The 456,803-nt window shown below is 70.5% G+C and carries 407 protein-coding genes, 1 tRNA gene, 3 rRNA genes, 14 pseudogenes and 1 riboswitch (2 of these 426 cut by a window edge); of the genes and pseudogenes, 270 read left to right on the top strand and 155 right to left on the bottom strand.

Annotated features, from left to right (window positions below; all coding sequences use genetic code 11):
* The 3 genes in view from pgi to OH735_RS08375 are tightly spaced (at most 4 nt apart) and all read left to right on the top strand, a layout consistent with a single transcriptional unit that may run on beyond the window.
* On the top strand, positions 1 to 296 hold the end of the coding sequence (pgi, locus tag OH735_RS08385) for a glucose-6-phosphate isomerase (RefSeq protein WP_406380760.1). It extends 1,357 nt beyond the left edge of the window; 296 of the gene's 1,653 nt are visible here — the last part of the coding sequence; the start codon falls outside the window, past its left edge; it ends in the stop codon at positions 294 to 296.
* 4 nt (positions 297 to 300) lie between these two features.
* Complete coding sequence (locus tag OH735_RS08380; protein ID WP_406380759.1) at positions 301 to 804, top strand: PH domain-containing protein; 504 nt, start codon at positions 301 to 303, stop codon at positions 802 to 804.
* Positions 801 to 2,366, top strand: coding sequence for a PH domain-containing protein (locus OH735_RS08375; RefSeq protein WP_406380758.1), 1,566 nt, complete (start codon positions 801 to 803; stop codon positions 2,364 to 2,366). Before OH735_RS08380 ends, OH735_RS08375 begins: the two co-directional genes overlap by 4 nt.
* Before the next feature lie 115 nt (positions 2,367 to 2,481).
* Here the strand turns inward: OH735_RS08375 and pgl are convergent, their stop codons facing one another.
* Genes pgl through tkt form a run of 5 tightly spaced genes read right to left on the bottom strand, consistent with a single transcriptional unit; the run spans position 2,482 to position 9,115 of the window.
* Positions 2,482 to 3,264, bottom strand: coding sequence for a 6-phosphogluconolactonase (pgl, locus tag OH735_RS08370; protein ID WP_406380757.1), 783 nt, complete (start codon positions 3,262 to 3,264; stop codon positions 2,482 to 2,484).
* On the bottom strand, positions 3,261 to 4,340 hold the full coding sequence (opcA, locus tag OH735_RS08365; protein ID WP_406380756.1) for a glucose-6-phosphate dehydrogenase assembly protein OpcA: 1,080 nt from the start codon (positions 4,338 to 4,340) through the stop codon (positions 3,261 to 3,263). The genes pgl and opcA overlap by 4 nt, the downstream gene beginning before the upstream one ends.
* Positions 4,337 to 5,869: a glucose-6-phosphate dehydrogenase gene (zwf, locus tag OH735_RS08360; protein WP_406380755.1), complete on the bottom strand. Its 1,533-nt coding sequence runs from the start codon at positions 5,867 to 5,869 to the stop codon at positions 4,337 to 4,339. The genes opcA and zwf overlap by 4 nt, the downstream gene beginning before the upstream one ends.
* A gap of 5 nt (positions 5,870 to 5,874) precedes the next feature.
* The gene (gene tal, locus OH735_RS08355; RefSeq protein ID WP_406380754.1) at positions 5,875 to 6,993 is read right to left on the bottom strand and encodes a transaldolase; all 1,119 of its coding nucleotides are present in this window, start codon (positions 6,991 to 6,993) and stop codon (positions 5,875 to 5,877) included.
* A 34-nt stretch (positions 6,994 to 7,027) separates the two neighbouring features.
* Positions 7,028 to 9,115, bottom strand: coding sequence for a transketolase (gene tkt, locus OH735_RS08350; RefSeq protein ID WP_406380753.1), 2,088 nt, complete (start codon positions 9,113 to 9,115; stop codon positions 7,028 to 7,030).
* 643 nt (positions 9,116 to 9,758) lie between these two features.
* Between tkt and OH735_RS08345 the strand changes: the two genes are divergently transcribed.
* Positions 9,759 to 10,712: a heme o synthase gene (locus OH735_RS08345; protein ID WP_406380752.1), complete on the top strand. Its 954-nt coding sequence runs from the start codon at positions 9,759 to 9,761 to the stop codon at positions 10,710 to 10,712.
* 98 nt (positions 10,713 to 10,810) lie between these two features.
* Positions 10,811 to 11,167, top strand: a complete 357-nt coding sequence (locus OH735_RS08340) for a hypothetical protein (protein WP_406380751.1) — start codon at positions 10,811 to 10,813, stop codon at positions 11,165 to 11,167.
* 92 nt (positions 11,168 to 11,259) lie between these two features.
* Here the strand turns inward: OH735_RS08340 and OH735_RS08335 are convergent, their stop codons facing one another.
* The 3 genes from OH735_RS08335 to OH735_RS08325 form a co-directional block, all read right to left on the bottom strand.
* Positions 11,260 to 12,273, bottom strand: a complete 1,014-nt coding sequence (locus OH735_RS08335; RefSeq protein ID WP_406380750.1) for a COX15/CtaA family protein — start codon at positions 12,271 to 12,273, stop codon at positions 11,260 to 11,262.
* A gap of 75 nt (positions 12,274 to 12,348) precedes the next feature.
* Positions 12,349 to 13,134 carry an ABC transporter permease gene (locus OH735_RS08330; protein ID WP_406380749.1) on the bottom strand — a complete coding sequence of 262 codons (786 nt, stop codon included), beginning with the start codon at positions 13,132 to 13,134 and terminating at the stop codon, positions 12,349 to 12,351.
* On the bottom strand, positions 13,131 to 14,111 hold the full coding sequence (locus tag OH735_RS08325; protein ID WP_406380748.1) for an ABC transporter ATP-binding protein: 981 nt from the start codon (positions 14,109 to 14,111) through the stop codon (positions 13,131 to 13,133). The genes OH735_RS08330 and OH735_RS08325 overlap by 4 nt, the downstream gene beginning before the upstream one ends.
* Positions 14,112 to 14,247: 136 nt before the next feature.
* On the opposite strand from OH735_RS08325, the gene OH735_RS08320 reads away from it, so the two are divergent.
* The 9 genes from OH735_RS08320 to OH735_RS08280 all read left to right on the top strand — a co-directional run bounded on the left by OH735_RS08320 (position 14,248) and on the right by OH735_RS08280 (position 21,558).
* The gene (locus OH735_RS08320; protein ID WP_406380747.1) at positions 14,248 to 14,988 is read left to right on the top strand and encodes a helix-turn-helix transcriptional regulator; all 741 of its coding nucleotides are present in this window, start codon (positions 14,248 to 14,250) and stop codon (positions 14,986 to 14,988) included.
* Complete coding sequence (sufB, locus tag OH735_RS08315) at positions 14,985 to 16,406, top strand: Fe-S cluster assembly protein SufB (protein ID WP_406380746.1); 1,422 nt, start codon at positions 14,985 to 14,987, stop codon at positions 16,404 to 16,406. The genes OH735_RS08320 and sufB overlap by 4 nt, the downstream gene beginning before the upstream one ends.
* A gap of 69 nt (positions 16,407 to 16,475) precedes the next feature.
* Positions 16,476 to 17,693, top strand: coding sequence for a Fe-S cluster assembly protein SufD (gene sufD, locus OH735_RS08310; RefSeq protein ID WP_406380745.1), 1,218 nt, complete (start codon positions 16,476 to 16,478; stop codon positions 17,691 to 17,693).
* The gene (locus tag OH735_RS08305; protein ID WP_093539686.1) at positions 17,693 to 18,010 is read left to right on the top strand and encodes a bifunctional 3-phenylpropionate/cinnamic acid dioxygenase ferredoxin subunit; all 318 of its coding nucleotides are present in this window, start codon (positions 17,693 to 17,695) and stop codon (positions 18,008 to 18,010) included. Before sufD ends, OH735_RS08305 begins: the two co-directional genes overlap by 1 nt.
* A gap of 7 nt (positions 18,011 to 18,017) precedes the next feature.
* Positions 18,018 to 18,782 (top strand): Fe-S cluster assembly ATPase SufC, encoded by a 765-nt coding sequence (gene sufC, locus OH735_RS08300; RefSeq protein WP_351259406.1) that lies wholly within the window; start codon positions 18,018 to 18,020, stop codon positions 18,780 to 18,782.
* A complete protein-coding gene (locus OH735_RS08295) occupies positions 18,779 to 20,035 on the top strand; it encodes a cysteine desulfurase (RefSeq protein WP_406380744.1) in 1,257 nt (418 codons plus the stop codon). The genes sufC and OH735_RS08295 overlap by 4 nt, the downstream gene beginning before the upstream one ends.
* Positions 20,036 to 20,061: 26 nt before the next feature.
* Positions 20,062 to 20,517, top strand: coding sequence for a Fe-S cluster assembly sulfur transfer protein SufU (gene sufU / locus OH735_RS08290; protein ID WP_406380743.1), 456 nt, complete (start codon positions 20,062 to 20,064; stop codon positions 20,515 to 20,517).
* Complete coding sequence (locus OH735_RS08285) at positions 20,514 to 20,867, top strand: metal-sulfur cluster assembly factor (protein ID WP_371665221.1); 354 nt, start codon at positions 20,514 to 20,516, stop codon at positions 20,865 to 20,867. The genes sufU and OH735_RS08285 overlap by 4 nt, the downstream gene beginning before the upstream one ends.
* Positions 20,868 to 21,084: 217 nt before the next feature.
* Positions 21,085 to 21,558 (top strand): carboxymuconolactone decarboxylase family protein, encoded by a 474-nt coding sequence (locus OH735_RS08280; RefSeq protein WP_406380742.1) that lies wholly within the window; start codon positions 21,085 to 21,087, stop codon positions 21,556 to 21,558.
* 112 nt (positions 21,559 to 21,670) lie between these two features.
* Here the strand turns inward: OH735_RS08280 and OH735_RS08275 are convergent, their stop codons facing one another.
* Entirely contained in the window at positions 21,671 to 22,783 is a 1,113-nt protein-coding gene (locus OH735_RS08275; protein ID WP_406380741.1) for a hypothetical protein, read from the bottom strand.
* Positions 22,784 to 22,895: 112 nt separating this feature from the next.
* Here OH735_RS08275 and OH735_RS08270 point away from each other — a divergent pair, with 112 nt between their 5' ends.
* Complete coding sequence (locus OH735_RS08270) at positions 22,896 to 23,216, top strand: DMT family transporter (protein WP_406380740.1); 321 nt, start codon at positions 22,896 to 22,898, stop codon at positions 23,214 to 23,216.
* Positions 23,216 to 23,752 carry a TetR/AcrR family transcriptional regulator gene (locus OH735_RS08265; RefSeq protein WP_406380739.1) on the top strand — a complete coding sequence of 179 codons (537 nt, stop codon included), beginning with the start codon at positions 23,216 to 23,218 and terminating at the stop codon, positions 23,750 to 23,752. Before OH735_RS08270 ends, OH735_RS08265 begins: the two co-directional genes overlap by 1 nt.
* A gap of 21 nt (positions 23,753 to 23,773) precedes the next feature.
* On the opposite strand, the gene OH735_RS08260 is transcribed toward OH735_RS08265, so the two are convergent.
* Positions 23,774 to 24,661, bottom strand: coding sequence for a winged helix-turn-helix transcriptional regulator (locus tag OH735_RS08260; RefSeq protein ID WP_406380738.1), 888 nt, complete (start codon positions 24,659 to 24,661; stop codon positions 23,774 to 23,776).
* A 108-nt stretch (positions 24,662 to 24,769) separates the two neighbouring features.
* Here OH735_RS08260 and OH735_RS08255 point away from each other — a divergent pair, with 108 nt between their 5' ends.
* On the top strand, positions 24,770 to 26,011 hold the full coding sequence (locus tag OH735_RS08255) for an MFS transporter (RefSeq protein ID WP_406380737.1): 1,242 nt from the start codon (positions 24,770 to 24,772) through the stop codon (positions 26,009 to 26,011).
* Between the two features lie 88 nt (positions 26,012 to 26,099).
* The gene (gene dapD / locus OH735_RS08250; protein WP_406380736.1) at positions 26,100 to 27,089 is read left to right on the top strand and encodes a 2,3,4,5-tetrahydropyridine-2,6-dicarboxylate N-succinyltransferase; all 990 of its coding nucleotides are present in this window, start codon (positions 26,100 to 26,102) and stop codon (positions 27,087 to 27,089) included.
* On the opposite strand, the gene dapA is transcribed toward dapD, so the two are convergent.
* Together dapA and OH735_RS08240 are read right to left on the bottom strand one after the other, a co-directional pair.
* Positions 27,086 to 27,970, bottom strand: coding sequence for a 4-hydroxy-tetrahydrodipicolinate synthase (gene dapA, locus OH735_RS08245; RefSeq protein WP_406380735.1), 885 nt, complete (start codon positions 27,968 to 27,970; stop codon positions 27,086 to 27,088). The two genes, dapD and dapA, sit on opposite strands and share 4 nt — an antisense overlap.
* 391 nt (positions 27,971 to 28,361) lie before the next feature.
* A complete protein-coding gene (locus OH735_RS08240) occupies positions 28,362 to 29,495 on the bottom strand; it encodes a lipid II:glycine glycyltransferase FemX (protein WP_406380734.1) in 1,134 nt (377 codons plus the stop codon).
* A gap of 137 nt (positions 29,496 to 29,632) precedes the next feature.
* On the opposite strand from OH735_RS08240, the gene OH735_RS08235 reads away from it, so the two are divergent.
* Positions 29,633 to 30,346 carry an antibiotic biosynthesis monooxygenase gene (locus tag OH735_RS08235; protein WP_406380733.1) on the top strand — a complete coding sequence of 238 codons (714 nt, stop codon included), beginning with the start codon at positions 29,633 to 29,635 and terminating at the stop codon, positions 30,344 to 30,346.
* Between the two features lie 22 nt (positions 30,347 to 30,368).
* Here the strand turns inward: OH735_RS08235 and OH735_RS08230 are convergent, their stop codons facing one another.
* On the bottom strand, positions 30,369 to 32,234 hold the full coding sequence (locus OH735_RS08230) for an endonuclease/exonuclease/phosphatase family protein (protein WP_406380732.1): 1,866 nt from the start codon (positions 32,232 to 32,234) through the stop codon (positions 30,369 to 30,371).
* A gap of 206 nt (positions 32,235 to 32,440) precedes the next feature.
* On the opposite strand from OH735_RS08230, the gene OH735_RS08225 reads away from it, so the two are divergent.
* From OH735_RS08225 to OH735_RS08210, 4 genes and pseudogenes are all read left to right on the top strand, one after another.
* On the top strand, positions 32,441 to 33,889 hold the full coding sequence (locus OH735_RS08225; RefSeq protein WP_406380731.1) for a hypothetical protein: 1,449 nt from the start codon (positions 32,441 to 32,443) through the stop codon (positions 33,887 to 33,889).
* Positions 33,890 to 34,175: 286 nt separating this feature from the next.
* The gene (locus OH735_RS08220) at positions 34,176 to 35,639 is read left to right on the top strand and encodes an alkaline phosphatase PhoX (protein WP_406380730.1); all 1,464 of its coding nucleotides are present in this window, start codon (positions 34,176 to 34,178) and stop codon (positions 35,637 to 35,639) included.
* A gap of 311 nt (positions 35,640 to 35,950) precedes the next feature.
* A pseudogene (locus tag OH735_RS08215) lies at positions 35,951 to 36,230 on the top strand (hypothetical protein); the annotation flags it as partial.
* 77 nt (positions 36,231 to 36,307) lie between these two features.
* Entirely contained in the window at positions 36,308 to 36,538 is a 231-nt protein-coding gene (locus OH735_RS08210; RefSeq protein WP_037711258.1) for a hypothetical protein, read from the top strand.
* Between the two features lie 122 nt (positions 36,539 to 36,660).
* On the opposite strand, the gene OH735_RS08205 is transcribed toward OH735_RS08210, so the two are convergent.
* The 6 genes and pseudogenes from OH735_RS08205 to OH735_RS08180 all read right to left on the bottom strand — a co-directional run bounded on the left by OH735_RS08205 (position 36,661) and on the right by OH735_RS08180 (position 42,748).
* Positions 36,661 to 37,857: a TerD family protein gene (locus OH735_RS08205; protein WP_406380729.1), complete on the bottom strand. Its 1,197-nt coding sequence runs from the start codon at positions 37,855 to 37,857 to the stop codon at positions 36,661 to 36,663.
* A gap of 90 nt (positions 37,858 to 37,947) precedes the next feature.
* Complete coding sequence (locus OH735_RS08200; protein WP_406386472.1) at positions 37,948 to 38,166, bottom strand: hypothetical protein; 219 nt, start codon at positions 38,164 to 38,166, stop codon at positions 37,948 to 37,950.
* 105 nt (positions 38,167 to 38,271) lie between these two features.
* Positions 38,272 to 39,480, bottom strand: a pseudogene (locus tag OH735_RS08195) (MFS transporter); the annotation flags it as partial.
* Positions 39,481 to 39,945: 465 nt separating this feature from the next.
* The gene (locus tag OH735_RS08190; protein WP_406380728.1) at positions 39,946 to 41,397 is read right to left on the bottom strand and encodes a penicillin-binding transpeptidase domain-containing protein; all 1,452 of its coding nucleotides are present in this window, start codon (positions 41,395 to 41,397) and stop codon (positions 39,946 to 39,948) included.
* 103 nt (positions 41,398 to 41,500) lie between these two features.
* Positions 41,501 to 41,974, bottom strand: a complete 474-nt coding sequence (locus OH735_RS08185; RefSeq protein WP_406380727.1) for a GNAT family N-acetyltransferase — start codon at positions 41,972 to 41,974, stop codon at positions 41,501 to 41,503.
* Between the two features lie 3 nt (positions 41,975 to 41,977).
* Complete coding sequence (locus OH735_RS08180; RefSeq protein WP_406380725.1) at positions 41,978 to 42,748, bottom strand: IclR family transcriptional regulator; 771 nt, start codon at positions 42,746 to 42,748, stop codon at positions 41,978 to 41,980.
* A 172-nt stretch (positions 42,749 to 42,920) separates the two neighbouring features.
* Here OH735_RS08180 and OH735_RS08175 point away from each other — a divergent pair, with 172 nt between their 5' ends.
* The 5 genes from OH735_RS08175 (at position 42,921) to OH735_RS08155 (ending at position 51,054) form a co-directional block, all read left to right on the top strand.
* The gene (locus tag OH735_RS08175; RefSeq protein ID WP_406380723.1) at positions 42,921 to 44,441 is read left to right on the top strand and encodes an aldehyde dehydrogenase (NADP(+)); all 1,521 of its coding nucleotides are present in this window, start codon (positions 42,921 to 42,923) and stop codon (positions 44,439 to 44,441) included.
* On the top strand, positions 44,438 to 45,049 hold the full coding sequence (locus OH735_RS08170) for a DUF1349 domain-containing protein (RefSeq protein ID WP_406380721.1): 612 nt from the start codon (positions 44,438 to 44,440) through the stop codon (positions 45,047 to 45,049). The genes OH735_RS08175 and OH735_RS08170 overlap by 4 nt, the downstream gene beginning before the upstream one ends.
* 108 nt (positions 45,050 to 45,157) lie before the next feature.
* Positions 45,158 to 45,511 (top strand): hypothetical protein, encoded by a 354-nt coding sequence (locus OH735_RS08165; protein ID WP_406380720.1) that lies wholly within the window; start codon positions 45,158 to 45,160, stop codon positions 45,509 to 45,511.
* A 276-nt stretch (positions 45,512 to 45,787) separates the two neighbouring features.
* Positions 45,788 to 49,765: a metallophosphoesterase gene (locus OH735_RS08160; RefSeq protein WP_406380718.1), complete on the top strand. Its 3,978-nt coding sequence runs from the start codon at positions 45,788 to 45,790 to the stop codon at positions 49,763 to 49,765.
* A gap of 116 nt (positions 49,766 to 49,881) precedes the next feature.
* Entirely contained in the window at positions 49,882 to 51,054 is a 1,173-nt protein-coding gene (locus OH735_RS08155) for a HupE/UreJ family protein (RefSeq protein WP_406380716.1), read from the top strand.
* Between the two features lie 87 nt (positions 51,055 to 51,141).
* On the opposite strand, the gene OH735_RS08150 is transcribed toward OH735_RS08155, so the two are convergent.
* Positions 51,142 to 51,348, bottom strand: a complete 207-nt coding sequence (locus OH735_RS08150) for a DUF397 domain-containing protein (RefSeq protein ID WP_406380714.1) — start codon at positions 51,346 to 51,348, stop codon at positions 51,142 to 51,144.
* Complete coding sequence (locus tag OH735_RS08145; RefSeq protein ID WP_406380712.1) at positions 51,345 to 52,223, bottom strand: Scr1 family TA system antitoxin-like transcriptional regulator; 879 nt, start codon at positions 52,221 to 52,223, stop codon at positions 51,345 to 51,347. Before OH735_RS08145 ends, OH735_RS08150 begins: the two co-directional genes overlap by 4 nt.
* Positions 52,224 to 52,352: 129 nt before the next feature.
* Here OH735_RS08145 and OH735_RS08140 point away from each other — a divergent pair, with 129 nt between their 5' ends.
* From OH735_RS08140 to OH735_RS08125, 4 genes are all read left to right on the top strand, one after another.
* Positions 52,353 to 52,808: an ATP-binding protein gene (locus OH735_RS08140; RefSeq protein WP_406380710.1), complete on the top strand. Its 456-nt coding sequence runs from the start codon at positions 52,353 to 52,355 to the stop codon at positions 52,806 to 52,808.
* A 207-nt stretch (positions 52,809 to 53,015) separates the two neighbouring features.
* Positions 53,016 to 53,741, top strand: coding sequence for a DsbA family oxidoreductase (locus OH735_RS08135; RefSeq protein WP_406380708.1), 726 nt, complete (start codon positions 53,016 to 53,018; stop codon positions 53,739 to 53,741).
* Positions 53,742 to 53,861: 120 nt separating this feature from the next.
* On the top strand, positions 53,862 to 54,923 hold the full coding sequence (locus OH735_RS08130) for an aminotransferase class V-fold PLP-dependent enzyme (RefSeq protein WP_406380707.1): 1,062 nt from the start codon (positions 53,862 to 53,864) through the stop codon (positions 54,921 to 54,923).
* 346 nt (positions 54,924 to 55,269) lie between these two features.
* Positions 55,270 to 57,969, top strand: a complete 2,700-nt coding sequence (locus OH735_RS08125; protein WP_406380705.1) for a SpoIIE family protein phosphatase — start codon at positions 55,270 to 55,272, stop codon at positions 57,967 to 57,969.
* Positions 57,970 to 58,122: 153 nt separating this feature from the next.
* Here OH735_RS08125 and OH735_RS08120 read toward each other — a convergent pair whose 3' ends face one another.
* The 6 genes from OH735_RS08120 to OH735_RS08095 form a co-directional block, all read right to left on the bottom strand.
* A complete protein-coding gene (locus OH735_RS08120; RefSeq protein ID WP_406380703.1) occupies positions 58,123 to 59,148 on the bottom strand; it encodes a VOC family protein in 1,026 nt (341 codons plus the stop codon).
* Between the two features lie 102 nt (positions 59,149 to 59,250).
* Entirely contained in the window at positions 59,251 to 60,156 is a 906-nt protein-coding gene (gene thpD / locus OH735_RS08115; protein ID WP_406380701.1) for an ectoine hydroxylase, read from the bottom strand.
* 3 nt (positions 60,157 to 60,159) lie between these two features.
* Positions 60,160 to 60,558, bottom strand: a complete 399-nt coding sequence (locus tag OH735_RS08110) for an ectoine synthase (protein ID WP_406380700.1) — start codon at positions 60,556 to 60,558, stop codon at positions 60,160 to 60,162.
* Positions 60,559 to 60,654: 96 nt separating this feature from the next.
* Positions 60,655 to 61,923, bottom strand: coding sequence for a diaminobutyrate--2-oxoglutarate transaminase (gene ectB / locus OH735_RS08105; protein WP_406380698.1), 1,269 nt, complete (start codon positions 61,921 to 61,923; stop codon positions 60,655 to 60,657).
* A gap of 103 nt (positions 61,924 to 62,026) precedes the next feature.
* The gene (gene ectA, locus OH735_RS08100; RefSeq protein WP_406380696.1) at positions 62,027 to 62,557 is read right to left on the bottom strand and encodes a diaminobutyrate acetyltransferase; all 531 of its coding nucleotides are present in this window, start codon (positions 62,555 to 62,557) and stop codon (positions 62,027 to 62,029) included.
* A 339-nt stretch (positions 62,558 to 62,896) separates the two neighbouring features.
* Positions 62,897 to 64,003, bottom strand: coding sequence for a pyridoxal-phosphate-dependent aminotransferase family protein (locus OH735_RS08095; protein ID WP_406380694.1), 1,107 nt, complete (start codon positions 64,001 to 64,003; stop codon positions 62,897 to 62,899).
* A gap of 137 nt (positions 64,004 to 64,140) precedes the next feature.
* Here OH735_RS08095 and OH735_RS08090 point away from each other — a divergent pair, with 137 nt between their 5' ends.
* Complete coding sequence (locus OH735_RS08090; RefSeq protein ID WP_406386471.1) at positions 64,141 to 65,217, top strand: amidohydrolase family protein; 1,077 nt, start codon at positions 64,141 to 64,143, stop codon at positions 65,215 to 65,217.
* A gap of 334 nt (positions 65,218 to 65,551) precedes the next feature.
* On the top strand, positions 65,552 to 66,568 hold the full coding sequence (locus OH735_RS08085; RefSeq protein WP_406380692.1) for an SCO1860 family LAETG-anchored protein: 1,017 nt from the start codon (positions 65,552 to 65,554) through the stop codon (positions 66,566 to 66,568).
* A gap of 103 nt (positions 66,569 to 66,671) precedes the next feature.
* On the opposite strand, the gene cobC is transcribed toward OH735_RS08085, so the two are convergent.
* The 4 genes from cobC to cobJ are packed head-to-tail and all read right to left on the bottom strand — an operon-like array spanning position 66,672 to position 70,981.
* Positions 66,672 to 67,766, bottom strand: a complete 1,095-nt coding sequence (cobC, locus tag OH735_RS08080; RefSeq protein ID WP_406380690.1) for an Rv2231c family pyridoxal phosphate-dependent protein CobC — start codon at positions 67,764 to 67,766, stop codon at positions 66,672 to 66,674.
* The gene (locus OH735_RS08075) at positions 67,750 to 68,661 is read right to left on the bottom strand and encodes a sirohydrochlorin chelatase (protein WP_406380688.1); all 912 of its coding nucleotides are present in this window, start codon (positions 68,659 to 68,661) and stop codon (positions 67,750 to 67,752) included. The genes cobC and OH735_RS08075 overlap by 17 nt, the downstream gene beginning before the upstream one ends.
* Complete coding sequence (locus OH735_RS08070) at positions 68,658 to 69,266, bottom strand: precorrin-8X methylmutase (protein WP_406380686.1); 609 nt, start codon at positions 69,264 to 69,266, stop codon at positions 68,658 to 68,660. Before OH735_RS08070 ends, OH735_RS08075 begins: the two co-directional genes overlap by 4 nt.
* On the bottom strand, positions 69,263 to 70,981 hold the full coding sequence (gene cobJ / locus OH735_RS08065) for a precorrin-3B C(17)-methyltransferase (protein WP_406380684.1): 1,719 nt from the start codon (positions 70,979 to 70,981) through the stop codon (positions 69,263 to 69,265). Before cobJ ends, OH735_RS08070 begins: the two co-directional genes overlap by 4 nt.
* Before the next feature lie 144 nt (positions 70,982 to 71,125).
* Here cobJ and OH735_RS08060 point away from each other — a divergent pair, with 144 nt between their 5' ends.
* Positions 71,126 to 72,352 (top strand): RNA-guided endonuclease InsQ/TnpB family protein, encoded by a 1,227-nt coding sequence (locus OH735_RS08060; RefSeq protein WP_406380683.1) that lies wholly within the window; start codon positions 71,126 to 71,128, stop codon positions 72,350 to 72,352.
* Between the two features lie 13 nt (positions 72,353 to 72,365).
* On the opposite strand, the gene cbiE (OH735_RS08055) is transcribed toward OH735_RS08060, so the two are convergent.
* On the bottom strand, positions 72,366 to 73,619 hold the full coding sequence (gene cbiE, locus OH735_RS08055) for a precorrin-6y C5,15-methyltransferase (decarboxylating) subunit CbiE (RefSeq protein ID WP_406386470.1): 1,254 nt from the start codon (positions 73,617 to 73,619) through the stop codon (positions 72,366 to 72,368).
* A 65-nt stretch (positions 73,620 to 73,684) separates the two neighbouring features.
* Positions 73,685 to 74,533 carry a precorrin-4 C(11)-methyltransferase gene (gene cobM / locus OH735_RS08050; RefSeq protein ID WP_406380682.1) on the bottom strand — a complete coding sequence of 283 codons (849 nt, stop codon included), beginning with the start codon at positions 74,531 to 74,533 and terminating at the stop codon, positions 73,685 to 73,687.
* A 175-nt stretch (positions 74,534 to 74,708) separates the two neighbouring features.
* On the opposite strand from cobM, the gene OH735_RS08045 reads away from it, so the two are divergent.
* Positions 74,709 to 75,431 (top strand): ZIP family metal transporter, encoded by a 723-nt coding sequence (locus tag OH735_RS08045; protein WP_406380680.1) that lies wholly within the window; start codon positions 74,709 to 74,711, stop codon positions 75,429 to 75,431.
* Between the two features lie 23 nt (positions 75,432 to 75,454).
* Here the strand turns inward: OH735_RS08045 and cobI are convergent, their stop codons facing one another.
* The 9 genes from cobI to OH735_RS08000 form a co-directional block, all read right to left on the bottom strand.
* Positions 75,455 to 76,201: a precorrin-2 C(20)-methyltransferase gene (gene cobI / locus OH735_RS08040; RefSeq protein ID WP_406380678.1), complete on the bottom strand. Its 747-nt coding sequence runs from the start codon at positions 76,199 to 76,201 to the stop codon at positions 75,455 to 75,457.
* Positions 76,198 to 77,619, bottom strand: coding sequence for a cobyrinate a,c-diamide synthase (locus OH735_RS08035; protein WP_406380677.1), 1,422 nt, complete (start codon positions 77,617 to 77,619; stop codon positions 76,198 to 76,200). The genes cobI and OH735_RS08035 overlap by 4 nt, the downstream gene beginning before the upstream one ends.
* A complete protein-coding gene (gene cobO, locus OH735_RS08030) occupies positions 77,613 to 78,212 on the bottom strand; it encodes a cob(I)yrinic acid a,c-diamide adenosyltransferase (protein WP_406380675.1) in 600 nt (199 codons plus the stop codon). The genes OH735_RS08035 and cobO overlap by 7 nt, the downstream gene beginning before the upstream one ends.
* Complete coding sequence (locus tag OH735_RS08025; RefSeq protein ID WP_406380673.1) at positions 78,212 to 80,236, bottom strand: putative cobaltochelatase; 2,025 nt, start codon at positions 80,234 to 80,236, stop codon at positions 78,212 to 78,214. The genes cobO and OH735_RS08025 overlap by 1 nt, the downstream gene beginning before the upstream one ends.
* Before the next feature lie 121 nt (positions 80,237 to 80,357).
* A complete protein-coding gene (gene cobN, locus OH735_RS08020; RefSeq protein ID WP_406380671.1) occupies positions 80,358 to 84,035 on the bottom strand; it encodes a cobaltochelatase subunit CobN in 3,678 nt (1,225 codons plus the stop codon).
* Positions 84,032 to 85,573 carry a cobyric acid synthase gene (locus tag OH735_RS08015; protein ID WP_406380670.1) on the bottom strand — a complete coding sequence of 514 codons (1,542 nt, stop codon included), beginning with the start codon at positions 85,571 to 85,573 and terminating at the stop codon, positions 84,032 to 84,034. Before OH735_RS08015 ends, cobN begins: the two co-directional genes overlap by 4 nt.
* On the bottom strand, positions 85,570 to 86,673 hold the full coding sequence (locus OH735_RS08010) for a cobalamin biosynthesis protein (RefSeq protein WP_406380668.1): 1,104 nt from the start codon (positions 86,671 to 86,673) through the stop codon (positions 85,570 to 85,572). The genes OH735_RS08015 and OH735_RS08010 overlap by 4 nt, the downstream gene beginning before the upstream one ends.
* Before the next feature lie 144 nt (positions 86,674 to 86,817).
* Positions 86,818 to 86,949, bottom strand: a riboswitch (cobalamin riboswitch).
* Positions 86,950 to 87,120: 171 nt separating this feature from the next.
* A complete protein-coding gene (locus OH735_RS08005) occupies positions 87,121 to 87,351 on the bottom strand; it encodes a hypothetical protein (RefSeq protein WP_266745434.1) in 231 nt (76 codons plus the stop codon).
* Positions 87,352 to 87,426: 75 nt separating this feature from the next.
* Positions 87,427 to 88,692, bottom strand: a complete 1,266-nt coding sequence (locus tag OH735_RS08000; RefSeq protein WP_406380666.1) for an anion permease — start codon at positions 88,690 to 88,692, stop codon at positions 87,427 to 87,429.
* 299 nt (positions 88,693 to 88,991) lie between these two features.
* Here OH735_RS08000 and OH735_RS07995 point away from each other — a divergent pair, with 299 nt between their 5' ends.
* From OH735_RS07995 to OH735_RS07985, 3 genes are all read left to right on the top strand, one after another.
* Positions 88,992 to 89,651 carry a class II aldolase/adducin family protein gene (locus tag OH735_RS07995; protein ID WP_406380664.1) on the top strand — a complete coding sequence of 220 codons (660 nt, stop codon included), beginning with the start codon at positions 88,992 to 88,994 and terminating at the stop codon, positions 89,649 to 89,651.
* A gap of 163 nt (positions 89,652 to 89,814) precedes the next feature.
* Positions 89,815 to 90,942 (top strand): alpha/beta hydrolase, encoded by a 1,128-nt coding sequence (locus tag OH735_RS07990; RefSeq protein ID WP_406380662.1) that lies wholly within the window; start codon positions 89,815 to 89,817, stop codon positions 90,940 to 90,942.
* Between the two features lie 186 nt (positions 90,943 to 91,128).
* Entirely contained in the window at positions 91,129 to 92,439 is a 1,311-nt protein-coding gene (locus tag OH735_RS07985) for a hypothetical protein (RefSeq protein ID WP_406386468.1), read from the top strand.
* Between the two features lie 89 nt (positions 92,440 to 92,528).
* Here OH735_RS07985 and OH735_RS07980 read toward each other — a convergent pair whose 3' ends face one another.
* A complete protein-coding gene (locus OH735_RS07980; RefSeq protein WP_406380661.1) occupies positions 92,529 to 92,942 on the bottom strand; it encodes a VOC family protein in 414 nt (137 codons plus the stop codon).
* 282 nt (positions 92,943 to 93,224) lie between these two features.
* Here OH735_RS07980 and OH735_RS07975 point away from each other — a divergent pair, with 282 nt between their 5' ends.
* From OH735_RS07975 to OH735_RS07965, 3 genes are all read left to right on the top strand, one after another.
* The gene (locus OH735_RS07975) at positions 93,225 to 94,823 is read left to right on the top strand and encodes an ABC-F family ATP-binding cassette domain-containing protein (protein WP_406380659.1); all 1,599 of its coding nucleotides are present in this window, start codon (positions 93,225 to 93,227) and stop codon (positions 94,821 to 94,823) included.
* 341 nt (positions 94,824 to 95,164) lie between these two features.
* Entirely contained in the window at positions 95,165 to 95,386 is a 222-nt protein-coding gene (locus tag OH735_RS07970) for a helix-turn-helix domain-containing protein (RefSeq protein WP_018518904.1), read from the top strand.
* A gap of 152 nt (positions 95,387 to 95,538) precedes the next feature.
* On the top strand, positions 95,539 to 96,330 hold the full coding sequence (locus OH735_RS07965; RefSeq protein WP_406380657.1) for an enoyl-CoA hydratase/isomerase family protein: 792 nt from the start codon (positions 95,539 to 95,541) through the stop codon (positions 96,328 to 96,330).
* A 91-nt stretch (positions 96,331 to 96,421) separates the two neighbouring features.
* Here OH735_RS07965 and OH735_RS07960 read toward each other — a convergent pair whose 3' ends face one another.
* Positions 96,422 to 97,123, bottom strand: a complete 702-nt coding sequence (locus tag OH735_RS07960; RefSeq protein WP_406380655.1) for a hypothetical protein — start codon at positions 97,121 to 97,123, stop codon at positions 96,422 to 96,424.
* Between the two features lie 91 nt (positions 97,124 to 97,214).
* On the opposite strand from OH735_RS07960, the gene OH735_RS07955 reads away from it, so the two are divergent.
* The 5 genes from OH735_RS07955 to amaP are packed head-to-tail and all read left to right on the top strand — an operon-like array spanning position 97,215 to position 99,554.
* Positions 97,215 to 97,688, top strand: a complete 474-nt coding sequence (locus OH735_RS07955; protein ID WP_406380653.1) for an Asp23/Gls24 family envelope stress response protein — start codon at positions 97,215 to 97,217, stop codon at positions 97,686 to 97,688.
* Positions 97,689 to 97,736: 48 nt separating this feature from the next.
* The gene (locus tag OH735_RS07950) at positions 97,737 to 97,928 is read left to right on the top strand and encodes a hypothetical protein (RefSeq protein WP_266745425.1); all 192 of its coding nucleotides are present in this window, start codon (positions 97,737 to 97,739) and stop codon (positions 97,926 to 97,928) included.
* The gene (locus OH735_RS07945) at positions 97,925 to 98,287 is read left to right on the top strand and encodes a hypothetical protein (protein WP_406380651.1); all 363 of its coding nucleotides are present in this window, start codon (positions 97,925 to 97,927) and stop codon (positions 98,285 to 98,287) included. The genes OH735_RS07950 and OH735_RS07945 overlap by 4 nt, the downstream gene beginning before the upstream one ends.
* Positions 98,284 to 98,970, top strand: a complete 687-nt coding sequence (locus OH735_RS07940) for a DUF6286 domain-containing protein (RefSeq protein ID WP_406380649.1) — start codon at positions 98,284 to 98,286, stop codon at positions 98,968 to 98,970. The genes OH735_RS07945 and OH735_RS07940 overlap by 4 nt, the downstream gene beginning before the upstream one ends.
* Before the next feature lie 5 nt (positions 98,971 to 98,975).
* Complete coding sequence (gene amaP, locus OH735_RS07935; protein ID WP_406386466.1) at positions 98,976 to 99,554, top strand: alkaline shock response membrane anchor protein AmaP; 579 nt, start codon at positions 98,976 to 98,978, stop codon at positions 99,552 to 99,554.
* 129 nt (positions 99,555 to 99,683) lie between these two features.
* Here amaP and OH735_RS07930 read toward each other — a convergent pair whose 3' ends face one another.
* The 6 genes from OH735_RS07930 to OH735_RS07905 all read right to left on the bottom strand — a co-directional run bounded on the left by OH735_RS07930 (position 99,684) and on the right by OH735_RS07905 (position 105,274).
* Positions 99,684 to 100,439 (bottom strand): SDR family oxidoreductase, encoded by a 756-nt coding sequence (locus OH735_RS07930; protein WP_406380647.1) that lies wholly within the window; start codon positions 100,437 to 100,439, stop codon positions 99,684 to 99,686.
* Between the two features lie 5 nt (positions 100,440 to 100,444).
* A complete protein-coding gene (locus OH735_RS07925) occupies positions 100,445 to 102,244 on the bottom strand; it encodes a glycoside hydrolase family 15 protein (protein WP_406380646.1) in 1,800 nt (599 codons plus the stop codon).
* 115 nt (positions 102,245 to 102,359) lie between these two features.
* Positions 102,360 to 103,220, bottom strand: a complete 861-nt coding sequence (locus OH735_RS07920; protein WP_406386465.1) for an SURF1 family protein — start codon at positions 103,218 to 103,220, stop codon at positions 102,360 to 102,362.
* 74 nt (positions 103,221 to 103,294) lie between these two features.
* Positions 103,295 to 103,528, bottom strand: a complete 234-nt coding sequence (locus tag OH735_RS07915) for a hypothetical protein (protein ID WP_072482991.1) — start codon at positions 103,526 to 103,528, stop codon at positions 103,295 to 103,297.
* A 64-nt stretch (positions 103,529 to 103,592) separates the two neighbouring features.
* Positions 103,593 to 104,591 (bottom strand): DEDDh family exonuclease, encoded by a 999-nt coding sequence (locus OH735_RS07910; RefSeq protein ID WP_406380644.1) that lies wholly within the window; start codon positions 104,589 to 104,591, stop codon positions 103,593 to 103,595.
* A gap of 29 nt (positions 104,592 to 104,620) precedes the next feature.
* Entirely contained in the window at positions 104,621 to 105,274 is a 654-nt protein-coding gene (locus OH735_RS07905; protein WP_406380642.1) for a TetR/AcrR family transcriptional regulator, read from the bottom strand.
* Positions 105,275 to 105,389: 115 nt separating this feature from the next.
* On the opposite strand from OH735_RS07905, the gene OH735_RS07900 reads away from it, so the two are divergent.
* From OH735_RS07900 to OH735_RS07885, 4 genes are read left to right on the top strand one after another with little or no spacing between them, the layout of a single operon-like run.
* Complete coding sequence (locus tag OH735_RS07900) at positions 105,390 to 106,190, top strand: acetoacetate decarboxylase family protein (protein WP_406380641.1); 801 nt, start codon at positions 105,390 to 105,392, stop codon at positions 106,188 to 106,190.
* Positions 106,187 to 107,071, top strand: coding sequence for an SDR family NAD(P)-dependent oxidoreductase (locus tag OH735_RS07895; RefSeq protein WP_406380639.1), 885 nt, complete (start codon positions 106,187 to 106,189; stop codon positions 107,069 to 107,071). The genes OH735_RS07900 and OH735_RS07895 overlap by 4 nt, the downstream gene beginning before the upstream one ends.
* A gap of 10 nt (positions 107,072 to 107,081) precedes the next feature.
* A complete protein-coding gene (locus OH735_RS07890; RefSeq protein WP_406380637.1) occupies positions 107,082 to 108,359 on the top strand; it encodes an amidohydrolase family protein in 1,278 nt (425 codons plus the stop codon).
* Positions 108,359 to 109,588 (top strand): amidohydrolase family protein, encoded by a 1,230-nt coding sequence (locus tag OH735_RS07885; protein ID WP_406386464.1) that lies wholly within the window; start codon positions 108,359 to 108,361, stop codon positions 109,586 to 109,588. Before OH735_RS07890 ends, OH735_RS07885 begins: the two co-directional genes overlap by 1 nt.
* 68 nt (positions 109,589 to 109,656) lie before the next feature.
* On the opposite strand, the gene OH735_RS07880 is transcribed toward OH735_RS07885, so the two are convergent.
* Positions 109,657 to 111,045 carry a recombinase family protein gene (locus OH735_RS07880; protein ID WP_406380635.1) on the bottom strand — a complete coding sequence of 463 codons (1,389 nt, stop codon included), beginning with the start codon at positions 111,043 to 111,045 and terminating at the stop codon, positions 109,657 to 109,659.
* A 217-nt stretch (positions 111,046 to 111,262) separates the two neighbouring features.
* On the opposite strand from OH735_RS07880, the gene OH735_RS07875 reads away from it, so the two are divergent.
* Positions 111,263 to 111,976 (top strand): VIT family protein, encoded by a 714-nt coding sequence (locus tag OH735_RS07875; RefSeq protein ID WP_406380633.1) that lies wholly within the window; start codon positions 111,263 to 111,265, stop codon positions 111,974 to 111,976.
* A gap of 174 nt (positions 111,977 to 112,150) precedes the next feature.
* On the opposite strand, the gene OH735_RS07870 is transcribed toward OH735_RS07875, so the two are convergent.
* On the bottom strand, positions 112,151 to 112,735 hold the full coding sequence (locus tag OH735_RS07870; protein WP_406380631.1) for a TerD family protein: 585 nt from the start codon (positions 112,733 to 112,735) through the stop codon (positions 112,151 to 112,153).
* A 305-nt stretch (positions 112,736 to 113,040) separates the two neighbouring features.
* Here OH735_RS07870 and OH735_RS07865 point away from each other — a divergent pair, with 305 nt between their 5' ends.
* A complete protein-coding gene (locus OH735_RS07865) occupies positions 113,041 to 113,919 on the top strand; it encodes a sterol desaturase family protein (RefSeq protein ID WP_406380629.1) in 879 nt (292 codons plus the stop codon).
* A complete protein-coding gene (locus tag OH735_RS07860) occupies positions 113,916 to 114,602 on the top strand; it encodes a lysoplasmalogenase (RefSeq protein ID WP_406380628.1) in 687 nt (228 codons plus the stop codon). Before OH735_RS07865 ends, OH735_RS07860 begins: the two co-directional genes overlap by 4 nt.
* Here the strand turns inward: OH735_RS07860 and OH735_RS07855 are convergent.
* The gene (locus tag OH735_RS07855) at positions 114,589 to 116,010 is read right to left on the bottom strand and encodes a CoA transferase (protein WP_406380626.1); all 1,422 of its coding nucleotides are present in this window, start codon (positions 116,008 to 116,010) and stop codon (positions 114,589 to 114,591) included. The genes OH735_RS07860 and OH735_RS07855 overlap by 14 nt on opposite strands.
* 171 nt (positions 116,011 to 116,181) lie before the next feature.
* Positions 116,182 to 117,711 (bottom strand): S8 family peptidase, encoded by a 1,530-nt coding sequence (locus tag OH735_RS07850; RefSeq protein WP_406380625.1) that lies wholly within the window; start codon positions 117,709 to 117,711, stop codon positions 116,182 to 116,184.
* A 291-nt stretch (positions 117,712 to 118,002) separates the two neighbouring features.
* On the opposite strand from OH735_RS07850, the gene OH735_RS07845 reads away from it, so the two are divergent.
* The 3 genes from OH735_RS07845 to moaA all read left to right on the top strand — a co-directional run bounded on the left by OH735_RS07845 (position 118,003) and on the right by moaA (position 121,167).
* On the top strand, positions 118,003 to 118,368 hold the full coding sequence (locus OH735_RS07845; protein WP_406380624.1) for a DUF485 domain-containing protein: 366 nt from the start codon (positions 118,003 to 118,005) through the stop codon (positions 118,366 to 118,368).
* Positions 118,365 to 120,005 (top strand): cation acetate symporter, encoded by a 1,641-nt coding sequence (locus OH735_RS07840; protein WP_406380622.1) that lies wholly within the window; start codon positions 118,365 to 118,367, stop codon positions 120,003 to 120,005. Before OH735_RS07845 ends, OH735_RS07840 begins: the two co-directional genes overlap by 4 nt.
* A gap of 172 nt (positions 120,006 to 120,177) precedes the next feature.
* Positions 120,178 to 121,167 (top strand): GTP 3',8-cyclase MoaA, encoded by a 990-nt coding sequence (gene moaA, locus OH735_RS07835; RefSeq protein ID WP_406380620.1) that lies wholly within the window; start codon positions 120,178 to 120,180, stop codon positions 121,165 to 121,167.
* 68 nt (positions 121,168 to 121,235) lie between these two features.
* Here the strand turns inward: moaA and OH735_RS07830 are convergent, their stop codons facing one another.
* On the bottom strand, positions 121,236 to 121,493 hold the full coding sequence (locus OH735_RS07830; protein WP_406380618.1) for a hypothetical protein: 258 nt from the start codon (positions 121,491 to 121,493) through the stop codon (positions 121,236 to 121,238).
* A gap of 262 nt (positions 121,494 to 121,755) precedes the next feature.
* Positions 121,756 to 122,121, bottom strand: a complete 366-nt coding sequence (locus OH735_RS07825; protein WP_406380616.1) for a DUF3099 domain-containing protein — start codon at positions 122,119 to 122,121, stop codon at positions 121,756 to 121,758.
* Positions 122,122 to 122,367: 246 nt separating this feature from the next.
* On the opposite strand from OH735_RS07825, the gene OH735_RS07820 reads away from it, so the two are divergent.
* Positions 122,368 to 122,643, top strand: a complete 276-nt coding sequence (locus tag OH735_RS07820; protein WP_406386462.1) for a GlsB/YeaQ/YmgE family stress response membrane protein — start codon at positions 122,368 to 122,370, stop codon at positions 122,641 to 122,643.
* Positions 122,644 to 122,815: 172 nt separating this feature from the next.
* Here the strand turns inward: OH735_RS07820 and tyrS are convergent, their stop codons facing one another.
* The 5 genes from tyrS to OH735_RS07795 all read right to left on the bottom strand — a co-directional run bounded on the left by tyrS (position 122,816) and on the right by OH735_RS07795 (position 128,430).
* Complete coding sequence (gene tyrS, locus OH735_RS07815; RefSeq protein ID WP_406380614.1) at positions 122,816 to 124,081, bottom strand: tyrosine--tRNA ligase; 1,266 nt, start codon at positions 124,079 to 124,081, stop codon at positions 122,816 to 122,818.
* A 55-nt stretch (positions 124,082 to 124,136) separates the two neighbouring features.
* Complete coding sequence (locus tag OH735_RS07810; protein ID WP_406380613.1) at positions 124,137 to 125,531, bottom strand: metallopeptidase TldD-related protein; 1,395 nt, start codon at positions 125,529 to 125,531, stop codon at positions 124,137 to 124,139.
* An 82-nt stretch (positions 125,532 to 125,613) separates the two neighbouring features.
* A complete protein-coding gene (locus tag OH735_RS07805) occupies positions 125,614 to 127,137 on the bottom strand; it encodes a TldD/PmbA family protein (protein ID WP_406380611.1) in 1,524 nt (507 codons plus the stop codon).
* A gap of 202 nt (positions 127,138 to 127,339) precedes the next feature.
* Positions 127,340 to 127,564: a DUF397 domain-containing protein gene (locus tag OH735_RS07800; protein ID WP_406380609.1), complete on the bottom strand. Its 225-nt coding sequence runs from the start codon at positions 127,562 to 127,564 to the stop codon at positions 127,340 to 127,342.
* Positions 127,561 to 128,430 carry a helix-turn-helix domain-containing protein gene (locus tag OH735_RS07795; RefSeq protein WP_406380608.1) on the bottom strand — a complete coding sequence of 290 codons (870 nt, stop codon included), beginning with the start codon at positions 128,428 to 128,430 and terminating at the stop codon, positions 127,561 to 127,563. The genes OH735_RS07800 and OH735_RS07795 overlap by 4 nt, the downstream gene beginning before the upstream one ends.
* A 198-nt stretch (positions 128,431 to 128,628) precedes the next feature.
* On the opposite strand from OH735_RS07795, the gene OH735_RS07790 reads away from it, so the two are divergent.
* From OH735_RS07790 to OH735_RS07765, 6 genes are all read left to right on the top strand, one after another.
* Complete coding sequence (locus OH735_RS07790) at positions 128,629 to 129,096, top strand: ATP-binding protein (protein ID WP_406380606.1); 468 nt, start codon at positions 128,629 to 128,631, stop codon at positions 129,094 to 129,096.
* Positions 129,097 to 129,264: 168 nt separating this feature from the next.
* Entirely contained in the window at positions 129,265 to 129,504 is a 240-nt protein-coding gene (locus tag OH735_RS07785) for an AbrB/MazE/SpoVT family DNA-binding domain-containing protein (RefSeq protein WP_406380604.1), read from the top strand.
* Positions 129,494 to 129,943 (top strand): type II toxin-antitoxin system VapC family toxin, encoded by a 450-nt coding sequence (locus OH735_RS07780; RefSeq protein WP_406380603.1) that lies wholly within the window; start codon positions 129,494 to 129,496, stop codon positions 129,941 to 129,943. The genes OH735_RS07785 and OH735_RS07780 overlap by 11 nt, the downstream gene beginning before the upstream one ends.
* A gap of 225 nt (positions 129,944 to 130,168) precedes the next feature.
* Complete coding sequence (gene fabG, locus OH735_RS07775; protein WP_406380602.1) at positions 130,169 to 130,888, top strand: 3-oxoacyl-[acyl-carrier-protein] reductase; 720 nt, start codon at positions 130,169 to 130,171, stop codon at positions 130,886 to 130,888.
* Positions 130,889 to 130,893: 5 nt separating this feature from the next.
* Positions 130,894 to 131,661, top strand: coding sequence for an enoyl-ACP reductase FabI (gene fabI / locus OH735_RS07770; protein ID WP_406380600.1), 768 nt, complete (start codon positions 130,894 to 130,896; stop codon positions 131,659 to 131,661).
* A gap of 169 nt (positions 131,662 to 131,830) precedes the next feature.
* Positions 131,831 to 132,217, top strand: coding sequence for a hypothetical protein (locus OH735_RS07765; RefSeq protein ID WP_406380599.1), 387 nt, complete (start codon positions 131,831 to 131,833; stop codon positions 132,215 to 132,217).
* Positions 132,218 to 132,434: 217 nt separating this feature from the next.
* Here the strand turns inward: OH735_RS07765 and OH735_RS07760 are convergent, their stop codons facing one another.
* Complete coding sequence (locus tag OH735_RS07760; RefSeq protein ID WP_406380598.1) at positions 132,435 to 133,109, bottom strand: FadR/GntR family transcriptional regulator; 675 nt, start codon at positions 133,107 to 133,109, stop codon at positions 132,435 to 132,437.
* A 150-nt stretch (positions 133,110 to 133,259) separates the two neighbouring features.
* Here OH735_RS07760 and OH735_RS07755 point away from each other — a divergent pair, with 150 nt between their 5' ends.
* From OH735_RS07755 to OH735_RS07740, 4 genes are all read left to right on the top strand, one after another.
* Complete coding sequence (locus tag OH735_RS07755) at positions 133,260 to 134,585, top strand: CynX/NimT family MFS transporter (RefSeq protein ID WP_406380596.1); 1,326 nt, start codon at positions 133,260 to 133,262, stop codon at positions 134,583 to 134,585.
* 26 nt (positions 134,586 to 134,611) lie between these two features.
* Entirely contained in the window at positions 134,612 to 134,722 is a 111-nt protein-coding gene (locus tag OH735_RS07750; protein WP_406386461.1) for an SGM_5486 family transporter-associated protein, read from the top strand.
* A 192-nt stretch (positions 134,723 to 134,914) separates the two neighbouring features.
* Complete coding sequence (locus OH735_RS07745) at positions 134,915 to 135,121, top strand: hypothetical protein (RefSeq protein ID WP_406380594.1); 207 nt, start codon at positions 134,915 to 134,917, stop codon at positions 135,119 to 135,121.
* A 74-nt stretch (positions 135,122 to 135,195) separates the two neighbouring features.
* Positions 135,196 to 135,714, top strand: a complete 519-nt coding sequence (locus OH735_RS07740) for a SixA phosphatase family protein (protein WP_383762465.1) — start codon at positions 135,196 to 135,198, stop codon at positions 135,712 to 135,714.
* 92 nt (positions 135,715 to 135,806) lie between these two features.
* Here the strand turns inward: OH735_RS07740 and serB are convergent, their stop codons facing one another.
* The gene (serB, locus tag OH735_RS07735) at positions 135,807 to 137,063 is read right to left on the bottom strand and encodes a phosphoserine phosphatase SerB (RefSeq protein WP_406380592.1); all 1,257 of its coding nucleotides are present in this window, start codon (positions 137,061 to 137,063) and stop codon (positions 135,807 to 135,809) included.
* Positions 137,064 to 137,528: 465 nt separating this feature from the next.
* Between serB and OH735_RS07730 the strand changes: the two genes are divergently transcribed.
* Entirely contained in the window at positions 137,529 to 140,123 is a 2,595-nt protein-coding gene (locus OH735_RS07730) for an FHA domain-containing protein (RefSeq protein ID WP_406380590.1), read from the top strand.
* 111 nt (positions 140,124 to 140,234) lie between these two features.
* On the opposite strand, the gene OH735_RS07725 is transcribed toward OH735_RS07730, so the two are convergent.
* Positions 140,235 to 140,987 (bottom strand): transglycosylase SLT domain-containing protein, encoded by a 753-nt coding sequence (locus tag OH735_RS07725; RefSeq protein ID WP_406380588.1) that lies wholly within the window; start codon positions 140,985 to 140,987, stop codon positions 140,235 to 140,237.
* Positions 140,988 to 141,652: 665 nt separating this feature from the next.
* Here OH735_RS07725 and OH735_RS07720 point away from each other — a divergent pair.
* The 3 genes from OH735_RS07720 to OH735_RS07710 all read left to right on the top strand — a co-directional run bounded on the left by OH735_RS07720 (position 141,653) and on the right by OH735_RS07710 (position 143,829).
* Positions 141,653 to 142,798 carry a GAF domain-containing sensor histidine kinase gene (locus tag OH735_RS07720; RefSeq protein WP_406380586.1) on the top strand — a complete coding sequence of 382 codons (1,146 nt, stop codon included), beginning with the start codon at positions 141,653 to 141,655 and terminating at the stop codon, positions 142,796 to 142,798.
* A complete protein-coding gene (locus OH735_RS07715; RefSeq protein WP_406380585.1) occupies positions 142,791 to 143,435 on the top strand; it encodes a response regulator in 645 nt (214 codons plus the stop codon). The genes OH735_RS07720 and OH735_RS07715 overlap by 8 nt, the downstream gene beginning before the upstream one ends.
* Before the next feature lie 145 nt (positions 143,436 to 143,580).
* A complete protein-coding gene (locus tag OH735_RS07710) occupies positions 143,581 to 143,829 on the top strand; it encodes a chaplin family protein (RefSeq protein WP_406380583.1) in 249 nt (82 codons plus the stop codon).
* A gap of 269 nt (positions 143,830 to 144,098) precedes the next feature.
* Here OH735_RS07710 and OH735_RS07705 read toward each other — a convergent pair whose 3' ends face one another.
* On the bottom strand, positions 144,099 to 144,878 hold the full coding sequence (locus OH735_RS07705; RefSeq protein WP_406380581.1) for a hypothetical protein: 780 nt from the start codon (positions 144,876 to 144,878) through the stop codon (positions 144,099 to 144,101).
* A 143-nt stretch (positions 144,879 to 145,021) separates the two neighbouring features.
* Here OH735_RS07705 and OH735_RS07700 point away from each other — a divergent pair, with 143 nt between their 5' ends.
* The 4 genes from OH735_RS07700 to OH735_RS07685 all read left to right on the top strand — a co-directional run bounded on the left by OH735_RS07700 (position 145,022) and on the right by OH735_RS07685 (position 148,264).
* A complete protein-coding gene (locus tag OH735_RS07700) occupies positions 145,022 to 145,819 on the top strand; it encodes an ABC transporter ATP-binding protein (RefSeq protein WP_406380579.1) in 798 nt (265 codons plus the stop codon).
* Positions 145,820 to 145,923: 104 nt separating this feature from the next.
* The gene (locus OH735_RS07695; protein ID WP_406380578.1) at positions 145,924 to 146,352 is read left to right on the top strand and encodes an NfeD family protein; all 429 of its coding nucleotides are present in this window, start codon (positions 145,924 to 145,926) and stop codon (positions 146,350 to 146,352) included.
* 152 nt (positions 146,353 to 146,504) lie between these two features.
* Positions 146,505 to 147,434 (top strand): SPFH domain-containing protein, encoded by a 930-nt coding sequence (locus tag OH735_RS07690; protein WP_266745381.1) that lies wholly within the window; start codon positions 146,505 to 146,507, stop codon positions 147,432 to 147,434.
* A 62-nt stretch (positions 147,435 to 147,496) separates the two neighbouring features.
* Positions 147,497 to 148,264 carry a sulfite exporter TauE/SafE family protein gene (locus tag OH735_RS07685; protein WP_406380577.1) on the top strand — a complete coding sequence of 256 codons (768 nt, stop codon included), beginning with the start codon at positions 147,497 to 147,499 and terminating at the stop codon, positions 148,262 to 148,264.
* Between the two features lie 60 nt (positions 148,265 to 148,324).
* Here OH735_RS07685 and OH735_RS07680 read toward each other — a convergent pair whose 3' ends face one another.
* The 3 genes from OH735_RS07680 to OH735_RS07670 form a co-directional block, all read right to left on the bottom strand.
* Complete coding sequence (locus OH735_RS07680) at positions 148,325 to 148,831, bottom strand: HNH endonuclease (RefSeq protein WP_406380575.1); 507 nt, start codon at positions 148,829 to 148,831, stop codon at positions 148,325 to 148,327.
* 156 nt (positions 148,832 to 148,987) lie between these two features.
* Positions 148,988 to 149,518 (bottom strand): YbhB/YbcL family Raf kinase inhibitor-like protein, encoded by a 531-nt coding sequence (locus OH735_RS07675; protein WP_406380573.1) that lies wholly within the window; start codon positions 149,516 to 149,518, stop codon positions 148,988 to 148,990.
* Between the two features lie 52 nt (positions 149,519 to 149,570).
* Positions 149,571 to 150,353, bottom strand: coding sequence for a sporulation protein (locus tag OH735_RS07670; protein WP_406380571.1), 783 nt, complete (start codon positions 150,351 to 150,353; stop codon positions 149,571 to 149,573).
* Between the two features lie 73 nt (positions 150,354 to 150,426).
* Here OH735_RS07670 and OH735_RS07665 point away from each other — a divergent pair, with 73 nt between their 5' ends.
* The 6 genes from OH735_RS07665 to OH735_RS07640 all read left to right on the top strand — a co-directional run bounded on the left by OH735_RS07665 (position 150,427) and on the right by OH735_RS07640 (position 159,034).
* Positions 150,427 to 151,068, top strand: coding sequence for a DNA-3-methyladenine glycosylase (locus OH735_RS07665; protein ID WP_406380569.1), 642 nt, complete (start codon positions 150,427 to 150,429; stop codon positions 151,066 to 151,068).
* Positions 151,069 to 151,732: 664 nt separating this feature from the next.
* Positions 151,733 to 153,258, top strand: a 16S ribosomal RNA gene (locus OH735_RS07660).
* 310 nt (positions 153,259 to 153,568) lie between these two features.
* Positions 153,569 to 156,693, top strand: a 23S ribosomal RNA gene (locus tag OH735_RS07655).
* Between the two features lie 133 nt (positions 156,694 to 156,826).
* Positions 156,827 to 156,943, top strand: a 5S ribosomal RNA gene (gene rrf / locus OH735_RS07650).
* The 16S, 23S and 5S rRNA genes sit together here, the layout of an rRNA operon.
* Positions 156,944 to 157,154: 211 nt before the next feature.
* Positions 157,155 to 158,327, top strand: a complete 1,173-nt coding sequence (locus OH735_RS07645; protein WP_406380567.1) for a hypothetical protein — start codon at positions 157,155 to 157,157, stop codon at positions 158,325 to 158,327.
* On the top strand, positions 158,327 to 159,034 hold the full coding sequence (locus OH735_RS07640) for a tetratricopeptide repeat protein (protein ID WP_406380565.1): 708 nt from the start codon (positions 158,327 to 158,329) through the stop codon (positions 159,032 to 159,034). Before OH735_RS07645 ends, OH735_RS07640 begins: the two co-directional genes overlap by 1 nt.
* A 56-nt stretch (positions 159,035 to 159,090) precedes the next feature.
* Here the strand turns inward: OH735_RS07640 and OH735_RS07635 are convergent, their stop codons facing one another.
* Positions 159,091 to 160,368: a DUF1015 family protein gene (locus OH735_RS07635; protein WP_406380564.1), complete on the bottom strand. Its 1,278-nt coding sequence runs from the start codon at positions 160,366 to 160,368 to the stop codon at positions 159,091 to 159,093.
* Between the two features lie 72 nt (positions 160,369 to 160,440).
* Here OH735_RS07635 and OH735_RS07630 point away from each other — a divergent pair, with 72 nt between their 5' ends.
* Both OH735_RS07630 and OH735_RS07625 read left to right on the top strand, forming a co-directional pair.
* A complete protein-coding gene (locus tag OH735_RS07630; RefSeq protein ID WP_406380562.1) occupies positions 160,441 to 161,469 on the top strand; it encodes an HAD hydrolase-like protein in 1,029 nt (342 codons plus the stop codon).
* Positions 161,470 to 161,609: 140 nt separating this feature from the next.
* A pseudogene (locus tag OH735_RS07625) lies at positions 161,610 to 161,948 on the top strand (ABC transporter ATP-binding protein); the annotation flags it as partial.
* Positions 161,949 to 162,156: 208 nt separating this feature from the next.
* On the opposite strand, the gene OH735_RS07620 reads toward OH735_RS07625, so the two are convergent.
* Together OH735_RS07620 and OH735_RS07615 are read right to left on the bottom strand one after the other, a co-directional pair.
* Positions 162,157 to 162,558 (bottom strand): recombinase family protein, encoded by a 402-nt coding sequence (locus OH735_RS07620; RefSeq protein WP_406380560.1) that lies wholly within the window; start codon positions 162,556 to 162,558, stop codon positions 162,157 to 162,159.
* 134 nt (positions 162,559 to 162,692) lie between these two features.
* Positions 162,693 to 163,772 (bottom strand): hypothetical protein, encoded by a 1,080-nt coding sequence (locus OH735_RS07615; protein WP_406380558.1) that lies wholly within the window; start codon positions 163,770 to 163,772, stop codon positions 162,693 to 162,695.
* A gap of 122 nt (positions 163,773 to 163,894) precedes the next feature.
* On the opposite strand from OH735_RS07615, the gene OH735_RS07610 reads away from it, so the two are divergent.
* Complete coding sequence (locus OH735_RS07610; RefSeq protein ID WP_406380557.1) at positions 163,895 to 164,083, top strand: hypothetical protein; 189 nt, start codon at positions 163,895 to 163,897, stop codon at positions 164,081 to 164,083.
* Positions 164,084 to 164,154: 71 nt separating this feature from the next.
* On the opposite strand, the gene OH735_RS07605 is transcribed toward OH735_RS07610, so the two are convergent.
* The 3 genes and pseudogenes from OH735_RS07605 to OH735_RS07595 form a co-directional block, all read right to left on the bottom strand.
* Positions 164,155 to 164,397: a Tn3 family transposase gene (locus OH735_RS07605; protein ID WP_406380555.1), complete on the bottom strand. Its 243-nt coding sequence runs from the start codon at positions 164,395 to 164,397 to the stop codon at positions 164,155 to 164,157.
* Between the two features lie 75 nt (positions 164,398 to 164,472).
* Positions 164,473 to 164,593: pseudogene (locus tag OH735_RS07600) on the bottom strand (Tn3 family transposase); the annotation flags it as partial.
* Positions 164,594 to 165,503: 910 nt separating this feature from the next.
* Positions 165,504 to 165,851 carry an SCP2 sterol-binding domain-containing protein gene (locus tag OH735_RS07595; protein WP_406380553.1) on the bottom strand — a complete coding sequence of 116 codons (348 nt, stop codon included), beginning with the start codon at positions 165,849 to 165,851 and terminating at the stop codon, positions 165,504 to 165,506.
* 43 nt (positions 165,852 to 165,894) lie between these two features.
* Here OH735_RS07595 and OH735_RS07590 point away from each other — a divergent pair, with 43 nt between their 5' ends.
* The 6 genes from OH735_RS07590 (at position 165,895) to OH735_RS07565 (ending at position 172,115) form a co-directional block, all read left to right on the top strand.
* A complete protein-coding gene (locus tag OH735_RS07590) occupies positions 165,895 to 166,260 on the top strand; it encodes a hypothetical protein (protein ID WP_406380551.1) in 366 nt (121 codons plus the stop codon).
* A 7-nt stretch (positions 166,261 to 166,267) separates the two neighbouring features.
* A complete protein-coding gene (locus OH735_RS07585; RefSeq protein WP_406380550.1) occupies positions 166,268 to 167,083 on the top strand; it encodes a TlyA family RNA methyltransferase in 816 nt (271 codons plus the stop codon).
* Positions 167,080 to 167,985 carry an NAD kinase gene (locus OH735_RS07580; RefSeq protein ID WP_406380548.1) on the top strand — a complete coding sequence of 302 codons (906 nt, stop codon included), beginning with the start codon at positions 167,080 to 167,082 and terminating at the stop codon, positions 167,983 to 167,985. The genes OH735_RS07585 and OH735_RS07580 overlap by 4 nt, the downstream gene beginning before the upstream one ends.
* A 108-nt stretch (positions 167,986 to 168,093) precedes the next feature.
* A complete protein-coding gene (gene recN, locus OH735_RS07575) occupies positions 168,094 to 169,839 on the top strand; it encodes a DNA repair protein RecN (protein WP_406380546.1) in 1,746 nt (581 codons plus the stop codon).
* A gap of 227 nt (positions 169,840 to 170,066) precedes the next feature.
* Complete coding sequence (locus OH735_RS07570; protein ID WP_406380545.1) at positions 170,067 to 170,846, top strand: hypothetical protein; 780 nt, start codon at positions 170,067 to 170,069, stop codon at positions 170,844 to 170,846.
* Between the two features lie 171 nt (positions 170,847 to 171,017).
* Entirely contained in the window at positions 171,018 to 172,115 is a 1,098-nt protein-coding gene (locus tag OH735_RS07565) for a glycosyltransferase family 4 protein (protein ID WP_406380543.1), read from the top strand.
* A 33-nt stretch (positions 172,116 to 172,148) separates the two neighbouring features.
* Here the strand turns inward: OH735_RS07565 and OH735_RS07560 are convergent, their stop codons facing one another.
* Positions 172,149 to 173,774, bottom strand: coding sequence for a PucR family transcriptional regulator (locus tag OH735_RS07560; protein ID WP_406380541.1), 1,626 nt, complete (start codon positions 173,772 to 173,774; stop codon positions 172,149 to 172,151).
* 208 nt (positions 173,775 to 173,982) lie between these two features.
* Positions 173,983 to 175,785 carry a glycoside hydrolase family 15 protein gene (locus OH735_RS07555; protein WP_406386459.1) on the bottom strand — a complete coding sequence of 601 codons (1,803 nt, stop codon included), beginning with the start codon at positions 175,783 to 175,785 and terminating at the stop codon, positions 173,983 to 173,985.
* Between the two features lie 418 nt (positions 175,786 to 176,203).
* Between OH735_RS07555 and OH735_RS07550 the strand changes: the two genes are divergently transcribed.
* From OH735_RS07550 to OH735_RS07495, 12 genes are all read left to right on the top strand, one after another.
* Positions 176,204 to 177,889: a CTP synthase gene (locus OH735_RS07550; RefSeq protein WP_406380539.1), complete on the top strand. Its 1,686-nt coding sequence runs from the start codon at positions 176,204 to 176,206 to the stop codon at positions 177,887 to 177,889.
* 88 nt (positions 177,890 to 177,977) lie between these two features.
* Positions 177,978 to 178,604, top strand: a complete 627-nt coding sequence (locus OH735_RS07545; protein ID WP_406380537.1) for an NUDIX domain-containing protein — start codon at positions 177,978 to 177,980, stop codon at positions 178,602 to 178,604.
* A 223-nt stretch (positions 178,605 to 178,827) separates the two neighbouring features.
* On the top strand, positions 178,828 to 180,891 hold the full coding sequence (locus tag OH735_RS07540; protein ID WP_406380535.1) for a tetratricopeptide repeat protein: 2,064 nt from the start codon (positions 178,828 to 178,830) through the stop codon (positions 180,889 to 180,891).
* A gap of 143 nt (positions 180,892 to 181,034) precedes the next feature.
* Entirely contained in the window at positions 181,035 to 182,150 is a 1,116-nt protein-coding gene (gene ald / locus OH735_RS07535) for an alanine dehydrogenase (RefSeq protein WP_406386457.1), read from the top strand.
* A 481-nt stretch (positions 182,151 to 182,631) separates the two neighbouring features.
* Complete coding sequence (locus tag OH735_RS07530; protein ID WP_406380533.1) at positions 182,632 to 183,669, top strand: ParA family protein; 1,038 nt, start codon at positions 182,632 to 182,634, stop codon at positions 183,667 to 183,669.
* Positions 183,666 to 184,301, top strand: coding sequence for a hypothetical protein (locus tag OH735_RS07525; protein WP_406386456.1), 636 nt, complete (start codon positions 183,666 to 183,668; stop codon positions 184,299 to 184,301). The genes OH735_RS07530 and OH735_RS07525 overlap by 4 nt, the downstream gene beginning before the upstream one ends.
* A 97-nt stretch (positions 184,302 to 184,398) precedes the next feature.
* A complete protein-coding gene (locus OH735_RS07520; RefSeq protein WP_406380531.1) occupies positions 184,399 to 185,460 on the top strand; it encodes a segregation and condensation protein A in 1,062 nt (353 codons plus the stop codon).
* Positions 185,457 to 186,104 carry an SMC-Scp complex subunit ScpB gene (gene scpB / locus OH735_RS07515; RefSeq protein WP_384451822.1) on the top strand — a complete coding sequence of 216 codons (648 nt, stop codon included), beginning with the start codon at positions 185,457 to 185,459 and terminating at the stop codon, positions 186,102 to 186,104. Before OH735_RS07520 ends, scpB begins: the two co-directional genes overlap by 4 nt.
* Entirely contained in the window at positions 186,104 to 187,213 is a 1,110-nt protein-coding gene (locus OH735_RS07510) for a pseudouridine synthase (protein ID WP_406380529.1), read from the top strand. Before scpB ends, OH735_RS07510 begins: the two co-directional genes overlap by 1 nt.
* Before the next feature lie 208 nt (positions 187,214 to 187,421).
* Positions 187,422 to 188,120, top strand: coding sequence for a nicotinamide riboside transporter PnuC (pnuC, locus tag OH735_RS07505; protein WP_406386455.1), 699 nt, complete (start codon positions 187,422 to 187,424; stop codon positions 188,118 to 188,120).
* Positions 188,117 to 188,851: an NUDIX hydrolase gene (locus OH735_RS07500; RefSeq protein WP_406380528.1), complete on the top strand. Its 735-nt coding sequence runs from the start codon at positions 188,117 to 188,119 to the stop codon at positions 188,849 to 188,851. The genes pnuC and OH735_RS07500 overlap by 4 nt, the downstream gene beginning before the upstream one ends.
* Positions 188,848 to 189,870, top strand: a complete 1,023-nt coding sequence (locus OH735_RS07495) for an ADP-ribosylglycohydrolase family protein (RefSeq protein ID WP_406380526.1) — start codon at positions 188,848 to 188,850, stop codon at positions 189,868 to 189,870. Before OH735_RS07500 ends, OH735_RS07495 begins: the two co-directional genes overlap by 4 nt.
* 52 nt (positions 189,871 to 189,922) lie before the next feature.
* Here OH735_RS07495 and OH735_RS07490 read toward each other — a convergent pair whose 3' ends face one another.
* The gene (locus OH735_RS07490; protein ID WP_406380525.1) at positions 189,923 to 190,612 is read right to left on the bottom strand and encodes a DNA polymerase beta superfamily protein; all 690 of its coding nucleotides are present in this window, start codon (positions 190,610 to 190,612) and stop codon (positions 189,923 to 189,925) included.
* A gap of 102 nt (positions 190,613 to 190,714) precedes the next feature.
* On the opposite strand from OH735_RS07490, the gene OH735_RS07485 reads away from it, so the two are divergent.
* From OH735_RS07485 to der, 6 genes are all read left to right on the top strand, one after another.
* A complete protein-coding gene (locus tag OH735_RS07485) occupies positions 190,715 to 191,161 on the top strand; it encodes a YidB family protein (protein WP_406380523.1) in 447 nt (148 codons plus the stop codon).
* A 203-nt stretch (positions 191,162 to 191,364) separates the two neighbouring features.
* Positions 191,365 to 191,727, top strand: a complete 363-nt coding sequence (gene aroH, locus OH735_RS07480; RefSeq protein ID WP_406380521.1) for a chorismate mutase — start codon at positions 191,365 to 191,367, stop codon at positions 191,725 to 191,727.
* Positions 191,724 to 192,809, top strand: coding sequence for a prephenate dehydrogenase (locus OH735_RS07475; protein ID WP_406380519.1), 1,086 nt, complete (start codon positions 191,724 to 191,726; stop codon positions 192,807 to 192,809). The genes aroH and OH735_RS07475 overlap by 4 nt, the downstream gene beginning before the upstream one ends.
* A gap of 124 nt (positions 192,810 to 192,933) precedes the next feature.
* The gene (cmk, locus tag OH735_RS07470) at positions 192,934 to 193,650 is read left to right on the top strand and encodes a (d)CMP kinase (protein WP_406380517.1); all 717 of its coding nucleotides are present in this window, start codon (positions 192,934 to 192,936) and stop codon (positions 193,648 to 193,650) included.
* Positions 193,647 to 194,306 carry a lysophospholipid acyltransferase family protein gene (locus OH735_RS07465; RefSeq protein ID WP_406380515.1) on the top strand — a complete coding sequence of 220 codons (660 nt, stop codon included), beginning with the start codon at positions 193,647 to 193,649 and terminating at the stop codon, positions 194,304 to 194,306. The genes cmk and OH735_RS07465 overlap by 4 nt, the downstream gene beginning before the upstream one ends.
* Positions 194,307 to 194,369: 63 nt before the next feature.
* Positions 194,370 to 195,839, top strand: a complete 1,470-nt coding sequence (gene der, locus OH735_RS07460) for a ribosome biogenesis GTPase Der (RefSeq protein ID WP_406380514.1) — start codon at positions 194,370 to 194,372, stop codon at positions 195,837 to 195,839.
* A gap of 68 nt (positions 195,840 to 195,907) precedes the next feature.
* On the opposite strand, the gene OH735_RS07455 is transcribed toward der, so the two are convergent.
* Positions 195,908 to 196,267, bottom strand: a complete 360-nt coding sequence (locus OH735_RS07455) for a hypothetical protein (RefSeq protein WP_406380513.1) — start codon at positions 196,265 to 196,267, stop codon at positions 195,908 to 195,910.
* Between the two features lie 137 nt (positions 196,268 to 196,404).
* The gene (locus tag OH735_RS07450; protein ID WP_406380511.1) at positions 196,405 to 197,202 is read right to left on the bottom strand and encodes a hypothetical protein; all 798 of its coding nucleotides are present in this window, start codon (positions 197,200 to 197,202) and stop codon (positions 196,405 to 196,407) included.
* A gap of 383 nt (positions 197,203 to 197,585) precedes the next feature.
* Here OH735_RS07450 and OH735_RS07445 point away from each other — a divergent pair, with 383 nt between their 5' ends.
* The 4 genes from OH735_RS07445 to OH735_RS07430 all read left to right on the top strand — a co-directional run bounded on the left by OH735_RS07445 (position 197,586) and on the right by OH735_RS07430 (position 201,450).
* Entirely contained in the window at positions 197,586 to 198,869 is a 1,284-nt protein-coding gene (locus OH735_RS07445) for a glycosyltransferase family 4 protein (RefSeq protein WP_406380510.1), read from the top strand.
* Positions 198,866 to 199,717 (top strand): transferase, encoded by an 852-nt coding sequence (locus OH735_RS07440; protein WP_406380508.1) that lies wholly within the window; start codon positions 198,866 to 198,868, stop codon positions 199,715 to 199,717. The genes OH735_RS07445 and OH735_RS07440 overlap by 4 nt, the downstream gene beginning before the upstream one ends.
* A 57-nt stretch (positions 199,718 to 199,774) precedes the next feature.
* Positions 199,775 to 200,734: a helix-turn-helix transcriptional regulator gene (locus OH735_RS07435; protein WP_406380506.1), complete on the top strand. Its 960-nt coding sequence runs from the start codon at positions 199,775 to 199,777 to the stop codon at positions 200,732 to 200,734.
* A 500-nt stretch (positions 200,735 to 201,234) separates the two neighbouring features.
* Positions 201,235 to 201,450, top strand: coding sequence for an I78 family peptidase inhibitor (locus OH735_RS07430; RefSeq protein WP_406380504.1), 216 nt, complete (start codon positions 201,235 to 201,237; stop codon positions 201,448 to 201,450).
* Positions 201,451 to 201,564: 114 nt separating this feature from the next.
* Here OH735_RS07430 and OH735_RS07425 read toward each other — a convergent pair whose 3' ends face one another.
* Positions 201,565 to 202,593, bottom strand: coding sequence for a phosphatase PAP2 family protein (locus tag OH735_RS07425; RefSeq protein ID WP_406380503.1), 1,029 nt, complete (start codon positions 202,591 to 202,593; stop codon positions 201,565 to 201,567).
* Between the two features lie 545 nt (positions 202,594 to 203,138).
* Here OH735_RS07425 and OH735_RS07420 point away from each other — a divergent pair.
* Together OH735_RS07420 and OH735_RS07415 are read left to right on the top strand one after the other, a co-directional pair.
* Positions 203,139 to 204,845, top strand: coding sequence for an MFS transporter (locus OH735_RS07420; RefSeq protein WP_406380501.1), 1,707 nt, complete (start codon positions 203,139 to 203,141; stop codon positions 204,843 to 204,845).
* Between the two features lie 72 nt (positions 204,846 to 204,917).
* Positions 204,918 to 206,129, top strand: a complete 1,212-nt coding sequence (locus OH735_RS07415; RefSeq protein ID WP_406380499.1) for an acyl-CoA dehydrogenase family protein — start codon at positions 204,918 to 204,920, stop codon at positions 206,127 to 206,129.
* Between the two features lie 22 nt (positions 206,130 to 206,151).
* On the opposite strand, the gene OH735_RS07410 is transcribed toward OH735_RS07415, so the two are convergent.
* Positions 206,152 to 206,592, bottom strand: a complete 441-nt coding sequence (locus OH735_RS07410) for a cell division protein SepF (protein WP_406380497.1) — start codon at positions 206,590 to 206,592, stop codon at positions 206,152 to 206,154.
* Between the two features lie 370 nt (positions 206,593 to 206,962).
* Between OH735_RS07410 and OH735_RS07405 the strand changes: the two are divergent.
* The 5 genes and pseudogenes from OH735_RS07405 to OH735_RS07385 all read left to right on the top strand — a co-directional run bounded on the left by OH735_RS07405 (position 206,963) and on the right by OH735_RS07385 (position 213,432).
* Positions 206,963 to 208,176 (top strand): annotated as a pseudogene (locus OH735_RS07405) (hypothetical protein).
* Between the two features lie 166 nt (positions 208,177 to 208,342).
* Entirely contained in the window at positions 208,343 to 209,158 is an 816-nt protein-coding gene (locus OH735_RS07400) for a DUF1684 domain-containing protein (RefSeq protein WP_406380495.1), read from the top strand.
* Between the two features lie 363 nt (positions 209,159 to 209,521).
* Positions 209,522 to 211,420, top strand: coding sequence for an exo-alpha-sialidase (locus tag OH735_RS07395; RefSeq protein WP_406380493.1), 1,899 nt, complete (start codon positions 209,522 to 209,524; stop codon positions 211,418 to 211,420).
* 423 nt (positions 211,421 to 211,843) lie between these two features.
* Positions 211,844 to 212,743 (top strand): S1 family peptidase, encoded by a 900-nt coding sequence (locus tag OH735_RS07390; protein ID WP_406380491.1) that lies wholly within the window; start codon positions 211,844 to 211,846, stop codon positions 212,741 to 212,743.
* Positions 212,744 to 212,955: 212 nt separating this feature from the next.
* Positions 212,956 to 213,432 carry a hypothetical protein gene (locus OH735_RS07385; protein ID WP_406380490.1) on the top strand — a complete coding sequence of 159 codons (477 nt, stop codon included), beginning with the start codon at positions 212,956 to 212,958 and terminating at the stop codon, positions 213,430 to 213,432.
* A gap of 129 nt (positions 213,433 to 213,561) precedes the next feature.
* On the opposite strand, the gene OH735_RS07380 is transcribed toward OH735_RS07385, so the two are convergent.
* The gene (locus OH735_RS07380) at positions 213,562 to 214,488 is read right to left on the bottom strand and encodes a DUF4231 domain-containing protein (protein ID WP_406380489.1); all 927 of its coding nucleotides are present in this window, start codon (positions 214,486 to 214,488) and stop codon (positions 213,562 to 213,564) included.
* 238 nt (positions 214,489 to 214,726) lie between these two features.
* Here OH735_RS07380 and OH735_RS07375 point away from each other — a divergent pair, with 238 nt between their 5' ends.
* From OH735_RS07375 to fxsT, 5 genes are all read left to right on the top strand, one after another.
* Positions 214,727 to 215,443 carry a hypothetical protein gene (locus OH735_RS07375; RefSeq protein ID WP_406380487.1) on the top strand — a complete coding sequence of 239 codons (717 nt, stop codon included), beginning with the start codon at positions 214,727 to 214,729 and terminating at the stop codon, positions 215,441 to 215,443.
* Between the two features lie 198 nt (positions 215,444 to 215,641).
* Positions 215,642 to 215,809, top strand: coding sequence for an FXSXX-COOH protein (locus tag OH735_RS07370; RefSeq protein ID WP_406380485.1), 168 nt, complete (start codon positions 215,642 to 215,644; stop codon positions 215,807 to 215,809).
* A gap of 30 nt (positions 215,810 to 215,839) precedes the next feature.
* Entirely contained in the window at positions 215,840 to 218,074 is a 2,235-nt protein-coding gene (gene fxsBH, locus OH735_RS07365; RefSeq protein WP_406380483.1) for a radical SAM/SPASM protein FxsBH, inactivated beta-hydroxylase extension form, read from the top strand.
* 211 nt (positions 218,075 to 218,285) lie between these two features.
* Positions 218,286 to 219,641 (top strand): FxsC protein, encoded by a 1,356-nt coding sequence (fsxC, locus tag OH735_RS07360; protein ID WP_406386454.1) that lies wholly within the window; start codon positions 218,286 to 218,288, stop codon positions 219,639 to 219,641.
* Entirely contained in the window at positions 219,625 to 223,563 is a 3,939-nt protein-coding gene (fxsT, locus tag OH735_RS07355) for an FxSxx-COOH system tetratricopeptide repeat protein (protein ID WP_406380481.1), read from the top strand. Before fsxC ends, fxsT begins: the two co-directional genes overlap by 17 nt.
* 54 nt (positions 223,564 to 223,617) lie before the next feature.
* On the opposite strand, the gene OH735_RS07350 is transcribed toward fxsT, so the two are convergent.
* On the bottom strand, positions 223,618 to 224,493 hold the full coding sequence (locus tag OH735_RS07350; RefSeq protein ID WP_406380480.1) for an alpha/beta fold hydrolase: 876 nt from the start codon (positions 224,491 to 224,493) through the stop codon (positions 223,618 to 223,620).
* A gap of 272 nt (positions 224,494 to 224,765) precedes the next feature.
* Between OH735_RS07350 and OH735_RS07345 the strand changes: the two genes are divergently transcribed.
* Positions 224,766 to 225,926, top strand: coding sequence for an alkaline phosphatase PhoX (locus tag OH735_RS07345; protein ID WP_406380478.1), 1,161 nt, complete (start codon positions 224,766 to 224,768; stop codon positions 225,924 to 225,926).
* Positions 225,927 to 226,121: 195 nt separating this feature from the next.
* Positions 226,122 to 226,673, top strand: a complete 552-nt coding sequence (locus OH735_RS07340; protein ID WP_406380476.1) for a DoxX family protein — start codon at positions 226,122 to 226,124, stop codon at positions 226,671 to 226,673.
* A 110-nt stretch (positions 226,674 to 226,783) separates the two neighbouring features.
* On the opposite strand, the gene OH735_RS07335 is transcribed toward OH735_RS07340, so the two are convergent.
* Positions 226,784 to 227,662, bottom strand: coding sequence for a septum formation family protein (locus OH735_RS07335; protein ID WP_406380475.1), 879 nt, complete (start codon positions 227,660 to 227,662; stop codon positions 226,784 to 226,786).
* A gap of 649 nt (positions 227,663 to 228,311) precedes the next feature.
* Between OH735_RS07335 and OH735_RS07330 the strand changes: the two genes are divergently transcribed.
* The 4 genes from OH735_RS07330 (at position 228,312) to OH735_RS07315 (ending at position 235,541) form a co-directional block, all read left to right on the top strand.
* The gene (locus tag OH735_RS07330) at positions 228,312 to 231,770 is read left to right on the top strand and encodes a DNA polymerase III subunit alpha (RefSeq protein ID WP_406380473.1); all 3,459 of its coding nucleotides are present in this window, start codon (positions 228,312 to 228,314) and stop codon (positions 231,768 to 231,770) included.
* Complete coding sequence (locus OH735_RS07325; protein WP_406380471.1) at positions 231,767 to 232,768, top strand: DNA polymerase thumb domain-containing protein; 1,002 nt, start codon at positions 231,767 to 231,769, stop codon at positions 232,766 to 232,768. Before OH735_RS07330 ends, OH735_RS07325 begins: the two co-directional genes overlap by 4 nt.
* A gap of 202 nt (positions 232,769 to 232,970) precedes the next feature.
* On the top strand, positions 232,971 to 233,864 hold the full coding sequence (locus OH735_RS07320; protein WP_406380469.1) for an esterase/lipase family protein: 894 nt from the start codon (positions 232,971 to 232,973) through the stop codon (positions 233,862 to 233,864).
* A 129-nt stretch (positions 233,865 to 233,993) separates the two neighbouring features.
* Positions 233,994 to 235,541: a trifunctional class I SAM-dependent methyltransferase/NUDIX hydrolase/VOC family protein gene (locus tag OH735_RS07315; RefSeq protein ID WP_406380468.1), complete on the top strand. Its 1,548-nt coding sequence runs from the start codon at positions 233,994 to 233,996 to the stop codon at positions 235,539 to 235,541.
* Between the two features lie 88 nt (positions 235,542 to 235,629).
* Here the strand turns inward: OH735_RS07315 and htpG are convergent, their stop codons facing one another.
* The 3 genes from htpG to OH735_RS07300 form a co-directional block, all read right to left on the bottom strand.
* The gene (htpG, locus tag OH735_RS07310; RefSeq protein ID WP_406380467.1) at positions 235,630 to 237,567 is read right to left on the bottom strand and encodes a molecular chaperone HtpG; all 1,938 of its coding nucleotides are present in this window, start codon (positions 237,565 to 237,567) and stop codon (positions 235,630 to 235,632) included.
* Between the two features lie 122 nt (positions 237,568 to 237,689).
* Entirely contained in the window at positions 237,690 to 238,184 is a 495-nt protein-coding gene (locus tag OH735_RS07305) for a DUF402 domain-containing protein (protein ID WP_406380465.1), read from the bottom strand.
* Positions 238,165 to 239,085: a GNAT family N-acetyltransferase gene (locus OH735_RS07300; protein WP_406380463.1), complete on the bottom strand. Its 921-nt coding sequence runs from the start codon at positions 239,083 to 239,085 to the stop codon at positions 238,165 to 238,167. Before OH735_RS07300 ends, OH735_RS07305 begins: the two co-directional genes overlap by 20 nt.
* A gap of 69 nt (positions 239,086 to 239,154) precedes the next feature.
* Here OH735_RS07300 and OH735_RS07295 point away from each other — a divergent pair, with 69 nt between their 5' ends.
* Entirely contained in the window at positions 239,155 to 239,532 is a 378-nt protein-coding gene (locus OH735_RS07295) for a GntR family transcriptional regulator (RefSeq protein WP_406380462.1), read from the top strand.
* A 270-nt stretch (positions 239,533 to 239,802) separates the two neighbouring features.
* Here OH735_RS07295 and OH735_RS07290 read toward each other — a convergent pair whose 3' ends face one another.
* Positions 239,803 to 240,924, bottom strand: coding sequence for a DUF5925 domain-containing protein (locus tag OH735_RS07290; protein WP_406386452.1), 1,122 nt, complete (start codon positions 240,922 to 240,924; stop codon positions 239,803 to 239,805).
* 196 nt (positions 240,925 to 241,120) lie between these two features.
* Here OH735_RS07290 and OH735_RS07285 point away from each other — a divergent pair, with 196 nt between their 5' ends.
* Positions 241,121 to 241,930 (top strand): SGNH/GDSL hydrolase family protein, encoded by an 810-nt coding sequence (locus OH735_RS07285; RefSeq protein ID WP_406380460.1) that lies wholly within the window; start codon positions 241,121 to 241,123, stop codon positions 241,928 to 241,930.
* A gap of 272 nt (positions 241,931 to 242,202) precedes the next feature.
* Positions 242,203 to 242,466: a hypothetical protein gene (locus tag OH735_RS07280; protein WP_406380459.1), complete on the top strand. Its 264-nt coding sequence runs from the start codon at positions 242,203 to 242,205 to the stop codon at positions 242,464 to 242,466.
* A 250-nt stretch (positions 242,467 to 242,716) separates the two neighbouring features.
* Here the strand turns inward: OH735_RS07280 and OH735_RS07275 are convergent, their stop codons facing one another.
* Positions 242,717 to 243,469, bottom strand: coding sequence for an ABC transporter permease (locus OH735_RS07275; protein ID WP_406386451.1), 753 nt, complete (start codon positions 243,467 to 243,469; stop codon positions 242,717 to 242,719).
* A 71-nt stretch (positions 243,470 to 243,540) separates the two neighbouring features.
* Positions 243,541 to 244,518 (bottom strand): ATP-binding cassette domain-containing protein, encoded by a 978-nt coding sequence (locus OH735_RS07270; RefSeq protein WP_406380458.1) that lies wholly within the window; start codon positions 244,516 to 244,518, stop codon positions 243,541 to 243,543.
* A gap of 63 nt (positions 244,519 to 244,581) precedes the next feature.
* On the opposite strand from OH735_RS07270, the gene OH735_RS07265 reads away from it, so the two are divergent.
* A complete protein-coding gene (locus OH735_RS07265; RefSeq protein ID WP_406380456.1) occupies positions 244,582 to 245,289 on the top strand; it encodes a TetR/AcrR family transcriptional regulator in 708 nt (235 codons plus the stop codon).
* 23 nt (positions 245,290 to 245,312) lie between these two features.
* On the opposite strand, the gene OH735_RS07260 is transcribed toward OH735_RS07265, so the two are convergent.
* The 3 genes from OH735_RS07260 to hmgA form a co-directional block, all read right to left on the bottom strand.
* On the bottom strand, positions 245,313 to 246,539 hold the full coding sequence (locus tag OH735_RS07260; protein ID WP_406380454.1) for a type ISP restriction/modification enzyme: 1,227 nt from the start codon (positions 246,537 to 246,539) through the stop codon (positions 245,313 to 245,315).
* A 60-nt stretch (positions 246,540 to 246,599) separates the two neighbouring features.
* Complete coding sequence (locus OH735_RS07255; protein WP_406380452.1) at positions 246,600 to 247,385, bottom strand: GntR family transcriptional regulator; 786 nt, start codon at positions 247,383 to 247,385, stop codon at positions 246,600 to 246,602.
* 83 nt (positions 247,386 to 247,468) lie between these two features.
* Positions 247,469 to 248,797 carry a homogentisate 1,2-dioxygenase gene (gene hmgA, locus OH735_RS07250; protein WP_406380451.1) on the bottom strand — a complete coding sequence of 443 codons (1,329 nt, stop codon included), beginning with the start codon at positions 248,795 to 248,797 and terminating at the stop codon, positions 247,469 to 247,471.
* Between the two features lie 123 nt (positions 248,798 to 248,920).
* On the opposite strand from hmgA, the gene OH735_RS07245 reads away from it, so the two are divergent.
* The 8 genes from OH735_RS07245 (at position 248,921) to OH735_RS07210 (ending at position 259,203) form a co-directional block, all read left to right on the top strand.
* Complete coding sequence (locus OH735_RS07245; RefSeq protein ID WP_406380450.1) at positions 248,921 to 251,104, top strand: right-handed parallel beta-helix repeat-containing protein; 2,184 nt, start codon at positions 248,921 to 248,923, stop codon at positions 251,102 to 251,104.
* Positions 251,101 to 251,985 (top strand): hypothetical protein, encoded by an 885-nt coding sequence (locus OH735_RS07240; protein ID WP_406380448.1) that lies wholly within the window; start codon positions 251,101 to 251,103, stop codon positions 251,983 to 251,985. Before OH735_RS07245 ends, OH735_RS07240 begins: the two co-directional genes overlap by 4 nt.
* Positions 251,982 to 253,265, top strand: coding sequence for a hypothetical protein (locus OH735_RS07235; protein WP_406380446.1), 1,284 nt, complete (start codon positions 251,982 to 251,984; stop codon positions 253,263 to 253,265). The genes OH735_RS07240 and OH735_RS07235 overlap by 4 nt, the downstream gene beginning before the upstream one ends.
* Before the next feature lie 67 nt (positions 253,266 to 253,332).
* On the top strand, positions 253,333 to 253,953 hold the full coding sequence (locus OH735_RS07230) for a TetR family transcriptional regulator (protein ID WP_406380444.1): 621 nt from the start codon (positions 253,333 to 253,335) through the stop codon (positions 253,951 to 253,953).
* Positions 253,954 to 254,050: 97 nt separating this feature from the next.
* Positions 254,051 to 254,404 carry a hypothetical protein gene (locus OH735_RS07225; protein ID WP_406386948.1) on the top strand — a complete coding sequence of 118 codons (354 nt, stop codon included), beginning with the start codon at positions 254,051 to 254,053 and terminating at the stop codon, positions 254,402 to 254,404.
* 77 nt (positions 254,405 to 254,481) lie between these two features.
* On the top strand, positions 254,482 to 255,921 hold the full coding sequence (locus OH735_RS07220) for a CitMHS family transporter (protein ID WP_406380443.1): 1,440 nt from the start codon (positions 254,482 to 254,484) through the stop codon (positions 255,919 to 255,921).
* Positions 255,918 to 257,201, top strand: coding sequence for an MFS transporter (locus OH735_RS07215; protein ID WP_406386449.1), 1,284 nt, complete (start codon positions 255,918 to 255,920; stop codon positions 257,199 to 257,201). The genes OH735_RS07220 and OH735_RS07215 overlap by 4 nt, the downstream gene beginning before the upstream one ends.
* Before the next feature lie 115 nt (positions 257,202 to 257,316).
* Positions 257,317 to 259,203, top strand: coding sequence for an ABC transporter ATP-binding protein (locus OH735_RS07210; RefSeq protein ID WP_406380441.1), 1,887 nt, complete (start codon positions 257,317 to 257,319; stop codon positions 259,201 to 259,203).
* Positions 259,204 to 259,400: 197 nt separating this feature from the next.
* Here the strand turns inward: OH735_RS07210 and OH735_RS07205 are convergent, their stop codons facing one another.
* A complete protein-coding gene (locus OH735_RS07205) occupies positions 259,401 to 259,742 on the bottom strand; it encodes a hypothetical protein (RefSeq protein WP_406380440.1) in 342 nt (113 codons plus the stop codon).
* A gap of 103 nt (positions 259,743 to 259,845) precedes the next feature.
* Between OH735_RS07205 and OH735_RS07200 the strand changes: the two genes are divergently transcribed.
* Together OH735_RS07200 and OH735_RS07195 are read left to right on the top strand one after the other, a co-directional pair.
* Positions 259,846 to 261,234, top strand: a complete 1,389-nt coding sequence (locus tag OH735_RS07200) for an aldehyde dehydrogenase family protein (protein ID WP_406380438.1) — start codon at positions 259,846 to 259,848, stop codon at positions 261,232 to 261,234.
* A gap of 50 nt (positions 261,235 to 261,284) precedes the next feature.
* Positions 261,285 to 262,364 carry a Zn-dependent alcohol dehydrogenase gene (locus OH735_RS07195; RefSeq protein WP_406380436.1) on the top strand — a complete coding sequence of 360 codons (1,080 nt, stop codon included), beginning with the start codon at positions 261,285 to 261,287 and terminating at the stop codon, positions 262,362 to 262,364.
* 215 nt (positions 262,365 to 262,579) lie between these two features.
* Here the strand turns inward: OH735_RS07195 and OH735_RS07190 are convergent, their stop codons facing one another.
* The 3 genes from OH735_RS07190 to OH735_RS07180 are packed head-to-tail and all read right to left on the bottom strand — an operon-like array spanning position 262,580 to position 265,024.
* Positions 262,580 to 263,563, bottom strand: coding sequence for a DMT family transporter (locus OH735_RS07190; RefSeq protein ID WP_406380435.1), 984 nt, complete (start codon positions 263,561 to 263,563; stop codon positions 262,580 to 262,582).
* A 33-nt stretch (positions 263,564 to 263,596) separates the two neighbouring features.
* Complete coding sequence (locus tag OH735_RS07185; protein ID WP_406380433.1) at positions 263,597 to 264,319, bottom strand: ArsR/SmtB family transcription factor; 723 nt, start codon at positions 264,317 to 264,319, stop codon at positions 263,597 to 263,599.
* Positions 264,320 to 264,334: 15 nt separating this feature from the next.
* On the bottom strand, positions 264,335 to 265,024 hold the full coding sequence (locus OH735_RS07180; RefSeq protein ID WP_406380431.1) for a TetR/AcrR family transcriptional regulator: 690 nt from the start codon (positions 265,022 to 265,024) through the stop codon (positions 264,335 to 264,337).
* A gap of 65 nt (positions 265,025 to 265,089) precedes the next feature.
* On the opposite strand from OH735_RS07180, the gene OH735_RS07175 reads away from it, so the two are divergent.
* From OH735_RS07175 to OH735_RS07165, 3 genes are all read left to right on the top strand, one after another.
* Positions 265,090 to 266,241, top strand: coding sequence for an acyl-CoA dehydrogenase family protein (locus OH735_RS07175; RefSeq protein WP_406380430.1), 1,152 nt, complete (start codon positions 265,090 to 265,092; stop codon positions 266,239 to 266,241).
* A gap of 91 nt (positions 266,242 to 266,332) precedes the next feature.
* The gene (locus tag OH735_RS07170; RefSeq protein WP_406380429.1) at positions 266,333 to 266,623 is read left to right on the top strand and encodes a YiaA/YiaB family inner membrane protein; all 291 of its coding nucleotides are present in this window, start codon (positions 266,333 to 266,335) and stop codon (positions 266,621 to 266,623) included.
* Between the two features lie 81 nt (positions 266,624 to 266,704).
* Positions 266,705 to 267,328: a TetR/AcrR family transcriptional regulator gene (locus OH735_RS07165; RefSeq protein WP_406380427.1), complete on the top strand. Its 624-nt coding sequence runs from the start codon at positions 266,705 to 266,707 to the stop codon at positions 267,326 to 267,328.
* A 13-nt stretch (positions 267,329 to 267,341) separates the two neighbouring features.
* Here the strand turns inward: OH735_RS07165 and OH735_RS07160 are convergent, their stop codons facing one another.
* Positions 267,342 to 267,803, bottom strand: coding sequence for a MaoC family dehydratase (locus OH735_RS07160; protein WP_406380425.1), 462 nt, complete (start codon positions 267,801 to 267,803; stop codon positions 267,342 to 267,344).
* Positions 267,804 to 267,930: 127 nt separating this feature from the next.
* Here OH735_RS07160 and soxR point away from each other — a divergent pair, with 127 nt between their 5' ends.
* Positions 267,931 to 268,404, top strand: a complete 474-nt coding sequence (gene soxR / locus OH735_RS07155) for a redox-sensitive transcriptional activator SoxR (protein ID WP_406380423.1) — start codon at positions 267,931 to 267,933, stop codon at positions 268,402 to 268,404.
* Between the two features lie 114 nt (positions 268,405 to 268,518).
* On the opposite strand, the gene OH735_RS07150 is transcribed toward soxR, so the two are convergent.
* Positions 268,519 to 269,130: a hypothetical protein gene (locus OH735_RS07150; protein WP_406380421.1), complete on the bottom strand. Its 612-nt coding sequence runs from the start codon at positions 269,128 to 269,130 to the stop codon at positions 268,519 to 268,521.
* 473 nt (positions 269,131 to 269,603) lie between these two features.
* Between OH735_RS07150 and OH735_RS07145 the strand changes: the two are divergent.
* The 8 genes and pseudogenes from OH735_RS07145 (at position 269,604) to OH735_RS07110 (ending at position 279,850) form a co-directional block, all read left to right on the top strand.
* Positions 269,604 to 270,109 (top strand): annotated as a pseudogene (locus OH735_RS07145) (Tn3 family transposase).
* Positions 270,003 to 271,241 carry a tyrosine-type recombinase/integrase gene (locus tag OH735_RS07140; protein ID WP_406380419.1) on the top strand — a complete coding sequence of 413 codons (1,239 nt, stop codon included), beginning with the start codon at positions 270,003 to 270,005 and terminating at the stop codon, positions 271,239 to 271,241. Before OH735_RS07145 ends, OH735_RS07140 begins: the two are co-directional and overlap by 107 nt.
* The gene (locus tag OH735_RS07135; RefSeq protein ID WP_406380417.1) at positions 271,238 to 273,721 is read left to right on the top strand and encodes a tyrosine-type recombinase/integrase; all 2,484 of its coding nucleotides are present in this window, start codon (positions 271,238 to 271,240) and stop codon (positions 273,719 to 273,721) included. Before OH735_RS07140 ends, OH735_RS07135 begins: the two co-directional genes overlap by 4 nt.
* A gap of 113 nt (positions 273,722 to 273,834) precedes the next feature.
* Positions 273,835 to 274,329 carry a hypothetical protein gene (locus tag OH735_RS07130; RefSeq protein ID WP_406380415.1) on the top strand — a complete coding sequence of 165 codons (495 nt, stop codon included), beginning with the start codon at positions 273,835 to 273,837 and terminating at the stop codon, positions 274,327 to 274,329.
* A gap of 553 nt (positions 274,330 to 274,882) precedes the next feature.
* Positions 274,883 to 275,212, top strand: a complete 330-nt coding sequence (locus OH735_RS07125; protein WP_406380413.1) for a hypothetical protein — start codon at positions 274,883 to 274,885, stop codon at positions 275,210 to 275,212.
* Positions 275,213 to 275,439: 227 nt separating this feature from the next.
* Positions 275,440 to 278,802 carry a tetratricopeptide repeat protein gene (locus tag OH735_RS07120; RefSeq protein WP_406380411.1) on the top strand — a complete coding sequence of 1,121 codons (3,363 nt, stop codon included), beginning with the start codon at positions 275,440 to 275,442 and terminating at the stop codon, positions 278,800 to 278,802.
* A 14-nt stretch (positions 278,803 to 278,816) separates the two neighbouring features.
* The gene (locus OH735_RS07115; protein WP_406380409.1) at positions 278,817 to 278,960 is read left to right on the top strand and encodes a hypothetical protein; all 144 of its coding nucleotides are present in this window, start codon (positions 278,817 to 278,819) and stop codon (positions 278,958 to 278,960) included.
* Between the two features lie 113 nt (positions 278,961 to 279,073).
* On the top strand, positions 279,074 to 279,850 hold the full coding sequence (locus OH735_RS07110; RefSeq protein WP_406380408.1) for a GNAT family N-acetyltransferase: 777 nt from the start codon (positions 279,074 to 279,076) through the stop codon (positions 279,848 to 279,850).
* 504 nt (positions 279,851 to 280,354) lie between these two features.
* Here the strand turns inward: OH735_RS07110 and OH735_RS07105 are convergent.
* Complete coding sequence (locus OH735_RS07105) at positions 280,355 to 280,933, bottom strand: TetR/AcrR family transcriptional regulator (RefSeq protein WP_406380406.1); 579 nt, start codon at positions 280,931 to 280,933, stop codon at positions 280,355 to 280,357.
* Between the two features lie 91 nt (positions 280,934 to 281,024).
* Between OH735_RS07105 and OH735_RS07100 the strand changes: the two genes are divergently transcribed.
* The 3 genes from OH735_RS07100 to OH735_RS07090 all read left to right on the top strand — a co-directional run bounded on the left by OH735_RS07100 (position 281,025) and on the right by OH735_RS07090 (position 281,911).
* Positions 281,025 to 281,471, top strand: a complete 447-nt coding sequence (locus OH735_RS07100; RefSeq protein ID WP_406380404.1) for an anthrone oxygenase family protein — start codon at positions 281,025 to 281,027, stop codon at positions 281,469 to 281,471.
* Between the two features lie 150 nt (positions 281,472 to 281,621).
* A complete protein-coding gene (locus tag OH735_RS07095) occupies positions 281,622 to 281,774 on the top strand; it encodes a hypothetical protein (protein ID WP_406380403.1) in 153 nt (50 codons plus the stop codon).
* Positions 281,771 to 281,911: a hypothetical protein gene (locus OH735_RS07090; protein WP_406380401.1), complete on the top strand. Its 141-nt coding sequence runs from the start codon at positions 281,771 to 281,773 to the stop codon at positions 281,909 to 281,911. The genes OH735_RS07095 and OH735_RS07090 overlap by 4 nt, the downstream gene beginning before the upstream one ends.
* 340 nt (positions 281,912 to 282,251) lie before the next feature.
* Here the strand turns inward: OH735_RS07090 and OH735_RS07085 are convergent.
* Positions 282,252 to 282,650: pseudogene (locus OH735_RS07085) on the bottom strand (hypothetical protein); the annotation flags it as partial.
* On the opposite strand from OH735_RS07085, the gene OH735_RS07080 reads away from it, so the two are divergent.
* Positions 282,610 to 282,744: a hypothetical protein gene (locus tag OH735_RS07080; RefSeq protein ID WP_406380399.1), complete on the top strand. Its 135-nt coding sequence runs from the start codon at positions 282,610 to 282,612 to the stop codon at positions 282,742 to 282,744. The pseudogene OH735_RS07085 and the gene OH735_RS07080 overlap by 41 nt on opposite strands.
* Positions 282,745 to 283,302: 558 nt before the next feature.
* Here the strand turns inward: OH735_RS07080 and OH735_RS07075 are convergent.
* On the bottom strand, positions 283,303 to 283,863 hold the full coding sequence (locus OH735_RS07075) for a TetR/AcrR family transcriptional regulator (RefSeq protein ID WP_406380397.1): 561 nt from the start codon (positions 283,861 to 283,863) through the stop codon (positions 283,303 to 283,305).
* A gap of 141 nt (positions 283,864 to 284,004) precedes the next feature.
* Between OH735_RS07075 and OH735_RS07070 the strand changes: the two genes are divergently transcribed.
* Complete coding sequence (locus tag OH735_RS07070; protein ID WP_406380396.1) at positions 284,005 to 285,603, top strand: carboxylesterase/lipase family protein; 1,599 nt, start codon at positions 284,005 to 284,007, stop codon at positions 285,601 to 285,603.
* 319 nt (positions 285,604 to 285,922) lie between these two features.
* On the opposite strand, the gene OH735_RS07065 is transcribed toward OH735_RS07070, so the two are convergent.
* On the bottom strand, positions 285,923 to 286,345 hold the full coding sequence (locus OH735_RS07065) for a hypothetical protein (RefSeq protein ID WP_406380394.1): 423 nt from the start codon (positions 286,343 to 286,345) through the stop codon (positions 285,923 to 285,925).
* Positions 286,346 to 286,605: 260 nt separating this feature from the next.
* Between OH735_RS07065 and OH735_RS07060 the strand changes: the two genes are divergently transcribed.
* A complete protein-coding gene (locus tag OH735_RS07060) occupies positions 286,606 to 289,434 on the top strand; it encodes a penicillin acylase family protein (RefSeq protein WP_406380392.1) in 2,829 nt (942 codons plus the stop codon).
* An 82-nt stretch (positions 289,435 to 289,516) separates the two neighbouring features.
* Here OH735_RS07060 and OH735_RS07055 read toward each other — a convergent pair whose 3' ends face one another.
* Entirely contained in the window at positions 289,517 to 290,791 is a 1,275-nt protein-coding gene (locus OH735_RS07055; RefSeq protein WP_406380390.1) for an exo-beta-N-acetylmuramidase NamZ domain-containing protein, read from the bottom strand.
* 185 nt (positions 290,792 to 290,976) lie between these two features.
* Here OH735_RS07055 and OH735_RS07050 point away from each other — a divergent pair, with 185 nt between their 5' ends.
* The 3 genes and pseudogenes from OH735_RS07050 (at position 290,977) to OH735_RS07040 (ending at position 292,727) form a co-directional block, all read left to right on the top strand.
* A complete protein-coding gene (locus OH735_RS07050) occupies positions 290,977 to 291,741 on the top strand; it encodes an SDR family oxidoreductase (protein ID WP_406380389.1) in 765 nt (254 codons plus the stop codon).
* A gap of 76 nt (positions 291,742 to 291,817) precedes the next feature.
* A pseudogene (locus OH735_RS07045) lies at positions 291,818 to 292,093 on the top strand (AMP-binding enzyme); the annotation flags it as partial.
* Between the two features lie 40 nt (positions 292,094 to 292,133).
* Positions 292,134 to 292,727, top strand: coding sequence for a TetR/AcrR family transcriptional regulator (locus OH735_RS07040; RefSeq protein ID WP_406380387.1), 594 nt, complete (start codon positions 292,134 to 292,136; stop codon positions 292,725 to 292,727).
* On the opposite strand, the gene OH735_RS07035 is transcribed toward OH735_RS07040, so the two are convergent.
* A complete protein-coding gene (locus tag OH735_RS07035) occupies positions 292,724 to 293,671 on the bottom strand; it encodes a LysR family transcriptional regulator (protein WP_406380385.1) in 948 nt (315 codons plus the stop codon). The two genes, OH735_RS07040 and OH735_RS07035, sit on opposite strands and share 4 nt — an antisense overlap.
* Positions 293,672 to 293,745: 74 nt before the next feature.
* On the opposite strand from OH735_RS07035, the gene OH735_RS07030 reads away from it, so the two are divergent.
* Together OH735_RS07030 and OH735_RS07025 are read left to right on the top strand one after the other, a co-directional pair.
* Positions 293,746 to 293,910, top strand: coding sequence for a hypothetical protein (locus OH735_RS07030; RefSeq protein ID WP_406380383.1), 165 nt, complete (start codon positions 293,746 to 293,748; stop codon positions 293,908 to 293,910).
* 51 nt (positions 293,911 to 293,961) lie between these two features.
* On the top strand, positions 293,962 to 298,572 hold the full coding sequence (locus OH735_RS07025) for a HEAT repeat domain-containing protein (protein WP_406380382.1): 4,611 nt from the start codon (positions 293,962 to 293,964) through the stop codon (positions 298,570 to 298,572).
* A 220-nt stretch (positions 298,573 to 298,792) separates the two neighbouring features.
* Here OH735_RS07025 and OH735_RS07020 read toward each other — a convergent pair whose 3' ends face one another.
* Positions 298,793 to 300,019, bottom strand: coding sequence for an acyl-CoA dehydrogenase family protein (locus tag OH735_RS07020; protein WP_406380380.1), 1,227 nt, complete (start codon positions 300,017 to 300,019; stop codon positions 298,793 to 298,795).
* A gap of 8 nt (positions 300,020 to 300,027) precedes the next feature.
* Positions 300,028 to 301,050: a phosphotransferase family protein gene (locus OH735_RS07015; RefSeq protein WP_406380378.1), complete on the bottom strand. Its 1,023-nt coding sequence runs from the start codon at positions 301,048 to 301,050 to the stop codon at positions 300,028 to 300,030.
* A gap of 36 nt (positions 301,051 to 301,086) precedes the next feature.
* On the opposite strand from OH735_RS07015, the gene OH735_RS07010 reads away from it, so the two are divergent.
* Together OH735_RS07010 and OH735_RS07005 are read left to right on the top strand one after the other, a co-directional pair.
* A complete protein-coding gene (locus tag OH735_RS07010; RefSeq protein ID WP_406386946.1) occupies positions 301,087 to 301,395 on the top strand; it encodes a hypothetical protein in 309 nt (102 codons plus the stop codon).
* Positions 301,396 to 301,463: 68 nt separating this feature from the next.
* The gene (locus OH735_RS07005; protein WP_406380376.1) at positions 301,464 to 302,408 is read left to right on the top strand and encodes an NADP-dependent oxidoreductase; all 945 of its coding nucleotides are present in this window, start codon (positions 301,464 to 301,466) and stop codon (positions 302,406 to 302,408) included.
* Between the two features lie 19 nt (positions 302,409 to 302,427).
* On the opposite strand, the gene OH735_RS07000 is transcribed toward OH735_RS07005, so the two are convergent.
* The 4 genes from OH735_RS07000 to OH735_RS06985 form a co-directional block, all read right to left on the bottom strand.
* Positions 302,428 to 302,739 (bottom strand): DUF202 domain-containing protein, encoded by a 312-nt coding sequence (locus tag OH735_RS07000; RefSeq protein WP_406380375.1) that lies wholly within the window; start codon positions 302,737 to 302,739, stop codon positions 302,428 to 302,430.
* Complete coding sequence (locus OH735_RS06995; RefSeq protein ID WP_406380373.1) at positions 302,736 to 303,131, bottom strand: YidH family protein; 396 nt, start codon at positions 303,129 to 303,131, stop codon at positions 302,736 to 302,738. Before OH735_RS06995 ends, OH735_RS07000 begins: the two co-directional genes overlap by 4 nt.
* Positions 303,132 to 303,168: 37 nt before the next feature.
* The gene (locus OH735_RS06990) at positions 303,169 to 303,687 is read right to left on the bottom strand and encodes an NUDIX domain-containing protein (protein WP_406380371.1); all 519 of its coding nucleotides are present in this window, start codon (positions 303,685 to 303,687) and stop codon (positions 303,169 to 303,171) included.
* Between the two features lie 217 nt (positions 303,688 to 303,904).
* On the bottom strand, positions 303,905 to 304,798 hold the full coding sequence (locus OH735_RS06985; RefSeq protein WP_406380369.1) for a DMT family transporter: 894 nt from the start codon (positions 304,796 to 304,798) through the stop codon (positions 303,905 to 303,907).
* 223 nt (positions 304,799 to 305,021) lie between these two features.
* Between OH735_RS06985 and OH735_RS06980 the strand changes: the two genes are divergently transcribed.
* Positions 305,022 to 306,677 (top strand): FAD-binding dehydrogenase, encoded by a 1,656-nt coding sequence (locus OH735_RS06980; RefSeq protein ID WP_406380367.1) that lies wholly within the window; start codon positions 305,022 to 305,024, stop codon positions 306,675 to 306,677.
* Positions 306,678 to 306,939: 262 nt separating this feature from the next.
* Here the strand turns inward: OH735_RS06980 and OH735_RS06975 are convergent, their stop codons facing one another.
* The 3 genes from OH735_RS06975 to OH735_RS06965 all read right to left on the bottom strand — a co-directional run bounded on the left by OH735_RS06975 (position 306,940) and on the right by OH735_RS06965 (position 309,572).
* Positions 306,940 to 307,389: an ASCH domain-containing protein gene (locus tag OH735_RS06975; RefSeq protein WP_406380365.1), complete on the bottom strand. Its 450-nt coding sequence runs from the start codon at positions 307,387 to 307,389 to the stop codon at positions 306,940 to 306,942.
* Positions 307,390 to 307,653: 264 nt separating this feature from the next.
* Positions 307,654 to 309,051 (bottom strand): gluconate:H+ symporter, encoded by a 1,398-nt coding sequence (locus OH735_RS06970; protein ID WP_406380363.1) that lies wholly within the window; start codon positions 309,049 to 309,051, stop codon positions 307,654 to 307,656.
* Between the two features lie 11 nt (positions 309,052 to 309,062).
* Positions 309,063 to 309,572 (bottom strand): gluconokinase, encoded by a 510-nt coding sequence (locus OH735_RS06965; protein WP_406380361.1) that lies wholly within the window; start codon positions 309,570 to 309,572, stop codon positions 309,063 to 309,065.
* A 144-nt stretch (positions 309,573 to 309,716) separates the two neighbouring features.
* Between OH735_RS06965 and OH735_RS06960 the strand changes: the two genes are divergently transcribed.
* A complete protein-coding gene (locus OH735_RS06960) occupies positions 309,717 to 310,418 on the top strand; it encodes a FadR/GntR family transcriptional regulator (RefSeq protein ID WP_406380360.1) in 702 nt (233 codons plus the stop codon).
* A 54-nt stretch (positions 310,419 to 310,472) separates the two neighbouring features.
* On the opposite strand, the gene OH735_RS06955 is transcribed toward OH735_RS06960, so the two are convergent.
* Positions 310,473 to 310,733, bottom strand: a complete 261-nt coding sequence (locus OH735_RS06955; protein WP_406380358.1) for a hypothetical protein — start codon at positions 310,731 to 310,733, stop codon at positions 310,473 to 310,475.
* A gap of 266 nt (positions 310,734 to 310,999) precedes the next feature.
* On the opposite strand from OH735_RS06955, the gene OH735_RS06950 reads away from it, so the two are divergent.
* Positions 311,000 to 312,085 carry an S-(hydroxymethyl)mycothiol dehydrogenase gene (locus OH735_RS06950; protein WP_406380357.1) on the top strand — a complete coding sequence of 362 codons (1,086 nt, stop codon included), beginning with the start codon at positions 311,000 to 311,002 and terminating at the stop codon, positions 312,083 to 312,085.
* Entirely contained in the window at positions 312,082 to 312,711 is a 630-nt protein-coding gene (locus OH735_RS06945) for an MBL fold metallo-hydrolase (protein WP_406386448.1), read from the top strand. The genes OH735_RS06950 and OH735_RS06945 overlap by 4 nt, the downstream gene beginning before the upstream one ends.
* Positions 312,712 to 312,724: 13 nt before the next feature.
* On the opposite strand, the gene OH735_RS06940 is transcribed toward OH735_RS06945, so the two are convergent.
* Together OH735_RS06940 and OH735_RS06935 are read right to left on the bottom strand one after the other, a co-directional pair.
* Positions 312,725 to 313,660, bottom strand: a complete 936-nt coding sequence (locus OH735_RS06940; protein WP_406380355.1) for a pseudouridine synthase — start codon at positions 313,658 to 313,660, stop codon at positions 312,725 to 312,727.
* 124 nt (positions 313,661 to 313,784) lie between these two features.
* Positions 313,785 to 313,869, bottom strand: a tRNA-Leu gene (locus OH735_RS06935).
* 182 nt (positions 313,870 to 314,051) lie between these two features.
* Between OH735_RS06935 and OH735_RS06930 the strand changes: the two genes are divergently transcribed.
* The 3 genes from OH735_RS06930 (at position 314,052) to OH735_RS06920 (ending at position 316,686) form a co-directional block, all read left to right on the top strand.
* Complete coding sequence (locus tag OH735_RS06930) at positions 314,052 to 315,377, top strand: M20/M25/M40 family metallo-hydrolase (RefSeq protein ID WP_406380353.1); 1,326 nt, start codon at positions 314,052 to 314,054, stop codon at positions 315,375 to 315,377.
* Positions 315,378 to 315,574: 197 nt separating this feature from the next.
* Positions 315,575 to 315,808, top strand: coding sequence for a chaplin (locus tag OH735_RS06925; protein ID WP_406380352.1), 234 nt, complete (start codon positions 315,575 to 315,577; stop codon positions 315,806 to 315,808).
* Between the two features lie 137 nt (positions 315,809 to 315,945).
* Entirely contained in the window at positions 315,946 to 316,686 is a 741-nt protein-coding gene (locus OH735_RS06920) for a chaplin (protein ID WP_406380351.1), read from the top strand.
* An 87-nt stretch (positions 316,687 to 316,773) separates the two neighbouring features.
* On the opposite strand, the gene OH735_RS06915 is transcribed toward OH735_RS06920, so the two are convergent.
* Entirely contained in the window at positions 316,774 to 316,962 is a 189-nt protein-coding gene (locus tag OH735_RS06915; RefSeq protein WP_030918345.1) for a DUF5703 family protein, read from the bottom strand.
* A gap of 47 nt (positions 316,963 to 317,009) precedes the next feature.
* On the opposite strand from OH735_RS06915, the gene OH735_RS06910 reads away from it, so the two are divergent.
* Complete coding sequence (locus OH735_RS06910; protein ID WP_406380350.1) at positions 317,010 to 317,669, top strand: hypothetical protein; 660 nt, start codon at positions 317,010 to 317,012, stop codon at positions 317,667 to 317,669.
* Positions 317,670 to 317,720: 51 nt separating this feature from the next.
* Here the strand turns inward: OH735_RS06910 and OH735_RS06905 are convergent, their stop codons facing one another.
* Both OH735_RS06905 and OH735_RS06900 read right to left on the bottom strand, forming a co-directional pair.
* Positions 317,721 to 320,087 (bottom strand): helix-hairpin-helix domain-containing protein, encoded by a 2,367-nt coding sequence (locus tag OH735_RS06905; RefSeq protein ID WP_406380349.1) that lies wholly within the window; start codon positions 320,085 to 320,087, stop codon positions 317,721 to 317,723.
* Entirely contained in the window at positions 320,084 to 321,067 is a 984-nt protein-coding gene (locus OH735_RS06900; RefSeq protein WP_406380347.1) for an aldo/keto reductase, read from the bottom strand. The genes OH735_RS06905 and OH735_RS06900 overlap by 4 nt, the downstream gene beginning before the upstream one ends.
* Before the next feature lie 140 nt (positions 321,068 to 321,207).
* Here OH735_RS06900 and OH735_RS06895 point away from each other — a divergent pair, with 140 nt between their 5' ends.
* Positions 321,208 to 322,257, top strand: a complete 1,050-nt coding sequence (locus OH735_RS06895) for an LLM class F420-dependent oxidoreductase (RefSeq protein WP_406380345.1) — start codon at positions 321,208 to 321,210, stop codon at positions 322,255 to 322,257.
* 229 nt (positions 322,258 to 322,486) lie between these two features.
* Positions 322,487 to 323,275 (top strand): ferritin-like domain-containing protein, encoded by a 789-nt coding sequence (locus OH735_RS06890; RefSeq protein ID WP_406380343.1) that lies wholly within the window; start codon positions 322,487 to 322,489, stop codon positions 323,273 to 323,275.
* A gap of 25 nt (positions 323,276 to 323,300) precedes the next feature.
* Here OH735_RS06890 and corA read toward each other — a convergent pair whose 3' ends face one another.
* On the bottom strand, positions 323,301 to 324,296 hold the full coding sequence (corA, locus tag OH735_RS06885; protein WP_406380341.1) for a magnesium/cobalt transporter CorA: 996 nt from the start codon (positions 324,294 to 324,296) through the stop codon (positions 323,301 to 323,303).
* A 59-nt stretch (positions 324,297 to 324,355) separates the two neighbouring features.
* Here corA and OH735_RS06880 point away from each other — a divergent pair, with 59 nt between their 5' ends.
* From OH735_RS06880 to OH735_RS06860, 5 genes are all read left to right on the top strand, one after another.
* Positions 324,356 to 325,078: a histidine phosphatase family protein gene (locus tag OH735_RS06880; RefSeq protein ID WP_406380339.1), complete on the top strand. Its 723-nt coding sequence runs from the start codon at positions 324,356 to 324,358 to the stop codon at positions 325,076 to 325,078.
* Positions 325,079 to 325,183: 105 nt separating this feature from the next.
* Complete coding sequence (locus OH735_RS06875; protein ID WP_406380337.1) at positions 325,184 to 325,774, top strand: DUF3090 domain-containing protein; 591 nt, start codon at positions 325,184 to 325,186, stop codon at positions 325,772 to 325,774.
* Complete coding sequence (locus OH735_RS06870; protein WP_406380335.1) at positions 325,738 to 326,592, top strand: SCO1664 family protein; 855 nt, start codon at positions 325,738 to 325,740, stop codon at positions 326,590 to 326,592. Before OH735_RS06875 ends, OH735_RS06870 begins: the two co-directional genes overlap by 37 nt.
* 152 nt (positions 326,593 to 326,744) lie before the next feature.
* Positions 326,745 to 327,974 carry a cysteine--1-D-myo-inosityl 2-amino-2-deoxy-alpha-D-glucopyranoside ligase gene (gene mshC, locus OH735_RS06865; RefSeq protein WP_406380333.1) on the top strand — a complete coding sequence of 410 codons (1,230 nt, stop codon included), beginning with the start codon at positions 326,745 to 326,747 and terminating at the stop codon, positions 327,972 to 327,974.
* 136 nt (positions 327,975 to 328,110) lie between these two features.
* Entirely contained in the window at positions 328,111 to 331,158 is a 3,048-nt protein-coding gene (locus OH735_RS06860; protein ID WP_406380331.1) for an NPCBM/NEW2 domain-containing protein, read from the top strand.
* Between the two features lie 108 nt (positions 331,159 to 331,266).
* On the opposite strand, the gene OH735_RS06855 is transcribed toward OH735_RS06860, so the two are convergent.
* Positions 331,267 to 332,337: a PAC2 family protein gene (locus tag OH735_RS06855; protein WP_406380330.1), complete on the bottom strand. Its 1,071-nt coding sequence runs from the start codon at positions 332,335 to 332,337 to the stop codon at positions 331,267 to 331,269.
* 255 nt (positions 332,338 to 332,592) lie between these two features.
* Between OH735_RS06855 and OH735_RS06850 the strand changes: the two genes are divergently transcribed.
* The 5 genes from OH735_RS06850 to OH735_RS06830 all read left to right on the top strand — a co-directional run bounded on the left by OH735_RS06850 (position 332,593) and on the right by OH735_RS06830 (position 338,523).
* Positions 332,593 to 333,924 carry an L-fuconate dehydratase gene (locus tag OH735_RS06850; protein WP_406380328.1) on the top strand — a complete coding sequence of 444 codons (1,332 nt, stop codon included), beginning with the start codon at positions 332,593 to 332,595 and terminating at the stop codon, positions 333,922 to 333,924.
* Complete coding sequence (locus tag OH735_RS06845) at positions 333,924 to 334,703, top strand: SDR family NAD(P)-dependent oxidoreductase (RefSeq protein WP_406380326.1); 780 nt, start codon at positions 333,924 to 333,926, stop codon at positions 334,701 to 334,703. Before OH735_RS06850 ends, OH735_RS06845 begins: the two co-directional genes overlap by 1 nt.
* A 76-nt stretch (positions 334,704 to 334,779) precedes the next feature.
* Complete coding sequence (locus OH735_RS06840; RefSeq protein WP_406380324.1) at positions 334,780 to 335,820, top strand: sugar ABC transporter substrate-binding protein; 1,041 nt, start codon at positions 334,780 to 334,782, stop codon at positions 335,818 to 335,820.
* A gap of 133 nt (positions 335,821 to 335,953) precedes the next feature.
* A complete protein-coding gene (locus OH735_RS06835; protein WP_406380322.1) occupies positions 335,954 to 337,474 on the top strand; it encodes a sugar ABC transporter ATP-binding protein in 1,521 nt (506 codons plus the stop codon).
* Positions 337,471 to 338,523 carry an ABC transporter permease gene (locus tag OH735_RS06830; protein ID WP_406380320.1) on the top strand — a complete coding sequence of 351 codons (1,053 nt, stop codon included), beginning with the start codon at positions 337,471 to 337,473 and terminating at the stop codon, positions 338,521 to 338,523. The genes OH735_RS06835 and OH735_RS06830 overlap by 4 nt, the downstream gene beginning before the upstream one ends.
* 97 nt (positions 338,524 to 338,620) lie before the next feature.
* On the opposite strand, the gene OH735_RS06825 is transcribed toward OH735_RS06830, so the two are convergent.
* The 5 genes from OH735_RS06825 to OH735_RS06805 form a co-directional block, all read right to left on the bottom strand.
* Positions 338,621 to 339,292 carry a FadR/GntR family transcriptional regulator gene (locus OH735_RS06825; RefSeq protein WP_406380318.1) on the bottom strand — a complete coding sequence of 224 codons (672 nt, stop codon included), beginning with the start codon at positions 339,290 to 339,292 and terminating at the stop codon, positions 338,621 to 338,623.
* 299 nt (positions 339,293 to 339,591) lie between these two features.
* The gene (locus OH735_RS06820; protein ID WP_406380316.1) at positions 339,592 to 341,211 is read right to left on the bottom strand and encodes an FAD-dependent oxidoreductase; all 1,620 of its coding nucleotides are present in this window, start codon (positions 341,209 to 341,211) and stop codon (positions 339,592 to 339,594) included.
* 5 nt (positions 341,212 to 341,216) lie between these two features.
* Positions 341,217 to 342,743, bottom strand: coding sequence for a glycerol kinase GlpK (gene glpK / locus OH735_RS06815; RefSeq protein ID WP_406380314.1), 1,527 nt, complete (start codon positions 342,741 to 342,743; stop codon positions 341,217 to 341,219).
* A 101-nt stretch (positions 342,744 to 342,844) separates the two neighbouring features.
* Entirely contained in the window at positions 342,845 to 343,636 is a 792-nt protein-coding gene (locus OH735_RS06810; protein ID WP_406380312.1) for an MIP/aquaporin family protein, read from the bottom strand.
* A gap of 264 nt (positions 343,637 to 343,900) precedes the next feature.
* Complete coding sequence (locus tag OH735_RS06805; protein WP_406380310.1) at positions 343,901 to 344,665, bottom strand: IclR family transcriptional regulator; 765 nt, start codon at positions 344,663 to 344,665, stop codon at positions 343,901 to 343,903.
* Positions 344,666 to 344,904: 239 nt separating this feature from the next.
* Here OH735_RS06805 and metH point away from each other — a divergent pair, with 239 nt between their 5' ends.
* The 3 genes from metH to OH735_RS06790 all read left to right on the top strand — a co-directional run bounded on the left by metH (position 344,905) and on the right by OH735_RS06790 (position 351,205).
* Positions 344,905 to 348,417, top strand: a complete 3,513-nt coding sequence (gene metH / locus OH735_RS06800) for a methionine synthase (protein ID WP_406380308.1) — start codon at positions 344,905 to 344,907, stop codon at positions 348,415 to 348,417.
* A gap of 120 nt (positions 348,418 to 348,537) precedes the next feature.
* Positions 348,538 to 349,239 carry an HAD family hydrolase gene (locus tag OH735_RS06795; protein ID WP_406380306.1) on the top strand — a complete coding sequence of 234 codons (702 nt, stop codon included), beginning with the start codon at positions 348,538 to 348,540 and terminating at the stop codon, positions 349,237 to 349,239.
* Positions 349,240 to 349,603: 364 nt separating this feature from the next.
* The gene (locus OH735_RS06790; RefSeq protein WP_406380305.1) at positions 349,604 to 351,205 is read left to right on the top strand and encodes an ABC transporter substrate-binding protein; all 1,602 of its coding nucleotides are present in this window, start codon (positions 349,604 to 349,606) and stop codon (positions 351,203 to 351,205) included.
* A gap of 66 nt (positions 351,206 to 351,271) precedes the next feature.
* On the opposite strand, the gene OH735_RS06785 is transcribed toward OH735_RS06790, so the two are convergent.
* Positions 351,272 to 351,943, bottom strand: a complete 672-nt coding sequence (locus tag OH735_RS06785) for a response regulator (protein WP_406380303.1) — start codon at positions 351,941 to 351,943, stop codon at positions 351,272 to 351,274.
* Between the two features lie 9 nt (positions 351,944 to 351,952).
* Positions 351,953 to 352,798, bottom strand: coding sequence for a RecB family exonuclease (locus OH735_RS06780; protein ID WP_406386447.1), 846 nt, complete (start codon positions 352,796 to 352,798; stop codon positions 351,953 to 351,955).
* Positions 352,799 to 352,969: 171 nt separating this feature from the next.
* Between OH735_RS06780 and OH735_RS06775 the strand changes: the two genes are divergently transcribed.
* From OH735_RS06775 to OH735_RS06765, 3 genes are all read left to right on the top strand, one after another.
* The gene (locus OH735_RS06775) at positions 352,970 to 354,220 is read left to right on the top strand and encodes a site-2 protease family protein (protein ID WP_406386445.1); all 1,251 of its coding nucleotides are present in this window, start codon (positions 352,970 to 352,972) and stop codon (positions 354,218 to 354,220) included.
* A 226-nt stretch (positions 354,221 to 354,446) separates the two neighbouring features.
* Positions 354,447 to 355,352, top strand: coding sequence for a tRNA (adenine-N1)-methyltransferase (locus tag OH735_RS06770; protein WP_392185671.1), 906 nt, complete (start codon positions 354,447 to 354,449; stop codon positions 355,350 to 355,352).
* Positions 355,353 to 355,581: 229 nt separating this feature from the next.
* Positions 355,582 to 356,160 carry a hypothetical protein gene (locus OH735_RS06765; RefSeq protein ID WP_406380302.1) on the top strand — a complete coding sequence of 193 codons (579 nt, stop codon included), beginning with the start codon at positions 355,582 to 355,584 and terminating at the stop codon, positions 356,158 to 356,160.
* Positions 356,161 to 356,199: 39 nt separating this feature from the next.
* On the opposite strand, the gene OH735_RS06760 is transcribed toward OH735_RS06765, so the two are convergent.
* A complete protein-coding gene (locus OH735_RS06760) occupies positions 356,200 to 356,511 on the bottom strand; it encodes a ferredoxin (RefSeq protein WP_093894146.1) in 312 nt (103 codons plus the stop codon).
* Positions 356,512 to 356,751: 240 nt separating this feature from the next.
* Between OH735_RS06760 and arc the strand changes: the two genes are divergently transcribed.
* The 6 genes and pseudogenes from arc to prcA all read left to right on the top strand — a co-directional run bounded on the left by arc (position 356,752) and on the right by prcA (position 362,576).
* Positions 356,752 to 358,518 carry a proteasome ATPase gene (arc, locus tag OH735_RS06755; protein WP_406380301.1) on the top strand — a complete coding sequence of 589 codons (1,767 nt, stop codon included), beginning with the start codon at positions 356,752 to 356,754 and terminating at the stop codon, positions 358,516 to 358,518.
* Positions 358,519 to 358,752: 234 nt separating this feature from the next.
* Positions 358,753 to 360,264 carry a depupylase/deamidase Dop gene (gene dop, locus OH735_RS06750; RefSeq protein ID WP_406380300.1) on the top strand — a complete coding sequence of 504 codons (1,512 nt, stop codon included), beginning with the start codon at positions 358,753 to 358,755 and terminating at the stop codon, positions 360,262 to 360,264.
* Between the two features lie 120 nt (positions 360,265 to 360,384).
* Entirely contained in the window at positions 360,385 to 360,603 is a 219-nt protein-coding gene (locus tag OH735_RS06745) for a ubiquitin-like protein Pup (protein ID WP_016325855.1), read from the top strand.
* 96 nt (positions 360,604 to 360,699) lie between these two features.
* A pseudogene (locus tag OH735_RS06740) lies at positions 360,700 to 360,896 on the top strand (endonuclease domain-containing protein); the annotation flags it as partial.
* The gene (gene prcB / locus OH735_RS06735) at positions 360,848 to 361,693 is read left to right on the top strand and encodes a proteasome subunit beta (protein ID WP_406380298.1); all 846 of its coding nucleotides are present in this window, start codon (positions 360,848 to 360,850) and stop codon (positions 361,691 to 361,693) included. The pseudogene OH735_RS06740 and the gene prcB, both read left to right, overlap by 49 nt.
* Positions 361,694 to 361,751: 58 nt before the next feature.
* On the top strand, positions 361,752 to 362,576 hold the full coding sequence (gene prcA / locus OH735_RS06730) for a proteasome subunit alpha (RefSeq protein ID WP_406380296.1): 825 nt from the start codon (positions 361,752 to 361,754) through the stop codon (positions 362,574 to 362,576).
* A gap of 46 nt (positions 362,577 to 362,622) precedes the next feature.
* Here the strand turns inward: prcA and OH735_RS06725 are convergent, their stop codons facing one another.
* Complete coding sequence (locus OH735_RS06725) at positions 362,623 to 363,669, bottom strand: LacI family DNA-binding transcriptional regulator (RefSeq protein WP_406380294.1); 1,047 nt, start codon at positions 363,667 to 363,669, stop codon at positions 362,623 to 362,625.
* A 131-nt stretch (positions 363,670 to 363,800) separates the two neighbouring features.
* Here OH735_RS06725 and OH735_RS06720 point away from each other — a divergent pair, with 131 nt between their 5' ends.
* The 12 genes from OH735_RS06720 (at position 363,801) to OH735_RS06665 (ending at position 375,927) form a co-directional block, all read left to right on the top strand.
* Positions 363,801 to 365,060 (top strand): MFS transporter, encoded by a 1,260-nt coding sequence (locus tag OH735_RS06720; RefSeq protein ID WP_406380292.1) that lies wholly within the window; start codon positions 363,801 to 363,803, stop codon positions 365,058 to 365,060.
* A 9-nt stretch (positions 365,061 to 365,069) separates the two neighbouring features.
* Positions 365,070 to 366,431: a Pup--protein ligase gene (gene pafA, locus OH735_RS06715; protein ID WP_093541264.1), complete on the top strand. Its 1,362-nt coding sequence runs from the start codon at positions 365,070 to 365,072 to the stop codon at positions 366,429 to 366,431.
* A gap of 126 nt (positions 366,432 to 366,557) precedes the next feature.
* Positions 366,558 to 367,511 (top strand): FKBP-type peptidyl-prolyl cis-trans isomerase, encoded by a 954-nt coding sequence (locus tag OH735_RS06710; protein WP_406380290.1) that lies wholly within the window; start codon positions 366,558 to 366,560, stop codon positions 367,509 to 367,511.
* Between the two features lie 43 nt (positions 367,512 to 367,554).
* The gene (locus OH735_RS06705; protein ID WP_327276141.1) at positions 367,555 to 367,929 is read left to right on the top strand and encodes an FKBP-type peptidyl-prolyl cis-trans isomerase; all 375 of its coding nucleotides are present in this window, start codon (positions 367,555 to 367,557) and stop codon (positions 367,927 to 367,929) included.
* Positions 367,930 to 368,042: 113 nt separating this feature from the next.
* Entirely contained in the window at positions 368,043 to 368,996 is a 954-nt protein-coding gene (locus tag OH735_RS06700; protein WP_406380288.1) for a helix-turn-helix transcriptional regulator, read from the top strand.
* 12 nt (positions 368,997 to 369,008) lie between these two features.
* On the top strand, positions 369,009 to 369,965 hold the full coding sequence (locus tag OH735_RS06695; protein ID WP_266745228.1) for a YafY family protein: 957 nt from the start codon (positions 369,009 to 369,011) through the stop codon (positions 369,963 to 369,965).
* 17 nt (positions 369,966 to 369,982) lie between these two features.
* Positions 369,983 to 370,252: a hypothetical protein gene (locus OH735_RS06690; RefSeq protein WP_406380285.1), complete on the top strand. Its 270-nt coding sequence runs from the start codon at positions 369,983 to 369,985 to the stop codon at positions 370,250 to 370,252.
* A gap of 35 nt (positions 370,253 to 370,287) precedes the next feature.
* Positions 370,288 to 370,485: a hypothetical protein gene (locus tag OH735_RS06685; RefSeq protein ID WP_124718718.1), complete on the top strand. Its 198-nt coding sequence runs from the start codon at positions 370,288 to 370,290 to the stop codon at positions 370,483 to 370,485.
* A gap of 327 nt (positions 370,486 to 370,812) precedes the next feature.
* Complete coding sequence (gene tatA, locus OH735_RS06680) at positions 370,813 to 371,106, top strand: Sec-independent protein translocase subunit TatA (RefSeq protein ID WP_406380283.1); 294 nt, start codon at positions 370,813 to 370,815, stop codon at positions 371,104 to 371,106.
* Between the two features lie 65 nt (positions 371,107 to 371,171).
* Positions 371,172 to 372,122 (top strand): twin-arginine translocase subunit TatC, encoded by a 951-nt coding sequence (tatC, locus tag OH735_RS06675; protein ID WP_406380281.1) that lies wholly within the window; start codon positions 371,172 to 371,174, stop codon positions 372,120 to 372,122.
* A gap of 17 nt (positions 372,123 to 372,139) precedes the next feature.
* The gene (locus OH735_RS06670) at positions 372,140 to 373,048 is read left to right on the top strand and encodes a diacylglycerol kinase (RefSeq protein WP_406380279.1); all 909 of its coding nucleotides are present in this window, start codon (positions 372,140 to 372,142) and stop codon (positions 373,046 to 373,048) included.
* Between the two features lie 44 nt (positions 373,049 to 373,092).
* Positions 373,093 to 375,927, top strand: a complete 2,835-nt coding sequence (locus tag OH735_RS06665) for a DEAD/DEAH box helicase (RefSeq protein WP_406380277.1) — start codon at positions 373,093 to 373,095, stop codon at positions 375,925 to 375,927.
* Between the two features lie 57 nt (positions 375,928 to 375,984).
* Here the strand turns inward: OH735_RS06665 and OH735_RS06660 are convergent, their stop codons facing one another.
* The 4 genes and pseudogenes from OH735_RS06660 to OH735_RS06645 all read right to left on the bottom strand — a co-directional run bounded on the left by OH735_RS06660 (position 375,985) and on the right by OH735_RS06645 (position 379,355).
* The gene (locus tag OH735_RS06660; RefSeq protein ID WP_406380275.1) at positions 375,985 to 376,437 is read right to left on the bottom strand and encodes an SPW repeat protein; all 453 of its coding nucleotides are present in this window, start codon (positions 376,435 to 376,437) and stop codon (positions 375,985 to 375,987) included.
* Positions 376,438 to 376,634: 197 nt separating this feature from the next.
* Positions 376,635 to 378,263, bottom strand: a complete 1,629-nt coding sequence (locus OH735_RS06655; RefSeq protein WP_406380273.1) for a molybdopterin-dependent oxidoreductase — start codon at positions 378,261 to 378,263, stop codon at positions 376,635 to 376,637.
* A gap of 64 nt (positions 378,264 to 378,327) precedes the next feature.
* Positions 378,328 to 378,774 (bottom strand): annotated as a pseudogene (locus OH735_RS06650) (zf-HC2 domain-containing protein); the annotation flags it as partial.
* The gene (locus OH735_RS06645; protein ID WP_406380271.1) at positions 378,771 to 379,355 is read right to left on the bottom strand and encodes a sigma-70 family RNA polymerase sigma factor; all 585 of its coding nucleotides are present in this window, start codon (positions 379,353 to 379,355) and stop codon (positions 378,771 to 378,773) included. The gene OH735_RS06645 and the pseudogene OH735_RS06650, both read right to left, overlap by 4 nt.
* 63 nt (positions 379,356 to 379,418) lie before the next feature.
* Here OH735_RS06645 and OH735_RS06640 point away from each other — a divergent pair, with 63 nt between their 5' ends.
* From OH735_RS06640 to OH735_RS06630, 3 genes are all read left to right on the top strand, one after another.
* Positions 379,419 to 379,652, top strand: a complete 234-nt coding sequence (locus tag OH735_RS06640; protein WP_406380270.1) for a hypothetical protein — start codon at positions 379,419 to 379,421, stop codon at positions 379,650 to 379,652.
* Positions 379,653 to 379,681: 29 nt separating this feature from the next.
* On the top strand, positions 379,682 to 380,752 hold the full coding sequence (locus OH735_RS06635) for a hypothetical protein (RefSeq protein WP_406380268.1): 1,071 nt from the start codon (positions 379,682 to 379,684) through the stop codon (positions 380,750 to 380,752).
* 133 nt (positions 380,753 to 380,885) lie between these two features.
* The gene (locus OH735_RS06630; RefSeq protein WP_406380266.1) at positions 380,886 to 381,080 is read left to right on the top strand and encodes a hypothetical protein; all 195 of its coding nucleotides are present in this window, start codon (positions 380,886 to 380,888) and stop codon (positions 381,078 to 381,080) included.
* A gap of 56 nt (positions 381,081 to 381,136) precedes the next feature.
* Here the strand turns inward: OH735_RS06630 and OH735_RS06625 are convergent, their stop codons facing one another.
* The gene (locus OH735_RS06625; RefSeq protein ID WP_406380265.1) at positions 381,137 to 381,607 is read right to left on the bottom strand and encodes an ABA4-like family protein; all 471 of its coding nucleotides are present in this window, start codon (positions 381,605 to 381,607) and stop codon (positions 381,137 to 381,139) included.
* Entirely contained in the window at positions 381,604 to 382,545 is a 942-nt protein-coding gene (locus tag OH735_RS06620; RefSeq protein ID WP_406380263.1) for a hypothetical protein, read from the bottom strand. The genes OH735_RS06625 and OH735_RS06620 overlap by 4 nt, the downstream gene beginning before the upstream one ends.
* A 192-nt stretch (positions 382,546 to 382,737) precedes the next feature.
* On the opposite strand from OH735_RS06620, the gene OH735_RS06615 reads away from it, so the two are divergent.
* On the top strand, positions 382,738 to 383,469 hold the full coding sequence (locus OH735_RS06615) for a MerR family transcriptional regulator (RefSeq protein ID WP_406380262.1): 732 nt from the start codon (positions 382,738 to 382,740) through the stop codon (positions 383,467 to 383,469).
* Between the two features lie 63 nt (positions 383,470 to 383,532).
* Here OH735_RS06615 and OH735_RS06610 read toward each other — a convergent pair whose 3' ends face one another.
* Together OH735_RS06610 and OH735_RS06605 are read right to left on the bottom strand one after the other, a co-directional pair.
* On the bottom strand, positions 383,533 to 384,375 hold the full coding sequence (locus OH735_RS06610) for a siderophore-interacting protein (protein ID WP_406380260.1): 843 nt from the start codon (positions 384,373 to 384,375) through the stop codon (positions 383,533 to 383,535).
* Between the two features lie 73 nt (positions 384,376 to 384,448).
* The gene (locus OH735_RS06605; protein ID WP_406386443.1) at positions 384,449 to 385,357 is read right to left on the bottom strand and encodes a 5'-3' exonuclease H3TH domain-containing protein; all 909 of its coding nucleotides are present in this window, start codon (positions 385,355 to 385,357) and stop codon (positions 384,449 to 384,451) included.
* Between the two features lie 357 nt (positions 385,358 to 385,714).
* On the opposite strand from OH735_RS06605, the gene OH735_RS06600 reads away from it, so the two are divergent.
* The 5 genes and pseudogenes from OH735_RS06600 to OH735_RS06580 all read left to right on the top strand — a co-directional run bounded on the left by OH735_RS06600 (position 385,715) and on the right by OH735_RS06580 (position 390,698).
* On the top strand, positions 385,715 to 386,806 hold the full coding sequence (locus OH735_RS06600; protein WP_406380258.1) for a glycine betaine/L-proline ABC transporter ATP-binding protein: 1,092 nt from the start codon (positions 385,715 to 385,717) through the stop codon (positions 386,804 to 386,806).
* Complete coding sequence (locus OH735_RS06595; protein ID WP_406380256.1) at positions 386,799 to 389,435, top strand: ABC transporter permease/substrate binding protein; 2,637 nt, start codon at positions 386,799 to 386,801, stop codon at positions 389,433 to 389,435. Before OH735_RS06600 ends, OH735_RS06595 begins: the two co-directional genes overlap by 8 nt.
* A gap of 161 nt (positions 389,436 to 389,596) precedes the next feature.
* The gene (locus tag OH735_RS06590) at positions 389,597 to 390,142 is read left to right on the top strand and encodes a helix-turn-helix domain-containing protein (RefSeq protein WP_406380254.1); all 546 of its coding nucleotides are present in this window, start codon (positions 389,597 to 389,599) and stop codon (positions 390,140 to 390,142) included.
* A 15-nt stretch (positions 390,143 to 390,157) separates the two neighbouring features.
* Positions 390,158 to 390,359: pseudogene (locus OH735_RS06585) on the top strand (helical backbone metal receptor); the annotation flags it as partial.
* A gap of 33 nt (positions 390,360 to 390,392) precedes the next feature.
* Positions 390,393 to 390,698, top strand: coding sequence for a helical backbone metal receptor (locus tag OH735_RS06580; protein WP_406386442.1), 306 nt, complete (start codon positions 390,393 to 390,395; stop codon positions 390,696 to 390,698).
* Here OH735_RS06580 and OH735_RS06575 read toward each other — a convergent pair.
* Positions 390,637 to 391,788 (bottom strand): TDT family transporter, encoded by a 1,152-nt coding sequence (locus tag OH735_RS06575; protein WP_406380252.1) that lies wholly within the window; start codon positions 391,786 to 391,788, stop codon positions 390,637 to 390,639. The genes OH735_RS06580 and OH735_RS06575 overlap by 62 nt on opposite strands.
* A 70-nt stretch (positions 391,789 to 391,858) precedes the next feature.
* On the opposite strand from OH735_RS06575, the gene OH735_RS06570 reads away from it, so the two are divergent.
* A complete protein-coding gene (locus OH735_RS06570) occupies positions 391,859 to 392,803 on the top strand; it encodes a LysR family transcriptional regulator (RefSeq protein WP_406380250.1) in 945 nt (314 codons plus the stop codon).
* Between the two features lie 57 nt (positions 392,804 to 392,860).
* Here the strand turns inward: OH735_RS06570 and OH735_RS06565 are convergent, their stop codons facing one another.
* Positions 392,861 to 393,598 carry a gamma-glutamyl-gamma-aminobutyrate hydrolase family protein gene (locus tag OH735_RS06565; protein WP_406380248.1) on the bottom strand — a complete coding sequence of 246 codons (738 nt, stop codon included), beginning with the start codon at positions 393,596 to 393,598 and terminating at the stop codon, positions 392,861 to 392,863.
* A 109-nt stretch (positions 393,599 to 393,707) separates the two neighbouring features.
* Between OH735_RS06565 and OH735_RS06560 the strand changes: the two genes are divergently transcribed.
* The 4 genes from OH735_RS06560 to OH735_RS06545 are packed head-to-tail and all read left to right on the top strand — an operon-like array spanning position 393,708 to position 398,212.
* The gene (locus tag OH735_RS06560) at positions 393,708 to 395,075 is read left to right on the top strand and encodes a glutamine synthetase family protein (protein ID WP_406380246.1); all 1,368 of its coding nucleotides are present in this window, start codon (positions 393,708 to 393,710) and stop codon (positions 395,073 to 395,075) included.
* 8 nt (positions 395,076 to 395,083) lie between these two features.
* A complete protein-coding gene (locus tag OH735_RS06555) occupies positions 395,084 to 396,463 on the top strand; it encodes an aldehyde dehydrogenase family protein (RefSeq protein WP_406380244.1) in 1,380 nt (459 codons plus the stop codon).
* 6 nt (positions 396,464 to 396,469) lie between these two features.
* Positions 396,470 to 397,261 carry a 3-oxoacyl-ACP reductase gene (locus OH735_RS06550; RefSeq protein WP_406380242.1) on the top strand — a complete coding sequence of 264 codons (792 nt, stop codon included), beginning with the start codon at positions 396,470 to 396,472 and terminating at the stop codon, positions 397,259 to 397,261.
* Between the two features lie 9 nt (positions 397,262 to 397,270).
* The gene (locus tag OH735_RS06545; RefSeq protein ID WP_406380240.1) at positions 397,271 to 398,212 is read left to right on the top strand and encodes a DUF2510 domain-containing protein; all 942 of its coding nucleotides are present in this window, start codon (positions 397,271 to 397,273) and stop codon (positions 398,210 to 398,212) included.
* Positions 398,213 to 398,234: 22 nt separating this feature from the next.
* On the opposite strand, the gene OH735_RS06540 is transcribed toward OH735_RS06545, so the two are convergent.
* Complete coding sequence (locus OH735_RS06540) at positions 398,235 to 399,437, bottom strand: amino acid deaminase/aldolase (RefSeq protein ID WP_406380238.1); 1,203 nt, start codon at positions 399,435 to 399,437, stop codon at positions 398,235 to 398,237.
* A 436-nt stretch (positions 399,438 to 399,873) separates the two neighbouring features.
* Between OH735_RS06540 and OH735_RS06535 the strand changes: the two genes are divergently transcribed.
* The 3 genes from OH735_RS06535 to OH735_RS06525 all read left to right on the top strand — a co-directional run bounded on the left by OH735_RS06535 (position 399,874) and on the right by OH735_RS06525 (position 402,980).
* Positions 399,874 to 400,767, top strand: coding sequence for a hypothetical protein (locus OH735_RS06535; RefSeq protein WP_406386440.1), 894 nt, complete (start codon positions 399,874 to 399,876; stop codon positions 400,765 to 400,767).
* Positions 400,764 to 401,972 carry a type VII secretion-associated serine protease mycosin gene (gene mycP, locus OH735_RS06530; protein WP_406380237.1) on the top strand — a complete coding sequence of 403 codons (1,209 nt, stop codon included), beginning with the start codon at positions 400,764 to 400,766 and terminating at the stop codon, positions 401,970 to 401,972. The genes OH735_RS06535 and mycP overlap by 4 nt, the downstream gene beginning before the upstream one ends.
* 279 nt (positions 401,973 to 402,251) lie before the next feature.
* On the top strand, positions 402,252 to 402,980 hold the full coding sequence (locus tag OH735_RS06525) for an SseB family protein (protein WP_406380236.1): 729 nt from the start codon (positions 402,252 to 402,254) through the stop codon (positions 402,978 to 402,980).
* Between the two features lie 102 nt (positions 402,981 to 403,082).
* Here the strand turns inward: OH735_RS06525 and OH735_RS06520 are convergent, their stop codons facing one another.
* The gene (locus OH735_RS06520) at positions 403,083 to 403,445 is read right to left on the bottom strand and encodes a DUF1844 domain-containing protein (RefSeq protein WP_093896122.1); all 363 of its coding nucleotides are present in this window, start codon (positions 403,443 to 403,445) and stop codon (positions 403,083 to 403,085) included.
* A gap of 343 nt (positions 403,446 to 403,788) precedes the next feature.
* On the opposite strand from OH735_RS06520, the gene infC reads away from it, so the two are divergent.
* From infC to OH735_RS06465, 11 genes and pseudogenes are all read left to right on the top strand, one after another.
* On the top strand, positions 403,789 to 404,487 hold the full coding sequence (gene infC / locus OH735_RS06515; RefSeq protein ID WP_406380235.1) for a translation initiation factor IF-3: 699 nt from the start codon (positions 403,789 to 403,791) through the stop codon (positions 404,485 to 404,487).
* A 120-nt stretch (positions 404,488 to 404,607) separates the two neighbouring features.
* Entirely contained in the window at positions 404,608 to 404,802 is a 195-nt protein-coding gene (gene rpmI / locus OH735_RS06510; protein WP_072484441.1) for a 50S ribosomal protein L35, read from the top strand.
* Positions 404,803 to 404,911: 109 nt separating this feature from the next.
* Entirely contained in the window at positions 404,912 to 405,295 is a 384-nt protein-coding gene (gene rplT / locus OH735_RS06505; protein ID WP_018103794.1) for a 50S ribosomal protein L20, read from the top strand.
* Positions 405,296 to 405,420: 125 nt separating this feature from the next.
* Entirely contained in the window at positions 405,421 to 406,254 is an 834-nt protein-coding gene (locus OH735_RS06500) for an RNA methyltransferase (RefSeq protein WP_266745197.1), read from the top strand.
* A 242-nt stretch (positions 406,255 to 406,496) separates the two neighbouring features.
* Positions 406,497 to 407,735 carry an ATP-binding protein gene (locus tag OH735_RS06495; protein WP_406380232.1) on the top strand — a complete coding sequence of 413 codons (1,239 nt, stop codon included), beginning with the start codon at positions 406,497 to 406,499 and terminating at the stop codon, positions 407,733 to 407,735.
* Between the two features lie 199 nt (positions 407,736 to 407,934).
* The gene (gene pheS / locus OH735_RS06490; protein WP_406380230.1) at positions 407,935 to 409,062 is read left to right on the top strand and encodes a phenylalanine--tRNA ligase subunit alpha; all 1,128 of its coding nucleotides are present in this window, start codon (positions 407,935 to 407,937) and stop codon (positions 409,060 to 409,062) included.
* On the top strand, positions 409,062 to 411,575 hold the full coding sequence (gene pheT / locus OH735_RS06485; RefSeq protein ID WP_406380228.1) for a phenylalanine--tRNA ligase subunit beta: 2,514 nt from the start codon (positions 409,062 to 409,064) through the stop codon (positions 411,573 to 411,575). Before pheS ends, pheT begins: the two co-directional genes overlap by 1 nt.
* A gap of 60 nt (positions 411,576 to 411,635) precedes the next feature.
* Positions 411,636 to 411,896 (top strand): annotated as a pseudogene (locus tag OH735_RS06480) (aromatic ring-hydroxylating dioxygenase subunit alpha); the annotation flags it as partial.
* Between the two features lie 25 nt (positions 411,897 to 411,921).
* Positions 411,922 to 412,446: pseudogene (locus tag OH735_RS06475) on the top strand (hypothetical protein); the annotation flags it as partial.
* A 286-nt stretch (positions 412,447 to 412,732) separates the two neighbouring features.
* Positions 412,733 to 414,082, top strand: coding sequence for a transcriptional regulator (locus tag OH735_RS06470; RefSeq protein ID WP_406380226.1), 1,350 nt, complete (start codon positions 412,733 to 412,735; stop codon positions 414,080 to 414,082).
* Between the two features lie 99 nt (positions 414,083 to 414,181).
* On the top strand, positions 414,182 to 414,712 hold the full coding sequence (locus OH735_RS06465) for an NUDIX domain-containing protein (protein ID WP_406380225.1): 531 nt from the start codon (positions 414,182 to 414,184) through the stop codon (positions 414,710 to 414,712).
* Positions 414,713 to 414,786: 74 nt separating this feature from the next.
* Here OH735_RS06465 and OH735_RS06460 read toward each other — a convergent pair whose 3' ends face one another.
* The gene (locus tag OH735_RS06460) at positions 414,787 to 415,647 is read right to left on the bottom strand and encodes a 3-hydroxybutyryl-CoA dehydrogenase (protein WP_406380223.1); all 861 of its coding nucleotides are present in this window, start codon (positions 415,645 to 415,647) and stop codon (positions 414,787 to 414,789) included.
* Between the two features lie 188 nt (positions 415,648 to 415,835).
* Between OH735_RS06460 and OH735_RS06455 the strand changes: the two genes are divergently transcribed.
* Complete coding sequence (locus OH735_RS06455; protein ID WP_406380222.1) at positions 415,836 to 417,128, top strand: glycoside hydrolase family 10 protein; 1,293 nt, start codon at positions 415,836 to 415,838, stop codon at positions 417,126 to 417,128.
* Positions 417,129 to 417,233: 105 nt separating this feature from the next.
* Here the strand turns inward: OH735_RS06455 and OH735_RS06450 are convergent, their stop codons facing one another.
* Positions 417,234 to 417,443 carry a DUF1918 domain-containing protein gene (locus OH735_RS06450; RefSeq protein ID WP_406380220.1) on the bottom strand — a complete coding sequence of 70 codons (210 nt, stop codon included), beginning with the start codon at positions 417,441 to 417,443 and terminating at the stop codon, positions 417,234 to 417,236.
* Between the two features lie 86 nt (positions 417,444 to 417,529).
* Complete coding sequence (locus OH735_RS06445) at positions 417,530 to 418,576, bottom strand: DMT family transporter (RefSeq protein ID WP_406380218.1); 1,047 nt, start codon at positions 418,574 to 418,576, stop codon at positions 417,530 to 417,532.
* On the opposite strand from OH735_RS06445, the gene OH735_RS06440 reads away from it, so the two are divergent.
* Together OH735_RS06440 and OH735_RS06435 are read left to right on the top strand one after the other, a co-directional pair.
* Complete coding sequence (locus OH735_RS06440; protein ID WP_406380216.1) at positions 418,575 to 420,023, top strand: PLP-dependent aminotransferase family protein; 1,449 nt, start codon at positions 418,575 to 418,577, stop codon at positions 420,021 to 420,023. The two genes, OH735_RS06445 and OH735_RS06440, sit on opposite strands and share 2 nt — an antisense overlap.
* A 150-nt stretch (positions 420,024 to 420,173) precedes the next feature.
* Positions 420,174 to 420,782 (top strand): annotated as a pseudogene (locus tag OH735_RS06435) (histidine phosphatase family protein).
* 3 nt (positions 420,783 to 420,785) lie between these two features.
* On the opposite strand, the gene OH735_RS06430 reads toward OH735_RS06435, so the two are convergent.
* On the bottom strand, positions 420,786 to 421,529 hold the full coding sequence (locus OH735_RS06430; RefSeq protein WP_406380214.1) for a Clp protease N-terminal domain-containing protein: 744 nt from the start codon (positions 421,527 to 421,529) through the stop codon (positions 420,786 to 420,788).
* Between the two features lie 141 nt (positions 421,530 to 421,670).
* Entirely contained in the window at positions 421,671 to 422,168 is a 498-nt protein-coding gene (locus OH735_RS06425; protein ID WP_266745184.1) for a peptidylprolyl isomerase, read from the bottom strand.
* A 237-nt stretch (positions 422,169 to 422,405) separates the two neighbouring features.
* Here OH735_RS06425 and OH735_RS06420 point away from each other — a divergent pair, with 237 nt between their 5' ends.
* From OH735_RS06420 to OH735_RS06395, 6 genes are all read left to right on the top strand, one after another.
* Entirely contained in the window at positions 422,406 to 424,202 is a 1,797-nt protein-coding gene (locus tag OH735_RS06420) for a glycoside hydrolase family 15 protein (protein WP_406386439.1), read from the top strand.
* Positions 424,203 to 424,338: 136 nt separating this feature from the next.
* Positions 424,339 to 425,367 (top strand): N-acetyl-gamma-glutamyl-phosphate reductase, encoded by a 1,029-nt coding sequence (argC, locus tag OH735_RS06415; RefSeq protein ID WP_406380212.1) that lies wholly within the window; start codon positions 424,339 to 424,341, stop codon positions 425,365 to 425,367.
* Positions 425,364 to 426,518 carry a bifunctional glutamate N-acetyltransferase/amino-acid acetyltransferase ArgJ gene (gene argJ, locus OH735_RS06410; RefSeq protein ID WP_406380210.1) on the top strand — a complete coding sequence of 385 codons (1,155 nt, stop codon included), beginning with the start codon at positions 425,364 to 425,366 and terminating at the stop codon, positions 426,516 to 426,518. Before argC ends, argJ begins: the two co-directional genes overlap by 4 nt.
* The gene (argB, locus tag OH735_RS06405) at positions 426,515 to 427,417 is read left to right on the top strand and encodes an acetylglutamate kinase (protein ID WP_406380209.1); all 903 of its coding nucleotides are present in this window, start codon (positions 426,515 to 426,517) and stop codon (positions 427,415 to 427,417) included. Before argJ ends, argB begins: the two co-directional genes overlap by 4 nt.
* Complete coding sequence (locus OH735_RS06400; protein WP_406380207.1) at positions 427,414 to 428,610, top strand: acetylornithine transaminase; 1,197 nt, start codon at positions 427,414 to 427,416, stop codon at positions 428,608 to 428,610. Before argB ends, OH735_RS06400 begins: the two co-directional genes overlap by 4 nt.
* A 10-nt stretch (positions 428,611 to 428,620) precedes the next feature.
* On the top strand, positions 428,621 to 429,157 hold the full coding sequence (locus OH735_RS06395; protein ID WP_266745179.1) for an arginine repressor: 537 nt from the start codon (positions 428,621 to 428,623) through the stop codon (positions 429,155 to 429,157).
* A 49-nt stretch (positions 429,158 to 429,206) separates the two neighbouring features.
* Here OH735_RS06395 and OH735_RS06390 read toward each other — a convergent pair whose 3' ends face one another.
* Entirely contained in the window at positions 429,207 to 429,908 is a 702-nt protein-coding gene (locus OH735_RS06390; RefSeq protein WP_406380205.1) for a L,D-transpeptidase, read from the bottom strand.
* 10 nt (positions 429,909 to 429,918) lie between these two features.
* Positions 429,919 to 430,575 (bottom strand): pyridoxamine 5'-phosphate oxidase family protein, encoded by a 657-nt coding sequence (locus OH735_RS06385; protein WP_406380203.1) that lies wholly within the window; start codon positions 430,573 to 430,575, stop codon positions 429,919 to 429,921.
* 235 nt (positions 430,576 to 430,810) lie between these two features.
* Between OH735_RS06385 and OH735_RS06380 the strand changes: the two genes are divergently transcribed.
* From OH735_RS06380 to OH735_RS06365, 4 genes are all read left to right on the top strand, one after another.
* Positions 430,811 to 432,004 (top strand): argininosuccinate synthase, encoded by a 1,194-nt coding sequence (locus tag OH735_RS06380; RefSeq protein WP_406380201.1) that lies wholly within the window; start codon positions 430,811 to 430,813, stop codon positions 432,002 to 432,004.
* A gap of 88 nt (positions 432,005 to 432,092) precedes the next feature.
* Positions 432,093 to 433,532, top strand: a complete 1,440-nt coding sequence (gene argH, locus OH735_RS06375; RefSeq protein WP_406380199.1) for an argininosuccinate lyase — start codon at positions 432,093 to 432,095, stop codon at positions 433,530 to 433,532.
* 112 nt (positions 433,533 to 433,644) lie between these two features.
* A complete protein-coding gene (locus tag OH735_RS06370; RefSeq protein WP_406380198.1) occupies positions 433,645 to 434,655 on the top strand; it encodes an aldo/keto reductase in 1,011 nt (336 codons plus the stop codon).
* Positions 434,656 to 434,764: 109 nt separating this feature from the next.
* Entirely contained in the window at positions 434,765 to 435,664 is a 900-nt protein-coding gene (locus OH735_RS06365; protein ID WP_406386438.1) for a sigma-70 family RNA polymerase sigma factor, read from the top strand.
* Between the two features lie 39 nt (positions 435,665 to 435,703).
* Here the strand turns inward: OH735_RS06365 and OH735_RS06360 are convergent, their stop codons facing one another.
* Positions 435,704 to 436,228: a hypothetical protein gene (locus tag OH735_RS06360; protein ID WP_406386437.1), complete on the bottom strand. Its 525-nt coding sequence runs from the start codon at positions 436,226 to 436,228 to the stop codon at positions 435,704 to 435,706.
* Between the two features lie 83 nt (positions 436,229 to 436,311).
* Here OH735_RS06360 and OH735_RS06355 point away from each other — a divergent pair, with 83 nt between their 5' ends.
* Complete coding sequence (locus OH735_RS06355) at positions 436,312 to 436,863, top strand: TetR/AcrR family transcriptional regulator (RefSeq protein ID WP_406380196.1); 552 nt, start codon at positions 436,312 to 436,314, stop codon at positions 436,861 to 436,863.
* Complete coding sequence (locus tag OH735_RS06350; protein ID WP_406380195.1) at positions 436,860 to 438,404, top strand: MFS transporter; 1,545 nt, start codon at positions 436,860 to 436,862, stop codon at positions 438,402 to 438,404. The genes OH735_RS06355 and OH735_RS06350 overlap by 4 nt, the downstream gene beginning before the upstream one ends.
* Positions 438,405 to 438,506: 102 nt before the next feature.
* On the opposite strand, the gene OH735_RS06345 is transcribed toward OH735_RS06350, so the two are convergent.
* Positions 438,507 to 439,178, bottom strand: a complete 672-nt coding sequence (locus tag OH735_RS06345) for a lysophospholipid acyltransferase family protein (RefSeq protein WP_406380193.1) — start codon at positions 439,176 to 439,178, stop codon at positions 438,507 to 438,509.
* Between the two features lie 234 nt (positions 439,179 to 439,412).
* On the opposite strand from OH735_RS06345, the gene OH735_RS06340 reads away from it, so the two are divergent.
* The 3 genes from OH735_RS06340 (at position 439,413) to OH735_RS06330 (ending at position 441,791) form a co-directional block, all read left to right on the top strand.
* A complete protein-coding gene (locus OH735_RS06340) occupies positions 439,413 to 440,591 on the top strand; it encodes a glycerophosphodiester phosphodiesterase (protein ID WP_406380191.1) in 1,179 nt (392 codons plus the stop codon).
* A 93-nt stretch (positions 440,592 to 440,684) separates the two neighbouring features.
* On the top strand, positions 440,685 to 441,251 hold the full coding sequence (locus OH735_RS06335) for a sigma-70 family RNA polymerase sigma factor (protein ID WP_406380189.1): 567 nt from the start codon (positions 440,685 to 440,687) through the stop codon (positions 441,249 to 441,251).
* Between the two features lie 36 nt (positions 441,252 to 441,287).
* Positions 441,288 to 441,791: a GNAT family N-acetyltransferase gene (locus tag OH735_RS06330; protein ID WP_406380187.1), complete on the top strand. Its 504-nt coding sequence runs from the start codon at positions 441,288 to 441,290 to the stop codon at positions 441,789 to 441,791.
* 46 nt (positions 441,792 to 441,837) lie between these two features.
* On the opposite strand, the gene OH735_RS06325 is transcribed toward OH735_RS06330, so the two are convergent.
* Together OH735_RS06325 and OH735_RS06320 are read right to left on the bottom strand one after the other, a co-directional pair.
* Positions 441,838 to 442,275: a hypothetical protein gene (locus tag OH735_RS06325; RefSeq protein ID WP_406380185.1), complete on the bottom strand. Its 438-nt coding sequence runs from the start codon at positions 442,273 to 442,275 to the stop codon at positions 441,838 to 441,840.
* A gap of 2 nt (positions 442,276 to 442,277) precedes the next feature.
* Positions 442,278 to 442,637, bottom strand: a complete 360-nt coding sequence (locus OH735_RS06320) for a hypothetical protein (RefSeq protein ID WP_406380183.1) — start codon at positions 442,635 to 442,637, stop codon at positions 442,278 to 442,280.
* A gap of 593 nt (positions 442,638 to 443,230) precedes the next feature.
* Between OH735_RS06320 and OH735_RS06315 the strand changes: the two genes are divergently transcribed.
* The 8 genes from OH735_RS06315 to OH735_RS06280 all read left to right on the top strand — a co-directional run bounded on the left by OH735_RS06315 (position 443,231) and on the right by OH735_RS06280 (position 454,149).
* Positions 443,231 to 444,292 carry a methionine ABC transporter ATP-binding protein gene (locus OH735_RS06315; RefSeq protein WP_406380181.1) on the top strand — a complete coding sequence of 354 codons (1,062 nt, stop codon included), beginning with the start codon at positions 443,231 to 443,233 and terminating at the stop codon, positions 444,290 to 444,292.
* Entirely contained in the window at positions 444,289 to 444,960 is a 672-nt protein-coding gene (locus OH735_RS06310) for a methionine ABC transporter permease (protein ID WP_406380179.1), read from the top strand. Before OH735_RS06315 ends, OH735_RS06310 begins: the two co-directional genes overlap by 4 nt.
* A 72-nt stretch (positions 444,961 to 445,032) precedes the next feature.
* Positions 445,033 to 445,899: a MetQ/NlpA family ABC transporter substrate-binding protein gene (locus OH735_RS06305; RefSeq protein ID WP_406380177.1), complete on the top strand. Its 867-nt coding sequence runs from the start codon at positions 445,033 to 445,035 to the stop codon at positions 445,897 to 445,899.
* A 101-nt stretch (positions 445,900 to 446,000) separates the two neighbouring features.
* Entirely contained in the window at positions 446,001 to 446,678 is a 678-nt protein-coding gene (locus OH735_RS06300; protein ID WP_406380175.1) for a GNAT family N-acetyltransferase, read from the top strand.
* A gap of 110 nt (positions 446,679 to 446,788) precedes the next feature.
* A complete protein-coding gene (gene cbiE, locus OH735_RS06295) occupies positions 446,789 to 448,027 on the top strand; it encodes a precorrin-6y C5,15-methyltransferase (decarboxylating) subunit CbiE (RefSeq protein ID WP_406380173.1) in 1,239 nt (412 codons plus the stop codon).
* Positions 448,028 to 448,359: 332 nt separating this feature from the next.
* Positions 448,360 to 451,764, top strand: coding sequence for a nicotinate-nucleotide--dimethylbenzimidazole phosphoribosyltransferase (cobT, locus tag OH735_RS06290; RefSeq protein WP_406380171.1), 3,405 nt, complete (start codon positions 448,360 to 448,362; stop codon positions 451,762 to 451,764).
* A gap of 229 nt (positions 451,765 to 451,993) precedes the next feature.
* Complete coding sequence (cobA, locus tag OH735_RS06285; protein WP_406380169.1) at positions 451,994 to 453,265, top strand: uroporphyrinogen-III C-methyltransferase; 1,272 nt, start codon at positions 451,994 to 451,996, stop codon at positions 453,263 to 453,265.
* A 65-nt stretch (positions 453,266 to 453,330) separates the two neighbouring features.
* Positions 453,331 to 454,149: a TrmH family RNA methyltransferase gene (locus OH735_RS06280; protein WP_406380167.1), complete on the top strand. Its 819-nt coding sequence runs from the start codon at positions 453,331 to 453,333 to the stop codon at positions 454,147 to 454,149.
* A 132-nt stretch (positions 454,150 to 454,281) separates the two neighbouring features.
* Here OH735_RS06280 and OH735_RS06275 read toward each other — a convergent pair whose 3' ends face one another.
* Complete coding sequence (locus tag OH735_RS06275) at positions 454,282 to 455,721, bottom strand: serine/threonine-protein kinase (RefSeq protein ID WP_406380166.1); 1,440 nt, start codon at positions 455,719 to 455,721, stop codon at positions 454,282 to 454,284.
* Between the two features lie 656 nt (positions 455,722 to 456,377).
* Between OH735_RS06275 and OH735_RS06270 the strand changes: the two genes are divergently transcribed.
* Together OH735_RS06270 and OH735_RS06265 are read left to right on the top strand one after the other, a co-directional pair.
* Positions 456,378 to 456,587, top strand: coding sequence for a hypothetical protein (locus tag OH735_RS06270; RefSeq protein ID WP_406380164.1), 210 nt, complete (start codon positions 456,378 to 456,380; stop codon positions 456,585 to 456,587).
* Between the two features lie 214 nt (positions 456,588 to 456,801).
* On the top strand, positions 456,802 to 456,803 hold a 2-nt sliver of the coding sequence (locus OH735_RS06265) for a phosphotransferase family protein (protein ID WP_406380162.1). 955 nt of this gene lie beyond the right edge of the window; only 2 of the gene's 957 nt are visible here; its start codon straddles the right edge of the window (only 2 of its three bases are visible, at positions 456,802 to 456,803); the stop codon falls past the right edge of the window.

Genomic DNA, 456,803 nt, shown 5'->3' with positions numbered 1-456,803 from the left:
TCGCCGAGGAACTGGTGCCGCACAAGACCTTCCAGGGCAATCACCCGACGACGACGATCCTCGCCGACCGGCTGACGCCGTCCGTCCTCGGCCAGCTGATCGCGCTGTACGAGCACAAGGTCTTCGTCCAGGGCGCCATCTGGAACATCGACTCCTTCGACCAGTGGGGCGTCGAACTCGGCAAGGTCCTCGCCAAGAAGATCGAGCCGGTGCTGACCGAAGGCAGGGGGGGCGAGCAGCTGGACAGCTCGACCGCCGCGCTCGTCACGGCGTACCGCGCCCGCAGGGGGCGCTGAGTCGATGACCACGGGGGAGCGGACGGTGCGGCTGAGGCCGCCGAACAACACGCTGGACCCGCGGGCCGTCGGCTGGTGGCGGGCCCAGTGGCTGCTGCTGACCGCGGCGCCGGTGGCCGTCCTGGCCGTGCTCGGCGCGCTCATCGAGCCCGCCCGGTTCTGGCTGCTGCTGCCCGCCGTGATCCTCGCGGTCCTCGGCGTCGGCTGCGCCGTCCTCTTCCCCCGCTGGTGGTTTCGCGCCCATCGCTGGGAGGTCACCGACGAAGCGGTGTACGTCAGAACCGGCGTCCTGCGACAGGAGTGGCGGATCGCCCCGATGTCCCGGATCCAGACCGTGGACACCGTCCGCGGCCCGCTCGAACAGCTCTACCGGCTCGCCACGGTCACCGTGACCACCGCATCGTCCAAGGGCGCGGTCCGGATCGAGGGACTGGGCCACGAACTGGCGGCCGAGCTGGCCGAGCGGCTGACCCGGATCACCCAGGACACCCCCGGCGACGCCACATGAGCGCCGAGGCGGCCGTCTCCCCGGACGCCGGGGACGACGACCGCGCCGACGGCCCCGGTACCGTCACCGACTGGCGGCGGCTGGACCGGCGTACGGTCCTCGTCAGCGCACTCGTCACGGTCGGTGTGGCGGCCGGTGCGGCCGCGCCCATCACGCTCGGACTCTCCGGACGGTTCGGCCTCGGGCACGCGGTCGCCTGGGTGCTGGTTGGCGCGCTCGTGCTGATCGGCTGCGCCGCGGCCGGCGACTACGTACGGTGGCGCCGCACCCGCTACCGCGTCGGCGCCGAACGGGTCGAGCTCCACACCGGGCTGTTCCTGGTCAAGAAGCGCTCACTGGCCCGTGAACGCATCCGCAGCGTCGATCTCACCGCTCATCCGCTCCAACGGGTCCTCGGCCTGGTAACCGTCCGCATCGGCACCGGCGAGCACTCCGGCGGCGAATCCACCCTGGAACTGGACCCGGTCCCCAAGGCCGAGGGTGAGCGGCTCCGCCGCGAACTGCTGGAGCGTGCGGTCACCGGCATCCCGGGCACCCACCGAAAGGGCGAACTCGTCGCCCTCGACCCGCGCTGGATCCGTTACGCACCGGTCTCGTTCGTCGCCCCCGCGCTCGGCGGCGCGGCGGCCGGTGCGGTGATGCAGGTCAGCGACTGGTTCGGGGCGCAGGGGCAGGTGATCGACTGGTTCGGCGACAGGTTCCGGGACACCTCGCTGACGGTCATGATCGTGACCCTCGCCGTCGCGGTCGTGGCCGCCGGAGTCGTCGGCGCGCTCGGCCTGTGGGTCGAGATGTGGTGGAGCTACCGGCTGGAGCGCGAACCCGGCGGCACCCTGCGCGTCCGGCGCGGTCTGCTGACCTCCCGGTCCGTCTCCATCGAGGAGCGGCGGCTGCGCGGCGTCGACCTCGTCGAACCGCTCGGCATCCGGCTCTTCGGCGCCGCCCGCGTCGACGCGATCACCACCGGACTCGCCAAGGACGACGAGGAGCAGCACGGCGACCACAACACCCTGCTGCCCGCCGCACCCCGGCCCGTCGCCGACACGGTGGCCGCCGACGTCCTGCGCGCGACCACGTCCCCGACCGGCGCCCCGCTGACCGGGCACCCCGTCGCGGCCGGCGGCCGACGGCTGCGACGGGCGTTCTGGGCCGTCTTCGTCCCCGTGGCGGTCCAGACCGTGCTGGGTGTGCTGCTGATCCCCGTACTGCTCTGGACGGCGCTCGGCTGCGCGGCCGTGGGGCTGCCGCTGGGGGTGTTCCTGGCCCGGGACGCGTACCGCGGTCTGGGGCATGTCCTCAGCGGCGACTACCTGGTGGTCAGGTCGGGCACGGTCCGGCGCTCGACCGCCGCGCTGGAGCGGGCCGGTGTCATCGGCTGGACGGTCCGGCAGACGTACTTCCAGCGGCGGTCCGGGGTGCTGAGTCTCACCGCGACGACGGCTGCCGGAGCGGGCGCGTACACGGCGTACGACGCGGACGCGAGCGAGGGCCTCGACTTCGCCTCGCAGGCCGTCCCGGGCCTGCTGGAGCCCTTTCTGGAGCGCACCCCGGCGGCCGGCTGAGCGCTGGACCGGGCGGGTGCCGCGCCGATGACGTGAACCCGCTGCCGTTTCACGCCGCGGGCCCGGCCGCTCCGAGGAGCGAACCGGGCCCGGGCACAGCGGTACTGACGGCCGCTCAGGGAGAGGCCGTCGGATACAGCGCACGCGGCAGCCGCGAGGCCGCCGCCGCGTCCAGCAGCCACAGGGTGCGGCCGCGTCCGTACGCACCGGCCGCCGGGGCCTGGATCTCCCCGGCACCCGAGAGCGCGATCTCCGCGGCCTCCGCCTTGTCCTCACCCGCGGCGAGCAGCCACACCTCGCGCGCCGCCCGGATCGCGGGCAGCGTGAGCGAGACCCGGGTGGGCGGCGGCTTGGGGGCGCCGTGCACACCGACGACGGTGCGCTCGGTCTCCCGTACCGCGGGCAGTTCCGGGAAGAGCGACGCGACATGTGTGTCCGGGCCCACGCCCAGCATCAGCACATCGAACGTCGGCACCGGACCGTGGTCCTCCGGACCGGCCGCCGCGGCCAGTTCCTCGGCGTACGCGGCCGCGGCCGCGTCGGCGTCATTGCCCCAGGGGCCGTCCGAGGCGGGCATCGCGTGCACCCGGGAAGCGGTCAGCGGCACCGAGTCCAGTAGGGCCTCGCGGGCCTGCGTGACATTGCGCTCCGGATGGCCCTCCGGCAGGAACCGCTCGTCGCCCCACCACAGATCGAGCCGCGACCAGTCGATCGCGTCCCGGGCGGGCGCGGCGGCGAGGGCGGCCAGCAGGCCGTTGCCGTTGCGCCCGCCGGTGAGGACCACCGAGGCGTAGCCGCGGGCGGACTGGGCGTCCACGATCCTCGTGATCAGCCGGGCCGCGGCGGCCTGCGCCATCAGCTCCTTGTCGCGGTGCACGACAAGCTGAGGGGCACTCACTTGGCCGCCGCCTTCTTGGCCGCCGTCTTCTTGGCGGCGGGGGCGGCGGGGGCGGCGGGGGCGGCGGGGGCAGCGGAGGCAGCGGAGGCAGCGGCGGTCCCACCTGACTTGGGCCCGGAGGACTTCGGCTCGGCAGGCTCCTGCTCCGCCGGTCCGCCGAGCTTCTCCACGCCGAACTTCACCGTCGCCTCGTAGGTGTTGTCCGGGTCCAGGCGCCGCAGCTCCTCGGCGAGCAGCTCGGCGGTGTCCCGCCGCTTGAGTGCCACCGCACGGTCGGGCTGGCCCTGCATCGAGAGCGTGGCCAGCGAACCGTCCGGCCGGTCCAGGACGATGACACCGTTCTGGGTCTCCATCCGCACGGCCGTCAGACCGGGGCCGTCGGACTGGGTGCGCTCCACCGGAACCTTGAGCCGGTCGGCGAGCCACATGGCGAGCAGCTCACAGCTCGGGTTCTCCGACTCGCCCTCGACCGTCGCCGAGACGACCTCGACGTGCTGCTGGTCGAGCGCGGCCGCGAGCATCGAGCGCCACGGCGTGATGCGGGTCCAGGACAGATCGGTGTCGCCCGGGGTGTACGACCGGGCGCGGACCGCGAGTTCGTCGCCCGGGTGCTCCGAGGAGTACGCGTCCGTGATCCGGCGCTGGGCGAGCGCGCCGAGCGGGTCCTTCGCCGGGTCGTCGGGTGCGTCCTCGGGCCACCAGACCACGACCGGGGCGTCCGGCAGCAGCAGCGGAAGGACCACCGACTGGGCGTGGTTGGCCAGTTCGCCGTGGAGACGCAGGACGACGGTCTCGCCGGTGCCCGCGTCGGTTCCGACCCGCACCTCGGCGTCGAGCCGGGCGTCCCGGCGGCTGCGCGGCGAGCGGCTGACCCGCTTGATCACCGCGATGATCCGCGAGGGGTGCTCGCGCGAGGCGTCGCCGGCCGACTTGAGGGCGTCGTACGCGTTCTCCTCGTCGGTGACGATGACCAGGGTCAGCACCATGCCGATGGCCGGGGTGCCGATGGCCCGGCGGGCCGACACCAGCGCCTGGTTGATCTTGCTGGAAGTGGTCTCCGTGAGATCGATCTTCATGGCCGACGCCAGCTCCGTCCGTCTCGTGCGAGCATCTCGTCCGCCTCGGCCGGGCCCCAGGTGCCCGCCGGGTACTGCGCGGGCTTGCCGTGCTTGTCCCAGTACTCCTCGATCGGGTCGAGGATGTTCCAGGAGAGCTCGACCTCCTGGTGCCGCGGGAACAGGTTGGCGTCGCCGAGCAGCACATCGAGGATGAGCCGCTCGTACGCCTCCGGGCTGGACTCCGTGAAGGACTCGCCGTACGCGAAGTCCATCGTGACGTCCCGGACCTCCATCGAGGTGCCGGGCACCTTGGAGCCGAACCGCACGGTCACGCCCTCGTCCGGCTGGACCCGGATGACCAGGGCGTTGCCGCCCAGCTCCTTTGTCGCGCCGGACTCGAAGGGCAGATATGGGGCGCGCTTGAAGACGACCGCGATCTCCGTGACCCGGCGGCCGAGCCGCTTTCCGGTACGGAGGTAGAACGGGACGCCCGCCCAGCGGCGGTTGTTGATCGTCAGCTTGATCGCGGCGAAGGTGTCGGTCGTCGACCTGGGGTCGATGCCGTCCTCCTCCAGATAGCCGAGGACCTCCTCGCCGCCCTGCCAGGCGCGCGCGTACTGGCCGCGCACCGTGTGCTTGCCCAGGTCGTCCGGCAGTTCCACCGCCGTGAGCACCTTGAGCTTCTCGGCGACCAGGGCCTTCGGGTGGAAGGAGCCGGGCTCCTCCATGGCCGTCAGCGCCAGCAGCTGGAGCAGGTGGTTCTGGATGACGTCACGGGCGGCACCGATGCCGTCGTAGTAGCCGGCCCGGCCGCCGATGCCGATGTCCTCGGCCATCGTGATCTGGACGTGGTCGACGTACGACCTGTTCCAGATCGGCTCGAACATCGTGTTGGCGAACCGCAGCGCCAGGATGTTCTGGACCGTCTCCTTGCCCAGGTAGTGGTCGATCCGGAAGACCTCGTTGGGCGGGAACACGTCGTGCACGATCTGGTTGAGCTCCTGGGCGCTCTTCAGATCGTGACCGAAGGGCTTCTCGATGACGGCACGCCGCCAGGAACCCTCCTTCTGGTCCGCGAGCCCGTGCTTCTTGAGCTGCTGGACGACCTTGGGGAAGAACTTCGGCGGCACGGACAGATAGAAGGCGAAGTTGCCGCCCGTGCCCTGTGCCTTGTCGAGATCCTGGATCGTGGCCTTCAGCGTCTCGAAGGCCTCGTCGTCGTCGAAGTTGCCCTGGACGAAGCGCATCCCCTGGATGAGCTGCTGCCAGACCTCTTCGCGGAACGGCGTGCGGGCGTGCTGCTTGACGGCGTCGTGGACCTCCTGTGCGAAGTCCTCGTCGTGCCACTCGCGGCGCGCGAAACCGATGAGGGAGAAGCCCGGCGGGAGCAGGCCGCGGTTGGCCAGGTCGTAGACGGCGGGCATCAGCTTTTTACGGGACAAATCGCCCGTGACGCCAAAGATCACCAGGCCCGACGGCCCCGCGATGCGCGGGAGCCGTCGGTCCTGAGGGTCACGAAGCGGGTTGGCTCCGGGAACACCGGACAAGGTGGTCAGCCCTCCGAAGGGGCGAGGCGCTTGAGCACGGCCTCGGTCGAGTTGAGCAGGTCGATCCAGGACGCCTCGAACTTCTCGACACCCTCGTCCTCGAGGAGCTGGACGACGTCGTCGTAGGAGATCCCGAGCTTCGCGACGCCGTCGAGCTCGGCACGCGCCTGCTCGTAGGTGCCGGCGATGGTGTTGCCCGTGATCTGTCCGTGGTCCGCGGTGGCGTCCAGGGTGGCCTCGGGCATGGTGTTCACCGTGCCCGGGGCGACCAGGTCGTCGACGTACAGGGTGTCCTTGTACGCGGGGTCCTTGACACCGGTCGACGCCCACAGCGGGCGCTGCTTGTTGGCGTGCGCCTTGTCCAGGGCGGCCCAGCGGTCCGAGGAGAAGACCTCCTCGTACGCCTGGTAGGCGAGCCGGGCGTTGGCGAGTGCCGCCTTGCCCTTGAGCGCCTTGGCCTCGTCGGTGCCGACCGCGTCGAGCCGCTTGTCGATCTCGGTGTCCACGCGGGACACGAAGAACGAGGCCACCGAGTGGATCTTGGACAGGTCCAGGCCCGCGGCCTTCGCCTTCTCCAGACCCGCCAGGTAGGCGTCCATGACCTCGCGGTAGCGCTCCAGCGAGAAGATCAGCGTGACGTTGACGCTGATGCCCTTTCCGATGACCTCGGTGATCGCCGGGAGACCGGCCTTCGTCGCCGGGATCTTGATGAGCGTGTTGGGCCGGTCCACCAGCCAGGCCAGCTGCTTGGCCTCGGCGACGGTGGCGTCGGTGTGGTGGGCCAGCCGCGGGTCGACCTCGATGGAGACCCGGCCGTCCTGGCCGTCCGTGGCGTCGAAGACCGGACGCAGGATGTCCGCGGCGTCCCGCACATCGGCCGTCGTGATCATGCGGACGGCCTCGTCGACGGTGACCTTGCGTGTGGCGAGGTCGGCGAGCTGCTGCTCATAGCCGTCGCCGTGCGAGATCGCCTTCTGGAAGATCGACGGGTTGGTGGTGACACCCACGACGTGCTGCTGGTCGATCAGCTCGGCGAGGTTGCCCGAGGTGATCCGCTTGCGCGACAGGTCATCGAGCCAGATCGCCACGCCCTCGTCGGAGAGGCGCTTGAGTGCGTCTGTCATGAGAAATGCATCTCCTACTAGTCGTATAACGGCGTCAGCGCGTGGCGGCGGCGAGAGATTCCCGCGCGGCGGCGGCGACGTGCTCGCCGGTGAACCCGAACTCACGGAAGAGGACCTTCGCGTCGGCCGAGGCACCGAAGTGCTCCAGCGAGACGATCCGGCCGGCGTCCCCGACGTAACGGTGCCAGGTCAGACCGATACCGGCCTCGACAGCGACGCGTGCCTTCACGGATGGCGGCAGCACGCTGTCCTTGTACGCCTGGTCCTGCTCCTCGAACCACTCGACCGACGGCATCGAGACCACCCGGGTCGGGATGCCGGCCGCCTGCAGTTCCTCGCGCGCCTCGACGGCGAGGTGCACCTCGGAGCCCGTACCGATGAGGAGGACCTGGGCGTCGCCGCCTTCGGCCTCGAAGAGCACGTAGCCGCCCTTGGCCGCGTCGTCGTTCGCCTCGTACGTGGGTACGCCCTGGCGGGTCAGCGCCAGGCCGTGCGGGGCTCCCTTGCCGAACACCTTGGTGTAGCGGCGCAGGATCTCGCGCCAGGCGACGGCGGTCTCGTTCGCGTCGGCCGGGCGGACGATGTTCAGGCCCGGGATGGCGCGCAGCGAGGCCAGGTGCTCCACCGGCTGGTGGGTCGGGCCGTCCTCGCCGAGACCGATGGAGTCGTGCGTCCACACGTACGTCACCGGCAGGTGCATCAGCGCGGACAGGCGCACGGCGTTGCGCATGTAATCGGAGAACACCAGGAAGGTGCCGCCGTAGATACGGGTGTGGCCGTGCAGCGCGATGCCGTTCATGGCAGCGGCCATGGCGTGCTCGCGGATGCCAAAGTGGATCGTGCGGCCGTACGGGTCCGCACCCGGCAGCGGGTTGCCCGACGGAAGGAACGACGACGTCTTGTCGATCGTCGTGTTGTTCGAGCCCGCCAGGTCGGCGGAGCCGCCCCACAGCTCGGGGACGATCTCGCCGAGCGCCTGGAGCACCTTGCCGGAGGCGGCACGGGTGGCGACGCTCTTGCCCGGCTCGAAGACCGGGAGTTTGTCCTCCCAGCCGGCGGGCAGCTCGCCCGCGGAGATCCGGTCGAACTCGGCGGCGCGCTCCGGGTTGGCGGTGCGCCACGCGGCGAGGGACTTCTCCCACTCGGCCTTGGCCTCGCGGCCGCGGTCCAGCGCCTCACGGGTGTGGGAGATGACCTCGTCGGAGACCTCGAAGGACTTCTCCGGGTCGAAGCCGAGGACCTTCTTCGTCGCGGCGACCTCTTCGTCACCGAGCGCCGAGCCGTGCGAGGCCTCGGTGTTCTGGGCGTGCGGGGCGGGCCAGGCGATGATCGAGCGGGCCGCGATGAACGACGGGCGCCCGGTCTCGGCCTTGGCGGCCTGCAGCGCCGCGTACAGACCCGCGGGGTCCAGGTCGCCGCTGGGCAGCTGGTCGACGCGCTGGACGTGCCAGCCGTACGCCTCGTACCGCTTCAGGGTGTCCTCGGAGACCGCGGTCTCCGTGTCGCCCTCGATGGAGATGTGGTTGTCGTCCCACAGCACGACCAGGTTGCCGAGCTTCTGGTGCCCGGCCAGCGAGGACGCCTCCGCGGAGATGCCCTCCTGGAGGCAGCCGTCGCCCGCGACGACCCAGATCATGTGGTCGAACGGGGAGGTGCCGGGGGCCGCCTCCGGGTCGAACAGGCCACGCTCGTAACGGGCGGCCATCGCCATGCCCACCGCGTTGGCGACACCCTGGCCCAGCGGGCCCGTGGTCGTCTCGACGCCAGTGGTGTGGCCGTACTCCGGGTGGCCGGGGGTCTTCGAACCCCAGGTGCGGAAGGCCTTGAGGTCATCGAGCTCCAGGCCGTACCCGGCCAGGTAGAGCTGGATGTAGAGGGTCAGGCTGCTGTGCCCCGCAGAGAGCACGAACCGGTCGCGACCGGTCCACTCCGCGTCGGCGGGGTCGTGCCGCATCACCTTCTGGAAGAGGGTGTACGCGGCGGGAGCCAGGCTCATCGCCGTGCCCGGGTGGCCGTTTCCGACCTTCTGTACGGCGTCGGCGGCAAGGACGCGGACAGTGTCCACGGCCCGCTGGTCCAATTCGGTCCACTGGAGGTCTGTGGTGGTCGGCTTGGTGCTCACCCTGAGTCAGGGCTCCTCTCCACTGTTGTAAACCGGTGACTGGTGACCGCACCGGGCGCTGTCGAGCCTACCCTCGTCGGAACAAGCATTTTCCGGCTGCTTTCCAGGGTGCGGGTGGTCCACTGAGTTCGCCTCCCGTATGAGCGCGACGGCTCACTTATGGGCCCTCCGATGAGCGCCCCCGGCCCCGTCTGTGCCCTCCGACGAGCGCGTCCTTCCACTTAGATTGACCGGCAAATGGGGGGCGGCGTCGCGGGGCCGGGCACGCACTCCCCCAAGGCATTAAGGGCCAGGGGGACCCCCTCCGGCGTTGTCGTCAATCACCAACGCTCCTTCCCCGAGCTCTCGGCTTCGCTCGAGCAGGGGAGACCCCATCTGCCTCAATCCTTCGCCTTGCAGCTGCACGCACCCAGCCCCGCTCCTTCTCCCGCCCCCCATTTGCCGGTCGGTCTTATGCGCCGGCCCGGTGAGCGAGGTCCCTCGTACGCCACTTCGATGAGCGCGTCCCTTTACTTCTGCGCCACTTCAACACGACCGCACCCCCGCGAAGGGCGGCCTGTCCTCAACGTCTACAGTGGTCTGGTTCGCGCAAGTCTTTACTGGGCCTTCACGCCCGGAGCTTGCTGGGATTTCTCTGTCAGGGGTGTGCGTGACGGCCGTCGAGTCCCGACCCGCAGGGGTCGCCTTGACTCCCAGCCCAGGGGGCCATCGCCCGTTCGGGGCCCGTGTCAAGGCATTCGTGGCGCTGACCAAGCCTCGGATCATCGAGCTGTTGTTGATCACCACTGTTCCGGTGATGTTCCTGGCCGCTCAGGGTGTACCCGATCTGTGGCTCGTTCTCACCACCACCATCGGGGGATATCTCTCCGCGGGCGGTGCCAACGCGCTGAACATGTACATCGACCGCGACATCGACGCGTTGATGGACCGTACGTCGCAGCGCCCGCTGGTCACCGGAATGGTGAGCCCGCGTGAGTGCCTGGCCTTCGGCATCGCTCTCGCGGTGATCTCCACGGTCTGGTTCGGACTGCTCGTCAACTGGTTGTCGGCGGCGCTGTCGCTCGGCGCGCTGCTCTTCTACGTCGTCATCTACACGATGCTGCTGAAGCGCCGCACCTCGCAGAACATCGTCTGGGGCGGCATCGCCGGCTGCATGCCGGTCCTCATCGGCTGGTCCGCCGTGACCAACTCGATGTCCTGGGCCGCCGTCATTCTCTTCGCCGTCATCTTCTTCTGGACGCCGCCGCACTACTGGCCGCTGTCCATGAAGGTGAAGGACGACTACGCCCGGGTCGGCGTTCCGATGCTGCCGGTCATCGCCTCCAACCGGGTGGTGGCCCGCCAGATCGTCGTCTACAGCTGGGTGATGGTCGCCGTCTCGCTGCTGCTGACCCCGCTCGGCTACACCGGCTGGTTCTACACCGCTGTGGCGCTGCTGACCGGTGGGTTCTGGCTCTGGGAGGCCCACGGCCTGCTCAACCGGGCCAAGGCCGGCGTGACGGGCGGGAAGCTCAAGGAGATGCGGCTGTTCCACTGGTCGATCACCTATGTCTCGCTGCTCTTCGTCGCCGTGGCGGTCGACCCCTTCCTGAGGTAGTCCCGCCTCATCGATTCCCGCCGACGGGCGGGGCACGTGGCCCATGCCACGTGTCCCGCCCGTCGCACGTTGGTCTACCCATCGGTAGCATCCTGAGCATGGCAGAGACGGCAGAGACCCAGGTGGAGAGCGGCAAGCAGGCGGCCCGCGCGGAGCGCAGGGCGGCGAAGCTCGCCAAGCAGATCGGCGCCTTCTCCAAGGCGCACGGCGGTGCGGAGGGGCAGCTCGCCTACATCGGGCAGATGGGCACCCGCATCGTTCTCGTGGGCGAGGACGGCGGCTGGGGCGATCTGGTCGCCCCGTCGTACGCGATCGCCGAGAGCGCCGCCCAGAAGGCCGGGATCACGATGCACGAGTCCTTCGACGGAGAGTTCGCCGCGAAGGTCCGCACCGGCCCGTACGAGTGGACGCGGATGGCCGGAATCCAGGTGGGCGGCCCGTCCAACAAGGCCTGACGGAACAGTTGCTCCCGTACGCCGATCGCCGGACGGTTCCGAGAAGGAACCCGTCCGGCGATCGGCGTACGGGGGAGGGAAACCGTCGGCTCTCAGCCCGCCGTGACCGGCTCAGGCTGTTCGGCGGCGGGACCGGGCACCGCGGCGACGTCCGCCGGGCGCTCCCGCAGCGACAGCAGTACTCGCACGACCGCGATCCACACGAGGCACGAGCCGAGCATGTGCAGGCCGACGAGGAGCTCCGGGGTGTCCGTGAAGTACTGGACGTAACCGATCACGCCCTGCGCCAGCAGCACCAGGAAGAGGTCACGGGTGCGGCGCAGCGGCCCGACGGGCGCGTCGACGGCCTTCAGTACGAACCAGAGGGCGACGGTCAGCGCCACCACGGCCCAGGCCAGATCGGCGTGCAGCTGCGCGATCATCTTCCAGTCGATCGGAATGCGGTGGACGTCGCTGGAGTCACCCGCGTGCCGTCCGGCGCCCGTAACGACCGTGCCGACCGCGATCAGCAGCCCCGCCACGACCGTGAGCAGCCAGGTCAGCTGGGACACCGCCTTGCCCACCAGCGGCCGGGGCGCCGCGTCGCCCTCACGGGTCCGCTGCCACGTCACCATCGCGACGGTGAGCAGCGCCGTGGAGAGCATGAAGTGCGCCGCGACGGTGTACGGGTTGAGGCCGACCAGCACCACGATGCCGCCGAGCACCGCGTTGCCCATGACCACCCAGAACTGCACCCAGCCGAGCCGGGTGAGGCTGCGCCGCCAGGGCTTCGCGGACCGGGCGGCGATGATCGCCCACCCGACGGCCGCGCACAGGACGTACGTCAGCATCCGGTTGCCGAACTCGATGGCGCCGTGGATGCCCATCGCGCTCGTCGCCGTGAGGCTCTCCTCGGTGCACTTGGGCCAGGTCGGGCAGCCCAGGCCGGAGCCGGTCAGCCGCACCGCGCCGCCGGTCACGACGATGAGCACGGCCATGACGACGGCCGACATGGCCGCACGGCGGACCGTGCGGGGGGACGGAGTCCATCGCTCGGCGATGTAGAGGAGCGGGTTCCGCACGGCTTGAGCGACTTCGGCTCGGGTCAGCTTGGGCACGCGCACCATGGTAGGCGGCGGCTTGTGCAAGCTTTCACGAGGGGGACGAGTTACCCGAAACGGCGACGGAGCGCACCCACGGACTCACTCCCAGCGGAAGAACTTCGCCGCCGCGCCCAGCCCGAGCACCGCCCACACCGCGAGGATGCCGAGGTCTCCCCACGGCATCGACGCGCCGTGCTGGAGCACGTCGCGCAGCCCGTCCGACAGGGCCGCGATCGGCAGCAGACCCAGCACCGACTGCACCGCGTCCGGGAACTTCTCCAGCGGCACGATGACACCGCCGCCGACCAGCAGCAGCAGGAAGACCAGATTGGCCGCGGCGAGCGTCGCCTCCGCCTTCAGCGTCCCGGCCATCAGCAGCCCGAGCCCGGAGAAGGCCGCGGTGCCGAGCACGAGCAGCAGCAGGACGGCGAACGGGTTGCCGTGCGGCGACCAGCCCAGCGCGAACGCGATCACCGTCACCAGCACCACCTGCAGCACCTCGGTGACCAGCACGGAGAGGGTCTTGGCGGTCATCAGGGCCCAGCGGGGCAGCGGCGAGGCACCGAGCCGCTTGAGCACCCCGTACCGCCGCTCGAAGCCGGTGGCGATGGCCTGGCCGGTGAAGGCCGTGGACATCACGGCGAGCGCGAGGATGCCGGGCGCCAGGAAGTCCACCGACTTGCCCGCGGCCCCCATCGTCTCGGTGGGCACGGCCACGATGTCGACCGCGCTGAACAGCACCAGCAACAGCGTCGGGATGATCACGGTCAGCAGCAGCTGCTCGCCGTTGCGCAGCAGCATCCGCGTCTCCAGCGCGGTCTGCGTGGTGATCATGCGGGACAGCGGGGCGGCGCCCGGCCGCGGGGCGTACGTACCGGCGCTCATGCGCGCAGCTCCTTGCCGGTCAGTTCCAGGAAGACGTCCTCCAGGGTGTGCCGCTCCACGGAGATGCCGGACGGCATCACGCCATGCTGCGCGCACCAGGAGGTGACGGTGGCCAGCAGCTGCGGGTCGACGTCACCGGTGATGCGGTACGTGCCCGGGGTGAGCTCGGCCGCCTCCGTGCCGTCGGGCAGCGCCTTCAGCAGGGAGCCGAGGTCGAGACCGGGGCGGCCGGTGAAGCGCAGGGTGTTCTCGGCGCCGCCGCGGCAGAGCGTCTCCGGGCTGCCCTGGGCGATGACCTTGCCGGCGTCGATAATGGCGACGTCGTCGGCGAGCTCCTCGGCCTCGTCCATGAAGTGCGTGGTCAGGACGGTGGACACGCCGTCGGCCCGCAGCTCCCGTACGAGATCCCAGGTGGACCGGCGGGCCTGCGGGTCGAGGCCGGCGGTCGGTTCGTCCAGGAAGACCAGCTCGGGGCGGCCGACGACGGCCATCGCCAGGGCGAGCCGCTGCTGCTGGCCGCCGGAGAGCCGGCGGTAGGCCGTCCGGCCGCAGCTGCCGAGGCCGAGGCGCTCGATCAGGGCGTCGACGTCCAGCGGGTGGGCGTGGAGTTTCGCCATGTGGCGGAGCATCTCGTCGGCGCGGGCTCCGGAGTAGACGCCGCCCGACTGGAGCATCACGCCGATCCGGGGGCGGAGCCGCGCCGCGTCGGCGACCGGGTCGAGTCCGAGGACCCGTACCGTCCCGCCATCCGGACGGCGGTAGCCCTCGCAGGTTTCTATGGTGGTGGTCTTGCCGGCGCCGTTGGGGCCGAGGACGGCGGTGACCGCGCCGGTGCGTACACACAGGTCGAGGCCGTCCACAGCGGTCTTGGGGCCGTACCGCTTCACCAGGCCGCGGACCTCGACAGCGGGGTGCGGCGCGGAGCGCCTCGATGGGGGGTGGCGGCCGGGCGACGGGAGGGCGGACTCGCTCTTCATGGCCGGTAAGTCTAGGCAGGGGCGGGAAACGCCCGTGTCCCGGGGCCGCATTAGGTGACCCTAAGTGATGAACCGCACCGCAGATCGTTCCGGACCGTGGTTGTCAGGGCGAGATGAATTACGCAACAATGGCGTTGTGAAATACGTTGGCGAGGCTCCGCAGGAGGAACTCGCGACCGGAGAGCGCTCGACGCGCAACCGCGTCGCGCGATCCATCCTGGACCACGGCCCGTCCACGGTTGCCGACCTGGCCAAGCGTCTGGGCCTGACCCAGGCCGCGGTACGCCGCCATCTCGACGCCCTCGTCTCCGACGGCGTCGTCGAGGCCCGCGAACAGCGGGTGTACGGCGCACGGACCCGGGGCCGCCCGGCCAAGGTGTTCGCCCTCACCGACTGCGGGCGGGACGCCTTCGACCAGTCCTACGACAAGCTCGCCGCAGACGCGCTGCGCTGGATCGCCGAGACCTCGGGCGACGAGGCGGTCATCGCCTTCGCCCGGGCCAGGATCGCGGCCCAGTCCGAGGCGTACCGCGCGGCGGTCGAGGCCGCGGACCCGCAGGCGCGGACCAAGGCCCTGGCCAAGGCCTTGTCGGCCGACGGGTACGCTGCTACCGCGCGTAGCGCGCCCGGCCCGCAGCAGGGCGAGCAGCTGTGCCAGCACCACTGCCCGGTGGCCCATGTCGCCGAGCAGTACCCGCAGCTGTGCGAGGCGGAGACGGAGTTCTTCTCCAGCCTCCTCGGGACCCATGTGCAGCGTCTGGCCACCATCGCCCACGGCGACGGTGTGTGCACGACGTACATTCCGCGCAGTGGCCACGCAGCACCACAGACCACCCATTCAGTATCTGCAAGCACGGCCGGGAGGAACCCCGCATGACGCTCCCCACGGAGACTGCCCACCCTGAGCTCGAGGGTCTGGGTACGTACGAATTCGGCTGGGCCGACTCCGACGCGGCAGGCGCGGCGGCCAAGCGCGGCCTCTCCGAGGCTGTCGTACGCGACATCTCGGCAAAGAAGAACGAGCCCGAGTGGATGCTGAAGCTCCGTCTCAAGGGGCTGCGCCTGTTCGACAAGAAGCCCATGCCGAACTGGGGCTCGGACCTGTCGGGCATCGACTTCGACAACATCAAGTACTTCGTGCGGTCCACCGAGAAGCAGGCGGAGTCCTGGGAGGACCTGCCCGAGGACATCAAGAACACGTACGACAAGCTCGGTATCCCGGAGGCGGAGAAGCAGCGCCTGGTCGCCGGTGTCGCCGCGCAGTACGAGTCCGAGGTCGTCTACCACCAGATCCGTGAGGACCTGGAGGAGCAGGGCGTCATCTTCCTCGACACGGACACCGCGCTGAAGGAGCACCCGGAGCTCTTCAAGGAGTACTTCGGCACCGTCATCCCGGTCGGCGACAACAAGTTCGCCTCGCTGAACTCGGCCGTGTGGTCCGGTGGCTCGTTCATCTACGTGCCGAAGGGTGTCCACGTCGACATCCCGCTGCAGGCCTACTTCCGTATCAACACGGAGAACATGGGTCAGTTCGAGCGGACGCTGATCATCGTCGACGAGGACGCCTACGTCCACTACGTCGAGGGCTGCACCGCGCCGATCTACTCCTCGGACTCGCTGCACTCCGCCGTTGTCGAGATCATCGTGAAGAAGGGCGGCCGCTGCCGCTACACGACGATCCAGAACTGGTCGAACAACGTCTACAACCTGGTCACCAAGCGCGCCGTGGCGTACGAGGGCGCGACCATGGAGTGGGTCGACGGCAACATCGGCTCCAAGGTCACCATGAAGTACCCGGCCGTCTACCTGATGGGCGAGCACGCCAAGGGCGAGACGCTCTCCATCGCCTTCGCGGGCGAGGGCCAGCACCAGGACGCCGGATCCAAGATGGTCCACATGGCGCCGAACACCTCCTCCAACATCGTCTCCAAGTCGGTGGCGCGAGGCGGCGGCCGTACCTCGTACCGCGGTCTGGTCGAGATCGGCGAGGGCGCCGCGGGCTCCAAGTCCAACGTGCTGTGCGACGCGCTCCTGGTCGACACGATCTCCCGCTCCGACACCTACCCGTACGTCGACGTCCGCGAGGACGACGTGTCGATGGGTCACGAGGCGACCGTCTCCAAGGTCTCCGAGGACCAGCTCTTCTATCTGATGAGCCGCGGTCTGACGGAGTTCGAGGCGATGGCGATGATCGTGCGCGGCTTCGTCGAGCCGATCGCGAAGGAGCTGCCGATGGAGTACGCACTCGAGCTCAACCGGCTGATCGAGCTGCAGATGGAGGGCTCGGTCGGCTGACACGGGCTAGCACAGCCGGACGACCGAACTCCCCGACTTTTGACAGAGAAAGCGAGCACTACGACAGCCATGGCTGAGGCTCAGAACTCCCCCACTCTCGGCTCCGCTCGAGCGGGGGGGCCCACTCCGGCGGGCTCCACCACCACCGGATCCATCGCGGTGGCCGCCGAGTCGACCGTCGCCACGCGCATGAGCGCGCCCCCGTCCTACGACGTCGCGGACTTCCCGGTCCCGCACGGCCGCGAGGAGGAGTGGCGGTTCACGCCGCTGGAGCGGCTGCGCGGACTGCACGACGGCACGGCCGTCGCCACCGGTGGCGCCGTGAAGGTCGCGATCGAGGCCCCCGAGGGCGTCACGGTCGAGACCGTCGGCCGCGACGATTCCCGGCTCGGGAAGGCCGGTACCCCCGTGGACCGCGTCGCCGCCCAGGCGTACTCGTCCTTCGAGCAGGCGTCCGTCGTCACGGTCGCCAAGGAGGCCGTGCTCACCGAGCCGATCCGCATCGCGGTGCACGGCGAGGGCGGCGTGGCCTACGGCCACCAGGTCGTCGAACTGGGTGCCTTCGCCGAGGCCGTCGTCGTCATCGACCACACCGGTGACGCGGTGCTCGCCGCCAACGTGGACTACGTCCTCGGTGACGGCGCGAAGCTCACCGTCGTCTCCGTGCAGGACTGGGACGAGACCGCGGTCCACGTCGGCCAGCACAACGCGCTGGTCGGCCGGGACGCCTCGTTCAAGTCGATCGTCGTCACCTTCGGCGGTGACCTGGTCCGTCTCCACCCGCGGGTCAGCTACGCGGGCACCGGCGGCGAGGCCGAGCTCTTCGGTCTGTACTTCACCGACAAGGGCCAGCACCAGGAGCACCGCCTCTTCGTCGACCACAACACCCCCCACTGCAAGTCCAACGCCGTCTACAAGGGCGCGCTCCAGGGCGACGGCGCACACGCGGTGTGGATCGGTGACGTCCTCATCCAGGCCAGGGCCGAGGGCACCGACACCTACGAGATGAACCGCAACCTCGTCCTTACGGACGGTGCGCGGGTCGACTCGGTGCCGAACCTGGAGATCGAGACCGGTGAGATCGTCGGCGCCGGCCACGCCTCCGCGACCGGCCGTTTCGACGACGAGCAGCTCTTCTACCTGATGTCCCGCGGCATCCCGGCCGAGGAGGCCCGCCGGCTCGTCGTGCGCGGCTTCTTCGCCGAGCTCGTCCAGCAGATCGGCCTGCCGGACGTCGAGGCGCGGCTGCTCGACAAGATCGAGACCGAGCTGAAGGCTTCCGTCTGATGGCCTTCGTCAAAGCCTGTGCGCTGAGTGAGCTGGAGGACGACACCCCCAAGCGGGTGGAGCTCGACGGCGTCCCGGTGTCCGTCGTCCGTACCGAGGGCGAGGTGTTCGCGATCAACGACATCTGCTCGCACGCGAACGTCTCCCTGTCCGAGGGAGAGGTCGAGGACTGCATGATCGAGTGCTGGCTGCACGGCTCCAGCTTCGACCTGCGCACCGGCAAGCCGTCCGGCCTTCCCGCGACGCGCCCCGTCCCCGTATACCCCGTCAAGATCGAAGGGGACGATGTGCTCGTCTCCGTCACCCAGGAGTCCTGAGTCACCCATGGCAACGCTTGAAATCCGCGACCTGCACGTCTCCGTCGAGGCCGACAACGCCACGAAGGAGATCCTCAAGGGCGTCGACCTGATCGTGAAGCAGGGCGAGACCCACGCCATCATGGGCCCCAACGGGTCCGGCAAGTCCACGCTCGCGTACTCCCTCGCCGGTCACCCCAAGTACACGATCACCAGCGGCACGGTGACCCTGGACGGCGAGGACGTCCTGGCGATGACCGTCGACGAGCGCGCCCGCGCCGGCCTCTTCCTGGCCATGCAGTACCCGGTCGAGGTCCCCGGTGTCTCGGTCTCCAACTTCCTGCGCACCTCCGCCACCGCCGTCCGCGGCGAGGCGCCCAAGCTGCGTACCTGGGTGAAGGAGGTCAAGGAGACGATGGCCGGCCTCCAGATGGACCCCGCGTTCGCCGAGCGCAACGTCAACGAGGGCTTCTCCGGCGGTGAGAAGAAGCGCCACGAGATCCTTCAGCTGGAGCTCCTCAAGCCGAAGGTCGCGATCCTCGACGAGACCGACTCCGGTCTGGACGTCGATGCCCTGCGCGTCGTCTCCGAGGGCGTCAACCGGGTCCGCGAGACCGGCGAGGTCGGCACCCTGCTGATCACGCACTACACGCGGATCCTCCGCTACATCAAGCCCGACTTCGTGCACGTCTTCGCCAACGGCCGCATCGCCGAGTCCGGCGGCGCCGAACTCGCCGACAAGCTGGAGAACGAGGGCTACGAGGCATATGTGAAGGGTGGCGCTTCCGCGTGACACAGCTGCCGGGCCTCCTCGACACCGAGGCGATCCGCAAGGACTTCCCCCTCCTGGACCGCACGGTCCACGACGGGAAGAAGGTCGTCTACCTGGACAGCGCGGCGACGTCGCAGAAGCCGCGCCAGGTCCTCGATGCCCTCAACGAGTACTACGAGCGGCACAACGCCAACGTGCACCGCGGCGTGTACACGATCGCGGAGGAGGCCACGGCGCTGTACGAAGGCGCCCGTGACAAGATCGCCGCGTTCATCAACGCGCCCAGCCGCAACGAGGTGATCTTCACCAAGAACGCCTCCGAGTCGCTCAATCTCGTGGCCAACATGCTCGGCTGGGCCGATGAGCCCTACCGGGTGGACCACGAGACCGAGATCGTCACCACGGAGATGGAGCACCACTCCAACATCGTGCCGTGGCAGCTGCTCTCGCAGCGCACGGGCGCGAAGCTGAAGTGGTTCGGCATCACCGACGACGGCCGCCTCGACCTGTCCAACATCGACGAGATCATCACGGAGAAGACGAAGATCGTCTCCTTCACCCTGGTCTCCAACATCATGGGCACGATCAACCCGGTCGAGAAGATCATCCGCCGTGCCCAGCAGGTCGGCGCGCTGGTCTGCATCGACGCCTCGCAGGCCGCCCCGCACATGGTGCTCGACGTGCAGGCGCTGCAGGCCGACTTCGTGGCCTTCACCGGCCACAAGATGGTCGGCCCGACCGGCATCGGCGTGCTCTGGGGACGTCAGGAGCTCCTGGAGGACCTGCCGCCGTTCCTCGGTGGCGGCGAGATGATCGAGACCGTGTCGATGCACTCGTCGACGTACGCCCCCGCGCCGCACAAGTTCGAGGCCGGTACGCCCCCGATCGCCCAGGCCGTCGGCCTCGGTGCGGCGGTGGACTACCTGTCGGCGATCGGCATGGAGAAGATCTACCAGCACGAGCACGCGATCACCCAGTACGCGGTGAAGCGGCTCCTGGAGGTCCCGGACCTCAGGATCATCGGTCCTGCGACGGCCGAGGACCGCGGTGCCACGATCTCCTTCACGCTCGGCGACATCCACCCGCACGACGTGGGCCAGGTGCTCGACGAGCAGGGCATCGCGGTCCGGGTCGGACACCACTGCGCCCGGCCGGTCTGCCTGAGGTTCGGAATTCCTGCGACGACGCGAGCGTCGTTCTATCTGTATTCCACGCCCGACGAGGTCGACGCCCTGGTGGACGGACTGGAACACGTACGGAACTTTTTCGGTTAATAGGCAGAGCGGCTGAGGGTTGACTGGTGAAGCTTGATTCCATGTACCAGGAAGTGATCCTGGACCACTACAAGCACCCCCACGGGCGTGGCCTGCGGGACGGCGACGCCGAGGTGCACCACGTCAACCCGACGTGCGGCGACGAGATCACTCTCCGGGTGAAGTACAACGGCGAGACCATCGCCGATGTGTCGTACGAGGGTCAGGGCTGCTCCATCAGCCAGGCCAGCGCATCCGTGCTCAACGACCTGCTGGTCGGCAAGGAACTGGGCGAGGCGCAGAAGATCCAGGAGACCTTCCTGGAGCTGATGCAGTCGAAGGGCCAGCTGGAGCCGGACGACGCGATGGAGGAGGTACTGGAGGACGCGGTAGCGTTCGCCGGTGTCTCGAAGTACCCGGCCCGGGTCAAGTGCGCGCTGTTGAGCTGGATGGCGTGGAAGGACGCGACGGCGAAAGCGCTGTCCGAAGGGAAGACGGCATGAGCGACAACACGGTGACATCCAACGAGGAGCTCACGACCAAGCCGGCCTCCGAGGAGGAGGTCCGCGAGGCCCTGTACGACGTCGTCGACCCCGAACTGGGCATCGACGTCGTCAACCTGGGCCTGATCTACGGCATCCACATCGATGACGCCAACATCGCCACCCTCGACATGACTCTGACGTCCGCGGCCTGCCCGCTGACCGATGTCATCGAGGACCAGGCGAAGTCCGCGACCGACGGCATCGTCAACGAGCTGCGGATCAACTGGGTCTGGATGCCGCCGTGGGGCCCGGACAAGATCACGGACGACGGGCGCGAGCAGCTGCGCGCACTCGGCTTCAACGTCTGAGGCATCACTGACGAACGGCCCCCGGCTTCGGCCAGGGGCCGTTCGTCGTTCTCGGCGGGGGAACCGGAAGGATCTCGGCGGGGAACCGGAAGCCGAACGCGACACACGCCGACGCGAGGCCCGACACGGGAGACGCGCGTCACATTCCGCCGTGTCACATCTGGTGGGCTGTCTCCGTCAGAGAGGTGTAACGCCAACAACGGCAAAGGAGTGCGTCATGGAAGCTCGTTTGAACCTCTTCGCCAACCCGGTCGCGGCCGGGGCGCTGAAGCACATCATCGCGGCGGGCAAGGTGATCGGGGAATCGACGCTGCCGGCCGCGACGCGGGAGCTGGTGCTGCTCCGTGCCAGTCAGATCAATGGCTGCGCCTTCTGCGTCGACATGCACAGCAAGGACGCCGCGCACGCCGGGGAGACGTCGGTGCGGCTCAACCTGGTCGCGGCCTGGCGGGAGGCCAAGGTGTTCACCGATGCCGAGCGCGCTGCCCTGGAGCTCGCGGAGCAGGGCACCCGCATCGCCGACGCGGCCGGTGGTGTCGGTGACGAGGTCTGGGCGAATGCCGCCAAGCACTATGACGAGGAGCAGCTCGGCGCCCTGGTGTCGCTCATCGCCGTCATCAACGCCTTCAACCGCCTGAACGTCATCACCCAGCAGCCCGCCGGCGACTACCAGCCCGGCCAGTTCGGATAAACCAGGGACAGCCGGGACAGGCGGTTCGGTCAGGTACCGGGCAGCACACGCCCCGGGCGCCGTTCACCGGCGTCCGGGGCGTCGTGCCGGACCGTCCGGCGGTCCGGGCCGATCAGTACATCCGGGTGCCGTACGGGGGCGGCGGCGGGGTGCCTGCCGCCTCGGCCAGGGCCGGGCCCAGGTTCTCCGTACGGATGCGCCGGTCGACGTAGAGGAGTCCGGTCACCAGCGGCGGGAACGTCGTCGTGACGAGCTGTCCGATCAGCTGCCCGAGCGCCATGATCACCAGATAGCCGCTCATGGCGAAGAGGATCGAGGCCGGATTCGGGTCGTCGGCCAGGGTCGAGCCGCCGATGACACCGGAGAACATGCCGAGGAACGAGAACGGGATCTGGATGATGTAGCTCGCCACGCCCGCCATGAGCAGGGCCAGCAGGGTGATCCCGAAGACCCGCCACCAGTCGCCGCGCACCAGCTGCGACGAGCGGCGCAGTCCCGCCACCGGGCCCTGCCCTTCGAAGGCCACGGCCGAGGGGGCCAGACAGAACTTCACCCAGAGCCAGGCCGCCAGGGGCGCGGTGGCCAGGGCGCCCAGGAAGTCGAGCGAGGCCCACAGCGCGGTGCCGGACCCCTGCGAGAGAGTGATGGCGCCGATCATGACCGTGACGAAGCCGATCACCGCGAGCACTATCGGGATCATCGCGATCAGCGTGGACAGGACCACCGTTCCGATCACCGCCGGCACACGGGCCCAGGCCCGGCGCCAGATCGCGCCGAAGGTGGTCGGCCTGCCCAGGACCGCCTCCTGCAGGATCGCGGGAACGGTCGCGTACATCATGGCCGTACTGACCATGAACACGATCATCGCGACCAGCCAGACGACGCCGAAGCCGATCCCCAGCGGCACCACGTCCGCCGACGCCGGATCCTCCTCGGCGCTGAGCGAGACGACGTGGCGCAGATGGTCACTGATCTGGGAGTAAGCGATCAGGGCAGCCGCCCCCACGATCACCAGCGCCCCGCCGTACACGGCCACGCCTATGCCGAACAGTTGCTTCCAGTAGCGCCCCATCGTGCTGACGGCGCCACCGAGTATGTCCCCGAGCCTCAGCGGCGCCAGCGGTATGACCCCCGGCTTCGGCGGTGGCGTCCAGCCGCCCCATCCCGGCGGCCCCGGAGGCCCTCCGTACGGTGCTCCGCCGCCCCACCCTGCGTCCTGCGCCACTGCTGCTCCGTTGTGTGTCGTCGTCCTGTGTGCCGGTCGGGACACCGTAGCGCCCCGGGTGGCGCGAAACAGCCGTACTGTGGTGCGAGCAGCGATGCGTACACTCGTACACATGGGTTATGGACTGCTTGCCGCGGCGATCGCGGCCGAGGTGGCCGGTACGACGGCCATGAAGTACAGCGAGGGCTTCACCCGGCTCTGGCCCTCGCTGATCACCGTCGCGGGTTACCTCGTCGCCTTCGCGCTGCTCGCCCAGACGCTGAAGACGCTGTCGATGGGCACCGCCTATGCCATCTGGGCCGGGATCGGCACCGCCGCGATCGCCGCCATCGGCATCCTCTTCATGGGGGAGTCCGGCAACCTCGTCAAGCTGGCGGGCATAGCGCTGGTCATCGCCGGAGTGGTGGTGCTGAACCTGGGAGGGGCCCACTGATGACACGTCGTTACGACCCCGAGCGGCGCGGCCGCATCATCGACGCCGCGATCCGGGTGGTCGGCGCCAAGGGCATCGCGGGGCTGAGCCACCGCTCCGTCGCGGCCGAGGCCGATGTGCCGCTCGGCTCGACGACGTATCACTTCGCCTCGCTGGACGATCTGTTGACCGCGGCACTGCGCCGGTCGAACGAGAACTTCGCCGAGGTCATGCGGGCGAGCGAGGCCCTGACCGACCCGGCCGTCGACCTCGCCGGGGAACTGGCCCGGCTGCTGGGGGAGTACTTCTCCGGCGGGCGCGGGCGGGCCGAGCTGGAGTACGAGCTGTACCTCGCCGCGCTCCGCAGGCCCGCGCTGCGGCCGGTCGCCGCCGAGTGGACCGACGGCACCGCCGAACTGCTGTCCCGGCGGACCGATCCGGCCACGGCGCGCGCGCTGATCGCGCTCATGGACGGGATCTGTCTGCAGGTGCTGCTCACCGGAGGCGAATACGACGAGGCGTACGCACGGGAGATGCTGGGGCGCCTCCTCGGCTGACGAGGCGCCGCCGCTCCGGCGTCACGCGCCGGGCAGGCCCGCTCCTCGGATCGTCGTCAGGGCGGCCCGCACGCTCGCCTCGATGTCCGTGATCGGGTACAGCACCTCGCGGACCGTCCGGTTCCGGTCCACCACCAGCGTCAGCCGCTTCAGTCGGCTCGTCCCTGCTGCGCGGAACGTCGGCAGTCGCAGAGCCGCCGTCAGCTCCAGCTCCGCGTCGGACTGCAGCGGGAAGCGCAGCCGCTCCGCGTCCGCGAACGCCCGCTGCTCGTCCGGGCGTTGGGTGGACACCCCGTGGACGGTCGCGCCCGCCGCCGTGAACTCGGCCAACTGGTCGCGGTACGTGCAGGATTCGAGGGTGCAGCCGCTCGCGCCGGGGATCTGCGCCCACCCCGGCGGATAGGCGTCCCGGCGGGCGTAGGCGCCGGGGAAGCAGTACAGGACGGTGTACGGGGTGCCGGCGACCGGGTCGCGGGGCACACCGTCGTGGTCCAGCAGTTGCAGCTCGGGCAGGCGCGTGCCCGTCAGGGCATGCACCCGGGCCGCCTCCTTCGATGCCTCGGCGGCCGTTGCCGTCATCTCCCCGTCTCCCATCACCCAGCTGTCGCCCCAGTCCTGGAGCGCGATAAGTACGGGCAGCAGTGCGCGTCCGCGCCGGGTGAGCCGGTACTCGTACCGGGGGGGCCGCTCCTGATACGGCTCCCGGGACAGCACTCCCGCGTCGACCAGCAGCCGCAGCCGCTCGGTCAGCACCTTGCGGGACACGCCCAGCTCCTCCTGGAGCGCATCGAAGCGGTGCACCCCGCGCGCCGTGTCCCGCACGATCAGCAGGGTCCACCAGTCGCCGACGACATCGAGTGCCTGGGCGATCGCGCAGTCGGCGTCGGCCAGGCTGGTGCGCTGGGGCATGGGCTCCTCCGTCGGTCCGCCGCTGCCGTCTCTTACCTGATTGACCTGCAGTCAAGCATGATGTCATAGTCAGTTCCCAAGAGGAACTCACTGGGGAGGGTGCTGCTGATGAGGTTCTTCGGGATCGTGCGCGACGTGCCGCGCACGGTACGGCTGCTGGCCTTCGGTTCCTTCCTCAACGGGGTCGTCAGCTTCACCTTCGTCTTTCTCTTCGTCTATCTGACCGGCCCGCGCGGGCTGACCGTCCCGCAGGCCGGAGTGATCGCGGGCATCGGCGGCATCGGCCTCGTCGCGGGGAACTTCACCGGCGGCTGGTTCGGGGACCACTACGGCCACCGCCGGATGCTTCTGACCGGTGCGCTGGTCAGCGGGGCGGCGCTGGCCACTCTGCCGGTCCTGCCGGTCGTCGCGATGTACGGGGTGCTGCCGCTCGCGCAGTACGCGGCAGGTGTAGTACGCGCCGCCAACTCCGCCCTCGTCGCCGTCTCCGTCCCCGAGGGCGGCCGGCGCCAGAGCTTCGCCCTCGTGCGGGCCGGGAGCAACGCCGCGTTCGCCGTCGGCCCGCCGCTCGGCGCGCTGATCGCCGCCCGCTTCTCGTACGACTGGCTGTTCGTCGCCGACGGCCTCGGGACGCTGTTCTTCGCCGGATACGCGGCGACGGTGCTCCCGGCGCACGGCACCGCGCACGGCCGGCCGGTGCGCGCGCCCGGCGCACCCGGGCTGTGGCGGGAGCTGCGGGCCAGGCCCGCGGTGCTGGTCCTGCTCGCCTCGGTCCTCTGCGTCGACCTCGTCTACCGCCAGCAGTACTCGACCCTGCCCGTCTTCCTGACCGGGCACGGCCACAGCGCCCAGTTCTACGGCTGGCTGCTCTCCATCAACGGCGGCCTCATCCTCCTGCTGGAACTCCCCGCGGCCCACGCCCTGCGCCGACGCGCGCCGCTGAGCATCGTCGGCGCCGGGCTGTTGCTGGTGGGACTGGGCTACGCGGTGCTCATCCCGGGGGCCGGGGCGCTGTTCGCCGTCACGATGATGGCCTCGCTGACGGCGGGCGAGATCCTCTACAAGACCACCGCGACGGCGTACGTCGCCGATCAGGCCCCCGCCCATGCCCAGGGCCGGTTCCAGAGCCTGTACGCGGGCGCTTCCATCAGCGGGCAGGTGCTGGCACCACCGCTCGGCGGCGCCCTCTACGCCGCCGCGCCCGGACTGCTCTGGCCGGCCTGTGCGGTGCTGGCGGGCGGCGCTGGGGTGGCGGTGCTGGCGGCGCGGCGGCTGCCCGCATCCGCGGCGGCGCCGGTGCGCGCGGAGGAACCCGTACCGGCACCCGAGCGGCAGACACAGCCCGGCTGAGCGGGTGGTCGGGGCTCCCGGGGCACGGGCGCGACCACCCGGCGAGACCGGTTGGCGACGACGGCGCCCCGCCGGTTAGGTTCGTGTCATGACCGACACGACTCCTGCTCGCACCACCGGCGCCGTCGCCGCCGGCCTCGCCACCATCGCCGGCGACGGTTCCGTTCTCGACACCTGGTTCCCCGCCCCCGAGCTCACCGCCGAGCCGGGCCCGGCCGGAACCGAACGGCTCACCCCCGACCAGGCCGTCAACCTGCTCGGCGACGGTGCCGCCAAGGCCATCGGCGTGGACGCCCGCCGCGGGGTCGAGGTCGTCGCCGTACGTACGGTCATCGCCTCGCTCGACGACAAGCCGCTCGACGCGCACGACGCGTACCTGCGCCTGCACCTCCTCTCGCACCGCCTCGTCCAGCCGCACGGCCAGAACCTGGACGGCCTCTTCGGCCTCCTCGCCAACGTCGCCTGGACCTCGCTCGGCCCGGTCGCCGTGGACGACGTGGAGCGGGTGCGGCTGAACGCCCGCGCCGAGGGCCTGCACCTCCAGGTCACCTCGGTCGACAAGTTCCCCCGGATGACGGACTACGTCGCACCGAAGGGCGTCCGGATCGCCGACGCCGACCGGGTCAGGCTCGGCGCGCACCTCGCCTCCGGCACCACCGTCATGCACGAGGGCTTCGTCAACTTCAACGCGGGCACCCTCGGCACGTCGATGGTCGAGGGCCGGATCTCCGCGGGTGTCGTCGTCGGCAACGGCTCCGACATCGGCGGCGGCGCCTCCACCATGGGCACCCTTTCCGGCGGCGGCAAGGAGCGCATCGTCATCGGCGAGCGCTGCCTGATCGGCGCCGAGGCGGGTGTGGGGATCGCGCTCGGCGACGAGTGCGTCGTCGAGGCCGGGCTCTACATCACGGCCGGCAGCCGTATCACGATGCCGGACGGGCAGATCGTCAAGGCCCGCGAGCTCTCCGGCGCCTCGAACATCCTCTTCCGCCGCAACTCGGTCACCGGCGTCGTCGAGGCCCGCCCGAACAACGCGGTCTGGGGTGGTCTCAACGACATCCTGCACAGCCACAACTAGCGTGTAGCGGCGAGGAGTTCCTCGTACGCCCGCCGCAGCCCGTCGGTCGCCTCGCGCCCGGCGGGCTGCAGCGGTTCGCGGACCGGTCCGGCGTCGAGCAGTGCCTTCGCCGTGACCGTGCCGGGCAGCCCGGACGCCATCATCAGCTCGGCGAGCGGGACGGTCAGCCGGTTGAGCCGGGCGGCCCCGGCCGTGTCCCCGGCGTCGAAGGCGTCCAGCACCGCCCGCAGTTGCCGGGGTGCCACGTTGGCGACCGTGCTGACGTAGCCCGCGGCGCCGACCGCGTACAGCGGCAGGTTCAGCTCCTCGCAGCCCGAGTAGTAGGCCAGCGACGTCGCGCCGATCACCTTTGTCGAGCCGAGCAGGTCGTACGCGCAGTCCTTCACGGCCACGATGCGCGGGTGCTCCGCGAGCCGCAGCAGGGTCTCCGGCTCGATGCGGGTGCCGGTGCGGCCAGGGATGTCGTACAGCATGAGCGGAAGGCCGGTGGCATCGGCGATGCGCCGGAAGTGCGCCTCGACGGCGGCCTGCGGCGGTCTGCTGTAGTACGGAGTCACCACCAACAGGCCGTCCGCGCCCGCCTGTTCGGCCTGCCGGGCGAGGGCCACGGTGTGCTGGGTGTCCGAGCTGCCGACCCCGGCGACGATCGGCACACCGTCGCCGACCGCCGCGCGGACGGCCCGCAGCAGCGCGGTCTTCTCCGCGTCGGTGGTGGTCGGGGACTCGCCGGTGGTGCCACTGAGCACCAGACCGTCGCAGCCGTCGGCGACCAGCGAGGCGGCATGCTTTCCGGCGGCGTCCGGGTCGAGCGCTCCGGAGGCGGTGAACGGCGTGATCATCGCGCAGAGCGCGCGGCCGAAAGGGGCTACGGGTGCTGTCATGTCCGAAGTGTCGGTCGACCGGACTGTGAAGGTCCACTTAGTTCTGCTTGGGATGAAGGGGAAGAAATGCTCAACAGTTGCGGGGGAAGCTCCGCGCTCTGGTCTGATCGAACACCTATACGGCAGGCCGACACGGGGGGCGGGTGCGTGAGGGCCACCGGGCCGTCGGCCTCACCCTCACCAACTGCGGCAGCAAGCCATCGAGGGCGACGCGCTGGAGATCGCACCGGCCCCCGGACTTCAGGCGCGCACCTTCCCGCTGGAGGGCAGCGACGTGCGGCTGCTCGACGAGCTGAACATGACCGCCTGGCGGACCGATTCCTCGCAGTAGTGCCGCGGCGGCCTCGGACCAGAGGGCGAGCTCGGCGGCAGGCCGGCGCGGGTGGTGAGGTCATCGGCGCGCCATGTAGAGGGAGAAGGCCTTGTGGAGCACCTTGTTGATCGGGTAGTCCCACTCGCCGATGTACTCGGCGGCCCGGCCGCCGGTGCCGACCTTGAAGCGCAGCAGGCCCAGGAGGTGGTTGCTCTCGTCCAGGGTGTCGGTGATGCCGCGCAGGTCGTAGACGGCCGCTCCCCTCTCGTGCGCGTCGCTCATCATGCGCCACTGGACGGCGTTGCTGGGCTGGACCTCGCGCTTGCGGCCGGTCGAGGCGCCGTAGGAGTACCAGACGTGGTCGCCCACGGTCAGCATCGTCGCCGCGGAGAGTGTTTCGCCGTCGTGGTGGGCCAGATAGAGCCGCATCCGGTCGGGGTTCTCGGCCCGCAGCGCGGTCCACATGCGCTGGAAGTAATCGAGCGGGCGGGGGACGAAGCGGTCGCGCTCGGCCGTCTCGCGGTACAGCTCGTAGAAGGCCGGGAGGTCCTCGTAGTCGCCCTCGACGACCTTGACGCCCGCCTTCTCCGCCTTCTTGATGTTGCGCCGCCACTGCTGGTTCAGGTTGCCCAGGATCTCCTCCAGCGACCGCCCGGCGAACGGCACCTGGAAGACGTACCGGGGCTGTCCGGCGCTGAAGCCGTCCTCGCCGCCCTCCTCGCCCTGCCGCCAGCCCAGTGCGCGCAACTGTTCCACCAGCGCGGCAGCCTGCGGCTCCTCCTCGTCCGCCGCCACGTCGCGCAGCCGCCGGGCGGACGGGTCCGCGATGGCGTCCTTGACCGTCCCGGCGTCCCAGCGGCGGGCGACCACCGGCGGGCCCATGCGCACCGAGAACGCGCCCCGCGCCTTCAGGTGGGCCAGCATCGGCGCCAGCCACCGCTCCAGGCCGGCGTCGTGCCAGTCGATGACGGGGCCCTCCGGCAGATAGGCGAGTGTGCGTTTCGTCCGGGGGATCGGCCGGTGGAGGACGAGCCCGGCCCCGACGATCCGGTCCCGGCCGGTGGCGTCGCGGTCGAACCAGCCGATACTTTCCGCGCGCCAGTCGGGCTTCACATCGCCCCACGACGGAACCTGCATATGACTCACGGCGGGCCGGCTCGCGACGAACGCCAGGTGCTCCTCGCGGGTGATCGCCCTGAGACGCGGTTCCATGCGGTACTCCGTTCGTTGTCCCGTCGGTGGGCCCGACGGCGTCACCGGAAGAGTGGTGTTGACCTCGAGCGCACTTGACCTACCAGTGTGGTCGGCAACGGCGCACCACGCGGGTGCGCCGGTCAGGAGGACCCGTCATGAGCGTGCGAGTCGAATCCCGTCCCGATCCTGCCCGTAACGACGTCGGACTGGTCAAGGCGAGCACCTGGGATGTCGGCACCCCCGAGCGGCAGCGGCGGACGATCGAGGCCATCCGTACCGCATGGGAAAGCCGGGAGTGGCCGCATCCGGGGCTGCTCTCGTACACCGTCCATGCCGGTGAGGACGGGAAGACCTTGTTCCACTACGGCCAGTGGAGTGGTGAGCAGGCGTACCAGGAGTTCTTCCGGCACGGCCGGGACGAGCGGAACGCGGACATCGACGCCGCCGTGCCGGGCATCCGGCGGCTCGGGCTGCACACCTTCGAGATGTACCGCTCCATGCCGCCGACGGAGGGAGCCGGGCGGGAACCGGGGTGCGTCGTGATCGTCGACGTCGAGTTCGAGGGGCCCGACAAGGCGCGGCAGCGGGACTGGGTGGACACCGTGTTCGAGGCGCTGGAGACCGATCCGGCGCCCGCGCCCGGCGCCCTCTCCGGGCACTTCCACGTCAGCACCGACGGAACGCGCGTACTCAATTACGCCGAATGGGAGAGCGCGCGGGCCCATGTCGAGGCGCTGGCCGCGCCCGGCGACGGGATCGGGTCGAGGACGCCCCAGTGGGAGCGGGTGCAGTCGTATCCGGGGATGACCGGCGGCGGCGTGCACCGGTACACGCCCGCGCTCAGCATGCGGCCGAGGGCGGGCGTGTAGGGGCGCGCTACGGGTTTACGGGTTACGGGCGGAAGCGCAGCACCTGCGGGTCGTGGTCGCTGTTCTGCGCGGCGAACTCCGCGTTGATGTGGACGCTGTCGTAGTGGAAGCCGTGGATCGACGGGCTGGTCAGGATCTGGTCGAGCACCTGGGTGTTGCCCTGGTAGACGTACGAGTAACGCTCCGAGCGCGGCAGGGACTTGATCGCCGGATACAGCGCCCCACCGGCCGTCAGCGCCTCGGTCGTGCCGGAGAACTCGAAGTCGTTGATGTCGCCGACGACCAGGACGTCCGCGTTCTTCTGAACGCTCAGCAGCTTCTTGACGAAGGTGTTGACCACCTTGGCCTGCGCGTGCCGCTGGACCTCCGACGAGCGGGTGGGCGGCTGGTGCTGCGAGACGATGGACTCGTCGCCGCCCTTGGACGCGAAGTGGTTCGCGACGACGAAGACCGTACGGCCGCGGAAGGTGAACTCGCCGGCGAGCGGCTTGCGGCTGTTCGTCCATGCCGTGTTCGACGGGTCGATCCGGCCGGGGGAGTGGGTCAGGGCGGCCCCGCCCCCTGCCCGTACGACATCGGTCGCGGTCGTCGCGTCGCCGCCCGCGCGGTCGGTGAACGACACCCGCTCCGGGTTGAAGAGGAACACCTGGCGGATGTTGCCGCCGGGCTCGCCGCCGTCCTTCTTGTTCTCCGGGTCGATGGAACGCCACTGGTATGCCGGGCCGCCCGCGGCCACGATCGCGTCGGTGAACATCTTGACCGTGCGGTCGGCAAAGACCGTGCCGTCGTCCGTCGCGCCGTTGTTGTCCTGGATCTCCTCCAGCGCCACGATGTCGGGCGAGGCGAGGTTGTCGACCACCGCGGCGGCGAGCGCGTCGAACTTCTTCTGCGGGTCGCCGGGGTCGAGGTTCTCGACGTTGTACGTCGCCACCGCCAGCTCGTCGTCGTGCTGCTTGCGGGTCGTCTCCCGGCGCAGCCCGTTGGAGGTGACCTTGCCCAGGGTGCGGGCGGTCAGCGTGTAGCCGCCGTACTGGTTGAAGTCGAGCGGGCCCTCGGTCGTGCCGGACAGCACGTCGCCGACATCGGCGGTCGGGAAGGGCTGCTCGGTGAGCGGCGCCAGCGACTGGATCTGGAGCCGGCCGGTGTTCTGCGCGGTGTACGAGCTGTAGACCGTGCCGCCGCGGCTGCTGGCGTTCTCGTGCGGCTTCACCGTCACCCACAGCTCGGCGTACGGGTCGGTGGCGCCGACCACCCGCGAGGAGCCGATGCGGATGTTCATGCCCTCCAGGGACTCGTAGTAGTCCAGGGCGTAGCGGGACGGGTCGAGGGGGAGCGCGTCGATCGAGCCGCCCGCCGCGGGGTCGCCCGCCGGGGTGTACCGGGCGGGGACCGAGCGCTCGGAGACAGTCACCGGCGCGGGCAGGGCGTTGCCCGAGGAGACCACGGCGACGGTGGGCCTGGTGATCTGGGTGAGTGACTGGTTGCCGGAGGCGGCGCCGCCCGGGACGAACTCGGCGACCGTGCCCGAGACCGTGACCGCGTCACCGACCGCGACGGTCGGCGCGGAGCCGGTGTAGACGAAGACGCCCTCGCTGGTGGCGGGGTCGGCGTCGGGGTTCGGGTCCTGGAACCAGAAGCCCTTCGAGCCGTACGTCCGCACCCCCGTGACGATGCCCGGGACCCCGGCGACCTGCTGGCCGGCGAGCGGGGATATCCGGGTGGTTCCCTGGATGTCGTGGATCCGGACCTGGCCTTCGGCGGACGGGGAGGAGACGGCCGGGGAGGACGCGGACGCGGAAGTGGTGGCCGCGCCGGTGAGCAGGCCCGCGGCGAGAGCGGCGGCGACCACGGCGGATACGGCGGTTGTTCGGGAAGATGCGGAGGGCATCAATGGCTCCGGAATATCGAGGGGGACGATGGGGTCTACGCGCGTCAATCTCTTGTCTGGGCACATCCGTTGTCAAGAACCTCCGGGTGGACGGGAGCCGTCCGTTTCATGAACCGGGTGGCATGGGGCGAAATGCGTCTACGCTTGGGCCCGCCCGATCCCGTACGCGCCCCGTACGCCCCGTACGCCCCGAGGAGAACCACCTGATGTCCGCAGAGCGCCCCACCCTGCCGCCCGTAAGGCTGCGCACCGAGGCCGAGCTGGCACGGGACGCGCTCGCCGCGCCGCTGCTCGCCCGCGCCGTCCGGCTCGCCCGCTGGGCGGGCCCGGAGACCCGGGTCGGCGCCGGTGGCGAGCTCGTCGAAGCGCAGCTGCCCGCGGCGGCCGAGCACCTCGGCCGCGCGGCGGACGAGGACGGCGCGGCGGAGGCCAGCGAGGCGTGGCGGCTCGCGGTCGACACGGGACTGGTCGACGTCGAGGACCCGGAGGAGAGCGACGGGGAGGACGCGGAGGGGACCGCGGCCGCCGGTGAGAACCTGGCGCTGATCACCGGGGGTTCGCCGCAGGACGTCCTGTCGATCTGGCTCGACGGGCTGGAGGCCGTCCACGCCGATGCCACCGCGCCCTTCTTCGAGGACTTCGCCGACCTCGTCGCCGAGGACGGCACGGTGGACTTCGACTCCCTGGACTGGGATCCGGAGGCCGAGGCGGAATTCCTCGACGGGGTCCTCGGCAATCTGTACCTGCTCACCGTCGGCGACGGTGGCGCGGACGCGGCACCCGTGCCGCTGCCCGCGCTCGCCGCGTCGATGCTGGTGCCGGACGACATGGGCGAGCCCACCGACGACATCCTTGAGCAGGTGTCCGAGGCGATGATGCGCCTCGACGACCAGTTCCGGGTCCTCGAACCCATGGGGATCGTCGAATACCGCCCGGTGGACGAGGCGTTGCTGGCCGAGGAGGGCGAGGACACCGCCGCCGCGGCCGACGACGAGGACGTCACCCGGTACGGCATGGTGAAGCTGACCCCCCTCGGCCTGTACGGCGTCCGGGCCCGGATGCTGGACGCCGGGGTGGACGCCCCCGCGATCGGCGACCTCGCGGACAAGGGGGCCGACGCGCTCCTCGGTGGCATCGCGTACTACCCCGAGGCGGCGGCGCGCGGCGAGATCGAGCTGTGGCTCACCCGGCGCGGCGCGGACGGCGCCGCCGCCGAACTCCTGGCGGCGGCCCGCGGATCGGACCGGCAGGCGCCGCTGCGGCGGCTCAACTGCCAGCAGGCGCTCGCCCTGGTCGGCGCGGAGGCGGAGCCCGCGGTGCGCGCGGTGCTGGACGACGCCGAGCTGGGCGGCCTCGCCCGGGTCTGGCTCGCGGAGCTGGGCGCGGCGGACGTACCCGCGCCGCCCGAGTCCATGATCTTCTGGCTCGCCATCGACACGATCGCGGCCCAGCTGGAGGCCGACGGCGACCTGGACGAGCTCCAGGGCCTGGTCGAGGGCCTGGCGGGTCAGCACAGCGGCTTCTTCGGCGAGGCGTGGCGGGTGGAGCACCCGGCGACGGCGGACGTCCTCGAAGCCATGGGGCGGCTGCACAGCGACAAGAAGAAGGCCAAGGAGGCCCGCAAGGCGGCGTTCAAGGCCCGGTCGCGGGCCTGAGACACCGCGACCCGGGCGTGGTGACGGCGGGATGCGGAGGGCCGGCTGCAGCTGCCCGTCCGTATCCCGCCGTCCGCATCCGGACAGGGCATGGCATCCGGAGAGGGCACCGCATCTGGACAGGGCACGGCATCCGGACAGGGCACGGCATCCGGCCGACGGCACCGTTTTCGGCCAACTACACAGGAAGGATGCCCCTCGACGTCGACCACAGTTCAACTGGTGTTCGGGCAGGGGCGCGACTGTGGGCGCGCCAACACCCGCTCAGTTGCTCCAGGAGTACGTGATGCCCTTCACGCGCAGGGAATTCACCAAACAGTCCGCCCTCACCGGTGCCGGCATCGCCCTGACCGGTACCGCCGCCGCGCTGGCCACCGCGCCCGGCGCCCTGGCCGCACAGGACGCGAAGCCCGGCCAGAGCGACCCCGCGCACGGGAACGGTCACGAAAACCACGGCGAGCCGGGCTACGGGCCGCTGATCGCCGACCCCGAGGGCCTCCTCGCGCTGCCCGCCGGCTTCGAGTACAAGGTCATCACCCACAGCGGTGTCACCAAGCTGGAGACCGGCGAGTACACCCCCTCCAACCACGACGGCACGGCCACCTTCGAGGGCCCCCGCGGTGTCACCCTGCTCGTCAACAACCACGAGCTGAGCGGCACCCGCGCAGGCTGGGAGCACCCGGTACCGCTCGCCGAGGGCCTCGTCTACGATCCCATCGCGGCCGGCGGCTGCACCGTTGTGGAGACCCGCCGCGACGGCCGTACCGCCGAGTGGGTCGGCATCGCCGGTACGTCCACCAACTGCGCCGGTGGCACCACCCCGTGGGGCACGTGGCTCACCGGCGAGGAGACCGAGGACAAGGCCGGCAAGAACGGCCTGCTCAAGGACCACGGTTACGTCTTCGAGGTCGACCCGTACGACAAGCGCGCCAACCGCGACCCGCGCCCCATCAAGGCGTTCGGCCGGTACGCCCACGAGGCCGTCGTCATCGACCCCAAGCTCGGCCACGCCTATCTGACCGAGGACGCGGCCGGTCCCAACGGGCTGCTCTACCGCTGGGTCCCGCCGCACGGCTTCACGCACGGCCGCGGGCAGCTGCGCACGCTCGCCGACGACGCCGGTGTCCTGCAGGCCACCAAGTGCTTCGACAGCAGCGGCCAGTTCGTCGACGACCTGTCCCGCGCCACGAAGATCGGCACCGTGTACGGCGTGGACTGGGTCGACGTCGTCGACCGTGACGCCAAGACCGTCTCCGTGCGCAAGCAGTTCGGCAGCCAGGACGTCACCCGTGCCCGCAAGCTCGAAGGCATGTGGTGGGGTGACGGCGGTGCGTACATCGTCTCCTCGTTCGCCCGCGCGGAGAGCCCCGTCCAGCACGACGGCCAGGTCTGGTTCTACGACCCGAAGCGCCGCACGCTGACGCTGAAGGTGCTCCTCGGGGTGAACGCCGACCCGTCGAAGGACGGCGCGTTCGACGGCCCGGACAACATCACCGTCTCGCCGTACGGCGGTCTGGTCATCGCCGAGGACGGCGAGGGCGTCCAGCACCTCTTCGGGGCGACCGAGAGCGGCCGTACGTACCCGATCGCGCGCAACGAGCTGAACGTGGGCACGGCGGAGAAGCCGGAGTACAGCGAGTTCACCGGTGTCACGTTCTCGCCCGACGGCAAGACGCTGTACGCCAACATCCAGACACCGGGCATCATGCTCGCCATCACCGGTCCGTGGAAGCGGCAGCCGCGGAAGTAGCGGTAGCTCGTACGGGTGAGCTGATCCGATTACCGAACCGGCGCGGAAATTGACGCACAGGCGTTTCTGTAGCAACCGATGCAGCCTCCTGGGGACCGCGAGGCAGCGGGCTGAAGCCATTCGGAAACCGAAACCTTCGTGCCCTCGGTGTGGGGAGCCCATCCGCAACCGCGGGGCAAAGCACTGCAGCAGGAGCTGCGCCAACGTCACCCGCAAGCAGGGCGCGCCGGCACGGCGTGGGGAGCCCACGCCGTGCCGGCGCTGCGGGTCGAAGAGCCGGAAACCGCGGTCCAGTGGGCCGTACTGCTCATGTGCCCGCGCTGCCGGGACGGACGCTGATCCTGGTCGACCGCTCGGGCTCGATGTGGTCGCCGCTGTCGGACCGCTCGCAGCTCGACCGGGCCGACGCCGCCGCGATCTTAGGCGCGGCGGCGGCGCTGCGGGCCGCCGACGCCGATCTGGTGCAGGGTCGGGCACGCCCCGTCGGGAGGTGGGAACCGCCACACCTTCGGGGGTCTTTCGGACGCGGCGTTGCGCATGGTGCCGTTGCTGGAAGCGGGCCGGGACGCCCGCCGGCCCTGGAATCGCTGATTACGAATCCGGCATCAGTGGGCCCCCAGGAGTGGGGGGCATGGCGCCGGGCGTTCCCAGGGCGCATACTCAAGGTAATGAAACAGTCAGCCGGATCCCGGCGCCACCTGCCTTCCAGTCCCTTCAACCGCCCGGCCCAGGCGGCCCCACCGGTCGAATTGTTCGATGTGGGCGACAGGGTGTCGCACGACCAGTTCGGACTCGGTCGGGTCCTCGCCGTCGAGGGCGACAACGACGCAGTACTCATCGACTTCTCGGGGCGACAGGGGAGGATCCTGAGCCCGTACTCCAAGCTGACCAAGCTCTGAGAGAGCCGGCGAGCACGCGCAGCGTCCGCGGTTCCGTCGCGCTCTTCGACTTCAGGGGCACCTGGCACTCGCAGGTGCCCCTGAAGTCGTACCGGAGGCTCTCGCCGGAAGCCCTCGCGGCGTTACAGCGCCTGGGCGGCCGGCTTCACCATGCCGCGGACGGTGCGTGACTTCACGAAGTCGCCCATGGCCGTCATCTCCCACTCGCCGGAGAACTGCTTGATCAGCTTGGCCATCATCACGCCGGTCTGCGGCTCGGTGCCGGTCAGGTCGAAGCGGACCAGCTCCTCGCCGGTGGTGGCGTCGACCAGCCGGCAGTAGGCCTTGGCGACCTCGGTGAACTTCTGGCCGGTGAACGAGTTGACCGTGAAGACCAGGCCGGTCGCCTCCGCCGGGATCCGGCCCAGGTCGACGACGATCACCTCGTCGTCCCCCGCGCCCTCGCCCGTGAGGTTGTCGCCGGAGTGCTTGATCGCGCCGTTCAGGATGGAGAGCTTGCCGAAGTAGCAGCTGTCCAGGTGGTTCCGGTTGGGGCCGTAGGCGATCACCGAGGCGTCGAGGTCGATGTCCTTGCCGCGGAACGCGGGCTCCCAGCCGAGGCCCATCTTGACCTGGGAGAGCAGCGGCCGACCGGCCTTGACCAGGGAGACCGTCTGGTTCTTCTGGAGGCTGACCCGGCCCTTGTCGAGGTTGATCTTGCCGGAGGCGGCGGGGGCCGCGGGCGGGGCCGCGGGGGCCGCGGGCGCGGCGATCCGCGGGTCCACGGGCGGGGCGGCGGGCATCGGGGGCACGACGGGCGCGGGCGCGGCGGCGGGCTCCTCCTCGACCGAGACACCGAAGTCCGTGGCGATTCCGGCCAGTCCGTTCGCATAGCCCTGGCCGACCGCGCGGGCCTTCCAGGCGCCGTTGCGGAGGTAGACCTCGATGACCACGAGCGCCGTCTCGGTGCCCAGCCGGGGCGGCGTGAACGTGGCGAGCACGCTGCTGTCGTCGGCGTTGCGCACGGTCGCGGTGGGTTCGATGCCCTGGAAGGTCTGGCCCGCCGCGTCCGGGCTCGCCGTGACGACGATCTTCTCGATGCCGGGCGGGACCGCGGTGGTGTCCACCACGATCGCGTCCGGCGCGGTGCCGCCGCCGGAGCGGTAGGTCACGCCGGGGCCGGCGGGCTGGTTGTAGAAGATGAAGTCGTCGTCGGAGCGCACTTTGCCGTCGGCGGTGAGCAGCAGGCCCGAAACGTCGAGCCGCACCGGGGCGGAGACGTCCACTGCCACGCGGGCGGCGGAAAGAGGGATGTTCGAGCCAGGGGTCATAGCGGTCATGCCCGGGGTAACGAACGACCCGGCTTTGCCGTTCCCTTACCTTCGCGGGCTTCCATGGGCCTTCGGCCGTACGGGGCAGGAGCCCCTCCGTCAGCGATTGCGGGGGTGGTTGCGAGCCGTGCGCTCGTTGCCGTGCTTGTACGCGCCGGTCCATCGGGCCATCACGAGTTGCGCGTCGCTGGACGCCACCTCGGCCAGGAACTTCTCCGCCCGGCTGCCGCGCAGCGTGCCCGCGGGGCGGCCGTGGTGGGTGATGGTGACGCTCGCGTCGCCGTGCTGCTCGTACAGGAATCCGGAAGGTCTCGGCATGGCTCCGCATTCTGCCGTCCGCCGGGGCGCGCTGTCGCGCGGATTTCCGCGGTCCCGAGCCGCGGGTTCAGTGCGGCCAGATCGGCGGGCTGGTGCGGAAGTGGTCGCCGAGGTGGGCGTGGTCGGGGTTGTCCCCCGCCGGCCTGTGACCAGCAGGGCTGCCGTCAGCAGCGCCGCCGCACCGACCAGCGGCAACAGCACCCGGATGTCCACCAGCGCGATCAGCCCGGCACCGAGCGCCAGCGCCACCGCGTTCGGCACCATCATCAACGTGTTCGCCGTCGCGGTGGTACGGCCCAGCCGGGCATCCGGGGTCTCCCGCTGCACCGCCGTCATCGCGGCGATCAGCACACACGGCAGCCCGATCCCGATGGCCGCGCTCCCCACCAGCGCCACCGCGTCGTACGGCAGCGCCCGTACCCCCACCGCCACCGCGAACAGCGCGATCCCGGCCGCCGTGAACACCCGCTCCGTCAGCCGCCGCAGCAACGGCCCGGCCAGCAGCCCCACGGCGACGGACCCGGCGCCCTGCGCCGCGTACAGCACGCCCGTGTACGTGGGGGAGTGCCCGAGACCCTCGTCGACGAACGCGTACACCGCCGCCCCGTTGAGTCCCGCGCACAGCATCGTCACCGATCCCGCGAGCACGAGCGGCCGCAGCACCGGAGACCGCCACAACTGACGTGCGCCCGCCACGAGTTCGACCCGGCGTCCGGCCGGAGCGGTCGCGACCGGTGCCCGCACCGGCAGCAGCGCGTAGACCCCGGCCGCCAGAGCGAACGACACCGCGTCCAGCAGCGCCACCGCGCCGCCCCCGAACCGGCCGTACAGAGCCGCGCCGGTCAGCGGCGCCAGCAGCTTCATGCCCTCGTTCGCCGTCATCCGCAGGCCGTTGAAATCACCCAGCAGCCGCGCGTCGACGGCCCCGGCGACCAGCGCCGACTCGGCCGCGTCCATCAGCACGGAACTCGTGCCGTACAGGACGAGCACGGCGAAGAGGAACCAGATCCGCCCCGCCGTGTCGACCACCACCAGCGCGGCCACCAGCCCCGCCATGACGAGATTCGACGCGACGAGGAGCGGCTTTCTGGGCAGGCGGTCGGCGATCGCCCCGAGCGCGGGCCCGACCAGCACCGGCAGCCACATCGCGAAGACGGCGAGCGCCGCCAGACTGTCCGAGCCGGTGAGGGACTTGACCCAGACCCCGGCCGCGAGCCACATCGCGGACGTCCCGAAACCGGAGACGACGACCGCCACCAGGAACAGCCCCGCCGTACGGTCCCGCAGCACCCGCACCGTCGCCGACCCCGCCATCGCACCCACCACGCCCGCCACAACCCTTCCGGCCCGCACGTTCGTCACGGGTTCAGGCTGATGACTGAGGACGCCCGCCGGCATCGGGCGGATGCCCTACTCCGCACCCGGCCGCGTGCCCCGGCCCCGCACCGGGTGTACGGCACATGCCGGATGCCCGCGAAGTTGTTTCGTCAGAAGCGTCGACGAAACATGCCCAGTTGATCAGACGGGTCAGGGCCTGGCGGGTCAGGGCATGGCGGATCTGGGCGTGGCGGATCTGGGCGTGGCGGATCTGGGCGTCGCGGTGAGGTACCAGCGGCGACGGTTCACGTCGAGGTCTCGGACGCGTCCGGTCTGCCGGTCACGAACGGCGGCGGCGTGCCGCGCTTCCAGTGCCGTGAGACAGCGGGACTTGCGGAACCACTCGCCCTCGGAGCGGTGGCCACCGGCTGCCCGCTTGGTGCCCCTCTGCCCGATCGGGTCTCACCCCTTGAGTGCCGCCTTCATCATCTTCTGGGCGATCGGCGCCGCCAGACCGTTGCCGCTGACCTCCGCGCGGGCCGCGCCCGAGTCCTCGACGACCACGGCCACCGCGACCTCCTTGCCGCTGGACCTGTCCTTCGCGTACGAGGTGAACCAGGCGTACGGGGACTTGCTGTTGCCCACGCCGTTCTGCGCGGTCCCCGTCTTGCCGCCCACCTCCGCCCCGGCGATCCGGGCGTTGGTGCCGGTGCCCTCTTCGACGACGGTCACCATCGCGCTGCGCAACTGCTCGGCGGTGGACTGCGAGACGACCCGCTTGGTGTCCCCGTCCGCGAAGTCCTGCAACGTGTTGCCCTTGGCGTCCGTCACCCGGGACACCATGTGGGGTGCGGCCAGTTCGCCGCCGTTGGCGAGGGCGGCCGAGACCATGGCGATCTGCAGCGGCGTCGCGGTGACCTCGAACTGGCCGATGCCCGACATCGCCGTCTGTGCCTTGTCCATGCCGGACGGGTAGACGCTCTCGGAGGCCCGCACCGGCATGTCCAGCTTCGCGGCGTTGAAGCCGAACTTCTCCGCCATCGCCCTGACCTTGTCCTGGCCGAGGTCGACGGCGAGCTTCCCGAAGACGTTGTTGCAGGAGTACTGGAGCGCGGTGCGCAGTGTGGCGTTCTCGCACGGGGCCGAGGCGCTCTCGTTCTCCAGGTTCCTGCTGCTGCCGGGCAGCGGGTACGGATCGGGGCTGTCCGTGCGCTCGTCGACGGAGCTGTACAGCCCGTCCTCCAGCGCCGCGGCCGCCACCACCAGCTTGAACGTCGAACCGGGCGCCAGCGGCTGCCGCAGTGCGCGGTTGACCAGCGGCTTGTCCGGGTCGTCGAGCAGTTTCTGCCAGGCGTCGCCGTCCGCCGTCCCGCTGATCTTCGACGGGTCGTACGAAGGGGTGGAGACCACGCCCAGCACCTGCCCGGTCTTCGGGTCGATCGCGACCGCCGCACCCTTGTCGGTGCCGAGCGCCTTGTAGGCCGCCTTCTGCACGGCCGGGTCGATCGTCGTCAGGACGTTGCCGGGGGCCGCCGACTCGCCCGTCACCACGTCCATCGGGCTCTTCAGCCGGTCGTCGGTGCCGTCCAGCACATGGCTGTAGATCCCTTCGAGCTGCGTGGCACCGTACGCCTGCGAGCTGTAGCCGGTGACGGCCGCGTAGAGATCGCCGTGCTTGTAGGTGCGCTTGTACGCGAGGTCGCTGCCCACCGTCCTCTTCGAGCCGGTGACCGGGTTCCCGGCCACGATGATGTCGCCGAGCGGCTGCGCGTACTGCGCGATGGTGTTCCGCCGGTTGTGTTCGTTGTCTGCGAGCGCCTGTGCCTGGTACGCCTGCACCCAGGTCGCCCGCACCAGCAGGGCGAGGACCAGCAGCAGGCAGAAGACCGAGGTGTGCCTGATCGTTTTGTTCATCCCATGGGAGGGACGAGCGGGGCGAGGCGCGGCGTTCCCGGTTGTGCCGCTTCTCACCGGTTTCTCATGACCGGCCGAGGCGACCCGGGGGCGATACCCCGGGTCACCCCGGCCGGGTGAACAGCAGCTCCTCGGTGTCCTCTCCGCGGGCGTGCGCGTACCCGTGGTCCTTGCCCGTGACGGCGAACCCGCACTTCTCCAGCACCCGGCGCGAACCGGTGTTGTCGGCCGCGGCCCGCGCGTGCAGCGGGCGGTCCGGTACGACGTCGAGCAGCGCCCGCAGCGCGGCCGTCGCGAGCCCGCGGCCCCAGTGCGCCCGGTCGATCCAGTAGGTGACCTGGCGGTCTTCCGGCGGCCCGTACGCCCCGGCGTTGCCGACCACCACGCCGTCCGCGAGCACCGTCCGCATCACGACCGAGCGGTCGGCCAGGACGCGCCGCCAGTGGGCGTCGAACGCGTGCCGATCGGTGGGGTCCTCGCTGGTGAAGGCGGCCGTCCTGACCGACTCCGGGTCGGACATGAACGCGAAGAACGACGGCAGATCGCCCTCCCGCACCTCGCGCAGGGAAACCAGCATGGTTCAGAGCCTCCGGGTGGCCAGCGTCAGGCGGTCCCGCGCGCCGAACAGTGCGTCCTTCACCATCTGCTCGTGCGCGGGCGTGAGCCGGGCGACCGGCACCGAGCAGCTGATGGCGTCGCGGGCAGGGGTGCGGTACGGGACGGCGACGCCGAAGCAGCGCAGCCCGAGGGTGTTCTCCTCGCGGTCCACCGCGTAGCCCTGCTCGCGGATGAGGTGCAGCTCCTCGATGAGCTTCTCGCGGTCGGTGATGGTGTGTTCGGTCAGCGCGGGCAGCGTCTCAGGAAGCATCTTGCGGACCTGCTCGTCGCTGTGGGTGGCCAGCAGCGCCTTGCCGAGCGAGGTGGAATGGGCGGGCAGCCGACGGCCGACGCGGGTGAAGGGACGCAGATAGTGCTGGGACTGCCGGGTGGCGAGGTACACCACGTTCGTGCCGTCGAGGCGGGCCAGGTGGATGGTCTCCGTCGTGTCGTCGGCGAGCCGGTCCAGCGTCGGGCGGGCGGCCGCGACGACCTCGTCGCCGTCGACGTACGAGGTGCCGACGAGCAGGGCCCGTACGCCGATCCCGTACCGCGTGCCCGTCGCGTCGGTCTCCACCCAGCCCAGCTCCACCAGCGTGCGCAGCAGCATGTAGAGGCTGGACTTGGGATAGCCGACGGCCTCCTGCACCGCGGCGAGCGAGTGCATGCCGGGTCGGCCGGCGAAGTATTCGAGCAGTTCCACCGTCCGCACGGCGGACTTGACCTGTGCCCCACCAGACTCGGCAGCCGACATCGCCCTACGCCCCTTCCAGCCCACTTACGAAATCCTGCGACCTCTTGAACTCAGCGACTTCTTGCCAACACCGAACGCCCGGAAATAGAGTCGCCGCATATTCATGATCAGGAACTTTGTTCAGAATACCGAACAACTTCTGATGTGTGGCAGTGGAGCGGAAGGAATCACGGTGGCAGCAGCACCAGTCTGGAGCGTCGACCCCCGCACCGGGAACCCGCGTGAGCAGGTTGCGGTGGAGGCTACAGCGGAGGAGGTCGACCGCGCGGTCCGGGCCGCCCATGCGGTACGCGCATCGCTCGCCGACCGCACCGTGCGCGCCGCGTTCCTGCGTACCGCCGCCGAGCTGCTCACCGCGGCCGGGGAGCACATCATCGAGGCCGCCGACGCCGAGACCGCGCTCGGCCCGGCCCGGCTCACCGGTGAACTCGCCCGCACCGCAGCCCAGTTGAAGGCCTTCGCGGAGGTCGTCGACGAGGGCGCCTTCCTCGACATCCACATCGACCACGAGGACGCCACCAGGACCCCGCCCTGGCCCGACCTGCGCCGCTACAAGATTCCGCTCGGCGTCGTCGCCGTGTACGCGGCCAGCAACTTCCCGCTCGCCTTCTCCGTCCCCGGCGGCGACACCGCGAGCGCACTGGCCGCCGGCTGCCCGGTCGTCGTCAAGGCGCACCCCGACCACCCCGCCACCTCCGAGCTGTGCGCCTCCGTGCTGCGCCGGGCGGCCGTCCGCGTCGGCCTGCCGGAGGATGTACTGGTCCTGGTACACGGCTTCGAGGCGGGCATCGAGCTGATCAGGCACCCGCTCGTCGCCGCCGCCGGCTTCACCGGCTCCGTACGCGGCGGACGCGCCCTGTTCGACGCGGCGGGCGCCCGCCCCACCCCCATCCCCTTCCACGGCGAGCTGGGCTCCCTCAACCCCGTCGTCGTCACCGAGGCCGCCGCCGCCGAGCGCGGCGAGCAGATCGGCGCCGGGCTCGCGGGCTCGATGACGATGGGGTCGGGCCAGTTCTGCACCAAGCCCGGATTCGTCCTGGCCCCGGCGGGGGAGAGCGGCGACCGGCTGCTGAAGTCCCTGACCGACGCGGTCAGCGACACCGAGGCCGGGGCCCTGCTCGACCACCGGATGCGCGACGCCTTCGTCGCGGGCGTACGCGAACGGGCCGAACTGCCCGACGTGCAGGCCCCGGTCACCCCCGGCGCGGGCGGCGAGCACACCGTCGCGGCCGGCTTCCTCACCGTACCGGCGCACCTCCTCACCGCCGACGGCCCGCACGACGCGCTCCTGGAGGAGTGCTTCGGCCCCGTCACCGTCGTCGCCCGCTACGCCTCCGCGGACGAGATCACCGCCGTCCTCTCCCGGCTCCCCGGCAACCTCACCGCCACCCTCCAGACCGCCACGGACGGCGCCGACGCCGACGCCTCCGCCCTTCTCGCGGCCCTCACCCCGCTGGCCGGCCGGATCATCGTCAACGGCTGGCCGACCGGAGTCGCCGTCGCCCCCGCCCAGCACCACGGCGGCCCCTACCCGGCCACCACCTCCACCTCCACCTCGGTCGGCGCCACCGCCATCGAGCGCTGGCTGCGCCCGGTCACCTACCAGACGACCCCCGAGGCCCTGCTCCCCCCGGAGCTCCGCGAGGACAACCCCCTGAACCTGCCCCGCCGAGTGGACGGCCGCCGCGCATGACTCCGCATCTCCCCGAACTCCCCTTTGAGCTGCGCCCGTTCGGCCCCGCGAGCGACTGGACCTACGAAAACGGCGCACTGACCGCCCGCGCGGGCGCCCGCCAGGACCGCTTCGTACCACCGGGTGGCGAAGCCCTCGACCCCGCGAGCGACGCCCCCCGCCTCCTCGGCGCCGCACCCCCGGGCGACTTCCAACTCCTCGCCCGGGTGCGCGTCGGCTTCGCCGCGGCCTTCGACGCGGGCGTGCTCTACCTCCACGTCGGGGAACGCGAGTGGGCCAAGCTCTGCCTGGAACTCTCCCCCGACCGTCCCACCATCTGCACGGTCGTCACCCGCGGCCGCTCCGACGACACCAACTCCTTCGTCGTCGACGGTGACAGCTACTGGCTCCGCCTCAGCCGCACCGGCAACGCGTTCGCCTTCCACGCCTCCGCCGACGGCCAGAAGTGGACCTTCGTCCGCGTCTTCGCCCTCGGTGATCCGCAGGAGGAGGCCGCGGCATCGGTCGGCTTCCTGGTCCAGTCGCCCACGGGTGAGGGCTGCGAGGCGACGTTCGACCGGATCGAGTTCCGTACGACGGGACTTGGGGATCTGCGCGACGGTAGCTGAACAGACTCGCACATCCGTCGCGTCATCGAACGAATGAGTGCGCATACTCAGCGGAACCGAGTACCGGCCCCCAACCCTCCGCGCCTGCCGGAGGGTTGGATGGGCCGCATGAAGACCACTCCCGCCGCCGAGGCTCGCACGGCCGCCACCGAGCGCGCGGACCGCAACACCCGCATGGCCTCATGGTTCGCCCTGGGAATGCTCGTGCCCGCGCTGATCGGCTCCGGCCTCATCGTGCTGAGCACGACCCGGGCGTCCGGCTGCCTGACCTACGGCGTGGAGTGCGCCGATGTCCCCCAGGGCTGGATCCCCGGTTGCCTGGTGGCGGCGGTCGTACTCGGCGTCGCGGCGGTCGCCTGGCCGAGGAAGTGGCTGCCGTTCGCCTCCGCACGCGGCTGGCTGCTGGGCCTGCACATCGTGGCGCAGCTCATGATGGTGTCACTGATCCTCAGCTATGCCTGATGACACGTCGGCCCAGGTCTCGCGACGCGACCGAGACAACGTCCCGACTCGGCAGCCCCCGGGCGTCTAGCCAGGGCGTCGGCTGCCATGTGGAGTGTTGTGCCCCCGGCCGATGCCCGGGGGCACAACTTTGGCCGCCGTGGCGGGATCCTTCCGCTGATGGTTCACGGGTGATACCCCTCCGTTCACCTGCGCCGCCCACCATCCACGATGGGCATGTCGTACAACTTCACGGCGTGCCCTTCACCTTGCGGCGATAAGGAAGGACGGCTGCCGATGCGGCCAACAGAGCGGCGAGTACGGCCGGGTGGCAGATCGGGCGGGCGCCGGCTGGCGGGGGTGGCCCTCACCGCGCTGCTCCTCGCGAGCGGCAACCTGACCACGGCATACGCCGAAACCGGTTCGGGACAGCGCACACCAGGGCAGAGCGGGTCGGCGGACGCCACGAGTCTGCCGGTCCTCACCCCCGGCGACGGGGCCTACCTGGAGGACACGGAGAAGGTCGCGGCCACGCCGACGCTGGCTGGCGACTCCGTGACGGAGCTCGCGGTCGACGGGAAGGCGATCGACGCGGAGCGGACCGTCGGGGTGTCCCGGCTCAGCTTCGATGTCGGGTCGAACTCGACGGAGGCTCGCTACCACAACTACGTGCTGGTCAACGGCGAGTACCGGGCCGAGATCGGTGACCTCGTCAATGAGCGGGGCACGATCGAGATCCCGAACCAGCACCTGGTCAAGGGCGAGAACAAGATCGAGATCCTGGCCGGCGCGGTCGACAGCTCGTGCGGCACCAATTATGACGACTTCGTGCTGTCCGACATCAGCCTGGACCTGCTCGGCGAGGTCGCGGACGGCGAGGAGAACGAGTACACGTACTCCTTCGGCGACGGCAGTTGCGGTTCGAACACCTCGCTGCTGACGCAGGCGACACTCAGCTTCTTCGTCCTGGGCGACCCGCAGGGCACCACTGGCCTCAAAGCCGATCTGGACACCACGGAGTTCGCCAACGGCGAGCACGCCCTCACCGCGAAAACCGCCTCGGGCAAGACCGTCAAGAACACAGTGACGGTGAACAACGCCCCGGCGGGCGCCCCCCGGCTGCTGCCCAAGGACGGCACGCTGGTGAAGGGTCCGCAGCCGGTGTTCGCGAACTTCCCGGCGGGCGCCGAGGGCGACGTCGAGTCGCTGACCGTGGACGGTGGCGCGCCTGTCACCGATCCGCACCTCGGCAACGGCGCGGCGACCTTCTCCTTCGACGTCGGGTCGGACTCGATCGACGACCGGAACGACAACTACCTGCTCGTCAACGGCAAGCGCATCGACCTGGGCGGTACCTGGGTGAGCCAGCGGGTCGACATAGCGATCCCGGCACGCCACCTGGTACCCGGTGACAACACCATCACGGTCGTCACCGGCCCGTACAAGGAGAGCTGCGGCAACAACCGCGACGACTTCGACATCGCGCGGCTCGCTCTCGCCCTCGACGGCGCGACCGTCACCGGCCAGGACATCGCGGACTCGTACGCCATGGGCGACGGCACCTGTGGCAGCAGCGACACCCGCCTGCGCGAGGTGGAACTGCACTACACGATCGACGCCCCCGGCGTGCGAGTGTCCGACACCCTCGGATCCGGCGACGCGGCCCTCGGTTTCACGGTGGGCAGCAACTCGATCGAGGCCCGCTACCAGAGCCACATCCTGGTGAACGGTCAGAAGCACGTGATCGAAAGCGACTTCGTCAGCCAGCACGTCGATCTCGCTTTCCCGAACGAGTGGCTCGTCCCCGGCTGGAACACGATCGACTTCGTCACCGGCACATATCCGACGTCGTGCGGCGACAACCGCGACGACTTCGCCGTCTCCGCCATCACCCTCACTCCGGCGAACGGCACCGCCACCGGCCGGATGCTCAAGGGCTCGTACAGCTTCGGCGACGGCAACTGCGGCGACAACGTCAACCCGCTGACCGAGATCGACCTGGAGTTCTTCGTCGAGGGCCCGGCCCAGGGCCTCCGCGCAGACCTCGACACCGCGAAGATCGACGACGGCAAGCACACCCTGGCCGCGACATCGAAGACGGGCAAGACGGCGACCCGCGTCCTGGCCACTGACAACTCGGCGCCCCAGATCGCCTCCAGCATCCCCGCCGCCGGCCAGAGGATCAACGCGTCGGTCGTCCTCGACGTCCGGCTCCAGGACCTCTCCGGCGTGGTGAACGGTCCCGACGTCAAGCTCGACGGCAAGCCGGTCGAGATCGGCGCCTCCGTGGGTCCCGGTCTGTCCGCCGGCGAGCACACGCTGTCGGTGTCCGGCACCGACGGTCTCGGCAACAGCGGCACCCGCGAGGTCGAGTTCACCTCCGCCGGGATCCCGGACACCCCCGCCGACCTCACCCCGAAGTCCGGGGCGACCGACGCGGGCACCAGCGTCGAACTGTCGGCCAAGGTCGCCGAGCCCGACGGCGGCACGGTGAGCGCCACCTTCTCCGAGGCCGAGATCCTCACCCCCAACCAGGTGTACGAGGGAACGGCCGCGTCCGTTCCCACGACGCTCAAGGTCAAGGGCGAGAAGGAGGTGAAGGCCGACGGCCTCGCACCCGCCGACGGCAGGACCCTCGACGCGCCGGCCGCCGAGGACGTCACGTATCAGCGGTTCGACGTCCAGGTGAAGGGCCATGTCGACGCTCCGGTGCTGCGCTGGGAGGGCGTCATCGACCCGGAGCGGCTCGCCGCGCTGCGCGTGTGGAACACCGCGACGAAGCAGTGGGACGTCCTCACCAGTGCCCGCGGCGCCGCCGACGGCGACACCGTCCTGACCGCCGTCGTCGACCGGAAGCACGTCGATGGGCAGCAGGTCCATGTCATGGTGACCGGTGAGGACCCGTTCGCCGACGATGTCGACGCCGGTGATCCGAACAAGTTCGCCGACCCCGACTCGTACGACTTCTCGATCGTTCACTACACCGACACGCAGTACCTTTCCGAGGGCGCGGTGGAGCAGGAGACGGCAGCGGAGCGCGCGGTCTGGGAGAAGGCGTACGGCGACGTCTCGCGCTGGGTCGCCGACAACAAGGACAAGCGCAAGATCGCGTACGTCGCCCACACCGGCGACATCATCGAGAACAACATCCGCAAGCCCGCCGACGAAGCCACCCGGCGCCAGGTCACCGGCGAACTGGAGATGTCCTCGAAGCAGCAGAAGATCCTGGACGACGCGGGTGTGCCGAACGGTGTGATCGCGGGCAACCACGACAACCAGTCGGGCACCGAGAACGGTCCGGACGCGATCTACAACCGGTACTACGGGCCCGAGCGCTACCAGGCGCTCTCCCAGGGCTGGAAGCACGCCAAGTACGGCGGGCCATGGCGCCCGGGCGACAATCAGAACCATTACGACCTGTTCTCCGCCGGCGGCCTCGACTTCGTCGTGGTCGGCCTGTCCTACGGGGTGACGCGCGAGGAAGCCGAATGGGCCGACTCGATCTTCAAGCGCTACCCCGACCGCAACGGCATCCTGCTCTCGCACGACTACCTCGCCCCGAGCAGCAACCCCGACGGACGCGGCGCCAAGTTCTCCGCACCGGACGGCTCGATGCTGTACAAGACGGTGGTCCAGGACAACCCGAACGTGTTCCTGATCCTCGCCGGTCATGAGCACGGCGTCGGCACCAACGTGAAGCCGCGTGTCGGCGAGGTCGCCCACGACGTCGTCGAACTGCTCGCGGACTACCAGTTCTACACGGTGTCCGCGGACCGGCTCGGACTCACCGAGATCGGCGGCTACCAGCCGAACGACCAATTGCAGTTCGGCGCGAGCTTCTTCCGGATGCTCCAGTTCGACGTCGACCGGTCCGAACTGATTGTGGACACCTACTCGCCGCTGCTCGACGAGTTCGGTGCCACCGAGTACGACAAGAACCACCGTTACGACGGAACCGAGGACAACATGGTCCTCCCGATCGACCTCAGCACCCGCAAGACGACCTTCAAGACCGACTCGCTGGCGCTCTACAACCCCGTCAGCATCATCGGGAGGACCGAGGCCGACTCCGGTGGGGTCGCCTCGGTGACCTGGAAGGGACTCAAGCCCGGCACGACCCACGCGTGGTTCGTTACGGCGCGCTCCACCGGCGGCGGCGTGACCGCCTCCGCGCCCAGCGCCTTCGTGACCAAGGACGGCCACGGCCGGCCCGGTACCTGGGGACCCGACGTGCCCGCCTACCCGTGGTTCACGTCGTCCACCGACCGGCGGTGACCGGTTGACCCGCCGGTAGCACGCGACCGGCACCACGCCCGCTGTCCCGGACCCGAGCGGTCCGGGACAGCGGGCCCACCACTGCCCGGCCCTCGACCACGAGAACCGAGACCTCCATGCGTCCCGCCCCCTTGCCCCTGCCGGCACCCGCGCCCTCCTCCCGGCTGCCCGCCGCGCTCATCACCACCGTCGCGGCGCTCGTGGCCGTGCTCGCCATCGGCTTCGCCCACCCGGCCCCCGCCGCCGCGCACGACGCGACCTCGACCGCGTACGTCGCGGTGGAGGGCACCGAAACCCGCATCGAGGCGACCCTCGACCTCGAATACGACCTGCTCATGAAGTCGGCCTGGCTCTACGCCGAGGCGTACGGGGCGAAGAACCGCGTGGAGCAACTGCACCAGCTGAAGACCAATGCCGACGCGGTGACCGAGTACGTCACCGGACGCTTCGCCGTCACCCGCGACGACATCTCCTGCACACCGCGCCGCGTCGGCGACGCGGACGTCCGCACCCGCGGCACCCGGCCGTTCGCCGTCCTCACCCTGGCCTACGACTGCGCGGCGGGCGCAGACGGCACCTACACGATCTCCAGCGCCCTGTTCCCCGACGCCGAAAGCTTCGTCCACAGCACGGAGACGATCGTCCACTACGACATCGACGGGCAACGGGGCTCGCAGATCCTGACCGCCGCCGAACCGGCCCTGGAGACCGGCGGACACCACGAGTCGCACCAGATCGTGGAGTTCTTCCTGCTCGGCACCGAACACCTGCTGTTCGGCCTCGACCACATCCTCTTCCTCCTGTCACTGCTCATAGGAGCCCGTGGCCTGCGCGACATCGTCCGCACGGCGACCGCCTTCACGGTCGCGCACAGCGTCACGTTCCTGCTGGCGGCCACGGGCGTCGTGAACGTGCCGGGATCGGTCGTGGAGCCGGTCATCGCGGGCTCCATCGTCGTCGTGGCGCTCGCGAGTGTCGTCCTGCGGGACCGCGAGGGGACCGGGCCCTGGCGGCTGCCGGTCGTCTTCCTGTTCGGTCTCGTCCACGGTCTGGGCTTCGCGGGCGCGCTGGGCATCGACGAGAGCTGGTCCTGGGAACTGCTGCTGTCGCTACTGAGCTTCAACGTCGGTATCGAAGCGGTGCAGTTGGGCATCATCGCCGTGGGCTTCCCGCTGCTGCTCCTCCTTCGCAGGACTCCCGCACACCGCTGGGCCCTGCCCGCGATGACCGCGCCCATCGTGATCGTCAGTCTGTACTGGTTCTGGGACCGGCTGTCCGTCGCGGCATGACTTGGGTCCGCCGGAGCCAACCCGCCCTGAGTGAGCGCCCGGCGCCCGCGGGTAACGCTGCACGGGAAGCGCCGGGCGGTTCGTCGGTCAGGAGCCGGCCGCGTACCGCACGAAGTGCGTCCAGCCTGCGCGGGTGAGCGTCAGGTGGGGGAGGGATGTGTCCTTCGAGTCACGGACGAGGACCGCCTCTTCGATAGGGGCCACCTCGATGCACTCGCCGCCCTCGTTGGAGCTGTAGCTGCTCTTGAACCACGAGTTGTCTGCCGGGTTCTGAACGCGGACGTCGGGCTTCATTGGTCTTTCAGCAACCTTTCGATCAGAGCCGAGGAATCACGCGGAGTGAGCGCCTGAGACCGGATGCATCCATATCGTGCAGCCAGGATACGGACCTCCTCCGGGTCGGTGATCAAACGGCTGATGTTTTGCACCTCAAGGTATCCGACCTGGGGCTTGCGCGTGGGTGTGAGGAGGATGAACGGACCGGCCAGGCCCGCATGTTCAGGACGGTCAAGCGGCATGACCTGGAGCTCCACGTTGCGCAGCCTGCCGAGTCTGATCAGCTCTTCGAGCTGCTCCTTGTGGACGTCCCATTCGCCGACCGGGCGTCGGAGGACTGCCTCCTCGATGACGCAGTTCACCATCGGGGCCGGTCGGTTCGTCAGAACCGCCTGTCTGGCCAGGCGCGCCGCCACGCGCTGCTCGATGAGTTCGTCGTCCAGCAGCGGCTTGCGCATGGCATACAGGGCGCGGGTGTGTGCCTCAGCCTGGAAGAGGCCGGGCACCGTGTGGTTGCTGTAGTAGGAGAGTTCGACGGCATCCGCTTCCAGCTTCGCGTAGTCCTTGAACCACGCCGGATGCTTCACCCGCGCCCGTGCCTTCGCCCGCGAGATGTCCTCCTTCGCCGTCCGCAGCAGCCCGCCTGCCTCCAGCAGATCGTCCGCCGCGTCCAGGAACTCCGGCTGCGGTGTCCTGCGCCCCCGTTCCAGCGACCGGATCAGGTCCTCGCTGTAGCCGAGCTGATCACCCAACTCCCGCTGGGTGAGGCCGGCCCGCTCCCGAAGGAGCCGGACCTGTCGGCCGATCACGCGGAACAGGTCCGCGGCTTCCTCCGAGTCGTCGTCGCCACCGATCGCACCGTCCAGCTCCATCGCTGCCCGCTTTCGTTCCATGGGCCGACCGCGTGCGCCGTCACGTCACGGCGGACAACCGGTACCGATTGCCGTGCGTACTGGTACGTGCACGCTACGTACCACTGTCGTTGCTGGTCAGCGTACGGTCACCTGGCCACTCTGAGTGGCGTGACGAGTGAATCCGTAGAGATCGAAATTCTGCAACCGGCAACTGCCGCTCCGCAGTTCACGCAACTGCTCAGTGCCACCCGCCGAGGAGCCCGCCTGGCTCGCCTGCTCGCCGTGGAGCAACTGGTGGCGTGGGGGTGGCCGCGCGACGGCGAGCGGACCGACGCGGCTGCGCTCGTCGTCGCCGAACTGGCGGCGAACGCGGTCACGCACGGGCGGTTGGACGGGCGGGGCTTCCGGCTCGGGCTTGCCCTCCTTCCGACCGCGCGGTTGCGCATCGAGGTCACGGACCCGCGCGGCGAGCGCCTCCCTGCCGCGCCCCGGGAAGCGGTTGAAGGAGGCCGGGGGCTGGTCATCGTCGATGCTCTTGCCGCGGAATGGGGCGTACACCCGTACCCGCCGTCGGGGAAGACGGTCTGGGCGGAGGTCGCCGCGACGCGCCCGGGTAGCTGTTAGCCCAGCCGTTGGCCGTCGGCCGTCCCCGGCGCCTCCGTGGCTGTCGCGAGTGCCGATGGAGCTGGCTGGGCGCCGGGTGGGCGCGGCGGCCACGGTCTGCTCGGGCCCGGGGAATGAGAGAGTCCGCTCGCGCGTTGCGTACGGGAGCGGAGGGTGGCTCCGTGATGCACGAACCGTAGGCACGAGTACACGGAGAGAAGAAGAAACATGCGCGTCGAGATCTGGAGCGACATCGCCTGCCCCTGGTGCTACATAGGGAAGGCCCGCTTCGAGAAGGGGCTGGCGGGGTTCGCCCACCGTGACGAGGTCGAGGTCGTGCACCGCTCCTTCGAGCTCGACCCCGCGTACCCCAAGGGCGACACCACGCAGGTGATCGACCTGCTGGCGCAGAAGTACGGGCGCACCCGCGAAGAGGCGCGGGCCATGGAGGCGAACGTCGCGGCCAACGCGCAGTCCGAAGGGCTCGGCTACCTCACCGAGGGCCGTGACCACGGCAACACCTTCGACATCCACCGGCTGCTCCACCTGGCCAAGGCCCGTGGCCGCCAGGACGAGCTGCTGAGCCTCGCCTACCGGGCGAATTTCGCCGAGGAGCGTTCCGTCTTCGACGGTGACGTGCTGGTCGAGCTCGCCGTCGAGGCCGGTCTCGACGCCGATGAGGCGCGCGCCGTTCTCGCCGATCCGGAGGCGTACGCCGCCGAGGTGCGGGCCGACGAGCGTGAGGCGTCCGAGCTGGGGGCCAATGCCGTGCCGTTCTTCGTGCTCGACCGACGGTACGGGATCTCCGGCGGCCAGCCCGCCGAGGTGTTCGCCCAGGCGCTCGAACAGGCTTGGCAGGACCGGCCGCTCACGGCGATCGGCGGGGACGCGGCGGCGTGCGACGCCGACGGTGCCTGCGAGGTCCCGCAGCCGCAGGCCGACCGCAACGCCTGAGCCCGCAGGTTCGCAGCGACACCTGGCGCCTGCCCTCAGCCGCGTGCATAAGCATCCCTTGGGTGTACCCCTTAACTCCAGGTGATTGACTATGAGTTGGGGGGGCTTCACGCTGGGCGCATGGAGACTACTTCGCTCAGCCGTACGGTGGACGACGAGTTCGCACCGGAGACCACGTACCTCAACACCTCCACCTGCGGGCTGCTGCCCCGGCGCACCGTGGAGGCCGTGAAAGCGCTGGCCGAGGCGATCGCCACGGGCCGCGGGGCCGGCTCCGGGGACTTCGAAGCGGTGGACGCGGCCCGGGCCGGCTTCGCCCGCCTCGTCGGGATCGGCGCCGACCGGGTCGCCATCGGCAGCTCGGTCTCCGTGCACGTCGGGCTGATCGCGGCCGCGCTGCCGCCGGGGGCCGAAGTCCTGGCGCCCGAGGGGGAGTTCAGCTCTGTCGTCAGCCCGTTCGCGGTCCGTGGCGATCTCAAGATGCGATACGTCCCGCTGGACGGGCTGGCCGGCGCGGTACGGCCCGGCACCGCGCTCGTTGCCTTCTCCTCCGTGCAGTCCGCCGACGGCCGTATCGCCGATCTCGACGCGGTACGCGCGGCGGCAGCCGCCCACGGCGCCCGGACCCTGCTCGACGCCACCCAGTCGGCCGGTTGGCTGTCGCTGGACGCCGGGGCGTACGACTACACCGTCACCGGCGGCTTCAAGTTCCTGCTCTGCCCGCGCGGTGCGTCGTTCCTCACCGTCACCGAGGAGGCGCAGCGCACCCTGCCGGCCGTCTTCGCGGCGTGGGTCGCCTCCGACGACCCGTGGAACAGCACGTACGGCCCGATCGAGCGCCTTTCCCCGACCGCCCGCCGCTACGACGAACCGCCCGCCTTCCTCACGTACCACGGCGCCGAGCACTCCCTCGCGCTGCTCGGCGAGGTCGGCATCGACGCCCTCCATGCCCACGCCACCGGGCTCGCGGCCCGCATGCGGGCGGGGCTGGCGGTGCTGGGGCACGAGGCCGTACCGGGGGAGTCGGCGATCGTAGCCGTGCCCGGACTCGGTGCGCGGGAGCCCGAGCTGGCACGGGCCGGGGTGGTGGTCTCGAACCGGGCGGGGAACCTGCGCGCGGCCTTCCACCTGTACAACACGGAGGCCGATGTGGACCGGATCCTGGACGTGCTCTCCGGCTGAACCCGCCCGGAAGCCGGTGTGGGAAGGGTCAGCGGAGGCCGGAGGCCGGGGCAGTTCTCGGTCTCGTGACAGAGGTTCTCCTCGACCTTGGCGAGCCGCCGGACCGCACCCTCCGGCCGGTCGCGACGTCGGCTACGACGAATCACGGCGCACCGGGGCCGGGTCCTCCCTGCCGATCCGGGCCGGCGGTATCCGTACCGTCCTGGCGCCGATCCGGTCCCACGGCTGCCGGATCGGCGTCGGCGCCGCGCGGTCCCGCCCCCGACCGAGCCCTGACCGCACGCACCTTCGGCCTCGCGGTGTTACAAAGGGCAATGTGGTCAATCGTTTCGGCCGATTCCGGAGCGTGCAGGTTCGGTCACTCACGGGCAAGTATCCTCGGAGCGTCGCAGGCCAGGTTTTCGCTCTACAGGTGGCTGTGGTCGTGCTCCTCGTGGCGTCTGCGGTGTTTGCGCTCGTAGTGCAGTCCCGGCACGACAGCAACGCGGAGGCGCGAAGCCGTACCATCGCCGTCGCGCAGACATTCGCGCACTCACCGGGCCTCCTGACCGCACTGAGGGCCCCTGATCCCACCAAGGTGCTCCAGCCGCTCACCGAGGCGGGGCGGAAGGCGGCCGGCGTCGACTTCATCGTGGTGACGGACACAAAAGGGATCCGCTACACGCACCCCCGGCCGGACCTGATCGGGAAGAGGGCCGTCGCCACCATTGGGCCGGCGCTGGCCGGCCGCGTGTACACCGAGAGCGTCAACGGCCCGTTCGGCCGCGAGATGCAGGCAATCGTCCCCGTCCATGATCGCGCGCACAAGGTCGTGGCCCTGGTGGCTGCCGGGATGAAGGTCAAGCACGTGACCGGCGTGGTGGCACGGCAGATTCCGATCATCCTCGGCGCAGGAGTCGCTGCGCTCGCTGTGGCCACGGGCGGGACCGCGCTGGTGGCCAGGCGGCTGCGGCGGCAGACCCACCGTCTGGGCCCTGCCGAGATGACCCGTATGTACGAGCATCACGACGCGGTGCTCCACGCCGTGCGCGAAGGCGTGCTCATCGTCAGCAGAGACGGTCGGCTGCTGTTGGCCAATGACGAGGCCAGACGGCTGCTGGATCTGCCGCTCGACGCCGAGGGGCGGCACATCTCGGACTTGACCAGCCTTGATCCCGGCACGGTGGATCTGCTGACCTCGGGGCGCACGGCCACGGACGAAGTGCACCTCGCGGGGAACCGACTGCTCGCGGTGAGCCAGCGGTCCACGGACCGTAACGGTGGCCCCAAGGGGACGGTCGCGACCTTGCGTGACTCCACGGAGCTGCGGGCGCTGTCCGGCAGGGCGGAGAGCGCCCGCGAGCGGCTGCGGCTGCTGTACGACGCCGGTCTCGGCATCGGTACCACCCTCGATGTGGTGCGCACGTCCGAGGAACTGGCCAAGGTCGCGGTCCCCCGGCTCGCCGACTTCGTCACCGTCGATCTGGCCGACCCGGTCCTGCACGGGGACGAGCCGACCGGTACCGACGCGGCCATGCGCCGCACCGCTGTCCGCGGCATCCGGGACGACCATCCCCTCTACGAACTCGGCCACCAGATCAGCTTCCTCCCCTCCACGCCGCAGGCACGGGCCTTCGCCACCGGCCGGCCGGAGCTGGTGCCCGACCTGTCCGCCGCGCCCGGCTGGCTCGCCCAGGACCCGGAGCGGACGCGGATGATCGTCGATTACGGCATCCATTCGCTCATCACGGTGCCCCTCCAGGCACGGGGCGTCATCCTGGGCATGGCCAACTTCTGGCGCTCCGAGAAGCCCCAGCCGTTCGAGGAAGACGACCTGTCCCTGGCCGAAGAACTGGTCGCCCGGGCGGCCGTCAGTATCGACAACGCCCGCCGCTACACCCGTGAGCACGTCATGGCCGTGACTCTGCAACGCAGCCTGCTCCCGCGGGCACTGCCCGAACAGAGCGCGCTCGACGTCGCCCATCGCTACTTGCCCGCGCTCTCCGGGGTGAGCGGCGACTGGTTCGACGTGATCCCGCTCCCGGGCAGTCGGGTGGCGCTGGTCGTCGGGGATGTCGTCGGCCACGGCCTGCACGCGGCCGCCACGATGGGACGGCTGCGCACGGCCGTGCACAATTTCTCCACACTCGACCTGCCGCCCGACGAGATCCTCAGCCACCTGGACGACCTGATCGGGCGCATCGACCAGGAGGAGGCGGAGACAACCGCCGACGCGGGGATCATCGGAGCGACCTGCCTGTACGTGATCTACGATCCTGTCTCCCGCCACTGCGCCATGGCTCGGGCCGGGCATCCCCTGCCCGCACTGGTCCGGCCCGACGGCAGTGTGTCGTTCCCCGACCTGCCGGCCGGCCCGCCTCTGGGCCTGGGCGGTATGCCGTTCGAGACGGCGGAACTGGAAGTGGCGGAGGGCACGCAGCTCGTCCTCTACACCGATGGGCTCATCGAGGACCGCACCCGAGACATCGACGTGGGGATCGAGTTGCTGCGTCAGGCCCTGGCGTGCCACCCCGACCGGTCGCCGGAGGAGAGCTGTCAGGCGGTGCTCGACGCGCTCCTGCCGAGCCGGCCGAAGGACGATGTGGCGCTGCTCATCGCCCGGACACGGGCTGTCCCGCCCGACCATGTCGCCGACTGGGACGTACCGTTCGATTTCGCTGTCGTGGCGGGGATGCGTGCTCTCGTGGCCGAGAAGCTCGACGACTGGGGTCTGTCCGAGCTCGCGTTCGCCACGGAACTGGTGCTCAGCGAGTTGATCACCAACGCCATCCGCTACGGCTCCGCGCCCGTCACCGTACGACTGCTGTACGACCGCACCCTGACCTGTGAGGTGGCCGACGGCAGCAGCACCTCGCCCCATCTGCGCTATGCCGCCGTGATGGACGAAGGAGGCCGCGGTCTGTTCCTCGTCGCACGATTGACCGAACGCTGGGGCACCCGCTACACCCCCCAGGGAAAGGTCATCTGGGCGGAGATGGCGCTGCCCCGGTCCGATGGGAGCGCGGACGGCACGGCGTGGCAGGACATCCTCGACGCGGAACTCTGACCGCTGGATCGGTAAGCCCCCGAGCGGAGCACCTCCCCGGCCGTCCCGGCATGGTGTCCGGGACCAGGACCGTCGTGCGATCGACGCCGACGGTCTCATTCCAGAGCTTCTGCCGGACCGTGGGCCAGAGCTTCTGCCGGACCCTGGGCCGGGCTACTCCTGCCCCGCCTCCTCCAGCGGCGCACCGTGCCACTGCCACGAGGTGACCCGGGGCCGGCCGGGCAGCTCCGCGCGTCCGGTGGCCCAGAGCAGAACGGCCCAACGGTCGGCGTCCTTCGGGGCGTTGGGGAACAACCGGGCCAGCACCCGGTCGCAGAGACCGGCGGGCGGCGTCCAGGGGACGCCCAGGCCGGCGGCCAGGTCGTGCGTGTGGACCAGGGTCTCCACGATGCCCATGGCGGCGAAGCCCTCCGGGTCGGACACCCCGTAGGGGTGGTACGAGCGCAACTCGGGCGAGGCCGTCCGTACCATCGCCGCGAGCAGCGCGCCGCTCGCCTCCAGTGTCCGGAGCAGCCCCGCCGGACCGGCCGACCGGTCCGCGAAGACCGCGTTCGCCGGACCCCCCTGGTGTTCGGCGTTCCAGCGGAACGGGACGTACGCGTCCAGTGGCGGCCGCTGCGGGCCCAACTGGGCCGCGTAGGAGAAGAGATCGTCGCTCAGGTGCTCCGTGGTCTCCCAGCAGTTCCATTCCAGCGTCCCGGCCGGGACCAGCCAGTCGTCCACCGGTGACTCGCCGAGCGCGGCGACCGCGAGACGGACGGCGGTGGTGACATCGTCCGCGGTGACCGGCAGTCGGGTCCCGGTCAGCGCGGCCCGTTCCGCCGCACTGCACTCGACACAGAACTCATTGCCCTCCGGATCCGCGAGCGTCGCCCAGCCCCGTCCGTTCGGCTTGCGGTGGTCGGCCACGAGAGTGGCGCCCAGGCCGAGCAGCCGCTCGACCTCCTCGTCGCGGGTGCGGTCCTGCGGCTGAATGTCCAGATGCAGACGGTTCTTGGTGCTCTTCGGCTCCGGCACCGAGATGAACAGCAGCGCGGCACCGGGGGTTTCGACGAGCGCCTCGGGATCGCCGGGGGCGTCCTCGTCGGAGAGCGGCGCGCCGAGCACCCCGGACCAGAAGCCGGCGAGCTCGTAGGCGTCGGCGCAGTCGATCGTGATGTGACGTACGAGTGAGGTCATGGGCCACACTGTCGCCGGTGACGACCTCGCGGTCCACCGACTTTAGGAGAGGTGGGCGGCCGACGGACGCCGCCCACCCCCCCACCGGGTCACGTCACCGGATCACCTCACCGGAGTGAAGTCCCGCGCCCCGATGAACTCCGGACGCCGGGCCGGTGCCGCGAACGGCTCCTCGGCGGCGTTCTCCACGCTGTTGAAGACGATGAAGACATTGCTGCGCGGGTACGGGGTGATGTTGTCCCCCGAGCCGTGCATGCAGTTGCAGTCGAACCAGGTCGCCGAACCCGCCCTGCCCGTGAAGAGCTTGATGCCGTGCCGGTCGGCCAGCTTCGTCAGCGCCTCGTCCGACGGGGTGCCGGCATCCTGCATCTTCAGGGACTTCTTGTAGTTGTCCTTCGGCGTCTCGCCCGCACAGCCGAGGAACGACTTGTGCGAACCGGGCATGATCATCAGCCCGCCGTTGGTGTCGTGGTTCTCGGTCAGCGCGATCGACACGGACACCGCCCGCATGTTCGGCAGGCCGTCCTCGGCGTGCCAGGTCTCGAAGTCCGAGTGCCAGTAGAACCCCGAAGCACCGAAGCCCGGCTTGACGTTGATCCTGGACTGGTGGACGTACACGTCCGAACCGAGGATCTGCCGGGCCCGGCCCACCACGCGCTCGTCACTGACCAGCCGGGCGAAGACCTCGCTGATCCGGTGGACCTCGAAGACCGACCGCACCTTCTGCGACTTCGGCTCGATGACCGAGCGCTCGTCGGCCCGCACCGCCGGATCGGCGATCAGCCGGTCCAGTTCGGCGTGGTAGGCGGAGACCTCGTCCGGGGTGATCAGCTGTTCGACGGTGAGGAAGCCGTCGCGCTCGAAGCCCTGGAGATCCTTCACGGTGACCGGCCCCGGGGCGCCGGGCGTCGACCAGATGACCGGGTCCTGGCGGGGAGTGATCATCTCGGCCGCGCCGCGGGTGGGGTACAGATCGGTGCGTACACCGGTGCGTACATCGGTGGTCATGGTTCAGTCCTCCTCGGTGAGCAGCGGGTAGACACCGTTCTCGTCGTGCTCCTCCCGTCCGGTGACCGGAGGGTTGAAGACGCAGACGCAGCGGAAGTCGGTCTTCGGCCGCATGGTGTGGTGCTCGTGGCCGTCCAGCAGGTACATCGTGCCGGGGGTGATCCAGTGCTTCTCGCCGGTCTCGTCATTGGTGAGCTCGGCCTCGCCCTCGACGCACAGGACGGCTTCGATGTGGTTCGCGTACCACATCGACGTCTCGGTACCCGCGTACATCGTGGTCTCGTGGAGCGAGAAGCCCACCTTCTCCTGCGCGAGCACGATGCGCTTGCTCTCCCAGGTGCCGGAGGCGGCCTTCACATGCCGGTCGGTGTTCTCGATGTCACTGAACGATCGGACGATCACGGTTCTTCGGTGCCTTTCTCTCTGCGGGGATGTTTCTCGTCGGACCCGCGCCGGGGCGTCGGACCCGCGCCGGGGCGGTCCGGGTCCGGGTCGGGTTCAGACGGTTTCGCGGACCGCGCGGGCCAGCGTCCGCAGCCCCTCGTCCAGCTCCTCGGGGGTGACGGTCAGCGGCGGCAGCAGTTTCACGACCTCGCTCTGCGGACCGGAGGTCTCTACGAGGAGGCCCAGCTCGAAGGCGCGGGTGCAGATCGCGGCGGCGCGCGCCTTGTCGGTGAACTCCATACCCCAGACCAGTCCACGGCCCCGGAACTGCGCGCCGAGCCGGGCGTGTTCGTCGCAGATCGCCAGCAGCGCCTGCTCGATCTGCTCGCCGCGGGCCAGGGTCTGCTTCTCCATCTGGCCGTCCGCCCAGTAGGCGTCCAGCGCGGCGGCGGCCGTGACGAACGCCGGGTTGTTGCCGCGGAAGGTGCCGTTGTGCTCGCCCGGCCCCCAGACGTCCAGCTCCGGTGTGAACAGGCAGAGCGACATGGGCAGTCCGTAGCCGCTGATGGACTTGGACAGGGTCACGATGTCGGGGGTGATGCCGGCCTCCTCGAACGAGAAGAACGCGCCCGTACGCCCGCAGCCCATCTGGATGTCGTCGACGATCAGCAGCATGTCGCGGCGGCGGCACAGATCGGCGAGCGCCCGCAGCCACTCGGGGCGCGCCACATTGATGCCGCCCTCGCCCTGCACCGTCTCGACGATCACGGCGGCGGGCTTGTTGAGCCCGGATCCCTGGTCCTCCAGGAGCCGCTCGAACCAGAGGAAGTCGGGCACCCGGCCGTCGAGGTAGTTGTCGAACGGCATCGGAGTGCCGTGCACCAGCGGGATGCCGGCCCCGGCCCGCTTGAAGGCGTTGCCGGTGACGGCGAGCGAGCCCAGTGACATGCCGTGGAAGGCGTTGGTGAACGAGACGATCGACTCCCGCCCCTTCACCTTGCGGGCCAGCTTCAGCGCCGCCTCGACCGCGTTGGTGCCGGTCGGACCGGGGAACATCACCTTGTACGGGAGGTCACGCGGGCGCAGCACGTTGTTCCGGAAGGACTCCAGGAAGGCCCGTTTCGCGGTGGTGGCCATGTCGAGGCCGTGGGTGATGCCGTCGCGCTCGATGTAGTCGATCAGCGCGCGCTTCAGCACCGGGTTGTTGTGGCCGTAGTTGAGGGATCCGGCGCCGGCGAAGAAGTCGAGGTAGCTGTGGCCGTCCTCGTCGGTCAGATGGGCGCCCTGCGCACGGTCGAACACGGCGGGCCAGTTGCGGCAGTAGCTCCGTACCTCCGACTCCAGGGTCTCGAAGACACTCAGCGCGGGCGGGGTGATGGTCACAGGGAATCTCCTGCTTGAGGGGGGTGTGTGACGGGTGGCGGTGCGGGTGTGCTCAGGCGTGGAACGGGCCGGGGCCCTCGGGCACGGAAACCGGCCGACGCGTTCACGCGTGGAACGGGCCGATGCGGTACAGCACTTCGGGCAGGTGCGTTCCCTCCGGGAAAAGCCCGCCGTCGAAGAGCACCTCGCGCTCCAGGCCCACGTCGTGGCGGAGCGCGTAGGAGGTGAACAGCCGGTCCGACGCGGTGTTGTCCGGGGTGACGGTCGTCTCGACCGAGGCCAGGCCCTGCTCGGCGGCGACCCGCGAGGTCAGCGCGTCCAGGAGCTTTCCCGCGAGGCCCATCCCGCGGTGGGCGTGGTCGACGGCCACCTGCCAGACGACGAGCGTCTGGGGACGGTCCGGCCGGAGGTACCCCGTCACGAAGGCGACGGGCCGGCCGGTCTCGTCGCGGCCGACCACGGAGGTGGCCGCGAAGTCACGGCACCACAGCAGGTAGCTGTACGAGGAGTTGAGGTCCAGGACCTCGGAGTCGCGGGCGATGCGCCAGATCGCGGCTCCGTCCTCCACTCGTGGGGTGTCGATGGTGAGGAATTCGCTTCGGGCACGTGCAAAATCTGCGGGTGCGGCGGTCATGGGAATTGAATTTACCCAGCAAATTTCGAAATTGCATCGATGCGAGGGGTTGGATGGAGTGATCCCCTGTGTTATCACGCGGGCGTGTGCCCCGGCGCGATCCGGCCGCGCTTTCTCCTGTTTTGAGCGCCACTTATCCGGCATAACGGGTGCGATGTGGAGTCGGTCACAAGGCCGTAAATCTCCGGTGGCGCATCGGAATTGTATGGATCGAGCCCGGATCGAGGTCCTGGAAACTCGGGTGTTTAGGGACCAGGAAAGCGGGCAGAAGAATGCGGGGAGCTGCTCTGAATAAAGCAGCTCCCCGCATTTGTGGAATATTGGCGTTCCGGTGTGGAGCTATTCGCTCGGCCAGGTTTCCGAAACGGCTTTGCGGGCAGTTTCGAAGTCGACCTGCCGGCCCGCATCGGCCAGCGCCGCCCCCAGAGCCGCGAGCGAGGACTGCACCGTTCCCCGCGTCGCATCCACACCGTAGTGATTGACCCGGATCATCTCCTTGGACAGCGCGCCCCCGCCCGCGATCAGCGGCAGCGACGGGTCGGCCGCGAGCGCCCGCGCGACCAGCCCGGCGGCGTCGACGCCCTCGGGGGCGCGCAGCGTCGTCGCGACCGGCGCCGCGTCCGCCGCCTCGTGCACGTACGGCGACAGGCCCCCGCCGAGCGCCACCGCGCCCGCGCGCGTCGCCGCGGCGGCCGAGGCGTGCCGGGCCATGAGGGCGTCCAGGCCCTCGGCGTCGATCCGCTCCACGCACGCCTCCAGCGCCAGCATCTCCAGCTGGGCGGGGGCGTGCAGCAGCGTCCTGCGACCGCCGTCGATCCAGCGCTCCTTCCAGTCCAGGAGCGAGAGGTACGAGCGGCGCGGGGCCTGCGGGTTGGCCGCGATCCGCTCCCAGGCGCGCTCGCTCACCGACACCGCCGACACCCCGGCCGGGCCGCCCATCGCCTTCTGTGCGCCGATGACACAGAGGTCGACGCCCCACACGTCCGGCAGCAGCGGCTCCGCGCCCACCGAGGCGACGGCGTCCAGCATGAACAGCGCGCCGTGCGAACGGACCACCTCGCCGATCTCGGCGACCGGATTGGTGTTCCCGGTCGCCGCCTCCGCGTGCACCAGGGAGACGAAGTCGATCTCCGGGTGCTCGGCCAGTGCCCGCGCCACCTGGTCGGCGGTGACCGCCGTGTGGAACGGCACCGCCAGATCGACGACATTGGCACCGCAGTCCCGCAGCCAGTTCCCGAAGGTCTGCCCGTACGGACCGGTGACCACGTTCAGCGCGGTCGAGCCGGGCCGGGCGCCGCCCCGGATGCAGCCTTCGAGGGGGAGCAGCGCCTCGCCCTGCATGATGACGACGTCCTGCTCGGTGGCGAGGAGGCCGGCCACCCGCTTCTCGATGGTCGCGAAACGCACGGCGGTGAGTGGGGCGAGGTCGAGGAAGGGGTGCGTCACGGTGGTGCTCTCTTCGGATCGGGTCGGGTCTGTGCGCTGCGGTGCCGCGTACGGACGGTGCTTTTGTCGAAGCGTACCCAGGGCGCCGGACCGTGCCTCGTACAGTGCTGTTCATGAGCGATCACAGGGCACCGCGGGTGCTGCACGTGAAGGGGCGGGTGCTCGTCGGACCGGAGGAGGTCCGGGACGAGCTCTGGGCCGTCGACGGACGGATCTCGTACGCGAGGCCGCCCGGCGCGGACGAGGCGGTGACCGTCACGGGCTGGGCGCTGCCGGGGCTGGTCGACGCCCACTGCCACGTCGGGCTCGACCACCACGGCGCCGTCGACGAGGCGACCAGCGAGAAGCAGGCCCTCGCCGACCGGGAGGCGGGTGCGCTGCTGCTGCGGGACGCCGGTTCGCCGGCCGACACCCGGTGGATCGACGACCGGGAGGACCTCCCGAAGATCATCAGGGCCGGCCGTCACATCGCCAGGCCCCGCAGGTACACCCGGAACTACGCGTACGAGATCGAGCCGGACGAGCTGGTCGCGTACGTCGCGCAGGAGGCGCGCCGCGGCGACGGCTGGGTGAAGCTGGTCGGCGACTGGATCGACCGGGAGGTGGGCGATCTGACCGCCTGCTGGCCGCGCGAGGCGGCCCGGGCGGCCATCGCCGAGGCGCACCGGCTCGGCTCCCGGGTCACCGCGCACTGCTTCGCCGAGGACTCGCTGCGTGATCTCGTCGAGGCCGGGATCGACTGCGTCGAGCACGCCACGGGGCTGACCGAGGAGACCATTCCGCTCTTCGCCGAGCGTGGTGTCGCGATCGTCCCCACGCTGGTCAACATCGCCACGTTCCCCGCGCTCGCGGCGGGCGGCGACGCCAAGTTCCCCCGCTGGTCGGACCACATGCGGCGGCTGCACGAGCGGCGTTACGACACCGTGCGCGCCGCGTACGACGCCGGCATTCCGGTCTTCGTCGGCACCGACGCGGGCGGGGTGCTCGCCCACGGGCTGGTGGCGGACGAGGTCGCCGAACTGGTCAAGGCGGGCATCCCGGCCCTGGACGCGCTGTCGGCGACCACCTGGGGTGCGCGTCGGTGGCTGGGGCGGCCGGTGCTGGAGGAGGGCGCCCCGGCGGACCTGGTGGTGTACGACGAGGACCCGCGGGCGGACGTACGGGTGCTGGCGGCGCCGCGACGGGTGGTGCTGAACGGGCGGGTGATCGGCTGAGGGCGGCTCACCGGGCCGCCTTCCGGCCGGGGTGTGCCGTGTTGACAGGCAGTTACCGCATCGCTGCCGGGTCGTTGAATCACTTTTGCGCGCACCCCGGCGCAGTCGATGCCTGCGCCGTCCGCGCTCAGCGGATCGGGTGACTTCGAGGAACGAACGTACCGAGATATTCGAATACAGGCGCGGAAACCCCCCTTTGGAGTGAACTCACGTCAGGTGTCTGACGGTTCACCCTCTGTGCGTAAAGCTTTCGGGGTCGAGGTCGCCGGTGCCCGCGATGTCCCCCGTTGGACGGCACCGGTGGCTCCATGTCTCTTGTGGGGGTTCCACCATCTTGAACAGCAACACCTTCCGCCTGGCCGCCCTGGCGGTCGCCGCCGCTCCTGTCGCCCTGCTGGTCGCCGTCCCGGCGCACGCCACCACCACGACCACCGGCGACGGGAAGGCGAGCGCGGTCGTGCTCCGTACCGCACTCGACGTCTCGCTCCTGAACAAGACCGTCGACGTGCCGCTCAAGGCCACGCTCAATGAAGTGCAGGCACCCGCCAGTGCCGGGAAGACCGCGCTGAGTGTGCGGCTCGACGGGGTGGACGGCGGACGGCCGTTCAGTGTCCTGAGGGCCGATGTGGCCACCGCGAAGGCCACCGTCGGCAAGCACCGGGCCGAGGGCTACAGCAATGTGGCGAAGGCCCGGGTCCATGTGCCCGGACTGCCGCTGCTCTCGCTGATCGAGGTCGAGAAGGTCACCTCCAAGGCCGTCTGCGAGGTGGGCAGGAAGCCGGTCGCGGAGTCGAACGTGCTGGGGCATGTGTCGGTCCTCGGCAAGCGGGTCGACCTCAGCGCGGGCGGCACCACGCAGATCCGGGTGCCGAGCATCGGCGAGGTGACCCTCGACCTGTCGAAGACGCACACCACCTCGCGCACCGCGGCGGCGGCCGCACTGCAACTGAAGGTCTCCGTCAACCCACTGAAGCTGAACGTCGCCGATGTGCAGGGCGAGGTCACGCTCGCCGAGGCGACCTGCGAGACCCCGAAGGGGGCCGAGCCGGGCGGCGCCAACAACGGCGGTGCCAGCAACGGCGGTGCGAGCAACGGCGGTTCCGGCAACGGCGGCGCGACCGGCGGGAGCACCTCCGGCAGTACGTCGGGCAGTACCTACGGTGCCACCGGTGGCGGTGACGGCGGCAACGTGAAGCCCCAGACCGGCACCGGCCACGCCCCGGCCGCCGACTCCAACCTCGCGGAGACGGGCGGCAGTTCGGTCACCCCGTACATCGCGGGCGGCGCCGCCCTGCTGCTGGCGGCGGGCGCGGGGGCGATGGTCGTGGCCAGGCGTCGCGCCCAGGGCTGACCCCGGCACGGCTCAGGGCCCGAGGGGGGAAACCGCAGGCCAGGAGGAGGGGGCGGGGAGCGGCGTTCGCGTGACGGAGCGCCGCTCCCCGTGGGCCGACCGGTCAGCGCGGGACCGCGGTCAGCATCTGCAGCGCCTGGTCGAGGACCTGAAGGAAACGGTTCGTCGTCGCCCGGTCGCGTACCGCCAGCCGCAGCCACTGCGGGCCCAGCCCCGGAAACGTATCTCCACGCCGTGCCGCGAACCCCAGCGCCCGCAGCCGCTCCCGCACCTCGGCGGCCCCCTCCAGCCGCACCAGGACGAACGGCCCCTCGGCCGGTTCCGCCACCCGCACTTCGGAGAACTCCCGCAGCCCCGCGACCAGATGGGCCCGGTCCGCCGAGATCCGCTCCGCCGCGGCCGCCGCCTCGCCCAGGGCCCGCGGTTCCATGCACGCCTCGGCCGCCGCCAGCGCCGGGGACGACACCGGCCACAGCGGCTGCGCCCTCTCCAGCACGCGGATCGTCTCCTCAGCGGCCAGCACGTAACCGATCCGCAGCCCCGCGAGCCCCCAGGTCTTGGTGAGGCTGCGCAGCACCACGAGCCCGGGGACGTCCGTACGCCCGCACAGCGCCTCGCGCTCGCCCGGCACCGCGTCCATGAACGCCTCGTCGACCACCAACATCCGCCCGGGACGCGCCAGTTGCTCCAGCACGGCCGCCGGATGCAGGACCGACGTGGGGTTGGTCGGATTGCCGACCACCACCAGGTCCGCGTCCTCGGGCACGGCCGCCGGATCGAGCCGGAAACCGTCCTCGGCGCGCAGCAGCACCCGCCGCACCTCGTGCCCGGCCGCGCGCAGCGCCGCCTCCGGCTCGGTGAACTGCGGATGGACCACGACCGGACGGCAGGGCGGCAGCGCCCGTGCGATCAGCACGAACGCCTCCGCCGTACCCGCCGTCAGCAGTACGCGCTCCACCGGCAGCCCGTGCCGCGCCGCGACCGCCGCCCGCGCCGGGCGACCGTCCGGATAGGCGGCGAGCGCGCCCAGCGACGCGGCGATCCGCGCCCGCAACCAGGCCGGGGGCGTACCGGTCCGTACGTTGACGGCGAGATCGGTCAGATCCCGGCCCCGTCCCCGTACTTCCGCGTCACCGTGGTGCCGCAGATCGTGCGTGCCCGCGCCTGTCGCGTCGGGGCTTTCAATGGGAGTGTGCATGACCGCCGTGGGGGTGATGGTGATGGTGGCCGTCGTCGTCGGGGTGGAAGTGCGGCTGCTGCGGCAGCCCCACCTTGTCCTCGAAGCCCGGCAGCGCGATTCGGTACACGCAAGAGTCGCAGTTCATCCGCAGATCGCCCTCGACGGCCTCCCGGTAGCGCTCCATGACCAGGTCGAACAGTTCCTCGGCACCACCGATGACCTCGGCCGGGCGGACATCGAGCTCCGGACGGGCGGCGGCCCACTCCTCGGTCTGATGACGCACCCGGTCCGGCAGGATGCCGGTGAAGAGGAAGTACGGCAGAACGACTATGCGCCCAGCACCCAGCTTCACGCAACGGTCGAGACCGGACGGTACGTCGGGCGCCGCCAGCGACACGAACGCCGTCTCCACGCCCGCGTAACCCCGGCCCTCCCAGAACAGCCGCGCCGCCTTGTACACCTCGGCGTTGGCGTCCGGGTCGGTCGAACCCCGCCCCACCAGCAGCACCGTCACCTCGGACCGGTCGGTGCCGCCCAGCACCTCGTCCACCCGGCGCTCCAGCACCTTCAGCAGCGCCGGATGCGGGCCGAGCGGACGGCCGTAGGTGTACGAGATGCCGGGGTGGCGCTCCTTCTCACGGGTCAGCGCCGCCGGAATGTCCCCCTTGGCGTGCCCGGCCGACACCAGCATCAGCGGCACGGCGGCGAAACGCCGGACACCGCGCCCGACGAGCTCGGTCACGGCGTCCCCGAGCGGCGGCGGGGACAGCTCGATGAAGCCGCCCGCGACGGGCAGTTCGGGGTGGCGCTCGCCCAGCTCCGTCACGAAGTCACGGAACGCGGCGGCCCCGCCCTCGTCCCGGGTGCCGTGGCCGGCGATGAGCAGTGCGGGCTGGGTGGCCGGGGTGGTCACAGGTTCTCCTCGGTGGTCGTGGGGGGTAGGGGGTGGTACAGAAGGGCGTTGAGGGCGGCGGCGGCGACGGCCGAGCCGCCCTTCTCCGACACATTGCTCACGGCGGGCAGACCGCTCTCGCGCAGCGCCGCCTTCGACTCGGTCGCGCCGACGAAACCGACCGGCAGCCCGATGACGAGAGCGGGCGCGGCATCCAGGACGAGCAACTCCTCCAGCGCGGTCGGCGCGTTGCCGATGACCCAGATCGCGCCGGGCCCGACCTGCTCGTACGCGAGCCGGATCGCATGTGCCGAACGGGTCAGTCCGGGGCCCGACCTGGCCTCCTTCAGCGGGCACACGGTCTCGCGGCGGGTGATGCCCGCCGCGACCATCTCGACATCAGTGACGACCGGCGCACCGGCGTGCAGCGCCGCATGCGCGACGATGAGCGACGCCTCGTCGCAGACCAGGTCCGTCGCGTACTCCAGATCCGCGGCGGAGTGGATGACCCGCTCCACGACGGCCCGGGTCAGCGGTGCGAAGTGCGAGGTGTCCAGCCGGGCGCGCAGCCGCCGGTACGACTCCTGCTCGATGGGGTGAACGGTTCGCTCCCAGGGCCGGTTCACTTCGCTCCTCCCCGCGCCGATGCGGCCGACTGCCAGCGGTAGCCGCGCGGGGTCACCATGCGGCCCGCGATCTCCCGGGTGGCCGTGTTGCCGACCGTCACGACCGTCATCATGTCGACCTTCGCCGGGTCCAGAGCGGCCAGCGAGGTCACCCGGCTGCTCTCGTCCGGACGCGAGGCGTTGCGTACGACACCGACCGGAGTCGCCGGTTCCCGGTGCTCGGACAGGATCGACAGGGCCTTCGGGAGCTGCCAGTCGCGGCCCCGGCTGCGCGGGTTGTAGAACGTCACGATGAGGTCGGCCTCGGCCGCGGCCCGGACCCGGCGCTCGATGACCTCCCACGGCGTGTGCAGATCGGAGAGGCTGATCGACACGTGGTCGTGGCCCAGCGGGGCGCCCAGGATCGCGGCAGCCGCCAGCGCGGCCGTCACACCCGGCACACCCACCACATCGATATCGGCTCCGGCCTCGGCGAGCGCGGGCGACGCCATCGCGTACACGCCCGCGTCACCGCTGCCGATCAGCGCCACCGCATGCCCCTTGCGCGCCTCGGCGACCGCGGTACGGGCCCGCTCCTCCTCGGCGCCGAGCCCCGACTCCAGGACCGTGGTGCCGGGCCGCAGCAGATCCCTGATCTGGTCCACGTACTGATCGAGCCCGACCAGCACCGAGGCCCGCCGCAGCTCCTCGCGGGCCCGCGGCGTCAGCAGATCACGCGCGCCCGGCCCGAGCCCGACGACGGCCAGCCGCCCACGCGGCGCCCGGCGCACCACCGCGCACGTGACCATCGCCGCCCGCCCCTTTGGTGCCGACTTCCGCTTCGGTACGAGGAGTTCGCCCCCCGCGGCGAGCGCGGCGGCCTCCGCCACGGACGGTGTGCCGACGGCGGCGAGCGGCGCGCCCGACGGGTTGGGCACCTCGATACGGGCCAGCTCCTCGGCGGCGTACGTCCGCAGCGGTACGCCGAACCGCGCCGCCGCCGCGACGATCCCCGGCTCGTCCGCCTTCGCGTCGACCGTCACCAACTCTGCGATGCTCAGCGGCGAGAGCCCGGCCTCGTCCAGGGCGTCGCGGATCAGACCGACGACCTCCTCGACCGGCGCGCTCCTGGACGCACCGACCCCGACGGCGAGCGACGCGGGACGCAACACGGCGGCCAGGGAACCGGGTTCGACGATCCGGTCGGTGACATGCAGCACCGCGGGGCCCCCGGCACCGGGGGACACGTTCGGCGGCAGCGGCGGCAACGGCCGCACCGCGTCCGCGCGCAGCTCCACAGGAGCCCCGTCGAGCATCGCGCGCGACACCCCCGCCACGTCCCCCTCCACGGGGAGGCCCAGCATGTCCAGCCCCAACGCCCCCACCGCGTCCGTCGCCGTCGTCACGACCGGCGCCGCGCCCAGCACCTCACCGACCGCCCCGGCCAGCGCGTTCGCCCCGCCCCCGTGCCCGCCGAGCAGCGCCACCGCGTGGCGGCCCGCCTCGTCGACGCAGACGACACCCGGGTCCGAGGACTTGTCCGACAGCAACGGCGCGAGCAGCCGCACCACGGCCCCCGTCGCCAGGAAACACACCAGCTGCTCGCACTCGGCGAACGCCCGCTGCACGGCCTCGCGCACCGGTCCCTCGTAGACCGCGGTGCGGCCGGGCCACGCCGCGGCCAGCCGGTCGCGGGCGACGGTGCCCGCCGCCGTGGCGGAGATCAGGCCGATCACAGGATTTCTCCCAGGATGCCCCGGGCTTCAGCCCGGGGAGGAATGGGTCCTTGGGGCGGAGCCGCGTAGCGGCGGAGTTCATTGCACATCTGCTCTGACCTGCGCTTTCTTTCGTTGTCAGTGGGGGCGGCTAGGTTGGGGGTCATGACGACAGGAGCGCAGAGCGGGGAGAATGCCGGGCATGCCCGGTACACCTACCGGCTTCGTGTGTCGTCCACCGCAGGCGCCGCGCTGGAAGCGGAGTGGGCGCGGTGCCGGTGGATTTGGAACGAGAGTTGCGCCCGGTCGAAGAAGGCCCATGCCGAGGATGAGAAGTGCGGCCCGGCCAGGCTGGACAAGATGCTGACCGAGGCCCGGACCGCGATGTCCTGGCTGCGTGAGGGCAGCAGCGTTCCGCAGCAGCAGTTGATCCGCGACTTCGGCAAGTCCCGGGCCAAGGCGCTCAACGACATCAAGGCCCGGTTGCCGATGCGACAGCGTGCCGGGATGCCGAAGTACAAGAAGAAGCACGAGACGGACCCCACGCTCAACTACACGCAGCGCGGCTTCCGGTTGAAGGACGGTCGCCTGCACCTGGCCGGGGGTATCAGCTTGACCGTGGTGTGGTCGCGCGATCTGCCCGAGCCGCCGTCGTCGGTGCGCGTGTACCGGGACAGCCTCGGGCATTGGTACGCCAGTTTCGTCGTCCCCACCGCCACCGAGGTGCTGCCCTCCACAGGTGCGGTGATCGGGATCGACTGGGGCGTGAAGGAGACTGCCACCACCACGTCCGATGACCATGACCTGCCCCACGCCGAGTACGGCAAGAAAGCCGCCGGCGGCCTCGCGCGCTACCAGCGGATGATGGCCCGGCGCCGCGCGCCCCGGGGCAAGGCCCAGTCGAAGGGCTACCGCAAGGCGCAGCGGCAGGCCGCCAAGCTGCACAAGAAGGTGGCCCGGCAGCGGCAGGACACTGCCCGCAAGTGGGCCAAGGCCGTGGTCCGCGACCACGACGCGCTGGCGGTCGAGGACTTCAAGCCGAAGTTCCTCGCCAAGTCCACCATGGCCCGAAAGGCCGCCGACGCCGCGATCGGCGCGACCAAGACGGCCCTGATCGAAATGGGCCGCAAGCACGGTCGGCCCGTGCACCTTGTCCACCCCGCGCACACCACGATGGACTGCGCGCAGTGCGGAGCGAGAACCAAGCACGCACTACCTCTCTCGGAACGAACCTACTCGTGCACCGCGTGCGGAGCCGTATCCCCCAGGGACAAGAACTCCGCCCGCGTGATGCTCGTCCGGGCTGGTCTCAACCCGGCTGGTGCTGATCGTGTAAGAGCTGACGGACCGCCGGTCCGCAGCCAACGTGAGCCAGGAATCCCCTCCTTTTAGGGAGGGGAGGATGTCAATGGGTTGCTCCTTCACTTGCACGAACCGCGGGGCGGGTGCCCCACAGCAGGAAGACCGGGTTGGCCGCGGCGAGCCGCGTCACCTCGCCGGGCAGCGGCGCCAGCCGGGAGGACTGCAGCAGCACGCCCTCGGGCACGAGCCCGGCACCGGCCAGCGCCGCCCGCACCTGCGGCACCCGGTCCAGCGCCGCCAGCGCCACCACCACCGAGCGCCGCGCCCGCCGGGCGCACGCCGTCACGATGGCGGGCAGCTCACGTCCGCCGCCCCCGATGAACACCGCGTCCGGCTCGCCCAGACCGTCGAGCACGGCGGGCGCCGAGCCGTGCACCGCACGGACGTACACCCCGTGCGCGGCCGCGTTCGCCCTGATCCGCCCGACCCCGTCCGGGGTTTTCTCCACGGCGACGACCGCCGCGCCGAGCCGCGCGCACTCCACCGCCACCGAACCCGAACCCGCGCCGATGTCCCACACCAGGTCACCGGTGCGCGGCCCCAGCCGGGCCAGCGCCAGTGCCCGCACCTCGAACTTGGTGATCATCGAGTCGCGGTGCTCGAACTCCGCCTCGGCCAGCGCCCATTGCCCCGGCCCGGCGGACGCTCCCGCGACGGTCCGCACGGGGGAGAGCACCCGGGACTCGTCCAGGCACAGCACCACACTCACCGGATCCGGCCACTCGCGGGCCACCGCCTCGGCAGGGGTCAGCCGCTCGACGCGCTCCCGCTCCGGATCGCCGAGCGCCGTCGCCACGACCAGGGTGCGTCCCTCGGCTCCATGCACCAGCCCGGCCGCCAGCTGACCGGGCCCGGCACCGGGCCCGGTCAGGACGGCCACCTTCGGGTGCGCCAGACACGCGTTCACCGCGGTACGCGGGTCGCGGCCGTGCGCGCTGACCACGACCGCGTCGTCCCACGCCAAACCGAGCCGGGCGAACGCGACCGCGACGGACGGCGCACCCGGCCGCACATCGAGCGCACTCGCCCCGAAACGCTCGGCCAGCGCCCGTACGATCCCGAAGAATCCGGGGTCACCGGAGGCCAGCACAACCACCCGCGCCCCGCCCCCGTGCGCATGCTCCGCGATCCGGTCGAGCGCCGGCGCCAGCGGACCGAGCACGATGCGCTCGACCTGCTCCGGCGCCCCCGCGGCTACCAGATGACGCCGGGCGCCGACCACCAACGTGGCCACGGCCAGCGCCTCCCGCGCCTCACGACCGAGCGGCTCACCCGTCCCCGTACCGAAGACCCGGATCGGCGCGGCCGTATCCGTACCGAACCCCCGGATCCGCGCGGCCGTTCCCGTACCGAAGACGCCGGTCACGAGCCGGACCGCTGGGCGCGCAGCTCGGCCCGCGCCGCCTTGTCGGCCTTGCGGAAACCGTGGAAGTGCCCCGGGTGGTAGAGGTGCGAACGCGTCCCCGAAGCCGACAGCGCCGGACCGACCAGGAAAAGGGTGTGCTTCCAGAGCTTGTGCTCCTTGACCGTCTCCTCCAGGGTCCCGATCGTGCAGCGCAGGATCAACTCCTCCGGCCACGTCGCCTGGTACGCGATCACGACCGGCGTCGACGTCGGATAGCCGCCCTCCAACAGCTCCTGGGTGAGCTGCCCGGACCGGGCCGCCGACAGGAACAGTGCCATCGTCGTGCCGTGACGCGCGAACTCCCGTACCTCCTCGCCCGGCGGCATCGGCGTCTTGCCGCCACCGAGACGCGTCAGGATCACGGACTGCGCGACCTCCGGAATCGTCAGCTCCCGCTGAGCGATCGCCGCGACCGCCGAGAACGACGACACCCCCGGCACGATCTCGACCGCCACCCCCAGCCCGGCACACCGGTCGACCTGCTCCTGCGTGCCACCCCACAGCGCCGGGTCGCCGGAGTGGATACGGGCCACCTTCAGCCCCTCGGCCGCCGCACGTTCGTACACGGCGACAACCTGCTCCAGCGACATCTGCGCCGAGTCGAGGATCTCCGCGCCCTGGCGGGCATGCTCCAGGACCTCCGCCTGCACCAGGCTCGCCGCCCAGATGACGATGTCGGCATCCGCAATGGCCCGCGCCGCCCGGAAGGTCAGCAGATCGGCGGCGCCGGGACCGGCACCGACGAACGTCACTCTGCCGTGGGTGGGCGCGGCGACCGGGCCGACTGCGTCGACTGCTTCGGACATGGGACGGGGTCCTTTCGGGAAACGGAAAACGGGAGATGAAGGACGGGAGATGAAGGAGTGGAGATGAAGGACGGGAGGTGGAGGAAGGGAGGTGGAAGGAAGGGGGATGAGGACGGGACGGACGGCAGCGCGCGCTGAGATGCGCGCACCGGGATCAATCGGCTAGCAAGAGCGCATGGCGGTGTTCGTCGCGCTCGGCGCGTTCCTGATGACCCTGGCCGGCGGCTGGGTCGCCCAACGCGTCACCGACCGCCGCCACCTGGTGCTCGGCTTCGCCGGTGGACTGATGCTCGGCGTGGTCGGACTGGACCTGCTCCCGGAAGCGATCAACGCCGCGGGCGAACCCGTCTTCGGTGTCCCCGCCGCCCTGCTGCTCTTCGTGGGCGGCTTCCTCGTCGCGCACCTGGTGGAGCGTCTGCTCGCTGTACGCCAGGCGGCACACGGCGCGGGCGAGGAACGGGTGCCGCAGGTCGGACTCACGGCAGCGGCGGCGATGGTCGGCCACAGCCTGATGGACGGCGTCGCGCTCGGCGCGGCCTTCCAGGTGGGCGCCGGCATGGGAGCCGCCGTCGCCCTCGCCGTCATCACGCACGACTTCGCCGACGGCTTCAACACCTACACGATCACCAGCCTGTACGGGAACGCCCGCCGCAAGGCCCTGCTCATGCTGTTCGCGGACGCCCTGGCACCCCTCGTGGGCGCGGCGACGACGCTGCTGTTCACCCTTCCGGAGGAACCGCTCGGCTGCTATCTCGGCTTCTTCGGCGGCGCACTGCTCTACCTCGCCGCTGCCGAGATCCTGCCCGAGGCACACCACGAACACCCGGCCCGTTCCACGCTGCTGTGCACAGTGGCCGGCGTGGGCTTCATCTGGCTGGTGGTGGGCATCGCGGACTGACCACCGGGCCGCACCCGGGCGCCTCACAATTTCCCGCCCCGCCCGCCGTCGCGCGGCGCGGGCGCGATCAGCGTCGACAGATACGGCAACGGCCCCTCGGCCAGCTCCGCCGCCGGCCGGATCGACTCCTCGGGCAGCCCGAGCGCCGAACCCCACACCGCGTCCTCGGTCCGCCCCGTCTCCCGCAGCGCCGTGGCCACCTCCGCCGCCAGCCGCCCGAACTTGTACGCGACGACCGTCCCGGGACCTTCGAGGGCATCCTTCAGCACCGCGGCCCCCGCGGTCACCGGCACCAGCGTCAACGGCTCCGTACCCTCCGTCAGCACCGCACCGCTGCGGGCGGCCAGATCCTGCATGGCCGTGATCCCCGGCACCGTCTCCACGGCCGTACCCGGCAGCAGCTCACCTATCGTGTGCGCGAGATACGTGAACGTCGAATACACATTGGGGTCACCGATCGTCGCGAACGCCACCGAACCATGCGTAAGCAGCAGTTCGGCGACCCGCTCACCCGCCGCGTCCCACGCCGCTTCCCGGCGCGCCCGGTCGGTCCGCTCATTGAGCGCGAACACCACCCGCACGACCTTGTCGGCCGCCACGTAATGCAGCACGGTCGCCTCGGCCCGCCCCCGCTCACCGGTGTCCATCACCGGCACGACGACGACCGCGGCGGCGCGCAGCGCGTTCACACCCTTGACGGTCACCAGCTCCGGGTCACCGGGCCCGACACCCACACCCACCAGCCTGCGCGTCACGTCACCGTGGTTCATCCCTTGCACCTCTCAACGAATCGGCGGGCCATAGCGGGCGACGAAGCCCCATGCGTATGCAGGTAACTCGCGTGCACGCCCCGCTGCACGAACCCCTCCACGCGCCGCTCCGGCTGATGCAGGCCCCATGCCGGTTCGGCCCCGGCACCCGGCTCCAGCACGGTCCGGTGGAACTCGTGCCCGCGCACCCGCGTCCCGGGCGCCGCCAGCACGCTGTCGGAGACCGCCACGGCCTCCCGGTAGCCCAGCGTCAGCCGCTCGGACATCCGCGCCTCGGCATCGAGGACCCCGCACATCGGCAGCCCGTCGAGCGAACGCGCCAGATACAGCAGCCCCGCACACTCGGCGGCCACCGGAGCCCCGGAGGCCGCCAGCTCCCCGACCGCCTTGCGCAACGGCTCGTTGGCGGACAGCTCGGGGGCGTACACCTCCGGGAACCCGCCCCCGATCACGAGCCCCCGAGTCCCCTCGGGCAGCACCTCGTCCCGCAACGGATCGAACGGCACGACCTCGGCCCCGGCGGCGGCGAGCAGCTCGGTCTGCTCGGCGTAGGAGAACGTGAACGCGGCCCCCGACGCGACGGCGACCACCCGGGAGCCCGGGTCCGGCTTCCCCGCGGCCCCGCCCGCGCCCACCGCCTCCACAGCGTCCCACGCCTCACCCGGCACCGCGGGCGCCGACCGCGCCAACGCCATCAGCGCGTCCAGATCGCACCCCGCCACCACCTGCCCCCGCATCGCCGCGACAGCAGCCACCGCGTCGCCCCGCCGCTCGGCCACCGGCACCAGCCCCAGATGCCGCGACGGCACAGCCGCCTGCTCCGCCCGCCGCAACACCCCCAGCACCGGCACCCCCGACTCGTCCAGCGCCTCCCGCAGCAGCGCCTCGTGCCGCTGCGAGCCGACCTTGTTGAGGATCACCCCACCGATCCGCACCCGCGGATCCCACGAGGCGAAGCCGTGCACCAGCGCGGCCACGGACCGCGACTGCGACGACGCGTCCACGACCAGCACCACGGGTGCCCGCAGCACCCTCGCGACCTGGGCGGTCGACGCCAGCTCACCGTGCCCGACCCGTCGCCCGCCGCCACCCTGCTCGAGCGCTTCGCGCCCTGCTTGGATTCCGGCCCCGTCGTACAGACCCATCACCCCCTCGACGACCGCCAGATCACAGCCGCGCGCCCCGTGCGCGAACAGCGGAGCGATCAGTTCCGGACCGCACATGTACGCGTCGAGATTGCGCCCCGGTCGCCCCGTGGCCAGCGTGTGGTAGCCGGGATCGATGTAGTCGGGGCCCACCTTGTGCCCGGACACGGCGAGTCCCCGGCCGGCGAAGGCGGCCATCAGACCCGTCGCGACGGTGGTCTTGCCGCTGCCGGACGACGGCGCGGCAATGACCAGGCGCGGAACATTCACCACTCGATGCCCCGCTGACCCTTCTGACCGGCGTCCATCGGGTGCTTGACCTTCGACATGTCGGTCACCAGGTCGGCGGCCTCCACCAGCTTCTCGGGCGCGTTGCGCCCGGTGATCACCACATGCTGGTTGCCGGGACGGCCCCGCAGCACCTCGACCACCTCGTCGGTGTCGACCCAGCCCCAGTGCATCGGGTACGCGAACTCGTCGAGGACGTACAGCCGGTACGTCTCGGCCGCCAGATCGCGCTTGACCTGCTCCCAGCCCTCCCGGGCCGCCGCCTCGTTGTCCAGCTGCTGGTCGCGCTGGACCCAGGACCAGCCCTCGCCCATCTTGTGCCAGGCCACGGACCCGCCCTCGCCGCTCGCCCCGAGGACCTTCAGCGCGTTCTCCTCGCCGACCTTCCACTTCGCCGACTTCACGAACTGGAAGACCCCGATCGGCCACCCCTGATTCCACGCGCGCAGCGCGAGCCCGAAGGCCGCCGTCGACTTCCCCTTCCCGATGCCGGTGTGCACCACCAGCAGCGGACGGTTGCGGCGCTGACGGGTGGTGAGCCCGTCGTCCGGCACGGTGGTCGGCTGTCCCTGCGGCATTACGCGGCCCTCCTGCTGGTTCCCTGAACGTCCTTGACGAGCCCGGCGATCGACTCGGCCCGCAGCTCGTCGAGCGTGACGGCGGTGCCGCCGAGATCCCGTGCGAGGCCGGCCGCGAGCCCGAGCCGTACGGGCCCCGACTCACAGTCCACGACGACGGACGCGACGCCCTCCGCCTCGTGCAGCCGCGCCGCCCGCGCCGCCAGCGCCACCGGCTCGGGCCCCCCGGTCGCCCGCCCGTCGGTCACCACGACCAGCAACGGCCGCCGCGACGGATCACGCAGCCGCTCCACCCGCAACACCTCGTGCGCCTTCAACAGCCCGGCCGCGACGGGCGTACGCCCACCGGTCGGGAGCATCTCCAGCCGCGCCGCCGCCGCGTCCACCGACGACGTAGGCGGCAGCACCACTTCGGCGTCCTTGCCCCGGAAGGTGACCAGCCCGACCTTGTCGCGTCGCTGGTAGGCATCCAGCAGCAGTGAAAGAACCGCACCCTTCACGGCGCTCATCCGCTGCCGGGCGGCCATCGACCCGGAGGCGTCCACGACGAACAGCACGAGGTTCCCCTCGCGCCCCTCACGGCTCGCCTGCCGCAGATCGTCCCGCCGGACCACCAGACCCCGACCAGACCGGCCCCGCGACCGCTGGTGCGGGGCGGCGGCCTGCACGGTAGCCGCCAGATGCAGCTTGGTCAGGGCGCCCTGCGGACGCCGCGCACCGGTCGTACGTCCGTGCTCGGTACGCGCCCGGGACCGCCGCCCCGCCGCGCCCTCGCCCAGACCGGGCACGCTCAGCATCTTCGTACGGAACGGCTCGGCGGCCCGTACGGGCTGCTGCTCGCCGCCCCCCGAGGACTGCCCCTGCCCGGGCTCCTGTTCCTTGCCCTGCTCGGGCACGGCCTGCGCGGGCGTGTCGTCGGCCCCGCCCTCGGGCTGCGGCGGCGTGTCGGGTCCGTCGCCCTGCGGCGGCCGGCCGCCGCCACCGGGGCCGTCCGGGTCCGGATCGTCGTCCTCGCCGCTGTTCTGCTCCAGCGTGTCGTCGAGCTTGTTCTCGTCCAGGCCCGGCGCGTCGAACGGATTGCGCCTGCGGCGGTGGGGGAGGGCGAGCAGGGCGGCCTGTCGTACGTCTTCGGCGAGCACATCCGTACGCCCCGCCCAGGCGGCCAGCGCCGTGGCGGTCCGGGCCATCACGATGTCGGCCCGCATCCCGTCGACCTCGAAGGCCGCACAGGTGGCCGCGATCTGGCGCAACGCACCGTCACCGAGCCGTACTTGGGGCAGCAGTGCACGCGCGGCCACGATCCGCGCCCGCAACGCGCCTTCCTCGTCGGCCCACTGGGCGGCGAAGGCGGCCGGATCGTCGTCGTACGCGAGCCGACGCCGCACCACCTCGACGCGCAGATCGGTCTCACGGGAGGCGGCGACCTCGACGGTCAGCCCGAACCGGTCGAGCAGCTGAGGCCTGAGCTCCCCTTCCTCGGGATTCATCGTCCCGACGAGCAGGAAGCGCGCTGCATGCCGTACGGAGACACCTTCGCGCTCCACGTACGAGGCACCCATGGCGGCTGCGTCCAGCAGCAGGTCGACCAGGTGGTCGTGGAGCAGGTTGACCTCGTCGACGTACAGGATCCCGCGATGTGCGTCGGCGAGCAGCCCGGGCTCGAAGGCCTTCACGCCCTCGGCGAGTGCCCGCTCGATGTCGAGCGCCCCGACGAGCCGGTCCTCGGACGCACCGACGGGCAGCTCGACCGTCCGCGCCGCCCGCGACACGCCGGACCCGGCCTCGTGGGGCCCGTCGGGGCACGCCGGATCGGGCGAGTCGGGGGCACAGGAGAACCGGCACCCCGGGATGACCGGAACCTCCGGCATCAGCGCGGCCAGCGCGCGCACGGCGGTGGACTTCGCGGTGCCCTTCTCGCCACGCACCAGCACCCCGCCGACGGCGGGTGAGACGGCGTTGAGCAGCAGTCCGAGCCGGAGATCGTCCTGCCCGACGATGGCGGTGAAGGGGTACGGCGTACTCACGATGCCTCCTTGGGGGTACGGCGGGGTGTCAGCCCCTCCGGCGTGAATTCCAGCCCCTTCGGCGTTTGAGGAGCAGGGGTCCGGGGGCGGAGCCCCCGATGGGCGGACATGGGCGGACCGCTCACTCGTCCCCCTCCAGATCTCCCTCAAGTTCGAGGTAGGTCGCGTGGAGCCGCTCCAGCGTCTCCGCGTCCGGCTCCGCCCACAGCCCCCGCTCGGCCGCCTCCAGCAAACGCTCCGAAATCCCGTGCAGCGCCCAGGGGTTGGACTTCTTCATGAAGTCCCGGTTGGTCTCGTCGAACACGTACTCCGCCGACAACTTCTCGTACATCCAGTCGTCGACGACCCCCGCCGTCGCGTCGTACCCGAAGAGGTAGTCCACGGTCGCGGCCATTTCGAACGCGCCCTTGTAGCCGTGTCTCCTCATGGCGCTCATCCACCGCGGATTCACCACCCGTGCCCGGAAAACCCGGTGCGTCTCCTCGCCGAGCGTGCGCGTCTTCACCTGATCCGGCGTCGCCGAATCCCCCACGTACGCCTCGGGCGACTCGCCGGTCAGATGCCGCACCATGGCGACCATCCCGCCGTGGTACTGGAAATAGTCGTCGGCATCGTGGATGTCGTGTTCTCTCGTGTCCACGTTCTTCGCCGCCACCGCGATCCGCCGGAACGCCGTCTCCATGTCCCCGCGCGCCGCCCGCCCGTCGAGCCCGCGCCCGTACGCGTAACCGCCCCACACCGCGTACACCTCGGCCAGGTCCGCGTCCGAGCGCCAGTTCCGGGCGTCGATCAGCGGCAGCAGCCCCGCACCGTACGCCCCCGGCTTCGAGCCGAAGACGCGTGCCGTGGCCCGGCGCCGGTCGCCGTGGACCGCCGTGTCCTCGTCGGCGTGTGCCCGTACGTAGTTGGCCTCGGCCGGCTCGTCCAGCTCCGCCACCGCCCGTACCGCGTCGTCGATCAGCCCCACCACATGCGGGAACGCGTCCCGGAAGAACCCGGAGATCCGCACCGTCACATCGATGCGCGGCCGGCCCAGCTCGCTCACCGGCACGACCTCGAAGCCGGTCACCCGCCGCGACGCGTCGTCCCACACCGGCCGGCAGCCGAGCAGCGCCAGGATCTCCGCGATGTCGTCGCCCTGCGTACGCATGGCGGAGGTGCCCCACACGGTCAGGCCGACCGACTTCGGGTAGTCGCCCGAGTCGGCGAGGTACCGGGCGATCAGGGAGTCCGCGAGCAACTGGCCGACCTCCCACGACAGCCGGGACGGAATCGCCTTCGGGTCCACCGAGTAGAAGTTGCGCCCGGTCGGCAGCACGTTGACCAGGCCGCGGGTGGGCGAGCCCGACGGACCCGCCGGTACGAAGCCGCCGTCCAGCGCCCGCAGAATGTGATCGATCTCGTCAGTCGTCCGGGCCAGCCGCGGCACGACCTCCTCGCACGCGAAGCCCAACACGGCCACGGCGTCGGGGAGTTCGAAGCCGAGGACGTCCCGTACCAGCCCCGCCACGGCCGCGAGGTCCCAGCCGCGCTCCTCCATGCCCTCCGCGAGCCGGCGGCACAGCTTCTCCAGCAGATCGATCGCGTCCGCACCGGTGCGCGCCGGGCCGTCGACCAGTCCGGTCAGCTCGGCCGGCACCTTCACCGTGGCGCCCGGCTCGGCCAGCAACTCCTTCTCGCTGAGCCCGAAGTGCCCGGCGATCGACGCCCGCAGCCCCGGCAGCGCGTTCGCCGTGCCGCCCCACACCTGGGAGGCGCGCAGCACGGCCAGCACCAGGTTGACCCGCGCCTCGTCGACGGGACCGCCGCCGAGGATGTGCAGGCCGTCGCGGATCTGGACGTCCTTGATCTCGCAGAGGTAGCCGTCGATGTGCATGACGAACGAGTCGAAGTCGTCGTCGCCGGGCTGCTCGTCGACATGGAGGTCGTGGTGCAGCTCGGCGGCCTTCACCAGCGTCCAGATCTGCGCCCGCACCGACGGCGCCTTCGTCGGGTCGAGATCGCTGACCAGCGCGTACTCGTCGAGCAGTTGCTCCAGTTTGGCCAGGTCGCCATAGGTGTCGGCACGCGCCATCGGCGGCACCAGATGGTCCACCACGGTGGCGTGCCCGCGCCGCTTGGCCTGGGTGCCCTCGCCCGGGTCGTTGACGATGAACGGGTAGATCAGCGGCAGTTCGCCGAGCACGGCATCGGGGCCGCAACCCGCTGACAGGCCGAGGCCCTTGCCCGGCAGCCACTCCATCGTGCCGTGCTTGCCCATGTGGACGACGGCGTCCGCGCCGAAGCCCCCCTCCGATGCTGCGGTCTCCAGCCAGCGGTACGTCGCCATGTAGTGGTGCGACGGCGGCATGTCCGGGTCGTGGTAGATCGCGATCGGGTTCTCGCCGAAGCCGCGCGGCGGCTGGATCAGCACCACCACGTTCCCGAACTGCAACGAGGCGAGGACGATGTCGTCCCCGTCCACGTACAGCGAGCCCGGCGGCTCGCCCCAGTGCTCCAGCATCGAGTCGCGCAGCTCCGGTTCCAGCTTCTCGAACCAGGCCCGGTAGTCGGCGAGCGGGACGCGCGCGGGGGCGGCGGCGAGCTGCTCCTCGGTCAGCCACTCGACGTCGTGGCCACCGGCGTTGATGAGGCGGTGGATGAGCTCGTCGCCGTTGTCGGGGTGCCCGTCGACCCCGTAACCGGCGTCGCGCAGGGCGTCCAGGACCCGTACCGCCGACGCGGGCGTGTCCAGGCCGACGGCGTTGCCGACGCGGGAGTGCTTGGTCGGGTAGGCGGTGAAGACGAGGGCGAGCTTCTTCTCGGCGTTCGGCTTGTGCTTGAGGACGGCGTGGCGTACCGCGATTCCGGCGACGCGCGCGGCGCGTTCGGGGTCGGCGCGGTAGACGGGCACATCGTCGGGGCCCTGCTCCTTGAAGGAGAACGGGACGGTGATCAGCCGGCCGTCGAATTCCGGGATCGCGACCTGCATCGCGGCGTCCATGGGGGAGAGCGCCGCGTCCGAGGCGTCCCACGCGGCGCGCGAGGAGGTCAGGCACAGGCCTTGGAGGACGGGGACGTTCAGGTCGGCGAGCGCGCCGATGTCCCAGGCCTCGTCGTCGCCCCCGGCGGAGGCGTCCGACGCGCGGGTGCCGCCCGCCGCAAGGACCGTGGCGACCAGGGCGTCCGCCCTGCCGAGCAGCTCGTAGAGACCGGCGTCCGCGCCGCGCAGCGAACCGCAGTACACGGGCAGGGCGTTGGCGCCGCGCGCCTCGACCGCATCGCACAGGACGTCCACGAAGGAGGTGTTCCCGGACAGCTGGTGCGCCCGGTAGAAGAGCACCCCGACGGTCGGGCGGCCCTCGACGAACGCGCGTGCGCCGTGCAGGCCCCACTCGGGCATCTGCTGCGGCTCGGCGAAGCCGTGACCGGTCAGCAGGACGGTGTCGGACAGGAAGCGGGCCAGCTCCACGAGGTTTCCGGGGCCGCCCTCCACGAGGTAGCGCAGCGCCTCCGCGACCACCCCGGCCGGTACGGACGACTCGGCCATCAGCTCGGCGTCCGGCACGGCCTCGCCGCCCAGCAGCACGGTCGGGATGCCGGACGCCTTGAGGACGGCCAGCCCGTCCTCCCAGGCGCGCTTGCCGCCGAGGAGGCGGACGACGGCGACGGAGGAGCCCTCGATCAGTGCGGGGAGTTCCTCGCGGGCGTCGATGCGGGTGGGGTTGCCGATCCGGTACGGCGCGCCACAGGCGCGGGCGGCGAGGAGGTCCGTGTCGGCGGTCGACAGCAACAGCACGGTGCTCGTAGGGGCGTTCATGCGCGTGCTCCAGGTGCTCCGGGGGCGATGAAGGGAAGTCCGGACGGTGCGCCCGACTCGATGAGCCGCAGCAGCGCGTCGGTGTCCGCGTGTTCTTCGATGAGGTCGCCGAGGCGGTCGAGCTGTTCCTCGCGCAGCGCGGCGAAGCAGGTGTCGGGGGCGGGGACGAAGCTCCGGCCGGCGGCCCGCGCGACCTCGGTCAGGTAGCGGCGGCGGAACGCGTCGCTCTCCAGCGAGCCGTGCCAGTGGGTGCCGTGGACCGAGCCGGCCCGGCACCCGTCGAGGCCGTGACCTCGGCCGTCGGTGATGAACGCTTCACCGCCGTGCACGTCCGCGACGCCGTGGTGGATCTCGTACCCCTCGACCGGCGCGCCGAGCGCCTCGCCGACGGGGCGGGCGAGGGTCTTCTCGCGGTCGAAGCGGACGCGTACGGGCAGCAGGCCGAGGCCGTCGACGTGCCCGGCCCCGGATTCGACCTCGTCCTCGATGTGTTCGCCGAGGAGCTGGTAGCCGCCGCAGATCCCGAGGACCGGTCGGCCCTCGGCGGCGCGCCGCAGCAGGGCGTCGGCGAGGCCGCGCTCGCGCAGCCAGGCCAGCGCCTTCACGGTGCCGCGGGTGCCCGGGACGATGACGAGGTCGGCGTCGGCCAGTTCCTCGGCGCGGTCCACGAACCGGACGACGACGCCCGGTTCGGCGGCCAGCGCGTCGACGTCGGTGAAGTTCGACATCAGGGGTACGGCGCACACCGCGACGCGCAGCACGTCCTCGCCGTGCGGTGGCGCGACGACCGACTCGCGCACCGCCCCGCGCAGCGAGACCCTCAGCCCGTCCTCCTCGTCGATGCCGAGGCCGTGGGCGAAGGGCAGCACCCCGTACGTCTGCCGCCCGGTGAGGTCCCGCAGCATCTCCAGGCCCGGCTCCAGCAGCGAGACGTCGCCGCGGAACTTGTTGACGAGGTAGCCGGCGATCAGCGACTGGTCCTCGGCGTCGAGCAGCGCCGTCGTACCGAAGAACGAGGCGAAGACGCCGCCGCGGTCGATGTCGCCGACGACCACCACCGGGAAGCGTGCCGCCCGTGCGATGCCCATGTTCACGATGTCCGTGCGCCGCAGATTGATCTCGGCCGGACTGCCCGCCCCCTCGCAGATCACCGCGTCGTACGTGCCCCGGAGCTGCTCCAGACAGTCCACGACCGTGGAGAGCAGCGCTTCCTGCCGGCCTCCGTGGTAGCCGCGCGCGCTCATCTCGCCCACGGGTCTGCCCATCAGAACGACCTGGCTGGAGCGGTCGCTGCCGGGCTTGAGTAGGACCGGGTTCATCAGCGCGGTCGGCTCGACGCGGGCGGCCTGGGCCTGCATGGCCTGGGCGCGGCCGATCTCGGCGCCCTCGCGGGTGACGAACGAGTTCAGCGACATGTTCTGCGCCTTGAAGGGCGCCACCTTCACGCCCCGGCGTACGAGCCAGCGGCAGATGCCCGCGGTGACGACGCTCTTGCCCGCGTCCGAGGTGGTACCGGCGACCAGCAGTCCGCCGCTCATGTCCGTCTCCGTCCTGCGATCGAACGTGCTGCCATCGAAATTCCGGCGATCGAGGCTCCGGCGACCGAAGTCCCGGCGATCGAGGCTCCGGCGACCGAAGTCCCCGCGATCGAGGTTCCTGCGACCGGGCGTTCTGCCATCGGGCGTTCCGCGATCCGCCGTGCGGCGAGGGCCATGCCCAGCCGGCCCGCCACGCACACGCCGAGGGCCAGCGCGCTCACCCGGCGCGACAGCCGTACCGCGCGTTCGATGTCCTGGGTCTCCACCGCCCGGCCCGTCTCCCCGTTGAGGACGGGACGGTGCTCGACGCGGCCGCCGTACGCGAGCGTCCCGCCGAGCCGTACGCCGAGCGCACCCGCGAACGAGGCTTCCACCGGGCCCGCGTTGGGGCTCGGGTGCTTGGCCGCATCGGCCCGCCACGCCCGTACCGCTCCACGTGGCCGCTTCCCGGAGGCCACGGCGAGCAGGGCGGTGAGCCGGGCACCGGGCCAGCCCGCGAGGTCGTCGAGGCGGGCCGAGGCCCAGCCGTAGCGCCGGTGGCGGGGCGACTTGTGGCCGACCATGGCGTCGAGCGTGTTCGCGGCCCGGAAGCCGACGAGCCCGGGGACACCGGCCAGCGCACCCCACACCAGGGCGCCGACCACGGCGTCCGAGGTGTTCTCGGCCACGGACTCCACCACGGCGCGGGCGATCTGCGGCCCGTCGAGGGAGTGCGGATCGCGCCCGCACAGATGCGGCAGCCGCTCGCGGGCGCGGTCGATGTCACCGGCGGCCAGGGCGTCGCCGATGGTCCGGGCCTCACGCCCCAGGGAGGTACCGCCGACGACGGACCAGGTGGCGGCCGCGGTCAACGCGACCGAGGCGGCGGGGTGGCCGCGTACGGCACGGGCGAGCAGCGCGGCACCGCTCGCGGCGCCTCCGGCGCAGACGAGGGTGTGCAGCGCGCCCCACCCGCGGTGGTCGCGCCACAGCCGGCGCTCGACGCCCGCCGCGGCCCGCCCGAAGGCGGCGACCGGGTGCCCCCTGCGGGGGTCACCGAGCAGCAGATCGCCGATCAGACCGGCTGTGGCGCCGTACGCGAAGATGCGATCGGCACGCACGGCTCAACCGGCCGTTACGCCTCGAAGGAGTTTCGTACGGGCGGCTCTCGACGAGAGCGCCACAGCAACGGACGCACGGCAGCCAGGCATGGCGATATGTCCTCACTCAGGGTCCGCGCCCTGGTTCGACGTGACCGGCGACGAGAGTCTCCTGGCTCCCGGATCCGCAGTTCCCCCGGCCTTCCAGCCCGCTCGCGCGTGCCGTGACTTCCGGTGTGGGGGACTGCTCCCCGGTGACAGTGGCGGGACCGCGCCGGATTCGCACCGGCTTCCTCTGCTGTCGCCGTAATTGGCTCCGGCAGTCCACCACGCTCCGCGAACACCCGTCAACCTGCCGTTGACCTGCGACGGTGCAGTGTGCTGAGGCCCACACCGGTCCGGGCGCAGCACTTCGGGCCGGACACACGAGGTGTGTCCGGCCCGAAGTGGGAGTGCGCGGGGCGTGGTTCAGGCGACGATCAGATAGATCCCGTACGCGACCGCCGCCGCGCACAGCGCGAAGCAGACGTACGCGCCGGCGCGGGCCAGCAGCAGTGAGCCGCCGGAGCCGCCCTGCGTGGCCGGTTCGGGCTGCTTGGAGAGGCCGACGATGCCCAGGGTGAAGAGGCCGACCAGCGCGACGGTGGCGACGAGGGAGACGCCGAAGACGGTGCCGAGGGCTGCCCAGTCGATTTTCATGCGGAATCCTTTAGACGGCGGGCCTGGACGGCGGCCCGGACGGCGGGCCCGGGCGGACCGGCCTGGAGAGTCGGCCTAGACGGTGGCGGGTCGCGCCGGGTCCGGGGTGGTTCCGGCCGGGGCCGGGATGGTGGCCTTGAGGTCCTGCGCCGCTGCCTGGGCCGCGGTGAGCGGCGGGCTGACGGCGGCGATGGCCGTGGTGACGACGCCCGCGGGCTCGGCGACGCCGTCCGCCGGTGCGACATCGCCGTGGCCGACCGGCTTGCGGCGCGACACCATCCAGATCGCCCCGGAGCCCACGACCAGCAGCGCCGCGACGACCACGACGCCCCACGTGCCCTGCTTGGTGAGGAGTTCCGCGCCCGCGCCGACCAGGCCCGCGGCCGGCAGGGTCAGACCCCAGGCGACGAACATCCGGGTGGCGGTGGACCAGCGGACCACACCGCCCTGGCGGCCGAGGCCCGCGCCCATCACGGCGCCGGAGCAGGACTGGGTGGTGGAGAGGGAGAAGCCGAGGTGCGAGGAGGCCAGGATGACCGTGGCCGCACTGGTCTGGGCGGCGAAGCCCTGCGGCGGCTTGAGGTCGGTGAGGCCGCTGCCCATGGTGCGGATGATGCGCCAGCCGCCCAGGTAGGTGCCGAGCGCGATGGCCAGACCGGCGGAGACGATCACCCAGACCGGCGGGTTGGAGCCGGGGTGCAGGACGCCACCGGTGACCAGCGCCAGGGTGATGATGCCCATGGTCTTCTGCGCGTCGTTGGTGCCGTGGGCGAGGGAGACGAGTCCGGCCGAGGCGATCTGACCGGCGCGGTAGCCCTTGGCGGTGGCCTTCTCCTGGGCGTCGTTGCGGATCTTCCCGCCGATCCGGTACGTCAGCCTGGTGGCCAGCAGCGCGGCCAGACCGGCGACGATCGGGGCGGCGACCGCGGGGAGCAGCACCTTGGTGATGACGGTGCCGCCGTTGACCGACGACCAGCCCGCCGACATCACGGCCGCGCCGATCAGACCGCCGAACAGGGCGTGCGAGGAGCTGGACGGCAGCCCGACCAGCCAGGTCAGCAGATTCCACAGGATGGCGCCGACGAGTGCCGCGAAGATGACTTCTGTCCGCAGTCCGTCCTCGTTGATGATCCCGCCGGAGATCGTCTTGGCGACCTCCACGGACAGGAACGCGCCGACGAGGTTGAGAGCGGCGGACATGGCCACCGCTGTCTTCGGTCTGAGTGCGCCGGTCGAGATGGTCGTCGCCATCGCGTTGGCGGTGTCATGGAAACCGTTCGTGAAATCGAACACTAGAGCTGTCACGATCACAATCGCGAGGAGCAGCGTGATGTGTTCCATTTACCCAGGCAATCGTTCGACGTCATTGGCACGTGGACCGTAGGCAACCTGAGTGAACAGAAGATGAACTGGACGGGGCGTCACGGTGACTCCAAACGGAGTCGGGTCGCTCTGTTTGTTCTCCGCTCGTCCTCCACGGGCGGCGCGAGTCGGGCGCAGGGCCCCGTGCGGCCCGTTTCGGCTCCTCGTCGGCCTTATTCACGACCGTTTCCGATTTGTGATGGTGACGACTCCGACCGGCCGCATGTCTGTTCGCCCCACGGGCTGATCGGGACCGCCGCAGCTGTCAGGATCTCCGTATGAGCGATCAGCAGCGGGACGCGATCGAACGGGCCTGGGAGGGTGTCGTCGCCACCGCCCGAAGGACGGCGACGGACGGCCTCGTCGTCGGCACCTCGGGCAACGTGTCGGCCCGGGTCGGCGGGACGGTCCTGGTCACCCCGAGCGGAGTGCCGTACGACCGGCTCGGTCCGGAGGACGTCGTCGGCGTCGATCTGGAAGGCAACCGGATCATCGGCGAACTGGCCCCGACCAGCGAACTCCCGCTCCATCTCGCGGTCTACCGGAACAGCGACGCGGCCGCCGTCGTGCACACCCACGCGGTGCACGCCACGGCCGTTTCCACCCTGGTCCCCGAGGTCCCCCCGGTCCACTACGCCGCCGCCATGCTCGGCGGCCCCGTCCGGGTCGCGGCCTACGCGCGCTACGGGACCGCGGAACTGGCCGAGAACATGCTCACCGCCCTGCGGGACCGTACGGGCTGCCTGCTCCAGAACCACGGAACCGTCACCTACGGAGCCGGCCTGGACGAGGCGTACGACAGGACCGCCCAGCTGGAATGGCTCTGCCGGCTCTGGCTCACCGCGAGTTCCGTACCCGGACACACCCCGAGCCTGCTCTCCCCGGCCCAGCTGCGCGACGTACAGGAAGCCCTGAAGGGATACGGGCAGCCGGGCTGACCCGCCCCTTGCCGAGGACCGTCCTGCCCCGACCGCCCCCTTGCCAAGGACCGTCCTGCCCCGACCGCCCCCTTGCCGGGACGCCGGACGGCCGCCCCCCTGCCGGGACACCGGACGGCCCCGCCCGCTGGCAGGGTGCGGCACGTCCCCCGACACTGGAGCCGTGCGCCCGGCAACAGTCACGGCAGCAGCCGTCACCACGATCCTCGGCGTCGGTGCGGCAGCTGTCGCGGCCGGCCGGTACGCCAGCGACGCCGCGCTCAGGGCGCCGTCCGGACGACCGCTCCCCGCCGACCGCAGACTCACCGTGCACGCCACGGCGGCCGGGCAGATCACCCTGACCCGCTCCTTCGCCGCGCTGCGGCCCGGCAGGTACGGACTGGTGGGCGACGACGTCCACGCGGTCGTCGGCCCGTTGATCGAACATGCCCATCACGCCCCCGACACCGTCGTCCGCCGACTGGAGCGGGTCGACCGCGGCAACCTGGAACCCGGCGCCAAGGTCCGGATCACCCCGCAGCTGCACAGCGGCGACCCCTACTCGGCCCTCGGCCTCGACCACAAGGAGGTCGAGATCCCCGGCGAACTGGGCGTACTGCCCGCCTGGTTCCTGCCCGGCGCCCGCGACACCTGGGTCATCACTGTGCACGGACTAGGGACGACCAGGGAACATCCCATGAACGTCATGGGGTTCCTGCACGACCTGCGCCTGCCCGTCCTCGACCTGGCCTACCGCGGCGACGCCGGAGCCCCGCGTTCCCCCGACGGCCTCGCCCACCTCGGCGAATCCGAATGGCGCGACCTGGACGCGGCGGTCCGCTTCGCCGTGCGGTACGGGGCCGACAAGGTCGTCCTGCACGGCTGGTCCACCGGCGCCTCGATGGCGCTGCACGCGGCCGTCAACTCCGCGCTGCGCGACCGGATCCGGGGTCTCGTCCTCGACTCCCCGGTCCTGGACTGGATCACCACGCTGCGCGCCCTGGCCGTCGCCCACGGCGTCCCGACCGCGCTGCTGCCGCTCGCCGTCCGCGCTGCCCAGGGACAGACCGGGCTGCGCGGCGCCCGGCTCCTGGACGGCTCCCTCGCATCAAAGCTGCGCGTCCCGGCCCTGATCTTCCACGGTCCGGACGACACCCTGGCCCCCTGGCAGCCGTCCCGCGATCTCGCCGCCCGCCGCCCGGACCTGGTCGCTCTGCACGCCGTACCGCAGGCTCCGCATGCGGCGATGTGGAATGCCGATCCGGTCCACTACGAAGAGGCCCTGAGACGCTTTCTCACCCCCCTGATGTGACCTGATGAGGGGGATCGGCCGATTGGTGCCGGACCCCGTTTGGGCACCCCTTCTTCCGCGAATTCGGGTTCCGTTTGGGCTTTCGGGCCGTCAGGGGCAAGACTGCTCCCCGTGACGTCCCGTACTCCGCGCGACTCCAGGCTGCGACTTGTCCGCCCCCGACCCATCGCCACTGCTCGCAAGGCGGTGACCACCCGCCGCACCAGGCCGGCGCCCCGCCCTCCGGAGGGCACCCCGCCCCGGGCGGAATTGGCCCGCCAGGCCAGGACAGTCCTCGCCGACGCCGTACGGATCGCCCACTGGGCAGCCGACGGCGCGTTCCCCGGCGCACCGCCACCGGCCGCCCAGGCTCTCGAACGGGCCGCGACGGCCCTGGAGTTGTCCCCGGCCCAGGTGCGCTCCGGCTGGGACCGGGCCCGCCTGGCCGGTCTCGTCGAACTGCACGGCGGCACCGCGCGCCCCGGCTGGCGGCTGCGCGCCTGGGACCGCGACGACTCCGCCGTGCTCCGCGGCTGGGTGGCGCTCTTCGACGCCTGGTCGCTCGTCCACCCCGCACCCGAGGGCATCGAGTCCACCGCGGTCGCCGAGGCCGTCGAGGCCGTGCCCCAGGTGCTCTCCCTCCTCCAGCTCTCGGCCGGCCCGGTCACCGTGCCCGCCCTCCTGGACCTGCTCGGCCAGCGCGTCGCCGAACTCCACGAGGAGCGCTGCGAGGTGCCGTACGGACCGCAGCCGCTGCCCGCACCGGCCCAACCCGCCCCCGCCGCGCACTCCGCCGCCCTGGTCGCCCTGCTCCTCGACTGGGCCCTGGAGGGGCTGGCCGCCGTCGGCGCGCTCACGCTCGGCGCCGGACACGCCACCCTCACCCCGCTCGGCAACTGGGCGGTCTGGGTCAAGCTGGAGCAGATCTGCGTCGCGGCCCAGAGCCCCGCCGGGAACATCGAGCAGTCCGCCGCCGACATGCTGCTCGGCTGCGCCCGGCTCACCCCCGGCCCGGCCCGCGACGAATACCGCGCCTGGCTCGCCGCCCGCCCCGTCGGCAGCGCCGTCGCCGAACTTCTCGCCGTGGCCCGCGGTGAGGACGCACTGCTGCGCGGCCTCGCCTTCGAAGCCCTCCGGGTCGTCGGCGCCCCGGCGGAACCCGAGGTGCGCTCCGTCGCCGCCGACCCCTCGCTGCGCCCCTACGCGCTGCTCTGGCTGGCCGAGTACGACGGAACCGACCCCGAGGACGCCCAGGACGTCCTCAGCCGGGAGGAGGCCACCTGGCTCTGGGTCGACACCGCGGCGGCCGTCGCCGACCACGGCGAGACCGGGCTGCTCGTCCGCCACCTCGACTCGGCCGTCCAGGGCACGGTGCCGGCGCTGCTGGACGAGGTACGGGCCGCCGGCCACCCGCGCACCGTGCAGGTCCTGGTGGCCCTGGCCGCCGCGCACCCGGACCCCGCACTGGCCAAAGCGGTGCGCCGGGCCGCGTTCCAGGTGCACACGGGCGGCGCGTAGCGCGCGTACGACCACGCCGGACGGGCCCACCCCGAGCCCGTCCGGCCACGCAGCGGGTCACTCGCTCGGGCAGTCGGTCCGCCCGGCCGTCAGCCCGCCGACCCCGGCGCGTACGTCCCGAAGGTCCACACGTTGCCCTCCCCGTCCCGGGCCATGAAGTCGCGCGAGCCGTAGTCCTGGTCCGTGGGCGGCATCAGGATCTCCACCCCGTGCTCCACGGCCCGCGCGTGATGCGCATCGACCTCGTCCACCACGACGTAGACACCGGCGGGGCCCGCCTCCTGCATCGCCTTGGCGAAGACGCCCTCGCGGCCCTTGGAACCGAGCATCACTCTGCCGTTGCCGCAGGACAGCTCCGCATGGAGAACCTGGCCGTTCGCACCCTCGTAGACGGCCTCCTCCTTGAAACCGAGGCCCTCCGTCAGCGTCTTGATCGCGGCCTTCGCGTCGTCGTACAGAATCGTCGGATAGATCGTCGGAACGCCGGCCGGTGCGCCTGCCATGACGCTCACCTCTTCTCGTGCTCGCGTGATCCGTTTCTGCGATCTCTGTGATCTGCGTCTCAGTCTTCCATCCGCCGCTGACAACGGCCCGATTCGGCCCGGCCGGGCTCGGAGCGGCGGCGTCCCGCGAGTGCGGGACAAGTGCCGTGGACGCATGCGGAAAAGCAGTTGCACACCGCCAGTAGAATGACCCGTATGGCAATTCTCCTTGTGCATGAGTAACGGCGTCGAGTCGAACTCTTAGTCGTCCCGTCCGCAGTCCACCCGCCTTGGAGTTTTACCGTGATCACCGCTTCCGGCATCGAGTTGCGCGCCGGCGCCCGCATCCTCATCGAGTCCGCCTCCTTCCGTATCACCAAGGGCGACCGCATCGGCCTCGTCGGCCGCAACGGAGCGGGCAAGACCACCCTCACCAAGTGCCTCGCCGGCGAGGGCAACCCCGTCGGCGGCACCATCACCCGCGCCGGTGAGGTCGGCTACCTCCCGCAGGACCCGCGCACCGGCGACCTCGACGTACTCGCCCGCGACCGCATCCTCTCCGCCCGCGGTCTCGACGAGATCCTGCGCAAGATGCGGGAGAACGAGGAGCGGATGGCGAACGGCAAGGGCGCCACCCGCGAGAAGGCGATGAAGAAGTACGAGCGCCTGGAGACGGAGTTCCTCACCAAGGGCGGATACGCCGCCGAGGCCGAGGCCGCCACCATCGCCGCCGCGCTCAGCCTGCCCGACCGGGTGCTCGGGCAGCCGCTCCATACGCTCTCCGGAGGTCAACGCCGCCGCGTCGAGCTGGCCCGCATCCTGTTCTCGGACGCCGACATCCTGCTGCTCGACGAGCCGACGAACCACCTCGACGCCGACTCGATCGTCTGGCTGCGCGACTACCTCAAGACCTACCGCGGCGGCTTCATCGTGATCTCGCACGATGTCGAGCTCGTCGAGACGGTCGTCAACAAGGTCTTCTACCTCGACGCCAACCGCTCGCAGATCGACATCTACAACATGGGCTGGAAGCTCTACCAGCAGCAGCGCGAGGCCGACGAGAAGCGCCGCAAGCGCGAGCGGCAGAACGCCGAGAAGAAGGCCGCGGCCCTCAACTCGCAGGCCGACAAGATGCGCGCCAAGGCCACCAAGACCGTCGCCGCGCAGAACATGGCCAAGCGCGCCGAGCGGCTGCTCTCCGGCCTGGAGGCCGTCCGGGTCTCCGACAAGGTCGCCAAGCTCCGCTTCCCCGAGCCCGCGCCGTGCGGCAAGACCCCCCTGATGGCGGAGGGGCTGTCCAAGTCGTACGGCTCCCTCGAAATCTTCACCGATGTGGACCTCGCCATCGACAAGGGCTCCCGGGTCGTCATCCTCGGCCTCAACGGCGCGGGCAAGACCACCCTGCTGCGGCTCCTCGGCGGCGCCGAGAAGCCCGACACCGGCCAAGTCATCGAGGGCCACGGACTCAAGCTCGGCTACTACGCCCAGGAGCACGAGACCCTCGACCCGGACCGCACCGTTCTGGAGAACATGCGCTCCGCGGCGCCCGACCTCGATCTCGTCGAGGTCCGCAAGACGCTGGGCTCGTTCCTCTTCTCCGGCGACGACGTCGACAAGCCCGCCGGAGTGCTCTCCGGCGGCGAGAAGACCCGTCTCGCGCTCGCGACCCTCGTGGTCTCCTCCGCCAATGTGCTGCTCCTGGACGAGCCGACGAACAACCTCGACCCGGCGAGCCGCGAGGAGATCCTCGGCGCGCTGCGCACGTACAAGGGCGCAGTCGTCCTCGTCACGCACGACGAGGGGGCGGTCGAGGCCCTGCAGCCGGAGCGCATCATCCTGCTGCCCGACGGTGTCGAGGACCTGTGGGGCGCGGACTACCAGGACCTGGTCGCACTGGCCTGATCCCGGCCCGGTCACCGTCTGATCCACTCCGTATGGATCATTCGGCCCATGCGTGATCCATCATCTGCGTGAGTACGTCTCGTACCCCCGTGCGGCGCCCGGCAGATACCTGCCGGGCGCACCCATGAGGGGCCGCGTTCCCCATGTGGCCCTGACCTGCCGGTTCGTCCCGAAGCTGCCCCCACCCGCCCCTGAAGCCCCGTGGAATGAGGGCTTCCGGTCGTGTCGGCCCGTTCTCCGGACCGGAATCCGGTTGTACGGACCTTGCCGAATGGGTGGCCAGGAAGCCCCCGAGGGGTGATCATGAGAGTCCAGAGCGCACTTCCCATGAGGAGGCACGGGTGGCCGAGACTCTGAAGAAGGGCAGCCGGGTTACCGGCGCCGCGCGCGACAAGCTCGCGGCAGACCTGAAGAAGAAGTACGACTCCGGTGCGAGCATCCGGGCGTTGGCCGAGGAGACCGGCCGCTCCTACGGATTCGTCCACCGGATGCTCAGTGAGTCCGGAGTCACGCTGCGTGGACGCGGCGGAGCGACGCGGGGCAAGAAGGCCGCCACGGCCTGACGGCCTTCGGCGGATCGGGGCAGGTCGTCCGGACCCGTCCCGGGGCTCACCGGTTTCGGCGGTGGCCACCCGGTCGATCTGACTGTCGGCCGGGTGGTTACTGTTCAGTCACTTAGTTCGACCTGCTGACTGAACCGATCCGGAGGCGCCCCATGACCTCGCTCGACTCTGTGCTCGACAAGGATGGCGTACGACTCACCGTCGACGACGCGGTTGCCACGGTGACCCTCACCAATCCGGCCAAGCGCAACGCTCAGTCCCCCGCTCTGTGGCGGGCGTTGACCGAGGCCGGACGGGCACTGTCCGGCAGCGTGCGGGTCGTCGTGCTCCGTGGCGAGGGCAAGTCCTTCTCCGCGGGCCTCGACCGACAGGCGTTCACCCCCGAGGGGTTCGACGGCGAGCCGTCCTTCCTCGACATGGCGCGCGGCCCGGAGTCCGAGCTCGACGTGACCATCGCCGAGTACCAGGAGGCGTTCACCTGGTGGCGCCGCAACGACATCGTGTCGGTCGCGGTCGTCCAGGGTCATGCGATCGGGGCCGGCTTCCAGCTCGCCCTCGCCTGCGATCTGCGCATCGTCGCGCAGGACGTGCAGTTCGCCATGCGTGAGACCAGCCTCGGCCTGGTCCCCGACCTCACAGGCACCCACCCCCTGGTGAACCTGGTGGGGTACGCTCGCGCGCTCGAAATCTGCGCCACCGGCCGCTTCGTGTACGCCGAGGAGGCCGAACGCACCGGTCTGGCCAACCTCGTGGTCCCCGCCGGTGAACTGGACGTGGCGGCCCGCGACCTGGCCGCCGCACTGCTCGCCGCCCCGCGCGACGCGGTCGTGGAGACCAAGGCGTTGCTGAGCGGTGCCGTCTCCCGTGGTTACGAGGAGCAGCGCATCGCGGAACGCGCCGCGCAGGGCCGCCGGCTGCGCGACCTGGCGGGCATCACCGACTGAGCCGGGGTGTGGGCCGGATCCGCCCCGGCCCCATGCGGCAGCCCCGGCGGGGCAGTCCGGGACGCGGTGGGTCGGTCCCGGGCCCGGTGGCTCAGTCCCGCTCCACCACCGCCGTGACCAGCACCGTGACCGAGGGATGCCCCTCCACCGCGGCCGCCACCGCGCCCCGCACCGCGCGAGCCACGTCGAGCGCCCGGTGGCCCGAGTCCGTCGCCAGCTCGACCCGCACCCGGCCCGGACCCGTGTGCACCGCGTTGCCCAGCACCTGGGTCAGCGCCACAACACCCGGAACACCCGCGGCAGCGGCCCCCGCCGCGCCTTCCGCCCTCGCCTCGCGCACCTCGGCCGGTTCGAGGGTCGGCCTTACGGGTGACGTGTCCAGCAGTTCCGTCACCCGGAGATCCACCTCGGCGACCACCAGGCCCAGCCGCTGCCCGGCCGCCGCCAGCAACGCCGAGCGCAGCTCCGCGGCGGCGGCGGGCAGCGGCTGACCGGACAGCGCCGACATGGTCGCCTCCACCCGCAACGGCCCCGGCGGCAGGGCACTCGGCGGTGGCTCCACCTCCGCAGCCGGGGCCCCGTCCGGATCGGCCACCGAGATCCTCAGCTTCCCGAGCACCGGCCCCGGTCCCGGCCCGCCCACCGCGCCGCGCAGCACCGCGACCGCGGCCCGCTCCGAGATCCAGGCCCCGTCCGCCGGACCGCCCAGCGGAAGCAGCCGGCCGAGGCCGAGCCGTTGCCGTACTGCCGCCGTCCATCCGTCGGCCCCGCGCGGACCGTCAGCCGTCGTCATGTCCCCAGCCTGCCGCATCCACGGCGCGAGACGGGGCAAGCGCACTTAGTGTGGGCAACGAGGTCCAACCTGCCCGAAGGGAAGAGTGGCGATGACCGAGACTCCGCAGCGGAACCGGCCCGAAAGCCCCGACAAGGAACCGACCCCGCTCATCAAGCGCGGTGGGGGAGACCCCGCCACCCGTGGCCGCACGACCATCGCCGACGGCGTGGTCGAGAAGATCGCGGGAATGGCCGCACGCGACGTGGTCGGTGTCCACGCCATGGGCAGCGGCTTCTCGCGCACGTTCGGTGCGGTGCGCGACCGGGTCCCCGGCGGTGGCAAGTCCGTCACCCGCGGGGTGAAGGCAGAGGTCGGCGAGTCACAGACCGCACTCGACCTGGAGATCGTCGTCGACTACGGCGTGTCGATCATCGATGTCGCCCGTGACGTACGGGAGAACGTGATCGCGGCCGTCGAGCGGATGACCGGCCTGGAAGTCGTCGAGGTCAATATCGCGGTGAGTGATGTGAAGCTGCCCGACGAGCCCGACGACGAGGACCATCCCGAACCACGTCTTCAGTAGGTCTCCGAACCTGTAGGCCCCAAAACCGAGGCAGCTGAGGAGCGCACGATGAACATGGCGGTGGTCGGCATGGTGGCCGGCATGGCGCTCGGATTCGCCGGGTACTTCGGCGGGTTCGGGGCATTTCTCCTGGTCGCCGCGTTGGGGGCGGTCGGCTTCGTCGTCGGCCGGTTCCTGGAAGGCGACCTGGAACCCGGCGACTTCTTCCGGGGTCGCGAGCGCGGCGACCGACGGCGGTGACGGCGTTGTCGGGGGTGGACGGCCCGATCGCCGCCGGTGAGCGCGGGGAGACCCGGATCGCCGACCGGGTGATCGCGAAGATCGCCGCACAGGCGGCGAAGGAGGCGATCGACGAGCCGCCGGAGCAGGGCGCCTCGCCGCGCGCCACGGTCACGGTGCAGCGTGACACCGCCCGGGTACGGGTGAGCCTGGAGCTCGGATACCCCACCGACATCGGCCGCCAGTGCGGCGGGGTGCGTCGGCATGTCGCCGAACGGGTAAGGGCGTTGGCGGGAATGGAAGTGCCCGAGGTTGCCGTACAGGTCGAGCGCCTGCACCCGACGGGAGCGGGCATCGCGGCACAGGGGAGGATCCGATGACCGAGCCCCACGACCCGGAACACCGTGAACAACGGCCGCCCGCCGTCCGGCCCGTCGAAAAGGGCGACGTGCTCGAACTCGACCAGTCCGCCTCGTCCGCCGCGTACGACCCGGTGCCCGCACAGCACGGGAGCGGCGACCGGGCGGGCCGATTCTGGTCCCCGCGCCGCATCCCCGCGGCGGTCCTCGCGCTGGTGAGCCTCGGCGGCACCGGCCTCCTCCTCTACGACGTGGCGGCGGTACGGGCCGACCGGCCGGCGATGCGGTGGCGTCGCGTGCTGGCCGGTGAACTCGCCGAGCGGCCGCTGGACAATGTCTGGGTGCTGGCCGGCGCGGCGGCCGCCCTGGCGATCGGCCTGTGGCTGCTCGTGCTCGCCGTCACCCCCGGACTCCGCGGCCTGCTGCCGATGCGCCGCGACCGTCCCGTCGTACGCGCCGGTCTGGACCGCACCGCGGCGGCGCTGGTCCTGCGCGACCGAGCCGTCGAGGTGTCCGGCGTGCAGTCGGTACGGGTCCGGATGGGCCGGGGCAGGGCGGGGGTGCGCGCGGTGTCGCACTTCCGTGAACTCGACGACGTACGGGCCGATCTGGACACCGTGCTCGCCGCCGCCATCAGGGAACTGGGGCTGGCCAGGCCGCCCAGCCTGTCCGTGCACGTCCGCCGTCCGACCAAGAAGGGGTGAGCCCGTTGCTCAGGACCGTCAACCGGGTGCTGCTCGGCCTGGCCGGGCTGGTGCTGATCTGCGTCGGCGGCGCGGTGCTCGCCGCGGGACTCGGCCTCTCCGTACCGTCCTGGTGGCCCTGGTACGGCAAGGGCGATGTGCTCCTCAGCCAGGCCGACCGGGACCGCTGGCGCGGCGAGGGCTGGTGGTGGCCGACGGTGATCGCGGTCCTTGCCGTCGTGGTCGCCCTCGCCCTGTGGTGGCTGCTGGCCCAACTGCGCCGGGCCCGCCTCGCCGAGGTGCTGGTGGACAGCGGCGACGGCGAGGGCGCGCTGCTGCGGGGCCGGGCTCTGGAAGGGGTGCTCGCCCAGGAGGCGGGGACCCTGGACGGGGTGGCTCACGCCCAGGTCACGCTGACCGGCCGGCGCAGTGCGCCGCATGCCAGGATCCGCCTGCTGATGGAGCCGCACGTGGCACCGGACGAGGCGCTCGGCCGCCTCACCGACGAGGCGCTGGCGCATGCGCGGGATTCGGCGGGGCTGGCCGAGCTGCCGGCCGAGGTGCGACTGCGAGCAGTCAAGCACCGTGCGGAAAGGGTGAGTTGACGCACCGTCGGACGGGCGGGCGGGCGGACCGACGGGCCCGCACGGCCCGCCCGCCCGCACGGCCCGCCCGCCGGTACGGAACGAAACCGGGCCGCCCCGGAAACCAGTCCGGTTCGGGAACGCGTGGGTTCAGAAGCCGTGCCGGTAGCCGCCGTCGATCGGCAGCATGATGCCCGTCAGATACGACGCCGCGGGCGAGAGCAGGAACGCCGCGGTCCGGCCGAACTCCTCCGGCGTGCCGTACCGCCGCAGCGGAATGCGTGACTCACTGGCCGTGCGGGAGGCTTCCGCGTCGCCCGAGAGCGTATCCAGCTCACGCACCCGGTCCGTGTCGATCCGGCCCGGCAGCACGCCCACCACTCGGATCCCCCGGGGACCGAGCTCGTCGGCCAGGGACTTGGCGAAACCGGCCAGCCCCGGGCGCAGCCCGTTGGAGATGGTCAGCCCGGCGATCGGCTCGTACACGGAGCCGGAGAGCACGAAACCGATGACGCCGCCCTCGCCGAGCGTGGCCGCGGCGGCCCTGGCGAGACGTACCGCACCCAGGAACACCGAATCGAAGGCCGACTGCCACTGCTCGTCGGTGTTGTCGGCGAGGAAGCCGGGCGCCGGCCCGCCGACGCTGATGAGAATGCCGTCGAGCCGCCCGAACCGCTCGTGCGCGCTGTCGACCAGACGCTGAGCGGCGGCGGGATCGGCATTGTCGGCGGCGAGGCCGACGGCGTCCGGCCCCAGTTCGGCGGCGGCCGCCTCGACCCGCTTCTCGTCCCGCCCGGTGATGATCACCCGCGCCCCGTCCTCGGCGAGCGCCCGGGCCGTGGCGTTGCCCAGCCCCCGGGTCGCTCCGGTGACGATGTACACGCGGTCCTTCAGTCCAAGATCCATGGGCCCTATCCTGCCGCCTCGGCCTCCAGCGTGTTCTCCCCGGCCAGGGCCATGGCCGTGCCCACCAGTCCGATGTGGCTGAACGCCTGCGGGAAGTTGCCCAGTTGTCGGTGCCCGACGGTGTCGTACTCCTCGGACAGCAGCCCCACATCGTTACGGAGCGCCAGCAGTTGCTCGAAGAGCTCTCGGGCCTCCTCGGTGCGCCCCGTCAGGTGCAGGGCGTCGGCCAGCCAGAACGAGCACGCCAGGAAGGCCCCTTCGCTGCCGGGCAGCCCGTCGATCGAGGTGCCGTCCGTGCTGTAGCGGCGGACCAGGCAGCCGCTGCCCAGCTCCTCCCGGACCGCGTCGACCGTCCCGATGACCCGGGGGTCGTCCGGCGGCAGGAAGCCGGTCCGGGGGATCAGCAGCGTCGCGGCGTCCAGGTTCCGGGAGCCGTAGGACTGTGTGAAGGTGTTCCGTACCGGGTCGTACCCCTTCTCGCACACCTCCCGGTGCACGGCGTCCCGCATCGCCCGCCACCGGTCCGCTTCGCCGGCCAGCGAGGGGTTCTTCTCCAGGGTGCTCACGGCACGGTCGGCGGCGACCCAGGCCATCACCTTGGAGTGCACGAAGTGGCGGCGCTGGCCCCGGATCTCCCACAGCCCCTCGTCCGGCTCGCGCCAGGTGGACTCCAGGAAGCCGAGCAGGCTGAGCTGCACGTTCCAGGCGTGCGGCTTGTCGTTCAGGCCCGCCTCCCGCGCGAGCCGCAACGAGTCGATGACCTCCCCGTACACATCGAGCTGACGCTGGCGGACCGCGGCGTTGCCGATCCGGACCGGGCCGGAGCTGTCGTATCCGCTCAGCCACGGCAGCTCCGCCTCGGGCAGCCTGCGCTCGCCCGCCAGGCCGTACATGATCTGCAGATCGGCCGGATTACCGGCGACGGCCCGCAGCAGCCAGTCCCGCCAGGCGGCCGCCTCCTCCAGATAGCCGGCCGAGATGAGCGCGCCGAGGGTCAGCGTGGAGTCCCGCAGCCAGCAGAAGCGGTAGTCCCAGTTCCGTACGCCGCCGATCTCCTCGGGAAGCGAGGTGGTGGGCGCCGCCACGATGCCGCCGGTCGGGCCGAAGGTGAGCGCCTTCAGCGTGATCAGCGAGCGGATCACCGCCTCGCGGTACGGGCCGCGGTACCTGCACCGGGCCGACCATGCGGCCCAGTCGGCCAGGGTGTTCTCCAGCGCCTCGAACGGGTCGACGAGTTCCGGGCGGGGCGAATGAGAGGGGTGCCAGGTCAGGACGAACGCCACCTGATCGCCCGCGGAGACGGTGAACGACGAGCAGGTGGAGAACTGCTGGCCCCAGGTCTTGACCGGCGGCTCGCTGCGCAGCCAGACCGAGTCCGGCCCGGCGACCGCCACCCGTTGTCCCTGCGAGCGGCGCATCCACGGCACGACCGAGCCGAAGTCGAAGCGCAGCCGGATCACGGAGCTCATCTCGACCGTGCCGCTGACGCCCTCGACGATCCGCATGACATCGGGTTCCCGGTCGCGCTGCGGCATGAAGTCGGTGACCTTGACCGTGCCGGTACGGGTCTCCCAGTACGTCTCCAGGACGAGGGAGTCACCCGCATAGCCGCGCCGGGTACAGGCGTCGGCGCCCTTCGGGGCGATCCGCCAGTGGCCGTTGTCCTCGTTGCCGAGCAGGGCGGCGAAACAGGCGCCCGAGTCGAAGCGGGGCAGACAGAGCCAGTCGACAGAACCGTTCCTGCCGACCAGGGCGGCTGTCTGCAGATCACCGATGAGGGCGTAGTCCTCGATGCGTGGGGTCACGTTCTGGCGTGTTCCCGAACCTGGGCCCCGTTAAGCAGTCCAGTCCCACGAGAGGCAGGGGTCACCTCGGTACGCCGGCTGTCAGAGGCGGCCCCGCATCCCGGCGGAGGCGGCGTCAGGCCGTCGCGGGCGCCGGCTTCTCCGGCTGTTCCGGCTGCCCGGGCTGCCCCGGCTGTTCCGGCGTCTTCGGCTCGCAGAGGTCCTGTTCCCCGGCGGCGGCCTTGGCCGCGGCCTCCACCCGGTCGTGCTTCTCCCGGCGGGCGAGGACCACGAAGCCCACCGGAACCCCGGCGGCGAACAGCCACCACTGCACGGCGTACGCCATGTGCGGGCCGATCGAGCCGTCGTCGGGGGCGGCGATCAGTTCCGGGGAGCCGCCGGACGGCTCGGGTCCGGTCTGCTCGATGTAGCCGCCGAGCACCGGCCGGGAGAGCCGCTTGGCCTCCTGGGCGCTGTTGATCAGCATCACTTGGCGGTCCGGCAGGTCCGAAATGTCCTTGATGCCGCTGGTGCCGGTCGTCTCGTCGGCCTTGAGCCGCCCGGTCACGGTCACTTCGCCCTTGGGCACGGCCGGTACGTCGGGGAACGCGCGCTGGCTGTCGGCGGAGGGCACCCAGCCGCGGTTGACCAGGACCGTGCCGCCGCCCTTGAGGTCGAGCGGGATCAGCACATGGACGCCGATCCGGTCGTCGGTGGAGGTCCTGCGGCGTACGACGACCTCGTGCGCGGTGTCGTACGTACCCGTGGCCGTCACCGCGCGCCAGTAGTCGGAGCGCGGGACCGTGTGACCCGGCGAGGTGAGCGAGGTGACCGGAACCGGTTTCGCCTTGAGGTTGCGGGAGATCAGGGAGTTCTGCGCGACCTTGTGCTCATGCTTGTGCAGCTGCCAGAAGCCCAGCTCGACCATCGTGGGAATCAGTACGAGGGCGAGGAGGGCGAGGATCAGCCACTGCCGGGTCAACAGGAAGCGGTACACCCCATGACGGTACAACTGCGTCATGGGGTGCATCGCGGAGGGGTGGGGGAAGGGGGCGCGGCGGCGGCCGGTGCTCAGACTTTGTCGATGATGCCCACCTTCCCCTCGGCGCGGGCGCAGTGACCGCCGCAGAACCAGTGGCCGTCGACCTCGACGCCCTGGCCGATGATCTGGACCCGGCAGTGCTCGCAGATGGGTGCCATGCGGTGAATGGCGCAGGAGAAGCAGTCGAAGACGTGCACCGCGCCCTGCGCGTGCACCTCGAAGGACATGCCGTAGTCGTTTCCGCAAACCTCGCAACGTGCCATGCGCCACAGGGTGGGACGCCGGAGCGGCGGCGGGCGAGCGGCGGGCGGGCGAGTCGCCCCCGGTTCACTCCGATGACCGCGCGGCCGGCTGCGCCGCCGCCGGCGCCACATCGCGCAGCAGATGGGTGAACGCGCTCTCGTCCAGGATCGGTGTCCCGAAGGACTTCGCCTTCACCGTCTTCGACGTCGCCGCGTCCGGATCATTGGTGACGAGCAGGCTCGTCAGCCGGGACACGCTGGTCGCCACGTGCAGCCCGGCCTCCACGGCCCGGTCCTCCAGCAGCTCGCGGTCGATGGAGGTGTCCCCGGAGAACGCCACCCGCATACCCTGCATGAGGGGTTTGTCCTTCTCGTACCGCCCGGGGTTCGGGTACGGGCATGCCGGACGCTTGCGCGAGGGGCGCCAGCTGCCCTGACCGTACGAGGGCTGGTAGCCGATCCGCGGAGTGACCGGGGAGTCCGACCACTCGGTCAGCGGCCGGCACTCCAGCAGCGGCAGCCGCACCCCGCCCCGCGCCGCCGCGTGCAGACTCGGCCGGAACGCCTCGGCCAGCACCCGGGCGTCGTCCAGCGCGTGGTGGGCGCGCTGCTGCACGACTCCGAAGTGCGCGGCCAGCGACTCCAGCTTGTGGTTGGGCAGCGGCAGCCGCAGCTCCTTGGAGAGCGCGATCGTGCACAGCCGCTGCTCGACGGGGGCGGTGACCGAGGCCCGTGCGTACTCCCGGGCCAGCATCGACCAGTCGAAGGCCGCGTTGTGCGCGACGAGGACGCGGTCCGCGAGCCGCTCGGAGAGCTGGGCGGCGACCTCCGGGAAGAGCGGAGCGCCTTCGAGCACGTCGCTGGTCAGCCCGTGGATCCAGACCGGGCCGGGATCGCGTTCGGGGTTGACGAGGGTGTACCAGTGGTCCTCGACATTGCCCTGCGCGTCCAGCCGGTAGACGGCCGCGGACACTATCCGGTCGTCCCGTGCGAGTCCGGTGGTCTCCACGTCGACGACCGCGTACCCCTGCGGGTAGGCGGTCGGCCACGGTGCTGCGGTCTGGAGGTCGTCGAGCATGGTCACAGAGAATACGGGCCGCCGCTGACAGTCTCCTATTCGGCCGTCTCCCGCCCGGGTGCCTGTCGTACGGGACCGGCCAGCAGCCCCTCCACCAGAGCCCGCACGGAGTCCGCGAAGAGCCGGTCCGGATCGGCGGGCCGGGCCAGCGCGCGGGCCAGTTCGGGATCGTCCTCCGCGGTGGACGCGGCCCACAGATCGCCCTCGCCGGGGGACTGGACGGGGGACCGCTCCCGATTGCGTTCGACGAGCAGGAACCCGACGGTCTGGAACTGCACCGCCCGCACGGCTGCCGCGGCCCGCGCCCCGCGCAGCCCCGCGGCGTGCACCTCGTGGACGAGGGCCCGCTGTGCGGGGAGGAACATCCGCTCGGTGAGCCCCCGTTCGTGGACCATCGCGATCAGATGCGGCCGGGTGCGCAGTTCGCGGCGCAGGCCGCGGGCGACGGAGACGATCCGGGCCGCCGGGGTCCGGCCGGCCGGGCGGAGGGTGCCCATCTCCCGCACCGTGCGCTCGACGAGGGCGTCCAGCAGCGATTCGCGATTGCCGACGTGCCAGTAGATCGACGTGACCGCGGTGCCCAGTTCGGCGGCGAGCCCGCGCATGGTGAGGGCCCGCGGGCCGTGCCGCTTCACCAGGGCGGTGGCGGTGTCCAGTACCTCTTCGCGGGTCAGCGGCGATCGGGCCACAGTGCTCCCAGTTCTTCGAACTCCATTACTTGCACGCCTATTTACCCTTCATTCGGGGCGGTGTAACTGTGTTACAGAACCCGGGCATCGGACAACCGAGAAGGGTGGTACGTCCATGGCACGTGTACGGTACGGCGCGCGCACCGGGGCCGAGATCGCGGCGGCCCGCGCGGCCCGCTCCCAGCTCCCCGACATCTGGTCCACCGGCGTGGTGGCCCTCTGGGAGAGCGACCCCGACGCGGTGGCGGCCGTCCTGCCGCCGCCCCTCGAACCCGCACAGCGCCCGCTCGTCCGGGCCAGTATCAGCACGGTCGAGCTCCCCGGCTACCCGCTCGGTGCCGGCTCCGTCGCGGTCGCCGCCGTCCATGACGGGCACGAGGGCTGGTATCCGCTCGTCATGCCGATGACCCATGAACGGGCGCTGATCGGCGGCCGCGAGGTGTTCGGCGAACCGAAGAAGCTCGGCGAGGTGACCGTCGAACGCGACGGCCTCGTCGTCCGGGCCGCGCTGGCCCGGCACGGCATCGCGTTCGTCGAGGTGCGCGGCGCGGTGAGCGGACCGCTCCCGCTGCCCGAACCGGCCGACAAGCTCGACTTCTACTTCAAGTTCCTGCCCGCCGTGGACGGCGAGGGCTTCGACTCCGCCCCCGTGCTGATCCACTGCACCCGCCACGAGAAGGTCCGCCGGCTGGAACGCGTCGCGGGCGACGTGGTGCTGCGCGAATCGGTGCACGACCCGGTCGCCGACCTCCCCGTACGCCGGCTGGTCGACCTCACCATCGGCGAGAAGACCAGCGACCAGCGGGGCAGGGCCGTGGAGCGGGTGGGCGCCGAGGCGCTGTTGCCGTACATCCACCAGCGCTACGACGACCCGCAGCAGGTCCACGACGGCCCGCCGGAGGGGAGCGTCCGATGAGGCTGGAGGAGGGGCAGGTCGCCGTCGTCACCGGCGCGGCGAGCGGCATCGGCCTCGCGATGGCGCGCAGGTTCGCGGCCGAGGGGCTGAAGGTCGTCCTCGCCGATGTGGAGGAGGGCGCGCTCGACAAGGCGGCGGGCGGCTTGCGCGAGGACGGTGCGCGAGTGCTGGCGCACGTCGTCGACGTGAGTGAACGCGACTCCGTACGGGCCTTGGCCGAGGCCGCGTACGACACCTTCGGCGCCGTGCACGTGCTGTGCAACAACGCCGGTGTCGGTTCCGGGGCCGAGGGCCGGATGTGGGAGCACGAACCGAACGACTGGCAGTGGGCCTTCGCCGTCAATGTGTGGGGCGTCTTCCACGGCATCCAGGCGTTCGTCCCGCGCATGATCGCGGACGGCGGCCCCGGCCATGTCGTCAACACCTCGTCCGGCGACGGCGGTATCGCCCCGCTGCCGACCGCCTCCGTGTACGCGGTCACCAAGGCCGCCGTCGTCACGATGACCGAGTCCCTGTACGCGCATCTGAAGGCCGAGCGAGCGGCGGTCGGCGCCTCCGTCCTCTTCCCCGGCCCGCACATGCTCCGTACCGGACTGTGGGAGTCGCACCGCAACCGGCCCGCGCGGTACGCCAAGGAGCGCCCGCGCAGGACCCCGTACCGCAGCCTCGACCAGTGGGAGTCCGCGATGCGGGCGGCGGGCCACGAGGTGGAGTTCACCCCCGTGGAGGAGGTCGCCGCGACCGTCGTCGACGGGATACGCGCCGACCGCTTCTGGATGCTGCCGGAGAGCGAGCACAGCGACCGGCAGATCCGCGCCCGGTCGCAGTCGATGCTCGACCGGTCCGAACCGTCGTACCTGGAGAGCTTCATACTCGACTGAGGAGCGAGCGATGACCGACGACCCGTACCTGATCATCTCCTCCGACTGCCACGCCGGACTGCCCACCGAGGAGTACCGGCCCTACCTCGACGCCCGATTCCACCGGGAGTTCGACGAGTTCCTCGCCGGACGCGATCGCCGCCGTGCGGAGATGACCCGCCTCGGCGTACGCAACGAAGCCTTCGCCGACAAGTGGTTCCACGACAACGAGGAAGGCCTGAAAGGCGGTTGGGACGCGACGCAGCGTCTCAAGGAGCTCGACGGCGACGGGGTGGCGGCCGAGGTCGTCTTCCCCGACGCGGACGCCGTCGACAGCCGGACCGCCGCCCCGTTCGGCGTCGGCCTCGGACTCTCCGGCGACCAGGACCCGGAACTGGGCATGGCCGGCGCGCAGGCCCACAACCGCTGGCTCGCCGACTTCGTCGCGCAGAATCCCGAACGCCACTGCGGGGTCGCCCTGCTGCCCGTCACCGGCGAGGTCGACCGGGTCGTCGCGGAGATCCACCGGGCGAAGGAGTCCGGACTAGGCGCGCTCATGATCCCGTCCATGTGGGTGGACAAGGCCCCGTACCACGACCGCCGTTACGACCCCGTGTGGGCGGCCGCCGCCGAGACGGCCATGCCGGTCGTCACCCACTCCGGTGCTGCCCCGCGCCACGAGTACGGCGACCACCTCGGGATCTACGTCTCCGAGGTCACCTGGTGGCCGTCCCGGCCGCTCTGGTTCCTGCTCTGGTCGGGCGCCTTCGAACGCCATCCCGGGCTGAGGTTCGGCGTCGCCGAGTCCGGCTGCTGGTGGCTGCCGAACCTCCTGTGGTTCATGGACCGGCTCTACCTCGGCGCTCACGGCGGAAAGAAGCTCTCCCCCTTCGCCGAACTGAAACGGCCCCCGCACGAGTACCTCGACCGCCAGGTCTTCATCTGCGCCACCAACACCAAACGCCGCGAACTCGCCCAGCGGTACGAGATCGGCGTCGACAACATCCTGTGGGGCAGCGACTTCCCGCACCCCGAGGGCACCTGGCCGAACACCGCGAACTGGCTGCGCGACACCTTCCACGACATCCCGGTGGCCGAGACCCGCCGGATGCTGGGCCTCGCCGCCGCCGAAGTCTTCGGCTTCGACACGGCGAAGCTCGCTCCGATCGCCGAACGCATCGGGCCGACACCGCAGGACCTGGGCCAGAGCGCCGACCAGACGGCGGTCGAGGCCTCCTGGGCCAGGTCGCGCGACGTGGGCCGGCACTGGCTGACCGGGCACGACTTCCCTGCCCTGGGGGTCGGATGATGTCCCGCGAGCGCTACACCGTCATCTCCGCCGACTGCCACGCGGGCGCCGACCTCCTCGACTACAGGCCGTACCTGGAGGCCAAGTACCACGACGATTTCGACGCCTGGGCGTCGAGTTACGTCAATCCGTACGAGGACCTCCTCGCCGACACCGCCGACCGCAACTGGAACTCGAACCGTCGCGTCGCCGAGTTGGAGTCGGATGGTGTTGTGGCGGAAGTGGTGTTTCCGAATACCATCCCGCCCTTCTTCCCTGCCGCGTCGCTGATAGCCCCTGCCCCGTCGAAGGAGGAGCACGAGCAGCGCTGGGCTGGCCTGCGCGCGCACAATCGCTGGCTCGTAGACTTCTGCGACGCGGCTCCGGGCCGACGGGCGGGCATCGCACAGATCCTGCTCAACGACGTCGACGAGGCGGTGCGCGAGATCCGCCGCACCAAGGCGGCGGGTCTGACGGGCGGCATCCTGCTGCCAGGCGCGCCGCCAGGCTCCGGCATTCCCGAGCTGCATTCCCAGGCGTACGATCCGATCTGGGCGGTATGCGACGAGCTGGATGTACCGGTGAACCACCATGGTGGCTCCGCATCCCCGCCGCTGGGCAACGAACCAGCGGCCCGCGCGGTATTCATGATGGAGACGACTTGGTTCTCGCACCGGGCGCTCTGGCACTTGATCTTCGGCGGGGCCTTCCGCCGCCATCCGGGCTTGAAGCTCGTCCTCACGGAACAGGGCTCGGGCTGGATTCCGGGGGTTGTCGAGATGCTGGACTACTACCACAGCCGACTGCTCGCGGCGGCGACGAAGGCCTCGACGGCCGAGTCCAAGTTCGGTGCGGGGCTTGCCGCTTCGATGGGCAAGGGCCCCAGCGAGGTCTGGCGCGACAACTGCTTCGTCGGCGCCAGCTTCATGCGCCCGCACGAGGTGCCGCTGCGCGACCGGATAGGCCTCGACAAGATCATGTGGGGCAGCGACTATCCGCACGACGAGGGTACCTTTCCATACACCCGTGAAGGATTGCGGATCGCCTATGCAGGCCTGCGTCGTGAGGAAGTGGCCGCCATGGTCGGTGGCAACGCCGCGCACGTATACGGTTTCGACTTGGCCGCTCTCGACCGTATCGCTGCGAAGGTCGGCCCGACCGTTGAAGAGATCGCGGAACCGCTGAGAGAGATCCCGAAAGACGCAACCAGCCCAGCCTTTGCACCGGGAGGATCAGTTCGCCTGTGGTGAAGAGCCCGGTCCGGCTACAGGAATGGCCAGGAGTCCTGCCGCCGGACCGACCCCGGGGTGTCCGGCAATCAGTGTCGTGTGATGATCTCGATCTCATCGTCTCTCAGCCCAGCCCCTTTGGGGCGACGCCCGCACCGGCCAACTGGTTTGACGACGACAGTTGTTAGCTGCGAACGGATGAAGATTCGGCGTTCCTCCGTTGTCCACCCATCCCAGCGCGCTTCAGCAGCGCTGGCACGAAGCGTGGTTTCGGCATGAAGTCGTGCCGCACCAATTTGCTTGTGGAGAGCGTCAATTCGCTGGCGGATTCGCCCAGCAATACGGCAATAATCGACGGTCGCCAGATTACCGTGCTCGTAGGCTTCGTCGAGTTCCCCGATTTGCTGCTCCAGTTCGCGCTCTAGCTTGTTCAGCTCGGCCAGGTTTGCTCGAGCGCTTTCGCGCGAGGAAGCGATGGGTAATTGCTGCAGCATGAACAGCACTTTCTGGGTGACGTGCTGATCCACGAGCGTTCGTTGGCGGGAAACCTGCCCGCACCCGCCAATACCTCTGTCGCATCGGTACATGAGGGAGCCGCCGTTGGATCCACTCTTCCGCGCGCCAGTCATCGGTGTGCCGCATCGTCCACACGTCGCGACCCCGCCGAGGAGCGATACCGAATGCCCCTCTGGGCGTGGCTGGGCGGTCTTGACGAGTGCTTGGAGCAACGCGTTATAGGTCTCGCGGTCCACGAAGCCCGGCCAGGCTGCAGGCCCGACGATCTGCCCCTTGTGAGTCAACAGGCCCACGTATCGTGGATTGCGGAGCACTCGTCGTAGCATGTGCGACTGCCACTGGCCGCCGGCCGCAGGGTGGGTACCGCGCCGATTGAAGTCTTGTGCGATCCGAGTCGTCGACTCTCCGGCGAGCACCCTTGCCACCGCTTCGCGGTATGCATCCCGTTCTGCAGGCACCACTGTGTGACGGTCTGGTTGAAATCCGAAGGGGCGGCGACCGCCGCTGCTGTCCAACCCTTGCGCTCGTCTTGATTCCTTCTGACGCCGCAAGCGCAATGACGTGGCCATGGATTCGACCTTCGCCTGCGCGGCGAGAAATGGCCATGCTGGATTGGCAAACACATCCCCCTCTGCCACGGTATAAACCTTGAAGCCCGGGTGTTCCTGTTGGTGATCATGCAAGTCTTCAAGATCAGAAAGTCTTCGACCGAGGCGGTCGTGACGTGTGCCGAGCAGCCAGGTCAATGGTTGGTCACTCAGATGCTGAACTACGCCCTGAACCCACTGTGATTTGTCGTGCCGGACCTTGCTCGCACTGACGTTGTCGTCCGTGAAGATCTTTATGAGATGCAAACCGAGCCGATCTGCCAGATCAGTCACAGCTCCACGCTGAGTAGCCAGACTGGCCCCGCTCTGGTCGGGATCCGGACTAATCCGTAAGTAGCCGATGGCATCCAACATGCTCTCCCTCGTTCGTCGCTCGAAGGACTCAACGAAGGAAGTGAGGTGTTCGTAATGGGTTGACTAGAAGACCGCTCCGCCGTTCTTTTTGATTTGTCGCGGCGTCGACTGGCCGGTCTCGCCGATAGGGAGCCACTGGCCAGTGCTGCGAGCCCGGCCCTTCGCCCCGGGTGGGTCGGTACACGTCTGGTGAGGGTACGGATGAGACCCTCCCCGGGTGACGGAGACACAGACCCACGATGAAGCCCATAGCAACGGCCTCGGCACGCGGCTGAACTGGCTGCGCGCCGCGGTCCTCGGCGCCAACGACGGTGTGGTCTCCACCGCCGGCCTCGTCGTCGGCGTGGCCGGAGCCACCGCCGACCGCGGCACCCTGCTCACCGCGGGCCTGGCCGGACTGCTGGCCGGATCCATGTCGATGGCGGCGGGCGAGTACGTATCGGTCTCCACCCAGCGCGATTCGGAGAAGGCCGCACTGGCGACGGAGAGACGGGAACTGAAGGAGGCCCCCGAGGCGGAACTCATCGAGCTGACCGGCCTGTTGGAGGGCAAGGGCCTGAGTCACGAGGTCGCTCGCGAGGCCGCCGTCCAGCTCACCGAACGCGATGCGCTGCGCGCCCACGCCGTGGTCGAGCTGGGCATCAACCCGGACGAGCTGACCAACCCCTGGCACGCGGCGGCAGCGAGCTTCCTGGCGTTCACGGTCGGCGCGCTGCTGCCGCTGCTGGCGATCGTGCTGCCCCCGGCGTCGCTGCGGCTGCTCGTGACCGTGGTGTCGGTACTGGTGGCGCTGGCGGTGACGGGCTGGTGGAGCGCCCGCCTGGGCGAGGCGACAGCGGGACCGGCGGTGCTGCGGAACATGGGCGGCGGAGCGCTGGCGATGGCGGTCACGTATGCGGCGGGGGAGTTGCTGGGGGCGGTCGGGGTCTAGCCAGGTCTTTCGTTCGGATCACGCCGGGGCAGGGGGCCGGGGCACGCGAGCCCCGGCCTGAGACGAACGAAAGACCCTGGCGTCAGCCGGTCGTCCGGACGGGCGCGCTGCTGCGTCCATTCGCAGCCGTTCCCGGCACCGATGCCGGCCGTCGGCACCGCCGGCGGTCGCGTACTACTTGCTGACCGCGAAGCGCATCAGGGCATGCTCGTTACCCTGCTTGATCTTCCCCGTCTGGTTGATCACTTCGAGTTTCCACGTGCCGCCGACCCGCACGGCCTTGGCCACCGCGCAGCCGTTGTCCTGGGTGAGCAGGCTGGGCCATATGTCGGCGACCTGCTGCGAGCTTCCCCCGGTCGCGTCGTAGACCTTGAAACTGATGTTGCGGGCCTTCTGGAAGGAGCTGCCCTTCTTGAACGCGGCGGCGACGAAGACGATCGACGTGATGTTGCCCGGGATGCGCGCGAACTCGACCGTGACGGTCTCGTCGTCGCCCTCCCCGCGCCCGGTCTGGTTGTCGCCGCTGTGCACCAGGGAGCCGTTGCCCATGGGGTCCAGCGAGTCGAGGCCGGCCAGGCGCACCGGGTCCCCGCCCTGTGTCGCGATGGCGATCAGGTCGAGGTCCGTTCCGGCCTTGCGGTGGAGCAGGCCCATGACACCGCCGCTGCTGCCGGCCGTGGGGTCCCAGGACACGCCGATGGACAGATGGGTCACTCCGTCCAGGTCCGCCGGGCCGTCTTCCTTGGTGAGCGTGATCATGCGTGGATCATCCTTTTGTCAGGTGGACCTCAGAGGGACTACAACACGCCGAGTGTGCCTGGGCGCCTCGGTGGCTCCATACGACGGGTCCCCATGGGTGCGGCGCGTACGAACCCACTCGGGCTGCCCTGGGGCGGCAACTTCCAGACCTCGCAAGGCGGTTACTCGCCCGCGGCAGCTCCGGTACAAGGATCGCGCGAAGCCCGCATTGGCGGAAGTCACCAAAGACTGCTGACACCGCGTCTCGCATACTTGTTGGTAACAACGTCTGGTGCGTGTCCGATCCGCGGCTCTACGGTGCTCCTATGCCGCCGAACCTGCCCGATGTAGTGCTCTGGTCCATACCGGCCTTCGTCCTGCTCACTGTCCTCGAAATGGCCCTCCACCACTTCCATCCCGATGAGGAAGCCGCCGGGTACGAGACGAAGGACGCCGTCACCAGCATCACCATGGGGCTCGGCAGCCTGGTCTTCGACCTGCTGTGGAAAGTGCCCATCGTCGCGATCTACACCGCCGTCTACGAACTGACGCCGCTCCGCGTCCCCGTGCTGTGGTGGACGGTCCTGCTGATGCTGCTCGCGCAGGACTTCTTCTACTACTGGTCCCACCGCGGCCACCACGTCATCCGGATCCTCTGGGCGTGCCACGTGGTCCACCACTCCAGCCGGAAGTTCAACCTGTCCACCGCGCTGCGCCAGCCCTGGACGTCGCTGACCGTCTGGCCCTTCTACGTGCCGCTCATCACCTGCGGTGTCCATCCGGCCGCGCTGGCGTTCTGCTCGTCGGCGAACCTCGTCTACCAGTTCTGGGTGCACACGGAGCGTATCGACAAGCTTTCCGCGCCCTTCGAGTACGTACTGAACACGCCCTCCCACCACCGGGTGCACCACGCGTCCCAGGGCGGCTACCTGGACCGGAACTTCGGCGGCATCCTGATCCTGTGGGACCGGATCTTCGGGTCCTTCACCGCCGAGACGGAGCGGCCCGTGTTCGGCCTCACCAAGAACATCGACACGTTCAACCCGCTCCGCGTCGCCACCCACGAGTACGCCGCGATCGCCCGCGACGTGCGCGCGGCGGCCAGTTGGAGCGAGCGGGCCGGACGGATCTTCCGGGGGCCCGGCTGGCAGCCCGGCGGAGCGGTCTCCCGTACGGCCGTCCCCGCCCGGGAGCGCACCGGATGAGCGCCGACGCCGCCGTCGGGAGCGCCGACGACGCCGTCACGGACCGGCGGGAACGTCTCGTACGCCCGCTGCTCATCGCCTTCCTCGTGGCCTCGGCCGTCGACCTCGTCGGCGTCCTCGCCGACGTCCCGGCGGCCCACCTCCTCGCCAAGCCCCTGCTGATGCCGCTGCTGGCCGGGTACGCCGCCGCCCGGCGCGGGCCCCGGCTGCTCGTCGCGGCGCTCCTGTTCGGCTGGGGCGGCGACACACTGCTGCTGCCCGACTCCGACGCCGCCTTCCTCATCGGGATGGGCTCCTTCGCCGCGGGCCACGTCTGCTACCTGTGGCTCTTCGGACGCGCCCGGAGCCCGCTGCTCGCCGGGGCCGGGTACGCGGCCGTCCTGGCCGTCTTCGTCGCACTGCTCTGGGGCGGCCTGCCGCCGGACCTGCGGATACCGATGACCGGCTACAGCCTGCTGCTGACGGCGATGGCGTACCGCGCCGGCACCCTCGGCCGGTACGCAGCCGTCGGAGGGGCGCTCTTCCTCCTCTCCGACGCGCTCATCGCCACCGGCATCGCCGACTGGCCGCAGCTGCCCGCCCCCGACTTCTGGGTCATGCTCACCTACATCGCGGCGCAGTTCCTGCTGACCGTCGGCGCGCTCGCACCCGGCGGGCGCGCGAAGGCCCTCATCGAGTCGTGAGCCAGGCGGCCGCGTCCGCCCCCAGCGGACCGGGCGGACGCGACCAGTCGGCGGGGGAGCCGTCGAAGGCGACCGGCGCCACGGCGTGACGCAGCCGTCCCAGCGGGCTGTCCGTCTCCGTGAGCCACTTCTCCGGGTCGTACGACGAACCCGCGGCTTCGCCCTCCCGGCCGGCGGGCAGCTCGTCGAGGAGCCAGGCGGCGGTACGGGCGAGCGAGAGCGTGGCCAGCCGGGAGCCGCCCTCGTCGTGCTGCTCGGTCAGGGCGCGCAGCACGGCGGCGGCCAGCAGATAGCCCGTGCCGTGGTCGAGCGCCTGGGCGGGCAGTGCACCGGGCGGGTGCTCCGCCCCGGCCGTGGCCTCGACCGAGGCGATGCCGGTGGCCACCTGCACCAGACTGTCGAAGCCGCGCTGCCGCGCCCACGGGCCGTGCCCCCAGGCCGATAGCCGCCCGATCACCAGCCCCGGCCTGCGCGCGGCCAGGGCCCTTGAAGTCAGGCCGAACCGCTCGACGGCCCCGGGCCGGTAGCCGATGACGACCACGTCAGCGCCGGCCAGCAGTTCGTCGAAGGCGGCCGCACCGGAGCGGCTGCCCAGATCCAGGTCCACCGACCGTTTCCCGAAACCGGTGTCGCTGTGCGCTTCCTGACTCTCCGGGAGCCGCAGGGCGTCGATCCGCAGGACGTCAGCGCCGAGCAGCGCGAGCGTACGGGTGGCGACGGGCCCCGCGATGACCCGGGTGAGGTCAAGCACGCGCACCCCGGCGGCGGGCAGCAGCGGCTCGCCGGTGAGCGGCGTCGACCGGCGGACGGACGCGCTGTCGATACGTTCCCTGCCCACCAGCGGCGTACCCGCGACGGCGGCGCCCCGGGGGTCGGCCGCCCACTGTGCCGGTGTACGGGCGGCGACGGCCAGGCCGCCCGCCGCGTACACCGTCTCCTCGATCTCGCCGCCCCGGCGCCCGGCGAACGAGGCGGCGACGGCGGCCACGGCGATGTCGTCCGAGGTGTCCGCGGGCAGCCCCAGCGTGGTGAGCAACCGGGCCCGGTGGTGCGGGTAGTTGGCGTGCGTACGGACCCAGCCGTCTGCCGTGCGCCAGAACCGGGACAGCGGGGCGAAGTTGGTCGGCGCGCGGCCGTCGATCCGCAGATGGCGCTCGCTGGTGAACGCCGTGGCCACCGCTCCGTCGTCGACGCCGACCCGAGGCACGGGGCGCGCGCTGCGGCGGGCGGCCAGTTCGGCGGCGGCCAGTGAGCAGACCGCGACTGCGGAACGGGCCAGTTCCAGGACGGGCAGCCGCGCGGGCAGCGCACCGGTGGGTCCGCCGAATCCGATACGGCCGAGAAGCGCGGGGTCACCGCCGAGAGCGGCCCAGGCCTGCTCCGTACCGGAGCTCTGTATGCGTGTCATGTCCGCACTATGGCACTGAGTGCCACCTGACGGAAGGAAGGGCCGCCGGCTACCGGGCGATGGGCGAGCGTACGGCGCTGAAGGTGCTCGTCGAGCCGTGACACCATGACGACGGGGCCGGACGGGAAGTGCTTCCCGTCCGGCCCCGGTTGCGCAGAGTTGCGGAGCCGACTACTTGACGGCGTTCAGGGCGTTGACGATGCCGTGGCCGTAGTAGCCGTTGACCTTGCTGTCGCCCTTGCAGGTCGTCGCGTCGATCAGCTGGCCGGCCGAGTTGTAGACCTTGGACGGGCAACCCGGGTTGACGGCCTGGGCCTTCAGCAGCTCCTGCAGCTGTGCAGGCGTGGCCTTCGGGTGCGTGCTCTTCAGCAGGGCCGCGACGCCCGCGACATGCGGGGTGGCCATCGAGGTGCCCTGCTTGTAGCCGTACTGGCCGTCCACAACCGTCGAGAGCACACGGCCGTTGGCGTCCGGGGTGGCCGGGACCTGCCACCTGTCGCCGCCGGGGGCGGACACGTCGGCGACGCCCAGACCGAAGCTGGAGTAGTACGACTTGAAGCCCTGCGTGCCGGTCGCGGACACCGTGACGACGCCCGGCAGCTGGGTCGGGATGTCGAAGCACTTGTGGGGGTCGATGGTGCGCGTCCCCGAAGGGGAGTCGTTCGGGCTGGAGGTGTCGACGATGCTGTCGGAGTTCAGGTCGTAGTTCTCGTTGCCCGCCGCGGCGACATTGAGGACGCCCTTGCGCTCGGCGTACTTCGTGGCGCGGGTGAGGGCGTCGAGCAGAGCCTTCTGGTCCGGGTCGTCCTGGCAGTTGAAGTACCAGGGGTCGACGTAGTAGCTGTTGTTGGTCACCTCGATGCCGTGCTCGGCGGCCCAGACGAAGCCACAGACGACCGCCTCGGTGTAGAAGAAGCCAATGCCGGGCTCGCTGACCTTGATGCCGGCCACCTTGACACCGGGGGCGACACCGGTGACGCCGATGCCGTTGCGGGCGGCGGCGATCGTTCCGGCGACGTGCGTGCCGTGGTCACTGCCGTCGGGGTAAGGGCGCCAGGCGCCCTCGGAGTTGTCCGCCACGCCGCCGACGCAGTTGGCCGACTGCTCCTTGGAGAAGTTCGCCTTGAGGTCGACGTGGGTGTCGTCGACACCTGTGTCGATCACGCCGACGGTGACCGAGGGGCTGCCGTCGTTGATCTTGCTGGCCTCGTCGGCCTGGATGGCGCGCATGTCCCACTGGTTGGGCTCCAGCGGCTCCTGGCCCGGGCCCGCGGCCGCGGCGGCCTTCGCGGCCTCCTCGGCGGTCAGCAACTCGGTGCTGCCCTCCTCGGTCGTGGCGACGGACTTGAGCGGGGCGGTGCGGGTGGCACCGGCCGACTCGACACCCGGGGTGTTGCGAATGGTCTTCGCGAAGTCGGGGTTCGAGGAGTGGACGACGATCACGCCTATACGGTCGTACGACGTCACGATCGTCCCGCCGGCCTCGGCTATTGCTCGGCGCACCACACCCGTGCTGTGCACGGGGGTGGTGTTGACGACGTACGACAGCTTCGGGCCATCCGTCGAGACCGCCGCCGTGGGCAGTCCGTCCGACGGGGCGGCGGACGCGGCACTCATCGGCAGGAAGCCGAGCGAGGCAGTGAGGGCCAATCCGACGGGCAGCGTCAGTGCGCGGGTCCGCCTGGATCCCAGATGCGCCATGGGGTCTCCACATCATCCGTGTCAGCCGGCCGGACACGAGGTGTGTCCGGACGTGTGTATGAACGGTGAAGTTATCGCTGATCATCCCGCGCATCAATGAATTGACGACATTCAGTTCGAAGCGTGCCGTCGATCGGGCGAAGCGGAGGAGCAGTAACGCGCGGTGAACCGCTTCGCCGCGCCCCACGTGCCGTTGTCAGGGGAGTCGCATAACCAACCCCCCGACATCGAGGTTCTGTTGTGAAACCCACCACCACCCCCACCACCGCACCCGCGTCGCGAGGAGAATCCGTGGCTACCGATGCATCGCCGCCCAAGGCCGGTCCGGACACCGGCCCTGCCCAGCCCACGACAGAACGGTTCGTCGAGGTCCAGGAGAGCCCTGAGTTCGCCGAACTGCGCCGCTCGTACCGCTCGTTCGCCTTCCCGCTGACCATCGCCTTCGTCCTCTGGTACCTGCTGTACGTGCTGCTGTCCAACTACGCGGGCGGCCTCATGGGCACCAAGGTGTACGCCAACATCAACGTGGCCTTCGTGTTCGGCCTCGCCCAGTTCGTCACCACATTCCTCATCGCCTGGTTCTACTCGCGCCACGCGGCCGCGAAGCTGGACCCGAAGGCCGAGGCCATCAAGTCCCGTATGGAGGCCGACGCATGAGCGCCGCATACCACGCCCACCCCGCCCTCCAGCTGGCCGCCTCCTCGGCCACCGAGCACCGGCCGCTGATCATCACGCTCTTCGCGGTGTTCGTCGCCGCGACCCTGGGCATCACCGTCTGGGCCGGCCGGCAGACCAAGAGCGCCGCCGACTTCTACGCGGGCGGACGGCAGTTCACCGCGTTCCAGAACGGGCTCGCCGTCTCCGGCGACTACATGTCGGCGGCATCGTTCCTCGGCATCGCCGGAGCCATCGCCCTCTTCGGCTACGACGGCTTCCTGTACTCCATCGGCTTCCTCGTCGCCTGGCTGGTGGCCCTGCTGCTGGTCGCCGAACCGCTGCGTAACTCGGGCCGCTACACGATGGGCGACGTCCTTGCCTACCGGATGCGGCAGCGCCCGGTCCGCACCGCCTCCGGCGTCTCCACCATCATCGTGTCGATCTTCTACCTGCTGGCGCAGATGGCGGGCGCGGGCGTCCTGGTCTCCCTGCTGCTCGGCATCACCAGCGACGCGGGCAAGATCCTCATTGTCGCGCTGGTCGGCGTGCTGATGATCGTGTACGTCTCGATCGGCGGCATGAAGGGCACCACCTGGGTCCAGATGGTCAAGGCCGTGCTGCTCATCGCCGGTGCCCTCCTGATGACCTTCCTGGTGCTGCTGAAGTTCGACTTCAACATCTCCGACCTGCTGGGCACGGCCGCCGCGAAGAGCGGCCACGGAGCGGCGTTCCTGGAACCCGGACTCAAGTACGGCGCCACCGGCACCTCCAAGCTGGACTTCCTCTCCCTCGGCATCGCCCTGGTCCTCGGCACCGCCGGTCTCCCGCACATCCTGATCCGCTTCTACACGGTGCCGACCGCCAAGGCCGCCCGTAAGTCGGTCAACTGGGCCATCGGCATCATCGGCGCCTTCTACCTGATGACGATCGCGCTCGGCTTCGGCGCCGCGGCGCTCATCGGCCCGGACGAGATCAAGGCGAAGAACCCGGCCGGCAACGCGGCCGCCCCGCAGCTCGCCGAATACCTCGGCGGGGTCGGCTCCACCGGTGGCGCCGTGCTGCTGGCCGTCATCTCGGCCGTCGCCTTCGCCACCATCCTCGCCGTCGTCGCGGGGCTGACCCTCGCGTCCTCGTCCTCCTTCGCGCACGACATCTACGCCAACGTCATCCGCAAGGGGAAGGCCACCGAGAAGGAGGAGATGCGGGCCGCACGCTGGGCCACCGTCCTCATCGGCGCGGTCGCGATCGTCCTGGGAGCCTTCGCCCGCGACATGAACGTCGCCGGACTGGTGGCGCTCGCCTTCGCCGTCGCCGCCTCCGCCAACCTGCCGACGATCCTCTACAGCCTCTTCTGGAAGCGCTTCACCACCCAGGGCGCCCTGTGGTCGATCTACGGCGGTCTCGCGAGCTCGGTGATCCTCGTGCTGTTCTCCCCGGTCGTCTCCGGCAACCCGAAGACCTCGATGTTCAAGGGCGTCGACTTCGCCTGGTTCCCGCTGGAGAACCCGGGCCTCATCTCCATCCCGCTGGGCTTCCTGCTCGGCTGGATCGGCTCCCTCCTCTCGAAGGAGGAGCCGGACAAGGGCAAGTACGCCGAGCTGGAGGTCAAGTCCCTCACCGGTGTCGGAGCGCACTGACCGAGAAGGAACCGGGTACGGCAACGGCCGTGTCGTAGAGTCCTACGACACGGCCGTGCCGCTCCTTGTGCCATACGGGCCCTCTGCGATGTCACAGGTCTCGCGTAGTCTCGGAGGAGTCAGCCCGGAGCCGGACATGGCGGCCGGGAAGCAATCGCGGGAGGGGGCCCACATGCTCATCGACACCTACGACCGGGTCGCCACCGACCTGCGCGTGTCACTGACCGACCGCTGCAATCTGCGGTGCACGTACTGCATGCCGGAAGAGGGCCTGCAGTGGCTGGCCAAGCCCGACCTGCTCAGCGACGACGAGATCGTCCGCCTGGTCCGCATCGCCGTCACCCGGCTGGGCATCACCGAGGTCCGCTTCACCGGCGGTGAGCCGCTGCTGCGCCCCGGGCTCGTCTCCATCGTCGAGCGCTGCGCGGCACTGACCCCGCGCCCCAGGATGTCGCTCACCAGCAACGGCATAGGGCTCAAGCGCACCGCGGCCGCGCTCAAGGCCGCCGGCCTGGACCGGGTCAATGTCTCGCTGGACACCCTGCGCCCCGACGTCTTCAAGACCCTCACCCGCCGCGACCGTCACCACGACGTGCTGGCCGGCCTCGAAGCCGCCCGCGACGCCGGTCTCACCCCGGTCAAGGTCAACACCGTCCTGATGCCGGGACTCAACGACGACGAGGCCCCCGACCTGCTCGCCTGGGCCGTCGAGCACGGCTACGAGCTCCGCTTCATCGAGCAGATGCCGCTCGACGCCCAGCACGGCTGGAAGCGTGACGGCATGATCACGGCAGGCGACATACTCCAGTCGCTGCGCACCCGCTTCACCCTCACCGAGGAGGGCGACACGGAGCGCGGCTCCGCCCCCGCCGAGCGCTGGCTCGTCGACGGCGGACCCCACCGGGTGGGCGTCATCGCCTCCGTCACCCGCCCCTTCTGCCGGGCCTGCGACCGCACCAGGCTCACCGCCGACGGCCAGGTGCGCACGTGCCTGTTCGCCCGCGAGGAGACCGATCTGCGCGGCGCCCTGCGCTCCGACGCGCCGGACGAGGAGATCGCCCGGATCTGGACGCTCGCGATGTGGGGAAAGAAGGCCGGGTCTGGTCTGGACGACCCGTCCTTCCTGCAGCCCGACCGGCCGATGTCGGCGATCGGTGGCTAGTGCCGTGAGGGGCACTAGTGCCGGGAGGGGCACTAGTGCCGGGAGGGGCACTAGTGCCGGGAGGGGCACTAGGACCGGCCCGGTCCCGGTCCTTCGGACTCCCATTCCGTCAGCGTCACGACATCCTTGAGGAAGCCCCGGACGCCCAGGAACGAGGAGAGGTGCTCCCGGTGTTCTTCGCAGGCCAGCCACGTCTTACGGCGTTCAGGGGTGTGCAGCTTCGGGTTGTTCCAGGCCAGCACCCACACGGCGGCGGCCCGGCAGCCCTTGGCGGAACAGATGGGTGCGGCGGCAGCGCTCTCGGCCGCGGAATCAGGGGAGTTCACGGACTCAACCCTAGGCCAGCGCCCGTACCGGCCGAACGGACAGGCTGTCCCGGACAACCCTCACCGGAAAAAGCGACGCCGAGCAGCCACGGGGGGAGCTGCCCGGCGTCGGTCTGTCGCTCCGACGGGGGATGCGGAGCGCTTTCGAAGTATGTCACGCAGACCGGGGTGCGGTGCACCGTAACTTCATGATTGGTCTGTCGTTTTCCCGAGGATCGGGTGTGGCGTGGCCTCAACTGTGCTTATGCCGATTTCCGGTGGCTCATGCCGATTCCCCGGCGCGCCGGACCCCGTCGGTCTCCGGACCGGGTTCCGCGGGACCGGGTACGGGCGCGGCGTCGAGCACCGGCCGCACCGGCGCCGGGACGAAGGTCGAAGGAAGTGAAGGGGTGTTCTCCCGGCCCGCGTTGGCGATGACCACTGCCACGTACGGGAGCAGTACCCCGAGCGCCAGCGCGACGATCGCGACATACCGCTCGACGTTCCACAGCACGGCGGCCAGGATCACCGCGACCGTCCGCACGGACATCGAGATCACATAGCGCCGCTGTCTGCCGCGCACATCGTCCGCGAGCCCCTGCCGCGCCCCCGTGATCCGGAAGACCTCGACACCGCTCTGCTTCCGCATCACGCCTCCACCACCCATCCCCAGCACCTCACGGGTCGGGGAAGCCCACATTCCCGCTCCGGACGCTCCCCGGACCGGACCGCACCCACGGTACGCCCGGTGGCCGACGGCTTCGAGACCGGGGCGCGCCGTATTCGTGCGACCGAAAGCCGGGCCGCGCAGACGGACGCGTCCGGCATGCGGCGCACGGTCCACTGGCCGAGACTGGGCCCACATGCGCGACATCACGTTGCACGAGGAGACGACATGGGCTGGTTGTGGGCAATCATCGTGGGCCTGGTGCTCGGCCTGATCGCGAAGGCGATCCTGCCCGGGAAACAGAGCATCCCGCTCTGGCTGACAACGATCTTCGGCATCGTCGGAAGCGTCCTCGGCAATACCGTCGCCACCTGGATCGGGGTCAACGACACCCGGGGCATCGACTGGACGCGCCATCTGTTCCAGCTGATCGGCGCCGTGGTCATCGTCGGGGTCGGCGACATACTGTGGACGTCGTTCCGCAGCAGCAGACAGAAGGCCTGAACCGAACCGACGGGCAGCTCGGGCGGCGTCGGGCCCCCGGACCCCGGCCCCCTCGGACCTCGGCCCCCCTTGGACCTCGGCCCTCCAGACCTCGAACCCCGGGCCACAACGCAACCGCGGCCGGGCACGCGTCACGCGTGCCCGGCCGCGGTGCGACGTCCGTTCTCCGGGATCAGCCGGTGACCTCGACGGCGGCGAGGTTCTTCTTGCCCCGGCGCAGCACCAGCCAGCGCCCGTGCAGCAGCTCCTCACGGGCCGGTGCGCTCTCGCCGTCCGTGACCTTGACGTTGTTCACGTACGCACCGCCCTCCTTCACCGTGCGGCGCGCGCCCGACTTGCTCGGCGCCAGGCCGACCTCCACCAGGAGGTCCACCAGCGGGCCGAGCTCGGTGACCTGCGCGTGCGGCACCTCGGACAGCGCGGCGCTCAGCGTCGCCTCGTCCAGCTCGCTGAGCTCGCCCTGGCCGAAGAGCGCCTTCGACGCCGCGATGACCGCGGCGCACTGGTCGGCGCCGTGCACCAGCGTCGTCAGTTCCTCGGCCAGCGCGCGCTGCGCCGTCCGGGCCTGCGGACGCTCCTCGGTGACCTTCTCCAGCTCCTCCAGCTCCGCGGGGGTGCGGAAGCTGAGGATGCGCATGTACCGGGAGATGTCCCGGTCGTCCACGTTCAGCCAGAACTGGTAGAACGCGTACGGCGTCGTCATCGTCGGGTCGAGCCAGACGGCCCCACTCTCGGACTTGCCGAACTTGGTCCCGTCCGCCTTCGTCATCAGCGGCGTCGCCAGCGCGTGCACCTCGGCGCCCGGCTCCAGGCGGTGGATCAGGTCGAGACCGGCGGTGAGGTTGCCCCACTGGTCGCTGCCGCCCTGCTGGAGGGTGCAGCCGTAGCGCCGGTACAGCTCCAGGTAGTCCATGCTCTGGAGCAGCTGGTAGCTGAACTCGGTGTAGCTGATGCCCTCGTCGGACTCCAGCCGCCGGGCGATGGATTCCTTGGTCAGCATCTTGTTGACGCGGAAGTGCTTGCCGATGTCCCGGAGGAACTCGATCGCCGACATGCCCGAGGTCCAGTCCAGGTTGTTCACCATGACTGCCGCGTTCTCGCCCTCGAAGGACAGGAACGGCTCGATCTGAGACCGCAGCCGCGTCACCCAGTTGGCGATCGTCTCCGGATCGTTCAGCGTGCGCTCCGCGGTCGGCCGCGGGTCACCGATCTGACCGGTGGCCCCGCCCACCAGGGCGAGCGGCCGCAGACCGGCCATCTGGAGCCGGCGCATGGTGAGCACCTGCACCAGATGGCCGACGTGCAGACTCGCCGCGCTGGGGTCGTAGCCGCAATAGAAGGTGACAGGACCGTCCGCGAGAGCCTTGCGCAGTGCGTCCTCGTCAGTGGACTGGGCGAACAGCCCGCGCCACTTCAGCTCGTCGACGATGTCCGTCACGGTTCCGTGTCTCCTCAGCTACGTGTATCGAAAGGCAACAGTCAGTCTAGGCGGGTCACACGCCCGCGCTCACCGAGCTCATGTTGAAGTCCGGGATCCGCAGCGCGGGCATGGCGGCCCGGGTGAACCAGTCGCCCCACTCGCGTGGCAGCGTCTTCTCCGTACGGCCCGCTTCCGTGGCCCGCGACAGCAGATCCACCGGCGACTCGTTGAACCGGAAGTTGTTCACCTCGCCGACGACCTCGCCGTCCTCGACGAGATACACCCCGTCGCGGGTCAGCCCGGTCAGCAGCAGCGTCGCCGGATCGACCTCCCGGATGTACCACATGCAGGTCAGCAGCAGCCCGCGGCCGGTCGTCGCGGCCACCATCTCCTCCAGCGACCGCTCACCACCGCCTTCGAGCAGCAGATTGTCGATCGCCGGCGCGACCGGCAGCCCGGTCAGCCCCGCCGTGTGCCGGGTGGTCGTCAGATGCTCCAGCCTGCCGTCCCGAATCCAGTCGGTCGACGCCAGCGGCAGACCGTTGTCGAACACGGAAGCGCCGTCCCCGGAGGCATGGGCGATCACGAACGGCGCCGACTCCAGGCCCGGCGCGTGCGGGTCGCTGCGCAGCGACAACGGCAACTCGGACAGCCTCTCGCCGATCCTCGTCCCGCCGCCCGGCTTGGAGAACACCGTCCGGCCCTCCGCGGCGTCCCGTGCCGTCGACGACCACAGCTGGTAGATCAGCAGATCCGCCACCGCGGTCGGCGGCAGCAGCGTCTCGTACCGCCCGGCGGGCAGCTCGATACGGCGCTCCGCCCAGCGCAGCCGCTGCGCCAGCTCCGCGTCGAGTTCGGCCGGGTCGACGTCCTTGAAGTCGCGCGTGGAACGGCCCGCCCAGGTCGACCGGGTCCGGTCGGGGGACTTGGCGTTGAGCTCCAGCGTCCCGTTCGGCTGGTCGTGGCGCAGCCGCAGCCCCGTCGATGTGCCCAGATACGTCGACGTCAGCTGGTGGTGCGCGAAGCCGTACAGCTCACGGCCACCGGACCGGGCCCGGGCGAAGGCGTCGCCGAGCGCCGGGGCGAACTCCGCGAAGACGTCCGATCCCGTCTCGGCCGGTGCGTCCGCGAAGTCGGGCGAGGCGGGCACCCCGCCGACCAGCGGCTGTGCGTCCTCCGCGGGCCCGGCCCCGCGTGCGGCGGCCTCGGCGGCCCGCACCAGCGGCTCCAGATCGTCGGCGGTGACCGCGGACCGCGACACCACCCCGGACGCGGTGCCCTGCGCCCCGTCGACGGTCGCGATGACGGTCAGGGTCCGCCCCCGCGTCACGCCGTTCGTCGTGAGCGCGTTGCCGGCCCAGCGCAGATTCGCGGACGACTCCTCGTCGGCGATGACCACACAGCCGTCGGCGGTGGACAGTTCGAGCGCCCGCTCGACGATCTCGTGCGGCTTGCTGACGCGGCTCATCGTCCGGCCTCCTGCGTCGTGTCGAGACTGTGCTGTCCCGGGTGTCGACCCCCGGACCCCCGGCCGGTTCCGTGGTGAACGCTCATCGTCCGGCCTCCTGCGTCGTGTTGAGGATGTTCACGCCCCGGAAGAGGGCGGAGGGGCAGCCGTGCGAGACCGCCGCGACCTGGCCCGGCTGGGCCTTGCCGCAGTTGAAGGCGCCGCCCAGGACGTACGTCTGCGGGCCACCGACCTTCTCCATCGAGCCCCAGAAGTCCGTCGTCGTCGCCTGGTACGCGACATCACGCAGCTGACCGGCCAGCCTGCCGTTCTCGATCCGGAAGAACCGCTGCGCGGTGAATTGGAAGTTGTAGCGCTGCTGGTCGATCGACCAGGACCGGTCGCCGACCACATAGATCCCGCGCTCCACCCCGCCGATCAGATCCTCCGTGGACAGCCCGCCCGGATCCGGCCGCAGCGACACGTTCGCCATCCGCTGCACGGGGACATGGCCCGGCGAGTCGGCGTAGGCACACCCGTTGGACCGGCCCAGACCCGTCAGCTTCGCGATCCGCCGGTCCAGCTGGTACCCGACCAGCGTCCCGTCCTTGACCAGGTCCCAGGACTGCGCCTCGACCCCCTCGTCGTCGTACCCGATGGTCGCGAGCCCGTGCTCGGTGGTGCGGTCGCCCGTCACATTCATCACGGGGGAGCCGTACGCCAGCTTGCCCAGCTGGTCGAAGGTGGCGAACGAGGTCCCGGCGTACGCGGCCTCGTACCCCAGCGCCCGGTCCAGCTCGGTGGCATGGCCGATCGACTCATGGATGGTCAGCCAGAGATTCGACGGGTCGACGACCAGGTCGTACGTCCCCGCCTCGACGCTTGGCGCCCGCATCTTCTCGGCCAGCAGCCCGGGAATCCGCTCCAGCTCGTCGTCCCAGTCCCAGCCGGTCCCGGTCAGGTACTCCCAGCCGCGGCCCACCGGCGGGGCGATAGTCCGCATCGAGTCGAACTCACCCGTGGTCCCGTCCACGGCGACCGCGGTGAGCTGCGGATGCAGCCGCACCCGCTGCTGGGTGGTGACGGTGCCCGCCGTGTCCGCGTAGAACTTGTTCTCGTGGACGGTCATCAGCGAGGCGTCCACATGCGCGACGCCCTCCGCGCCCAGAAGCCGGCTGCTCCACTCGGCGAGCAGCCCCGCCTTCTCCTCGTCCGGTACGGAGAACGGGTCGATGTCGTACGCCGACACCCAGGTCCGTTCACCGTGCACCGGCTCGTCCGCCAGCTCCACGCGCTCGTCCGAGCCCGCCGCCGCGATCACCTTCGCCGAGAGCTTCGCCATGGCGACCGCCTGGGACGCCACCTTCGCCGCGGCGTCCATGGTCAGATCCACCCCGGACGCGAACCCCCACGCCCCGCCGTGCACCACCCGCACCGCGTACCCGAGGTCGGTGGTGTCCGAGGTCCCGGAGGGCTTGGCGTCGCGCAGCCGCCAGGACGCGCTGCGCACCCGCTCGAACCGGAAGTCGGCATGCACGGCCCCCAGCGCACGCGCGCGGGCGAGCGCCGCGTCGGCGAGGGCCCGCAGGGGCAGGGCCAGGAATGACTGATCTACCTCATGAGGCATGTAGTGCTCCGTCTTTTCGGCATGTGTCCGCAGTGAACCATGCCGTGCGCCGAGGGCGACGGGCCATAGGTTTCCCGGATGAGCGCGCCGGACTCGTCAACCGGTTCGGCGTGGGCCACCCGAGTCCTGGATCCGATCGCGGTGCCTCGAACAGAGCTTCATCTCCTACGAGATGGCCCCTCGGGCCAGCCGCGCCGACCGATCAAAGGTCGCCGTCGATCACACCCGCCCTGAACGCGGCCCACCCCGAGGCCGTGAACCGCAGCGGGTTACGCGCAGGGTCCTTCGAGTCGCGTACGGCCCTGCAGCCATCGGGAAGATGGGCGACCTCTACGCAGTTGCCCTCCCCGCCGCTGGCGGTGGCTTTGTGCCAGGTAACCGCGGAGATGTCGTATGCGTACAGTTCCGCTTCGCGATCTTCGTTCACTTACGGTGTCTCTCTTCCATCTGGGAAATCAGCGTCAGTGAGTCGTCCGTCGGCAGTGCCGCCGCAACGATTCGCTCGAACGCGTCGGCGAAAGTCCCCACTTCGCCGACTCCCTCAACGTAGGACGACCCGATGAGATTCTCCAGCAGAACTACATCCGGCATCGGTCCGGGGAAGCCGACGAGGCTGAAGCCGCCGACGCTCCCCGGATGGGGTGTGCCGTTGAGCGGCATCACCTGGAGTGTCACATGCGGCATCTCCGAGACGTCCAGCAGCCTGCGCAACTGCTCGCGCATGGTCGTCGGCCGCGTGGCGAACCTCTGGTGCAGCACGGCTTCATGGATGATCGCCCAGAGCTTCAGCGCCCCCGAGGGGCGGGTGAGTACGGCCTGACGCGCCTGGCGGACCTCTGCGAGTGCGGCGACTTCTTCGGGCGTGCGCGTGATCGCGTTGGCGGCGATGGTCTCCCTTGCGTACGCGGCGGTCTGAAGAAGGCCGGGAATGAGCAGCGGCGCGAATTCGCGCACGCTTTCGGCATCGGATTCGAGTGAGATGTAGTCCGCGTACGTGGGCGACACGATGCCGCTGTACGTCTGCCACCAGCCCTGCTTGCGGGCGTCCTTGGCGAGTCCTTCCAGGGCCGCGACCACCTCTTGGTCATCGATCCCGTACACCCTGAGCAACTCGGCCACCTCCGTCGGCCGGACATGACCGTTGGCGGTCTCGATCCGGGACAGCTTGGGGCCGAGCCACCCCAGCGCTTCGGCTGCCGAGTCGAGGGTGAGGCCGGCTGCGATTCGATACCGGCGGAGGGCTTCGCCGAGCCGGCGTCGGCGGACTGTGGGAACTGGTCGCGCGTTTGGCATGCCCGGAGTCTGGCAGCGTCCCTGTGTGCAAGTCGACGCAGCGGACCACTGAGCAATCAAATCGGGTGACAAACTTGCGAATTGCTTGCGTGGTTTGTGATGCCTGCGCTCAAGTTGGCTCGATAGCACATGAGTTGAAACCCAGGGCGAGAAGTCGAGCGCGGCCCCGCGCCGCAGGCTGGAGGCGTCATGTTCGGCATGGCCGACGAGGAAGACCAGGACCCGCAATCCCCGCCACCCGCCGTCGGACGCTACGCGCGCTACCGGAGCCGCGGCTTCGCCGCACACATCAACGCCTCCGGCCCGAACCTCCGCTCCGTACGTGAGCTCACCGTCAAGGCCCTGGCCGAGCTCGGCGTGCAGGGCGACGTGGCCGACACCGCACAGCTCGTCGTGTCGGAGCTCGTCGGGAACGCCGTCCGGGCCTGCGGGGATCACGTGCCCGTCGTGGTGGAGGTGTACGCCGCGGCCTTCGGGGTCGCGGTCAATGTCCACGACCCGGACCCCCGCACCGTTCCGCGCCGTCGCGGTATCGCGCTGGACGACGCGGAGGCCGAGGCCGGTCGCGGCCTCGCGCTGCTGGATCTGCTCGCACCGGGCTGGCACGTGGTCCGGTCGTCGATCGGCAAGCAGATCCGCTGTCGCGTGCCCTGTCCGATGGGATGAGCCCCACCGTGATGCGCGGGTGGAGCCATGAGGCGTAACGCGTGACGCTCGTCTGCAAGCAGATCCGCTGCCTGCTGAAGGGCCGAGCCCGGGTGCGGGGTCGAGGGGCGGAGTAGCGTGAGTGTATTACGTGTCGCATCAGCTACGAGATACGTCTTGGAGGGCGAGATGCTGCTCAACAGCAAGGGCCAGGTCACGATCCCCGCCGCGCTGCGTGCCAAGTACCACCTCCGCGAGGGCGACCGAGTGGACGTCATAGAGGTGGACGGAGCTCTGCAGATCGTGCGTGTGGACGATGGAGAAACACCAGGAGAGCGGCTGGTCCGGCGGATGCGGGACAGCAGGGTCAGCCAGGACGTGGAAGGCATGTCCACCGACGAGATCATGGAGATGCTGCGTGGCGACTGAGCGTGCCCGGCCACGGCTTGTCCGGGGCGGTGCGCCCCCGGCTGTGCTCGTCGATTCGTGCGTCATCCTCGACGTCGTCACCGGCGATCCCCGCTGGTGCGAGTGGTCTGCCGGAAAGATCGCCGAGGCCAGGGATGAGGGAGCCCTGGTCATCAACCCGGTCATCTACGCGGAGATCTCCGTCGGTTACGACTCGGTCGAGTTGTTGGACGACATGCTCGGCCCGGACTACGAACGCCACCCGCTGCCCTGGACGGCCGCCTTCCTGGCCGGCAAGGCGTTCAGACGGTATCGCGCGAACGGCGGGCAGAAGCGTTCTCCGCTGCCTGATTTCTACATCGGGGCGCACGCGGCGGTCGCCGGATATCGCCTGCTGACCCGTGACGCGGCGCGCTACCGCACGTACTTTCCCCGCATCGAAGTGATCGCGCCCGGCTGACCGGGGCGGGGGGCTTCGTTGTCGCAACGTCACCTCCGAGGAGAGGTGGCGCCGACCACGCCGGTCGCTGGCACACTCGCTGGTACAGGAAACGTTCGTTCGGAGCGGGCACTGTAGGAACCCCACAGTGCCCGAGGTAAGGCGCTGTCAGGGGCCGATTGCTCGCGGAGCGGGTGGTACCGATAGGTTTTCGAGGTACCAGACCGCTATCGAAAGGGTGATCCGTTGAGCCGCTCGGTTCTCGTCACCGGAGGAAACCGGGGCATCGGCCTCGCCATCGCCCGCGCTTTCGCCGACAACGGCGACAAGGTCGCGATCACGTACCGCTCGGGCGAGCCCCCCCAGATCCTCACCGAGGCGGGCGTTCTGGCCGTCCGGTGCGACATCACGGACGCCGAACAGGTGGAGCAGGCCTACAAGGAGATCGAGGACAAGCACGGTCCCGTCGAGGTACTGGTCGCCAACGCCGGTATCACCAAGGACCAGTTGCTGATGCGGATGTCCGAGGACGACTTCACGTCCGTGGTCGACACCAACCTCACCGGCACCTTCCGGGTCGTCAAGCGCGCCAACCGCGGCATGCTGCGCGCCAAGAAGGGCCGCGTCGTCCTCATCTCCTCCGTCGTCGGGCTGCTCGGCTCGGCCGGGCAGGCGAACTACGCCGCCTCCAAGGCAGGTCTGGTCGGCTTCGCCCGGTCGCTGGCTCGTGAGCTCGGCTCGCGGAACATCACTTTCAACGTCGTCGCGCCCGGTTTTGTCGACACCGACATGACGCAGGCGCTCACCGAGGAGCAGCGCAAGGGCATCGTGTCCCAGGTGCCGCTCGGCCGCTACGCGCAGCCCGAGGAGATCGCCGCCGCAGTGCGCTTCCTCGCCTCCGACGACGCGTCGTACATCACTGGAGCCGTCATCCCCGTTGACGGCGGATTGGGCATGGGTCACTGATCACCATGAGCGGAATTCTCGACGGCAAGCGCATCCTCATCACCGGTGTGCTGATGGAGTCGTCCATCGCTTTCCACGCCGCCAAGGTGGCCCAGGAGCAGGGCGCCGAGGTCATCCTGACCGCCTTCCCCCGGCCCACGCTGACGGAGCGCATCGCCAAGAAGCTGCCGAAGCCGGCCAAGGTCATCGAGCTGGACGTGACCAACGCCGAGCACCTCGACCGCCTCGCCGGTCTGGTCCGTGACGAGCTCGGTTCGCTCGACGGCGTCGTGCACTCCATCGGTTTCGCGCCGCAGGACGCGCTCGGCGGCAACTTCCTGAACACCCCGTTCGAGTCGGTCGCCACGGCGATGCACGTCTCGGCGTTCTCGCTGAAGTCGCTCGCCATGGCTTGCAAGCCGCTGATGAACGACGGCGGCTCGATCGTCGGCCTCACCTTCGACGCGCAGTACGCCTGGCCGCAGTACGACTGGATGGGCCCGGCCAAGGCGGCGCTGGAGGCCACCTCCCGCTACCTCGCCCGTGACCTGGGCAAGGACGACATCCGCTGCAACCTGGTCTCCGCCGGTCCGCTCAAGTCCATGGCCGCGAAGTCCATCCCGGGCTTCACCGAGCTCGCGGACGTGTGGAACACCCGCTCCCCGCTGGCCTGGGACATGACGGACCCGGAGCCGGCCGGCCGCGGTATCGTCGCCCTGCTCTCGGACTTCTTCCCGAAGACCACGGGCGAGATCGTCCACGTCGACGGTGGCGTGCACATGATGGGTGCCTGAACCCGCGCCGACAGGCTGTGACACGGCCGCGTACCGCCTCTGAGCAGGCGGTACGCGGCCGTCGTGCGTCTGCGCCCGGTCCCGACCCACTCAAGTCGAAAAGATGGTCGATCCACCGCAGAATGTGGTGGAACCGGACTTTTGGTCAGGCTGCGGGGAGGAGGTCGCTGTGCGCTCCACACGTCGCCGAACCTGGGCCCTGCCGGCGGTCTCCATGGTCATCGCCGGACTGATAGCCCCCCTGGGCATATCCGTCATATCCATGGCGGGGCGGGGTGGAACCGGGGCATCAGCTCCCGACGCTCCCACCCCGGAGCCCGCCGGATCCGAATGCCGTACGTCGGTCCTGGGTTCACGAGTCGTCGCCTACTGCCACAACCCGTACCCCTCCACCGACCGTGTGCAGCTGCACACCGAATGCCGCCGCTGGTGGGACATAGACGCCGACGCGACCCCGGTCGACGTGGGACCGGGACAGACCGTGCGGCTCGACGACCGCTGCTGGAAGGAAGTCGGCTCGGTCTGGGTCACACACCGGGTGCAGAGCTCCGTTTGACGCGCGACGTTCCGTTTCGCGTTGCGCCGCGACCCCCGGTCGACGCGAAGAGGCTTCGCCTGAGGTAACGCGACCCCTGGTCGACGCGAAGAGGCTTCGCCTGACGTAACGCGACCCCCGTTCGACGCGGAGTGGCTCCGCCCGACGCAGCGCGACCCCCGGTCGACCCGAGATGACTTCGACCCTCACGCCTGGTCCGCCGGACGGCCGCGCCCCCTCACACCCGGTCCACCAGACAGCTCAGCGCATGACTCGCCGCCTCGGCCGCCGCCGTCTCCGTGTCCCCCGCCCGGATCGCCTCGACCAGCCGGCTGTGGTCCATGAGGTTCTCCGGCCCGAGCTCATGGCCGACATCGACCCTGAGATAGTCGCGCAGCAGATCGCCCAGGTCCGCGTAGAGGCCGGTCAGCACGTCATTGTGCGAGGCCGCGACCACCGCAAGATGCAGCGTCGCATCCGCCGCGACGAACGCCTCGGCATCACCCGCGGCCCAGGTCTCCTCCCGCCGCGCCAAGAGCGCGTCCAACTGCTTCAGATCCCGTTCGGTGCGCCGGGCGGCCGCCAGCCGTGCCGCCGACGACTCCAGGGTGGAACGCAGCTCGGCGACATGGCGCGGATCGGCGGTGGCGAAGCGGCGGTGCATCACCCCGGCCAGTTCACTGACGGCGACGACATAGGTACCCGAGCCCTGCCGGATGTCGAGCAGGCCGTTGTGCGCGAGTGCGCGCACGGCCTCGCGGACGGTGTTACGGGCCACGCCCAGCTGCTCCACCAGTTCGGGCTCGGTGGGAATCCGTGAACCCACGGGCCACTCGCCCGAGGTGATCTGATTCCTCAGCTGGGCAATCACCTGGTCGGCGAGTGCCGAACGCCGCGGAGACGTCAGCGCCATGGTGCTCCTTGCTCGGGTTGCTTCGGTGGTGGTTGCTGCGGGTGATGTGAGGGGAGAGACGTACGCGGTGGCTCTGCTGGTAATGAATGCTCTCAGAGGAGTATGTACAGGATTGGACAATCAATCATCCCATGATTCTATGATGACTCCATGCCCGACGACGAGACCCAGCCGCAGCACCGGACCCCGACCCGGACCCTGAGCCCCGCCACCACCGCGGACACCTCGACGAAAGCCCCGGCCCCGGAAGCCCCGCAGACCGCACAGGCCATGCAGAGCGCCCCCGGGCCGTCCCCGTGGTTGCTCCGGTTCGTCGCCATCGGCCTCGTCCTCGCCGCGCTCAACCTCCGTCCCACCATCACCAGCCTCGGCTCCCTCCTCGAAGAGGTGCAGGGCGGGTTGCACATGAGCGGCAGCGTCGCCGGCGTCCTCACCTCCGTACCGCCGCTCTGCTTCGCGGTCTTCGGTGTCATGGCGCCGCGCCTCGCCCGCCGCTTCGGCCCGGGCGCGATCGTCTGCGTCGGCATGATGGCCATCACGGCCGGTCTGGTGATCCGGCCGCTCGTCGGCGGCACGGTCGGCTTCCTCGCCGCGAGCGCCCTCGCTCTCATGGGCATCGCCGTCAGCAACATCCTCATGCCGGTGATCGTCAAGCGCTGGTTCCCGGACCGCGTCGGCTCCATGACCGGGCTCTACTCGATGGCTCTGGCCCTCGGTACCTCGCTCGCCGCCGCCGTGACCGTGCCCATGACCAGTGCGCTGGGCGGCAGCTGGCGGGCGGGCCTCGGCATCTGGGCCGTCCTCGCAGCGGTCGCGATCCTGCCCTGGATCCCGCTGGTACGGGACCGGCGCGGCGCCCCGGGGCAGCCCGCCCCCCGCCATCAGGAAGCCCCGGCGCTCAGGATCACCCGCAGCCGTACCGCGTGGTGCCTCGCCTGCTTCTTCGGCCTGCAGGCCACCGCCGCGTACATCACCATGGGCTGGATGCCGCAGATCTTCCGCGATGCGGGGGTCTCGGCCGGTACGGCGGGCGTGCTGCTCGCCGTGACCATGGCGATGGGCGTGCCGCTCGCGTTCGTCATCCCCCGGGTCGCCGGCGGCATGAAGAACCAGGGCCCGATCGTCGTCGTCCTCGGCGTCTGCGGCCTGATCGGATACGCCGGCCTGTACCTCGCGCCGACCGGCGGCGCCTGGGTCTGGGCACTACTGCTCGGCATCTCGAACTGCGCCTTCCCGCTCGCGCTGACCATGATCGGCATGCGGTCCCGCAGTGGCGCAGGAGTGGTCAGGTTGTCCGCGTTCGCGCAGTCCACCGGCTATCTGATCTCGATCCCCGGCCCGCTGCTCATCGGCGTGCTCCACCAGCACAGCGGTGGCTGGGGGCTGCCGATCGCGCTGATGGCGGGCCTCATGGTGCCGCAGATGGTGGTCGGGGTGCTGGCCGGGCGGGACCGGACGATCGAGGACGAATGCTGAGATGCGAGACTGGGCCCATGTCTCCTGTGCTCGATCCGAATCCCCAGAACGGTCAGAAGAAGCTTCTCCTCGTGCTCGGGGCGATGCTGCTGATCACCGTGGTCATCGCGGTGATCGCCTCGATCGCATCCCCCTGAATCCGCCTGAATCCATCTGAACCTGCCTGAACCCCCCTGAATCGCGTGGCCGACGACGGCCGGTGGTAGGGCCAGCACCACCGTCCCCTAGGGGGACAGGGTCAGGGTGAAGTGGGTGGGTCACCGGATGGGACCGGCACCCCCGAGTCCGTAGGTTCTGGGTATCGGAACCGATGACTCTCGGAGGCGGACATGCCGGCCCGTACGCACACCCGGTCCACCCACCCGGCCACGGGCAGCGTCGAGGTCCGCCTGCCGTGGTGGGCCATCGCGCTGCCCGCGATCGCCTTCGCCGCGCTCCTGCTCATGCTCGTGGGATCCGGCGACGCACACGCTGCGACGGCCGACCCCGCGCTCGGCCGGTTGCTTGAGCGAATCGTGGCCCTGATCACCGGCTGACGGCTTCCGCGCAGCCCGTGGAAGCCCTTCAACACCCTGCGCCGGGCCGCACATTTCGTGGGAAGCTGAGGTGTATGAGCGTCGACACACCTCGCAGGATCGTCCTTCTCAGGCATGCCAAGGCGGAATGGTCGCAGGACTCCGACCATGAACGGCCGCTCGCGGAGCGCGGCCGCAAGGATGCCCCCGTCGCAGGCCGCAAACTCGTCGACTCCGGGATCGTCCTCGATCTGGCCCTCTGCTCGACCGCCGCCAGGACGCGCGAGACGTGGAAACTGGCGGTGCACGAGATGCCGCACCGTCCCAGGACCGTGTACGAGGAGCGACTGTACGAGGCGTCTCCCGGCGAACTGATCGCCCTGATAAACGAGACCCCCGATGATGTGCACGACCTTCTCGTCATCGGCCACAACCCCGGGATGCACGCAGTCGCCGACGCCCTCTCGGAATCGGCCGAGGGCGACGCCCTGGCCCGGATGAACCGCGGCGGCTTCCCGACCGCCGCCTTCGCCGTCGTGGAATTCTCCGGCTCCTGGAAGGGCGTGGAGCACGGGGTGGGCAAGCTGGTCGAGTACTGGACCCCCAACGACTGATCCCGTCGTAGTACGAGCAGGGCCCTGGTGCGGAAACCACCGGGGCCCTGCTCGTACGTGGGTATGCGGGTACGCGGGTAAGCGGATACGCGTCAGTCGACGAGACCGTCGGCGGCCTCGACCTCCTCGCGCGTGACGCCGAGCAGATACAGCACGGTGTCCAGGAACGGCACGTTCACCGCGGTGTGCGCCGCCTCGCGGACCACCGGCTTGGCGTTGAAGGCCACTCCGAGCCCGGCGGTGTTCAGCATGTCGAGGTCGTTCGCGCCGTCGCCGATCGCGACGGTCTGCGCCAGCGGCACCCCGGCCTGCTCGGCGAAACTGCGCAGCAGCCGGGCCTTGCCGGCCCGGTCGACGATGTCGCCGACGACCCGGCCGGTGAGCTTTCCGTCGACCACTTCCAGGGTGTTGGCGGAGGCGAAGTCGAGCCCGAGCCGTTCCTTCAGATCGTCGGTGACCTGGGTGAACCCGCCCGAAACCACGCCCACTTGGTAGCCGAGCCGCTTCAGCGTACGGATCAGCGTGCGGGCCCCCGGGGTGAGCCGCACCTCGGCGCGCACCTTCTCCACCACCGACACGTCGAGCCCCGCCAGCAGCGCCACCCGCGCGTGCAGCGACTGCTCGAAGTCGAGCTCGCCGCGCATCGCCCGCTCGGTCACCTCGGCGACCTTGTCCTCGCAGCCGGCATGGGCGGCGAAGAGCTCGATGACCTCGTCCTGGATGAGCGTCGAGTCGACGTCCATGACGACCAGCCGCTGCGCCCGGCGGCTCAGCCCGGCCGACACGACCGCGATGTCGACGCCGATCCCGGCGGACTCCGTCGCCAGCGCCGTCCGCAGCTCCTCGGTCCCGGTGCCGGAGACCGCGAACTCGACTGCGGTGACCGGGTACTTCGCGAGCCGGAAGATCCGGTCGATGTTCCCGCCGGTCGAGGTGATCGTGGCCGCTATGGCGGCGGTCGACTCCGCGGTCAACGGGTGCCCGAGCACCGTCACATGGGAACGTCCGGAGCCACGCGGGCGGTTGTCACCCGTACCGGAGATGATCTCGGCCTGCAGCTTCAGCGAGTCGGCCCAGCTGTGCACGGTGGCCCGCAGGTCGCCCTCGGTGGTGCCGCCCGCGGTCGGGGCGGTGACCAGTGCGCACAGGACGATGCGGCCACGGGTGACGACCTGCTCGATGTCGACGACATCGACCGAGTAGGCGGCGAGGGTGTCGAAGAGCCCGGCGGTGATCCCGGGGCGGTCCTTCCCGAAGATCTTCACGAGAAGGGTGGGGGTGTCCGTGCCCTGACGGGACTCAGAGGGCTCAGGAGAGGGGGAAGGCTGAGGTGGCTGAGATGCGCTCATGGTGCTCCCACCGTATCGGTCCGCTCCACGGGCTCGGCGGCCCGTCCCGAGTACCGGACAGCGCGTCGTCGCCCCGTCTCCGCACGCCACCGGTACACAACACAGTGCGACGACGGACCGGACGCGCCCGGGTGCACCTGGCGACCACGGACCGGACGCGCTCGGGCACGCCCGGCGACGACGGATGGACGAGGATGACGGACCCGAGCAGTTCCGGAATTGGGTGGATCCTCCGAGTGGACGGAATCGTCCTGGGTCGGCCCGTTCACAGAAAGTTCGTAAGCACTCGTGCTCGCCTGCCGATCTCCGTACCGATCCATCCTGAGGCGACGGCACAACACCACAGGCCTCGGCAGGGTCTTCATCCTGCCCGACTTTCGTACAGGGGACTGCTCCTGGAATAGTTCCCCACGATGTTCAGCATCCCTAGACTCCCTGCAACGGGGGTAACTCGGGGGACAACTAGTGGGGCGCGGAGTGCCGGAACTCGTACTGGAATTGAATGGCAGGACCTGGACGCTCGATCCGTCCAGGTCGTACACCCTGGGGCGTGATCCGCAGGGCGACCTGACGATCGACGACGCCAGGGTGTCGTGGCGGCATGCCACGATCAGCTGGGAGGGCCACAGTTGGTTCATCGAGGACCACGGCAGCACCAATGGCACCTATGTGCAGGGCCGGCGAATCCATCAGCTTGAAATAGGGCCCGGCTCCGCCGTGCACCTGGGCAACGCCACTGACGGACCGCGGCTGAGCATCAGCGCCGCCGCGGACGCCGACGTGTACAGCGGGCAGGGCGCGGGTGCGCAGCAGGCCCCCGCCCAGCAGCCCCAGCAGGGTGGCGCGGGCTGGCCCGGTCGGCAGGCCGCCCCCGTCCCACAGCAGCAGCCGCAGCAGGGCTGGCAGCAGGCCCCCCAGGCCCAGTCGCAGCCGCAGCCCGCGCAGCCCCAGCAGCCCCACGTCCCGCACCAGCAGGGCCTGGCGAAAGCGCCGGTTGCACCCGGCGCGGGCGGGCCCGGCGATGCCGCGGGAGCCTCGCCGGTGTACGGCGACCGCAGCCCGACCACGTTCCACCAGCTGGCCCTCGGCCGCGTCATGCGCATCGGTCGTGCGCTCGAGAACGAACTGGTCGTCTCCGACCTCCAGGTCTCGCGCCACCACGCCGAGTTCCACGCGACGCCCGACGGCCGCTTCGAGATCCGTGACCTCGGATCCCACAACGGCACCTACGTCAACGGTCAGCCGCTCGCCAAGTCCGGCTCCGCGCTCATCGGTCCCAACGACATCGTCGGCGTCGGTCACTCGACCTTCCGCCTGGTCGGGGACCGGCTGGAAGAGTTCGTCGACACCGGTGAGGTCTCCTTCTCCGCCCGCCACCTCACGGTGACGGTCGACGGCGGGAAGCAGATCCTCAAGGACGTCTCCTTCGGCGTCCCGGAGAAGTCGCTCATCGCGGTCATCGGCCCGTCCGGCTCCGGCAAGTCCACCCTGCTCAAGGCGCTCACCGGCTACCGGCCCGCCAACCAGGGCGACGTCCTCTACGACAACCGGAATCTGTACAAGCAGTTCGCCGAGCTGCGCCAGCGCATCGGTCTGGTCCCGCAGGACGACATCCTGCACAAGGAACTCACCGTCACCAAGGCCCTCAAGTACGCGGCCAAGCTCCGCTTCCCCGCGGACACCACCGAGGCCGAGCGCGAGGCCCGGATCCTCGAAGTCCTCGCCGAGCTCAAGCTCGACATCCACAAGGACAAGAAGGTCACCTCGCTCTCCGGTGGCCAGCGCAAGCGTGTCTCCGTGGCCCTGGAGCTGCTCACCAAACCGTCGCTGATCTTCCTGGACGAACCGACCTCCGGCCTCGACCCGGGCATGGACCGTGACGTCATGCAGCTGCTTCGCGGCCTGGCCGACGACGGCCGTACGGTCCTCGTCGTCACCCACTCCGTGGCCGAGCTGGCGATCTGCGACAAGCTGCTCGTCATGGCGCCGGGCGGTTCCGTCGCCTACTTCGGCCCGCCGGAGGAAGCGCTCAACTTCTTCGGCTACACCACCTGGGCCGACGTCTTCTCCGCGTTCGAGAACTACCGCGACTACGACTGGGCGGGCCGCTGGCGCGGTTCGCAGCACTACCAGATGTACGCCGCGGACATCGACGCCGTTGCCGCGCAGTCCATACACATGCCGCCGCCGCAGCAGCTGCGCCCGCCGAAGCCGCAGAGCTGGACGGCCCAGCTGTGGACGCTGATGCGCCGCTACATCTCGGTGATCGCCTCCGACAAGGGCTTCATGGGCCTGATGGTGATCCTGCCCGCCGTGCTCGGCGTCGTCAGCGTGGTCATCCCCGCCGACTTCGGCCTGGCCCCGCCGAAGCCGCCGTCCCGGTTCAACGGAGCCGCCGGAACGATCATGCTGATCCTCGCGGTCGGCATGTGCTTCTCCGGTGCGGCGAACTCCGTACGAGAACTGATCAAGGAACGCGTCATCTACGAACGGGAACGGGCCACCGGTCTTTCCCGCTCCGCCTATCTGATGTCGAAGGTGATCGTCCTCGGCGTGATCACGGCCATCCAGGGCGTCATCATCTGTGGCATCGGCTTCGCCACCCGCGAGCTGCCCGCAGAGGGCCTGATCATGCCGCCGGCCGTCGAGCTCTGCGCGACGATCATCGTGCTCGGCTTCACCTCGATGATGTTCGGCCTGGTGATCTCCTCGCTGGTGAAGACCGCCGAGAAGACCATGCCGCTGCTGGTCATGTTCGCGATCGTCCAGGTCGTCTTCACCGGCATCCTCTTCCAGGTCTACGGATCGCCCGGCCTGGAGCAGTTCGCCTGGCTGATGCCGTCCCGCTGGGCCATCGCCGGCGTGGGCACGACGCTCGACCTGTCGCACCTCATGGCGCCGTGGGACCCGAAGAACCCGACCGACCTGGACCCGCTGTGGGAGCACTCGGCCGGTCAGTGGGGCATCAACATCTCGGTGCTCCTGCTGCTCGGCATCATTTGCGGCGTCGTCGTCGCGCGACTGCTGCGCCGCCACGAGCCGGAGGTCATGCGCAAGTAGGCGCGGACACACGCGTACGCATACGCCGGAGGGCGGCACCCCACGCGGGGTGCCGCCCTCCGGCGTATGCGTACGCGGCTCCTCAGGTCGTCCGAGGACGTCCGGACTCGATCAGTACGCGCTGTTGACGTTGTCGATCGAGCCGTACCGGTCGGCGGCGTAGTTGGCCGCGGCGGTGAGGTTGGCGACCGGGTCGTACTGGCTGAAGGCCGTGCCCGGGACGTGGTACGCGTCGAACGTCGGCTTGATGATCTGCAGCAGGCCGATGGACGGAACGCCGTTCCGCGCGTTGATGTCCCAGCCGTTGATCGCGTTCGGGTTGCCGCTGGACTCCCGCATGATGTTGCGGTGCAGACCGTCGTACGAGCCGGGGATGCCGCGCGACTTCATGATGTCCAGGGCCTCCCGGATCCAGCCGTCCAGGTTGTTGGCGTAGACCGGGGTACGGACCTCGGAACGGCTGGCAGCCTGCGTGCCGGTGCGCTTCTCGGCGACCGCCTCGGTCTTCACCCGGGCCTTCGCAGCGGCGGCGGCCTTGACCTTGGCGGCGGCCTTCGCCTTCGCCTCGACCGCGGCGGCCTTCTTGGCCCGCGCGAGGTCGGCGGCCTTCACCAGGTTCTCGGCGGTCGAGTGCTGCTCGATGAGGCTGGCCTGCAGTGCCTTGGCCTGCGGAGTACCGGCGACCGAAGTGAGAACCACGGGGGCGGCGGCCTCGGGGGCCTGGGCCTTGGGCTTGCCTTCGGCATTGGCGGGAACGAGCGAGAACGAGAGGGAGGCAACGGCGACGGCGGAGATACCCGCGACGGAGAGCTTCTGGGTCTTGTTCAGGCGACGGCGACGGCCGGGGATGCTGGACTCGGACATGCAGACGTACCTCTTCGAATCGCGGGAGTCCTCACGGAGGACGAAGACGGGAGGCGGTGTGTTCGCATCTCCGTCGGGGACGAGAGCAATTCTTAGCGCCAGCAAAATGGCGTGGCAAAGGTGTGACGTACGATCCCGGGTAGTGGATCACGACTCCGCTTGAACGCGGCGGTTCGCGCTCGTGCTCACTGATGTGGGACTTAGGATCCACTAGCAGGCTTCGTAAGTGACGTGGGTCCTATGCCCGGCCTCACATCGACCGCGTATCAAACTCACCAACGGTTGCTCACGCAATCCGGAGTGTGAGGATCCGGTTCTCGGGGGCCGGATGGACGTCTTTCTCTCGGGCCCGACAGGACCCGGCCTCCGCACCGGACGGCGCTGTGCCCCGTACGGGAACGCAGTAGAACCGCGCACCGGACCGGACCGGGAGATCGCGGCAGGACCCCGTACCGGACCCCGGCAGGACTCTGTACCGGACCGGACCGGGAGATCCCGGCAGGACCCCGCACCGGACCCCGGACCGGGCTTCGGCAAAGCCCCGTACCAGTACCGGACCGGAAAACCGCCGTCCCCGCCCCCGGCCGGACCTAGTCCCTGCGCCCTAATCAGCGGCCGTCCACAGGCCGATACGGCGTCCGTACCCCCGCCGGTACGGTGAGGCCATGAGTCATCGCCCACCGTCGGGTCTCGCAGCGGTGAGTGCCGCGCTGCTCGCCATGAGCCGGCCTCTCGAAGTGCGCGACGTCCTGAAGACGATCGTCGCCTCGGCCCGCGAACTGCTGGACGCCGAGTACGCGGCCCTGGGCGTGCCCGACGACCACGGCGGCTTCGCCCAGTTCGTCGTCGACGGCGTCAGCGACGAGCAGTGGAAGGCCATCGGCCCGCTGCCCCGGCAGCACGGCATCCTCGCCGCGATGCTCCACGAGGCGAAGGCCGAGCGCCTCGCCGACGTCCGCAAGGACCCCCGCTTCGAGGGCTGGCCCGCCGCCCACCCCGACATGTCCGATTTCCTCGGCCTGCCCATCCGGGACGGCGACGAGATCATCGGCGCACTCTTCCTCGCCAACAAGCGCTGCCCCAAACCCGAGGGCAGCTGCGGTTTCACCGCCGAGGACGAGGAGCTGCTGTCGATCCTCGCCCAGCATGCGGCGATCGCCCTCACCAACGCCCGGCTGTATGAACGCAGCCGGGAGCTCACCATCGCCGAGGAGCGCTCCCGGCTCGCCCATGAGCTGCACGACGCTGTCAGCCAGAAGCTGTTCTCGTTGCGGCTGACGGCCCAGGCCGCCACCGCGCTGATCGACCGGGACCCGGCCCGCGCCAAGGGCGAGCTCCACCAGGTGGCCGCGCTCGCCGCGGAAGCCGTGGAGGAGCTGCGCGCCGCCGTCGTCGAACTGCGCCCGGCCGCGCTCGACGAGGACGGCCTCGTCGCCACCCTCCGCACCCAGATCCAGGTCCTGGACCGCGCGCACTCGGCCCGGGTCACCTTCGAGAGCCTGGGCGTACGGGCCCTGCCGGCTGCCCAGGAAGAGGCGCTGCTCCGGGTCTCCCAGGAGGCCCTGCACAACGCGCTGCGCCACTCGGGCGCCGAGCACGTCGGCGTCACTCTGGCCCGGCACGGCGGCGGCACACTGCTGCGGATCATCGACGACGGCAGCGGTTTCGAACCCGCGGCGACCCGGCAGGCAGGCCGCCACCTGGGCCTGGTGTCGATGCGGGACCGCGCGAGCGGGGTCGGCGGAAGACTCACCGTTGAATCGGCGCCCGGCAAGGGCACCACGATCGAGATGGAGGTACCCGGTGGCTGACAAGATCATCAGGGTGCTGCTGGTCGACGACCACCAAGTGGTCCGCCGCGGTCTGCGTACGTTCCTGGAGGTGCAGGACGACATAGAAGTGGTCGGTGAGGCGTCCGACGGGGCGGAAGGAGTGGCCAGGACCGAGGAGCTCCGTCCCGACGTCGTCCTGATGGACATCAAGATGCCCGGCACGGACGGGATCGAGGCCCTGCGCAGGCTCCGCGAGCTGGAGAACCCGGCCAAAGTCCTCATCGTCACCAGCTTCACCGAGCAGCGCACCGTGGTCCCCGCCCTGCGGGCCGGAGCTTCCGGGTACGTATACAAGGACGTCGACCCGGACGCCCTGGCCGGCGCCATCCGCTCGGTGTACGCGGGCCACGTCCTGCTTCAGCCGGAGGTCGCGGGAGCCCTGCTTGCCCAGGACGACGCGGGCAGCGGTACGGGCCGGGGGAGCACCCTCACCGAACGGGAGCGGGAAGTGCTGGGCCTCATCGCCGACGGCCGCTCCAACCGCGAGATCGCGCGGGCCCTGGTCCTCTCCGAGAAGACCGTCAAGACACACGTCTCGAACATTCTGATGAAGCTGGATCTCTCGGACCGGACCCAGGCGGCCCTCTGGGCCGTCCGGCACGGGGCGGCGGGCTGACCGGCGCCGGAAGCGGACCGTCTCACTCCGGGCTGAGATTCATACTGTCGGGTGGATGTCACCCGGACGGCGCAACCTGTCCGGCTCCGAGGCGTTCTCCAGGTGCTGCGGCGGCTGGTCGCAGCCACGCTAGGAGGATTCTGAAGTGAAGAACCTGAAGAAGGCCGCTGCCGTCACCATGATCGCCGGTGGAATCATCGCCGCCGGTGCGGGCGCGGCCTCCGCCACCGGCCACGGCGCCGGCGCCCACGGTGCAGCGACCCACTCCCCGGGCGTGGCCAGCGGCAACGTCGTCCAGGTCCCGGTGCACGTCCCGGTGAACGTGGTCGGCAACACCGTCAACGTGATCGGCCTGCTCAACCCGGCCTTCGGAAACTTCGGTCTGAACGGCTGACCGACCAAGGCCCTGTGTCGTCGGCCGGGCACATCAAGCCCGCCCGGCGACCCCCACCCCCAAGCGCACGTGACACACTCAACATCCCCCCGACACACTCAAGAGCGCCCCTGGCACCCTCAAGCGCACCCCCGGCACTCTCAAGAGCGCCCGGCACCCGGCACTCTCAAGCCCGTCCGGCGATTGAGGACAAAACAGCACCCCGACATGCCGGACACAAAGCACCCAGGACGCCCAGGCACAACCACCCCCCGCCGGCCGGCCAAGGCCTACCGCTCCCGCTCCTCCACATACGCGTTGTACGCGGCAACCTGCGCCCGCCTCGCCACCCGTTCCACCGGCCTCAGCGCCTCTCCCCGAGCCGCGATCTCCGACGCGCTCACCGCCCCGCCGTGCCCGTTCTCGTACGCCACCGAGATCAGCAGCCCGACCCGCTGCGCCAGCTCCAGCACCCGCACCGCCCGCGGCGGATACCCCGGAGCCAGCACCTCGCGCCCCAGCTCCGTCCGCGCCCGGTACGCATGCACCGCCGCCTCCGCCACCGGCCCGGAACCCGCCACATCCAACCGCGACAGCACCGCCGTGGCATCCCGCAACGCCTCGGCGAGCTCCCGCTCGGCCTCACCCAGCGACGGCACATCGGCCGGCGGCGCCTCCCGCACGGGCAGACAGCGCCACACCACCTCGACGTACAGATCCCCCTCCGGCCCCACCTCGTGGACCTCGGGAACCAGCCCGTACGGCGCACCGAACGCGACCACCGCCTCCTCGGCCTCCAACGCCCGCGCGTTGAAGTCCGGCGGACCGCTCAGCCCCAGCGGATGCCCGGGAGCCGGCAACGCGACCCGGAAACCGGTCACCCCCAGTGCCCGCAACCGCCCGAGCGCCAGTGTGAGCCCGACCGGCCCCGCCTCGCCCGGCAGCCCCTCCACGCGGTGCACCGCGTCCTCCCCGACAATGGCGAGCGCCGCGTCGTCCGGCGACACCAGCCCCGCCAGAAGCGCGTTTCCCCAAGCGGCCAGCAGTCCTGAGCGTGGTTCCGAAAGCATGGCAACAGCCTAGGGAACGGAGCAGGGGCCTGTCCTCACACGGGCCCAGCGCCTGACGCACTCCTGCGGTGGCGTAGATTTCCCTGGGAGCTGTGCCCACAGGCACGCGACGATCTCGACACTGCATGGGGAGACAACGCGCCATGAGCGATGTACTGGAGCTGGTGGACGTATCCGTGGTCCGCGACGGACGCGCTCTGGTGGACGACGTCTCCTGGCAGGTCAAGGAGGGGGAGCGCTGGGTCATCCTCGGCCCGAACGGCGCCGGCAAGACCACCCTCCTCAACATCGCGTCCAGCTACCTCTTCCCGAGCACCGGTACCGCCAAGATCCTCGGCGAGCAACTCGGGGGCGTCGGCACCGATGTCTTCGATCTCCGCCCCCGCATCGGTATCGCGGGCGTTGCCATGGCCGAGAAGCTGCCCAAGCGCCAGACCGTTCTGCAGACGGTGCTCACCGCCGCCTACGGCATGACCGCCACCTGGCACGAGAACTACGAGGCCGTCGACGAGGAGCGCGCCCGCGCCTTCCTCGACCGCCTCGGCATGAACGAGTACCTCGACCGCAAGTTCGGCACCCTGTCCGAGGGCGAGCGCAAGCGCACCCTCATCGCCCGCGCCATGATGACCGACCCCGAACTGCTGCTCCTCGACGAGCCCGCCGCGGGACTCGACCTCGGCGGCCGCGAGGACCTGGTCCGCCGCCTCGGCCGACTGGCCCGCGACCCGTACGCCCCTTCCATGATCATGGTGACCCACCACGTCGAGGAGATCGCCCCCGGCTTCACCCACGTCCTGATGATCCGCCAGGGCAAGGTGCTCGCCGCGGGCCCCATGGAGACCGAGCTCAGCTCCCGCAACCTCTCCCTCTGCTTCGGACTGCCGCTGATCGTCGAGCACACCGGCGACCGCTACACGGCCCACGGACTCCCGCTCTCCTGAAACAGAACCGGCCCGGCAGAGCAGAGCCCGCCCAGCCAGACCCTCTCCGACCAGACCCTCTTGCGCCCTGTCCGCGAGGGCACCCGCGGTCCTACCATGACCACGTGGACATCGACGCGTGGGTGTGGTGGCTGATCGGCGCGGTGGGACTGGGCATCCCGCTCGTCCTGACCGCGATGCCCGAGTTCGGCATGTTCGCCGTCGGAGCGGTCGCCGCGGCGGTCGTCGCGGCACTCGGCGGCGGCATCGTGGCCCAAGTACTGGTATTCGTCGTGGTCTCCGTGGCGCTCGTCGCCGTGGTCCGGCCGATCGCCGCCAGACACCGTGCCGACCGGCCCCAACTGGCCACCGGCATCGATGCGCTGAAAGGCCGTCAGGCGGTCGTCCTGGAACGGGTCGACGGCAGTGGAGGCCGGATCAAGCTGGCCGGAGAGATCTGGTCCGCCCGCGCATTCGACGGGGACCAGAGCTTCGATCCGGGCCAACAGGTCGACGTCGTCGAGATCGACGGCGCCACAGCAGTCGTCATGTGACCGAACCACCCACGCGACAGAGCACGTTCTGTCAGACTCGATATCGATGATCATGAGATCGGGACCGTCCGGACACAGACATACGGCCCCTCCCAGGATCTCGACCTCGATCATCGCGATCCATCGGCAACCGAAGGGCAACGAGGAACACGATGCAACCGATCATCATCGTCCTGATCATTCTGGTGGTGCTCGTCTTCATCGCCCTGATCAAGACGATCCAGGTCATTCCGCAGGCCAGCGCCGCCATCGTGGAGCGCTTCGGCCGCTACACCCGCACGCTCAACGCAGGCCTGAACATCGTCGTTCCATTCATCGACTCGATCAGGAACCGCATCGACCTCCGTGAACAGGTCGTGCCCTTCCCGCCCCAGCCGGTGATCACCCAGGACAACCTCGTCGTCAACATCGACACGGTCATCTATTACCAGGTGACCGACGCGAGGGCCGCGACCTACGAAGTCGCCAGCTACATCCAGGCGATCGAGCAGCTCACCGTCACCACCCTCCGCAACATCATCGGCGGCATGGACCTGGAGCGCACCCTGACCTCCCGCGAGGAGATCAACGCCGCCCTCCGCGGAGTCCTCGACGAGGCAACCGGCAAGTGGGGCATCCGCGTCAACCGCGTCGAGCTCAAGGCGATCGAGCCGCCCACCTCCATCCAGGACTCGATGGAGAAGCAGATGCGCGCCGACCGTGACAAGCGCGCTGCGATCCTCCAGGCCGAAGGAACCCGGCAGTCCGCGATCCTCACCGCGGAGGGCGAGAAGCAGTCCGCGATCCTGCGCGCCGAAGGTGAGGCCAAGGCCTCGGCCCTGCGCGCCGAGGGCGAGGCCCAGGCCATCCGTACGGTCTTCGAGTCCATCCACGCCGGCGACCCGGACCAGAAGCTCCTCTCGTACCAGTACCTCCAGATGCTCCCGAAGATCGCCGAGGGCGACGCCAACAAGCTCTGGATCGTGCCCAGCGAGATCGGCGACGCCCTCAAGGGCCTCAGCGGCGCCTTCGGCAACCTCGGCAACGGCGTCCCCGGATTCGACACCGGCAAGGAACGCCGGGAACAGCCCCCGGTCGACTGACGCGTACACGCCCTCGTGCATGATCAGTGCACCAACCACCGATCATGTACGGGGGATTCGTCATGACCATCTGGGAGATGTTCGCCGTCTTTGTTGCGGGCATCAGCGCCGGCACGATCAACACGATCGTCGGATCGGGAACGCTGATCACTTTCCCAGTGCTGCTCGCCACCGGTCTGCCCCCGGTCACCGCCACCGTCTCCAACGGCCTCGGCCTGATTCCCGGCTCCGTCAGCGGTGCCATCGGCTACCGCGCGGAACTCGCGGGGCAGGGCCGCCGCGTCCTCAAGCTCGCCATCGGTGCCCTGGTCGGCGGCCTCACCGGCGCCGTCCTCCTGCTGACCCTGCCCTCCACGGCCTTCGAGACGATCGTCCCGATCCTGGTGGCCCTGGCCCTCGTCCTGGTCATCCTGCAACCCCGCATCAGCAAAGCGGTCCAGCGCCGACGCGAGCACGACGGTACTTCCGCACGCCCCGACGGCGGCCCGCTCCTCTTCGTCGGACTCATGCTCGCCAGCGTCTACGGCGGCTACTTCACCGCCGCCCAGGGGATCATCTACCTCTCCCTCATGGGCATGCTGCTCGACGACACGATGCAGCGCCTCAACGCCGTCAAGAACGTCCTGGCCGCCATCGTCAACAGTGTCGCCGCGCTCTTCTTCCTCTTCGTCGCGGACTTCGATTGGACGGCCGTCGTACTGATCGCCGTCGGCTCGGCACTCGGCGGCCAGATCGGCGCCAAGGTCGGCCGCCGCCTCAGCCCCACCGTCCTGCGCGTCCTCATCGTCGCCGTCGGCACGGTCGCCATCGTCCAGCTGCTGCTCCGCTGACACACGGAAGCCCGCCCCCACAGGAGACGGGCTTCCGGTAAGACAACATGCGTACGCCGATTACGCTGCAGTGCGGTCCAGCCACTCCGGCAGCGCCGACCGCTCACCCGCCCCCAGCGCCAGCAGCATCGCCTCCGCCGGAGACGGCACGAACGGCTGCCGCAGCAGCGGCATCCCCGCCTGCTCCGGCGTCCGGGCCGCCTTGCGGTGATTGTCCTCCGCGCAGGACGCCACCGTGTTGAGCCAGGTGTCCTGCCCGCCCTGGGCACGCGGCACCACATGGTCGACGGTGCTCGCCCGCCGCCCGCAGTACGCGCACCGGTGCTGGTCCCGTATCAGCACGCCCCTTCTGGACCATGGGGCCTGTCTTCGGAACGGCACCCGTACGTACCGGCAGAGCCTGATCACCCGGGGCACCGGAATATCGACGGCGGCACCACGCATACGGAGCTCGGGGTGCGACTGCTCGACGACGGCCTTGTCCTGCAGAATCAGCACCACCGCACGGTTCAGCGTCACCGTCGACAGCGGCTCGAAGCTCGCGTTCAGTACCAGCGTGTCCCGCATCTCGCCCACCTCCCGTGTGCCACCCGCCCCCTGGCAGGCCCGGATCAACTCTGGCTGGGCAGGCCGTGATGGACAACGCAATAAAAAATGCCCTGCCCTGATCTCTCCAAGACCAGGGCAGGGCAAACAGGAAGCGAACTCTCGGCTCACCGGGTACTAGGCAGGCCCTGTGTACTCGCCGATCAGCTGAGCACGGCCCAGCGTGTGGAACCGCAGATTGAATCCGACGACCGCGGGCGACGCATCGCTGTCGACCCCCAGCTTCTCGGTGTCCACCGCGTACACGGTGAAGACATAGCGGTGCTTCTCCCCGGCCGGCGGAGCGGCACCGCCGAATTCCTTCGACCCGTAGTCGTTACGGACCTGAACGGCACTCGCCGGCAGCCCTTCGAACTTTCCGCTGCCCGCACCGGCCGGCAGTTCCGTGACCGACGCCGGGATGTCGAAGACCACCCAGTGCCAGAATCCGCTGCCCGTCGGAGCATCGGGATCGAAACACGTCACGGCGAAACTCTTGGCGCGGTCCGGGAACCCCTCCCATCGCAGCTGCGGCGACGTGTTCCCGGCCGCGAACACCTGGGCATCCGCCAGCACGGACCCGGGGGCGAGGTCCTCGCTCACCACGGTGAACGACGGCACCTCGGGATGGAAGTCGTGCGGCAGCGGCGCCCTCTTCTGCTCGGTCACGTCAGCACCTCTCCTGATCGCTCTCCTGCTGTCAGCAGGTTTCCCCCCGACCCTAGAGCCAGTTGCGCCGACCGCCGACCTGGGCGAGCCACTGGTTGAGGTACGCCGCCCAGTCGGTCTCGTGGAAGTCGTTCAGCCCGACCTTGAACGCGCGGTACGAGTCGCTGCCCTCGCTGAAGAGCCCCGCCTTCTTGTCCATCTCCAGGACGACGTCCATCTCGCGGTCATCCGCGACGAACGTCAGCTCCACCTGGTTCAGCCCGCGGTACTGCTGCGGCGGGAAGAACTCGATCTCCTGGTAGAACGGCAGCCGCTGCCGCGTACCGCGGATGTGGCCGCGCTCCATGTCCGCACTGCGGAAGCCGAAACCGAGCTGCCCGAAGGCGTCGAGGATGGCCTGCTGGGCCGGCAGCGGGTGCACATTGATCGGGTCCAGGTCGCCCGAGTCCAGCGCCCGCGCGATCTCCAGCTCCGTGGTCACGCCGATGTTCATGCCGTGCAGATGCTGACCGGCGAACATCGTGATCGGCGTCTCCCAGGGAATTTCGAGCCCGAAGGGTACGACGTGCACGGCACCGGCCCGCGCCTCGAACGCGCCACCGAGCCGAAGCTTGGTGAACTCGATGTCCTGCTTGGTCTCCGTGTCCTGGCCCTCGACCTCGACTCGGGCCTGCAGACCGACGGAGACTCCCTCGATCTGCTGATCCACGGATCCGCCCTGGATCCGCACCTCGCCCTGGACTACCCCACCCGGTACGACGTTGAGTTCGGTCAGCTCGGTCTCCACCGAAGCACCACCGGCACCCATGCTCGCGAGCAGCCGCTTGAAGCCCATGTTTACTCCTCCTTGGTCCTGCCCCCTAGATACGCGCCACGACAGTAGACGGTTCCCGGTACCCTCGAACGCCATGATCGAGGGCCCGGACCGTACTCCCCTGACACGCGACTTCTTCGACCGCCCCGTACTGGAGGTGGCACCCGACCTCCTGGGCCGGACCCTGGTACGCACCACTCCCGACGGCCCCATCGAACTCCGCCTCACCGAGGTGGAGGCCTACGCAGGCGAGATCGACCCCGGATCGCACGCCTTCAGAGGCCGCACTCGACGCAACAGCGTCATGTACGGACCACCCGGCCACGCGTACGTCTACTTCACCTATGGCATGTGGCACTGCCTCAACCTGGTGTGCGGCCCCGAGGGCAAGGCAAGTGGTGTTCTGCTCCGCGCCGGACGCATCCAGGTCGGCGCAGACCTCGCTCGCAAACGTCGAATCTCGGCCCGCAATGACAAGGAACTGGCCAAAGGCCCGGCGCGACTGGCCACCGCCCTCGACATCGACCGCGCACTCAACGGCACCGACACCATCGCCCACCCCGGCGCCCCGCTGGTCGTACTGCACGGGGCACCACCGCCCCGCGACCGGGTACGCAGCGGCCCGCGCACCGGAGTGGGCGGCGACGGATCCGTACACCCCTGGCGCTTCTGGATCGACGGAGATCCCACGGTGAGCCCCTACAAGGCCCATGTGCCACGCCGCCGCGCGACTTGACTCCTCCTCGGGGGCCGCCTAATGTAGCCCGAGCCGCTTGAAACGGGTACTGCTGTCGGTACGGTCCATCGGACCGCCCCGAGCATCCGGAAGCGGCCAACCACTACCTACGACTCACCCTGGCGGGTGCGAATTCGGCATGCCGTAATTCGACCCCATCGACTCGATTATGAGTCGCCAGAAGAATCGGTTAATGTAGTGGACACGCCGAAAGGCAAGGCCATTCCAAAGGTCGCCAGAATTCAAATTCGAGCCGGAAACGGAACGAAATGAGTCTGGTAAGGTTGGAACCGCCGGAAAGGGAAACGCGAAAGCGGAGAACTGGAAAGCAACCCCGCTTCGACCGGGAATCGGACACGAAAGAGTCTGATAGAGTCGGAAACGCAAGACCGAAGGGAAAAGCCCGGAGGAAAGCCCGAGAGAATGTTCTACGGGTGAGTACAAAGGAAGCGTCCGTTCCTTGAGAACTCAACAGCGTGCCAAAAGTCAACGCCAGATATGTTGATACCCCGGCCTGCTTCGGCAGGTTGGTGGTTCCTTTGAAAGTCCCACGGGGTCAATGACCCGGTGGGCAATTTACACAGCGAGGACGCTGTGGACGATCGGTCTTATTCCGGCTGATCGTTCCGCTCTCGTGTTGTGTTGTCCCGATTACGGGAAAACATTCACGGAGAGTTTGATCCTGGCTCAGGACGAACGCTGGCGGCGTGCTTAACACATGCAAGTCGAACGATGAAGCCCTTCGGGGTGGATTAGTGGCGAACGGGTGAGTAACACGTGGGCAATCTGCCCTTCACTCTGGGACAAGCCCTGGAAACGGGGTCTAATACCGGATAACACTCTGTCCCGCATGGGACGGGGTTGAAAGCTCCGGCGGTGAAGGATGAGCCCGCGGCCTATCAGCTTGTTGGTGGGGTGATGGCCTACCAAGGCGACGACGGGTAGCCGGCCTGAGAGGGCGACCGGCCACACTGGGACTGAGACACGGCCCAGACTCCTACGGGAGGCAGCAGTGGGGAATATTGCACAATGGGCGAAAGCCTGATGCAGCGACGCCGCGTGAGGGATGACGGCCTTCGGGTTGTAAACCTCTTTCAGCAGGGAAGAAGCGAAAGTGACGGTACCTGCAGAAGAAGCGCCGGCTAACTACGTGCCAGCAGCCGCGGTAATACGTAGGGCGCAAGCGTTGTCCGGAATTATTGGGCGTAAAGAGCTCGTAGGCGGCTTGTTGCGTCGGTTGTGAAAGCCCGGGGCTTAACCCCGGGTCTGCAGTCGATACGGGCAGGCTAGAGTGTGGTAGGGGAGATCGGAATTCCTGGTGTAGCGGTGAAATGCGCAGATATCAGGAGGAACACCGGTGGCGAAGGCGGATCTCTGGGCCATTACTGACGCTGAGGAGCGAAAGCGTGGGGAGCGAACAGGATTAGATACCCTGGTAGTCCACGCCGTAAACGTTGGGAACTAGGTGTTGGCGACATTCCACGTCGTCGGTGCCGCAGCTAACGCATTAAGTTCCCCGCCTGGGGAGTACGGCCGCAAGGCTAAAACTCAAAGGAATTGACGGGGGCCCGCACAAGCAGCGGAGCATGTGGCTTAATTCGACGCAACGCGAAGAACCTTACCAAGGCTTGACATACACCGGAAAGCATCAGAGATGGTGCCCCCCTTGTGGTCGGTGTACAGGTGGTGCATGGCTGTCGTCAGCTCGTGTCGTGAGATGTTGGGTTAAGTCCCGCAACGAGCGCAACCCTTGTTCTGTGTTGCCAGCATGCCCTTCGGGGTGATGGGGACTCACAGGAGACTGCCGGGGTCAACTCGGAGGAAGGTGGGGACGACGTCAAGTCATCATGCCCCTTATGTCTTGGGCTGCACACGTGCTACAATGGCCGGTACAATGAGCTGCGATGCCGCGAGGCGGAGCGAATCTCAAAAAGCCGGTCTCAGTTCGGATTGGGGTCTGCAACTCGACCCCATGAAGTCGGAGTTGCTAGTAATCGCAGATCAGCATTGCTGCGGTGAATACGTTCCCGGGCCTTGTACACACCGCCCGTCACGTCACGAAAGTCGGTAACACCCGAAGCCGGTGGCCCAACCCCTTGTGGGAGGGAGCTGTCGAAGGTGGGACTGGCGATTGGGACGAAGTCGTAACAAGGTAGCCGTACCGGAAGGTGCGGCTGGATCACCTCCTTTCTAAGGAGCACTTCTTACCGGGCTTTGCCTGGTCAGAGGCCACTACGTCGGCAAATGTCCGACGGTGGTTGCTCATGGGTGGAACGTTGACTATTCAGTACCTGGTGGTTCAACCGGGTCGTAAGTACTGCTCCTTGGAGCGTGGAAAGCGAACCGGATGAATTACGGGTACTGGGCGCGCTGTTGGGTGTCTGAAGGTATGGCCGCAAGGTTGCCTTCAAACGCCGGCCCCAGTGAACTCGCCTGCATGGGCGAGGTGATGGGTGGCTGGTCGTTGCTTGAGAACTGCACAGTGGACGCGAGCATCTGTGGCCAAGTTTTTAAGGGCGCACGGTGGATGCCTTGGCACCAGGAACCGATGAAGGACGTGGGAGGCCACGATAGGCCCCGGGGAGCTGTCAACCAAGCTTTGATCCGGGGGTGTCCGAATGGGGAAACCCGGCAGTCGTCATGGGCTGTCACCCGCTGCTGAACACATAGGCAGTGTGGAGGGAACGAGGGGAAGTGAAACATCTCAGTACCCTCAGGAAGAGAAAACAACCGTGATTCCGGGAGTAGTGGCGAGCGAAACTGGATGAGGCCAAACCGTATGCGTGTGATACCCGGCAGGGGTTGCGCATGCGGGGTTGTGGGATCTCTTTTTCATAGTCTGCCGGCTGTGAGACGAGTCAGAAACCGTTGATGTAGGCGAAGGACATGCGAAAGGTCCGGCGTAGAGGGTAAGACCCCCGTAGCTGAAACATTGACGGCTCGTTTAAGAGACACCCAAGTAGCACGGGGCCCGAGAAATCCCGTGTGAATCTGGCGGGACCACCCGCTAAGCCTAAATATTCCCTGGTGACCGATAGCGGATAGTACCGTGAGGGAATGGTGAAAAGTACCGCGGGAGCGGAGTGAAATAGTACCTGAAACCGTGTGCCTACAAGCCGTGGGAGCGTCGCTGTTGTTCTTCGGAGCAACAGTCGTGACTGCGTGCCTTTTGAAGAATGAGCCTGCGAGTTTGCGGTGTGTTGCGAGGTTAACCCGTGTGGGGAAGCCGTAGCGAAAGCGAGTCCGAATAGGGCGGTTGAGTAGCACGCTCAAGACCCGAAGCGGAGTGATCTAGCCATGGGCAGGTTGAAGCGGAGGTAAGACTTCGTGGAGGACCGAACCCACCAGGGTTGAAAACCTGGGGGATGACCTGTGGTTAGGGGTGAAAGGCCAATCAAACTCCGTGATAGCTGGTTCTCCCCGAAATGCATTTAGGTGCAGCGTCGTGTGTTTCTTACCGGAGGTAGAGCACTGGATAGGCGATGGGCCCTACCGGGTTACTGACCTTAGCCAAACTCCGAATGCCGGTAAGTGAGAGCGCGGCAGTGAGACTGTGGGGGATAAGCTCCATGGTCGAGAGGGAAACAGCCCAGAGCATCGACTAAGGCCCCTAAGCGTACGCTAAGTGGGAAAGGATGTGGAGTCGCAGAGACAACCAGGAGGTTGGCTTAGAAGCAGCCATCCTTGAAAGAGTGCGTAATAGCTCACTGGTCAAGTGATTCCGCGCCGACAATGTAGCGGGGCTCAAGCGTACCGCCGAAGTCGTGTCATTCGTACATGTATCCCCAACGGGAGTACGGATGGGTAGGGGAGCGTCGTGTGCCGGGTGAAGCAGCCGCGGAAGCGAGTTGTGGACGGTTCACGAGTGAGAATGCAGGCATGAGTAGCGATACACACGTGAGAAACGTGTGCGCCGATTGACTAAGGGTTCCTGGGTCAAGCTGATCTGCCCAGGGTAAGTCGGGACCTAAGGCGAGGCCGACAGGCGTAGTCGATGGACAACCGGTTGATATTCCGGTACCCGCTTTGAAACGCCCAATACTGAATCAGGCGATGCTAAGTCCGTGAAGCCGGCCCGATCTCTTCGGAGTTGAGGGTAGTGGTGGAGCCGACGAACCAGACTTGTATTAGGTAAGCGATGGGGTGACGCAGGAAGGTAGTCCAGCCCGGGCGGTGGTTGTCCCGGGGTAAGGGTGTAGGCCGTGTGGTAGGTAAATCCGTCACACGTTAAGGCTGAGACCTGATGCCGAGCCGATTGTGGTGAAGTGGATGATCCTATGCTGTCGAGAAAAGCCTCTAGCGAGTTTCATGGCGGCCCGTACCCTAAACCGACTCAGGTGGTCAGGTAGAGAATACCGAGGCGTTCGGGTGAACTATGGTTAAGGAACTCGGCAAAATGCCCCCGTAACTTCGGGAGAAGGGGGGCCATCACTGGTGAGGAGACTTGCTCTCCGAGCTGGGGGTGGCCGCAGAGACCAGCGAGAAGCGACTGTTTACTAAAAACACAGGTCCGTGCGAAGCCGTAAGGCGATGTATACGGACTGACGCCTGCCCGGTGCTGGAACGTTAAGGGGACCGGTTAGCCGACTTTCGGGTCGGCGAAGCTGAGAACTTAAGCGCCAGTAAACGGCGGTGGTAACTATAACCATCCTAAGGTAGCGAAATTCCTTGTCGGGTAAGTTCCGACCTGCACGAATGGCGTAACGACTTCTCGACTGTCTCAACCATAGGCCCGGTGAAATTGCACTACGAGTAAAGATGCTCGTTTCGCGCAGCAGGACGGAAAGACCCCGGGACCTTTACTACAGTTTGATATTGGTGTTCGGTTCGGCTTGTGTAGGATAGGTGGGAGACTTTGAAGCGGCCACGCCAGTGGTTGTGGAGTCGTCGTTGAAATACCACTCTGGTCGTGCTGGATGTCTAACCTGGGTCCGTGATCCGGATCAGGGACAGTGTCTGATGGGTAGTTTAACTGGGGCGGTTGCCTCCTAAAGAGTAACGGAGGCGCCCAAAGGTTCCCTCAGCCTGGTTGGCAATCAGGTGTTGAGTGTAAGTGCACAAGGGAGCTTGACTGTGAGACCGACGGGTCGAGCAGGGACGAAAGTCGGGACTAGTGATCCGGCAGTGGCTTGTGGAAGCGCTGTCGCTCAACGGATAAAAGGTACCCCGGGGATAACAGGCTGATCTTCCCCAAGAGTCCATATCGACGGGATGGTTTGGCACCTCGATGTCGGCTCGTCGCATCCTGGGGCTGGAGTCGGTCCCAAGGGTTGGGCTGTTCGCCCATTAAAGCGGTACGCGAGCTGGGTTTAGAACGTCGTGAGACAGTTCGGTCCCTATCCGCTGTGCGCGTAGGAATATTGAGAAGGGCTGTCCCTAGTACGAGAGGACCGGGACGGACGAACCTCTGGTGTGCCAGTTGTTCTGCCAAGGGCATGGCTGGTTGGCTACGTTCGGAAAGGATAACCGCTGAAAGCATCTAAGCGGGAAGCCTGCTTCGAGATGAGTATTCCCACCAACTTGATTGGTTAAGGCTCCCAGTAGACGACTGGGTTGATAGGCCAGATGTGGAAGCCCGGTAACGGGTGGAGCTGACTGGTACTAATAGGCCGAGGGCTTGTCCTCAGTTGCTCGCGTCCACTGTGTTGTTCCCGGGTTGCGAACAGTCGCACCGGTTGAACAGTTTCACTACTTAATTGAAAAGTGTGCTTGTTCGCTAAGTGCCGATATCCCGCTTTGCGGGGTGGCCCGATAGGGTTTCGGTGGTCATTGCGTTAGGGAAACGCCCGGTTACATTCCGAACCCGGAAGCTAAGCCTTTCAGCGCCGATGGTACTGCAGGGGGGACCCTGTGGGAGAGTAGGACGCCGCCGAACAATCTTTCAAGGACCCTTGGTCCCAGCGTTCATGCTGGGACCAAGGGTCCTTTTGTTTTGTCGTAGCGCGTCGAGTGTCCGACTGCGTAAGAATGTCTTGTAGTACCCGATGAAGGAGTCACGCCGATGTCCACCAACTCTCCCGACGATCGTTCGGAGCGCGAGCCGCGTCGCCGGGACGGTGGTGACCGAGGCGGCTTCAGCGGCCGTCGTGACGACCGCTCCGGCGGGCCGCGCCGGGACAACGACCGCGGTGGCTTCCGGCGCGACGACAACCGGCCCACTGGTGGTGGCGGGTTCCGTCGGGACGACCGTGACCGTGACCGTGGGCCGCGTCGTGACGACAACCGCGGTGGCGGTTCCGGTGGTGGGTTCCGCCGCGACGATCGGCGGGACGACCGTTCCGGTGGGTTCCGGCGGGATGACAGCCGGCCTACCGGTGGTGGCGGGTTCCGTCGCGATGACCGTGACCGTGACCGTGACCGTGACCGTGGGCCGCGTCGGGATGACGACCGGGGTGGGCGTCCCGGTGGGTTCGAGCGGCGGGACGACCGGCCGCGTGGGCCGCGTCGGGACGACGACAGCCGCGGTGGCGGGTTCCGTCGGGACGATCGCGACCGTGACCGTGACCGTGGGCCGCGTCGTGACGACAACCGCGGTGGCGGTTCCGGTGGTGGGTTCCGCCGCGACGATCGGCGGGACGACCGTTCCGGTGGGTTCCGGCGGGATGACAGCCGGCCTACCGGTGGTGGCGGGTTCCGTCGCGATGACCGTGACCGCGACCGTGGGCCGCGTCGGGATGATGACCGGGGTGGGCGTCCCGGTGGGTTCGAGCGGCGGGACGACCGGCCGCGTGGGCCGCGTCGGGACGACGACAGCCGCGGTGGCGGGTTCCGTCGGGACGATCGCGACCGTGACCGTGACCGTGGGCCGCGTCGTGACGACAACCGCGGTGGCGGTTCCGGTGGTGGGTTCCGCCGCGACGATCGGCGGGACGACCGTTCCGGTGGGTTCCGGCGGGATGACAGCCGGCCTACCGGTGGTGGCGGGTTCCGTCGCGATGACCGTGACCGCGACCGTGGGCCGCGTCGGGACGATGACCGGGGTGGGCGTCCCGGTGGGTTCGAGCGGCGGGACGACCGGCCGCGTGGGCCGCGTCGGGACGACGACAGCCGCGGTGGCGGGTTCCGTCGGGACGACAGCCGTGGCGGGGGATATCGCGGGCAGCGCGATGACCGTGGCGGCCGGGGCGGTTACCGCGGGCGGGACGACCGGGGTGGGTACGAGCGGCGGGACGACCGGGACCGTGAGCCCATCAAGCGGCTTCCGATTCCCGACGACGTCACCGGTGACGAGATCGACAAGGGCGTGCGGCAGGAGCTGATGAGCCTGCCGAAGACGCTCGCCGAGGACGTCGCCAGGAACCTCGTCATGGTTGCCCGGCTGATCGACGAGGACCCCGAGCAGGCGTACGCGTACTCGCGGATCGCCTTGCGGCTGGCCTCGCGGGTCGCTGCGGTGCGTGAGGCGGCCGGGTTCGCCGCGTACGCGACGCAGAAGTACTCGGAGGCGCTGGCGGAGTTCCGGGCGGCCAAGCGGATGACCGGTTCCGTGGAGCTGTGGCCCGTCATGGCGGACTGCGAGCGTGGACTCGGGCGGCCCGAGCGGGCGATGGCCATGGCCGGCGAGCCCGAGGTGCAGAAGCTGGACAAGGCCGGTCAGGTCGAGATGCGGCTGGTGGCCGCGGGGGCCCGCAGGGACATGGGGCAGATCGACGCCGCCATCGTCACGCTGCAGAGCCCCGAGCTCGCCTCGAACGCCGTGCACCCATGGACGCCGCGACTGCGCTACGCGTACGCGGACGCACTGCTGGCGGCGGGGCGCGAGGACGAGGCGCGTGAGTGGTTCGGGAAGGCGCTGGAGGCCGACAAGGACGGCGCGACCGATGCGTCGGACCGGCTCGCCGAACTGGACGGTGTCGAGTTCGTCGATGCCCTCGGTGACGACGTGGACGAGGACAGTGACGAGAACGACGTCGCGGACGACGACAAGGGCGACGCCACCGACAAGGACGGTACGTCCGAGGCGTAACGCATGAGCGAGGGCGGCACCCCCGGGGGTGCCGCCCTTTTCTGTTGCCGTGTGCGTCAACCGAGAGTGAGGCTTCGCAGGACCAGGCCGGTGGCCGGCTTGGGGCCGAAGGAGGTCGACTTGCGGGGCATCGTGACGCCCTGCCGGGCGAGGTCCCGGACGACCTCCTCGCGTACCGGATGCATCAGGACCGCAGTGGCGTTGTGACGTTCGGCCTGTTCGACGGCTGCCGCGGTGTCATGGATGTACGCGATGTGTTCCGGGGCGTCGGGGATCTGCCAGACGTGGTCGAGCAGGGCCGCGTGCAGGACCGTCGCGTCGAGGGTCTGCCAGGCGGTCGGGCGGTCGGCCGGAATCGTACGGTGCAGAAGGTCGGTGTCGGGGCGGTCGACGAGATGGAAGCCGCCGTCACCCGCGAGCAGGAACGCGTTGCCCTCAGTGGCCGCCTCGGCGAGTGCTTCCAGGGCCTTGGGGAGCGGGCCCTCGACGTCGCGGATGCGGAAGAGGCCGTTCAGCGCGGTGAGGGCGTCGGCGACCGGGAGGCGGTGCAGCAGCCGGTGGATGGCGCGGACCCGGAGCGGGTAGCGGGCCGTGTCGACGAGGAGTACCAGGCCGAAGTCCCAGGGGCCGGGCGCGGTGTGCTCCTGCTGGAGGCGGAGGTAGGTGGCCCAGCGGTGATGGCCGTCGGCGATCAGGGCCTGGTGATGGGCGAGATCGGCGTCGATCTCGGCCCGGTCGGCCGCGTCGGTGACCGCCCAGAGCCGGTGGCTGTAACCGTCCTCGGTGGTGGTGGCGAGCAGCGGTGGTCGCTCGATGGTCCGCTCGATGACGGCGGTCGCGCCCGAGCCGTCGCCGTTGTTGCGGTACGTGAGCAGCAGTGGTTCGAGGTGGGCGGCGGTGGTGCGCATCAGGTCGGCCCGGTCCTCGACCACATGGGCCATCACGTCCTCGTGCGGCAGCACGATGCCGTCGGCGGGGGCGGAGAGCGCCAGCGCCCCGACGATGCCGCGTTGCAGGATCTCGTCGTTGCGCTGTTCGTAGACGTACAGGGCGGGCTCGGGATCAGGAGCGAGTATGCCCTCGGCCAGCCAGCGGTTCAGGGTCTCGGCGGCCTGATTGTGGCGGGCCGCGGCCGTGTCGGCCTGCGGCAGGATCAGCCGGACGATGTTGTGCGGGTCCGCCGACTCCAGGTGATGCAGCCCGTCGGGGCGCACCACGACGTCGTACGGCGGCGAGGTCACCGCGGCGAGACTGCCGACGCGCTCGGGGACGTATCGCAGTCCACGGAACGGGATCAGACGCAGTCCCTGGCCGGCCGGACCTGATGTGTTCATTTCTGCATCGTATGTGTGCGGCGGCGATGCGCGATGATTCGGGACAGAAGCATGGAATGAGGAGCGCAAAGAATGAGTCAGGCGAGCAGGACCAGGCCGGCCGGCAGCAGCACCGCGTTGAACGAGGCGTACGACACGGCGCTGCTCGATCTCGACGGGGTGGTGTACGCGGGCGGCCACGCGATCGTCCACGCCGTCGACTCGCTGGGAGCGGCGCGCGGCGGCGGGATGCACCTTGCTTACGTGACCAACAATGCCCTGCGGACCCCGGCCGCGGTGGCCGAGCATCTGACCGAACTGGGGGTTCCGGCCGAGCCCGCCGATGTGATCACCTCGGCACAGGCGGTGGCCCGGCTGATCGCCGATCAGCTGCCGGCCGGAGCGCGGGTCCTGGTGGTGGGTGGCGAGGGGCTGCGCGTCGCGCTGCGGGAGCGCGGTCTGGTGCCGGTGGAATCGGCGGACGACGAGCCGGTCGCGGTGGCGCAGGGGTACGGCGGGCCCGACATGACGTGGGGCAGGTTCGCCGAGGCGGCGTACGCGATCGCGCGCGGGGTGCCGTGGTTCGCGTCCAATACGGATCTGACGATTCCGAGCGCCCGGGGGATCGCTCCGGGGAACGGTGCGGCGGTGGAGGTCGTACGGATCGCGACGGGGGCCGAGCCGCAGGTCGCCGGGAAGCCGTTGCCGCCGATGCACCGGGAGACGGTGCTGCGGACCGGGGCCGAACGCCCGCTGGTGGTCGGGGACCGGCTGGACACTGACATCGAGGGGGCGTTCAACGGTGGCGTGGACTCCCTGCTGGTGCTCACCGGGGTGACGGACGCGGCGCAGTTGGTGGCCGCCGAGCCGAAGCACCGGCCGACGTATGTGGCCGCCGACCTGCGGGGACTGCTGACCGGGCAGCCCGAAGTGACGCGTACGGGCGACGCATTCGGCTGTGGCGGCTGGACGGCGGCGGTGCGCGGCGACGATCTGGTGCTGGACGGGGACGGGGACGTGCTCGACGGGCTGCGGGCGCTCTGCGGGGCGGCGTGGTCGTACGCCGGGGACGGCTCGTGCGGGCTGGACAGTGGGAAGGCGGTCGCCAGGCTCGGGCTGTAGGGCGGACGGTTCCCGGTGAATCGAGCGCAGAGGTGAGCGGGCCCATGGAGAGGCTAGGCTAACCTAACTTCACCCTGGGTGGTGTGTCGCCGTCCGGATGGCCCTCACACCCGGTCATCTCCGACTCCGGGAGTGCGACCATGCGGCGCCTCACCGCGGACTCGGTGACCCTCGGCTACGACCAGCGGGTCATCGCGGAGAATCTCTCGGTCGAGATACCCGACAACTCGTTCACGGTGATCGTCGGCCCCAACGCCTGTGGCAAGTCGACCCTGTTGCGCGCCCTCTCGCGGATGCTGAAGCCGACCGGCGGGCAGGTGCTCCTGGACGGGCGGACGATCCACGGGATGCCGGCGAAGAAGGTCGCCAGGACGCTGGGGCTGCTGCCGCAGTCCTCCATCGCACTGGACGGCATCACAGTGGCCGACCTCGTCGGGCGCGGCCGGTACCCGCACCAGGGGCTGCTGCGTCAGTGGTCGGGGCGGGGTGCTGGCCGCGCTTCTTGCCGGTGCGGATGACGAGGCGGGAGGCGATCTCGCGCAGCGAGAGGCGTTCGTCGTCGCGCAGGCGCCGGGCGGTGGCGAGCATGTCCTCGTCGGAGACCTTGGCACCGCCGATCGCCTTGCCCTTGGTGCGGGCGGTCTCCTGGCCTTCGAGGGTCTTGTCGCGGATGTAGTCGCGCTCGGATTAGGCCATGGCGGCGAAGAAGGCGAACAGGGCGGCGCCGTGGCCGGCCGGGTCGTGCTTCCCGGCGAGGGGGCCGGTGAGGAACTCCAGCTCGATCTCGGTGTCGCGCAGTTCCTCGGCGACCTTGAGCAGCTCCAGGGCGCCGCGGCCCAGGCGCTTCATCTCGTGCACCACGAGGGTGACCTTCGCGCCCAGTGAGCGGTACTCGCGGGCCGCCGCCAGGGCGGCCTTCATCTCGGGGCGTTCCCTGACCCGGGTGCTGATCTGTTCCTGGAACAGCCGGTGCACGCCGGACGCTTCGAGGGCGTCGATCTGAGACTGGATCTCCTGTGTTCGGCTGGAGACGCGGGCGTACGCGAGGCGGACCTCCATTGCCGTGGCCGGCGCCGCGAGCTTCTGCACCGGCAGGGCCGTCCAAACGGAGCCGGGATGCCGTACGGCCGGGGTGGCGACGTGGAGTTCGGAGCGGAGCGCGGGGACGAGCTGAAAGCGGGCGGTGTGGTACTTGAGTGCGACTCTCCTGGCGGGCCGGGTTGTCAGCCCGTCTGGGCCGTTCGGGCGCGGTCGGAGAGGAGTCGGGTGAGGCTTTCGAGGTCTGCACTGCTGTAGCTGCGGCTCTCGTTGTCGTTGCCGACGACGCTGGTGAGGACCGTTCCGGTGCGGACCACGGTGCTGCGGGTGGTGTGGGTGACGTAGGCGTCTCCCTGGCTCGTCGAGATCGAGAACGCTGCGACCCGGTCCCCGATCTGCGCCATGGTCAGTGAACTCGCTCCTTCCTTCCGCGCCTTGGAGGTTAGCGCGTCGAAGGCCGTCTGTGCCGTGTCCTCGTCCGGGTAGGAGCGAACCAGGAACTGGGTCTCCATGCTGTAGCGCCCCAGATACTCGGCCTCGCCTTCGAAGGTGGAGCCGTCATCCTGCGAGGAGACGTCTGCGGTGGGTGCTGAGCTCTCGGTCCAGCCCGACGGCAGGCTTGCCGCGTCCGGCAGTACGTTGCGGACGGCCTCTGCATCGGCGAGTGGCATCGCGCGGTCCGCATTGCCGATGCCTGCTGTGTCGTTGCCCGTTTCGTTGCTGTCGGTCCCGGTCTTCTGTTGGCCCTGCCCCGGGTCCGACCCGCCTCTGGCCTGGGAGCCTGGAGAGTCACCGTCCAGGGCTTGGATACTGCCGTAGACCAAGAGCGCCACCAAGGTCGCCAGCGCGACGCAGATCGCACCGAAGGCGGTGCGTCCCGCAGGAGTGTTGTTGAAGGTCACCGGCCCGAGCGAAATGGTGTTGCCGCGCACCCGCGACCCACCGTCGATCACCACACTGGTCTGGATGGTCTGGATGGGCGGCTCCTCGGGCGGCGGCCCGGCAAGGACCGGAGCAAGGGCCGCAGTCAACGCGGCGACAAAGTCCTGGTCGGCCGCGACCCCGGCGTTGAGCTCGTTGTGCAGCCCTGCGACGGCAGCCGGGTCATCAGGCTGCGCGTCCACAGCTGCCAAGGCCGCCTGTCCCGATGGCGTACCGCTGAGCCGCTGCCGTACGAGGTCGGAGACGGCCTGCCCGACTCCGGTGGCCGCCGCGGTGGCTGCGCCCCCGGCAAACTCTGTTACTACTCGCACGGTCTGTGACACGAGCTCCGTTGGATCCATCGTTTCCCCCATGAGTCGGCTGTGTACATGCTAAGACCGGAGGTGGCCTCCTCTAAGTCAACTTACTGAGAAGCAAAGCGAGTTAGCTGAATCGAGCCCCTGGAATGCGTTGCCCCAGATCCTCGCGGACACCGAGCGAGCACAGATTCCACGTCTGGCTCGCCAACGACTACGACCCGGCCAGCTACCCCGCCGCCCTGCGCAAGCCGGTCCCGCCGGTGCGCCGGCGAGGGCCGGTCACCGAGATGACCGACCTGGTCCTCTCCCGCATCGATGCCGAACAGCTGACGTGAGGAGAAGCAGCCCGCCGGCTCCACGGGCTCTCGCTGGTGACCGCCTTCGACCTGCCCTCGCGAGCGGGCCGCTACAGTCCGGCTCCGGGATCGTCCGTGCCTGCGGTCCGCAGCGGACGGTGGCCCTGGTCGTCGAGCTGGGCCAGTTCGTGCTCGTAGTCGACGGTGATGGAGCCGTAGTAGTTGACCACCGAGCTGCGGGCTGGAGAGATGTGCGCCAGGACATCGGCGTCCACTTCGCGGCCGGCGCCGCGCAGTTCGCCGACGGCCAGGCCCATGTACTCGGTGTGCCAGCAGATGACCGCGTTCGTCACGACGGTCAGACACCATGTAGTCGGCCTTGGCGCCCATCCGGTACAGGGTGATCTTGCCCAGGTCGCGGATGCGAGGGGAGAGCTGCTTGCCGACCAGGTCGAACAGGCCGAAGTTGACCAGGGTGACGCCGTGCGTGTCGGTGGCGTGCTCGGTGATCGGCAGGTCGGTGGCGTTGCCCAGGATCTCGTCCAGCACATAGTGGGCCTCGCGGTGCGTGGCCACGATGACCTTGGTGCCGAACGTGGATCAGCGGCTTCGCCTCGGTGCCGCCTTTGAACCGCACCGCCTGAAGCACCTTCGGCGCGAACTGGCGGATGTAGGTGTAGGAGCCTTCCAGGAGCGCCAGGTGCCCGTGGTCCTTGGGCAGCCGCACGGTGGCCCCGGCGTGCGCGGCCCGCAGCCGGGACATGCCGATCTTCCCGCGCAGCAGCGTCCCCACCGCCTCGTCCGGGATACCGGCATCGGCCAGCACCGGCAGGATCTCGTCCAGCAGGGCGAGCCGGTCCTCGGAGAGCTTGGCCCGCTCGGCAAGCACCGCGCGCAGCTTGATCCGCGCGCGGGACTCCGAGCCCGACAGAGTCTGATCGAAGAGCTGGACGACAGAGTCGAGGACGTCGACCGAGGACTGCGCGAGCAGTGTCAGCAGGATCGGATGGCGCCGGTTCGGCTCGCGCCGCACCAGGGCCTGCGCGGTCAGCCGACGCCCGATCTGGGCCAGGTAGCGGCGCCGCTCTGCAGGCAGCGACGACAGGTCCAGGCTGTCCGCGCCAAGGCCGCGCAGAAACCTCAGCTTCTCGACCTCGCCACCCACGCTCGTCGGCGACGCCTGCACCGGCCCGGTGGCCAGCCAGTGCAGCCGCGAGGACTTGAGCTCCGGATCGACGACCAGAAGCCCGTCCAGCCCCTGCGCACGCTCGGGGTACAGCAGGTGGGCCACGCGGGCGTGGGTCTCCCGCTCGGCGGCCTCGCGGGCGGTGGCGACCTTCTCCAGCAGCGAGACCACCCCCGGCCGCAGGGCAGGGCGTCGGCCGGGGCGTCGGCGTCGGCCGGCGGCTGACCGAGCCGACCGCCCGGGGCCACTCCCGCGAAACGGCCCGTCCCGCGGCTACAGCAGCGACCTGAGTCTCAGCAGATCGCGGAAGCCGGCCTCCAGCCGGACCCGGCCCGAACCCCACGCCTTGGCGAAGTTCAGCTCGCCGTTCACCATCGCCACCAGGTCGTCGCCGGTCATCGCGAGCCGGATCTCCGCCTTCTCCCGGGGCGGGCCCTCGACCGTGTCCAGGACCCGGATCCGGCCATTGGCCAGCCGGCCGGTGAAGGTGACGTCGAGATCCTTGATGTGGCAGCTCAGGGAGCGGTCGAGCGCGGCCGCGCTGCGCACGTCGCCGTCGGCCCCCGCGAGGTTGTCGGAAAGTTTGTCGAGTGCGCTGCGGCACTCTGCCATGGTCGCCATCGTGATCGACGGTACCGCAGCCCTTCGCTGTAGCGTTTCCCGCATGAGCGACTCGATGCCGGGGCCCGGCACGGCGGCCGGAACAGCGCCCGGAGCGACCCCCGTGGACGTGGCGGAGGACCCGTCCGCGGGAACCCCCGACGGCGAGGGCGCGGCCCCGGCCGCCGCGCCCGCTCCCGAACCCGCCGCACCCGCGCCCCTCGGCATCGGACGCACCCCCACCGGCAACGCCGAGGTCGACGCGCGGCTGGAGCGTCTCGCCGATGCGGACCACCTACCGGCCGACGGACACATCGAGGTGTACGAGGATGTACATCGTGGGTTGCGCGACGCGCTGACGGCGCTGGACGCCAGGCCCGCACCCGCACCGGTACCCGCACCGACGCCCTCGTACGACAACAGGAGCTGAACCGAACGTGGCAGGAGTGACACGACACCGCCTCGACGCCGAGCTGGTTCGCCGGAATCTCGCGCGCTCACGCGAGCATGCGAGCCAGCTGATCGCCGCAGGGCGGGTGACCGTCGGCGGCAACACCGCGACCAAACCCGCCACCCAGGTCGAGACCAGCGCCGCTGTCGTCGTGACCAAGGACGACAGCGACCCCGAGTACGTCTCGCGCGGCGGGCACAAGCTCGCCGGCGCCCTCGCGGCCTTCGTGCCCCACGGGCTGCAGGTCGAAGGGCGGCGGGCGCTGGACGCCGGGGCGTCGACCGGCGGCTTCACCGACGTACTGCTGCGGGCCGGCGCCGGTCATGTCGTCGCCGTCGACGTCGGTTACGGGCAGCTCGCCTGGTCGCTCCAATCCGATGCGCGCGTCACCGTGAAGGACCGCACCAACGTACGGGAGTTGACGCTCGAAGCGATCGACGGGAAGCCGGTCGACCTGGTGGTCGGCGATCTGTCGTTCATTCCGCTGGGCCTCGTCCTGCCCGCCCTCGCGCGCTGCACCGCCCCCGACGCGGACCTGGTCCTCATGGTCAAGCCGCAGTTCGAGGTCGGCAAGGAGCGGCTCGGCAGCGGCGGAGTGGTGCGCAGCCCCGAGTTGCGGGCAGAAGCGGTACGGGAGGTGGCGCGCCGGGCGTGGGCGCTGGGCCTCGGAGTGCGGGGGGTGACGGCGAGCCCGCTGCCGGGGCCCGCGGGAAACGTCGAGTACTTTCTCTGGCTGCGGGCCGGAGCGCCTGAGCTGGATCCCGCGGATGTCGACCGTGCAGTGGCGGAGGGGCCTCGTTGACGACGAATGCGGCACGAACTGTCTTTCTTCTGGCACACACCGGCCGCCCGGCCGCGATCCGCAGCGCCGAACTGGTCGTGCAGGGACTGCTCCGCAGCGGCCTCGGCGTCCGTGTGCTGGCCACCGAGGCGGCCGATCTGCCACTGCCGCCGGCCGTCGAGACGGCCACGGACACCACGCCGGCGGCCGTCGACGGCTGTGAGCTGCTGGTCGTGCTCGGCGGGGACGGGACACTGCTGCGCGGCGCCGAGCTCTCCCGGGCCTCCGGAGTGCCGATGCTCGGCGTCAACCTTGGCCGGGTCGGCTTCCTTGCCGAGGCCGAGCGCGACGACCTGGACAAGGTCGTCGACCGGGTCGTCACCCGGGCGTACCAGGTCGAGGAACGCATGACGCTCGACGTCGCCGTGCGCAGCAACGGCGACATCGTCCACACCGACTGGGCGCTCAACGAAGCGGCCGTGCAGAAGGTGTCGCCCGAGCGGATGCTGGAGGTCGTCCTGGAGATCGACGGCCGCCCGGTGACCGGGTTCGGCTGCGACGGGATCGTCTGCGCGACCCCGACCGGATCGACCGCCTATGCCTTCTCCGCGGGCGGTCCCGTCGTCTGGCCCGAGGTCGAGGCGCTGCTGATGGTCCCGATCAGCGCCCACGCGCTGTTCGCCAAGCCGCTGGTGACCTCGCCGACCTCGGTGCTCGCCGTCGAGGTCCAGCAGCACACCCCGCACGGGGTGCTGTGGTGCGACGGACGCAGGACCGTGGAGCTGCCCGCGGGCGCGCGGGTCGAGGTGCGGCGCGGCGCGGTGCCCGTACGGCTGGCAAGGCTGCACCACGCCTCGTTCACGGACCGGCTCGTCGCGAAGTTCGCACTACCCGTCTCGGGGTGGCGGGGCGCGCCGCACTGACCGGCGGACATCCTCCCGGCGGCGGCGCACATTCCGAAGGTGCACACGGGAGAGTGAACCCCGCAGGGCGGGGTCCGTCGCACATCGGGGCCCGGACCTCGTAAGGTCGTGTCCGTGTTGGAGGAGATGCGGATACGGTCGCTCGGAGTCATCGACGACGCGGTGGTCGAACTGTCACCCGGTTTCACCGCGGTGACGGGTGAGACCGGCGCGGGCAAGACCATGGTCGTCACCAGCCTGGGGCTGCTGCTCGGCGGGCGCGCCGATCCCGCCCTGGTACGGATCGGGGCCAAGGCCGCGGTCGTCGAGGGACGGATCACGGTGTCGGACGGCGACGCCGTGGCCCTGCGGGCCGAGGAGGCCGGGGCCGAGATCGAGGACGGCGCGCTGCTGATCAGCCGGACCGTTTCCGCGGAGGGGCGCTCCCGGGCGCATCTCGGCGGCCGATCCGTGCCGGTGGGCGTGCTCGCCGAACTCGCCGACGAACTCGTCGCCGTGCACGGCCAGACCGACCAGCAGGGGCTCCTCAAGCCCGCGCGGCAGCGGCAGGCACTCGACCGGTACGCGGGCGACGGTGTCGGCGTGCCGCACACCAAGTACGCGGCGGCGTACCGGAGGCTGCGGGCCGTCGTCACGGAGCTCGACGAGCTGACCACGCGCGCCCGCGAACGCGCCCAGGAAGCGGATCTGCTGCGCTTCGGGCTGGGCGAGATCGCCGCGGTCGAACCACGGGCGGGCGAGGACGGCGACCTGGCCGCGGAGGCCGAGCGGCTCGGCCACGCCGAAGCGCTCGCCTCCGCGGCGTCCCTCGCGCACACCGCGCTCGCGGGCAATCCGGAGGACCCGGAAGGCGTCGACGCGACGACCGTGGTCGCGGCCGCCGGACGGTCCCTGGACGCCGTACGCGCCCACGATCCGGCGCTGGCCGCGCTCGCGGACCGGATCGGCGAGATCTCGATCCTGCTCGCCGACGTGGCGGGCGAGCTGGCCGGGTACGCCGACCAGCTGGACGCCGATCCGCTGCGGCTCGCCGCGGTGGAGGAGCGGCGCGCCGCGCTCACCGGCCTCACCCGCAAGTACGGCGAGGACATCACCGCCGTGCTCGCCTGGGCCGAGGAAGGGGTCGCCCGGCTCACCGAGCTGGAGGGCGACGACGACCGCATCGGCGAGCTGACGGCGGAGCGGGACGCGCTGCGCGCCGAACTCTCCGGCCTCGGACAGGCGTTGACCGATGCGCGTACGGGGGCAGCGGAGCGCTTCGCCGAGGCGGTGACTGCGGAACTGGCTTCCCTGGCCATGCCGCACGCCCGGGTCTCCTTCGACATCCGGCAGACCGAGGTGGCCGACGAGGCGTCCGGCATCGAGATCGGCGGGCGGAGCGTGGCCTACGGGCCGTCCGGCGCCGACGAGGTCGAGCTGCTGCTGGCCCCGCACCCGGGCGCGCAGCCGCGGCCGATCGCCAAGGGCGCGTCGGGCGGTGAGCTGTCCCGGGTGATGCTCGCCGTCGAGGTGGTCTTCGCCGGCTCCGATCCCGTACCCACGTACCTCTTCGACGAGGTCGACGCGGGGGTCGGCGGCAAGGCCGCCGTCGAGGTCGGGCGGCGGCTCGCGAAGCTCGCCAGGTCCGCGCAGGTCGTCGTCGTGACGCATCTGCCGCAGGTGGCGGCCTTCGCCGACCGGCAGCTGCTGGTCGAGAAGACGGTCGACGGGTCGGTGACCAGCAGCGGGGTCACGGTCCTGGAGGGCGAGGACCGGGTACGGGAGCTGTCCCGGATGCTCGCGGGTCAGGAGGACTCGCAGACGGCACGGGCCCACGCGGAGGAACTGCTGGCCGCGGCGCGGGCGGACGGGTAGGGGGTTCGGCGCGTACGGTCGCGTGGGCGGCGCGCACGGGTGGCGCGCACGGGTGGCGCGCGGGCCGCGAGGCAGGTTGGCGCGTGTCCGTGTCCGGTCGCCGGGTGGGCTTGTGTGCCGGGTCCACCAGGCGCGTGTCCGTGCCGAGTTGCCGTGGGCCGTCCGGTGGCCCCCGTACGGGGTGGCCGCTGGGCGGGGTCTGCGGACCGGTGCGTAGCCTGGCCCGTATGGGAGCAGCATTCAGCAGGGCCGCCGTGTCCGGTGCCGTCGCAGCCGCCATCGCGGGGGGCGTGTACCGGGCCTTGCGGACCCGGCCGCGCACGGGCTGGCAGCGCACCAACTACGCGGGCCGCACCGTCGATCTGTACGCGGGCCCGGCCGTCGCCCTCGGCGCCGCAGCCGGAACCGCCGTCCTGCCTCTCCCGGCCCGCACCAAGTACGCCGCCACGCTCGCCGTGCTTGCGGCAGGCGGCTGCGGGGCGTACGACGACCTCGTCGGCGGGGACGATCCGCGCCGCGGGTTCCGCGCCCACCTGGGGGCTCTGCGGCACGGTGAGGTGACCAGCGGCGCGGTGAAGCTGTTCGGGACCGGGGCCGCCGGTCTCGCCGCCGGTGCGCTGCTCAAGGACCGGCCCGTCGACCGGATCCTCGCCGGGGTCGTGATCGCCACGACCGCGCACCTCGTCAATCTGACGGACGTACGGCCCGCCGCGGCCGCCGCCACCGTGCTCGCCCTCGGGGCCCCGGGCCTGTTGGGCGGCCCGCTCGCCGCCGCGCCGATGGGGGCCGTGGCGGCCCTCGTCGCCGACGACCTGGGGGAGCGCACCATGATCGGGGACACCGGGGCCCACGCCCTGGGCGCCGCGATCGGGGTCGCCATCGTCGCGGGCCGTGGCCGGGCCGGGCTCGTCGCCCATGCGGCGGGGCTCGTCGCGGCGACGGTGTACGGCGACCGGGTCAGCCGGCTCGTCCAGTTGACGGCGGACCAGCTGACCGGGAGCCCCTGACGCACGGTCATGGCAACATTGCGCCGCTTCATCACCCATGCGAGTGGTACGCCATGACCGATCGCTGTTGTCCGCACCGCGACAGTGGCTCGACTGTGCCGGAACGTGCGTACGGGCTGGCATCCTTGGCGGTGCCATCACCCGCACAGGGACCCCCGGGAGCCATTCAACGTGTCACAGCTGCGTACGGTCCAAGTCCTGGGCGGCGGCAGCGCGGGCAGCAGCGCCCACGTCGGCTCGCTGGCCGCTGGGCTGGTGGCGAGAGGCGTGCACGTCACCGTCTGCGCCCCGGCCGAACTGGACCACGCCTACGACTTCTCCGGTACGGGCGCCCGGTTCACCCCCGTACCGCGGCGCAGCGATCCCGCGTCCGTCGCCGCGCTGCGTACCGCCTGCCTGACGGCGGACGTGGTCCACGCGCACGGTCTGCACGCCGCCGTGCGCGCCGCTCTCGCGCTCGGCGGCCGGCGTGTCCCGCTGGTCGTCACCTGGCACGCCCGCGCGCACGCCGAAGGCGCCCGCAGCCGGCTGCTCCACCTGATGGAGCGAAGGGCCGCCCGTACGGCGGCGGTTGTGCTCGGTACGACCTCGGACCTGGTGGACCGGGCGCGGCTCCGAGGCGCGCGCGATGCCCGGCTCTTGCCGGCCTCCGCCCCGGTGCCGCCGCCTGCCGCCCTCGTCCACGAAGACAAGACGCGGGCCGAACTCGGCGCGGTGGAACGGCCGTTGATCATGTCGCACGGGAGTCTCGTACCGCACCACGGCTACGACATGCTGCTCGACGCCGCACGGTTATGGCGCGAAATCGACCCCGTACCGCTGCTGATCATCGTGGGGGAGGGGCGCGAGCGGGCCGCTCTGCAGCGCCGGATCCGCAACGAGGAGCTGCCCGTACGGATCGTCGGCAGCCGCGAAGACGTCGCGGAACTCCTCGCCGCCGCCGATCTGGCCGTGCTGTCCAGCCGTTGGGAGGCGCGCTCGGTGCTGGCCCAGGAGGCGCTGCGGCTCGGCGTTCCGCTGGTCGCCACCGCCGTCGGAGGGGTGCCCGAACTCGTGGGGGACGCGGCGGAGCTCGTACCGTACGGGAACGCCGAGGCGCTCGGGCGGGCGGTGGTCCGGCTGCTCGGCGATCCGGAGCGGCGTGCGGAGCTGGTGGCCGCGGGGCTTGCGCAGGCCGCGAGTTGGCCGACGGAGGACGACACGATCGCCCAAGTGCTCAGCGTCTACGACGAGTTGACACAGCCGCTGGCGGCAGCCCGGACGCGGTGAACGGGCAGCACCCTCCTGGGGACCGCTCCGGCGTTACGACGTGTGGCGGCGGGCGCGCAGGGCCAGGCTCAGGGCCAGGACGGCCTGGGGGTCGTCCAGATCGGTGCCGAGGAGCTCGCCTATGCGGGCCAGCCGGTTGTACAACGTCTGGCGGTTCAGGTGCAGTTCGCGGGCCGTCTCCGCCTTGCGGCCCGCGTGGGCGAGATACGTCTCCAACGTCGGCAGCAGCGGAGGGCGCGAGGTGCGGTCGTGATCGCGCAGCGGACCGATCGCCCGGTCCACGAACGCCGCCAGATCCGGATGGTCCCGCAGCCGCCACAGCAGCAGATCGATGTCCAGGCGCCGGGCGTCGTACCAGGGCCGGTCGCTGAGGCCGTGCGCGGCCGTCGCTGTCTCCGCCGCGTGCCGCAGCCCCGCTCCGGCCGCCGCCCAGCCGCCCGCCACGCCCACCACCACGACCGGCGGATTCGATCCGGCGCGCTCGAGACCGGCCCGCTCCACACCGGCGCGCAGCGCCGCCGCGACCCGGTCCGCGACCGCCGTGCGCTCCGTCTCCGACCGCAGCCCCAGCAGCACCGGAACCCGTCCCTCCACGGGCCGCACGCCGAGCAGCACCGGCACACCCACCGATGAGAGCTCCTCCAGCACCGCCCGTGCCAGCAGCGCCCAGTTCCCCGACACGGACAACTCGGGAGCCAGCCGCATCACCACCGGCAGCAACGGCATCTCACCCGGCTTGAAGCCCAGCACGCGGGCCTGCGCCGGCGCGTCCTCCGCCGTGATCCGGCCCTCCGCGAGGTCCGTCAGGAAGTCGCCCCGGCCACGCGCCGCGAGCTCCTCCTCCTGGCGGGCCTGCATCAGCACGACGGCGAGAATCCCGGCCGCCCGCTCCGCCGCCATCCGGTGCACCGGCACCAGCGGCCCGGACACGGCCAGCAGCACCAGCCTGGCCCGTACCGAACCCGTCCCCGGACCGCCACCCGGCACATCCACCAGCACCGAACCGGCGGGCGGCGACTCACGGGCCGCCCGGCCACCGCGCATCCCGTCCCACACCTGGAGCGGATCGGCGCCGACCGGGCCGGACGTGGGTCCCGCCGCGTACAGCAACTGGCCGTCCGCCGTCTCCAGGAAGACCGGATTGGCCGCGAAGTCCGCGAGGATGCCCAGCACCTGGGGCACGCCACCGCCGCCGAGCAGCGCCCCCGTGCACCGCCGGTGCACGTCCTCGGCCTGCCGCAGCAGCGCGTAGTGACCGTTGACGATCTCGGTGTGGATCTCCTCGGTCACCGTCACGAACGGCACCTCCCGGTGCAGCTGCACCAGCGGCAGACCGGCCGCGCGGGCGGCGTCCACGATCGACGCGGGCAGCCTGCCGAACCGCGGTCCGAGTTCCACCACCAGGGCGGCGATCCCGCGGTCGGCGAGCCTGCGGACGAAGGCACGCTGCTCGGCGGGGCGCGTGCCGAGCCCCAGACCGGTGGTGAGCAGCAACTCGCCGCCCTTGAGCAGCGAAGCGATGTTCGGTACCTCGCCCGCGTGCACCCAGCGCACCGTGCGGTTCAGCCGGTCCGCGCCGGCCACCACCTCCGGCAGCCCGCTGCGCAGCCCCGGCAGCTCAAGGGCCCGCTGCACGGTGATTCCGCCCTGATTGTCCATGGGGCCGGACGCTACCCGTGCTCGCGCTCCGGAGACATCACCGGGTGGTCACGGACCGGACCGTGAGGCAGTTCTCCCCGACAACTCGTCGCGCGGGCAAGCGAATTGAACGACCCCCTGCCGATTGTGGCGTACGCCACAATCGGCAGGGCCGGGAAGGGCGCGGCGAGGCGGGCCGGCCGCCGGAGCCCCGGATCCCGTCCGGCGGTCAGCCGACGTACGCCCCGCTCGCCGTCAGGCGTAGGGCCGTGTCGATCAGCGGCACATGGCTGAACGCCTGGGGGAAGTTCCCCACCTGGCGCTGCAGCCGGGGGTCCCACTCCTCCGCGAGCAGGCCCAGGTCGTTGCGCAGGGACAGCAGCCGCTCGAAGAGCTGGCGCGCCTCGTCGACCCGGCCGATCATCGCCAGGTCGTCGGCCAGCCAGAACGAGCAGGCCAGGAACGCGCCCTCGTCGCCCTCCAGTCCGTCGACGCCCGCGTCCTCGCCCTTGGTGGGGTAGCGCAGCACGAAGCCGTCCTCCGTGGACAGTTCGCGCTGGATCGCCTCGATCGTGCCGATCACGCGCTTGTCGTCCGGCGGCAGGAATCCCATCTGGGGGATCAGCAGGAGGGCGGCGTCCAGCTCCCTCGATCCGTAGGACTGGGTGAAGGTGTTGCGTTCCTTGTCGTAGCCCCGGTCGCAGACATCGCGGTGGATCTCGTCGCGCAGCTCGCGCAGCCGCTCCAGCGGCCCTTCCGCGTCCCCGGACTCGATCAGCTTGATGGTGCGGTCGACGGCGACCCAGGCCATCACCTTCGAGTGGACGAAGTGGCGGCGCGGGCCGCGCACCTCCCAGATGCCCTCGTCCGGCTCGTCCCAGTGCTTCTCCAGGTACTCGATCAGCTTGAGCTGGAGACCCATCGCGTAGTCGTTGCGGGTCAGGCCCGTCATATGGGCGAGGTGCAGTGCCTCGATGACCTCGCCGTACACATCCAGCTGGAGCTGGCCCGCCGCGCCGTTGCCGACCCGGACCGGGCCGGAGTTCTCGTAACCGGGCAGCCAGTCCAGCTCGGCCTCGCCGAGCTCGCGCTCGCCCGCGATGCCGTACATGATCTGCAGGTTCTCCGGGTCGCCGGCGACGGCCCGCAGCAGCCACTCGCGCCAGGCGCGGGCCTCCTCGCGGTAGCCGGTGCGCAGCAGGGAGGAGAGGGTGATCGCGGCGTCACGCAGCCAGGTGTAGCGGTAGTCCCAGTTCCGGGAGCCGCCGATGTCCTCGGGCAGGGAGGTGGTCGGCGCGGCGACGATGCCGCCGGTCGGCGCGTACGTCAGGGCCTTGAGGGTGATCAGGGAGCGGACCACGGCCTCGCGGTAGGGCCCGTGGTACGTGCACTGTTCGACCCATTCACGCCAGAAGTCCGCGGTCGCGTCCAGCGAGCCCTCCGGGTCCGGCAGGCCCGGCGGCTCGTGGTGCGAGGGCTGCCAGCTGATCGTGAACGCGATCCGGTCACCCGGCGCGACCGTGAAGTCGGAGTACGTCGTCAGGTTCTCGCCGTAGGTGTCGGCGGGGGTGTCCAGCCAGACGGAGTCCGGGCCCGCGACGGCGACCGTACGGCCGTCGACCTTGTGCACCCACGGCGTCACCCGCCCGTAGCTGAACCGCATCCGCAGCTCGGAGCGCATCGGCACCCGGCCGCTGATCCCCTCCACGATGCGGATCACCTGCGGGGCACCGTCACGCGGGGGCATGAAATCGGTCACTCTGACCGTTCCGCGCGGTGTGTCCCACTCCGATTCCAGGACGAGGGAGTCCCCGCGGTAGCGGCGACGGTCCGCGGACGGCGGCTTTGCCCCGTCCTCCCGCGCCGGTCCCAGGCGCCAGAAGCCGTGTTCCTCGGTACCCAGAAGTCCCGCGAAAATGGCATGCGAATCGAAGCGGGGAAGGCACAGCCAGTCCACTGTGCCGTCCCGGCAGACCAGGGCGGCGGTCTGCATGTCTCCGATGAGTGCGTAATCCTCGATGCGCCCGGCCACGTGCATCTCCAGTCGAACGGCCATGTCGCCCCGTAGGGCATTACTGCGGGTCAAGAGGTCGTCGCAAGGGGTTGTTGTGGGGGAACCTGCGAGCTCGGTACCTCGCCCGGAGCGAGTGTCCGAGCAGGATACGACGCACCGGAATGATCTGCGCGACTGTCTCGGTAAACGCCCATCGACATGCCTGAGCCGAACGGGTGGGGCGCGAGGGGCCCGAGGTGATCACGTGGGGTGATTGCGCGGGGCGTGGCCGGAAGCAGGCCCCCTTCGTCGCTGATACCCTGGTAGCCCGTGGACCGGTGGTCGTCCGCAACAGCAGACGAGGCCCCCGAACCGCAGCGACGGTACCTCCGGAATTCTCCGGACGGCAACGCCGGCACGCACCTCCAGATCGCGACCACGGGAGCCCCCTTTGGCTATGCAGCCCACATCCACGACGACCAAGCACATCTTCGTCACCGGGGGTGTCGCCTCTTCCCTCGGCAAGGGTCTGACTGCGTCCAGCCTCGGCGCCCTGCTCAAGGCGCGCGGCCTCCGGGTCACCATGCAGAAGCTCGACCCGTATCTGAACGTCGACCCGGGCACGATGAACCCCTTCCAGCACGGTGAGGTGTTCGTCACCAACGACGGCGCCGAGACCGACCTGGACATCGGCCACTACGAGCGTTTCCTCGACGTCGACCTCGACGGCTCGGCCAACGTCACCACCGGCCAGGTCTACTCGCAGGTGATCGCCAAGGAGCGGCGCGGTGAGTACCTCGGTGACACCGTGCAGGTCATCCCGCACATCACCAACGAGATCAAGCACCGCATCCGCCGCATGGCGACCGACGACGTCGATGTCGTCATCACCGAGGTCGGCGGCACGGTCGGTGACATCGAGTCGCTGCCGTTCCTGGAGACCGTCCGCCAGGTCCGCCACGAGGTCGGCCGGGACAACGTCTTCGTCGTGCACATCTCGCTGCTGCCCTACATCGGCCCGTCCGGCGAGCTCAAGACCAAGCCGACCCAGCACTCCGTCGCCGCGCTGCGCAACATCGGCATCCAGCCCGACGCCATCGTGCTGCGCGCCGACCGTGACGTACCGACCGCCATCAAGCGCAAGATCTCGCTGATGTGCGACGTCGACGAGGCCGCCGTGGTGGCCTGCGTGGACGCCAAGTCGATCTACGACATCCCCAAGGTGCTGCACACCGAGGGCCTGGACGCGTACGTCGTGCGCAAGCTCGACCTGCCGTTCCGCGACGTCGACTGGACCACGTGGGACGACCTGCTGGACCGCGTCCACAACCCCGACCACGAGATCACCGTCGCGCTCGTCGGCAAGTACATCGACCTGCCCGACGCCTACCTCTCGGTCACCGAGGCCATCCGGGCCGGCGGCTTCGCGAACAAGGCCCGCGTCAAGGTCAAGTGGGTCGCCTCCGACGACTGCAAGACCCCGGCCGGTGCCGCCAGGCAGCTCTCCGACGTCGACGCGATCTGCGTCCCCGGCGGCTTCGGCGACCGCGGTGTCAACGGCAAGATCGGCGCCATCCAGTACGCCCGCGAGAACAAGGTGCCGCTGCTCGGCCTCTGCCTCGGCCTGCAGTGCATCGTGATCGAGGCGGCGCGCAACCTTGCCGAGATCCCCGACGCCAACTCCACCGAGTTCGACGCCGCCACCTCGCACCCCGTCATCTCGACGATGGAGGAGCAGCTGGCGTACGTCGAGGGCGCGGGCGACCTGGGCGGCACCATGCGGCTCGGCCTGTACCCGGCGAAGCTCGCCGAGGGCTCGCTGGTCCGTGAGGCGTACGGCGACCAGCCGTACGTGGAGGAGCGCCACCGCCACCGCTACGAGGTCAACAACGCCTACCGTGCCGAGCTGGAGAAGAAGGCCGGTCTGGTCTTCTCCGGCACCTCCCCGGACAACAAGCTCGTCGAGTACGTCGAGTACCCGCGCGAGATCCACCCCTACCTGGTCGCCACCCAGGCGCACCCGGAGCTCCGCTCCCGCCCGACCCGCCCGCACCCGCTCTTCGCGGGCCTGGTGAAGGCGGCCGTCGCGCGCAAGACGGGCGCCGGGGCCGGCGCCGAGCAGGGCGCCGCGTCGGGCAAGTAGTCCGGCGGGGCACAGGCACTAACGTTGACCGGGGTACGGATCCATCGAGGACGCGTGCCCCGGTTTCGGTTTTTGTGGGAGGACGTAGATGGGTTTCAAGGACACGCCCGAGGAGTGGCAGGTCACCGCGACCAGGACGCCCTTCACCGGCAACAAGACCAGCGTCCGCACCGATGACGTGGTGATGCCCGACGGCAAGGTCGTACGCCGCGACTACCAGGTCCACCCGGGCTCGGTCGCCGTGCTCGCGCTCGACGAGGAGAACCGGGTTCTCGTGCTGCGGCAGTACCGCCACCCGGTGCGCCACAAGCTCTGGGAGATCCCGGCCGGACTGCTCGACATCCCCGGTGAGAACCCGCTGCACGCGGCCCAGCGCGAGCTCTACGAGGAGGCGTACGCCAAGGCCGAGGACTGGCGGTTGCTGACCGACGTCTACACCACCCCCGGCGGCTGCGACGAAGCCGTACGGATCTTCCTGGCGCGGCAGCTCTCCGAGGCCGACGGGGAGCGTTACCTGGTTTCCGAGGAGGAGTCCGACATGGAGCTGGCCCGGGTGCCGCTCCAGGAGCTGGTACGGGGGGTGCTCGCCGGGGACCTGCACAACAACTGCCTCGTCGTGGGCGTCCTTTCGCTCGCCGCGGTGCTCGCCGGTGACGGGATCGACTCGCTGCGCCCGGCCGAGGCGCCGTGGCCCGCCCGCCCGTTCGAGGTCTGACGGTGCGCTGCCCGACGGCCCGTAAGCACCGTGCGTGGTCCGGTCGTCCGCGGGCCGGCCGCTGAACGGTTCACCCAAGTCCCCCGATCGGAAAATCTGCTGATCCGATCGGGGGACCTCTGCGCCCCGCCCCACGGAATTCGTCCACTCGCCTGAACTACGCTCGGAATGCCCTGACCGGAGTCCCGGCGGGCAATGCGTGCAGCGAAGTGGAGCGTGGCCCGTGACGGATCAGGCGGTGGACACCAGCGGCCCGGCCAAGGCGGCGGGAACCGAGGAGCCGTCCGGCGCCGCACCACCCCAATTCTTCGGCCGCGAACGCGATTTGAAGGCGCTGCGCGCCGACATCGAGCGGGCCGGACTGGACACCCTGGCCGGTCGCAAGGCCGCCCGCGCCCGGGTCCTGCTGATCGCCGGACGTCCCGGCTCCGGACGCACCGCACTCGCCGACGAGCTCACCCGCCGGCTGCTCTCCACCGGCGACCACCCCGACGGCCTGCTCCGGGCCCGGCTCACCGACCCCGGCGGCACCCCGGTTCCCACCGAACGCACCGCGCGGGAGCTGCTCGACCAGCTGGGCATCACGGGCCCGCCCGGCGCCGACGGGGACGAACTCTCCCAGCTGGTCCGCGAGGCGCTCGCCGGGTGCAGCGCCCTGCTCCTCCTCGACGACGCCGTGGACGCGGAACAGGTCGACCCGCTGCTGCCGGACAACCCGGACTGCCTGGTCGTCGCCACCTCCGAGGGCCCGCTGACCGGAATCCCCGGCGTCCGCCCATGCACCATCGGCGGGCTGGACGCGGGCTCTGCCGTCCGGCTGCTCGCCCGCATCATCGGCCAGGTCAGGATCACCGTCGACCCACGGACCGCCGAAACCCTCGCCGAGGAATGCGGCGGACTGCCGGCCGCCCTCGTGCTGGCCGGCGGCTGGCTCGCCGCGCATCCCATGGCATCCGTCGCCGATGTCACCAAACAGCTCCGCGAGCTCCCGGACGACCCGGAGCAGTCCACCGGAGCCCGCCCACTGGCCCGCGCCTTCCGGCTGGTCCACGACTCCCTGCCGCCGGCCGCCGCACGCATACTGCGCCTGCTCGCCCTCGCCCCCGCCGGGCTCGCCGACGCCCACACCGCCTCCGCGCTGGCCGGCTGCTCCGTCTCCGCCGCCCGGACGACGCTCGACGACTTCGTGGTCCTGGGGCTGCTGCGCGGCGACGGGGCGGACGAGCCGCAGTACGAGGTGCCCGGCTGCCTCGCCCCGCTGCTGCGGGCGCTGCTGGAGACCGTGGACCGGCCGACGGAGATCCAGCTGGCCAGGGCCCGGATGCTGGAGCGGACCGTACGGCTGCTGCAGTCCTGCCGGGCGGTCACCGAACCCGAGGGCTCCGCGGCCCGCCGCAAGCTCGCCGGGCTGCCGCGCTCGCTGCGCTTCCCCGGCCCCGATGCGGCCGCCGCATGGCTGCGGAGCCGTCGGCCAGCCCTGCTCGCCTCGGCCCGGATCGCCGTCGAGGACGGTGAACTCGATACCCTGGCAAGGCGGTTGGTGGCCGCGCTGGTGCGGGCGCTGGCCGTGCACCAGGGCACCGAGGCCGCCGCACCCGAGCTGTACGGACTGCACGGTCTGGTCCTGGCCGTCGCCGAGCGGCGCGACCTGCCGCGCGAGCGGGCCGCCGCGCTGCTCAACCTCGCGGACCTCGACGCGAGGACCGGCCGTACGCGGGAGGCGCTGACCCGCTACCGGGCCGCGCTGGACGCCGGACGGGCCGCGAAGGATCCGTACGCCATCGGCCGCGCGATGGAATCCGTAGGTGGCGCCTACGCCGAGCTGGGGGACTTCCAGCGGGCCTCCGACTGGTACGGCCGGGCGCTGGCGCAGCGGCTCACCCAGGGCGAGCGGGCCGACGAGGCGCGGCTGTACGGGCGGCTCGGCGCCGTCCACACCTACGCGGGGCGGTACGGCGAGGCGCTGCGGAACTGGCGGGCCGCCGCGGCCGGGTACCGCAGGCTCGGTGATGTGCCGGCCCAGGCGCGGGCGCTGAGCGAGGCGGCCCGGGTGCAGGAGTACGCGGGCCGGCCGCGCGAGTCGCTGCGCACCTGCCAGGAGGCCGTTCACTGGGCCGGGCAGGCGGGGGACGTGCGGCTGCAGGCGGCGCTGGAGCTGCGGCTGGCCGACACGTTCGACCGGCTCGGCGACCCGGCTGCGGCCAGGCTGCACCGCGGTCTCGCCGACAGTTTGCTGGGCGAGAAGGGTGCTGCCTGCGAAATCCGTAGTGCGGTGAGTGAAAATTAATGCTTTGTAAGGCTAGACAGCACGAACTCCTTCATTAGACTGGCTTTACCGCGTTCGTTCGCGGTGTCTCCATTTACGCTGTGTCTATCCGGGTATGTAGAGCTATGCCCGGGTAACCCTCTGAGCCAAGGACCGTGATCGACGTGAAGGTCGGCATCCCCCGCGAAGTCAAGAACAACGAGTTCCGCGTGGCGATCACGCCCGCCGGTGTGAACGAGCTCGTACGCCACGGCCACCAGGTCGTCGTCGAGGAGAACGCCGGGGCCGGCTCCTCCATCACGGACGAGGAGTACATCGCCGCCGGGGCGCAGATCCTCCCCACCGCCGACGAGGTCTGGGCCACCGCCGACCTGCTGCTCAAGGTCAAGGAGCCGGTTGCCGAGGAGTACCACCGCCTGCGCAAGGACCAGACGCTCTTCACCTACCTGCACCTCGCCGCCTCCCGCGAGTGCACGGACGCGCTGGTGGAGTCGGGCACCACGGCCATCGCGTACGAGACGGTCGAGACCGCGAACCGCGCGCTGCCGCTGCTCGCTCCGATGTCCGAGGTCGCGGGCCGGCTGGCCCCGCAGGTCGGCGCCTACCACCTGATGCGCTCGGTCGGCGGCCGCGGCGTACTGCCGGGCGGCGTCCCGGGCACGGCCCCCGGTGAGGCCGTCGTCATCGGCGGCGGTGTCTCCGGCTGGAACGCCACCCAGATCGCCGTCGGTCTCGGCTTCCATGTCACGCTGCTCGACAAGGACATCAACAAGCTGCGCGAGGCCGACAAGGTCTTCGGTACCAAGGTCAAGACCGTCGTCTCCAACGCCTTCGAGCTGGAGAAGGCCGTCATCGAGGCCGACCTCGTCATCGGCGCCGTGCTCGTCCCCGGCGCGAAGGCCCCGAAGCTGGTCACCAACGAGCTCGTCGCCAAGATGAAGCCCGGAAGTGTACTTGTCGACATTGCGATCGACCAGGGCGGCTGCTTCGAGGACTCCCACCCGACGACGCACGCCGAGCCGACCTTCATGGTCCACAACTCGGTCTTCTACTGCGTCGCGAACATGCCGGGCGCGGTGCCGAACACCTCCACGTACGCCCTCACCAACGCCACGCTGCCGTACATCGTGGAGCTCGCCAACCGCGGCTGGGTCGAGGCGCTGCGCCGTGACGCCGCGCTCGCCAAGGGTCTCAACACCCATGACGGACAGGTCGTTTACCGCGAGGTGGCCGAGGCGCACGGCCTGGAGCACGTCGAGCTGAGCTCGCTTCTCGGCTGAGGGTCCCCCACGGCCCGAAGGGCGTGGGAGGGGCCCCTTCACTTCCCGTCAACATCATGCGTCCGGCCGGACCTTGCCCAGCAAGGTCCGGCCGGACGCATGTCGGACCCCTGCGGCGCCCCCGTTCAACTCGTCTCGAACGTAGCCCTTTAACCGATTCGTGCACCTGCTAAAAGTGCGCCCGGGTGGCTGCGTGCCCTTGACAGGGAGGTGTTCGATTGCCGACACATCGGGCCGGGTCCGGCGGATTGTGTTGCTGCGGAGCGGTGACACGCCATAGAGTCGCCAATCGTCGGCATGGTGCCACGCTGACCTATCGATAAGTTTCCTGGTCACGTCCAAGGAGGTAAGACGACTTGTGAATGAGTCGACAATTACTCCCGGGGGTGTTCAACCAGGGACGCCTGCACGGGGCCGGAGCCCGCACGGGCTGGAGGCTGTCGGCTCCGTCGCTGTCCGCACCTTCGCCACCAATCAGCACATGACGACAGCCCCCCAGATGATGGACGGCCTACACGTGAACGCCATGGCCGGCAACGAGAGTGGCCGAGAGACCGCCCACTTCGCCGACTTCGACGAGGTGCCCCAGGGGCACTTCTACGACCCCGACGCCGAGTACGAGCCCGATCCGGAGTACGCGGCCACCCTCGCGCCCGACGCTGCCCGTCAGCGCCGCGAGCGGATCGGCCCGACCGGTCGGCCCCTGCCCTACTTCCCGATCCCGGGACCGCTGACCGACCACGGTCCCGCGAGGATCATCGCGATGTGCAACCAGAAGGGCGGCGTGGGCAAGACCACGTCGACCATCAACCTGGGTGCCGCGCTCGCGGAGTACGGGCGCCGCGTCCTGCTCGTCGACTTCGACCCGCAGGGAGCCCTGTCGGTCGGGCTCGGCGTCAACCCGATGGAGCTCGACCTCACGGTCTACAACCTGCTCATGGAGCGGGGCATGTCGGCCGACGAGGTCCTGCTGAAGACCGCGGTCCCGAACATGGACCTGCTGCCCAGCAACATCGACCTGTCGGCTGCCGAGGTGCAGCTGGTGAGCGAGGTGGCCCGGGAGTCCACGCTGCAGCGTGCCCTGAAGCCGCTGATGGCCGACTACGACTACATCGTGATCGACTGCCAGCCGTCGCTGGGCCTGCTCACCGTGAACGCCCTGACGGCTGCCCACAAGGTCATAGTGCCGCTCGAGTGCGAGTTCTTCGCGCTGCGAGGTGTGGCACTGCTCACCGAGACCATCGAGAAGGTCCAGGAGCGGCTCAACCCGGACCTGGAGCTCGACGGCATCCTCGCCACGATGTACGACTCCCGTACGGTGCACAGCCGCGAGGTCCTCGCGCGCGTCGTCGAGGCCTTCGACGATCACGTCTACCACACGGTCATCGGGCGCACCGTGCGCTTCCCCGAGACCACGGTCGCCGGTGAGCCCATCACCACGTACGCCTCCAACTCGGTCGGTGCCGCCGCCTATCGCCAGCTCGCCAGGGAGGTGCTCGCCCGGTGTCACGCCGAGTGAGTCTGCCCGGGGCCGACGAACTGTTCCGTACCACCGGGGGGATGGGCCTGCAGGCGTCGTCCCCGGCGGACCGGCGGCGCAAGGCGAACGGCGAGGCCCGGGTGCCCGGTCCGGCCGGCGAGAGCGATCCCGGGGCCGACGGGTCCGGGGCGGGCGCGACGGAGACCGCGGCTCGGGAGGAGCACTCCGCGGCCGACGCCGACGCGGGGGAATCACGCAGCCGCGGCGGTGACATGGGCCGGGGCGCGGGGGCGGCGCAGCCGGGACGCAGGTCCCAGCAGTCCTCGCCGTCGGAACGGCCGGCCACTCAGCCCGCCACGGCGTCGTCCGCGCAGTCGCCGGCTCAGGAGGCGGCTCCCGCCCCCGCCGTTCAGCAGCAGCGCAGGCGCGGAGGCGGACGCGGGGCGAACCGGCGGCCCAGCGGCCGGGAGCGGCACGACGAGAAGATCACGGTCTACGTCTCGGCCGAGGAACTGATGGACCTCGAACACGCCCGTCTGGTGCTGCGCGGGGAGCACGGGCTCGCGGTCGACCGCGGGCGGATCGTCCGCGAGGCGGTCGCGGTGGTTCTCGCGGACCTGGAGTCGCGGGGCGACGCGAGCATCCTCGTACGGCGGCTGCGCGGCCGCTGACCGGTGGGGCGCCGGTAGCCTGCCCGGAGCGTATCCTCCGGGCGGTCCGGCCCTTCTCGTACGCCCGCCGCCCGTATCCCGCCGTCCCTGGACACTCATGCCGACGACCGACGAGCCCGCCCGCACCCCTCGCCGCCCCTTGGGCCGCGGTCCGGGCGGCCGGGCCGCGCCGGTGGCGGGCGGGGACGGCGAAGCCGTTGCCCCGGCGGTGGCCGATGCGGCAGCGGCCGCGGTATCTGTCGTGTCCGCCGGGCCCGCGGCGCCCGTAACGCCCGCCGAGACCCCCGTACCGGCAACATCGGCAACGCCGGCAACGCCGGTCTCGGCCCCCGAGCCCGCCGACGACGGGCGGTTCACCGTACGGCTGGCGAACTTCGAGGGGCCCTTCGATCTGCTTCTGCAGCTCATCTCCCGGCACAAGCTGGATGTGACCGAAGTCGCACTGTCCAAGGTCACCGACGAGTTCATGGCGCACATCCGCGCCATGGGGCCGGACTGGGACCTGGATCAGACCACCGAGTTCCTCGTCGTCGCCGCGACCCTGCTCGATCTGAAGGCCGCCCGGCTGCTGCCCGCCGCCGAGGTGGAGGACGAGGCGGATCTGGCGCTGCTCGAAGCGCGGGACCTGCTCTTCGCCCGGCTGCTCCAGTACCGCGCGTACAAACGCGTCGCCGAAATCTTCAGCGACCGGCTGGAGTCGGAGGGGCGGCGCTTCCCGCGGACCGTGGGGCTGGAGCCGCACCACGCCGAGCTGCTGCCCGAGGTCGTCATCAGCATCGGGGCCGAGGGGTTCGCCCGGCTGGCCGTGAAGGCGATGCAGCCCAGGCCCGAGCCGCAGGTGTACGTCGACCACATCCACGCACCGCTGGTCAGCGTGCGGGAACAGGCCGAGATCGTGGTCACGCGGCTGCGGGAGGCGGGGGAGATCAGTTTCCGGGCGCTCACCGAGGACGCCCAGGACACCCTCACCGTCGTCGCCCGGTTCCTCGCGCTGCTGGAGCTGTACCGGGAGAAGGCCGTCGCGCTCGACCAGGACGAGGCCCTCGGCGAGCTCCTGGTGCGCTGGTCCGGGGGAGAGGGCGTCGGACCCGTCGTGACGGACGAGTTCGACACCGAGGTGACCGAGGCGCAGGACGTCCAGGAGGATGTGAAGGCATGAGTCAGCAGGACACCACCGGTTCCCCCGTCGCGGACCTCGACCTCAAGCCCGCCCTGGAGGCCGTCCTCATGGTCGTCGACGAGCCCGCCACCGAAGAGCACCTCGCCAAGGTCCTGGAGCGGCCCCGCAGAGCCGTCGCCGACGCGCTGCGCGAGCTGGCCGACGAGTACGCCGTACAGCGCCGTGGTTTCGATCTGCGGCTGGTCGCGGGCGGCTGGCGCTTCTATACCCGCCCGGAATACGCGGCGGCCGTCGAGGGCTTCGTCCTGGACGGCCGGCAGGCCCGTCTCACACAGGCGGCCCTGGAGACTCTCGCCGTGGTCGCGTACCGCCAGCCGGTCAGCCGGTCGAGGGTGTCCGCGGTCCGCGGCGTGAACTGCGACGGGGTCATGCGGACCCTGCTCCAGCGGGGCCTCGTCGAGGAAGCGGGCGCGGAACCCGAAACAGGTGCGATCCTGTACAGGACGACGAACTACTTTCTGGAGCGGATGGGCCTGCGTGGCCTGGATGAGCTCCCGGAGCTCGCGCCCTTCCTCCCCGAGGCGGACGCGATCGAGGCTGAGACGCTAGAGGGTGTGCCGTCGTTCGATCCGGACGCACCGGACACCCCGGATACTCACGCAGACGACAAGACGGAATTTTGATGCGAAGCAGTGGCAGGAACAGCGGAAGCGGCAGCGGCAAGAGCGGCGGCAACCGGAATCCCCGGGGCGCCGGCGCCGGCACCGGCCGCGACGGCAAGCAGGAGCAGCGTCCCCGCCGGCCCCGGCCCGAGGAGCGCCGCTACGACGCGGGCGCCACCGGGGAGAAGAGCGGCGAAGGACCCCGCAAGGGCCGCGGCGCGGCGGCCCGTGGCGGCGCCAAGGGCGGCCCGAAGCCCGCGCAGTCCGGCGGCAGGAGCGGTGGCCCGCGTCGCCAGGGCGCCCCGTCCCGTCCGCGTGAGCTCGACGCCAAGATCGAGCAGCGCAACCGGGACAGGTACGCGGGCAAGCCCGACATCCGGACGCCCAAGACCCACCCCGGCGCCGAGCAGGAGGGCGAGCGGCTGCAGAAGGTCCTCGCCCGGGCCGGCATGGGTTCGCGCCGGGCGTGCGAGGAGCTGATCGAGCAGGCCCGCGTCGAGGTCAACGGCGAGATCGTCGTCGAGCAGGGCATGCGCGTCGACGTGCACAAGGACGAGATCAAGGTCGACGGCCTGACCGTGGCCGCCCAGTCGTACCTCTTCTTCGCGCTGAACAAGCCCGCCGGTGTCGTCTCCTCCATGGAGGACCCGGACGGCCGTCAGTGCCTCGGCGACTACGTCACCAACCGTGAGACGCGGCTCTTCCACGTCGGCCGGCTGGACACCGAGACCGAGGGCATCATCATGCTCACCAACCACGGCGAGCTGGCCCACCGCCTGACCCACCCCAAGTACGGGGTGAAGAAGACCTACCTGGCCGCCATCCAGGGACCGCTGCCGCGCGATCTGGGCAAGCGGCTCAAGGACGGCATCCAGCTGGAGGACGGGTACGCCCGCGCCGACCACTTCCGGGTCGTCGAGAACACCGGCAAGAACTACCTGGTCGAGGTGACCCTCCACGAGGGCCGCAAGCACATCGTCCGCCGGATGCTGGCCGAGGCCGGCTTCCCGGTCGAGCGGCTCGTACGGACCGCCTTCGGGCCGATCCCGCTGGGCGACCAGAAGTCCGGCTGGCTGCGCCGGCTCACCAACACCGAGGTCGGCATGCTGATGCGCGAGGTCGGTCTGTAACCCGGCTCCGTAACCCGGCGCCGTAACGCAACTCCACAACCCGGCTCCGTCCGCTCCACGGCCCGCGACCGGTTCCTGCTTTCGATTTTCGGACAGGAATCGGCCGCGGGCCTTTTGCTGCGCCCGTTCCCCCTTTATAGTCAGAGTGACTATTAAGGAGGCGGGAGTGAGTCTCGCGGATGTCCTCGACCCTCTGCAGCAACCCCTGATGACGGTCATCGGCACCCCGGTCAGCTGGACCGAGGTGCTCGGCTTCGGCAGTGGGGCGCTGTGCGTCTGGCTCGTGGCCCGCCAGCACCTCGCCAACTGGCCGATCGGCATCACCAACAACCTCTTCTTCATCCTCCTGTTCACCCAGTCCGGCCTGTACGCCGATGCCGGACTCCAGATCGTCTTCATCGCCCTTGCCGCGTACGGCTGGTGGACCTGGACCCACGGGGGTGGACCAGGTGCACCGGACCTGCCGGTGCGGCGCACGACCCGCACCGAATGGACCTGGCTGCTCGCGGCAGGGGCGGTGGGGACCGTAGCTCTCACCGCCCTGCTGGCCCACGCCACCGACTCGACCGTGCCCTTCTGGGACGCACTGACGACCGCGCTGTCCCTGACGGCGACGTACGGGCAGTGCAGGAAGCTCGTCGAGGAGACCGCCGACCGCGTCGCCCACCACCTGTGGCTGCTCACCGACCACGAGGGCGTCGCCTTCGAGGACGACGGGCTGCGCGACGGCGAGGAGCTGCGGCCCTGGATGACCGACCGCTTCCGGGCCGAACTCACCCGTACCGGCAGGCGGTTCGTCGAACTCACCGGAACCCACCAGGAACGCCTGGCCACCGCGGTCGGCGCCGTCGACACTTTGCTCGCCGCCGGCTGGAACTTCGCCGCGCCCCTCCCGGAGCACCGATGAGCGCCGACGCCCCCGCGGGCTACGACCCGTACGCCTTCGAACCCTTCGCGGTCACCGTCGACCTCGCCGTCTTCACGGTCCGCGACACCCGGCTGAACGTCCTGCTCGTCGAGCGGGGCGAGGACCCGTACAAGGGCCACTGGGCACTGCCCGGCGGCTTCGTCCAGCCCCGCGAGTCCGCCGAGGAAGCCGCCCGCCGGGAGCTCGCCGAGGAGACCGGCCTGACCGAGGGCACCGTGTCCGCGTTCCATCTGGAACAACTGCGCACCTACAGCGACCCGGACCGCGACCCGAGGATGCGGGTCGTCTCCGTCGCCTTTGCCGCACTCGTCCCCGACCTGCCCGAACCCCGCGGCGGCGGCGACGCCGTCAACGCCCGGTGGTGGGACGCCGAAACCCTCGGCCCGCTCGCCTTCGACCACGACCGCATCCTGGCCGACGCGCACCACCGCATCGGCGCCAGGCTCGAATACAGCTGCCTGGCCACCGCCTTCTGCCCGCCCGAATTCACCCTGGGAGAACTCCAGCGGGTCTACGAGACGGTCTGGGGCGTCGAGCTGGACCGGCCCAACTTCCGGCGCAAGGTCCTCACCACGCCCGGCTTCGTCCAGGCTGTGGAGGGGTCGCCGCGCCGCACCGGCGGACGGGGAAAACCGGCCGCTCTCTACAGGGCGGGTGCCGCTACCGCCCTGCACCCCCCACTCCTGCGACCGGAAGGAAGAACCACGTGATCGTGACCAGGACCATCACCAAACAGGCCGCCACCGGCGCACTGACCGGGCTCGCGCTCGGCGATGCACTGGGCTTCCCGACCGAGTTCAACAACGTGCCCTCGATCCTCGCCAAGTGCGGGCCGTGGCGCCAGATGCGGCTGCCGAAGCCGGCGATCGTCACCGACGACACCCAGATGACGCTGGCCCTGGGGCGGGGCATCCGTACCGCCATGGACCGGGGGCTGCTCACCCCGCTGCGGCTGGCCCGCCCGGTGCGCGAGGAGTTCGTCGACTGGTACCACTCGGCCGACAACAACCGTGCCCCCGGCCGCACCTGCATGACCGCCTGCCGCCTGCTCGACAGCGACCGGCTCTGGCAGGAGGCCAGCCAGACCGGCTCCAAGGGCTGCGGCGCCAACATGCGGGTCGCGCCGGTCGGGCTCGTGCCGGGGCTGAGCGACGAACAGCGCTCCGGCGCCGCCCAGTTGCAGGCGGCCCTCACCCACGGGCACCCCACCGCGCTCGCCGCGTCCGACCTGACGGCCCGCGCGGTGTACCTGCTGGCGCAGGGCGCGGAACCGATGGGTCTGATCGGGCAGCTGCGCAGCTACGCGTACGAGAACAGCAGCCGCTATCTCACGCGCTGGCTCGGCGACCTCTGGCGGTACGCGGGCGACTCCTCGCCGGAGCTGTACATCCGGCGCGGCTGGGAGGAATGCCTCACCGCGCTGGCCCGCGTCCAGGACGCCCTGCGCGACCCGTCCCCGGAGACCGATCCCTGCGAGACGACCGGCGACGGCTGGATCGCCGAGGAGGCCCTGGCCACGGCCCTGCACTGCTTCCTGCTGTTCCCCGAAGACCCCGTCATGGCCCTGCGCCGGGCCGCCTGTACCCGGGGCGACTCGGACTCCCTCGGCTGCCTGACCGGCGCGCTCGCCGGGGCGCATCTGGGGGCGGGGGCCTGGCCCAAGGAATGGTCGGAGCGGATCGAGTACCGGAGCGATCTGCTGTCGCTGGGGGCGCTCTGGGACTCCTGACGTCATGCGGTTCCGGAGTGGCGGCCAGGTGGGGCGTTCACCCCTGGTCGGGTCAGGACACGGATGCCCGGCGGGTGCGGACCAGGAAGTCCTCCACTCGGGCCCGGTCCGGCTCCGCGGGGAGCGGGGAGCCCGTCGCGGCCTCGTCGTTCTCCTCGGCCAGGCGCGCCATGCGGCGTTCGACCTCCGCCCACGGGACCTCGCCGCGCTTCACCGCCAGCAGCTCCTCCCGGGCCGCTCCCACCTCGATCGTGAGCTCGCCCGTACGCAGCAGATCCCGGCCACTGGTCAGCAGCCGCAGCAGATGCATGGCGTGCTTCCAGCGCGGCGCCCCGTGCTGCCGTACATCCGCCTCCAGCTTCCTGCGCTGGCCCGACGCGTAGCGGACGAAGGTCCGGTGGGCCAGCCGGGAGAGGAACGCGCCGCGCAGGGAGAGGAGTTCACGGCCCACGGCGTCGACGTGTTCCACCAGCGGTGAGTGCAGGCACTCCAGCACGTTGGGGTTGGCGCGCAGCGCCAGCTCGCAGAAGCGCTCGAGCTCCCAGGAGAACTGTTCCTCCGCCGGGCCCTCGACATGCGTCGGCGGCTTCTCGAACCGCCAGAACAGCGGGGTCGGCGCGAGGAAGACACCGCGCCGGTCCGTGTCGCTGCCGTCCGTGGCGAGCCCGAAGGCGCGTGAGCCCATCACACAGGCGTAGACCGTGTGATCGCGTACGAGAGCCGCTGGGTCGGGGGTGACCATGGCGGCGAGGGTACGTGAGCGAAGCGCCCGTGGTTCAAGTGGCAGAAGCTCGGGATCTGATCGACATTGTCGATAAATCATCCCCTCTGGAAAGGCATGACCATGGCGGGAAACGATCTCGGCAGCCTGCTGGGCGGTTTGCTGGGCGGCGGCGGCCAGGGCGGTGGCGCCTCCGGTGATGCCGCCGGTGGCGCCGGGAACATCCTCGGCTCGTTGCTGGGCGCGCTGGGCGGCGGCCAGGGCGGTTCGGGCGGCAGTGCCAACGCGCTCGAAGGGCTGATCGGGGTGCTCACCAGGTCCGGCCTCGTCGACCAGGCGCAGTCCTGGGTCGGGACCGGTGAGAACCATGCGGTCAGCGGCGCCCAGATCGCCGAGGCGCTGCCCGACGAGACTCTGGAGAGGGTCGCCCGGGAGACCGGGGTCTCCACGGAACAGGCGGCCGACGAGATCGCCCGGTCGCTGCCGACGGCGGTCGACAGACTGACTCCGACGGGGGAGGTTCCGGAGGGCCGCTCGATCGAGGAGCTGGTCCGGGAACAGCAGCTCTGAGCCCAGGGGCGGGGCCGGAGGGTCTGCGCCACCACGGCGGAACCTCCGGCCGCCACCCCTCACCGCCCCTCACGGCCTCGCCCCGTCTCACTGGGAGAGCACCACGGCCGCCCCTCGCCCCCGCCCCTCTAGGCTGATCACGCAGAAGGATGCACGCAGGCGGACAGCAGGCGCGACACGTACGAAGAAGCGAGGAGCACGACGTGGCGGTACGAGCAGTTCGTGGAGCCGTCCAACTGGAGCAGGACGAGCCCGGACACATGGGCGAGCGGGTCAGCGCCCTGCTCACCGCCGTCCTGGAGCGCAACAGCCTCGTCGCGGACGACCTGATCAGCATCTGGTTCACGGCCACTCCCGATCTGCACAGCGACTTCCCGGCCGCCGCGGCGCGCGGGCTCGGTATCGTCGACGTACCACTGATCTGCGCCCAGGAACTGGACATCGTGGGCGCCATGCCCCGCGTGGTACGGATCCTCGCGCACGTCGAGACGTACCTTCCCAAGTCCGAGATCACGCACGTGTACCTCGGTGCCACCGCCGCCCTCCGCAAGGACATCGCCCAGTGAGAACCGCCCTCGTCATCGGAACGGGCCTCGTCGGCACCTCCGCGGCCCTCGCCCTCGCCGGGCGTGGCATCCATGTCCACCTCGTCGACCACGACCCCGAGTCGGCCCGCACCGCGGCCGCGCTCGGGGCCGGTACGGACGAGGCGCCCGAGGGCCCCGTCGACCTGGCGATCGTCGCCGTGCCGCCCGCCCATGTCGCCTCGGTCCTGGACACCGCCATGCGGGACGGCGTCGCCCGCGGCTACCTCGACGTCGCCAGTGTCAAGGGCGGCCCGCGCCGCGAACTGGAAGCCCGCGGAGTCGACCTCGCCCCGTACATCGGTACGCACCCCATGGCCGGCAAGGAGCGGTCCGGCCCCCTCGCCGCCACCGCGGACCTCTTCGAGGGCCGCCCCTGGGTCCTCACCCCGACCCGTGACACCGACACCGAGGTCCTCAACCTCGCCCTGGAACTGGTCGCGCTCTGCCGCGCCGTCCCGGTCGTCATGGACGCCGACGCCCACGACCGGGCCGTCGCCCTGGTCTCCCACACCCCGCAGCTGATCTCGTCGATGGTCGCCGCCCGGCTGGAGGAGGCCGACGAGACCGCCGTACGCCTCTGCGGCCAGGGCATCAGGGACGTCACCCGGATCGCAGCCTCCGACCCCCGGATGTGGCTGGAGATCCTCTCCGCCAACCCCGGCCCGGTCGCGGACGTGCTGGCCGGGGTCGCCGCCGACCTGGACGAGACGGTACGCGCGCTGCGCGGTCTGCAGTCCGGTGACGACGACAAGCGCCGCGCGGGCACCGAGGGCATCGAGGACGTGCTGCGCCGCGGCAACGCGGGCCGGGTCCGGGTCCCCGGCAAGCACGGGACGGCCCCCGCCTCGTACGAGATCGTGTCCGTGCTCATCAGCGACCGGCCGGGCGAACTGGCCGGGATCTTCGCCGACGCCGGCCGGAGCGGGGTCAACGTCGAGGACGTCCGCATCGAGCATGCCACCGGGCAGCAGGCGGGCCTGGTCCAGCTCATGGTCGAGCCGAGCGCGGCCGCCGAGCTGCGCACGGCACTGCGCGAGCGGGGCTGGTCGATACGGCAGTAGGCGCGGGGCGACGGGACCGGTAGGCGGTTGTCCACAGGGGTGCAGAGGACCACTCCGACACTCGGTAACCTTGTGCGGGGCGGGTTCGCGCGTCCCCGTCCCGCCCACCCCGAGTACCAGGAAGGTGTCCACCACCGTGGAAACCGCAAGCGCCGCCGCCCGGACGGCCCCGGCCGCAGTGATCGTCGCCATCGACGGGCCCTCCGGCACCGGCAAGTCGAGCACGTCCAAGGCCGTCGCCGCCCAGCTCGGCCTGAGCTACCTGGACACCGGCGCCCAGTACCGGGCGATCACCTGGTGGATGCTGAACAACGGCATCGACGTGCAGGACGCGATGGAGGTGGCGACCGCCGCCGCGAAGCCGGTCATCGTCTCCGGTACGGACCCGGCCGCCCCGACGATCACCGTCGACGGCGAGGACGCCTCGGGTCCGATCCGCACCCAGGAGGTCACCTCCAAGGTCAGCGCCGTCAGCGCGGTCCCCGAGGTGCGCACCCGGATCACCGAGCTGCAGCGCACCATCGCCGCCGCGGCCGACCGGGGCATAGTGGTCGAGGGTCGCGACATCGGCACCACGGTGCTGCCCGACGCCGACCTGAAGATCTTCCTCACCGCATCGCCGGAGGCGCGCGCCGCCCGCCGCAGCGGGGAGGTCAAGGGCTCCGACGTCGCCGCCACCAAGGAGGCGCTGATCAAGCGGGACGCGGCCGACTCCGGCCGCAAGACCTCCCCGCTGGCCAAGGCGGACGATGCCGTCGAGGTGGACACCACCGAGCTGACCCTCCAGCAGGTCATCGAGTGCGTCGTCACCCTCGTCGAGGAGAAGCGGGCCGTGAAGTGACCCGTGCCACGGGCTCGCCCTCGCCGCGCGGCGCGGCGGTCGGACGCGGGATCGGGATCGGCCTGATGTACGGGCTGTGGAAGCCCCGCGTCCTCGGTGCGTGGCGGGTTCCCGCCTCCGGACCCGTCATACTCGCGGTGAACCACTCCCACAACATCGACGGTCCGATGCTGATGGGCACCGCGCCCCGGCCCGTCCACTTCCTGATCAAGAAAGAGGCGTTCGTCGGCCCGCTCGACCCGTTCCTGCGCGGAATCGGGCAGCTGAAGGTGGACCGTACGACCGCCGACCGCACCGCCATCACCGACGCCCTCGGCGTGCTGGAGACCGGCGGGGTGCTCGGGATCTTCCCCGAGGGCACCAGGGGCGAGGGCGACTTCGCCTCCCTGCGGGCCGGGCTCGCGTACTTCGCGGTACGCAGCGGGGCGCCGATCGTGCCCGTGGCCGTCCTGGGAAGCACCGAGCGTCGCGGACGGCTGGTATCGGCGCTGCCGCCGTTGCGCAGCCGGGTGGACGTCGTCTTCGGTGACGCCTTCGAGGCGGGCGACGGGAGCGGCAGGCGTACGCGCAAGGCGCTGGACGAGGCGACGGTGCGGATCCAGGCGCGGCTGACCGCCCATCTGGACGAGGCCAGGCGTTTCACCGGGCGTAGGTAAGACTTGAGTAGTGGGCCACGTGGTCGTGGTCCATCGATGATGACGCAAAGAGGAACGGACTTCATGAACGACCAGATTCACTCCGACGGCTCGGACCACGAGCACGGAGCGCTTGGCGACGCCGAGTACGCGGAGTTCATGGAGCTCGCCGCGGAGGAGGGCTTCGACGCCGAAGAGGTCGAGGGCGCGATCGGTGAGGCCGGTCACGGACCGCTTCCCGTGCTCGCCGTCGTCGGCCGCCCCAACGTGGGCAAGTCGACGCTGGTGAACCGGATCATCGGCCGCCGCGAAGCGGTCGTCGAGGACAAGCCCGGCGTCACCCGCGACCGCGTCACCTACGAGGCCGAGTGGGCGGGCCGCCGGTTCAAGGTCGTCGACACCGGCGGCTGGGAGCAGGACGTGCTGGGCATCGACGCCTCCGTCGCCGCCCAGGCCGAGTACGCGATCGAGGCGGCGGACGCGGTCGTCTTCGTGGTCGACTCGACGGTCGGCGCGACCGACACCGACGAGGCCGTCGTCAAGCTGCTGCGCCGGGCCGGCAAGCCCGTCGTGCTGTGCGCAAACAAGGTCGACGGGCAGAGCGGCGAGGCGGATGCCACCGCGCTCTGGTCGTTGGGCCTCGGCGAGCCGCATCCGGTCTCCTCGCTGCACGGCCGCGGCACGGGCGACCTGCTCGACGCGGTGCTCGAAGCTCTTCCCGAGGCCCCGGCACAGCGGTTCGGCACCGCCATCGGCGGACCGCGCCGGATCGCGCTCATCGGCCGTCCGAACGTCGGCAAGTCCTCGCTGCTGAACAAGGTGGCGAACGAGGACCGCGTCGTCGTCAACGAGCTCGCGGGCACCACCCGTGACCCGGTCGACGAGCTGATCGAGCTCGGCGGTATCACCTGGAAGTTCATCGACACGGCGGGTATCCGCCGCCGCGTCCACCTCCAGGAGGGCGCGGACTACTACGCCTCGCTGCGTACCGCCGCCGCCGTGGAGAAGGCCGAGGTCGCCGTCATCCTGATCGACGCCGGCGAGTCCATCAGCGTCCAGGACCAGCGCATCATCACCATGGCCGTGGAGGCCGGGCGTGCCCTGGTGATCGCGTACAACAAGTGGGACACCCTCGACGAGGAGCGCCGCTACTACCTGGAGCGCGAGATCGAGACGGAGCTCGCGCAGATCGCATGGGCCCCGCGGGTCAACGTCTCCGCGGTCACCGGCAGGCACATGGAGAAGCTGGTCCCGGCGATCCAGACCGCCCTCGCCGGCTGGGAGACCCGTGTCCCCACCGGCCGGCTGAACGCCTTCCTCGGTGAGGTCGTCGCCGCGCACCCGCACCCCGTCCGTGGCGGCAAGCAGCCCCGGATCCTCTTCGGCACCCAGGCGGGCACCAAGCCGCCGCGGTTCGTGCTGTTCTCCTCGGGCTTCCTGGAGCACGGCTACCGACGCTTCGTCGAGCGCCGGCTGCGTGAGGAGTTCGGCTTCGAGGGCACCCCGATCCACATCTCCGTGCGGGTCCGCGAGAAGCGTGGCCGCAACAAGTAGCCCGTAGGCCCCATGGCGGAGCCCCGGACCGTTTCGGATGTGAAACGGTCCGGGGCTCCGTCGTACGGTCAGGCCCCTTGCGATCCCGGTCCCGGGGGCAGAGCCGCGGGCTGGGGCCGCCCGGAGTGCCGCCCCACCCGCTGCCAGGAACCGAGACCGCTGGTGGGCGTGCTCGCGCCGCTGCCGTGTCCCGTGGCGCCGCTGTGTGCGGAGAGTCCGACGGAGAGGGCGGCGGAGTGACCGTAGTGGCCGCTCAGCGGCATGCGGCTGCCGAACCACCCGCTGCTGCCGAAGGCCACGAAGCCGAGATTCTCCTCGCCGCTACGATCACCCGGAAGCGCCCGGAACGACCGACGGTACTCGGAGTACAGCGCGTCGTAGATCGGGGTGTGGGACTGACCGCCCGATGGGTCCTGCGCAGGGCGCATGGCAGGGATCGGGCTCGGGCGCTGGTGGGAGGAGTCGTATGAGTGCACGTATGTGCCAACGACCCCACTGGCTGTCGGATGCGGGCCCTGCGGAGAAATAGCTGTTCGCCGCAGGTGCGAGGAACCGACGGTCACGATCAGGTCCCGGCCAGCGGCATCGCGGCGGCGACCAGGAGCCCGCCGGCGGCGGCCCTGTCCAGCGCGTCGCGCAGCAGGTCCTCGCGGGGCTGCTGGCCGATCGCCCCCGCCGGGGCGGCGAAGACGAGCACGCTCTGCGACTTGTTGGCCGTGGTCCGCCAGCCCTCGGTGACCTGGAGCGGCGCATGGGCCTGCCACCAGGCGACCGGGGCGCCGCCATCGGTGCCCGGCTGGAGCACGGCGTGCAGCTGGCCCATCGCGAGCAGGATCGACCAGCCGTGCAGCACCGCGGGCATCTGATCCATCCGGTGGACCGGCTGGAAGCCCTGCTCCAGCAGCAGCTGGAGGAATTCGTCCCCGCGGCTGCCGTCCGTGCCCGGGCGGGCGATCGGGCCGGTCGGCTCGACGACGAGGGCCGGGTGGACCTCGTCGTCGATCAGGACGAGGCCGCTGGTGATCCCGAGGACGGCCTGTTCGGTACCAAGGCCCTCCGGGTGCTCCTGGCTCTGGTGCTCCGCGTTGCCGCCGGTGATGCTGCGTACCGCGCCCTGAAGCTGTTCCTCGGCGACCTGGACGACCTGCGAGGGGATGCAGGTCGCGTGCGCGAAGGCGAGGACGGCGGTCTCGTCACCGACGAAGAGGACCGTGCTGGTGCGCTCCTGTTCGGAGTCGCCGGGGGTGCGGCAGGAGGTGCAGTCGTAACTGCCTGGGGTGTTGTCGCCGACGAGCAGCCGGTCGGCTTCGGCATCGCCGATCTCGGCGCGTACGTCCTCGCTGACGTCGAGCATGCGCGGCACGGTTGGCTCCTCGAACTCGGTTCGTGCGCCGGGCGGTTCCCGGCTCATGAAGAAGACAACGGGCGATCCGTGGCCGGGGTCACGCGAGAAAGGGAACGTAATCGAACCAACCGGAGCAGAGGGTGAATCCTGAGTTTCGGAAGGGGCCACTTGATACCTGTTTGTCAATGTTTTTGGCATTTTCCGTGTGGGGATGTGGTCGACTCGACCGTGAGCCGGTTCGCCGATACATCGACAAATCGGGAAAGCGGGGAAAGTGGGAGTGGCTGAATCCGGCCGGTGTCGGAGTGAAACCACAAGCCGGATTTTGCCGTCATGGCAAGTGTCGTTCGCAGCCGGCCAGTCGACCAGCTGACCAGCCGACCCGGGAGATATGGCGTTTCATGCACATTTCGTTCCTGCTCCACAACGCCTACGGAGTCGGGGGCACCATCCGTACGACGTTCAATCTCGCCGGGGCCCTGGCCGAGCACCATGACATCGAGATCGTGTCGGTCTTCCGGCACCGGGACGTCCCCGCGCTGGGAGCCCCTGCGGGCGTGCGCCTGAACCACCTCGTCGACCTGCGGAAGAAGAGCCCGACGTACGACGGCGACGCGACCGAACACGCCCGCCCCGCAACCGTGTTCCCGCGCGGCGACAGCAGGTACCGGCAGTACAGCAGGCTGACCGACGCACGGGTGGCGGACCATCTGCGCTCCATGGACGCGGACGTGGTGGTCGGCACCCGGCCCGGGCTCAACGTGCAGATCAGCAGGCAGACCCGGCGCGGCCCGGTCCTCATCGGGCAGGAGCACCTCACCCTCGACAGCCACGGTTACCGGCTGCGCCGCGAGATCGGGCACCGCTACGCCCTGCTCGACGCGATCACCACCGTCACCGAGGCCGACGCCCGCGCCTACCGGAGCGGGTTCAAGCTGCCCGGCGTACGGATCGAGGCCATCCCCAACAGCGTGCCCGCGCCCAGAATCGCGCCCGCCGACGGCACCGGTAAATGGGTGATCGCCGCAGGACGGCTGCACAAGGTCAAGCGGTACGACCTCCTCGTCCGGGCGTTCGCCGGCGTGGTCGCCGCCCGTCCGGACTGGCGGCTGCGCATCTACGGCGGCGGCGACGCGACGGGGAACGAGCGCCAGGCACTGCTGAAGCTCATCGGTGAACTCGGCCTGCACAACCATGTGTTCCTGATGGGGCCGGTCAACCCGCTGGAAGCCGAGTGGCCCAAGGGGGCGATCGCCGCGGTCACCTCGGACCGCGAGTCCTTCGGCATGACCATCGTCGAGGCGATGCGCTGCGGACTGCCGGTCGTCGCCACCGACTGCCCGCACGGACCCCGCGAGATCATCGAGGACGGCACCGACGGACGCCTGGTGCCGGTCGGTGACGCGGCGGCGGTGACGGGCGCCCTGCTCGGCCTGATCGACGACGACGAAGCACGGCGCCGCTCGGGGCGCGCCGCGCTGGCCGCGGCGGAGCGGTTCGACCCGTCGCGGATCGCCGAACGCCACGAGCGGCTCTTCACCGAACTCGCCTCCCGAGTGCCGCGCGACCGCTCGCACGGCGCTCTGCGCACCACACTGCACCGCGCCCGCGGCACCGTGCTCGACGGGGCGTACGCCCTGCGCTACAAGGCCGCCGATGTCATCCGCAAGGGGAAGCCCGTATGACCGTCTCCACAGAGCGCCCGGCGCCACGAGCCGACTGCACCGCGGACGCCGACGGCGGGATCGTCTTCGACCTGCATCTCGGCCCCGGCCCCGAACGGTACGACGCCGGGGAGGCGCCCGAACTGCTGCTCCGGCTGCGCGGCGCCAAGAACAAGGACGGCGACGACAGCACCGTACGGCTGCCCCTGACCCCGCTCGGCGAAGGGCGGCTGCGAGCGGTGCTGCCGAGCACCGTGGAGCCCGCCGAGGGCCGCTGGGACGTCCATGTGTGTGCGCAGGGCACCGACGACGACGAGGCCGTGGCCGTGACGCCCGGGATCAGGGACGTCCGGCTCCTCATGGACCGCACCCCGGACACCGGGCGGATCGCGGCCCGTATCCCGTACCCGACCGCCGACGACCGGCTCGCCGTGCGCTGCTGGATCCGCTCACCGCACGCCGAGGCCGGGCCGGTCACCTTCGACGGGGACGCGATGACCGTGGAGGGCGCGCTGTACGGGACCGCCCTCGGCGACGACGCCCGCGTCGAGGCGCGACTGGCCGGCGCTCCCGACCGGACCTGCCGGGTGCCGGTCACCGGGAAGGAGGGCACGTTCTCGTTCACGCTTCCCCTGGACCGGCTGGTCACCGGTCCGGTCACCGGGCAGCAGCTCTGGACGCTCTGGCTCATCCCCGGGACGGCCGACGACGTACGGATCTCCCGCATCCTCGACGACGTCTGGGACCGCAGGAACAGCTTCGTCTACCCGGGTCGCAGTGCAGCGGAGGGCGTACGCGCGACTCCCTGCTACTCGGGCGACAACGACCTGTGCGTACGGATCGAACCGGACCCGGCGCAGGCCCGGTAGGCCGACCACAGGCGATCGCGGACGCAGGCTGTCCGCAACCCCTGGCAGACTCGCCCCATGTTGGAGACCTCGGCACGGCTGCTGCGCCTGCTCTCACTGCTCCAGGCACACCGGGACTGGTCGGGCGCCGATCTCGCCTCACGGCTCGGCGTCACCCCACGGACCGTCCGGCGTGACGTCGACAAGCTGCGCGAACTGGGCTACCCGGTCAACGCCAGCCCCGGCACCGGTGGCGGGTACCAGCTCGGCGCCGGTGCCCAGCTGCCGCCCCTGCTCCTCGACGACGAGGAGGCCGTCGCCGTCGCGGTGGGGCTGCGCACCGCGGCGGGCAACGGCGTCGAGGGCATCGGCGAGACGTCCGTACGCGCCCTGGCCAAGCTCGAACAGGTGCTGCCGGACCGGCTCCGGCGCCGGGTGAGCGCGCTGAACACCTTCACCGTGCCGTTGCTCCGGGGGCCCGGTATGTCCACCGCCGATCCGGGTGTCCTCACCGAACTGGCCGGAGCCTGCCGGGACAGCGAGCGGCTGCGCTTCGCGTACCGGGACCACTCCGGCTCCGTATCGCGCCGGACCGTCGAACCGCACCGGCTGGTGTGTACCGAGCGCCGCTGGTATCTCGTCGCCTGGGACCTGGACCGCGCGGACTGGCGGACGTTCCGCGCGGACCGGATCACCCCCACGCCGCCGCACGGCCCCCGATTCGTCCCCCGCGCCGCACCGGCCGAGGATCTGGCCGCCTATGTCTCGAAGGGGATCTCCACCACCGTGTACGCGAGCCGCGCGGTGATCCGGCTGAAGGCCGGGATCGAGCACGCGGCGGAGCGGATCTCGCCGTCCGCCGGGGTGCTGGAGGCGGACGGCGCCGACAGCTGTCTGCTGCGCACGGGGGCCCCGAGTCTCGACGTGCTGGTCTTCCACGTCATGTTCCTGGAGATCGACTTCGAAGTCGTCGAACCGCCGGAGCTCAAAGACGCGATCAGGGTGGCCAGGGACCGGCTGTCCCGGGCCGTGGACTGAGCGCCGCCACCGCAGCCGCCCTGGTGAGGGGATCCACAAGTGGGCCGACGGGTGGGCCGATCGGCGGCGGATCAGGGTCGGCCGGGACGGTTCGCCGGTGCGTCGCGGAGGTTCGAGCTGTCCGTTATACGGGCGGCAGCGGTCGGCTGTGGGAGCATCCCGGCCCATGGTGTGGATTTTGTTACGAGCAGATAAGGCTGCCATAAGGAAGCGTGAATTCCCGGTGGCATGTTCATTTACGCGGGTTATTCGGCGAGAGAATTCCGGTCGTTCGGAAGCGGGTATTCTGTTTTGTTTTCGGGGCTTCCGTGCAATAATTTTCCGGCTTGTGTGATTACTGTGTGTCGGGGTGTGGGCCGCACGTCGGGGTGGCGTGATGCGAGCGGCAGGCGTGTCGTGATCCTGTGACACAAGCGTGACCGGCAGGGGATATGGAGATGCCGTGCGGCGGCCGGTGCCCCGGCTTCCGCCGCGGTCCGCGGCCGCCTACGGTGAGAGGCATGGCACCCCTACCGACTCCTCCCGCCCAGCCCGACGACACACCCGGTGCGTACGTCGGCCTCGCCGTCGACGCGGCCGAACAGCGGGCCCGCAGGCAGGGCTGGACCAGCGTCAGATCCCTGCCGCCCGGCGCGATCATCACCATGGAGTTCCAGGCCGGACGGATCAACTTCGAGGTCGACGACGCCGTCGTCACCAGGTGCTGGGTGGGCTGAGGATCCCGGCGGCCCGGCCCCCGTACGGCGCGAAGGCCCCGACTCGGGTCGGGGCCTTCGCGCCGTACGGGGCAGCGGCTGTGCGTACCGGCCGTCCCACGACTTCCGGGGTGTTCAGCCGCCGGACACCGGGCGGGCCGGGGCCGTGCCGCCGCGTGGCGTACGGTCCGCGTGCGGCGGGCGGCGGCTGCCGGCCGGGGTGACGGGGCTCCGTTCCGAGCGCACCAGATGTGACGGGGGCGCCGGGTGCGCCCGCGAGCGGGCACCGGTGACCGTGCCCGTGGTGGTCGACGTGTGTCCTCCGGCGGCGACCGGCTCCAGCACCGGGGTCTCCGCCGTGGCACCGACCGGCTGCGGGAGCACCACGGGCCGGGGTCCTCCGGCCGCGACGGGCACGGAGGCAACGGGACGGCCGCGGCCGCGCAGGGCTTCGCGCTGGGCGAAGATCCAGGCCTCGGCCCGGGTGATCAGCGGCTCGACCCAGGGCAGACTCAGCAGGATCAGCAGCCCCGCGACCCAGCCGAGCAGTACATCGCTGAGCCAGTGCGTGCCGAGGTAGACGGTGGTGAGCCCGACGCCGAGCGAGACGATCGCGGAGACGGCCGACAGATAGCGCCTGGCCCTCGGGGTGGTCGCCAGATAGGCGAGGATTCCCCAGGTCACGACGGCGTTGGCGGTGTGGCCCGACGGAAATATATCGCCGCCGGCGAAGAGCTCCGCCGAGCCGATCTGGGTCGCGTAGTGCGGACCGAGCCGCCCCAGACCGATCTTGACCGCGCCGACCGTCACATTGAGCAGCAGCAGCGAGGCGCCGAGCGTCAGCAGGGGCCGCATCGTGTGCTGCCGCCAGGAGCGCCAGCCGAGCCAGCACGCGACCATGGTGGCGGTGGGGCCGCGCTGTCCGAGCACGATGTAGTAGTCGAGGAACGCATGGATTTCCGGCCACTGTTGATACGGCCGGAAGAGCATGACCTTCCAGTCCAGGGTCACCAGCCAGGAAGAGACCAGCACGGCCACGACGATGGCGAGATAGAACGCCAACGTCCCGCAGAAGAGAGCGATGCGGTGACGGCTCATCCGCGGCGGCTCTATCTTCGGCGGCTCCGGCTCCCGGTCCAGGCGGGCAAAGATGTCGGTACGCACCCAATCGACGTTACAGCGAGTTAGTGAGTGAACTGGTCGATCCGGTCTCTTTGTGATGACGATGTGATGTGGGCTATGTCTCGGCCGGTCCTTAATTCCTGATCCGAAGAAGTGCATCCCCGACTCTCCGCGCTATTGATTTCGCACTTATTTCGGAAGGGTGTTTGGGTGCGGACAGAAAAGCACAGGAGGCGCCGGTATGAATTTCTCCCGCTTCCCTGGGAGGTGAAGCGGACCGTATCCATCCGGTCACCGAACGCCTTCTGTGCGGGCCCGGCGCGTGCTCGCGGCATGACGCCGAGTACCTTCTGTGCCGGGTGCGGGGGGTCGTCCGTGCAGGTCCGAGGGGTCCCGAGCGGCGGCCCGGCGTGGCGTACCCCACACTTCAAGGGTCATCGAGGTATGAGGTGGACCACGTGTGAGTGCTCCGAACTCGCGTACGCTGACGGATCACTCGCCCGTCGATGCCGGGCCCCGGGAGGCAGCGAACCGCTGCGTTACCTGCTGGCCCGCCGAGCGCGAGGGACCTTTTGGGAGGTACATGCATGTCCGGGACGACCACAGCCCGATTTCGGCTGCGCTCAGCCGCCGACGGTGCCAACCGATGGGTCGTCCTCGTCGTTCTCTGCCTCAGCCTGCTGCTCGTCGCGCTCGATGCGACCGTGCTCCACGTCGCCGTCCCCGCCGTCACCGAGGACCTGCGGCCCAGCGCCGTGGGGCTGCTCTGGATCGTGGACGCCTATCCGCTGGTCTGTGCCTCGCTGCTGATCCTCTTCGGCACTCTGGGTGACCGGGTCGGCAGGCGCCGTATCCTGCTGCTCGGCTACGCACTCTTCGGCGTCGCCTCCGCGGCCGCCGCGCTGGCCGACAGTCCAGGCGTACTGATAGCGGCCCGCGCACTGCTCGGTGTCGGCGGCGCGATGATCATGCCCGCGACGCTGTCGATCCTGCGCCAGGTCTTCCCCGACCGGCGCGAGCGGGCCGTGGCGATCGGTGTCTGGACCGCCGTCGCCGCCGTCGGCGCCGCCACCGGACCCGTCATAGGCGGCTTCCTCGTCGAGCACTTCTGGTGGGGCTCCGTCTTTCTGATCAATGTCCCGCTGATGGCCCTGGTCCTGCCGGTCGGCCGCCTCCTGCTGCCCGAGTCGCGCGGCAGTGACGACGGCCCGTGGGACGTGCTCGGTGCGCTGATGGCCGCGGCCGGAGTGCTCGGTGTCGTCCTCGGGGTGAAGCGGGCGGGCACCGGCGAGGGGCTGCTGAGTCCGGCCACGCTGGTCCCGCTGCTGATCGGGGCCGTGCTGCTCATCGCCTTCGTACGGCGTCAGAAGCGCCGTGCGTATCCGCTGATCGACATCGGGATGTTCGCCAGGCCCACCTTCTCCACGGCGGTGGGCTGCATCGTCCTCGCGATGCTCGCCCTGGTCGGGCTGGAACTGATAGCCGTGCAGTACCTCCAGCTCGTCCTCGGCCTGAGCCCGCTGGAGACCGGGCTGCGGCTGCTGCCGCTCACCTTCGCGGCCATGGCCGCCGGCGCCACCGGCTCGTACACGCTGCGCCGCATCGGGCCGCGCCGGATGGTCGGCTGGGGCTTCGTGCTCACGGCCGCCTCGGTGCTGGTCCTGACGGCGATGGGGCAGCACGACCGGCCCGGCCTGCTGACCGCGGCCTTCGTCGCACTCGGCTTCGGGCTCCAGTCCACGCTCTTCGGGGCGTACGAGTCCATGCTCAGCGAGGCACCGGCCGACCGGGCGGGCGGAGCGGCGGCGATAGGGGAGACCTCGTACCAGCTGGGCGCGGGCATGGGGATCGCGCTGCTCGGCAGCGTCATGAACGCCGCCTACACTCCCGGACTCGCGAAACTTCCCGCGGAGGGGGTCCCCGCCGGGGACGGCGCGGCCGCCGCGAACTCGCTCGGCGAGGCCTACCAGGTGGCTGACCGGCTGGGCGGTCCGTTGGGCGAGGCGCTGCGCTCCACGGCCCGCCACTCCTTCATCGTCGGGCTGCACGTCACGCTGCTGGTCAGCGCTGCTCTGCTGCTGATCGGGGCGCTCGCCGCGCTCCGGCTGCCGCGGATGATGGAGTGCCTGACGCCGGTTCCCCGCGAACCTCACGAGGTCGACGCGAGCGAGACGCGGGAACTCCACGGTCCACAGGAGGCGACCGTCGCGGGCTGTGCGCGGCGGGCGCCGGCGATACCCGCCCGGCGCCGGCGACCCGCCGAGGCGACCGGCTCTGGACGAGCGGGACACTGAGCCGTAACGTCGGTACGACGCATAACTAACACTGCTAGTTTTAGCATCGTGCGAGCCGCCGGAGGCACCCTCATGTCCACCACTCCGTCCTCGAAGCTCCCGCCCTTCGACCCCGCCGACCCGATCGGCATCGACGATCTGCTCAGCGCCGAGGACCTCGCCATCCGTGACACCGTCCGCGACTGGGCCACCGACCGGGTCCTGCCGCACATCGCCGAGTGGTACGAGAACGGCGAGCTGCCCGGCATCCGCGAACTGGCCCGCGAACTCGGGTCGCTCGGCGCCCTCGGCATGTCCCTCCAGGGCTACGGCTGTGCGGGCGCCACCGCCGTCCAGTACGGGCTGGCCTGCCTGGAACTCGAAGCGGCGGACTCGGGAATCCGCTCCCTCGTCTCCGTACAGGGTTCGCTCGCCATGTACGCCATCCACCGCTTCGGCTCCGAGGAGCAGCGGCAGCAGTGGCTGCCGGGCATGGCGGCCGGCGAGATCATCGGCTGCTTCGGCCTCACCGAGCCGGACCACGGCTCCGACCCCGCCGGGATGCGTACGTACGCCAAGCGCGACGGCGAGGACTGGGTGCTCACCGGCCGCAAGATGTGGATCACCAACGGCTCGGTGGCCGGGGTCGCCGTCGTCTGGGCGCAGACCGACGAGGGCGGCGCGGGCGGCGGAATCCGCGGCTTCGTCGTGCCGGCCGGCACCCCCGGCTTCTCGGCGCCCGAGATCAAGCACAAGTGGTCCCTGCGCGCCTCGGTCACCAGCGAGCTGGTCCTCGACGAGGTACGGCTGCCGGCCGATGCCGTACTCCCCGGAGTCACCGGTCTGCGCGGCCCGCTCAGCTGTCTCAGCCATGCCCGGTACGGCATCGTCTGGGGAGCCATGGGCGCGGCGCGCGCCAGCTTCGAGTCGGCCCTCGACTATGCGAGGACCCGGGAGCAGTTCGGCAGGCCGATCGGTGGCTTCCAGCTCACCCAGGCCAAGCTCGCGGACATGGCAGTGGAACTGCACAAGGGCATCCTGCTCGCCCACCATCTGGGCCGTCGGATGGACGCGGGCAGGCTCCGCCCGGAGCAGGTCAGTTTCGGGAAGCTCAACAATGTGCGGGAGGCGATCGAGATCTGCCGTACCTCGCGCACGATCCTCGGCGCCAACGGGATCTCGCTGGAGTACCCGGTGATGCGCCATGCGACGAATCTGGAGTCGGTGCTCACCTACGAGGGGACCGTGGAGATGCACCAGCTGGTGCTGGGCAAGGCGCTCACCGGTCTCGACGCGTTCCGGTAGACCGGTCCGGCGAGCGCCCTGCTCAGCTCTGGTTGAAGAAGCCGTCGGCCCGCCGGCCGGCGGCTTCGCCGCTGACCACCTGGGTGTCGGCCGGGGTCAGCAGGAAGACCCGGGTGGCCACGCGCTCGATCGAGCCGCGCAGGCCGAAGGTCAGCCCCGCGGCGAAGTCCACGACGCGTTTGGCGTCGGTGGGGTCCATGGTCGTGAGGTTGACGATCACCGGGACGCCGTCCCGGAAGAGCTCGCCGATGGCCCGCGCGTCCCGGAAGCTGTCCGGGGTGACGGTGGCGATCCGGCGGCCCGTCTCCTGTGCCGTCTCGGAGGCCACCTGCACCCGGGGGTCGGTCACCCAGGCCTGACCGGTCCCGGTCTGCGCGCCCTCGGCGTACTCGTCGTCGTAGTACCGCTCGTCGTTGTCCTCTACGAGGCCCAGCCAGGCACTCGCCTTGCGCACCGATCCCATGGACGCCTCCTCTCACCGCGGTTCCGTGGTGTTCCGCATCTCTTTCGTGCCCCTATGGTCGTCCATGATGCGGATCGTGCGCCAAGTGGATAGTCGGCGCGCAGGGGATTCGTGACGGTACTGGTGCAGAAGATGTGGCGATTCGTCAAGGTTCCTCCTGCGTCAGGGGCCTGGAAGAAAGAAAATATGATGCGCCGGTCCGTACGGGTGATGTCGGGGACGTACGGGTGAACGGGACGCTCGATGCGATGCTCGTCGTGCGGGCGCGCACGAGCTCGGCGCACAGCTGAACGACTCTCGGGGGACCGTCGTGTTCGGAATCGTCAGGCCCTGTACGCATCGGTTGTCCGAGGGACTCGGAACCGAGTGGATGGCCCATCTCTGCGGACTCTGCCTCGCACTTCGCTCGGACCACGGGCAGTTCGCCCGGATCGTCACGAATTATGACGGCCTGATCGTCTCGGTCCTGACGGAGGCTCAGTCCGCACGCACCACCGGGTGGCGACGCACCGCGGGGCCCTGTCCTTCCCCAAGGTCTTAAGGAGCAGGGGAGACCCCATCCGCGCCATGCGCACCGCGCCGGTCGCCCGCGGCGAGGGCGCCAGGCTGGCCGCCGCCGTCTCCCTGGTACTGGCATCGGCGAAAGTACGGGACCACGTCGCCGACGGGGACGGCCTGTTGAAGCGCCGCCCGGTCGCCGCCGCCGCGCGCCGGGTCGCCGCTGGGTGGGACCGCGCGGGCGCCCGCACCGGCGCACAGCTCGGCTTCGATACGGCGCTGCTCGTCGACGCCGTCGACCGGCAGACCGGCATCGAACTGCTCACCGGCCCCGGCACCCCGCTGCTCACGGTCACCGAGCCCACCGAGACCGCCACCGCGGCCGCCTTCGCCCACACCGCGATGCTCGCGGGCCGGCCGCAGAACGCGGAGCCGCTGGCCGAGGCGGGCCGGCTCTTCGGGCGCCTCGCCCATCTGCTGGACGCCGTGGAGGACCAGGAAGCTGACGCCGCGTCGGGTGCCTGGAACCCTCTCACCGCGACCGGCACCTCGCGGGCCGAGGCCCGGCGGCTGTGCGGCGACGCGCTGCGCGGCGTACGGCTGGCGCTGCGCGACGCGGAATTCACCGACGACAAGCTGGCCCATGTGCTGCTGGTGCACGAACTGCGGCAGTCGGTGGACCGGGCGTTCGGCACCACGGCGTGCTCGCACCGGGCGGACGGCCTGGTCCTGGACGGAGCTGTCCCTCCGTCAGACACGCGACAGCGCGGGTCCTTCGGGCCGCCCCCGGGCAATCCGTTCGCACCGGGCCCCGGCAGCCCCGTCGGCCCGCCGCAGCCCCCGCCCGGGCCGCCGCGCGACCGGCGCGGGCTGATCGCCGGCTGCCTGGTGTGGGCGGAGCTGGCGTGCACCTGCCAGATGTGCTGCGGCACCTTCAACGACCCATGGAGCCATCAGCGCCGCGAGGGGCTGTGCAGCCAGTGCGGCTGCGGCGACTGCTGCGACGCCTGTGACTGCTGCGGCGACTGCGGGGACTGCTGCGATTCGTGCGACTGCTGCGACTGCGGGTGTGACTGCAGCTGCTGAGGCGCGGCTACCGGCGGCACGGGCCTGGCGGCGGGGCTTTGGACGACTTCGTCGACCGGGTCGTTCCGCTCCTCCAGGAGCGCGGTGTCTTCCGCTCCGCATACACCGGGCCCACGCTGCGGTCGCATCTCGGCCTCGCCGAGCCGGTTATGGAAGGCTTGGGCGCATGAGTACGGACGCACAGCAGCCACACGGTTCCGAGCAGGCGGCGCAGGACTGGAAACACTGGCACGAGGCGCGCACCGCCACGGTCGCCGCACCGTACGGACCGCTCTCCCTCACCGGCACCCACTGGCTCTCCGACTATCCGGACGGTCGCATTCCGTCAGTGCCCGGGGAGTGGCGGGAGGGCGGCGAGGAGCTGGTGCTCAGCGCCGCCGCCGCGGACGGCCTGACCGTCGACGGCGAGCCCTTCACCGGCCAGGTCCGCCTCACCGCCGACCGCGGCCCGATCGACGCCTCCCGTGTCGCGCACGGCGAGCGGCGGCTGGTCGTGCTGAGCCGCGAAGGGCTCTGGGCGGTACGGGACTTCGACCCGGACTCCGCCGCGCGGCGCGCCTTCCGGGCCGTCGAGGCCACCCCGTACGACGCCCGCTGGGCGCTGCCGGGCACCTTCCGCCCGTACGACACCGCCCGTACGATCCGGGTCGAGAACGCCGACGGGGTCGAGCGCGGCCTCGGACTCGGCGGTGAGATCGCGTTCGAGGCCGGGGGTACGGAGCACACGCTGCAGGTCGCGGTCGAGCCCGACGGCTCGCTCTGGGCGGTCTTCGCAGATGCCACCAGCGGGAACAGCAGCTACCGCTTCCGGTTCCTGCGGCCCGCGGCCCCGGCCGAGGACGGCAGTGTGACGGTCGACCTCAACCGCGCGCTACTGCCGCCCTGCGCCTTCGCGGACCACTTCATCTGCCCCTTCCCGCCGCCCGGCAACACCTTGCCGTTCGCTGTCGAGGCGGGGGAGCGGAACCGCGTCGACAACTGACGCTTCGCCATATCTCCCCAGGACAGCGCCCCCGGCAGCCCATGTGCTGCCGGGGGTTTCCGTGGTGTGGCCACCATGGGTGATTGCCCGGGGCTGGGCGGCGACCGGCCAGGCGACAGGACAGTTCCACCCAGGACGACGGCGGCCATCGTGCTCGGTACAGCTTCGCGTCGTCCACTCGCAGTCACCTGGCACCCTGAGTGTCGAAGGTGTGGCGTCTCATGTCCCCCGGACGGTAGTGGCGTCTGTAACCGTCAACGGAGTCCGCAACTGTGCGGAGGCTTCGCTTCTAGACATCAGACGTCTTATGCTTCGCGGAATCGGAAGGGCGGACTCCCTGCCGCCCCGAGCGAAAGGACAGCTATGTCCCGATTCCACCGAAGATTTCTCTGGCGAACCGGCCTGGCCGGGCTCTCCGCCGCCGTGGCGCTGACCGGAGTTGCGCCCGTGGCCGTGGCCGCGGCCGCCGAGCCGAAGTCGGACTTCGACGCCACACCTTCGCAGGCGGGCGAGCCCTTCTACGCGGAACAGCAGCTCGCGACCAACGGCGAGGGCGGCTTCCCCAACTACCGCATCCCGGCGCTGGCCGTCACCAACGGCGGCGACATCCTCGCCTCGTACGACGGCCGGCCCTCCTCGATGGACGCGCCTGGCCCCAACTCCGTTCTGCAGCGCCGCTCCACCGACGGCGGCAAGACCTGGGGCGAGCAGACTTTTGTCCACGAGGGCAAGGTCGAGGTGCCCATCACGGGCTACTCCGACCCGAGTTACATGATGGACCGCCATACCGGCGACGTTTTTAATTTCCATGTGAAGTCTTTCGACAAGGGCTTCGGCGGCTCACAGCCGGGCGTCGACCCCGACGACCGCAATGCGCTGCACGCCGAGGTCAGCGTTTCCCGCGACGAAGGCCGCACCTGGGAGCACAAGGTCATCACCGCGGACATCACCGACGACCTCGGCTGGCGGTCCCGGTTCGCGGCCTCGGGCCAGGGCATCCAGCTGAAGTACGGTGAGCACGCGGGACGCCTGATCCAGCAGTTCACGATCATCAACGGCGCCGGCGCCTTCCAGGCCGTGTCCGTCTACTCCGACGACCACGGCAAGAGCTGGAAGGCCGGCAAGCCGGTCGGCGTGGGCATGGACGAGAACAAGACCGTGGAGCTCTCCGACGGCCGTGTCATGCTCAACTCCCGTGACTCGCACCGCTCCGGCTATCGCAAGGTCACGATCTCCGAGGACGGCGGTGTCACCTATGGCGAGGTGACGATCGACCGCGAACTGCCGGACCCGACGAACAACGCCGCCATCGTCCGCGCCTACCCCAACGCACCGGAAGGCTCCGACCGGGCCAAGGTGCTGCTGTTCTCCAACGCCGGCTCCACCAGCCAGCGCGCCAACGGCACCATCCGGATGAGCTTCGACGATGGCGAGACCTGGCCGGTCAGCCGCGTCTTCCAGCCTGGCGGGATGGCGTACTCGACGCTGGCGACCCTGCCGAACGGCAACATCGGCCTGCTGTACGAGCCCGACGCCGGCAACGGCGGCATCCGGTTCGCCCAGTTCAGCCTCGCCTGGCTGCAGGGCGTCGCCGCTCCGCTCACCGTGACGGACGTCTCGGTCGAGCGCGGCAGCACGCAGTCCTTCGAGATCACGGTGGCGAACCAGAGCGGTGCCGCGCTCCATGTGAAGGACCTCGCCCTCGCGGTGCCGGACGGCTGGTCGTACGAGGTGGCGGCGCCTCACCGGATCCTGCCCGGCGCCTCGGAGGCGGTGACGGCCACCGTCACCGTCCCCGCGAGCGCGACCGGGAGCAGCTACCGGCTGACCGCCACGCTCACCGACGTGAAGGGCCGTACGTCACACGGCACCTTCATGGTCAAGGTGCCGAAGACGGAGGAGGAACTCACGCCGGGCCGCATCCTCGTGACTGGCGGCACGCTCACGAACCCGCAGACGGACGGCTACCAGGCCGACGACAAGCTGGTCTTCAGCTACACCGTCACCAACCTCTCGGACGCCGCCACCACGGTCGTGCCCAGCGGGAACCTCAAGGACTTCGACCCGAAGACCGACAGCCGCAACTGCCGCTATCGCACCCTGCAGGCGAACGCCTCGTACACGTGCGACTTTCCGTACCACGTCGTCACCCAGGACGACCTGACCGCAGGACACTTCACGCCGCGCTCGACGTGGACCTCGACCTCCGGTGACACGGTCACCGTGGTGGAGCACGACGGCGAACGCGTCGAGCTGGGCTGAGCTGACCGCTCAGCGACGCGCTGACCCCTGGTGAGGATCAGCCCTCGACGGGCTGATCCTCACCAACGGTTCTTCGAACCAGCGGTGGTCGATGCCGGGTCTTGCCGTCGGCGCACGCCTCCGTCCCCTCCAGAGGGCCAGCGGCGTGCCACTCCGGAGCCGGCGCGTCATGGACCCGGAGCGGCCGGCCGGCTGTTTGGGCGGCGGCTCGGGCGCCCCGGCCCTCATGCCCGATCGGGGCGACAAGTTCAGGCCAGAAGGCCCTCTTGCGCCAGAAGTTGATGTCTTGAATACTCCCGAGCAGCGCTTGTCAGGGGCACGGCATATTCGCAATGCGGACATGCGGCCGTGCGCATGACTGCGCCTCACGGGTCCGACCACCCCACAGGCGGACCCCCGATTTCCCCTCAGGAGGAATGAAAAGTGAGGATCAAGCGCACCACCCCCCTCAGCGGTACCGCGAGACGCAGCAGGGCCGTCGCCATCGCCGCCGGCCTTGTCGCCGTCGCCGCACTCGCCGTCCCCACCGCCCAGGCCGACACCAACACCACCTTCAGCGCCAACCAGCTCTCCGCCGCGAGCGACGCCGTGCTCGGCGCCGATGTGGCGGGCACCGCCTGGAACATCGACCCGGCGACCAACACCCTCGTGGTCACCGCGGACCGCACGGTCTCGCAGGCCGAGATCAAGCGGATCAAGCAGTCCGTCGGAGCCAACGCCGGCGCCCTGCGGATCGAACGCACCTCCGGGAAGTTCAGCAAGCTGCTCTCCGGCGGCGACGCGATCTACGCCCCCGGCTGGCGCTGTTCCCTCGGCTTCAACGTTCGCAGCGGCAGCACCTACTACTTCCTGACCGCCGGTCACTGCACCGACGGCAATCCGCCCTGGTACACCAACTCGTCGAACACGACCAAGATCGGCCCGACGGTCGGCTCCAGCTTCCCGGTCAACGACTACGGACTGGTGCGGTACGACAACACCGCGATCGACCACCCGGGCACCGTGGGCAGCGTCGACATCACCAGCGCGGCCAACGCCACGGTCGGGATGTCCGTCACCCGCCGAGGCTCCACCACCGGCATCCACAGCGGCTCCGTCACGGGCCTCAACGCCACGGTCAACTACGGCAACGGCGACATCGTCTACGGCATGATCAAGACCAATGTCTGCGCGGAGCCCGGCGACTCCGGCGGCCCGCTCTACTCCGGGTCCAAGGCGATCGGCCTGACCTCGGGCGGCAGCGGCAACTGCTCCTCCGGCGGTACGACGTACTTCCAGCCGGTCACCGAGGCGCTCAGCGCGTACGGGGTCAGCGTCTACTGACCCCCCGGCACCTGTCGTAGTACCCCCGAACAGGCAGTCGACCGAGACGGAGTCCCCGCCCGAATCCTGGGCGGGGACTCCCGTTCACCCCGCGGCTTTTGAGAGAATGTGGGGCAGGTCGGTCAAGCAGGAGCAAACGGGGGCGGATGCTGTGCCTCCCGGAGGGATGCCCTCCGGGGACCCCCGCAGACACCTCAGGGGGTTCCAGGTCCGTGAAACGCATCGGAGTGACCGGCCATCGCAGCATTCCGGAAGAGGCCCATGCCCATGTGCTGGCCGGGTTACAGGCGGCGCTCTGCGGCTTCGAAGGATCCCTGGAGGCCCTCTCCAGCCTGGCGGTGGGAGCGGACCAGCTCTTCGCCGATCTGGCCCTGGCCCGCGGCGCGGATCTGACCGTGGTCATCCCCAGCAGCGATTACGAATCCAGTTTCGCCGACGCGACGGAACTTGCCCGCTACCAGGCCCTCAGGAACCGGGCGGTCCGGGAGATCCGGCTGGACTACCCGCACTCCACCGACGAGGCGTACTACGCGGCGGGCGCGTACATCGCCGACCACTGCGACCGGCTGCTCGCCGTATGGGACGGCAGGCCGGCCCGGGGCTTCGGCGGCACCGGCGACATCGTGACGTACGCCCGCAGCCTGGGCCGCCCGGTGACCGTGATCTGGCGCGAGGGCGTGGAGCGCTGACGTCGACCGGTTCGCGCGGCCGTTCGTACCCGACCTGGCGAACCGCGGCGTGGAGCGCTGACGTCGACCGGTTCGCGCGGCCGTTCGTACCCGACCTGGCGAACCGCCCTCATGTGATCTGACGCTCCCTCACATCTGGTGCCGGGCAAGCCAGTCGGTGTGCTGCGGGGAGACGATGCGTTCGGTCTCGAAGACGGCTCGCGGCCACTGCTGTTCCGTCAGTGTGGTCTCCATCGCCACCTGCATCGACTCCAGATCCTGCTCCACCAGCGAGTGAGCCGAAATCAGCGGGTGGTGGCGGCGCATCTCGCTCCACGCCAGACAGGCCGCCGCGGCTGCCGACAGCAGCCCCGTCAGCGCGAAGGACTGGGTGACGGAGAACGTCCTCAACAGCGCGAACACCAGGGCGAGCGCGGTCAGTACGGCAATGGTGGTCGACCAGGCCAGGGTGGCCCGCCGGGACACCTCCTGACGTCTGCGGTACCAACTGCGCTGCTCGATCAGCCGGTCCCGTACGTACGTCTCCTTGCGCACGGTGAACGCCTTGTTCCGCAACTCGCGCATGGCGTCCGTGATCAGCCTGCCCGAGTCCGCCGTCAGGTCGCGGGGGTCGGCCCACCCCACCTTGCGGAGCTCCTGGAGGCCCTCTTCCAGACGGTTCGCGAACATCGCCTCCGGGTGCTGGACTCGGGTGTCGAACGGCGAGCCGTGCACCGAATAGCGCCAGCACATCGACTTGATGAACTCCGCGGCGGACCGGTTGAGTTGCCATTGCGACTTTGCTTTGCGGCGGGCGGTGAGATACGTCGTGATCAGGACACCCGCATAGGCCAACACGCCGATGACGTCGATGAGTTGAAGCATGCCGACCGCCTCCGCGCGCCAGGGCACCGCAGCCGGTATCGCGCCCATGACCAGCAGGATCAGCTGGACGCGGGTGGTGTTCACGGCCTCCCGCTGGCTCGCGATGGCGATCGCGTCCGTGTGGTGGAAGAGCTCCGGCAGATCAGCGTTCCTGAACACCATGCTCTGGAGCGGTCCGGGAATCGCCGTCATGTTCACCCCCGTCTGCGGTTATGGGCATGTTCGTTCGGTGAGTTGGATGGGGGGCAAGAGCGTAGAGGTGTGGGGTGGGCACGGCAATGGACCTGGGGCGGCAACGGCGCTTTTCGGTCCCCGGGAAGGCCCCCTCGTGCGATTCGGGACACTGTGGCAGTCTGGTCCAACTGATGTTGTGGTGAGGCGTGTTGCTGTCCGGAACGCATTTTGCGGCCAACTGACGGGGGGACCGGGGATGATCGAGGCATACGACGAGAACGAGGATCCGTTGGCCGGCGCTCAGCGACGGATCCGCCGAAGTCCTCTGCTGTTCACCACGCCGCTCGTGCTCCTCGGCCTGCTGACCGCACTGCTCGTCTGGGAAGCGACCCGGGCCAACGTGTCGGCCGAAGCGCGGACCGAGTGGCCGTGGCGTCTGCAACTGATCGACGGGCAGGTGCTGGGAAGTCTGCTGGCGGTCTCGCTGGGGGCCGTGCTGGCCCGCGCGCAGTACGCCCGCACGGTCAGGCCGTACCTGGGCTGGCGGGCTGCCTGGACGAAGGGGCTGCTGACGACGGAAGCGCCTGCCTGGCGCGTCGGAATACTGAACGGCGGCCAGCACATGGCCTTGATCGAATCATGGGACACCAGGGTGGTCATGCAGGGTGCGGACGACTCCGCCGACGCGCGGTGGAGCAGCGTCGCCGACACCGTGGCCGAGCTGACCGAGGCCGGATTCGTGGTCGGGGAGGACTTCCGGCTGATCGGGTTCGGCGCCGGATTCCCCCTGGTAGGAGCCGTAGGAGGCCATGACACGGTGTTGGTGGGCGCGTTCTCCGAGTCCTTTGCCCATCGGGTCCGGTCGCTCTACGTGCGTGTCAGGGTTACGGATGTCGTGGGCGACACCCATGAGCGGACCATGGACTGCATGAAGGACGTATGGATCGAAAGGGCCGCTCCGGCGGCCGGCTGACTGTTTCCCCGACTCGCGCGGCGGGACGAGGGCCGTTCGAGCGGGAAGAGCAAGTCCTGTACGGCACTGGTGTGAACAGTGGATCACTGCGGTGCAATAGCCGGTTGAGGAGAGTAAAGTCGTGCCGCCGGGCGCTGTGGTCATACAGAAACTGGCTGCTTTTCTCCATGATCCGGAAAACTCCCCTCAAGGACGGCCGTGAAGATCTCTGAATCCCCTCGCCCCTTCGCTGTTGCGAAGAAGAACCCGGTGCCGCTCTCCAAGATCGACACCCGCACCGCAGAAGCCACCAGGAAGCTTGGCCGGGTGTTTTCGGCCTCGACCGATCGCCACACCATGGCGTCTTCGTTCAGTTCTGCGCTCTGATTCGCGTTGCATGCTGGCTAGACTGAGGGAATGACAGGACCCCTGGTCCCATTCCGCGAAATTGTGCTCAAAGTGCACAGCAGGTGCGATCTTGCCTGCGATCATTGCTACGTCTACGAACATGCAGATCAGAGTTGGCGTACCCGCCCCAAAGCAATCTCTGACGACGTCATCTTCCGGACAGCTCAGCGCCTGGCCGAGCATGCCACAACGCATGCGTTGCCCTCCGTGTCAGTGATCCTGCACGGAGGGGAGCCTCTAATGGCGGGCCCCGCCCGACTGCGGCGCGTCTGCGAAGAGCTCACCTCCGCCTTCGAGGGCGTCGCGGAGCTCGACCTCCGTATCCACACCAACGGACTCCAGCTCAGCCCGCGTTATCTCGACCTCTTCGACGAGTTCGGCGTCAGGGTCGGCATCTCCCTCGACGGTGACCGGGCCGCCAACGACCGCCACCGCCGCTACGCCGACGGTCGCAGCAGCCACCCCCTGGTCCTCAAGGCCGTCGAGCTGCTCCGGCAGGAGCGTTACCGCCATCTCTATCTCGGCCTCCTGTGCACCGTCGACATCGAGAACGACCCGCGCGCGGTTCTCGACGCGCTCGCCGAGCTCGACCCGCCGCTCATCGACTTCCTGCTGCCGCACGCCACCTGGGACGATCCGCCGCCCCGCCCGGACGGGTCCCCCACCGCCTACGCCGACTGGCTTCTCGCGGTCTTCGACCACTGGCAGGAGCGGGGACGCCCGGTGCCGGTGCGGCTCTTTTCCTCGGTGCTGTCCACGCTGAGCGGCGGCCCCAGCCTCACGGAGTCCCTGGGGCTCGCCCCCACCGACCTCGTCGTCGTCGAGACCGACGGCCAACTGGAGCAGGTCGACTCGCTCAAGAGCGCCTACGAAGGCGCGGCGGCCACCGGATTCGATGTCTTCACCCATGCCTTCGACGAGGTTGCGTCCCACCCCGGGGTGCGGGCCCGCCAGCTCGGACTGGCCGGTGTCAGCGAGACCTGCCGGCAATGCCCCGTCGTACGTTCCTGCGGAGGCGGCCTGTACACCCACCGGTACCGCTCCACGGGGCCGTCCGACGCATTCGACAACCCGTCCGTGTACTGCGCCGATCTGGCCGCCCTGGTGCGCGGCATCGAGGCGCGTACGGCGACGGCCCTCGTCGCGCCCGCGGTGACCGAGCCCGTCGAACTGGCCGCCGCCCAGCAGGACCTCACCCGCACCCTGCTCGCCCTGCTCAACGTCGACATCGGGCGGTACGGCGGCGAGCAGTGGGCGGCCGCCTGGGAGCTGGCCGCCACCATCGAGGCGTCCGAGGAGGGGGCCCGCGGGCTGAACGAGGTGCTGGCGCACCCGTACACCCGCACCTGGCTGCTCGACGCGATGGAACGGGTCCACGAGCGGCCCGGAGCCGTACGGGTGACGCGCCGGATGTCGGCGTACCTCGCGGCCGCCGTCGTCCGGACCGGCCTGGATCTGCCCGTACCGGTGCCCTTCTCGGATGGCCGGATCTTCCTCCCCGGTCTCGGCGAGTTGCGGATCGCGGACGCCGGGGAGGACGGCACGGCACTCCTGCACGCCACCGAGGACGGTTTCCTCGTCCGGCGGGAAGGCGGCGACGCAGCCGAGCACCGCGTCGTACGGCCGGAGGCGGCCGGTCCCGGCTGGCGGCCGCTGCGCCGGATCCCGACACCCGGTTCGGCGGCCGGCTTCGTGCTCGACGACCTCGACCCGTACCGCGACTGCTTCTCCCTGCCCGCCGCGGACGCGCTCGACGACCGGGCCGCCGCCGACCTGGCGGCCAGGATCGGCGAGGCCTGGACGCTCATCGAGGCGAAGGCGCCCGGGCGCACCGAGGAGATGGCCGGCCGTCTCACCACCCTCACCCCGCTGACCGGTCTGGCCCCGGCGGAGCCCGCCGTCGGAAGGCACGGATACGGCGCGCTGGGAATCGCCCCGGACGCCAGTTCCGAGGAACTGGCGTTCGCGCTGCTGCGCGGTTTCCGGCGGGCCGAATTGTGGGCACTTCGGGATGTCACGGATCTTTACGCGGCGGACGGCTCCTGGGAACATCGGATGCCCTGGCAGGAAGAACCAGTTCCGTTTTCCCGGTTGCTGGCCGACACCTATGAGCGGATGGCGTTGGGGGCTTTCGACCCGCGCTGTCTGGAGGGCGTACCGCAGGCCCTCGACGCTCTGGAAGGTGCCGCCGAACTGACCATCGGTGGGAAACGGCTGCTGGACCGGATGCGAAAAGAGATCTGAGGATTGCATTCCGGTTCGGCCGGGGTCGTCCGTACGCACAGGACAACTGGGAGGAACAGGCGCAGACCCGATTCGATCAAGGAATGATCGACGGAACCTGGGAACGTATGACTGAAAAATGGCGTTGAATGACCGAACGCCATGGGGGTGGAGCAACGTCCGCTCCGGAATGATGAATTCGCTCGCATTCACTATCACTCCTCGGGTGCGGGTGCTCACACAGGACGGGGGTCGTGTGCACGCAACAACGCAGCAGCGAGCGGCGGACCATCGGCCGTACTTCTTCTTGAGCTACGCGCATACACCGGGGTACGGCAGTGGAACGGACCCCGACATGTGGGTCGAGCGGCTCTTCCAGGATCTCTGCGGCCATGTGATGGCCCTGACCGATCTCCCCGCGGGCGCGCCCGCGGGGTTCATCGACCGCGAGATACGCTCCGGCGAGGGCTGGTCGGAACGGCTCGGTGAGGCGCTCGCCACCTGCCGGGTATTCGTCCCGCTGTTCTCGCCGCGCTACTTCGCCAGCGAAATGTGCGGCAAGGAGTGGTACGCCTTCGCCCAGCGCGCCATCCATCACCAGGCCCGCTCCAACCAGAGTGCCGAGGCGATCGTCCCGGCGCTCTGGGTGCCCGTGCCACCGAGCCAGCTTCCGGGACCGGCCGAGCGATTACAGTTCAACCACCGCGATTTCGGCGACCGTTACGTCAGCGACGGGCTCTACGGGCTGATCAAACTCAAGCTCTTCGAGGAGGAGTACGAGCGCGCGGTGTACGAACTCGCCAAGCGCATCGTCACAGTCGCCGACACCATAAGGCTCGGCACCGGCCGCCCCGTCGACTACCGGCTGGCCCCTAGCGCCTTCGGCCCGCCGGACGGTGGAGTTGGCGGGCCCCGCCCCATGCAGGTGACCATCGCCGCCCCCACGCGGCACGACCTGCCCGAGGGACGCAACGCCGAGTACTACGGCGACAATCCGCAGGACTGGAACCCCTACCACCCGGCCGCCGCCCGACCCCTGGCCTATGTCGCCCAGGACCTGGTGCGCTCCCTCAACTACCAGGTCACCATCTCCTCCTTCGACGAGGAGTCCGGGCACCCGGAGGGCAAACAGCCCCCCAGTAGACCGGAGATCCTGCTCGTCGACCGCTGGGCCCTGCAGGACGAGGAGCGGCGCAGGAGGCTCGCCGCCTTCGACGCGGAGAACCGCCCCTGGGTGACGATGGTCGTGCCGTGGAACCGCGAGGACCCCGAAAGCAGGGCCTCCGAGGCCGAGTTGACCGAGAAACTCGAACAGACCATGCCGGCCAAGATGCGCCAGGGGCGGGCCTACTGCCGCGTCGCCGCCAAGGGCGTACCCAGCATCGACGCCTTCGGACGGATCCTGCCACAGGTGGCCGAAGTGGCGGCCCAGCAGTACCTGAGACATGCGGCGGTCTACCCGCCCGCCACCGGCGGCGGACACACCAAACGGACACGGTTGATGGGGCCGATGGCGCAGACGAACGACATCCCCGAGACACACGACCCTGCGACGGATGCGGAGGACACGGATGACGGCCAGTCGTGACGGGCGCATCGTCACCTTCTACTCGTACAAGGGCGGCACCGGGCGCACCATGGCCCTGGCCAACACCGCCTGGATACTCGCGGCCAACGGAAAACGGGTACTGGCCGTCGACTGGGACCTGGAGGCACCGGGGCTCCACCGGTTCTTCCACCCGTTCCTGGACCCCTCGACCCTCGGTGCCACCACCGGCGTCATCGATCTGATCACCGAGTACGCGTGGGCCGCGACCAGCCCCGTACAGCGCGCCGACGACTGGCACCGCGACTACGCCCGCATCCAGCCGCACGCCGTGTCGCTCACACCCGAGGCGCTCGGCTGGGAGTTCCCGCACGGCGGGACCCTCGACTTCGTCTCCGCCGGTCGGCAGAACCGCGAATACTCCGCGACCGTCTCCACCTTCGACTGGGACAACTTCTACGACCGGCTCGGCGGCGGCCATTTCTTCGACGCCCTGCGCGACGACATGAAGGCCAACTACGACTACGTCCTGATCGACAGCCGGACCGGCCTCAGCGACATCGCCGACATCTGTACCGTCCACCTGCCCGACGTCCTCGTCGACTGCTTCACCCTCAGCGACCAGTCGATCGACGGCGCCGCCTCCGTCGCCCGGCAGATCTCCGAGCGCTACACCGGTCGCCCCATCTCCATCTACCCCGTCCCGATGCGCATCGACGAGGGCGAGAAGGAGAAGGCCGATGCCGGACGGGCACTGGCCCGGCTCAAGTTCGACCGGCTGCCGCGCGATCTGTCCGGCGACGAACTCACCGCGTACTGGGGCGCGGTGGAGATTCCGTACCGCCCCTACTACGCGTACGAGGAGACCCTCGCCACCTTCGGCGACGAGGCCGGTCTCACCAACTCGCTGCTCTCCGCCTTCGAACGGCTGACCTCCGTCATCACCGACCAGGAGATCACCTCGATGCCCCCGGTCGGCGAAGAGGTACGGCTGCGCATCCGTGACGCGTTCACCCGGCGCAGGCCCGCGCTGCCCGCCGATCTCTTCCTCAGCTACGTGGCCGAGAACCGGATGTGGGCCGACTGGATCGAATCCGTGCTCACCCGGGCCGGTTTCCGCGTCGTACCGCGCGACGTGTCCGCGGAGCGGGAGAACGGGGAACCGGCGGAGATCACCACCGAGAACGCGACCCGCACCGTGGTGCTGCTCTCCAGCGCCTACCTCAAGTCGCAGCGCGCGGTGAACCTCTGGGACCGGGCCGTGGCGGAGGACCCCGGTGGCGGCCGACGCCATCTGCTGCCGCTCAGGGTCGGTGACGTACGGCTGTCCGCGCCCTACATCGACCGCAACCCCGTCGACCTCTTCCGGCTCGACGAGGTGCACGCCACCGCGGCGCTGCTGCGCGCCCTGGACCGGCCCGTCCAGCTCACCGACGCCGTGTCGCCCGGACCGCGCTTCCCCGGCACCGTCCCCAGGATCTGGAACGCGCCGCCGCGCAACCCCGGCTTCACCGGCCGTTCCCTGGTCCTGGAGCGGATGCGCGACCAGCTCGGCGGCGGCATGGCCGTCGTGCTGCCGCAGCCGCAGACCCTGTACGGACTCGGCGGCGTCGGCAAGACCCAGGTCGCGCTGGAGTACGTGCACCGCTTCATGGCCGACTACGACCTGGTCTGGTGGATATCGTCCGAGCAGACCGACGACGTGGTGGCCGCGCTCGCCGAGCTCGCGGTCCGGCTGGGCGCCCAGGGCGGCGACGACATGGCGGCCGCGTCCCAGGAGGCCGTGGACCTGCTGCGGCGCGGTGTGCCCTCGGACCGCTGGCTGCTGGTCTTCGACAACGCCGACGACCCCGAGCGGCTCCGGCGCTACTTCCCGCAGGGCGGCTCCGGACACATCCTGGTCACCTCCCGCAACCAGGCCTGGTCCCAGCACGGCGACGCGCTGCCCGTCGACGTCTTCCTGCGCGAGGAGTCCATCGAACACCTGCAGCGCCGCGCCCCCGGGCTGAGCGACGAGGATGCCGCCCAGGTGGCGACCGCGGTCGGTGACCTGCCGCTCGCCGTCGAACAGGCGGCGGCCTGGATCGCGGAGACCGCCACCCCGATCGACACCTATCTGGAACAGCTGGCGCAGCAGGCCCCCGAGGTCCTGGCTCTCAACCAGCCGGCCGGCTATCCGCAGCCGGTCGCGGCGACCTGGAACATCTCCATCGAGCGGCTGAAGGAGCGCTCGCCCGCCGCGGTGCGGCTGCTCCAGCTCTGTGCCTTCTTCGCGCCCGAGCCGATCTCGGGGAATCTCCTCTACAGCAAGGAGATGATCGAGGCGCTGAAGCCGTACGACGCCTCGCTCCAGGAGAAGCTCGTGCTGGGCCGGGTCATCCGGGAGATCGGCCGGTTCGCCCTCGCCAAGGTCGACCAGGTCTCCAACTCCATCCAGGTGCACCGGCTCGTCCAGGCCGTCATCCGGGCCCAGCTCAGCGAGGAGGAGCAGCAGGACGCGCGGCACGCCGTCCACCGCATCCTGGCCGGCGCCCGGCCCGACGACGAGAACGAGCCGATCGACAACCCTGCGAGCTGGCCGCAGTTCGCCACGATCTGGCCGCACCTCGGCCCGTCCGACGCCCGCAACTGCAAGGACCCCGAGGCCCGCAGGCTGCTGATCGACCGGATTCGTTATCTCTGGAAGCGAGGTGACTTCAGGACCGCCGCCGCTCTCGGCGAGGAGCTGCGTGCCCTCTGGAAGGAGACGCTGGGGGAGCGGGACATCCAGTACCTCTACCTCTGTTTCCACCTCGCCAACGTCTACCGTTCGCGCGGCCGTTATGTGGAGGCACGGGAGCTCGACGAGATCACCCTGGCGATGCAGCAGGAGGTCCTGGGCCCGGAGCATCCGCACACGTACATGAGCACCAGCAGCCTGGCGACGGACCTCGGCACGCTCGGCGAGTACACCAGGGCGATCGAGCTGGCGACGGAGGCGACCGACGGCTTCAACCAGATCTTCCACGATTCGCACCCGAGGACCCTGGCGGCGGCCAACAACCTGGCGTTCACGCTGCGGTCCATCGGGCAGTACGCCAGGGCCAGGGAGATCGACCAGGACGTCTTCGACAAGCGGGACCAGGTGCTCGGCCCAGAGCACCCGTACACCCTCTCCTCGGCCATGAACCTGGCCCGCGACCTGCGTGACGTCGGGCGGTACGAGGACGCGGTCGGCATCCTCAGCCGCACGTACGACAGCTACAAGGCAACGCTCGGCCGGGCCTTCCCCGGCACGCTGAGCGCGGCGAAGAGCCTGGCGGTGTCGCTGCGCCGGGCGGGCAGACTGGAGGACGCCCGCAGGCTCACGGTGGCCACCCGTGCCAGGTACCGGGCCAAGTACACCGTCGTCAACCCGGAGTCGCTGGCCTGTGACCTCAACATGGCGGCCGACCTGTACGCGGCGGGCGAGACCACCGAGGCCAGGAACACCGCGCAGGAGGTCGTCGACCAGTACATGAAGGTGCCGGGGGAGAAGCACCCGTACACCCTGGCCGCCCTGAACAACCTCGGCGTCTACCAGTTGGGGGCCGGCGAGGTGGAGGAGTCGGAACGGGTGCTGACCCGGGTGGTCGCCTCGATGCGGGAGGTGTACGGACCGGAGCACCCCAACACCCTGTTCTGCGTCATGAATCTGGCCAACGCGACGGCCGAGACGGGCAACCTCGACATCGTGCTGGAGACCGAACGGAAGGTGGCCGGACAACTCAGGCGCGTCCTCGGGGCGCACCACCCGGAGACGCTGGCCATGATGTCGAACATGGCGGTCACGCTCGACGCGATGGGGCGCAAGGACGAGGCGATGCGGCTGCGGGTTGAAACGGTCGAGGAGCTGTCCCGGCAGCTCGGCGAGGACCACCCGATGACCCGGATCGCCCGGGACGAGCGCCGGTTCGAGCGCGAACTGGAACCGATGGCGGTATGAGCCCGGGGAGCGTCCGGCCGCCGCCGGACGCTCCCCGCCTCCCGGGCCCGGACCTCAGCAGGCGGCCGGTTCCAGCAGCCAGTTGAGGATGCGGGGCAGGGCGTGCAGCGCGTCGAAGTGCGCGGCCGCCGGTTCCACCACGACGGTGGAGTTCGGGATGCGCCCGGCCAGCCAGCGGGAGTGGCCCACCGGCGTGAACACGTCCTGCTCGCCGTGCCAGAGCATCACCGGTCCGGTGATGTCCGCGGGGTCGAATCCCCAGGGGCTGCAGAACGCGATCGCGTCGTCGATCCAGCCCCATGCCGATGTGCGCAGCCCCTCACGGTAGTTGCGCAGCAGCATGGTGCGGACCCCGGCGTCGTTGACCACGACCCGGTCCGAGTCGGTCAGCTCCCGGCGCAGATCGTCGATGAGCCGGACCGGATTCTTCCTGATCACCGCGGACCGTGAGATGAACGACTCCGCGAGCCCGTCCGGATCGGCCGTGGCGGTGGAGTACGCCAGCACATTGGAGGCGGCCATGCCCTCGAACCAGTCGAGGCCGTCGGCATCCCGGGGGGCCAGCCCGACCAGTGCGGCGGTACGGGTGACCCGATCGGGCATCAGCGCGGCGCAGGCCAGGGCATGCGGAGCGCCACCGGAGCGGCCCACCACGGCGAACCGCTCCAGCCCGAGGTGGTCCGCGATGGCCCGTACGTCCTGGACGGCATCGGCGACACAGCGGCCCGGCAGCCGGTCGGATTCGCCGTAGCCCGGCCGGTCGTAGGCGATCAGATGGGTCTTGCGCTGGTACAGCACCATGCCGCGCGGGGCCGGGCCGAGCCTGCTGCCGGGCATTCCGTGGAGCAGGAAGACCGGTCTGCCGCGGGGATCCCCGAAATGCTCCACGATCAGATTCCGCCCATCCGTTGCGCGCACCCGACTACGCACTCCGCGCCTCCTCCGTTTGGTGCGGGCACCACGTGCCCGGCTTTTCCCCGCCCGATTCGATGATGGCTCATCAGAGCACTTACCGGCACGGCGTGTTGGGAAACGTTGGGGGCCTTCGGGGGCGCAGACGTTCTTCGGGTGGCATGTGCTCATCATTTTTGGGTGACGTGATGTTCACACCCCGTCAATTCGCCACTCCTACCTTCCGGAAGCGTGCGATCCCGCCGCCGACCGGTGGCGGGCAAGTCACCACCTCCCCCCTGGAGTGGCAAGTGGAACGTCGCAATTTCCTTCGTGGAGCGGTCATCGGCGGTTCGGTCGCGGCCTTCGGTGGAACCCTGATGCACGGCGCCGCGTACGCGGCCCCGGCTCAGCCCGGTTCCGGACCCTACGGGGCACTGGGTGCCGCGGACGCCAACGGCATCCAGCTGCCTGCCGGGTTCACCAGCAGGGTCATCGCCCGGTCCGGCCAGAAGGTCGGCTCCACCAACTACACCTGGCACAACGCCCCTGACGGCGGTGCCTGTTTCGCCGACGGCACCGGCTGGATCTACGTCTCCAACTCGGAGATCAGTCCCTCCGGTGGCGCGAGCGCGGTCAAGTTCTCCTCGACCGGCGCGACCATCGGCGCGTACCGGATCCTCTCCAACACCCGGCAGAACTGCGCGGGTGGCGCCACCCCGTGGAACACCTGGCTCTCCTGCGAGGAGGTCAGCCTCGGGTACGTGTACGAGACCGACCCGTGGGGTGTGAACGCGGCCGTCCGCCGGGACGCGATGGGCAAGTTCAAGCACGAGGCGGCCGCGGCCGACCCGGTCCGCAAGGTGATCTACCTGACCGAGGACGAGACCAACGGCTGCTTCTACCGTTTCATCCCGACGACCTGGGGCAACCTGTCCTCCGGCACGCTCCAGGTGCTGAAGGCCGGCACCGCCACCTCCGGCTCGTTCACCTGGGCGACCGTGCCGGACCCGGACGGCGCCCCGACCGTGACCCGGGACCAGGTCTCCGGTGCCAAGCGGTTCAACGGTGGTGAGGGCTGCCACTACTCGAACGACACCGTCTGGTTCACCACCAAGGGCGACAACCGTGTCTGGCAGGTCGACCTGGCCACGAACACCTATGAACTCGCCTACGACGACTCGCTGGTGGTGGGTGGCGGCGCCCCGCTGACCGGTGTCGACAATGTCACCGGCTCCTCCTCCGGAGACCTGTTCGTCGCCGAGGACGGCGGCAACATGGAGATCTGCATCATCACTCCGGACGACGTGGTGGCTCCCTTCCTGCGGATCACCGGCCAGTCCGCCTCCGAGATCACCGGACCGGCCTTCTCGCCCGACGGCAAGCGGCTGTACTTCTCCAGCCAGCGGGGCACGACCGGCAGCTCGTCCGCCGGCATCACGTACGAGGTGACCGGGCCCTTCCGGGCGTAGGCGCCTCAGGCTGGGGCCTCGCGAACACCGCGGAGGCCGCCGGACGGATCCGGGGCGCGGGGGGGCGTCGGCCTGGGCCAAAAATGCTTGAAAGTTGAAGCAAGGCCCCTTGTGGGTTACCTTGAAGATTCAAGTTCATGCGGTGCTGCTCAGCGCCGCGCGGCCCCTGCCCCCGCCCCACGAGGAGCCCTTCCCTTGACCACTCCTGCCACCACCCTGTCCCGCCCCGCCGCCGCGCCCGAGAAGGCCCCGGCCGCCCCCGCCCGCGCCTATGACATCGGTCTGCTCGTGCTGCGCCTCGCGCTCGGCCTGACCATGGCCGCGCACGGCGCCCAGAAGCTGTTCGGCTGGTTCGGCGGGGGCGGCATCGACGGCACCGGGCAGTTCTTCGCCGCCTCCGGCTATCCCTCACCGAAGGCGTTCGCCGTCGTGGCCGGGCTCAGCGAGACCCTCGGTGGGCTCGGCCTCGTACTCGGCCTGCTCACTCCGCTCGCCGCTGCGGCCGTCGCGGGCACACTCGTCAATGCGATCTCCGTCAAGTGGGGCGGCGGCTTCTTCGCCCCGGAGGGCGTCGAGTACGAGCTCCTCATCGCCCTGACCGCGGTGGCGCTCGCCCTGACCGGCCCCGGCCGGATCGCCGTGGACCGGCTGCTGCCCCGGCTGCGCTCGCACCGGGTCGCCTACGGCGTCGCCGCGATCGTGCTCGGTGCCGTCGTGGCGGGTGTCACGCTGCTGCTCCGTCGCTGAGACGGGTGTGCCGCGGCACTTCTAGTATTTCTGCCCCGAGTCGCACCAGCGGGCTCGTCCGCATCACCTCGAATGATGTGGACGAGCCCGCTGTTCGTGATCCGACGGGGTCAGCCGGCCCAGACCTCGGCTTCGTCGGCCGGGACGGTGGTGGCGAGCTTCAGTTCCTTGCGGGCGGCGACCGTCTTGGCCGGGTCGATGCCGGTGAAGGCCCGGTCGTAGGCGAGGTAGAAGGCGTCCGTGTCACTGGCCGAGGCGGCCTTTTCCCATGCGGCGGCGGTCTCCTCCAGCCGCGTGCGGAGCTTGACGGTCTCCGGCTGCTGAACGCTCTTCAGGGCCGTGAGGTGGGTGCCGAGCGCGGCGGCAACGGCCTTGGCCTGCTTCTTGTAGCCGACCAAGTCGTCCTCGACCTGCTCCGCTTCGGGCTGGTTCGCCCACAGGGCTTCGTAGACGGCGTTCGAACCCTTCAGGTATGCGAGCTGGTCGGCGTTCAGGGACTCGCTCTTCAGCGAACCGGAGAACTTGCCGGCTTCCTTGGCGTACGTGCAGCTCACGCCCCGGTCGCCCGTCGCCCAGCTCTCCTTGGTGGGGTAGTAGTAGTACACGTCGACGCCCTTGGGAATGGCCCAGGTGTCGGGAGTGAACTTCTGCGCTTCGGCCGGGCAGCGTTCGTCGGCGATCTGCGCGGTTTTGTCCTCACCGGGGTACGCGGTCTTCCCGTCGATCTTGAACTCGCCGACGACCTGGCCCTCGTGCGGTTCCTTGCACGGCACGACCTCGACGCTGAACTCCTCGCCCTCGGGTGCCCCACTGTTCGGGTTGTAGCAGTCGCCGGTCGCGAGCGAGAAGACCGATCGCTGGCGAGCCACTTTTTTGGCGCCGGCTTTTGCGCTGTCGAGGGCTTCTGAGCACCCCACCGCTCCGATCGAGATCAGGGCTACGACAGCGGATATACCGCGCAGGGAACGGGACGTGACACCGAGAGACATGACGTGAGCATCCTCAAGCGGAAGGGCGTGAACAGGTGTGCGCATCGTATGGCATGTCAGTGACAGTGCTGTGTACAGGCACTTTGTTGCGCCGGGGGCGGGTGTGCAAGTGGCAGCCGGACGGGCTGTCGCCCGGCGCTCGGAGCCGGTCACGTCCGGCCGGTGCTCGCGGCGGCTGCGGGCGCGGGGTTCCGCTGCGGCGGAGAGGGGGGCAGATCGTCGAGCCGAAGGGCGCCCTGGCGCCCGCGGCGTCATCCGGCTCGCGCAGGGCCGTCGGGAGGGTGATGAGCGTGCCCGCCACCGCCCGCGACGACGCGATGAACAGCAACTGCAGTCCGAGCACACCGACGACAAGCAGTGCGGCCCGTGGGGTGACGGCGTTCTTCACCTCGTCAGCGAAAGTCGTGCCCCCACGGTCCGGGGCTTCGGCCGTTCGTGCAGGTGGGGTTGGGCCGAATGGCTGGCCGGAGCCGGGCCGGGCGAGGGCGGGGAGGTGACAGTTTCAGCCACACGCTGCGGACGCCTCGAATACGGTCACATGTTCGAATCTAGTCGCTGACCGGCTTCGATGGAGTTAGAGTAATCGAACGGACGTACGATGTAGGTATCGGGCGTATGGCTGAAATGGGGTGGAGGACGGAGGTGTGGCATGGCGGGCTTCGCGCATCTGCACGTGGCGTCCGGATACTCCGCTCGCTATGGCGCCGCCCACCCCGAGCACCTTGTCCGGCGGGCGGCCGAGCGCGGCATGACGACGCTCGCGCTCACCGACCGGGACACGGTCACGGGGGCGGTGCGGTTCGCGCGGGCCTGCGCCGGGGCCGGTGTCCGGCCGGTCTTCGGTGTCGATCTGGCCGTCGAGGCCCTGGCTCCTGCGCCTCCGCTTCCGGCACCGCGGCGCCGGACCCCGGTGCACGGTGGCGCGCACATCGTCGAGCCGCCCTTGCGGTTCGTGCTGCTTGCGCAGAACCGGGCGGGCTGGGCGCGGCTGTGCCGCATCACGTCGGCCGCGCACGCCGGGACCGCGGGCGGGGCGACGCCGGTGGTGCCGTGGGAGGCGCTGCGTGAGCACGGTGGCCCGGGTCTGATCGTGCTGCTCGGGCCGCTCTCGGAGCCGGTACGCGCGCTGGCGGCGGGCCGGGAGGACGTCGCGATGAAGTTGCTGGCGCCGTGGCGGGAGATCTTCGGCAGGGGGATACGGCTGGAGGCCGTCCTGCACAAACGGTCCGGTACCGGGCCGGGATCGCTTCGGGTGGCCGCCCGGACCCTGGCGCTGGCCGACCGTACCCACACCACCGCCGTGCTCTCCAACGCCGTCCGCTACGCCGACCCCGACCAGCACCGGCTCGCCGATGTCCTGGACGCCGCGCGGCTGTTGCGGCCCATCGACCGGCGCCGCCTGGACAGCGGGCAGCGCTGGCTCAAGGACGAGAGGGCGATGGCGGGCATCGCGCGGCTGATCGCCGAATGCGCAGGAGCGGGACCCCGGCGGGCGAGCCGTCTGCTGGGGGACACCGCCGCCACCGCGGCCGCGTGCACCGTCGAGCCCGCGGCGGATCTGGGGCTGGGCACGCCGCACTTCCCGGAGGCGCAAGTGCTCGGCGCCGGGCCCGGGGCGGGCGGCGCGGCACAGCTGCTGCGCCGGCAGTGCGAGGCGGGCATGGCCCGGCGCGGGCTGGACCGCGACCGCGTCGCGCTCGACCGGCTGGACGAAGAGCTCGCCGTGATCTCCAAGCTGAACTACGACCCGTACTTCCTCGCCGTCGGACAGGTCGTGGCCGACATCCGCGAGAAGGGCATCCGGGTGGCGGCCCGCGGCTCGGGCGCCGGGTCGATGGTCTGCCACGTGCTGGGCATCGCCACCGCCAACCCGCTCGATCACCACCTGCTGTTCGAACGCTTCCTGAGCGTGCGACGGACGTCACTGCCGGATATCGACATCGACGTGGAGTCCGCCAGACGGCTGGAGTGCTACGACACGATCTTCGACCGGTTCGGCAGGGAACGGGTGGCGGTCACCGCGATGCCCGAGACCTACCGGGCCCGTCGGGCCCTGCGGGACACCGGTCTGGCCCTGGGGATCGCACCGGCGGAGGTCGACCGGATCGCCAAGAGCTTCCCGCACCTGCGGGCAGCGGACATCAGGGGCGCGCTCGCCGAGCTGCCCGAACTGCGTCAGCTGGCGGCCGAGGCGAAACGGTACGGGCCGCTGTGGGAGGTGGCCGAAGGGCTCGACTCCCTGGTCCACGGCATGGCCATGCACCCCTGCGGTGTGGTCATCAGCGACGCGACGCTGCTGGACCGGCTGCCGGTGCAGCCCACCCCCCAGGGCGACTACCCGATGGCCATGGCGGCCAAGGAGGAGATCGAGGCACTGGGCAACATCAAGCTGGACGTCCTGGGCGTACGGATGCAGTCCGCGATGGCCCATGCGGTCAACGAGATCGAACGGACGACCGGCAACCACATCGACCTGGACGACCCGCGGCAGGTGCCGCTCGACGACGTCTTCGCGTTCAAGATCATCCAGGAGAGTCAGACCCTGGGCCTGTTCCAGCTCGAATCCCCTGGCCAGCAAGACCTCCTGTCCCGGCTGCAGCCCCGCGACCCGCAGGACGTCATCGCCGACATCAGTCTCTTCCGCCCCGGGCCGGTCGCCGGAGGAATGCCCGAGCGGTACATCGCCGCCCGCCACGGCGGCACTCCCTGCTACGTCCACCCGGACCTGGAACCCGTGCTCGCCGACACCTACGGCGTGACCATCTGGCACGAACAGATCATCGAGACGCTGTCGGTGCTGACCGGCTGCGACCGTGCTCTGGCCGAGGTCGCCCGGCGCGCGCTCGGCGACAAGGCGCGACTGCCCCGGATCAAGGACTGGTTCCACCGCCAGGCAAGTGCCCGCGGCTACAGCGCGACGGTCCGGGACGAGGTGTGGAAGACCGTAGAGGCCTTCGGCGCCTACGGCTTCTGCCGGGCGCACGCGGTCGCCTTCGCCGTGCCGGCCCTGCAGAGCGCCTGGCTCAAGGCGCACTACCCGGCGTATCTGCTGGCCGGGCTGCTCGAACACGACCCCGGTATGTGGCCCAAGCGTGTCCTCGTCGCCGACGCCCGCCGACGCGGCGTTCCCGTCCTGCCCGTCGACGTCAACCGCTCCGGGGCGGAGCACACCGTGGAGCGGACCGACGGGGAACGGTGGGGCGTACGGCTCGCGCTGTCCGCGGTGCGCGGCATCAGCAAGGAGGAGTGCGCCCGGATCGAGGAGGGCCGGCCGTACGGATCGCTGTCGGACTTCTGGCAGCGGGCCCGTCCCAGCCGGCCGGTCGCCGAACGCCTCGCGGAGATCGGCGCCCTGGGGTCCCTCCACGACGGCCGACTCACGCGGCGCGATCTGCTCCTGCAGATCGCCGAACTCCACCGGCAGTCCCGAGTCCGGTCCGCGGGCAGGGGCCAGCTGCCCATCGACGCCGAAGCGGCCGGTGGGGCGGAGCCGAGCGGACTGCCCGAAATGACCGGGCGCGAGGCTCTGAACGCAGAGCTGAACACGCTCGGCATCGACGTCTCCAAGCATTTGATGGAGCATCACCACCGGCTGCTGCGCGAGATCGGCGCGACCGACTCGGCCCACCTGGCGGCAGCCCGGGCAGGTCAGCAGGTCCTCGTCGCCGGGGTACGGGCCTCCACCCAGACCCCGCCGATCGCCAGCGGCAAGCGCATCATCTTCGTCACCCTGGAGGACGGCTCCGGCCTGGTCGACCTGGCCTTCTTCGAGGACTCCCACCCGGCCTGCGCGCACACCGTCTTCCACAGCGGACTGCTGTTGGTCCGCGGCACCGTCCAGGTGCGCGGCACCCGCCGCACCGTCGTCGGCACCATGGCCTGGGACCTGGACCGGATCGCCGCCGCCCGCCGCGACCACGGCCCCGAAGCCGCTCTCGCCCTCCTCGGCGCCGACCACCCGCACCCGACCCCCGCACAGCCGCGGCGGACCCTGGTCAACGGCACCACGGGCGCTCGGCTGCACCCGTACGCCGACCTGCGGCCCGCCGGCAGCCGTTCGGCCGACCTGAAGAAGCTCGGCTACACCAGCCCTGGGAGCGCGGGATGACCACGCGTCAGCGGTACATCGCCCACCTCCATCTGCACGCCGCGCTGAGCGAGGACCAGTACGACGACATAATCGAACTGGTGTCTGGTGTGACGCCTCACGTCCAGGCCGTCCCGCCCAACGCCGTCCAACTGGACCTGACTTCGGCGCTCAGGTACTTCGACCTGTCCCCGTACGACCTGGTCCAGATGGCGAAGCTCAGGTTGAAGGGCCTCTACGACATCGACAGCAGCGCCGGGCTCGCGGGCAACCGCATGCTGGCCGCCATGGCGGCCGACGCGTCCGCACCGGGGGACACCACCTGGGTCCCGTCCGGTCAGGCCGCCGCATGGCTGTACCCACGCCCGGTCACCGCGCTGCCGGGGGTCGGCCGGGCCACGGCGGCCACCCTCGACAAGTACGGCCTGCACACCATCGGCCAGGTCGCCGACGTGCCCGCGGCGACTCTGCAACGCCTCCTCGGCGCCGGCCCCGCCCGGCTGCTCGCCGAGCGCGCCCAGGGCCGTGATCCCCGCCCGGTCACCCCGCTGGCACCCGCGCAGCACCTGCTCGCCGACCTCGTGCTGGACCGGGACTGTCTCGATCCGGCGCTCCACCACCGGGCCGTCCTGGGGCTCGCCGACCGGATCGGCCAACGCCTGCGCGGCGAGCGGCAGGTCGCCGGCCGCCTCACTCTCACGGTGCGGTACGCCGACCGCAGTTCCACCACGCGTGCGCGTCCGCTGCCGGAGCCCACCAGTCATTCGCCCGCCCTCATCGCGGCGGCACTGGGTCTGCTGGCCTCCCTCGGGCTGCAGCGGGCGCGGGTCCGCGCCTTCGTGATCCGCGCCGACGATCTGGGGCCCGCCGGCGCCGCTCACCGCCAGCTCTCCCTGGACTCCGGTGACGACCGCGCCCACGCCACCGAAGCGGCCGCGGACCGGGCCCGCCGCCGCTTCGGTCAGGGAGCCGTGTACCCCGCCGCTCTGGCCCCGGGACCCGCCGACCGTGAGCCGTGATGCCGGGGCGACTCGCGGCCTGAATGGTCCTTGACCTCGAACAATTGATGATCCATCAGTTTTTACCGGCGTGTAACTTCCCACGCCACCTTACTCACGCGTAATTTGGCCTGCGTAACAGAACTCAGCAGTAACCACTTGTGGTCCGGGCCGCAGGGTGCACACACATCGCAACTCCCTTGAGCCGCAAGGAGACCACACGATGCTGCCCTGGATCCGTGCGCCGCGTACCCCACGTACGCGGAGAACCCTCGCCGCACTGCTCCTCGCCGTCGCCGCAGTCGCCACCCCCACGGCCACTGCCGCTGCAGCCACCCCCACCGCCGCCACGACCACCTCCCGCGGCTGGAACGACTACTCCTGCAAACCCTTTGCAGCCCACCCCCGCCCCGTCGTCCTGGTCCACGGAACCTTCGGGAACTCGATCGACAACTGGCTGGTCCTCGCCCCCTACCTCGTCAACCGGGGCTACTGCGTCTACTCGCTCGACTACGGGCAACTACCCGGCGTACCCGTCTTCAACGGCCTCGGCCCGATCGACGAGTCGGCCGGTCAGCTCGCCGCGTTCGTCGACAAGGTGCTCGCCGCCACGGGGGCGTCCGAGGCCGACATCGTGGGCCATTCCCAGGGCGGCATGATGCCGAACTACTACCTGAAGTTCCTCGGCGGGGCCGCCAAGGTGAACGCCATGATCGGGCTCGCACCCGACAACCACGGCACCACCCTCCTCGGACTGACGAAGCTGCTGCCGTACTTCCCGGGAGCGGAGGACCTGCTGAACGCCAACACGCCCGGCCTCGCCGACCAGGTGGCGGGATCCCCCTTCGTCACCAAGCTCAACGCGGGCGGCGACACCGTGCCCGGAGTGCGCTACACGGTCATCGCGACCAGGTACGACGAGGTCGTGACCCCGTACCGCACGCAGTTCCTGGACGGGCCGAACGTACACAACGTCCTGCTCCAGGACCTGTGCCCGGTCGACCTCTCCGAGCACGTGGCGATCGGCACCGTCGACCGGATCGCGTACCACGAGGTGGCGAACGCCCTGGATCCGGCACACGCCACTCCCACCACCTGCGCCTCGGTCGTCGGCTAGACGTACTGCCCTGCCCGGCGAGGAAGAAGCGGCACGAGAGGCCCCGCCCCGGTGTTCCGGCACTCCGAGGGCGGGGCCTTTCATGCCGTGCGGGCCGTCGCTGTCAGTGGTGGATGGCACGATCGACTCATGACGACGATCGACTGGGATTCCGCGGCCGACTCCTTCGACGAGGAGCCCGACCACGGGCTGCTCGACCCGGCAGTCCGGCATGCCTGGGCGCAGCGGCTGGAGAGCTGGCTGCCCGGGGAGCGCTCCGCGGTGCTCGACCTGGGGTGCGGCACCGGAAGCCTCGCGCTGCTCGCCGCCGGGCAGGGGCACCGGGTCACCGCCGTCGACCGGTCGCCGCGCATGGTGGAGCAGGCGCGGGCCAAGCTCGCCGGCACCGGCACCGGGGTGCTTCTCGGGGATGCGGCCCAACCGCCGGTCGGCAAGCAGCAGTTCGATGTGATCATGGCCCGGCATGTGGTGTGGCTGCTGCCCGATCCGGTCGCGGCCCTGCGCCACTGGTTCACCCTGCTGCGGCCCGGCGGCCGGCTGGTCCTGATCGAGGGTGTGTGGGGCGCCGTCGGCCTCTGTGCGGAGCGGCTGACCGGACTGCTCTCGGAGCTCACCGAGCACATCCACCACGAGCGGCTCTCCGACGATCCGGCCCTCTGGGGCAAGCACGTCGACGACGAGCGCTACGCCCTGGTGGCCCGTGCCGAACCACGGCACCGGCACACCGAAGTCGTCGATGTGCATCTGATCCTCCGCCGCGGCCCCGACGTCCTGCTGGCCCGCCGGGCCAATACGGGGTACGCGGACGGGCTGTTCAACGGCCCGTCCGGACACGTCGAGGACGGCGAGGACGTCCGCGCGGCGATGATCCGTGAGGCCGCCGAGGAGATCGGTGTCGAACTCGGCCCGGACGAGCTGCGGGTCGCCCTGGTCATGCAGCACCGTGGCCCCGGCGGCAGTCCCCGGACCGGCTGGTTCTTCGAGGCGGAGTACGACCCGGGCCGCCCGCCGTACAACCGCGAACCGGACAAGTGCTCCGAGCTGGCCTGGTTCCCGCTGGACGCCCTCCCGGACGACATCGTCGCCTACTGCCGGGCCGGACTCGACGGCTACCGCGCGGGGGAGCACTTCCTGATCCACTGGCACGAGGACGGCGACACCGTGGCGTACCAGCCGCACGGCATCCGCCGCGCCGTCCCGCTGCCCGCCGGCGGAGCCGGCACCGGCGGGGTGCACCACATCGAGCTGTGGGTGCCCGATCTGCCGGTGGCCGAGCGCGGGTGGGGCTGGCTGCTCGGCGAGCTGGGCCATGTCCCGTACCAGCGCTGGGAACACGGCCGGAGCTGGCGGCGCGGCGACAGCTATGTGGTGGTCGAGCAGTCACCCGACCTCACCGGGGAGACGCACGACCGCCGCAGTCCCGGGCTCAACCATCTGGCGTTCCACGTCCGCGACCGGGCCACCCTCGACGCACTGGTGGCCAGAGCCCCGGAGCACGGCTGGCGGCAGCTCTTCCCGGACCGCTACCCGCACGCGGGCGGAGACGAGCACATTGCCGCCTATCTGGAGGACCCGGCGGGGTACGAGGTGGAGCTGGTCGCCGGAATCCCGCAAGCCCGCCCTGCGCCGGAGGAGCCGGCGCCGTACACCGATGTATGGGCACGACTCCGGGACTAGGACGTGTCCGACCGCGATCAGCCGGGCGGTGAGCCGGGCGGGCCCTCGGGCAGGCTCGGGGGCCCGCCCGAGGGGGTGCGGCCCTCACTCAGAGGGTGCGCTCGAGGCGGTCGGCCATCAGCTTGACGAAGCGCGACGGGTCACCCAGTTCGCCGCCCTCGGCCAACAGCGCCAGATCGTGGAGGAGTTCGGCCGTTTCCTCCAGGCCCGGGCCCGCCTCCTCGCCCCGTTCGGTGTGCGCCCGGTTGAGGCCGCTGACCAGCGGGTGCTCCGGATTGAGTTCGAGGATGCGCTTGACCTGCGGGACAGGCTGGCCCATCGCGCGGTACATGTTCTCCAGGGCCGGCGTCACATCGTGCGTGTCCGAGACGATGCAGGCGGGCGAGACGGTGAGACGCGAGGAGAGCCGTACTTCCTTGACGGTCTCGCCGAGCCGGTCCGTCATCCAGGTCAGCAGATCCGCGTACTCCTGCTGCCGGTTCTCGCGCTCCGTCGCGGCCTCCTTCTTCTCCTCCTCGGTCCCGAGCTCGACCTCGCCCTTGGCGACGGACCGCAGCTGCTTGCCGTCGAACTCCGGCTCGGCCTCGACCCACACCTCGTCGACGGGATCGGTCAGCAGCAGCACCTCGACGCCCTTGGCCCGGAACGCCTCCATGTGCGGGGAGTTCTCGACGGCCTGCCGGGACTCACCCGTGAGGTAGTAGATGTGCTCCTGGCCGTCCTTCATCCGCTCCACGTAACTCCGCAGCGTGGTCGGCTCGTCCTGGTCGTGGGTCGTGGCGAAGGAGGCCACACCGAGGATGGCGTCGCGGTTCTCGAAGTCGCTCAGCAGCCCCTCCTTGAGGACGCGGCCGAACTCCCGCCAGAACGTGGCGTAGCGCTCCGGGTCGGCGGACATCATGTCCTTGACCGTCGACAGCACCTTCTTCGCCAGGCGCCGGTGCATCAACTGGATCTGCCGGTCCTGCTGGAGGATCTCGCGCGACACGTTGAGCGACAGGTCCTGCGCGTCGACGACGCCCTTGACGAAGCGCAGGTACGGCGGCATCAGCGCTTCGCAGTCGTCCATGATGAAGACGCGCTTCACATAGAGCTGGATGCCGCGCTTGTACCCCTGCATGAACAGGTCCTGGGGTGCGTGCGACGGGATGAAGAGCAGCGCCTGGTACTCGAAAGTGCCCTCCGCCTGCAGCCGGATGGTTTCGAGCGGGGCGATCCAGTCGTGGCTGATGTGCTTGTACAGCTCGTGGTACTCGTCGTCCTTGACCTCGTCGCGCGAGCGCGCCCAGAGGGCCTTCATCGAGTTGAGGGTCTCGGGTTCGCGCGGGGCGGCGTCGGCGCCCTCCCCGGTACCCGCGGCGTCGTCGGCCGGGGTCTTTGCGGCCATCCTGACGGGCCAGGTGATGAAGTCCGAATACCGCTTGACGATCTCCCTGATCTTCCAGGGGGAGGTGTAGTCGTAGAGCTGGTCGTCGGCGTCCTCCGGCTTGAGCCGGAGGGTGACCGCGGTGCCCTGCGGGGCGCTGTCGACGGTCTCGATCGTGTACGTGCCCTCGCCGGTCGACGTCCAGCGGGTGCCCTGGCTCTCGCCCGCGCGCCGGGTCAGTAGCGTGACCTCGTCGGCCACCATGAAGCCGGCGTAGAACCCGACCCCGAACTGGCCGATCAGCCCTGTGGCCGCGGTGGAGTCCTCGGCATCCTTGAGCTCCCGCAGGAACTTCGCCGTCCCCGAGTTCGCGATGGTCCCGATGAGCTGGACCACTTCATCGTGCGACATACCGATGCCGTTGTCCCGGACGGTCAGCGTACGGGCCTGCTTGTCGGTCTCGATGTCGATGTGGAGGTCGGACACATCCGCGCCGAGCGAGTCGTCGCGGAGCGCTTCGAGCCGCAGCTTGTCGAGGGCGTCGGAGGCGTTGGAGACGAGTTCGCGCAGGAACACGTCCTTGTTCGAGTAGATCGAGTGGATCATCATCTGCAGAAGCTGGCGCGCTTCCACCTGAAACTCGAACGTCTCAGTGGGCATAATCCGTGATTCCTTCTCAGGTCACCGGGTGGGGAACTGGCCTGAGCACTGTAATTCAGTTGGCGGACACTGCGGCAGTGACCGCGGTGTCCGCCCGGACCCGGACCCGGGGCCGGGGCCGGTCAGGCCAGCAGCGTCGCGAGACCCTCCGTGCGGGCCAGGTGTTCCAGCTCGTCCAGGGCGCGGCGGGCAGCCCCGGCCGCCGCCGGATCGCGTTCGGCGAGACCGCTCTCCTCGAACTCGTCCTCGTCCAGCCGGAGTACGGACGTGCCGTCCGCCGACACCCACAGATCCAGGTCCAGATCCTCGACCCGCAGCTCCCCGTCCCGCAGCACCGCGGGACGGGTCACGTCGCAGTACCAGCCCTTGAGTTCGCCCGCTCCGGTACGGACCTCCTTCACGGCGAACCAGTGATTGCGCCAGTAGTGCTCGGTGAACACATCGCCGGGCTCGAACCGTACGAAGCCGAAGTCACGGACCCCCGGCGCCGCCCACGGCGCACGCACCGTCACCCGGTTGCCGTCGTCGCGGACTACAACGGCCAGATACCGGATCTTGGTCCGCCCGGCCTTCACCAGGGCGACCGTCAGCGCGGTCTCAGCCGAGCTTGCGGACATACCGTACCTCCGTGGCGCAGATCTCGTAGCCGAACCACCGGTTGACGGCCAGCATCGGGGCGTTCTCCGCGTCATTGCCGGTGTACGCGTCCGTGTACCCGGCGGCACGCGCCCGGTGCAGCGAGTCGTTCTTGGCGAGCTTGGCCAGGCCCCGGTTGCGGTACGCCCGGCGGGTGCCGGTCATCCCCGACATGTAGCGGGTCAGCCCGTCGGTCTGCGCCGCGCTGAACGCCGCCACCTCGCCGTCGACCACCACGACCGAGGTGAGCTCGTGGTCGAGTCCGGGATGGCGCCAGATCTGCCGGAGCCAGTCCTCGTAATCGGACAGTTCGGCCGGGGTGTCGCTCGGCTCGTCGGCCGTGGTCTCGGCGTCCGCCTCGAAGAGCGGGCGCGGATCGTCGGCGAAGTCCGCGCCGGTGCGCAGCTCGACGCCGGCCGGGAGATCCTGACGGGGCGGCAGCGACCCGCCGGCCAGATCGAGGCGGAGGAAGTGCGCCGAACGGCTCGGTGCGTAGCCGCGCTTCTCGGCGAAGGCGCGGTTCGCCGGAGTGTCGAGCACCCAGCTGTAGACCGCGACCGCACCCTCCCGCGCCAGATGCTCCTCGGCCGTGCTCAGCAGCAGCCCACCCGCCCCGAGCCCGGTGCGGTCCGGGTGTGTGTACGTATTGCAGAACGCCTGGTCGGGTTCGGGGCTGTCGTGGGCGAGGCCGACCTGCGCGGTCCCGATCAGCTCTCCGTCCTTCTCGGCGACCAGGAGCCGGTAGCGCGTGTCGGGATGGGCGGCGGCGAGATCGAAGGCGACCTGCTCGGGAGTCGTCACCATGGAGGGCAGTGCGGCGCGCCGGACCCGCACCCAGGCCTCCGCGTCGGCGGGCAGGAAATCGCGAATGAGGACAGTCATGGGCCGGACGTTACGCGTGGGTGCCTGCCGGGCGCCCCTGTTTTTCCGGCGGTGGGGGACAATCGGCGGGTGACTCTGAAGATCGCCCTTGATCCGGATGCCGGTACCGCCCCGTACGAGCAACTGCGCACGCAGATCTCCGAACTGGCCCGCTCCGGCGCGCTGCCCGTCGGTTTCAGACTTCCGACCGTACGCGGCTTCGCCGAGGAGCTCGGCCTCGCCGCGAACACCGTCGCCAAGGCGTACCGGGCGCTGGAGGCCGACGGGGTGATCGAGACCCGTGGCCGCAACGGCACGTTCATCGCCGCCGCCGGTGACGCGGCGGAACGTCACGCGGCGGCCGCCGCGCAGGAGTACGCGGAGCAGGCGCGGCGGCTGGGCCTGTCGCGGGCCGAGGCGCTGTCCCGGGCCGAGGACGCGTTGCGGGCGGCGTACGGGGCGCGGTGAGGCGGGGCGTGGGCGCGGGTCCGGGCGTGGGCCGGAGCCGCGGCCCGGACCGGGGCCGTCCGGCGGCCGGTTGGTCGTCCGTCGGCGGACGGGCTCGAACGGTGGCTCAGAGGCTGTCGGGTGACCTCTGACCGGGCGGCCACGCCCTGGCACGCACGCTTCCTGCGTTGTCCTCGGTCGACGACGCTCCGCGTCGCCTCCCTCCTCCGCCTTGGAATCGCACGCACCAGACCGCGTCCGCTTTCCGATCCGAGGTCACCCGACAGCCTCTCAGAGATACAGGCCCGCGTCCGCGCCGGAGTCCTGCTTCGGTACCGACGCGGGGCTGCTGCCCCGCCGCAGCGCGTACAGCTCGGCGAGCGTGGCCCCCTCGCGGCCGAGCCCTTCCTCCGTACCCAGCCAGGCCACCGCCTCCTTGCGGGTCAGTGAACCCACCTCGATCCTGGCGAGGCAGCGGCCGGGCCTGACCACGGCCGGGTGGAGCCGCTCCAGGTCCTCGTTGGTGGTGACCCCCACCAGCACATTGCGGCCCTGGCCCAGCAGTCCGTCGGTGAGGTTCAGCAGCCGGGACAGCGCCTGGCCCGCCGTGTGCTTCGCCTCGCCGCGGATCAACTCGTCGCAGTCCTCCAGGAGCAGCAGCCGCCAACGGCCCTTCGCCGTGCCCTCGTCCTCGCCGATCGCGATGTCCATCAGATAGCCGACGTCGTTGAAGAGCCGCTCCGGATCGAGCACGCAGTCGACCTGGCACCAGTCCCGCCACGAGCGCGCGAGCGTGCGCAGCGCGGATGTCTTGCCGGTGCCGGGCGGGCCGTGCAGCAGGAGCAGCCGGCCGGCGATGTCGTCGGGGGTGACCTTCATCAGCCGGTCCATGGCATCGGCCACCGGTGCCGTGTAGTTGTCGCGGACCTCGTCCCAGGTGCCGGCGGCGATCTGCCGGGTGGTGCGGTACGGGCCACGGCGCGGGGACACGTACCAGAAGCCCATCGTCACGTTCTCGGGCTGCGGTTCCGGTTCGTCCCGGGCGCCGTCCGTCGCCTGGCCGAGGATCCGCTGAGCGAGCTCCGGGCTGGTCGCGGTGACCGTGACGTCGGCGCCGCGGCTCCACCGCGAGATGAGCAGCGTCCAGCCGTCGCCCTCGGCGAGGGTGGCGCTGCGGTCGTCGTCGCGGGCGGCACGCAACACCTTGGCCGCCGGGGGCAGCAGAGTGGCCCCGGCCTTGACGCGGTCCAGGGAGGAGCTGTGCGAGTACGGCTGCTCGCCCGTTGCGAAGCGGCCGAGGAACAGCGCGTCGACGACATCGGACGGGGAATCGCTGTCGTCGACGGTGAGCCGGATCGGCAGAGCGGACTCAGGGTTGGCAGACATGGCGCCCATGATCCGGCACGAGGGCATCCCGCGCACCCAGGTTTCATCACCTTCCTCCCCGCTCGAGCGGGGCAATTGCGGACATGACGCGACGTCAAAGGGGGCGCACAGGAGAACTCGTCGGAACAACTTGGCATGGACACTTCCGGTGAGGGTGTGCGTACTGCTACCACGGACACGGCAGACCGGCGGAGATCCTGCCGGTCGGCCCAAGGGAGGTTCCATGAAAATGTCCAGACTCGTGGCGTTCTCGTCCTCGCTCCTGCTCGGTGCCGTACTCGCTCTGACCGGAGCGGTCACCGCCAACGCCGCCACGTCTGTGCAGGCCGTCGACTACGTAGCCCTCGGCGACTCGTACTCCTCGGGTGTCGGATCCGGCAGTTACGACAGTGCCAGCGGGGACTGCAAGCGCAGCACCAAGGCCTATCCCAAACTCTGGGCCGCGGCCAACTCGCCCTCGTCCTTCGCCTTCACCGCTTGCTCGGGTGCCCGTACGGGTGATGTCAAGGCCGGTCAGCTCGGCCCGCTCAACTCCTCGACCGACCTCGTCTCGATCTCCGTCGGCGGCAATGACGCGGGCTTCGCCGACGTCATGACCACCTGCGTCACCCAGTCGGAGGCCGCCTGCCTCAGCCGGATCGCCACGGCCCGCAGCTATGTCGACACCACCCTGCCCGGCAACCTCGACTCGGTGTACTCGGCGATACGCGCCAAGGCGTCGTCCGCGCGTGTCGTCGTCCTCGGCTATCCGCGCTTCTACAAGATCGGCGGCAGCTGTGTCGTCGGTCTGAGCGACAAGGTGCGCGCCGCGATCAACGACGCCTCCGGCTACCTCAACGCGGCGACCGCCAAGCGCGCCGCCAACCACGGCTTCACCTTCACCGATGTCGCGGGGAAGTTTACGGGGCACGAGATCTGCTCCGGAGATGCCTGGCTGCACAGCCTCAACTGGCTCAACATCGGTGAGTCGTACCACCCCACCGCGGCCGGACAGTCGGGCGGCTACCTGCCCGCCTTCGCCTCGGCCGCCTGACCCCCCACCCAGTACCTGCGCCGGGCCCGTCCGGTCGTCCGACGGGCAGGAGGCCCCCGTCCGCAGGGGCCTCCGTCCGGCACCCTGTCGATCCCTGCCGGTGGACCACTTCCGTTCTGTCCAACTCGCCCTGGAATCGGGAGGATTCGGAGTGGGTGCGTCAACCTCCGTATGTGTGTGCTCAATCCTGCGACCGGGATACACGAGTGTCGTCGCGGGGGGATAGGGTTAATCTGCCCGGGTCGGGTGCCCTCGTTAGGGTGGGGAGTGACATGGAACAGATAACGGTGCGCAGCAGGCCGCGTGTGCCTGCCATCACATGCGGGAGCAGTGCGACGAGTTCGCGCCTCGACCGCCATCTCGCGGTGCTCGGCGGACCCGCCGTCCCGCAGCGGGAGTCCGCGGAGGCGACGCTGCTGATGCGCGAGCTCACCTCGCGCGATGCCGCCCATCGCCGTCAAAGCAAGAGCGCGCGGGTCTCCCTCTTCGCGCCGCTGCGTCGACTGCGCCGCTCGCTCTTCGGCAGCCGCCACTGACCCGACGGCCCGTCACGACCGCTCATCGTCCACCGCCCAGGCTCTCCCCGGCCAGGGTTCATCGTCCAGCTCCCCCCGCTCGGGCCGGTCGGACGATCTCACCGTCCCGGCGCTGCGCTGCGCTGCTGTCCGCTCTTCCGTCTCCCCGGAGCCCGCAGCAGCGCTTCGGTGCGCTTGCCGAGGCCCATCGTCCTGCCCGGCGCCCCGGGTCGGCCCGGCGCGCTGCCTCGGTGAGCGCGGCGCGTGGCGGTCATTCGCCGCCGCGCGCGTAACGCCGTACGGCCAGCGGCACGAACACCGCGAGGAGCACCACCGACCAGGCGAGCGTCCCGGCCACCGGATGGGCGACCGGCCAGGCGGCGTCGGCCGCCGGGGACGCGTTGCCGAACAGTTCGCGGGTGGCCGAGGCCATCGCGCTGATCGGGTTCCACTCCGCGACCGTCCGCAGCCAGCCGGGCAGGTTGTCGGTCGGGATGTACGCGTTCGACAGCAGCGGCAGGATGAAGGTGGCGCTGCCCAGCTGACCGGCGACCTCCTCGTTGCGGATCAGCAGGCCCAGCCAGTAGCCCAGCCACGACGTGGCGAACCGCAGGAGCAGCAGCAGTCCGAAGGCTCCCAGGGCGGCGAGCGGGCCGCCCTCGATCCGCCAGCCGACCGCGAGTCCGACGAGGATCAGCGGAATCATGCCGATGGCGGTGGTCAGCAGATCCGCGGCGGTCTGACCGAACGGTACGGCGGGCCGGCTCATCGGCAGCGTACGGAACCGGTCCATCACCCCGCGGTCACAGTCCTGCGAGGCCTGGAACATCCCGACCATGATGCCGTTGGCCGCCGTCGCCGCCAGCAGGCCCGGCACCAGGAACGCGCGGTACTCCTGGCCGGGCATGGCCAGGGCGCTGCCGAACACGTAGCCGAAGAACAGCAGCATCGTGATCGGCATGGTCTGGGTCAGGATCATGACACCCGGCGCGGCCTTGATCCGCTGCAGATGGCGGCCCAGCATGGCCAGGGCGTCGGCGACCGGGGCGCTCGTGGCCGGTGTGACGTTCGGCTCGTGGGCCGGTGCGATGCCGCTCATGCTGCCGTCTCCTTCAGGGGTGGGGAGGTGCGGCTGTCGCCGCGGCCGGTCAGGCGGAGGAAGACCTCGTCGAGCGTCGGCGGGCGCAGGCTCGCGTCGACCAGCGGTACGCCCGCCCCGTCGAGTTCGCGGACGATACGGGGGAGGGTGAGCGTGGTGTCGGTCGTGACGGCGCCCACGGTGCGGCGCTCGTGGTCGAGTACCGGTTCGGTGCCGGTGAGCTGATCGAGTACGGCTGCCGCCGGGACCAGCGCCGAATCATGGGGGACGACGACTTCGGCGTAACTGCCGATGCGGGCCTTCAGCTCGGTGGGGGTTCCGCGGTGGGCGGCCCGGCCCCGGTCGATCAGCACGATGTCGTCGGCCAGTTGGTCGGCCTCCTCCAGGTACTGCGTGGTGAGCAGGACGGTCGTGCCCCGCCCGGCCAGTTCCCGTACGGCTGCCCAGATCTGGTTGCGGCTGTGCGGGTCGAGTCCGGTGGTCGGCTCGTCCAGGAACAGCACCCTGGGGCGGGTCAGCAGACTGGCGGCGAGGTCGAGACGGCGGCGCATGCCGCCCGAGTAGGTGCGGGCCGGGCGGTCGGCGGCCTCCGCCAGCTCGAAGCGCTCCAGAAGCTCGTCGGCGCGGGTGCGCGCGGCCTCGCCGCGGAACCGGAGCAGCTTGGCGAAGAGCCGCAGGTTCTGCCGGCCGGACAGCTCGCCGTCGACCGAGGCGTTCTGCCCGGTGACGCCGATCGCCGCGCGCACCGCAGCCGCCTCGCGCACCACGTCGTGGCCCGCCACCCGGGCGCTGCCGCCGTCCGGGAGCGTCAACGTGGTGAGGACCCGGACGGCGGTGGTCTTGCCCGCGCCGTTCGGCCCCAGCACTCCGCAGACGGTGCCCTCGGCGACCGCGAGATCGAGTCCCCGTAGCGCGTGGACATCGCCGTAGCGCTTCTCCAGACCTTCACTAAGTACACCGTACGTAGTTGTCATGCGTACACCGTACCGCACTACGTACGGTGTACGTAACTACGATGGTGGGAGAGGTGATGATCAATGGTGGGGCGACCCGCTGTACCCGAAGTGATCTGGGCGCGCCCCGAGCGTGCGGGCCGCGGCCCCAAGCCCGCTTTCAGCCGCGCCGCCATCGCGGCAGCCGCTGTCCGCATCGCCGATGCGGAGGGTTTCGACGCGGTGTCCATGCGGAAGGTCGCGGCGGAGCTCGGCTGCGGCACGATGTCGCTCTACAACTACGTGCCGCGCAAGGAGGACCTGCACGAGCTGATGCTCGACGCGGTCAGCGGCGGGTACGAGTTCCCGGAGCCGTCCGGCGACTGGCGCGGCGATCTCATCGCGCTGGCCCATCAGGCCCGCGAGATGATGCACCGCCACACCTGGGTGCCCCGGCTCATGTCACCCGTGTACGGCTTCAGCCCGAACGCGCTGCGGTATCTGGAGTACACGCTCAGCTGCCTGGACGGGGTCGACGCGCGGTTCGGCGAGAAGATGGAACTCATCGCCATGGTCAACGGCGTGGTCACCACCTATACGGCCAACGAGATCGCCACGGCGGAGCGCAGCCGGTCGCTGCCCTGGTCCGAGGAGCAGGAGCACGCCGCGCGCACGAACTATCTGATCAGTCAGATCGCCACCGGGAAGTATCCGCGGATGGCGGCGGGATTCGCCGAGGACTCCGGGCCGATCGATCTGGACGGGGTCTTCGACCGGGCGCTGCACCGGGTGCTGGACTCCTTCGACCGGTAGTGCGCGGGGCCCCGGGCGCCCCGTCACAGCAGCGCGAACTGCCCGTCCGGGCCCTCCTCCTGATGGTCGAGCACCGAGGCCGGCCGCCGGGCCGCGACCGGGACCGGCAGGACACCCGCCGCGCGGAGGTCGTCGGCCGTGATCCGCGGGCCGTCATCCACGACCTCCTGCCGGGGCCGGAGCTCGGCCAGCAGGGCGAGCACGGTGATCAGTTCCAGCAGCTCCGAGGTCCACTCCTGGGGCCAGGTACGCGGCCGGACCGCTTCCAGGCCGTCCACGTCATCCGCCCCGGCCGTCGCCGTACGGCGTTCGAACCAGAGCTCCAGCATCCGGACGCCGCCCACCCGGAACTCCCACGCCCCGGCGGGCACGGGCGAGATGCGGCCCGTGCCGAGCAGGAGCGCCTCGTCGGCCCGGTCGTACTCCAGCGTGGCCGGTACGGGCGGAACCGAGGCCCGCACATAGGGGCGGCGCCCGCCGGGCAGCCGCGGGCGCTCCCCGCCCCGGGCGCCGCGCAGTTGCAGCCGCAGCAGCTCCTGACCCAACTCCACGCCTGCCGACCAGTGCGCCGTGTCGGCCGGCAGCGGGACCACGCACCCGGCGGGGGAGTGGCGGGCCGCCGCGAGTATCCACGCCAGCACGGAATGGTCCGTGACCGCATCCCCGTGGCGGGCCCGGAGCAGTGCGAGGAGGCCCGGGGCCAGATTGGGTTCGAGACCTCCGGGGCGCCGGTACAGCGGCCGGATCCGGCCCGGCCGGCCGGCGGGGGAGTCGCCGTCGGGCAGGAGCGCCGTCACGGACAGGGCGGGGCCGGTGTCCTGGGGCACGTACCCGTGCTCGACGGCGAAGAGCTGGTGCCCGTCGGCGACCCGCCACAGCTCGGGGCGGGCCGCGTCGATCAGCCGGTGGTCGGGGAGCAGCCACTGTTCGTCGAACGGGCCGTGCAGGATCCGTACCGGCTCGGGACACGGTCCGCTCTCGCGGGCGAACCGTCCGGTGCCGGTGGACTGTCCCGGAAGCGCCGCCACCGGCGTCTGCGGGGTACGGAGACGGGTGGGCCAAAACAGCCGTTCGCGCTCGGCGGCCTCCGCCCGGACCAGCCGCTCCCAACGAGCCCTGAGCGAACCGGCGTCCGGGGCGGTCACCCAGGGGCGCCCGGTCCGCAGCGGTCGTACGGACCATGGCATGAGGTCGTCGAGCAGCGGGCTGTCGTCGTCCCCGCCGGTTCCGGCGCCCGCCCGTGCTGCCACCGTGTCGTCCTCCCCGTCGCCACCGCCTCCGGCATCGTAACGGCGTCGCGGGGCGGGCCGTCAGCTCGCTTCCACGGTCACCGAGAAGGAGAACCGGTCGCCGCGGTAGCGGATCTGGGCCACATCCACCACCCGGCCGCTCTCGTCGTACGTCACGCCCGTGTAGAACAGGATCGGGCTCAGCAGCGGGACCTGGAGGAGTTCGGCGGTCGCCGGGTCCGCGAGACGCGCCTCGACGGTGTCGGTGATGCGCGCGATCCGGACGCCGACCCGGTCGCGCAGCACCTTGGTCATCGGCCAGCGTTCGAGATCGGCGACATCGAGCCGGGCCGCCACCTCGGGACGCACCGCGTTCTCCGCCCAGTTGGTGGGCTCGTCGCTCTCCCCGTCACGGCGCAGCCTGCGGTAGCTGACCACCTCGGCGCAGTCGGGGAAGTACTCGGTGAGATCGCCCGGCACGGCGATCGGACCGTGGTCGAGGACCTCGGCCCGCTCGCCCGACTGCTGGGCCACGATCGCGTCGATCGAGCCCAGCAGCCGGACCGGTGACACCCGGCGGGCGCGCGGCTCGATGAACGTGCCGCGCCGCCGGTGCCTGCTGATCAGCCCTTCCGTCTCCAGCTCCTTGAGTGCCTGGCGCATCGTCAGAACGCTGACGCCGTAGTGCGCGGCGAGCTGCTCCTCGGTCGGCAGCCGGGCCGAGGCGTCCTTGGTGCGGCCCAGTATCGAAGCGCGCAACGACTGCGAGACCTGGTACCACAACGGCAGTTTGCGGTTCAGGACCAGTGAATCGGGGGCGAAGGCGTGTCCCTGGGACAGCTTGGGCATCTGAGGCATCTGAGGCATCTGAGGCACCTGGGTCACCTGGTCTCTCCGTACTGCGACACAGCGGACGCGACGACACGGGGGCCGATACGTGGCGTCGTTGCCTACGGCCTGAAGTTGCGGCTCAGACCCTGCCACACGTCGTCGTAGCCGCGTTGCAGATGGTCGGCGGCGGCCGCCTGCCCGGTCGCCGTCACCGGCCAGCGGGTCTCGAACATGAAGGCCAGGCCGTCGTCGATCTTCTGCGGCCGCAGCTCCGCCTCGCTCGCCCGGTCGAAGGTCTCCCGGTCGGGGCCGTGCGCCGACATCATGTTGTGGAGCGAGCCGCCGCCCGGTACGAACCCGCCCTTGCCGGCCGTCTTCGCGTCGTACGCGCCCTCGATCAGGCCCATGTACTCGCTCATCACATTGCGGTGGAAGTACGGCGGCCGGAAGGTGTCCTCGCCCACCAGCCAGCGCGGCGCGAAGACGACGAAGTCGACCCCGGCCAGCCCCGGGGTGTCGGACGGCGAGGTCAGCACCGTGAAGATCGACGGGTCGGGATGGTCGTAGCTGATCGAGCCGATGACATTGAAGCGGCGCAGGTCGTAGACGTACGGGGTGTGGTTGCCGTGCCAGGCGACCACGTCCAGCGGCGAGTGGTCGTAGGTCGCGGACCAGAGGTTCCCGCAGAATTTGTTGATCACCTCCACCGGGCGTTCGTCGTCCTCGTAGGCGGCGACGGGGGCGAGGAAGTCCCGGGCGTTCGCCAGGCCGTTGGCGCCGATCGGGCCGAGGTCGGGGAGGGCGAAAGGCTGACCGTAGTTCTCGCAGACGTAGCCGCGGGCGGTGGCGTCGAGCAGTTCCACCCGGAAACGGACGCCGCGCGGGATCAGCGCGACGTGCCCCGGCTCGGCGCGCAGCAGGCCCAGTTCGGTACGGAGCAGCAGGCCGCCCCGCTCCGGGACGATCAGCAGCTCGCCGTCCGCGTCGCTGAACACCCGGTCGGTCATGGACGCGTCGGCGTGGTAGAGGTGCACGGCCATGCCGGTGCGCTGCGTCGCGTCGCCGTTGCCGCCGAGGGTCCACAGGCCGGCCACGAAGTCCGTACCGGCCGCGGGCGCGGGGAGCGGGTCCCAGCGCAGCCGGTTGGGGTCGGGCACGGATTCGGTGAACGGAGCGGTCCGGATCGCCCCGTTGTCGATGCGGACGAACGGGGGATGAGCGGCCGACGGGCGGATCCGGTAGAGCCAGGAACGGCGGTTGTATACCCGCGGTTCGGTGAATGCGGAGCCGCTCAGCTGCTCCGCGTAGAGCCCGAGGGGTGCGCGCTGAGGAGAGTTGCGGCCGTGCGGCAGCGCCCCCGGCACCGCCTCCGAGCTGTGCTGATTGCCGAAACCGGCGCAGTACTGGGGCCCTTCCGCCGTCTTCCTCGCCTGCTCGATGCCGCTCATGTGCGCTCCCGGTGCCGAAGAAATCCTATGGACAACCGTAGGAATCGGATCGAAGCGCGTCAACGGCATTCGTGGTGCACAGGGGGGGTTCAAAAAGCTGAACAATGCTCTACTCTCCCGCTCATGTCGTGGACACGAAGGCTTCTGGTGGTCCTGGCGGCGCTCGCCGCCGCCCTCCTCGCGGCTCCGGCCGCCCAGGCGCACGAGGAACGTCCGGTCACCCTGCCCGACGGAACGGGCAGCGTCCCCGTGTACCGCACCGGCGGACCGGATCTGCTGGTCTGCAAGAGCGACCGGGCGGACTTCGAGCGCCGCATAGCCGGCTTCCCCCAGGGGCTGCGGGACCGGAACCTGAAGCTGTTCGACCGGTGTCTGAAGTCCGGCTACCGCCATCTGCAGCAGGCCGTCGACGCGGTCGGCAGGCCCGGCATGAACATCGCCATCCTGCCCGGCCTGTACGAGGAGGAGCCCTCGCTGCCCAAGCCGACGGGGGAGTGCGCCCGGCTGAAGGCGCCCAACTCCCAGCTCGGCTACCAGATCCTGTCCTACGCGCAGCAGGCGCACTGCCCGCACAACCAGAACCTGGTGGCGATTCTCGGGAAGAAGAACCTCCAGATCGAGGGGACGGGCGCCGAGCGCACGGATGTCGTCATCGACGCCAAGTACCAGAAGCCCAACGCGATCCGCGCGGACGGCTCCGACGGCGTCTACTTCAAGAACTTCACCGCCCAGCGCACCACGTTCAACTCCCTGTACGTCCTCGCCCAGGACGGCTTCGTCATCGACTCCGTCCTCACCCGGTGGAACGACGAGTACGGGTTCCTGACCTTCGCGAGCGACCACGGGCTGTACAAGAACTGCGAGTCGTACGGCAACGGGGACTCGGGCATCTACCCCGGCAGCGCGTCGAACATCAATGACGCGTACGGCTACGACGTGCCGCGCTACTCGATCGAGATCACCGGCTGCCGCAGCCACCACAACATGGTCGGCTACTCCGGCACCGCGGGCGACTCCGTCTACGTCCACGACAACGAGTTCGACCACAACATGGGCGGCGCCTCGATGGACAGCGCCTTCCCCGGCCACCCGGGACTGCCGCAGAACCACGCCCGCTTCGAACGCAACCTGATCCACGACAACAACGCCGACTACTACCCGTACGTCGCCGACGGGACCTGTGCCAAGCCGCCCGTGGACCGCGGCTACGAGGACGGCGTCGTCTGCCCGCAGATCTCCATGCCGCCCGGCTCGGGCATCATCACCGCGGGCGGCAACTGGAACCTCTACGAGAACAACTGGATCTACGGGCAGAAACGCGCCGCCTTCTTCCTGACCGCGGTCCCCGCCTTCATCCGCGGCGAGAACGCGCTGTCCAAGCAGACCGACACCTCCCACCACAACCGGTACGCCGGCAACCACCTCGGCACGGACAAGGCGGGCAACTCCCGGCCCAACCGCACCGACGTGTGGTGGGACGGTCAGGGCGACGGCAACTGCTGGCAGTCGGACACCGGTCCGTCCTCCCCGCGCGCCCTGCCCACCTGCGGCTCCGAGCGCGGCGCCGTGTCCGGACGCACCGACCGGCTCGTCGGCGAACCGGTCAAACTGGCCCAACTGCTGGTCTGCGCCGACTACAACGTGCAGGCGCGCCGGCTGCCGGCCGGCTGCGACTGGTACGGAGCACGTGGCATCGAGCGCATCGAGGTGCAGCTGGCACTGGCGGTCGCGGTGGTGCTCGCGCTGGTCGGCGGGGTGCTGTGGTGGCGCAGGCTGCGCGGCAGCGGGTTCGCCACCGCCGTCACGGTGCTGGGCTTGATCGGTCTCGGGCTGGACGTGGCCGGATCGACGATGGGGCTGGCCTCCTCCTACGTGCCCGCGCTGGCGCTGCTGCTGACCGGGGTGTGGTGGACCGGGATCGGGCTGGTGCTGCGGGGCGAACGGCCGTGGCTGGGCTGGACCACGGTGGTCCTGGGCGCGCTCACGCTGCTCGACGCCGTCGACAAGGCCGTGTTCATGATCCCGTGGATTCCGCTCAGCCCGGCCTGGGTGCGTGGACTGCTCGGTGTGATCTGGGTGGTGTGGGCCGTCGTGGTCGCCGCCCGGCACGGCGAACGGGCGGCGTCGGGCGAACGGGCGGCGTCGGGCGAACAGGGAGCGTCGGGCGAACAGGCGGCCTCGGGCGAACAAGGAGCGTCGGCGGAGGGCCGGGATCCGGACGCGGACGCGGGCGCGGGTGCCACGCCGACTTCTGCCCAGGCCCCCGCCCAGGCCCCGACCCCCGCCCCGGAAGGAGACGTGTCGTGAGGCGTTCCCCCAGGCGACCGCGGGCCGTCCGGCCCGGCGTCGCAGCCGTCACCGCACTCACCGCGGGCGCCCTCCTGTTCGGAGCGAGCGCCTGCGGCGGCCGGGCCACCACCCACCACAAACCCGGCACCAGCCACGAGCAGGCCGGCGGCAGCGTCGGCCGGCTCCTCACCGCGGACGACGGCTCCGGCCATCGGCTGCGTCAGGTCGACGCCAAGGGCGCCCCCGAGGTGACGGTCGACGTCCGGCCGGACTCCGAGGACGGTTGGAACGTCCATCTCTCCGTACGGAACTTCCGGTTCACCCCGGACAGCGTGGGCGGCGCCGCTCTCCTCGGGCGCGGCCACGCCCGGCTCTTCCTCGACGGCCACCCCCTCGCCCGGGTCTACGGCTCCTGGTACCACCTCCCCGAATCCCTCGTCCGCGGCGCCGGTGGCGGCACCGGCCTCACCGCCCGGCTCTATGCCGACGACCACACCGCCTGGGCCGTGAACTCCGCCCCGATCCAGGCCACCACCTCCCTCTCCACTGCCTCCGCACCGCCCACCGCACCGCCCACCGCACCGCCCACCGCACAGCCCACCGCCCCCGCGACGCACTCACCGGAATCTCCCCGGCCCGACACGACCCTGGAGATCGTCGTCTCCCACGGCAAGGTCAGCCCCGCCCCCGGCCGCACCGAGATCAAGAAGGGCCGGATCATCGCCCTCCGGGTCCGCAGCGACCACGCCGACACCCTCCACGTGCACGGCTACGACAAGGAGGCCCGGCTGCCCGCCGGAAAGACCGTCACGCTCACGTTCACCGCCGACCGCACCGGGCTCTTCGAAGTCGAGACGCACGAGTCCGACCTGCTCCTGACCCAACTCGTCGTACGGTGAGCGTCCTCGCCCATGGCATCGGCGCCCAGCACGATCTCCCGCTGTCCCCCTTCTACGCCTTCGCCGGCGCCTTTGCCGCGCTCTTCGTCTCCTTCCTCGCGCTCGGCCTGCTCTGGTCCGCCTCCCGATTCCGCGGCGACCGGGCCGGCCGCCCGATCCCGGCCGCCGTCCAGCGCCTCGCCGACGCCCACCCCACCCGTGTCGCCGCGCGCGTACTCGGGCTGGCCGCCGCCCTGTTCGTCACGTTCCACCTCCTCCTCGGCCCGGACGACCCGGACCGCAATCCGGCCCCCGGCGCCGTCTACGTACTCCTCTGGGTCGGACTCGTCCCCGCCTCACTCCTCCTCGGCCCCGTCTGGCGACTGCTCAACCCGCTCCGTACCGTCCACCTCCTCGGCTGCCGCGTGTTCGGCCGCGACCCGGGCGCGGGCCGCCCCCTTCCCCCGCGCCTCGGGCTCTGGCCCGCCGCGGCCGGGCTCCTGGCCTTCACCTGGCTCGAACTCGTCGCACCCGACCCCGCGTCGACCACCGCCCTCCTCCTCTTCCTCGCCCTCTACACCGCCGTCCATCTCGCGGGCGCCGCCCGCCACGGCGCCGGATGGTTCGACCGGGCGGACGCCTTCGAGGTCTACTCGGGGCTGCTCGCCCGGCTCTCCCCGATCGGCCGCCGCCCCGCCGACCGCCGCCTCGTACTCCGCTCCCCTTTCAACGGCCTCGATGCCACCCCGCAGACCCCCGGACTCGTCGCCACCGTCTGCGTCATGCTCGGCTCCACCGCCTACGACGGCTTCTCGGATGCCCCGTCCTGGATCACCACCGTCCAGACCTCACCGCTGGGCCGTACCACCGCGGCCACGCTCGGACTCCTGGGCGCCGTCGCCCTCGTCGCCACCCTCTATGCCCTCTGCACCGGCGCCACCCGGCTGATCTCCGGCCGGCTCCGCCACCCCCTCACCGCCTTCGCGCACTCGCTCGTCCCGATCGCCCTCGGCTATCTCGTCGCCCACTACTTCACGCTCTTCGTCACCGAAGGACCACGCACCGTCATGGTGGCATCCGGCACCGACAATCCCGCTCCGCCCGAATCGCTCCTGGGCCCGGGCTCAGTCGCCACGCTCCAGGTCGTCGCGATCGTCCTCGGCCACGTACTCGGCGTCGTCGCGGCCCACGACAGGTCCGTACGCCTCTTCCCGCCCGGCCGCGCCGTCGCGGGGCAACTCCCGCTCCTGGTCCTGATGATCACGTACACCATCGGCGGGCTGTCCCTGCTCATCGCATGAGGCCGCGCCCGTCACCCGCAGCGGCTCCGGCGCCGGCCCGCCACCCGCAGAGGAGACCCACGGCATCATGGAGCCCGTGCCCCATGCGAATACGAACCTCCGCCGTGCCCCCGTGCAGCAGCGCAGCGCCGAACGCCTCGCGCGGATACTCGACGCCTGCGCCGAACTCCTCGACGAGACCGGCTACGAGCAGCTCTCCACCCGGGCCGTCGCCGTCCGCGCCGGGGTCCCCATCGGTTCCGTCTACCGGTTCTTCTCCAACAAACGCGCGCTGACCGACGCGCTCGCCCGGCGCAATCTGGACAGCTACGCCGAACGCATCACCGCCCGGCTCGCCGTCATTCCGGCCGACGACTGGCGCAGCGCCATCGATGCCGTCCTGGACGAGTACCTCGGGATGAAGCGCTCCGTGGCCGGCTTCGCCCTCGTCGACTTCGGCACACCGGCCCCCGACGACGACCCGGCCGACGACGCCAACCAGCGGGTCGCCGGCCGGCTCACCGAACTCCTCTCCGGGCACCTCGGCCGCGCCCCCGACGAGGATCTGCTCCGGACGGTCCTGGTCTGCGTCGAGGCCGCCGACGCCCTCCTCCAACTGGCCTTCCGCGTCGACCCGTCGGGCGACACGGCCATCGTCGCCGAGACCCGCGTCCTGCTCCGGGCCTACCTCGCGCAGGTCCTGGACTGACCGCGCCGGCCCCGCGCCGACGACCCGGTGACGGTGTCACGAGAACACCTCCCCGCCATGCCTACCGGTCGGTATGCTCGGCCGTGTTTGCCCGCGCATGAAGGTGCGTACGCACGCCACGCACGCGCCGACGCTGCCGCCGCCCTCGCAGAGCGCCCACTTCGACTTCGCGTTCGACGCCTTCGCCGTACACAACCAGGTCCGGTACACCCGGCTCCGCCGAGCCCTGGCCGACCGGCGGGACCCGGACGCGCTCCTCCTCCTCCTCGGCCGCCGCCATCTGCGCTCCAACAACAGCTGGCTGCAGAACACCGCCGAAAGTGCCGCCGGTTGTGCCGCCGACGGGGTCGCCGGACGCGTCGCCGGACGTGCCGCCGGTTGTTCCCAGCGTGTGACTACCGCGTTGACCTGGGGTTTTGCTCGTATTGCTCGCATGTCAACATCTTGTTAACGCGGCGAGGCGCGCCCTAACGTCATCCGGACCGCCGGCTCCGGCGGGAGTTCAAGGGTGAACGATAGGTATCCCACATGCTGACAATCCTCGGCTTCGCCATGATTGCGACCTTCCTGGTCCTGATCATGATGAAGAAGATGTCGCCGATCGCGGCGCTGGTCCTCATTCCCGCACTGTTCTGCGTAGCCGTCGGCCAGGGCGCGAAGCTCGGTGACTACGTCATCGAGGGCGTCGGCAACCTGGCCCCGACCGCCGCGATGCTGATGTTCGCCATCGTCTACTTCGGCGTGATGATCGACGTCGGCCTCTTCGACCCGATCGTGCGGGGCATCCTGCGCTTCTGCAAGGCCGACCCGATGCGGATCGTCATCGGTACGGCGGTGCTCGCGGCGATCGTCTCGCTCGACGGCGACGGCTCCACCACCTTCATGATCACCGTCTCGGCGATGTATCCGCTCTACAAGCGCCTCAAGATGAGCCTGGTCGTGATGACCGGCATCGCCGCCACGGCGAACGGCGTCATGAACACCCTTCCCTGGGGCGGCCCCACCGCCCGTGCCGCCACCGCGCTCAAGCTGGACGCGGGCGACATCTTCGTCCCGATGATCCCGGCGCTCGGCGTCGGACTGGCCGCCGTCCTGCTCCTGGCCGTCGTGCTGGGCCGGCGCGAGCGCAAGCGGCTCGGCACGCTCACCCTCGACGAGGTGCTGACCACGGAGACGGTCACGGAGTCGGAGACGGTTCTCGTCGGGACGGGTGGCGGCAGCGACCGTACCCGTACGAACTCCGGCGGAGCCGGTACGGGGACGGGCACGGGTTCGGACGCCGACGATGCCGAAGGCGCCGAAGCCGATGCGGGCGAGGACGAGGGCTTCAAGGGGCTGGACCCGAACCGCGCAACCCTGCGACCCAAGCTCTACTGGTTCAACGCGGGCCTCACCGTCGCCCTGCTCACCGCGATGATCATGGAACTGATGCCGATCCCGGTGCTCTTCCTGCTCGGCGCGGCCCTCGCCCTGACCGTCAACTTCCCCCACATGACCGCCCAGCGGGCCCGCATCGCCGCCCACGCCGACAACGTCCTCAACGTCTCCGGCATGGTCTTCGCGGCCGCCGTCTTCACCGGCGTCCTCTCCGGAACCGGCATGGTCGACCACATGGCCGACTGGCTCGTCGGCGCGATCCCCGACGGCATGGGCCCGCACATGGCGATCGTCACCGGCATCCTGAGCATCCCGCTGACGTACTTCATGTCCAACGACGGCTTCTACTTCGGCGTCCTCCCCGTCCTCGCCGAAGCCGGCGCCGCCCACGGTGTCTCCCCGCTGGAGGTCGCCCGCGCCTCCCTGGTCGGCCAGCCGCTGCACATGTCGTCCCCGCTGGTCCCGGCCGTCTACGTCCTCGTCGGCATGGCGAAGGTCGAATTCGGCGACCACACCAGGTTCACGGTCAAATGGGCCGCACTCACCTCCCTGGTGGTGCTCTGCGCCGGACTCCTCTTCGGCATCATCTGACCGTGTCCCGTACCCAAGAGCCCGGCAGGAGCTGGCTGCTGCGCCTCGTCATCGCCTTCGCCTTCGCGCAGGGGGCGGTGTCGATGGCGCGACCCGCCGTCTCCTACCGGGCTCTCTCGCTGGGCGCGGAAGAGCGCGCCATCGGCGTGATCACCGGTGTGTACGCGCTCCTGCCGCTCTTCGCCGCCGTCCCGCTCGGGCGCAGGACCGACCACGGCCGCTGCGCGCCCCTCCTGCCGTTCGGCGTCGTCCTGATCGCGGGCGGCTGCGCGCTCAGCGGCCGGGCGGGTTCGCTGACGGCGATGGCGGCCTGGAGCGGCGTCATGGGGCTCGGCCATCTCTGCTTCGTCATCGGCGCCCAGTCGATCGTCGCCCGCCAGTCCGCCCCGGCCGAACAGGACCGCAACTTCGGCCACTTCACCATCGGCGCCTCCCTCGGCCAGCTCATCGGACCGATCGCCGCCGGGTACGTGATCTCCGAGCGGGACGGCGCCATGGCCCGCACGAGCGCACTCGCCCTGATCGTCTCGGCGGCCGTCGCCACCGTCTCCTTCGGCTCCCTCTGGCGCATCGAGCACCGCTCCACGCCCGCGGCCCGCCGCGCGGAACCGGCCGCCAAGGTCCCCGTCGGCCGCATCCTGCGGGCCCGCGGGGTTCCGGCCGGGATCTTCATCAGCCTCGCCGTGCTCTCCGCCACCGACATCCTCACCGCCTATCTGCCCGTCGTCGGCGAGCACCGCGGGATCGCCCCCGCCACCATCGGGCTGCTGCTCAGCCTCCGTGCCGCGGCCACCATCGCCTGCCGCCTGGTGATGACCCCGATGCTCCGCGTCCTCGGCCGTACGGCGCTGCTCACCTCGACCTGCCTGCTGGCCGGATTGCTCTGCGCGGGCATCGCCCTGCCCGTCCCCGTGGCGGCGCTGGCCGCGATGCTCGCCGTGCTCGGCTTCTGTCTCGGGGTCGGCCAGCCGCTGTCGATGACCACCGTCGTCCAGGCCGCCCCGCCCGAGGCCCGCTCCACCGCACTCGCCCTCCGGCTGACCGGAAACCGCCTGAGCCAGGTCGCGGCCCCCGCGTCCGCCGGTCTGATCGCCGGAGTGGCGGGCACCGCCGCCCCGTTCGTCATGCTGGGCGCGCTCCTGCTCGCGGCCGCGGGGCTGGGGATACGCGGCGGGCGCGGCCGGAACGCCGAAGCGGCCCCGGCGGTGCCGGAGCCCCGGCACCGTCCGTGCTCCCATGGATCGGAACCGCGCCTCACGGACGACCGGAACCACACCTGACGCTTCCCGCGCACCCGCCCCCTACGCGCAGGCTTTGCGTGAATCGTTCCCACCGCCCGGGACCGTGGGCAACGCCATTGACCTCAAGTCCACTGGAGGTCGTACGTTTCCTCCCATGAGTATGGAAGCCACCGCGTGGACACAGCTCCACAACGTCATGAACGCGCAAGCCGACCGACGCCCCTTCGACCGAGCCACCCTGCGGCGCATCGCCACGTTCGCCCGTCCGCACCGGCGCCGCGTCGCCCTGTTCCTGCTCCTGAGCGTGGCGACGGCGCTGCTCGCGGTCGCCACACCGATCCTCGCCGGACGCGTCGTGAACGCGATCGTGGCCGGCAAGGACGGGGGAACCGTCACCCGGCTGTCCCTGCTCATCGCCGTGATCGCCGTCGCGGAGGCCGCGCTCGGGCTGGCCGGCCGGTGGCTCTCGGCGAACCTCGGCGAAGGACTGATCCTCGATCTGCGCACCGCCGTCTTCGACCATGTGCAGCGCATGCCGATCGCATTCTTCACCCGCACCCGCACCGGCGCGCTCGTCAGCCGCCTCAACAACGACGTCATCGGCGCCCAGCGCGCCTTCAGCAACACACTCTCCGGCGTCGTCAGCAATGTCGTGACGCTGCTCCTCACCCTCGGCGTCATGCTCTCCATCTCCTGGCAGATCACCGTGCTCGCCCTGGTGCTGCTGCCGGTGTTCGTGCTGCCCGCGCGCCGCATGGGTACGCGGATGGCGAGACTCCAGCGGGAAGCGGCGGCCCACAACGCCGCGATGGGCACCCGGATGACCGAGCGCTTCTCCGCACCCGGCGCCACCCTGATCAAGCTCTTCGGCCGGCCCGCCGACGAGTCCGCCGAATTCGCCGCCAGAGCGGGCCGAGTGCGCGACATCGGGGTACGCACGGCCATGGCCCAGTCCGCGTTCATCACCGCCCTGACCCTGGTGTCCGCGCTGGCACTCGCCCTGGTGTACGGGCTCGGCGGGTTCTACGCGCTGCGCGGACAGCTGGACGCGGGCGCGGTCGTCGCCCTCGCCCTGCTGCTGACCCGGCTGTACGCGCCGCTCACCGCCCTCGCCGGGGCGCGCGTCGAGGTGATGAGCGCCCTCGTCAGCTTCGAGCGGGTCTTCGAGGTCCTCGACCTGGAGCCGCTCATCGACCAGAAGCCGGACGCGCGGGCGGTCCCGGAGGGCCCGGTGTCCGTGGAATTCGACCGGGTACGGTTCGGCTACCCGTCCGCCGACAAGGTCTCCCTCGCCTCGCTCGAAGACGTCGCGACCCTCGACACCCGGGGTGGCGACGAAGTGCTGCGCGGGGTCTCCTTCCGCGCCGAACCCGGTCAGACGGTGGCACTCGTCGGCTCGTCCGGAGCGGGCAAGTCGACCATCGCGCAACTGTTGCCGCGCCTGTACGACACCGACGAGGGTTCCGTACGCATCGGCGGCATCGACGTACGCGACCTGTCCGCCGACACCCTGCGCGACACCCTCGGCATGGTCACCCAGGACGGCCACCTCTTCCACGAGTCGGTCCGCGCCAACCTCCTGCTCGCCCGGCCCGAAGCCACCGAGGAGGACCTCTGGGACGCGCTGCGCCGCTCACGCCTGGACGGTCTGGTCGCCTCGCTGCCCGACGGGCTCGACACCGTCGTCGGCGAACGCGGCTACCGGCTCTCCGGCGGCGAACGCCAGCGGCTGACCATCGCCCGGCTGCTGCTGGCCCGCCAGCGCGTCGTCATCCTCGACGAGGCCACCGCCCACCTGGACAACACCTCCGAGGCGGCCGTCCAGGAGGCCCTCACCGAGGCCCTCGCCGGACGCACCGCAGTGGTGATCGCCCACCGGCTCTCCACCGTACGGGCCGCCGACCTCATCCTGGTCGTGGAGAACGGGCAGATCGTGGAGCGCGGCACCCACGAAGGACTCCTCGCGGCCGGCGGCCGGTACGCGGAGCTCTACCGCACCCAGTTCGAGACCCCCGGCACGGAGCCCGCGGAACTCGGCTGACAACGGCCGCCCGGGAGCCGATGGCCGGCCGGGCACATGGAACGGGCGACGGCCGCCCGGACCGACGGCCGCCCGGACCGACGGCCGCCCGGCGGACCCGGAACGGGCGGCGGACCCGGAACGCCCGGCGGACCCGGAACGGGCGGCGGACCCGGAACGGGCGGCGGTCACCCGGCGAGGACGGTCCGGACGCCGGGTCAGCCGGGAAACCCGGTCCCGGCGACGCCCCAGTCCGCTCCGATGTCCTCGACGCCCCATCCGGGGGTGACCGGATCGGCGTCGGTGGCGGCGTCCGAGACCGCGCTCTCGGTGGCGTCGAGCTCGTAGTGGTGCTCCTTGACGATGCTCGCCACGTCGGAACGGTGTGCGAGGGCCTCGACGAGTCGCTGGTCGCCGGTCACCTTGACCGCGTTGGCGATCCAGAAGGACTCGTAGCCGACCTTCTCCTTGTCCAGGAAGGACGTGAGCGGTCGCTGGCTGTTCCTCGCCTCGGCGCGCAGCGCCGTGAGCGCATGGCATGACACCGTGACGGGAGCCATGGCGAGCACCCCTGGCGAAATGGCCCCTGGCACCAAAAAACTAACAGCGCTAGTTTGGGGTGCGGACGACTACGCCGTATCCACGGCCCCCGGGAGGAACGCGATGAAGGCCCACGACGGGATGTATATCGGCGGCGAGTGGCGCACCGCCGCGGGCACGGACACGATCGCGGTGGTCGATCCGGCGGACGAGCAGGTCATCGCCCATGTCCCGGCCGGCACCGCCGAGGACGTCGACGCCGCCGTGTCCGCCGCGCGCCGGGCCTTCCCCGCCTGGGCCGCGACACCGCCCGCCGAGCGCGCCGCGAGGATCGCAGCCCTGCGCGACGTCCTCGTCGCCCGCAAGGACGAGATCGCGGAGACGGTCACCGCCGAACTCGGCGCACCGCTGCCCTTCTCGCAGGCGGTGCACGCGTCCGTACCGATCCTGGTGGCCGGTTCGTACGCCGAACTTGCCGCGTCGTACGCCTTCGAGGAGCAGGTCGGCAACTCCACCGTCTACGCCGAACCGGTCGGCGTCGTCGGCGCGATCACCCCGTGGAACTACCCGCTGCACCAGATCGTCGCCAAGGTCGCCCCCGCGCTCGCGGCCGGCTGCGCGGTCGTCCTCAAGCCCGCCGAGGACACCCCGCTGACCGCCCAGCTCTTCGCGGAGGCCGTCCACGAAGCGGGCGTCCCCGCGGGCGTGTTCAACCTGGTCACCGGCCTCGGCCCGGTCGCGGGACAGGCGCTCGCCGAACACCCGGGCGTCGACCTCGTCTCCTTCACCGGCTCCACCGCCGTCGGCAAGCGGATCGGCGCCACGGCCGGCGCCGCGATCAAGCGCGTCGCCCTCGAACTGGGCGGCAAGTCCGCCAACGTCATCCTGCCGAGCGCGGACCTCGCCAAGGCCGTCGCCGTCGGCGTCGCGAACGTCATGGGCAACTCCGGCCAGACGTGCAGCGCCTGGACCCGGATGCTCGTGCACACCTCCCGGTACGACGAGGCGGTCGCGCTCGCCGCGGAGGCCGCCGCCAAGTACGGCGACCGCATCGGCCCCCTCGTCAACGCCAAGCAGCACGCGCGGGTGCTCGGCTACATCGAGAAGGGCGTGGCGGAGGGCGCGCGTCTGGTCGCGGGCGGCCCCGAAGCCCCGCGCGAGCAGGGCTACTTCGTCAGCCCGACCGTGTTCGCCGACGTCACCCCGGAGATGACCATCGCCCAGGAGGAGATCTTCGGCCCGGTCGTGTCGATCATCCGTTACGAGGACGAGGACGACGCCCTGCGCATCGCCAACGGCACCGTGTACGGCCTCGCGGGCGCGGTCTGGGCGGGCGGCGACGCCGAGGCGGTGGCGTTCGCCCGCCGGATGGACACCGGGCAGGTCGACATCAACGGCGGCCGGTTCAACCCGCTCGCCCCGTTCGGCGGCTACAAGCAGTCCGGCGTCGGCCGCGAGCTCGGTCAGCACGGACTGGCCGAGTACCTCCAGACCAAGTCCCTCCAGTTCTGACCGTCCGCCCCCGCACCGATCCCCGCTGCCGACCGTCAAGGAGCCTGTTCGTGGTCCGCGCCGCCGTACTGCCCGCCGTCGGAGCTCCCCTGGAGATCACCGACATCGAACTCCCGGAGCCCGGCCCCGGCCGGGTGAGGGTCGCTCTCGCCGCCGCGGGCGTCTGCCACTCCGACCTCTCCCTGTCCGACGGCACCATGCGGGTGCCCGTCCCCGCCGTCCTCGGACATGAGGGCGCGGGCACCGTCGTCGCGGTCGGCGAGGGCGTCACCCACGTCGCGCCCGGCGACGGCGTCGTACTCAACTGGGCACCCTCCTGCGGAAGTTGCCACCACTGCGGGATCGGCGAGGTCTGGCTCTGCGTCAACGCGCTGACGGGCGCCGGGGGCATCCACGCCCGCACCGCCGACGGCACCGAACTCCACCCCGGGCTGAACGTGGCCGCGTTCGCGCAGGAGACCGTCGTCGCCGCGAACTGCGTTCTGCCCGCCCCGGACGGCATCCCGCTCACCGACGCCGCGCTGCTCGGCTGCGCGGTCCTCACCGGATACGGCGCGGTCCACCACAGCGCCCGGGTGCGCCCCGGCGAGTCCGTCGTCGTGTTCGGCATCGGCGGCGTCGGCCTCGCGGCGCTTCAGTCCGCCCGGATCGCGGGCGCCGCGAAGATCATCGCCGTCGACGTGTCCCCCGAGAAGGAGGAACTGGCCCGGCAGGCGGGCGCCACCGACTACGTGATCGCCTCCGACACCACCCCGCGCGCGATCCGCAAACTCACCGGCGGCCAGGGCGCCGACGTCGCGATCGAGTGCGTCGGCCGGCCCGCCACCATCCGCGGCGCCTGGGACGCCACCCGCCGCGGCGGCCGCACCACGGTCGTCGGCATCGGCGGCAAGGACCAACTGATCACCTTCAACGCCCTGGAGATCTTCCACTGGGGCCGCTCGCTGACGGGCTGTGTGTACGGGAACAGCGACCCGGCCCGCGACCTGCCGGTCCTCGCCGAGCACATCCGGGCGGGCAGGTTCGACCTCTCCATGATGGTCACCGAACGGATCGCGCTGGACGGCATCCCGGCGGCCTTCGACAACATGATCGCGGGCAAGGGAGGCCGCTCACTCGTGGTGTTCTGAGCCGGGTCGTCACTGGACACGGTCAGGCCATCGGCCCAGGCTGCGCCCGCTCCGTGGTCAGCAGCCGGGCGTCCATCTCGCCCCGTTCGAAGAGCCGGGAGGCCACCGCTGTCGGCCACGGCGAAGCCGTCGAGCCCGGAGCCGCCGTAGCGCGCCGCCTCCGTGAGGGCGTCCGGCGCGGCTTCCCGGGCCCGGCCGACTGCTTCATCGCCTTCCTACGGCCGCTCGGTTCCTTGGCGCTCCGCATCATGTCGGCGTCCCTCCACCGGCTGTGCCGGAATTTTCCGCGTCGGGCCAGTCTGCGTACGCGCACGGGAGACCGCCACCCCGGCCAGACAGAGCAGACCTCCGCCCACGGCGAGCGGCGCGGGCACCTCGTCCAGCAGCAGCCAGGACATCAGCACCACCAACGCCGGCACGGCATAAGTGGTGGCGCCCATCCGTCCCGCTGTGGTCCGGGCGAGCGCGTAGGCCCAGGTGGTGAAGGCCAGCGCGGTCGGGAAGAGGCCCAGGTAGACCATGTTGAGGGTGGCGGACAGCGGCGCGGCGGCGGCGTCGGAGATCAGCGCGCCGGAGAACGGCAGACACGCGACGGCACCGACCAGGCAGCCGAACGTGGTGATCTGCAGCGCGGAGCCGTGCCGCAACGCGGGCTTCTGCCCGACCACCCCGGCGGCGTACGCCACCGCCGCGAGCAGACAGAGCACCACACCGGGCACCGACGCGTTCCCGTGCCCCGATATGGAGAGTCCGACGACGACGGCGCCCGCGAACGACACGGCCATGCCCGCCACCAGCCTGCCGGGCAGCCCCTCACCGAGCATCCGGGCCCCGAGCAGCGCGATCAGGAGCGGACCGATGTTCACCACCATCGCGGCCGTGCCCGCGTCGACCTGCTGCTCACCCCAGTTGAGGAGCACCATGTACAGGCCGAACCACAGCAGTCCGGACTTGATGATCCCCGGCCAGGCGGCCCGCGACGGCAGCCCCTCGCGCCGCAGCAGCAGGAGTGCGCCGAGCGCCACGGAGCCCGTGAGCAGCCGGCCGAGCGCGAGCGCACCGGGCGAGTAGGCCTCGCCGGCGCTGCGGATGGAGACAAAGGCGGAGGCCCACAGCACCACGGTGGTGCAGGCCGCGGCGGGGGCCCGCCAGTCACGATGTGCCGAGGGGGTCGCCGCCGGGGCGGGTGTCGTCGTCATGTCCCCGACCGTAGGGCCGCGACCGTTCGGCACCTACCGAATTGAATCCGGCTCGATGCCGAGGTGCTCGTACAGCGCCCGTTCCCCCTCCGCGGTAGCCTTCACCGCACGCCCGGACCCGATCCGTACGCACCACCGCGCATCCAGCGCGTACCGGCACAGCGCCGCGCCCGCGACCCCTGCCAGGTGCGGTCTGCGCTCCGTCCAGTCCAGACAGCTCCGTACGAGCGGACGCCGCGACCTCGACTCCAGAGCGATGCCCAGCCCGCCGAACCAGCCGATGCCGTCGTCGGTGAGCGCGAAGCCGGCGTCCTGCTCCAGCAGCCCCCGTACGGTCATGGCATCGGCGATCGCGATGCCGATCCGGCCCGCGAGATGGTCGTAACAGGTACGGCCGCGAGTCAGCGCGCTCCCGGCGCTCGCCGCGCGCAGTGTGCGCGGCCGCTCGGGCACGGCGTCGGTGACGACCTGGGCGGCCAGATCCTCCACGAGGTGCGCCGCCCGTTCACCGGCGAGCCGCAGATAGCGGTGGCGGCCCTGCCGCTCCTCGGCCAGCAGCCCGCCCGCGACGAGCTTGCCGAGGTGTTCGCTGGCGGTGGACGGCGCCACCGAGGCGTAGCGGGCCAGCTCGCCCGCGGTCCAGGCGCGGCCGTCGAGCAGGGCCAGGCAGAAGGCCGCGCGGGTCTCGTCGGCGAGAAGCGCGGCCAGGGCGGCGAGCCGGGGCGCGGCCGGGTCGGGGTGTGCCATGCGTGCCATGTGTTCCAGGATGCGTCAGGAACGCTTCGGCGCCGGCCGAACCGTCCCGGCGGGCGGCAGCTGCCCGCGCTCCAACTGCTCGTACTGGAGCGAGAGACCGTCGACGAGTGCCCGCAGCCCGGTCTCGAACGCTCCCTCGTCGACCTTCTGGCGGCGGTCGGCCAGCAGATGGGCCTGGCCGAGGTTCGGGTAGTCGGCGGGGTCGTACGCCGTCTCGTCGTCCACGAAGCCGCGGGCGAACGAACCGAGGGCCGAGCCGGTGATGAAGTAGCGCATCAGGGCCCCGATGTACGTCGCCTGGGCGGGCGGCCAGCCGGCCCTGACCATCGCGCCGAAGACCGCGTCGGCGACCCGCAGGCCGGCCGGGCGGCGACCCGGTCCCTGGGCGAGCACCGGGACGATGTGCGGGTGCTCGGCGAGCGCCGCACGATAGGAGACGGCCCAGTCGTGCAGGGCGGCGCGCCAGTCACGGGCGTCCGACTCGTCGAACATCGACAGATCGACCTGGGCGGACACGGCGTCCGCGACCGCGTCCAGGATCTCGTCCTTGTTGCGGAAGTGGTTGTAGAGCGAGGGCCCGCTGACCCCGAGTTCGGCGGCGAGCCGGCGGGTGGAGACGGCGTCGAGCCCCTCGGAGTCCACGAGTGCGCTTGCCGCCTCGACGATGCGGTCTCTGCTGAGGAGGGGCTTGCGCGGTCGGGCCATGCGGCACATAGTAGGGCCTGCGAACGAAAAACTAGCAGTGCTAATTAAAGGTGGGGAGTCGAAGGGTGAACCTGGAGCTCAGCGAGGAGCAGGAAGCCGCCCGGCAGCTCGCCAAGGACTTCGTCGCCCGGGAGATCGCCCCCCACGTCGTGGCATGGGACCGGGCCGAGAACATCGACAAGTCGATCGTGAAGAAGCTGGGTTCCGTCGGCTTCCTCGGACTGACCGTCCCTGAGGAGTACGGCGGCTCGGGCGGCGACCACCTCGCCTACTGCCTGGTCACCGAGGAGCTCGGACGCGGCGACTCCTCGGTCCGCGGCATCGTCTCCGTATCTCTCGGCCTGGTCACCAAGACGATCGCGGCCTGGGGCGACGAGGAGCAGAAGCGGCACTGGCTGCCGAGGCTCACCGCCGGCGAGGCGATCGGCTGCTTCGGCCTCACCGAGCCCGGCACCGGTTCGGACGCCGGGAACCTGACGACGAAGGCCGTCCGGGACGGTGACACCTACGTCATCAACGGCAGCAAGATGTTCATCACCAACGGCACCTGGGCCGATGTGGTGCTGCTCTTCGCCCGTACCGAGGACACCCCCGGCCACCGGGGCATATCCGCCTTCCTGGTCCCCACCGACACCCCCGGTCTCGGCCGTCGCACCATCCACGGCAAGCTCGGTCTGCGCGGCCAGGCCACCGCCGAGCTGGTCCTTCAGGACGTCCGCGTCCCCGCCTCCACGCTCCTGGGCCCGGTGGGCAAGGGCTTCTCGATCGCCATGTCCGCCCTGGCCAAGGGCCGGATGTCGGTCGCGGCCGGCTGCGTCGGCATCGCGCAGGCCGCCCTCGACGCCGCCGTGGGCTACGCGGGCGAGCGCGAGCAGTTCGGCAAGCCCATCGCGAGCTACCAGCTCGTCCAGGAACTCATCAGCGACATCTCCGTGGACGTCGACGCGGCCCGGCTGCTGACCTGGCGGGTGGCCGACCTCATCGACCGCGGCGAGGACTTCGCCACCGCCGCGTCCCAGGCGAAGCTCTTCGCCTCCGAGGCCGCCGTCCGCGCCGCCAACAACGCCCTCCAGGTCTTCGGCGGCTACGGCTACATCGACGAGTACCCGGTCGGCAAGCTGCTGCGGGACGCCCGCGTGATGACGCTGTACGAGGGCACCAGCCAGATCCAGAAGCTCATCATCGGCCGCGCGCTCACGGGGGTCTCCGCCTTCTGACCGCTGTGTCGCTGCTCGAACGGGAGTCTGAGTACCGGACTGAGTACGGGGACGGATGTGGTGCACACCGCGTGGGCCGATGCTGGGCGCCATGAGTGAGACAGCATCGGTCAAGCAGCAGAGCACCGCGGCCTTCTACGGCCAGGCCGTCGCGTCCTTCGGGGTGGCGATGGCCGCGATGACTCTCGGTATCTACTTCCTGGACGCCGACGCCTGGGTCCGCGGGTTCCTCGCGATCGGCGTCCTCTATCTCGTCACCTCCTGCTTCACCCTGGCCAAGGTCATCCGTGACCGGCAGGAGGCGGGGCAGATCGTCAGCCGGGTCGACCAGGCCCGGCTGGAGAAGATCCTCGCCGAGCACGATCCCTTCCAGAAGGTCTGACGGTCCCGCCGGACGGACCCTAAGCGCTTGCTCAGGTTCGGGGTATGGTGTTCGTCCTGCTGACGAGAGGGGCGAGTGACGATGAGCGCGGCGGAGGAGACCGACGGCGGCAGTGCGCCGTGGGCCGAGGTGACGCCCGAGGCGGCCAGGCGGCTCCTCGTCGCAGCCGTCGAAGCCTTCGCCGAGCGCGGGTACCACGCCACCACCACCCGTGACATCGCCGGCCGGGCGGGAATGAGCCCCGCCGCGCTCTACATCCACTACAAGACCAAGGAAGAACTGCTCCACCGGATCAGCCGGATCGGCCACGACCGCGCCCTGTTCGTCCTGGAGGCCGCGGCCGACGGCGGCGGCACGGCGGCCGAGCGGCTGGCCGAGGCCGTACGGTCCTTCGTCCGCTGGCACGCCGAACGGCACACCACGGCCCGCGTGGTCCAGTACGAACTCGACGCCCTCGGCGAGGAGCACCGCGCCGAGATCGTCGAGCTGCGCCGCAGGAGCGACGCGGTGGTGCGCCGGATCATCAGCGAGGGCGTGCGGGACGGGGAGTTCGACGTACCCGACATCCCGGGCACCACGCTCGCGGTGCTCTCGCTCTGCATCGATGTGGCGCGCTGGTTCAACGCGCAGGGCAGCCGGACGCCGGACGAGGTCGGCGAGCTGTACGCCGACCTCGTGCTGCGCATGGTCGCTGCCCAGCGGTAGCGCCGGGGCGCCGTCAGAAGTAGTAGCGCGACACCGACTCGGCCACGCACACCGGCTTGTCGCCGCCCTCGCGCTCGACCGTGACGACTGCGGTGACCTGCACGCCGCCGCCGGCCTCCTCGACGCTCGTCAGCACGGCTGTCGCGCGCAGCCGGGAACCCACGGGCACGGTGGACGGGAAGCGGACCTTGTTCGTCCCGTAGTTGATGCCCATCTTCATGCCCTCGACCCGCATGATCTGCGGGACGAGCGCCGGCAGCAGCGACAGCGTGAGGTAGCCGTGTGCGATCGTCGTGCCGAACGGGCCGGTCGCGGCCCGCTCCGGGTCCACATGGATCCACTGGTGGTCACCGGTGGCGTCGGCGAAGAGGTCGATCCGCTTCTGGCCCACCTCCAGCCACTCGCTGGGCCCCAACTGCTCGCCCACCCCGTCGCGCAGCTCCTGCGCGGACGTGAAGATCCTCGGCTCTGCCATGTCCCTGGTCCCTGCCCTTCCCGCTCTCGGCCGTAACAACGCCTTTCTAAGCGCTTGCTCAGAATGGTTGGCGGTGCGGTTCCTGTCAACGACGGACCGCCCGGGGAGGCCAAGTAGGGTTGGAGGAGTGCCCCAGATCCCACAGACACTCCAGGAACTCACGGTCGGTCAGCTCTCCGCGCGCAGCGGCGCCGCTGTCTCGGCCCTGCACTTCTACGAGGCCAAGGGCCTGATCAGCAGCCGTCGCACCAGCGGCAACCAGCGCCGCTACAGCCGGGACGCGCTGCGCAGGGTCGCGTTCGTCCGCGCGGCGCAGCGGGTCGGGATCCCGCTCGCCACCATCCGGGACGCCCTCGCCGAACTCCCGGAGGAGCGCACCCCCAACCGCGACGACTGGGCGCGGCTCTCCGCCACCTGGCGCTCCGAACTGGACGAGCGCATCGAGCAGTTGGGGCGGCTGCGGGACCATCTCACCGACTGCATCGGCTGCGGTTGCCTGTCGCTGGAGAACTGCGTGCTCTCCAATCCGAACGACGTCTCCGGTCAGCGGATCAGCGGCTCGCGGCTGATGCCGGAGCGACCGTCGGCCGACTGCCAGTAGGCCGACGGCCGGTGGGTCCGGGGGCCCGCCGGTTGCCCTTCGGCCGCGGGGCGCGGCCGAAGGGCGCGGGCGCCGGACGCCCCGCGCGGTGCGAGCGCCGATGGCGCCCGCCCCTCACGCCGCCGATGCCAGATCCCGGCGCCGTTCGCTCCGGGCCTTCGCCAGCGCCCCCGGCGTGAGCACCGGCTGCGGCACCAGGATTCCGCACCCCGTGCAGAGAGGCCCCGACCACGGCTCGCACCCCAGCTCCGACGCCCAGACGATCTCCGTCCCCGCGCACACCGGGCAGGCCGTGCCGGGCTCCGACTCCAGGGCGGCGATCAGCCGGCCGAGGACCTCGGCGAGCGGGGCCGAGGGGTGCACCTCCGGGTCCGCGCAGCGGGCGATCCCGTACCCGCCCCCGGTGCGCCGGTGCCAGTCGTCGAACGCGCCGGGCCTGCGCAGCCCGTCGTGCTTCTCCCGCCTGCGGCGCTCGGCGAACCCCGCCTCGTAACCGAGCCAGACGGCCCGCGCCGCCTCCAGCTCGTCCAGCGCGCGCATCAGCCGCACCGGATCGGGGGACCGGTCCTCGGGCCCGATCCCGTGCCGGGTGCACAGATGATCCCAGGTCGCCCGATGCCCGTAAGGGGCGAACCGCTCCAGGCACTTGCGCAGCGAATACCGCCGCAGCGCCAGGTCGCCCCGAGGGTCGCGCGCCTGTCTCGCAAGACTCCGAAATCCGGCCACCGCACTGCCACCTCCGTCGCTCGTGCTTCGACGTCGAGGAATGGACGTACGAGCCCCCGATCCGGATCCATCCACCTGCAATGACGTCCAGCATGCGAGATGGGGTGCCGGTAAGAAACCCCTGTCACCGATCCTGCTGGCTTTACTCGGTCACGCGGCGAGGGAGAGGTCGAGGCGGGCAAGGTGGCTGACGCGAGTACGCGGCTGCTGCTATTTCACCCCCACCCGCGACCGGGGACGTCAAGACGGCCGCTGCTGTCCTGCCCAACGGGCCGTCAGACCCGCTGGGTACGGAATAAGCCAGCAGGATCGTCACCAGCCGCAAACGGCGGTGATCTTGCGTAGGCGTCACCCGTGTGGGTGAGTCCGGGGCCGTACGGCTGCGGTGTGTGAAGCCCCGCGAGGACGATCGACGACTGTTGTGGCCCGTACGCCCAATCCGCTGGGAACTCATCGCCCAGCAGTACGACCAGATGATCAAGTACGCGACCGCGATCCGGACCCGCACCGCGTCCACCGAGGCGATCCTGCGGCGCTTCACCCGTAATGCCTCCCACCCCGCCTACGCGGCGATGCTGGAGGTTGGCCGGGCGCAGAGACCATCTTCGTGGCCCGCTACCTGCGGCTGAGGGGCCTTCAGCGGGAGATCGAGGAGGGCCTGAACGTCATGGAGTCCTCCAACGGCGCGAACAGCGTGATCGCCTACGGCAAGGGCGGCGAGATCGCCTCGAACCGGCGCGATGAACAGGAGATGTTCGTGCTATGCCTACGGATCTTGCGATCGGCCCTGGTCTACCTGTTGACTGAACTACCAGGAGGGTTTGCCCAGTTCAGGCGACAGCGCCGTCTACAGGTGGCTACGGTCCCGAATCATGATCGAGAGAGACGGGCAAGGCCGGGATCTGAGGTGGCTGGTCGTACCGCGGGTCGGTTCACTCGCGGAGACCGGCGATGTGTGGGAGCCGTACAGGCTGCTTGATCCGACGGGCGAAGTGGTTGAGCCAGTCGCGGTGTACATGAGGGACCTCCAGGCGATCGGACGGCCTGCGACGACGCAACGTTCGTACGGGATGGATCTGCTGCGCTGGTTCCGGTTCCTGTGGGCGATCGAGATCCCCTGGGATCAGGCGACCCGGGACGAGGCCCGGGACTTCTCCCGCTGGATCCAGATCAGCGACAAGCCGGGGCGGACGGGGGCCATGGTCGCCGCGAAAGGACCGAACCCGGTGACGGGAAAGACGGGGCCGGCCCGCACCTACGCATCGGCCACACGTGGTCACAGCGAGAGTGTGCTGCGCGGCTTCTACGACTTCCACCGCGATGCCGGGTCGGGGCCGATGGTCGACCCGTTTCCGCTGGCCCGTCGTGGTGCCCGGGCTCATGCCCACCACAATCCGATGGACCTCTACCGCAATGAGCGGACGGGACTCTATCGGCCTCGGCATGTTCAGCGAGTTCCGCGCAGTATCCCCGACGAGAAGTTCAACGAGCTGTTCGCTCAGCTGGGATCGCACCGGGACCGGGCACTCGTGGCCTTTTGGGTGTCCTCGGGGGCGCGGGCATCAGAGCTGCTCGGAGCTCAGTACGGCGATGCCGATCCCGGTCAGCAGCTGATCACGGTAGTTCGGAAGGGCACGCGGGCGATCCAGCAGGTGCCGGCCTCGCCGGATGCGTTCGTCTGGTTGAGGCTTTATCAGGCGCAGATGCACGGCCTGGTCCCCGCAGGTGGCGATGATCCGCTGTGGTGGACGCTGCGGCGGCCGTTCCGTCAGCTGGCTTATCACGCCGCGTATCGGATGTTCCGCCGCGCGAACGCGGCGCTGGGGGCCAACTGGTCCCTGCACGACCTGCGGCACACCGCGGCCTACCGGATGGCCCGTGACCCCGACATGCCGATCACGGACGTGCAGTGGGTTCTTGGTCATGCGCATTTGTCCACCACTCAGCTATACCTGAACCCGCTCCCCGAGGACGTGATCGCGGGAGTGCTCGCCCACCACGCCCGCAGGGCGGCAGGGGTATCACCGGCAACCGGAACAGCGGGGATCTCTTCGGCGGTGTCGTATCGGCCGGAGGCGTTGAACGTCCTGTTCGGGGAGGGCACCGCGTGACTACTCAGGCGCTGACCACAGCACGTTCCCCGCAGCGGCAGTACAGCCCTGAGATGGCGGCGATGCTGAAGAGCTTTCCGCCCCGCAGACCTGAGCAGAGCCGGAAGGCGACCGAGCAGTCGCGCGAGCAGGTGATGGAACAGATGCTCGCGTCGCCGTTCGTCCTTGAATCTTCGGCATCTCAGGCCCGGCGCAAGACCGGCATGACCAAGATCCTGGCGTGGCTGGAGCAGTACCCCGGACAGACCTGGCAGGACCGGTGGATGGCCAGCGGCGCAGACGCGGTCGGCAACATCGCCTGGCGGCGATTGGCGACCGGGTGGCTCCAGTCCACCGGCTGGTCCTACCAGGACCCGAAGAAGGACTTCGACGCCCTGGGCAGCGGAATGCTGCCGCTGATCAGCGGTGACGTCATCCGCCCCAGCCTGTCGTGGCTGCTGACTCCCGGAACAGTGCAGATCCTGACCGCCGAGATGGCCCGCAGCCGCGACCCGCAGGGCTTCATGGCTCTGGCTGCCCTCTGCCGGGAAGACCCTGCCAACTCCCATACAAAGGATGGCGCGTTGCGCCGGATCGCCACGATGATGGCCGCCAAGGGCGGCATGGTCAGCGACATCACCGTCGGGGACTGTCTTGAACTGGCGGCCCTGCTTCCGGGCATCGGCGGCCGCTCGGCGGACACGAGCGTGTACTTCTACCAGCTGCTGCACGCGACGGGCGTCTTCCCGGACGCTGCCCTGCCGACCGTCCGTATCTTCAACCCCAAGAACCAGGGACAGATCAGCGTCGAGCATATGATCGACCGCTATGACATCGTCTGCCGCCCCATGCGCGACCTCCTCGTCGACTACCTGCGCGAGCGCAGGCCCTCCCTCGACTACGCCTCGTTGCGGGCCGTGGCGTTCGGCTTGGGCAAGCTGTTCTGGAAAGACCTGGAGAACCATCACCCGGGAATCGACTCACTACGTCTGACGCCCGACATCGCGGCCGCGTGGAAGCAGCGGATCGCGATGAAGAAGACCCGTGGCAAGACCGCCAACGGTCAGAGCGTCGAGACGGACACCCCGCGCGCCGATCGGGGCATCAACTACGTGGCCATGGTCCGGGCCTTCTACCTCGATCTCGGCCAGTGGGCGATGGACGACCCCGCCCGCTGGGGCATCTGGGCGGCTCCCTGCCCGATCCGGGAAGAGGAGATGTCGCGCCGAAAGGAACGCTCCGGCCGCAAGTCCCGCATGGATCAGCGGACCCGCGAACGGCTGCCTGTTCTGCCGGTCCTGGTGCAGACGGTCGACACCGAGCGCAGGCTGGCAGCCGAGCGGCTGAAGGCGGCCCGGGCCGCCAGTCCGGGGTCCGACTTCACAGCGGCCGGCCAGACCTGGCACCGGCCGGTTACCAAGAATCCGGCCGCCAAGGTCTGGGCTGACGACCCCGAGACCGGACGCCGCCGTGACCTCACCCTGGAGGAACACCGGGCGTTCTGGTCCTGGGCGATCGTCGAAGTCCTCCGGCACACCGGAATCCGCATCGAGGAGCTGACCGAACTCTCCCATCAGGGCCTTGTCCAGTACCGGCTGCCGGGCACCGGCGAGCTCATCCCGCTCCTCCACATCGCCCCGTCCAAGACTGACGCCGAACGCCTGCTCGTCATCAGCCCCGAGCTCGCCGACGTGCTCAGCGCGATCATCAGCCGCATCCGTGATGCCACCGGCGCAGTCCCGCTCGTGGTGTCCTACGACAGCCACGAACGCGTCTGGAACCCGCCGATGCCGCTGCTGTTCCAACGGCGCGCCGGAGTGGAGAACCGGCCCATCCCGTTTTCCGGCATCAGAAAGGTGCTCACCGAGGCACTCGCCCACACTGGCCTCACCGACGTCGCCAACCGGCCACTGACCTTCACTCCCCACGACTTCCGCAGGCTGTTCATCACGGACGCGATCATGAACGGGATGCCGCCCCACATCACCCAACTCGTGGTCGGCCACCGGGATATCAACACCACCATGGGATACAAGGCGATCTATCCCGAGGAGGTCATCAACGGCCACCGGGCCTTCATTGCCCGCCGCCGCACCGCTCGACCCAGCGAGGAGTACCGGACTCCCACCGACGAGGAATGGAACGACTTCCTCGGCCACTTCGAACGCCGCAGGGTCGCCCTGGGCGACTGCGGACGCGCCTACGGAACCAACTGTGCCCACGAGCACAGCTGCCTGCGATGCAGCCTCCTCCGCCCTGATCCCGGACAGGCTGGCCGCATCATGGAGATCCGCGACAACCTGCTCGACCGCATCACTGAAGCCAAACGGGAGGGCTGGCTCGGCGAAGTCGAAGGACTCAAAGTGAGCCTAGCCGGGGCCCGGCAGAAGCTCGCCGAACTCGGCGAACGTGACCGTCGGGCCACCACCGTGAACCTCGGCATTCCTTCATTTCGCGACATCGCCGGCCACACCGTCACAGCCGCGGAGAACCTGACGTGACCTTCAACCGCGGGCGCGGCGGCCTTCAGAGAACGTTGAGTCAGTTGACTCCTCAGGTAGGCCACTCTCACCCAAGCCTGTTCCTCCCGGGCTGTGGCTCCTACTCTGCGAGCATGGACTGGGGAGCAATCGTCGGCACCGTTACGGGCGCACTCATCGGCGTGGGCGCCACTTCTCTGGCCGACCGGTCAAGATGGCGCCGAGAACAGGCGACGCGTCAAACCATGATCAAACGAGAGTTATATGCCGCCTACCTTGCGGCCGTAGCACAGTCATGGAACGAGATCCGCGCGGCCGTGATCGACAGCGACGATGCGTGGCCGGAGCGCGCACGCTTGGCGAGCCTCGCCTATCGGAACGGCGGTGTATACGAGCTGCGCTACCAGGTATCCATCACCGCTCCGCCGAACGTCGTCGCTCTATCCGACCAAACCATGCGTGGCATGCGCGACCTGACAAACAGGTTGAACGCCGGACAGACGTATAGCAGTTGGGATGAGCTCAAGCGCGATAACCAAGCGTGGTTCGACGCCTTCAACACCATGCGTCGCATGATGCGCCTGGACCTCGACCCCGAAGCACTCCACCTGCCACCGTCCAGCCCATGACATCCCACCGGCCGGTCCCGTAGGGCGCCTGCCAGTGCCTGATCAGCCTTCTGGAAGTAAGTTCAGAGAATACGTGAACACCCTCATGCTTCAGGACGTCCTCGATGAACCGGAGTGGGCCGACCTCCTCGCCCTCGCCGACCGGCGCGGCCTGACTCCGTTCTCCTGGACCATCACGATCCAAGTCTCTCCGGTGTCCAAAACCCGGGGTCAGGGCCCGTCAACCTCGACATGGATGCCCGTCTCAACTTCGCTGCGGCCACCGTGCCCGGCCCTCGGGCCCCGCTGGATGACCAGCCGACCCCGCCCCGGGACCGGGAGAAGGCGGAGTCTCCGCCTATGCGGGCAAAGCGGTAGCGGGTCCGTTCCGAACCCTGCCACCTGTGCCGGTCGGCGGCGGGGACTGCGGTTCCAACACGATTGCGGGGAACCGGTGGTTGTGCGGAGGCGTCCTGTGCTAACGGTTGAAGTTCATCCATGCCGCTGAGGGCGCGCGTCGTCGGCTGCGGGGAGGGGGCGAGTGGGTGTGTCGCAACGTAGGAAGATCACGGTCGTGGTGGTCGCGGTCGTGTTGACCGTGTCGACGCCGTTCTTCTGGCTGCTGGACAGCCCGGATACCGGCCAGCTGGTTGCCGCCTCAGTCCAGGGTGCCACCGGTATTGCCGCCCTGGTCTGGGCGCTGTCGCAGTCCTCAGCCACCCCACAGCCTGGGGTGGCGGTGGTCGATACCGGGAAGGCCAAGGCTACCGGTGGAGGCCGCGCGTCCACCGGCGTACGACGCCCGCACGATGCCGGGAGCGGGGTGATTCGGGTGGAGCGAACCGGGGACGCCACTGCTGAGGGGCCTGACAGCAGCGCAAGTACAGGTGTCGACTACAGCTGACCGGGCCGGGACGGCCCAGTATGAGGGAGGAGCTCCGCCTGATGGTGAAATGGCTCAATCGCCGCCCCGACCCGGACGGTGACTCCGGTGCTGGTCCCAAGACCACAGATGCAACGCCTGGACCGTCGGTAGCCGCCACGGAGACCGGTGATGCCACCGCCAGCGACGGCGCCACGGCGGTATCCGGCTACACCGGACCTGACCCAGGGGCCACCGGCCCGGTACATGTGAGCCATACGGGGGCCGCCACCGCCAGTGAGGGCGGCCTGGCCAACACCGGGTACCTGGCGATCGGCAACTTTGTGCAGCAGGCCGCCCCGCGCACACCGGCCGCCTGGCCGCATCAAGTCGGCGTGTTGCCGCCGCGTGCCTTGTCCTTCCAGCACCGGGCCGAGGTCGACCAGCTACGGACAGCGGTCGACGGCGGGGGTACTGCGGTGCTCAGTCAGGTGCTGACCGGTACCGGTGGGGTGGGCAAGACGCAGCTGGCCGCCGACTACGCCCGCACCGCATGGGACACCGACAGTGTGGATGTGCTGGTGTGGATCAGCGCCAGCAGTCGGTCGGCGATTACAGACGGGTACGCGCAGGCCGGTGTGGAGGTGCTGGGAGCTGATCCCACGGACCCCGAAAAGGCCACGCGGGAGTTCCTGGCCTGGCTGGAGCCCAAGGCCGGAACGAAGCCGTGCCGGTGGATGGTGGTGCTTGACGATCTTGCCGACCCAGCCGACCTGCGCGGCCTGTGGCCGCCGAACAGTCCGCGCGGCCGCACCCTGGTCAGCACCCGCCGCCGCGACGCTGCCCTGACCGGAGCGGGCCGGCGCCTGGTACACGTGGGCCTGTTCATGCCCTGGGAGGCCGCCGCCTACCTCACTGCCGTGCTCGCAGCCCATGGACGCACCGAACCCGCCGATCAGATCCGCAGCCTTGCCGCCGACCTGGGGCACCTGCCCCTTGCCCTCGCCCAGGCCGCCGCCTACCTCATCGACACCACACTGGCCTGCGCCGAGTACCGCCGGATGCTCGCAGACCGGATGAGGAAGCTGGCCGACCTGCTGCCCGAGTCCGGCATGCTGCCCGACGACCAGACCACCACCGTGGCAGCTACCTGGTCGCTGTCCATCGAACGCGCCGACCAACTCCGCCCGGCGGGCCTGGCACGTCCCATGCTCCAGCTCACCGCGATGCTCGACCCCAACGGCATCCCCACAGCCGTCCTTGCCGGCCAGCCCGCCCTTGACCACCTCACCAAACACCGCACCTGGCCACCAGATACCGGCCGCACGCATGGCCGACGATGGCGACAGCCGTGGAGGAGGCAGCAGAAGCCCGATCAGGTCACAGCTGACGAAGCCGAAGGCGCCCTGTCGGCCCTGCACCGCCTCAGCCTTATCGACCGTAGCCCCGACACCCCCCACCAGGCCGTCCGGGTCCACCAGCTCATCCAACGCGCCACCCGTGATGATCTCCTCTCCGACCAGCGGGGCCGGGTCGCACGCGCCGCCGCGGACTCCCTCACCGATGCCTGGCCCGAAATCGAACGCGACACCGTATTCGCTCAAGCCCTGCGCGCCAATACCGAAGCGCTCACCCGCCACGCCGAAGACGCCCTGTACGAGGCCGGCGGAGCACACGAGGTGTTCTTCCGAATCGGACAAAGCCTGGGTGAAACCGGCCAGGTTGCGGCTGCTATCGACCACTTCCAGCACCTGGCCAGCAGCACGCATCGCAGCCTGGGCAAGGACCATCTCGACGCTTTCGCGGCTCGCAGCAACCTTGCCTTCTGGCGGGAACGGGCGGGGGATGCTGCCGGAGCCGCCGCCGCGTTCGCCGAACTGCTGGAGCACATGGAGCGGCAGCTGGGTCCCAAGCACCCCGCCACCCTCATGGTCCGCTACCACCTCGTTCGGTCTCGGGGGGAGGCGGGGGACCTAGCCGGTGCCGCCGCCGCGTCCGCCGGACTGCTGAAGCGGATGAAGCGGGTGTGGGGCCCCAACGCCCCCGCCACCCTCGTTGCACGCCGAGTCCTTGCAACCTTGCGGGGACGGGCGGGGGATGCTGCCGGAGCCGCCGCCGCGCTCGCCGAACTGGTCGCTGACCTGGAGCGGGTGCTGGGCCCCGACCACCCCGACACCCTGGCCGCCCGCACTGAACTTGCAACCTGGGCGGGACGGGGGGATACGGCCGGAGCCGCTGCCGCGACCGCCGCAGTGGTCGCTGACCTGGAGCGGGTGCTGGGCCCCGACCACCCCGCCACCCTCCTCGCCCGCAGCAACCACGCGTCCTTGCACGGACTGCTCACGATTTCGCAAGGGCAGGAGGGGGATGCTGCCGGAGCCGCCGCCGCGACCGCCGAACTGGTCGCTGACCTCGAGCGGGTGCTGGGCCCCGATCACCCCAACACCCTGGCCGCCCGCCACGAGGACGTTGTCGGCAGGGGTCTGGAGGGGGATGCTGCCGGAGCCGCCGCCGCGCTCGCCGAACTGGCGGAGCACATGCAGCGAGTGCTGGGCCCCGACCACCCCCAGACCCTCTCCGCACGCCTCAGCCTTGCCCGGTTTCGGGGTCTGGAGGGGGATGCTGCCGGAGCCGCCGCCTCGCTCGCCGAACTGGTCGCTGACCACGAGCGAGTGCTGGGGCCCGACCACCCCGACACCCTGGCCGCCCGCTACGAGGTCGCCTACTGGCGGGGACGGGCGGGGGATGCGGCCGGAGCCGCCGCCTCGCTCGCCGAACTGGTCGCTGACCACGAGCGGGTGCTGGGGTCCGACCACCCCCAAACCCTCCTCGCCCGCGCCGGCCTTGCCCGGTTTCGGGGAGAAGCAGGGGATACTCTCGGAGCCGCCGACGCGTCCCCCGGAATGGCGGAGCACATGCATCGGGTGCTGGGCCCCGACCACCCCAGCACCCTCGCTGCCCGCCACCGCCTCGCCCGGTCTCAGGGGCTGGCGGGGGATGCGGCCGGAGCCGCCGCCTCGCTCGCCGAACTGGTCGCCGACCACGAGCGAGTGCTGGGGCCCGACCACCCCGACACCCTGGCCGCCTGCCACGAGGTCGCTTACTGGCGGGGACGGGCGGGGGATGTGGCTGGAGCCGCCGCCGCGCTCGCCAAAGTGGCGGAGCACATGCAGCGGGTGCTGGGCCCCGACCACCCCCAGACCCTCGACGCCCGCCTCAGCCTTGCCCGGATTCGGGGGGAGGCGGGGGATGCGGCCGGAGCCGCCGCCGCGCTCGCCAAAGTGGCGGAGCACATGCAGCGGGTGCTGGGCCCCGACCACCCCAACACCCTTGCCGCCTGCAAGGAGGTCGGCTTCTGGCGGGGGCAGGCGGGGGACGCGGCTGGAGCCGCCGCCGCGACCGCCAAGGTGCTGGAGCACATGCAGCGGGTGCTGGGCCCCGACCACCCCCAGACCCTCGCCGCCCGCCTTGAGGTCGCCCTCTGGCGGGGGCTGGCGGGGGATGTGGCTGGAGCCGCCGCCGCGACCGCCAAGGTGCTGGAGGACATGCAGCGGGTGCTCGGCCCCGATCACCCCCAGACCCTCGAGGCCTGCCTCGTCCTTGCCCGGTTGCGCGGGGAGGCGGAGACGTAGTCGAAGCCACAGCCGTGACTGCCGAACTGCTCGAACACACGCTGCGGGTGTTGGTGCCCGCCGACCACCCTGCCACCCTCACTATCCGCCACAACAACCTCGTCGCCTGTCGGGAGCAGGCGACGAGTGCCAATGCTCATCAATCGACCGAATGGTGAGCAAGATCCGCAGATGCGGGTTCACGGCCCGACCGTCGTCGGAGTCGGGCGCCGCGGGCGCGGGCGGCGGGAATCCGCTTGGTGAGCCCTCTCGCCTGTGCTGAAATGCGCGGATGGATACTTCCGAAGTACTCGCCCTCTTCGACCGTCAGATGAGGCGGGATACCCTCGCCGACGCGCCCGGCGCCCGGGTCGAGCGGGTCGGCAAGGTGGTGCGGCAGGTCGGCGTCGAGGGCGGCTGGAGCGCGGTCGTCTGGTCCGGCCTGGACCAGGCCACGGCGCAGCCGGCGATCGCCGAGCAAGTGCAGTACTTCACCGAGCTGGGCCGTGAGTTCGAGTGGAAGCTCTACTCGCACGACCAGCCGGAGGATCTCGGCGAGCTGCTGCTGGCGGCCGGGTTCGAGGCTGAGCCCGACGAGGCCCTGATGATCGCCCGGATCGCCGACCTGCCCGATGGCGGCGGACTGCCCGAGGGTGTCCGGCTGCACCCGGTGACCACCCCGGCCGACGTGGAGCTCATGCTGTCCGCGCACGAGGGGGCGTTCGAGACGACTGCGGACTGGCTGCGGCCGAGTCTGCTCGACATGCTGGCCGAGAGCCGGGGGACGGTCAGCATGGTCGTCGCGATGGCCGGCGACATGCCGGTCTGCGGGGCGCGGATGGAACTACACCCGGGCACCGAGTTCGCCAGCCTCTGGGGCGGCGGCACCGTACCCGCCTGGCGCGGCCGGGGGATCTACCGGGCGCTGGTTGCGCACCGCGCCAAGATCGCCGCCGAGCACGGCTACCGCTACCTGCAGGTGGACGCCTCCGACCAGAGCCGCCCGATCCTGCAGCGGCTCGGCTTCGCCGCTCTGAGCACCACGACCCCGTACGTGTACAAGCCGTAGCCGGTATCCCCTGCTCAACGCTTCTCGCTCGCGGGCTGGAGCAAACCTCCTGGGCCTGGAGGGCGGCAAAGTCGGCGTAAGCCCGCTCGACGACCTCGGGGCATATCTGGGCCGCCGGCTTTATCTAGGTGTTCTGTCCACAGAGGTTGGTGACAGTGATCACGGCTGGGTGATCTTGAACGAGTGAGGGCCTTCCGGGTTCGGTGTGGATTGCGACATCTCCACCGGACGATCAGAAGGCCCTCGTGCCCCACCGTAATGCACCCCTGACCGAGACGGGCCGCCTGTGCCTGGCCAGCCGCGTCCCCAACATCACAGGGCAATACAACTAGGGCGCGTATCGGGTCGTGATCAATGAACACCGCAGCTTCCGGGGCGGGTGCCCCGTCTGGGGTACAGGGCCCGGCGATCTGCGGCTGCGCCGTGTGGGCGCGAGTGACCGGAAGCGATGCCGCGGGCAGGCAGCCGGGCCCGAAGACCCCCGCTGCCCGGCCGTACGACGCGTCAGACCACGGCCAGCCGGTCCACCAGCAGCTCCGCTCTCCGCTCGGCGTCCCCTGTGGGCAGCCGTCCCGCCCGGGTCAGGGTCGCCAGCCCGTGCAGGGCCGCCCAGAACACCTCGGTGAACAGTGCCGGGTGGACGCCTTCCCCGGCAACCTCACCGAGAGTCTCCAGCAGGGCGGCGAAGGCGTCCTTCAGCGGCTCCGGGGTCTCCTCGTCCGCGAACGCCAGGCCGCCGTCGAGCTGGAACATGGCGTCGTAGACCGCCGGATTGCGCTCGGCGAAGTCGAGGTAGGCGCGGGCGAGGGCGGTGACCCGGGCGCGCGGGCCGTCCGCGGCGGAGGCCGCGGCCCGCAGCGCCGCGGCCATCTCGGCGGCACCCTCCAGGGCGACGGCGCCGATGATCTCGCGCTTGCCGCGGAAGTGGCTGTAGAGGACGGGCTGGCTGTACTCGATGCGCTCGGCGAGCCGGCGGGTGGTGACCGCGTCCCAGCCCTGCTGCTCGGCGAGTTCGCGGGCCGTCGCCACGATGAGGCGCTCGCGGACGGCCCGTTCGCGGTCCTTGCGTTCCTGTACCGACATGACTCGATCCTAGCACCGCTAGACAAGCAAGCGGCAGCAGTACTAGCTTTGCCTCATCATCTAGCAACACTAGATTCCAGGAGGGGCAGTCATGCTCAGCGCGCTTGAGATCGTCACCACCGTGATCGTCGGCCTGATGGTGGGAGTGGAGTTCTCCGTCGCCTTCGTCATCAACCCAATCTTCAACGCCCTCCCCGACGACAGCGCCCAGCTCGGCCGCAGCCACGGGGGCCGGATGCTCGGCGCCGTGATGCCGGTCTGGTACATCGGCTCGCTCGTCCTCGTCGCGGTCTGGGCCATCGCCGGATGGCACCACGACGGCGCCGGACTCGTCGTCACCGCCGGCGCGCTGCTGATTCTCAGCGTGGTCATGTCGATCCTGCTGCTCGTCCCGATCAACAACCGGGGCAAGACGTGGACCGCTGACAACCGGCCCGCCGACTGGAAGGAGCAGATGAACCGCTGGGACCGCTTCCACTACGTCCGCGTCGCCGTCATCATCGCCGCCTTCACCCTGCTGGTCGCCGCCCTCGTCTGAGCCCGCGGGCCGACAGCACGCTGGTGGCGCACAATCCCCACTCCCCGGGCGGCAGCGGGCCATCGAAATCCCGACATCCGGGAATGCAGCTGCCGTTGAGAGCCCACCACGCCCGGCGGGCGCCTGGTCTTCCACGTCTTCGCCGCCCTGGTGGAGTTCATCCGCGAACTCATCGTGCAGGGCACCAACGAGGGCCTGGACGCCGCCCGCGCCCGCCACGCCAGGCTCGGTCGCCCGCCGGCCATGACGCCGGAGCAAGTACGTTACGCCCGCGACCTGCTCACCCGCCCGAGAGCACCGTGACCTCGATCGCGAAGCTGCTCGGCGTCTCCCGCAACACCGTCTACAACTACGTGCCCGAGCTGAAGGGCGGCCGCCAGGCGCTCGCCGAGGCGACCAACACGGCTGAGCTGCCGCGTCCGGCCAAACCCAAGGACTGATCGCCGCCGTTTGCGGCTGGTGACGATCCTGCTGGCTTTACTCGGTCGCGCGGCGAGGGAGAGGTCGAGGCGGGCAAGGTGGCTGACGCGAGTACGCGGCTGCTGCTATTTCACCCCCACCCGCGACCGGGGACGTCAAGACGGCCGCTGCTGTCCTGCCCAACGGGCCGTCAGACCCGCTGGGTACGGAATGAGCCAGCAGGATCGGTGCCCGGAATGTTGATGAGATTTAGGAACGCTTGTCTGGTGTGTCGGCGTCAGTCGATGGCCGACGGAGGTCGCCATGCCTGTGATCGCTAGGTGGGCGTCGTCTCTCAGCGTCGGGCCGCCGGTGGGGTGTTCAGGCAGCGGTCGAGGAGTGCGTGCATGCGGGGTACGGGGAGGGCCGGGTTGGCCGCAGCGCCCTCGGCGGTGCGGGGGGTCGGTGAGGAGGGCTGACCGATAAAGCCAGGCGGACGTTCTCCGGCTTCTTGTGCCGGGACTTCGCCATCAGCATCAGCAAAGAGGCGCCCTGTTCACCGAGGTGGGTGAGGGCGGAATGGCGATACTCGTGCAGATCCCAGCCGGTCCCCGGCCCACGCACTGCGGTGTGCTCGTCCAACAGGGCGCGGGCCTGGCCGTAGGAGAGGCGGGCCAGGCCGGTGTCCGGGCACACGTCGCGCGGGTGGACGACCTTCCCCGGGCCGGGACGGCGGTGGGTGACGAACACCGGCCCGCGGGTGCGGCCACGCAGCAGGCGGGCGCACGGATGGGCCCCTCACTCCAAGGTGCTCGCCGGCTACCTCGAAGTCGTCGACCAGTGGGGGGACAACGCCCTGCTCGGCGTGCTGTAACTGATCGGCTGGGCCCGGGTGATGTACGCCCGGGCCCCTGCGCTGCCCGGCTACTTCTTCGGCTGGCTTTGCTGACGCCGCAGTTCACGGATGCGGTCCTGCTCTGCGAACAGTCGCCAGCCTCTGTCAGCAGCAGCCCACACGGAGCGCTGATGCGAGACTTAAGGTCGCCATGATCGAGGCGCGGTGCCGTTTCCTGGATGCCTCGCGCGCGGTGCTCCAGACGGCACCCGACACGGACAGAAAGTGGTTCAGGTAGGACGGGCGACCAGGCGTCAGTCGCGCTGCTCGCAGCGCGCCACCAGGTGGCCGTAGAGCCGGCGGGCGTGCTCGGGCCACAGCGCGCGCGGGTCCCGGGGGCCCGTCGCCGGAGCCCCGGGACCAGGCCGCAGGACGGGGGTGGTCGGCCCCGGGGTGAGGAACTGGGGCCCCGATCGCCTACGAACAGCGGTCAGCCGCCATCACACTCGCCGCATATCGAGCAACTGTCCGCCGTGGACATGGAGGTGGGCGGACGGTGCGGTGGCGGTCCTGTGCCTTCGGTCCAGGGGCCGAGCCTCACGCCTCCTCAGGCAGGTAGGTGGCCAGCGCCCGCAGGCCCGCCAGCACCTCGTCGGCGGTGGGCGCGGACTCGGGGTCGGTGAGATGCTGCATCATCAGGCCGCTGACGAGGGCGAGCTGCACCGAGCCGATGGTGCGGATCGTCGCTTCGGGGAGCTCGGTCTCGGCGGTTCCGGTGACCTCTCGCGCCATGCCACTGCGTCCCTGCCGCAGCCCGGCGGCCACCTGCTCACGTAGCTCCGGATCGCGCTGCGCGCGCAGGACGGTCTCCAGATTGGCGATCCAGAAGGTCTTGTTGACCGAGAACGCCTCAATCAGGCGACGCCAGAGTGCGTTGAGGTCGGTGTCGCTCGACGACGGCCCGAAGGCCTGGTCCCCCGAGTCGAGCGCCTCGAAGAGTGCCTGGTTGAGCAGTGCCTCCTTTGAGCCGAAGTGATAGCCGATCGCCGCCATGCTCACGCCCGCCGCGGAGGCGAGGTCGCGGACCGTCGTGCGCTCGTAGCCCTTCGTGAAAAGGCACTGCCTGGCGGCCTCCAGCAGCTTCTCCCGGTTTCCCATGGCGCGGACCCTAGCAACAGTCTGCACGTTTGCGCCAGACGAACGCATTAGGCAATCGCATTAGGCAAACGTCTTGCGCATCTGCCCAAATTCTGGCTACCTTTCCGGGCATCGAAGATCACGCCGATCCCGGGAGCCCAGATGAGCACCATGAAGTCCCGCACCGCCGCCTTTGCTGCGGCCACCGTCTCTGCAACGCTCGCCGCCACGGTGATCACGGCCGGCCTGGCCTCCGCGCGTCCCAGCGGCCAAGACTTCCCCGCCCGGGTGATGACCGCCGAGGGCCCGGTTCAGGGCGCGGTCGCTGGTGCGGTGCGCACGTTCCAGGGCATCCCTTACGCGGCCTTGCCGACCGGAGAACGCAGGTGGAAGGAGCCGCAGCCGGTCCGCCACTGGTCGTCGCCGCTGGATGCCCGCGCCCCGAAGAGCGCCTGCGCGCAGCCGACCGACCAGCCCATCTCGATCGAGGGCGGAGGCAGTGAGGGCTGCCTCTACCTGAACGTCACGACGCCGGCCCGGCGGACGCCGGGCCGGCTGCCGGTCATCGTCTGGATTCACGGCGGCAGCTTCACCTACGGCGACGGCGCCACCTATCGCGCGGCCAAGCTGGCCGCCGCGCGGCAGGGCGCGATGGTCGTGACGATCAACTACCGGCTCGGGGCGTTCGGCTTCCTCACCGCGCCCGGCCTGCGCGCGCCGGCCAACCTCGGCCTCCTCGACCAGCAGGCCGCACTGAAATGGGTCAACCGCAACGCCGCTGCCTTCGGCGGCGACCCCCGCAACGTCACGATCATGGGGCAGTCGGGCGGCGGCTACAGCGTCTGCGCCCAGCTGGTGTCGCCCGGAGCCCGCGGGCTCTTCCACAAGGCGATCGTGCAGAGCGCGGGCTGCGTCGGACCGGACGGCTCGTTCACCCGCACGCAGGCCGAGACCAACGGCCGCGCCGTCGCCAAGGCCGCGGCCTGCGACGATCCGCGCACCGTCGACTTCTGCCTGCGGCGCAGGTCCACCGCCGATCTCGTCAAGGCGTCCGCCTCCGGACACGACGGCTACCGGCCTGTGGTGGACGGCAAGGTGCTGCCCGAAGCCCCGTCACGGGCGATCGCCGCCGGGCGGTTCGCCCGGGTACCGGTGCTGCACGGCTCCACTCATGACGAGATGAGCGGGCTGGCCGGGCTCGACGAAATCATGACAGGGAGGCCGCTGACCGCCGAGGGGTACGCCAAGAAGGTCACCGAGCAGTTCGGGAAGGACGCTCCCGCGGTCCTGGCCGAGTACCCAGTCGCGAACTACCCGGCGCCCGGGGCGGCACTGTCGGCCGTGCTGACCGACTCGGAGTGGTCGACCGCGGCGCTCGACACCCAGCGCGCGCTGGCCCGCTACACCCCCGTCTACGCTTATGACTTTGCCGAGACCAAGTCCCCGTACTTCAAGAGCGTGCCGCGGCCGGCGAGTTTTTCGCTCGGCACCGGCCACATGGTCGACCTGGCCTACCTGTTCGACAACGACCTGTTCGAGCCGCTCAACGTCGCGCAAGCCGGGCTGTCGGACACGGTGATCGCCTACTGGAGCCGGTTTGCGAGCACTGGGCAGATGAACGGGCATGGCATGCCCACGTGGAAGCGGTTCACGACCCGCAGCCCGTACGTGCAGCGGCTCGCGTCCGGCCGCATCGGGCACACCGACTTCGCGGCCGACCACCACCACGCCTTCTGGAAGGCACTCGCCCCCTCACGGTGAAGTGAAGGGCTCCTGACGGAGTACGCGACAGCCGGAACGCCGCCGTTTGCGGCTGGTGACGATCCTGCTGGCTTATTCCGTACCCAGCGGGTCTGACGGCCCGTTGGGCAGGACAGCAGCGGCCGTCTTGACGTCCCCGGTCGCGGGTGGGGGTGAAATAGCAGCAGCCGCGTACTCGCGTCAGCCACCTTGCCCGCCTCGACCTCTCCCTCGCCGCGTGACCGAGTAAAGCCAGCGGGATCGTCACCAGCCGCAAACGGCGGCATCCCTACGCCGGGCCCGGCGGTACGTGTTCCCTCCGTTCAACGGACACGGACGGTTACCACGGAGATGTCGGTGTGCCGTCCGGGTCCAGGCCATACGGCCACAGCCTGTCGAAGATATCCCGCATCTCGTCCAGGTGGGTGAGGGCGCTGCTGTCGCTGTGGTCGACGGCCTGCCGGTAGAGGTCCTCGGCACCGTCCCGGTCCCCAGTCTCCTTTCGTATCTCGGCCAGGCGGGTCAGGGCGCCGCTGCTGCCGTGGTCCTCGGCGAACTGCAACACCGTCACCAGCGCGAGCTGGCCTGGTGACCAGCCTGGCCGTCCTCTGGCTTCGAACGCCTCGGCGAACTCGGCGTCCGCGAACAATTCGCCCAGCTCGTCACGGACCCGCATCGCCAACGGGTACGGGCCCCGTACCGCCACCGCCCGCGCCATCTGCGCGGTCAGCTCAGGCACCTTCGGCCACGGCCTCGGCTGCATCGACATTCCACACCCCACCCGCGACCGGGAACGCCAAGACGGCCGCTGCTGTCCTGCCCAACGAGCCGTCAGACCTGCTGGGTACGGAATAAGCCGACAGGATCGGTGACACGGTTCTTACCGGCACCCGAGATGACAGGCCGTCACGAGGGCGCGGGCGATGGGCATGTGATGATCCGGAAAAGGTGACTGCTGTTCATCTTACCGGCGAGTCATACCGCCAGTAACCTCCGGCCCATCGGCATCTCGGAGGAGCACGCATGCCCCCACGCACCGTCAAGTTCAGAGCCGCCACCCTCGCGGCGGTTCTCGCGCTCGGCACCACCCTGCTCGCGGCCTCGCCCCGGTCCGGCGCCGCCGCGGCGGAACCCGCACCCGTCACCGACTACTGCCAGGGGCAGTGCGACGACATCCTGCCACCCGGCGAGAACGGCAACGCCACCCTCGTCGACATCCTCGGCAACAAGGCGTTCGGCACCCACCCCGCCCACAGCGACGACCAACTCGACCGCTACAACGGCCTGGTGGCCGGCCACACCGCTCTCACCGACCAGAAACTGACCGACTTCTTCAACGACGCCTCGTTCGGCGTCCCGAAGGACCAGGTCGAGTCCGTCACCTCGCCCCGCGACGACGTCACCATCACCCGTGACAAGGCATCCGGCGTCCCGCACATCAAGGGCACCACCCGTTACGGCACCGAGTTCGGCGCCGGATTCGCCGCCGGGCAGGACCGGCTCTGGCTGATGGACCTCTTCCGGCACATCGGACGCGGCGAACTGACCTCGTTCGCCGGTGGCGCACTGGCCAACCAGGGCCTGGAGCAGCAGTTCTGGCCGCAGGCCCCGTACACCGAGGCCGATCTCGAAGCCCAGGTCGCTTACATCAGGACCCACGAGGGCGCCCGCGGCGAACAGGCCATGGCGGACGCCCAGGCGTACGTCGACGGCATCAACGCCTACCGCGAGAAGTCCAAGAAGGGCCGCTACTTCCCCGGCGAGTACGTCCTCACCGGCAAGATCGACGCCATCACGAACATCGGGGAGATCCAGCCGTTCAAGCTGACCGACCTGATCTCGATCGCTTCCGTGGTCGGCGGTCAGTTCGGTGGCGGTGGCGGCGGCGAGGTGCAGGCGGCGCTCTCGCTGCTCTCCGCCCAGCAGAAGTACGGCGTCGCCGAAGGCACCAAGGTCTGGGAGTCGTTCCGGCAGCGCGAGGACCCCGAGGCCGTGCTGACGGTTCATGACGGCACGTCGTTCCCGTACGCGGGCAAGCCCGCCACGGCGCGCGGCACCGCGCTGCCCGACAGCGGCTCCGTCACGGCCGAGCCCCTGATCCACGACCGCACCGGCTCCGCGGGCACCGACGAGAAGGCCCCCGTCAGGGCCCCGGCCACGCTCAAGAAGGCCCAGGGCATCTACGACGACGGCGTCATCCCCGCGGGCTCGCTGCCGGGCTCCGGCTCCGGCGCCCAGAAGCGCGGCATGTCCAACGCCCTGCTGGTCTCCGGCAAGCACACCGCGAGCGGAAACCCGATCGCCGTCTTCGGGCCGCAGACCGGCTACTTCGCCCCGCAGCTGATGATGCTCCAGGAGCTCCAGGGCCCGGGCATCAGCGCCCGGGGCGTCTCCTTCGCCGGTGTCGGCATGTACATCCAGATGGGCCGCGGCCAGGACTACGCCTGGAGCGCCACCTCGGCCGGCCAGGACATCACCGACACGTACGCAGTCGAGCTGTGCGAGCCCGGCGGCGCCACGCCCACCAAGGACTCCACGCACTACCTCTACCGCGGCACCTGTACCGCCATGGAGACGCTGGAGCGCACCAACTCCTGGAAGCCGACCGTCGCCGACTCCACGGCGAAGGGCTCCTACCGGATGCAGGTCCGGCGCACCAACTACGGCATCGTCACCCACCGCGCCACCGTGGGCGGCAAGCCCGTCGCGTACACCTCGCTGCGCACCACCTACCGCCACGAGGCCGACTCGATCATCGGCTTCCAGATGCTCAACGACCCGGCGTATGTCAAGGACGCCGCCTCGTTCCAGCGGGCGGCGAGCAACATCGACTACGCGTTCAACTGGTTCTACGCGGACTCCCGCACCGCCGCGTACTACAACAGCGGCATGAACCCCGTGCGCGCGGCGGGCGTCGACCCGGCGCTGCCGGTGAAGGCCGAGCGGACCTACGAGTGGAAGGGGTACGAACCGGCCGCCAACACCGCCGCGTACACCCCGTTCGCCGAGCACCCGCACTCCAGCGGCCAGGACTACTACGTCTCCTGGAACAACAAGCAGGCCAAGGGGTACGCAGCCGCGGGCTTCGGGCTCAGCGCCGTGCACCGGGGCGACCTGCTGGACGACCGGGTGGCGAAGCTGGTCGAGGAGGGCGGCGTCACCCGTGCCTCCCTCACCCGCGCCATGGCCCAGGCCGCCGTCACCGACCTGCGCGGCGAGCAGTTGCTGCCCGAACTGCTGAAGGTGATCCGCTCCCGACCGGTCACCGATCCCGAACTGAACGGCGCGGTCCAGCAGTTGGAGTCCTGGCGGGCGGCGGGGTCGCAGCGCAGGGAGAGCAGCCCCGGATCGCACGCGTACAGCTACGCCGACGCGGTACGGATCATGGACGCGTGGTGGCCGCAGCTGGTCGAGGCCGAGTTCAGACCGGGGCTCGGCGACGGGCTGTACGGGGCGCTGACCGCCAACCTCGCCACCGACGAGTCCCCGGCGGCCAGCCACGGACCGAGCGGGGCGCACAGCGGTTCGGCGTTCCAGTACGGCTGGTGGGGCTTCGTGGACAAGGACCTGCGCCGGGTCCTGGGACAGCCGGTCAAGGGCCCGCTGGCCAGGACGTACTGCGGGAACGGTGACCTGGACAGCTGCCGCGACGCGCTGCTGTCGTCCCTGAAACGGGCCGCGGCGGAGCCTGCCGCGAAGGTGTACCCGGGGGACGACAACTGCAAGGCGGGCGAGCAGTGGTGCTCGGACTCGATCGTGCACCGGCCGCTGGGCGGGATCGCGCAGAAGTCCATCCACTGGCAGAACCGCCCGACCTACCAGCAGGTGGTGGAGTTCCCCGCCCACCGGTAGGGACCTTCCGGTTCCGTCCTCCCTCCGGGGGCGGAACCGGTGCGCCGGGCGGGCCCGGACCTCCGGGCCCGCCCGGTCCGCCTCACCGGTACTGGAGGTACTTCTTCCGGACGGACCGGAACGCGGCGAGGTCGTCCGCCCACGCCTCCACGACCTCGTCCGTGTCCGCCCCCGCGTCGATCATCGTGCGGACCCGGGTGTTGCCGGTGAGCTTGTCGATCCAGTTGTCCGAGCGCCAGGCGAACCCGCTCCACGTCCGCTTCGCCGTGACCAGCAGCGCGATCCCCGTGCGTACCGGATCAAAGACCTCGCGATCGTGCACATGCAGCTGCACCCCGCCGACCGTCTTCCCCTGGAACTTGGAGAACGTCGGCGCGAAGTACGCCTCGCGGAACGCGACTCCCGGCAGATCGAGCGCGTTCGCGGCCGCCGCCCACCGGTGGTCGATGCCTTCGGCGCCGAGCAGTTCGAACGGCCGGGTGGTGCCACGCCCCTCGGACAGGTTCGTACCCTCGAACAGGCAGGTCCCCGAGTAGACCAGCGCCGTGTCCGGCGTCGGCATGTTGGGGCTCGGCGGCACCCACGGCAGCCCGGTCGTGTCGAAGAAGTCCGCGCGCTTCCACCCCGACATCTTCACGATGCGCAGGTCCACCGGCCGGGCCAGGTACTCCTTGTTGAACAGCAGCGCCAGCTCGGTGACCGTCATGCCATGTGCCTGGGCGATCTCCCGGCGGCCCACGAACGTGGCGAACGCCGTGTCCAGCACCGGCCCGAGCGCCGCCCGCCCGGTCACCGGGTTCGGCCGGTCCAGGACCACGAACCGCTTGCCCGCGAGGGCCGCCGCCTCCATGCAGTCGTACAGCGTCCAGATGTACGTGTAGAAGCGGGCGCCCGCGTCCTGGATGTCGAAGACGACCGTGTCCACACCGGACGCGGTGAAGACATCGGCGAGCGGCTGCCCGCTCTTCAAGTACGTGTCGTAGACGGGGAGTCCGGTCGCCGGATCGTCGTACCGCCCCTCCGAACCGCCCGCCTGCGCGGTGCCGCGGAATCCGTGCTCGGGCCCGAAGACGGCGATCAGGTCGACCCGCTCGTCCGGGTGCATCACATCGACGATGTGACGCACGTCGGACGTGATGCCGGTCGGATTGGTGACGACCCCGACCTTCTCGCCCTTCAGCAGCGCGTAGCCGTCCGCCGCCAGCAGGTCGAAGCCGGTACGGACCCGGCCGTGCCCGTTGCCCCGCCCGTTGCCGGCACCGGGGGCGGCGGTCGCGGCCCCGGTGCCGGCGGCCGTCGCCGCGAGGGCTCCCACCGCACCGCCGACGGCCAGCAAACCACGTCTGGACAGGCTCATTCAGTTACCTCCATGATCGCGACCTCTGTCATGGTCACGCACGCTAGCGCGCGTTCAGGCCGTACGGAATGAGTCGGACGCGACGGGTGCGACAGGAGTGTCGCCCGAGCCGGGCCGGCCTCTTCCGCTACGACATACCGACTGGTTAGTCTGCTGGGGCGGCCGGCAGAGAGAGGCGGGACCCGATGAGTACGGTGCAGGGCGCGGGCGTAGTGGTCACAGGGGCCGGAGGCGGCATCGGAGCCGCTCTGGCCCGCCGTTTCGCCGCGGAGGGCGCGCGGGTCGTGGTCAATGACCTCGACGAGGCCAGGATCGGGCCGCTCGCCGAGGAGATCGGCGCCGTCGCCGTCGCCGGTGACGCCTCGCGGATCGTGGACGCCGCGCGCGACGCGCTGGACGGCACCGTCGACATCTACTGCGCCAACGCGGGCCTCGCCTCGCCCGGCGACGTCTTCGCCGACGAGAAGGTCTGGGCCGCCGCCTGGGACGTCAACGTGATGGCCCACGTCCGCGCGGCCAGGGAGCTGCTGCCCCACTGGCTGGAGCGCGGCAGCGGCCGGTTCGTCTCGACCGCATCGGCCGCCGGACTGCTGACGATGATCGGCGCCGCCCCGTACAGCGTCACCAAGCACGGCGTCGTCGCCTTCGCCGAATGGCTCTCCCTCACCTACCGCCACCGCGGCGTCAAGGTCCACGCGATCTGCCCGCAGGGCGTGCGTACGGACATGCTCACGGCCGCCGGATCGGCCGGTGAGCTCGTACTCGCCCCCAGCGCCATCGAGCCCGAGGCGGTGGCCGACGCGCTCTTCGACGCCATGGCCGAGGACCGCTTCCTCGTCCTGCCGCACCCCGAGGTCGCCGGGTACTACCGGGCCCGCACCAAGGACACCGACCACTGGCTCGGCAATATGAACCACCTCCAGCAGAAGTGGGAGGAGACCGGCGCATGACCGGGTCCAGCTACGCCGCCAAGCCCTGGATCTCCCTGCTCAGCGAGGCCCAGCGGGCCCCCGTCGACCCGGCCGCTTCAAGGTCCGGCCGCGCGAGGTGGAGGACGTCCGCCACACCCACCCCGCCGTCCGGGAGGCGGCCGTCGTCGGTGTCCCCGGCGCCTACCGGGGCGAAACCGTACGCGCCTGCGTCAGCCTGCGGCCGGGCGCCACCGTCGAACCCGGGGAACTGGGTGCGTACTGCAAGGAACGGCTCGCCGCGTGCAAGTACCCGCGCGAGGTCGAGATCCTGACCGAACTCCCGAAGACGGCGAGTGGGAAGATCCTCAGGCGGGAACTGCGTTTCCCCCGATGGACCGCTTCACGCACGGTACGGAAGGAAGGTGGCGGCAATGGCCAAGGCGACGGACGGGGACACATCCCCCGTCCCTCAGCGGCTGCTGGCCGCCGCCACCCGGCTCTTCGCCGAGCAGGGCTACGACCGCACCTCGGTCCAGGAGATCGTCGAGGCGGCGGGCGTCACCAAGGGCGCCCTCTACCACTACTTCGGTTCCAAGGAGGACCTCCTCCAGGAGGTCTACGCCCGGGTGCTCCGGCTCCAGCAGGAGCGGCTCGACGCCTTCGCCGACGCCGACGCCCCGGTCGAACAGCGGCTGCGCGACGCCGCCGCGGACGTGGTCGTCACGACCATCGAGAACCTCGACGACGCCTCGATCTTCTTCCGGTCCATGCACCACCTGAGCCCGGAGAAGAACAAGCAGGTACGGGTGGAGCGGCGCCGCTACCACGAGCGCTTCCGGGCCCTGGTTGAGGAGGGACAGCGGAGCGGGGTGTTCTCCACCGCCACACCGGCGGACCTGATCGTCGACTACCACTTCGGCTCCGTCCACCACCTGTCCACCTGGTACCGGCCGGACGGCCCGCTCAGCCGGCAGGAGGTCGCCGACCACCTCGCCGACCTGTTGCTGCGCGCCCTGCGTCCCTAGGGCCTCTCGTTCGGATCATGCCGGGAGCCTGATCGAAACGAGAGGCCCTGATCCGCGCCCAGCACTCCGGCGGCGCCGCCGGTCAGCCGGCCGAGGAGCGCCGCCGCCGCCGGGTTGCGGGGGCGGGGCGCCCGCCCCGCGAGGACCACCGTCCGGCTCGGCTCCGGCTGCCGGATGGTGACACACGGCAGCCCCGCGTCCGTACCGATCCGCCGCGGCACGATCGCCACGCCGATCCCGGCCCGCACGAGATCGACGAGCAGCCGGATCTGGGTGACGTCACAGGTGATCCGGCGCTCCAGACCGCAGTGCGCGGCCAGCCGCCGCACCGCGGTCTCCAGGCCGGTGCCCGCGCGGAACTCCACGAACGGCTCGTCGGCGAGATCCTTGATCAGGGTGCTTTTGGACGTCGCCAGCCGATGGCCCGGCGCAGTGATCAGTACCAGGTCCTCGTGCCAGGTCGCGAACCCGACGATGCCGTCCGGGAGCTCGGCGGCGTCCGGCGCGAGAAAGGCGAGATCCAGCTCACCGGCCCGTACCCCCGCGACCAGTTCCGGCGTCGTCGCCTCCCGCAGCGAGATCTGCACCCCGGGCCACAGCCGGTGGTACGAGGCCAGCTCGGCCGCCAGGTCCACGCAGGTCAGCGTCTGGATGGTACCGATCCGGACCCGGCCGCTCACCAGCCCCGACACGGCGGCCACCGCGTCCCGCGCCGCCTCGGCCCCGGCGAGCACCGACCGGGCCGACGGCAGCAGCGCCCGCCCCGCCTCGGTGAGGATCACCCGCCGGCCCGTCCGGTCGAACAGCTCGGCACCCAGCTCCCGTTCGAGGTTGCGTACGGAGGTGCTCAGCGCGGACTGCACGATCAGCTCGGCACGGGCGGCGGAGGTGAAGGTGCCGTGCGTGACCACCGCCATGAAGTGGCGGAGTTGGCGTATCTCCATCCATCAACGATATCGATCACAGCCAGCGAAACCATCTGTTGGACCGACCACCGGTACGGGGCGAAGCTGGATGTATGACTCACGTCCAGCCCTCCGCGCACGTCCCCGCACTCTGGGCCGTGGCCTACGGACCGCGCCACACCACGGCCGTCCGCTTCGCCGCCCGGTGCCTGCTGCGCGTGCGGGCTTTCGCCCGCGAACTGGCGCTCGCGGACCATGTGCCGTTCGGCGGCTACTGACGGGGTCGAAACCCGTTGGTGGAGCCGGGAGCGCCCGGTTAGCATCCGACGGTGAAGACGCCGGCCGACGAACCGTTCCACGACGCCGTACGCCGGGCCGACGTCGACAGATTGTCCCGGCTCCTGAACGCGCACGACTGCTCACCGGCCGTGCTCCGACGTCTGATCCGGCACGAGGATCCCGCCCTGCGTCATCTCGGGCTGGTCCTGCTCACCGAGCGAGTGACGGCCGACCGCCCGTCCGACGACGCGGAGAGGGCCGAACTCGCCGGGCTGCTGCCCGTATCGCTGTTGGGGCCACCGGAGGCGGATCTCCTCCTGGCGGGGCTCTACGAGCGACTCGCCCCCCATCTCCGGGGCCGCCCCCGCCCGTCATGGCGCACGGCCGGGCTGCCGGTACGGGTGGCGATCGCGTGGCTGCGCGCCGAACTCCTCGACGAGCCCGTGGTGATCCGTGGCGAGGCCCCGGGTGAACTCCTTTACCAGGCCGTACGGCAGACGGACATCACCGGTGCGCATCGGCCGTCGCGACTCGTGGGCGAGCTGGCGGACAGCGGCGACCCGGTGCTGCAGGCCGAGGCACTGCGGCTCGCCCGGCAGGGGCTGCACGCCGGACTGCTGGCTCCCGCGCTGGTCCGCGAAGACCTGATCGGCCTGCTCGGCGCCGACAGCGACCGGGTCGTCGCCGGCGCGCTGGGCGAACTCGCCGAGCCCTGGGCGGCGATGGAGCCGCTGCGGCCGGGATGCATCTCGACGTTTCTCACCGCCGGTTCGGCGGGGGAGAGGCCCGCCGTGGCCGACGCCGCCCTTGCGGCCGCCGCCCGCCACGGCCACAAAGACCTGCTGCGCCAGATCATCGACGATCCGGATCTTCCGCCGGGCCTTCGCCGACGGGGAATGGAACTGCTCGGCGATCTGGCGGACCGCGACGACATCGGTGAACTCACGGCCGTCGCCACACGCGATCCGCTGCTGTTCGGCGGGCCGACGGTGACGTGCCTGCGCGGTCTCCACCGGCGCGGGCACTTCGTGGACGGTCCGGACGTTGCGGCCGTCATCGGCCTGGCCCTGGCCGATCACTCGATCCCGCCCCGCGAGGTCGCGACGATCCTGTTCACCTGCCGGAAGGAGGTGTTCGGGCTGCTGACGGATGCGGCCGCCGACGATCCGGGCCGGCCGCGACGGCTCGCCCTGCTGGTGGCCCTGGCCGGGCAGGGAGCCGGCGAGCTTCCTGTCGGGGACGCCATCACGCGCGCACTTCCCTCGGCTCCCGACCCCGGTCCGTTCCTCGACGCGATCCGTGAGCTGCGCCACACGGATGCCGAGGACGCCGTGATCGCTCAGCTGCCCTCGGCGCCTGCCGCGGCCCTCGACGCCCTGGAGGCCATCGGCGGGCGGCGGACGGTAGCGGCCCTGCGAGAAGGACTGGGCCTGACCGGGGACTTGATCGCGCCTCATCTGTACGCCGTACGGAACCGCGCCCTCGAACTGCTGTGGCAGCTGACCCGCGATCCGGAGCAGCGGCGCGCCCTCCTCGTACGGCTGGATCCCGTCGACCTGCCGGCGCGCATCGCAGCGGACCTGGGTGGCCCGGACGAGCGGGAACTGGCCCTGCTGCGTTCCCATCTGAACCCGGACGAGCCGGTGGCGGCGCTGTGCCGGCTCGCGGCCCACGGCAACGCCGGCTCACTGCCGGTCATCGCCGATCTGCTGCTGCGCGTCGTGGCCGAGCAGGCGGCGGTGCGGGAGCGCGAACACGGGCAGCCGGGCGGTGAGCCCGTGGTGCCGCAGGAGGTCCTGGACGCCGTGCACGCCCTGGGCCGTCGGCTCCAGGAGCGGGGCGCGATCCGGCCCGTCTGCCTGCTGGACACGGCAGACGCGCGAGAGGCCGGCCACGCACTCGTCGCTACCACGGCACTGGATCTGCTGGACCGGCCCGGGCTGTCCGACCGCGAGCAGGCGATTCTGCTCGAACTGCTGCTCCGGGCCCCCTGGGCGGGCACCCGCGCCCGGGTGCACCGGCTGCTGCGCCACCGCGACCAGCACGTACGCAAACATGTCATCGCCCTGCTCGCCCGCGACGCCACGGGCGAGGACGCACAGGCGCTGTCGGCGACCCTGATCGCGCTGACCACCGCTCCGGACATCCAGACCGTCCGGCAGGCCCTGCTCGCCCTGGGCCACGCACGTGCCCACTGGGCGTGCACCGCGATCGCCGCATGTCTCGACCATCCGAACATGAACATCAAGAAGACCGCCGCCGAGGCGCTGGTCCGCGCGGGCACACCGGCGGCGCTGCCCAAGCTGCTCTTCTGGCTCGGGCACCACGACAACCCCGGGCTGCGCGGCACGCTCGTCGCGGCCCTGCACGCCGTCCTCGGCGACGCCTGCGCGGCGACACTGCTCGCCGCCGCCGAGCACAGCCGGGACGGCCGTACCCGCGAACTGCTGCTGGAGGGCCTCGACGGCGCCCTCGGCGCCCGCTCGGTCCTCGCACTGGGCAACCAGGCGTCACCGGTGGCGGCCACCCTGCTCTCCCTGGTGGCGGACGGCCGGGTCGGTCTGGCCTCGGGGGACGTGAAGGATCTGGCGATACCGTCGGCCAGGTATGGAATCACCACATCGGCCGTCGCACGGCGGTCGTCGGCGGACGGTGCGGTGGACCGTGACATCAGGTCGCTGGTGGACGGGGGCTGGAATCCCTCGGTCGCGCTGCGCGTCGCCGAGCGGGACGCGCCGCTCCACCCCGACCGGCTGAACGAGCTGCGACCGATGCTCGCCGACTGGCTCCGGCTGGCCGGCTCCCGGCCCGCGGTCCGGGACCGGGTGGTGCGGTTCGCGCTGCGTATCTGCCCCGGACCCTGGGCGTCCGGGGAGCTGACGGTGTTCGCCCGGTCCACACGGGTCCTGCTCGACGCGCTCGTCGACGCCCGGGACGAGGACCGGCACGACCTGATCGCGGTACTCGAAGCGGTCGCGCCGATGCTGACGACGGCCGGCAGGCCGACCGCAGCCGCTGCGGTACGGGCCCTTCGTCCCGCACCCATGACGCCGGGCCGGTCCACGCTGACGCTGCTGCGCCGCCTCGGCGCGGTGCTGGTCCGCGCCGACCTCGATCAGGCACTCGCGGTCGCCCGGCTCGGCTCCGACCCCTGGCAGGCCCAGGCCGCCGTGCTGAGGGAGGCGTTCGCAGTCCCGGAGCCCGCCGCGGCACCCCTGCCCGCCGAGACCCGGACATGGCGGGCGGCGCTGGACGACGCGGTGCGCGTACCGGGCACTCTGGAGGAGTTCCGCCGACAGGACGACGGCAGGGTCGGCTCGCGGGACCGACTGACCGCGCTGATCGAGGTCCACCATGGCGCGGACCCCGAGGTCCGGGCAGCCCTGCTCGACTGGATGACGGATCTTCAGCCCCTCGACGTACCGTCCTGGACCATCGCCGAGACCGCCCACGCGCCGACGCCGCCGCCACGACGCGTACACATCGACGACCTCGACCAGCCCCGCTCGGCGGCCCTGCGGGAGCGCCTGCTGGACATGCTGGGGTCAGCCGCCGCGGACCGCAGGGAGACCGCCGCCCTGGCGCTGGCGAAGTGGCCCGAGTCCGAGGCCCGGCTGCCGGTGCTTCGCGCATACCTCCGCGGGCACATCGACATACCCATCGGCGTGGACCTGGCCCGTGCACTGCGCACCCTCGACGAGGCGGAGCTCCGGGGCGACGACATCCTGCACGACCGGGTGGCCCGCGCGGCCTCGAAGCTCGACCCGTGGGCACTGGAGCCACTGGTGCCGCTGCTGCTGGAGTGGTGGGAGCAGGCCCCGCCCGCCGCCGGGCCGGCGGTCGGCGCGGCACTGCGCGCCTACCCCGCCGACGCGCTCGCCAGGACCCTCGGCGACCGCCTCGACGCCGGGGCCTGGGGGTTCCTCGACCTGCTCCTCGACCGCAGACTGCTGCGCACCCCCGCGTTGACGCGCACGTGTCGGCGACTGCGCGCCGAAGGACGCGACGACCTCGCGGACCGGCTCCTTCTCGTCGATGGTCCGCTGCGCGGCCCGGACGCCGTACAGCGGGACGCGGCAGCGCTGGCAGCGCTCCGTGACCGTTCCCCGGCCGCGCCCGCCGGAGCCTCGCAGCGCCCGCTGAGGCGGGAACTTCTGGACCTGGCCCGGAACGGCACCCCGGAACAGACGAGCCGGGCCCTCGCGGAACTGGCCGAGGCGCACTGGGGCCCGGATCCGGACAAGGACTCCCGACTACGCGACCTGATCGGTGAGTTGCTGCACCATCCTCGGGCCAAGGTCCGCCTGCGCGCCCACCGGACCTCACGGACGATGCTGGACCGGCGCACCTATCTGGGCCACACGATGATCCTGCTGGACGATCCCCTGCCGGACGTGACGCGTACGGCGATCCGCACGCTCTGCCACGCCGACTGGGAGCCCGCGATCCCCGCCGTGACGGGACTGCTCGCGCACCCGAACCCCGTCGTGCGCAGGACGGCGGCCGAGGGGCTCGTCGGGATGGGCGAGGCAGCGATCCCGGCCCTCCGCCAGGCCACCGCCCACGCCCGCCCCGACAAACGCTCCCTCTACACGGACGTCCTCGACCGAATCAGAAAGTCGAGCCCGCCCGGCGACACCCCGAGCCCGTGGGGCGATTGAGGGCAAGCGGTCGCGAAGGGGTCCGGCGTCGCAATTCGAGCCCGTGGGGCGATTGAGGGCAAGCGGTCGCGAAGGGGTCCGGCGCCGCAATTCGAGCCCGTGGGGCGATTGAGGGCAAGCGGTCGCGAAGGGGTTCGGCGCCGCAATTCGAGCCCGTGGGACGATCGAGGACGACGCGGTGACCGGGCGGGCCCCGCACCCACCCCGCCCGGGCCACCGCCTACACGTACCGCTTGATCTCCCGCCGCGCCAACGACCGCTGATGCACTTCGTCCGGCCCGTCCGCCAGCCGCAACGTCCGTGCCGCCGCCCACAGTTCGGCCAGCGGGAAGTCCTGGCTGACGCCACCCGCGCCGTGCAGCTGCACCGCCTGGTCCAGGACGTCCACCACGGCGCGCGGGGTGGCGATCTTGATGGCCTGGATCTCCGTGTGCGCGCCCTGGTTGCCCACCGTGTCCATCAGCCATGCCGTCTTCAGCACCAGCAGCCGCAGCTGCTCCACCGTGACCCGTGCGTCCGCGATCCAGTTCTGTACGACGCCCTGCTGGGCGAGCGGCTTGCCGAAGGCCGTACGGGACACCGCCCTCCTGCACATCAGCTCGATGGCCCGCTCGGCCATGCCGATCAGCCGCATGCAGTGGTGGATCCGGCCGGGGCCGAGACGCGCCTGGGCGATCGCGAAGCCGCCGCCCTCCTCGCCGATCAGGTTCGCGGCGGGCACCCGTACGTCCGTGAAGACGACCTCGGCGTGACCGCCGTGGTAGTGGTCCTCGTAGCCGTACACCTGCATGGCGCGCCGCACTTCGAGACCGGGGGTGTCGCGCGGGACCAGGATCATCGACTGCCGGCGGCGGATGTCGGGGCCGTCAGGGCCATCGGCAGTCGCTGTCTTGCCCATCACGATGAAGATCTTGCAGTCCGGGTTCATCGCCCCGGAGATGTACCACTTGCGGCCGTTGATGACATAGTCCTCGCCGTCCCGCACGATGCGGGTCTCGATGTTCGTCGCGTCCGACGAGGCCACCTCCGGCTCCGTCATCGCGAACGCCGAGCGGATCTCCCCGGCGAGCAGGGGCTCCAGCCACTGCTTCTTCTGCTCGTCCGTGGCGAACTGGAAGAGCACCTCCATGTTCCCGGTGTCCGGGGCCGCGCAGTTGAGTGCGGTCGGTGCCAACTGCGGGGAACGGCCGGTGATTTCGGCGAGCGGGGCGTATTGGAGGTTGGTCAGCCCGGCACCGTACCCGGCGTCGGGGAGGAAGAGGTTCCACAGCCCCTGGCGTCGCGCCTCGGCCTTGAGGTCCTCGACGATCTGCGGGGTGTCCCATGGGGAGGCGAGCAGCGCGCGCTGCTCGTCCGCGGTCTTCTCGGCCGGGTAGACATGCTCGTCCATGAAGGTGAGCAGCTTGGTGCGCAGCTCTTCCGTGCGGGCGTCGAATGCGAAGTCCATGGGGGTGATCAGCCTTCCTGGAGGGTGGTGAGGCCGTGCTCGATGAAGACGGGGACGAGATCGCCGATCCGGTCGAAGCCGGCGCCGACCGTCTGGCCGAGGGTGTAGCGGTAGTGGATGCCCTCCAGGATCACGGCGAGCTTGAACCAGGCGAACGCCGTGTACCAGGAGATGGCGGAGGTGTCGCGGCCGGATCGGGTGGCGTAGCGCTCGATCAGTTCGGCGGGGGTGGGGTGGCCGGCCGCGCCGCTGGTGGTGGAGACCGGGGAGTTCGCCAGGCCGAGGTCCGAGCTGTACATCACGAGCAGGCCGAGGTCGGTCAGCGGGTCGCCGAGCGTCGACATCTCCCAGTCGAGGACGGCCCTGATCCGATCGTCGGAGCCGATCAGTACGTTGTCCAGGCGGTAGTCGCCGTGTACGACGGTGGGCGAGGGGGAGGCGGGCAGCTCCCGGCCGAGTGCGGCGTGCAGTTCGTCGATGCCGGGCAGTTCGCGGTTGCGGGAGGCGTCCAACTGCTTGCCCCAGCGGCGCAGTTGCCGGTCGAGGAAGCCCTCGGGTCGCCCGAAGTCGCCCAGGCCGACGGACTCGGGGTCCACGGCGTGCAGTTCGACGAGCGTGTCGACGAGACCGAGGACGGCAGCCCGGGTGCGCTCGGCGCCCAGCGGGGCGAGCTGTTCGGCCGTGCGGTACGGGGTTCCCTCGACGTACTCCATGACGTAGAAGGGCGACCCGATCACCGAGTCGTCCTCGCAGAGCAGCACGGGTTCTGGGACCGGAACGGCCGTCGGGTGCAGGGCGCTGATCACCCGGTGCTCGCGCTTCATGTCGTGCGCGGTGGCCAGCACATGACCCAGCGGGGGCCTGCGGACGACCCAGCGCCCCGTGCCGTCCGTGACGATGTACGTCAGGTTCGACCGGCCGCCCTCGATGAGCCGGGCTTCGAGCGGTCCGCTCACCAGGCCCGGCTGCTCGCAGTCGAGATGGCTGCGCAGCCGGGCGAGGTCGAGACCTGGCGGGTGGACTGGGCTCATCGTGCGCACCTCCGGGGTGAGAGACGGTCGGTGTTCATGATGCCGACCAGTCGGTATGTCGTCCAGTGGACTCCCGGAATCCGACGCGCACACTCCGCGCCGGACGCGCTCGGCAAGTCCCTGGGCCTGCCCGTGCACGCCCTGCTCGGCGGCAAGATCCGCGACTGTGTCGAGTACAGCGCGTACCTCTTCTACTTCTACCGCTGGGCCGCCCACTGCGACCGCCTGGCCGCACTGCACCGGCGCCGGCTCGACGCCGACGGCACGATGCGCGAGCGCGACGACGCGGCCGCGATGCGCAAGGCCGAGCCGGGCCGGCGGACACCCACGATCCCGCGCTGGTGACGGCCCCCTGCCCCGAGGCCGGCACGGCCTGAGTTGCGCACGCCCCGGCCCGCACCGAGGGTCGGTGCATGAAGGCGATCAGCTACAGCAGGTACGGCGGGGCGGACGTCCTGGAGTACGGGGAGCGGCCCGACCCCAAGGTCGGCCCCGACACCGTCCTCGTGAAGGTGCGGGCCGCGGCGGTCAACCCGGTCGACTGGAAGGCCCGCGAGGGCTACCTCGACGCCGGTCTGGAGGCCATGTTTCCGGTGATCCCCGGCTGGGACATGTCCGGAGTTGTCGTGCAGCCCGGCGTCGCCGTCGACGAGTTCACGGTCGGCGACGAGGTCATCGGCTACGTGCGGGAGGACTTCCTCTGCCGGGGTACGTTCGCCGAATACGTCGCCGCACCCGTGCGTACCCTCGCCCGCAAGCCGCTGAACCTGAGCTTCGAGGAGGCCGCCGGCCTGCCACTGGCCGGCCTCACCGCGTACCAGGTGCTCCACCGCACCCTGCGGATCCAGGACGGCGAGACGGTCCTCGTCCACGCGGCGGCAGGCGGCGTGGGCTCGCTCGCCGTCCAGCTCGCCCGCTATGCGGGCGCCCGCGTCATCGGCATCGCGAGCGAACGCAACCACGACCACGTCCGGCAGCTCGGCGGGGAACCGGTGGCCTACGGCGACGGCCTCGCCGACCGGCTCCGGGCGCTGGCCCCGGACGGCGTCGACGCCGCGTTCGACACCGTCGGCGGGGAGGCGCTCCGCGTCTTTGCCGACGTGCTGAAGCCCGGGGGCCGGCTGGCCTCCATCGCGGACGGCGAGGTCTTCTCGTACGGCGGCCGCTTCGCCTACGTACGCCCGGACGCCAAGGACCTCGCCCACCTGGCCGAACTGGCCGAACAGGGCATCGTCACGGTCCATCTGGACCAGGTCTTCCCGCTGGAACGGGCGGCGGACGCCTACCGGCTGAACGAGCAAGGACGGACCCGCGGAAAAATCGTCGTCACCGTTGCCTGGGACACCCCGGAGGTCTGAGGGGCCCGGCGCCCCGACCTCAGAACAGCATGGCGGTGGCGAACACCGCGAGCGCGATCGTGCACGCCGCCGCCGTCAGCGCGCCGCGCGCCGAGAGAGGCTCCGGACGCGCGGTCGCCATCCCGAGCACTCGCCGGTGCGCCACGAGCAGGAAACCCAGCCAGGCCAGCCCGCTCAGCGACACGGCGACGACCGCGGCCGGGCTCGCCCCGCCGTGCAGCGCCTGCTTGACCGCCAGGATCGCCACCACCGTGCAGGACAGCGTCGTACGCCGCCACGCCAGCCTGGTCCGCTCGGGCTGCAGCCCGGGGTCGCGCCCGTCCGCCGTCACCGGCCCTCCCAGCCGAAGAGGACCACCACCACCATCGCCACGGCGACGACCGCGACGGCGAGCCCGAGCAGCGTCGGGAACCGGGAGACCGGCAGATCCTCCCCGCGCCGCATCGCCCGCTCGCACCGCACCCAGTGGTTGATCGCCCGCAGCGCGCACAGCACACCGGCCGCCAGCAATGCCAGCGCCAGCCCCGCGCGCATGCCCCACGACAGCTCCGGGAGGAACTGGTCGACCGCGAAACCGCCGCCGATCAGCGCGAGAGCCGTCCGGACCCAGGCGAGGAAGGTGCGCTCATTGGCGAGCGAGAACCGGTAGTCGGGGGTGTCGCCCTCTTCGCGGATTCGCTGCGGCGCGAACCACAGCCGCAGGCTCTGTACGAATTCGTTCACGCGCGAACCTTAGACCGACCGGCAACCGGGGGCGGTCTCAGATCGCCCCGCCCGCCCGGAACGCGCGCAGCCGGTGGTACGTCTCCAGGCCGTCCGGCACCCACTGCCAGTCGCCGAGCCGCTGCTCCAGCTCCGCATCGGTGAGGAAGGTGTGCCAGGCGACCTCCTCCACCTGCGGGTGCACCGGCAGTTCGCACCGCACCTGGTAGACGTGGGTCCACCAGGAGTGCTCCGCGCTCTCGTAGAGGAACTTGAAGAGCGGCTCGGGACGGGGGAGCCCCGTGACCCCCAGCTCCTCCTCGGCCTCCCGCAGCGCAGCCTCGTCGTACGACTCGCCGGCCCCGACCACCCCGCCGACGAACATGTCGTAATGGGACGGGAAGACCAGCTTCGTGGGGGTCCTGCGATGCACGAAGAGCCGGCCCCCGGCATCCCGGGCCTCGATGAAGACGCAGCGATGGCGCAGGCCCCGCGCGGTCGCCTCACCGCGCGGGGCCTGCCCCACGACCACGTCGTTCTCGTCGACGATGTCGAGGATCTCGTCAGAAGGAGTCATGTCCTTCATCCAACATCAGACCACTGACAAGGTTCACTGCCCCATGACGTGCTTGACGGTCGGGCCCGTGGTCCAGCCGCCGTCCACGGCCAGTTCGGCGGCGGTGACGTTGACGTGCCGGGAGGGTGCGTCAGGAGGGTGCGTCGGGAGGGCACACCGAGGGTGTGCGGCGGAGAGCGCCGGGAAGACGTGCCCCGCAGGGCCCGCGCGCCGACGCTCAGCCCGGCAGCAGGCTCTTCTCCCGGCGCCCGCCCACGGGCCCCTCCGGCATCGCCGGATGCAGTCCCAGCAGGACGATCCCGGCGACGATCGCCGCGAGACCGCCCGCCTGCCAGGCCAGCGCGCCGGTGTCGGTACGCAACTGGTCACCGAGGAAACCGACCCCGCAGGCGATCCCGGCCAGCGGCTGCGCCGCGGTCAGCGGGGGCAGCGACACCCGCAGCGGGCCCGTCTCGAACGCGCTCTGCACCAGGAGCAGACCCGTCACCCCCAGCGCCGCCACCGCGTACGGCTGCCAGTTCGTCACGAGCGCGATCCAGCCGTCCTGCGACAGCCGCTGGCCGGTGACCCGGGTGAGGGCGTCCTGGAGCCCGTACAGCAGCCCGGCCGCCACCGCGAGCAGCGCCGGGGCGACCCCGGACTGCCAGCGCTTGGCGAAGGTGGTGAGCAGCAGTGCCACGCCCACGACCACGCCGATCACCAGCCAGTGCCGCAGCGGATCGGTCACCGCCTCGCCGCCCCGCGGCCGGCCACCCAGAAGAAAGGCGGCGACGCCGCCGGCCAGCATCCAGAGCCCGGCCCAGCCCTGCCGGCCGAGCCGCTGCCCGGTGCGATGGCGCGACAGGGCCATCGCGAAGAGCAGATTGGTCGCGAGCAGGGGTTCGACGATGGACAGCTCGCCCTTGCCCAGGGCCAGGGCGCCCAGCACCATGCCGCAGACCATCAGCCCGATCCCGGCCAGCCACTCCGGCACCCGCATCAGGTCCAGCAGCAGCCGGAAGGAGAGATAGTCGCTCCTCGGCGCGTGGGACGCGGCGTCCTGCTGGAGGACGAAGCCGAACCCCAGACAACAGGCGGCACTCACGGCGAGTGCGAGAACCAGCACCGACACGCTTCTACCTCAAGTCAGGCCAGAAGTGGGTGATTCGTATCGACGATAGCGCCTGCGCCCCAGGGGCGCGGCCGGGGCGCCGCCGACCGGGCGGTTGACGCCGCAGCGGCCGGTGCAGAGGATCTGACGCACGAGTAACTTCCGGCGTCCGTGCCGGACCCTCACCGTGGCCGTGGCCGTGACCGGATCGCTCCGCCTGCGACCCCCGACAAGGATGGAACCCATGGCGTACGACGCTGATGTGATCGTTATCGGGGCAGGGCTCGCGGGTCTGGTGGCCACCGCAGAACTGGTCGACGCGGGCCGTTCGGTGATCCTGCTCGACCAGGAACCCGAACAGTCCATCGGCGGCCAGGCGCACTGGTCCTTCGGCGGTCTCTTCCTCGTCGACTCGCCCGAGCAGCGCCGGATGCGGATCAAGGACACCCATGAGCTGGCCCTCCAGGACTGGCTCGGCACGGCGGGTTTCGACCGCGAGGAGGACCACTGGCCACGGAAGTGGGCCGAGGCGTACGTCGACTTCGCGGCCGGTGAGAAGCGCTCCTGGCTGCACGCCCAGGGGCTGCGGTTCTTCCCCGTCGTCGGCTGGGCGGAGCGTGGCGGCTACGACGCGAACGGCCATGGCAACTCCGTACCCCGCTTCCACATCACCTGGGGCACCGGCCCCGGCGTCGTCGCCCCCTTCGAGCGCCGGGTCCGCGCGGGCGTCGACAAGGGCCTCGTCCGGCTGAAGTTCCGCCACCGGGTCACCGGCCTCGGCCGCACCGCGGGGACCGTCGACACGGTGACCGGCGAGATACTGGAGCCGAGCGCGGCCGCCCGCGGCACCGCGAGCAGCCGGGTGGCGGCCGGCACCTTCGAACTGAGGGCCCAAGCGGTGATCGTCACCTCCGGTGGCATCGGCGGCAACCACGACCTCGTACGCCAGCAGTGGCCCCGGCGACTCGGCACCCCGCCCGCGAAGATGCTCTCCGGCGTGCCCGCCCATGTCGACGGACTCATGCTCGGCATCACCGAGGAGGCGGGCGCCCACCACATCAACCGCGACCGGATGTGGCACTACACCGAGGGCATCGAGAACTGGAACCCGATCTGGGCCAGGCACGGCATCCGCATTCTGCCGGGACCGTCCTCGCTCTGGCTGGACGCCCGCGGCAAGCGGCTGCCGGTCCCGCTCTTCCCCGGCTTCGACACCCTCGGCACTCTCGAACACATCATGAGGTCCGGATACGACTACACCTGGTTCGTCCTCGACCGGAAGATCATCGGCAAGGAGTTCGCGCTCTCCGGCTCCGAGCAGAACCCGGACCTGACCGGAAAGTCGATCCGTGGCGTGATCGGCCGGGCCCGCACGGACGTACCGGCGCCGGTGAAGGCGTTCATGGACAACGGGGCGGACTTCGTCGTCGAGCAGGACCTCGCGGCACTGGTCCGCGGCATGAACGCGCTCACCGACGAGCCGCTGATCGACGAGGCCGAACTGCGCCGCGAGATCACCGCCCGCGACCGCGAGATCGCCAACCCCTTCACCAAGGACCTCCAGATCACCGCGATCCGCGGCGCCCGCACGTATCTGGGGGACAAGCTGATCCGTACGGCGACACCGCACCGCATCCTCGATCCCAAGGCCGGTCCGCTGATCGCCGTAAGGCTCAACATCCTGACCCGCAAGTCGCTCGGCGGGCTGGAGACGGACCTGTCCTCCCGGGTGCTCACCGAGGACGGCACACCGCTGTCCGGTGTGTACGCGGCGGGGGAGGCGGCCGGTTTCGGCGGCGGCGGGGTGCACGGCTACCGCTCACTGGAGGGAACCTTCCTGGGCGGCTGCATCTTCTCCGGCCGGGCGGCGGGCCGGGCGGCGGCAGAGGCCATCGGCTAGCGGGGGCCGGTGGGTGCGGCGGGCTCCCGGTCCCCGCTCCCGGGCCGGTGGGTGCGGCGGGCTCCAGGTCCCCGCTCCACCGGGACTTCCCAGAGCCGCTCAGCCCCAGGAAGCGTTCCGCGTTGCCGTGCGTGATCAGCTCCCGGCGGCGGTCATCGAGACCGGCTTCGCCCGCACCGGTCGTCCCGGCACCGCCGCCCCGTCCCTGACCTGCCGCGCGATCCTCGCGTCGCAGCCGTAGGACGCCGGCTGCCCGGCCCGGCTACCGTTCGGCCGCGCCCACGACGGGATCGAGCAGCTCGACGACCCGGAACCGTTCGGCGACGACCATGGTGTCGTCGTCGACCGTGAACTCCGGGTCGCCGAGCGCCTCCCGCATCTCCTTGCTGTGCCAGAACTTCTCGTGCCCCGCACGCCACTCGGCCACCGATCTGTCCCCCTCGCCCTCGTCGATCGCATGCTGGAGATCGATGTCGCCGAGGCGCAGCACCCGTACCTCCGTCACCTCCAGCACCGCGATCTCCCGGCCGTCCGAGTCGATCAGCGCGGACCGCTCGCCCACCGGAGGCAGCTCCTCCTTCTCCGCCTCGTACTCCGCGAGCAGCCCGGTCGTCGACACCTTCACACCGGCGAGCACCGCCGCCACCAGGCGATCGCGCAGCGGTCCGGGGAAGGCGAGCAGAAAGGGTTTGAAAGGTTCACGGTTCGCCATGGCGCCAAGTCTGACATGGGCCACCGGACGCCGCGCCGGTTCGGGCGCCCGGGCGAAGGCCGGTCGGCGACCGGTCGGAGGCCGTCAACCAGCCGGACGACGAACGGAGTTGGCCATGGAGTCGGGCAGGGTGTCCGCCGCACATGGCAGTGGCGCCCGCCGGCCCGGAGGCATGCCGTGGCATGAGCACCGGGCCGGCGGGCGCCATCGGGCACGGCCCCGGCTTGCGCCGCGGTTGGAGGGCCGTGCGGGAGGAGCCGCTTGCTACAGGACCAGCGAGAGCAGCAGGATGAAGGCCAGCGAGACCACGGAGATGATGGTCTCCATCACCGACCAGGTCTTGATCGTCTGGCCGACGTTCATGCCGAAGTACTCCTTCACCAGCCAGAACCCGGCGTCATTGACGTGGCTGAAGAAGAGCGAACCCGCGCCGATGGCGAGGACCAGCAGCGCCGCGTGCGACGTCGACATGTCGGCGGCGAGCGGGGCGACCAGACCGGCCGCCGAGATCGTGGCCACGGTCGCCGAGCCGGTCGCGAGCCGGATCGCGACGGCGATCAGCCAGCCCAGCAGCAGCGCCGGGATCGACCAGTTCTTGGAGAAGTCCAGGATCATCTGGCCCACACCGGCGTCGATGAGGGTCTGCTTGAATCCGCCGCCCGCACCCACGATCAGCAGCACACCCGCGATCGGGGCAAGGGACTTCTCGACGGTGGTGGAGAGCCGGCCCTTGGAGAAACCGGCCGCCCGGCCCAGCGTGAACATGCCGACTATGACGGCCGCGAGGAGCGCGATCAGCGGCGAGCCGATCACATCGGTGACCCGCTGGACGTGGTTCTCCGGGTTGTCCACGACGATGTCGACCAGGGCCTTGACGAGCATCAGCACGACGGGCAGCAGGATCGTCGCCAGCGTGGCGCCGAAGCTGGGACGCCGTTCCAGCTCCTCCGACGGACGCTGCGGAATCATCTTCTCCGGAGCCTCGATGTTCACCCAGCGCGCGGCGTAGCGGGAGAAGACCGGCCCGGCGATGATCACGGTCGGGATCGCGACCAGAACACCCAGCGCGAGCGTGACGCCGAGATTGGCGCCGAGGGCGTCGATCGCCACCAGCGGGCCGGGGTGCGGGGGAATCAGCCCGTGCATCACGGAGAGACCGGCCAGTGCCGGGATACCGATCCGCATCAGGGAGTAGTTGCCGCGCTTGGCGACCAGCAGCACCACCGGGATCAGCAGCACGATGCCGACCTCGAAGAACAGCGGCAGACCGATGATCGAGGCGATCAGGACCATCGCCCACGGCATGGCCCGGCCGCTCGCCTTCGCCAGGATCGTGTCGACGATCTGGTCCGCGCCGCCGGAGTCGGCGAGCAGCTTGCCCAGAATGGCGCCGAGCGCGATGAGGACACCGACACCCGCGACGGTCGAGCCGAGACCGGCGGTGAAGCTGGCGATCGTCTTCGCCGGTGCGGCACCGGCGAACGAGCCGAGCGCCAGCGAGCCGATGGTCAGCGCGAGGAACGCATGCAACTTGAACTTGGTGATGAGCAGAACGATGACGGCGATGCCCGCCAGTACGGCGATGCCCAACTGCGCGTTGCCTGCCGAAGTGATCGGTTCGACGGCGTCCGCTGCCAGCGTCTCGACGCTGAGACTGGTCACGGTGGTGATCCTTAGTTTTCGAGCCGGCGCAACGCGGCGACGGCTCGCTGGGTGATTTCTTCGGGGGTGCCGGACACGTCGACCGAGACGCCGGCCTCGTCCTCCTGCAACGGCTGCAGGGTGGCGAACTGCGAGTCGAGCAGTGCGGTGGGCATGAAGTGACCCTTGCGTTCCGCCATGCGCTTCTCGATCAGCGTCCGGTCGCCGGTCAGATGGAGGAAGACCGCACCGGGGGCCTCGGCACGCAGCCGGTCCCGGTAGACGCGCTTGAGCGCCGAGCTGCTCACCACCCCGCCGAGGCCCGACCGGCCGTGCGCCCACCGGCCGATCGCATCGAGCCAGGGCCACCGGTCGGAGTCGTCCAGCGGGATACCGGCCGACATCTTGGCGATGTTCGCCGCGGGATGGAAGTCATCGCCCTCGGCGTACGGAACGCCGAGTTCAGCGGCGAGCAGGGGGCCGACCGTGGTCTTGCCGGTCCCTGCGACGCCCATCACCACGACGACGTGGGGGGTGCTCATTGGTGGTGCCTCGCTGTCTACTTCGACGTCTTCCTCGACATCGGTCCGTCGCGCTACTGAAACCTATACGTACGACTTATTCAAGATGTTGTGATGTAAACGTCGTACTTTTTGTTCATCGAGGGACCCCCGTAGGCTGTGCCCATGACCACACAGGGCCCCGGGCTGCATACACATGTGCTGGACACCCTGGGTCTCGAGATCGCCGCGGGGGAGCACCGGCCTGGACAGGTACTGCGTACCGACGAGCTGGCCCAGCGCTTCGACGTCTCGCGCACGGTCGTACGCGAAGTGATCCGCGTCCTCGAATCCATGCACCTGGTCGAGTCCCGCCGCCGCGTCGGCGTGACCGTACGGCCGGCCGAGGCGTGGAACGTCTACGATCCGCAGGTCATCCGGTGGCGGCTGGCCGGCGCCGACCGCCCGCGCCAGCTGCGCTCCCTGACCGTGCTGCGCTCGGCGATCGAACCCGTCGCGGCCGGCCTCGCCGCCCGCAACGCCACCCCGGAGCAGTGCTCGGCCCTCACCGAGTGCGCGCTCGGCTTGGTCGCCACCTCGCGCGGCCAGCAGCTGGAGGGCTACCTGGAGCACGACATCGCGTTCCACCGGATCGTGCTGAACGCCTCCGGCAACGAGATGTTCGCGCGGCTCGGCGATGTCGTCGCCGAGGTCCTGGCGGGCCGTACCCATCACCAGGTCATGTTCGAGGATCCGGACCCGGCCGCGGTCACCCTCCACGTCCGGCTCGCCGAAGCGGTGCGCGAGCGTGACGCGGTGGCGGCGCAGCGGCTGACGAAGGAGATCGCGGTGGGCGCCCTGCATGAGTTGGACGTGCTCGCGCCCTGAGGCGGACGGCGGCCCCCGCGGAACGATCCCGCGAGGGCCGCCGGTAAAAACGGTTCAGCCGCTGTGCCCGTGGTGGCCACCGTGTCCGGCGCCGTGGTCGAACTTCATCGCCTGGGGCGGCATCACGACGAACGGCCGCATCATGCCCATGTCCTCGTGCTCCAGCCGCGTTGTCCGCCCAGCCGTCGTTCCCGCTCCGGTCTGCGCGCCATGAAGGTGCGTCACCGTCCAGGCGGGCAGCGCGGCGACACCCGCGTTCGGTTCGACACCGTCGCGTCCCGGCCGGTTGTGCGGGGCCGGCTCGCCCTGCTTCACCGGGCCGACCTCCACAGCGGTGACCGGTACTCGCCTTCCCTGGGGACGCGATTGCTCTTCAACGCAGCAAACCGGCAGCAGCTCACAACCCCCACATCAGCGTCGGCGGCAGCTGCGCGTGCAGCCGCAGCCAGGTGGGCGACACGGCGTTCGGGGGGACGGCGCTCGTTCCCCGGCAACGCGGCGCGCCGCCGTGACACCCTCATGGGGCGTACGGTTGTTCGTGTTCGATCTTCACGACATGACGGAAACAGGGAGACCAGGGTATGGCGCAGCAGGTGCAAGGGGTCATCGCACCGGGGAAGAACGAGCCGGTACGGGTCGAGACGATCGTCATCCCGGACCCGGGCCCCGGCGAGGCCGTGGTGAAGATCCAGGCGTGCGGCGTCTGCCACACCGATCTGCACTACAAGCAGGGCGGCATCAACGACGAGTTCCCGTTCCTGCTCGGCCACGAGGCCGCGGGCGTGGTGGAGTCCGTCGGCGAGGGCGTCACGGACGTCGCGCCCGGCGACTTCGTGGTCCTCAACTGGCGTGCCGTGTGCGGGCAGTGCCGTGCGTGTCTGCGCGGCCGCCCCTGGTACTGCTTCAACACCCACAACGCGAAGCAGAAGATGACACTGCTCGACGGCACGGAGCTGTCGCCGGCGCTCGGCATCGGCGCGTTCGCCGAGAAGACCCTGGTCGCCGCGGGCCAGTGCACCAAGGTCGACCCCGAGGTCTCGCCGGCCGTCGCGGGGCTCCTCGGCTGCGGTGTGATGGCGGGCATCGGCGCCGCCATCAACACCGGGCAGGTCGGCCGCGGCGACTCGGTCGCCGTGATCGGCTGCGGCGGCGTCGGCGATGCGGCGATCGCGGGCGCCCGGCTGGCCGGCGCGGCGAAGATCATCGCCGTGGACATCGACGACCGCAAGCTGGAGACGGCGAAGACGATGGGCGCCACGCACACCGTCAACTCCCGTTCCGCCGACCCGGTCGAGGCGATCCGCTCCCTGACCGACGGCAACGGCGCGGACGTCGTCATCGAGGCGGTCGGCCGCCCGGAGACGTACCAGCAGGCCTTCTACGCCCGCGACCTCGCCGGCACCGTGGTCCTGGTCGGCGTCCCCACCCCTCAGATGCGGCTGGAGCTGCCGCTCATCGACGTCTTCGGCCGCGGCGGTTCGCTCAAGTCCTCCTGGTACGGCGACTGCCTGCCCTCGCGCGACTTCCCGATGCTCATCGACCTGCACCAGCAGGGCCGGATCGACCTCGGCGCGTTCGTCACCGAGACCATCGGACTCGGCGACATCGAGCAGGCCTTCGACCGGATGCACGACGGTGACGTGCTGCGCTCGGTGGTGGTCCTCTGATGGCCCGCATCGACCACCTCGTCACCTCCGGCACCTTCGCCCTCGACGGCGGGGAGTGGGACGTCGACAACAACGTCTGGATCGTCGGCGACGACACCGAGGCGATCGTCATCGACGCCGCCCATGACGCCGCCGCCATCGAGGCCGCGCTGAACGGCCGTACGCTGCGCGCCATCGTCTGCACGCACGCGCACAACGACCACATCGACGCGGCCCCGGCCCTCGCCGCCGCCACCGGTGCGCCGATCCTGCTCCACCCCGACGACCTGCCGCTGTGGAAGCAGACCCACCCGGACCGCGCCCCGGACGGCGAACTGGCCGACGGCCAGGAGCTGGAGATCGCCGGCACGACGCTCAGGGTCCTGCACACCCCCGGCCACGCCCCCGGAGCCGTCTGCCTGTACGCCCCCGAACTGTCCACCGTCTTCACGGGCGACACGCTCTTCCAGGGCGGACCCGGCGCCACCGGACGGTCCTTCTCCCACTTCCCGACGATCGTCGCGTCGATCAGGGACCGGCTGCTCGTCCTGGATCCGGAGACCACCGTCCGCACCGGACACGGCGACTCCACGACCATCGGCGCGGAGGCCCCGCACCTGGACAAATGGATCGCCCGCGGTCACTGACGACCGCGACAGCTCACCGGTCCGGCCACGCGGAGAGCCGCAGCCCGCTCTCGAAGCGGCGCGGCCCGCCCGTGACCGGATCGGTGAACTCCAGCACCCGGGCGAGGAGTTGGAGCGGGAGCGACCAGTCGTCGGCCGCACCCTCGGGCCGGACCACCGGGTAGACCGGATCGTGGACGAGCGGCAGCCCCAGCCTGTTCATGTGGACCCGCAGCTGATGGGTGCGCCCGGTGGCGGGCAGCAGCCGGTAACGGCCGAGCCCCGCCCGGTGCTCCAGGAGTTCGATCCGGGTTTCACTGTTCGGTTCGCCCGGCTCCTCGCGGGCGGCGATGACCCCCCGCTCCTTCACGATGCGGCTGCGTACGGTCCGCGGAAAGGCTTGGCCGGGGTCGTACGGTGCCACCGCCTCGTACTCCTTGCGCACCAGACGGTCCCGGAACAGCGTCTGGTACGCGCCCCGCTCCTCGGGCCGCACGACGAACAGGACGAGCCCCGCGGTCAGTCGGTCCAGCCGGTGCGCGGGCTGCAGTCCGGGCAGGTCCAGCTCGCGGCGCAGCCGGGCCACGGCCGTCTCGGTGACGTGCCGGCCGCGCGGTGTCGTCGCGAGGAAGTGCGGCTTGTCGGCGACGACGAGGTGCTCGTCGCGGTGGACGACACCGACCGGGAACGGCACCGGTTCCTCCGGCGCGAAATCCCGGTGGAACCAGACGTATCGGCCCGCCGCGTACGGATCTTCGGCCGAGACCGGTCCCGCTACGGAGACGAACCTGCCCTCGGTGAACATCGCGTCCACCCGCGCCGCCCCGATCGCCCCCGCGAACCGCGCCAGCAGGTGATCGCGGACCGTCGCCCACCGCCCGTCCGGGTCTTCCGGGAGCCGCAGCCGCACCGGATCGATCCCGTCCCGCTGCGCCAGCGGCGCCGGCGGGGGCTTCGCGCGCCCCCTCATCGGGGCCTGCGGGCCGGTACGACGGTGAACATGGTGCGGGCTCCTCGCATCGTGGCCCACGGCGACCACGTGAGCACCACGCGAAATGCCGACCAGGATCGCTCCTGATCGGCGTTTCGATCTGTGTCCGAGGGGGGACTTGAACCCCCACGCCCGATAAAGGGCACTAGCACCTCAAGCTAGCGCGTCTGCCATTCCGCCACCCGGACAAGGTGTCTGTCTCGCGGGCCCGGCCCGTTCCGACGTGGAAAACAATAGCAAACATCCGGGGGTGCTCGATCACGCCGGGGGAGGCGTGAAGCGCGCATGACGAGGGGTGGGGGCCTTGGGCGCGCGGGCCCGGCGCGGGAGGATGAGGGGGAGCACCACGGCGACAGTGGAAGGAAGCAGTGTGAGCGAGACCAACACGGCCCGGACCGTCTCGGGCGAGGACGAGGTCGTGGACCTCTGTCGTGAGCTGATCCGGATCGACACCAGCAACTACGGCGACCACTCGGGGCCGGGGGAGCGGCGCGCGGCCGAGTACGTCGCGGAAAAGCTGGCCGAGGTGGGGCTGGAGCCGCAGATCTTCGAGTCCCACAAGGGCCGGGCCTCGACCGTGGCGCGGATCGAGGGCGAGGACCCGTCCAGGCCCGCCCTGCTGATCCACGGCCACACCGATGTGGTTCCGGCCAATGCCCACGACTGGACGCACCACCCGTTCTCGGGCGAGGTCGCGGACGGCTGTGTGTGGGGCCGCGGCGCGGTCGACATGAAGGACATGGACGCGATGACCCTCGCGGTCGTCCGCGACCGGATGCGCAGCGGCCGCAAGCCCCCGCGCGACATCGTGCTGGCCTTCCTCGCCGACGAGGAGGCGGGCGGCACGTACGGCGCGCGGTATCTCGTGGACAAGCACCCCGGCCTCTTCGAGGGCGTCACCGAGGCGATCGGCGAGGTCGGCGGCTTCTCCTTCACGGTGAACGAGAAGCTGCGGCTCTACCTCGTCGAGACGGCCGAGAAGGGCATGCACTGGATGCGGCTCACCGTCGACGGCACGGCGGGCCATGGCTCGATGACCAACGACGACAACGCGATCACCGAGCTCTGCGAGGCGGTCGGACGGCTGGGGCGGCACAAGTGGCCGGTCCGGGTGACCAAGACCGTACGGTCCTTCCTCGACGAGCTGTCCGACGCGCTCGGCACCCCGCTCGACCCGGAGGACATGGACGCCACGCTCGCCAAGCTGGGCGGCATCGCCAAGATGATCGGCGCCACGCTCCGCAACTCCGCCGCTCCCACCATGCTCGGCGCCGGCTACAAGGTGAACGTGATCCCCGGCCAGGCCACCGCCCATGTCGACGGCCGTTTCCTGCCCGGCTTCGAGGACGAGTTCCTGGCCGACCTGGACCGGATCCTCGGCCCGCGGGTGAAGCGCGAGGACGTGCACGGGGACAAGGCGCTGGAGACCAGTTTCGACGGCTCGCTCGTCGACGCGATGCAGATCGCGCTGAAGGCGGAGGACCCGATCGCGCGTGCGGTCCCTTACATGCTCTCCGGCGGTACCGACGCCAAGTCCTTCGACGATCTCGGCATCCGCTGCTTCGGGTTCGCCCCGCTGAAGCTGCCGCCGGAGCTCGACTTCGCGGGCATGTTCCACGGTGTGGACGAGCGAGTGCCGGTGGACGGGCTGCAGTTCGGCGTGCGCGTGCTCGACCGTTTCATCGACAACTGCTGAGTCCACGCCGCGTTCCTGCCCGGGCTCCGCTGAATTCCCGCTGATTTTCCGCCGACTCTCCGCGTCAGTAATCGCCTGCGTGTGCGTATGTGACCGGAACGAGTGAAAGGAACCATACGCTCGTAGCCCGATTACCTCTTCCTCGTTACAAGTGATGCGGTCCGCGGCTGGGACCGCATTGCCAACTAGGAGGAATAGTGATCAAGAAGATCGTCGCTGCTGCGGCTGTCACTGGTGGTCTGGTGCTCGCGGGTGCGGGCATGGCCGTCGCGGACTCCGGTGCCCAGGGCGCCGCTGTCAGCAGCCCCGGCGTGGTCTCGGGCAACGTCATCCAGGCCCCGATCCACGTGCCGGTGAACGTGTGTGGCAACACGATCTCCGTGGTCGGGCTGCTGAACCCCACTTTCGGCCACACCTGCGGCAACGCCTGACGTTGTGCGTCAACCCGTAAGGGTTTGATCCGGTCGGCCCCGGGGTGCACGCCATGCACTCCGGGGCCGCTGGGTAATCCGCCCCCGCACGGTCAAGTCCGGGGGTATTCCGGAAGGTAGAAGGCAGGAATCAACCTATGCGACAGGTCACGCGTAAAGGCCTGATCACCATGGCGGCCGCCGGCGGAGTCCTCGCGCTGAGTGGCGGTTATGCGCACGCCGATGCCGGAGCGACCGGCGACGCGTCGAATTCCCCGGGCGTGCTGTCAGGGAATTCGGTCCAGGCCCCGGTCCACGTACCGGTCAATGTCTGCGGCAACTCCGTGAGCGTCGTGGGACTGCTCGACCCGGCGGCGGGAAACACCTGCGGAAACGGTTCGCACAGCGCCGCTTCGGGCAGGCACGCCTCGGGCAGCCAGGTGTCCGGCGACCTGACCCGGGCGACCCGGGCGGGAACCGGCAAGCACCGGGCCCTCACGAGCGACACCGGGAGGGGGGCGACGGCCGAGGGGAGCGCGCAGGGCTCGCCCGGGGTGCTTTCGGGCAACAACATCGCGGTGCCCATCGACATCCCCGTGAACGCCTGTGGGAACAGCGTCACCATCGGCGGACTGCTCAACCCCGTCTCCGGCAACGAGTGCGGAAACGGTACGGACGTCGTCACGCCGCCGGTCGGTACGCCGGTCACACCGGTCACCGAGAACGAGCCCCCGGCACCCGGAGTGCGGGGCGTGCACAACGCACTCGAGACACAGGGCGTCGCCGAGCTCGCACACACCGGAGCGGGCGGGCTCGGCCTCCTCGTCCCGGCGAGCGCGGGCCTGCTGCTGGCGGGTGCGGGCACGATGCTCTACCGCCGCGCCCGGACGTCCGCTTAGCGGATCGAGGAGGCGACGCAGGCACGACGAAGGGAACGGGTCCCGCGACGGCGGGGCCCGTTCCGTTTCACCGGACGGCCCGCGGTCTCACCAGGTGGCCCGTAGCTGGCGGATGATCCGTCGGCGCAGCCGCACTCTGCGGCTGCCGTCACGGCGCAGCGTCAGCCGGTCCAACTCCCAGTGCCCGTACTCGGCATGGTCGGTCAGCAGGCGGGCCGTCTCCTTCCGGGACACCCCGCGCGGCACGTACACATCGACAAATTCGTATTCCGGCATCGCATCTATTGTGCGGGCAGAGCCCGTCTACGGATAGCGTCTGCACCATGTCTGATGCTGCGCAGCCCACCGCTGCCGAGGTACGCGCCGCCGCCGAAGCGATCAAAGCCGCGCTCGACCATCACCTCGAGGCGGTCGAACGCCGGACGGGGGACGACGATCCCGCCGTCTATGAAGCGTTCAACGCACTGGCCGCCGCCGCCGAGTTCTACGACGAACTGCTCTACGACCGCTACGACGAGGTGACCCCCTTCGAGATCCCCGGTGCGGAGGACTCCCTGCCGCCGTACGCCGGTCCCGAGGAGCCGAACGCGCTCAGCGTCCTCATCCGGCGTGACTACGCGGTGGTGGAGCCGCCGAGGCTGCTCGCGCAGGCCCAGCGGATCGCCGACCTCGATCCGGACGACCGCGGCGGCGGGAGCGCCGCGGTCGTCGGCTCCAGCTTCCACGCGGCGCTCGGAGTGCTCTTCGGCGAGTACGAACCGGACGAGATCGCTTCCCGGCACATGGAGTTCGGACTGGAGGAGGGCGACTCCACGCTCTGGGTCACGGCGGCCGAGGAGCTTCCCGAGGCGGGGGAGTGGCTCGGCGCACCGTTCGACGACGCGGATCCGCAACTGGTGGTCTGCCGCTTCGACGTCAGCGCGGTCTTCGACGAGGACGGAAATGACGAGCAGCCGGCCGGCCTGGTGGTGGACAGCTCCTGATCCGTCCGTCGGACGGGCTCCGTTCCGAGCCCGTCCGACGGTGCGGCCCGGTCAGCGGGCCGATGCCTCCAGCAGGGTGCGCAGCCGCGTCGTGCGGTCCTGCGTTGGGGACTGGGCGACCGCGCGCTGGAGCGCCTGATCCACCCCGTGCACGACGGACAGATGCCGCTCGCCGCGGCTGAAGGCGGTGTACACCCAGGGGCGGTTCAGCGCCTGCGCGGCGTCACCGGGCAGCACGACGACCACGGCGGGCCATCGCATACCGGCGGCCTGATGGGCGCTGAGGGCCCAGCCGTGCCGTACGGACGACTCCACCCGCTCCTGGGGTACGACGAGCTTCGTGTCCCCGCAGTCCAGGTGGAGGCCCTCGGTGTCGGCCGAGACGACCACCCCGGGCAGCGTCCTGCCGGGGGTTGGGACATGGACGACGCGGTCGCCCGGGTCGAAGCCGCCGAACCGCCCCGGACCGGGGTTGATCCGCTCCTTGAGTGCCGCGTTCAGAGCCCGGGTGCCCGCCGGGCCGCCGTGGCCGACGGTGATCACCTGGGTGTCGGCCGACGGTACGCCGATGGCGCGCGGCACCGAGTCGGCGACCAGCTGCACGGTGCGGTGCACCGCCTCGCCCGCGTCGCGCACGGGGACGATCACCACTTCCTTGCCGGGCGCCGCGACCTGGTTCAGCTCTCCGATGCCGATGCCGGAGACCAGTTCGCCGATCGGTTCCGGATCGGGTGTACGGGACACGATCTGCGGACAGGCGCGGGCCGCCAGCACATCCGCGAACACCCGTCCCGCGCCGGCCGAGCCCAGCACGCCGGGATCGCCGCTGAGCACCAGCCGGGTGCCGTCACTCAGCAACTCCACGAGGATCGCGGCGGTCTCGACGTCCAGCTGCGGGGCGTCCAGCACGACGAGCAGGTCGACGGCGATCGCCCCCTCCTCGTCCCGCCCCGGACCCTCCGAGCCGCAGAGCAGCCCGGCGAGGGTGACGGCCGCCGACGGATCGCCGGTCGCCTCGGCCAGCCGGCGCCTGCCGTCCACGCTGTGCACGGCGCCCAGGGCGCGCAGCCCGAGGCCACGGGCAGCGCTGATCAGTGCCGCGGGTTCGGCCCTGGCCGCCTCGCCGCCGGTGTGCGCCACCAGTCCGTGGGCCGCGACCGCACGGATCAGCTCGGCCGCCGACGGGGAGCCCGCGGCCGTGGCCGCCGCCGTCCAGTCGGCGTCCTTCTCGCAGGCGTTGACCAGCCGGGCCAGCCCGTCGGCGAGGCTCTCCTCCGCGAGTGCGTACCGGTCGAGGCCCAGCAGCGCCGGTACGGGTTCCTGCCCGGCCCGGTCCTCCGCGCTTTCCCCGGCCTCCGCGGGTGCTCCGGGCTCTTCGTCGAGCTGCTCGCCCGCGTCCTCCCGGCCGTCCTGGAAGACCAGGACGACGCCTTCGGCGACGGCGTGCTCGACGGCCGCGGCGGGGTCGCTCACCGCGCGCTCGGCGAGCGCTGCACGGACCGCCGTCGCGTCCAGCGCCGTATGGCCCTGGAGCGCGGCCCGCTCCAGCAGCCAGCCGACCAGGGCCGAGGTCCGCCGCTCGTCGTCCGGACCGCACTCGGCGCCCAGCAGGGCCCGGGCGAAACCGTCGGCCTGCTCCGGTCTGACTCCCGGCACGGCCAGCAACTGCCAGGGGTCCTCGCGCAGGGCCCCGGCCGCCTGCGCGCCGAGGGCCTCCGCCGCCGGGGCCGCCAGCGCTCCGGGAGCCCCGCCCTCGGCCAGTACGACGGCCACCGCTGCCACGGCCTGCGGTGAGGGGCCCTGCGCGGCCGGGGCCGGCTCGGGCTCCCGGGGCCGTACCGGCGCGGGCGCGGGAGCGGCCCGGCGGGGGGCGGCGGGTTCGGGCGGGCCGAGGAGCGCTGCGGAGGGCTTCTCACCGCTCTCCACGGCCCGCACGGCCGCCAGCAGATCGGCCGCCCTGCCACCCAGCTTCGCACCGGCGGCGATGGGGCCCGTCTTCTGTGCCTTGCGCTTCTCGATCCGTTCCCGGAGCTCACGCTGGGCGGCCAGCTCGGCCTCCGCCTCGGAGAGCGGGGCGGGGTCGGCAACCGCCCCGTCCACGGCGCCGTCGGCCGCGACCGCCCCGTCCACGGCGCCGTCGGCCGCGACCGCCCCGTCCACGGCGCCGTCGGCCGCGGCTGTCGCGTCGGTGGTGCCGTCGGGCCCGGCATCGGCCGCGGCCGGTCCGTCGGTCCGGTGGTCGTCGCCGTCCGTCTCCGCGGCATCGACGGGATCACCGGCCGCCGGTGATCCCTCGTCCGCCTCGTGCCCCTCGTCCGGCGCGGACGGGGCGGGCACGGCCGCGGAGGGGTCCGCGACGACGCCCGTGTCGTCGGCGGCCGGGGAGCCGGGGGTTTCCCCCCGGGGAAGCGCAGTCACAGCGTGCTCCAGTCCTGGTCGGGATAGCGGTGCACGGGCGCCGACACATCGTCGAGCGCCTGGCAGATCTCGTCAGGAAGACTAAGCGCCTCCACTGACAACGCCTCCGTGAGCTGCTGCGCGCTGCGCGCACCGACGATCGGGGCCACCACTCCGGGCCGGTCCCGCACCCAGGCGAGAGCCACTTGGAGCGGCGTCGTGGCCAGGCCGTCGGCCGCGGTGGACACCGCGTCCACGATGCGGCTCGCCGGGTCGTCGAGATACGGCTCGACGAACGGGGCCAGCAGCTCCGAGGCGCCGCGCGAGTCCGCCGGAGTGCCCGTCCGGTACTTCCCGGTCAGGACCCCACGGCCCAGCGGCGAGGAGGGCAGCAGTCCCACGCCCAGATCGAGCGCGGCCGGCAGCACCTCGCGTTCCACACCCCGCTGCAGCAGGGAGTACTCCATCTGGGTGCTCGCCAGCCGGGTGCGCACCCCGGGCGAGGCGAGCTGCCAGGTCGCCGCCTTGGCCAGCTGCCAGCCGCAGAAGTTCGACACCCCCGCGTACCGGACGCGGCCGGTGGAGACCGCCAGGTCCACCGCCTGAAGGGTCTCCTCCAGCGGGGTCACCGGGTCGAAGGCGTGGATCTGCCACAGGTCCACGTAATCCGTGCCGAGCCGTGCCAGGGAGGCGTCCAGCGCGGCCAGCAGATGGCCGCGCGAGCCGTTGAACCGGCGGTACGGGTCGGCCACGCTGCCGGCTTTCGTGGCGATGACCAGATCCTGCCGCGGCACCAGACCCTCGGTGAGCCGTCCGAGCAGATACTCGGCATCCCCACCGCCGTACACATCAGCCGTGTCGACCAGCGTGCCGCCCGCCTCCCAGAAGGCTTTCAGCTGTTCGGCAGCGTCGTGCTCGTCGGTGTCCCGGCCCCAGGTGAGGGTGCCGAGCCCGATCCGGGACACTCGAAGGCCGGTGCGGCCGAGATGCCTCTGCTCCATGGGCGCTGAGATTACTGGCCGGGACCCCACCCGGCGGAAGCCTGTGGACAACCCGGCACCAAGTCGCCCCTGCCGGAACCCGTCACCGCGCGCTAGAGTCCGGAGCTCCGGAACGTTACTGATCAGTAAGGGGAGCGGCTATGCGGCTCGGCATCAATCTCGGTTACTGGGGTGCGGGAATGGACGGCGACAACCTCGCCGTCGCCCAGGAGGCCGACCGGCTCGGATACGACGTCTGCTGGGCGGCCGAGGCGTACGGCTCCGACGCGCCGACGGTGCTCGCCTGGGTCGCCGCCCGGACCGAGTCCATCGACGTCGGCTCCGCGATCATGCAGATCCCGGCCCGCCAGCCTGCGATGACGGCGATGACCGCCGCCACCCTCGACTCGCTCTCCGGCGGCCGGTTCCGGCTCGGCCTCGGCGTGTCGGGGCCGCAGGTCTCCGAGGGCTGGTACGGCGTCAAGTTCGACAAGCCGCTGGCCCGCACCCGGGAGTACGTCGAGATCGTCCGCAGGGCGATGTCCCGTGAGCGGCTGTCGTACGAGGGGCAGCACTGGACGCTCCCGCTGCCGGACGGCCCGGGCAAGCCCATCAAGCTCACAGTCCACCCGCAGCGCGAGCACATTCCGCTCTACATCGCCGCGATCGGCCCGAAGAACCTGGAACAGACCGGCGAGATCGCCGACGGCGCGCTGCTGATCTTCCCCTCGGCGGAGCACCTCGAGGACACCGCCGTGACGTACCTGCGGGCGGGCCGCGAGAAGGCCGGGAAGACCATGGAGGGCTTCGACGTCTGCCCGACCCTGCCGCTCGCCGTCGGTGACGACGTCAACGGCCTTGCCGACATGTTCCGTCCGTACACCGCGCTTTACGTGGGCGGCATGGGCAGCCGCAAGCAGAACTTCTACAACCAGCTCGCGCAGCGCATGGGCTACGAGAAGGAAGCCGCCGAGATCCAGGACAAGTACCTGTCCGGCGACAAGAGCGGCGCCGCCGCCGCCGTCCCGCACCAGCTGATCGACCAGACCACGCTGCTCGGCCCGGTCGAGCGGATCGCCGAGCGGATGCAGGCGTACGCCGCGGCGGGAGTCACGACGCTGACCCTGGCTCCGGCCGGGTTCACGCTCGACGAGCGGATCACGGCTCTGCGGGCCGGCACGGAGGCGCTGGAGCGGTCCGGGCTCGCGTAGCGCGGACCGAGGGTTCCGGGAGAGCACTACGGCCGTGGTGGGGGCTCGGGGGCTCCCCGCCACGGCTGTTACGCGTAACAACGCTTTCGGGGGCACGGGGTTACGCCGATCGGCGCGGGGCCACCGGGGTCACGGCCCGTCCGGCGTAGCCGGGGGGCGTTCCTGTTGCCCGGGTGGGCGTGTCGCATTTGACTGTCGATGGGCGGATGCCGGTACGGAGGTGGCAGTGATGCTCTCGGCAAGGAACCTGTTCCAGGAGATTCTCGACGAAGACGAGTCGTTCCGGCTGTTCTGTTCCATCGCGGCGAGCGGGGAGTCCCAGGGGGGCTGGGAGAACGGCCATATCGCGGCCCTCGTGCCCGAGAGCCGGCGCGCCCTGGCGCCCAAGATCACGCGGCACGGCGCGGACGAGGACAAGCACGGCCGGATCTTCCACGCGCTGCTGAAGAAGCGCGGGCTGCAGCCGGTCGAGGTTCCGCACGAGACCGACTACACGATGCTGCTGGAGAAGCACGGCATCGGCCTCGCCCATGAGCGGCTGGGGCGCCAGGAGCCGCTCTCCGAGCACGACATCATCACCTACCTCGCGCACAGCAGGGTCACCGAACAGCGTGCCTCCGAGCAGATGACGCTGCTGCGCAAGCACTTCGCCGACCACCCCGACCTCGGCCGCGCGGTGCGGATGATCTCGAACGACGAGGACAACCACCTGGCGTACTGCCACGAGGAGTTGCTCCGGCTCGCCCGCGTCGGACACGGCCGTACGATCCAGCGCATCCTGCGCGAGTGCGCGCTCGCCGAGATCCGGGTGTACCGCGACGTCAGCCTCGCCGTGATGGACCACATGGGCCGCATCCTCGGCTGGCCCCGGGCCAAGGCGGCGGTGCTGGCCGCGGGGATCCACGGGATCTACGCGTACGAACGGCTGGTGGGGTGGCGGCGCATGGTGAGCCTGGAGCTGCCCGAGCGGCGCGACGCACTGGGCGGTCCCGCCGCGCAGGCGGCCGAGTTCGCCTGATCCGGGCGCCGCGGCGGACCGGCCGTCAGAGCCAGCCGCGCCGCTTGAACTGCCGGTACAGGCCGAACACCACGGAACCCATCAGCACGATCACCACCGGATAGGCCCACACCCAGCCGAGTTCCGGCATGTGCTTGAAGTTCATGCCGTAGATCCCCGCCACCATCGTCGGTACGGCGGCCATCGCCGCCCAGGCCGAGATCTTGCGCATGTCGTCGTTCTGCCGCACGCCCACCTGGGCCAGATGCGCCGCGAGGATGTCGGAGAGCAGCCGGTCGAGCCCGTCCACATACTCGTTGGCACGCGTCAGATGGTCGCTCACGTCGCGGAAGAACGGCTGCGAGTGCTCGGGGACGAACGGCACTTCCGCGCTCGCCAGACGGGCCATGGGGGCGCTCAGCGGCCCGGCGGCCCGGCGGAACTCCAGGAGCTGCCGCTTGAAGGTGTAGATGCGGGCCGCGGTGTTCTTGGTGTCCGTGGTGCCGGTCGGCGCGAACACCTCGGTCTCCAGCTCCTCCAGGTCGGCCTGGAGCTCGCCCGCCACCTCGATGTAGTGGTCGACCACGGCGTCGCTGATCGCGTACAGCACCGCGGTCGGCCCGTGCTTGAGAACCTTCGGCTCCGACTCCAGGCGGCGGCGTACCGCGGCGAGCGGCGCGCCCTCCCCGTGCCGGACCGTCACGACGAAGGAATCGCCGATGAAGGCCATCAGCTCGTCGGTGGTGACGGTGTCGCTCAGGTGCTCGTACACCACCGGCTTGATGACCGCGAAGAGCGAGTCGTCGTAGACCTCCAGCTTGGGCCGCTGGTGCGCGCTCAGGGCGTCCTCCACCGCCAGTGGATGGAGTCCGAACTCGCTGCTGACGCGGTCGACCTCCTGCTCCGTCGGCTCGTACAGGCCGAGCCAGAGAAACGCGTCCCCGGTCGCCCGTGCCTCCGCGAGGGCATCGGAAAGATCGGCGGGGCCTTCGGTACGACGCCCGTCCCGGTAGATCGCACAGTCCACAATCACGGCGCGCATTCTTCCCTGCCCCGCTCCCCGGCGCACCTCACCGCCGGCCGCGGCCTACGCTGGCCCGTATGCCCACCCTGATCCTCGTACGCCATGGACGCTCCACCGCCAACACGGCCGGGGTGCTCGCGGGCCGGACGCCCGGTGTCGCGCTCGACGAGCGCGGCGCCGCCCAGGCCGCGGCGCTGCCCGGACGGCTGGCCGCACTGCCGCTGGCCGCCACCGTCAGCAGCCCCCTGCAGCGCTGCCGGGAGACCCTGCGGCCCCTGCTCGACGCGCGGCCGGAGCTGGTGCTGCACACCGAGGAGCGGATCAACGAGTGCGACTACGGCGACTGGTCGGGACGCAAGCTCGCCGAACTCACCGACGAGCCGCTGATGAGCGTCGTGCAACAGCATCCGTCGGCCGCGGCGTTCCCCAGCGGTGAGTCCCTGCGCGCCATGCAGGCGCGCGCCGTCGACGCCGTGCGGGACTGGAACGCGCGGATCGAGGCCGAGTACGGTGACGAAGCCGCCTACGTGATGTGCTCCCACGGCGACATCATCAAGGCCCTCGTCGCCGACGCGCTCGGCCTCCATCTCGACCTCTTCCAGCGGATCCACGCCGACCCCTGTTCGGTCACCGCGATCCGCTACACCCGGCTGCGGCCCTTCCTGCTGCGGCTCGGCGACACCGGCGACCTGGCCTCGCTGGCGCCGCGCGAGCACACCGCCGAGGCGGCCTTGGACCGGCGCCCGGCGGCGGACACCGATGCGGACGCGGCGGTCGGTGGCGGCGCTGGGGCGCCGTGATCGCTCCGCGCAGTAGGGTGGACGCGCCGTAGGCGCCCTTCCCGGGGTAACCCCCAGGAGCGCCGCCGCCCCTCATCTGCCGTCAATTTTCAAGGGAGACAGGACGTGTCCCGTCAGGTGTTCCTCTACGACCCCCCGGACCGCTTCGTGGCCGGTACGGTCGGGTTGCCTGGACGTCGTACGTTCTTCCTGCAGGCATCCTCAGGCGGACGCGTCACCAGCGTGGCCCTGGAGAAGACTCAGGTCGCCGCGCTCGCCGAGCGCATCGACGAACTGCTCGACGAGGTGGTGCGGCGGACCGGCGGGAACTCTCCGGTGCCCGCCGTGGCGCCCATGGACGTCACCGACACCGCGCCCCTGGCCGTGCCCGTCGAGGAGGAGTTCCGGGTCGGCACGATGGCGCTCGCCTGGGACGGCGAGGAACAGCGCATGATCGTCGAGGCGCAGGCACTCGTCGAGCTGGACGTGGAATCCGACGAGGACCTCGCGGAGGCCGAGGAGCGGCTGCTCCAGGACGAGGAGAACGGCCCGCCGATGCTCCGCGTCCGCCTCAGCGGGGCGCAGGCCCGGGCCTTCGCCAAGCGCGCCCTGGACGTCGTGAACGCCGGGCGCCCGCCGTGCCCGCTGTGCAGCCTGCCGCTCGACCCGGAAGGACACGTATGCCCGCGCCAGAACGGATACCGTCGCGGAGCCTGACCGGCACCGAACTGGTCATGGTGCTCGCCGAGGGCCGGCTCACCGTCCGCGGTCAGGTCCGCGGGGCGTCCAACGCGGTGCTCTACTGCACGGTCGCCCACGACGGCGACGAGGTGACGTGCGTCTACAAGCCCGTGGCCGGGGAACGGCCCCTGTGGGACTTCCCCGACGGCACGCTCGCCCGGCGCGAGGTGGCCGCGTACGAGATCTCCGAGGCGACCGGTTGGGGGCTCATACCGCCCACCGTGCTGCGGGACGGTCCATACGGCGAGGGCATGTGCCAGCTGTGGATCGAGGCGGCGCCCCAGGGCGACGAGTCCTCCCCGGACGGCCTGCCGCCGCTCCTCGCGCTCGTCGAGGACGAGGAGCCGGGGGAGGGCTGGAAGGCCGTCGCCCTGGCCGAGGTGGGGGAGGGGCGGACGGCCCTGCTGGTGCACGCGGACGATCCGCGGCTGCGGCGGCTCGCGGTCCTCGACGCCGTGATCAACAACGGTGACCGAAAGGGCGGCCATCTGCTGCCCGCGCCCGGCGGCCGGCTCTACGGCATCGACCACGGTGTGACCTTCAACGCCGAGGACAAGCTGCGCACGCTGCTGTGGGGATGGGCGGGGGAGCCGCTGACGGCCGAGGCCGTCGAGGTCGTGGACCGGCTGGACGCGGAGTTGGCGCCGGGGACCTCCCTCGTCACCCGGCTGGCCGAGTTGATCACCGCGGCCGAGATCGAGGCGTTGCGGGGGCGCGTGGCGGCGCTGAGGGCCTCGGGCCGGCACCCGGAGCCGAGCGGCGAGTGGCCGTCGATCCCCTGGCCACCGGTGTGACGAAATCGAGCCACTCCGGCGACCGAGGGGCGGGGCACGGGGGCCCTGCCCCGTACCGGAGCCGATGAACCCACGTTGCGCAAGACGGCCTCTTCGGCCAAGATCCGGTATCCGGTTCGTATCCGGAACATGCATCCGGTTACGCTCGTGACATGCATGCCTGGCCCGCTTCTGAGGTCCCCGCCCTGCCTGGCAAGGGCCGCGACCTTCGGATCCACGACACCGCGACCGGCGGACGGATCACTCTTGACCCCGGTCCCGTCGCCCGTATCTACGTCTGCGGCATCACGCCGTACGACGCGACCCACATGGGTCATGCGGCGACCTACAACGCGTTCGACCTCGTCCAGCGCGTGTGGCTCGACACCAAGCGGCAGGTCCACTATGTCCAGAACGTGACCGACGTGGACGATCCGCTGCTGGAGCGGGCCGTGCGCGACGGTCAGGACTGGACCGAGCTCGCCGAGCGCGAGACGGCTCTGTTCCGCGAGGACATGACTGCCCTGCGCATGCTCCCGCCGAAGCACTACATCGGCGCCGTGGAGGCGATACCGGGCATCGTCCCGCTCGTCGAACGGCTCCGGGACGCCGGCGCCGCCTACGAGCTCGACGGGGACGTCTACTTCTCCGTCGAGACCGACCCGCACTTCGGCGGGGTCTCCAACCTCGACGCCAAGGCGATGCGGCTGCTCTCCGCCGAGCGCGGCGGCGACCCGGAGCGCCCCGGCAAGAAGAACCCGCTCGACCCGATGCTCTGGATGGCCGCCCGTGAGGGCGAGCCGAGCTGGGACGGGGCCTCCCTTGGCCCCGGCCGCCCGGGCTGGCACATCGAGTGCGTCGCGATCGCCCTGGACCACCTCGGCATGGGCTTCGACGTCCAGGGAGGCGGGTCCGACCTCGCCTTCCCGCACCACGAGATGGGCGCCTCGCACGCCCAGGTGCTGACCGGCGAGTACCCGTTCGCGCAGGCGTACGTACACGCCGGAATGGTCGCCCTGGACGGCGAGAAGATGTCCAAGTCCAGGGGCAACCTGGTCTTCGTGTCGAAGCTCCGCCACGACGGCGTGGACCCGGCGGCGATCCGGCTCGCCCTGCTCTCGCACCACTACCGGTCCGACTGGGAGTGGACCGACCAGGTGCTCGCCGATGCCGTCGAGCGGCTCGGACGCTGGCGTTCCGCCGTCTCCCGGCCCGACGGACTGCCCGCCGAGGCCCTGGTGGAGGAGGTCCGCGAGGCCCTCGCCGACGACCTGGACGCACCGGCCGCGCTGGCCGCCGTGGACCGCTGGGCCGAGCGTCAGAACGCCGAGGGCGGTACGGACGAGGGCGCGCCCGGCCTCGTCTCGCGCACCGTCGACGCGCTGCTGGGCGTCGCTCTGTAGCGTCGCCCGCAACCGCCGCGCGACGACAGCGCGCGGATCGCCCTTCCACGAGCCGGCCTTGGACTTCTCGACGAAGTTCAGGGCCGGTTCCGTTTTGTCCGTGGTCAAGTGCTCGATGCTGCGCTAAAAGCGCTCTATGCAATCATCAACGCGCATCAGAGCGGCGGCAGTTGCAGCCTTGTTCGGGCTGATCGCCGTCTTCGCGGGGCCCGGTGCCGGTCAGGCGGGCGCCGCCGAACCGGCCCCCACCACGGTCGGCGACCTCACCGGCTTCTCCGCCGACGGACCCGTCTACCAGCTGCGGGCAGGCACCGCCGAGGCCCGCGTCAGCTTCGTCTCCGCCGAGACGTTCCGTATCGAACTCGCCCCGGACGGTACGTTCATTGACCCGGCAGGCGACGACATGGTGCTGCCACAGGGCACACCGCCGCACACCCGGTGGAAGGAGCGGGCCGACCGCTACGAACTCTCCACCGGCAGCATCACCCTGCGCGCCTACAAGTCGCCCCTGCGCTTCGCGCTGTACCGGGCCGACGGCACCGAGGTCTGGTCCGAGGCCAAGGGGCTGAGCTGGGACGGGAAGCAGACCACCCAGACCCTGGCTCGCGGCGCCGACGAGCAGTTCTACGGCGCCGGCATGCAGAACGGCCGCGGCAACACCTCGCACCGCGACAAGACCGTCGAGGTCGGCGTCGACTACAACTGGGACGACGGCGGCCACCCCAACTCGGTGCCGTTCTACCTCTCCTCGGCGGGCTACGGCGTCTTCCGCAACACCTACGCGCCGAACACCTATGCCTTCACCGACCCGGTGACCACCAGCGCGAAGGAAAAGCGCTTCGACGCCTACTACTTCGCGGGCGACAGCGCCAAGGACGTCATCGGGCAGTACACGAAGCTCACCGGCAAGCCCTTCCTGCCGCCCGTGTACGGGATGGAGATCGGCGACGCCGACTGCTACCTCCACAACGCCAACCGCGGCGAGCGCCGCACCCTGGACTCCCTGAAGATCGCCGACGGCTACGTCGAGCACGACATGCCCAACGGCTGGATGCTCGTCAACGACGGATACGGCTGCGGATACGAGGACCTCGCCGAGACCGCCAAGGGCCTCCAGGACCGCGACATGCAGCTCGGCCTGTGGACCCAGGACGGCATCGACAAGATCGCCGACCAGGTCAAGGCAGGTCAGCGGGTGGCCAAGCTCGACGTCGCGTGGGTCGGCTCGGGCTACAAGTTCGCTCTCGACGGCTGCAAGGACGCGTACAAGGGCATCGAGGACAACAGCGACGCCCGCGGCTTCACATATGCTCCTGAGAGCTGGTCGGGGGCGCAGCGCTGCGGCGTCCAGTGGTCCGGCGACCAGTACGGCACCTGGGACTACATCCGCTGGCAGATCCCGACCTACGCGGGCGCCACGATGTCCGGTCTCGCGTACACCACCGGCGATGTCGACGGCATCTTCGGCGGCAGCGCCAAGACGTACACCCGTGACCTCCAGTGGAAGATGTTCCTGGGGACCACGATGACCATGGACGGCTGGGCGGCCAGCGACAAGCAGCCCTACCGGTACGGGGAGCCGTACACCTCCATCAACCGCGACTACCTCAAGCTCAAGGAGTCGCTGCTGCCCTACCAGTACTCCTACGCGCACGAGGCGACGAAGACCGGCGTCGGCATGGTCCGGCCCCTGGCCCTCGAATTCCCGGACGACCCGAAGGCGGCGACGGACGCGGCGAAGTACGAGTTCATGTCCGGCGAGGACTTCCTCGTCGCACCCGTCTACCAGGACACCACCGAGCGCAACGGCATCTATCTGCCGAAGGGCACCTGGACCGACTACTGGAGCGGTCGCACATACGAGGGCCCGACCATCGTCGACCACTACAGCGCCCCGCTCGACACCCTGCCGCTGTTCGTCAAGGGGGGTGCCAGCGTGCCGATGTGGCCGGGCATCCGCTCGTACAAGGACCGCACCGCCGACTCCCCGCTCGTCTGGGACATCTACCCGCAGGGCTCCTCGTCGTTCACGCTGTACGAGGACGACGGCGTCACCCGGCAGCACCGCGACGGCAAGTACGCCACCCAGACCGCCGACGTGGACGCGCCGGTCCGGGGCGCGGGCGACGTCACCGTGCGGATCGGTGCGAGCAAGGGGGAGTTCACCGGCAAGCAGAGCACCCGCCCGTACGAGTTCAGCGTGCACACCGGCTCCGCACCGGGCGCGGTCGAGCTCGACGGCAAGCTGCCCCGGCTGGCTTCCGCGGACGCGTACAAGAGCGCGCAGCAGGGCTGGTGGTACGACCGGGACGACCGCGGTGGTGTCGTGAAGATCAAGACGGCGCCGCTCTCCACCGACAAGCAGTTCTCCGTGAAGCTGAAGGGGACGAGCGCGGTCGGCGGCAGGAACGCCGCCGCGACGGCCGTCGTCTCCGCGCCCGCCGGGCAGGAGCTCGGTGCCGGGGCCGAAGGCACCGTCGCCGTCGATGTCACCGCGGGCAGCACCGATGTGACGGACGCCGCGGTCACCCTGGCCGTGCCCGACGGCTGGCAGGTCGCACCGGTCGCGACCGTGGACCGGATCCCGGCGGGCACCACCCGGCGGGTCGAGGTGTCCGTCACCCCGGCGAAGGACGCCGCGGCGGGGGAGGCGAGGATCACCGCGCTCGCCCGCTACCGGTCGGCCGGCGAATCCCGGACCACCGCCCAGCGGTTCGCCGCCGCGGTGATGCCACCGCCGCCCACCGGTGAGGCCTGGGCGAGCGATCTGGTGTGGCTGAAGTCGGTGAACGGCTACGGGCCCGCCGAACGCGACCGCAGCAACGGCGAGTCGGGCGCCACCGACGGACACCCCCTCACGCTGGCGGGGAAGGTGTACGAGAAGGGGATCGGCGTCCACGCCGACTCCGACATCGAGGTCTATCTCGGCGGACGCTGCTCGAAGTTCACCGCCGACGTCGGGATCGACGACGAGATCAACGGCTACGGCGAAGTCGCGTTCTCCGTCGAGGCGGACGGCAAGGTGCTGTGGACCTCGCCGAAGGTGACGGGGGCGTCCGCGACCGTACCGGTCGACGTGCGGCTCGACGGGGCGCGCCATGTGCACCTGAAGGTCACGGACACCAATGGGTCCAAGACCGGTGACCACGGGGACTGGGCCGCGGCGCGATTCACCTGCTCCTGACGGACCCGGATACCCCGGAACCGTCCGGACGTTCGTGAACGACCCGGACAGCACAGGAGCGCCGGGCGGGTGCGTGCGTACCTCCCGCCCGGCGCTCCACCGGCCGTATCAGCCCTCCGAGGAGTCCTCCGATGAATCCTGGGGGCCGTCGTCCCCGTCGTGGCCGTCTGCGCCGTCCTCGTTCTCCTTGCCGGCCGGCGACGGCCGGCCGGGGCCCGTCTCGCCGCCGGGCTCCGGCCGGAGCGGCTTCGGCGGACGCGTGCGGCCGCTGGAGGTGTCGCGCAGATACGAGGCGTCGCCGCTCTCCGTCGCATGCCCGCCGGGCCCCTGGCCCGGACCGACGTCCCTGCGGCGCAGATAGCGCTCGAACTCCCGGGCGATGGCCTCGCCGCTCGCCTCGGGAAGCTCCGCGGTGTCCCGTGCCTCCTCCAGCGTCTGCACATACTCCGCCACTTCGCTGTCCTCGGCGGCCAGTTGGTCCACGCCGAGCTGCCAGGCGCGGGCGTCCTCGGGCAGTTCGCCCAGCGGGATGCGCAGACCGATGAGGTCCTCCAGGCGGTTGAGCAGCGCGAGAGTGGCCTTCGGGTTGGGCGGCTGCGACACGTAGTGCGGCACCGCCGCCCACAGACTCACCGCGGGCACGCCCGCGTGCGTGCAGGCCTCCTGGAGGATGCCGACGATGCCCGTCGGACCCTCGTACCTGGTCTCCTCCAGGTCCATGGTCCGCGCCAGATCCGGGTCGGAGGTGACTCCGCTGACCGGTACCGGGCGGGTGTGCGGGGTGTCGCCGAGCAGCGCGCCCAGGATCACCACCATCTCCACGCCCAGCTCATGGGCGAAGGCCAGGATCTCGTTACAGAACGAGCGCCAGCGCATGGACGGTTCGATACCGCGGACCAGGACGAGGTCACGGGGCTTCTCCCCGCCGACGCGGACCACGGAGAGCCGGGTGGTCGGCCAGGTGATCTTGCGCACCCCGCCGTCCAGCCAGACCGTCGGCCGGTTGACCTGGAAGTCGTAGTAGTCCTCGGCGTCCAGCGCCGCGAACACCTCGCCCTTCCACTCCCGGTCCAGATGCGCGACCGCCGTGGAGGCGGCGTCACCTGCGTCGTTCCATCCCTCGAACGCGGCCACCATGACCGGGTCGATCAGCTCGGGAACCCCCTCGAGCTCGATCACCCAGGCCTCCTTCCGAAGTTCCCTTGCGTACGCACCAACCTTACGGCTTCCGGCCACTCCCTCCGCAGCCCCTGTGCACAGCCGGGTGAACCTGTGCCACGGGGGTGCATCATCGGTCGAATCAGGGCATCATTCTCTGAATACATCCGAGCTGTGTCCGTCAATTTGGCTCCGACTCTGGACGTTAGGGCCTTCATGAGGCTATACATCGGATGACCAGAGCAGAGGTCCGATGTTATTCCCCTGGGGGCGCACATGAGTCAGACCGTCACGGATTTCGAGGTTCACGACATCCGTTTTCCGACCTCGGAACAACTGGACGGCTCGGACGCCATGAACCTCGATCCCGACTACTCGGCCGCCTACGTCGTCCTGCGCACCGAACCCCTCGACGAGGGTGCCGTCATCGAGGGACATGGCTTCTGTTTCACCATCGGCCGCGGCAACGAGGTGATGGCCGCCGCCATCGAGACGCTGCGCCCGTACGTCGTGGGGCGCCCGGCGCCCCGTACCGCGGCCGACCTCGCCGCACTGCACCGCGAGCTCACCCATGACTCCCAACTGCGCTGGCTCGGCCCCGAGAAGGGCGTGATGCACATGGCGGCCGGCGCGGTCGTCAACGCGGCCTGGGACCTGGCGGCGAAGCAGGCGGGCAGGCCCGTCTGGCAGTTCCTCGCCGAGATGACGCCCGAGGAGCTCGTCTCGCTCGTCGACTTCCGCTATCTCACCGACGCCCTCACCCCCGACGAGGCCCTCGCGATCCTGCGGGCCGCCGAACCGGGACGGGCCGAGCGCGCCGAGCGGCTGCGGGCCGAGGGCTACCCCGCGTACACCACCTCGCCGGGCTGGCTGGGATACACCGACGACAAGCTGGTCCGGCTGGCGAAGGAGGCCGTCGCCGACGGCTTCACCCAGATCAAACTGAAGGTCGGCGGCGACCTCCGCGACGACGTCCGCAGACTCGCGCTGGCCCGAGAGGCCGTCGGGCCGGACGTCCGGATCGCCGTCGACGCCAACCAGCGCTGGGACGTCGCCGACGCGGTGGAGTGGATGACCGCGCTCGCGCCGTTCGACCCGCACTGGATCGAGGAGCCGACCAGCCCCGACGACATCCTCGGCCACGCGGCCGTCCGCGCCGGGCAGCCGGTCAAGGTCGCCACCGGTGAACACGTCGCCAACCGGGTCGTGTTCAAGCAGCTGCTGCAGGCCGGAGCCGTCGACTTCGTCCAGATCGACGCGGCCCGGGTCGCGGGCGTCAACGAGAACCTGGCGATCCTGCTGCTCGCCGCCAAGTACGGCGTACCGGTCTGCCCGCACGCGGGCGGAGTCGGGCTGTGCGAGCTGGTGCAACACCTGTCGATGTTCGACTATGTGGCGGTCTCCGGAAGCTTGGAGAACCGCGTGATCGAGTACGTCGACCATCTCCACGAACACTTCGCCGACCCCACCGTGATCGAGAACGGCCGTTACGCCGCGCCGGATTCACCGGGCTTCTCCGCCCGGATGCTCCCCGAGTCGATCGCCGCACACCGCTACCCGGAGGGTCCCGTATGGCAGGCCCGCCGCACCACCGAGGAGGCCAACTGATGACCGGCACACGCGACTTCGAGGGGATGAACGCCCTGGTGACGGGCGGCGCCTCCGGCATCGGCGCCGCCGTCGCGAACCAGTTGCTGGCGCGCGGCGCCCAGGTGGCCGTGCTCGACCGGGAGACCGCGGGCGTCCCCACGGGCGTCCTGGCCGTCAAGGCGGACGTCACCGACGACCACGCCGTGCGCGAGGCGGTCGACCGGGCCGCCGGCGAACTCGGCGGCCTGCACACCGTCGTGTCCAACGCGGGCATCGGTTCCATCGGCACCGTCGAGGACAACGCCGACGAGGAGTGGAACCGGGTCCTGGACATCAACGTTCTCGGCATGGTCCGCACCGCCCGGCACGCCCTGCCCCATCTGCGGCGCGCGGCGGCCGAACGCCCCGGTGCCGTCTCGATCACCCAGACCTGCTCGATCGCCGCGACGGCCGGACTGCCGCAGCGCGCCCTGTACAGCGCGAGCAAGGGCGCGGTCCTCTCCCTCACCCTCGCGATGGCCGCCGACCACGTCCGCGAGGGCATCCGGGTCAACTGCGTCAACCCGGGCACCGCGGACACCCCGTGGATCGGCCGGCTCCTCGGACAGGCCGACGACCCGGCCGCCGAACGGGCCGCGCTGAGCGCCCGCCAGCCGCTCGGGCGGCTGGTCTCGGCCGACGAGGTGGCCGCCGCGATCGTCTACCTCGCGAGCCCCGCCGCCGCCTCCGTCACCGGCACGGCACTCGCCGTCGACGGCGGAATGCAGGGCCTGCGCCTGCGCCCCGCCGAAGGCTGACCAGGGAATCGCACCACGCACCGCCGCTCTGCCCCCAGAGCTCCGACCGGTACTCCACCAAGGATTGGGACACCAAATGAGAGTGCGTACGACGAGTGCGGCAGCCTGCGCCGTACTGCTGGCCGTCACTGCCCTTGCGGGCTGCAACCGCGAGTCCTCCGCCGACGGCGCGGGCGGCGGGAAGGTCGGAATCGACCTGCCGCGCAGCGACAGCGACTTCTGGAACTCGTACCAGAACTATGTGCAGAAGGGGGTCAAGGCGGGCGAGGTCAAGGCCCTGCCGCTGACCAACTCGCAGAACGACATCGGCAAGCTGGTCGCCAACGTCCAGACCTTCACCGACCAGGGCGCCAAGGCCGTCGTGATGGCACCCCAGGACACCGGTGCGATAGCCGAGTCGCTCAACACGCTGAACGAGAAGAAGATCCCCGTCATCAGCGTCGACACCCGCCCCGACAAGGGCAACATCTACATGGTGGTGCGGGCCGACAACAAGGCGTACGGGACCAACGCCTGCAAGTATCTCGGCGAGCAGCTGAAGGGCAAGGGCAAGGTCGTCGAGTTCCAGGGCGATCTCGCCTCGATCAACGGCCGTGACCGGTCCGAGGCGTTCAAGTCCTGCATGGACAAGGACTTCCCCGGCATCAAGGTCTTCGAGCTGGCCACCGACTGGAAGGGCGACGTCGCCTCCGCCAAGCTCCAGGCCACCCTGGCCGCCAACCCCGACATCAACGGCATCTACATGCAGGCGGGCGGCGTCTTCCTGCAGCCCACCCTCGCGCTCCTGGAGCAGAAGAAGCTGCTGAAGCCGGCCGGTACGCCGGGCCACATCACGATCATCTCCAACGACGGCATCCCGGAGGAGTTCGACGCCATCAAGGCCGGGAAGATCGACGCGACGATCTCCCAGCCCGCCGACCTGTACGCGAAGTACGCGCTGTACTACGCGAAGGCGGCCCTGGACGGCAAGACCTTCAAGGAAGGCCCCACCGACCACGACTCCACCATCATCAAGATCCCGAACGGCCTCGAGGACCAGCTCCCCGCTCCCCTGGTGACCAAGGACAACGTGGACGACCCGAAGCTGTGGGCCAATCAGCTGGAGAAGAAGAGCTAGGCGTGACTCCTGACTCCCGTTACCGAGAGGGCTTCCCTCTCGGCTCCGAGGAACCGAGACGCGGCCAAGCCCTGACCGCTGCCCGGGGGCAGGGCACCGACATTACGACAGCGCTTCGCTGAGAAGGGGTCTGATGGAAAAGGCACCACCCGCCGTAGAGGCGGCGGGCATCGTCAAACGCTTCGGGCCGACCGTGGCGCTCGACGGGGTGAAGCTCACCGTGCGGCCCGGTGAGTCCCACGCCCTCGTCGGGCGCAACGGCGCGGGCAAGTCGACGCTGGTCAGTGTCCTGACCGGGCTCCACAAGGCGGACGCGGGCACGGTCGCCTTCGGCGGGGAGCCCGCGCCCGGCTTCGGGGACACCACGGCATGGCAGTCGAAGGTCGCCTGCGTCTACCAGAAATCGATGGTCGTCCCCGATCTGACCGTCGCCGAGAACCTCTTCCTCAACCGCTTCGACGACAACGCCCGCTGGATCAGCTGGGGGAAGCTCCGCAAGCGGGCCGAGGGGCTCCTCGGCGAGTACGGGGTCCAGGTCGACCCCGGCGCCCGGGCGCGCGATCTCGCCGTCGAGCAGCGGCAGTTCGTCGAGATCGCCCGGGCGCTGTCCTTCGGCGCCCGGCTGATCATCCTGGACGAACCGACCGCGCAGCTCGACGCCCGCGGCATCGGACGGCTCTTCGACAAGCTCCGGGAACTGCAGAGCCAAGGAGTGGCGTTCCTGTTCATCTCCCACCACCTGCAGGAGGTGTACGAGCTGTGCACGGCGGTCACCGTCTACCGCGACGCCCGCCATGTGCTCACCGCCCCGGTCGCCGACGTCGCCAAGGCGGAACTGGTGGCGGCGATGACCGGCGAACAGTCCGCCGGCGCCACTGCCTGGCACGCGAGCGGTGCCGGTGCGACGGCACGGGACGATTCGGCCGCCCCCGTCCTGCGTACCGAACGCCTCACCATCCAGGGTCAGTTCGAACCCCTGGACCTGGACGTCCGGCCCGGCGAGGTGCTCGGCCTGGCCGGCTCCGCGGCCAGCGGAAACACGGCCCTGGGCGAGACCCTGGCCGGAATGCGCAAGGCGGGCAGCGGCACGGTATTTGTCCACGGCAGGGCCGTGCGCTCCGGCAGCGTGCCGCACGCCCTGGACGCCGGGATCGGCTACATCCCCGAGGACCGGCACGACCAGGGCCTCGTCCTCGAACGCAGCGTCGCCGAGAACGCCACCCTCACCGTCACCGACCAGCTCGGCCCGTGGGGGACCGTACTGCCCTCCCGTACCAGGGAGTTCGCACGGAACATGATCGCCTCGCTGGACATCAAGACACAGGGACCGGAGCAGCCGGTCTCCGGACTCTCCGGCGGAAACCAGCAGAAGGTGGTGGTCGCCCGCGCGCTGGCCCGCAAGCCGAGCGTGCTGGTGGCGGTCCGGCCCACCGCGGGTGTGGACGTCAAGTCCAAGGACTCGCTGCTCGGAGTGGTACGGCGGGTCGCCGACGAGGGGAACGCCGCAGTGATCGTCTCGGACGAACTGGACGATCTGCGGGTCTGCGACCGGGTGCTCGCCCTGTTCCACGGGCGCGTGGTCGCGACATTCGTCAGCGGGTGGACCGACGGGGAACTCGTCGCCGCCATGGAAGGTGTGGGGGAAAGGGAATGACCGGTACGGTACGGCCCGCGGCGGCCGACGACATCAACGGCGGGCCGAAGGGCTCCCCGATGGGCGAGCGCCCGCTGGACCGGCTGAAGCTGATCCGGTGGAGCGACTTCTCCCTGGTACCGGTGATCCTGGTGCTGATGGTGATCGGGTTCATCGTCTCGCCGGTGTTCCTGACCTCCGAGAACCTGATCAGCGTCGTCCAGCAGTCCTCCGAGCTCAGCCTGCTGGTCCTGGGCCAGGCGCTGATCCTGATCTGCGGGCGGATGGACCTGTCGCTGGAGTCGACGATCGGCATCGCGCCCGTCGTCGCGATGTGGCTCGTCCTGCCCACGGAGGGCGGCCGCTTCGCGGGCCTGGGCCTGCTGCCCACCTGGTCGGCGATCCCGCTCTGTCTGCTCGTGGGCCTCGCCATCGGTGCCGTCAACGGCTTCCTGATGCTGAAACTGCGGGTCAACGGCTTCATCGCCACGCTCGGCATGCTCACCATGCTGCGCGGCCTCCACATCGGCATCACCGAGGGCAAGTCCATCACCGACGTACCGGAGTCCTTCCGCTACCTCGGCAAGAGTGAGTGGTTCGGCGCACCGGCCGCCGTCTGGATCTGCCTGGCGCTGTTCGCCGTCGGCGGCGCCGCGCTGGCCTGGCTGCGCCACGGGCGTTCGCTGTACGCGATCGGCGGCAACCCGGAGGCCGCACGCGCCGCGGGCATCCGGGTGGACCGGGTCACCTGGATCGTCCTCGCCATCGGCGGTCTGCTGGCGGCCTTCGCGGGCATCCTCTACACCGGCCACTACGGGTCGGTCGCGGCGACGCAGGGCAACGGCTGGATCTTCCAGGTGTTCGCCGCCGCGGTCATCGGCGGCATCAGCCTCAAGGGCGGCCGCGGCACCCTGTTCGGTGCGCTGACCGGCGTACTGACGCTCCAACTGGTGGTCAACGTGATGACCCTCGGCGGCGTCCCCGCGCTGTGGAACCAGTTCCTCAATGGCGCGATCATCATCGTCGCCCTGGTCATCTCCCGCTTCGCGAGTGGCGAGAAGCAGGACTGAGGCCCGCCTCCCGAACGCCGGACGGGGCAAATCCAGCCCGTCCGGCGTTTGAGGACCGGGGTCCGGGGCGGAGCCCCGGTCCGGCCCGCGGCCTACGCTAAAGCGTCGACCGCAACCACTGCTCCACGCTTGCCACATGCACCGTCGCCCACGCCCGCGCGGCCTCCGCGTCCCGGTCGCGCAGCGCCGCCACGATCGCCCGGTGCTCATGGAGCGTGCGGCTCACCGCGTCCTCCTGCGTCAGGCCGCGCCAGACCCGCGCCCGGGTCGTCGGCCCCGACAGCCCGTCGAGCAGCGAGCACAGCACCGAGTTCCCGGAGGACTTCACGATCCCGCGGTGGAACTCCAGATCGCAGGCGACCAGCTCCTCCACCGAGGGCTGCGCGCCCAGGGCGTCCAGCTGTGAGCTCAGCGCGTCCAGTTGGGCCTCGCTGATCCGGGTGGCCGCCATCGCCGTCGCCGCGGGTTCCAGGATCCGGCGGACCGCCAGGAATTCGAGCACCGTGTCGTCGCGGTGGAAGTCCACGACGAAGCTCAGCGCCTCCAGCAGCAACTGCGGATCGAGGCTGGTCACATACGTGCCGTCGCCCTGCCGCACATCGAGGATGCGGATCAGCGACAGGGCGCGCACCGCCTCCCTCAGGGAGTTGCGGGAGAGCCCCAGCTCGGCCGCGAGTTCGCTCTCCTTGGGGAGCCGGTCGCCGGGCCGTAGCGCACCCGAGACGATCATTCCCTTGATCTTCTCGATCGCCTCGTCGGTGACAGCCATGACGGTCCTCCTGGATCCGGACTGGAATCAGACATCCGATGTCTCCCCTCATTATGCGGGTCGGAAGAGGCGGATGAACCAGGTCTGCCGCAGGTCGTTCCGGGGACACGGCCTCCCCGGACCGCCCGGACATACGGACGGGGCGGCCCCGCCCCGGCACCGCCCGGACATACGGACGGGGCGGCCCCGCCCCGGCACCGCCCGGACATACGGACGGGGCGGCCCCGCCCCGGCACCGCCCGGGCACACGGACGGGGCGGCCCCGCCCGGGAACCGCCCCGTCCGATGCGTACGGCCCGTCAGCTCCGGTCGCCGAGCATGGACTCGACGCCGGCCCGGATCTCGTCCGTCGCCAGGCCGCGGATCGTCAGCGTCGTCCGGCGGCGCAGTACGTCGTCCGCCGTCTCGGCCCACTCGCGATCACGCGCGTAGGCGACCTGCGCCCAGATCTCCGGCGCGTCCGGGTGGACGCGCTCGGCCAGCGCCGGGTTCTCGTTCGCCAGCCGTGCGATGTCGAAGGCGAGCGAGCCGTAGTGGGTGGCGAGGTGGCGGGCGGTGTCGGCCGCCATCCGGGGACCGGGCGCAGCGCCGTCGTTCAGCAGCCGGTGCGCCACCGCGTTCGGGTTGGCGATGCCGGGCAACGGGAGCTTCTTCGGCAGCCGCGAGATCGGCTCCATGTCGTCCGCCAGGGGGCGGCCGGGGAGCGCGGCCAGCTTGTTCATCACCGTACGGCCGATGTGGCGGAACGTCGTCCACTTGCCGCCCGCGACCGACAGCATCCCGCCGCGGCCCTCCGTCACGACCGTCTCGCGCTTGGCCTTGGACGTGTCGCCCGGGCCGCCCGGGCCGCCGGGCAGCACCCGGAGACCCGCGAAGGAGTACGTGATCAGATCGCGCGACAACTGCTGGTCCTTGACGGAGAACGCGGCCTCGTCCAGGATCTGCGCGATGTCCTTCTCGTTCACCGCGACGTCCGCCGGATCGCCCTCGTACTCCTCGTCCGTCGTGCCGAGCAGCAGCATGTCCTCCCACGGCAGGGCGAACGTGATCCGGTACTTGTCGATCGGGGTGGCCAGCGCGGCCTTCCACGGCCGCGTCCGCTTCAGAACCAGGTGCGCGCCCTTGGAAAGACGTATCGAAGGAGCCGCGCCGGCGTCCTCCATCCTCCGCAGGTGATCGACCCATGGGCCGGTGGCGTTCAGCACGAGCCGGGCGTCGACGCCGAAGTCCGTACCGTCCGTACGGTCCTCCAGGTCGGCGCCCGTCACCCGGCCCCGGGTGAACCGCAGCCCGGTCACCGCCGCGTGGTTGAGGACGACCGCACCCGCGTCGACGGCCGCTCGGACCGTCATCAGCGCCATCCGGGCATCGTTCATCTGGTCGTCGCCGTAGACCGCGACGGCCTTCAGACCGTCCGTACGCAGCTCCGGCACATCGCGCTGCGCCTTGGCCGGGCTGATCACGTGCCCGACCCCGTCACCGAACGCGGAGAGCGCCGAGTACGCGAACACGCCCGCGCCGAGCTTCGCCGCGCCGTGCGGGCCGCCCTTGTAGACCGGCAGGTAGAAGGTGAGCGGATTGGTCAGGTGCGGTGCGACCTGACGGGACACCGCACGGCGCTCGAAGTGGTTCTCCGCGACGAGCTTCACCGCACCGGTCTGCAGGTAGCGCAGACCGCCGTGGAGCAGCTTGGAGGAGGCGGAGGAAGTGGCGCCGGCGAAGTCGCCGGCGTCCACCAGGGCCACCCGCAGCCCCGACTGCGCGGCGTGCCAGGCGGTGGAGATGCCCAGGATGCCGCCACCGATCACCAGGAGGTCGTACGCAGCCTTGGACAACTGCTCCCGAGTCTCGGCGCGGCTCGGGAGGGAGCCGGAAGCCGGGTGTGTCCCGAGTGCCGGGACGCTCTGCAGGGTGGTCATGGTGATTACTCCTCGTCTTCGAGCCAGCCCATGGTCCGTTCCACGGCCTTGAGCCAGCTCTTGTACTCGCGGTCGCGGGTGTCCGCGTCCATGCGGGGTGTCCACTCGGCGGCCCGGCGCCAGTTGGCGCGCAGCGCGTCGGTGTCCGGCCAGAAACCGACGGCGAGACCGGCGGCGTAGGCGGCGCCGAGGCAGGTCGTCTCGGCGACCATCGGCCGCACCACGGGCGCGTCCAGGAAGTCGGCGAGCGTCTGCATCAGCAAGTTGTTGGAGGTCATGCCGCCGTCGACCTTCAGGGCGGCGAGTTCGACACCGGAGTCCTTCGTCATGGCGTCGGTGATCTCCCGGGTCTGCCAGGCGGTGGCCTCCAGGACGGCACGGGCGATGTGGGCCTTGGTGACGTACCGGGTCAGACCGGCGATGACGCCGCGGGCGTCGGAGCGCCAGTACGGGGCGAACAGACCGGAGAAGGCGGGCACGAAGTACGCGCCGCCGTTGTCCTCGACCGACGAGGCCAGCGTCTCGATCTCGGCCGCGGAATTGATCAGGCCCATCTGGTCGCGCATCCACTGCACCAGCGAGCCGGTGACGGCGATGGAGCCCTCCAGGGCGTAGACCGGCTTCTGTTCGCCGATCCGGTACCCGACGGTCGTCAGCAGTCCGTTGTACGAGTTGACGGGCGTCTCGCCGGTGTTCATCAGCATGAAGGTGCCGGTGCCGTACGTGGACTTGGCCTCGCCCTCGGAGAAGCAGGTCTGGCCGAAGAGGGCCGCCTGCTGGTCGCCGAGCGCGGAGGCGACCGGGACGCCGTCCAGGACGCCGCCCTTCGCGGTGCCGTACACCTCGGCGGAGGAGCGGATCTCGGGCAGCACGGCCGCCGGGATCCCCATGGACGCGAGGATCTTGGTGTCCCACGTCATGGAGTGCAGGTTCATCAGGAGGGTGCGCGAGGCGTTGGTGACGTCGGTGACGTGGACGCCGCCGTTCGTGCCGCCGGTCAGGTTCCAGATGACCCAGGAGTCCATCGTGCCGAAGAGGATGTCGCCGCGCTCGGCGCGCTCGCGCAGTCCCTCGACGTTGTCGAGCAGCCAGCGGACCTTGGGGCCGGCGAAGTACGAGGCGAGCGGCAGACCGGTCTCGCGGCGGAAGCGGTCCTGGCCCACGTTGCGGCCGAGCTCCTTGCAGAGCGCGTCGGTGCGGGTGTCCTGCCAGACGAGGGCGTTGTGGACGGGCTCACCGGTGTTCTTGTCCCAGAGCAGCGTGGTCTCGCGCTGGTTGGTGATGCCGATGGCCTTCACGTCGGCGGCGGTGATGCCCGCCTTGACGACGGCGCCCGCCACGACCTCCTGGACGTTCTCCCAGATCTCCCTCGCGTCGTGCTCGACCCAGCCCGGCTTCGGGAAGATCTGCTCGTGCTCCTTCTGGTCGACGGAGACGATCCGGCCGTCCTTGTCGAAGACGATGCAGCGGCTGGAGGTGGTGCCCTGGTCGATGGCCGCGATGAACGGGCCGGTGGTGTGTGCGTCGGTCACGGTGTGCTCCCGGAAGTCTGTGTGGTCGTGAGGAATACGGCTCTGTACGTCACAGCTCTGTACGTCACGGCTCTGTGCGTCACGGCTCTGTACGTCACGGCTCAGGCGAAGGCGACGTTGTAGAGCCCGCCCGCGATCGCGCCGCCGACGAGCGGTCCGACGACCGGGATCCATGCGTAGCCCCAGTCGGAGCCGCCCTTGTTCGGCAGCGGAAGCAGCGCGTGCACGATACGCGGACCGAGGTCGCGGACCGGGTTGATCGCGTAACCCGTCGGCCCGCCGAGCGAGAGACCGATACCGACGACGACCAGCGCGGTGACCAACGCGCCGAGCGTGCCGAGGCCGTTGCCGTCGTTGTTGAGGCCCTGGGTGAGGATCGCCAGGACGAGCACGACGGTGGCGATGATCTCGGTGGTGAGGTTCTGCACTGCGTGCCGGATCTCGGGGCCGGTGGAGAAGATGCCCAGCACCGGGCCCGCCTTCGGGGCGGCGGCCTGGTCGACCATGGCCTCTTCACCCGGTTGGGCGCCCACGATCTCCGGATCTGTGAGATGCGCCCGGAACTGCCCGTAATACGTCAGCCAGACCAGCACCGCGCCGATCATCGCGCCGAACAGCTGGGAGCCGAGGTACAGCGGTACGTCGCTCCACTTGGTGCCGCCCTCGATCGCGAGACCGATCGTGACCGCCGGATTGAGATGCGCGCCGGACACGCCGCCGACCAGATACGCGCCGGTCAGCACGGCGAAACCCCACCCGAAGGTGATGGCGAGCCAGCCGGCGTTCTGCGCCTTGGAACGCTTGAGAGTGACGGCCGCACAGACACCGCCGCCGAGCAGGATGAGTACGGCGGTACCTATGGTCTCGCCGATGAAGATGTCGGAGCTGGACACCCGCGACTCCTTTGTCCTTCGTCCAGGGAAGCCGAACCCCGGGTCCCTCCGGTGGTCCGCGCCCTCACGTGAGGGCGTTTTCCGGCCCTTGGCGCTGTCACACCGTAACGCGAAATTCCGTTAGCTGTTCGACAATGCCGACCGGTGAGCGGCAATGCTTCCCCCAGGTGAAACACGCGTCAAGGGTTGTGTGGCCTATAAACTCGATCGTTACCGACGGTCCGCGGTGGCGCGGTCGCCGCCGGTGATCACCCTCCGCCGCGGTCAGAAGGGCCGGGCGCCCAGATCCCTGGAGACCGCGCGGGCGCAGTCCCGCACCGCTGCGATCAGCTCGGGGCGCAGCTCCCCGTCCGCGCAGACCCGCTCCACCGCGCCGGTCACGGCCACCGCGCCGACCGGAATCCGCCGTCGGTCGTGGATCGGGGCGGCCACCGCGGCCACGCCCTCCCAGGTCTCCTCCACGTCGGCCGCCCAGCCGCGGGCCCGGATCAGGTCGAGCATCGCCTCGAACTCCGCCGCGTCGGTGACGGTGTGCGGGGTGAAGGACCTCCGCTCGGCCTCCATCGCCTCGGTGCGCGCCACCGGGTCGTACGCCGAGAGCACCTTGCCCAGGGCCGTGGAGTGCAGCGGCTGCATGGCCCCGACCTCCAGGACCTGCCGGCTGTCGTCGGGCCGGAACACGTGGTGGACGATGAGGACGCCCTGCTGGTGCAGGACCCCCAGATGGGCGCTCTCGCCGCTGGAGCGGGCCAGGTCGTCGGTCCAGACGAGCGCGCGCGCCCGCAGTTCGTGGACGTCCAGATAGCTGTTGCCCAGACGCAGCAGCTCGGCGCCCAGCTGATAGCGGCCGGACGCCGTGTCCTGCTCGACGAAGCCCTCGTGCTGGAGCGTGCGCAGAATGCCGTGTGCGGTGCCCTTGGCCAGGCCCAGTGAAGAGGCGATGTCGGACAGTCCCAGCCGACGCTCGCCGCCTGCCAGCAGGCGCAGCATCGCCGCCGCCCGCTCCAGCGACTGGATGTTCTTGGCCATCGCGCCGTACTCCTCCACCTCGGTTCGACAATGCTGAACACTATCGGTCGATGTCGACCCTTGCGCGAGCGTGCGGGAAAACCGCGGCACCACTGCGATTCGGACATCTCCCCGCACAGCATGCCGTCCGCACCGTGGGACGGAGTGACGGCCCCGGGCGTCGCCCGGCTACGCTGGCGTGGTGCGCCTTCCGCCGAAGCCGCAAAGCCGACAGCCGTCGCATCCCAGGGAGTACATCCATGGCCTCGTCGCCGACCCCTTCCGCCGACAGCCGGAACCGAGCCGAAGCCCTCCGTGAGGCACTCGCCACCCGGGTGGTGGTGGCCGACGGTGCCATGGGCACCATGCTCCAGGCACAGGACCCGACCCTCGAGGACTTCCAGAACCTCGAAGGCTGCAACGAGATCCTGAACGTCACGCGCCCCGACATCGTGCGTTCCGTGCACCAGGAGTACTTCGCCGTCGGCGTGGACTGCGTAGAGACGAACACCTTCGGCGCCAACCTGGCGGCCCTGGGCGAGTACGACATCGCCGAGCGGGTCTTCGAGCTCTCCGAGTCCGGTGCGCGCATCGCCCGCGAGGTCGCCGACGAGTTCACCGCCTCCACCGGACAGCAGCGCTGGGTGCTCGGCTCCATGGGCCCGGGCACGAAGCTGCCGACGCTGGGCCACGCCCCGTACACCAAGCTCCGCGACGCCTACCAGCAGAACGCCGAGGGCATGATCGCCGGCGGCGCCGACGCCCTCCTGGTCGAGACCACCCAGGACCTGCTGCAGACCAAGGCCTCCGTCATCGGTGCCCGCCGCGCCCTGGAGGCCACCGGGGCCGACCTCCCGGTGATCTGCTCCGTCACCGTCGAGACGACCGGCACCATGCTGCTCGGCTCCGAGATCGGCGCGGCGCTCACCGCCCTGGAACCGCTCGGCATCGACCTCATCGGCCTGAACTGCGCCACCGGCCCCGCCGAGATGAGCGAGCACCTGCGCTACCTCGCCCGCCACTCGCGCATCCCGCTCTCCTGCATGCCCAACGCCGGCCTCCCCGTGCTCGGCAAGGACGGCGCGCACTACCCGCTGTCCCCGGCCGAGCTGGCCGACGCGCAGGAGACCTTCGTCCGCGAGTACGGCCTCGCGCTGGTCGGCGGCTGCTGCGGTACGACCCCGGAGCACCTGCGCCAGGTCGTCGAGCGGGTCCGCGGCGTCGCCGTCACCCCCCGCACGCCGCACCCCGAGCCGGGCGCCGCGTCCCTCTACCAGACCGTCCCCTTCCGCCAGGACACCTCGTACCTCGCGATCGGTGAGCGTACGAACGCCAACGGCTCGAAGAAGTTCCGCGAGGCCATGCTGGAGGCCCGCTGGGACGACTGCGTGGAGATGGCCCGCGACCAGATCCGCGAGGGCGCCCACATGCTCGACCTCTGCGTCGACTACGTGGGCCGCGACGGCGTGGCGGACATGGAGGAGCTGGCCGGCCGCTTCGCCACCGCCTCCACCCTGCCGATCGTGCTCGACTCCACCGAACTGCCCGTCCTGCGCGCCGGTCTGGAGAAGCTCGGCGGCCGTGCCGTCCTCAACTCCGTCAACTACGAGGACGGCGACGGACCTGAGTCCCGCTTCGCCAAGGTCACCGCGCTGGCCGCCGAGCACGGCGCCGCGCTGATCGCGCTGACCATCGACGAGGAGGGCCAGGCCCGGACCGTCGAGCACAAGGTCGCCGTCGCCGAGCGGCTCATCGCGGACCTGACCGGCAACTGGGGCATCCAGGAGTCGGACATCCTCATCGACACCCTGACCTTCACGATCTGTACCGGTCAGGAGGAGTCCCGCGGCGACGGCATCGCCACCATCGGGGCCATCCGCGAACTGAAGAAGCGTCACCCCGACGTACAGACGACGCTTGGCCTGTCCAACATCTCCTTCGGCCTCAACCCGGCCGCCCGGGTCGTCCTGAACTCCGTCTTCCTCGACGAGTGTGTCAAGGCCGGTCTCGACTCCGCGATCGTGCACGCCTCCAAGATCCTGCCGATCGCACGCCTCGATGAGGAGCAGGTCAAGGTCGCGCTCGACCTCATCTACGACCGCCGCTCCGAGGGCTACGACCCCCTGCAGAAGCTCATGGAACTCTTCGAGGGCGTAAGCACGAAGTCGATGAAGGCGGGCAAGGCCGAGGAACTCCTTGCCCTGCCGCTGGACGAACGCCTCCAGCGCCGCATCATCGACGGCGAGAAGAACGGCCTGGAGACCGACCTCGACGAGGCCCTGCGAACCCGCCCGGCCCTCGACATCGTCAACGACACCCTCCTGGAGGGCATGAAGGTCGTCGGCGAGCTCTTCGGCTCCGGCCAGATGCAGCTGCCGTTCGTGCTCCAGTCCGCCGAGGCCATGAAGACCGCGGTGGCCTACCTGGAGCCGCACATGGAGAAGTCCGACGCCGAGGGCAAGGGCACCATCGTCCTGGCCACCGTCCGCGGCGACGTCCACGACATCGGCAAGAACCTCGTCGACATCATCCTGTCCAACAACGGCTACAACGTCGTGAACCTCGGCATCAAGCAGCCCGTCTCCGCGATCCTGGAGGCCGCCGAGGAGCACCGCGCCGACGTCATCGGCATGTCCGGCCTGCTGGTGAAATCCACCGTGATCATGAAGGAGAACCTGGAGGAGCTGAACCAGCGCAAGCTGGCCGCCGACTTCCCGGTGATCCTCGGCGGCGCCGCCCTGACCCGCGCCTACGTCGAGCAGGACCTCCACGAGATCTACGAGGGCGAGGTCCGCTACGCCCGCGACGCGTTCGAGGGGCTGCGCCTGATGGACGCCCTGATCGCGGTCAAGCGCGGCGTGCCCGGCGCCGTCCTCCCGGAACTCAAGCAGCGCCGCGTTCCCAAGCGCGACACCGCGGTCCTGGAGGTCGACGAGCCGCAGGAGGGCGTCCGCTCCGATGTCGCCGTCGACAACCCGGTCCCCGAGCCCCCCTTCTGGGGCACCCGGGTCGTCAAGGGGATCCAGCTCAAGGAGTACGCGTCCTGGCTGGACGAGGGCGCGCTCTTCAAGGGCCAGTGGGGCCTCAAGCAGGCCCGCGTCGGCGACGGACCGACGTACGAGGAACTGGTCGAGACCGAGGGCCGCCCGCACCTGCGCGGCTGGCTCGACAAGCTCCACACCGAGAACCTGCTGGAAGCCGCCGTCGTCTACGGCTACTTCCCCTGCGTCTCCAAGGGCGACGACCTGATCCTGCTCCACGAGGACGGCTCCGAGCGCACCCGTTTCACCTTCCCGCGCCAGCGCCGCGGCCGCCGCCTCTGCCTCGCGGACTTCTTCCGCCCCGAGGAGTCCGGCGAGACGGACGTGATCGGCCTCCAGGTCGTCACCGTCGGTTCGAAGATCGGCGGCGAGACCGCCAAGCTCTTCGAGGCCAACTCCTACCGCGACTACCTGGAGCTGCACGGCCTGTCCGTACAGCTGGCCGAGGCCCTCGCCGAGTACTGGCACGCCCGGGTCCGCTCCGAGCTCGGCTTCGGCGGCGAGGACCCGGCCGATGTCGAGGAAATGTTCGCGCTGAAGTACCGCGGCGCGCGCTTCTCCCTCGGCTACGGCGCCTGCCCCGACCTGGAGGACCGGGCGAAGATCGCCGAGCTGCTCCAGCCGGAGCGGATCGGCGTGCAGCTCTCGGAGGAATTCCAGCTGCACCCGGAGCAGTCCACCGACGCGATCGTCATCCATCACCCGGAGGCCAAGTATTTCAACGCGCGGTAGGACGGCGTTCAACGCGTCGTAGCAGAACAAGTCGTACACTGGTCGGTCCAGTGCAGGCCGGTCGCCCTTCCCACGGGAAAAGGCGGCCGGCCTTCTCGTCCCTTACGGAAGGTGTGCCGGATGACCAGCACGGTTCCTGCGTCCATGACCCGCACGGCCGAAGGCGCCGCCCTGCAGGCCGTCCTGCTCGACATGGACGGCACCCTCGTCGACACCGAGGGCTTCTGGTGGGACGCCGAGGTGGAGGTCTTCGCCGAGCTCGGGCACCAGCTCGACGAGGCCTGGCGGGACGTGGTGGTCGGCGGGCCGATGACCCGCAGCGCCGGCTACCTCATGGATGTGACCGGCGCGGACATCACCCTCGCCGAGCTCACCGTGCTGCTCAACGATCGTTTCGAGGAGCGCATCGGCCGCGGTGTGCCGCTGATGCCGGGCGCGGCACGGCTGCTGGCGGAACTGGCCAGGCACGAGATTCCCACCGCGCTGGTCTCTGCCTCGCACCGCCGGATCATCGACCGGGTGCTGGACTCGGTGGGGCACCACCACTTCTCGCTGACCGTGGCGGGCGACGAGGTCGCCCGTACGAAGCCGCACCCGGAGCCCTATCTCACCGCCGCGTCCGGCTTCGGGGCCGAGCCCGAGAGGTGTGCGGTCATCGAGGACACCGCGACCGGAGTCGCGGCCGCGGAGGCCGCGGGCTGCAGGGTGGTCGCCGTACCGTCCGTCGCACCGATCGCCCCGGCGTCCGGCCGTGTGGTCGTGCGTTCGCTCGAAGAAGTCGACCTCGCATTTCTCCGCGGGCTGGTCACGAGAATGCAGTGATCCGCACACCGAGAGTGTTTCTGTGAATAAACCGAAAAACTCTCGGCATCGGATCGTGCATTTTCTGTCGTGCGTACGTGTGTGCAGGCCGGGCACACGGCAAGGGAAAGAAAGAGGCCCGGGCGTGACCTTTGTCACCAGAATTACGAAGAAGGGCCTTCCGAGATCGCCCGAGGTGTCCGATTCGGGGTGCCGAAGTGTCCCGATTGGTGGCTTCTCGCACGGAACCTTCCTCGCCAGGTAAACGGCTCGCCGGTAATTCCCGGCGCAGCCTGATTACGCACCGGGCATATCCGGTCCGGCATTGCCGACGCCGCCCGCTAATGTCGTTTTCTCCATGCTGGGATGAGGGAGAGCGTCCACAATGAACCGCAAGACTCTGGTGCTGCCGGCCGTCGTCGGCCTGCTCGCACCCGCACTCGCCGCCTGCGGCGCGTCGGGGGACGAGAGCGATGGCAGGGCCGCCATCGTTGTCGGCACCACGGACCAGTTCGTGACCTCCAAGGACAACCCCGCACCGCTCGACCCCGCCATCGGCTACGAAGCGGCCGTGTGGAACGTGCTCCGGCAGACCGTGCAGACCCTGACACATGTACCGCGCGGCGGCGGCGAGCCGGTCCCCGAAGCGGCCGAGAGCTGCACCTTCACGGACACCCAGAACGAGCGCTACCGCTGCAGGCTGCGCGCCGGCCTGAAGTTCGCCGACGGCAAGCCGATCACCGCCGACGACGTGAAGTACTCCATTGACCGCGTCATCCGCATCAACGCGGCCAACGGGCCCGTCGCGCTGCTCGCCAACATCGACACCGTCGAGACGAAGGGCGAGCGGGAGGTCATCTTCCACCTCCGCACCCCGGACGCCACGTTCCCGTACAAGCTCGCCACCCCGGTCGCCGGGATCGTGCCGCGGAGCAAGTACGCCGCGAAGTCCGCGCGCACCGGATTCCAGGTGGACGGCTCCGGTCCGTACACCATGAAACCGGAAGTCGAGAACCACCGGGTCGTCAAGGTCCTCTTCACCAGGAACCCGCACTACAAGGGCGATTTGAAGGTACGGAACGACGAGGTCGAACTGGACCTCTTCCCCGACGCCAAGAAGATGGGGAAGGCCCTCGACGGCAAGAAGATCGACATGATGACCCGCACCATGTCGCCCGAGCAGTCCCGGCAGCTGCTCGAAAACCCCGAAAACGGCATCAATCTCACCGAGATGCCCGGTCTCGCCGTCCGCTTCCTCGGCTTCGACACCAAGGACCCGGCCGTGAAGAACAAGGCCGTACGCCAGGCCATGGCCCAGGTCATCGACCGGGGTGAGATCGCGAGCAAGGTGTACGGCACCACGGCCGAGCCGCTGTACTCGCTGATCCCGTCCGGCATCACCGCGCACACCAACTCGTTCTACAACAAGTACGGCGAGCCCAGCACCGCGAAGGCCGCGGCGATCCTGCGCGCCGCCGGCATCGACACCCCGGTGAAGCTCACCCTGCACTACACGACGGACCACTTCGGCACCGGCACGGCCACCGAATTCGAAGCCCTGAAGAAGCAGTTCAACGACACCGGGCTGTTCGACGTCACCGTCCAGGGCACCCCCTGGGAGAAGTACCGCCCCGCACAGGTGCGCGGCGACTACGCCGTCTACGGCATGGGCTGGTTCCCCGACTTCCCGGACCCCGACAACTTCACGGCGCCGTTCCTCGACAGGAACAACTTCCTCAACTCGCCCTACAAGTCGGACCTGGCCCAGAAGGCGCTCATCCCGCAGTCCCGCCGGGAGTCCGACCGCAGCGCCTCCGCCAAGACCTTCCAGCGCCTCCAGGACATCGTTGCCCAGGACGTCCCCGTACTGCCGATCTGGCAGAGCAAGCAGTACGTCGCCTCCCGCGAAGGCCTCACCGGCGTCGAATGGGCGGTCAACTCGTCCGCCGACCTCCAGCTCTGGGAGCTCGCCGACGGCACCGCCTGAGTACGGACGACGCCCCGGCCGCACCCGGCCGGGGCGCACGCCCGCTCCGCCGGCCCGTTCGTCCGCTCACTGGGCGCCGGGGCGCACCAGGCCGCTCTCGTACGCGTACACGGCCGCCTGCACCCGGTCCCGCAGACCGAGCTTGGTCAGGACATGGCCGACATGCGTCTTGACCGTCGTCTCACTGACGAACAGATCCGCGGCGATCTCCGCATTCGACAAGCCGCGCGCCACCAGCTTCAACACCTCGACCTCACGGTCCGTCAGCGTGTTCAGGGTGTCGGGCACCGGCTCCTCGCCGGACGGCAGATGGTCCGCGTACTTGTCGAGCAGCCTGCGGGTGATGCTCGGAGCGAGCATCGCCTCGCCCGCCGCGACCACACGGATCGCCTGCACCAGCTCATTGGCCGGAGCGTCCTTCAACAGAAAGCCGCTGGCACCGGCGCGCAACGCCTCCACCACGTACTCGTCGAGATCGAACGTGGTCAGCACCAGCACCTTCGCCGGACCGTCCCGGCCCGGGCCGGTGATCTGACGCGTCGCCTCGACGCCGTCCATCCGCGGCATGCGGATGTCCATCAGCACCACATCGGGCTGCAGCGCCCGCACCTGGTCGAGAGCCTGGAGACCGTCACCGGCCTCGCCCACCACCGCGAGATCCCCCTCCGCCTCCAGAATCATCCGGAAGCCGGTGCGTAGCAGCGGTTGGTCGTCGACCAGTAGGACGCGGATAGCCACAGGGTCTCCTCAAGGTCCTTCCAGGGCCACAGGCCGGGCGGCCTCGGCATGGACCGGATCCATTCTGCCCTGGACATCCTGCTCCGATTCCGCCGGGCGTACGGACAACGGGTAGACCGGGGGAGTGCCCCCGAATTCAGGACAGGACGACTGGTGGTCGCACCAGCCGCAGAGCTTCGTCGGCCGGGGCCGCCACTCGCCCGTCTCCGTCGCCAGCCGGATCGCGTCCCAGAGCGCCAGCAGCTTCCGCTCGACCCGCTCCAGATCCGCCACCACCGGGTCGTACGTCATGATGTCGCCGCTGCCGAGATAGACGAGCTGGAGCCGCCGCGGCACCACACCCTTCAGCCGCCAGATCACCAGGGCGTAGAACTTCATCTGGAAGAGCGCACCCTCCGCGTACTCAGGGCGCGGCGCCTTCCCCGTCTTGTAGTCGACGATCCGGACCTCGCCCGTGGGCGCCACATCGATCCGGTCGATCACCCCGCGCAGCCGCAGCCCCGACTCCAGCTCCGTCTCGACGAACAGCTCCCGCTCGGCGGGCTCCAGGCGCGTCGGATCCTCCAGCGAGAACCACCGCTCCACCAGGCTCTCCGCCTCCGAGAGCCAGCGCGACAGCCGCTCGCCCCCGGCATCCTCCGCGAACAGCTCCGACAGCTCGGGCTTCGACTCCAGCAGCCGGTCCCACTGGGCGGGGATCAGCGAAGTGGCCCGGCCGGCCGTGCGCTCCGCGGCCGGGTTGTCGAAGAGCCGCTCCAGCACCGCATGCACCAGCGTGCCCCGGGTAGCCGCTTCGCTGGGCTTCTCCGGCAGTTTGTCGATGACCCGGAAGCGGTACAGCAGAGGACACTGCATGAAATCGCTCGCCCGCGACGGCGACAGGGACGAAGGCGGCTGCGCGGGCCGCGGCAGGGACATCATGTCGAAGACCCTACGGCCCGCCACTGACAGTCGGCGGCATACCATCGACCACACAGCCTCGAACACTGCATGATCGTGCCGAACGGCACCGACCGAAGGGACCTCGTGGACGAGAGCGGCGACAGCGGGCGGCCGCAGCCCGGCACGGGGGGAACAGCCCCCGGCACCGGCCCCGACAAGGGCGGGCCGCGGCGCCCCGAAGAGCCCGGAGGCGGCCTTCTCATGGGCCGCCCGTTCGGCGTGCCCGTGTACGTGGCACCCAGTTGGTTCGTCGTGGCCGCACTGATCACCTGGGTCTTCGGCGGCCAGCTCGAACGGGTGCTGCCCGAACTCGGCGCCGCGCGCTATCTGGTCTCCCTGTTCTTCGCGATCGCCTTCTACGCCTCCGTACTCGTCCACGAACTCGCCCACACGGTCGTCGCGCTGCGCTACAAGCTGCCGGTGCGCCGTATCCAGCTCCAGTTCTTCGGCGGCGTCTCCGAGATCGAGAAGGAGTCCGAGACCCCCGGCCGCGAATTCCTCCTCGCCTTCGTCGGCCCCCTGCTCTCCCTGGTGCTGGCCGGCCTCTTCTACGCCGGGATGAAGTTCGTCGAACCCGGCACCGTGCCCGGTGTCCTCCTCGCCGGACTGATGGTCTCCAACCTCCTGGTGGCCGCCTTCAACCTCCTGCCCGGCCTCCCGCTCGACGGCGGACGGATGCTCCGCGCCGTCGTCTGGAAGATCACCGGCAGGCCGATGAGCGGCACCGTCGCCGCCGCCTGGGTCGGCCGCGCCCTCGCCGTCGTCACCCTCATCGGCCTCCCGCTGCTCACCCACACCGGCTCCTTCGGGAACAATCCCCAAGACCTCAGCGGCACGGACACCGTCACCGACGCGCTGCTCGCCGCCATCCTCGCCGCCATCATCTGGACCGGAGCGGGCAACAGCCTGCGCATGGCCCGGCTGCGCGAACACCTCCCCGAACTGTGCGCCCGCACCCTCACCCGGCGCGCCGTCCCCGTGGAGGCGGACACCCCGCTCTCCGAGGCCCTGCGCCGCGCCAACGAGGCGGGCGCCCGCGCCCTCGTCGTCGTCGACGGACACGGCGAACCCACGGGCGTCGTCCGCGAAACGGCCATCGTCTCCATCCCCGAACACCGCCGCCCCTGGGTCGCCGTCAGCGGCCTCGCCCAGGACCTCACGGAGGGCATGAAGATCTCCGCCGAGCTGGCCGGCGAAGCACTCCTGGACCGCCTCAAGGCCGATCCCGCCACCGAGTACCTCGTCCTGGAGGAGACCGGGGAGATCTACGGCGTGCTGTCCACCGCCGACGTCGAACGGGCCTTCGTCGCCGCCCTGGCCAGGCCGGCCGCCTGAGAGGCTGTCGGGTGACCTCTGACCGGGCGGCCACGCCCTGGCACGCACGCTTCCCGCGTTGTCGTCGGTCGGCGACGTTCCGCGTCGCCTCCCTCCTCCGCCTTGGAACCGCATGCACCAGACCCGCGTCCGCTTTCCGGTCCGAGGTCACCCGACAGCCTCTGAGAGGCCGCCCGCTGCCCCGCCTCGCGGTCGGAGCCCCGGGAATCACCGGTACGCTGGTCACATGTCTGAACCGACCGGTGCCGCCCGCCGACGCGGGCCCTTCAAGGTCGGGGACCAGGTCCAGCTCACCGATCCCAAGGGACGCCACTACACCTTCACGCTCGAAGCCGGAAAGAACTTCCACACCCACAAGGGTTCTTTCCCGCACGACGAGCTGATCGGTGCTCCCGAGGGCAGTGTTGTCCGAACCACGGGAAACGTCGCCTACCTCGCGCTGCGCCCCCTGCTCCCCGACTACGTCCTGTCCATGCCCCGCGGCGCCGCCGTGGTCTACCCCAAGGACGCGGGGCAGATCCTGGCCTTCGCCGACATCTTCCCCGGCGCCCGCGTCGTGGAAGCCGGCGTCGGCTCCGGCTCGCTCTCCACCTTCCTGCTGCGCGCCATCGGCGACCAGGGCATGCTGCACTCCTACGAGCGCCGCGAGGACTTCGCCGAGATCGCCCAGCAGAACGTGGAACGCTACTTCGGCGAACCGCACCCCGCCTGGCAGCTCACCGTCGGCGACCTCCAGGACAACCTCTCGGACACCGACGTCGACCGTGTCATCCTCGACATGCTCGCCCCCTGGGAATGCCTGGAGGCCGTCTCCAAGGCGCTCGTGCCCGGTGGCATCCTCTGCGCGTACGTCGCGACCACCACGCAGCTCGCCCGGACCGTCGAGTCGATCCGCGAGATCGGCTGCTTCGCCGAACCGCAGCCCTGGGAGTCGATGATCCGCAACTGGCACGTCGAGGGCCTGGCCGTCCGCCCGGACCACCGCATGATCGGCCACACCGGCTTCCTCGTCACCGCCCGCCGCCTGGCCGACGGTGTGGAGGCCCCGCTGCGCCGCCGCCGCCCCGCCAAGGGCGCCTACGGCGAGGACTACGACGGTCCCGGCAGCCGGAGCGGCTCCTCCCGAGGCTGAGCCGCACAACGTACCGGCGCCGCCGCCGAGTTCCCGGACCGACCCGGGAACTCAGCGGCGGCGCCTCCTCGTTGCCGGTAAGGACACGCATCCGTGGCCGACCCCACCGTTCCCCTGTTCTGTGAGGTGTGGCACGATGCTGGCCACCCCACACCACCGCGGACGTCGCACCGGTGGCACCGCCCAACCAGGCATCCCCGATCCACAGGAACCACAGGAGACATCCCGCGTGCAGACCTCCGAGCTCCCGGACCTCGCGCACACCGACACCAAGCCGCTCCACTGGCTCGCCACCGCGACAGCGATGGCCGCCGTCATCGCGGCAGCCGGCATGCTCCAGCCGGACCCCACGGCCTCCGCCTCGACTCCCCACCGGACCACCACGCAGCACGGCACCGCGCCCGTCGCCGCCCCCGATCCGCACCGGGCGGCCTACCCCCTGCAATGCGGCGGGCTGGAGAACACCGTGGCCCAACAGGCGCCCGGCGACCTCGACGGCGACGGCCGCCCCGAGACCGTCGCCGTGGTCCACTGCGCGGCCGGATCCGGCACCCCGCCCAGCGGCGTCTACGTCCTCACACAGGGAAACGGGGCCGCACCCCGGATCGTGGCGACCCTGGTGGACCCCGCCCAGCAGATGAGCATCGGCGATTTCGCGGTGCGTGACGGAGCCGTCTTTGCCACCCTGCTCGGCTACTCCTCGGCCGACGTGCCCCGCTGCTGTCCCGACCAGCAGGAAAGGGTCACCTGGCGGTGGCAGGGCGGCACCTTCGTCCGCACCACCGAGGCCGGCCCCGGCAGTGCCTGAGCGGTCACCGCGCGTGCCCGCCCGCCCGGAACCGCCGGATCAGGCGGCCTCGGGACCGTACACCTCGACCCGGTCCGAAACGCGACGTACATGGATGCAGTCGCCCGGGCACTCCTTGGCCGAATCGACGACATCCTGAAGCAGCGGAAGCGGTACGGGCGTGGTCGCGCCCTTGTCCTGCAGCAGTTCGTCGTCACTGCTCTTCACATACGCCAGGCCGTCGATGTCCAGCTCGAACACCTCGGGTGCGTACTGCACGCAGATTCCGTCCCCCGTGCACAGGTCCTGGTCGATCCAGACCTCCAGGTCCTGAGTGTCGCTACCGGTGGGAGCGTCCTGCTGCACGGTCATTTCTCCTGCCGTTCCCTGCGTATCCGAACCAAAAGAAGCCAGCCCTGACGGGTGTTGAACGGTTCGACGATACAACCGGCCGCTTTCCGATGTTGAAGGGTGGGTATTCCCCTCTCGCGAGGGGAACGCAAGGGTGAAGATCGGACACGCCCCGCAGTCTTTGTGATCTAGGGGTTTCAATCATCACCCACGCAGGTAGGGTCAGGAAGCGTCCAGCTCCCCTTGGAGGAGGTGAGGACCGTGGCAGCCCACGACGACGACATCAACCGCGGCATCCGGCCCGGGCGGGGGTCCGAAGACCCAGCCGGCCAGGTCGCCTATCTCGAGCAGGAAATCGCCGTCCTGCGACGTAAGCTCGCCGACTCTCCGCGCCATACGAGGATTCTCGAAGAGCGGATCGTCGAGTTGCAGACCAACCTGGCAGGCGTGTCCGCGCAGAACGAGCGGCTCGCCAACACGCTCCGCGAGGCCCGCGACCAGATCGTGGCCCTCAAGGAAGAGGTCGACCGGCTCGCACAGCCGCCGGCCGGCTTCGGTGTGTTCTTGCAGGGCAATGAGGACGGCACCTGCGACATCTTCACCGGAGGCCGGAAACTTCGGGTGAATGTGAGCCCCAGCGTCGAGCTCGACGACCTCCGGCGCGGCCAGGAAGTCATGCTCAACGAGGCGCTCAACGTGGTCGACGCCATGGAATTCGAGCGGGCCGGGGACATCGTCACCCTCAAGGAAATCCTTGAGGACGGCGAGCGCGCCCTGGTCATCGGGCACACCGACGAGGAACGGGTGGTACGGCTCGCGGAGCCGCTGCTGGACGCCACCATCCGCCCCGGCGACGCCCTGCTGCTCGAACCCAGGTCCGGCTACGTCTACGAAGTGGTCCCCAAGAGCGAGGTCGAGGAGCTCGTCCTCGAAGAGGTACCGGACATCGACTACAGCAAGATCGGCGGCCTGGGCGACCAGATCGAGCTGATCCGGGACGCGGTCGAGCTCCCCTACCTCCACCCCGACCTCTTCAAGGAGCACGAACTGCGGCCGCCGAAGGGCATCCTGCTCTACGGGCCGCCAGGCTGCGGCAAGACCCTCATCGCCAAGGCAGTGGCCAACTCCCTTGCCAAGAAGGTCGCCGAAGTCACCGGTCAGCCCGCGGGCAAGAGCTACTTCCTCAACATCAAGGGCCCGGAACTCCTCAACAAGTACGTCGGCGAGACCGAGCGGCACATCCGCCTGGTCTTCCAGCGCGCCCGCGAGAAGGCGAGTGAGGGTACCCCGGTCATCGTCTTCTTCGACGAGATGGAGTCCCTCTTCCGCACCCGGGGATCCGGCGTCAGCTCGGACGTGGAGAACACCATCGTCCCCCAGCTGCTCGCCGAGATCGACGGCGTCGAGGGCCTGGAGAACGTCATCGTCATCGGCGCCTCCAACCGCGAGGACATGATTGACCCCGCGATCCTGCGCCCCGGCCGCCTCGATGTGAAGATCAAGATCGAGCGCCCGGACGCGGAGGCCGCGAAGGACATCTTCGCGAAGTACCTCACGCCTTCGCTGCCCCTGCACGCGGACGACCTCGCGGAGCACACCGGCTCCAAGGAAGCCGCCACGCACGCGATGATCCAGTCCGTCGTCGAGCGGATGTACACCGAGTCCGAGGAGAACCGCTTCCTCGAAGTCACGTACGCCAACGGCGACAAGGAAGTCCTCTACTTCAAGGACTTCAATTCCGGCGCGATGATCCAGAACATCGTCGACCGGGCCAAGAAGATGGCCATCAAGGACTTTCTCGACCAGGGCCACAAGGGCCTTCGCGTCTCCCATCTCCTCCAGGCATGCGTGGACGAGTTCAAGGAGAACGAGGACCTGCCGAACACCACGAACCCGGACGACTGGGCCCGCATCTCCGGCAAGAAGGGCGAGCGGATCGTCTTCATCCGCACGCTCGTCACCGGAAAGCAGGGCGCGGACACCGGTCGCTCCATCGACACGGTGGCGAATACCGGGCAGTACCTGTAGAACGCGGACCGGCTGCGGATGCCCGGCCGGGCATCCGCAGCCGGTCGCTTTCCGGACAGCTCGCACGACACCGCAGCAATGACGTAATTGATCTCCCCACCAGCACAGAGGCGCTCTAGGCTCTTGCGTACCGCCCGGTCGCGCAGTGCGTGGACGGGCACCGCACGCGCACCGACAAGCAGCGGTACTTGAGCGCCGCCCCTCAAGGGAGCGCCGCCGGGCAAGGAGGGCCGCATGACCGTACGGCGAGTAATGGGCATCGAGACGGAGTACGGGATCTCCGTCCCCGGCCACCCCAACGCCAATGCCATGCTCACCTCGTCCCAGATCGTCAACGCCTACGCGGCGGCGATGCACCGGGCGCGCCGCGCCCGCTGGGACTTCGAGGAGGAGAACCCGCTGCGGGACGCGCGAGGTTTCGACCTTGCCCGCGAGACCGCGGACTCCAGCCAGCTCACCGACGAGGACATCGGCCTCGCCAACGTCATCCTCACCAACGGGGCCCGCCTCTACGTCGACCACGCGCACCCCGAATACAGCTCCCCGGAGGTCACCAATCCGCGGGACGCGGTCCTCTGGGACAAGGCCGGCGAACGCATCATGGCCGAAGCGGCCGAGCGCGCGGCCCAGCTGCCCGGCGCCCAGCCGATCCACCTCTACAAGAACAACACCGACAACAAGGGCGCCTCGTACGGCACGCACGAGAACTACCTGATGAAGCGGGAAACCCCCTTCTCCGACATCGTGCGCCATCTGACCCCGTTCTTCGTCTCCCGCCAGGTGGTCACCGGCGCGGGACGCGTAGGAATCGGTCAGGACGGTCACGAGCACGGCTTCCAGATCAGTCAGCGCGCCGACTATTTCGAGGTCGAGGTCGGCCTGGAGACCACCCTCAAGCGCCCCATCATCAACACCCGCGACGAACCGCACTCCGACGCGGAGAAGTACCGCCGGCTCCATGTGATCATCGGCGACGCGAACCTCTCGGAGATCTCCACCTACCTCAAGCTCGGCACCACCGCCCTGGTCCTCTCCATGATCGAGGACGGCTTCATCAACGTCGATCTCGCGGTCGACCAGCCGGTGCGCACGCTGCACCACGTCTCCCACGACCCGACGCTGAAGCACCTGATCACGCTGCGCAGCGGGCGTACGCTCACCGCGGTACAGCTTCAGATGGAGTACTTCGAGCTGGGCCGCAAGTACGTCGAGGAACGGTACGGGGCGGACGCCGACGAGCAGACCAAGGACGTCCTGGTCCGCTGGGAGGACACCCTCAACCGACTGGAGAACGATCCGATGAGCCTGTCCGGCGAGCTCGACTGGATCACCAAGCGGGAACTCATGGAGGGCTACCGCCGCCGCGACAGCCTGGACTGGGACGCGGCGCGGCTCCACCTGGTGGATCTCCAGTACGCCGACGTACGGGCCGAGAAGGGCCTGTACAACCGTCTGGCGGCCCGCGGCAAGATGAAGCGCCTGCTGGACGACCGCGACGTCGAGAAGGCCCGTACGGGGCCTCCGGAGGACACCAGGGCCTACTTCCGCGGCCGCTGCCTGGAGCAGTACGCCGACGACGTGGCCGCGGCCTCCTGGGACTCGGTCATCTTCGATCTGCCGGGCCATGACTCGCTGCAGCGGGTGCCCACCCTGGAACCGCTGCGGGGCACCCGTAATCACGTCAAGGAGCTCCTGGACCGCTGCCGCACGGCGGAAGAGCTGGTCCAGGTGCTGTCGGGCGGCTGAAAGGGCCGCGATCGGGGAAACATCGGGATGACCCCCGGACGTTGAGACAACTACCGGGCCAATGTCGGACCCCGTGGGTAGGGTCTGATCAAGTGCTTCGAACCGAGCGGGGTGAGCTATATGGCGACCAAGGACACCGGCGGCGGACAGCAGAAGGCGACGCGTTCCACGGAGGAGGTCGAGGAGCAGGCGCAGGACGCGCAGGCGTCCGAGGACCTCAAGGAGCGCCAGGAGAAGCTGAGCGACGACGTGGACTCCGTCTTGGACGAGATCGACGATGTCCTGGAGGAGAACGCGGAAGACTTCGTGAGGTCATTTGTCCAAAAGGGTGGACAGTAGTTCACAGATGTGAACGCGGGGGAGTGGCGAGGCGTGCGCGGTGCGGGCGAGGTCTGCCCGTGCCGCGCGTCCACAAGCGGGCACCACGTGCGCGGTGCGGCTGCCCCCGCAGTTCATGTGGATCACTGCCACGGGACGGGTAGGGTCCGTGGCGTAACCGCATCAACTGCAAATCGGCCATCGGCACGTTGGGAGACGATCCTGACACCTTGCGCAGGGCCGTCGCATACCTGGAGGGAAACGCGTGGAAGCCAACACTCGTAGCACCGGGCGTCTACCAGCTGCCTTCCTGACGCCGGGATCCTCTTCGTTCATGGATTTCCTGTCCGACCATTCTCCCCAGCTGCTTCCGGGCAACCGGAGCCTGCCGCCCCTCCAGGGGGCCATCGAGGCGCCGCACGGGACGACCATCGTCGCGGCGACGTTCCCCGGCGGCGTGGTCCTGGCCGGCGACCGGCGGGCGACCATGGGCAACATGATCGCGCAGCGCGACATCGAGAAGGTCTTCCCGGCCGACGAGTATTCGGCGGTGGGCATCGCCGGTACGGCCGGGCTCGCCGTGGAGATGGTCAAGCTCTTCCAGCTGGAGTTGGAGCACTTCGAGAAGGTCGAGGGGGCCCAGCTCTCCCTGGAGGGCAAGGCGAACCGGCTCTCCACGATGATCCGCAGCAATCTGGCCATGGCCATGCAGGGCCTCGCCGTGGTTCCGCTCTTCGCCGGCTTCGACGTCGACCGCGAGAAGGGCCGGATCTTCTCGTACGACGTCACCGGTGGCCGCTCCGAGGAGCAGGGATACGCGTCCACCGGCTCCGGGTCGATCTTCGCCCGCGGGTCGATGAAGAAGCTCTACCGCGAGGACCTGACGGAGCAGGAGGCGCTCACCCTGGTCGTGCAGGCGCTGTACGACGCCGCGGACGACGACTCGGCGACCGGCGGTCCCGATGTGGCCCGGCGGATCTATCCGATCGTCACCGTCATCACCGACGAGGGCTTCCGGAGGCTCACCGATGCGGAATCCTCCGACATCGCGCGGTCGATCCTGGAGCGCCGGATGGAACAGCCCGACGGCCCGCGCGCCGCGCTGCTCTGATCCGGATCCCGGGGATTCTCCGATGCACTCGTCACTGACAGAAAGGGACGGATAACCGGTGTCGACGCCGTTCTATGTCTCACCTCAGCAGGCCATGGCCGACCGGGCGGAATACGCCCGGAAGGGCATCGCCCGTGGTCGCAGCCTGGTTGTGCTGCAGTACGCCGACGGCATTGTGTTCGTCGGCGAGAACCCGTCCCGTGCGCTGCACAAGTTCAGCGAGATCTATGACCGGATCGGTTTCGCCGCCGCCGGCAAGTACAACGAGTACGAGAATCTCCGCATCGGCGGTGTGCGCTACGCCGATCTGCGCGGATACACCTACGACCGTGACGATGTGACGGCCCGTGGGCTGGCCAACGTCTATGCGCAGACGCTGGGCACCATCTTCTCCAGTGCGGCCGAGAAGCCGTACGAGGTGGAGCTGGTGGTCGCCGAGGTGGGTACCGAGCCCGAGGGCGACCAGATCTACCGGCTGCCGCACGACGGCTCGATCGTCGACGAGCACGGCTCGGTCGCCGTCGGCGGGAACGCCGAGCAGATCAGTACCTTCCTGGACCAGCGGCACCGGGACGGGATGACACTCGCCGAGGCGCTCAAGCTGGCCGTGCAGGCGCTCTCCCGCGATCCCAACGGCAGCGAGCGGGAGATCCCCGCGGAGCGGCTCGAGGTCGCGGTCCTGGACCGTACGAGGCCGCAGCAGCGGAAGTTCAAGCGGATCGTCGGCCGGCAGCTGGCACGGCTGCTGGAGGCGGACGGCGGCGCCGCGCCGACGGACGCCCCGTCCGACATCGAGGACGGCGAGGAATCCGGGTCTCCCGCGAGCACGACGGACATCACCAAGTCCACCGATTCCACCGATTCCGGTGGGGACGTGGAGTAGTTCTCACGGTGCCCCGGTCCGCCCCTTCCGGCGGGCCGGGGCACCGTCATGTCCGCGGGCCGTCCGCGGGCGGGGGCGCCGAGGAGCCGCGCACCACCAGCCGCACGGGCAGGCTGCCGGGCTCGGCCGGGCGGCCGTCCAGGACCGCCAGCAGGGCGGCCATGCCGCGTTCGCCGACCTGCTCGGCGGGCAGTTGCACGGTGGTGAGCTCCGGTTCGACGGCCGTGGCCAGGGCCAGATCGTCGAAACCGGTGACGGAGAGGTCGTCGGGGACACGGAGCCCGAGTCTGCGGGCGGCCTTGCAGGCGCCCGCGGCGAGGATGTCGTCGTCGCAGACGAGGGCGGTGGGCCGGGGGCCGGGGGCGGCCAGCGCCCGCTGGGTGGCCTCGCGGCCCGCCGGGACGTCGAGCGTCGCCGCGACGGTCCGCACGCAGGTGCCGGGCACCGCCTCCAGCGCGTCGTGGAGGGCCCGGGCACGGGCGGCGAAGGTCCAGGAGTCGATGGCCGACGCGAGGTGGACGAAGCGGCGATGGCCGAGCGCGAGCAGATGGTCCGCGATCTGCCGCATGCCGTCGGCGATGTCGAGGTTGACCCGGGCCGCGACACCGGTGTCCGCCGGGTCGCTGTCGAGCATGACCAGCGGCAGACCGGCGCCGCGCAGCGCGTCGAGGGCTCCGGCGGCCATGGACGAGGCGATCACCCCGTCGAGCGAGGCGCGCGCCGAGGCGAAGGGATCCCTGGCCGGGCCGATGCCCTCGGGCGACGGGTACAGGACGACCCCGAAGCCGTGCTCGGCGGCGACCGCGGCGGCTCCGGTGTAGACGCGCGCAAAGAACTCGCTGGTGAGCGCGGGGACGACGAGCAGCGCGGTCCTGGTGCGGCCGAGGCGGAGGCTGCGGGCGGCGAGGTTGGGCTGGTAGCCGAGACCGCGGGCGGCCTGCCGTACGCGTTCGGCGGTGGCCCCGGAGACCCGGCCGTGCCATTTGTCGCCCAGCACGAGGGAGACGGTGGCCTGCGAGACCCCGGCGGCCCGCGCGACATCGCGGCTGGTGGGCCGGGGCGGGGCGGGACGCGACTGCGGTGCGCTGGTCACTCGGGCCTCCGGGCCGGACGGGGCAGGCACCGTGAGGTGGACCTGCGGACTGGGCACATGGTACGTATGAACCTCGACGTTATACGTAAAACTTCAGGTGCCCGAAAGTGCCCGGAGGAGAGGGGCGGGACATGGCCGCGGGATATCTGGACATCCTCCGGGCGCGGCATGCCGCCCGACTGCTGACGGGGACCCTGGTGGGGCGGCTGCCGAGCGGCACCGCCCACATCGCGATCGTGCTGTTCACCCGGGCCGAGGGCGGCAGCTACACCCTCGCCGGCGTGCTCGCGGCCGTGTACGGACTGTCCACCGCGGTCGGGCAGCCGCTGCTGGGCCGCGCCGTGGATCTGTACGGCCAGCCACGCGTCCAGCTCCCGGCCGCCGTGGTGTCGGCGCTGGGCATGGCGCTGCTGGCCCTGGTGGGCCTCGGGTCGCTGCCGCTGGCCTACGGCGCGGTGGTGGTGGCCGGAGTCTTCACCCCGCCGCTGGAAGGCGGTCTGCGGGCCCTGTGGCCGAGTGTCCTGGGCGGTGAGGACCGGGTGCACCGGGCGTACGCGATGGACGCCGTCGCCCAGGAAGTCATGTTCACCGTGGGCCCGCTGCTGGTGACGCTGCTCGTCTCCCTCTGGTCGCCCGCCGCCGCGCTGCTGGTCATCAACGCGATAGGCGTCCTCGGGGCGCTCTCCGTCGTCCTCTCGGAGCCGTCCCGCGCCTGGCGTTCGGCGCCCCGGGAGGCGCACTGGCTGGGTGCGCTGCGTTCGCCGGGGCTGCTGGCGCTGCTCGGTTCGTTCTTCTTCGTCGGGCTCGCGCTCGGTTCCATCACGGTGGCCGGGGTGGCGTACGCCGACGACCACGGCCGGGAGTCGGTGTACGGCTGGCTGATGGCCGCGCTGGGGCTGGGTGCGCTGGTGGGTGGCGCGGTGTACGGGGCGCGGCAGTGGGCCGGGGCTCCGGAACGCCGGCTGCGGGTCATCGTCGCACTGCTGGCGCTCGGCTATCTGCCGCTGATGCTGACCCCGGGAGTGGTCGCGATGACCGCTCTGTCGGCAGTGGCCGGAGTCTTCCTGGCGCCCGCGATCGCATGCTCGTTCATCGTGGTCGACCGGCATGCTCCGCGGGGCACGGTGACGGAGGCGTTCTCCTGGCTCGTGACGACGTTCGGGGTGGGCGCGGCGGCGGGAACGGCCGTGGCGGGCCCGGCCGTCGAACTGGGCGGCACGACGTGGAGCTTCGCCGTCGCGGGGGCCGGTGGGGTGGCGGCGCTGCTGGTTCTGCTGGCCACGGGAGGGGTCCTCGCAGCTCCCGGGCGTGAGGCAGTTGCTGTACGGGGATCGGAAAATGATCGAAACGGTGCTGTCGAACCCGGTTTCAGCTCAGGCCATCAGGCGTAATGTTCAGTCATGGACCGCCGCATTTTCGGGCTGGAGAACGAGTACGGCGTCACGTGCACGTTCAGGGGACAGCGCCGACTGTCTCCTGATGAAGTGGCGCGCTACCTCTTCCGCCGTGTTGTGTCATGGGGCCGCAGCAGCAATGTCTTTCTGCGGAACGGCGCCCGCCTCTACCTCGACGTGGGATCGCATCCGGAATATGCAACCCCCGAATGCGACAACCTGACCGAGCTGGTCACCCACGACAAGGCCGGCGAGCGCATTCTCGAAGGTCTGCTCGTCGACGCCGAACGCCGCCTGCACGAGGAGGGAATCGCGGGCGACGTCTATCTCTTCAAGAACAACACCGACTCGGCGGGAAACTCCTACGGATGCCATGAGAACTATCTCGTGGCGCGGCACGGAGAATTCTCCCGGCTCGCGGACATCCTCATTCCCTTCCTCGTCACGAGGCAGCTGATCTGCGGCGCGGGCAAGGTGCTGCAGACCCCGCGGGGCGCCGTCTACTGCGTCAGCCAGCGTGCCGAGCACATCTGGGAGGGCGTCAGCTCCGCGACGACCCGCTCCCGCCCGATCATCAACACGCGTGACGAACCGCACGCCGACGCGGAGCGGTACCGCCGCCTCCACGTCATCGTCGGTGACTCCAACATGTCCGAGACGACGATGCTGCTCAAGGTCGGCGCCACCGATCTGGTGCTCCGCATGATCGAGGCGGGCACTGTGATGCGGGATCTGACGCTGGAGAACCCGATCCGGGCGATCCGCGAGGTCAGTCACGACACCACGGGACAGCGCAAGGTGCGCCTGGCCAGCGGCCGTGAGGCATCCGCCATCGAGGTGCAGCGCGAGTACTACGAGAAGGCCGTCGACTTCGTCGACCGCCGCGGCATTCGCACCGGAACGGTCGCCCAGGTCCTGGAGCTGTGGGGCCGTACGCTCGACGCGATCGAGGCCGAGGACCTCGACCGGATCGAGACCGAGATCGACTGGGTGATGAAGTACAAGCTCATCGAGCGGTACCGCGCCAAGCACAACATGACGATGTCGCACCCGCGGGTCGCCCAGATAGACCTCGCGTACCACGACATCCACCGCCGTCGCGGCCTGTACTACCTGCTGGAGCGCAAGGGGCAGGCCGCCCGGGTCTGCAACGACCTGAAGATCTTCGAGGGCAAGTCCGTGCCCCCGCAGACGACCAGGGCGCGGCTGCGCGGGGACTTCATCCGCAGGGCCCAGGAGCAGCGGCGGGACTTCACCGTCGACTGGGTCCATCTCAAGCTCAACGACCAGGCGCAGCGCACGGTGTTGTGCAAGGACCCCTTCCGTTCGGTGGACGACCGAGTGGAGAAGCTGATCGCGGGTATGTGAGCCGGCGACAGGAATTCCCGGACTCCGACGCGACGCGGGCCCCGTACGTTCCTCGTACGGGGCCCTGCGTACGCCCTAGAGTGTCGGGGACTCAACCAACTGTGCCGTCTGAGATCTGAGGAACCAGTGCGCCGACTTGCCGGCCTTCTTGTCGTCCCCCTGTTGCTGGTGACAGCAGCCTGCGGTAACGAAAAGGGCTCCGCTTCCGAATCCGTTTCCCCTTCCGCCGCGTCCAAGGACGGGTTCCCCGCGATCACCGCGGGCGCGAAGTTCGGCGAGAAGCCCACCCTGGCCAAGGGGACCGGGAACCCGCCCAAGGAGCTGAAGACCAGAGTCGTCAGCGAGGGCGACGGCGCCACGCTCAAGAACGGCGACGCGATCCAGGTCAACTACCTCGGCCAGGCCTGGGACTCCGACAAGCCGTTCGACAACAGCTTCGACCGCAAGCAGCCGTTTGACCTGACCCTCGGCGCCGGCATGGTGATCCAGGGCTGGGACAAGGGCCTCGTCGGCAAGAAGGTCGGCAGCCGGGTAGAGCTGGTCATCCCGCCGGAACTCGGTTACGGAGCGCAGGGCCAGGGCGACATCAAGCCGAACGCCACGCTCGTCTTCGTCGTCGACGTTCTGAAGGCGACACAGATCCCGGCGTCCGCCAAGGGCACCGAGGTCGCCCAGGACAACATCGACCTGCCGAAGGTCGGCACCAACACGGACGGCAAGGCCCCCAAGGTCACGATCCCGACCAAGAGCGACCCGCCGAAGAAGCTCGTCTCCAATTACATCCTGGAGTCCAAGGGCGACGTGGTGAAGGACACCGACAGCGTCGTCGTGAACTACGTGGCGCTGCTGTGGAAGGACGGCAAGACGTTCGACAGCACCTACAGCACGGGCAAGACGCAGACCTTCCCCCTCGCCCAGGTCACCCTGAAGGGGCTCAAGAACGGCCTGGTCGGCAAGAAGATCGGCAGCCGCGTGCTCCTCGTCATCCCGCCGGACCAGGGGTTCGGCGACAAGGCGCAGCAGACGATTCCGGCGAAGTCCACGCTGGTCTTCGCCGTGGACATCCTGGCGAAGATGTAAGACTGTCCCGGTTGCCCAGTTCATCAGTAAGAGGAGCAAGTCAGTGAGCATCGAGAAGCCCGAGATCGACTTCCCGGGTGGCGAGCCGCCGGCCGACCTGGAGATCAAGGACATCTGGGAAGGCGACGGCGCGGTGGCCGAGGCGGGCGCCACCGTCTCCGTCCACTACGTGGGCGTGGCCTTCTCCACCGGCGAGGAGTTCGACGCCTCCTGGAACCGCGGCACCCCGCTGCAGTTCCAGCTCGGTGCCGGCCAGGTCATCTCCGGCTGGGACCAGGGCGTGCAGGGCATGAAGGTCGGCGGCCGTCGCCAGCTGACCATCCCCGCGCACCTCGCGTACGGCGACCGCGGCGCCGGTGGCGGCCGTATCGCCCCCGGCGAGACCCTGATCTTCGTCTGCGACCTGGTCGCCGTCTGATCCGCATCCGTGCGCTACGAGGGCCCGTGCCTGGGGGCACGGGCCCTCGCTTTTGTCCGGACACCGCGGAGCGGTACGGTCGACGGTCGTAGAGCAAAACAGAAAGGGCGTCGATGGCGATTGCCAAGGCCGAGCGGCTGATGAACCTGGCTCTGTGTCTGCTGGGGACCCGGCGCCCGCTGAGCAAGCGCGAGCTGCGCGGCTCCATCGAGGCCTATCTGGAGGCCGGTTCCGACGACGCCTTCAACCGGATGTTCGAGCGCGACAAGGACGATCTGCGCGAGCTCGGTCTGGTCATCGAGACCGTGGAGAACCTGGACGGCGACACGGGATATCTCGCCCGCCGCGACAGCAACCGGCTGCCCCCGATCACGCTGGACGCCGAGGAGGCCGCCGCCCTCGGACTGGCCGCCAAGGTCTGGCAGCAGGCGCGGCTGGCCGGTGCCGCCAGCGGCGCACTGCAGAAGCTGCGGGCCGCGGGCATGCCGGAGGCCGAGGACGCCTACGAGGTGCACAGCGCCCTCGAACCCCGTATCCCCGTTCATGAGGCCGCGTTCGAACCGTTGATGCTGGCCTGCCGGGACCGCCGCCCGGTGACCTTCGACTACCGCAAGGCCAACGCCGCCCGGCCCGAGCAGCGCCAGGTCGAGCCGTGGACGCTGGAATGCTGGCGCGGCCACTGGTATCTGGCCGGCTGGGACCGGGACCGCGGCGCCGAGCGGGTGTTCCGGCTCTCCCGGATCACCGGCCGGGTCCGCTCCCGGGCCGGGGCGTTCACCGCCGAGGTGCCCGACGTCGTCACCGTCCGCGAGACCGTCGAGAGCTGGGCGGGGGAGACGGCGACCCGGACCGCGCTGATCAGGCTGCGGACCGGTGCCGGATACCCGCTGCGCTCGCGCGCCATATCGGTCCGGGAACTCGGGGACGGGTGGGACGAGTTGGAGATTCCGTACGGACACGGCCTGGACGCCTGGCTCGTCGAGTTCGGTCCGGACGTCGTCGTACGGGAACCCGCCGATCTGCGGGCCGATGTGGTGGACCGGCTGCGCGCCGTGGCCAAGGACTGAGGGGACCCATTCATGGCCACGAACGCGATCGACCAGACCCGCCGGATGCTCTCCCTGGTGACGTATCTGCGGGAACGCCCCGGCGCCCATGTCCAGGACGTCGCCCGCGCCTTCGGGATCACCGAGGACGAGCTGATCTCGGACCTCGATGTGCTGCCCATGTGCGGTACGAGCTTCCGCGGCGGTGATCTGCTGGACATCGACACCGACGGCGACCGCATCTGGTGGCACAACCCGGACGATGTCGCGGAGCCGCTGCGGCTCGCGGCCGACGAGGCGACCGCGCTCCTGGTCGCCGCCCGCGCCGTGGCCACGCTGCCGGGGCTGCGCGAGAGCGACCGGCAGGCGCTGCTGCGGGCCACCGCGAAGCTGGAGACGGCGGCCGGCGAGGTGGGCGCGGCGAGCTCGCGGCTCTCGGTCACCTTCGAGTCCGAGGGCGGTGTCTTCGCCGATGTCGACCGGGCGATCTCCGAGCGGCGCCGACTCTGGCTGCGCTACTACTCGCCCGCGCGCGACGAACTGACCGAGCGCGAGGTGGACCCGATCCGGCTGTTCGCCGTGGGGCACACGTACATGGAGGCCTGGTGCCGGTCCTCCGAGGACCGGCGTACGTTCCGGCTCGACCGGGTCGCCGAGATCCGGCTGCTGGACGAGCCGGCCGCGCCGCCCGAGCTGGAACTGCGGGATCTGTCCGAAGGGCTCGTCCAGCCGGCGGCCGAGGACCCGGAGGTCGTGGTCGAGGTGGGGCCCGGCGGCCGGTGGGTCGCCGAGTACTACCCGCACGACAGCGCCGAGGAACTGCCCGACGGCGGGCTGCGGATCACCCTGCGCACCCCCGATCCGGCCTCGCTGCGCAGGCTCGCGCTGCGGCTCGGAGGGGAAGGGCGCATCGTCTCCCCACCGGAACTCGCGCGGAGCGCACAGCAGGCGGCCCGCGCGGCGCTCGCAGCCTACGACGGCCCGGCCTGAGCGGAGATTTGAGAGATATGAGCAACATGTCCGTGGTGTCGGGTGTGCCGACCGTGCTGGTGCCCGAGTCCGTACGGTTCAAGGCCGCCTGCCCGGACTGTCGCGAGCGGTTCGAGCTGGCGGCGGGCGCGATCCGGCTCGCCGTGGGCGCCAGCCGCCGGACGACGTTCTACTCCTTCACCTGCCCCGAGTGCGGCGCGGCCGTCCGTAAACCCGCCGGGGAGCGGATAGTCGAGCTCCTCACCGGTGGCGGGGTGCGGACGCTGCGCCTCCACACCAGCCTTTAGAACACCGGACACCTAGACACATCGAGGCTCTGCGCATGTTCTGGCCCATGCTCGCCATCGCCCTGGGATTCCTCGGGATCGCCGTCCTGGGCGTGCTGGCCGTCAAGGTCTTCGTCGAGGCCCAGCGCCTGGGGCGCCAGGTGACGCGAACCACCCAGCGCATCAACCGGGCGGCGGAGGACCTCGAACGCGCCGCGACGGACCTTGCCGCCACCGGTGAAGCGTTGCGCTAGGGTCTTTCGTTCGGATCAGGCCGGATCAGGCACCGGGGCACGCGAGCCCGGCGTGATTCAAACGAAAGGCCCTGGGTTCCGTGCCGCTGCGCGACTGTGAGCAGGGACGATCGAACGGAACCGATGTGGCCTCCAGTTTCCCGGATTCGGGGGGTACGCTGCTCAAGCGGCCCTGAGAGCGAGGCATGGGCCGTAATCGCAAGGACGCATGGGTATTGCCCTGCGTTTACTCCTGCGGGATACGATCGCTGACAGTACGACGATCGGGCGTCCGTCCGACGTTCGATCCGCCCCACCCCTGCTGCCTCGGTGAGAAGGTACACGCATATGTTCGGAAGGCTCGGCGCTCCCGAGATCATCCTGATCCTCGTCGTCATTGTTCTGCTGTTCGGCGCGAAGAAGCTTCCTGACATGGCTCGCTCGCTCGGCAAGTCGGCCCGCATCCTCAAGAGCGAAGCCAAGGCCATGAAGTCCGAGGGCAGCCCGTCGGCCACCCCGGCCGAACCGGCGAACGACACCGCCGCCCAGGACCAGGCCACACCGCGCACCATCAAGGCCGCGCCCGGTGACGTGACGAGTTCGCGTCCGGTCGCCGAGCCGACCGACTCGACCAAGCGCTGACAAGAAACGGGCCGACGCAGGCGCCGCGATCGGTGACGGCCTGCTGCACGAGATGAGGACGTGGGTTGCTCAAGTCTGCCCGCAAGCAGGAGACGGACCCCGAGGGGCGCATGCCCTTGGTGGAGCACCTGCGTGAGCTTCGTAACCGGCTGACCAAGGGTCTGCTCGGAATCGTCGTCGTCACGATCGTGGCCGCGTTCTTCTACAAGGGGATCATCGAGTTCTTCACCGACCCCGTACTGAAGGCGGTCGGTTGCGAGTCCAGCTTCGCCGAGCTCGCCAAGAAGGACGACGGTACGTGCGCGCGTATCGTCCTGAACGGTCTGCTCACCCCGTTCACCCTTGCCCTCAAGGTCTCCTTGATGGCGGGCGTCGTCCTTTCCTCGCCGATCTGGCTCTACCAGCTGTGGGCCTTTGTCGCCCCGGGGCTGCACAAGCACGAGAGGAAGTACTCGCTCGCCTTCGTCGGCGCCGGGTTCCCGCTCTTCCTCGCCGGTGGCTTCTTCGCGTACAAGACCCTGCCCACGATGGCCCGGGTGCTCCTGGACTTCTCGCCGGCCGGACTGGACAACCAGCTGCCGCTGGACGACCTGCTGGATCTGATCACACGCATGGTGGTGGTCTTCGGGCTCTCCTTCGAGCTGCCTCTGCTGCTCGTCATGTTGAACTTCGGCGGGGTCATCACCGGCAAGCGGATGCTCGGCTGGTGGCGGGGCATGATCATGGGCATCACGGTCTTCGCCGCGCTGGCCACCCCCAGTACCGACCCGCTGACCATGCTGGCGCTCGCCGGACCGATCTGGGTGCTCTACTTCGTGGCCACGGCGATCTCGCTCCTCAACGACCGCCGCAGGGCGCAGCTCGCGGCAGCGGGACCGGCGGACGACGAGGCGTCGGAGCTGGACCTCACCCCCGAGGCCATCGATGAGATCGAACCGGTCTCGTCCGCCCGGTCGTTGCCCACCCAGGCGAGCTCGGACCGTGACCGGATCAACGGTTACGACGACATCACCTGACCTTGTAGGGTCCCCGGGTGACCAGCGAGATCACCCTTTTCGTCAATCCCACCGCGGGACGCGGCCGGGGCGCGCGTGCCGCGCAGCCGGCCGCTTCCGCGTTGCGGGACGCCGGATTCTCCGTGCGTACGGTGCTCGGCGAGGACGCGGCCGACGCCCTGCGGCGGGCACGGGAGGCCGTCGCGGGCGGCACCGGTGCGCTGATAGCGGTGGGCGGGGACGGCATGATGTCCCTCGCCCTGCAGGCCGTGGCCGGAACGGAGACCCCGCTCGGGGTCGTCGCCGTGGGCACCGGTAACGACTTCGCCCGCGCGCTCGGGGTGCCGATACGGGATCCGGCCGCGGCCGGACGGCTCGCCGCCCGGGCGCTCAAGGGCGGGGCGGTCCGCGAGATCGACCTCGGCCGGGTCGGCGAGCGGTGGTTCGGGTCCGTGCTCGCCTCCGGCTTCGACTCCCGGGTCAACGACCGCGGCAACCAGATGCGCTGGGTCGGCGGCCGGTTCAAGTACGACCTCGCGATCCTCGCCGAACTCGCCGCGTTCAAACCGATCCCGTACCGCATCAGGCTGGACGGCGGACCGGTCCAAGAGGTCGAGGCGACGCTCATCGCCGTCGGCAACGGATCGACGTACGGCGGAGGCATGCGGATCTGCGCGGACGCCGTCATGGACGACGGCCTCTTCGACGTGACCGTCGTCGGGGACTGCAGCCGCACCACACTCCTCAAGGTCTTTCCCCGCGTCTACAAGGGAACGCACCTCGGCCACCCCGACGTCACCTCGCACCGGGTCTCCTCGATCGAGCTGGCCGCGGCCGGTGTCACGGCGTACGCGGACGGTGAACAACTCGGCGCACTGCCGCTCACCGCCACCTGCGTACCAGGCGCGGTGAGGGTGCTCGCACCGGGTTCTCCCGGCGGTATTTAAAGATCGCGTCACTGTCGGAGACGGCGGGTAGGCTCGTATGCAAGATGACAGAGGACCTCTCACCAGCTGAGCGATACCAGGCTTCTCGGATCCGCGCCGCCGAGCTGGCCACCGCACTCGCGCCCTTCCGCGAGTTGTACGAGTTCGATCTGGACCCCTACCAGATCGAGGCATGTGAGGCGCTGGAGGCGGGCAAGGGGGTGCTCGTCGCCGCTCCGACCGGCTCGGGCAAGACGATCGTCGGCGAATTCGCCGTGCACCTCGCGCTCGCGCAGGGCCGCAAGTGCTTCTACACCACCCCCATCAAGGCCCTGTCCAACCAGAAGTTCGCCGATCTGGTCAAGCGCTACGGACCGGACAAGGTCGGCCTGCTGACCGGCGACAACAGCGTCAACGGCGACGCCCCGGTGGTCGTCATGACCACCGAAGTGCTGCGGAACATGCTGTACGCGGGCTCGCAGACGCTGCGCGGCCTGGGCTACGTGGTAATGGACGAGGTGCACTACCTCTCCGACCGCTTCCGGGGCGCCGTCTGGGAGGAAGTGATCATTCACCTCCCGGACTCCGTGACCCTGGTGTCACTGTCGGCGACCGTGTCCAACGCCGAGGAGTTCGGTGACTGGCTGGACACCGTCCGCGGTGACACCGAGGTCATCGTCTCCGAACACCGCCCCGTGCCGCTCTGGCAGCACGTGCTGGCGGGCCGCCGGATATACGACCTCTTCGAGGAGGAGACCGACCACGGCGGCCGCGGCAGCGGCCGCCGCGAGGTCAACCCCGACCTGGTCCGGCTCGCCCGGATGGAGAACCAGCGGGGGTACAACCCGCGTGAACGCCGCCGCGGAAAGATGGTCCGCGAGGCGGACCGCGAGCGCGAGCGCCGCGAGCGCAGCCGGATCTGGACCCCGTCCAGGCCCGAGGTCATCGACCGGCTGGACGCCGAAGGGCTGCTCCCCGCCATCACGTTCATCTTCAGCCGGGCCGCCTGCGAAGCCGCCGTGCAGCAGTGTCTGCATGCCGGACTACGGCTCAACGACGAGGCCAAGCGACGGCTGGTCCGCGAGATCGTCGAGGAGCGGACGGCGTCCATCCCCGGCGAGGACCTCCATGTCCTCGGCTACTACGAGTGGCTCGAGGGACTGGAGCGTGGCATCGCCGCGCACCACGCCGGCATGCTGCCCACGTTCAAGGAAGTCGTGGAGGAGCTCTTCGTGCGAGGGCTCGTCAAGGCCGTGTTCGCGACGGAGACGCTCGCCCTCGGCATCAACATGCCCGCACGCTCCGTCGTGCTGGAGAAGCTCGTCAAGTGGAACGGCGAACAGCACGCCGACATCACCCCCGGCGAGTACACCCAGTTGACCGGGCGGGCCGGACGGCGTGGGATCGACGTCGAAGGCCATGCGGTGGTGCTGTGGCAGCGCGGCATGGATCCGGGCGCGCTGGCCGGACTCGCGGGTACGCGGACGTATCCGCTGCGGTCCAGCTTCCGGCCCTCGTACAACATGGCCGTCAACCTGGTGCATCAGTTCGGGCGGCACCGCTCGCGCGAGCTGCTGGAGACCTCCTTCGCGCAGTTCCAGGCCGACCGGTCGGTGGTCGGGATCTCCCGGCAGGTCCAGCGCAATGAGGAGGGGCTGGCGGGTTACCGGGAGGGCATGACGTGCCACCTCGGTGACTTCGAGGAGTACGCGCGGCTGCGCCGCGACCTCAAGGACCGGGAGACCGAGCTCGCCAAGCAGGGCGCGTCGCAGCGGCGGGCCGCCGCGGCGGCGTCCCTGGAGAAGCTCAAGCCCGGCGACGTCATCCACGTGCCCACCGGCAAGTTCGCCGGACTGGCGCTGGTCCTCGACCCGGGGCTGCCGGGCGGACGGACCAATGGGCACGGGCACCGCGGGCTCGAATACCACGACGGGCCAAGGCCGTTGGTGCTGACCGCCGAGCGGCAGGTCAAGAGGCTCGCCTCGATCGACTTCCCCGTTCCGGTGGAGGCGCTGGAGCGGATGCGGGTGCCGAAGTCGTTCAACCCGCGCTCGCCGCAGTCGCGCCGCGATCTGGCGTCCGCGCTGCGGACGAAGGCCGGGCACATAGCGCCGGAGCGGCACCGCAGGGATCGGTCCCCCGCGGCCGACGACCGGGAGATCGCCCGCTACCGGGCGGCGTTGCGCGCACACCCCTGCCACGGGTGCGACGAGCGTGAGGACCATGCGCGATGGGCCGAGCGGTACCACCGGCTGCAGCGTGACACCAAGCAGCTGGAGCGGCGGATCGAGGGGCGGACGAACACCATCGCCCGCACCTTCGACCGGATCGTCGCCCTGCTCACCGAGCTCGACTACCTGCGGGGCAACGAGGTCACCGAGCACGGACAGCGCCTCGCACGGCTCTACGGCGAGCTTGATCTGCTGGCGAGCGAATGCCTGCGGGACGGGGTGTGGGAGGGCTTGAACCCGGCCGAACTCGCGGCGTGCGTCTCGGCGTTGGTGTACGAGGCGCGGCAGGCCGATGACGCGGTGGCGCCGAAGCTGCCGTCGGGGCCCGCGAAGGCCGCACTGGGCGAGATGGTCCGGATCTGGGGCAGGCTCGATGCCCTGGAGGAGGACTTCAAGATCAACCAGGCGGAGGGGGTCGGCCAGCGCGAACCTGATCTGGGGTTCGCCTGGGCGGTCTACATGTGGGCGTCCGGGCGGTCGCTGGACGAGGTGCTGGGCGAGGTGGAGATGCCGGCCGGGGACTTCGTGCGGTGGTGCAAGCAGGTGATCGACGTGCTGGGACAGATCGCGGCTGCGGCTCCGCGGGAGGGGAGTTCGGTGGCGCGGAGTGCGCGTAAGGCGGTGGACGCGGTGTTGCGTGGGGTCGTGGCGTACAGCTCCGTGGGGTGACGGGTCCGTTCGTCGTCGGCCGGTCCGCTGCGTGCGGGCCGGCCGACGGTGCTTTCTTCAGACGGTGCGCTTGCCGCGCGTGCCGCTCTTCATCGACACGCCCGCGCAGATCAGGCCCAGCAGCAGGGTCAGACCGCCGATGATGACGTTGTTCAGGATGACGCCGAGGCCGGGGCTGCTGCCGACCACCCACGTCGAGGCGATCACCCAGGCGCCCATGGCGCAGATGGCCCAGCTCAGCCCGTACATCCGGTCCGGCATGACGGTGAATCCGAGGCCCAGCACGGCGATGGCGATACCCATGATCAGGTTGTGTGCCACCAGGGCGGGCTGGCTCGTCGGGAAGCCAATCACCCAGGGCGAGATGGCGCAATAGAGACCGACGAGGAACACCGGCGCGTCCACGAGGGCCACGTCACGGTCACCGAGCACTCGCGCATAGCGATCGCGCATTTCGGAAACATCGGGGTGACTGGCGATGTCACGGCCGGTGTGCGAGAGGTTTGACATGGATTCGTCTCCTTCGCTCCTGCAGACCTGGCCGCCGTTTTGTGGGAAAAGCGGCCCTCTATGACATTCTGCGCTTATCTGGCCCTTATGTGCAGGTTCGGGGTGCGTGAATGTCGGTGGGAACCGCGATGTGCGAGGCACGCTCCAACTGCCCGGCCGGGTCCACCCGGTCGTGGGCGATCTCCCGGGTGTCCCGTTCAGGACACGTCGACCGTTACCGAGTGCCAGCCCGTCGCGCCGTTGGGCACGGTGCCGGCGTGTTCGCCGGTCTGGGTGGCGCCGGTTCCGTCCGTGGCGCGGACCTCGAGGGCGTGATTGCCGGATGTGGCGGGCCACTCCCACACCCACTGGCGCCAGGTGTCCCGATTGTCCGCGGCGGCCAGCCGGGCCGGGTGCCACGGCCCGCCGTTCACCCGGACCTCGACCCGCGAGATACCGCGGTGCTGGGCCCAGGCCACCCCGGCCACCGGCACCGTGCCGGCCTTCAGGGAGGAGAAGGGGCGTGGGGTGTCGATCCGTGACTCGGTCTTGATGGGCGCCTGCTGGGCCCAGGACTGTGTGACCCAGTAGGCGTCGTACGCGGCGAACGTGGTGAGTTCGATGTCCTTGATCCACTTGCAGGCCGAGACGTACCCGTACAGGCCGGGAACGACCATCCGGACCGGGAAGCCGTGCTCGAAGGGCAGCGGCTCGCCGTTCATCCCGAAGGCGAGCATCGCGTCGCGTCCGTCCATGGCCGTTTCGACCGGGGTGCCGATCGTCATGCCGTCGACGGAACGCGCGACGATCTGGTCGGCGGGACCGCCCTTCGACGGCGGCCGCACCCCGGCCTCGCGCAGCAGATCGGCCAGCCGTACGCCGATCCACCGGGCGTTGCCGACGTAGGGGCCGCCGACCTCGTTGGACACGCAGGCCAGGGTGATGTCGCGCTCGATGATCTCGCGGCGCAGCAGGTCCTGGAAGGTCACCTCCAGTGGCCGCGCAACCCCCTTGCCGTGGATCTTCAGCCGCCATGTGCCGGCATTGACGCGTGGTACGACCAGTGCCGTGTCCACCCGGTAGAAGTCCTTGTTCGGGGTGATGAAGGAACTCAGTCCCCGGACCCTCAGATCGGCGCCCGGGGGAATGGCCGGTGCCGCGGATTCCGGTACGGGGAGGACCAGGTTGTGACGGGAAGCGGTGGCCCCGGACTGGACGGAGGAGGTGAGCCGCAGGCCCAGAACTCCCGCGCCCGCCGAGGCCGCCGCCGCCGCGGTCGCCGCGACGACGAAGCCGCGGCGGTCGAAGGCGTCGTATCCCTCCGTCTCCTTCTCCCCGGCCGCGGGAGAGGGAGGCGGAACCGGTGCGAGCCGTCCGGCCAGGAGATACAGCACCCCCGCAGCCACCACGGCGCCCACCACCGAAGGCAGCGCGTCGGCAGCTGCGCCTTCCGGGCGCCCTGCCGCCGCCACCGCCCCGACCAGGCCGAAGACCAGGACGGCGGCGGAACCGAGCCATCGGTGCCGCAGTGCCAGCACGCCGACCACCACCGCGAAGAGCGCCAGGAGAACCAGGATCCCGAGCTGGAGCACCAGCTTGTCGGCAGTGCCGAAATTCTGTACGGCGAACTCCTTCACGGCCGGGGGAGTGCGGTCGATCACCGCACTCCCTACTGCCGTGACCGGGCCTGCCTCCGGGCGTACGACAGCAGCGACCAGTTCGGCGACGGCCAGGGCGCAGAACCCGGCGATCAGACCGCTGAGCGCGGCGAGGGCGGTACGTGCCCAGCGGGATCGCCGCGGCCGTGCCGCTGCGGCCTGCTGCGAATCTTCTCGGTCTTCAGTCACAACCAGGATTCGTCGCCGGGCGCCGGGCGGATTGGTCAGGCACCCGATGGCTGCATTCGGCATCGGCGTCCGGCGCCGCCAGGACCCGGGCCGGCTGTGAGTTCTGCAGCTGTGCGGTACGGGCGTCCGCCCGGGCGGTCCGCGCCTCCCGGTCCTGCCGCACGGCGATCCCGCCGAAGCCGTCATCGGCCGCCGGACACGCGGCGAGGGCGACCCCCGGCCCCCGGCCGGCCCGGTTCGCAGCGTCCTCGGTGGTGCGCGTCGGCGGGGTGTTCGACGGAGATTCCTGCCCTACGGTCGTGATCTCCCGCAGCACCCGTTCGCGAAGCTCGGGCGGTGGTGTGCGGGCCATCGCGAGCCCGAGTCGGGTGGCGGTCTCCGACAGCGCGCGCACCTCCACGGCGCAGGGCTCGCAGCCGCCGAGATGCCGTTCGAAGTCCCGTCGCTCGGCCTCCGGCAGGGCCCACAGCGCGTACGCCCCGGTCAGTGTGTGCGGTTCGGCGGTGTTCACGTGCCCACCCCGAGACAGTCGCGCAATCGGATCAGTCCGTCGCGCAGTCGCGTCTTGACCGTCCCGAGCGGTACGGAGAGCAGCTCCGACACCTCGCGATACGTCAGCCCCCGGTAGTAGGCGAGGTCCACGGACTGCCGTTGCACCTCGGAGAGCGTGCGCATGCAGCGGCGGACCTGTTCGCGTTCCAGTCGGCTCTCGACCTGCTCGGTGACCTCGTCGAAGGCGGGCGTCCGGTCCAGCAGCGCGGCCCTGTGCTCACGGGCCGCCGACGCCTCGGCCGAGCGGACCCGGTCCACGGCCCGGCGATGGGCCAGCGTCAGCACCCAGCTCATCGCGCTGCCGCGGGCGGCCCGGAACCGGGGGGCGGTGCGCCACACCTCGACCAGCACCTCCTGCGCGACCTCCTCCGACTGGGCGGGATCGCGCAGCACGCCCCGTACGACCCCGAGGACCGGCCCGCCGACCACGTCGTACACCTTGGCGAACGCGTCCTGATCGCCTCGCGCGACCATCCCCAGGAGCTCCTGGAGATCGGGCCCGGCCGAGGGCGCTGCGCTGATGTACACGGCTTCTTTCACGCGGGCTTCCTCCCTGGTCGCTCATCGGTTCTCCGGGTGATTCGGAGCCGACGGCAGCGCGGATTGATCGGTGCGCGAGATCCTTCCACGGAGGCGGCCCTGGAGGTCCAGACCGGGGCGCTCCGGGGAGTCCTCGGCCGACTGGGAGGCAAGCTGCCCCGCGTCTTCGTCGGCGAGACCGAATACCAGCTCCACATGATCGACGCACCCTCCGGCGGCGCCCCCACCCAGACCTGGAAGCCCGGTGAGGGCGGCCTCCCGACCGACGGTGTCGCCTTCGGCGCCACAGTCCGCTGACCGCGATGAACGACATGGAGAGTGGACGCGTGTCCAGACGAATACGGCGCAGCCTCGCGCTGCGTGCCTCGGTGGCTGCCGTGGCGGCCGGCGCCGTGCTGACGGCGGGCCTGGCCGGACTGCAGCAGCAGCCCGGCGGCACGGCGGACGAGCAGGCGGCGGTGGCCTCCACCGCGCCGGTGCAGACCGAGAACCAGGCCCTCGCGGCCGCCCGCAAGAGTGGCACGAACGTTGAGGTTCTCGGGTTGCGCACCGAGCGGCGTGAGATCTTCGCCGAGCCGGACGGGACCTTCACGTCCCGCGAGTACACCAACCCGATCCGCACCGTTCGCAACGGCACATGGGTCGACATCGACGAGACGCTGGTCAAGCACGCGGACGGCAGCTGGGGCCCGAAGGCCTCCACCGTCGAGCTGACCTTTTCGGCGGGGCAGACGGACAAGCCATTCGTGACGATGCGTCATGCGGGCCGCGAGCTGGCCCTGACCTGGCCGTACGGGAAACTCCCCGCGCCGCAGATCGAGGGTGATACGGCCACGTACGCCGATGCCCTTCCCGGTGTCGACCTGAAGGTGCGTGCTGAGGCCGACGGCTTCGGTCATCTGCTGGTGGTCAAGACGCCCGAGGCCGCGGAGAATCCGCAGCTGGCCAGGCTCGACCTCGGCCTGACAACCGACGGCCTCAACGTCAAGGAAGACGCAGCGGGTGCCCTCAAGGCCGAGGATGCCGCGGTGGGTGGCACGGTCTTCGAGGCGGGCAAGCCGGGCATGTGGGACTCGTCCGCGGTCCTGGAGGCGGCGGCGAGGACCGAAGGCCCGCAGGCTGTTGCCCAGGCCCTGGCCTCCTCGGCGGCCGACGCGCCCGCCACGGAAGAGCAGAAGACCGCTCCGGCGCCGGCACTTGAGGGACCAGGCGGTGGCGGCAAGGCCGCTCCGCTCGGCATCGAGGTCGCGAAGGGCAAGCTGACGCTGGTACCCGACCAGGCGCTGCTCAAGGGCGCCGACACCGTCTTCCCGGTGGTCATCGACCCGATCCAGCGCACCACTTCGCGTACGGCGTGGACCGGTGTGATGTCCGGTATGCCGGGCGAGCAGGACTGAAAGTACTCGGACAGCGCTGGTGTGGGCAAGTGCCCGACCGACTACAACCCGGTGTCCTGCAACGGAGTCGGCGTACGCCGGCTGCTGTTCACCATGCCGATGTCGTTCTACCCTCGCCGACAGCATCGAGACGGTGCAGCTTGGCATGGGCCAGGAACTGTTGGAGTACGCCCGCGACGCCACGGCGCCCAGCGCGAAAACCCTGTCGGCCACCGAATACCGCTGTTTGGCATGCCGGTTGACAGTAGTCCTGACGGACGCACTCAGGGTCGCGGACTCGCGCGGACAGCGCATCCCCGATCAGGAAGAGGCAAGCGAGGATGCCTGACTCGCCGACCGCCGGCGCACCTTCCGCTCGTACCAGAAGTTCCTCTGACCCAAGCCCTATTGCAGCGACGCGTGGCCGGCCCGGTCCGGGATTCCGATACCCGGCCGGGCCTTCGGCTTCAGTACCGCGCGCAGCGGGAGGAAGACCAGCAGTGCGACCGGCGACAGCAGAATCGTCAGCACCAGCAGCGGCCCCATCACCAGCGGAGAGATCCCCAGCCGGCGGCCCTCCAGGAACATCCACTGGCCCAGCAGCAGATCCCAGGCGATGACCTGCGCCCAGATCGCCCCCGCCCCGTTCGCCAGGGCCATCAGATCGCGGAAGGTGTCGATGTCGGGGCTGCGCACCGCGTCCCAGAGCTCGGGGAAGACCGGCACGGCCATGACCAGATAGACCGCGAGCACCGGCAGGACGGTGAGGGGCGACGCGGCGACGCGTGCCGTGGGGCGCCAGTTCGGCGCGAGGATCATGAGCAGCCAGAACGGGGCCGCCAGGAAGAACGAGATCTCGAAGAGCGCACCGGTCATGCCGCAAACTCCTTCGCAGGGGAATCGGAGCCGGCGAGCACGTCGGCTTCGGGAACGGGCTTCTGCGGTACGGGAGTCGGCCTGAGTGCCGCATAGCCGCAGGCTCCACTCGCCGCCACGATCAGGGCCGCGGCGCCGAGCGTCGCGCCGTCGGGGTGGATCAGCGGCTGACCGCGCAGCGCCTGCCAGGCGACCAGTGCGACGACCGCCGCGTATGCGCCGGAGGCGACCAGGACCAGCCGCAGCCGGACCCGTGGGTCGCGCAGCCGGGGGAAGCGCGGAGCCAGTGCGAGCAGTACGAGCAGGAAGAGCGGCAGCAGTTGGAGTGCGTGCATGCCGACGAAGTGCGGTATTCGCAGATCGCCGCCGGTCGTCGACCAGCCGGTGAGCGGCATCGACGGGCCGCCGTCCGGGACGCCGACGGAGTGCGCGCCGATCACAGCGGCGGTGTCCAGGTTCCCCGCCGCCCGCTGCCCGGGCGTGGGCTGCGTCATCAGGAAGCCGAATCCGGCGCCCACCAGGGCGAGCAGGACACCCGAGCGGATCGCCCAGGCGGCGGCGCGGTCGGCGATCCGGGCTCGCAGCAGCAGGACGGCTATGACCAGCGTGCCGGCCCAGAGGACGGTGACGGTGATGCCCATCAGGTTGAACAGCGTCTCGTCGAACGGCGTGGCGTGGTTGAAATGGCTGCGCTTGCCGCGGATCACCTGGCCGGTGATGATCGCCATCTCGACCAGGCTGGAGAGCGCGACCACGGTCCCGGCCCACCAGCCGACGCGCCGGCCACGGGTGACCAGGGTCAGCATCCAGGCGAGCGCGAGGGCGTAGACGACGAACGAGACCGCGAACTTGAACGGCTTGAACCAGATGGCCGCGCCTGCCAGGACTCGGTCGTCGACCATCAGCCCCACCGCCGACACGGCCGTCATCACGGCCATCGCCGCCGCGAAGAGGACTAACGGCCGGTGCCATGAGCGCCATGAAGTCCATGAAGTCCGTGAAGTCCGTGAAGTCCATGAAGACATGAGGTTCCCCTTTGGAATTATGGATAGCAGCACTTCCCGCTATTCGATAGTGGAACTATCTATGATGGGTCGGGGAGTTGGCAAGCGCGGAAGGAAGAACACGCGGTGCGCATCGGTGAGTTGAGTCGCAGGTCCGGGGTTCCGGTACCAACGATCAAGTTCTATGTACGTGAAGGACTGCTGCCCGCGGGGCAGTTGACGAGCCCGAACCAGGCGAGTTACGACTCCGGTCATGAGCGCAGGCTGCGGCTGATCCGTGCCCTGCTGGATGTCGGCGGACTCTCGCTCGCGGCCATCGGGGATGTGCTCCGGGCGGTCGAGGACCCGGAGCAGCCGGTGCACAAGGTGCTGGGCGTCGCGTCGAAGCGCCTGACTCCGCTTCAGGGGAGCGAGCCGGGGCCCGAACTGGACGACGCCCGCGACGAGGTGGCGGAGCTGGTTGAACGGCGCGGCTGGCTGGTCGATGCGCGCGGCCCGGCCGGCGAGTGCCTGGCCGGGGTGCTCGTCGCGCTGCGGCAGGCCGGGCACGGCGGATTCGTCGGGCTGCTCGACGACTACGCGGCCGCCGCCGAACCGGTCGCGCGGGCCGACCTCGACTACGTGGGGCGGCGGGTGGCGCGCGAGGACCTGGTGGAGAGCGTGGTCGTCGGCACGGTGCTGGGGGAGGCGATGTTCAGCGCGCTGCGACGGCTCGCGCACGTGGACGCGTCCGCGCGCGCGTACGAGACGGTGGGTGACGGCGGGGCGCGTGTTGACGGCGACGGTGGCGGCACGGGTGGGGCGGGTGCGTACGGCGACGGTGACGGTGGGGTGGTGGCGCCTGCCGACAGTGAGTGAGCCGGTGCTCCGGGAACGCGTAAGCCCCGGCCGGGGACCGGGGCTTAGGGGAGTGGGCCGGTGCTACGCCGCCTTCTCCTGCTCGCGCTCCACCTGTGCGTTCCACTCGCGCTTGACCGAGCGCCAGGCGTCGTCGCTCTGGCCGAGCCGCCAGTAGCCCGAGATCGACAGCTGGGGGAGCGGGATCCTGCGGTCCAGGCGCAGATGGCGGCGGATCTCCTTCACGAAGCCCGCCTCGCCGTGGACGAACGCCTGGACCTCGCCCGCCGGGAAGTCCAGCTCCTTCACCGCGGCGGTCAGTGCCTCGCCGACGGGCCGCTCCCCGCGGTGCAGCCAGGTCACCTCGACGCCTTCGGGCGACACGATCTTCTGCTCCTCCGCCGCGTCCGCCACCTCGACGAACGCGTGCACCACCGCGCCCGCCGGCATCTGCTCCAAGGCCGCCGCGATGGCTGGGAGGGCGCTCTCGTCGCCCGCCAGGAGGTGCCAGTCCGCCGAGGCGTCCGGGCCGTAGCCCCCGCCCGGGCCGAGGAACGTCACCGGATCACCCGGGGCCGCCCGCATCGCCCAGGGGCCGGCGAGGCCCTCGTCGCCATGGACCACGAAGTCGATGGCCAGCTCCCGGGCGACCGGATCCCAGGAGCGCACCGTGTACGTACGGGTGGTGGGCCACAGCTCCCGCGGCTGCTCCTCGCGGATGCGGGCCACGTCGAACGGGTGCGCGTACTTGGCACCCTCGGGGGCGAAGCAGAGCTTGACGTAGTGGTCGGTGAACCCGGAGAGCCCGAAATCGGCGAGACCGTCACCGCCGAGCACCACACGGACCATGTGCGGGGTGATCTGCTCGGTGCGCAGAACGTGGGCCCCCTGCGCCCTGGGTGCCTGCCGTGCCGGTCGTTCTGCCACGAGGTTCTCCCTGCTCCGATTTCTTAGGCTTACCTAAGTTAGCACCTCGGTCCTGTGCTGTGGAGGGCCGGAGTCAGGCGTGCAGCGCGGAGAGCAGGCGTTGCAGTGCGCCGCCCAGCCCCCACCGCTTCGCGAGGGCTTCGAGCGCGACCGGATCGCGCGGCTCGGAGGGCAGTGCGGGGTCGAACTCCGGCAGGGGTACGTCACCGGCGACACGGACCACCTTCGGCGCGACGGCGACGTAGTCCCGGGCCTCGTCGAGCCGCTTGCGCTGCGAGGTTGTCAGCTTGGCGGCCGGATCGTCGACCGCGGCCATGATCCCGGCCAGATCGCCGAAGGCGTCCAGCAATTTCGCCGCCGTCTTCTCGCCGATGCCCGGGACGCCGGGCAGTCCGTCGCTCGGGTCGCCGCGCAGCAGGGCCAGATCGGCGTATCCGGAGCCGTCCACCCCGTATTTCTCCCGCAGCCACGCCTCGTCCGTCAGCTGGAGCGAGCCGACCCCCTTCAGCGGGTAGAGCACCCGCACCCCGCGGGCGTCGTCGACCAGCTGATAGAGATCCCGGTCGCCGGTGACGATGTCCACGGGGCCGGTGGCCAGGCCCGTGAGCGTGCCGATCACGTCGTCCGCCTCGTAACCCGCGACGCCCACCCGGGCGATGCCGAGCGCATCGAGCACCTCCTCGATGACCGGCACCTGCGGGGCCAGGGTGTCGGGGGTCTCCTCCTCGTCGGGCAGTCCCTCGGCGGTCTCCACCGCGACCCGGTGCGCCTTGTACGACGGGATCAGCTCCACCCGCCAGTGCGGCCGCCAGTCCGCGTCCATGCAGGCGACCAGGTCGTCCGGCCGGTGGTCCTGCACCAGGCGCCCGATGAAATCGAGCAGCCCGCGCACGGCGTTGACCGGCGTCCCGTCCGGGGCGCGGACCGAATCGGGGACCCCGAAGTAGGCGCGGTAGTAGAGGGAGGCGGTGTCGAGGAGCATCAGGCGTCGCGTCACACCCCGATGATGCCGCACCCCACTGACAGCCCGTCGCACCTCACCGGCACCGGCCGCCAGGGAGGTCCGGGCCGGGGGTGGCCCCGCTCTCAACAACGCCCACTTGTATGTGAGCTGGGTCACTCTTGTGTTTGGCTCGTGTAAGTGGGGGCAGGCGCGCAGCCGGAGCGGAGCACGTAGCAATTTCAACTGCTGCACGTGCCATGCGGGCCGAATCCGCGTCGCTCCACGGTCTGCCGGAGGGGGTGGCAGACCGTTTTCGGTTCAACCCGCGAGGTGTATGTGTCAAGGCTGCAAGCCGAGCACTTGTACAAAGTGTTCGGCAGACGACCCGATCAAGCCGTGCAGAAGCTCGAAAGCGGCGTCGACCGCGATGCGCTGCGCGCCGACGGAACGACCGCAGCGGTGATCGACGCCTCGTTCACCGTTGAACCGGGCCAGATCTTCGTCGTGATGGGTCTGTCCGGGTCCGGAAAGTCCACGTTGCTGCGCATGCTCAACGGCCTTCTGGAACCCACAGCCGGCCGTGTGCTGTTCGACGGCCAGGATCTGACCGCCCTGAGCCCCGCCGAGCTGCGCCACGTCCGGTCCTCGAAGATCAGTATGGTGTTCCAGCACTTTGCGCTCTTCCCCCACCGCAGCGTGCTGGAGAACGCCGGATACGGCCTCGAGGTGCAGGGTGTGCCGCGCGCCGAGCGCGAGCAGCGCGCCGCCGAGGCGCTGGAGCTGACCGGCCTCGCCGGCTGGGAGAAGTCCTGGCCCGACGAGCTGTCCGGCGGCATGCAGCAGCGTGTCGGCCTGGCCCGCGCCCTGGCCACCGACGCCGACCTGCTGCTGATGGACGAGTCCTTCAGCGCGCTCGACCCGCTGATCCGCCGCGACATGCAGGACCAGCTGCTCGAACTGCAGAAGCGCCTCAAGAAGACGATCGTCTTCATCACCCACGACCTCAACGAGGCCATGCGCCTCGGCGACCGCATCGCCGTGATGCGTGACGGGAAGATCGTCCAGCTCGGCACCGCCGAGGACATCCTCGTCACCCCGGCCAACGACTACGTCGCCTCCTTCACCCAGGACGTCGACCGCTCCCGGGTGCTGACCGCGGGCGCGATCATGGCCGAGCCGCACACGGTCATGGGCACCACCACGGACGACGGCAAGGAGCTGCGTACTGCCGCCGACGTGCTGGCGGCCGCCCCCGCCACCGTCACCGAGTCCACGCCGATCATCGACCTCTTCACGCCCTGCTCGCAGAGCGGTGTGGCGGTCGCCGTGACCGACACCGAGGGCAAGCTCGTCGGCGTCGTACCGCGGGCCCGGCTGCTCGCCGTCCTCGGCGAGCCGATGACTCCCGCCGAGCCGATGATCCCCGCCGAGGCGCCGCAGGACGTCAGGCCCGGCGTGGTCGACACGAAGAAGGTGGCCAATGTTTAGGCTCCCTCTCGGTGACTGGGTCGACTCCGGCGTCGATTGGCTGCAGACCCACCTCTCCTGGCTGTTCGACGCGATCAGCTCGATCGTCAGCGGCATGTTCGACGGCATCGCCGCCGTGCTCTCCGCCCCCGCACCGCTGCTCTTCGCGGGCATCGTCGCCGTCATCGCCTGGTGGCTGCGCGGTCTGCTCGCGGGTGTGCTCGCCTTCGTCGGGTTCGCCCTCATCGACTCCGTCGAGCTGTGGGATGAGGCGATGGACACCGTCACCCTGGTGCTCGTTGCCACGATCATCGCGCTGGTGCTGTCCGTACCGCTGGGCATCTGGGCGTCCCGCTCGAAGGCCGTCAGCGCCGTGACCCGGCCGGTCCTGGACTTCATGCAGACCATGCCCGCCATGGTCTACCTGATCCCCGGCGTCATCTTCTTCGGCGTCGGCGTGGTGCCCGGCATCATCGCCACCATCATCTTCTCGCTGCCCCCGGGCGTCCGGATGACCGAGCTCGGCATCCGCCAGGTCGACGGCGAACTCGTCGAGGCGGCCGAGGCGTTCGGCACCACCCGGCGCAACACCCTGCTGCGGGTCCAGCTGCCGCTCGCCCTGCCCACGATCATGGCGGGCATCAACCAGGTCATCATGCTGGGCCTGTCCATGGTGGTCATCGCCGGCATGGTCGGCGGCGGCGGCCTCGGTGGCGCCGTCTACCGCGCCATCGGCAACGTCGACGTCGGCCTCGGCTTCGAGGCGGGCATCTCCATCGTCATCGTGGCGATGTACCTGGACCGGATGACCGGCGCGCTCGGCCGCGAGGTCTCCCCGCTCGCCCGCCGCGCGCTGGCGAAGGCGCAGTCGATGGCCGGCGGACTGAAGATCTGGAACTACCGCCCGCAGCCCGTCGTCGCCGTCTCCGGCATCGTCGTCCTCGCGCTCGTCGCGGGTGCCATGGGCATCTTCGGTTCGTCCGGCTCGGGCAAGTCCACCGGCACCGCCGACGGTTCGAACGTCGGCGCGGGCAAGAAGATCAGCATGGGTTACATCCCGTGGGACGAGGGCATCGCCTCCACCTTCCTCTGGAAGGAGATGCTGGAGCGGCGCGGCTACCAGGTCGACGTCAAGCAGTACGAGGCCGGCGCGCTCTACACCGGTATGGCCAACGGCCAGATCGACTTCGAGACCGACTCCTGGCTCCCCGTCACCCACGCCAGCTACTGGAAGAAGTACCAGGACCGCCTGGAGGACATGGGCTCCTGGTACGGCTCCACCTCGCTGGAGCTGGCCGTCCCCTCGTACCTGAAGGACGTCCAGTCGCTGGACGACCTGTCGGGCAAGGCGTCGCAGTTCAAGGGCCGGATCGTCGGCATCGAGCCGAGCGCCGGTGAAATGGGCCTGCTCAAGGACAAGATCCTGCCGGGCTACGGCCTGGACAAGGAGTACAAGGTCGTCGACGGCTCCACCCCGTCGATGCTGGCCGAGCTGAAGCGGGCGTACGCCAAGAAGGAACCGATCGTCGTCCCGCTCTGGTCGCCGCACTGGGCGTACAACCAGTTCGAGCTCACCAAGCTCAAGGACCCCAAGAACCTCTGGGGCAAGGGCGACGGCATCCACACCCTGGCCCGCAAGGGCTTCTCCGCCGACAATCCCGAGGTCGGCAGCTGGCTCAAGAACTTCAAGATGAGCGAGGACCAGCTCACCAGTCTTGAGGCGCAGATCCAGAAGTCGGGCACCGGCAACGAGCAGGAGGCGGTCCGCACCTGGCTGAAGGCCAACCCGGGTGTCGCCGACGAGTGGACCCCCGTCGCCAAGGCCGCCGCGCCCAAGGGTGCGAACGGCAAGGACGAGCGCGACCGCGCCGTCGAGATGGCCTGGTTCCCCTGGGAGGAGGACATCGCCGCCACGTACCTGTGGAAGGCGGTCCTGGAGGAGCGCGGCTACAAGATCAACCTCAAGCAGTTCGAGGTCGGTCCGATGTACGCCGCGATGTCACGCGGGCAGATCGACGTGCAGTTCGACGGCTGGCTGCCGTACACCCAGAAGAACTACTGGGACAAGTACGGCTCCCAGCTGACCGACATCGGTTCGTGGTACGGCCCCACGTCCATCGAGGTCGCGGTGCCCTCGTACGTGAAGGACGTCAAGACCCTCGCCGACCTCAAGGGCAAGTCCTCGGAGTTCAAGGGCCGGATCATCGGTATCGAGCCGGGTACCGCCACGATGGAGAACCTCAAGAAGAACGTGCTGCCGACGTACGGCCTGGACAAGGAGTACCAGGTCGTCGACTCCTCGACGCCGGGGATGCTGTCCGAGCTGAAGCGCGCGTACGCCAAGAAGGAGCCCATCGCGGTGCTGCTCTGGACGCCGCACTGGGCGTACAACGAGTTCAGCATGACCAAGCTGAAGGACCCCGAGAAGGCCTTCGGCGACGGCGACCGGCTGCACACCATCGCCAGCAAGGACTTCCCCAGGAACTACCCGCAGCTGACGAAGTGGTTCAAGAACTTCAAGCTGAGCGAGGACCAGCTCGCCGGCCTGGAGAACCAGATCCAGAAGCGCGGTGCGGGACATGAGGAAGAGGCCGTGAAGGCCTGGATGGAGAAGAATCCGGGCATCGCGGACACGATGGCCCCGCAGTAGGGTCCGACAGGACCCGAAAACGGGAAGGGGTGGGCACCGCCGACGGCGGTGCCCACCCCTTCCGGCTGTCAGGAAGACGCTCATCCACCGGCCGACCTTGCGTAACCGTGTGCGTAATGTGCCGGCAGCCGGGAGGATGACGAGTCGGGAGGGAGCCGGACATGGACGACAAGGAAGCACTCCGCGTGGGCGCCGCGGTCCGCCGACGGCGCAGATCCCTGGGGCTCACACTGGCCGCGGTCGCCACCCGCAGCGGCCTGTCCGTGCCGTTCCTCAGCCAGATCGAGAACGAGCGGGCCCGGCCCAGCGCCCGCTCCCTGGACCGGGTCGCCGAAGCGCTGGAGACCAGCACGGCACGGCTGCGCGCCGCAGCGGACTCGGCGCGCGCCGTCGAGGTCGTACGGGCGGGCGAGGGCGACGGGGTACGCAGGGTGGTGCGCGGACGCCATCAGCTCAGCGCCCTGGAGTTCACCGGCGAGCTGGACCTCGGGCGCGAGTTCCAGCACCGCAACGACGAGGTGATGTACGTGGCGCAGGGCGCGGCGGAGGTGGAGGCCGAGGGGCAGGCGTACCGGCTGGAGCAGGGCGACACGCTGTTCCTGTCCGGCGGTGTGCGCCACCGCTGGCGGGCCACGGTGCCCGGCACGCGACTGCTGGTCGTCGCCGTCGCCGAGCACATCGACGCCACCTTCGACCCGCGTCGCTGAGAGAGGCTGTCCGCCGTGCGCGTCGTCTCCCTGGTCCCGTCGCTCACCGAGGCCGTCGCCGCAACCGCCCCGGGCCTGCTGGTCGGCGTCACCGACTGCTGCACCCACGGGCCTGACCGCGGCCCGGATCGGCGGCACCAAGAATCCCGACGTGGCGGCGATCGTCGCGCTCCGGCCCGATCTCGGCATCGCCAACGAGGAGGAGAACCGCGAACCCGACCTCGCGGCGGTCGGGGCCGCCGGCATCGAGGTGCTCGTCACCACGGTCCGCACCCTCCTGGGCCGCGACACCTTCGCCGGGGCCTGCTGGTCAGGGTCGGCGTCGAGAACGTCTACGCGGACCACGCCGAGCGCTGCCCCCGTATCCGCTCGACGCACTCAACGCGGCGGGCGCCGACCTCTCGTCCTGCCCGACGAGCCGTACCGCTTCACCGCGGACGACGGCCCCGAAGCCTTCCCCGCACTGCCCGCCGCGCTCGTCGACGGGCGATTCCTCACGTGGTACGGGCCGTCACTGGCGCAGGCCCCTGCGGCGCTGCGAGCAGCGCTCCGCTGAGCAGCCCGCGCAGCGTCCGCAGCCCGGCCACCGCCCACGCCGCCACCAGCAGCATGTACAGCGCGACGGCCAGCCAGGTGTACGCCGTGAGACCCGTGTGCCGGGCCAGACCCGCGGCGCCGGTGACACACGTACCGACGGGGAAGGTGAAGCCCCACCACGTCATGCTGAAGGTCATTCCGTTCCGCACGGCGCGCACCACCAGCAGGGCGGCCAGCGTCAGCCACATCAGCGCGAAGCCCATCACCGGCACCCCGTACAGCACGGCGAACGCCCCGAACCCCGAGGCGTACGGCTCCCCGACCGCGCCCGGCGCCACATCGGCGAGCTGATTGACCGCGGTCGTCGACTGGCCCAGCGGGCCGAGGACCAGGAACAGCGTGGGCGTCAGCGCGAGCGGCAGCGGGCCCTGGTGAACGAGCCGGGCGAAGATCAGCGGCAGCATCACCAGCGTGGCGAGCAGGCTCAGCCCGAACATCGCGTAACAGGCCAGCAGCATCGCCTCCCGCCACTGACCGGCAGGCAGCTCCGGCACCAGCAGCGGACCCAGCGCCGCGGAGACCATCGGCGCCACCACCGGCAGCAGCCACACCGGCGACGCGGTGCCGGGCTCGACCCGGTGGCGTACGACCATCAGATACGGGATCGCGACCGCGGCGGCCAGCCCGATCACCGTGCCCGCCGTGTACAGCACCACATCCAGGGCCAGCGCCGCCCCGTGCCCGATGACGTCCCGGCCGACCACCATTGACGAGCCGCCGACCGCCAGCAGGGCCATCGAGAGACAGCCGTAGAACGGGGCGACGGTGGGGTCGAGCAGATGCGTACGGGCCTGGTCGCGATGGGCGGCCCAGTGCCCGGCACGGGCCGCGAGCACCACCGCGAGCATCACCGTCGCGAGCGCCCACACCACCGTGCAGGCAGCGCGCAGTCCCGGGACATGCACGGGCAGCGTCGCACCCGCGCTCGCGACGATCGCGGTGCCCATGACCGTTGCGTACCAGTTGGGGCCGACGTACCGCAGGTGAGGGAGCCGCAGGGCGGCCGGATACGGGGCGGGGGCTTGTTGCGTCTGCGGAAAGATGGCCATGCCACGATTTTCGTGGCGGGGGACGAACCCCACCAGGGACTCCGCCTCTATGAGCTCATAAGCTGGCTTTATGTCCGGCGAAGAACATGTCCCCCTCTCCCACCGGGTCCCCGACCTCGGTGCGCTGGAACTGCTGCTCGCGGTCGCCCGGCACGGCAGCCTGGGGCGCGCGGCACGCGACGTCGGCGTCACCCAGCCCGCGGCCAGCAGCCGCATCCGGTCCATGGAGCAGCAGCTCGGCCTCGCCCTGCTGGACCGTTCGCCGCGCGGCTCCCGGCTCACCGACGCGGGCGCGCTGGTCACCGACTGGGCGCGCCGGATCGTCGAGGCGGCCGAGGCGTTCGACGCGGGCGCGCAGGCGCTGCGCGACCGGCGGGACTCCCGGCTGCGGGTCGCCGCCTCCATGACCATCGCCGAATACCTGTTGCCGGGCTGGCTGATAGCGCTGCGCGCCGAACGGCCGGACACCGCGGTCTCGCTCCTCGCCGGGAACTCGGCGGCCGTCGCGGGCCGACTGCTCGTGGGCGAGGCCGACCTCGGCTTCGTGGAGGGCCTGTCCGTGCCGGAAGGCCTCGACGGCACCGTCATCGCCCACGACCGGCTGGTCGTCGTCGTCGCTCCGTCCCACGCATGGGCCCGCCGCCGCACGCCGCTGACCCCTCAGGAGCTGGCCGCGACCCCGCTGATCCTGCGGGAGCGGGGCTCCGGCACCCGCCAGGTCCTGGACGCGGCCCTGGCCGCCCACGGCGGCCTCGCCCAGCCGCTGCTCGAACTCTCCTCGACCACCGCGGTGAAGGGAGCGGCCCAGAGCGGCGCGGGCCCCTGCGTGCTGAGCGAACTGGCGCTAGGCGAGGAGCTGTCCTCCCGGCGCCTGGTCAAGATCCCGATCGCCGGAGTACGACTGAGGCGCCAACTGCGCGCCGTCTGGCCCGCCGGCCACCGCCCGACGGGACCGGCACGCGATCTGCTGTCACTGACGGGCCGGGACATGCCACCGACGGAGCGGGACGCGTAGCGGGGGACCCGCGTACGAGAGGTCCCAGCCCCATGCACCGGCCCGAGGCGCACACGCTCACCGGTCCCCGTGGTCCCCGGCAGGCGCACGGGACGGGGCCGGCCGGCACGTCGAGGCCACCACCACGGCCTGCATCAGCCGCGGATCGTCCCCCATCTCCGGATGCCACTGCACCCCGAGCACCCACTGCGCACCCGGCAGCTCGATCGCCTCGACCGTGCCGTCCGCCGCGTGCGCCGAGGCGACCAGGCCGGGAGCGAGCCGCTCCACGCACTGGTGGTGATAGGTCGGGACGGTGGTCTCCTCGGGCACGACGGACGCGTACCGAGTCCCCGGCACCGGCGCCACCGTGTGCGAGCCGAACCTTCCCGCCACGCCCTGCGGGCCGCTGTGACCGTCCAGATGCTGGGTGAGCGTGCCGCCGAGCGCCACATTCAGCAGCTGCATGCCACGACAGATCGCCAGCAACGGAGTACCGGAACCGAGCGCGGCACGGATCAGGGCCGTCTCCCAGCCGTCGCGTTCCGGTGCGGGCGGCCCCGTCCGCGGGTCGCGGTCGGCTCCGTACCGTACGGGATCCACATCGGGCCCGCCCGCGATCACCACCGCGTCCAGCCGCGCCACCACCGACGCCGCGAGGTCCGGATCGTCCGGCGGGAGCAGAACAGCCAGACCGCCCGACTCGCGGACCAGGCGTGCGTAGCCGGCAGGCAGCAGAGTCGTCGGCAGGTCCCAGACGCCCCAGCGCGTCGAAGCCTCCAGATAGGTGCTGATTCCGATCAGCGGACGGTTCATCAGATCCCTCTTTCACCCGGCACGCGGCACGCACCGGCACCGTATCCAAATCCCTTTCGCTGCCCATAGATTTGGATCACCCGTCGGCCTGCGAGGAGAGGATCCATCCGTGTCCGACCGAACAGCCCCGCTCTCCGTCGAGGAACTGCGCGTCCTCGTCGGGAGCGGCGAGATCGACACCGTGGTCCTCGCCTTCCCCGACATGCAGGGAAGACTGCAGGGCAAACGGTTCGCGGCCCCCTTCTTCCTCGACGAAGTCATGGAACACGGAACCGAAGGCTGCAACTACCTCCTCGCCGTCGACACCGACATGAACACCGTCGACGGATTCGCGATGTCCTCCTGGGAGCGCGGCTACGGAGACTTCGCGCTGCACCCCGACATCACCACCCTGCGCCGCGTCCCCTGGCACCCGGGCACCGCGATGGCCATCGCCGACCTCGCCTGGGAGGACGGCGCCCCCGTGGTCGCCGCACCCCGCCAGATCCTCCGCAGACAGCTGGAACGACTCGCCGGGCACGGCTACACGGCCCACGTCGGCACCGAACTCGAATTCATCGTCTTCAAGGACACCTACGAGCAGGCCTGGGACCGCAGCTACCGCGATCTGACCCCGGCCAACCAGTACAACGTCGACTACTCCGTCCTCGGCACCGGCCGGATCGAGCCGCTGCTGCGCCGCATCCGCAACGACATGGCCGCCGCGGGCCTCACCGTCGAATCCGCGAAGGGCGAGTGCAACCCCGGCCAGCACGAGATCGTTTTCCGATACGACGAAGCCCTGGTCACCTGTGACCAGCACGCCGTCTACAAGACCGGCGCCAAGGAGATCGCCGCCCAGGAGGGCGTCGCGCTCACCTTCATGGCCAAGTTCAACGAACGAGAGGGCAACTCCTGCCACATCCACCTATCCCTCCGGTCCACCGACGAGGCCGGGCGCAGCGTCATGGCGGGCGAGGACGGGGGCATGTCCCCGGTGATGCGCCACTTCCTCGCCGGACAGCTCGCCGCCCTGCGCGACTTCTCCCTCCTCTACGCACCGAACATCAACTCCTACAAACGCTTCCAGCCGGGCTCCTTCGCCCCGACCGCCGTCGCCTGGGGCCACGACAACCGCACCTGCTCCCTCCGCGTCGTCGGCCACGGCCCCTCGACACGCTTCGAGAACCGGCTGCCCGGCGGTGACGTCAACCCGTATCTCGCCGTCGCCGGACTGATCGCGGCGGGCATCCACGGCATCGAGAAGGGCCTGGAACTTCCCGAGCCGTGCGAGGGCAACGCCTACGCCGCCGCGTACGACCACGTCCCCACCACGCTGCGCGAAGCAGCCGAACTGTGGGAACGCAGCGAGCTGGCGAAAGCGTCCTTCGGCGAAGAAGTCGTCGCGCACTACGGCAACATGGCGCGCGTCGAGCTCAAAGCCTTCGACGCCGCGGTGACCGACTGGGAGCTCCACCGCTCCTTCGAACGCCTGTGAGGCACCGAGTGACCACACCCGACCACGCGGTGGAACACCGCGTGCTCAACCCGGCGACGGAAGAACTCCTCGCCACCGTCCCGTCCACCACCCTCGCCGAGGTCGACAGGGCGGTCGCCCGAGCCGCGACGGCCCAGCGCACCTGGGCCGCCCTCGCGCCCGCGGACCGTGCCCGGCTGCTGCGTCGCTTCGCCGCCGCCGTCGACGGGGAGGCCGAGCAGCTGGCCCGCCTGGAAGTCCAGGAGGCCGGTCATACCCTCGGCAACGCCCGCTGGGAAGCGGGCAATGTCCGTGATCTGCTCGACTACGCCGCCGGGGGAGTGGAACGACTCGCGGGCCGGCAGATCCCGGTTCCCGGCGGAATCGACATCACTTTCCTCGAACCCCTCGGCGTCATCGGTGTGATCGCACCCTGGAACTTCCCCATGCCGATTGCCGCCTGGGGCTTCGCCCCCGCCCTCGCCGCCGGCAACGCCGTGCTCCTCAAACCCGCCGAGACCACTCCGCTCACCGCCCTGCGGCTGGCCCGGCTCGCCCTGGACGCGGGCCTTCCCGAACACCTCTTCCAGGTGCTGCCGGGCGCCGGCGACGTCACCGCAAACGCCCTGGTCGAGCACCCCGGCGTCGCCAAGATCGTCTTCACCGGCTCCACCCGTATCGGCAAGCAGATCATGGCCAAGTGCGCCGACCGGGTGAAGCGGCTCACCCTCGAACTCGGCGGCAAAAGCCCCAACATCGTCTTCGCCGACGCCGACATCGAGTCCGCCGCGGCCGCCGCGCCCATGGCGTTCCTGGACAACGCGGGCCAGGACTGCTGCGCCCGCAGCCGCATCCTGGTGCAGCGGTCCGCGTACGACCGCTTTCTCGAACTCCTCGCGCCCGCGATCGAATCCGTCGTCGTGGGCGACCCCTGCGACGAGAACAGCCAGATGGGCCCGCTCATCTCCGGCGCACAACGGGAACGGGTCCGCAGCCACGTCCCCGAGGACGCGACCGCGCTGCGCGGCAAAGCGCCCGAGGGGCCCGGATTCTGGTTCCCGCCGACCGTCCTCGTCGACGTCCGCCCGGACTCACCCGTCGCCACCGAGGAGGTCTTCGGGCCGGTCGCCGTCGTCCTTCCCTTCGACGACGAGGCCGACGCCGTCCGGCTCGCCAACGCGACGGAGTACGGCCTCGCCGGTTCAGTCTGGACCCGGGACGTGGGCCGCGCGCTACGCGTCTCGCAGGCGATCCGGGCCGGGAACCTCTCCGTCAACTCCCATTCCAGCGTCCGCTACTGGACCCCGTTCGGCGGCTATAAGCAGTCCGGGCTCGGCCGCGAACTCGGCCCCGACGCGCTGACCGCATTCACCGAGACCAAGAACGTCTTCATCAGTACGGAGGCCTGAACCGGGATGACCATCACCGACAGCGAGAACATCTGCCGCCGCCTCGCCGGCCGCACCGCCGTCATCACCGGCGCCGCCGGCGGCATCGGCCTGGCCACTGCACGCCGCCTGGCGTCGGAGGGCGCGAACGTTGTCTGCGCCGACATCGACGAGCACGCCGGCAAGGCCGCGGCCGAGGAGGTCGGCGGCACCTTCGTACGCGTCGACGTCACCGACCCCGAACAGGTCGAGGCGCTCTTCAGGACCGCGTTCGACACCTACGGTTCCGTCGACATCGCCTTCAACAACGCGGGCATCTCCCCGCCCGACGACGATTCCATCCTCACCACGGGCCTGGAGGCGTGGAAGCGCGTCCAGGACGTCAACCTCACCTCCGTCTACCTCTGTTGCAAGGCCGCCCTGCCCTACATGCGGCGCCAGGGCCGCGGCTCGATCATCAACACCGCGTCCTTCGTCGCCGTCATGGGCGCGGCCACCAGCCAGATCTCGTACACCGCGTCCAAGGGCGGCGTCCTCGCCATGTCCCGTGAACTCGGCGTGCAGTTCGCCCGCGAGGGCATCCGGGTCAACGCGCTGTGCCCCGGACCGGTCAACACCCCGCTGCTCCAGGAGCTGTTCGCCAAGGACCCGGAACGGGCGGCCCGCAGGCTCGTGCACATCCCGGTCGGCAGGTTCGCCGAGGCCACGGAGATCGCCGCGGCCGTCGCGTTCCTCGCGAGCGACGACTCCTCGTTCGTCAACGCCACCGACTTCCTCGTCGACGGAGGAATCTCCGGGGCGTATGTCACCCCCCTCTAGAGTGGCGGGATGAGCAACGCGACTCCGCCCGGCTGGTATCCGGACGCCGCGATACCGGGCACCGAACGGTGGTGGGACGGCACGGCATGGACCGCGCACACCCGCCCGACCGCCGCCGTACCCCCGCGGTTCGGTCCCCCCGAACCGGTCGCGAACGCACCGGGGAACGGCGGCGGCAGCGCGGCAACCGGCGGTGCCACCCGGATCGTCGCGCTCGCCGCGGCCGGGCTGGTCGTCGTCGGCGCGGCCGTCACCGGGGCCCTGTTGCTGGGCAGGGGCGACGACGGCGGTACGCGGCCGAAGACCGGACCGAGCAGCTCCGCACCGCTACCAGGCGCCGGCCGGAACACTCCGAAGCCGAGCCCGACACCGGCCGGGAGCGACCCCAAGGTCCTCGTCGACCAGCTCAACGGCATCACGCTGCCGATCCCCGACGGGTGGGAGAAGCCCCGGAGCACCGTCGACGAGGCCCTCACCATGCGGACCGTCGACGCGTACCGATGCCCCGGCGACTCCTCCGACTTCTGCTACCACGGCACGGTGACCACCCGCACGGCGAACGCCACGGACCTCACCTCCGCCGAGAAGCTCGCCGAGCAGGACATCACCGCCGCCGCCGACAGCGCCTACGAGGAGAACATCGTCGGCGACCGGATCCACGGCGGCATCACGTCCCACCGGCAACTCGCCTCCGAGGCCGTGAGCGTCGCCGGGCGCACCGGCTACCGGGTGCGCTGGCGGGTCACGACCGGCAAGGGCCCCGGCGGCTATGTGCAGTCGCTCGTCTTTCCCTCGACGGTCGGCAGCGAATCACCCGTCATCGTGCGCTACGCCTTCGACGCGGGGCCCGACGGGCCGCCGCTCTCCCTCATGGACACCATCACCGAGGGAATCCGGCCGATCGACGACAGCGCGACAAGCGGCGGCGTGGGCAGTTCCGTGGCTCCCTGAGGCCGGCCGCGGCTCTGCGGGCTCAGAGGAACGTACGGCCCTCGCCCCGGTACGTCGGCACGGTCGCCGTCACCCGGTCGCCCTCGATCAGCTGCAACTCATCGAAGCGCTCGCACAGTTCACCGGCCTTCGCGTGCCGGAACCACACCTTGTCACCGATCAGCAGATCGTCGGCCGGGGCGCCGAGCAGCGGGGTCTGCACCTCGCCCGGCCCCTCCTGCGGGTCGTAGCGCAGCCCCTCCGGCAGGTACGGGACGGGCAACCGGTCCGCCCCCGCCGGCCCGGACGCCGGATAGCCGCCCCCGAGGACCGTCACAACGCCCACGCCCGGCCGGCGCACCACCGGCTGGGCGAACAGCGCCGCCGGACGCGCCGTGAACGACGTGTAGTTGTCGAACAGCCGCGGTACGTAGAGCCCCGACCCGGCCGCGATCTCGGTCACCGCACGCTCCGCCGCCGTGTGCTGCACACTGCCGGTGCCGCCGCCGTTCACGAACTCCAGGTCCGGTGCCACCGCCCGTACCGCCCGCACCACCTCGGCCCGCCGGGCCGCCAGCTCCTTGCGGCCCGCGGCCTGCATCAGCCGGATCGCCCGGGAGCGCAGCGGCCGCCCGGCGACCGCGTCCCCGACCCCGGCGATGTGCCCCTCGTACGCCATCAGCCCCACCAGCCGGAAGCCGGGCCTGCGCGTCACCGAGCGTGCCAGCTCGGTCAGTTGGGCGGGGGAGCGCAGCGGGGAACGCAGGGCGCCGATCCGGGCCCGGCCGCCGAGCAGCCGCAGCGAGGTGTCCAGCTCCAGACAGACCCGGATCTCCTCGCGGCCACCGGCCCGCGCCGCGTCGATCAGCTCCAACTGCGCGTGGTCGTCCACCATCACGGTCACGGCCGCGGCCAGCTTCGGGTCGGCGGCCAGTTCCGCGAAGGCGGCCCGGTCGGCCGACGGGTAGGCCAGCAGCACGTCCTCGAAACCGGCCCGCGCCAGCCACAGCGACTCGGCCAGCGTGAACGACATGATCCCGGCGAACCCGGGCCGCGCGAGGACCCGTTCCAGCAGCGCCCGGCAGCGCACCGACTTGCTCGCCACCCGGATCGGCTTCCCGGCGGCCCGGCGCACCAGATCGTCGGCATTGGCATCGAACGCGTCCAGATCGACGACGGCTATCGGGGCGTCCAGATGGGCGGTGGCCCGGTTGTAACGGGTCCGGTCAGCGGCGCGGGCAGTCATGGCCGCAGCTTGCCAGACGTCCGTACCGCTGGGTAGGGGGATGATCCGTACAGATCGCCCGTGAGCAGGGCGGCCTGCTCCCACGGGGGCCGTTGCACCCCGTAGAGTGACGGGCACGCGGCAACCAACGGGCCTGCCTGTGACGTCGATCCGCGCACGGTACGGAAGAGGACCAGGGGGGCGGATGAGTACCGAGGCGCAGCGCGCTCCTGTCCCGCCCCGACCCACGACCCCGCCACCATCGGTGCAGGGTCCGGCCGCGCCGTCGACGGGCGCACCTGTTCCGCCGCACCCGACGAACCCGCCACCGCCCACGGCAGCGGTGCCTGCGCCCGCACCCGCCGCGCCCGTGTCCCCCGCCGTGCCTGTGCCGGACACGACCCCGCCCCGCCCCGAGCAGCCGCCCGCCGCCCCCCGGCGACGGCCCGTCGGCGCCGTGGACCTCACCCCGCGTCCGGGAGCGGCCCCGCCGCACATCCCGCACCCGTACCAGCAGCCGCACCCGTACCCGTACCGCCCTCCGGTTCCCGAGACGCCCGCCGAGACCACCACCCGGCTGCGCCCCGTCCGCAGCCGCCGCCCCGTCCGGACCGTGACCGCCGCGGCCTGCGTCGTGCTCGGACTCGGACTGATCGGCGGGGCGGCCACCGGCGCCTGGCTCACCAGCGATTCCTCCGCCGACCCGGCCGCCCACAGCGCCTACACCGTGGGCCGCTCCGTCTGGCACAGCGTCCCCGTGGACACCCTCTTTCCGCGCACCCTGGCCGGCGACGGGGCGGGGCCCGGCGGCGCCGACCGGGTCTGGACCCGGGTCGCCGTCGCACCGGACAGCGGCTGCCGGGCGGGCCTGGACCCGCTGCTGGCCCAGACACTCGGCCCGGTCGGCTGCGCGCGCATGCTCCGCGCCACCTACACCGACGCCACCAGCAGCAGCGTCACCACGGTCGGGGTGGTCTTCACCGAGGGCGACACCGAGGCCATGCGAGCGCTGAGCTCCCGTTTCACCGACCAGCACCTCGGCCTGCGTACCGACCTGATGCCCCGCACGTACCCCGTCGAGGGCACGGTCGCCGAGGGGTTCGGCGACCGGCAGCGCGCCAGCTGGACCGTCCACGTACTGACCGAGGTCCCCGTCGTCGTGTTCGCCGTCTCCGGTTTCGCCGACGGGCGTACGGTCACCGATCCGCAACCCGTCGACAAGGCCGTGGCCGAGAACGCCACCACGGCCGCCGCCCAGGCCGGCCTCGGCCACGAGGCGAAGGGAATCGCGGACCGGATCGAGCGCGGCCTGCGCCGGACCATCACCGACCTCACGGAGAAGCCGGAATGATCCGCCGCACTCGCACCCGCACCCGCACCCGCACCCGCCGCCGCGCCCTGGGGGCGGTCTGCGCCGCCACCGCGTTCGCGCTGCTGCCCGCGGCACCGGCCAGGGCCGACGCCATCCGGGACCAGCAATGGGGCCTCGAGGCGCTCCACACCGATCAGGCCTGGCGGACCACCAAGGGCAGGGGAATCACCGTCGCGGTCGTCGACACCGGGGTCGACGGCAGCCTCCCCGACCTGGCGGGCCAGGTGCTGCCCGGCAAGGACATGATCGGCTTCGGCGCCGGCCGCGGTGACCGGTCCTGGGCGCGGCACGGTACCGCGATGGCGGGGATCATCGCAGGTCACGGCCATGGTGTCGGAGGCGGCGACGGGGTCCTGGGCGTCGCGCCCGAGGCGAAGATCCTCCCGGTCCGGGTGATCCTCGAAGCCTCCGACCCGGCCCGCGCCAAGGCCCGGGAGTCCCGTGGCACGGCCCTTGCCGACGGCATCCGCTGGGCCGCCGACCACGGCGCCGACGTCATCAACCTCTCGCTCGGCGACGACAGCAAGTCCGCCCACCCCGAACCGGGCGAGGACGCCGCCATTCAGTACGCGTTGAAGAAGGGCGCCGTCGTCGTCGCCTCGTCGGGCAACGGAGGCGAGAAGGGCGACCACATCTCGTACCCCGCCGCCTATCCCGGCGTGATCGCGGTCGCCGCCGTCGACCGGTACGGCACCCATGCCGCGTTCTCCACCCGCCGCTGGTACGCGACCGTCAGCGCCCCCGGAGTCGACATCGTCGTCGCCGCCCCCGACCGCCAGTACTACGTGGAGTGGGGCACCTCAGCCGCCTCCGCGTTCGTGTCGGGCGCGGTCGCCCTGGTCCGCGCCGCACATCCGGGACTGACGCCCGCCCAGATCAGGCAACTGCTCACGGACACCGCCCGCAGCGCCCCGGAGTCCGGCCGGGATGACGCCCGTGGGTACGGCATCGTCGACCCCGCAGCGGCGATCGAGGCCGGGGCCGGGCTCCGTCCGGGCGGTCTGCGCGCGGAATCCACCGAGGCCGGATACCGGAAGCGGTACTTCGGTCCCGGTCCCAGCTCCGAGCACCACGACGGCGGCCCCGCAGGCTGGCTCGCCCCGGCCGCGGGCGGCCTCGGAGCGGTCCTGCTGGCACTGGCCGTGGTGCTGTGGCGCGGCGGGCGATCCACCGTACGGCGCTGACCGCGGCCACCGCTCCACCCCCCCCGCGTCGAGCACGTCGACCGCCCCACCCCCGCGTCGAGCACGTCGACCGCTCCACCCCCGTGTCGAGCACCTCCACCGCCCCACCCTCGGCGTCGAGCACGTCCACCGCCCCACCCTCGGCGTCGAGCACGTCCACCGCCCCATCCCCGTGTCGAGCACGTCCACCGCCCCACCCCACGCCGTCGAGCCCGTCCGCGAGCCCGCTCGGCCCGACCGGTTGCCGGAGCGGGAAACCCCAGGCACTACGCTCGCCCTGTGGCGATGAAGAACATTCCGGACCCCGGTTACTCCGACGACGACGGCACGGCCGCCCCGGCCCTGACCGCGGCACTCGCCGCCTGGGCCGAGGACCGGAAGGCCGTCGGCCCGGTACTCGAAGCCCTCAGGGGCGCCCGGCTCCTGGTCCCGGTCGTCGCCGTGCTCGGGGAGGTGGAGGAGGACGAGAAGGGCCTGCGCCGCGAGAAGACCAGCGACATGGCCGTCCCGACCCTCCAGGCGGGGGACCGCCGCGCCCTGCCCGCGTTCACCTCGACCGCCTCGCTGGCGCTCTGGGACCCGCAGGCCCGCCCCGTCGCCGTACCCCTGCACCAGGCGCTGCAGGCCGCCGCGCACGAGAAGGCGGACACGGTGGTCCTCGACCTCGCCGGCCCGGTCGCGTTCGAACTGACCGGGACCGCGCTGCGGGCCCTCGCCGAAGGCCGCGCCAGCGCCGACCCGCTGGACGACCCCGCGGTCACCGCCGCGGTACGGGACGCGGTCGCCGCCGAGCCCGCGGTGCTCCGCGCCCACCTCGGCCCCGGCCGGGCCGACGGCACCCTCGCCCTCGTCCTCGCATCCGGCGCGGACCCCGCCGACGCGGCCCGCCGGGTCGCGGAACGGCTGGCAGCCGACGACGTCCTGCGCGCCCGCCTGGTGCGGGGCCTGGACCTGGCGCTGCTCCCGGCCGATGCGGCCACGCTCGGTCGGCCGCTGTTCACCCGCTGATCCGGTGCTTTACGACTGTGAGCCCCCGCCCGACCCGGGCGGGGGCTCACAGTCGGCAGAAGCCGGGAGGAGGAACGAGGAGGAACCGGGGGCCGTGCGGGCTCAGCCGAAGACGGGGCCGGTGTACTTCTCGCCGGGGCCCTGGCCGGGCTCGTCCGGCACGAGCGACGCCTCGCGGAACGCCAGCTGCAGCGACTTCAGGCCGTCACGCAGCGGAGCCGCGTGGAAGGAGCTGATCTCGGTGGTGCTGGCGTCCAGCAGACCGGCCAGCGCATGGACCAGCTTGCGGGCCTCGTCGAGGTCCTTGTGCTCGTCGCCGTCCTCGGTCAGCCCGAGCTTCACGGCGGCGGCGCTCATCAGATTGACCGCGACCGTCACGATCACCTCGACCGCGGGCACCTCCGCGATGTCGCGGGCCATGTCGTCGAAGCCGGGGGAATCGGTGGTGGGGGTCGCGTCACTCATGCGCCATACGATAGGCCCACTCCGGTGCCGCCCCGTCTGCGGGAGTGATGGCGGCAGGCGGTTCGCGCCCGCCCGGGGGAGCTGCTAACCTTGTGTTACGACCGGCTGTGCAGCTATGTGCTCAGCCCACAAGTGGAGGCTCCGATCTCCCACCTGGCTGTCCGTTCGGACAGCGGGTCACCGGTCAGGTGGCGCCCATCGTTCCGTACGGACGATGGAGCCGCCCGATGCGCCCCGCGGTTGACCGCGGCGGTGTTCCGGTTGTTCCAGGAGCCCCGCCTGTGTCCCGTCCGGGGCATTTTTCTTGCGCCGGCGCGGTTGGTCTGACGAAAACAGACGTTACGTGGCTGTCCGCCAGACGGCCGCGTGGTGCTACCGAGGAGGATCCATCAGCGCCGAGCCCCGCATCAACGACCGGATTCGCGTTCCCGAGGTGCGACTTGTCGGTCCCAGCGGCGAGCAGGTCGGGATTGTTCCGCTTGCCAAGGCCCTGGAACTTGCACAGGAGTACGACCTCGACCTGGTCGAGGTGGCGGCGACCGCCCGTCCGCCCGTGTGCAAGCTCATGGACTACGGGAAGTTCAAGTACGAGTCGGCCATGAAGGCCCGTGAGGCGCGCAAGAACCAGGCGCACACGGTCATCAAGGAGATGAAGCTCCGGCCGAAGATCGACCCGCACGACTATGACACCAAGAAGGGTCACGTCGTCCGGTTCCTCAAGCAAGGCGACAAGGTCAAGATCACGATCATGTTCCGTGGTCGTGAGCAGTCCCGCCCCGAGCTGGGCTTCCGACTGCTCCAGCGTCTCGCTTCGGATGTGGAGGAACTCGGTTTCATCGAGTCCAACCCGAAGCAGGACGGCCGGAACATGATCATGGTTCTGGGCCCGCACAAGAAGAAGACCGAAGCCATGGCCGAGGCCCGCGAGGCCCAGGCCGCCCGCAAGGCGGGGCGTCAGGGTTCCACCCACGACGCCGAACCCGCGGGCGAGGCTGCCGAAGCGCAGCCCGAGGCTCCGGGCGACACCCCTTCCGAGGCGTGACTCAGGGGGCCGCCATCCAGGCGGCCCCGGGTCTGCACGGAATTCCCACCAAGATCTGACGCCCCTGTTGTCCGGTGCCCGCACCGAGAGGGGCGCCACTGACGAGGAGAGAACGGCGCGATGCCGAAGAACAAGACGCACAGCGGTGCCAGCAAGCGCTTCAAGATCACCGGCTCCGGCAAGGTGCTCCGTGAGCGCGCCGGCAAGCGCCACCTTCTTGAGCACAAGTCGTCCAAGAAGACCCGCTCGCTGACCGGCACGGTCGTAGTGGCTCCGTCCGACGCCAAGAAGATCAAGAAGCTTCTCGGCAAGTGAGTCCGCGGCCCGCGGTGAACCCGTGGGCGGCGAGCTCGACTCAGACCGGGACCAATTCGTTTCCGGGCCGTGTGAGTCCAACCACGGCCCCGCTACAAGGAGTTAAAAAGTGGCACGCGTCAAGCGGGCAGTAAACGCCCACAAGAAGCGCCGGGCAATCCTCGAGCAGGCCAGCGGTTACCGGGGCCAGCGCTCCCGCCTGTACCGCAAGGCGAAGGAGCAGGTCACCCACTCCCTCGTCTACAACTACAACGACCGCAAGAAGCGCAAGGGCGACTTCCGTCAGCTGTGGATCCAGCGCATCAACGCCGCTGCCCGCCAGAACGGCATGACGTACAACCGCCTCATCCAGGGTCTGAAGGCCGCCAACATCGAGGTGGACCGCAAGATCCTGGCCGAGCTCGCGGTCAACGACGCCAACGCGTTCGCCGCCCTCGTCGAGGTTGCCCAGAAGGCCCTCCCGAGCGACGTCAACGCCCCGAAGGCCGCCTGACCCAGGTCGCACTTCCTGTTTTCTGAGCCGGACCCGCAGGCGCTCGTCGTCTGCGGGTCCGGTGCGTTGCACGACAATTTCCGTACGTCCGTCACCTCCGTACGCAGAGAGGCTCGCCGCCGACCATGGGCACCCCCGAACTGATCTCCCCGCGATCGCCACGCGTCACCGCCGCCCGGCGGCTGGCCAAGCGCAACTTCCGCGGCAAGGAGCGCAGGTTCATCGCCGAGGGGCCGCAGGCCGTGCGCGAGGCCGCCGAACACCGCGGCAGCGACGGCGAACCGACACTGATCGAACTGTTCGCCACCGTCGAGGCGGCCGAGCGGTACGCCGACATCGTCGACGCCGCCCACGCGGCGGGCGCGCGGGTGCACCTCGCGGACGGCGGCGTGCTCGCCGACGTGTCGCAGACCGTCACCCCACAGGGCCTGATCGGCGTCTGCCGCTTCCTCGACTCGCCGTTCGACGCGATCCTCGCCGCGAAGCCGAAACTGGTCGCCGTGCTCGCCCACGTACGCGACCCGGGGAACGCCGGTACGGTCCTGCGCTGCGCCGACGCCGCAGGCGCCGACGCCGTCGTGCTCACCGACGCCTCGGTGGACCTCTACAACCCCAAGTCCGTCCGGGCCTCCGTCGGCTCGCTCTTCCATCTGCCGGTCGCCGTGGGTGTCCCGGTCGAGCAGGCCGTACAGGGGCTGCGGGACGCGGGCGTACGGATTCTCGCCGCCGACGGCGCGGGCGAGGACGACCTCGACGACGAGCTCGACGCCGGAACCATGGGCGGTCCGACCGCCTGGGTCTTCGGTAACGAGGCCTGGGGCCTGCCCGAGGAGACCCGCGCACTGGCCGACGCCGTCGTGCGGGTGCCGATCCACGGCAAGGCGGAGAGCCTCAATCTGGCGACGGCGGCGGCCGTGTGCCTGTACGCCTCCGCCCGGGCCCAGCGCCCGCGCCGCTGATCGGCGGCCGCGGTCCTGGCCCGCAGGGCCACCGCTACCAGTGCCGCGTCGTCGGGGTGGCGCACGTCGCGGCCGGCCGGGGACCGGGTCGAGGTCGCCATCCGACCGACGCCGTGCCCGTACCCCACCGACGGCGCACCGCGTGAGTGCGCCCCCCGCAGGGTGTCGCTCCGTCACCGACGACTAGTAGGGTGACGAACTCGGGGGCCCACTGCACCGGTTCGAGAGGTGGGGTACGGGATATGGCTGTCGGCATGAGCAGGCCGCGCGGGACACACACAGCCGCCGTGCGCGACTTCGACGGCCCCGGCCTCGCGGACGAACCGGCCGACGGCCAGGACATCGACGGCCAGGACATCGACGGCCAGGACATCGACAACCAGGACATCGACGGCCAGGACACCCATAGCCCGGACACCGGAGCCGTCGACGCGACCGTCGATCCCGACGACCTCCCCGACGGCCTGGTCATCGCCGATGAGACCGGCCGCGTCATCTGCTTCAACTCCGCCGCCGCCCGGATCACCGCCGTGCCCCGGGCCACCGCTCTCGGCCGCCTCCTGGAGCACGTCCTGCCGCTGGAGGACCTCAAGGGCCGCCGCTGGTGGGCGCTGACCGATCCGTACGGCGGCCTCGCCATCCGGGTCGGCCAGCCCGAGCGCAATCTGCTGCTGCCCGGCGGCCGCGAGGTCCTGGTCTGCGCACGGTACGTGCGCGAGCACCCGACCGGTCCCGTACACCGGGTGGTGATCTCGCTGCGCGGCACCGAGGCCCGGCGGCGCACCGAACGCAGCCACGCCGAGCTGATCGCCACGGTCGCCCACGAGCTGCGCTCCCCGCTGACCTCCGTCAAGGGCTTCACCGCGACCCTCCTCGCCAAGTGGGCACGGTTCACCGACGATCAGAAGCGCCTGATGCTGGAGACCGTCGACGCCGACGCGGGCCGCGTCACCCGGCTCATCGCCGAACTGCTCGACATCTCCCGGATCGACTCCGGGAGACTGGAGCTGCGCCGGCAGCCCGTGGACCTCTCCGCCGCCGTCGAACGCCACATCCAGACCCTCACCGCGAACGGCCAGACCCCCGACCGCTTCCTCGTCCGTACCTGCCAGCCGCTGCCCGCGGTCTGGGCCGACCCGGACAAGGTCGACCAGGTGCTCGGCAACCTGCTGGAAAACGCGGTGCGCCACGGCGAGGGAACCGTCACCATTGAAGTCGCACCCGCACCCGCGAAGAGCGACGAGAAGGGAACGTCCGTCACTGTGAGCGACGAAGGCCCCGGCATCCCCGAGGAGTCGATGGGCCGTGTCTTCACCCGCTTCTGGCGGGGGAGCAAGCGCGGCGGTACGGGCCTGGGCCTCTACATCGTCAAGGGCATCGTCGAGGCGCACGGCGGTACGATCACAGTCGGCCGCGGCCCCGGCGGCGGCGCGGAATTCCGATTTATCCTGCCCGTGAGCGCGCCGGCCTATATGGGATAAGAGGGTTTGCGAAGCAATCAGGCAGGGTGGTGGTGGGCGACGGGAGGGCCTGAGCAGCCCACGGGCCTCCCACACATCCTGTGACCCTTAGAATCGACCTTTGGCACCTTTGCGTCCTCCAGTCGTCGAGCGGGGCCATGGGGGTCCGGGGCTGTCCCCCGGTAAGCGCAGTACCAGCCAATCGGAAGCACGGGAAGAGATGTCGGCACCGAACAAGTCGTACGACCCAGTCGAGGTCGAGGCACTGAAACCGGAAGAGATCGAGCGCATGCGGGACGAGGCGTTCGCCGCCTTCGCCGCCGCCGGTGACCTCGACGCGCTCGCCCAGGCGAAGACCGCGCACACCGGTGGTACCTCGCCCCTGTCGCTCGCCAACCGGGAGATCGGCGCACTGCCGCCGCAGGCCAAGGCCGAGGCGGGCAAGCGCGTGGGCCAGGCCCGCGGCGCCGTGAGCAAGGCCCTCGCCGCCCGTCAGGCGGAGCTGGAGGCCGAGCGGGACGCCCGCGTCCTGGTCGAGGAGGCGGTGGACGTCACACTGCCCTACGACCGCGTCCCGGCCGGCGCCCGCCACCCGCTGACGACCATCATGGAGCGCGTCTCGGACGTCTTCGTGGCCATGGGCTACGAGGTCGCCGAGGGCCCCGAGGCCGAGGCCGAGTGGTTCAACTTCGACGCCCTGAACTTCGTGCCCGACCACCCGGCCCGGCAGATGCAGGACACCTTCTTCGTCCGGGGCGCCGACGGCGGGGACACCGACGAGTCCGGTGTCGTGCTGCGTACGCACACCTCGCCGGTCCAGGCCCGCACCCTGCTCGACCGCGAGCCCCCCGTCTACGTCGTCTGCCCCGGCCGCGTCTACCGCACCGACGAGCTCGACGCGACGCACACCCCGGTCTTCCACCAGATCGAGCTGCTCGCCGTGGACGAGGGCCTCACCATGGCCGACCTCAAGGGCACCCTCGACCACATGGTCCAGGCGCTCTTCGGCCCGGACATGAAGACCCGGCTGCGGCCGAACTTCTTCCCGTTCACCGAGCCGTCCGCCGAGATGGACATGGTCTGCTACGTCTGCCGCGGCGCGTCCGTCGGCAACCCGGACCGCCCCTGCCGCACCTGCGGCAGCGAGGGCTGGATCGAGCTCGGCGGCTGCGGCATGGTCAACCCCAAGGTGCTCGTCGCCTGCGGTGTCGACCCCCACAAGTACAGCGGATTCGCCTTCGGGTTCGGCATCGAACGGATGCTGATGTTCCGCCACAACGTCGAAGACATGCGAGACATGGTCGAGGGTGACGTCCGGTTCACCCGGCCGTTCGGGATGGAGATCTGATGCGCGTCCCGCTTTCCTGGCTGCGGGAGTACGTCGACCTGCCGGCGGCGGAGACCGGCCGTGACGTACAGGCCAAGCTCGTCGCCGTGGGTCTGGAGGTCGAGACCGTCGAGCAGATCGGCGCCGGCCTCAAGGGCCCGCTGGTCGTCGGACAGGTACTGACCATCGAGGAGCTGGAGGGCTTCAAGAAGCCCATTCGCTTCTGCACCGTCGACGTCGGCCACGCCAACGGCACCGGTGAGCCGCAGGAGATCGTCTGCGGAGCCCGTAACTTCTCCGTCGGCGACAAGGTCGTCGTGGTCCTTCCGGGCGCCGTCCTGCCCGGCGACTTCGCGATCGCCGCGCGCAAGACGTACGGCAAGACCTCGCACGGCATGATCTGCTCCACCGACGAGCTCGGCATGGGCGACGACGGCACGCACGGCATCATCGTGCTGCCCCCGGAGCACGAGGTCGGCACCGACGCGATCGAGCTCCTCCAGCTCGTCGACGAGGTCCTCGACATCGCCGTCACGCCGGACCGCGGCTACTGCCTGTCCATGCGCGGCGTCGCCCGCGAGACCGCCATCGCGTACGGGCTTCCGCTGCGCGACCCGGCGCTCCTGGACGTACCCGCGCCGAACGCGTTCGGCTACCCGGTCAAGGTCGCCGACCCGATCGGCTGCGACAAGTTCACCGCGCGCACCGTCGTCGGCCTGCAGCCCGAGGCACGTTCCCCGATCTGGCTGCAGCGCAGGCTGCAGAAGGCCGGGATGCGCCCCATCTCGCTCGCCGTCGACGTCACCAACTACGTGATGCTGGAGCTCGGCCAGCCGCTGCACGCCTACGACCGCACCCGCCTCGACGGGCCGATCGGGGTGCGCCGCGCCCAGCAGGGCGAGAAGCTCACCACCCTCGACGGCACGGCCCGCGTCCTGGACGCGGAGGACCTGGTCATCACCGACAACCGCGGGCCGATCGGCCTCGCGGGCGTCATGGGTGGCGCCAACACCGAGATCGCCGACGTCCAGGACGGTGCGCACACCACCACCGAGGTCGTCATCGAGGCCGCGCACTTCGACGCGATCTCGATCGCCCGGACCGCGCGCCGCCACAAGCTGTCCTCCGAGGCGTCCAAGCGCTTCGAGCGCGGCTGCGACCCGCAGGCCGCGGCCGCCGCCGCGCAGCGCACCGTCGACCTGCTGGTGCTGCTCGCCGGCGGCACCGCCGAGGCCGGCGCCACCGAGATCAGCGCCCCGTCCGCGCCCCGCACCATCGCGATGCCGGCGGACCACCCCGACCGGGTGGCCGGTGTCGGCTACGGCCGCGAGACCGTCGTACGCCACCTCCAGGAGGTCGGCTGCGACGTCTACGGACAGGACGAGCTGATCGTCACCGTGCCGTCCTGGCGCCCCGACCTCAGCGAGCCGAACGACCTCGCCGAGGAGGTCATCCGTCTCGAGGGGTACGAGAACCTCCCGTCCACCCTCCCGACGCCGCCGTCCGGCCGCGGGCTCACCGACCGCCAGCGGCTGCACCGCAGGATCGGCCGGGCGCTCGCCGGAGCCGGCTACGTCGAGGCGCTGAACTACCCGTTCATCGGCGCCGCCGTGCTCGACCAGCTCGGGCTCGACGCCGACGACGCCCGCCGCCGTACGGTCGAGCTCGTCAACCCGCTCTCCGACGAGGAGCCCGCGCTGCGCACCACGCTGCTGCCGGGCCTGCTCGGCGCACTGCGGCGCAACGACGGCCGCGGCAGCCACGACCTCGCGCTCTTCGAGACCGGCCTGGTCTTCAGGCCCACTGGCACGGAGACCAAGGCCGTACGGCTGCCCGTCGACCGCCGTCCGACCGACGAGGAGATCGCCGGGCTCAACGCCACGCTGCCGCGCCAGCCGCGCCGCGCCGCGGTCGTCCTCGCGGGCGCCCGCGAGCAGGCCGGCTGGTGGGGCAAGGGCCGCCCGGCCGACTGGGCCGACTCCATCGAGGCCGCCCGGACGATCGCCCGCGAGGCGGGTGTCGAGGTCACCGTCCGCAGCGACCAGCACGCGCCGTGGCACCCGGGCCGCTGCGCCGCGCTGTACGTCACGGTGAACGGTGAGGAGACCCTCTTCGGGCACGCGGGTGAGCTGCACCCGCGCGTCATCAAGGAGCTCCACCTGCCGGAGCGCACCTGCGCCATGGAGGTCGAACTCGACCTCCTGGAACAGGCTGCCGACGGCGTGCTCCAGGCACCCCGGATCTCCGCCTTCCCGGTGGCGACCCAGGACGTCGCGCTGATCGTCGCGGAGAGCGTCCCCGCCGCCGAGGTGGAGCGGGCGCTGCGCGAGGGCGCGGGTGAACTCCTCGAATCGCTGCGGCTGTTCGACGTCTTCACCGGCGACCAGATCGGTGCGGGCCGCAAGTCCCTGGCGTACGCGCTGCGGTTCCGCGCGGCGGACCGCACGCTGACCGTCGACGAGGCATCGGCCGCGCGCGACGCCGCGGTGGCGCTCGCCGCCGAGCGGACGGGCGCGGTGCTGCGCGGCGCGTGAGGCGCCGTCGTCCTCGACCGCCGGGCGGGCCGGGTCTCCGGCCCGCCCGGCGCGTTCGGCATGCTCTTCGAGTGCCGGCACGACCTCATCCACGACAATCTGCTCGACCTGACCCACGAGTCGTTCCTGTACCAGTCGACCGTCGGCGACGATTACCTCTACGAGCACGGCATCACCGTCGAGGTGGACGGCCGCGTGGTGACCGTCGACCGCCTGATGCCCGGCGTCGAGGCACCGCCGCTGTACGCGCGGACCATGGGCACCGAGGGGCTGTACGACCGGTTCCACGTCCCGAGCTACCACGTGCTGCACTTCCGGGACCACGGCACAGGGGCGCCCGCGCGAGGAGGGCCACCTCATCAAGGTGCTCAACGGGATCACGCCCGTCGACGAGAGGACCACTTGGTACTACCACGCGTTCAGCCGGAACTTCGCGGTCGACGCCGAGTGGGCCACCCGGGAGCTGGAGGTCGGGCTCGAAACCGTGCTGCGCGAGGACGCCGACGCCCTCAGGGACCAGGAGATCGGGATGCGGGAGCGCCCCGGTACCGAGCACGACGTGCTCATCGGCCATGACGCCGGGGTCACCAAGGCCCGTCGCATCCTCACCCAGATGCCGGCGGCGGAGGCCGCCGCCGGACCCCCCGGTGAGCCGGACCACCGGGACGTCGCCGGCCGTCGCCGCGGCGAGAGGCTGGTCACGATGGCGCGCCTGCACGGCATCGACCTCGACGCGCCAGGACGCCAGGGCGTGTGGGAGGGGGCGCATCCGGTCACCGGATGCGCCCCCTCCCGTGCTCGCCGAACGGCGAGGACCGCACGCGGGCCCCGGCCCGGCCCGGGGGAACCCGGCTCCGTACCGACCCCGTAGCCACCCTCCGATCCGTGGGCAGTGGGGTGTGCGATCCGGCGCCGTCCGCGCCGCCACGGAGTGTCGGGCAGGTCGGCGGTAACGGACGACGCGGGTGCGGGTCGTCGGCTGTACGAGGGGGAGCAGACGACCCGGCCGCCTCTTGCGAGACGACTGATTCAACCGATCCGGGCCCCGGAGTGCCAGAGCGCGCGGCGGGACGGTTCGGGCATTGCGTTCACACCCCGTGTGAATCGTGCTCCACTGGTGCGACACGCCTCGGCGTGCCGAACCACCGGAGGGGCACATGGGGGCAACGGAGCCCAACTTTCTGCTGGCGGCCCTGATCGAGGAGGCGGGCGTCTCCCGGGCCGGCCTCGCCGCGCACATCAACCGGGCCGGCCGCTCCCGCGGACTCTGCCTGCGGTACGAACACACCGCGGTGGCCCGCTGGTTGAAGGGCCAGCGCCCCCGCGGCCAGGTGCCCGACCTGGTCTGCGAAGTGCTCGGGAACCGGCTGAACAGGCCGCTTTCGCTGGACGACATCGGTATGGCGGCTCCGGGCGCCGGTGCGGCCGGGCCCGCGTCCACGCTCGGCGGATTCGTCGAGCGGGCCACCGCGCTGTGGCGCTCCGACGCACAGCAGCGCCCGCACATACTCGCCTCGGCCGCCGTCACGGGCACCACGGCTGTGATGCCCGTCTGGGAATGGGAGAACCCGCCCGAGGACCTCGATGTCTCCCGCAGCGGCACCACCCGGGTCGGCGCGGCCGACATAGTGACCCTGCGCGCGGCCCGTGCCCACTACGAACTCATGTACCGCAGGGCAGGCGGAATCGCGACCCGATCCCGCATCGTCGGCTTCCTCAACGCGGAGACCGCCCCGCTGCTGCGTGGCGCCTACAGCGATGCGACTGGGCGTCAACTGCACAGGGCGGCAGGCGGATTGGTGGCCGTCGCGGGCATCTGCGCCTACGACTCCGACGCGCACGGGCTCGCCCAGCGCTACTTCCACCAGGCGCTGCGGCTGGCCAAGGCGAGCGGGGACCGGGGACTCGGCGGCTATGTGATCGCCCTGCTGGTCAACCAGTCGCTGTGCCTCGCCGAGTACCGGCAGTCGGTGGCCTTCGCGCAGGCGGCGCTGCGGGCCGCCGGCGGCCACATCACTCCCGCGCTGGCCGCCGATCTGTACGCGATGCAGGCCAAGGCGTACGCCCACCTCGGCGACGCGGGCAGCGCACTGGAGTGCATCCGGCACGCCGAGACGGAGGCGGAACGCATCCGTCCGGGCCAGGAACCGGACGAGACGGGGTACGTCCAGCCGGGCCTGGTCGATGTGCAGGTGGCCGAGGCGCTGCTCAGCCTCGGCGATCTGCCGGGGGCCAGGAAACACGCGGCGGCGGCCGTACAAACCCCCGCGCACGACCGGGGCCGGGTGCACCGGCTCGCCATGCTGACCCATATCGAACTGCGTGAGGGCGAGGCGGACCGCGCGGCGGTCACCGCCGTGGAGATGGCCGAACGGGCCAGGGGCATGGAGTCACAGCGGCTGCGCGACCGGCTGCGCGCGGTGCGCGAGGACCTGGTCGCGAGCGGCTGCGCCGAGGCGGGGCGGGCCGCCGAACTGATCGACGGGGCGTTGCGCGTACCGCTGTGAGTACCCCCGCGCATGCGTACCCGCCGGTATCGGTACGTTCCCCTCTGGTCCTGCGCCTGCTGCGATGTTGCCACCGACTTGTCGAAAGGTGGCACAACTGTGCAATGGGCGAACCTGAACGAACAAACCGTGTATGAGAATCGCTGGTTCCGGGTCAATCTGGCGGATGTGGTCATCCCCGACGGCCGCCATCTCGACCACTACCTGATCCGGCTCCGCCCCGTCGCGGCGGCCACCGTCGTCAACGAGGCCAACGAGGTGCTGCTGCTGTGGCGGCACCGGTTCATCACCGACAGCTGGGGCTGGGAGCTCGCCGCGGGCGTCGTCGAGGACGGCGAGGACATCGCGGCCGCCGCGGCCCGGGAGATGGAGGAGGAGACCGGCTGGCGCCCGGGCCCGCTGCGTCCGCTGCTGACCGTGGAGCCGTCGAACGGTCTCACCGACGCCCGACACCACCTCTACTGGTCCGAGGAGGCCACCTGGACCGGGCACCCCAGCGACGACTTCGAGTCCTCGCGCCGTGAGTGGATACCGCTCAAGCTGGTGCCCGACATGGTCGCCCGCGGCGCGGTCCCGGCCGCCGGAATGGTGGCCGGGCTGATGATGCTCCATCACTTACGGCTGGGGTGAGACGCCCGGAACCGCGTACGGGGCCGGCCGGGGACAACGCCCCGCTCGGCCCCGTACAGGCACGAGAGAACGGATCAGGAGTACGAGTAGAAGCCCGAGCCGGTCTTGCGGCCGAGCCGGCCCGCGTCCACCATCCGCTGGAGCAGCGGGGGAGCGGCGTACAGCGGCTCCTTGAACTCCGCGTACATCGAATCCGCGACCGAGGCCACGGTGTCCAGACCGATCAGGTCGGAGAGCTTCAGCGGGCCCATCGGGTGGGCGCAGCCGAGCTCCATGCCGTTGTCGATGTCTTCACGGCTGGCGATGCCCGACTCGAACATCCGGATCGCGGAGAGCAGATACGGAATGAGCAGCGCGTTGACGACGAAGCCGGAGCGGTCCTGGGCACGGATCGGGTGCTTGCCGAGGACGTCCTGCACCAGGGCCTCGGCGCGCTTCACCGTCTCGTCGGACGTCGTCAGCGCGGGGATCAGCTCGACGAGCTTCTGCACCGGGGCCGGGTTGAAGAAGTGGATACCGATGACCTGGTCCGGGCGGGAGGTCGCCACGGCCAGCTTCACCAGCGGGATGGAGGAGGTGTTCGAGGCGAGGATCGCGTCCTGCCGAGTCACCACCTGGTCGAGGACCTGGAAGATCTCGGTCTTGACCTGCTCGTTCTCCACCACGGCCTCGATCACGAGATCGCGGTCGGCGAACTCCCCGAGGTCGGTGGTGTAGCTCAGCCGGGCCAGGGTCTCGTCGCGCTCCGCCGCAGTGATCTTGCCGCGTTCGGCGGCCTTCGAGAGGGAGTTGTGCAGCCGGGTGCGCCCGATCTCCAGCGCCTCGCCGGTGGTCTCGGCCACCGTCACCTCAAGACCACTGCGGGCGCACACCTCAGCGATGCCCGCGCCCATCTGACCGCAGCCCACCACTCCGACGCGTGCAATGTCGGCCATAGAGTCCGTCACCTCGTGCCTTTCTCTGTTCTCCGAGTCGCAGGTTCCCGTCCGATCCGGTGCCCGCCCCGACCCCCCCGACGTTACCCGCGACCTACGGGTCATCGCGGGCCGGGGCGGGCATGCTCTGCGTCACGCCTGAATACAGGGGCGACGGACGATGACAGAGAGACGGCAGGTGCAACGAAATGCGGCAAATCGCCAGACGAGGCTTTGTTGCGGGTGCGGCCGGAGTGGTTGCGGGGGTGGTGAGCGGCGTCGCCACAGCTGGTGACGCCGTCGCGGCTCCGTCCCGGCAGGCCGGTTCCGGACATGCGGACGTACCGACCCGCGAGGGCGGCCGCCGGGTCGCGCGGCGTGAGCTGCGCGGCATGTGGGTCGCCACCGTCGCCAACATCGACTGGCCCTCCGCCCCCGGCCTGTCGGCGGCCGAGCAGCGGGCCGAGCTGATCGGTTATCTCGACGAGGCCGTCGACCGGCGGCTGAACGCGGTGATCCTCCAGGTCCGGCCGACCGCCGACGCATTGTGGCCCTCGCCCTACGAACCGTGGGCCCAGTACCTCACCGGGGTCCAGGGCAAGGACCCCGGCTGGGATCCGCTGGGCACGGCCGTCCACGAGGCGCACCGCCGCGGCCTGGAGCTGCACGCCTGGTTCAACCCGTACCGGGTCGCCAACCACACCGACCCGTCCCGGCTGACCGCCACCCACCCCGCCAGACTGCATCCCGACTGGGTCCTGCCGTACGGCGGGAAGCTCTACTACAACCCCGGAATCCCCGAGGTCCGCCGCTTCGTCCAGGACGCGATGCTCGACGCGGTGCGCCGCTACGACATCGACGCCGTGCACTGGGACGACTACTTCTACCCGTACCCGGTGGCCGGGCAGGTCTTCGACGACGACGCCACGTACGCCAAGTACGGCGCCGGCTTCCCGGACAAGGCCGCCTGGCGGCGCGACAACACCGACAAGCTGGTACGCGAGACCGCCGAGCGGATCAAGCGGATCAAGAAGCACGTCCAGTTCGGGATCAGCCCGTTCGGTGTGTGGCGCAACGCCGCGACCGATCCGCTCGGCTCCGACACGAAGGCGGGCGTGCAGACGTACGACGATCTGCACGCCGACACCCGCGGCTGGATCAGGAAGGGCTGGATCGACTACATCTGCCCGCAGATCTACTGGAACATCGGCTTCGCAGCCGCCGACTACGCCAAGCTGCTGCCCTGGTGGGCCGAGGTCGTACGGGGCACGGGCGTCGATCTGTTCGTGGGCGAGGCGCTCTACAAGGCCGGCGACCCCGCGCAGCCCGCCGCCTGGCAGGACCCGGCCGAACTCTCCCGCCACCTCGACTTCGCCGCCGGCTACGACCAGGTGCGCGGCCACGTCTACTTCTCCGGCAAGGACGTGGTCACGGACCGGATCGGAACCATGGCGCGGGTGGTGGCCGAGCACTACCACAACAGGGTGCGTCCACCCCGCTGACCGAAGCAGCGGGGTGGACGCACCCTGTTGTGCGGGCGGGCCGCCGGAAACCCGGCCGGTCCGCCCGGGGCCCGGGGGAAGAGCAGTGCCGTCCGCCGGAGGCCGCTACCGGGTCTCCGGTGCCTGCTTACGGGCTCTGTGCTGTACGACGCTGTCGGGACCGGGCGAAATGAGGTGTTCGTGTCCGTCCTCGAAGCGGACGCGGTACGGGGGAGTGCCCCCGGCCCCGAGCACTTCGACGATCTCTGCGACCCGGTCGTGCTGCCCCACGGTCCTGCCGTGCGTCAGCAGACGGTCGCCCGCGTGTGCCTCCATCGGGTGTGACCTCCTCACGGGTGGCGGTCCATGTCGACAAGTCTATGACCGAAACGTGACTTCGCCCGGTGGAGGCTGCGCGGTTCTCACTCAGCGCGCCGGGCGCGCCCCGTCCGCTGAGTGACCGCGATGCAGACGAGCACCGCGATCGCCGCCACCGGCGCCGCCGCAGAAACCTTCTCGCCGAGCACGAGGAACGACCACACCATAGTCAGCATCGGCTGCGCGAGCTGGAGCTGGCTGGCCCGCGGCACCCCGATCTCCGCCATCCCGCGGTACCAGACGTACAGGCCGAGGAAGGTGGACCCGCCCGCCACCCAGACCAGGCCGATCACTCCGTGCGCGGTCAGCCGCACCGGCTCCAGCGGCAGCGCGATCGCCGCCCCCGCCACGGCGAGCGGCAGGGAGACGATGAGTGCCCAGCCCACCACCTGCCACCCCGGCATGACCCCGGCGAGCCTGCCGCCCTCGGTGTACCCGGCCGCGCACACCAGCAGCGCACCGAACAGATACAGATCACCGCCGGACAGCGCGCCGCCGCTCTGCTGCACGGTGAACGCGATCACCACCGCCGCCCCGGCGAGCGCGGCGATCCAGAAGGCGCGGGGCGGGCGCGTCCCGGTCCGCAGCGAGGAGAACACCGCGGTGGTCAGCGGAAGCAGCCCCACCACCACGGCCGCGTGCGAGGTCGTCGAGGTCTGCAGGGCCAGCGTGGTCAGCAGTGGGAAGCCCACCACCACGCCCGCGGCGACGACGAGGAGCCCCGGCCGGTGCCGACGGTCCGGCACCGGTACGCGCCCCGCCAACAGCACGGCGCCCGCGACGGCCGCGGCGAGCAGGGTGCGCAGCGCCACCAGCGACCAGGGGCCGAAGCTCTCCAGGCCCCAGGCGGTGGACGGGAAGGTCAGCGAGAACGCGACGACACCGAGCCCGGCGAGAACCACACCACCGCGGTTCGCAGAACCGGCCGTCGTACGGGCCGTCGAGCCGGCGGCCGATCCGGTCCCCGTACCGGACGTCGATCCGGCGGGCGATTCAGGCGCCGGTTCGGTCACCGGTTCGGTCACCGGTCCGGCAGTCGGCGCATCAACCGCTATCGTGCCGGGAGGGGTAGCGCTATCGTCAGCTTTCATGCAAGAGCGTAGCAGTGTCGCTGAACTCGTTACTTCTCTCCGCGGTGAACTGAACCGCTACTCACCAGGTGGGAAGCTGCCGTCGAGCCGGGCCCTCGTGGAACGCTTCCGGGTCAGCCCCGTCACCGTCTCCCGGGCCATCGCGCAGCTCGCCGCCGAGGGCCTCGTCGTCACCCGGCCCGGCTCCGGAGCCTTCCGGGCGCAGCCCCGTACCGATGCGCCCCCGCCGGGCGACACCTCCTGGCAGGAGGTGTCCCTCAGCGGCGACCGCGGCTCCGAAGCGGTGCCGCGCACGGTCGATGCCTCCGGTGTCCTGGTCACGCTCGCCGCACCGCCGCCCGGTGTCATCGAGCTCAACGGCGGCTACCTCCACCCCTCGCTCCAGCCGGAACGGGCGCTCGCCGCCGCCCTCGCCAGGGCCGGGCGCCGCCCCGGTGCCTGGGGGCGCCCGCCCACCGACGGGCTGACCGAACTGAGGGCCTGGTTCGCCCGCGAGATCGGGCCCGCGCTCACCGCCGCCGACATCCTGATCACCGCGGGCGGCCAGAGCGCCCTGGCCACCGCGCTGCGGGCCCTCGCCCCGCCCGGCGCCCCCGTCCTGGTCGAGTCGCCCACCTACCCCGGCATGCTGGCGGCCGCCCGCGCCACCGGGCTGCGGCCCGTGCCGGTGCCCGTCGACGCCGACGGCGTACGGCCGGAACTGCTCGCCGCCGCGTTCCGGGCCACGGGCGCCCGGGTCTTCGTCTGCCAGCCGCTCTTCCAGAACCCGACCGGCGCGGTCCTCGCCCCCGAACGGCGCGGTGAGGTCGTCCGGATCGCCCGTGCGGCGGGGGCCTTCGTCATCGAGGACGACTTCGCCCGCCGGCTGGTCCACGACGACGCCGGCCCGCTGCCCGCGCCCCTGGCCGCCGACGACCCGGACGGTGTGGTCGTCCACGTCTGCTCCCTGACCAAGATCACCTCGCCGAGTCTGCGGGTGGGCGCGCTCGCGGCCCGCGGCCCGGTGCTCGGCCGGCTGCGGGCCATCCAGGTCGTCGACAGCTTCTTCGTTCCCCGACCGCTCCAGGAGGCCGCGCTCGAACTGGTCGGCTCCCCGGCGTGGGGCCGCCATCTGCGTTCCGTGTCGACCGAGCTGAGAATCCGGCGCACGACCCTGACGACGGCCGTGCGGCAGGAGCTCCCCGCCCTCGCACTGCCGCACATCCCCGCGGGCGGCGCCAGCCTCTGGCTGCGTCTGCCCGAGGTGGAAGCCGGTACGGACGAGGCAACGGTGGTCTCGGCGGCCCTGCGCGCGGGCGTGGCCATCGCGCCCGGTCGCCCGTACTTCTGCGCCGAACCCCCGTCCCCGCAGGTCCGGTTGAGCTATGCCGCGGTGGCCGGAGCGGCCGAGATCGCCGAGGGGGTCCGCCGTCTGCGCACCGCCTGCGAAGAGGTCCTGGGCGGGTGAGGACACAGACGAGACCACGAGAGGTGCGCGAGGGACGGCTTCGGGCCGTCGAGAGGCCCGCAGCCGCGGAGGCACCCCGGTCGTACCCGGCCGGCAGCGCCGGTGGAGGCCCTCTTGACCGGAGTGGCGTTCGGATCCACGATCACGGCCATGACGGTTCGAGTCTCGCTCGTCGCCGCGGCGCGCAGCTCGGCCCTGCTCGCCGAGCGCTTCGACGACGACCGGCCGCTCGACCACGCAGGCCGGCACGAGGTGCAGCTCGCCGCGCACACCCTGATGCCCCTCGGCGCCGCCGAACTGCGCTACTGCTCACCCACCCCGCGCAGCCGCGCCACCGGCGACGCGCTCGGCTTCGCCCTGCTCGTCCAGCCCGCCCTGCGCGACTGCGACATGGGCCGTCGGCGGGGCTGCACCCTCGCCGACGTCACGGCCTGCGAACCCGCGGCCGTCGACGCCCGGCTCGCGGACCCGCGCTCCGCGCCGCACGGCGGTGAACCGCTGCTCGCCTTCATCTCGCGGACAGGCGGCCGACTGGACACCCGACCGGCCTGTGACGGCTCGATCGTCGCCGTCGCAGAACCGGCGGGCGTCCGGGCCGCCCTCGTCCACGCGCTCAAAGCCCCGCCGCCGACATACTGAAACGTCGACGTCCGGCCGCTGTCCACGGTCACGCTCACCGGCATGCCGGGCCGCTGGAACCTCCGACTCGAAGCCGGGTGCACTGACCGATTTTTTGACCTCAGCCCGGACCGGCCGTGACGGTCATGCCTGCTTCTTCGAGTCGGCGATGAGGGTGACGGCCTCGGCGATCGCTGTCTCGGCCGTCGCCTTGTCGATGCCGAGACCCGTCAGCACACCCGCACCGTCCTCCTGTTCCAGCAGGGCGAGCACGATGTGCTCGGTGCCGATGTAGTTGTGGCCCATCCGCAGGGCCTCGCGGAATGTCAGCTCCAGGGCCTTGCGGGCCCCCGCGTCGTACGGGACGAGTTCCGGCAGTTCGCCCTCCACGGCCGGCGGCAGCGACTCGGTCGCGGCCCGGCGGACGGCCTCCAGCGTGACTCCTTGGGCCTTGATGAACGCGGGGCCCAGCGCCTCCGGCTCGCTGAGCAGCCCGAGCACCAGATGCCCGGTGCCCACCTCGTTGTTGCGCGCCGCGTGGGCCTCGTTCTGCGCGGCCATCACGACGTTCCTGGCCCGCTCCGTGAAGCGGCTGAACCCCTGGCTGGGGTCGAGGTCGGACAGTTCGCCGGGATCCTTGGCGACGAACCGCTTCTGCGCCGCCTGCCGGGTCACCCCCATGCTCCTGCCGATGTCGGACCAGGAAGCGCCCGAGCGCCGGGCCTGGTCCACGAAGTGCCCGATCAGATGGTCGGCCACGTCCCCGAGGTGGTCCGCGGCGATGACCGCGTCGGAGAGCTGGTCGAGTGCGTCGGTGTGAACCTTCTTGATGGCCTCGATCAGCTCGTCGAGGCGCACAGGATGGGTCATGCGTACGGGATTCTCCATGCGGCAACCCTAGGTTGACAGTAGGGGCATGTCAACCTTCGGTTGACATTGGACCGGGTCCGGCCGGCCGCCGGGAACGACGGAGCGCGCCCCCGACGGAGACCGTCGGGGGCGCGCTCGTTCAGCGGTTTTGGGGGCGGGTCAGAGGACGCCGCTGTCCGCGATGGTGACCTTCGCCTGGGGCCGGCCGCTCTGCGAACCGAGGGCCTCGATCTTCTTGACCAGGTCCATGCTCTCCTGGTTGTCGACCTCGCCGAACACCACGTGCTTGCCGTCCAGCCAGGACGTCACGATCGTCGTGATGAAGAACTGCGAGCCGTTGGAGTTCGGGCCGGCGTTGGCCATCGAGAGCAGGCCCGGCTTGGTGTGCGCGAGCTTGAAGTTCTCGTCGGCGAACTTGGCGCCGTAGATGCTCTGGCCGCCCGTGCCGTCGCCGCGGGTGAAGTCGCCGCCCTGCAGCATGAAGTCGGGGATGATCCGGTGGAACGAGGAGCCCTTGTAGCCGAAGCCCTTCTCGCCGGTCGCCAGCGCACGGAAGTTCTCCGCCGTCTTGGGGACGACGTCGTCGAACAGCTTGAACGTGATCCGCCCGGCGGGCTCGTCGTTGATGGTGATGTCGAAATAAACCTTGCTCGTCATGGGAACCATCCTGACATCGATCCGCTCGGCGCCGACGGGCGGGCATGGTGTCGGCCCCGTCGACATGGTCACGGGGCAGGTGCCGCGACGCCCGTGCCCGTTTGTGCCGACGACTGGCTAGCCTGAAGTAGGGGGTGCGGAGGCTCAGGGAGGTCCGAAGTGACTGTTCAGGCCAATGCGAGCGCCGGGACGTTCGGTGCTTTCGACGCATCCCCGGGTGTCGGCGGGCCCCGCTATCTGCCGGTTGCCGAGCACGGCCTGATCGGCGATCTGCGCAGCGCGGCCCTGGTGGACACCAACGGCACCATCGACTGGTACTGCTGTCCACGCTTCGACGCACCCAGTGTCTTCGCCTCGATCCTCGATGCCGACCGTGGCGGGTACTTCGCACTCGCGGCGGATGCTCCGGCGCGTACCAAGCAGTTCTACTTCCCCGACACCAATGTGCTGATCACCCGCTTCTTCGCGGAGGACGGGGTCGGCGAGGTCCAGGACTTCATGCCGGTGCTCGACGATTCGCGCGAGGCCGACCGGCACCGGCTGATCCGCCGCGTGGTGTGCGTCCGCGGATCTCTGCCGTTCCGCGCCCGGGTGGCCCCCCGTTTCGAGTACGGGGCGCAGCCGCACACCGTGCACGTACAGCATGGCCAGGCGGTTTTCGAATCGCCCTCCCTCACTCTCGCGCTGACGTCGAGTGTGCCGCTCGAGGTCGCCGGCCAGGACGTATGGTCGCTGTTCAAGCTGCACGAAGGCGAGTCCGCGGTCTTCGCCCTCGACCGGGTCGGCGGCGACGTGGCACCCCGCTTCTGCCCGTTGTCCGAGGCGGAGCAGCAGTTCAACTCCACCGTCGGATACTGGCGGCGGTGGCTGTCCCAGTCGCGGTACCGCGGTCGCTGGCGGGAGATGGTGCACCGCTCGGCCCTCACCCTGAAGCTGCTCACCTATGCCCCGACCGGGGCCATCATCGCGGCGCCCACCACCAGCCTCCCCGAACGCATCGGCGGCGAGCGCAACTGGGACTACCGCTACGTATGGATCCGTGACGCCGCGTTCTGCGTGTATGCGCTGCTCAGGCTCGGGTTCACCGACGAGGCCGAGGCGTTCATGGGCTTCCTCTCCGAGCATGTCCACCTCGAAGCGATCGACGCGAGCAGCCCCACCAGCCCGCTGCAGATCATGTACGGCATCGACGGACGCCGTGAGCTGCCCGAACGCAAGCTGACCCATCTCGAGGGCTACCGGGGCTCGGCCCCCGTACGCGTAGGCAACGGCGCCGTCGACCAGTTGCAGCTGGACATCTACGGGGCGCTCATCGACGCCCTCTACCTCTACGACAAGTGGGGGCAGCCCATCTCCAGCGCGCACTGGGACAGGATCACCGAGCTGATCGACTGGGTGTGCGACCACTGGGACCAGCCCGACCAGGGGATCTGGGAGACCCGCAGCGGGCGCAAGAACTTCCTCTACTCGCGATTGATGTGCTGGGTGGCCATCGAACGCGCCATACGGCTGGCACGGCACCGCGGCCTGCCCGCCGACATCGTGCGCTGGGGGCGGGCACGGGACACGATCTACCACCGGATCATGCGCCACGGCTGGTCCGCCGAGCGGCACGCCTTCGTGCAGTACGAGGACGGCCACGTCCTGGACGCGTCCCTGCTGATGATGCCGCTGGCGAAGTTCATTTCCCCCACCGACCCGAGGTGGCTCGCCACGCTGGACGCGCTGGGCGAGGACCTGGTCTCCGACTCGCTGGTCTACCGCTACGACCCGCAGGCCAGCCCGGACGGGCTGCGGGGCGACGAGGGCACGTTCTCGATCTGCTCGTTCTGGTACGTCGAGGCGCTGACCCGCGCCGGCCGCCTGGACGAGGCCCGGCTCGCATTCGAGAAGATGCTCACGTACGCCAACCACCTCGGCCTGTACGCCGAGGAGATCGGCCACACCGGGGAGCAGCGCGGGAACTTCCCGCAGGCCTTCACTCACCTGGGCTTGATCAGCGCGGCATTCAATCTCGACCGCAGGCTCGGTTAGGCGTTGGACGACGGACGGAAATGAATCAATGTCCAACCATGAACCAGCAGTAATGGGGTGAGTGCGGTGGGCCACGCGGTCTTTGCATAAAAGTGCGGGAATGCGTATAGTCATGCCATCGACGAGGAGGATTTCGATGGTGGTACGTGCAGCGGTGGCAGGGGCGAGCGGATACGCCGGTGGGGAGCTGCTCCGTCTCCTGCTGGTCCACCCCCAGGTCGAGATCGGGGCCCTCACCGCCAACTCCAACGCGGGGCAGAAGCTCGGTGCGCTGCAGCCGCATCTGCGGCCGCTGGCCGACCGGGTGCTGCAGCCGACCACGGCCGAAGTGCTCGCCGGGCACGACGTCGTCTTCCTCGCCCTTCCGCACGGGCAGTCCGCCGCCGTCGCCGAGCAGCTCGGTGACGAGGTGCTCGTCGTGGACATGGGAGCCGACTTCCGGCTCGAGGACGCCGCGGACTGGGAGAAGTTCTACGGTTCGTCGCACGCCGGGACCTGGCCCTACGGTCTGCCCGAACTGCCGGGCGCGCGCTCGGCGTTGGCGGGCTCCAAACGCATCGCGGTGCCCGGCTGCTACCCGACCGCCGTCTCGCTCGCGCTCTTCCCGGCGTACGCGGCCCAGCTGGCCGAGCCCGAGGCCGTGATCGTCGCCGCGTCCGGCACCTCCGGGGCGGGCAAGGCGGCCAAGCCGCATCTGCTCGGCTCCGAGGTGATGGGCAACATGTCCCCGTACGGCGTCGGCGGGGGCCACCGGCACACCCCCGAGATGATCCAGAACCTCAGCGCGGCGGCCGGCGCACCGGTCACCGTCTCCTTCACGCCGACCCTGGCGCCGATGCCCCGCGGCATCCTCGCCACGTGCAGCGCGAAGGCGAAGCCGGGCGTGAGCGCCGAATCCCTCCGCGCCGCGTACGAGAAGACGTTCGCCGACGAGCCGTTCGTCGACCTGCTCCCCGAGGGACAGTGGCCCGCCACCGCGGCCGTCCACGGTTCCAACGCGGTGCAGATCCAGGTCGCGTACGACGAAGCGGCGGCCCGGATCGTCGTCATCAGCGCCATCGACAACCTCACCAAGGGCACCGCCGGCGGCGCCCTGCAGAGCATGAACATCGCCCTCGGACTTCCCGAGGACACAGGTCTTTCCACGATCGGAGTCGCACCGTGAGCGTCACGGCAGCACAGGGGTTCTCCGCGGCGGGCATCGCCGCGGGAATCAAGGAGAGCGGTAACCCGGACCTGGCCCTCGTGGTCAACAACGGTCCGCGTCACGCCGCCGCGGGCGTCTTCACCTCCAACCGCGTCAAGGCCGCCCCCGTCCTCTGGTCGGAGCAGGTACTGAAGGGCGGCGAAGTCAGCGCCGTCGTGCTCAACTCCGGTGGTGCCAACGCCTGTACGGGCCCACAGGGCTTCCAGGACACCCACGCCACCGCCGAGAAGGCCGCCGAGGTACTCCCCGGCCACAGCGCAGGCGAGATCGCGGTCGCCTCGACCGGACTGATCGGGACGCTGCTCCCGATGGACAAGCTGCTGCCCGGCATCGAGACCGCCGCCGCGGCGCTGAGCGAGCACGGCGGCGAGAAGGCCGCCATCGCGATCAAGACCACCGACACCGTCCACAAGACCGCCGTCGCGGGCGGCGAGGGATGGACCGTCGGCGGCATGGCCAAGGGCGCGGGCATGCTCGCCCCGGGCCTCGCCACCATGCTGGTCGTCCTCACCACCGACGCCGATGTGGACGCCCCGGCGCTGGACACCGCGCTGCGCGCCGCCACCCGCACCACCTTCGACCGGGTCGACTCCGACGGCTGCATGTCGACCAACGACACCGTCCTGCTGCTGGCCTCCGGCGCCAGTGGAATCACCCCGGAGCAGGGTGAGTTCGCGGAGGCCGTACGGACCGTCTGCGCCGACCTCGCCAGGCAGCTCATCGGTGACGCCGAGGGTGCCTCCAAGGACATCCGGATCGAGGTCGTGGGCGCCGCGACCGAGGACGACGCCGTCGAGGTGGGCCGCTCCATCGCCCGTAACAACCTCCTGAAGTGCGCCATCCACGGCGAGGACCCCAACTGGGGCCGCGTCCTGTCCGCGATCGGTACGACGAAGGCCGTCTTCGAGCCCGACCAGCTGAATGTCGCCATCAACGGCGTCTGGGTCTGCAAGAACGGGGGAGTGGGCGAGGACCGCGACCTGGTCGACATGCGCTACCGCGAGGTCGGGATCACCGCCGACCTGGCGGCAGGCACCGAGTCGGCCGTCATCTGGGCCAACGACCTCACCGCGGACTACGTCCACGAGAACAGCGCGTACAGCTCATGACTCCGGCGCGGAAGCACACCGCACTCCCGAAGGCGCAGATCCTCATCGAGGCGCTGCCCTGGCTGACCCGGCACAACGGCAAGACCGTCGTCATCAAGTTCGGCGGCAACGCCATGATCGACGAGGAGCTGAAGGCGGCCTTCGCCCAGGACGTCGTCTTCCTGCGCCAGGCCGGTCTCAAGCCTGTCGTCGTGCACGGCGGCGGCCCGCAGATCAGCGCCCAGCTCGACAAGCAGGGCCTGGTCAGCGAGTTCAAGGCCGGTCTGCGCGTCACCACGCCCGAGGCGATGGACGTCGTCCGGATGGTGCTGGCCGGACAGGTCCAGCGCGAGCTCGTCGGCCTGCTCAACCAGCACGGCCCGCTCGCCGTCGGTCTGACCGGCGAGGACGCCCACACGATCACCGCCACCCAGCACCGGCCGACCATCGACGGCGAAGTCGTCGACATCGGCCGGGTCGGCGAGATCACCGCCATCGACACCGGGGCGATCCAGGCGCTGCTGGACGACGGCCGGATCCCGGTCGTCTCCTCCATCGCCCGCTCCGCCGACGACAACCACGTCTACAACGTCAACGCCGACACCGCGGCCGCCGCACTCGCCGCCGCGCTGAACGCCGAGACGCTGATGGTCCTCACCGACGTCGAGGGCCTCTACGAGGACTGGCCCAGCAGCGACGACGTGATCAGCCGCCTCACCGCCACCGAGCTGGAGAAGCTGCTGCCGGAGTTGTCCAGCGGCATGGTGCCGAAGATGCAGGGCTGCCTGCACGCCGTGCGCAACGGTGTCGAGACCGCCCGCGTCATCGACGGCCGCGTCCAGCACTCGATCCTGCTGGAGATCTTCACCGACGAGGGAATCGGCACGATGGTCGTGCCCGACGCGCAGGGGGATTCATGAGCAACCAGGAGCTCTCGCAGCGCTGGAGCCACGCGCTGATGGACAACTACGGCACCCCCCAGCTGTCCCTCGTCCGCGGCGAGGGCGCCCATGTGTGGGACGCCGACGGCACCGAGTACCTCGACTTCGTCGGCGGTATCGCGGTGAACGCGCTGGGCCACGCCCACCCCGCCGTCGTCGAGGCCGTCTCCACCCAGATCGCCTCCCTCGGCCACATCTCCAACCTCTACATCGCGCCGCCGCCCGTCGCCCTCGCCGAACGGCTGCTCCAGCTCTTCGGCCGCGGGGGCAGGGTCTACTTCGCCAACTCGGGCGCCGAGGCCAACGAGGCCGCCTTCAAGATCGGCCGGCTGACCGGGCGGACCCACATGGTCGCCACCGACGGCGGCTTCCACGGCCGGACCATGGGCGCACTCGCGCTCACCGGCCAGCCCAAGAAGCGCGAGCCCTTCGAACCGCTGCCCGGCGATGTCACCCATGTCCCGTACGGGGACGCCGAGGCGCTGCGGGCCGCCGTCACCACCGACACCGCCCTGGTGATCATCGAGCCAATCCAGGGTGAGAACGGTGTGGTCGTGCCGCCCAAGGGCTACCTGGAGGCCGCCCGCGAGATCACCCGGGCCACCGGCACCCTGCTCGTCCTCGACGAGGTGCAGACCGGTATCGGCCGCTGCGGCCAGTGGTTCGAGCACCAGTCCCACCAGGGCGTCGAGCCCGACATCGTCACCCTCGCCAAGGGTCTCGGTGGCGGACTGCCGATCGGCGCGACCGTCGCGTTCGGTCCGGTTGCCGACCTGCTGAAGCCGGGCCAGCACGGCACTACGTTCGGTGGCAACCCGATCGCCTGCGCCGCCGGACTCGCCGTCCTGGACACCCTCGCGGCCGACGGCGCCCTGGACCGGGTGAAGCGGCTCGGCGAGAAGATCCGGAACGGAGTGGAGGGTCTCGGGCACCCTCTGGTCTCCCATGTCCGCGGCTCCGGGCTGCTGCTGGGTATCGTGCTCACCGAGCCACTGGCGCCTCAGGTGCAACAGGCGGCTCAGGGAGCCGGAATCCTGGTGAACGCGCCCGCCCCCGATGTCGTACGGCTCATGCCGCCGCTGATCATCGGTGACACGGAGGTGGACGCGTTCCTACGGGCATTGCCGGGCGCTCTCGACGCGGCAAAAGGGGACGGACGATCCGGAGAATGAGGCGACGACGATGACCGAGGCGCAGGAGACCGAGCACGGCGGGCCGTCCGTGCCGCAGACCCGCACCGCACGCCACCGCCGGATCGTGGACATCCTGAACCGGCAGCCGGTGCGCTCGCAGAGCCAGCTGGCCAAGCTCCTCGCCGACGACGGGCTGAGCGTCACCCAGGCGACGCTCTCCCGCGATCTGGACGAGCTGGGCGCGGTGAAGATCCGCAATACCGGCGGCGAGCTGATCTACGCGGTGCCGAGCGAGGGCGGATTCCGCACCCCGCAGGCGCCGCTGGGCGGGTCCGCGAAGGAGGAGCGGATGCGACGCCTCTCCGCCGAACTGCTCATCTCGGCGGAGGCCTCGGCCAACCTCGTGGTGCTGCGCACCCCGCCGGGCGCGGCCCAGTTCCTCGCCTCGGCCATCGACCAGGCCGAACTGCACGACATCCTCGGCACCATCGCGGGCGACGACACCCTCATGCTGATCAGCCGTGACCCGGCGGGCGGCCAGGCGCTCGCCGACCACCTGCTGCGACTGGCCCAGAAAGAACGCTGAGCGGGCCGGAAGAACGCTGAGCGGGCCGGAGCCGGCCCGGAACGCGGTCTCAGTAGCGCGTGATCGCGGTCGGTCCCGAACGGGTCCCGATCGCGATGTGCGGACGGCGGGCCGGATCCACCCAGTCCAGGATCCGGTCCATCGCGGCCGCCGGTACGGACACACAACCGGCGGTCGCACCACGCCCGTTGACGTGCAGGAAGATCCCGGCGCCGCGCCCCCGCACCGGCTGCGCGTAGTTGAAGCCGATGACGAGCGCCCGGGCGTACTGCGTCGGATACGCGCTCAGATGCTCCGCCTCGCCCGCCCGGCAGTCCGCCGGCCGCGGCTCCACCCAGCGGTTGTAGGACCGCGCCCCGTTGTCCTGGCACCACCACGACCGGTCGTTGACCCGGCGGTACGGGTGGACGGTTCCGGCCGGCGCCGCCTTGACGCCGAAGGCGAACGGCAGGTCGTACAGGCCGGTGGGTGTGGTGTTGGTGCCCTGCTTGCGCGACGCCCCCTCGGCCAGGCCCTTCGCGCCGAGCCGGGCCGGGGTGGAGCCGCCCTTCACCCAGGTGCCCCGGCGCAGATTCCACCAGGTGACGGTGCCCGTGGTGGACCCCGCGGCCGGTGCCTCGGCCGTGATCAGCTGGGTGCCGCCACCGGTGTCGGCGAGCTGTTCCGGGAGAGCCGGCGCCGCTGCGGGCCGGGCCGCGACCGAGCCCGCCAGCGCGAGCAGTACCGAACCGACCACCAGAGATCTGCGCATGCCAGGGACGCTAGACCGTCCGGCCGGGTGACACCTCCGGAGCTGCTCCGGACGGCTCAATTCCGTCCCACGCCTCCGGCGCGTCCGGCATGGCCGGCAGTGGGAGCGGCAGTCCCGGCAGCCCGTCGATACTCGTCGCGACGTGCTCCTTCTTCTCGAAGTAGCCACTGAGCGACGCGTCGTCCTCGCGGGCGAAGCGCTGCGCGTGCAGTGGCCGGTCCTCGTCGTACGACATGAAGGGCACGGCGAATCCACAGGTGTCCCGGATCAGCTCGGCCACGACCACGATGATGGCGCGCAGCCCGTGCGTGCCGGGGTCCACGTCGGGGAAGTGGCCGAGCAGCGGGCCGAACCGCGGATCGTCACGGAAGACCGGCTCGCCGCGACCGTGCACCCGCACGATGTCCGGCGGCCCCTGGAAGGCGCACCACATGAGCGTGATGCGGCCGTTCTCGCGCAGATGGGCGATGGTCTCGGCATTGCTGCCCGCGAAGTCCAGATAGGCCACGGTCAGCTCGTCGACGACGGCGAACGAGCCGCTGACGCCCTTGGGGGACAGGTTGACCGTGCCCTCGCCGTCCAGGGGCGCCGTCGCCGTGAAGAAGATGTGCTGCTCTTCGATGAAGGTCCTGATCCGTCCGTCGATACGCTCGTACGTTTTTCCCATGGCGGTCATTGTCGTCGCCAACTCCGGTGCGGCCGAGGGCATTTCGGCTGGTGGGACGTTGGTGCGGACCCGCCGCCCGGCACCGCCTCCGCACCGCTTCGCAGCCGTCGTGGCCGCTGACCACCGTCCGCTCCCGCCCCGGTCTCGACACGCCGCTCTCACCTGCGCCTTTGACAAAGCATACGGAGGACTGCATAGTTATACCCATCAGTGATTGCACCGTAAGGAGAAACCCGTGACCGAGCGCGTCGTACTCGCCTACTCGGGCGGCCTGGACACCTCCGTCGCCATCGGCTGGATCGCCGAGGAGACGGGCGCCGAGGTCATCGCCGTTGCCGTGGACGTCGGCCAGGGCGGCGAGGACCTGGACGTCATCCGCAAGCGTGCGCTCGCCTGCGGTGCCGTCGAGGCCGAGGTCGCGGACGCCAAGGACGAGTTCGCCGAGGAGTACTGCCTCCCGGCGATCAAGGCCAACGCCCTCTACATGGACCGCTACCCGCTGGTCTCGGCCCTGTCCCGGCCGACCATCGTCAAGCACCTCGTCGCCGCCGCCAACAAGCACAACGCCGGCATCGTCGCCCACGGCTGCACCGGCAAGGGCAACGACCAGGTCCGCTTCGAGGCCGGCATCTCCGCGCTCGGCCCCGACCTGAAGTGCATCGCCCCGGTCCGTGACTACGCGATGACCCGGGACAAGGCGATCGCCTTCTGCGAGGCGAAGAACCTCCCGATCGCGACCACCAAGAAGTCCCCGTACTCCATCGACCAGAACGTCTTCGGGCGGGCCGTCGAGACGGGCTTCCTGGAGGACATCTGGAACGCCCCGATCGAGGACATCTACGAGTACACCGAGAACCCTGCCACCCCGCGCGAGGCCGACGAGGTCGTCATCTCCTTCAAGGAGGGCGTGCCCGTCGCCATCGACGGCAAGCCCGTCACCGTCCTCCAGGCGATCCAGCAGCTGAACCAGCGGGCCGGCGCCCAGGGCATCGGCCGGATCGACATGGTCGAGGACCGGCTCGTCGGCATCAAGTCCCGCGAGGTGTACGAGGCCCCGGGTGCGATCGCGCTGATCACCGCCCACCAGGAGCTGGAGAACGTCACCGTCGAGCGCGAGCTGGCCCGCTACAAGCGGCAGGTCGAGCAGCGCTGGGGCGAGCTGGTCTACGACGGCCTGTGGTTCTCCCCGCTCAAGCGCGCCCTGGACGGCTTCATCAACGAGGCCAACCAGCACGTCACCGGTGACATCCGGATGACCATGCACGCGGGCCGCGCCGTCGTCACCGGCCGGAAGTCCGAGCAGTCGCTCTACGACTTCAACCTCGCCACCTACGACTCGGGCGACACGTTCGACCAGTCCAAGGCGCAGGGCTTCATCGAGATCTTCGGCCTCTCCTCGAAGATCGCCGCGAAGCGTGACCTCGCCTGACCCCCAGTAGTTACGTCACCGCCTCCCCGGCCCTCCGCACGGGGAGGCGGTCGCACATCCACCCCCTTGTTCTCCCGAGGAGCACGCAGTGAGCAACGGCAACGCCAACGGCAACAGCGACGTACGCCTCTGGGGCGCCCGCTTCGCCGACGGTCCGGCCGAGGCGCTGGCCAAGCTGTCCGCCTCCGTCCACTTCGACTGGCGGCTCGCGCCGTACGACATCGCCGGCTCCCGCGCCCACGCGCGCGTCCTGAACAAGGCGGGTCTGCTCACCGAGGACGAGCTGAACCGCATGATCGCCGGTCTCGACCAGCTCGAAGCCGACGTCGCCGACGGCTCGTTCACCGGCACCGTCGCCGACGAGGACGTGCACACCGCGCTGGAGCGCGGCCTGCTGGAACGCCTCGGTCCGGACCTGGGCGGCAAACTGCGCGCCGGCCGGTCCCGGAACGACCAGATCGCCACCCTCTTCCGGATGTACCTGCGCGACCACGCCCGGATCATCGGCGGTCTGATCGCCGAGCTCCAGGGCGCCCTGGTCGGCCTCGCCGAGGCCCACCCGGACGTCGCGATGCCCGGTCGTACGCATCTGCAGCACGCCCAGCCGGTGCTCTTCGCGCACCACGTCCTGGCCCACGCGCAGTCCCTGTCCCGGGACGCCGAGCGGCTGCGCCAGTGGGACGAGCGGACCGCCGTCTCCCCGTACGGCTCCGGCGCACTGGCCGGGTCGTCCCTCGGGCTGGACCCGGAAGCGGTCGCCGCCGACCTCGGCTTCGAGCACGGCTCCGTCGCCAACTCCATCGACGGCACGGCCTCCCGCGACTTCGTCGCCGAGTTCGCGTTCATCACCGCGATGATCGGCGTGAACCTCTCCCGGATCGCGGAGGAGGTCATCATCTGGAACACGAAGGAGTTCTCCTTCGTCACCCTGCACGACGCCTTCTCCACCGGCTCCTCGATCATGCCGCAGAAGAAGAACCCGGACATCGCCGAGCTGGCCCGCGGCAAGTCCGGCCGGCTGATCGGCAACCTGACGGGCCTGATGGCCACGCTGAAGGCCCTCCCGCTCGCGTACAACCGCGACCTCCAGGAGGACAAGGAGCCGGTCTTCGACTCCTGCGACCAGCTCGAAGTCCTGCTGCCCGCCTTCACCGGAATGATGGCCACCCTCACCGTCAACCGCGCGCGCATGGAGGAGCTGGCCCCGGCCGGCTTCTCGCTCGCCACCGACGTCGCCGAGTGGCTGGTCAAGCAGGGCGTGCCGTTCCGCGTCGCCCACGAGGTCGCGGGCGAGTGCGTCAAGACGTGCGAGCAGCAGGGCATCGAGCTCGACGAGCTGACCGACGAGCAGTTCGCGAAGATCTCCGAGCACCTCACCCCCGAGGTCCGCACGGTCCTCAACGTGCCCGGCGCCCTCGCCTCCCGCAGTGGTCGCGGCGGTACGGCCCCGTCCGCCGTCGCTGTCCAGCTCGCCGAGGTCAAGGCCGACCTCGCCGTCCAGCAGGCGTGGGCCACCGCGAAGAACTGACGGCGCGCAGGCGACTTCGGGGCGGGGAGCGGTCGTACGCTCCCCGCCCTCCGGTTTCCCGGAGCTGAGCTACGTTGACGGGGGAGCGCACCCGATCGACGAGGAGCCCACGATGCCTTTCGACCTTCCCCGAGCCCTCGGCTTCGCTCGGCCGGGGGAGGCCCCATCGGCCGCAGCGACGACTCCGAGCGCCCACATCGGGCTCGGCCTGGCAGCGGTCGGCAGGCCCGGTTACATCAACCTGCACCGAGACCGCGATCTGCCCGCCGACCGCGGCGTCGAGGCGCTGCGCGAGCGCACCCACGAACTGCTGGACGCCGCCTACGCGCAGGGGGTCCGTTACTTCGACGCGGCCCGCTCCTACGGTCGTTCGGAGGAGTTCCTGGCCGGCTGGCTGACGGCGCACCCGGAGGCGGACGACGTCGTCATCGGCAGCAAGTGGGGCTACACCTACACCGCCGACTGGCGCGTGGACGCCGAGGCGCACGAGGTCAAGGACCACAGCCTGGCCACGTACCTGCGCCAGCGCGCCGAGACCGACGCGCTGCTCGGGGACCGGCTCGGCCTCTACCAGATCCACTCGGTCACCGCCGACAGCCCGGCCCTCACCGACAAGGAGCTGCACGCGCGGCTCGCCGAACTCGCCGCGGCGGGGGTCGGCGTCGGGCTGTCCACCAGCGGACCCGCCCAGGCCGACGCCATCCGGGCCGCCCTCGCCGTCACCGTCGACGGCGAACCGCTCTTCCGTACCGTCCAGGCCACCTACAACGCCCTGGAGACCTCGGCCAAAGCCGCACTCGCCGAGGCCCATGACGCCGGGCTCACCGTGATCGTCAAGGAAGCCATGGCCAACGGCCGGCTCGCCGGGACGGAGGCCCCCGCCGTCGTCCAGGAGATCGCCGCCGACGCCGGCGTGGGCAGCGACGCGATCGCGCTGGCGTTCGTACTGCACCAGCCGTGGGCCTCCGTGGTGCTCTCCGGCGCGGCGACCCTCGACCAGCTCGCCGGAAACCTGCGGGCGGCCGTCGTCGACCTCGGCGAGCCGCGGCGCGCCCGGCTCGACGCGCTCGTGGAGGAGCCGGAGGCGTACTGGCACCGCCGCGCCGCGCTGCCGTGGAGCTGAGCGGGCGCTGATCCCCCTGTCACATCGGTGAGGCCCGGTCCGTCATCGTAGCGACGGCACACTACGGAGGAATGCGACTGTGGACGGACACGAGCGGGACGGGCGCGCGGTGAACGGGCGCGAGTTCCTGGCCGAACGCTTCGAGGAGAACCGGACCCAGCTGAAGGCCGTGGCCTACCGGATGCTCGGCTCGGCGAACGAGGCGGAGGACGCCGTCCAGGAAGCCTGGATCCGGCTCAGCCGTACCGACAGCCGGGCGATCGAGAACCTGGGCGGCTGGCTGACGACAGTGGTCGGGCGGGTGTGCCTGGACATGCTCCGCTCCCGCCGCTCCCGCCGCGAGGAACTGCTCGACACGCGCGCGCCCGAGGCCCACACCGCAGACCCGGTCCTCGGCGCCGAGCCGGAGGCCGACCCGGAGCAGCAGGCGATGATGGCCGATTCGGTCGGTCTCGCGATGCTGGTCGTGCTCGAAACGCTCGACCCCGCGGAGCGGCTCGCCTTCGTCCTGCACGACATGTTCGCCGTGCCGTTCGACGAGATCGCCCGCGTCGTGGACCGCACCCCGGCCGCGGCCCGGCAGCTCGCCAGCCGGGCCCGTCGCCGGGTCCGGGGCGTGGACCTTGACCCGGACCCCGATCTCACCCGCAAGCGCGAAGTCGTCGACGCCTTCCTGGCCGCAGCCCGCAGCGGTGACTTCGAGGCCCTCGTCGCCGTGCTCGACCCGGACGTCGTGGTGCGGTCCGAAGCCGCAGCCGGTGGCGCAGGTGCGCCGTCTTTGGTGCGGGGCGCCGCGACCGTGGCCCGTCAGGCGATGATGTTCGCACCGTTCGCCCGGTCGTCGCTGCACGCGCTGGTCGACGGGGCACCGGCCGTCATCTCGGCGCTCGACGACCACCGGTTCTCGGTCATGATCTTCACCGTCGCGCGGGGGAAGGTCACCCAGATGTCCGTGGTCGACGATCCGACCCGCCTGCCCGGCCTCGATCTGACCGTCCTCAACGACTGATCCGGGGCGGGCAGCGGCGACTCGGCCGGGTCGGCGGACTCAGTCCCCGCTGCCCCGGCGGCCGTCCGCCCACCCGGCGAGCTCCTCGAAGTCGGCCGGCAGCAGGCCGGTCCATGGATCGATCCACAGCAGGAGAGCCTCGGCCGCCCCCTGCCCGGCGGCCCACTCCCGGTCCTGCTCGGAGATCTCGTCGTCGACCCAGGCGAAGGGCCGGCCCGCCGCGTACTCCACCACGTACTGCGTCTTCCAGTACGTGCCGTCCGGTGCGCTGCCGTGCATCGACGGCCAGTCGATGTACGGCAGCGGGGGCAGCCCGAGACGCGGCCCGATCCACTCGTTGGCCTCGTCCTTCCAGGTCGTCGCCCAGACCAGCTCGTAACGGCCCGCCAGGCCGCGCAGCGCCTTCCCGTGCCCCGGGTTGAGGAGGACGGGAAGAGGCATCCCGTAGTCCCACCCCGCCGGCCGCATCAGATGCAGTGCATAGCCGTCCGGCACCCGGCGGCGCGTCAGTGCCGCGTACGGATTGAGCGGGCCGTCGATGTCGATCAGCAGCAGCGGCTTCATGACGACATGGTCCTCTCCCGCGGCGGTGGAGGGCGACGTCCTGTCGTGAGACATCAATGTCTCATATGGGTTATGGTTGTCTCATGACTCTCGACCGTGAGCAGGTGCTGCGCAGCGCCGCCGCCCTGCTGACCCATAAATCGACCGCCACCATGGACGAGGTCGCCAGAGCCGCAGGCATCGGACGCGCCACCCTGCACCGGCACTTCGCCGGACGGGACGCCCTGGTCAGGGCATTGGAGAACCTGGGCATCCAGGAGTTCGGAGCGGCTCTGGACGCCGCCGCGCTCGACGAGGGGACCTCCGAGGAAGCGCTGCGCCGACTGGTCGCCGCCGTCGAGCCGGGCGCCGGACTCCTCTCCTTCCTCGTCACCGAGAACCAGCTCTTCGAGGGCGACGAGGTCAACGAAGGCTGGAGCCGGCTCGACGCCCAGGTGTCCGCCTTCTTCCTGCGCGGCCAGGAACGCGGCGAGTTCCGCATCGACCTCACCCCCGCCTGGCTGACCGAGGCCCTCTACGGGCTCATCTCCGTCGGCGCCTGGACCGTCCAGACGGGCCGGGTCGCCGGACAGGACTTCCAGCACATGATCGTCGAGTTGCTGCTCGGCGGCGCACGCCGGAGCGCGGAGCAATGAGCAGTCTCGAACAGCACGCGCAAACCGTCGAAGAGCTGCGCCGACCGGGGCGGTGGATCGCCCTGGCCGTCCTCGTTCTCGCCGTGCTGCTCGTGGCCGTGGACGCCACGGTCCTCGGCCTCGCCACCCCCTTCCTCACCGAGGACCTCAAGCCGTCCGGCACCCAGCTGCTCTGGATCGGCGACGTCTACTCCTTCGTCATCGCCGGGCTCCTGGTCTCCATGGGCAGCCTCGGCGACCGCATCGGCCGCAAGAAGCTGCTGCTGAGCGGCGCCGTCGCCTTCGGCGCGGTCTCCGTGCTCAACGCGTACGCGAGCACCCCCGAGATGATGATCCTGGCGCGGGCGCTGCTCGGTGTCGCGGGCGCCACCCTGATGCCGTCCACGCTCGCCCTGATCCGCAACCTCTTCCACGATCCGCGCGAGCGCAGCCTCGCCATCGGCCTCTGGGGCGCCATGGCCTCGGCGGGCGCGGCCGTCGGCCCCGTCGTCGGCGGATTCCTCCTGGAACACTTCTGGTGGGGCTCGGTCTTCCTGATCAACCTGCCCGTCATGGCCGTGCTGGTGGTCGTCGGCGTCAAGATGATCCCCGAGTCGAAGAATCCGGTGCCGGGCCCCTGGGACCTGGGCAGCGTGGCGCTCTCCCTCGTCGGCATGATCGGCGTCGTATACGCCGTCAAGGAACTGGCCGCGCACGGGACGAGCTGGGCAGTCGCCGTCGCGGGCCTCGGCGGCCTGGCCGCGCTCCGCTGGTTCGTCCGCAGACAACTCACGCTCCCCGCGCCCCTGCTGGACATGAGGCTTTTCCACCACCGGGGCTTCTCGGGTGCGGTCCTCGCCGATCTGCTGGCCATCCTCGGCCTGTCCGGACTGGTCTTCTTCCTCTCCCAGTTCCTGCAACTGGTCCAGGGGCGCGGGCCGTTGGAGGCAGGGCTCGCCGAGCTGCCCGCGGCCATCGGCGCGGTGACCGCGGGACTGCTCGCCGGTGTGGCGGCCCGCCGCTACTCCGTACGGTCGGTGGTGTCCGTCGGTCTCGGGGCGATCGGTCTGGCGCTCGCCGTGGTCGCCTTGATCCACAAGGAGACCGCCTACCCGCTGATCGGCGTGATGCTGCTGGTCGTCGGAGTCGGCGCGGGCCTCGCCTTCACCGTCACCTCCGATGTGATCCTCTCCAGCGTCCCGAAGGAGCAGGCGGGCTCCGCGGCCGCGGTCTCCGAGACGGCGTACGAACTCGGCGCGGCCCTCGGTATCGCCCTGCTCGGCTCCATCGTCACCGGCGTCTACCAGGACTTCGCCACCCCGCAGGGCGTCCCGTCCGCCAACGCCGCGGCGGCCCACGAATCGCTGGGCGGCGCCGTCGAAGCGGCCCACGGCCTTCCGGCGCAGCAGGCGAGCGCGCTGGTCTCCGCCGCACAGGAGTCGTTCGTCGAGGGGCTGCGGCTCGCCGCGGGAGCCGGCGCGGCGGTCCTGCTGGCGACGGCCGTCACCGCCTGGTTCCTGTTGCGCGGTCAGAAGCTGGAGGAGGGCATCGTCCACCAGTAGCCGCCCGCACCCCGGCCCGAACCGGCCGGGACGACATACGGAAGGGCCCGTACCACCAACCGGGGTACGGGCCCGTCCGCGTAACCTGCGCTGTGCGTCAGCTCACGCGGCCTTCGCCTTCGTGGCGTACACGTCGACGTACTCCTGACCCGACAGCCGCATCACTTCGGCCATCACGGAGTCGGTGACCGCCCGCAGCACGTAGCGGTCGCGGTCCATGCCCTCGTAGCGGGAGAACTCCATCGGCTCGCCGAAGCGGACCGTCACCTTGCCGGGGCGGGGCAGACCGGCACCACCGGGCTGCAGCTTGTCCGTGCCGATCATAGCGAACGGCACCACCGGCGCGCCCGTCATCAGCGTCAGCCGGGCGATGCCCGTACGGCCCCGGTAGAGACGGCCGTCGGGGGAGCGGGTGCCCTCCGGGTAGATGGCGAAGGCCTTGCCCTCCTCCAGCACCCGACGGCCCGTCATCAGCGCCGCGACACCGCCGCGGCCGCCGTCCCGGTCCACCGGGATCATGCCGCAGCCCGTGAAGAACCAGGCCATTGCCCGGCCCTTGAGCCCCTTGCCCGTCACGTACTCGTCCTTGCCGATGTAGTACACCGTCCGGTCGCAGCAGATCGGCATGATCATCGAGTCGATGAACGTCAGATGGTTGCCCGCGAGGATCACCGGACCGTCTCCGGGGATGTTCTCCACGCCCTCCACCTGGGGCCGGAACATCAGGCGCAAGATCGGTCCGAGCACTGCCTTGATGAGTGCGTGTCGGGACAACGGTTCCTCCGGTGTAGCGGCCGGGCCGGCCGAGGCGCGGGATCGTGACGGTCCATGCAGGTGAGGACGATACTCGCGGGTTCTCGCTCACCGCACATCGGGTTCACCGAGTGGATAGACAGTGTTGACGCGTGTTTCCGCCATGTTCGTCCAGGGGCTGCTCCTACGACGGTACGAGTGTTTACGCTCGGGCCGCGACCGACAGGTGCGAGACATCACACGCGAGGAGTATTCATGACAGAGCGCGCGCAGGCAGGTCCCGGCCGCAGAACCCTGCTCGGTGCGGGGGCCGCCGTACTGGGCACGGCAGCCCTCGGACTGGCCGGCGGCCCGGCCGACGCCGCCGGGAACCCGGCCGGGAACACCGCCGGACGGCCGGGCGGCCACGGCTTCCGCCTCGATCTGCCGGTGCCCACCGTCATCGGGCACCGCGGCACCAGCGGCTACCGGCCCGAGCACACCCTCGGCTCCTACCAGCTGGCCCTCGACATGGGCGCGCACATCATCGAGCAGGACCTGGTGCCGACCAAGGACGGCCATCTCGTCTGCCGTCACGAGAACGACATCACCGCGACCACCGATGTCTCCGCCCACCCTGAGTTCGCGAGCCGCAGGACCACGAAGAAGGTCGACGGGGTCTCGCTCACCGGCTGGTTCACCGAGGACTTCACCCTCGCCGAACTGAAGACACTGCGGGCCAAGGAGCGCATCCCCGGCACCCGCCAGAAGAACACGCTCTACGACGGCCGCTGGGAGATCCCCACCTTCGAGGAGGTGCTGCGCTGGGCCGACCGCGAGGGACGCAGGCGCGGCAAGCCGGTCTGGCTGTACGTCGAGACCAAGCACCCCACCTACTTCCGGGGCCTCGGCCTCGGGCTCGAAGAGCCCCTCGCCAAGCTGCTGCGCCGCTACAACCGCCACCGCGAGCAGTCGCCGCTCATCCTCCAGTCCTTCGAGCCCGGCAGCATCCAGCGCCTGGCCGGACTCGTCGCCACCCCGCGCGTCGTCCTGCTCTCCGGCGCGGGCGGGCGCCCCTGGGACTTCGTCACGTCCGGCGATCCGCGCACCGTCGCCGACCTGGTGAAGCCCGAGGGCCTGAAGTGGATGGCGTCCTTCGCGCAGGGCATCGGTCCCACCCTGGACCTGGTCATTCCCAAGGACGCCTCGGGGCGGCTCACCGCACCCACCACCCTCGTGACGGACGCGCACGCCCAGGGCCTGGTCCTGCACCCGTACACCCTGCGCAACGAGAACACCTTCCTGCCCGCCGACTTCCGGCGCGGCACGGACCCCACCGCGTACGGCGACGCGTTCGGCGCGTTCCAGGCGTACTTCGCGACGGGTATCGACGGGATCTTCTCCGACAACCCGGACACCGCTCTTCTCGCCGCGGCGGACTTCGCCGCGAAGTGAGACCGGCGTCAGCACCCGGCCGGGGCGTGCCCCGGTCGGGTGGTGCGCGCCGGGTACGGCAACCAGCCGCCGGTACGGTGCGTTGGCCGGGGCATGATGCTTCTTGATCACTGCCCCGCAGCGACCGAAGCCGCCCCCGCGGCCGTCGTCCGCATCCTCCATCCGCTGGTGAGCGCCGAGGCCACGGCCGAGGCGGCCGCCTCGGCGACCGGCGCGGCGATCGAACCCGCCGACCTCGAACAGGCCGTCTGGCTACGGCTGCTGGAGCGGATCCCGCTGGACGGGCCGCCGCCGGACCCGGCGCGCTGGGTGCGCAACGCCGTACGGGCGGAGGCCCGCCGGGCCCGCCGCACCGCCCGGCACGAACGCCCGTACACGGACGAGACCTCCGCGGACCCGGCCGGCTGCCCCGAACGGATCGCCGTCGGCGCCGACGAACGCCGGGCGCTGCACGCCGCAGTGGACCGGCTGCCCGGCCGCTGCCCCCGGCTGCTGGCGGCGATGCTGGCGCCCGGTGACCCCACGTACCGGGAAATCGCAGGGAAGTTGGGTATGTCACAGGGGAGTTTGGGCCCGGTCCGTTCCCGATGCCTTGGATGTCTGCGCAGAATGCTCGCGGCGGAGGTTGCCGCTCCTGAACCGCGGGGAAAGGAGCGTTAGACAACCGGTGGATCAGGTGGGCGGAGGCATGCGCACATGGGCATGAGTGTGATCATCTCGGCGGCGACGGCACACGATGCCGAAGAGATCTTGAAACTTCAGTACCTCTGCTTCCAGACCGAGGCGCAGCTGTACGGGAACTACCGGATCGACCCGCTAGTCCAGACGCTCGATTCGGTGCGCGCCGAGATCGCCACGAATCTGGTGTTCGTGGCGCGACTGGGTGACGAAGTCGTCGGCTCGGTCCGCGGATCCATCGATCAGGACGGCGCCGGGCAGATCGGGAGGCTCTGCGTCCACCCGCGGCTCCAGGGGCACGGCCTCGGCGCCCGGCTGCTGCGGGCCGCGGAGTCGGGCCTCGCCGACGAGCGGTCGGCCACTCGCTTCCGGCTGCACACCGGGCATCGCAGCGAGGGCAACCTGCGCCTCTACCGGCGGGCCGGTTACGCCCCCGTGGGCAACGAGACGAGCCAGGACGGTGTCCGGATGATCCTGTTGGAGAAGGACGCGACCGCGCCCGTCTACGTGGCGAGCGCGTAGCACCGGTTACGCGCACGACGTTCGTCCCGCGCGTTCCGCGCCCGTCCTACGCGTTCTTCGCGCGGCGCAGCCACATCATCCCGGTGATCGGCAGGATCACCGGGATGAACAGATAGCCCATGCCGAAGTCGGACCAGACCGTGGCGTCCGCGAACGCCGAGGGCTCCACCATCGTCCAGGTCCCGACGACCAGCACACCCAGGAGCTCGGCGGCACAGCACACCAGTGCCGACCTGCGCGCCCTCTCGCCGCCACGCACCAGCGAGTACGTGATGAACCCGTACACGACGGCGGCGACGGCCGACAGCACGTAGGCGAGCGGCGCCCTGCCGAAGTCCAGGATCATCTGGACGATCGAGCGGGAGGCCGCCGCGACGGTGAACACCCCGTAGAACCAGACCAGTACCCGGCCGGGACCGGTACCGAGGTCGAAGGGCCGCTTCTCGCCGGTGGCGGCGGCGGGGGTGCGTTCGGTGTCGGTCAAGGTCAGTTTCCCCAGATGTCGTAGAGCCGTACTTCGAGGACGGCCAGTACGACCGCGCCCGCCGCCACCGTCACCGAACCCCACCGGGTCCGCTCGGTGAGCGACAGGAATCCGGCCGCGGGCACGGCCAGGAAGGACCCGATCAGATACGCGATGAAGATCGTCATGCCCTGCTCCGGCCGTTCGCCCCGGGACATCTGCACGATGCCCACTACCAGCTGGGCCAGCGCCAGCAGCGAGACCACGGCCATCCCGATGAAGTGCCAGTCCTTGGTCGGCTGGTCCCGGTAGGCGGCGAGTCCGCACCAGGCGGTGAGGGCGAGCGCGGTCACGGCGACCGCGACCGTCAGGGCGTCGAGCATGAGGCGAGGGTATTACGGACCGAACGGCCCCCTGCGTGCGCCCCCGCACCCCGGGCGCTGCCCGCACCCGGCCGCGATCGTGGCCTTGACCACAACACGCGACCGCCCCGCGTCGGCCGCGCCCTGCCTCGCCGATGCCCGCTCCGTCGTATCGCTGCAGGTCACAGCCTGGGAAACGGGAATCACGACGGTCGGCCGAACCGTCTCACGCCACCATCCACGACTGTCCGCTATTCGGACAAGCGAGTCGGGCGGAACGTCACGTCTGTTTTACTTGGCGCATGACCACGACGAGCGACCGCATCCTTGCGACCGAGGCGATCACGACGCCCGGTGTTCGTCGCATGTGTCGAATGCGCACCCTCTGAGGGCCCCCGCCCGATCCTCGCGCCCCGAAGCGAGACCGAGCCTGAGCCGTCCGCACCCGGCGGAACGAGCCTGCCCGAGCACCACTGCCCGGCCATCCGCCGCTCGCAGCCGTGCCGAGATTCCCCGCTCGGGACATCCGATCGAAACGCCCGGACAGTCTCATCAGACGAATGCCCCGTGCCCGGCGGACACCGCGCCGCGCACTCGACAGTGACGGAAACCCTGTGATCACCACTACGGGCCTCACGAAGGTCTACCAGTCGCGCGACCGCGAGGTCACCGCCCTGGACGGCGTCGACCTGCACGTCCGCGGGGGCGAGGTGTACGGCGTCATCGGACAGAGCGGCGCCGGAAAATCCTCCCTCATCCGCTGCATCAACCTCCTGGAACGCCCCACCTCCGGCACCGTCACCGTGGCCGGCCAGGACCTCACCGCCCTCGCCGGCCGGGGCCGCCGGGCCGGCAGGGAACTGCGCGAGGCACGCAGCCGCATCGGCATGGTCTTCCAGCACTTCAACCTGCTGGCCTCCCGCACCGTCCAGGACAACGTCGAACTCCCGCTGGAGATCCTCGGCGTATCCGGCAAGGACCGCGCCCGCAAGGCCCTCGACCTCCTCGACCTCGTCGGCCTCGCCGACAAGGCCAAGTCCTACCCGGGCCAGCTCTCCGGCGGCCAGAAGCAGCGCGTCGGCATCGCCCGCGCACTCGCCGGCGACCCCAAGGTGCTGCTCTCCGACGAGGCGACCTCCGCCCTCGACCCCGAGACCACCCGCTCCATCCTCCAGCTGCTGCGCGACCTCAACCAGCAACTCGGCCTGACCGTCCTGCTCATCACGCACGAGATGGACGTCGTCAAGATGATCTGCGACTCCGCCGCGCTGATGCAGCAAGGACGCATCGTCGAATCCGGCACCGTCGGCGAACTCCTCGCCACCCCCGGTTCCGAACTGGCCCACGAGCTGTTCCCCGTCGGCGGTACGGCCTCCGGCCCCGACCGCACGGTCGTCGACGTCACCTTCCACGGCGAGGCCGCCACCCAGCCGGTGATCTCGCAGCTCTCCCGTACGTACAACATCGACATCTCGATCCTGGGCGCCGCGATGGACACCGTCGGCGGCAAGCAGGTCGGCCGGATGCGCATCGAACTGCCCGGCCGCTTCGAGGAGAACGTCGTCCCGATCGGCTTCCTGCGCGAGCAGGGACTCCAGGCCGAGGTCGTGGAGCACGACGCCGCGTCCATCCCCGTACAGACCCCCGCCCCGCTCACCAAGGAGGTGGCGAAGTGACCTGGTCCGAAATGCAGCCGCTGCTCACCCAGGGAACCATCGACACCCTTTACATGGTGCTCTGGTCCGCGGTCGTCACCGTTCTCGTGGGGCTGCCGCTCGGTGTCCTGCTGGTCCTCACCGACAAGGGCGGGCTGCTCCGGAACACCCCGGTGAACAAGGTCATCGGCGTGATCGTGAACATCGGCCGCTCGCTGCCGTTCATCATCCTGCTGATCGCCCTGATCCCCTTCACCACCTGGGTCGTCGGCACCTTCATCGGCCCGACCGCGATGATCGTGCCGCTCGCCGTCGGCGCCATCCCGTTCTTCGCACGGCTCGTCGAGACGGCCGTCCGCGAGGTCGACCACGGGCTCGTCGAGGCCGTCCAGTCGATGGGCGGATCCATCCCGACGATCGTCCGCAAGGTGCTGCTCCCGCAGGCGCTGCCCTCGCTCGTCTCCGGCGTCACCACCACCGTCATCGTGCTCATCGGCTACTCCGCGATGGCCGGCGCGGTCGGCGGCGAAGGGCTCGGCTCCAAGGCCGTGACCTACGGATTCCAGCGCTTCGACAACCAGTTCATGCTCATCACCGTCGCGCTGCTGATCGTCATCGTGACCGTGGTCCAGCTGATCGGCGACACAGCCGTACGCCTGCTGGCCCGCCGGGGCCGCACCGCCACCTGAGACTTTCTCCCCCTCAAGCCCGAACTCCTTGTCCGGGCGCACCACCCTCACCACCAGAAAGAGGCACTTTTCGTGCGTAAGAACATCAAGATCACCGCAGCTGCCGCCGCCACCGCTGCCCTGGCCTTCGGCCTCACCGCCTGCGGCACGTCGTCCGACCCGGCCGCCAAGAGCGAGACCGGTGCCAAGGCCGACACCTCCAAGGCGCTCGTCGTGGCCGCGTCCCCGACGCCGCACGCCGACATCCTGAACTTCGTCAAGAAGGACCTGGCGGCCAAGGCCGGCCTCAAGCTGGAGGTCAAGGAGTTCACGGACTACGTCCTGCCGAACACCGCCACCGAGACCGGCCAGGTCGACGCCAACTTCTTCCAGCACCAGCCGTACCTCGACGACTTCAACAAGAAGAACAACACCCACCTCGTCTCCGTCGGCACCGTCCACCTGGAGCCCCTCGGCCTCTACTCCAAGAAGGTCAAGGCCATCGGCGACATCAAGGCCGGCCAGACCATCGCGGTGCCCAACGACACCACGAACGAGGGCCGCGCCCTCCAGTTGCTCGCCCAGAACGGTCTGATCACCCTCAAGTCCGGCGTCGGCACCGACGCCAAGCTGAGCGACATCACCGACAAGAAGGGCCTGGAGTTCAAGGAGCTGGAGGCCGCGACCGTGCCCCGCGCCCTGAACGATGTGGACGCCGCCGTCATCAACGGCAACTACGCCATCGAGGCCGACCTCAAGCCCGCCAAGGACGCCCTGGTGCTGGAGAAGGCCGACGGCAACCCGTACGCCAACATCATCGCCGTGAAGAAGGGCAATGAGAAGGACGTCCGGGTCGAGAAGCTCGTGAAGCTCCTGCACTCCGACGAGGTCAAGAAGTTCATCGAGGACACCTACCAGGGCTCGGTCGTCCCGGCCTTCGCTGCCGCGACCAAGTCCTGACACCCGCACGGCATTTGTCCGACGAGCCCCGCCACCCCACTACGGGGTGCGCGGGGCTCCGTCGTGGGCCCCGCCCATGCACAACGCCCGCCCGATGCTGCATGCTGTGCCTTTACACGGTCTTCGGCATGGAGCTGCGCATGACTTCCACCTTTCCGTCCATCTCCATCAGCACGGATCGGTTGGTGCTGCGCCCGTTCGACATGGCGGACGTCCCCGCGTACATCGAGATGATGAACGACGAACTCGTCACCGCCTGGACCGAGGCCCCTCACCCCTACACCCAGGTCGACGCCGAACGCTGGGTCCGCAGGATCGCTCCCGCACAGCGCACCACCGGTGACGGCATCGTCTTCGCCGTCACCGAATTCCTCACCCAGCGACTCGTCGGCTCGGTCCGCCTGCACAACACGGACTGGCACACCCTCGCCACCGAGGCCGCGTACATCACCGCCCCCTGGGCACGCGGCGAGGGCTACGCCACCGAGGCCGTACTCGCGCTGGCCCAGTGGCTCTTCCGCGACCAGGGCTTCGAGCGCATCGAACTGCGCACCGCCGCCGACAACACCGCCGCCCAGCAGGTCGCCCAGAAGCTCGGCTGCATCAGCGAGGGAGTCCTGCGCAACGCCCGCATAGCGCGCACCCGGACGGAGGACGGCAGCTGGACCGACATCAGGACCGACCTGATCGTCTGGGGCCTGCTCTCCGAGGACCTCGAAGGAGTCGCCGAGCAACTCGCCGACGCGGGCGGCTACGGTTCCTACAACGACTGGAACTGATCCCCACCGGGGCCCCGGCGCCGTGCTGGTACGGACCCGGGTACTCTCAGGGGTCTGTCCACCCTTCGCGGGCAGCCCCACCTGCGACAACTCCAGGAGACTGACGACAGATGGCCGATCGGGTCACCGTGATCGGCTGGGACGGCTCGCCGCTGACCGGAGCGGCCACCGCCGCCCTCGCGGCCGCCACGCTCGTCGCCGGAGCCGCCCACCACCTGGCACTCCCCGAAGTCCCGGCGCACGCCGAACGGATCCGCCTGGGCTCCATCGACCTGGCCGCCCGCAGGATCGCCGGGCACCGCGGCAGCGCCGTGGTCCTCGCCGACGGAGACCCCGGCTTCTTCGGAGTCGTACGCAACCTCCGCGCCCCCGAACACGGCCTCGAAGTCGAAGTGGTACCCGCCGTGTCCTCCGTCGCCACCGCGTTCGCCCGCGCCGGAATGCCGTGGGAGGACGCCCAGATCGTCGTCGCCCACCCCCGCACCCTGCGCCGCGCCGTGAACGTCTGCCGCGCCCACCACAAGGTCGCCGTCCTCACCTCGCCCGGCGCGGGCCCCGCCGAACTCGCCCTGCTCCTCGAAGGCGTCCACCGCACCTTCGTCATCTGCGAGGAACTCGGCACCGCGCGCGAACAGGTCAGCGTCGTCACCTCCGAGAACGCCGCCGACCACGTCTGGCGCGACCCCAACGTGGTGATCGTCATCGGCGGCGGCCCCGAACCGCAGGCCACCGGCGCCTGGATCGCCGGCCGCCACCCCGCCTATCCCCGTGGCGTACGCGGCTGGGCACTGCCCCAGGAGGCCTACCCGGGCGGCGCCACCGACGCCGGGGACGAGAGCGGCGAGGGCGAGTCCCCGGGGCTGCGCGCCGCCCAACTGGCCCGCCTGGGCCCCCGTACCGGCGACCTCCTGTGGGACATCGGCTCCGGCAGCGGGGCCCTGGCCGTGGAGGCCGCCCGCTTCGGGGCGGCGGTCCTGGCGGTCGACAGCGACCCGGCGGCCTGCGCCCGCACCGCGGCGGCGGCCCGGTCGTTCGGCGTCCAGCTCCAGGTCGTCGAGGGCCGGGCACCGCATGTGCTGGAGCGGCTGCCGGAGCCCGACGTCGTACGGATCGGAGGCGGCTCAGTCCCCGTCGTCACCGCTGTCACCGAGCGCCGACCGGAACGCATCGTGACCCATGCCTCCACGCGCGACGAGGCCGAGGCGCTCGGCGCGGCACTCGCCGGAAACGGATACACCGTCCGGTGTTCGCTCCTCCAGTCCGTCGAACTGGACACGGCCGCATGGTCGGAGCGCGAACGCTCGGTCGTGTTCCTGCTCTCCGCACTGCGTTCGGACCTCGCCCCCTGACCCGTTCGGCGTACGGCGCGAGGTAGGCTGCCCGATTGTTGCACCGCGCCTGGATGTTCGTCGCTTCGTTCGTCAATGTCCGGAAAAGGGGACCGTTTTGGCCCCCGTTGTGGTACGGCAGACCGGGGGGTGCGCGACGTGGCGCAGTCCACAGCGGGCCGTGGCGAAAAGAGCTGCCGCGGCGGCGAACGGCCGCGAGAATGCAGTATGTCCGCGACCGTTTCGTGCCGCGCGGCGCGCCCGCTCGTTCTTGTTGACGGGCGCCGGCGTGCCGTGTTCGGGCGTCCCGGGCGAAGGGCCGAAGGAGCACTGACGATGGGCGAGGGGTACGCATGAGTGACACCGGCCAGATCCCGGGTGAGGGACTGCCGGAGAACGCAGGCATGGTGGAGCAGCCGGGCATCGCCGCCCCGGATGCCTACACCTACCTCGCTCCCTCCGAGCATGTCTCCGAGGACGACGATCTCCTGCTGATGCCGAGCCCCCAGGGCGCCTGGAGCGACCCGCAGGCGGTGCCGGCCCCGGGCCAGTACCCCGACGGCCTCGCCGCGCAGGCACCGCCGCCCGAACAGGCCGCCTACCAGGCCCAGCCGCAGCTTGCCTTCGAGGCTCCGGGGCAGCCCCAGGGGCCCGTGCAGGTGCAGACGCAGGAACCCGTCCAGAGTCAGGTCCAGGTGCAGGTCCAGGTCGTGGACGCCTACGCCGCGCAGCAGGCGGCGCCCGGCCCGGTGCCCGAGACCGGTCAGGGGACGCACGAGTCCGGTGGCCGCGACTCCGGTTCGGTGGATCTGAGGGGCGTACGCATCCCCGCACCCACCCCGGCTCCCGCCCCGGTGGCCCAGAGCCGGCCGCAGCCCCAGACCCCGGCACGTCGACCGCTGCACCGCGGTCCGGTCGCGGCCGACGGCGGACCGTCCTACGGCGGGTCGCCGACCGGCGGAGTGGTCCGGTCGCTCGCCGACCGCGGACCCGCGGGCGCGCCCCAGACGCAGACCCAGTCCCAGATCCACCCCCAGACCCAGGCGCGGCCCCAGGCACCCGCACGGCACGCCGGACCGCCCACGATCGGACCCGAGTACTTCGAGACGCCGGGTGACGGGGCGGCCGTACTGCCGGGCCCGCAGCTCGGTGAGATCCTGCCGCAGGGCGGAAGCCCGTGGGCGGCCCAGGCGCCGGAGCCGGTCGTCGCCCCGGCGCCGGCAGAAACGGTCGTCCCGGAGCCGGTCGTCGCCCAGGACCCGGTCGTCGCCCAGGACCCGGTCGTCGCCCCGGGGCCGGTCGCCGAGCCGGTACCTGCGGCGCAGCCGGTGCAGGTCGCGCCGGTGGTGGTACCGGAAGCCGTGAGCGCGCCGGTGGCCGATGCGGCGCAGGTCGCTGTCGAAGCTCCGGCCGAGGCTGCTGCCGAGGCAGACGTCGAGAGCGCGGCGAAGCCCGAGGCCGAGGCTGTCGCCGAGGTGCCCGCCATCGAGATCGCCCCCGTCACGCCGGTGGAGACCGCGCCGGTGGAGGCCGCACCTGAGGAGTCCGTGGAAGCCGCTCCCGTGGGCCGGTTCGTGCCCGTGGAGGGGTCGGTGCCGACGACTCCGCACCTGGCGCCGGCGCCCGTGGTGGAGCAGGCCGTGGAGCCCGAGCCCGAACCCGAGCGGGTCGCGATCGTCATGGAGCCGGTCCAGCCCGCCGAGGTCGTGGCAGCCGTCGAGACCGCCGAAGCTCCTATGACGGTCACCGCACCCGAACCCGCCCCCGAGGCAGAGGCTCTGCCCGAGCCGGATCCGGAGCCCGAGCCGGGCCCGGAGGTCATCGAGACTCCGGACATCACGGCCCCCACGGACATCACGGCCCTCACCGAGCCCGCGGCCCCCACGGAGAGCGCGGAAGCGACCGAACCCGCGCCCGCGGAGTCCGTACAGCCCGAGGCCCAGCCCGAACTCCAGCCCGAGCCCCTCGCCGACGAGGCGGCAGCCCCCCAGGCGCCCGCGTCCGAGGAGTCCGCGGCTCCCGCCGCCCCGCCCGCTCCCGGCTACGACGACGCCGAGCGCGAGGCAGTGCTGCGCGTCATGCGCGAGCGCCGCGACATCCGCAACGGCTTCCGCAGCGACCCGATTCCGCACGAGGTCCTGCTCCGGGTCCTCGAAGCCGCGCACACGGCGCCCAGCGTCGGCCACTCGCAGCCCTGGGACTTCGTGGTCATCCGCTCGGCGGAGACCCGCCGTTCGATGCACGAACTGGCACAGCGCCAACGCGACGCCTACGCCACGTCGCTGCCCAAGGGCCGGGCCAAGCAGTTCAAGGAAATGAAGATCGAGGCCATCCTCGACACCCCGGTCAACATCGTCGTCACCGCCGACCCCACCCGCGGTGGCCGCCACACCCTCGGCCGGCACACCCAACCGCAAATGGCCCCGTACTCCTCGGCACTCGCCGTCGAGAACCTCTGGCTCGCCGCCCGTGCCGAGGGCCTCGGCGTCGGCTGGGTCAGCTTCTTCGACGAGCGCGAGATGGTCCGCGCCCTGGGGCTGCCCGAGCACCTCGAAGTCGTCGCGTACCTCTGTGTCGGTTACGTCGACGAGTTCCCCGAGGAGCCCGAGCTCGTGCAGGCGGGCTGGTCGAAGCGCCGCCCGCTGTCCTGGGTCGTCCACGAGGAGACGTACGGCCGCCGTGCCCTGCCCGGCGAGGAGCCGCACGACCTGCTGCAGGAGACCATCTCCAACATCCGCCCGCTGGACGCCAAGGCGCTCGGCGAGGCGTGGGAACGCCAGAAGCGGATGACCAAGCCCGCCGGTGCGCTCGGCATGCTGGAGATCATCTCCGCGCAGCTGTCGGGGCTGTCCCGGATGTGCCCGCCGCCGATCCCGGAGCCCGCGGCCGTCGCGATCTTCGCGGGCGACCACGGGGTGCACGCCCAGGGCGTCACCGCCTGGCCGCAGGAGGTCACCGGCCAGATGGTCGCCAACTTCCTCGGCGGCGGCGCGGTCTGCAACGCGTTCGCGGCCCAGGTCGGCGCCGAGGTGTGCGTGGTCGACGTCGGCGTGGCCATGGAACTGCCCGCGACGCCCGGCCTCCTGCCCCGCAAGGTCCGCGCCGGAACGGCCGACTTCACGACCGGCCCCGCGCTCACCCGCGAAGAGGTGCTCGCGGCCATCGAGGTCGGCATCGAGACCGCCCGCGATCTCGTCGCGGCAGGCAACAAGGGCCTGCTCACCGGCGAGATGGGCATCGCCAACACCACGGCGTCGGCCGCCCTGATCTGCGTGTACACGGGCATGGACCCGGCCGAGGTGACCGGCCGCGGAACGGGCATCAACGACGAGATGCACGCCCGCAAGGTCGATGTCGTCCGCCGGGCCCTCGAACTCCACCAGCCCGACCCGGCCGACCCGATCGGCGTCCTGGCATCGGTCGGCGGCCTCGAACACGCGGCGATGGCCGGCTTCCTGCTGGGCGGTGCCTCGCTCCGTACGCCGGTCGTCCTCGACGGCGTGAGCGCGGGCGCCGCGGCCCTCGTCGCCCGGGCGATCGCCCCCGAGGCCCTCGCCGCCTGCATCGCGGGCCACCGCAGCGCCGAGCCCGGCCATGTCGCCGCGCTCAACAAGCTGGGCCTGCGCCCGCTGGTCGACCTCGACCTCCGCCTCGGCGAAGGAACGGGCGCGCTGCTGGCGCTCCCGATCGTGCAGAGCGCGGCGCGGGCGATGCACGAGGTGGCGACGTTCGACGCGGCAGGCGTCACGGAGAAGTAGGGGAACCGAGGGCGGCCTCGCCGGTGTGTGAGGCGCGTGGGTCCGGGGGCGGAGCTCCCCCCTTACGGGAAGGGGCGGGCAGGGGGAACAAGCCTGCCCGCCCGCACCCGGCCCACCCCCGCACCCACCCCGTATCGTGGACCCCACCCCACGAACCCGCACGTCACAGCCGCTCCACCGCCGCAGCGGCCGCCGCACTCCGTCCCCTGCACGAGGAGCCCGCACCGCCATGGCCGAGCACGCGGTTCACGCCGATCACGCCGATCACCCTGCGTACCCCGTCGGACTGCGTCTCGGCGGACGCCGCGTCGTCGTGGTCGGCGGCGGCCAGGTCGCCCAGCGCCGCCTCCCCGCACTCATCGCGGCGGGCGCCGACATCGTCCTCGTGTCACCGGCCGCCACCCCGTCCGTCGAGGCGATGGCCGACGCCGGCGAGATCCGCTGGGAGCGCCGCCCGTACGCCGACGGGGACCTGGCCGACGCCTGGTACGCCCTGATCGCGTCCGACGACACCGCGGCGAACGACGCCGCCTCTGCCGAGGCCGAGCGCACCCGCACCTGGTGCGTCCGCAGCGACAACGCCGACGCCGCCACGGCCTGGACCCCGGCCACCGGCCGCAGCGAGGGCGTCACCGTCGCGGTCCTCACCACCGACACCCACGGCCGTGACCCGCGCCACTGTGCCGCCGTCCGCGACGCCATCGTCGAGGGCCTGCGCGACGGCACCCTCGCCGCACCCCACCACCGCACCCGGACCCCCGGCGTCGCCCTGGTCGGCGGCGGCCCCGGTGACCCGGACCTGATCACGGTGCGCGGCCGCCGCCTCCTCGCCGAGGCCGATGTCGTCATCGCCGACCGCCTCGGCCCGCGCGACCTGCTCGACGAACTCCCGCCGCACGTCGAGGTGATCGACGCTGCGAAGATCCCGTACGGCCGCTACATGGCCCAGGAGGCCATCAACCAGGCGCTCATCGAGCACGCCAAGGCGGGCAAGGCCGTCGTGCGGCTCAAGGGCGGCGACCCGTTCGTCTTCGGCCGCGGCATGGAGGAGGCCCAGGCGCTCGCCGCCGAAGGTATCGCCTGCACCGTCGTCCCCGGCATCTCCAGCTCGATCTCCGTGCCCGGCGCCGCCGGCATCCCCGTCACCCACCGCGGAGTGGCCCATGAGTTCACCGTCGTGAGCGGCCACGTCGCCCCCGACGACGAACGCTCACTGGTCGACTGGCAGGCCCTCGCCAAGCTGCGCGGCACCCTCGTGCTCCTGATGGCCGTCGACAAGATCGGCGCCATCGCCCGTACCCTCATCGCCCACGGCAAGGCCCCCGAGACCCCGGTCGCCCTGGTCCAGGAGGGCACCACGGCAGCTCAGCGCCGGGTCGACGCCACGCTCGCGACCGTCGCCGAACGGGCCGTCGCCGAGGACGTACGCCCCCCGGCCGTCATCGTCATCGGCGACGTCGTCGCCGTCGGCACGAGCGCCGCACCGCGCACCGTCGAGTAACCAGCGGTAACAGAACTTCCCCCAAGCCGTTGGCATCACACACCGGACAAGGCAGTATCGAACCCGTGGCTGATCTCATCACCGTCGACGACCCCGACGACCCCCGCCTGCGCGACTACACCGGACTGACCGATGTCGAACTCCGGCGCAGGCGTGAGCCCGCCGAGGGCCTCTTCATCGCCGAGGGCGAAAAGGTGATCAGACGCGCCAAGCACGCCGGGTACGAGATGCGCTCGATGCTGCTCTCGGCGAAGTGGGTCGACCTCATGCGCGACGTCATCGACGAGGTCCCGGCCCCGGTGTACGCGGTCAGCCCCGAACTCGCCGAACGCGTCACCGGCTACCACGTCCACCGCGGCGCCCTCGCCTCGATGCAGCGCAAACCCCTGCCGACGGCCGACGAACTGCTGGCGACGACCCGCCGGGTGGTCGTCATGGAGGCCGTCAACGACCACACCAACATCGGGGCGATCTTCCGCAGCGCCGCCGCCCTCGGCATGGACGCCGTGCTGCTCTCGCCGGACTGCGCCGATCCGCTCTACCGGCGTTCCGTCAAGGTCTCGATGGGCGCGGTCTTCTCCGTCCCCTACGCCCGTCTCGACAGCTGGCCCAAGGCCCTGGAGACCGTACGGGAAGCGGGCTTCGAACTCCTCGCGCTGACCCCGGACGAAAAGGCCAGCAGCATCGACGAGGCGGCACCGCACCGGATGGACAAGGTGGCGCTGATGCTCGGTGCCGAGGGCGACGGGCTGTCCACCCAGGCCCTGGTCGCCGCCGACGAATGGGTGCGCATCCCGATGGCGCACGGAGTCGACTCGCTGAACGTGGGAGCCGCCGCCGCGGTCGCGTTCTACGCCGTGGCATCGGGCCGCCCGCAGAGCTGACCGGCTAGGGTCTGTCCGGCGGATCAGGGCCGGGGTCGCGGCGTCTGGTACGGCACCTCGCGGCGTTGCCGAAACGCCCGAATAGGTCCTTCCCCAAGCTCTCAACCCCGTTCGAGCAGGGGAGACCCCACCTCAGGACGCTCCGGCGCCTTGCGATGCACCGCACCGGACGCCGCTCCCTGTCCGGCCCTGATCCGCCGGACAGACCCACCGGAGCCCCGGACTCTGCGCCGGAGTTCCCGCCCGGCCCGGACTCCCGCCCCGCGCCTCGTTCCAACTCTGCGCCTGGCCCTGGGGGCGGTCCGTGCCCAGCCCGCGGGCCGGACCCTGGCACCCCTGTGCCGCCGCGATGCCCAGCGCCACCAGCAGCGTCACCACGACGAAGACGACGAGCCGCTGCCGCAGCAGCCGCGGATTGGCGGGACGCCGCCCGGTCGACGTCTTGCGGGCCCCCGGGCGCGTTCCCGGCCGGCCGTTCGTCCCGTTCGTGCTCTGCGGACGCTTGCCGGACCGCGTCGTGTTGCGCGGCGGCTGATGCTGCTGAGGGCGCGAACCACGGGTACGGGGCGACCCGGCTCGCGACGACGTGGCCTGCCGGCCGCTCTGCGGTTGCTGCTGCTTCTGCCGGCGGGGCGCCGGAGGAGCCGTACGCCGGGTCTGCTGCTCGGTGTACGGGCCGTCGATCCGGCCGGTCGGCCGGTCCAGCTCCTGTGCCGCACGCTGGACGGGCGGACGGATGTCGTGCAGCCCCTGCGCCTCCCGTGCCGCGATCTCCTTGAGCCGCATGGAGAGTTGGAGCGTGCTCGGCCGCTCCTCGGGGTCCTTCGCCAGACAGGCGCTCACCAGCGGCGCGAGCGCGTCGTGCACGTCGTACAACTGTGGTTCCTCGTGCACCACGCGGTACAGCATCACCTCGGAACTGCCGTGGCCGAAAGGCGAGTCGGCCATCGCGGCGTACGCCAGTGTGGCACCGAGCGAGAACACGTCCGTCGCGGGCGTCACCGTCGCGCCGCGCACCTGCTCGGGAGCCAGGAATCCCGGCGAGCCCACCGCCGTACCGACATGCGTGAGGGTGGACGCCCCGGTCGCCCAGGCGATCCCGAAGTCGATGATCCGGGGGCCCTTGGGAGAGAGGAGGATGTTCGACGGCTTCAGGTCGCGGTGGACGACACCGGCCTCGTGCACCGCCACCAGCCCCTCGGAGAGCGCCGCCCCGATCGAGGCCACCTCGGCCGCCGACAGCGGGCCCTCCTCGGCCACCTTGTCGTGCAGCGAGGGCCCCGGGACGTACTGCGTCGCGAACCACGGGCGGTCCGCCTCCAGGTCGGCGGCCACCAGGCGGGCCGTACAGCCGCCGCGGATCCGCCGCGCGGCGGACACCTCGCGCGCGAACCGCGAGCGGAACTCCTGGTCCTCCGCCAGATCCGGGCGGATCACCTTCAGGGCCACCCGCTGGCCCCGCCGGTCCGAACCGAGGTAGACGACGCCCATGCCGCCCGCTCCGAGCCGCCGGTGCAGCCTGAACGAACCGACGACACGCGGGTCCTCGCGCCGGAGCCGCATCATCGCCATGTCTGCCCATCCCCGCTGCCTGGTACGCCTGACGAGGCACAGCTTACGTACCCGGCGCCCGGGGCGCTCAGAGGCCGCGCCCTCGCCCGCCGATCGATTGTCGGTGCGCAGCACGGCGCGTGACGGGGTGTGGGGTCGCGGCCGTTCGTGCACCGGACGGCACCGGATGCTCAAACCGCGTGCGGTGACGAGAGATTGGTGCCATGAAGCCCACGGCCCCGACGAGGGCGGCGCCGCACACCGAACCGGCAGGGACCGGCCCGCGCCGACCGGGGCGACACGGCCCCGGCCCGCCGCCGGGAGCCCGGGCGCGGGCGAGTGAGTGAAGTCACGGCCGCCGTCCGATCCGCCGACGGCCTCGTCCGGGCGCCCGGCGGCGGGCCGGCCGCCGCACCCCGTCCGCCCATCTGATCCACAACATTCCGGGCATCCCTCCGGGCATCCCTCCGGGATGACCACGGGATCAGGCGCCCGATCTCCACCCAGGGGAGTACATCGACTACCCACGGCTCATCCTCCGGGAGGCCCGGCATTCGGTACGCGGGCATGACGTCGTACGCCCGCCGCTTCCCTAATGTTGAAGTCAAGCGGCGGGCGCAGCACTCGTCCCCCGAGGTCACACGCCCGCCGCTCCACATCCGGTCAGGAGAGGAACCATGGCGGACACGGCAACGCGGACCATGATCCGCACGCGAGGACGCAGGGCCAATGCCGCGTTCGGCAGTCGCCCGTCGTCCGGTACGCGCCACCCACTGGTGGCGACGGCGATGGTTCTTCCCCTGGCGGCCCTGCTCGTAGTCGTCTTCGGCGGCTGGGACGCAGTGGTCACACAGGCGTCGTCCGTGGGCGTGATGCTGGGGCGCTGAGCGGCGCCCCGGGTCCGGAAGAGCGGTCCGGACCGGGACATCCGGCCAACAACCCCGTGGGGACGGGGGTGCGGCGGACGGCAGCGTTTGTCCGGTCAGCTGGGGAGCTGACCGGACATCGCGCTGTCCGGGACCTTTCCGCCGCGCGCGTACGCTCGTCGGCGGGCCCGGCACGGACCGGCCCGCCCGTATCCGTCCGCCACCGGGGGAGACCGT

The organism is Streptomyces sp. NBC_01618 (genome assembly GCF_045209435.1).
Taxonomy (GTDB): Bacteria; Actinomycetota; Actinomycetes; order Streptomycetales; family Streptomycetaceae; genus Streptomyces.
This window is presented reverse-complemented; position numbering and strand designations above follow the sequence as displayed.

What these genes read in the sequence shown, in the direction of transcription:
- OH735_RS08380 (WP_406380759.1), top strand. Translation starts at nt 301, where the DNA reads ATGACCACGGGGGAGCGGACGGTGCGGCTGAGGCCGCCGAACAACACG.
- OH735_RS08375 (WP_406380758.1), top strand. Translation starts at nt 801, where the DNA reads ATGAGCGCCGAGGCGGCCGTCTCCCCGGACGCCGGGGACGACGACCGC.
- opcA (WP_406380756.1), bottom strand. Translation starts at nt 4,340, where the DNA reads ATGAAGATCGATCTCACGGAGACCACTTCCAGCAAGATCAACCAGGCG.
- tal (WP_406380754.1), bottom strand. Translation starts at nt 6,993, where the DNA reads ATGACAGACGCACTCAAGCGCCTCTCCGACGAGGGCGTGGCGATCTGG.
- OH735_RS08340 (WP_406380751.1), top strand. Translation starts at nt 10,811, where the DNA reads ATGGCAGAGACGGCAGAGACCCAGGTGGAGAGCGGCAAGCAGGCGGCC.
- OH735_RS08335 (WP_406380750.1), bottom strand. Translation starts at nt 12,273, where the DNA reads ATGGTGCGCGTGCCCAAGCTGACCCGAGCCGAAGTCGCTCAAGCCGTG.
- OH735_RS08330 (WP_406380749.1), bottom strand. Translation starts at nt 13,134, where the DNA reads ATGAGCGCCGGTACGTACGCCCCGCGGCCGGGCGCCGCCCCGCTGTCC.
- OH735_RS08325 (WP_406380748.1), bottom strand. Translation starts at nt 14,111, where the DNA reads ATGAAGAGCGAGTCCGCCCTCCCGTCGCCCGGCCGCCACCCCCCATCG.
- sufB (WP_406380746.1), top strand. Translation starts at nt 14,985, where the DNA reads ATGACGCTCCCCACGGAGACTGCCCACCCTGAGCTCGAGGGTCTGGGT.
- sufD (WP_406380745.1), top strand. Translation starts at nt 16,476, where the DNA reads ATGGCTGAGGCTCAGAACTCCCCCACTCTCGGCTCCGCTCGAGCGGGG.
- OH735_RS08305 (WP_093539686.1), top strand. Translation starts at nt 17,693, where the DNA reads ATGGCCTTCGTCAAAGCCTGTGCGCTGAGTGAGCTGGAGGACGACACC.
- sufC (WP_351259406.1), top strand. Translation starts at nt 18,018, where the DNA reads ATGGCAACGCTTGAAATCCGCGACCTGCACGTCTCCGTCGAGGCCGAC.
- OH735_RS08285 (WP_371665221.1), top strand. Translation starts at nt 20,514, where the DNA reads ATGAGCGACAACACGGTGACATCCAACGAGGAGCTCACGACCAAGCCG.
- OH735_RS08280 (WP_406380742.1), top strand. Translation starts at nt 21,085, where the DNA reads ATGGAAGCTCGTTTGAACCTCTTCGCCAACCCGGTCGCGGCCGGGGCG.
- OH735_RS08270 (WP_406380740.1), top strand. Translation starts at nt 22,896, where the DNA reads ATGGGTTATGGACTGCTTGCCGCGGCGATCGCGGCCGAGGTGGCCGGT.
- OH735_RS08265 (WP_406380739.1), top strand. Translation starts at nt 23,216, where the DNA reads ATGACACGTCGTTACGACCCCGAGCGGCGCGGCCGCATCATCGACGCC.
- OH735_RS08260 (WP_406380738.1), bottom strand. Translation starts at nt 24,661, where the DNA reads ATGCCCCAGCGCACCAGCCTGGCCGACGCCGACTGCGCGATCGCCCAG.
- OH735_RS08255 (WP_406380737.1), top strand. Translation starts at nt 24,770, where the DNA reads ATGAGGTTCTTCGGGATCGTGCGCGACGTGCCGCGCACGGTACGGCTG.
- dapD (WP_406380736.1), top strand. Translation starts at nt 26,100, where the DNA reads ATGACCGACACGACTCCTGCTCGCACCACCGGCGCCGTCGCCGCCGGC.
- dapA (WP_406380735.1), bottom strand. Translation starts at nt 27,970, where the DNA reads ATGACAGCACCCGTAGCCCCTTTCGGCCGCGCGCTCTGCGCGATGATC.
- OH735_RS08240 (WP_406380734.1), bottom strand. Translation starts at nt 29,495, where the DNA reads ATGGAACCGCGTCTCAGGGCGATCACCCGCGAGGAGCACCTGGCGTTC.
- OH735_RS08235 (WP_406380733.1), top strand. Translation starts at nt 29,633, where the DNA reads ATGAGCGTGCGAGTCGAATCCCGTCCCGATCCTGCCCGTAACGACGTC.
- OH735_RS08230 (WP_406380732.1), bottom strand. Translation starts at nt 32,234, where the DNA reads ATGCCCTCCGCATCTTCCCGAACAACCGCCGTATCCGCCGTGGTCGCC.
- OH735_RS08225 (WP_406380731.1), top strand. Translation starts at nt 32,441, where the DNA reads ATGTCCGCAGAGCGCCCCACCCTGCCGCCCGTAAGGCTGCGCACCGAG.
- OH735_RS08220 (WP_406380730.1), top strand. Translation starts at nt 34,176, where the DNA reads ATGCCCTTCACGCGCAGGGAATTCACCAAACAGTCCGCCCTCACCGGT.
- OH735_RS08210 (WP_037711258.1), top strand. Translation starts at nt 36,308, where the DNA reads ATGAAACAGTCAGCCGGATCCCGGCGCCACCTGCCTTCCAGTCCCTTC.
- OH735_RS08205 (WP_406380729.1), bottom strand. Translation starts at nt 37,857, where the DNA reads ATGACCGCTATGACCCCTGGCTCGAACATCCCTCTTTCCGCCGCCCGC.
- OH735_RS08200 (WP_406386472.1), bottom strand. Translation starts at nt 38,166, where the DNA reads ATGCCGAGACCTTCCGGATTCCTGTACGAGCAGCACGGCGACGCGAGC.
- OH735_RS08190 (WP_406380728.1), bottom strand. Translation starts at nt 41,397, where the DNA reads ATGAACAAAACGATCAGGCACACCTCGGTCTTCTGCCTGCTGCTGGTC.
- OH735_RS08185 (WP_406380727.1), bottom strand. Translation starts at nt 41,974, where the DNA reads ATGCTGGTTTCCCTGCGCGAGGTGCGGGAGGGCGATCTGCCGTCGTTC.
- OH735_RS08180 (WP_406380725.1), bottom strand. Translation starts at nt 42,748, where the DNA reads ATGTCGGCTGCCGAGTCTGGTGGGGCACAGGTCAAGTCCGCCGTGCGG.
- OH735_RS08170 (WP_406380721.1), top strand. Translation starts at nt 44,438, where the DNA reads ATGACTCCGCATCTCCCCGAACTCCCCTTTGAGCTGCGCCCGTTCGGC.
- OH735_RS08165 (WP_406380720.1), top strand. Translation starts at nt 45,158, where the DNA reads ATGAAGACCACTCCCGCCGCCGAGGCTCGCACGGCCGCCACCGAGCGC.
- OH735_RS08160 (WP_406380718.1), top strand. Translation starts at nt 45,788, where the DNA reads ATGCGGCCAACAGAGCGGCGAGTACGGCCGGGTGGCAGATCGGGCGGG.
- OH735_RS08155 (WP_406380716.1), top strand. Translation starts at nt 49,882, where the DNA reads ATGCGTCCCGCCCCCTTGCCCCTGCCGGCACCCGCGCCCTCCTCCCGG.
- OH735_RS08150 (WP_406380714.1), bottom strand. Translation starts at nt 51,348, where the DNA reads ATGAAGCCCGACGTCCGCGTTCAGAACCCGGCAGACAACTCGTGGTTC.
- OH735_RS08145 (WP_406380712.1), bottom strand. Translation starts at nt 52,223, where the DNA reads ATGGAACGAAAGCGGGCAGCGATGGAGCTGGACGGTGCGATCGGTGGC.
- OH735_RS08135 (WP_406380708.1), top strand. Translation starts at nt 53,016, where the DNA reads ATGCGCGTCGAGATCTGGAGCGACATCGCCTGCCCCTGGTGCTACATA.
- OH735_RS08130 (WP_406380707.1), top strand. Translation starts at nt 53,862, where the DNA reads ATGGAGACTACTTCGCTCAGCCGTACGGTGGACGACGAGTTCGCACCG.
- OH735_RS08120 (WP_406380703.1), bottom strand. Translation starts at nt 59,148, where the DNA reads ATGACCTCACTCGTACGTCACATCACGATCGACTGCGCCGACGCCTAC.
- thpD (WP_406380701.1), bottom strand. Translation starts at nt 60,156, where the DNA reads ATGACCACCGATGTACGCACCGGTGTACGCACCGATCTGTACCCCACC.
- ectA (WP_406380696.1), bottom strand. Translation starts at nt 62,557, where the DNA reads ATGACCGCCGCACCCGCAGATTTTGCACGTGCCCGAAGCGAATTCCTC.
- cobC (WP_406380690.1), bottom strand. Translation starts at nt 67,766, where the DNA reads ATGCACACTCCCATTGAAAGCCCCGACGCGACAGGCGCGGGCACGCAC.
- OH735_RS08060 (WP_406380683.1), top strand. Translation starts at nt 71,126, where the DNA reads ATGACGACAGGAGCGCAGAGCGGGGAGAATGCCGGGCATGCCCGGTAC.
- cobM (WP_406380682.1), bottom strand. Translation starts at nt 74,533, where the DNA reads ATGTCCGAAGCAGTCGACGCAGTCGGCCCGGTCGCCGCGCCCACCCAC.
- OH735_RS08045 (WP_406380680.1), top strand. Translation starts at nt 74,709, where the DNA reads ATGGCGGTGTTCGTCGCGCTCGGCGCGTTCCTGATGACCCTGGCCGGC.
- cobI (WP_406380678.1), bottom strand. Translation starts at nt 76,201, where the DNA reads ATGAACCACGGTGACGTGACGCGCAGGCTGGTGGGTGTGGGTGTCGGG.
- cobO (WP_406380675.1), bottom strand. Translation starts at nt 78,212, where the DNA reads ATGCCGCAGGGACAGCCGACCACCGTGCCGGACGACGGGCTCACCACC.
- cobN (WP_406380671.1), bottom strand. Translation starts at nt 84,035, where the DNA reads ATGAACGCCCCTACGAGCACCGTGCTGTTGCTGTCGACCGCCGACACG.
- OH735_RS08015 (WP_406380670.1), bottom strand. Translation starts at nt 85,573, where the DNA reads ATGAGCGGCGGACTGCTGGTCGCCGGTACCACCTCGGACGCGGGCAAG.
- OH735_RS08005 (WP_266745434.1), bottom strand. Translation starts at nt 87,351, where the DNA reads ATGAAAATCGACTGGGCAGCCCTCGGCACCGTCTTCGGCGTCTCCCTC.
- OH735_RS08000 (WP_406380666.1), bottom strand. Translation starts at nt 88,692, where the DNA reads ATGGAACACATCACGCTGCTCCTCGCGATTGTGATCGTGACAGCTCTA.
- OH735_RS07995 (WP_406380664.1), top strand. Translation starts at nt 88,992, where the DNA reads ATGAGCGATCAGCAGCGGGACGCGATCGAACGGGCCTGGGAGGGTGTC.
- OH735_RS07980 (WP_406380661.1), bottom strand. Translation starts at nt 92,942, where the DNA reads ATGGCAGGCGCACCGGCCGGCGTTCCGACGATCTATCCGACGATTCTG.
- OH735_RS07965 (WP_406380657.1), top strand. Translation starts at nt 95,539, where the DNA reads ATGACCTCGCTCGACTCTGTGCTCGACAAGGATGGCGTACGACTCACC.
- OH735_RS07960 (WP_406380655.1), bottom strand. Translation starts at nt 97,123, where the DNA reads ATGACGACGGCTGACGGTCCGCGCGGGGCCGACGGATGGACGGCGGCA.
- OH735_RS07955 (WP_406380653.1), top strand. Translation starts at nt 97,215, where the DNA reads ATGACCGAGACTCCGCAGCGGAACCGGCCCGAAAGCCCCGACAAGGAA.
- OH735_RS07950 (WP_266745425.1), top strand. Translation starts at nt 97,737, where the DNA reads ATGAACATGGCGGTGGTCGGCATGGTGGCCGGCATGGCGCTCGGATTC.
- OH735_RS07940 (WP_406380649.1), top strand. Translation starts at nt 98,284, where the DNA reads ATGACCGAGCCCCACGACCCGGAACACCGTGAACAACGGCCGCCCGCC.
- OH735_RS07930 (WP_406380647.1), bottom strand. Translation starts at nt 100,439, where the DNA reads ATGGATCTTGGACTGAAGGACCGCGTGTACATCGTCACCGGAGCGACC.
- OH735_RS07915 (WP_072482991.1), bottom strand. Translation starts at nt 103,528, where the DNA reads ATGGCACGTTGCGAGGTTTGCGGAAACGACTACGGCATGTCCTTCGAG.
- OH735_RS07900 (WP_406380641.1), top strand. Translation starts at nt 105,390, where the DNA reads ATGGCACGTGTACGGTACGGCGCGCGCACCGGGGCCGAGATCGCGGCG.
- OH735_RS07895 (WP_406380639.1), top strand. Translation starts at nt 106,187, where the DNA reads ATGAGGCTGGAGGAGGGGCAGGTCGCCGTCGTCACCGGCGCGGCGAGC.
- OH735_RS07890 (WP_406380637.1), top strand. Translation starts at nt 107,082, where the DNA reads ATGACCGACGACCCGTACCTGATCATCTCCTCCGACTGCCACGCCGGA.
- OH735_RS07885 (WP_406386464.1), top strand. Translation starts at nt 108,359, where the DNA reads ATGTCCCGCGAGCGCTACACCGTCATCTCCGCCGACTGCCACGCGGGC.
- OH735_RS07880 (WP_406380635.1), bottom strand. Translation starts at nt 111,045, where the DNA reads ATGTTGGATGCCATCGGCTACTTACGGATTAGTCCGGATCCCGACCAG.
- OH735_RS07870 (WP_406380631.1), bottom strand. Translation starts at nt 112,735, where the DNA reads ATGATCACGCTCACCAAGGAAGACGGCCCGGCGGACCTGGACGGAGTG.
- OH735_RS07865 (WP_406380629.1), top strand. Translation starts at nt 113,041, where the DNA reads ATGCCGCCGAACCTGCCCGATGTAGTGCTCTGGTCCATACCGGCCTTC.
- OH735_RS07860 (WP_406380628.1), top strand. Translation starts at nt 113,916, where the DNA reads ATGAGCGCCGACGCCGCCGTCGGGAGCGCCGACGACGCCGTCACGGAC.
- OH735_RS07855 (WP_406380626.1), bottom strand. Translation starts at nt 116,010, where the DNA reads ATGACACGCATACAGAGCTCCGGTACGGAGCAGGCCTGGGCCGCTCTC.
- OH735_RS07850 (WP_406380625.1), bottom strand. Translation starts at nt 117,711, where the DNA reads ATGGCGCATCTGGGATCCAGGCGGACCCGCGCACTGACGCTGCCCGTC.
- OH735_RS07840 (WP_406380622.1), top strand. Translation starts at nt 118,365, where the DNA reads ATGAGCGCCGCATACCACGCCCACCCCGCCCTCCAGCTGGCCGCCTCC.
- moaA (WP_406380620.1), top strand. Translation starts at nt 120,178, where the DNA reads ATGCTCATCGACACCTACGACCGGGTCGCCACCGACCTGCGCGTGTCA.
- OH735_RS07825 (WP_406380616.1), bottom strand. Translation starts at nt 122,121, where the DNA reads ATGCGGAAGCAGAGCGGTGTCGAGGTCTTCCGGATCACGGGGGCGCGG.
- OH735_RS07820 (WP_406386462.1), top strand. Translation starts at nt 122,368, where the DNA reads ATGGGCTGGTTGTGGGCAATCATCGTGGGCCTGGTGCTCGGCCTGATC.
- OH735_RS07810 (WP_406380613.1), bottom strand. Translation starts at nt 125,531, where the DNA reads ATGAGCCGCGTCAGCAAGCCGCACGAGATCGTCGAGCGGGCGCTCGAA.
- OH735_RS07805 (WP_406380611.1), bottom strand. Translation starts at nt 127,137, where the DNA reads ATGCCTCATGAGGTAGATCAGTCATTCCTGGCCCTGCCCCTGCGGGCC.
- OH735_RS07795 (WP_406380608.1), bottom strand. Translation starts at nt 128,430, where the DNA reads ATGCCAAACGCGCGACCAGTTCCCACAGTCCGCCGACGCCGGCTCGGC.
- OH735_RS07790 (WP_406380606.1), top strand. Translation starts at nt 128,629, where the DNA reads ATGGCCGACGAGGAAGACCAGGACCCGCAATCCCCGCCACCCGCCGTC.
- OH735_RS07785 (WP_406380604.1), top strand. Translation starts at nt 129,265, where the DNA reads ATGCTGCTCAACAGCAAGGGCCAGGTCACGATCCCCGCCGCGCTGCGT.
- fabI (WP_406380600.1), top strand. Translation starts at nt 130,894, where the DNA reads ATGAGCGGAATTCTCGACGGCAAGCGCATCCTCATCACCGGTGTGCTG.
- OH735_RS07760 (WP_406380598.1), bottom strand. Translation starts at nt 133,109, where the DNA reads ATGGCGCTGACGTCTCCGCGGCGTTCGGCACTCGCCGACCAGGTGATT.
- OH735_RS07755 (WP_406380596.1), top strand. Translation starts at nt 133,260, where the DNA reads ATGCCCGACGACGAGACCCAGCCGCAGCACCGGACCCCGACCCGGACC.
- OH735_RS07745 (WP_406380594.1), top strand. Translation starts at nt 134,915, where the DNA reads ATGCCGGCCCGTACGCACACCCGGTCCACCCACCCGGCCACGGGCAGC.
- OH735_RS07740 (WP_383762465.1), top strand. Translation starts at nt 135,196, where the DNA reads ATGAGCGTCGACACACCTCGCAGGATCGTCCTTCTCAGGCATGCCAAG.
- serB (WP_406380592.1), bottom strand. Translation starts at nt 137,063, where the DNA reads ATGAGCGCATCTCAGCCACCTCAGCCTTCCCCCTCTCCTGAGCCCTCT.
- OH735_RS07725 (WP_406380588.1), bottom strand. Translation starts at nt 140,987, where the DNA reads ATGTCCGAGTCCAGCATCCCCGGCCGTCGCCGTCGCCTGAACAAGACC.
- OH735_RS07720 (WP_406380586.1), top strand. Translation starts at nt 141,653, where the DNA reads ATGAGTCATCGCCCACCGTCGGGTCTCGCAGCGGTGAGTGCCGCGCTG.
- OH735_RS07705 (WP_406380581.1), bottom strand. Translation starts at nt 144,878, where the DNA reads ATGCTTTCGGAACCACGCTCAGGACTGCTGGCCGCTTGGGGAAACGCG.
- OH735_RS07700 (WP_406380579.1), top strand. Translation starts at nt 145,022, where the DNA reads ATGAGCGATGTACTGGAGCTGGTGGACGTATCCGTGGTCCGCGACGGA.
- OH735_RS07690 (WP_266745381.1), top strand. Translation starts at nt 146,505, where the DNA reads ATGCAACCGATCATCATCGTCCTGATCATTCTGGTGGTGCTCGTCTTC.
- OH735_RS07685 (WP_406380577.1), top strand. Translation starts at nt 147,497, where the DNA reads ATGACCATCTGGGAGATGTTCGCCGTCTTTGTTGCGGGCATCAGCGCC.
- OH735_RS07680 (WP_406380575.1), bottom strand. Translation starts at nt 148,831, where the DNA reads ATGCGGGACACGCTGGTACTGAACGCGAGCTTCGAGCCGCTGTCGACG.
- OH735_RS07670 (WP_406380571.1), bottom strand. Translation starts at nt 150,353, where the DNA reads ATGGGCTTCAAGCGGCTGCTCGCGAGCATGGGTGCCGGTGGTGCTTCG.
- OH735_RS07665 (WP_406380569.1), top strand. Translation starts at nt 150,427, where the DNA reads ATGATCGAGGGCCCGGACCGTACTCCCCTGACACGCGACTTCTTCGAC.
- OH735_RS07640 (WP_406380565.1), top strand. Translation starts at nt 158,327, where the DNA reads ATGAGCCTGCCGAAGACGCTCGCCGAGGACGTCGCCAGGAACCTCGTC.
- OH735_RS07635 (WP_406380564.1), bottom strand. Translation starts at nt 160,368, where the DNA reads ATGAACACATCAGGTCCGGCCGGCCAGGGACTGCGTCTGATCCCGTTC.
- OH735_RS07630 (WP_406380562.1), top strand. Translation starts at nt 160,441, where the DNA reads ATGAGTCAGGCGAGCAGGACCAGGCCGGCCGGCAGCAGCACCGCGTTG.
- OH735_RS07610 (WP_406380557.1), top strand. Translation starts at nt 163,895, where the DNA reads ATGCGTTGCCCCAGATCCTCGCGGACACCGAGCGAGCACAGATTCCAC.
- OH735_RS07595 (WP_406380553.1), bottom strand. Translation starts at nt 165,851, where the DNA reads ATGGCGACCATGGCAGAGTGCCGCAGCGCACTCGACAAACTTTCCGAC.
- OH735_RS07590 (WP_406380551.1), top strand. Translation starts at nt 165,895, where the DNA reads ATGAGCGACTCGATGCCGGGGCCCGGCACGGCGGCCGGAACAGCGCCC.
- OH735_RS07570 (WP_406380545.1), top strand. Translation starts at nt 170,067, where the DNA reads ATGGGAGCAGCATTCAGCAGGGCCGCCGTGTCCGGTGCCGTCGCAGCC.
- OH735_RS07560 (WP_406380541.1), bottom strand. Translation starts at nt 173,774, where the DNA reads ATGGACAATCAGGGCGGAATCACCGTGCAGCGGGCCCTTGAGCTGCCG.
- OH735_RS07550 (WP_406380539.1), top strand. Translation starts at nt 176,204, where the DNA reads ATGCAGCCCACATCCACGACGACCAAGCACATCTTCGTCACCGGGGGT.
- OH735_RS07545 (WP_406380537.1), top strand. Translation starts at nt 177,978, where the DNA reads ATGGGTTTCAAGGACACGCCCGAGGAGTGGCAGGTCACCGCGACCAGG.
- OH735_RS07530 (WP_406380533.1), top strand. Translation starts at nt 182,632, where the DNA reads ATGACGACAGCCCCCCAGATGATGGACGGCCTACACGTGAACGCCATG.
- OH735_RS07520 (WP_406380531.1), top strand. Translation starts at nt 184,399, where the DNA reads ATGCCGACGACCGACGAGCCCGCCCGCACCCCTCGCCGCCCCTTGGGC.
- scpB (WP_384451822.1), top strand. Translation starts at nt 185,457, where the DNA reads ATGAGTCAGCAGGACACCACCGGTTCCCCCGTCGCGGACCTCGACCTC.
- OH735_RS07510 (WP_406380529.1), top strand. Translation starts at nt 186,104, where the DNA reads ATGCGAAGCAGTGGCAGGAACAGCGGAAGCGGCAGCGGCAAGAGCGGC.
- pnuC (WP_406386455.1), top strand. Translation starts at nt 187,422, where the DNA reads ATGACGGTCATCGGCACCCCGGTCAGCTGGACCGAGGTGCTCGGCTTC.
- OH735_RS07500 (WP_406380528.1), top strand. Translation starts at nt 188,117, where the DNA reads ATGAGCGCCGACGCCCCCGCGGGCTACGACCCGTACGCCTTCGAACCC.
- OH735_RS07490 (WP_406380525.1), bottom strand. Translation starts at nt 190,612, where the DNA reads ATGGTCACCCCCGACCCAGCGGCTCTCGTACGCGATCACACGGTCTAC.
- OH735_RS07485 (WP_406380523.1), top strand. Translation starts at nt 190,715, where the DNA reads ATGGCGGGAAACGATCTCGGCAGCCTGCTGGGCGGTTTGCTGGGCGGC.
- der (WP_406380514.1), top strand. Translation starts at nt 194,370, where the DNA reads ATGAACGACCAGATTCACTCCGACGGCTCGGACCACGAGCACGGAGCG.
- OH735_RS07455 (WP_406380513.1), bottom strand. Translation starts at nt 196,267, where the DNA reads ATGCGCCCTGCGCAGGACCCATCGGGCGGTCAGTCCCACACCCCGATC.
- OH735_RS07445 (WP_406380510.1), top strand. Translation starts at nt 197,586, where the DNA reads ATGCACATTTCGTTCCTGCTCCACAACGCCTACGGAGTCGGGGGCACC.
- OH735_RS07440 (WP_406380508.1), top strand. Translation starts at nt 198,866, where the DNA reads ATGACCGTCTCCACAGAGCGCCCGGCGCCACGAGCCGACTGCACCGCG.
- OH735_RS07435 (WP_406380506.1), top strand. Translation starts at nt 199,775, where the DNA reads ATGTTGGAGACCTCGGCACGGCTGCTGCGCCTGCTCTCACTGCTCCAG.
- OH735_RS07430 (WP_406380504.1), top strand. Translation starts at nt 201,235, where the DNA reads ATGGCACCCCTACCGACTCCTCCCGCCCAGCCCGACGACACACCCGGT.
- OH735_RS07420 (WP_406380501.1), top strand. Translation starts at nt 203,139, where the DNA reads ATGTCCGGGACGACCACAGCCCGATTTCGGCTGCGCTCAGCCGCCGAC.
- OH735_RS07415 (WP_406380499.1), top strand. Translation starts at nt 204,918, where the DNA reads ATGTCCACCACTCCGTCCTCGAAGCTCCCGCCCTTCGACCCCGCCGAC.
- OH735_RS07410 (WP_406380497.1), bottom strand. Translation starts at nt 206,592, where the DNA reads ATGGGATCGGTGCGCAAGGCGAGTGCCTGGCTGGGCCTCGTAGAGGAC.
- OH735_RS07400 (WP_406380495.1), top strand. Translation starts at nt 208,343, where the DNA reads ATGAGTACGGACGCACAGCAGCCACACGGTTCCGAGCAGGCGGCGCAG.
- OH735_RS07395 (WP_406380493.1), top strand. Translation starts at nt 209,522, where the DNA reads ATGTCCCGATTCCACCGAAGATTTCTCTGGCGAACCGGCCTGGCCGGG.
- OH735_RS07380 (WP_406380489.1), bottom strand. Translation starts at nt 214,488, where the DNA reads ATGACGGCGATTCCCGGACCGCTCCAGAGCATGGTGTTCAGGAACGCT.
- OH735_RS07375 (WP_406380487.1), top strand. Translation starts at nt 214,727, where the DNA reads ATGATCGAGGCATACGACGAGAACGAGGATCCGTTGGCCGGCGCTCAG.
- fxsBH (WP_406380483.1), top strand. Translation starts at nt 215,840, where the DNA reads ATGACAGGACCCCTGGTCCCATTCCGCGAAATTGTGCTCAAAGTGCAC.
- fxsT (WP_406380481.1), top strand. Translation starts at nt 219,625, where the DNA reads ATGACGGCCAGTCGTGACGGGCGCATCGTCACCTTCTACTCGTACAAG.
- OH735_RS07335 (WP_406380475.1), bottom strand. Translation starts at nt 227,662, where the DNA reads ATGTCTCTCGGTGTCACGTCCCGTTCCCTGCGCGGTATATCCGCTGTC.
- OH735_RS07330 (WP_406380473.1), top strand. Translation starts at nt 228,312, where the DNA reads ATGGCGGGCTTCGCGCATCTGCACGTGGCGTCCGGATACTCCGCTCGC.
- OH735_RS07325 (WP_406380471.1), top strand. Translation starts at nt 231,767, where the DNA reads ATGACCACGCGTCAGCGGTACATCGCCCACCTCCATCTGCACGCCGCG.
- OH735_RS07320 (WP_406380469.1), top strand. Translation starts at nt 232,971, where the DNA reads ATGCTGCCCTGGATCCGTGCGCCGCGTACCCCACGTACGCGGAGAACC.
- OH735_RS07315 (WP_406380468.1), top strand. Translation starts at nt 233,994, where the DNA reads ATGACGACGATCGACTGGGATTCCGCGGCCGACTCCTTCGACGAGGAG.
- htpG (WP_406380467.1), bottom strand. Translation starts at nt 237,567, where the DNA reads ATGCCCACTGAGACGTTCGAGTTTCAGGTGGAAGCGCGCCAGCTTCTG.
- OH735_RS07305 (WP_406380465.1), bottom strand. Translation starts at nt 238,184, where the DNA reads ATGTCCGCAAGCTCGGCTGAGACCGCGCTGACGGTCGCCCTGGTGAAG.
- OH735_RS07300 (WP_406380463.1), bottom strand. Translation starts at nt 239,085, where the DNA reads ATGACTGTCCTCATTCGCGATTTCCTGCCCGCCGACGCGGAGGCCTGG.
- OH735_RS07290 (WP_406386452.1), bottom strand. Translation starts at nt 240,924, where the DNA reads ATGCCCTCGTGCCGGATCATGGGCGCCATGTCTGCCAACCCTGAGTCC.
- OH735_RS07285 (WP_406380460.1), top strand. Translation starts at nt 241,121, where the DNA reads ATGAAAATGTCCAGACTCGTGGCGTTCTCGTCCTCGCTCCTGCTCGGT.
- OH735_RS07280 (WP_406380459.1), top strand. Translation starts at nt 242,203, where the DNA reads ATGGAACAGATAACGGTGCGCAGCAGGCCGCGTGTGCCTGCCATCACA.
- OH735_RS07275 (WP_406386451.1), bottom strand. Translation starts at nt 243,469, where the DNA reads ATGCTGGGCCGCCATCTGCAGCGGATCAAGGCCGCGCCGGGTGTCATG.
- OH735_RS07270 (WP_406380458.1), bottom strand. Translation starts at nt 244,518, where the DNA reads ATGACAACTACGTACGGTGTACTTAGTGAAGGTCTGGAGAAGCGCTAC.
- OH735_RS07265 (WP_406380456.1), top strand. Translation starts at nt 244,582, where the DNA reads ATGGTGGGGCGACCCGCTGTACCCGAAGTGATCTGGGCGCGCCCCGAG.
- OH735_RS07255 (WP_406380452.1), bottom strand. Translation starts at nt 247,385, where the DNA reads ATGCCTCAGATGCCTCAGATGCCCAAGCTGTCCCAGGGACACGCCTTC.
- hmgA (WP_406380451.1), bottom strand. Translation starts at nt 248,797, where the DNA reads ATGAGCGGCATCGAGCAGGCGAGGAAGACGGCGGAAGGGCCCCAGTAC.
- OH735_RS07245 (WP_406380450.1), top strand. Translation starts at nt 248,921, where the DNA reads ATGTCGTGGACACGAAGGCTTCTGGTGGTCCTGGCGGCGCTCGCCGCC.
- OH735_RS07230 (WP_406380444.1), top strand. Translation starts at nt 253,333, where the DNA reads ATGGAGCCCGTGCCCCATGCGAATACGAACCTCCGCCGTGCCCCCGTG.
- OH735_RS07225 (WP_406386948.1), top strand. Translation starts at nt 254,051, where the DNA reads ATGAAGGTGCGTACGCACGCCACGCACGCGCCGACGCTGCCGCCGCCC.
- OH735_RS07220 (WP_406380443.1), top strand. Translation starts at nt 254,482, where the DNA reads ATGCTGACAATCCTCGGCTTCGCCATGATTGCGACCTTCCTGGTCCTG.
- OH735_RS07210 (WP_406380441.1), top strand. Translation starts at nt 257,317, where the DNA reads ATGAGTATGGAAGCCACCGCGTGGACACAGCTCCACAACGTCATGAAC.
- OH735_RS07205 (WP_406380440.1), bottom strand. Translation starts at nt 259,742, where the DNA reads ATGGCTCCCGTCACGGTGTCATGCCATGCGCTCACGGCGCTGCGCGCC.
- OH735_RS07200 (WP_406380438.1), top strand. Translation starts at nt 259,846, where the DNA reads ATGAAGGCCCACGACGGGATGTATATCGGCGGCGAGTGGCGCACCGCC.
- OH735_RS07190 (WP_406380435.1), bottom strand. Translation starts at nt 263,563, where the DNA reads ATGACGACGACACCCGCCCCGGCGGCGACCCCCTCGGCACATCGTGAC.
- OH735_RS07185 (WP_406380433.1), bottom strand. Translation starts at nt 264,319, where the DNA reads ATGGCACGCATGGCACACCCCGACCCGGCCGCGCCCCGGCTCGCCGCC.
- OH735_RS07180 (WP_406380431.1), bottom strand. Translation starts at nt 265,024, where the DNA reads ATGGCCCGACCGCGCAAGCCCCTCCTCAGCAGAGACCGCATCGTCGAG.
- OH735_RS07170 (WP_406380429.1), top strand. Translation starts at nt 266,333, where the DNA reads ATGAGTGAGACAGCATCGGTCAAGCAGCAGAGCACCGCGGCCTTCTAC.
- OH735_RS07165 (WP_406380427.1), top strand. Translation starts at nt 266,705, where the DNA reads ATGAGCGCGGCGGAGGAGACCGACGGCGGCAGTGCGCCGTGGGCCGAG.
- OH735_RS07160 (WP_406380425.1), bottom strand. Translation starts at nt 267,803, where the DNA reads ATGGCAGAGCCGAGGATCTTCACGTCCGCGCAGGAGCTGCGCGACGGG.
- OH735_RS07140 (WP_406380419.1), top strand. Translation starts at nt 270,003, where the DNA reads ATGATCGAGAGAGACGGGCAAGGCCGGGATCTGAGGTGGCTGGTCGTA.
- OH735_RS07130 (WP_406380415.1), top strand. Translation starts at nt 273,835, where the DNA reads ATGGACTGGGGAGCAATCGTCGGCACCGTTACGGGCGCACTCATCGGC.
- OH735_RS07110 (WP_406380408.1), top strand. Translation starts at nt 279,074, where the DNA reads ATGGATACTTCCGAAGTACTCGCCCTCTTCGACCGTCAGATGAGGCGG.
- OH735_RS07105 (WP_406380406.1), bottom strand. Translation starts at nt 280,933, where the DNA reads ATGTCGGTACAGGAACGCAAGGACCGCGAACGGGCCGTCCGCGAGCGC.
- OH735_RS07100 (WP_406380404.1), top strand. Translation starts at nt 281,025, where the DNA reads ATGCTCAGCGCGCTTGAGATCGTCACCACCGTGATCGTCGGCCTGATG.
- OH735_RS07075 (WP_406380397.1), bottom strand. Translation starts at nt 283,863, where the DNA reads ATGGGAAACCGGGAGAAGCTGCTGGAGGCCGCCAGGCAGTGCCTTTTC.
- OH735_RS07070 (WP_406380396.1), top strand. Translation starts at nt 284,005, where the DNA reads ATGAGCACCATGAAGTCCCGCACCGCCGCCTTTGCTGCGGCCACCGTC.
- OH735_RS07065 (WP_406380394.1), bottom strand. Translation starts at nt 286,345, where the DNA reads ATGCAGCCGAGGCCGTGGCCGAAGGTGCCTGAGCTGACCGCGCAGATG.
- OH735_RS07060 (WP_406380392.1), top strand. Translation starts at nt 286,606, where the DNA reads ATGCCCCCACGCACCGTCAAGTTCAGAGCCGCCACCCTCGCGGCGGTT.
- OH735_RS07055 (WP_406380390.1), bottom strand. Translation starts at nt 290,791, where the DNA reads ATGAGCCTGTCCAGACGTGGTTTGCTGGCCGTCGGCGGTGCGGTGGGA.
- OH735_RS07050 (WP_406380389.1), top strand. Translation starts at nt 290,977, where the DNA reads ATGAGTACGGTGCAGGGCGCGGGCGTAGTGGTCACAGGGGCCGGAGGC.
- OH735_RS07040 (WP_406380387.1), top strand. Translation starts at nt 292,134, where the DNA reads ATGGCCAAGGCGACGGACGGGGACACATCCCCCGTCCCTCAGCGGCTG.
- OH735_RS07035 (WP_406380385.1), bottom strand. Translation starts at nt 293,671, where the DNA reads ATGGAGATACGCCAACTCCGCCACTTCATGGCGGTGGTCACGCACGGC.
- OH735_RS07030 (WP_406380383.1), top strand. Translation starts at nt 293,746, where the DNA reads ATGACTCACGTCCAGCCCTCCGCGCACGTCCCCGCACTCTGGGCCGTG.
- OH735_RS07020 (WP_406380380.1), bottom strand. Translation starts at nt 300,019, where the DNA reads ATGGACTTCGCATTCGACGCCCGCACGGAAGAGCTGCGCACCAAGCTG.
- OH735_RS07015 (WP_406380378.1), bottom strand. Translation starts at nt 301,050, where the DNA reads ATGAGCCCAGTCCACCCGCCAGGTCTCGACCTCGCCCGGCTGCGCAGC.
- OH735_RS07010 (WP_406386946.1), top strand. Translation starts at nt 301,087, where the DNA reads ATGATGCCGACCAGTCGGTATGTCGTCCAGTGGACTCCCGGAATCCGA.
- OH735_RS07005 (WP_406380376.1), top strand. Translation starts at nt 301,464, where the DNA reads ATGAAGGCGATCAGCTACAGCAGGTACGGCGGGGCGGACGTCCTGGAG.
- OH735_RS06990 (WP_406380371.1), bottom strand. Translation starts at nt 303,687, where the DNA reads ATGACTCCTTCTGACGAGATCCTCGACATCGTCGACGAGAACGACGTG.
- OH735_RS06980 (WP_406380367.1), top strand. Translation starts at nt 305,022, where the DNA reads ATGGCGTACGACGCTGATGTGATCGTTATCGGGGCAGGGCTCGCGGGT.
- OH735_RS06975 (WP_406380365.1), bottom strand. Translation starts at nt 307,389, where the DNA reads ATGGCGAACCGTGAACCTTTCAAACCCTTTCTGCTCGCCTTCCCCGGA.
- OH735_RS06965 (WP_406380361.1), bottom strand. Translation starts at nt 309,572, where the DNA reads ATGAGCACCCCCCACGTCGTCGTGGTGATGGGCGTCGCAGGGACCGGC.
- OH735_RS06960 (WP_406380360.1), top strand. Translation starts at nt 309,717, where the DNA reads ATGACCACACAGGGCCCCGGGCTGCATACACATGTGCTGGACACCCTG.
- OH735_RS06950 (WP_406380357.1), top strand. Translation starts at nt 311,000, where the DNA reads ATGGCGCAGCAGGTGCAAGGGGTCATCGCACCGGGGAAGAACGAGCCG.
- OH735_RS06940 (WP_406380355.1), bottom strand. Translation starts at nt 313,660, where the DNA reads ATGAGGGGGCGCGCGAAGCCCCCGCCGGCGCCGCTGGCGCAGCGGGAC.
- OH735_RS06920 (WP_406380351.1), top strand. Translation starts at nt 315,946, where the DNA reads ATGCGACAGGTCACGCGTAAAGGCCTGATCACCATGGCGGCCGCCGGC.
- OH735_RS06915 (WP_030918345.1), bottom strand. Translation starts at nt 316,962, where the DNA reads ATGCCGGAATACGAATTTGTCGATGTGTACGTGCCGCGCGGGGTGTCC.
- OH735_RS06910 (WP_406380350.1), top strand. Translation starts at nt 317,010, where the DNA reads ATGTCTGATGCTGCGCAGCCCACCGCTGCCGAGGTACGCGCCGCCGCC.
- OH735_RS06900 (WP_406380347.1), bottom strand. Translation starts at nt 321,067, where the DNA reads ATGGAGCAGAGGCATCTCGGCCGCACCGGCCTTCGAGTGTCCCGGATC.
- OH735_RS06895 (WP_406380345.1), top strand. Translation starts at nt 321,208, where the DNA reads ATGCGGCTCGGCATCAATCTCGGTTACTGGGGTGCGGGAATGGACGGC.
- OH735_RS06890 (WP_406380343.1), top strand. Translation starts at nt 322,487, where the DNA reads ATGCTCTCGGCAAGGAACCTGTTCCAGGAGATTCTCGACGAAGACGAG.
- corA (WP_406380341.1), bottom strand. Translation starts at nt 324,296, where the DNA reads ATGCGCGCCGTGATTGTGGACTGTGCGATCTACCGGGACGGGCGTCGT.
- OH735_RS06880 (WP_406380339.1), top strand. Translation starts at nt 324,356, where the DNA reads ATGCCCACCCTGATCCTCGTACGCCATGGACGCTCCACCGCCAACACG.
- OH735_RS06870 (WP_406380335.1), top strand. Translation starts at nt 325,738, where the DNA reads ATGCCCGCGCCAGAACGGATACCGTCGCGGAGCCTGACCGGCACCGAA.
- mshC (WP_406380333.1), top strand. Translation starts at nt 326,745, where the DNA reads ATGCATGCCTGGCCCGCTTCTGAGGTCCCCGCCCTGCCTGGCAAGGGC.
- OH735_RS06860 (WP_406380331.1), top strand. Translation starts at nt 328,111, where the DNA reads ATGCAATCATCAACGCGCATCAGAGCGGCGGCAGTTGCAGCCTTGTTC.
- OH735_RS06850 (WP_406380328.1), top strand. Translation starts at nt 332,593, where the DNA reads ATGAGTCAGACCGTCACGGATTTCGAGGTTCACGACATCCGTTTTCCG.
- OH735_RS06845 (WP_406380326.1), top strand. Translation starts at nt 333,924, where the DNA reads ATGACCGGCACACGCGACTTCGAGGGGATGAACGCCCTGGTGACGGGC.
- OH735_RS06840 (WP_406380324.1), top strand. Translation starts at nt 334,780, where the DNA reads ATGAGAGTGCGTACGACGAGTGCGGCAGCCTGCGCCGTACTGCTGGCC.
- OH735_RS06835 (WP_406380322.1), top strand. Translation starts at nt 335,954, where the DNA reads ATGGAAAAGGCACCACCCGCCGTAGAGGCGGCGGGCATCGTCAAACGC.
- OH735_RS06830 (WP_406380320.1), top strand. Translation starts at nt 337,471, where the DNA reads ATGACCGGTACGGTACGGCCCGCGGCGGCCGACGACATCAACGGCGGG.
- OH735_RS06825 (WP_406380318.1), bottom strand. Translation starts at nt 339,292, where the DNA reads ATGGCTGTCACCGACGAGGCGATCGAGAAGATCAAGGGAATGATCGTC.
- OH735_RS06820 (WP_406380316.1), bottom strand. Translation starts at nt 341,211, where the DNA reads ATGACCACCCTGCAGAGCGTCCCGGCACTCGGGACACACCCGGCTTCC.
- OH735_RS06805 (WP_406380310.1), bottom strand. Translation starts at nt 344,665, where the DNA reads ATGGCCAAGAACATCCAGTCGCTGGAGCGGGCGGCGGCGATGCTGCGC.
- metH (WP_406380308.1), top strand. Translation starts at nt 344,905, where the DNA reads ATGGCCTCGTCGCCGACCCCTTCCGCCGACAGCCGGAACCGAGCCGAA.
- OH735_RS06795 (WP_406380306.1), top strand. Translation starts at nt 348,538, where the DNA reads ATGACCAGCACGGTTCCTGCGTCCATGACCCGCACGGCCGAAGGCGCC.
- OH735_RS06790 (WP_406380305.1), top strand. Translation starts at nt 349,604, where the DNA reads ATGAACCGCAAGACTCTGGTGCTGCCGGCCGTCGTCGGCCTGCTCGCA.
- OH735_RS06780 (WP_406386447.1), bottom strand. Translation starts at nt 352,798, where the DNA reads ATGCAGTGTCCTCTGCTGTACCGCTTCCGGGTCATCGACAAACTGCCG.
- OH735_RS06770 (WP_392185671.1), top strand. Translation starts at nt 354,447, where the DNA reads ATGTCTGAACCGACCGGTGCCGCCCGCCGACGCGGGCCCTTCAAGGTC.
- OH735_RS06760 (WP_093894146.1), bottom strand. Translation starts at nt 356,511, where the DNA reads ATGACCGTGCAGCAGGACGCTCCCACCGGTAGCGACACTCAGGACCTG.
- dop (WP_406380300.1), top strand. Translation starts at nt 358,753, where the DNA reads ATGACCGTACGGCGAGTAATGGGCATCGAGACGGAGTACGGGATCTCC.
- OH735_RS06745 (WP_016325855.1), top strand. Translation starts at nt 360,385, where the DNA reads ATGGCGACCAAGGACACCGGCGGCGGACAGCAGAAGGCGACGCGTTCC.
- OH735_RS06720 (WP_406380292.1), top strand. Translation starts at nt 363,801, where the DNA reads ATGGCCGCGGGATATCTGGACATCCTCCGGGCGCGGCATGCCGCCCGA.
- pafA (WP_093541264.1), top strand. Translation starts at nt 365,070, where the DNA reads ATGGACCGCCGCATTTTCGGGCTGGAGAACGAGTACGGCGTCACGTGC.
- OH735_RS06700 (WP_406380288.1), top strand. Translation starts at nt 368,043, where the DNA reads ATGGCGATTGCCAAGGCCGAGCGGCTGATGAACCTGGCTCTGTGTCTG.
- OH735_RS06695 (WP_266745228.1), top strand. Translation starts at nt 369,009, where the DNA reads ATGGCCACGAACGCGATCGACCAGACCCGCCGGATGCTCTCCCTGGTG.
- OH735_RS06690 (WP_406380285.1), top strand. Translation starts at nt 369,983, where the DNA reads ATGAGCAACATGTCCGTGGTGTCGGGTGTGCCGACCGTGCTGGTGCCC.
- OH735_RS06685 (WP_124718718.1), top strand. Translation starts at nt 370,288, where the DNA reads ATGTTCTGGCCCATGCTCGCCATCGCCCTGGGATTCCTCGGGATCGCC.
- tatA (WP_406380283.1), top strand. Translation starts at nt 370,813, where the DNA reads ATGTTCGGAAGGCTCGGCGCTCCCGAGATCATCCTGATCCTCGTCGTC.
- OH735_RS06665 (WP_406380277.1), top strand. Translation starts at nt 373,093, where the DNA reads ATGACAGAGGACCTCTCACCAGCTGAGCGATACCAGGCTTCTCGGATC.
- OH735_RS06660 (WP_406380275.1), bottom strand. Translation starts at nt 376,437, where the DNA reads ATGTCAAACCTCTCGCACACCGGCCGTGACATCGCCAGTCACCCCGAT.
- OH735_RS06625 (WP_406380265.1), bottom strand. Translation starts at nt 381,607, where the DNA reads ATGACCGGTGCGCTCTTCGAGATCTCGTTCTTCCTGGCGGCCCCGTTC.
- OH735_RS06620 (WP_406380263.1), bottom strand. Translation starts at nt 382,545, where the DNA reads ATGGCCGTGATGACGGCCGTGTCGGCGGTGGGGCTGATGGTCGACGAC.
- OH735_RS06605 (WP_406386443.1), bottom strand. Translation starts at nt 385,357, where the DNA reads ATGCTCCTCGACACCGCCTCCCTCTACTACCGCGCCTACTTCGGGGTC.
- OH735_RS06595 (WP_406380256.1), top strand. Translation starts at nt 386,799, where the DNA reads ATGTTTAGGCTCCCTCTCGGTGACTGGGTCGACTCCGGCGTCGATTGG.
- OH735_RS06590 (WP_406380254.1), top strand. Translation starts at nt 389,597, where the DNA reads ATGGACGACAAGGAAGCACTCCGCGTGGGCGCCGCGGTCCGCCGACGG.
- OH735_RS06575 (WP_406380252.1), bottom strand. Translation starts at nt 391,788, where the DNA reads ATGGCCATCTTTCCGCAGACGCAACAAGCCCCCGCCCCGTATCCGGCC.
- OH735_RS06570 (WP_406380250.1), top strand. Translation starts at nt 391,859, where the DNA reads ATGTCCGGCGAAGAACATGTCCCCCTCTCCCACCGGGTCCCCGACCTC.
- OH735_RS06565 (WP_406380248.1), bottom strand. Translation starts at nt 393,598, where the DNA reads ATGAACCGTCCGCTGATCGGAATCAGCACCTATCTGGAGGCTTCGACG.
- OH735_RS06550 (WP_406380242.1), top strand. Translation starts at nt 396,470, where the DNA reads ATGACCATCACCGACAGCGAGAACATCTGCCGCCGCCTCGCCGGCCGC.
- OH735_RS06545 (WP_406380240.1), top strand. Translation starts at nt 397,271, where the DNA reads ATGAGCAACGCGACTCCGCCCGGCTGGTATCCGGACGCCGCGATACCG.
- OH735_RS06540 (WP_406380238.1), bottom strand. Translation starts at nt 399,437, where the DNA reads ATGACTGCCCGCGCCGCTGACCGGACCCGTTACAACCGGGCCACCGCC.
- mycP (WP_406380237.1), top strand. Translation starts at nt 400,764, where the DNA reads ATGATCCGCCGCACTCGCACCCGCACCCGCACCCGCACCCGCCGCCGC.
- OH735_RS06520 (WP_093896122.1), bottom strand. Translation starts at nt 403,445, where the DNA reads ATGAGTGACGCGACCCCCACCACCGATTCCCCCGGCTTCGACGACATG.
- rpmI (WP_072484441.1), top strand. Translation starts at nt 404,608, where the DNA reads ATGCCGAAGAACAAGACGCACAGCGGTGCCAGCAAGCGCTTCAAGATC.
- OH735_RS06500 (WP_266745197.1), top strand. Translation starts at nt 405,421, where the DNA reads ATGGGCACCCCCGAACTGATCTCCCCGCGATCGCCACGCGTCACCGCC.
- OH735_RS06495 (WP_406380232.1), top strand. Translation starts at nt 406,497, where the DNA reads ATGGCTGTCGGCATGAGCAGGCCGCGCGGGACACACACAGCCGCCGTG.
- pheS (WP_406380230.1), top strand. Translation starts at nt 407,935, where the DNA reads ATGTCGGCACCGAACAAGTCGTACGACCCAGTCGAGGTCGAGGCACTG.
- pheT (WP_406380228.1), top strand. Translation starts at nt 409,062, where the DNA reads ATGCGCGTCCCGCTTTCCTGGCTGCGGGAGTACGTCGACCTGCCGGCG.
- OH735_RS06470 (WP_406380226.1), top strand. Translation starts at nt 412,733, where the DNA reads ATGGGGGCAACGGAGCCCAACTTTCTGCTGGCGGCCCTGATCGAGGAG.
- OH735_RS06460 (WP_406380223.1), bottom strand. Translation starts at nt 415,647, where the DNA reads ATGGCCGACATTGCACGCGTCGGAGTGGTGGGCTGCGGTCAGATGGGC.
- OH735_RS06455 (WP_406380222.1), top strand. Translation starts at nt 415,836, where the DNA reads ATGCGGCAAATCGCCAGACGAGGCTTTGTTGCGGGTGCGGCCGGAGTG.
- OH735_RS06450 (WP_406380220.1), bottom strand. Translation starts at nt 417,443, where the DNA reads ATGGAGGCACACGCGGGCGACCGTCTGCTGACGCACGGCAGGACCGTG.
- OH735_RS06440 (WP_406380216.1), top strand. Translation starts at nt 418,575, where the DNA reads ATGCAAGAGCGTAGCAGTGTCGCTGAACTCGTTACTTCTCTCCGCGGT.
- OH735_RS06445 (WP_406380218.1), bottom strand. Translation starts at nt 418,576, where the DNA reads ATGAAAGCTGACGATAGCGCTACCCCTCCCGGCACGATAGCGGTTGAT.
- OH735_RS06430 (WP_406380214.1), bottom strand. Translation starts at nt 421,529, where the DNA reads ATGGAGAATCCCGTACGCATGACCCATCCTGTGCGCCTCGACGAGCTG.
- OH735_RS06425 (WP_266745184.1), bottom strand. Translation starts at nt 422,168, where the DNA reads ATGACGAGCAAGGTTTATTTCGACATCACCATCAACGACGAGCCCGCC.
- argC (WP_406380212.1), top strand. Translation starts at nt 424,339, where the DNA reads ATGGTGGTACGTGCAGCGGTGGCAGGGGCGAGCGGATACGCCGGTGGG.
- argB (WP_406380209.1), top strand. Translation starts at nt 426,515, where the DNA reads ATGACTCCGGCGCGGAAGCACACCGCACTCCCGAAGGCGCAGATCCTC.
- OH735_RS06400 (WP_406380207.1), top strand. Translation starts at nt 427,414, where the DNA reads ATGAGCAACCAGGAGCTCTCGCAGCGCTGGAGCCACGCGCTGATGGAC.
- OH735_RS06395 (WP_266745179.1), top strand. Translation starts at nt 428,621, where the DNA reads ATGACCGAGGCGCAGGAGACCGAGCACGGCGGGCCGTCCGTGCCGCAG.
- OH735_RS06390 (WP_406380205.1), bottom strand. Translation starts at nt 429,908, where the DNA reads ATGCGCAGATCTCTGGTGGTCGGTTCGGTACTGCTCGCGCTGGCGGGC.
- OH735_RS06385 (WP_406380203.1), bottom strand. Translation starts at nt 430,575, where the DNA reads ATGGGAAAAACGTACGAGCGTATCGACGGACGGATCAGGACCTTCATC.
- OH735_RS06370 (WP_406380198.1), top strand. Translation starts at nt 433,645, where the DNA reads ATGCCTTTCGACCTTCCCCGAGCCCTCGGCTTCGCTCGGCCGGGGGAG.
- OH735_RS06360 (WP_406386437.1), bottom strand. Translation starts at nt 436,228, where the DNA reads ATGAAGCCGCTGCTGCTGATCGACATCGACGGCCCGCTCAATCCGTAC.
- OH735_RS06355 (WP_406380196.1), top strand. Translation starts at nt 436,312, where the DNA reads ATGACTCTCGACCGTGAGCAGGTGCTGCGCAGCGCCGCCGCCCTGCTG.
- OH735_RS06350 (WP_406380195.1), top strand. Translation starts at nt 436,860, where the DNA reads ATGAGCAGTCTCGAACAGCACGCGCAAACCGTCGAAGAGCTGCGCCGA.
- OH735_RS06340 (WP_406380191.1), top strand. Translation starts at nt 439,413, where the DNA reads ATGACAGAGCGCGCGCAGGCAGGTCCCGGCCGCAGAACCCTGCTCGGT.
- OH735_RS06335 (WP_406380189.1), top strand. Translation starts at nt 440,685, where the DNA reads ATGATGCTTCTTGATCACTGCCCCGCAGCGACCGAAGCCGCCCCCGCG.
- OH735_RS06330 (WP_406380187.1), top strand. Translation starts at nt 441,288, where the DNA reads ATGGGCATGAGTGTGATCATCTCGGCGGCGACGGCACACGATGCCGAA.
- OH735_RS06320 (WP_406380183.1), bottom strand. Translation starts at nt 442,637, where the DNA reads ATGCTCGACGCCCTGACGGTCGCGGTCGCCGTGACCGCGCTCGCCCTC.
- OH735_RS06300 (WP_406380175.1), top strand. Translation starts at nt 446,001, where the DNA reads ATGCTGTGCCTTTACACGGTCTTCGGCATGGAGCTGCGCATGACTTCC.
- cbiE (WP_406380173.1), top strand. Translation starts at nt 446,789, where the DNA reads ATGGCCGATCGGGTCACCGTGATCGGCTGGGACGGCTCGCCGCTGACC.
- cobT (WP_406380171.1), top strand. Translation starts at nt 448,360, where the DNA reads ATGAGTGACACCGGCCAGATCCCGGGTGAGGGACTGCCGGAGAACGCA.
- cobA (WP_406380169.1), top strand. Translation starts at nt 451,994, where the DNA reads ATGGCCGAGCACGCGGTTCACGCCGATCACGCCGATCACCCTGCGTAC.
- OH735_RS06275 (WP_406380166.1), bottom strand. Translation starts at nt 455,721, where the DNA reads ATGGCGATGATGCGGCTCCGGCGCGAGGACCCGCGTGTCGTCGGTTCG.
- OH735_RS06270 (WP_406380164.1), top strand. Translation starts at nt 456,378, where the DNA reads ATGGCGGACACGGCAACGCGGACCATGATCCGCACGCGAGGACGCAGG.